Genomic DNA, 453,368 nt, shown 5'->3' on the forward strand with positions numbered 1-453,368 from the left:
CATGCTAGTATGGCAACAAGGAGAAGGTAATGGCGTTTCTTTGGCCAGAGATTGCAGACCGCGTTCGCCTCGGCTTTGTCGAGGAGATGAAGAGCATCCTATTTAGAACATGGAAATCGGCATATGCGACGTACTGACGGACGAAAGCTTGTCGCACCAAGGTTCCTTGGCAATCTGGACCAACCACACTCCGTCGCTGCTGACCACAGCATGACCGAATGACAAATATCGCCTCCTCAAATATTTGGGAGTGGAAGAAGTGATCCATTCATTACGACATCTCGCACTCACCGTGCCGGATCTGACGGAAGGTGCGGAGTTCTATCAGGCGTTCGGCCTCAACATGGCCGACCGGGGCGGAGCATTAGGCTTTCGATGCGATGGCCGCGATCATGACGAAGTGATATTGGTGGAAACCGGACGCGACCGAAGGTTCCATTATGCTTCGTTCGGTGCCGATGAGGCCAGCCTTCCCATCATTGCCCAGCGATTGCAGGACCGGGGCATTGCGCGTCTCGATCCGCCCAGTGCGGACGCGCCTGACGGATTGTGGTTCAACGATGCCGACGGCAATCTTGTCAATGTGACCGTCGCGGCAAAGGCGAGCCACGCAGCGGAGCCAGTTCCGAGGGTCAATCGGCCCGGCGTCATAGAGCGCAGCGGCGAGCGCGGCTGTCCAAGCCGGGACATAGCGGCGCGGCCGCGCCGCATGGGTCACATAATCTTGTTCACGCCGGATGTGACCCGCCTACAGCGTTTCTATTGCGACGTGCTGGGGATGCGGCTGAGCGATACGATCGTCGATGAATATGCTGCGTTCATGCGCTTGCCCGTCGACAGCGATCATCATGTGCTCGGTCTGCTTAAATCCCCCGGCCCCGGTTTTCATCATGTCAGTTTTGAAATGGCATCAATCGACGAAGCCGCCCTGGGTGCGCAGCGATTATTTGGGAAAGGCTTCCGCCACGCCTGGGGGCCTGGGCGTCATGGCGTAGGATCGAACTACTTCCATTATTTCCGCGACCCGTGGAATGGCTTGGCCGAATATTACTCCGATATGGATTATGTGTCCGCCGGATGTGACTGGCCGGTAACGGAATGGACCAAAAAAGACGGCATGTTTCTGTGGTCGGCAGATGGTGTTCCGCCTCCGGATTTCGGGCGGAACTACGAGCTGAGTTGAGGCTTCCGCGCCGGCCTTTTGACCCAAACGGCGCTTTCCACCGCTAATCAACATACGCCCACACCGTCGAGCGGTGGGTGATGGGGAGGATATCGCCATGACAAGATCGAATGCCATCACCCTAGGAGCCATTGCAATTGCCACAGCGTCAGCCTGGCCCATGAAAGTCCACGCGCAGGATTCGTCCGCGGTCAATACGGACGGTGGCGAACAGGGTATCAGGGACATCGTCGTCACCGCCAGCCGGACGGGTGAGACGAGCGCGCAAAGCACACCCATTGCCATGAGTGTATTTTCTGCTGACAAGCTCGACGGCTCTCTGGTTCTCAACGTCAAGGATCTGGTAGCGGTCGTCCCCGGCCTCAATGTCGCGCAAGTCACGGCGAGCGCAGTGATCTACATGCGGGGCATCGGATCATCGAACGTCTTCGGCGGGTCGGACCCCAGCGTGACTACTCAGCTTGACGGTGTCTATATCGCGCGTGCGTTCGGACAATTTCAGGATTTTGTCGACATCGAGCGGCTGGAGGTCCTGCGGGGGCCGCAAGGAACGCTATACGGGCGTAATGCCATCGGCGGCACCATCAACATCATTTCGAAAAAGCCTGATGACAGTTTTACCGGCAAGGCGCAGGTAACGGTCGGCAGCCAAGACGCCTTTACTGCACAGGGGTTCGTCTCCGGACCATTGATTGGAGACACTGTACAGGCAAGTCTCGCAGCCAGCTACGTTCGCCATGACGATTATTTCAACAACCTCGTCGCCGGGCAACCCGGTACGAGCAATGCCAATCGGGGGGGCGTGCGCGGCCAGATCCGTGTCCTTCCGGCATCAGGCATAGAGCTTATCACGCGAGCAGACTGGAGTAAGGGCAACGAGCGATTCGATAGCTACGATCATCTGCTTGTCCCATTCCGGCCGAGCGGCATCAATGCAGCGCCGCTCGCAAACAGCATCGTCGGTGACTTCCACACAGTCGCTATTAGTTCGCCGCAGTTCAATCGCACCGAATTCTGGGGGATTAGCCAGGAAGCGAGTTTCGAGTTGTCGGAGGAACTCGCGCTGAAGTCACTCACCGCGTATCGGCATAGCAGCTATGACTTGCAGGTCGATAGTGACGGGACGGATCTGCGTGCCGCTGAGGCAGGCCAAGCCGAAACGTCGCGCCAATTCAGCCAAGAGTTTAACCTGACGCTCAACAGCGAAAGGCTATCGGGCGTTCTTGGCCTTTTCTATTTCCACGACAAGACCAGCACTGATCTGTTCGCGAACAATTATGCCAGCCCGGTGCTGCCGCCTGCCGCCGCGTTCCGCATCGCTACCACGCCGGACAGTTTGACGCGATCTCTTGCCGCCTTTGCCCAAGGGACATTCAAGCTGACGCCTGACCTCGGCATCACGGCGGGTATCCGCTATACGCACGACCGGAAGCGGATTGAGCAGAACTTCAATCGCGTTTCACTGGCGACCGGGCAGTCAACTCCGGGCTTTCCGTTCGTCTATGATTTGCAGCGCAATTTCGATGCAGTGACGCCCAAGTTCGGCATCGACTGGCAAGTCACTCCCCAGATACTGCTGTATGGATCGGCAACCCGCGGTTTTAAATCGGGTGGAACGAGCATCTTCGCTAACACGCCAGCGGACCTTTCGTTCGAGCCTGAGACGATATGGGCCTATGAAGGTGGCATGAAGAGCGATCTGCTGGGGCGGCGGCTGCGCATCAATGTCAGCTTGTTTCACTACGATTATAAAGACCTCCAGGTTCAATCGCTCGTTGCGCCCGGCGTAGTTGCGATCCGTAATGCCGCTAACGCGCGGGTTACTGGCGCAGAGTTCGAAGTGACCGCCCGGCCCGTAAATGCACTGACCTTGACGGCGAATTACGCGCTGCTCGATACTGAATATAGGTCGTTTCCCACATCAAGCGTACCGAACCAGTTAGTCCCGTTTTTAACAGGCGACACTCGGTTCAACGCTGCGACCCGCACCTATAATGCAGCCGGAAATAGACTGAACGCGGCTCCCCGACATCAGTTGTCCGGATCGGCCCAGTTTAATTTCGACCTGGTTGGCGGCAAGGCCTTCCTGCGGGGCGAATATTATTATCAAAGCCGCGTTTTCTACGATCCGTCCAACGCCGCAGTCTTTGCGCAACGCGGATATGATCTGATTAATGGCTCGGTGGGCTGGACCAGTGCCGACCGTGATTGGAGCCTGCAGTTGATCGGCAAAAATCTGAACGACAAACAATATCTGATAACCATTGCGGCTAATGGGTTAGTGCCTGCAGGATTGGCAGGAGCCCCACGCACATTCGCGCTGCAACTGACTAAGAGCTGGTGACAAGGAGCGAGACGATGACGATGCTGGCAATCTGGGCGACGATGCAGGCGCGGCCGGGACGCGAGACTGAGGCGCGAAGCTTCCTGGAGGAGGCGCATCGGCGGATCGCGCGGGATGAACCGGGAACCACAAGCTTCCATGCGCTGGACCTCGGCAATGGCAGCTTCGCAATCTTCAACACCTTCGTCGATGAGGAGGCAGTCATGGCGCATGTCAACGGTCCGATCGCGGCATGGGTGCAGGCGACGAACCCCGACCTTTTCGTCGAACCTTATGCGATTACCCGCGCCAAATTGTTCGCGCACAAACCCCATACCACTCCTACCGCAGTCTCGGAGGATTGACGGTGGAGAATGCTTCGAACGACTGTGATGTCCTGGTGGTTGGTGCCGGCCCCACCGGGTTGATGGCGGCAAACCTGCTGAAGCGCGCCGGGGTGAATGTGCGGCTTGTCGAGCAGCGGGGCGAGGCGACCCGAGAGTCGCGTGCTTTCGCCGTTCAGGCGCGCACGCTGGAATTGATGGACAGCATCGGCCTGGCCCGAAACTTCCTTGCACAGGGAGTTCGTGCGGACTCGGTCAACATCCATGTGAAAGGTCGCTTCCGCGGCGGACTCGATTTCGCGCGGGCGAATGCAGGCGACACGCCTTACCCTTTCATCCTGATGATCCCCCAGTCACGTCTGGAAGCCATTTTGTCCGACGATTGTAGCGCATTAGGTGTAAGCATAGAACGACAGACGACCGTGACGGCAGTCGAGCAAGACGGGCAAGGAGTGACCACGCACGCCGATGGCGCCGATGGGCCATTCAGAATTCGCAGCGCCTATGTAATCGGGGCGGATGGATCACGCAGCATAGTGCGGCAGGCGACGGGTCTGGGCTGGGACGGAGACATGCTTCCGCAGCGCTTCCTGCTTGCCGACTGCAAAGTTCACTGGCCCCTCGATCACGAAAGTTTCCGCGTGTTCCTTAACGGCTCACGCATCGGTCTTTTCCTGCCGCTTGACGGTGCGAAAGTGTCGCGAGTCATGGCGACGGACGTTAGTGGTTCGTTCGGCGACGAGGACGGCAGCAAACCCGCTCCGCTGGACCTGGCGGAGATGGAAGAAGGATTGTCTAAAGCAATCGCCCTCCCCGTCAGGCTGAGCGATCCCGTTTGGGTGACGCGATACCGCGCGCACCATCGCTTCACTGACTGCTATCGGGCTAACCGTGCATTCATCGCCGGTGACGCCGCCCATATCCATTCGCCGGCCGGTGGCCAGGGCATGAACACGGGCTTGCAAGACGCGGCGAACCTTGCGTGGAAGCTTGCGGCGGTTCTTCGCGCGGGGGCAAAGGACGGGCTGCTCGACAGCTATGACCAAGAACGTCGTCCAGTCGGAGAAAACGTGATTAAGTCGACCGGTCGTTTGTTTGCTGCCGCTGCCGGACAGACCGGCGCAAAAGCCGCCGTCCGCGACCAGATCATCAGCACGGTCCTGCCGCTGCTAACGCGCGTGTCGCCCTTCCAGAAAAGGGCGTTTTTCAATACGTCACAACGCGCGATCGCATATCCGCTCGGCGCGTATGTGAGCGGCACCGCCAGCAAATTAGCGCCACCTGGCGCACGGGCTCCGGACGCGCCTGTGCATGCTGTAGGGTCTGTATTCGCGCTGCTGCGCGGTTACCGCTTCACGATCCTCGTTTTTTCGCGCGAGAAGTTGAACGAGGCAGATACCGCCAGCATTACCGCCGCACAAACCCGGCTCATGGCACGCGGGTTGGCGATAGGGATCATCGCAGGGGCACAGCCGGACGAAGACGTCGTTTTTCAGCGCTATGGTGTGGGGCAGAATCCGGGACAGGCAGTCGTCCTTGTGCGGCCCGACGGCTACATTGCCTGGCGCGGTGAAAGTCTCTCGCTGGATTTGTGCGAGAGCCACGCCGCGATGATAATGCCGAGAAGAGGTATTAGCGATGCATCTTGAACTCCCACCGCGCGCCGGTCCTCGCCCCGCGACGTTGCCCCGCGCACCACACAGCCAGCTAAACCAGCTCGTGCCTCCCGCCGCGCGGCGAACGCTGAGCAGCGCGCTGCTGACATCGCTTGCAGATTTGGCGCATGTGAGCCTGGGCCAAAGTATGCGCGCGCCGCCGGGGACGGTGGGCCTCTATCTCGACCCGGAGCATGCCTGCGAAAACGCGCAAGCGTTCCTGATTGGTCATGAATTTGCGCATATTCATTTCGATGATGATGGCAGCTTGCACGCTATATTGCCCGAGCCTTTGCGCAGCGAAGCCATCGACAAAGGCTGGGCCGAACCCCATCCGCTTGCCGGGCAACCGACTGTTTCGCCGGACACCGTGATGCTGTACGCCCCCCGCGACAATGATGAAGTCGTTTTGATCGCTAAGCTTGTTCGCCAATCTTTCCTGAACGCGATGAAGAACGCCGAAGAGAGATCACCCACGTAGCGAACGGGGCTTAGGCAGGCTGACCACTAACTTATGTTTAAGCCGAGATGGTGGAGCATCCTCATCGTTGCTGCTAGCCCGCACCCAAGGCGCAAAAAGCGCTGCGGAGAGGGTGCCATATTTATGACCCAGCCATCGGCGGGCAGGATTTTCCACGAAGCGTTACGCGCCTGCCTGTCGGAGGGGCGGGCTCCTCATGCGCAGGAAGTCGAACACATCGCCAGAAAGATCTGGAGCGATGCATTCGCTCGAAAGGCGGGAACTGATTGGGAGGATGTTCCCGAACAGTCCGACTGCCGCCTTTATGTGGTCCGCGCGGCCAGAATGGCGCTGGGCGTGCTATGATAATCATGCGCGGGGCCAAAGATGACATACTTGAGGCAGCGGTCTTGAAAGGATCGATATGGAAGGTCGAGCGGCTCCCGATCCTGTGAGGCATTGATTTCGTGATTGCTCCGGAGCGACCACGCGCATGATGCGAGTTGCCGGGCATAGTGGCATGGCCGACATGCAGTCCTGCGTTGCCGCCGATCTGACAGCGATCCTTGCAAAAGCGCATGGGCTTCCAAATCAGCATCTCCATCGCGAAGCACCGCCCGACAAGGTACTATCCCTGCTATCCGAAGCACCGGACAGAGCAGCGAGACGACAGTCCTTCATTCTTGCCGCTTTAGTTTTGGCGACAGCCATCGGCGGCGCAGGCGCTTGGCTGATATGGCATAAGCCCCCTGCCCCTCCCGCTTCGGCAGTGACGGTGCAACGTTCGCTGCCTCAGACACCAACAGCGACCATCATTCCCGCAGCGTCGCCTCCGAGAGAACATGTCGAAGCTCAGACCGACGTTCCGCCCGCAAAAGCTGAGGGTGACACACGTCGGCACGTTCCGAAACGTAAAGCAGCAAAGAGCGTCGCAAGGAAAGGGCAAGAGCAGGCGGCTCATGATCGTCCGCAACCGAGATCGGCAAACCGGACAAGTGAGGTCAACGGCAAGGTCGATTGCATACAGCCCCGCCCTGAAGATAGATCGTGGTGCTTGAGGCCTGCCATGCTCGATGCCGACAAACGTTTGCGCCGCGCCTATCTTGCCGCTCTTGCTGGCGGCGCCGGTTCGCAAGTGATTTCCCGCTATCAGAGACGATGGATCAAAGTGCGTCGGGAGGCGGATGACGCGCCGGAATATGTCATAGATGAATATAATGCTTTAGCAAAAGAGCTAGAAAGCCTGTCTGCGGAGAGGTGAACGGGAATGACCCTGGCTGAGCTATATGAAGACGATCAGGGCGAACACGCGGAGAATCTGCATCGCAATTCGGCATCAGTCGCGGGTGAACTCGTCTACTGCATAGGTGACATCCATGGATGCTACGATCTCCTGAAGCTGCTCCTTGGCAAGATCGTCGGGGATTTAGCGCACCGATCCCCTGCGCAACGACCTATATTGATATTCTGCGGCAACTATGTCGACAAAGGCCCGGCCTCTTCAAAGGTGCTGGAAACGGTCTGTTGGTTAAAGCGGTACGCACCATTCGAAACGCATCTGCTGATGGGCGATCATGAGCGGGCGATGCTGAACTATATCGAAGACCCGCAGAGCGCTTCTGACTGGCTGGAGCAAGGCGGCAGCAACACCCTCGACTCCTATGGGGTTCCGCACTCCGTGGCTATGGCAAGCGTGTTGGATCAGGTGCGCGCGCGCGACGATCTCCTGCATCGTATGCCTGCATCGCATTTAGCGGCGTTAAAGAACCTTGAGCAGATCATCGGCATCGGCGACTACGCCTTTGTTCACGCGGGTGTGAGACCCCAAGTCCGGCTGGACAGGCAGAGCCTCGACGATCTGACAGGGATCGGAAGTGAATTTCTCGACTGGACGGGACGTTTCGACAAGATCATCGTCCACGGACACGCATGGAAAGACGATCAGGTACAATTCGCCAGACATCGGATCGGCGTTGATACGGGCGCATATGAAACCGGCGTATTGAGCGCAGTACGTATAGAAGATGAGGCCGTGGAGATTATTCAGGCCAGAATCTGATTACCCTCCTTTCCCAGCCTGTGCGCAGCAGAATGGGGCTGGCGCGGGCAAACATATTCGCGTCGCGTCACCGATAACAGACGTACCTGTGCCTTTGGCGCTCGGCTTTCATCGCGCTCCAGGGGGTGCACAGGGCGCCCGGCCCAACCCCGCAATCCATTCCGACACCTAATCCTGCGCAGAATCGCGTACTGAGCAAAAAGCAAACATGTTTGTCTTTTTTCTCTTTCCATAAACTAACATCTATGTTCTTTTATTAACGTCGCTGCATAGGCAGTGACCATCGTCCCGAGTCGCAAAACAAGCGACAGGGACTTACGAGGGAGGATGCTATGGGTGGATTCCGCCAATGGTCGAACTGCGCCTACGGAGCAGCAGTTAGCTTGCTTCTTGCAGGTACGAGCACCGTCGCACTGGCTCAGTCTGACGTATCGCCAACGACAACCGATCCAGCGCCAGCAATGCAGGAGCGCGGTCAGGTATCCGGTCTGGAAGACATCGTCGTCACGGCGCGGCGCGTATCGGAGTCGCTTCAGGACACGCCGATCGCCGTCACCGCATTTTCGGCGACGGCGATCGATCGCAAGTTCGCGACCGACATCCGTGCTTTGGCGGGTGACGTACCAAACGTGGTGATTACCAATGTTCCCGGCTTCAATGCAGCCTCGATCGGCATTCGCGGTCAGTCGACTGGCGACATCATCCTGACCTTCGAACCTGCGATCGGCGTCGTGGTCGACGATTTCGTGTTGGCGCACGTGCAAACACAATTGTTCGACCTATTCGATATCGAGCGCATAGAAGTGCTTCGCGGGCCCCAGGGGACGTTGTTCGGCAAGAACACGGTCGGCGGCGTCGTAAACGTCATCACGAAGCGGCCTGAACGGACGTTCGGCGGGGAGCTTCGTGTCGGCTATTCGAGCTTCGACACAAAGGACGTGAAGGCATCGATCAATGTGCCTCTCACCGACACTCTCTTCTTTCGCGCCGCCGGATCGTTCCAGGAGAGTGACGGCTACTACCGCTTGACGAAGAACAACGCTGTTGACGGCGTGCAGGGTTTACCCGGCACCGGCAAGCGGCGCAGCGGCAGCCGTTATTTCAGCGGCCGCGCGAAGCTGTTGTGGGAACCTACGCCCGACACCAACCTGATGCTGACTTATGAAATGTTGCGCGATCGGGGTGACTCTCCACCAAGCGTGAACGAGACGCCTCCCGGCTTCCTGTTCGATGTGGTTGGATTTCCCGGCATCCAGACGACGGGAGCAAGCCCCTTCAAAACGGGGACAACCTTATGCGCAGGAGACGCGAATAATCAGGGCAACGCGACCACCCCGACCTGTCCGGGCACACTGCTCGGCCATCGCATAAACGTTGATGGATTGTACCTGCGCGGCGAGCACAAGATCGACGGCGTGGGAGCGATCACCGTCGTGGGCGGATACCGCCGAGTGAAATCCATCCTGCCGTCGGATTACACCGGAGAGAACGCGTTTCTGTTCGTGTCGACCCGCGACGACGTGCGCAAGCAATATAGCCTTGAAACGCGCTTCAGTTCCGATTTCTCGGACAAGCTGAAGATGACGGTGGGCGCCATGTATTGGGGTCAGACGCTCGATGCGAGCGCGACATCCCTGTTGGGTTTCCTGCGTTTCCTTGGCGATCCTACGGCGCTTACCGATCCGAACCAGTCTACGTCGCACTATAAGGTCGACAGCTACGCTGTCTTCGGCGAGGCGGAATATAAGCTGGCCGACGCGTTCTCTCTCTTCCTAGGCGGGCGATACACCAAGGAGGAGAAGAGCTTCTCCGTGCAACCGCAGGTCCGCCGCTCGGTCATCGCGACGGGCTTCTGGCCGGAATATTCCGACAGCGCCAAATTCTCGAAGCCGACCTTCCGGGCGGGGTATCGCTGGGAAATTGCCGACGGGATCAACAATTATTTCACATACAGCCAAGGCTATAAATCAGGCGGCTATAATGAGCAGGCCATGTCGGCGACGTCGGCCCTGCCGTTCCGGGAGGAAACTGCGGACAGCTTCGAACTGGGGCTGAAAACCGAAACGCCGGACCGCCGCCTTCGCTTCAACGCTGCGGCATTTTACGTGAAGTATAACGACTTGCAGCGTGATGCTGTCGTACCGTTCGTCGATCCCATCACGGGGCTTCCCGGTCAGGAGACTCGCACCACGAATGCCGGCAAAGCGGAAGTCTACGGCCTCGAACTGGAACTCAGTGCGGTGCCCATCGACGGCCTGACTTTGGGGGCATCGATGGGCTATCAGAAAGCCAAATATCTCCAGTTCTTCACGGACATCGACGGCAACGGCACCAACGAGGACGCCTCTTTCCTGAAGTTGCGGAATGTTCCCAAGATTACCGCCAATCTAACCGCAAATTATGAGTTCCCCCCGGCCGCTTGGGGACAGATCAGCCTGAACGGTGACGTCAATTATCAGTCCGAATATGAATCGGTGACGCTCAATGCCGATTACACGCAGGGTGAAGCCAGAACGCTGGTAGGCGCGAGCATCCACTGGTCCGATCCATCGGACAAGTACCGTGTGTCCGTATTTGGACGCAACTTGCTGGACGAGGTGTATCGCGTCTCTGCCAACTCAGTCGCGGGATTGTTCAACTTCACCAATTATGCGCCGCCACGCTCGTTTGGCGTCGAATTTGCCGCGAAGTTCTGAGCGGCATAATGGGTGTCAAATCTCCCCTCCTGATCGTCGCCGTTATTTGGCGCGATCCGGAAACACCTGCCGGGTCGGCGCGACCGACCCGGTTATTTTCTGAAGCTGTGCGGACGCCCGATCCCAGCGGGAACGAGGTCGAAGGCAAAACTAATCCGGTCCTGCGTACCGCCAAATGGCAAGGTCGTGTGCCACAGATAGGAGGGAAACAGGATCATCCGTCCGGCGCGGGGCTCATAGCTGTGACGGGTGCCGCCAGCCCCCAGGCTGACGGGCAAGGCGCCGATCGCGAACCAGCCCTCCTCCCCGTTCGTTTTGGGCATCGCAGGATAATAGACGCCGGACAGCCAGTTCGGCGCATGGATATGCGGCTCCACTGCGCCACCGGGCGTCAAAATGGTGCCCCACAATGTGAGCGTCCATTTGTCGGGCTTGGCTTGCACAAAGGGGTGCGGATCTTGCGCCAGAGCATCGACATATTCCCGCAAAGCTTCCGTCGCGATGCGCGTCAGAGCGCTGAAAGCCGGCGTCGGCGCAGCCGCCAGATCGTCACTTTGCCGTCCGTGGCGCGTCACCAGCCCCTCCGGCTCGAATGTGAGCGACGGATGGCGCCTCAATTCGTTTTCCAAACCCTTGTTGAAGTCCGCCATGGACGCAAACCCTGGTGCCGTCGTGACGTCGATGATCGTCACAAAGCGATCGAGACCCATAAGAGTTTGGAGCTCGCCGGTACGCTCCGATCGGTCGAGCGCCGCACATTTAAGCGCGAGGGGAGTCGTAACGGACGGCAGCGCGGCAATGAGGCGATCCGTGATAGCGATGGCTTCATCGTACCGGCCCGCGCCGATCAGCGCTCGCGCCAGATTGACGCCCACCGGATGGCTGGGCGTCTCAGACTGAAACGCTGCGTCATATGTATCGATGGCGGCGCTGACGGCACCGCGCGCCTCCAGCAAGCCGCCAAGCTGGTTCGCCGCACGCGCATGTCCAGGCATTCGCCGCACCATGTTCGTCGCCAGCGTTTCAGCGGCAGCGGCTTCACCGTCGGCAGCGAGCGCATCAATGAGGTTCAGCGCCGTCTCGACATGATCGGGACGTATGGCAAGCGCCCTGCGGTAAGCGGCTATGGCGTCGCTTTGGCGACCCGTACGGGCGAGGACCACGCCCAGGTTGTTCCAGGCTTCGAAATGCTGCGGGTTGGCGGCGACTGCTTCGCGCAGTGGTCGCTCCGCTGCTTCGGGGCGCTCCGCCGCGATCAGACAAGAGCCGAGGTTCGCGAGAGTCACGGCCGATCCCGGACGCAGGACAAGAGAGCGCTGCAACGCGGCGATGGCGTCGTCGAACAGGCCAGCACGTTTAAGGGCAATGGCATGGTTGCCAAGCCGGGCGGGATTGTCGGGATCACCTTTTCGGGCGCGGGCAAACGCATCGAGAGCCGCTGCATCGTCACCGGTGCGCTGAGCAACAAGGCCGAGAAGAGTGAGGGCGTCGGGATCGTCGGCGCGCTTGGCAAGCAGCGCGTCGATCAGCGGGCGTGCCGCCGCCGGATCTGGACCCTGCGCCAGCCTGACCGCCTCATCCAGCAAACCCGAAGACATTGATCGAAAGGCCTCAATGATGATTGGCGTGATAATGCATGTCCGTACGAAGCCGGAAAAGTCAAACAGCTTCGCTGCCCTTGTGGCGCAACTGCAGAAGGATGTGCGCGCCAATGAACCGGACGTGCCCATCTTTCAGGTGATGCGCAGCAACGACGATCCGGCGCTTTTCGTGTTCACTGAAGTGTTCGCCAACGAAGCCGCACACGCCGCGCATCCCGACATGCCCTATCACAAGGCTATGTCGGCGGCTGGCTGGGACTGCGTGGATGGCGAACCGGACATCCGCCTTTTCACCCCGTTGACCGACGATGACATTCAAGGAGATATAGGATGACTGCTTCGCTTGCAGGACGAGTGGCGCTTGTGACCGGCTGCACTGGCGGCATTGGCTCTGAGATTTCTCGGGCGCTGGCGGAAGTAGGCGCTGTGGTTGTCGGCGCGGATATTCCCGAAGACGGAAGCGCGTGGGCGCAGAATGTGCCGAACGGCCAGTATCATCCACTCGACGTGACGAGAGAAGGCGACTGGCAGCGAGTTATTGCTGCGGTCGAGGCAGACCACGGCGTGTTGGACGTCCTCGTGCATGTCGCGGGTATCGTGGTGGTAGAGAAGCTCCAGAACACGACGATAGAGCAATGGCGCAAGCAGATGGCGGTCAACGTCGATGGTCCTTTCTTGGGGACGAAGGTTGCTGCCGACCTGATGCAGCGCACCGGCGCGGATCGTCCATTCGGAAGCTCGATCATCATCATCTCGTCGGTTGCGGGCCTGATTGGATCGCCGCTGCATACCGGATATTGCGCCTCCAAGGGCGCGGTGAGGCTGTTCTCCAAAGCGTGCGCGATGGAATTCTCTGCGCTAGGCTACAAGATCCGTGTCAACACCGTGCATCCCAGCGGTGTGAACACGACGATGGTCGATCATATCCTGCAACGCTTCGTCGACAATGGTTTTGCCAAGTCGGTCGAAGAAGCCGCTGCCGGACTTGCGCCTGCGCATCCCATCGGGCGCATGGCTGACCCTATCGACATTGCCAAGGCCGTCCGTTTTCTGGCGTCCGACGAGTCCGGCTATATGCATGGCTCTGAACTGGTGGTCGATGGCGGGTATACCGCGCAATGACGCGCTTTGCCGGACAGATTGCACTGGTCACGGGCGGCACGTCGGGAATCGGTGAAGCTGTCGTGCGCGGCCTTGCGGCGGAGGGCGCCAAGGTCGCTATCCTCTCGAACGCGCCGCAAGCCGATCTCGATAGCGCAATCGCCAGCGGCGATGTCGCGGCGGCACGGCAGGTGGATATCAGCGATGCGGAGGCCGTGGCGCGCGCTGTCGCCGCTTTGGCCGATGAAATCGGTGCCGCCGACATATTGGTCAACAATGCCGCCATCTGGCAACCCAATTCTGTTCCGGACAGCCCTATCGCGCTGTTCGACCGGCATATCGACGTCAATCTGAAAGGCAGCTTTTACGTCACGCAGGCCGTGCTGCCACCGATGATCGCACGGGGCGAAGGGCGGATCGTTTTCGTCAGTTCGGTCAGCGGCGTTGCAGGACGAGCGGGCGACAGCGCTTATTCCGCATCCAAGGCCGGTGTCGCCATGCTTGCGCGCACCTTGGCGGCCGAACAGGGACCAAAGGGCATCCGCATCAACTGCGTATGCCCCGGCGCTGTGGCGACGCCGTTGACGGCTGGGCTGCGAACTCCGGAAGGCGAGGCGGCCATCACAGCGCTCATGGAAAATCATCCCAGCCCACGCCGCCAGTTCTTCATGGACCCCGCGCAGATCGCGGACCTGATCCTGTTTCTCGCCAGCCCCCAGTCAAGCGCGGTCCATGGCGCCGTCATCGCGGCTGACGAGGGCCTTACTGCAACCATGTAACGTATTCGAGGAGACCGACCATGACTATCGAGCATGATGCTGGAAAGACCGGCGACCTTATCGTCAACATAGCCGACGCGCGGCCGCACGAACTGGGGCAAGGGACGACCATAAGGCTGCTGCGCTACAGCGAAGAAAGCGGCGACTGGGTGCTGTGGGTCGAGATGCAACCGGGTGCGACGTTCGCGCCACATTGGCATCTAGGGTACGGCCAATATTTCGTCACCAAGGGCGAATTGATATACGATGTCGGCTCCGCTCCTGCCGGAACCTATGGCTATGAACCGATAGGCTCGCGCCACAACGAAGCGCGCTGCGAGCAGGTAACCGAATATCTGTTCATGGGGCATGGCGCGGTTGCCTTTACCGACGCCGGGGGCGAGGTGCGATTCATCCTCAACCATGAATTCCTGCGCGATCTCGCAAAGGGATCACTTGTGGCCGACATCTCGAACGAGGGCGCGGACACTGCCCTCGCCGCGGCCTGACCGATGGCTAACGCCCGCGTCGCCCGTCTGCGCTCCTTGCTGGCATCGGAAGGGTTCGACGCTGTCGTGCTCAGCCATCCGCATGACGTGCGCTATGCCACCGGATACCATTCGGTACTCGAACGCTGGACGCAGATGGAGCCGTTTGCGGCGGCCATCGTGTTTGCCGATGTCGAGAAGCCGACGATCCTTGTCATTCCAGAGGCCAATCTGGGCATAGTCGCCGTCCTCAACAGAGAGGCGCAGAACTGCACCTTCGACGAAATCCGCACGTTCGACATGCTCAATTTCTGTGAAGTGAGCCGCTATGTCGATCCCGATCGACCGGGCAGTCGGCTGGCGGACGATGCGATGGCGATCGCGGGCGCAATCAGGGGTACATGCCAGCCCGATATCGCGGCGGCAGTAGCGGCGGCGCTCGCGGATCACGGACTGGCGGAGCGCACCATAGGGTTCGACGAACATCGCGTGTCGGCTGCGGTCGCTATCATGGGTGTGCCGCATGATTATCGCGATGCGCTCGACTTGATGATGCGCGTGCGTGTCGTGAAGACGCCCGAAGAGCTGGCACGTTATCGCACCGTCGGGAAAATGGCGGATCAGGTCATCGCCCACGCAGGATCGCTGCTGCATGAAGGCGTCGACTGGAACGACGTGCAGGCCGGGATCTGCGATTTCATGGTCCGCAACCGGGTCATCCCTGTTGACGAAGGCGCGATGCTTTTCGGCGGCAGTTACGACGGGGAGGATTTTATCCCCGACCTGTTCCGGACGGCGGGGAATCGTGCTTTACGGGACGGCGACATCGTCATCCTGGAAACGCAGGGTGTGCTCGACGGTTTCTGGATCGACATAAACCGGACTGCCGTGATCGGCACGCCAACGCCCGAATATCAGCGCCTGCACGACATATTGCGGGACGCCTTCCTCAAAATGGTCGACATGCTGCGGCCGGGTGTGTCCACGAACAGCCTGCCTGCAATCGGCTACGAACATCTCAAGGCACACGGCGTGGCCGCGCCGGAGAAGCTGCTGGTCGTCGCGCATGGCATTGGCCTGATGCCGCTGGAGATTCCGCTCCCCTATCCTGCCGCTGGCCTTGCCGGCGTGAAGCAGGGCTTCATCATCGAAGAGGACATGCTGATCAGCCTCGACAGCCTTTTCTTCGGTGCGAAGCTTGGCCCGTGCCACATGGAAAATGTCTACGCGATCACCGCTGGCGCGCCTGAGCCCATGTACGCGGCGCCGCTTGAACTGATCGTCGCAGGCAAAGCGCCCGCCACGTACGAACCCGCCTTCGCCTGACCGCTCTCCCTTTAAAGGAACAGCCATGACCGATCTCCCCAACGACCGCAGCCTGGAAAAATACCGCCGGATGCTGCGTATCCGCCATTTCGAAGACAGGGCGGAGGCCATTCACGCGGCAGGGGAAATCCCGGGCGCACTCCATACCTATGCGGGGCAGGAGGCGTCCGGCGTGGGGGCGTGCATCGCACTGCGTACCGACGACTATATGGTCGGCACGCATCGAAGCCATGGGCACCCCATTGCGAAGGGCGCGAAGCTGCGCCCGCTCATGGCCGAGTTGCTCGGCAAGGCCACGGGCATCTGCAAAGGCAAAGGCGGCTCCATGCACCTATCCGATTTTTCGATCGGGAGCTTGGGCGAAACCAGCATCGTCGGATCGGGCATACCCGTCGCGGCCGGTGCGGCGCTGGGGTCGAAACTGCAAGGCAACGACCGTGTGGCCCTATGCTTTTTCGGTGATGGAGCTACCAACGAAGGCGCTTTCCACGAAGGCATGAACTTGGCGGCAGTGTGGAAACTCCCGGCGATCTTCGTGTGCGAAAATAACGGCTACGCGGTTTCCACGCCCGCACACTCCGCAGTGCCGGTGAAAGACATCGCCGAGCGGGCAAAGGCTTATGCGATGCCGGCGATCATCGTGGATGGGCAGGATGTCGATGCCGTCGAAGCGGCGGTCACGGAGGCAGTCGAGCGCGCACGAACGGGCGGCGGGCCAACCTTGGTGGAGACCAAGACCTACCGATATGCCGATCACGCAGTCAATATGGGGCGCATCCTGCTCGATCGCGGCGACGAAGTCGATGAATGGCGCAAACGCGATCCGCTGACGCTCTACCGCGCGCGCCTGACTGAAGCGGGCGTGGCCGCCGCCACGCTCGATACGATGGAGCAGGAGGTCGCGGACGAAGTTGCCGACGCGCTGCAATTCGCCCGCGACAGCGCCTATCCCGAACAGGCCGAAGCCTTTGATGACGTGTTCGTCGATCGCCTGCCGATCCCCGATTATCTGACCGCCTGAAGGCTAAGGAACAGCACATGACGAAAGCCACATATCTCGAAGCGATCCGTCAGGCCCAGCACGAGGAGATGTCGCGCGATGCGCGCGTCTTCATCATGGGGGAAGACATCATCTGCAATGTCTTCGGCACCACCACCGGCTTTGTCGATGCCTTTGGCGTCGAGCGGGTGCGCGACACCCCGATTTCCGAAAACGGCTTTATTGGCGCCGCGGCAGGGGCGAGCATGGTGGGTATGCGGCCCATCGTCGATGCGACAATTGCCTCGTTCCTGTACCCGGCGATGGATCAGATCATGAGCATCATCGCCAAATCCCGTTACATCTATGGCGGGCAGGCATCGTTGCCGCTCGTGATCCGCACTTGCCTGTTCTACGGCAATTCGAACGCGGCGCAGCACAGCGACCGGCCCTATTCCATGTTCATGAACGTGCCGGGCCTCAAGATCATGGTGCCGTCGAACGCCTATGACATGAAGGGCATGTTGAAGGCAGCGATCCGCGACGACGATCCTGTCCTGTGCTTTGAGGACAGCACATGCTGGACCAGCAAGTCGGACATGCCCGATGATCCTGATTTTATCATTCCGCTTGGGAAAGGCGAGATAAAGCGAGAGGGAACCGACATCTCGGTCATTGCCGTCGCCGGTGCCGTTCCGCTAGCGCTTAAAGCCGCAGAGGTGCTGGCGAAGGAAGGCATTTCCATCGAAGTGGTGGACCCACGCAGCCTAGTGCCGCTGGACAAGCCTCTTATCCTGAAATCCGTGCGCAAGACCGGTCGAGCGATCACGGTCGATCCCGCGCATCAGACGTGCAGCGCCGCCAGCGAAATTTCGGCGCTGATCGTTGAGCAGGCATTCGACGCCCTGCGCGGGCCGGTGCTGCGCGTCGCGACGGCCGATACGCACCTGCCTTTCTCTCCCGCCATCGAAAAGGCGCTGTATCCGACCGTCGATCGTATCGTGGCAGCGGCCCGCACGCTGGTCGGCGCTGCGCAACCTGTGTCCGCATAAGGGGGGCAATCATGGCGAATATGAAAGTGTTGCTCCCGCAATTCGGCATGGGAATGCAGGACGCCGAAATCGTCCGCTGGCTGAAAGCCATTGGCGATCATGTCGAGGCGGGCGAACCGCTGGTCGAAGTGGAAGCGGCCAAGACGACCGTTGAAGTGCCGTCGCCCGGTTCCGGCACGCTAACCGAAATACTTGTCGGTGAAGGTGAGTCCGCAGATGTGCGGAGCCACATCGCGACTATCGCGGTTTGATATGCCGAACGGGGGGCACAAACGTCGCTGGGCCATTCTGGGGATTATGCCTCCTCCTGATATGCGCAGGCGGAGTGATTTGGTGGAGGATCGAGCATCCACCGTTGCCGAAGCTCTTCATTCCCACACGCCTTCCGGCGCAGACTGCCTGGGATCAATGGGGCGCGACATCGGCAGGCACGCGCTACACGCAAGCGGCGCAGATCGTGCCCGGCAATGTCGGTCATCTCCAGGTTGCATGGCGATATTCGACGGGTGAGCTTTCCCGCCGCCCGGAAGCTATGCTCGCCAACAGTACAAGTGAGACCACGCCGATATTGGCGGCCGGATCGCTTATCACCTGCACGCCTTTCTCCCGCGTGATCGCTCTCGACCCGGCAACGGGGCGGGAGAAATGGACCTTCGATCCGAAGATCGATCCGCGTTACAAGCTTCCCGATCAATATATTTGTCGTGGGGTGTCGCAATGGCGCGATCCTGACATGCCGCTGAATAGCGCCTGTGCGCAGCGCATCATTCTCGCCACCGTCGATATGCGGCTGATCGGCCTGGATGCACGAACCGGACGGCTGTGCAGCCAGTTCGGAAACAACGGCACGGTCAAGGTCGATCCGGGCCGCCTGCACCACCCCGGCGAGGTCAAGCTGGCGGGTCCAGCGGCGATAGCGGCGGGCAGTATCGTAGTAGGCACGTCGGTGCTGGACAATGTGCGTGCCAATGCGCCGCGCGGCATCATTCGCGCCTATGACGTCCGGACGGGACGCGCATTATGGACCTTCGACCCCATTCCCCAGACCGGCGGCAGCGACAGGGACTGGATGGGCAACAGCCGCCGCACGACTGGCGCTGCCAATGTCTGGTCGGTGATCTCCGCTGATGAGCGACGCGGCTTAGTATTCCTGCCGACATCCAGCGCATCGCCGGACTATTATGGCGGGCTCCGCCCCGGCGATAATAGGCACGCCAACAGTGTCGTCGCGCTTGACGCGCGGACTGGTTCTCTCGTTTGGGCACGGCAACTGATCCATCATGATATATGGGACTACGACACTCCCGCGCAGCCCACGCTTATCGACATCGAACGCGGGGGGCAGGCGATTCCCGCATTGGTCCAACCGACGAAGCAAGGCTATGTCTTCGTGCTCGATCGCCGGACTGGCGCTCCGCTTTTCCCGATTGACGAAGTGCCGGTTCCGCAGGGCGCGATGCCGGGCGAATGGCTATCACCAACGCAGCCACGTCCACGCCTGCCCAAGCCAATCGTGCCGCAATCCGTTAAGCCCGACGACGCATGGGGCTTCACACCGTGGGACCGCGGCAAATGCCGCGACCTGATCGCGCAATATCGCAGCGAAGGGTTGTTCACACCTATTACCGAGCGAGGCACGATCACCTATCCCGCTGCCTCCGGCGGCGCAAATTGGGGCGCGGGCGCCATCGATCCCGTCCGGCAAATCTATTACATCAATTCCAGTCGGGTCGCGTCCGTCATCCGATTGCGCAAACGTGCGCCGGGGGCCGGCGGGACCGTCAAGCTCTCCGCAACCGAAGATGTGTCGCCAATGGCTGGCACGCCCTATGAAGTGAAGCGCGAATGGCTGCTCTCTCCATTGGGCGCGCCCTGCACCAAGCCACCTTGGGGTGGCCTGACAGCCATCGATCTGCGATCCGGTCGTACTTTGTGGGACGTGCCTTTAGGCACGATAAACAATAAGGTTGCCGTGCCGCTGCCGTTCGACCTCCGCCTTGGAACGCCTAATATCGGCGGCCCGATCGCTACCAAAGGGGGCGTGCTGTTCATTGCGGCCACCATGGATGGTTTTTTGCGGGCGATCGATATGGCGTCAGGAAAGGAACTGTGGCGCGACGCCTTGCCCGGCGGCAGCCAGACAACACCAATGAGCTACATGGCCGGTGGGCGGCAGTTCGTGGTCATTACGTCAGGCCAGCATATGTGGTTCCAGACCAAGAGGTCGGACCAGATCGTTGCTTATGCCTTGCCGATGAAATGATCGCCAGCGTCGCGCTCCGCACGATTATTAGAGGCTTTAGCGCCAATGGCGCTTAATGCGAGTAGCGCCTGCTTTTCCGTAAGCATTTTGATGTAGCTGCTGCGGACAGGATCATTCAGGACAAGGCAGGCGGTTTTCAGGAAGTTCGCGTGCAATTCAATGCGGCATTGGTCTCCATCGACAGCACCCACAGCCCAGCGATGATAGACCACGAACTCGGTCGCCACGAATTCCTGTGCAATCCGCTCCAGATCGAGATCGTCTCGCGTATGGCGTTGCACAATTTCCCGGTCCATCCAGTTACGAAAACGGTTATAGGCGACCGAGCCTAACTCTCGGATCGCAGCTAGGCGCGGTTCAAGTGAGAAATAAAACCCAATGACCACCCGCGCATATTCTGAATCGCGATGCATCTCCGACACCATCCAGTCGAGTTCTTCAAAAACGACATCGATCGTGTAATCTCTCTGGCGGCGGGCGATGGAGGCACGCACTTCGCGCAGCCGATCGGAGACCGTTGCAAGGATGACGCCCTCCTTGTCGTCGAACAGCCGATACAGGGTTCTGGGGGCGACCTCTGCTTCGCGGCTAAGGCGGTCGATCGTCAGCGACTGTGTTCCCCCCTCGCCCAGAATACGATGCGCGCAGTCGATGATGCGCTGGCGCCGCTGTGTCATCATCGAACTGGTGTACTTGCGCCTCTGCTTCGGAACTACCTCTTCGGCCCGAACAGAGTTTTGCATATCGGGCGTAACGCGCTCTTTAGGCTTGGCTATCATATATTTGGAATTAGGCCGTCTGTCTTGAGCGTTCAACCTGCAATAGCTTCAACCCCATGGTCTTCACCGGGCAAGACAGTCATTATCAATACGCGTGATAGTTGAGCAGTGATTTACCGACCAAGGGACTTCACTTCATCACGACAACCGCATCATTGCTTCATCATTTCCACAATGCGTAAACAGGGTCTTGAGGGTCCCTTTTGCCCCGAAGAGTAAGAGCGGCATAAATGCCTTCACCGATCTGCTCTGTCGCCGGTTCAACGCGGCTCCAGTCACTGACGAAAGTTCGCTCGGCGAATTTCCAGCGTCCTTCCCGTCGCTCGAACCGATCTATGTAGCGACCGCCCGTCAGTATCTGCGATGCCCCATCCGCCGTGGTCGCGATGGCAATCACATATGTCTCACCCACTGCGGCGTCGCCAGTAACATCGATCCACTGATTGGCGATCGAGTGAAATGTCTGCGCGAACGCCGTCCTGACTATCTGGCAAATCTCCGAAGCGAAGCCCTGCCCATTGCCGTTGTACGCACCGCTCACAACAGTACTGTCGCTATGGAAGATGCTGGCGAGAAGAGCTTCATCGGCACGATCCACACCCCGGCAATATGCCATGGTCAAATCCGCGATTTGCTGCCGCGAGATGACGGCGTCGGCGGCTTCGCGCGTGTACATGTCAGCCATATTCATCGATGTATCTCCTGTCTCGGCTCGCCCTTTCGCCGCAGCCAGAGCGAGCAAGGCGATGCCTGGATCTGCTGGACCATGGCCGCCCGCAGGCACGTGATGTGCGAGAGAATTGAGGCCCCCTGCGACATGTTCGCCGGGCCAGTTGACGTTGGTATCGAGTACATAAGTTCTATGATCTAGCCGCCAGCTCCCGTCCCGTTTGGCGTGCCGATCAAGATAGCGACCGCATACCAGCCGTTGCTTCATCGCGCCGTCTGCTTCAGGCGCCTGCACATACGCGATGACATAGCTCTCAGACCGGGCTTTTTCGCCCGATATTCGTATCCACATCTGGCCGGTTCGATGCAGCGTCACCGGCCCGGCCTTTTGCGCATCGGTCAGGATGGTCGCAAACGCGCCTGCCGGCCCTGCGTAGAACCCGTAATCCACGCTAGCGTCATCATGATAGCAGTCGGCCAATAGCGTTTCGTCCGCCCGGTCAACGCCGCGGCTGTGCTGGGCAAGACGGTTGGCAATTTCCTGGATGTCGCCGACCTGAGTTATAGTGAGCGCCGCAGTCATCGCATCGTCTCGCCATTGTCTATGACGATGTGGGTGCCGGTGATCTGCCGAGACTCCTCGGAAGCCAGAAACAATACGAGATTAGCGACGTCTTCGGGAGCGCCCTGCCCCATCGCCTGAATCTGCTCCAGGCCAGCATCACCCTGCGGCAACTCGCCCAGCGCTCGGCGAGTCATGGGTGTGTCATGTGCGCCGGGCGCCACTGCGTTGACCCTGATCTTGTAGCCCTGCTCCTGACAATGCACGGCGATGCTTCTGGTCATGGCGATGATTCCTGCCTTGGCGGCGCTGTAGGCCGGGATGACGCCTATGCCTTTTAGCGCGGCCACTGAGGCTACATTGATGATGGACCCGCCGCCCGTTCTGGTCATCGCGGGCAAGGCGGACTTGCAGCCGAGGAAGCACCCTTCCACCATGACTTGCATCTGGAGTCGAAATTCCTCCAGCGTGCAGTCCTCCACATTGGCGAACCGCACAAGGCCGGCATTGTTGACGAGCACATCGAGTTTCCCGAAATGCGATATCGTTTGCGCCAAGACATCGTGCCACTGCGCCTCATCCCGAACGTCGTGCGCGAGAAACAGCGATCCGGGAATATCGGCGGCAGTCTGTTGGCCAAGTTCCTCCTGTATGTCAGTGATGACGACCTTGGCGCCCTCGCTGGCAAGCTTCCGTGCGTCGGCGGCGCCGAGTCCGGATGCACCGCCAGTGATGAGCGCCACTTTGCCCTCAACGCGTCCCATTTCGTTCTCCCGCCATAGGATTTTTTAGAAGTTGAAGGTCGCCGTCCCGCCGAATTGGCGCGGCGGGGCATATCCGGCAATTCCGCCATAGCCGGGGGAGTCATAGACGGTGGAGATGTAGCGGCTGTCGAGCAGATTCCTCGCCCATAGCCCGAGCGACCAGGCGCGGCCTGCGGGATAATAAGTGATGGTGCCATCCACCAGATGCGTCGGCTGTATCTTCGAACGCGGCGTATCGAGTATGGCCGTGTAATATTTGCTGCTGGTGTAGGCGTAGTTGACGTCGGTTACGAGTTCCGCGCCATTGCCCAGCGGCACGACAAAATTGGCGCCGAACGACGCATTCCACTTGGGCGCATTTTGCAGGCGATATCCCTGCAAGTCGAGCGCTGCGCCGGAAAGCGGATCGATATAGGCAAACGTCTTGTACTTCGCGTCGAGGTAAGCCAGCGACGCGCGCAAAGTCATGCCCTCGACCGGGACGGCCGTCGTTTCCAGTTCGAACCCTTTGATCTCGGCTTTGCCTGCATTCAGGATTCGATTGCCCTGTGTACTGGTTGTTGAATCGAAGTAGATCTGCGCCACCTGAAGATCGCGGTAATTAGTGTAGAAGATGGCGAGGTTGGTGCGCAGACGGCGGTCCAGAAAGTCCGCTTTCACACCGACTTCAAAGGTATCGACGGTCTCCGGATCGAATGGCTCGCTGCCATCGGCCGGAACGCCTACACGACCAGTGAAGCCACCCGATTTGAAGCCGCGCGCCCAGCTTGCATAGAGCAGTCGGCGATCGCCCAAATCATAATCCGCGCCAAGCTTCCAGCCGACATTGTCCCAGCTCTCCGTGCCGCCGGTCGTGAACGCGCCGATCACCGTGTTGCCGATGCCGGTATAATTGGATCCCGCCGGGTTGCCGATGCTGGTCTCCAGGCTTGGCGTAGATTCCGTTTTCTCGTGGGAGTAGCGAATGCCGGCCTGAAGCTTCAGGCGGTCGGTGACCTGCCAATAGCTTTGGGCGAATCCGGAGATCGAGTAATTATCCTGATCCTGCAAATTGATCTGTAGCAGGCCAGGCGCGGCGAACTGCAGGCGGTATGCCTGAATGTGATCGTAGTGGGTCTTGAGATAAAAGCCGCCGATGAGCAGGTCGATGTCGTCGTTGACGGCAATGTTGCTCCGCAACTCCTGGCTGAACTGCCAGCCGCGTGTCCGGCGGTAGGTGTCGTTCTTGAACTCGGGCGTTCCATCCTGATCAGTATATTCGACCAGCTTGAACTTCTTGTAGCCGGTAATAGATGTGAGATCCCCGATCGGCGTGTTCCTGTAGTTGATGGTCAGGCCGCCCGTGTAGGTATCCATATTCGAGATGTCGGGCACGCTGTTGTTCGCGCCGTAATATTTCTTCGGCGCTCTGCACTGGCCGCCACTGATGCAGGGGCTGGGGTACATGCCGTCGACGCCCGGCTCTTCGAAGATCGCTTCACCCCGGTAAGAGCCATTGATGACGATGGGCGATCCGTTGCGGGCATTGACATACTCGCCCTGCAACGTCGCGTCGAAATCCGATCCATCGGGCGCGAGGCGGAGATAGGCGCGCACCGCATCCAGGTTCTTGCGACCAAGATCGGAGCCATCCACGACATTCGTGACCCAGCCCTTCCGCTGCGTGTGAATGCCCGCAACCTTAAGCGACAACAGATCCTTGACCAAAGGCGCCTCGATCGATCCACTGAGGTCGAACCGATCATAGTTGCCGTATGCACTCTTCACGAACCCGCCGAACTCGCCAGTGGGCTGCGCCGTGACCACGTTCACGACGCCACCTGTGGTGTTCGCGCCAAACAGGGTTCCCTGCGGCCCACGCAATACCTCGATCCGGTCGACGTCATACAAGTCGAGCAGCGCGCCCATGCTGAAGAATTGCGGGATACCGTCGACCACTATGGACACCGTGTTTCCGGCATAGGGGTCTGGTTCAATGACGCCGATGCCGCGCACGGTGAACACCGCCGTCTGCGGTGTGTTCGCGAAGTTGTCGATCTGAACATTGGGTATCGTGCCTTGCAGAGCCTGCAATGTAGTGACCTGCGCCGCGCCGAGGCTCTCGCCGCTGACGGCCGTTACGGAGATCGGCACGTCCTGGAGATTTTCCGATCGCTTCTGGGCCGTGACGACGATGTCCCTAATGCCTGTCTCCGGCTCCGGAGCGGCAGCGTCCTGTGCGTAGGCAGACCCTAAGGTCAACGCCAGCGCGGAGATCGTCGAAAGCAGGCCAAGGCTCTTTCCGGCCAACATTCTGGCAGTTCGCATTGCACTCTCCCTTATCACATTATTTTATTGGAATTGGGCGTTCAGCGTCGCCCTTCGAGATAATCGTTGAGCACTTCATGGAAGAAGCGGACACGCGTTTCCTGCGCGGTCAAATAGGCGTCCTCATAGCCTTGCGAGTGCATGCCCTGTTGCTGCCCTTCGGCGAGCATCATGTCCTGATAGACGATCTGCCCCTCGATCTCGGGCACGCCGCGTCCATTGTCGAAGGCGCGGTGTTGCATCTCCGCCTCCCGCAGAGGCTGTGGTCCGGCCATGATAGATTCCACTATCTTTTGTCCCGCTACGGGGAATGCCATGCACCACAGATCGAATGTGCATTTGTTGGGGTCCGTCGGATGCGGCTCCGTGCGAAAGAAGATCAGATTGTCGGGCAGGAAGGATATCGTAACGTTGGGGAAGATGACGGTATGGGGGCTGTCGGTGATCTCCTCGTCCGTCATATGCTCGTAGTGCAGATAGCCGCGCTCCTTCCACAGCCGCCGCTTGGCCGCTTTCAAGTCGAGCCAGCCCTGCATCGCCCTGGCTTCGTAATCAGGGTAGCTGGCGGGATCGATGTCCCACTGACGCAGGATATAGTCGAAGGGATGAGGCTCGCCTTCCGGTAGCCGATCGCTGAGCGAGGGCCGCATCGGCTGCACCGTTCGCCCATGCCCGCCTGGATACATCTCATGCCGAGCGGTATCGACATCCTGATCGATCCACGGCGGCACTTGCGGGTGCGCCGTGCGCGTATGATAGCTTTCGCTGAAGTTATCGGTCGCGAATTTCCAGTTCGTATTGAGATCGATCTTCATCCAGAAAACGCGCACGGCCGTTTCCATCGGATAATTCTTGTAGATCTCCGGCATCGGCGCGAGATAATCGAGTAAATCCGGCGCATTATCGTCCATCGTGTACCACACGAACCCGCCCCAGATGGCGCAGCGCAGTTCCTTCAGTTTCAATTTTCCGCAGGGATTGCCCTGTGGAAAATCATGGGCATCCTGCGCATAATTCAGCACGCCATCCTTGCCCCATACCCAGCCATGATAGGGGCACTGAAAGCTCTCAGCGGCGGCGCTGTCATTTACGAGACGCATCCCGCGATGGCGGCAACTGTTATAAAATGCCCTGATCGAACGATCGTCCTGCAGGACGCAAAAAACGCTCTCGTTCATGAAGTTGTGGACGACGTAGTCGCCCGGTTCTTCCAATTCAGCAGTGCGCCCCGCGACATGCCAGATGCGCGTCCACATCCGCTCCCACTCGCGCCGCATAAAGTCCTTCGACGTGTAGCGATCACCCGTGATCGGATCGCCACGCAGATTGGAGGGTTCACGACCATCAATCGTAAGGGGATGAATATCGGTTTGGCCCATTACTTCCTCCAGTCGCTGCGCGTGTGCGCAACGCCATTAAAACCGGAGATTTTCCGGGACATAATCCATCTCCGTTCTGCCGACTGTCCTCATCAGCTCACGGCTATGTTTTGCCTTAAATAGGTCGATCGTCCAACCTGTGAGATTGGTGAGGTTCGCCGGCAATGCGCTCGAGCCCAGCGGCGAAAAAACGGATGATCGCGCCCGAATTTCTGCCGATTGCATTGGACATGTGGTGATTTCGCGTCAGGTCGTCGAGGAATCCGGGATCCTGCACCATGAAGATGAGCGCAGCTTCCATGATGTACATTCCAAAGAGGATTTCGCTCTCTGAGGTGTGTGGCATGAGCTTCTTTATTCGCTGTTCGAAGAGGTCGCTAACGACGCTCAGCTTGGCCAAAATCGGCCGCAGTTCCGGCATCCGATAGGAACTCATCAGGTGCGACGTCATCAGGACATAGTGTCGCAACTCATGTCCCGGCGTCGACGCGATCGTGAGAAACGGCTGGACGAACGCTGCAATAGTCTGCTCGATCGTCAGACAGCCTTCGGTTGATCCGTCGGCATCGGCGAAACTGTCGGAGATCGTCTGCTGGAGCAGATCCAGTTTGCGTTCCATGGCAGCGCGATAAATCTCATGCTTGTTGCCGAAGTGATAGTGCGCCGCGCTGAGGCGGACATTTGCCGCATTCGCAATGTCACGCAGGGATGTGCCGTTATATCCATGCTCGGAAAACAGAACTTCGGCGGCATTCAGGATAACCTGTCGGGTGTCGGCCCCCTTGCTGGAATTCCTAACCGCCATTCGCCCGCGTCGACCTCATCCGGATACTGCCCTTTAGCAGGAGCTAAGGGCAAGTTTCCGGATTGTCACGAATCCTTGAGAGAAATTCTAACTGCTGCGCGGGGTTGCAGACGGCTTCCTCAGACACCCATGGTGCCGGCGGTCGTCGCGCCATCGATCGCATATTCCCCGCCCGAGATGAACGCAGCATCATCGGAAGCAAGGAACGCCACGAGCGCCGCGACTTCGCTTACCTTCGCCATCCGCTTCATGGGCGACATACCCTCGAACATGCCGCGCGCCGCCTCTGGATCGGGAGCACGGTTGATGACGGTCCGGATCATGTCGGTTTCCACCACGCCCGGCAGGATGCTGTTGCAGCGGATTTGCAGACCGGCGCTAGCGCAGTGCATCGCGACCGACTTGCCCAGCGCTACGATCGCGGCCTTGGTCGTTGAGTAGGCAACGAAATTGCCCATGGCCCTGTTGGCGTTCATCGACGAGTTGATGATGATGGAGCCAGTCGGCCCTCCAGGATTGTCACGCATGATCCGCACGGCTGTTTGCACGGTCAGCATCACCCCCGTTAGATTGACTGCGATCAACCGCTCCCAGGCATCGAAGGCGATAGTCTCAACATTGCTGTCCCCTGCCTCGATCCCCGCATTGGCGAACATGATATCCAGTCGGCCAAAGTCGCCGCGGATGCGCTGATCGGTCTGCTGCCAGTCGTCAGGACTTTCGACACGGCTTTTGATGAACATAGCGCCCGTCGCATCAATCAGACTGCGCGCCGCATCTTCATTGGAGCCTGTGAAGATCACGGTAGCGCCGTCGGCAACCAGGCGTTCAACCGTGCCCCGTCCAATGCCGGATGTTCCTCCAGTGACCAAAGCCACCTTGCCGGCAAGCTGCGCCATGTCTTGTCTCTCCAAAATAATCAGGCCAACGAAAGCGTACCGGTTGCTCTGGCGATAGCGGCAGTGTCGTAATAATAAGGCGTGATACCGCTGAATTTGTCGCCGCGCACGTGCAGCACTTCACACATCGGCATCGCCAGCCGCTCCCCCGTGTGCCGTGATGTTGCGTGCATGGTAAGCATGACGATAGCATTGTGTTCCGATATCGCCATGTCATGCCGATCCAGTGAAGCATCCTCCCAGAACGCGAATACTTTCGTATAAAGATCCTGCAGCGCCGTCTTGCCCAGATATTCGCCGCCATAAGGCAGACCTTCGGCTTCCACGATGCGGAAGTCCTCCGTCAACATTTCCCCTACAGCGTGCCAGTCGCCGCTGGCGGTAAGGGCGTAGATCGTCTCGACCATCGATATGATCTTCTGGTAACGCGCCGTTTCCATCGCATCCTCCTTCTGGCAGGAACCGCCCCTAGAATTTGGTGCTGAACTGAATTTGCACCGTTCGTGGGAGTGTCCCGAAGCCAAGCTGATCAGCATGTGCCGGGGTAAGCCCACCCGATGCGCCGCCCGTGGATGGCCCGTCGACTGCCCCCGTCACGTAGAAGCGGTTCGTGAGGTTCTTGCCTATCAGCGCAACCTGCCAGCTTTCATTTTCAGGGCCGACGCGCACACCCGCATCTATGGTGACATAGCTTGATTGCCGTGAGTCCAGCGCGCCGAAGCCGGAGGCGAGGTAGGAGTCGCTGTACCGCGCATCAGCGTTGAACCCGACCATCATGCCTGACCCCATCGTCATATCATAGGCGAAGCCAAGCGTACCGGTCCATTCCGGCGCGACAGAAAGCGGCTGGCCTTCGAGATCCTGGCGGAACGCCGCGCCCACCGCAACATTGCATCCCTCAGCCTGACTTTGCCCGGCGTAGCAGGGTGCATCGGGAAAATCGGTATAACGCGCCTTGTTGTAGTTTATCGAGCCGTGCAGGTTCAGCCCCTCCAGATTGCGCGGTGCATACTCAAACTCCAGCTCCACACCCTTGGTTCGGGCATCGGCCGTCAGCGTCTGAAATGCAAAGATCGGCGAGTTGAAGAAATCCACCTGAAGATTGCTGTAGCCATAGGTGTATAACCCAAGGTTTAAGCGAAGCTGATTGTCGAGCAAAGTGGATTTGATGCCGACTTCGAAGCCGCGTGCCTTTTCCGGATCGAATGTCAGGTCTGCGAACGGCGTCGTCGATAGCTTCGAATTGATACCGCCATTGGAGAAACCGCCTGATTTGTACGCCGTTTTGTAGGCGCCATAGACCAGCAAACCGCTCGTCGGTTTCCATGTGATCGTGGCTTCCGGCGACCAGTCGTTAAACGTCTGCTTGGCAGTGACTACGCCCAATCCGTCTGGATCGTCCTGCGGCCTGAAAATCGTCGTAAGACCGGGATTGTTATAAGGCTGCGTGAAGAAGCTGTCCTTGGTTTCGTGAGTGTAGCGCACGCCTCCTGCGATCTCGACCGTGGGGATGACTTTCCAGGTCACCTGCCCGAACGCGGCGACTGTCTCTCCATCGGTAAAGCTGGTTTTGCGTGTTGCCAGGAACTCATTTTCCGGACTGGCAGCGCTATTGGTGAGACCTGCCAGTAGAATATACTGGTCGAAAGTACGCTTGGTCTTTTGATACAGGCCGCCGATCATCAAGTTAACCGGGGAGTCAAATGTCGTGAGGGCGCGAAATTCGGACGAGAAAGCATGGTAAGTCGAATTTTCGGTCGCCCAGTTGGACGCCGGGCTTGATTGGAAGTCGCAGGCGCAGGCCCAGCGATTATTGTTCCAGTTGTAGTTAGTGACTGACGTCAGCGTCACGTCTTCGAGTTCATAGGCGACTGTGCCCGTCACCGCCCAGGACTTGTAGCGATTATAGAGGCTGCCGTCTTCCTTGGCGAAAGGGACCTGGGCGGCAAACTCGGCTGGTATCTTGTTTTGATGCGTTATGAAATCGCGGCCACATGCATAGCCATTAAGCTGGCTCACTCCCGTCGGACAGTTGAACGCGACATAGTTCCAGCTGTTGTTGTTGGCCTTGTTGTATGTGCCCGATGCTTTCAGCGTAGCCGTGAGTTGGTCGGTCGGTTCCCACTTCAGCGTCAATCGGCCGAGCAGTTCCTTTTCCTTCGGCTCGTCCTCCGATGATGGTTGCGCGACCACGCTACCTGCAACACCAGTAGCAACATCCAGCGTGGCGTAATTGAAGGGCGCCGCAACGTTCCTGTAATAGCCCTCGAACATCTTCGATGCGCGAACAGCAAGGCGGATGCCAAGCGTATCGCTCAGCGGGCCGGACGCCACTGCCTCGATCTGCGCTTGCTGAGCGTTGAATTCATAGGCAGCCCTGCCCTTGATCTCGAACGTCTGCGTGGGATCGGCAGTGGTGAGCGAAATGACGCCGGCGGTGGCATTCTTTCCGAAGAACAGCGCTTGCGGGCCTTTGAGAATTTCCACCCGCGCAAGATCGAAAAAGCCCTCATTGATGATGCGGCCTTGCCCGTAATAGACGCCATCGACGACCACGGCCACCGACTGTTCGATGCCGATGGAGGTTGAGGACGAGCCAATGCCGCGCATCGTCAACTGCGCGCCGGAACCGTTGGACGCTCGACCAACGTTCAGGTTCGGTGTGCGCGCGGCTATCTTTTCGATGGAAGTCAAATCCTGACGCTGTACGGTTTCAGCCGAGATGGCAGTGACGGCGACGGGAATATCCTGAACACTTTCTTCCCGCTTGCGCGCCGTGACGACAATGTCGGTAAGGCCGCCCGGCGTGGCGGCCGTCTCTTCGGGGGTGGCATCAGCCTGCGCGAATGCGGGCGGTGCGATGCCGACGGAAAGAGCCAATGCGCTGACAGCTAATTTCAATGTTCGCATATGGACGTTGGTCGTCACGACATCTCTCCCTTTGAGCGCAGCGATCGGTTGCCCTGCGCCTTTTCCTAATGTGATCTACTTCGCGCATGTTGATGCATGCCGCGGAATGTTACCGAACAATTGCGCGGCATTCCGGTTGAAGTCACCCTGTGACAATCGGCAGGTTCCCGTAATGACCGCACCATGAGCAATCTGCCGCCAGCAACGCACGCAAAAAAGCGCCTCTGCGAAAGACCGGACGCAAAAAAAGGACAGTGTGATGATGGGACGGTTGGAAGGCAGAATTGCTTTAGTATCAGGCGCATTGCGAGGTATCGGACTTGCCATCGCTCAGTGCCTCGACGCGGACGGAGCGAGGACGATCGTCACGGATCTGGACGCACCGGACAGTGAGGCTGTCGCCAACGCGCTGCACCCTATGGCAAATGCGAGCTACATCCGATTGGATGCGACGGACGAGGAGTCCTGGATTGCGGCAAAGGCGGAGATCGAACGCAGCTTCGGCCATCTCGACATCCTCGTGAACAATGTCGGCGCGGACCTTACGGGCAAGGTGCAGGACCTGAAGCTGGAAGATTGGCGACGGCTGATGGCACTGAACGTCGACACCGTGTTTCTTGGCACCAAGACCTTCCAGCCCCTTCTTGCCAAGGGGGGGATGAGTACCCCCTACGGTTCCAGCATCATCAACATCAGTTCCATCATGGGGTTGGTGGGTATGGGCGAAGTGTCGGCCTATAATGCGTCCAAGGGCGCGGTGCGGTTGTTCACCAAATCCAATGCCCTGGAATTTGCGGACGCAGGCGTGCCTATCCGCGTGAACAGCGTGCATCCCGGCTTCGTCGAAACACCTCTCTTGCTGAAAGGCATGCAGCGGTGGTCGGAGCGGGACGGCACGCTGACACCGCAGCAACTAATTGAAGCTATGGCGCAGACCACGCCCATCAAGCGCCTGGCCCAGCCGACAGAGATCGGCAAGGTCGTGGCGTTCCTTGCAAGCGACGACGCCAGTTACATGACGGGAAGCGAAGTCGTGGTCGACGGCGGCTGGACCGCGCGCTGATGCCGCAGTGAGAACAGGAGATGGACCATGACCGCATTTTCACTCGATGGCGCGGTTGCGCTGGTGACAGGGGCGACCGGCGGGATCGGGCGCGCATCCTGCAGGGCGCTTGCCGAGGCGGGCGCCATCGTCATAGCGTCGGATCTGGCAGCCGAGGCGGAGGTGGAAGGCGCAGTTGCATATCGCCAGTTGGACGTGACGAGCGAAGATGCATGGGCAGAACTGATCCGCGCCATCGCATCAGAGCATGAACGCCTGGACATATTGGTGAACAATGCGGGCATCTCCATCACCAACGCTATTGCGGAGACCAGCCTCGCTGAATTCCGCAAGTGCATGGCAATTAATGTCGAGGGCGTCTTCCTCGGTACGAAAGCCGCACAGGACTTGCTGGCGCGTAGCGGCCAGACGCGCCAAGGCGGGTCTTCTGTTATCAACTTGTCATCGGTGGGTGGCCTAAAAGGAGCGGCGTTCATGGCGGCCTATTGCACGAGCAAGGGCGGTGTGAAGCTGTTCAGTAAAAGCGCCGCAGTGGAATTCGCGATGCTGGGACTGCCGATCCGGGTCAACAGCGTTCATCCCGGCGGCATCGACACCAACATGATGGATACGATCTACGCGCGCTATGTGGAGTCAGGGCTGTTCCCGGACGAAGCCACAGCGCGAAATATAGTATCGGCCGGACATGCCATGGGCCGCATGGGCGACACGGAGGAGATCGCCAACGGCATAGTCTATCTCGCGTCCCCAGCCGCAAGCTTCATGACGGGATCGGAACTGGTGATCGATGGCGGCATGACCGCCAAATAGCCAAGTTGCGCTAGTGTAACTGCCAGTCCCCGGCCCATCTGCCCTATGGAATGATGCCTCCTCAATAAACATTAGAGGAGAGGCGTCATGCGCGATTTTGATGTCGTCGTATTGGGCAGCGGCGCAGCGGCACTGACCGCCGCGATCACCGCGCATGAAGGGGGCGCGCGCGTCGCCATATTCGAGAAGGCCGACAAAGTAGGTGGCACAAGCGCCTGGTCGGGTGGTCAAATCTGGATACCCAACCACAATCGTCAAGCCCCTGATCGAAGCGATAGCCGCGAGGAAGCACTTACCTATCTCGCGGCACTTTCGCACGGCATGATCGATCCCGCGATGGCGGAGACTTATGTGGATACCGGCCCGCTGATGGTTGATTTTCTGGAGGAGCGGACGCCCGCGAAATTCTACGCCATCCCCTATCTCCCGGATTATCATTCCGAATTTCCTGGCGCAAAGCGGGAGGGCGGTCGTACATTGGAATGTCCGCCCTTTTCCTATCAGGAACTTGGCGCATGGGCGGAGCGCGTCCAGCGTTCGCCTTATTATCCCGACGCAACAATGACGGTTGGCGAGACAACATTGGGACAACCTGTACCCGCACCGGCCAGTCCGGAAGTCAAGGCGCGTCGGCGCGAAAGGGATGAAAGGGGCATGGGCGCCGCGCTGATCGGACGGCTGCTGAAAGGCTGTCTCGATCGCGGGATCGAGCCACGGACTGACATGCGGGCGGTCGAACTCATCATGAGGGACAGCGCAGTTGCAGGTATCCGATTTGAGGATGGCAGCATCGTTCATGCCGCCAATGTCGTGGTCGCGACCGGCGGTTTCGAATGGGACAAGTCGCTGGTGCGCGCATTCACGCGCGGCCCAATGACACACCCCGTGTCGATCAAGACCAACACGGGAGACGGCCTGCGCATGGCGATGCGGGTGGGTGCAATGCTCGGCAATATGCGCGAAGCGTGGTGGATGCCCGTGATCGAGGTTCCTACCGATCTCAACGAAGCAGGTATGCAGCTTTTCACTTACGAACGCACGATGCCCGGCGGGCTGATGGTGAACGCCAAAGGGCGCCGGTTCACCAACGAAGCGTCGAATTACAATGCCTTTGGCGCAGCCTTTCATGAACAGGACGTCACCGCCTTCCAATATGCCAACTTGCCGTGCTGGCTGATCTTCAACGCCGATTTTTACAGCCGCTACCCTTTTCTGGTAGGTGGTTTGACCGACCATTTCGACGAAGGCGCACGACCGCCGCAGTGGGTGCCGAGCGGGGACACATTACGTACGTTAGCCGATCGGGTGGGGATCGACGCCGATGGTTTGGAAGCCAGTGTCGCCCGCTTCAACGCCAATGCTTCGGAAGGGCGCGACCCGGACTTCCACCGAGGTGAGGCAGCAAACGACATATGGTGGGGAGACCCCAGCCATCGTGGTAGTCCGCGCGCGACGCTAGGGCCGCTTGGCGACGGACCCTATTATGCCGTCGAAGTGAAGTCCGGCGCATTGGGAACGAAGGGCGGTCCGCAGACGGACACCCGCGCACGCGTGCTGGACGTTGACGGCAATATCATTCCCGGCCTGTATTGCGCGGGCAACGCGATGGCCTCTCCCATGGGCATGACTTATGGCGGCGCCGGCGGCACGCTCGGACCTGCGATGGTATTCGGATATCTCGCGGGGCAGGACATTGGCGAAAAACTGAGACAAACTAGTCCAGTCGCCGCCGAAGGATAGCATCTGCAAAAAAGAACCCGGACCGCTGCAGCAATCCGGGTTCCCTTTCTGCCCTTTATGGAGAGACGGACAGAAAGCTCCCTTACATCGGCTGCGTTGACGAGACCTCGTGGATCGAGACCTTGTTCGAAAATTTGCCGTCAAAATCGGCAAGCAATTTCGCGATGGCCGGTTGCGCTAAATGCGTTTGAAGCGCGTCCATGTCGCGCCAGCCCTCCATCGCCATCAGCACGCCTTTTTCTGCGTCCTCGACGCCCATGTGATAGAATGTGCAGCCGTCCTCAGAACGGGAGGGTTCGCACAGTTGCTGAAGGCGCGCGAACAGGTCCGGTAAAGTGGCGGGGTCGGTAAATATCTGTCCAGTCACTACAATCATGTTGGCGTCCCTCTTTGTCGTGAAAAAAGCTGTCTGAACGGGTGCCATCAGGTCTGATGGATAATAGTGAACGCCCGGCTTTGGAGAAGCCACTGGCCATCCTGCTTCACGAGCTTGTCGTCATAGCAGGCGCGGGCACGCTTATCCTTTGACGTGCCGGGTTCCTCGTAAACTTCGGAGAAGTAGGCGCGGGCTGTCGCGGTTTCGCCACTGACCTGGATCATGCCCGGCGTCATGATGAAGCTGAGCTTCGGGTAATGCGGCATTGCCCCGCGCCACAAATCCACCACCGCCTTCTTGCCAGACACGACCCCGAGTTCAGGATAATGCGAAAGATCCCAGTGACAATCCTCGACCCAAAGCGAAGCCCACAGCGCTTCATCCGAGCGGTTGACGGCATCGGCGTAGGTTTCAAGAACTTCGCGAATGGCGATCCGATCCTCCAGGGGACCAGTGTAGTTGGCAGTCATGCCCGCTCTCCGATGCTGCTTTGTTCGTATGGATTAAGCTAAGCGTAGTCCGGGTCTTACAAACCTGCGACAAGCAAGAGGTCAGCGATATTCATCGCGCAGGATGCGGCGGAGGATCTTGCCCGATGGATTGCGCGGAAGCGTGTCGCGAAAGGCTATCGTCTTAGGCGCCTTATAGGCGGCGATCCGTTCGCGGGACCATGCAATAAGCGCGGCGGGATCGGGCTGCCGACCTTCTACAGGGACGACGATGGCCTTCACCGCTTCCCCCCATTTGGGATCAGGTATGCCGATGACGGCTACGTCTGCGACATCAGGATGGCTATACAAGGAATTCTCGACTTCGGCCGGATAGACGTTTTCGCCGCCGGTTATAATCATGTCCTTGATCCGGTCGGCGAGGTAAAGATAGCCGTCTTCATCCATATAGCCTGCGTCGCCGGTGCGCAGCCATCCCCCTTCGTCCAGAGTTTCCGCCGTGGCCTCGGGCCGACCGAAATACCCGATCATATTTGCAGACGAGCGCGTGACGATCTCTCCGACCTGTCCGCGTGGACGTTCCTGTCCATCTTCGCCCCATATCTGGATTTCAACGCCGGGCAAGGGAACGCCGATGCTGCGCATACGTGCATTGCCGTCCGGATGATGATCCTCGGGCGGCAGTCCGGCGATGGTGCCGGCGGTCTCCGTCATGCCGTACATCTGCGCGAAGCCGCAGCCGAAGACGGAGAGCGCCTGCCGCATCAAATCGAGCGGGATAGCCGAGCCGCCATAGCAGATATATCGCAGGAAGCCGAAATCAGCAGTCGCCGCATCGGGATGATCGCACACGATCTTCATGGCAGTCGGCACCATCATGATCTTCGTAATGCGGTAGCGCACAAGAAGATCGAGCACCTGATGCGGATCGAATTCGCGGACGACGATGCCCTTACCGCCATGCTGGAGCGACCAGAGGCCCCAGCCCGATCCACTGATGTGGAAAATGGGCATCGCAATCAAGGCGACATCGTCGGCGGTCCATCGGTTCCATAGAGGAACTTGATCGAGCGGCGTGTCTTGCCGAAGCGCCAGCAGACTACGGTTGCTCAGCAACGCGCCTTTTGGATTGCCTGTAGTGCCCGAGGTATAAAGTTGCAGCACGGCGTCGTCGTAGGCTGCGTCGCGCATCGGATCAGCTATCGACTGGCGGTCCCGCCACTGTGCGAAGTCCTGCGCGGTTAGGACAGTATTGCGCCCGTTCGAGCTTGCATCGATTTCGAATTCCGGATCCACAAGGATCAACCCTGGCCGGCTATCCTCTAGTATGTAGGCGACTTCCGGAGCGGCAAGCCGCCAGTTGATCGGCACCAGCACCAATCCTGCCTTGGCCGCACCTATCCAATACTCGAAATAGCGATCACTATTTTTGCCAAGATACGCGATCCGATCGCCGGGCTTCAACCCCGATGCGATCAGGCCGTTGGCGACCTGACTGGCATGACGGTCGAGTTGGCCGAAGCTGGTTTCCCGCCCCTCAAAAACCAGGGCTACGGCATCGGGCATATCCGCGGCATGGGCACGCACAAGGTCCGCGAGACGTTGCTTTGCCATAGCGTTCTGCCTCTCCCCGCATTCTGTTTAGCGCCGAAGAGCCTCTATGCCATGCTGAACTTCATGCGACACTGATGGAAACGTCAGTGAACCCGCGCAGCCTTTTCAGTAAGACAGATAGCATCATAGTTCAGGAGCAGGCGATGGATTTGGAATTGAAGGGCCGTAAGGCGATTCTCGCCGGAGCCAATGCCAGCATCGGCCGCCGCGTCGCCAATATATTGGCTCAAGAAGGTTGCGACATCGCGCTGTGCGGCCGCACAGAGTCGAAGGTCGATGCTGTCACGCAGGAGCTAAGTGCGCTGGGGGTCAAAGCTATCGGTGAAGCCGTGGACGTGACGGATGCGGAGGCCTTTCCCGCATGGGTCGCAAGCGCGGCGGATCAATTGGGCGGATGCGACATCTTCATTTCATTCGTGTCCGTTAATCCGGGCGTTGACACAGCCGAAGCATGGACGACCGTGCTGAACGGCGACATATTGCCGCTGGTGCGCGGCATTCAGGCGGCCCTACCCGCGCTTGAACGATCCGATGCAGGTTCGATCGTCACGATTTCGTCGACCGGCGCAGTCGAAGAATTCATGGGACCACAGCCCTACAACGCGTTAAAAGCGGCGATCATGAATTACAGCGCCGCGCTCGCGCAAAAATATGCGCCCCAAGGCTTACGTGTGAACACGGTAACGCCCGGCCCGATCTACACCGATGATGGCCCGTGGGCCTACATCAAGAAGAACATGACCGAGTTTCATGACTCCATCCTACAGCAGATCCCTATGGGCCGCATGGGCAGTGGTGAGGAATTGGCGAAGGCCATCGCTTTCATCGCGTCGCCCGCATGCCGCTACATGACGGGCGCCAACGTGGTGATCGACGGCGGCATGACCAAGCGCGTTCAATTCTGACGGGAGAACAGGCGATGTCGGAAGCAGAGGCGGTGGACAAAGCTGGACGCATCGATTGCGTTCTGATCGCGGGCGGGCTGTATCATGACATCGACTTTGCGCGGTTGGAACTGCTGAAGCTGCTTGCCGAAGATGAGCGTGTACGCACTCGCGTGTTTGAGGACTATAGCAACATCGACGCGATCAAGGCGGCAGACTTGCTTATCACCTACACCTGCGATGTCGTGCCTTCGCTGGAGGCGCAGGAAGCGTTGCGTGATTATGTGCAGAGTGGCGGGCGATGGTATGCGTTGCATGGCACGAATTCAGTGCTTCGTCTGTTCGAGAACGGCCTGTACGGCAGCCCACGCTGGGCACCGTTGTTCATGGACACGCTGGGCACACAGTTCATCGCACATCCGCCGATTGCGCCATACACCGTAACTGTCTTGGATGCCGATCATCCATTAACACAAGGCATTGAACCATTCGAGACCACTGACGAACTCTACCTGATGGAGCGCCACGGCGAGTTGCATGTGCTGCTCGAAACCGAATTTGCCGGCGAAGCGACGGGCTTCGACGAGCATGAATGGGCGCACGACAAGCATCCTGTCCTCTACATCAAGCCGCAGGGCAAAGGCGCCGTGCTTTACAACACTCTGGGTCACTGCCGGGGGCATTACGACATGCAGCCTGATCTTAATTATTGGCCCACCGTCGACCGTTGTGCCTGGGATCTTCCGGTATTCTACGACCTGCTGCGGCGCGGTATAGCCTGGGCCAAGGATACCTGACCGTCAGCTAAGCGGCTTGACCGGCAAATGCTCCATGCCGGGTGCTTCATCAGGCACTGCAACTTCGATCCAGCCCTCGTCATCCTCGCGCCAAGGGTAGAGCTTCAGCGGCTTGTAGCCTGCGCCGCCAAGACACTCGCCAGTGTCGAGCTTGAACCGCGCGCCATGTAACGGGCACATGACCGCGCCGCGGCGCACCCGGCCATCCGGCGCAAGCTGGGACGCGGCATGTGTGCAGCGATTGATAAGCGCGTGGATTGCGCCCTCTTCGCGGCAAAGAAGCACTGGCCAGCCATTCACCACGAAAGGCAGCATCGCCCGCTCCTCAATCTCATCGCCCTTGATTACGCGATGGAAAGTCTCTGTCATCGTCTCCGCCTCGTTCTTCTGCCCCAAGCTTCTGCCTTGTGCCGATGTGGCTTGGCCGTCGGTTCGCAGCAATTGATGCTTTTCATAGCTGCGCCTGCCGAACTCTCCACGCACAGTCGGTTCAACATCTGACTGAGAGGATAGCTGCGTCATGGCTGAAGGAAACCGATACTGGCGGCTGGACAGCTATCCGGACGGCCAGGATTTCGCCAGTGCAATTCACCTGTATGACGGGCCTCTGCCCGAAATAGACGAACGCGAATTGCTCGTGAAGAACCTGTGGTTTTCTCTCGATGCCGGCACGCGCATGTGGTTCACGTCCCGCACCGACAGCTATATGCCGCCGCTCCCGCTAGGTAGCCCGATCATGGGCTTCGTGCTTGGCCGCGTAGTCCAGTCGCGACATCCCGGCTTTGCCGAAGGAGCGGTGGTACGTGCCTATGGGCAGTGGGCAGACTATTCAAGGCTGGCGCCGGACGCGGGCAATCTCTGGCAGGTTGCCCATATTGCCGACATGCGGCAACATTTCGCGATATTAGGGCCGAATGGATGGACCGCCTATGTTGGCCTCAACGAATACGGCAGGGTGAGACCCGGTGAGACAGTACTCGTGTCGGCAGCAGCAGGAGCGACTGGCCTGCTGGCAGCGCAGTTCGCACTGGCGACAGGATGCCGCGTTATTGGGATTGCAGGCGGCGAAACGAAGTGCGCACGCCTTATCAAAGAATTTGGGCTTACCGCCAGCATCGATTACAAGCGCGGCGATGTGGACGGGCAATTGAAGCAGGCCGCGCCCGACGGGATCGACTGCTATTTCGATTGTGTAGGCGGTACACTGCTCGATATCGTGCTGCCACACATGGCCATGAATGGGCGCATAGCGATTTGCGGCCTGATCTCGACCTACGATCAAAAAGAACGTGTCGGACCAAAAAATTTCGACTTGATCCTGATGAAGCGGCTGACAGTGGCCGGGTTCTTCTCACCGGATTTTTATCATCGGGGCGAAGAGATCAATCGGCTGACAGGGCCGTGGCTGGAGAACGGGCGCGTTAAGATGGCGTTCGATGTGACGCAGGGCCTGGAGAACACGCTGGTCGCCTATGCCAAGATGTTCACAGGCGGCAATTTCGGCAAAACGATGGTGAAACTCACCGAATGAAGCACCAGCCTTATCAATGCCGCGTCAAAGCAACGTAGCGCTGCAATTCCCAGTCACTGTCGCCAAGCAGAGATGAGAGCAGCAACACGCGCTTGAACGCCTGCCCGATCATCAGTTCCTCTGTAGTGCCGATGCCACCGTGGAGTTGCACCGCATCCTCCGCCAACAGCAGCGCGTGCTGCGAGATATAGGCTTTAGCACCGCTGACACTAGCGCCGCGATCCTGGCGATTGCCGTGTTGCGCGGCGGCTCGGTACACCTGTCCTCTGCTGAGTTCGAGGCGGCTATAGTGATCGGCCATGCGGTGCTGCACTGCCTGAAACGATCCGATGGCCTGACCAAACTGATTGCGGGTCTTCAGGTAATCGAGCGTCGAATCGAATATCATGCTCATCAGCCCCATCAGTTCGCCGCAAATGCCGAGCCTGGCTTCATCGAGCGCAGCCTCCAACGCCGCTTGCCCGTCGGGCAACCGCTCTGCCGGGGCTCGGCTGAGATCGAGATCACTGGCAACGGAGCCGTCAACGACGCGATAGTCGCGACGTCGCACGCCCGGCGCATCCGCCGCGATCTTGAATATGCCGATAGCACCGGTGGTTTCGCGTGCCACTACCAGGAAGTCGTCCGCAAACGGACCGCCCAGCACCATTTGCTTCGTTCCGGACACGACCGTTCCAGCGCTGTCTTCTGTCGCCATAGTCGCCACTTTTTCAAGGCCGTAGCGGGCATCGCGTTCAGAATAGGCCAGAGCAGCGAAGGTCTTGCCTGCGGTAATCGCGGGTAGCAACTCGGCTTGCTGTTCCGGGCTGCCAGCACGTTCGATCAGGCCGCCCGCCATGACGATAACTGGAAGGATCGGCTCGACCGCCACCGAGCGGCCAAGCGCTTCCATCACCGTGATGAGCTCCACTGCCCCACCCCCAAACCCACCCAGTTCCTGCGCGAAGGGGAAGGCCAGCAGCCCTGTCTCGGCGATCGTCGCCCAACCTTCGGCGCTAAAGCCGCGCGGATCACGCAAATAACCTAGCCGCTTTACAGGGTCATACCGATCAGCAGCGAACCGCAGTACGAGATCGCGTAACATGACCTGTTCTTCATTGAGATCGAAATTCAAGGCGTCATTCCTGTTACTGCCCACTTAAACGTCGGAGCCGCAAAATACTGCGGGCGGTCCGATGCCGCCGCCAACGCGTACTAAGCACTCTCCACGTTCGGACTTCGCCTGCATTTTTCGATAGTTTCAAAGAACGGCGCGGCGCTAACCTATGTGTAGTCATAGGTTTCATGAGCCTTGCTGCACGTCATGCGCAGGTATACCATCTCGACCATGGAGAGATCAGGTGACAGCTTTGCCACCTGCACAGTTGATGCCGAGCAGCCGAAAGATGGCGCGGGCATTGGGACGGGCAGGTATGTTCCAACCGCTATAGCCACGGCGGCTGACATTCGCCCCGCGGCCGAGGCTCTGCGGGATATCGCGCGAGAGCTTGGCAGCTTTCGCGTGGCAGCATGTGCCAACATCGCTTCCAAGCTATCGATGTGCGATGAGGCGGGCGAGGTTCTGGCCTCCACCGTTTTCGGATGGCCTGCATCGAAAGAGCAATGGTGGAGGAAGCCGTTGCTGGCGCTCAGTTCGCCATTACCCTTTGCGTGCCGGTACGAAAGCGAACCCTTCTGGATCAATGCGCTCGGCATCCATACGCGTGCGCCCAATCCCCTGCTGGACCAGATCGACTTGTCTCACTTCAGCGATGAAGTGAATGCTTCTGCGGCAATCGTCGTGCCTGTCCACCTGCCTTTCGGCCAGATCGGCGCCGTCAGCTTTACGCCGCTCGATGGCAATCGCGAGGATTTGTCACGCGAATTCGTCTTGTATTCGGACCAGCTTGAATATCACGCCCGACGGTTCATCAGCGGCTACTCCCGTGTAACTATGCAGCGCCCATGGATTCCGCGAAATTGCCGTTTGTCCAAGCGGGAAGTGGAATGCCTTCGCTGGGCTGCCGTCGGCAAAACCGACGTCGAGATTGCGATGATCCTTGAACGGAGTTGCGCTACGGTGCGCTTCCATATCCACAATGCGGCTACCAAACTGGAAGCCGTCAATCGCAGCCAGACGGTCTTCAAGGCAACGCAGTTGGGCTTCCTGGGCAACGTCGCAGCCATCTCGCCGCGATCGAGCAATCCGGAGAATCTTGCGCATAATTAACTGCGCCGTTCTTATCTCTGACAACGTAGTAGGCTCGGCGCGACACGCCGAGCCTTCTTTTTGCTTGCCGTGGCTTGACCAACCTATTCTTTCTTACAGCGGAAATCCTGCGTCCTCCCGCTCATAGTCTTCGCCTGATGACGAAGGAGCAGGCCATTTCGAGCCAAGTACCCATAGCCGAGGGATTATTCACCGGTGACCCCGATCCGCGCCTGATCGGCGGGCGGGATATGGTCAGCGGACGAATTGTCTTCCCCTGCCCCAGCGACGACACGCGCTTCGAACCTGTCGAACTGCCGCGCGCCGGCACGTTATGGTCCTGGACGATCCAGCGGTTTCGCCCAAAGTCTCCCCCGTACATCGGCCCGGAGGCGTTCGAACCCTTTGCGATCGGCTATGTGGAATTGCCCGATGCCGTCATTGTCGAGGGACCGCTAACAGGCGTCGCATTCGACGCGATCCGGATCGGCATGGAGATGCGGACCGTGCTCCAGCCGCTAGCGACGGACGTTAATGGCCGTACGATAGTGACTTATGCCTTTGCTCCGGTAAACAGGGGCGCGGCGCATGAGTGACGTGTATATCGTCGGCATCGGCATTCATCCTTTTGGTCGCACAGACGCGCGCTCCGGTTTGCAACAAGGCGCATATGCCGCCCGGGCGGCGCTAACGGATGCCGGGCTGGAATGGTCGGACATGCAATTCGGCTTTGGCGGTTCCGACGCTTCAGGCAACGCAGACACCATCGTCAACGAAATGGGGCTGACGGGCCTCCCCTTCATCAATGTCAAAAATGGCTGCGCGACCGGTGGATCGGCATTGATTGGCGCATGGCAGGCAATTGCGTCGGGTCAGAATGATGTCGGCATTGCGTTAGGGTTCGACAAGCATCCCCGCGGCGCCTTCAATGCCATGCCGGCAGAATACAGCCTGCCCGACTGGTATGGCGAGATGGGGATGATGGTGACGACGCAGTTCTTCGCCATGAAATTGCAGCGGTACATGGCGGCACATGGCATTACGTCGCAAGCGCTAGGGCGTGTGGCGGAGAAAGCATTCGATAATGCCGTTCATGCCCCGCACGCATGGCGCCGAAGTGCAGTCGATCTGGATATTATCCTTAATAGCCAGATGATTAGCGATCCGCTCACCAAATATATGTTCTGTTCGCCAGCCGAAGGCGGGGTCGCGCTGATCCTCGCCAGCGAGAAAAAAGCACGGGAACTCGGCCGCGATAAGGTGCGGATAAAGGCTGCCGTCATACGGACACGGCCACCCGGATCGTTCGAGGTCTTCGCACCCAGCATCGATGTCGTGCGCGGCAGCGCTCCGACACTTCTCGCATCTGCGGCAGCGTATGAGATGGCTGGCATCGGACCGGAAGATATCGACGTCGCCCAGCTTCAAGACACTGAGTCCGGTGCGGAAATCATGCACATGGCGGAAAACGGCTTTTGTACGGATGGCGAGCAGGAAGAGTGGCTGGCCGAAGGATGGTCGCGCATCGATGGGAAATTGCCCGTCAACACCGACGGCGGATGCCTTGCCTGCGGTGAACCTATTGGCGCTTCGGGATTGCGGCAGGTCTATGAAAACGCAACCCAGTTGCTTGGCCGGGGTGCCGGGAGGCAAGTGCCCGGCGAACCGAAGACCGCCTACTCCCATGTGTACGGTGCGCCCGGTATTTCCGGCGTCACCATCTTGGAACGTTAGTCATGGATTTGAATTTTTCGGAAGAGGACGAGGCTTTTCGCCGGGAAGTACAGGCCTTTCTTGCCGAGAACCTGCCCGAGCACTTGCGCGCCGGAATGCGCGCCACGCCATCCGTGTTTGTCGAGCCGGACATCGGTCGCGAATGGCAGCGCATCCTGCATGAGAAGGGCTGGCTTGCGTACAACTGGCCCGCGGAGTGCGGCGGGACCGGATGGACGACGGTGCAGCGCTACATCTTCGAGAAGGAATGCGCACTCGCCGATGCGCCAGGACTGCCGGTGCTGGGATTGAAACTGCTGGGGCCAGTCATCTGCCGGTTCGGCAACGCGGAGCAAAAGGCGCACATCCTGCCGCGCATTCTGGATGGCAGCGATTATTGGTGTCAGGGCTTCTCAGAGCCGGGTGCGGGGTCTGACCTGGCGAACCTCAAAACGCGCGCCGAGCAGCGCGATGGGCACTATGTCATCAACGGCCGCAAGCTGTGGACGACGCACGCACATCACGCGACGCATATCTTTTGCCTCGTCCGCACCGACGCCGGCGTGAAACCGCAGGCGGGGATCAGTTTCATCCTGGTCGACATGAACCAGCCAGGCGTCGAAGTTCGTGCCATCAGGGGATTGGCAGGCGACCATGAAGTCAACGAAGTCTTTCTAGACGATGTGATCGCGCCGCTCGCCAATCTGGTCGGCGAGGAAGGACAAGGCTGGACCATCGCCAAGTTCCTGCTCGAAAATGAACGCGGCGGCGCATGTCACGCGCCTAAGCTGCTCGCCGATATCCGCAAGCTCCGCGCTTCTGCGGAACATGAGCCGGACGGTCGAGGCGGGACAATGGCGCAGGATCAAACATTCTTGTCAGCGCTCGCTTTGGCGGAGTTGGAGAGTCAGGCGCTGGAAATGACTGAATTGCGGGTATTGGCGGAAATGGCGAAAGGCCTCCCACCCGGCCCGCAGACGTCGCTGTCCAAGATGGTCGCGTCGAGCTTGCGTCAGCAAGTTGATGCGCTGGCTGTCCGACTGTTTGGATATGCGGGGCTGGCGCTGGAGGATGCCCGCCCGCTTTATGGGAACGACAGCCCCGAACCGCTCTACAGCAAGGACGCGCAACTGGCTGCGCCGCGTTATCTCAACAGCCGCGCCTGGACGATCTTTGGCGGCACCAACGAAGTGCAGCGCACGATAATCGCCAAGACAGTGCTCGGGCTATAGCTGACCCAAAACAAAGCATTACGAGGGAAGAGGACAACCATGCAACTAAGCCGCGAAGCGCTGCTGCAAGCATATCGGCAGATGAAGACGATCCGGGAGTTCGAGAACCGGTTGCATGACGAAATCGCCTTGGGCGAAATCGCCGGGTTCACGCATCTGTACGCGGGTCAGGAGGCATGTGCCGTCGGGGTGTGCGAGCATCTGGGGCCGACCGACTACATCATATCGACACATCGCGGGCATGGTCATTGCATCGCCAAGGGATGCGACGTGGTGGCGATGATGAAAGAAATCTACGGGAGCCGGGAAGGTCTTTGCAAAGGGCGCGGCGGGTCGATGCACATTGCCGACGTGAATGTCGGGATGCTGGGCGCAAACGGCATCGTCGGAGCAGGTGCGCCCATTGCTGTCGGCGCGGGCATATCTGCCAAGAGCAAGGGCACCGTGTCGATCGCCTTCTCGGGCGACGGTGCCTGCAATCAGGGGACGACGTTCGAAGCGATGAACATGGCCGTTGTGCTGAAGGTGCCGGTCATCTTCGTCTATGAGAACAACCATTATTCAGAGCATACCGGGGTCGCCTATGCGGTGGGTGCGGAAAGCATCCTGGATCGTGCCGGTGCGTTCGGGATGAAGACGTTCAAATCGGACGGCATCGACTTTTTCGCCGTGTACGAGACGATGCGCGAGGTCATCGAATACTGCAAGTCGACAAATCTGCCCGCTGCGGTCGAACTGGATACAGAGCGGTACTTCGGCCACTTCGAAGGCGATCCGCAACGCTATCGGGGTCCCGGTGAACTCGACCGCATCCGCGAGGAACGCGACTGCCTGAAAGTCTTCCGCGAGCGGGTAACGGAAGCCAAGCTGCTGGAGGGGACAGATATCGACGCCGTGGACGCGGAGGTGGTGGCGCTGATCGAACGCGCCGTTGCTGAAGCCAAGACCGCCGAAAAGCCAAAGCCTGAGCACGTCCTTGAAGACGTTTACATCAGCTACTGACGCATAGGGATCATAGAACATGGCGATAAAGATGATCCGTGAGGCGATCCTCGAAACCATCGACGCAGAGATGGCGCGCGACGAGAACGTCATCATGCTGGGTGAAGACATCGTCGGCGGCAACGGCGCACCCGGTGGGCCGGAGGCGATCGGCGGCATATGGAGCACCTCGACAGGGCTATGGGCCAAATATGGCGGCGAGCGCGTCATCGACACGCCGATCTCAGAGAGCGCAATCATCGGCGCGGCGGCGGGCGCTTCGCTGACCGGCAAGCGCGCCATTGCCGAGATCATGTTCGCCGACTTCATCGGCGTGTGCATGGATCAGATCTGGAATCAGGTTGCAAAGTTTAGGTACATGTTCGGCGGCAAATCCACCTGCCCCATCGTCATCCGGATGGTCTACGGCGCAGGCTTCAACGCCGCGGCGCAGCACAGCCAGTCTATTCATGGCTTTGTAACGGCAATGCCAGGCCTGAAGGTCGTGATGCCGAGCACCCCTGCCGATGCCAAGGGACTGCTGACGCAAGCGATCCGTGACGATGACCCAGTGATTTTCCTGGAGCACAAGGCACTCTACGCGATAAAGGGCGAAGTCCCCGACGGTGAGTATCTGCTTCCTTTCGGCCATGCCCGGCAGGTGACACAGGGCGACGACGTTACGATCCTGGCCACCGGCATGATGGTGGGCTTTGCCGAGAAAGCAGCAAAGCAGTTGGCAGAAGACGGGATCGGCTGCGATATTCTGGACCTGCGCACTACCAGTCCGCTGGACGAGGAAGCGATCCTCGACAGCGTTGAGCGCACCGGTCGGCTGCTCATCGTCGACGAAAGCCCGCCGCGTTGCAGCTTTGCTACGGATCTGGCCGCGATTGCCGCGAACAAGGCGTTTGCATCGTTGCGCGCACCAATAGAGATGGTGACGGGTCCGCATACGCCAGTGCCCTTCGCGCGGGAGTTGGAATCGGCCTATCTGCCCTCGCCGGACAAGATCGTCGCCGCTGCAAGTAAACTCATGTCCTACAGGCAGGGATGACAATCATGGCCAACTTGCGTGCCTTCACCATGCCCAAATGGGGCATCGAAATGACCGAGGGCGTCGTTGCTGAATGGATGGTCAAGGAAGGCCAGCCATTTGCCAAGGGCGACACTCTGGCGCTGATCGAAACCGACAAGATCACTAATGAAGTGGAGGCCGAAGCGGACGGCATGTTTCCCCGCCTGATAGCTGAGCCGGGCAGCACGTGGCAAGTCGGCGAGCTGATTGCGGTGCTGGCCGACCCCAAGGATGCGCCCGCAGAAAGCGAGGTGGAAACCTTCGTCTCCGGTTTCAAACCCGCCGACAATCGCGTTGCGTCCAAGGCGGGAAGCACGAACCGGACGGCGGATGTCGAAACCCCCTCGGCACTTGAACTGCGGAAAACCACGAAGATTGCCGATGATGCCAACATTTCGTCTGCCGCACGCGTACTGGCGGAAGAGAAAGGCGTCGACATATCGAAGATCGCAGGCTCGGGAATAAAGGGCCGCATCAGTTTTCAGGACGTACTACAGGCGAGTTTGGCAACCACGCCCGCCCCAGTCCCAGTTGCCGGAGGTGAGCCTGTCGATCTTGCTCCGGTTGGTAATGCTTTGGATGATGTTTTTGCCAGCCCCCTCGCCAGGCGTCTGGCGGTACAGCACAATATCGCGCTGGGCGGCATCAGCGGGACCGGACCTCGAGGGAGGATCAGCAAGTCGGACGTGCTCGCACTGGTAAAGGCCGCTGCGCCGGTTGCGGAAGCATCTGCGCCTGCTCCGCTGTTCGCGCGGCCCGCTTCCGGCACAAGCGAGATCGTCAAGATGTCGCCAATGCGCAAGGCCATCGCCAAGGCGCTGAGCCACAGCAAATCGACCATTCCGCATTTCTATTTGCGGTCCGAGGTGCGGATTGATGCCATTCTGGGCCTACGAACACAGGCAAAGGCAGCAACAGGCGAAGCCCCCAGCATCAACGACTATATCGTGCGCGCGACAGCGATTGCACTCATTCGCCATCCAGACGTCAACGTGCAGGTGCATGGCGACGAAATCCACCACTTTGGCAGCGCCGACATTGCCGTTGCAGTGGCGACGGAGAAGGGACTGATTACGCCCATTGTCAGGGGCGCCGACACTCTGTCGGTTGCAGGCATTTCGCGTGAGGTGAAGGTACTCGCCGAAAAGGCAAGAACGGGCAAGCTGGCGGCGGACGAGTTCCAGGGGGGTAGTTTCTCGATCAGCAACCTGGGGATGTTCGGGATCGATCAATTCGATGCGATCATCAACCCGCCGCAGGGCGCAATCCTGGCGATCGGTGCAGGCAAGCGGCAACCCATAGAGATCGGACATGCTTTAGGATTCGCCACGGTCGTGAAGCTGTCTCTGTCATGCGATCACCGGGCGATAGATGGCGCGGTGGGTGCGGATTTCATGCGGACTCTCAAGCAATTGATCGAGGAACCGACCCTGCTGACCGCCTGAATGGAGTCAGGCTATCGATCCGTCCATCCATGCGCGCGACGTCCGGAGCAGTTCGGCAGCACGCGCGTTCAGATCGGGAAAATTGTCGCGCAAAGCCCTAGAGCGTTCTTCGACTGCAATAGGCAAATTCGGTGGCAGCATATCGGCCAAAGGTCGCAGAGGAAGGTCACCTCGGCCCAATGCCACGCGATCATCCACGGCCTCGTCAAGAATGGCCACCGGATCGTTAGGGTCCGCTCCTGGATCGCGCGCGTCGCATAATTGAGCGTAGCTGATCCACTCCGGCGGGATGGCGGCGATATCCGGAAGCGTGCCGCCCGAGCGACGCCAATGAAGCGCATCGACCAAAAGTGCCGCCAAGGGCGAGTCTATCTGGCGCAAGATGTCGGTCGCTTGTCGGATCGTCTTCACTTCCGCAAACATGCCGAATTCCAGATTGATACGGATGTCGCTGCCTGACGCATGTTCCATCAGTGCGGCAAGCTTATCGCGGGTTGCGCCCGCATCGGGATCGCTGCTGACGCACAATATGTTCCGGGCGCCAAGTTCGATTCCGATGTCGACGATCCGAATATGGTCCGGGTCGAGCCCACCCGGCTTGATCCAGACGACTTCAACGTCGAGCAGCGGCAATCCTGTTTCGCGCAGCGCAGCGCGGACTTCGCGCGTCGTTTTCGCGGTCCAGCTCTCGACGTCGACCCACATGCCGCCATAGTCGAAGCCCGCTTTGGATGCCGCTTCCACCAGTTGCAGCGGCGTGGCTTCAGGCATTATTCCGGACGCCATGGCCAAGGGGTGATGGCGGGCTAACACAATCAGCCCTGCGCCTGCATCGCCGCTACAACGGAAGCTTCAATCGCTGCCTTGCTGGGGTTTCCGCGCAGACGCAGCCCTCCGCTTACATGCAGATTATCCCCTGTCATGAAGCACTCGTCGCTTGCCAGCCAAACACAGCCGGCCGCGATATCCTCCGATGTCCCGTAGCGGCCGAGCGGATAACCCTTTACAAACGCGTCCATCACGCCGGGAACCGCCGCTGCATCGGCCGTCATGGGCGTTTCGGTGACGCCCGGCGAGATGCTGTTCACACGAATGCCAAGATGGCCGAACTCATTCGCGACGGTGCGGATCATGTGATCCGTGCCTGCCTTGGTCGCCATATAGGCGCTGTGGTCGTGGAACATGATAGTAGCGGTAGCGGAACTGACCTGAATGATAGAGCCGCCTTTTTCCTCCATCGCCGGGATCAGAGCCTGGAGAAACTGAAACGGCCCGCGCAACTGCAACGCATACATGCCATCGAAATCTTCATCCGTCGTCTCAAGGAACGGCTTCAGCAGCCCCCAACCTGTGGCATTCACGGCGATGTCGACGCCGCCCAAAGCCTCACGCGTCCGTGCCACCATGGCAAAGATGCTGCTCCGGTCGCGAAAATCGCAATCCACGGCCAGTCCGTCCAGTTCTAACGCGAGCGCCACCAGCACTGCGCGGTTGCGGCCTGCGACCGCTACTTTAGCGCCCTCCGCAGCGAACCGACGCGCGATGGTCTGGCCCATATTCCCCGCGCCCGCCGCGCCAACGACCAGCGCCCTTTTACCCGAAAGGCGTCCACTCATACGAACTCATCCGGTCGTGGGGTGCGCCGCAGCGCCTGTCCTGCGGTTACGTCTATGCGCTGCCCGGTGACGAATGCCTCGTCGCTGGCAAGCCAGAGTGCGGTGTTGGCGATGTCGTCGACGGTCGGAAAACGGCCAAGCGGCATCTCTTTAAGAAAAGCGCTGGTGACAGCTTCCATGGCGAAATAGTCTTCGGTCATGGCGCTCTTAGTGAAGCCGGGGGCAAGACTGTTCACGCGGATGCCCTTCTCCCCAAGCTCGTTAGCTGCGATGCGGACGATAACGTCGGCGCCCCCTTTCGCCCCCGCATATGCCGCATAGCCGGGAGCCTGCGCTAACACCGTCAATGATGACGCGGTGACAATCGAGCCGCCATCCGCCATCGCGCCCGCCATGTGCTTGATGAACAGGGCCGTTCCCACCAGATGAATGTCGGACGAGCGGCGCAGATCCTCGGCAGTCACCTCCAGCACAGGCGCGCTGAAATTCTGTCCCGCGAAGTTGATCGCGGCATGCAATCCGCCGAACTGAGAAGTGGCCGCTTGTGCAAGACCGGCCAGATCATCTTCATTGGTGATGTCGCAGGTTACGGCTATCGCGCCGAGGCTTGAAGCAATTTGCTCCACGGCGTCCTTGCGCCGTGCAGCGAGCACGACCTTCGCGCCCTCTTCCACGAAGCGCCGCGCCGTAGCCGCGCCCATGCTGCGCGCGTCCGAAGCGCCCAATATCACCGCGACCTTATCTGTCAGACGTCCCACTTGTCCCTCCCTTTCCCGATCGTAGCCTGTGCAGGCATCAACATTGCTCGGTGTCGAGCATAGTGAAGCGGCGACAGGAGAAGGCCCATTTCCCGTCTCGCCTGCGATAACGGTCGTCATATTGTCCCAGCACGCGCAAACGCTGGCCATCGCGCGTCCGGGCCAGTTCGTTGGTGTAGGAACGTCCGGTCGCAGTGTCGCCGTTCACGGTCACATGCCCTTGGCTGACGTGCATGACGACGAACGGAAATCCCGCCATCGCGTCTTCCCACGCAGCGACTATAGCCTCACGGCCCGATATCGTTTGAGGGCCGAACAGATACCATTCGGCGTCCACGTCCCATGATGTTCCCCACAGAGCCGCGTTCCGCTGGTTGACGCCATCGACATAGCGAGCGAGCGCCGCATTGATCCCAACCATGGCATCGTCATCGCTCATTCCGGATCGTCCAGCGGACCGTGAATGCCGCATGCGTCATTCAGCAGTTCGTGAAAGCGCTGGATTCGCTTTTCCTGGCCGGAAATGATGCCGCCGCGATAGCCCATGGAGTGAAGGCCCTGCTGCTGCCCGACGGCGATGGTCATGTCCTGATCGGCGACATATCCCAAACTTTCCTGACCGTAGATCACGGTCTCGCGTTCCGCCGATTTGAAAGGACGCATGCCGACTGGCGTCACGACTTCGTTGCGCCCTTTGACTGGCGGCATCATGTACCAGTGGTCGAAGATGCATTTTTCCGGATCGGTCGGATGCGGTTCCGATCGAAGGATCTGGAATCCGTCCGGGCTCATCGTGATCGTGGTGTTCGGCCAGAGCGTGTAATGGTGATAATCTGTCAGTTCGCTATCGCTCATGCTCTCGAAATGGGTGAAGCCGCGTTCCGGCCCAAGTCGCCGCTTCGCCTGCTGAATCGCCCGACGTGCCTCGGTCGCGCGTTCCGTGAAGTCGGCCGGGTCCAATCCCCATTCGCGCAGGGTGTCCTCGACAAGCGGTTGCATCGCGTCGGGGTAATCGAGACGCTTTGACGGGTGACATCCCTTCTGCACCATCCGGTTATGCCCGGTCGGATACATCTCGAAGCTGGTGTCGGTATATTCATCGTCAATAAAGCTGGCGAGTTCCGGATGGAGCGTCGGCAAGTGGTAGCTTTCATTGAAGTTATCGCGGATGATCTTCCAGTTGCAAGGTATCTCGCAGCGCACGTCGAGCACCCGCACCATCGTTTCCATGCGGTATCCTGCAAGCTGCTCGGGCAGCGGCGCCAGCCATTCCTGCAACGGCTGCGCGTCACGATCCATGTTGAACCACACGAACGGTCCCCAGGTGTCGACCGCGATTTCCGTCAGATGCGCTTTGCCGCAGGGATTGCCGCTTGGAAAATCCTCGGCGTCCTGTGCGAAGATCAGCGTGCCGTCCTTGGCGAATTGCCAGCCATGATAGGAACATGTGATCTTCTGATTGCTGCCCATGTCGGACCAGAGCAGACGGTTGCCGCGATGGACGCAAGCATTGAAGAAGGCGCGGAGTGATCCGTCATCCTGTCGCATCATAATCACGCTGTCGCGCATCAGGTTATGCGTGATCCAGTCGCCCGGCTCCTCCAGATCGGCGACTAGCCCGCCGATATGCCAGACCTTCGTGAAGACATTTTTCCATTCGGCGCGAGCCCACGCCTTGCTATGATAGCGTTCGCCGGTGATCGGGTCGCCCCGGACCGGAGGATCGTAAGCTTCCAGCGTCCTGCCAAGGAAATGTTCTTTCGCCACTCTGCTCTCCATAGGGTCACGATTTGGCAAGAGACTATCAGCATGGGAAAAGGCGCAAACTCGGCTTTGTGCTAGTCGCGCTCGCCACACCTATCGGAAACGCAAGTCGCCAGCGAACCGCCGCCCTCCTATGCTCCGCCTATGAACATCGATCTGGAACGCGAGGTCCGCGACCTCTTGGCGCGGCGCGACATCACGCAGGCTATTCACGATTATATGCGCGGGCAGGACCGGCTGGACCGGGACGTGCAACTGCGGTCGTTCCATGCCGATGCCGATGTCGATTGCGGGCTTCTGAGAGGAGGGCCGGAGGCATATACCGACTTCGCGCAAGGCTTCCTTGCCAATCTGGAGAGCAGCCAGCATCTGCTGGGCCAAATCGACCTCAACGTCGACATTGATGAAGGTACGGCCAGCGGCGAGGTGTATTTTTTCGCATGGCATCGTACCAACGACAATGACGAAGCCAAGGATCTGTTCATGGCGGGGCGCTACATTGACGAATATGCATGCAAAGACGGCAAATGGGCGATCCAGCGGCGACGCGAACTGATCGACTGGGCGCGGCATGATCCCGCCAGCGACAGCATTTTGCACGAGATGACGGCCATCCACCTTTCCGGTCGCCATGGCGAGGACTTCAGCCAGACGCGGGACTGGACATCGGGCACATCGGGGCGTTGACCATATGACGGACAGAAACCGCCGCTTCCTGCTGAAGGCGCGGCCCAACGGCATGCCCAAGACCAGCGACTTTGCGTTGGTCGAAGAGGCTCTGCCCGATCTACAGCCGGGGCAATTCCTGATCCGCAATCATTACGCCTCACTCGACCCGGCGATCCGTGGCTGGCTGGATGATGCGCCGAGCTATATGCCGCCGGTCGCTTTGGGCGATCCGGTGCGAGCATCAACCGTAGGCGTGGTGGCGGAAAGCAAGGCAGAGGGCTTCAAGGCGGGCGACTGGGTGATGGGCCTTAACGCCATCGAGGAATATTCGATGGCACAGGCTGGCGGCTTCAGTCAGTTGATCGACATAGGCAACGTCTCCTCCCCCACGCATTTCCTCTCCGTCATGGGCGCGGTGGGTCTGACGGCCTACTTCGGCGTTACCGAAATCCTGAAGCCGGAAGCAGGCCAGACCATGTTGGTCAGTGGCGCTGCGGGGGCGGTGGGGTCGCTCGTCGGGCAATTGGGCAAGCAGGCAGGTTGCCGGGTTATCGGCATTGCCGGCGGACCGGCCAAATGCGCCCGGCTGACGGACGACTATGGGTTCGACGCGGCGATCGATTATCGCGGCAAAAGCGCCGAGGCTCTGAGTGACGAAATCGGCGCTGCCGCTCCCAAGGGCATCGATCTGGTTTTTGAGAATGTTGGCGGCATAGGATTGGACGCAACGCTGCTGCACCTCAATCGCTTTGCACGTGTCGCCTTGTGCGGACTCATCTCCGAATATAATTCCGAGCATTATGGCGCGCGTAACTTGTGGCAACTGATCGTGCATAGCGCCACCGTTCGGGGCTTCCTGATTAGCGAGTTCCTGGACCGCTTCGCCGAAGGTGCGGCGGCGATGGCGAAGCTGGTCGGCGAAGGCAGGCTTCGGTTTGACGAACATATCGAAGAAGGTATCGACAACGCACTGCCCGCGTTCCTGCGGCTGTTCGAAGGGTCCAACCAAGGCAAGATGATACTGAAACTGATCTGACACCGTTATTTAGCGGACTTATTGGCGACAACGGCGCGGTGTCAGGCCCACCGGTCCTCGGCCAGCAATTGAGCGGCGCGCCAACCCACCGCCATAGCCGGAGCATTGGTATTGCCCGAGATGGTGCCTGGCATGATCGAGCAATCGATCACGCGGAGGCGATCGACGCCCCGGACGCGGAGGTACGGATCGAGAACCGCCCTATCATCACCACCCATCCGGCACGTGCCGACGCCATGCAGGCCACTGGTCGATAAGGCACGAAAGCTTTCCAGGAGGGCGGCATCCTCCTGCACCTGTGCGCCGGGAATACATTCTTCTCCGACATCTTCGGCAAGCGCGGGTTGATCGACATAGGCGCGCATCAGGCGGATGGAGGCGATCGCTGCCGCTTGATCTTCAGGTGTGGAGAGCCAGTTTGGCTGAATCGAAACCGGGTCATCCGGTTCTGGACCGCGTATCTCTACGCTCCCTTCGCTGGTCATGTGCAGCAGGGTGCCCGATACGGTCATTCCCGGCCTGCGATCCACCGCCCCTAGCGGCACCGGATGGTTATTATCGGCTAGCGCGAACATATAGCCGCTAAGATAAAGTTGCAGGTCAGTGCGTTCGCCAACGCCACGCGTACTGAGAAATGCTCCGACTTCGAATGGACCGGTCGCCAGCGGCCCGCCACGCGTCAGATAGTAGCGAGCGGCCGAAGCCAGCAAGCCCGCTCCGTAATAATGACGCGCTATACCGCTGTTGCGCTTCAGCCGGAAAGGCATGGTAAAGGAGAGATGCTCGCGCATCCGTCGTCCTACATCGGGGCTGTGAACCTGTGTCGCGACACCCGCCGCCTGAAGCATGGCGCCGTCCCCTACCCCGGAGCGTTGCAATATGCGGGGACTTTCGAGTGTCCCGGCGCTGAGGATCACTTCGCCATCGCAGCCGACAACGAAGTCGCCGCGCCCCGCGCTGCGCAGGCCAATGCCAACCGCGCGGCCATTGGATATCCGGACATGGCGGGCAAGAGTGTCAGTCAAAATATGAAGATTAGTCCGCTTTGCCGCCTTGCGGAGAAATGCCACTGGTCCGCTTTGGCGACGGCCCTTGTGGATGTTGTGGCTGTAATATCCCACGCGCTCCCCGCCCCGGCTATTGAGATCATCCGTGCGCGTCAGGCCCATGGCTTCGCCCGCAGCGATCATTCGCTCCGCCAACGGGTAGCGGTAGGCGTCTGCCGTGACGTGCACCGGACCGCCGCTGCCGCGCGTATCGCTGGCGCCGAGATCATGATCCTCGATTGCGCGAAACGCCTCCAGCATCGTCTGAGCGTTCCAGCCCGTGCATCCCTGCGCCGCCCAGTCGTCATAATCGGCCGCTTCGCCGCGGCTCCAGATCATGCCATTGATGGAGGACGATCCGCCAAGACCTCGCCCCCTGATCCAGACTTCCTGCGACGGCATACCGGAAATTCGCGGCTGATCGACCTGATAAACCCAGACATGGGGGGCGCTGGTAACGAGTTTCGCAATCCCCTTGGGCATTGTGATCCATGGCGAGATGTCCGGGCCGCCTGCCTCAACCAGTAATACCCGGTTGCGCGGATCGGCGGACAGTCGTTCGGCCAGCACGCAGCCGGAAGAACCAGCCCCAATTATGATATAGTCATAGCTCTCGGCTAGCTCGCCCTGCATATCCGCTCCCAGCTTTTTACAGGAGCAAAATCAGCCGCGGACCTTGCCGTTGCTACTGGCGCTTATATCAGGCGGCTTTGTGGGCGCGCTTGATCTTCTTGGCGAGGCTCCATTTATGAACCTCGGTCGGACCATCGTAGATGCGGAAGGCGCGGACTTCACGGAACACCTGCTCTACGACGGTGTCGTGCGTCACACCGGTGCCACCCATAACCTGCACGCATCGATCGGCGATGCGGAACAGGGCTTCGGACACGGCGACCTTTGCCATGGAGCTTTCCATCGTTCCCAGTGCTCCGGTATCGAGGATGGCTGCGCACCAGTCGATGATAAGTTCGCACTGTTTCAAATCGATCAGATTGTCCGCAAGGGGAAAACCCACGCCTTCGTGATCGATCAGCGGTTTGCCGAACGCGTGACGCCGGCAGGCATATTCGGACGCGATCTCCTGCGCGCGCGTGCAGGCGCCCAGCCAGCGCATGCAATGCGTCAGTCTTGCGGGGCTGAGGCGAATTTGCGCATATTCGAAGCCCTTGTGTACTTCGCCCAGGATCTGGTCGGCCGGAACCCGCAGATTATCGATGGCAATGATAGCGTGGCCGCCCGGCATGGAGCTGTCGATAGTGTCCAGCACGCGTTCGATGCGGATGGCCGGATGCGGCAAATCAACAAGAAACATCGTCGCGGCGAGCTTTTCATCGGCGCCGCTATTCGCCATGACGATTCCCACCTTTGCGCCATCGGCACCGGTGATAAATGCCTTGCGGCCGTTTATGACCCAATGGTTGCCGTCCATCACGGCACGTGTCTTCAGCATTGAGGGGTCAGAGCCAGCGCCGCCATCCTCGGCCGGTTCCGTCATGAAGAACGCCGACCGCGCATCACCTGCAATCATGGGTTCAAGGAAGCGGGCCTTCTGTTCGGGACTCGCGACTTGCCCGAGCAGATACATATTCCCCTCGTCCGGCGCCGCCGTGTTGAGCGCGAGCGGGCCGAGAGGGGAGAGACCCGATTTGCGCAACACGAGCGCAATTTCGGCATGATTTAGATGGCTTCCATCGGCCAGAATGTGCGGCGTCATCAGGCCAGCCTCCCGGGCCTTCGATTTTAATTCCGCGACGAGTTCTTCCGCCGGGCCATGCGCGTTGCGCCGTGGATCACTTTCATAAGGTATCACTACGGATCGGACGAAATCCTCGACACGAGCGGCGATGTCCAGAGCACGATCAGTGTAGGCCATATCAATATCATCCTTCATCCATGGAGCCGCTCATGATCCGGCCACGCCGGACCCATGCCGTGCGTCAGCTTTGTGCCGTGCCTCGCGCTATCGCTGCGAGTTCCGGCAGCACGGCGACCAGATTGGCGGCTTCGGGCGATGCAGCCGTTCCGCGCGCGATGCGGCCCTTGATGCCATGGATGATCGCCGCAAAACGAAACATATTGAAAGACAGGTAGAAGTTGAGGTTGTCGATGCCCGCCCTTCCGGTCCGGTGACAATACGCGGCAACGTAATCCTGCTCAGACGGTATGCCAAGCGCGTGCAAGTCCGCTCCCTTGAACCCACCAATAATATGGGGCGGCAAATGATACATCATCAGATGATAAGTGAAGTCGCCCAACGGATGACCCAGCGTCGACAGCTCCCAGTCGAGTACCGCCAATATGCGCGGTTCAGTGGCGTGCCAGATCATGTTGTCTGCGCGAAAATCGCCATGGACAACGGCTGTCTCGTCGCCTGCCGGAATATGATCCGGCAACCATCGGGCCATCCAGTCCATGTCTGCCAGTCGACCAGCGGCCTCATCCTGCTCATATTGTCTGGACCAACGGGTGATCTGGCGTTCGAAGTAGTTGCCCGGCCTACCGTAGTCCGCAAGCCCGGCGGCTTCCGGGTCGATGCTGTGCAACCGAGCAATAGTCGCGTTCATCGTGTCGAAGTGCTGCGCGCGGTCGGCAGGATTGAGACCGGGCAACGTTGAGTCCCAGAAGATACGGCCATCGACCATGTCCATGATATAGAAGGGTGTGCCGATAACCTCGGCGTCTTCGCACAACGCGTAGGCCTGTGCCACTGGGAAGCCCGCGTCGCCTAGCGCGCTTATTACCCGATACTCCCGCTCGATGGCATGTGCGCCCTTCAACAGCAGTCCGGGCGGTTTCCGACGCATGACGTAGGTCTTACCTGGCGTGATGAGCTTATAGGTGGGATTGGACTGCCCACCCTTGAATTGCTCGACTGACAACGGCCCCTCAAAGCCATTCACATGCTCGGCGAGCCATGTCTCAAGGCGCATGGCATCAAATCCATGCCCTTCGCGAATTGCTCCGGATCCGGCGAACCGCTGCTCACGATCATCCTTGCTCATTTGATCTGGTCACCCCGTCCCGATTCCTCGCCCGATTAAAGTGCCGTAACGACATGAAGCGCAACCGCAACAGATTTGAGAGCATCGTCGTGCAAAGTCCCCTCCTCAATATGACAGGTGCGCCGCACGCGGAAGGGCACACGATGTTGGGATGACCCATACCGATCATTCCACGCCGCTTCGGCCCTTCCTCCACCGTCTGGACAATCGCGTCGCGCTGGTGACGGGTGGCGCATCCGGATTAGGCGCGGCCATCGCTGCGCGGCTTGCCGAAGAAGGCGCGAGGGTGTGGGTAGCGGACATCGACTCGCAGGGTGCGGCGGTTCAAGCTTCCCTGCTGAAGAACGGGGCGGCCATTGCATTGGACGTCACCTGCAAAAACCAATGGCACAGCGTGATATCGCGTGTGGAGGACATACACGGGCGGCTCGACATACTCGTTAATAACGCAGGCATTACCACCATGGGCTCTATCGAAACACTCGATGTCGATGCTTTTCGTCATGAACTGGAGATAGACGTGGTTGGGGTGTTCCTCGGTTGCCAAAGCGCGCTGCGGCTGATGCGTACCACGGGTGGTTCGATCATCAACATCGCATCGGCGGCGGGGCTGAAAGCGGATGCGGGGCTGGTAGGCTACAACGCGGCCAAGGCGGCGGTGACGTTGATGACCAAATCAATCGCCCTTCATTGCGCCCGGCAGAAATATGGTATCCGTTGCAACAGCGTCCATCCAGGAGCCATTCACACGCCGATCATCGACAAGGTGCTGGCGCAGGTGCCCAACCCAACGGAAACGATGGATGGGTTCTTGGCGGCGCATCCCATTGGTCATCTTGGCCACCCCGACGATGTCGCCGCGATCGTCGCCTATCTCGCTTCCGATGAGAGCCGATTCGCGACGGGCGCCGCGTTCAGTATAGATGGCGGCATGACGGCGCTCTGACAGATATCGTTGCACTTTTGCAACAGAGCAGATCCTAACAGTAAAAACCTGTGCAAAGTCTCAGTGTCGGGTAGGCCGCAGGCTCTTCATGTTGGTGACGCCGGGGGAAACCATCAAGAAGGACAGACAGTGTCCTGCCCCTCCGCAAAATGGGGAGAATGTCTGTGGCCAACTTCTACGTGCGTCGTCCGGTATTGCTCGCGCTAGGAGCAGCCATGCTGTCGGTCCATCCGGCTCTTGCGCAGATCGAACCATCCCCAGAAGCGGAGACGCCAGACGGTATCAAGGATATCGTCGTGACCGCCCGCCGTCGCGACGAAACATTGCAGCAGACGCCAATCGCGATCACCGCCATCGCCACCGCGCAGTTGGAGAACAAGGCGACGCTGAACATCGGCGACCTGCAAGGCGCGGCACCCAACGTGCTCATCACCAACCAGAATAGCGGTGCTTCGGCGGCCAACGTCTCCATCCGGGGACTTACATTTGCCGACGTGGAAAAGTCCTTCGATCCCACGGTCGCTGTCGTGGTCGACGGGATATTCATCGGCACCAGCACTGGCCAGTTCTTCGACTTCTTCGACATCGAACAGATCGAAATTCTCCGCGGGCCGCAGGGTACGTTATTCGGTCGCAATACGATCGGCGGCGTCATCAATATCCGCCGAACCCGGCCCACCGGTGAGTTCGGCGCGAAGCTGGAAGCAAGCTACGGCAAATTCGACACGATCGCCGGACGCGCTGTCGTCAACGCCTCGATCGTCCCCGACGTTTTGGCGGCCAAGGCTTTCTACTTTCACAATCAGAGCGACGGCTATTATCGCAACGGCATCACCGGCAAGCGAGTCGGTGAAAGCAATAATGAAAATTACGGCGTATCCTTCCTCCTGACGCCCGGCGCCGGGTTTGAAGCACTGCTCACGTTGGAAAGGCAGCAGCAACGGTTCGACCCGGTTAATTCAAACATCACGCAAACCGGCGAATTGTTCTGCGGCCTGGAACCGGCCAACCAGTGCAACCGCAACAACCGCGGCGACCTCTATACCGTGTTCAACGATCCGGCCGTGTCGGATTACGACGCCAAGGCAGTGACTCTGGAGATGACGGCCGACGTAGGGCCATTCGTCATTACGTCCGTCACCGGCTTCCGCAAATCCGACGAGGCGCAGACGCAGGATTTCGATGCATCATCGTCCGACCTCTATTACGTCAACCGCCTTCAGAATTTCCGGCAGTTCAGCCATGAGCTACGTTTTGCCGGGAAGTTCTCCGACAGTTTCGATTATGTCGTCGGCGGGTACTTCTATGACCATGTCTACAATGCGTCGCAGGACACTCGCTTTTTCGGCGGTCCTGCACCGTTCCAGATAACACGTGGCAAATCGACATCCATTGCGGCGTTCGGAGACTTCAACTGGGAAGTCGTCGACCGGGTGCGGCTGTCCTTCGGCGGCCGATGGACGCGGGACAGCAAGTCCAACTATAACAATGTGGGAGGCGTGCAATTCCCGCTCGTCAACTATCGCGGAAACAAGTTCACACCGAAAGTTGGCGTGGACTTCCGCCCCGATGAGCACAATATGGTTTATGCGTCATGGTCGCGCGGCTATCGTTCAGGCGGTTTTTCCGGTCGGGGACAGACGTTCGTGTCCTCCACCACGCCGTTCGGCCCGGAAACAGTCGACAGCTATGAAGCGGGGTACAAGGCTTCCTTCTTCGACAATAAAGTTCAGTTCAACTTCGCGGCTTTCTACTCGGACTACTCGGACCTTCAGCAGAACACCACGATTCCGGTCACGCAGCCAAGCGTCGGCAATGAGACGATTGTAACCAACGTTGGATCGGCCACGGTCAAGGGGCTTGAGGCGGATGTCACCATCCGGCCGACCACAGGCCTGCGGCTGACAGGTTCGATTGGCCTGCTTAAATCCAAGTTCAAGAACTTCATCACGCAGGAGGGTACGCAGGTCCTGGATTATTCTGCCAACAACCTGATCTACAACCCGAAGGTCACCGCCTCGGTCGGCGCTAACTACAAGGTGCCGCTGGGCAGTAGCAGCGACCTGACGTTCGACGTCGGCTATCGCTACATCACGCCCTATGACCAGCAGATTTCCAAGGGTCCGTTCACCGTCGCATCGAATGGCACGATCGTCTATTCCGGCAATGATCCACGCGTGCGGTCGGATCGCCAAGGGCTTCTGGATGCCAGCGCGACCATTGCCTTCGACCTTGGCGGAACGAAAGCCAGAGCCACGATCTATGGCCGAAATCTGACGGATGATCGCGGACCAAACGCGGCGTTCACCGTTGCAGGCCTCTTCTCCTTCGCCTCCGCACGCGAGCCGCGCGCCTATGGTGTGACGCTAGGGCTGGAATTCTAAGAGCCAGGTACAATGACGCAAAAAAAGGGCCGGGATCTCCGGCCCTTTTTCTTCGGCTACCATGAGGTCAATCAGCCAGATATTTCATCAATGTATTCTGAAACTGCCGGATCTGAATTTCCTGATAGTTCGCCAACTGAACCTGGCCATTGAGCGACGCCTTCAATCCCTCGTGCACATAGGGCAGGTTTTCCATGTCCTGTTCGAAAACATCGCCCAAGATGCCCAGTTCGGGCGCTTCGGTCCACTTCTGCGCATCGGTCAGAAACTTCATTGGCGGCGCCTTGGGGTGCGGCTGGCCGGGCGGCACGCGCGTCAGGATACGCACTTCCATCAGGCAATGATCGACATCATGCCACGGCCGCCAGCGATAGACGATGTTAGGCTGGAAGCCGGCCCACGGGCTGAAGTTCGGAAACACATTATATAGCAGCGCGTCCATCATCTCAGCATCGGACGCGAAGCTGACGTCGTGGCCAAACATCTTGGTCGTCGTCTCACGCAGGCTGGCGCCCAGAGCAGCGCGCGCCGTCATGCCGGCGGGCACCTTCACGTTGTAGCCCCCCTCCTCCTGCGCTGCACCCTCATCGTAATTGTCGGACGAACGGCCGTTATACTTGACGAATTCGTCTACGATCCATTGCTGGTCCTTGCCCTCCGGATCGATATGCGGTGACATCGTACCGAACGGTGTCACCGTCAGATTCACATGATCGCCATAAATGTTATACATGGAATTGGCGTCGCCCGTGAACGGCAGCAGCTGCGGATGAGTGACGACGGTGTGCCAGCTCTCCATGAAAGCCTCCATCACGACTTTCCAGTTGGCAGGAACCACCTTGCCCACCCAGATGACGGTGGCGCATTCCTCATGCTTCCAGCGTGTGAAGTGCTCGGGGATGGGCGCCAGAAACTCCTCAAGGCTCGGTCCTTCAGCCGCTTCACGCAGGAAGATATAGCCGCCCCACTGTCCCACGGAAATCTCAGGCAAGCGCATCGTCTCGTCGGACAAGTGCGAGAAGTCCCAGCGGCAAGGGATTTGCTTTAAGGAGCCGTCATTGTTCCAGGTGAAGCCGTGGAATGGGCACTGGAGTTCTGCCGTCCAGCCATCCTGCGTCTTCAGCTTGCGTCCGCGATGCAGGCACACATTGGCGAAAGACCGGACGGAGCCGTCCTCCTGCCGCACAATGATAAAAGAACGCCCGGCATTTTCGTACACCACATAATCGCCCGGCTCGGGCAGTTCCTCTTCGCGTGCCGCCATCTGCCACACGCGCGGCCACATGCGCTGGTTCTCCAGAGCGAAAAACGCCGGATCGGTGTAGCGCATCGCCGGGATCGGGTCAGATCCCAGATTCTCGTATTCGTCTTCATAAAGAAATTCCGGCACCGGGTTCGTGTCGGCCAGAGCGAGATCGCGGACCGAAGTGCCGGGACAGCGCGGGAGCGGCGTGCCCTTTATCTTGGAATCGCGTTCGGCCATCTATCCTGTCTCCTGATTTTCATGCGCTTTCATACATCTGCGTGAATGCCGAAGCGACCTATGGATTGCGTCAGGCACCACGCCACGAAGTCACTGCGCCGTCATACCGCCGTCCACCACGAATTCGGCGCCAGTAATATATTTCGCGTCGTCCGAGGCAAGGAATGCGATCATGGCACCGATATCGTCGGGATCGCCCAATCTTCCCATGGGAATGGCGTTCTCGATTATGTCGAATTGTTCCTTGTTGTCCGCAATTGCGACATCCTGCATCTCCGTCCAGATCGATCCGGGGTGCACGGAGTTGACACGGATCTGCTCCCGTGCGGCTTCCATCGCAATGGCCTTCGTCATCAGCCGGACGCCGCCCTTGCTCGCAGCATAAGCAGCACAACCGGGCACGCCCACCAGCCCAGCTATCGAAGACAGGTTGATGATCGACCCGCCGCTGCCCTGCTTGCGCATCTGTTCCAGTCCGGCCTTGCAACCAAGATAGACGCTGTTGAGATTGACGTTCAACTGATGGTCCCAAGAGCTCTTGGTCATGTCGCTCATCATCTTGAGTACAGCGATGCCCGCATTGTTGACTAGGATGTCGACGCCGCCCAATTTCTGCACCGCCTCTTTCATGACGGATGCCCATGCCGCCTCATCCGTCACGTCATGAGGCAACGCATAGGCTTCGTATCCCAACGTGGTCAGTTCGGCCGCGCGATCGGCCACTCTTGCACCGTCGATGTCAGTCAGGAACAGCTTTGCACCCTGTTCGCCCATCTTGCGCGCGGCCGAGAAGCCAAGACCTTTGGGCGATGCCACGCCGGTCACAAGCGCGTTCTTGCCGCGCAAGTCGATCATCATCGCCAAATCCTCACCTTGTTCATCGTGAGGATTGAGCGGCCTAAAATGCAGGGCGGGCAACTAGCGCTAGTCAGAGGAACAACTGGAGGGAGTCCACTTTATGATCCGGAATATTCTGCGGACGGCTGTGGGCAAGGACTGGACAATGACGCGCACTAACCGCCGTATCACTCTTGCGCGGCGGCCAGTGGGCGTGCCTGTGCCGCAGGATTTCAGCTTTTCCGACGATTCCGTGAAGCCACTGGAGGACGGGCAGATGCTTGTCCGCAATCGCGTGTTGGCGATGGACCCCGCAATCCGGGGGTTTCTGGACGACCGGGCAAGCTATCTGCCGCCGGTGGCGATTGGTGAAGTCGTGCGCGGCATGACGCTAGGCGAGGTCGTCGAAAGCCGCACTCCCGGCTTCGCACCGGGAGATATCGTCCGCTCGCTCGCGGGATGGGAGGATTACAGCGTGCTCACGGCCGACGCACTTGGCCTTGAAAAGCTGGAAATCACCGATCGGGCGCAGCTTTCGCTCTACATGGGTACGCTCGGCCCGTCCGGACTGACCGCTTATGTGGGCCTCTTCGCCATTGGCTCGATCAAGTCCGGAGATGTCGTTGCCATCAGTGCCGCCGCAGGTGCCGTCGGCAATGTTGCGGGACAGATTGCACGACTCTCCGGTTGCCGCACGATAGCCATTGCAGGAGGCATGGAGAAAAGCGCGCTTTGCCGCGATTTAGGCTTCGATGCGGTTATCGACCATCGCGCCGCCGGAGCATTGGACGACAAGATCGCGGAGGCAGCACCGGATGGAATCGACATTTACTTCGACAACGTAGGGGGCGCGGTTCTGGACACCATATTGCCGCACATGCGAGATTTCGGGCGGGTCGTGATCTGCGGAATGATTGCCAACTACAACAACGCGGACGAGCAATATCCCATCCGCAATCTGTGGCAGTTGCTGGTCAAGCGCGCGACGATGCGCGGGTTCCTGACCTATGACCATCCGGAGTATCTGGGCGAGGCGCAAAAGCGTATCAATGATTGGGTAAAGACGGGCGCTCTGCGTCCATTGGAGAACATCAGCCACGGGCTTTCGGCAGCGCCGGACGCCTTCATTCGCCTGATGCAGGGCCATACGACTGGCAAGACCGTCGTCTGTCTGGACGCGCAGGAGTAGGAGCAGGACATATGGGCTACAACGAAACCATCGGTCGCGAAGCCGAAAAGATGCTGGAATATGTGGAGACCGGCACGACCGACTGCGCTGACGGCACCATGGAAGTGCCCGCGACAGCCTATACCGACCCCGCCTATTTTGAGCAGGAGATGGCCGAAATATTTTTCAAACTGCCGCTGCTTGCCGCCCTCACGGCAGAGATGCCCAATCCGGGCGACTACAAATCCATGGAGTTGATGGGCAAGCCTATCCTCATAACGCGCAGGACCGATGGCAGTGTCGCCGCGATGCTCAACGTCTGCACGCATCGCGGCATGATCCTGAAGCCGGAGGGTTATGGCAATGCCAAGCGTCTCTCATGCCCCTATCATGCCTGGACGTTCGCCAATGATGGCAAGTTGCTGGGCGTAGCCGATCCGCAGAAGTTTGGACCAGTTTGCAAAGAGGACCGCAATCTTACCAGACTTCCTGCCGTGGAAGCAGGTGGCATTATCTGGGTATGCCTGACGCCCGGCGCGGAAATCGATATCGCACGGCATTTGGGCGGAATGTTGGATGACCTCAACTCCTATAAACTCGACCAGTGGCATTATTGCGGCTCACGCAGGATTTACGGCGCGAACTGGAAGATCGCCTATGACGGCTATCTGGAAGGCTATCACTTCGCCGCCGCGCACCCTGAGACGATCCATCCGCGCACCTTCAGCAACATCATGCACTTCACTGCGCTCGGACCGCACATGCGCGTCGGATACCCGCAGGTACGGATCAAGGAAGCACTGGAAGCATTACCGCGCGATAGCTGGGGCGAGCATGAGAATGAAGGGTTCGACTTCGTACGGACCATCTTCCCCAATGTCAGCATCTTCTTCGCGCCGGAGATCACGCAAGTCGCTCAGCTAATTCCCGGTCCCACGCCCGACAAGAACACCACGAACCTACTGTTCATCCGCCGTGAAGCACCAAAGGATGACGAGGATGCGTCGGGCATAGAATCCATGATGGACTGGCTGGCCGAGGTAGTGGATCGCGAGGATTATGGCGTAGGCCTTCAGGTGCAGCGTGGATTGGCGTCCGGCGCAATCAAGTCCGTGATTTTTGGGCAAAACGAACGCGGAAACCAGTATTTCCATCGCACGATCGACTATATGCTCAGCAACGATCCTAACAAGCGCATCCCCGACCTTTAAACCGTTAGAGTTCGCAAGGCCGACCGGCCGCCCGAGCTTATACAGGAAAGCCCAGGTCGCGGATGCGACTGCCCGGCGTCTGAGGGCGAACAAATAATGGTGCAGGGTGCAGTCCTGAGCGAACCGGTCTCTGGTATCATTTCCCTGTTAGTAGCCGTTTAGCAGGGAATTTCATCAAACTTAGGGAATTTGCCGGTTTTCCAGCCGTGTGTGGCTCCAGTGTTTTCAGCGGTTTGCGGACTAAATTCCCTAAGCAGGGCAGCAGGGAATTTTCTCTCATATGCAGGGAAAGTTATGCCCCGTGAAGGACGCGGCAGGGACACAGAACGTCAGCGCATATGAGGCCGCGGTAGCAGCTCAATTTCCTGCGGATTGCTTTGCCGGAGGATGGTTGTCCTGGACATGTGTGGCCTTCGAGCTCGTCATCGCGTTGCTGCGAGCGCCGTGTTGACGGGCTCCCACGACAGCGGCCGCACGCGAGCGTCGTCGGCCATGTCTCAGTAGTACCTATGATGACGCAAAGTTGATGACAGCATAGATTTTATGTCAATCTATTTTTGTAGTATAATTAGGAGACGTGGTCATGTCACGCAGCTTCTTTTTTGCTGACCATCTGGTGCCGATCGGAATGTCATGTATTTTAATTGGGGTCAGGGACGTCCTTCTCCTTGACCATTAGCCACATACCGGAAGTGATTAGCCGGCTTCATGAAAGTATAACGATGACTACCATAGTAAAAGCCAAACGCGCTGGTCGTGCCTCTGGCAGTGCAGTAGCCCCTGCCCTCTCCAATCAACTCGGTGCCATTGAACAGCGGCTTGGACCGATAGCCTATCTGCCGCTCGACGCGCTCAAGCGCTATGAGGGAAATCCGCGCAAACATCCCGAAAAGCAGCTGGTCAAGTTGGAAGCCTCGATCCGCAACTTTGGCTTCACCATTCCGGTGCTCCTCGACAGTGACAATATCATCATCGCTGGCGAAGCAAGGGTGGAAGCGGCACGAAGAGCGGGCATGCGCGAAGTGCCGGTCCTCGTTGCCGACCATTGGAGCCAGGCACAGGTGCGCGCCTATCGGCTGATCGACAACCGTCTGGCTGAACATGCGCAGTGGGATCGGGAGCTTCTCGCAGTAGAGTTCGCCGCCATCATTGATATGGGCGAAGTCTCGGTCGATCTGCTCGGTTGGGAGATCGGCGAAATAGATGTCCTGCTTGAAGAGCAGGCAGACAATGCTGCCGGCTGTGATGAAGCTGACGCCGTGCCGCCGTTACCCGTAGTGCCGGTAACCCGTACCGGCGACATCTGGTTGCTGGGCAAGCACCGCCTGATCTGCGGGTCTTCTCTGGACCTTAGTGTGTGGGAAAGGCTGATGGATGGGGCGAGCGGTACAATGGCCTTTACCGATCCACCGTATAATGTGCCGATCGTAGGTCATGTCTCGGGTCTAGGGCAAGCGCGTCACGAGGAATTTGCAATGGCGTGCGGGGAAATGAGCCGCGCCGAGTTCATCGAATTTCTGGCGGGCTTTCTGGAAGCCATGTGCGCGCATTTGGCTGACGGTGCCATGGTCGATGTCTGCATGGATTGGCGGCACATTTACGAGCTACAGGTCGCCGTCGAAAAAGTCGGACTGTCCATCCTCAACATGTGCGTCTGGAATAAGGCCAATGGGGGAATGGGGTCCCTCTACCGGGCCAAATATGAGCTGGTATTAATCTGCAAGAAGGGCACTGGCCCCCATGTCAATAATGTCGAACTGGGCAAGCATGGCCGATATCGGACTTCAGTATGGGATTATGCTGGCGTTAATAGCTTCTCCAGCACCCGCATGCAAGATCTGGCCGATCATCCTACCGTAAAGCCCATAGCGCTCGTCGCTGATGCGATCCGCGACGTGACCCGACCCGGGGCTATCGTCACCGATGCGTTCATGGGTTCGGGCACGACGATATTGGCGGCCGAGCGGGCGGGACGGATCGCCTATGGCGTCGAGATCGCGCCTGGCTATGTCGACGTCGCGCTGCGCCGCTGGGAGGCGATGACCGGTCGTGAGGCGCTGCTCGCGGCAACTGGGCAGAGCTTCCGCGAAGTGGCGGCTGTTCGTCTCAGCGAAGCTGATGAAACGCCTGCCGGCATCGCTGTTGCAGCCTGATCTTACGGCCACGGCCTTTGTGGCCGCAGCCTCACATCTTCTCACCGAAAGAATACCACCATGACTATCCTGTCCGATACCTCTATCGTTCCCCAACCCGTCATCAATCCTCGGCCCCGCACCCGGGTCGTGCCTGTTCATCAGAGCGATGCGAAACCCACTCCCGAAGCTATGCCGCTGAACCCTATCGGCCTGCCCACTGCTGAGCTCACTCAAGCCACCGCACAATCGAGCTACGAGATCGGCTATGGCAAGCCACCGGTGCACAGCCGCTTTGCCAAGGGACAGTCGGGCAATCCCAACGGACGCGCCAAGCGGATAAAGACCCTGAACGTCATTGTGCGAGAGCAGATGACGCAAGCCGTCACCATCCGGAGCGGCGGCCGTGACAAGAAGGTCAGTCGCGCCGAGGCACTGGTCATGAAGGCTATGGAAGCTGCGTCAAAGGGTGACTTGCGCGCCATTGAAAAGCTTCTTGTCCGCTTTGCCGCGGCAATGCCGGACAAGGTGGATGAGCTTGACGAGGCAATAAGGGCTGAGGCCGAACCGCTCACTGCCACTGACGCAGCAACGCTCGATGCCTTGCGCCAGATGATGGCCGCTGATCTGGATAAAGGACTGGCGTCATGACCTTCGAACGCAATCTGCTGGCCGCAGCCCGTCGCACGCACCTCCTCGCCTTTCTGATGAAGGTATTTGAAACCCTGCACCCTGGAGAGCCGCCGCTCGACGCCGTCTGGTATTTGCAGGCTATGTGCAATGGCCTGGAGGCAGTCGGGCGTGGCGAGAAGACCCGCTATATGATCGCGGTGCCCCCGCGCCATCTCAAGTCGATCACAACCGCAGTCGCCTTTACCGCCTGGATGTTGGGGCACAAGCCAGCGATGAAGATCATGGTCGCAACCTATAGCCAGGACTTGGCGCGCAAACATGCCGACGGGTGCCGCACGGTTATGGATAGCGAATGGTATCGCAGGCTCTTTCCCGCCACCCGGATCAAGGATGGCGGCAATCGCCAGCTTGAGACCATTACGACGGCCGGCGGATCGCGCAAAGCCGTCTCGCTTGGTGGATCGGTGACAGGGCATGGCGCTGATCTCATCATCGTCGACGACTTGATGATGGCGGACGAAGCGTTCAGCGCTACGGCACGCGAGAATGTCAGGCGCTGGTTCGACAATACGCTGGTCAGTCGTCTCAACAGCAAGCGATTGGGTGCGATCGTCTCAATCCAGCAGCGGCTGCATGAAGATGATCTGCCCGCCTATCTGATCGAGAAAGGCTATGAGACGCTGATCCTGCCGGCCACCGCAGAGCGTGACGAGCGTATTCCCATTGGTGCGGGCCTCGTTCACCACCGCCGTGTTGGCGACCTGCTTAACCCCGGTCGTGAGGATGCGAGCGATCTCGCCCGCATTCGTCGGGAGATGGGTCCACAGGCTTATGCCGCGCAGTATCAGCAGAACCCCGTGGTGCCCGAAGGCAATATCGTCCGGATCGAATGGTTCGGCCGGGTCGATGCGCTTCCCGCTCGCGAGGAGTGCCAGACGGTCATCCAGAGTTGGGACACGGCCTTGTCGGACTCGCCCACCAGTGACTACAGCGTCTGTCTCACCATGGGCTGGCATCAGGGGCGCTGGTATCTGCTCGACGTCTTACGCGACCGGCTTGGCTATCCCGATCTGCGCCGCGCTGTCCTACGGCAGAACCGACTATGGCGTCCTGACCACGTCGTGATCGAGCAAGCCGGCAGTGGCATATCGCTCTGGCAGGACTTCCATTCCGAACGGCGCGCTAATGGCCGCAGCGCCTTCCTGCCGCGGATGATGCAGCCGTGGGCCTGCAAGGAAGCACGGATGATGGGGCAGACCGGGCAACTGGAAGCAGGTGTGTGCGTGTTGCCCAATGAAGCGCCCTGGCTTGACGCCTTCGTGAATGAACTGCGAGCATTCCCTGGCCGTCATGACGATCAGGCCGATGCACTCAGCCAGTTTCTCGAGTTCGCCATGACCAGCCGCGCCTGGCTCCATGAGGAGCGTGATCCCGTAACCGGACGCTTGCTCCGGATCAACCGACCCGATCGGATCAACCGGAAGTAATGATAGCGTGCACGGGAGACGAGGTTGTCTCCCGTGCACGTCTTGAGACCGCTTCGTGCCCGTTGCCGGAGGCTAGTGACGACGTGAGGCTTGAGTGACAACCACGTATAACCTCGTGCGCTCGGCAAATCTGTACACGCGTAATGAAACATCAGCATGCCCATTCGCGATGAACTGCGAAGCGCATCATTTTGACATACCTCTTATTATCGTACTTAGAGACTGTAAGCGGTGGATTTTATATCGAAGTGCAAATTTCCTAGACTTATGGGGTTTACCCCTTTTGCAGGAAGGTGTTCGAGTAATGGAATCCTATCGACATCTGCGGCTTGAAGATTGCCGCGCTGTCTTTCAGCTGGGAAGCTGGCCGGTCTGTAAGCGAGATCGAACTCATCTGCATCGCCATCCCTCTACGATCTACCGAGAGCATCCGCCGTAACCGCCATCATGACGTGCATCCGCCATTTCGTTGCTATTTCCCCACCATGGCCCACGGCAAGGCGGCTGCCCGCCGGGTGCGCGGTGCCAAAGTCGCCCGGGATCCGCGGCTGGCAGCCTATATTGTCGACCGGTTGGCAGCGGCGTGGTCGCCCGAGCAAATAGCGGGCTAGGTGCGGTGCCATCACCTTGCTGGCCTGTCGAAATCTCCCGAGACCATCCACTCGCAGCGCGATATTGGAAGAAGCTAATGGGTTGATCGACGGCCTGGCTTGAACCGGGCCGTCACTTTGGATCGCGACCTCTACCGTTCGGACGACGCGCACGGCCGATAAATCAATCCAGAACCAGCGTTCAATCGAAAGAGGCTAGTGCATGCCGGCACGGACCGAATGGGGTCAGGCCGCGTTGACGGCAGGTTCGCGAAACGAGGAGGGGTTACGGATCCTTCAGATCTCGACTGCGTCGATCTCGTCTTCCGTCAGGCCCGCCTCGCGCAGCAGCTCGCGTGTATGCCTTGCCGCCGACCGGACGAAGCCATTCGTCAGTGGACGATGCCACTATCTCCGCCACCCAGTCGATGAATACCCGCACCTGCGGCGCCAGGTGCTGTCGATTGGGGTACATGATCGAGAGCGGCCACAGGATCGTTCGCATGGCCCGCACGACCTCCACGAGCTTGCCGCTCGCGAGATGCTCGGCAACGACCAGCCCGGGCACCTGGATCAGGCCCAACCCGTTTAGCGCACAGGCGACGAACGCTTCGGTGTCATTGACCATAATCCCACTGCGCAGGTTGAATTGCGGAATGCCGGCGTCTTCAGGCATCGACCAGGCGATCGGACGATAGCCGCGACCCGAAAAGTAGTTCACCGCTTGGTGCTGTCGAAGATCCTCGACTGTCCCCGGCGTGCCGTGCGCCTCCAAATAGTCCGGCGATCCGCACACGACTATCGTCATCGTCGCCAGCTTGCGCGCGATCATGCTGGTGGGTGCAAGCTCGCCAATCCGCAGTACGCAGTCGACGCCATCTGCCAGCAGATCAACGGGCTGATCGCTGACGCCTAGGATGACATCAACCTCCGGGTAGAGCGCCCTGAACTCCGCGATACGATGGATGATGAGGGGCCGGGCAAGCGCGACCGGGATGTCGACGCGCAACCGGCCTCGCGGCGCGACGGAGCTGGCACCGAACAGGTTCCGGGTCTCGGATATGTCGGTCAGCAGGCGGGTTGCCCGATCATAAAGGCGCTCCCCCTCGGCAGTCAGGCTGGTCCGCCGCGTCGTGCGCTGAAGCAGACGCGCGCCGAGCGCCGCTTCCAATGCGTTGATCGCGTTGGTGACACTAGGCCGCGGCATTCGAAGCCCTTCCGCGGCACGGGAGAAGCTGCCGTTATCGGCGACGGCTACGAAAATGCTGAGTTGCTGGGGAAAATCCATTATGCAAATTTGTTGTCCATATTGCTAACAATCAAGTTCTAAATTGATGGCTTATACCTAGCAGGAGACGCGCCTATCTCATTCTCATCAAAGCGGCACGGCCGCTTTATGAAGGATGGCGAGCATGGTTGTCATGAAGGCGGACAGGCGAGAGAGGCTGGAGACCCAAGGATTTCAGGCCCATGCTGGCTACTCGCGCGTATTTCAACCAAGCAAGCTCACGTTCGGCTTCATCGCGCCGCTCGAGAGCTATCCTAACCAGCCCGCACCATCGATGCGCGATCATTTGGCGCTCGCCCGTACAGCTGATGAGGCTGGCTTCTCCGCGATCTGGCTGCGCGACGTGCCGTTTTACGATCCATCGTTTGGTGATCTCGGCCAGGTCTTCGATCCCATCGCATATGCCGGCTTTCTGGCTGCCGTGACGACGCGGATCGCCATCGGCACCGCCGGGATCGTCATGCCGCTGCGCGATCCACTCGCCATCGCTAAGCAGGCCACCACACTTAGCCACCTGACCGGCAACCGCTTTATCCTCGGCCTGTCCACCGGTGATCGTCCGGTCGAATATCCCGCCTTCGGCATGGACTTCGACAGCCGGGCCGATCGCTTCCGTGACGCCTATGCGATGATCCGGGCTGTTACCGAGCAAGACTTTCCACAGCATCGCTCTACGCACTTCGGCGCGCTCGATGGCTCGCTGGATATGATGCCGAAGCCAATCGGCGACCGCCTGCCGATCATCACGGTCGGCCGAGCTGGTCAGAGCGTCGAATGGCTTGCTAAGAATAGCGACGGCTGGATCTGGCATCAAAGCGATTTCAATCGGCTGGGTAATGTGGTTGCTCAGTGGCGGGCCGCGATACCGGGCGGGCAGTTCAAGCCCTACGGCTATGGCACCTTCTTTGATCTCGACCGCAATCTGGACGCGCCACTCCGCCAGACGCGCGGCCTGTCTATCGGTCGCAAGGCGCTGATCGAGCTGTGGAAGCGCCAGCGTGACCTTGGGGTGAGCCATGTCGCGCTCAACCTGAAGATGGCCCGGCGCCCAGCCTCTGAGATGATGGACGAACTCGGCGAACACGTCCTCCCCCTGTTCCATGCCGGCTGACCGGCACTCTCACGAAGGAAAGACTTATGACCCGTGTTGTACGTTTCCACGAATACGGCCCCGCAGATGTGCTGCGCATCGATGACATCGAGGTTCCCGCACCTGCCGCCGATGAGGTGCAGATCGCCGTTCGAGCGATCGGCCTGAACCGCGCGGAAGTGATGTTCCGCAACGGTGCCTACTTACAGGAGGCGAACTTTCCGTCGCACCTCGGCTACGAGGCCGCGGGGACCGTCAAGACGACCGGCAGCGATGTGTCCGGTTTTGCCGAAGGCGATGCCGTCAGCGTCATTCCGACGCTCGATATGTCGCGCTGGTTCACCTATGGCGAAGTCATCAACATTCCGGCGCGCTACGTCGTGAAGCATCCGGCCGCCCTTTCGTTCGAGAAGGCAGCCGCATCCTGGATGAAGTATGTCACGGCATGGGGCGCACTGATCGATCAGGCGAAGCTCACCGCCGACGATTTCCTCATCGTGTCGGCCGCGTCGAGCAGCGTTGGCATCGCCGCGATCCAGATGGGTCGGAGCGTCGGCGCGACCGTGATCGCGACCACCCGCACGAACGCCAAGGCGCAGGCGCTGATCGATGCCGGTGCGCATCATGTGATCGCCACCGCCGAAGATGACCTGGCGGCGCGCGTGAACGAGATCACCGGCGGCAAGGGTGCCCGCGTGGTGTTCGATCCGATCGGTGGGCCTGCGATCGCCCAGTTCGCAGAAGTCATGGCGGTGGGCGGCATTCTGCTTGAATATGGTGCCCTCAGCCCCGACGAGGGTCCGTTCCCGCAGTTCGCTGTGCTGGGCAAGAGCCTGACCCTCAAGGGTTATCTCTACACCGAGATCGTCAGCGATGACGCCGCGCTCGCGCGCGCCAAGGCCTTCATCACCGAGGGTCTGGAGAGCGGCAAGCTCGATCCGCTGGTGTCTCGGACGTTCCTGTTCGACGAAATCCAGGAAGCGACGCGCTTCCTCGAATCCAACGAGCAGATTGGTAAGATTGTCGTCACCCTGTGACGAACGCCGGACGTTGCGGAGCGCAGAATTGCTCCGCAGCCTCGGTGAGGAGCAAGATGTCCCGGTGAGATTCGACTCGCCTTTCTGACTTTCCTCATTTTATCAGTTTGCACGCCAGCGTCCATCCAGGCTGCCGATTGGAAAGGAACATTCTCGTGGTGCGCGCTATCCGCTTCCACAAACCGGCGGCAATGAGGTCCTCAAGATCGACGAGGTCCCGACACCATAGCTCAGGGCGGGCGAAGGCCTCATTCAGGTACGCCACTCGGTCTGAACCCGCGCCCACAGCACGGTTCGTATGGCATGGTTTATAAGCGAGCCGCCGTTCCGGGCGACCTTCGGCTACGAGCCTGCTGGAACGTTTGATGCAGTCAGTCGGGCTTGACGGGTTCGGTGAAGGCGATCGTGTTCCCCAATCACTGCCAGAAGAGATCACGGCGCGTCGACATCGGTTCCCAACCCATGAGGGCGGCAATCGCGAATCTATCGAAGCAAGTCCACGGCCCGATTTCAATCGACGCCAAAATCGACAGCTGAAGAGTCGCGCCATCAAAGGCAACATGACGCCGGCGGAAGCGGCGGTCCTGCTGCTCAAGGAGAACGGACTGGAAGCCATGCCTATCAAGCACAGAATTGGCATTGGCCGCTAAGACCAGGACGCCATTCGACGCCAGGATCACGGCTCTTTCCAGTAAATTCCAAGGTGTGCGAAAGCTGGACGCATCACCCGCGCGCGCGCATCGGTGCTGCGTTGCCGGCTCGCCAGCGTAGCCGCCAGCGCGCATAAGGTCGCAAGGCAGCAGGGTTTCGTCAGCGCTGCGGAACAGGCCAGCTATCGCCGCACCATCGCAAGCGTAAGTCGGGCCCTTTCGTGAACGGAAGGCTCGGGAATCTACATTCCGAGCCTTCTCTTTCCTGAAGGATGATGGTGAGGTAGGAAGCTGAGATCTCAATCGCTATGGCAATATAAATACGCTGTTGCATATTGAAGATGCTGGCGCGTCAGAAGGCGACGGCCAGACTCAATTGGCGCGTAAGCAATTCGGCGCAAATGCTTCGGGCCTGTGTTCCCTATGGCAACGGTCATTCACGCACTTGGAGGAAAATAGTTGGAGGATCTCGGCCCTACCTCGCACCGCTTTATGTCACAGCGGCTTGCGTTGAATTATCTCGACTGGGGCAATCATAATGCACCCTTACTTTTCCTGATTCACGGCGGGCAGGACCATGCCCGCAACTGGGACTGGGTAGCACAAGCGCTTCGCCAGGATTGGCATGTTATCTGCCCCGATCTGCGTGGCCATGGAGACAGTGCCTGGTCGCCTGATGGCAGTTACTCAATGCCCTTCTACGTTGCCGACTTGGCACAGCTTATTCAGCAAAGTAGCGATGGCCCCGTGTCGATCGCGGCCCACTCTCTTGGTGGCGCGATTGCCCTACGCTATGCTGGCATTCATCCTGAGCGAGTCAGGAAATTGGCGGTAATCGAGGGACTGGGTATCTCGCCCCTCGACCATAAGTCCGAAGAACCAATAGCGGATCGCTGGCGGACGTGGATTGACGAACGGCGCGCGCTTAGCGCCAGAACACCCAAGCGATATGCGAAGCTCGAACAGGCTTATGCCCGCATGCACGCCGCTAACCCTCATTTATCAGCTGCCCGGGCAAAGCATCTCACCATTCATGGTGTTAGCCGCAATGAAGATGGCACCTTCAGCTGGAAGTTCGACAACTACGTGCGCGCGAGACTGCCGATGAGCATAACAGACGACGAACTTCATGAGCTTTGGCACAACGTCGACTGCCCGGTATGGCTTGTCCACGGCGCAGACAGTTGGGCGCGTCATCCTGGCAAAGACGGCCGGGCCGACTTTTTCAAACAGGCGACCGTTACCAGCTATGATCGTGCGGGGCACTGGGTGCATCATGATCGCTTCGAAAGTTTTGTCGCAGACTTACAAGCCTTTCTATGATCAACGGTTCGGCGAGATTCAGGAACCGTCGGGAAGCGCTAAATCATTGCCGATGCGTCATCAAGTTCTTGGAGTTGCTTCACCCTCACTGCTGCGACCATCGAGCTGTTCCACAAGGGGGAGAGGATCGCCGCGCACATGCGCGGATCGGGCAATGGTCGCCGCACAATGATCCCGGAGCATATGCCCTCGTCTCATCGTCGATTCGTCGACTGGACCGTAGAGCGGATCGCGCGATGCAGCCGCCATCGGGCCGTGCACGGCATTGCTGTGCGAAAAGAACCACTCGAGCCGCGCCATCTGCTCGTCGTCAGTCACCAAGGCTTGCTCGAACCAGTCTCCTCGCCGAGCCTGAAAGGCATCGCAACTCTCACATCGAGGGGCCTTGGCCCCAAGACAATTGCAGCCGCTTCCTAGTTTAACAACTCAGCGCGACCATTACAAATGCAGTAACGCTGCGCCGCGCGGCTGAACGTCGCTTATCCCATTGCTACGCCGCAATTATGCGCGATGGTGGCGGTAGGGTGGTCAGTCCAACAGGGCTGCGGGTTATTGCGCAATATACCAGAAAGGAATTGGATAGGCGGGGGCAGTTACAGCGGGAAGCGACAATATTGAGTTCGGAACGGGCAAGTTCCGACTCGTATCCGCGTAATCCCCGGTTAGTCGTGGTACCCGTTTACAACCCTGATCGATGGCTGCAGCGCGCCGAATTGCCGAGCAAGGCGGGAATAAACCACGACGCCAGATACGAAGATTAAGCCGTTCAGCAAGCGCGTCACTTCATACTTAAATAGGGCGAGGATATGGGATCTGTGGATCATCCAGAGAAGTGTATCGACGAAAAAGGGCAAGCCGACAGGTCGCGTCGCGCGCCTTTTATTTGCTGGACGTCTGAGCAATGAGCGCTTTCCCGCTTGTGGGCAGCCGGTATGCTCGTATCGGTCTTTTGGCCATTTTTTGCGGACATGCCTCCCTTTCGCTGATCTACGACGCGCTGCCCCCAATCATGGTAGAAGTGGCGGCGCATTTCGGCGGAGGCGAACGCGGAATCATCGTGGCGCAACTGGCGAGTTCGCTGCCGTATTTCGGTGTTATGCTCGCCGGTCTGCTGACCCCCGTTCCCGTCCGGTGGTGGGGCTATCGCAAGATGCTGCTGGGTAACCTGATCCTGTATGGCCTGCTTGGCTCGGCGGGCGCGGTCATCGACGATGCTTGGATTTTGCTGGTCACAAGGTTCGGTCTTGGCTTTGCTGTTGGTAGCCTCATCACTTGCTGCATGGGCTATGTCGCTTTGAAATTCGACGATGTTCATCGTACGCGGCTCGCTGGCTGGATGCTGGCATGCGGCGCAGGGTGCGGCGTGATCTTCATCCTGATTTCCGGGTTCGTGGCGGCTTCGTTCGGCTGGCGCGCGCCATTCCTGCTCCACTTCCTGATCACCGGCTTCTTCCTGTTGCCAGTCTTGTGCATGGAGGAGATCGAGCCAGCAGGTGTCGTGGAGCGAGACCCTTTCAGGCTTGTCCAGTTGAGATCTGTCTTCGCCGTCTATGCGACGGCCTTCGTCCTACAGTTTCTAGTCGGCATCTTCTTCATACAGCTGGCACTTTTGATCGGTAGCCTGCCGTTCGGCTCCCCGCAGATCGTTGGCGTCATCTTCGCTGTTGTGGGGATTTCGTCTTCGCTCGCATCCTTCAGTTATGGGCGTTGGTTCGTCCACATCCGGCCGACGGTAGTCAACGCCACCGGCTTTCTTGTAACAGCGGCTGGGATCGGACTCGGTGCTGTTGCCTGGACCCTGCCCGTGTTCATCCTCAGCGGTATTCTGTACGGCTCGGGATCCGCGATCGCGCAGGCATCGCTCTTTACCTGGGCGATGGAGAAGACCCCGCCTGCGCTACTAACCAATTCGATGGGGCTGGTTTTTACCTCGCTGTATCTTGGGATTGCGATTGGCCCCACGCTAGCAGCGCCGCTTCCCGTGATGTTGGGCGTTCGCAACACTTTCCTGGTGATCGCAGTCGGAATTGTGATCGGGTTGTGTATTAGTTGGCTTTACCGGCGGCGTGCCCGGCCGCTGAATGCATGAGGACGCGACCGCATCTGACACGCATGGTGCCTCTGGTTATTTGCAGTGGCAAGCGCATGGGTCGCGACGCGATGTCATCAATCAGCGTCGCGCAGCCATGCCGACGGTCGATCCCGTCGAACAAAGCAGCGCAAACTATTCGAACAGTTGACAGGCGATACCGGCAACCTTGGCACCGTATGCGGGCGGCACCGTCCTTCGCCGCTGCGCGCAATCTCTAGCATTTCAAGAAGGCTTGAAGATCTCGTATGGGTTGACGCGAACCGTATATTTTAAGGATAGATATTATACATGCATTGAAGTGGTCAATTACGTTGTCGACTCAAAGTACAGCGTAGAAAATAGCTGCCACCTCTTTAGGATGTTACAAACAAGCGGCGGATTACAGTTGGCCGAGGCAATAAGTCGCGGCGTCTAACCGTCATGTGCTTGTTTTTCTAAGGTCAATCGGGGACGGGGCAACGCGCCATCGTAATCATGTCTAAAAGGCCGCCATCGAGTGAGCCGGATAAGCTGCGGGCGGGCATTCTGTCGGTCCCGCATATAAAAGAGAAGAGGACCATATGAAGGGAATTACCCGCAATATCCGTTTTGGCGTTGCAATGCTCGCCTCGGCGTTATCGATCATGCCCGCGAGCATCGCTTGCGCTCAACAAGCGAACAAGCCGACGCAGTCTGGCGGCACCCGAAACCTTTCGCAGACGGTCACGCCCGAGACGGTGGGCTTTGATTCCATGCGGCTTAAGCGTCTCGATGCATTCATGAGCGCGGCTGTCGAGCAGAACCGCGCTGCCGGGATTACGACGCTGCTGGCGCGCCACGGTAAAATCGTCAGCTACAAATCGCACGGTTACAAAAATATCGAAGCGCGAACGCCGATGACAAAGGATGCGATTTTCCGCCTCGCCTCCATGACGAAGCCAGTCGCGGCGGTGGCCATGCTGATCCTGTTCGAGGAGGGGCGCTGGCAGCTGGACGATCCCGTGTCCAAGTACATCCCGGAATTTAAGAATCTGAGGGTCGTCACCAAGCTGGATCCGAACGGAAAGCCGGTTCTGGAGGATGCAAAGCACGAGCCTACGATCCGAGAACTGATGACGCATACCGGCGGTTTCAGCTACGGCTATGGTCCGACCGTTGGCGACAAGCTGGCTAGCCAGTCGCGGGTATTCGAAGTGAACGGTTCGCAGGATTTTATCAATCGTGTCGCCGGTGTGCCTTTAGCATTTCAGCCCGGTACGTCATGGACATATTCGCCAGGCCCCGAAATCCAAGGTGTCATCATCGAGCGCATGACGGGCATGACGCTCGGTCAGTTTTTGGAAGCGCGGATATTCAAGCCGCTCAAGATGAACGACACCGGTTTCTTCGTGCCTAAGGACAAGGCGAGCCGCCTCGCCACCGTCTATCAGCTGAACTATGAGAAGAAGTCGCTGACTCCGGCCGCCGCTCGCTTCGGCGCTGGTGACCCCACCGTCCCGCCCCAGTTCGAATCGGGTGGCGGTGGGCTATATTCAACGGCGATGGACTATGCGCGGTTCGCCCAGATGCTCGCCAACAAGGGCGAACTGGACGGCGTGCGCATCCTGTCGCCAGCGGCAATTGAGCTGATGGGTACTAACCTGTTACCCGAAGGCGTGTACGTAAACTCGAATGGTCAACTCGGCATCGGCTTCTTCCGTCTAGACAAGAACACCGGCTTCGGCATGAATGTTGCCCTGTCGATGGACCCGCTCCGGTCAGGCCTGCTGGAAGGCAAGGGAACGATGGTGTGGGGTGGCGCTACCACGACATGGTGGTGGTACGATCCTACCAACGATGTCACTTTCATCATGATGACGCAGTTGTTTGGTGACATGAACGATGCTTCGCTCAAGGACTCTGCGCGTACCCTGACCTACCAGGCGCTTACCAACCCCGAACGTTAAAGTTGAACTGCGCCTCGTCGAAGAATGCCGACGAGGCGCTGATCGCTGTTCGCGTAAAGATCGAATATTCCAGCGGCGCGCCTGAAGCGGGTCCCCATGTGCCAGTCGCGAGCGGAACGCTGCATAAGCTGCTGTCGGGTTTTGTGCTGGCATCGCCTTGCACGCCGTCCGTGCTGTCTCTTCGCCTGTGAAAGGTGACGACCTGTCAGCACAAGTGTGATGACTTCACGTTTAGAGCGAGCTCTCCCCAATATTACATTAGCTATGATCTGCCACCGCGCGCTGATGGGGGTATCTTAACTGGCGAAATGGGGCCTAAAATCCATGCGTGGCTTCTGGCCAAGAATTTCGACGACTTGATTGCTGAGGAAATCGAATTCCCATTTGGCATAATCGACGAGGGGATCGGTTCTTTGAGAGAGCGACGAAAATCGCGAAATGAAATCCTACGATAATGTCGATCAAAATTTAAGTTTCAAGTAATTTTACTGAATCCACATATCATCATAGATAATAACAAATATTACAATGAACTATCGGTAATACTACTATAACAATAAGCCGTCTTTATTTGAACGGCTCCATTATTTAGGGAGGGAAGTCATGAAGGTGGTAGCGAAATTATTGCTGAATTCGGCATGTGCGATCGCACTGGCGCCGGCTGCATACGCGCAGGATGCGGCGCCGGAAGCATCGTTGGAAGACATTGTAGTCACCGGGTCGCGCTTGGTCACCAATGGTAACGCAGCGGCGACGCCGGTCACCGTTCTGCCGACTCAACAGCTGTTGGAGACGAAGCCGACCTCGATTTCAGACGCGTTGAACAGCCTGCCGGCGTTCGCGGCTTCGGATTCGTCGCGCAATTTAGGCACAGCAAGTTCCAACTCGACCGGCGCGTATCTCAATCTGCGTCAATTCGGGGTCGAGCGAAACCTCATTCTGCTGGACGGCAATCGCCTGCCTCCAACGGCGCAAAGCGGCGCGGTCGATATCAATCTGATCCCGCAGCCATTAATTCGCAGTGTGGAAATCGTCACCGGCGGCGCGTCCGCCGTTTACGGTTCGGACGCGGTATCGGGCGTGATCAACTTCATCCTGGACAAGAAGTACACCGGGCTAAAGGGCACGGTACAGGCGGGCGAGACCCGTTATGGCGACAATGGCAACTGGCGCGCCAGTCTTGCCGGAGGCGCCGATATTCTTGGCGGTCGTGGGCACATACTGGGCAGCTTCGAATATTTCGACTCGAACGGCGTCGATCGCGCAGGTTTCAACAAGCGGCCGGGACCAGACCTGTCGCCAAAGCGGGTCGGCGCTGGCACAGCGACGGACCCGTTTCGAATCATTTATAACGCACGTCAGATCGACATTGTGCCGGGGGGACGTATCTCCGTGCCTAACCCGATTAATCCGTTTGCCAGTGTCAATGTGCCAGGTCTGACGGACATTTTCTTCCCGACCAACGGGGTGCCTCGACCGTTCAATTATGGTGTCGTCAACAGCGGCACGGCGAGCGGTGGCGACGGCGGCGTGCTTGACGCTGCCGGGCTGGCCGCCCCGCTGGAGCGGATCAGCGGTTTTGGGCGCTTCGATTACGACCTGTCCGATAACGTGCGTTTCTATGCGCAGGGCTCATACAATCGCACGCACACCAACTACCCTTATTCGATCCTGTTTTTCTTCCCTGGCGCAAACGTGAAGAGTGGCAATCCGTTCATTCCCGCCTCGATTCAATCCATCATGACGGCGAACAATGTCCAGTCGATCACACTGAGCAGCCTATTCACCGGCGAGGGCCGTCAGGAAGTTCGCGACGCGACCGTCAAGGCGCTGTTCGTAAAGACCGGGCTTGAAGGCGAATTGTTCGAAAACAAAGTGAAGTGGAAGCTTGATTACAGCTACGGCCGCACCTCGCAGAAGGTATATTCGATCAATAATGTCCGGGCAGACACGACGGCAGCGGCGCTCGACGCCGTTGTCGATCCGGCCAGCGGGAACATCGTATGTCAGGTCTCACTGACTGCAGCGGCGAGCCGTTTCCCCGGTTGTGTTCCGTTCAACCCGTTCGGACCGACTGCGGCAAGCTTGGCGGCGTTCGATTACATTACCGACGACACCTACTTCACACTTACCAACGCGATGCACGACATCAGCCTCCAGTTTACCGGCTCACCCTTTTCGCTTCCGGCCGGCGAGGTTCAGGTTTCCGTCAATGGCGAATATCGTGAGCTTTCGCTTAAGAATGAAAGCGTCGTGGGCACGATCAATTGCACCGGGCTTCGTGCAAGCAACAACTGTCCGCATCTTTACGGCCTGAACTACAACAGCAACATCACCGCCAGCGTTAAGGCGAGTCAGAACGTGAAGGAATTTGGCGGCGAACTGCTAATCCCGCTGCTCAAGGATACGCCGTTCTTCAAATCGCTAGAGCTGAACTTGGCAGGCCGCTACACCGACTATTCGACCAGCGGCACCGTCACCAGCTGGAAGGTCGGCGGATCGTGGGTTCCTTTCCAGGATCTGCGGGTACGTGGAACATATTCAAAGGATATTCGAGCGCCCACGCTGATCGATTTGTTCCAGCCGACAGCGACCAACTTCGCGGTATTCGACGATCTTCATACCGGCCAGACCGGCGGTGTTCCGAACTCGACGCGTGGTAACCCCAATCTGGTGCCGGAAATCGCAAAGACCCTGACCCTTGGGGCGATCTACCAGCCCAGCTGGCTTCCGCGCTTCAGCATCGCGGTAGACTTCTTCGACATCAGGATCGCAAATGCCATCACGGATGCAGGACCCGCCCTTGGATTTCAGCGTGAGTGCGAAGTTTCGAACGGGACGTCGCCATATTGCGCTAACTTTGTCCGACCGTTGCCGTTCAGCGACCGCACGATCGCCAACTATCCGATCCAGCTGATCACGCAGCGCGTAAATGCTGCAAGCCAGCGGACGCGTGGTGTGGACGTTGAAGTCAACTATCGCCTCGAAGTCCCTAGCCCATTCTCCAATGCGCCGGGCGAATTGGCAATCCGCGCGCTGGGTACCTACCAGCCCGTTCTGCAGACCCGGACCGTCTCAGTGGTCCCTGCCACGGAACAGGCCGGCGTCGCCGGCTTGTCAAAGGTGCGGGTAAATCTGCTGCTCAACTATTCGGCGGATCGGTTCAACCTGACGTGGACGCAACGCTGGCAGTCCAAACAGCAGCCGAGCGATCGTCGGGTAAATTTCGACCAGCGGAAGGACATTCCGGCGTTCACCTATAGCGACCTCTCGCTATCCTATCGGTTGAACGTCGGTAAAGCGAATGTGGTGCCGTTTTTCACGGTTGAAAACCTGTTCGACAAAAAGCCGCCGATCACCGGCTATGAGGCGGGCGTTGGCCTCGGCTTCCCGTCGCCTAACGGCTTCGACGTCCTGGGGCGTCGTATCACTGCGGGTCTAAGGTTCGACCTGTAGACATGGTATCGAACTCCGGGCGCATGTGCGCCCGGAGCTCTTTGGCGGCGAGAAGCCAAGAACAAGCGTCCAACATAAACCAGAACGCGAAGTTCGCCATCGGTGAGCGTAGTCAGCAGTTTGCTGCTAAGCGATCTTGCCACCGCGCGTCACGGCGGCCTGCCAACAAGTACAAATGTAATACCTCCGCGCACATCTTGTCCGCCCTCCCCACGCGACGCTATTAGCGACGACGAGTATGCAACGCACAGAATATTGCTGTATTAAATCAACAATAACAATGGTTGAATCAGCAGTATTTTGAAGGAGAGCGATTTGAGACACAAGATTTCCACGACCTTCGGTTCCATTGCGGTAGCGATGGTCATCCCCAACATTGCCTATTCGCAGCAAACCGATACTGCAGATATATCAAGTTCTTCTGGTGTCCCCGAAATCGTGGTGACTGCGCAGAAACGTTCGGAGAGTATTCAGAAGGTTCCCGCGACCATTACGGCGCTCAATTCGGAAGCGCTTGAAACGCGACAGGTCAATGACGTGGCCGCACTGCAATCGCAGGTTCCTGGACTTGTGGTCGGCGAGACGTTCGGCGCAACGCTGATTTCGCTGCGTGGGATCAGCACCGGAGTCACATCCGGCGCCGAGGATCCATCGGTTGCAACGCATATCAACGGCGTCTACCAGCCACGGTCGCGTACTATCGATTCTGCTTTGGTAGATCTGGAGCGTGTGGAAGTCCTATCGGGACCGCAAGGCACGCTATATGGTCGCAATGCAACCGCTGGCGTCATCAATTACGTTCTGAAGCGTCCCTCGAGTAGCTTCCAAGGAGAAGTGACCGGCAGCTTGGGCAATTACGAAACGCGCGGCATCAAAGGCCGGGTATCGGGTCCGCTATCAGACAATGTTCGCCTGCTCGCATCGGGCGTCTTTGAAAATCGCGATAAGGGGTTCACGCGGAACCTTCTCGCAGGAGCGCCACAATCGCGCTTGCAGACCAGCCGGGTTGCCGGTGGGCGGGCTGCGCTCGACATCGATCTGACCGGCGGCGCCAAGATCGAACTGGATGCCATCTACCTGGATAGCGAAAGCACGCCGACCACGCTTGCTTTCGGTCCATCGCAGGAGTCCTTTATCCAAGCGGCCCTGAACCCGCAGTCTTTCAAGCCGTTCAACGTCTATTCCAATTACAGGGCACTGGATCATACGAAATATCTCCAGCTCATTGGTGCCATTGATATTCCGCTGTCCGACGACGTCAGCTTGAAGTCGATCACGGGATATCAGCGTTTCCGCAATCATCTGCGAATTGATGGCGACGCCAGCGCCACGTTGGTCGTCGAAAGCGATGCGCGTTTCCGCAGCAACACCTTCAGCCAAGAAATCAACCTCAACGCGTCGTCGTTTGACGGTCGGCTTAAATCGATATTCGGCGCCTTTTACTACAACGACAAGTTTAACCACCGGGGCGACTCGCCCTTCAATCTGGCGTTTTTTGGCAACCAGCTTTTCGTTTTCTCGGTTGAAGGCCCGATCAAGGGAGAATCCTACTCCGCCTTCACCGATCACACATTTTCCGTGACCGACCGCCTCCGCTTGCAGGGGGGCATAAGATTCAACCATGACAAGAAGTCGGCGGCGACCAACATTCTGTTCAGCGGCGTCGATGTTTGCCCCGCCCCCCCCGCGTCGCGGTCATGGGATAGCTGGACCCCCCGCCTCGGCGTCCAGTATGACGTAACCGACAGTTCCATGTTGTACGCGCAATATACCAAAGGATTCAAAGCGGGCGGGTTCGCGGCGTCCAGCTGCATGGATGAGTTCGAGCCGGAGAAGATCAGCGGCGTTGAAGTAGGCTTGAAGGCGAGGCTATTTGACAACCGCGTCCGCTTCAACATTGCCGGATACAGCTACCGCATCAACGACCTCCAGGTGCAGAAGGTCGTCGATGCCGGATCGCTGCTTGTGGAAAATGCGGCGCGAGCAAAGGTATATGGTGTCGAAGCGTCTCTTACCGCGCAGTTGGCGGATCATCTTCGCCTCGACGCGTCCGGAATCATCCAGTCCGCAAAATATGCCGAGTTCTTCAATTGTAACGAGAAGCTGTTCATTGGCGCCTGTGGCGCTTCTGATCCGCGGTCACAGGCCGATCGTTTGTCGGATGCGTCGGGCAACCGGCTCAACCGCGCGCCGCCCTACACAGCCAATGTCGGGGTGGAGTATGATATGCCGCTAAACAACGGCGGCAAGATCGTCCTTCGCGGCGAGTCCATGTTCAGCGGTCGAGTCGACTATAACGAATTCCCGGTGCCCGGATCACAGCAGAAAGCGTACAGTCTCCAGAACGCGTTCCTGTCCTACACCAGTCCGAACGACCGGTATGTTCTGAGAGCCTTCGTCAAAAATATCGGCGATAAGGCCTATAAGAGCGGTTATCTGTTTTTCTCCGCTATCCGTCAGGATACCGGGCAGTACGCGCCACCACGCACCTATGGGGCGGAAGCAACGCTGAAATTCTGATCGTCACTTCATCAGCCCCTTCCGTTGCCTGCGCTTCGGGAGGGGCATTTTTATGATAGATGTTTTGAGAAGTTTTTCGTTCGATCAACCAGGAGCCAGAAACGATGATCGGTTACGTTACATTAGGAACCAATGACCTGCCGCGAGCCGTGGCCTTTTACGACAAGCTGATGTCCGAGCTTGGCGCCGCGCGCATGATCGAAATGGAAACCGCCATCGTATGGGGCATCGATGGCGTGTGGCCGGGGCTGAGCATCACCAAGCCCTTCAACAAGGAGCCAGCGACGGTCGGCAATGGCGTGATGGTCGGTTTGCAGGCCAAAGATCCCGAGCAGGTCCAGCGGATTTACGACATTGCACTGGCCAATGGCGGGACGAACGAAGGCCCGCCGGGACCACGTGTCGAAGGGTTTTATGCCGCCTACTTCCGCGATCCCGACGGGAACAAGCTCAACGCTTTCGTAATGGGCTGAGGGGTAGCCCACTTGCCGTGATCATGCCTCGCGCCGTCCGGTGAAAACCGCGCGGCGTTTGGCCAGAAATGCTTCGACCCCTTCGCGGAAATCCGCCTCCGTCACGCACTGGCCGATGGCCATGACCTCGCGGTCGAGTTGCTGCGCCAGGTTGACGCTCCCGCTGCCGTTGATCAGCGCCTTGGTTCGCGCGGCAGCCAGTGGCGCGGTAGCGGCGAACGAACGGACCAGCGCCGACAAGGAGGGACCAATATCGTCAGCCGCGTAAACCTCGTCGATGATGCCCAACGCCTTCGCTTGCTCCGCGTCCAGCATCGCGCCCGTGAAGGCCAGTTGCCGCGCCTTCTTGGCACCGACCACGCGGGGCAGATAATATGTCAAGGACAGGTCGAGCGGCAAACCGACGCGTGTCTGCGCGAAAATCAGGGCCGCATCCTGCGCCGCGAGGACATAATCGGACGCCAGCAGGAAACTCAATCCCGCGCCCGCCGCCGCGCCGCGCACCAGCGAAATGACCGGTATCGTCAATGCTTCGAGACTAAGAAAGCATGCGCCGTTTCCGCCGACGCGGGCCTCGAAGAACGCCTGTCGTTCGGCCGAGGGCAATTGTAGGGTCTCAGCATAGACGACCAGATCGCCGCCCGCGCTAAAATGGCCGCCTTCTCCCTGAAGCACGAGATAGCGCACATCCGTATCGTCCCGGATCGCATCCAGAAAATGGCGCATGTCCAGCAGCATGGCCGGGTTGAGCGCATTGCGCGCTTCTGGACGATTAAACGTCACGAAGGCACCGCCATCGCGTTTTTCAAGGAGGATTTCGCTCATGTCTGGTCCTGTCCATGTTCTGGAGCGGAGACCGTCCGACTGCGTCGGTCTGGCCGCACCAGAGCTTTGCTTTATGGCGATTTCAAAGGCAGCAGATGATATCTTCTGCCCAGGAACCACCGTAGGTCGACCAAAGTGACACCCATATTCGTGTAAAGACAATATGGGAGGATGTCGGGCAGGCAGTCATTACATGTGAATTGTCGTCGGAACTTCATAAAGAAACCGCCGGTGCGGAAGGATCGAAGCGGGCAGTAGTTCCGGTGATATTCCCCTTGTAATGTCTCTACCCCGATGCCGTAATGCACGGTGAAAATTGCGTTCGGGCACCGTATCATTGCGGAGTTACGTGCAGACTCCGGCTTGCTTCAATTGCCTGGTCTCACCAGTCAGAACGAATGTGGGGACCAACATTGAGTACTTATATCCGACCCGCCCGCTTGCGCCGTGTGCAGCTGTCCGTACCGGGCAGCAGCGAGAAGATGCTAGCCAAGGCCGCAGCCTCAAACGCCGACCATGTGTTTTGCGACCTCGAAGACGCGGTCGCGCCGTCGGCCAAGGTCGGCGCACGCGATCTGATCGCCAATGCGTTGAACACCCTGGATTGGGGCCGCAAGACGCGGTGCGTGCGCATCAACGATGTCACGACGCCCTGGTGCCACGACGACATCATCACGCTGGTTGAGAAGGCCGGCCGCAATATCGACACGATCATGCTCACCAAGCCGCGCAACGCCAGCGACGTGATGTTCCTGCACCATATGCTGAGCCAGTTGGAACAGAAGCTGAAGCTGGAGCGCAGCATCGGCATCGAAGTGCTGATCGAAGAGGTCGAGGCTTTGCAGAACGTCGAGGAAATCGCAGCCTGCACGGATCGCATGGAATGTCTGATCTTCGGCATGGGCGACTATTCTGCGTCCCAGGGGATCGACACGCGGGCCATCGGCGAAGGCGGCGCGTATCCAGGCGACATTTTCCACTATGCGCGTTTCCGCGTGACCATGGCGGCGCGCGCCGTGGGGATCGATGCGGTCGATGGACCATTTGGCAATTTCCGCAACGAACTGGCCTATCGCGAACAGGCGATCCAGGCGCGCTCGCTGGGAATGGTCGGCAAATGGGCCATTCATCCCGCGCAGATCGACTGGGCGCTCGATGCCTTCACCCCGGCGCCGGAAGCAGTTGCTCATGCCCGCAAGCTGGAAGCCGCTTACCGGGAGGCGGAAGCGCAGGGCTTGGGCGCGGCGCAGGTGGACGGCGCGATGATTGACGCCGCCACCGTGCGGCTGGTGCGCAACACGCTGGTCAAGGCGGACCTAATCGGAATGTGACCGGACGCCACTGGGTCACTTGGCCGCGCCACGGCGCGGGAGCCCCCGCATTCCGACAGATAAATTCGACGCGTGACGTCAAAGAGGAGAGATATATGGCCGACGCCTATATAGTTGATGCATTCAGGACCGCCGGCGGACGTCGTCGCGGACGTCTGGCCGGTGTCCACCCCGCGCTACTGGCTGCGGCGACGCTGGACGCGCTGGTCGATCGCACGAAGATCGATCCATCGGCGATCGAGGATGTCATCATGGGCTGCGTGACACAGGCAGGCGAGCAGGCGCTGAACATCGGCCGCCATGCAATATTGGAATCACGCCTGCCGCTGAGCGTGCCGGCTGTCACGATCGATCGCCAGTGCGGATCGTCACAGCAGGCTCTCCAGTTCGCCGCGCAGGCGGTGATGTCTGGAACGCAGGACGTAGTCGTGGCGGCGGGTGTGGAAAGCATGAGTCGCGCAGCCTTGGGCCTGAGCCTGCCCCCGGAAGCCGGGAACCCACGCACGGCGGCGGTTCTCGACAAGTTTGGCATCGCGCGCTTTAGCCAGTTCGAGGGCGCGGAAATGATCGCCACCAAATGGGGCTTCACCCGCGAACAGATGGACGCCTTCGGGTTGGAGAGCCATCGGCGTGCCGTCGCCGCGACGCAAGCCGGTGCATTCGACGATGAAATCATTCCTATCGAAGTCACTCTGCCGGATGGCACGACCGAAATGCATGTGCGCGACGAAGGCATTCGATATGACTCAACGCTTCAATCGATGGCCAGCCTGCAACCGTTGGCGCCGGGAGGCGCGTTAACGGCGGCCACTTCAAGTCAGATTTGCGATGGTTCCAGCGCCGCGCTGATCGTGTCCGAACGCGCACTGAAGGAGCATGGGCTGGTTCCTTCCGCACGGATCGTGAACCTGACCATCACCGGCGGCGACCCGGTGATTATGCTGGAGGAACCGCTGTTCGCGACGGAAAAGGCCCTCAAGCGTGCAGGGTTGAGCATCGGCGACATCGATCTGTACGAGATCAACGAGGCCTTCGCTTCGGTGCCGATGGCGTGGCTGCAACATCACAAGGCCGATCCAGAGCGGCTGAACGTGAACGGCGGGGCCATCGCCCTGGGCCATCCGCTGGGAGCGAGCGGCACGAAGCTGATGGCGACGCTCATCCACGCTTTGGCTGCGCGTGGCAAACGCTACGGCTTGCAGGCCATGTGCGAAGGCGGCGGCATGGCCAATGTCACGATCGTGGAACGGCTCTGATGCCGCGGTGCGATGCTCTCCTTGCCGAATACCGGCAGGGAAGCGTCGCGATCGCCTCCGTAGGTCACTTCGCCGGATCGTTCCCCTCTTGGCTCGACGCGACCATTTCAGACGCTTGACGAAAATCCTCGTCCGCTGACAATGCGGCGGAGAATTTCTTCAGCTCGTGCAGTATCAGCGCCTTCTTGCTGGTCATACGTTCGATCTGGCCGCCGACCGCAACGGCGATCGGTGATTGGCCGAGCAATGGTTGAATCGGCATGGCGATCACCGCGATCCCGTCCTGCACATCGCCGCTCGTTTCAGCATAGCCATTCCTGCGCACGTCCACCATTTCGGCGACGATCTGATGCGGGCTCACCTTGTTTCGGGGGTCCGTGGCCTCGTCATTTGCGCGGTGGACCAGACTGCGCACCATGTCATCCGGCTTCAGGCTCAGCAGCGCCTTTCCTATAGCAGATGTCGCAAGCGGGCGGGCCATGCGTGCCTGGACATCGAACCGTTGGGGTGTCTCGGCCTTGATGAACAAGATGTACTGAACATGCGCTCCGTTCTGAATGCCGATGAATGTCGTTTCCTGCACCGCGTTGAACAGATTATCCAGCCTCCATTCCAGCTGGCGATCCTGCACATAGGTCTGATGGATCCAACTGCCGATCAGCGCAATCCTTATGGTCGGCGTATAGGTCCGGGCATAGCGGTCCTGATCCAGATAGCCCAGCGCGACAAGATTCTGCACCAGCATGGTGATACTGGGTTGTGGCACGTTCAGGAACCGTGCGATTTCCCCCACCGTTAGCGGCTTTTGTTTCGCCGAAAACAGTTCGAACAGCGCCAGCGTTCGCTCTGCCGACTTTATGGAACGCAACGCCATGGATACCGCCTTGTTCTTATTGCAGTGCCTGATCCGCCAGCTGATCGATACTATCGCGTCTTACCGATGTATCGGTTCGTCCAGCGCCTCTCCTTATCTCCCGCGCAGGTCCATATGCACCCATCGCTGGAGATCATGACATATGTAATGCAGTGCTTCAGAAAGTAAAGCGCTTCAACCTGGAGCATGGCAGCACGCCACTGCAAGGTGACCCTACCGATCCTGAAACGCAGGCGGCCGTTTTTCCAGAAATGCGGCCACGGCCTCTTCATGATCATAGGTGTGGTGCGCAATCGCCTGATAGGCGGCGGACAATTCCAACAGCGGCGCCAATTTCATATCCTGCCCCTCGCGCAACAAACGCTTGGCGAGGCGGGTGGCATGACCCGGATTTGCGGCTATCGACGCGGCAACGGCCAATGCGCGCGGCAGCACATCCTGCGGCGGAACGACTTCGCCGACCAGCCCATAGTCCAGCGCCTTGGCCGCGTCGATCGTGTCGCCCGTCAGCGTCATCAAGGTGGCGCGCGCCATCCCGATGATGCGGGGCAGTAGCCATGCTCCACCATCGCCCGGAACGATCCCGAGTTTCACGAAGCTTTCGGCAAACAGCGCGGACGACGACGCGATGCGGACATCGCACATACATGCAAGATCAAGGCCCGCGCCGATCGCCGGTCCATTGACGGCCGCGATGACGGGCACTTCCAGTTCATAGAGCGCCGCCGGAATGCGCTGAATGCCGGTGCGATAGGCGTTGCGCAGCGTCTGTGGCGATCCTTCGAACATGCCCTTTTTCTCAAGCATATGCTTTACGTTGCCGCCGGCGCAGAAGGCCGACCCCGCGCCCGTCAGAACAATGGCGCGCACCGAACCGTCGCGCGTCATTTGCGCGCAAAAGTCGGCTATCTCATCGCTGTGCGCCGTTTCGGCGATCGCGTTTCGAACGTCGGGCCTGTTCAGCGTGGCGATAACCACGGGGCCATCTCTCTCGATGAGCAGGAAGGGCGTTTCGGTCACTGGAATATCCTCTGCCATGATGCCTGTCTGTCGGCGCGGGAGACGCGTCTACATAGTGGTTTTATACGACCAAAACGGTAGTACCGTTGTCCGCGTTCCTCTAATATTGAATCTCCGCTCACCGATAGGTTTTCGATATCATGGATCTTCGCCAGCTTCGTTATTTCATCGCCGTGGCGGAGACCCGGAATTTCCATCGGGCGGCCGAACGCATGAACGTGTCTCAGCCCCCGATTACCGTTGCGATCCGCAGGCTGGAAAGCGAATTAGGCCAGACGCTGTTCCTGCGGGAGCCACGAGGCGTGACCCTGACTCCCGCGGGGCAGGCAGCCCTGCCCTATGCACGCGAGGCGATCATCGCGGCCGACCAATTGAAGGGCGTTGTCCGTGATGGCGCTTCGGGACTGCGGGGAAGGTTAAGACTAGGTATCATCGGCTCGGCGACCCATGATCTACTGCCGCGCGTCGTCCCGAACTTTTGCAAGGCATTTCCGAACGTCCAGCTCGAATTGGAAGAAATGACCAGCGTCGATATCGTCCAAGCCCTTGGCAACCAGTTGATCGACGTCGGCTTCATCCGCTTGCCTGTGATCGACACGGCATCCGTCCAGATCAACATTATTGAACGCGACGAGTTGGTCATCGTGCTGCCCGCTACAGATCCGCTTGCCGGCCGGAAGCGCATGGCCCTGGCGCAATTGGCCGACCGGCCGTTCGTCCTGTTCAACGCGATCAGCATTTTGAACGCCATCACACATATCGCCTGTCAACGCGCTGGCTTTTCCCCGCACATCCAGCAGCATGCCACGCAGGTTCATACGGTATTGAGCCTGGTCGAAGCCGGCCTTGGCGTTGCGTTGATCCCCGGACGCAGCGCCCGCTTCATCAGCGATCGCCTGCGTATCATCCGCCTGTCGGAGCCGATCCCGATCGAACTGGGCATCGCGTTTCCGCCGGACGCAAGCCCGCTCGCTCGCAATTTCGTCACGACCGCGCTACAGGTCTGCGATAGTCAAATGCAATCGCATACTGCCGATTAAATATTTGAATCGTGTTCCGGGCTGGACCATTCTCGTCGCTACCAAATTCGGATTAAAGACATGGCATGCGTGCCAGGCACCGTCATGGTCGAGAGGAGAATAATCCAGCGTGTTCGATACATTCGCCATCGCATCCTTGCCAGAGGCAGACGAGTCGCTTCGGTCCGCCGTGCGTGACATAATCGTCCGCTGCGCCAAGGGTATGCCAACCGACCAGCGTGCCCGATCATGGCAAGGTTTCAGTGCCGAATTCAGCCGGATGCTGGGAGCGGAGGGCTTTCTGGGACTGACACTGCCCGAACAATATGGCGGGAGGGATCGCGGCCCGTTTTCGCGCTTCGTGGTCGTCGAGGAGCTGCTGTGCGCCGGGGCGCCGGTTGCGGCACACTGGATGGCCGATCGGCAGAGCGCGCCGCTGATCCTCAATTATGGCACCGAAACACAACGGCAATTCTACATTCCGCGCATATGCCGGGGCGAAGCCCTGTTCTGCATCGGCATGAGCGAACCCGGTGCGGGGTCAGACCTGGCCGGCGTGCGCACCCGGGCAGAACGGCGCGATGGTGGATGGCTGCTGAACGGGCAGAAGATATGGACCACCCATGCGGTTCATTCCGATTATATGATCGCGCTGGTCCGCACTTCCGGCACCTCGGCCGATCGCCAGGGTGGCCTGTCGCAGCTGATCGTGGACCTGAAGGCGCCCGGCGTCACCGTGCGCCCGATCACGGACCTGACCGGCGACGCGCATTTTTCCGAGGTGTTCTTCGACAATGTAGAGTTGGGCGAGGATGCGCTGATCGGCAACGAGGGCGAGGGCTGGAAACAGGTAACCGCCGAACTCGCTTTCGAACGTTCCGGCCCGGAGCGGATATATTCGAGCGTGGTGCTGCTCGATGCCTGGATACGGCATGTGCAATCATCCCGGCAGATTGCCGCGCGCGCCGATGTGTCGCCGCTGGTTGGCCGTATCACAGCGGAATTTGCCACGTTGCGTGCCATGTCGATCGCCTGCACGGCCCGGCTCGCCGCCGGGGAAAGCCCCGTGCTGGAGGCCAGCATCGTTAAGGATCGCGGCACGAGCTTCGAACAGTTGCTTCCGATCGTCATTGGCGATGACCTGGCCGCACATCCCGACGAAGCGGTGAGCGACGAACTCTATCGCACCTTGCTGTACGTGACGCATATCGCGCCCAGTTTCAGCCTGCGCGGTGGAACGCGCGAAATACTGCGTGGCATCATCGCCCGTGGCATGGGCCTGCGTTAAGAAGGGAATGACCATGGATATGATCGAACTGCTCGAACCCTTCCAGCGCATGCTGGACGCCATCGCGACACCATCGGAGGTCCGCGCGGTCGAAGAGGGCGGCGACGCTGGCCCCATGTGGCAGGAGTTTGCCGAGTCTGGCTTCATGGACGCGCTGGTGGCGGAGGAACATGGCGGTGCCGGGCTGACGCTCGCCGATATCGAGCCATTATTGCAGGCGATCGGGGCGCAGCCCGTGCCCCTGCCCGTCGCCGAGACGATGGTCGCGCGGGCGTTGCTGGCCAATGCTGGCATCGATCGGCCCGACGGCCCGATCCTGATGGTGACGGGGTCCGCCCTGCCCGTGCCCTGTGCCGCCGCAGCCAGCCATGCGCTGGTGGATGATGGAGAACAGCTGCACCTTTCCCCGATGGAGGCGCTCTCGCCCGTGACGACCGGCGCCTATCACTCTCTGTCCATGCGACTGACCGACACCCCTTCGGGAGAGAAGCTTGCCCGTCCCGCCGGCGGTCTGCGCGCGATCGCGGCGGTCCTGCGCGCGGCGCTGATCGCGGGCGCGGCGGAACGACTGACGCAGATGTCCACCCAGTTCGCGAACGAGCGGGTTCAGTTCGGGAAGCCTATCGGTCGCCAGCAAGCGGTGCAGCATATGCTGGCGGTCATGGGCGAGGATATGATCGCCTGCCGAATAGCCGCGCAACTCGGCCTGTCGAAGGGGCTGGACGTACCCATGCCCGTCGCGGCGGCGGCAAAGATCACCACATCGGCGGCGGTGCCGCGCATTGCCGCGACGGCGCATGCGGTCCACGGCGCAATCGGCATCAGCGAAGAGTATGACCTTCAGCTGCTGACCCGCCGCCTGCATGAATGGCGGCTGGCGGACGGGTCCGAAGGATATTGGGAGGCACTGCTTGGCGCGGCGCGCTTGGCCTCACCCGATCCGACGGTTGATTGGGTAAGGACGGAGATCTTCGCCTGAGGCGCGTCATCCGTCCATTTCCCAGCAACCGCTGCCTTCGCCCAGCCCTGCCTTTATGGGAAAGGGCTGAGCTTTTTTACCATCGACTGTCTATCAGCCCGTCCGCTTGCGGAACATGATCGGCAGGGCCTGCAATCCGTGGACCATGCCCGCTTCCGCATATTCAATGGGGCCTTTACTGGTGTCGATGCGCATGTCCACCAGCCGGTCGAGCAGTCGGCCAAGCCCGATTCGGATTTCCGATCGCGACAGATGGACGCCCACGCAATAGTGGACGCCGTGCCCGAACCCCAGATGGTTGCGGACATTGGCCCGGCCGGGATCGAACTGATCCGCATGGCTGTATTTTTCCGCATCGCGGTTGCCCGATGCCAGGCGGACGTGGACGCAACTGCCTTGGGGAACGGGCGTTTCGCCGATAACCGTATCTTCGCTGGCCCAGCGTGTGGCGGCGGCAATAGGGCTGTCGAAGCGCATGACCTCTTCAATGAACTTCCCGATAAGCTCGCGATTTTCGGTGAGCCGTTGCAGAGTCTGGGGGTCCTTGATCGCCGCATAGAGTGTGTTGCCAAGGCCATTGGTCGTGGTCTCATTGCCACCGGTATTTAAGGTGGCGCACATCGATATGACTTCCTGCTCGCTTAGATGATCGCCATCGCGTGTTTCGCTGTGGATCATATGGCTCAGCAAACTGCCGTCGGGCGCCGCGCGCAGGCGCTTGATATTTTCCTGGATGAACTTGGCGAATTCGATGAGCTTGAGATGCGCGGCGACCCGGCCATCCTCGTCAAGCAGGCCGCCAGTCACCAAGGCGATGGATGCCGCGCCGGCATCCTGCATCAACTGGATGTGAGTCCGGGGGACGCCGAGCGTGTCGCAGAAGAAATACAGCGGAACCAGCAGCGCATATTCGCGGTAAAGATCGACGGAGCCTTCACCATCCGCGCCACGCTCTATGAAGCCGTCGATCAACCCATCCACGACGGCCACGAGGGCGTCATCCATGCGCTTGATCGCGGAAGGCATGAAACGCGGGTTGATGAGTTCGCGATAACGCAGGTGAAGATCGCCGTCTGTCATAGCCAGCACGGGGACGCGATGAGGCACGCCGGCATCTGCATAAAGTTTGAAGTAGCGTTCTGTATAGGCGGCCATGGCGGTCGCCTGATTGGTGGGTGGGGTGTTCACAAAAACGGCGGTATTTTTGAGCACGGCTTCGCTGTCGGCAAATCTGGAAACGACGAACGCATTCAGCGCCTTGGAAAAGAACACCTGTTCCTCGTCGCGGATCTGAGCGTAATAATCATAGGGAGCCTTCAGCGTGGCCGCATCGCCGAAGCGATCCCGCAATCCTGTCGCGTCCATAACCGTCCTCCTCGATATATTATTGGCGCTGCCAGATCCTCAAGCGGTCTGTCCGCCTTCGACCGGGAGCACGGTGCCGGTGACAAATGCCGAAGCGTCGCTCGCGTAGAAGTAGATGGCCTGTGCGATTTCTTCCGGCTTGCCCAGTCGGCGCATCGGAACATTGGCGATGATCGTTTCCCGGGATGCGGGATTGGCTTCGATCGCTGCCAGCAGCATGGGGGTCTCGTGCGGGCCGGGGCAAATCGTGTTGACCCGGATATTCTGCGCCGCAAACTCGGTGGCCGCGCCACGCGAAAGGGCGACGAGACCGGCCTTCGACCCACCATAGACAACGAGCGACGGGTAGCCCTTGAGCGCGGCCGTGGATGCGACGTTCACGATAGAGCCGCCGCCCCGCGCGATCATGTGAGGAATGGCGGCTTTCATCGTCATGAAGGGCCCCCGGAAATTGACGGCGACCAGCTTGTCGAAATTTTCGTCACTGCAATCGACCAGCGTTCCGCGATTGTCGCCGGGATAGCCGGCGATGTTGCAAAGGATATCTGCGCCGCCGAACCGCGTTACGGCTAGGTCGACCATCGCAACCGCGTCGGCGCTGGCCCCCACATCTCCTGCGATGCCGACCGCCCGGTCGCCCAGTTCGGCGGCAAGCTGAACCACGCTGTCCGACAGGTCGGCCAGGACAAGATTGGCGCCGTTCGCATACATCAGTCGCGCCACCGCCGCGCCCATTCCCGAAGCGGCTCCAGTGATGATAGCGATCTTGCCTTCGACCTGTCCCGTCATGTTCATCCTCTCAATTCGCGATTGCTCGGCGTTGCGGCGATCGTGCCAGATCGCATCCTCGCTAAACAGGGGCGGTGCCGCCGAGCGGTCGCTATATCATATGTGCAATAGTGTGCCGTCACGGCGCAGGGGTCATTCGAACGCGCGATCCTCCCACCAAGGGAAAAATTCCGGCATGTCCACCGAGACCCTGTCGGAGAACTGCGCCTTACGCTTCTCTCTGAACGCCGCGATCCCTTCCAAGGCGTCGGCCGAGCGGCCTCTGTCCATGACACCCCGGCTGTCGATCCGGTGCGCTTCCATCGGGTGGTCGACCGTCAACATCTTCCACATCATCTGCCTGGTCAGGGCCAGAGACACGGGCGCCGAGTCAGCAATGAAGTTATGCGCCATCGCGCGTGCGGCGGCCATTAGCTGGTCAGGGTCGTGGACCGACCGGAGCAGGCCTCCGGCCAGCGCCTCTCCGGCGTCGAACACGCGGCCGGAATAGCACCATTCGAGTGCGGTGGAAATGCCGACAACGCGTGGGAGGAACCAGGATGACGCGGATTCCGGCACGATACCGCGCCTGGCGAAAACAAAGCCGAACCGGGCGATGTCGGCCGCAATCCGTACGTCCATCGGCAGAAGGATGCTCGCGCCAAAGCCCACGGCCACGCCGTTGACGGCGCCGATCACGGGTTTGAGGCTGTCGAAGATGCGCAGCGCGACGCGGCCGCCCATGTCCAGATATACATCGTTCACGACTGGTCTGGCGTGCGCGTCCTGGCGCTGGCTGTAATCGAACAGCGCCCGCCCCTGCCCAATGTCGGCGCCAGCACAAAAGGCGCGATCGCCCGCACCCGTGACGATGACGGCGCGGACCGCATCGTCTGCGTCGGTGGCATCGAACGCGGCGACGAGTTCGTTGGCCATCTGGGCGGTCAACGCGTTCATCCTGTCCGGGCGGTTGAGCGTGATCGTCGCAATCGCGTCGTCGACCGTATAGCCGAGCGTTTCGAACGCCGTCATCCCCTGTCTCTCCAGCCGTTGCCGCACAATGATCGACGAGGCGCCGCAGGGCCTGCGGCCCCTCGTCTGTAGGGCATCAGAATTTGAACCGGACGCCCGCGGTAAAAGCCAGGCCGACCGTGTCATACACATCGGTCAGCGTGGCCATGTACAGGCCCGGGCTAGGTCCGGTCGCGATGAACGGCGGTTTGCGGTCGAACAGATTGTTTGCGGTGAGGAACAGCTCAGTCGCGCGTTCTGGGCCGAATCTATAGGACAAGGTCAGATCGGTATAGAATACCGCTGGCAGGTCACGCTCTGCCCAGATGTTGATCGGCCCTCGTTTCATGCGCCCTACCATGCGTTCCTGCGCGGTGACGCTGAACCCGTCGGTTGAGTAGGTGGCCTGAAGGCTTGCACGTACTTTGGGCACCGACGCGCCGACGGACGAGATGATGCCTTCGGTCCAGCCGGCAAGTTCGACCGGTGCCTGGAGCGCGCTATCCTGGATGGTGTAGCGGTCGACATAGGTCACGAACAGGCGGGTGGCCAGGTCACCGCCGAGCATAGGGCGGCGATAGCTCGCCTCGATATCGAAGCCCCGTGTCTTGAGACCCGCCAGATTGGCCGGTGTGTTGATGATCGCCGTCGCTGCGTTGGCGTCCGTGCGATCGCTGAACGGCAGTGCGGGGTTGCGGACGATCAGGGCGCAGAGCGAGCTTGTCCCGCCGCTTGCCTCGCACGTCCGCGCGGCAAGGTCGGTATTAAGCGTCTGAATCGCACCCTTCAATTTGACGTCGTAATAATCGATCGAAAGCGTCAATCCGGGAACCGCCCGCGGCTGAACCACGACGCCCAGGCTCAACGTGTTGGCCACCTCTGGCGCAAGATCGCTGTTGCCGCGCGTGACGCGCGATACCACGATCTGCTTTTGCAGGTGCGGATCGAAGAAGGTCGCGTCGATCGCCGCGCCCCGGTTGAACAGGTCAAATAATGTAGGTGCGCGGATGTCGCGTGAGCGCGTCGCGCGGAAGCGCAGGCCGTCCAAGACCTCCCACACCGCGCCGCCCTTCCATGTGGTGACGGTGCCGCTGGTGGAATAATCGGTGATGCGCGCCGCTGCGTTCAGCTCCAGCGATTTAGCGAAAGACTGATCCTTCAAGATCGGGATTGCTACCTCTCCATAGGCCTCCTTCACCTCATAGGAGCCATTAGCGGTCGCGAAATTGTTGAGCAGGAACCGGGGGGCGTTGGCCGGCAGGTTACGAAGGCCCGCGGGATCGGAAAGGATCAGCGGATCGGAATTGCTCGTCATGTTCAGGCTGGACTTGCGATATTCCGCGCCGACCGCCACCGACAGCGGTCCCGCAGGCAGGTCGAACAGTTCGCCGGTGACGTTGGCCGCGATATTGTCCAGCTTCGTGACGGCGGCATATTGCGACACGTCGCGTACATAGGCCAGCGCGTCGGCAAACTGGGTGCCCGATCCTTGGCCAAAGAGATTGAGCGGAAGGCAGCCGGCGAACCTGTCCCGCACCGCCGGATCGAGGCTGAGCGTCGGACGGCACACGATCTGGCCGGACGGGCTGAGTACCGCGTCGGTGGCGGCGGCGAGCCGATCCTGCCGCATATCCTGGTTCCTGCTGCGGTATTTCGACCAGGAATGCTGATAGGTCAGGTCCCAGCGGAATTGGCCCAGATCGCCCTTCAGACCGAGGGCGGCATTGTAATATTTTGAGTCGTCATGCGTGCCGTTATTGGCCGTTTCCAGGATCATCCGGCTCATCCGGAACGAGGTCTCGCCTGCTGCTGCCAGTCCGGCTGCCATCGCGGGCGGAAGAAACGGATTTTCGGCGAAATAGGTCCGGTTAAGCGGATAGAGCGTCTGACCCTGGCCGACCCGGCCATCGCCATCGGCATAGCGCTGCTTCGTCTTGGCACCATTGACCTGCAAAAAGGCCGTGATTTCATCGCTGGCTTCAAAATTGACCCGGAGGAAGGCAGTGTTCGTGGTGGCCGGCACGGCCTGCCACTGACCGTCCCATTTGTGATAGTCGCCACCCACGAACAGGCCCGGGCTTCCGGTCCTCGTTCCAACATCGATCGGCCGATACACACCCGATGTCGTGAACACATTATTGGCAAACGGCCCGGTAAGGATGTTGCCACCCGCGGTTGCGAGGGCGAAGCGAATATTGCGGCCGTCGACCAGCGGATTGGGCAGCAGGCCCGGCGTGCCGCCACCAGGAACGCTGCCGACAGGAATATTGTAATTGCCGTAAGGCGGACGATTCTGGAACTGGAAGCCGCCGGTCTGATAGCGCTCGACCGATGCGACGATGTTAATCCTGTCGCCAAGCTGCGCGCCATAAGCGAGGGCCACGCGATAATTCTCATTGTCCCCGCGCGACGCGATGGAGCCCTGCACAACGCCCTTAAGACCTTTAAACTTGTCGTCGAGGATGAAATTGACGACGCCGGACACCGCATCTGACCCATAGGTGGCGGACGCGCCGGCGGTCACGACCTCGACGCGCTTGACCAGAAGCTGGGGAATTATGGATGTATCGACCAGACCGGTGAATGTGGTCGGGGCCAGGCGGCGGCCATCCTGAAGGACCAGAGTGCGGACTGCGCCTATTGCGTGCAGGTTCACGAAATCGCCGTGATTGCCAACGATGGCGGCGATCGATCGCGCACTGGTATTGGTCAGCGAACCACTGAACTGCGGGAGTTGCGTGAGACCAGCGATCAGCGACGTGGGCGCCACCTTGTTCAGGTCCTCTGCCGCCGAAACCGTCATCGGCGACGGCGCCTGCGATCCGTCCCTCACGATTCGGCTCCCGGTGACGACGATGTCCGACACGGTCGGTTCCGCCTGATCCGGCGCCGGTGATATAGCTGGCGCGGTTGTCGGTTGCTGGGCTAGAGCCAGCGCGGGGCTCGCCAAGATCGCAGCTAGCGAACTGACTGAAAACGCAAGCTTCTTGTTCATGGCACCCCATCCTATCCTGATGATTGATTTGTTTCGCGCTCATCGTGACCGGCGCAGATTGCAGGATTAAACTGAGCTAGATGGAGCCGAGCGGCAATATGGGTGGAATCGAGATTACGCATGCAATGCCTGCCGCCAATTTTCGGACGCCGTGCCGAAAACCTGTGAATATGGCGCAATGGCAACTACGTCATTCATCATACCCGAAGCCTTTAATTAAGGAGAGTAGGCACCGTGCGCGCAGCAGTAACCCGAGGTATTGGCCAAGCATTCGAAATTGCCGACGTTACGCTTTCCCCACCTGAGGGCCGGGAAGTGCTTGTCGAGGTTCGCGCTTCCGGATTGTGTCACAGCGACATCACCGTCGCGCAGAAGGGAATGGGCGTACCCATGCCCATCGTGCTCGGCCATGAAATTGCAGGCGTCGTGAAAGCCGTGGGACCTCTGGTCACGCGCATAAAGATCGGCGACCATGTCGTTGCCGCTGCTCTTCAGCCGTGCGGACAGTGCCCGGCATGCCTGCGCGGGAACCTCAATGCATGTTCCAACCCCGGTGCGCTCGATCGCGACGCGTCCGCCTCTGAATGCAGGCTGCATGACGATTGCGGCTGCCTGGGCCAGTTGCAGGGGCTGGGCGGTTTTGCCGAGCAGGCGCTAATTCATGAGAACCAGTTGGTTTCTATCGACAAGGCGATGCCGTTCCCCCAGGCGTCGATCATCGGCTGCGCCGTCGTGACCGGCTGCGGCGCGGTGTTCAACGCCGCAAAAGTCGCCCCGGGGCAGTCCGTGGTCGTCTTCGGCTGCGGCGGAGTGGGCCTTAACGCGATTCAGGCGGCGAAGCTGGCCGGTGCGACCAGGATCATCGGTGTCGATATCCAGCAGGCCAAGCTGGATCTTGCCACCAAGTTTGGCGCCACGGACGTCATCGATTCGTCTGCGGCGAACCCAGTCGATGCTGTCCGCGCAGCGACGGGCGGCGCGGGTGTCGACCACGCTTTCGTGATGATCGGGGTACCGGCGGTCGCGGAATCGGCTATGGCGGTGCTGGGCTTTGGCGGGACGGCCTATCTGATCGGCGGCATGTCGCCGGGCGCCGAACTCAAATTGCTGCCATCACCGATGGACAGCGCCCTGCTGCCGCTCCAGCAGGGGGTAAGAGGGCTCTGGCTGGGCTCGTCGAACTTCTACCACGATATTCCGCTGTATGTGGACCTGTACATGCGCGGCATGCTAAACTTGGACGATCTGGTTTCGCAGACCATTAAGCTGGAAGACATCAACGAGGCCTATGAGACGCTGGAACATGGCGGCGTCGCCCGCAGCGTCATAACTTTCCCCGCCGCCGACTAAGCCCGGGCGCCGTATCGAAAGGGCGCGCCGCTCCCAACGTTGATTTCCACCCCGGCCTAACGCCGGGTTGTTTTTTTGTTAAGTTGCGGCTCCCACTACTGGGAACCCGGCGATCGCCTCGCGTTCGAAATCGGCGCGTATTGCCCAGAGCAGCATCATGCTCAGAGCGCTCAGAATAGCGCACACGACCGCCAGGCCCACACTCAGTCCCGCCGACCGGCTCAGCAATTCTCCGACTGTCGGGACTGCGACCGGCACAACCCCGGCACCGAACAAGGTTATCCCCATATATAGCAGGGCGACGAATGTAGCCCGCATACGGGCCGGAGCGACGTCCTGCATCGAAATCACGATGTTCATGCTGCTGCCCAGAGTGCCCGCCAAGCCGAGGCCGATGAGCGTCAGCCGTAAGACAGGGTTGGACAGGGTCGGGCCAACAATGAGAGTCAGGAAAGCAACGGCGGCATAGGCGAAGCTGACGAGGACGACCGCGTCGGCACGGCCCCGGGCCTTTACCCGGGCCGTGACCCAAGGTGCGCTCATTGTGCCGATCACGCTGGCCAGGAATATGACGGGCCCGAAAGCGGAGCCGGCCTCAACCGCAGACCAGCCATAGTCACGCTTGAGCGCTTCGATCGTCCAATAGTTAAGGGCGTAACTGCACCCGGCTGCCAGAACGGCGCTGCAGAACAGGCCACCATATAGCCGTTTGCGCGACGCCAGTTGCCGCGTGATATCGCCTTTGGCGAGTGCCGGGGACTGGCCGGAGGGGATGGTCCGCTGCGGTTCGCGCACCACGACCAAGAACAGGACGGCCAGAGCCAAGGAGGGCAGGCCGACCACGAACAGCACGAGCTGCCATATCTGCATGTTGGGCGCAAAGCCATTGGCGGACAGACCTTCCAGTCCGGCGATGACCAGTGCGCCGCCGGAAAAGGCCAATGGTGCACCGATCAATCCGGCGGACGTGTACAGGCTGGCGGCGAGGCTGCGTTTCTCGGGCGGGAAAAGGTCGCCGATCATCGAATGCGCGGCCGGCGTCAGCACCGCTTCACCGGCGGCGAGCCCCAGCCTGAGCAGGACCAGCGCGGCATAGCTGGCGGCGAAACCCGATGCGACCGTGGAAACGCACCAGATGACGGCCCCTGCGACGACCAGCAGCTTGCGGTTGCCGCGGTCGGCAATGCGGCCCGCCGGAATGCCCATGAACGAATAGACAGCCGCGAACGCAGTGCCGATCAGCAGGCCGATCTGCACGTCGCTCAAATGAAACTGCGTCTTGATCGGACCGATCAGCAGCACGAAAATCTGTCGGTCGATGAGCGAAAAGATATAGAGCAACGACAACATCGCAAGGACCAGCCATGGCCGGGTTGCGGTGCGTGAAGATCGCGGCCCGTTTGTAGGAAGGGGTGCGGGCATATATCTCTCTCCTTCGGCCCTATCGCCTTCCCCCGACAATAGGTCGCCGCGCGAGTAAGGTCACGCCGGTAGGAATTGCATATGAGATAACGCCGACGCCAAGATTGCCGCGATCCGGCGGCACTTGCTGCGGCAATAAGATATAGTCATGTTGCAGCCCAACCACGAAATCGGGATACAGAGGATTAGCATGAACCAGATGTTCACGGCGGACGATGAAGACTTCCGTAAGGTCGTGGCCGATTTCATCGCGAAAGAATATCCTCAGTACTTGCGCTATAAAACCGCTAACAACGAGGAATATAGCCGCGAAGATTATATGGTCTGGATGCGGATTTTGGCGGAAAAAGGCTGGCTGGGGTCCAGCTGGCCGACAGAATATGGCGGGACCGGCTGGACCCTGACTCAGCGCCACATTTTCAAGGACGAACTGGAAGCGGCCGACACCATCCGCGTCTTTTCGATGGGCGTGTCCATGTGCGGCCCCGTAATCCAGCGCTTTGGCACGGAAGAGCAGAAAGCGCGCTTCCTCCCTCCGATCGTGCGCGCCGAAAGCTGGTGGTGCCAGGGTTTCAGCGAGCCGGGCGCGGGGTCGGACCTAGCAAGCCTGCGCGCCACGGCCGAGAGATTCCGGGGTGAGGACGGCAAGGAATATTACCGCGTCAACGGTCAGAAAACCTGGACTACTTTCGCGCAGCATGCCGACTGGGGCTTTTTCCTGGTCCGCACCGACGCGACGGTGAAGAAGCAGGAGGGCATATCCTTCCTGCTAATCGACATGGCCAGCCCCGGCCTTACCGTGCGGCCGATCGAAACGCTGGGCGGCGACTGGGAAGTCAATGAAATCTGGCTGGATGACGTCATCGTGCCGGTCGAAAACCGCATCCATGACGAAAACAGGGGCTGGACCTGCGCAAAATATCTGCTCCAGCACGAGCGATCGAACCTGGCCGAAGTCAGCCGGTCCAAGAACAGGATCAAGAAACTGCGGGCGCTCGCAACGGAGCAGACCGACAACGTCGGCACGACCCTGATCGACACCCCCGCCATCAGGCGCCAGATCGCGCAGCTCGAAATCGAACTGATGGCGCTCGAAATTTCCGACCTGCGCGTGCTGGCGGCGATCAACGCGGGGGAAGATGCCACACCCCTGCTCAGCCTGCTCAAGACGCGCGGCACCCGGATCGCGCAGCGCGCGATGGAACTGACGATGGAAGCAGCCGGGCCGCGCGGCCTGATCGATCATGAGGGCAAGCCGCCGATCGAGGACGGCGGGATGGCAGGTCCCCGGAGCGCGCGACGCGCGGCCGATCATTATCTCAACATGCGCAAGGCTTCCATCTACGGCGGATCAAACGAGATCCAGATGGAAATCATCGCCAAGCGGGCGCTCGGCCTCTGAAGCCTGCCCCGACGGCCGCGACATATGGATGCGACAGATGAATTTTGAATATACTGAAGAACAGACCATGCTGCGCGAAACGGTCGCGGCGTTCCTGAAGGACCGGTTTCCATTCGACCGGCGGCGCGAAGTCGTGAAGACCCCGGCCGGATTCTCACCGGACATATGGGACGCGTTCGCCACCGAACTCGGATTGCTGGCGGCTCCCTTTTCCGAAGACCTTGGCGGCTTTGGTGCCGGCGCGACCGGCAACATGATCATCATGGAGGAACTGGGCAAGGCGCTGTCGGTCGAGCCATGGCTGGAGTCCATCGTAATGGCCGAGCCGCTGCTGGCAGGTGCCAACGCCGCGTGCGACGAGGCGCTCCAGGGTGTGATAGCCGGAGAACGGATCATCATTCCGGCGATCGACTGGCCTGTATCCGGTGCTGGCCGAAAAGGGACGGTAGAGGCGCAGGCCGACGGGTCGGGCTTCACCCTGACTGGCGGTGTGGCGCTCGTACGCCAGGCTGCCCGGGCCACCCATTTCGTCATCGCGGCGGATCTTGGCTCGGCAGGCCCGGCGCTGTTTCTGGTGCCCGCCGATCTGCCCGGCATCGACCGCGAGGACGCCCGGCTGGTGGACGGGGGGCGATGCGCCGACATTGCGTTCCATAACGTCAGCCTGTCTGCCGACACCTGTGTCGCGGAAGGGGATGACGCCGTTCAAAGGCTGGCGGCGTCGTTCGATGCCGGCCTGTTCGCGCTCTGCGCCGAAGCAGTCGGCATCCAGCGCATGCTGCTGGAATGGACTGTGGAATATTCGAAGCAGCGCAAGCAGTTCGGCAAGGCGATCGGCGAATTTCAGGCGCTGCAACATCGCATGGCGGAAATGTTCATCAAGGTCGAAGAAAGCGTATCCATGACGATCCTCGCGGCTGCCAGCCTTTCGGGCGAGGCGGACCACCGGGCAAAGTCGGTAGCGGCGGCGAAGATCCTGATCGACCAGTCCGCCCGCTTTGTCGGCGAGGCTGCGGTTCAGATCCATGGCGGCATGGGCATGACGAGGGAATTGCCGGTCGCGGATTATTTCACGCGACTGATCGCCATCGCCCAGCAGATGGGTTCGACGGAATATCATTTCCAGCGCTACGAAGCGGCATCCTTCAGCGCCTGAGCGATAGCGAAGGAAACGGGCGATGTCCCGCACGCTGGCTGATCTTTTGCGCAGTGACGACGTGTTGCGTGACGACCCCGCGCTGCGGCGCGGCGCGAAGCTGGCCGTCTCGCGATTTTACGCGGCGATCGGGCGGCGTGACATGGACGCTCTGCGGGAAGCGCTGACACCGGACGCCGTGTATGAATTTCCTTTTGCCGAAAACGGTTCGAGCGAGACGTCCGAAACCCGTCGCTTCATCGGGACGGATGCGATCATCGCGTTCTGGCGCGAGACGCTCGCGCGCGACATGCGGTTCGGCGCGCTGGAGGATGTCGATCTGTCGATCCTGGCGGACGGAAGCCGTCTGTTCATCGAACAGCGCGGCGACATCATGCTGGCGGACGGCACATCCTACCGAAACCGCTATATATTTCGATATGATATTCGTGACGGGCGGATCGCGCATGTCCGCGAGTATATCAACCCTGTCATTTCCGCTCGCGCCTTCGGGCGGCCCATCGGCCCTGCCGATCCTGCCTAGGTTCTTGTCCACGGTATCGGCCCGTGGCCACCCCAATTTCATTACCAGTGCAATCAACGACGACCTGGCTGTGCGCGGTCGCCCTTTTGCCTTGCCATGCCGGCCCAGTGCTCGCTTATCAACAAGCAGCGGTCCCGGAGCCACCACCACAGGCGCCCACGTAAGGGAGCCGTACGCTGGCCCCTCACGGTCTGGCGCCATTCGATGAACAGGAAAAGGTCATGCAGAACAATCCCGTGATCGTTGATATCGTCCGCTCCCCGATGGGGCGCGGCAAGGCCGGCGGAGCGCTGAGCCAGGTTCATCCGGTCGATCTGCTGTCACAGGTGATTGCCGGTCTGCTGGCGCGCAATCCGGGGCTGGACCCCGGACTGGTCGACGATGTGATTGTCGGATGCGTAAGCCAGGCGGGCGAACAGGGGTTCCCGCCTGGCCGTTCGGCCTGGCTGGCCGCCGGGCTGCCACCCCATGTCCCTTCCACCACCGTCGATCGGCGGTGCGGGTCAAGCCAGCAGGCGCTGCACTTTGCGGTGCAGGCGATTGCGTCGGGCGATTATCAGGTCGCACTGGCGGGCGGCATAGAATCGATGAGCCGCGTCCCGATGGGCAGCGCGCGGCTGGGACAGGATGTTTTCGGACAGGGTTATCGAGCTCGGTTCCCCCTGGATGTCGGACAGGGGGTCGCGGCCGAACTGGTTGCCGCGCGCTGGAAGATCAGTCGGGAAGAAATGGACGCCTGCGCCGTGCGTTCACACGAACTGGCCGACGCGCGCCAGCGCGCAGGTGCGCTCGCCAGCGAGATCGTGCCTATCCTGACCCCCGATGGCAGCGTCACGCAGGACGAAACGATCCGTCCCGGCACCACCGTCGAGGGCCTGGGACAGTTACGCACCGTGTTTAACAACGACGCGATGGCCGCCGAATTTCCGCAAATCAACTGGAGCGTGACCGCAGGCAACTCGTCGCAGATCACCGACGGTGCGGCCATGACTCTGGTCATGTCCGAAGCTGCGGCCGCGCGACTGGGGCTAAAGCCGCGCGCGCGGATCGTCGCTCTGGACGTCATCGCCGACGATCCGGTGCTGATGCTGACGGCTCCGATCCCCGCCACCCATCGCGTGCTGCACAAGGCCGGGCTGACAGCCGACGCCATCGACCAGTTCGAAGTGAACGAGGCCTTTGCCTCAGTGCCGCTAGCCTGGCTGAGGGAAATGCAGGTCGATCCCGCCAAGCTCAATCCTCGCGGCGGGGCGATCGCACTGGGACATCCGCTGGGTGCGTCAGGCACACGCCTGCTCGCCTCGCTGCTGAACGGGCTGGAGGAGACAGGCGGACGGTTCGGCCTGCAGACCATGTGCGAAGCGGGTGGCCAGGCCAACGCCACGATTATTGAACGACTGTAAGGAAGCGATAGGATGGACATCAAGGGATTTTCGGCCGTCGTGACCGGCGGCGCTTCGGGCCTGGGTCGGGCAACGGTGGAGCGGTTGGTCAGCCAGGGCGCTCACGTTGTCATCGCCGATTTGGAGAGCTCTGCAGGCGAGGCGGTGGCCAAGGAAATCGGGGGTGGCACGCTGTTCTTGCCCGCTAACGTCACCGATCCGGTGCAGATGGCAGCGGCCTTCGACGCAGCTGAGAGCCTCGCTCCACTGCGCGCCGTCGTCAACTGCGCCGGCCGTGGCGGCACGGTACGCGTGGTCGAACGCAGCGGCGAGCCGGGTTCTCTTGACCTCTTCGAGCAGATCGTGCGCGTGAACCTGATCGGCACCTTCAACGTACTTAGCCAAGGCGCGGCGCGCATGGCGAAGAACGATCCAATCGACGGCGATCGCGGCGTCGTGGTTCTTACATCGTCCGTTGCCGCGTTCGAAGGCCAAATCGGCCAGATTCCCTATGCGTCGGCAAAGGCCGGTATCGTAGGGATGACGTTGGTCGCCGCGCGAGATCTGGCGCGGCACTGCATCCGGGTCTGCACCATAGCGCCCGGCACGTTCGACACGCCGATCCTGTCGCGCTTCGGGCCTGAAGTGCTCGATGCGCTGGGCAAGGCCGTTCCCCATCCCGCTCGCCTGGGACGCCCGTCCGAGTTCGCGATGATGGTCGGCCATATCATCGAAAATCCCATGCTGAACGGAGAGACGATCCGCCTCGATGGCGCCATCCGCATGCCGCCGCGGTGACTGGATCACCGACTGAAAGCCAGCCTCTTCAAGGAGCATTTGTGTCTGAAATGGAACTCAAGCCCGTCCGCAGCGTGCTGTACATGCCCGCGTCCAACGCCAAGGCGATCGCCAAGGCGCGCATCCTGGATTGCGACGCCGTCATCCTCGATCTGGAAGATGCCGTCGGACCGGATGAAAAAGTCGATGCCCGCATCCGTGCACTGGAGGCGGTGCGCGAAGGCGGTTTTGGCCATCGCCAGGTTGTGGTGCGCGTCAACGGACTCGACACCCCCTGGGGCCGGGAGGACATGGAAGCGATCGCCGCATCCGCCGTTGCGCCCAATGCCGTGCTGGCACCCAAGATATCGACTGCTGGGGACGTGCACGCCTATGACGCGCTGATGGCATCTTTGCCCCCCGCCACCCAGCTGTGGATCATGATTGAGACCGCCCGGTCGATCTTCACCCTGCCCGCCATTGCGGACGCGGCGCAGGAAACGCGCCTGGCCGCGTTCGTCATGGGCACCAACGATCTGTGCAAGGAAACCAACGCCCGCTTGGTCGCAGGCCGCGCCGCGCTGGTCCCTCAACTGTGCATGGCCGTGACGGCTGCGAAGATGGCAGGGCTTGCGATCATCGACGGTGTGTACAATGAGTTGCAGAACGCGGCTGGCCTGGAAGCGGAGTGTCGGCAGGCGCTGGAATTCGGATTCGACGGCAAGACGTTGATCCACCCCAACCAGATTGACATCGCAAACAGCGTATTCTCACCGACCGAAGCCGAGATCGGCTTTGCAAAGGCGGTTATCGAAGCGTTCGAAAAGCCGGAAAACGCCAGTGCCGGCGTTTTGAAGGTCGACGGTAAAATGGTCGAACTGCTGCATTTGGAACAGTGCCGCAGACTGATGGCCGTCGCCCGCTCACTGACCCGGTAGGCGAGCGCCAAGAAGCGCCGGAAACGACCAGAGGAGAGCATAGCCATGAAGATCGGAATGATCGGCGTAGGGAAAATCGGCGGCACATTGGCGGCGCGATATGCCGCTGCTGGCCATGAGGTCACCATTGCCAATTCGCGCGGTGCCGACAGCCTGACCGACCTGGCATCGCAGTTAGGCGCCCGTGCCGGATCGATTGCGCAGGCAGTGGACGGCGCGGATGTTGTATTCGTCTCGATCCCGTTCCAGGGTATAGCCGCGCTGCCGGACGACCTGTTCGCTAAGGCCGATGAAGAGCTCGTGATCGTCGATACGGGCAACTATATGCCATTCCGCGACCGTGCGATCGAAGATGTCGAAGCACCCGAAGTAGAAAGCCTCTGGGTGTCGCACCATCTGGGCCGCCCGGTCATCAAGGCCTATAACAGCATCATGGCGGAAAGCCTGCTCGATGAAGCAAGGCCTGCAGGAACGCCCGGACGCATCGCCCTGCCCGTGGCGGGCGACGACTTCCGCGCCAAGCGGATCGCGATGGATCTGGTGGAACTGTCGGGGTTCGATCCCTATGACGCGGGACCGCTGGAGCAATCCTGGCGGCAGCAGCCGGGCACCCCCGCCTATTGCACCGACCTGACACTGGCCGATCTGCCCAACGCGCTGGCGCGGGCAGACCGTTCGACGGCACCCGCGATCCGCGATGCGTTTACCAAAGAGTTACTGGAGAGCTGGGACACAGCCGGGCCAGGCGACCGGGTAAAGATCATCCGCAGTCACCAGCCGGGCAGCGAAACCGGCGGCGCCTGAAAGCAAATGGGCATCGATTCAGGAGAGGACCAGCCATGGGATCGGAGCAGACCGCCGGCTTTGCCAGCGGCATGACGGAAGAGCGGCTGATGATACAGCAGCTCGCCCGCGACTTCACGCGCACGGAAGTGCGCCCGCTGGCCGACCGGCTGGACCCGGAGAAGGCGGATTTTCCGCCCGCGCTGATCGACAAGATGGGCGAACTCGGCTTCTTCGGCATTCTCATCCCCGAAGAACTGGGCGGCCTTGGCTTGGGCGCCTATGAATATTGCCTGGTTACCGAGGAACTGGCCAAGGGCTGGATGAGCGTCGCCAGCCTACCCGCGCGCGGCAACGCCTTTTATCGGGGCGTCAGCGGGACGGACGAGGAACGGCGGGACAAGATAGCGGCGATGGCGCAGGGACGGTATCTCGGCGCGGCCGCGCTGTCCGAGCCCGGTACCGGGTCGGACCTGTCGGGCGTGTCCTGCCGCGCGCGCCGCGATGGTGCCGAATGGGTCATCACCGGCAACAAATATTGGTGCACTTTTGCCGATGGCGCCGATTTCATCCGCGTTCTCTGTCGGATAGACGATGAGAGCGGTGCCAAGACAGGCACCATCAGCCTGAACGTCGACAAGCCGCGCGGCCAGTTGCCGGACGGTGTCAGCGGTTCCCCGATCCCCAAGATCGGCTATTTTGGATGGAAGACGTGGGAGCTGTATTTCGATGGCGTGCGCGTGCCCGCGGATCCGAGTGCGGTCGAGGGCGGACGCGCCTTCCAGTATACCGCCCACGCACTCGAACTGGCACGCGCGCAGACGGGCGCGCGCTCGATCGGCCTAGCGCAGGCGGCACTGGACCATGCCGCCGACTATGCGCGAGAACGCGTGCAGTTCGGTCAGCCGATCTCCGATTTTCAGGCGATCCGCTTCAAGATCGCGACGATGGCCACCCGGATCGAGGCTGCCCGCCAACTGCTCTATCATGTCTGCGAAGAAATCGACGCGGGTCGCCCCGCCAAGGTCAAGACGTCGATGATCAAATATCTGGCCGCTGAAATGGCCGAGGAGGTAACCAGCGAAGCCCTTCAGATCGTCGGCGGCGCGGCCTACACGACGCTGCATCCTATCGAACGCTTCTGGCGCGACGCCCGGTTGACCAAGATCTTCGAGGGCACGTCTGAAATTCAGCTGCGCATCATATCGGACGCGATGCTGGGCAAGCCGGTGGGCAGGATCGGGGGATGAGCGCCATGCCGGGGACCGACGCGGGGCAAGCGATAGGCATCACCCGGCAGATGGCGCGAGCCGCGCTCGCATATTCCGATGCAGTATTGCCGCCCCAAGCGCTGACCGTCGCCAAACAGTGCATTCTGGACTGGTTCGCCGTCACTTTGCCTGGATCGCGTGAACACTGCGCGGTCCTTCTAGCGGAGGAACTGGAGGCCTACGGAGCGGGTCCGTGCTCCGTGATCGGTCGCACTTCGCGCTTGTCACCGCGCGACGCGGCACTGGCCAACGGCACCGCTTCCCATGCCCTCGATTACGACGACGTAAACCGGACCATGGCGGGGCACCCCTCCGTTGCGATCTTCCCGGCGGTGCTGGCAATAGCCGAGTCGGAAAAGCGCACTGGGCGCGAGGCGCTGGTCGCGTTCGTCGCGGGGTATGAGATGGCCAGCGTGGTCGGCGGGCTGGTCGGTCCATCGCATTACGCCAGAGGCTATCACGCGACCGGCACCGTCGGTGCGATTGGCGCGACGGTCGCGGCCGGGCTGCTTTTGGGTCTGGACGAGACGGCGATGGACCATGCCATTGGCCTGGCCGCGACGCAGAGCGCAGGGCTGAAGGCAATGTTCGGTAGCATGGCCAAGCCGTTGCATGCCGGAAAGGCGGCCGCGAACGGCGTGCTGGCCGCGCGACTGGCGATGCGGGGTTTCACCGGCCAGCCGGGAGTGCTGGAGGCCGATCAGGGATTCATCGGCGCGCTGAGCGATGAACCGGTACGCGTGCCCGCAATGCCGGTTCCAGGAACAGAGATCACCAGCACCTTGTTCAAATATCATGCGGCCTGCTATTTTACCCATTCGACCATAGACTGCCTGACGGCACTGCGCGTGAGGACCGGCCTCACGCCAGATGCCATCGCGACCGTAGAGTTGCACGTGGGGCCGGCGCACCTGCAGGCCTGTCAAATTGGCGATCCTCGCAGCGGGCTTGAGGCCAAGTTCAGCCTGACTCATGCAGCGGCGCTTGCGCTGTGCGGGCGCGACACTGCGGCGCTGGAGACTTTTACCGACGCAGCCATCGACGATCCCCAGGTCGCCGCGACGCGGGAACGGGTCATAGTGCACGGCGATGCAGCCGCAGGCGGCGCAATCTTCGCCCGGATCCGCACCGTCGCCGGTGAGTGCCATGACGTCGCCCACGACACGGGTATCGTCAACACGGACCTGGTGGCGCAAGGCGCGCGCATCGATGCGAAATATCTGAGCCTCGCCGTACCCGTCGTTGGCGCAGCCGCCGCGCTCAGGCTGAAGGCTGTGATCGCCCAGCTAGAAGATTTGCCCACAGTCGATGCGCTGCTTCGCGAAATATCGGGCGAAGATGGCTGATCAGGGACAGCACCTGGATAACATCCCCTCCCCTCGCCAGCATTTGCGACGCTGACGAGGGGTGGAAGCCGACAGGATCAGCCGGTGAAACTGCCGCCGGACTCGGCCTTTTCCACCAGCAGGCGCGCCGGTTCGAAGCGTGGGCCATATTCCTGCGCCATCTTGCGCAATTCCTGGACGATCCGGGGCAGGCCAACCTGATCGGCCCAGAACATCGGACCGCCGGTGTAAAGCGGCCAGGCATAACCCAATATGGAGGCGACATCGATGTCCGACGCTCGCAGGGCAATGCCGTCCTCCAATATGCGCGCGCCTTCATTGACGACCGGATAGAGAAGCCGCGCGATGATCTCATCTTCGCTCAGAGGAGCGCGCTGGGCAATACCGCGTTCGGCGGCGACATCCGCGATGATCTGCGCCACCAGCGGCGACACCAAGGGTTTGCGAGTTTCGTCATAGTCATAATAGCCCGCATTCGCCTTCTGTCCACGTCGGCCGGCATCAAGCAAGTCCTGCTTGACGGTCCGATAAGGTTCATTGCGGTTGATCACATCCAGCCCGACCAGATCCATTGTCGCAAATGGGCCCATGGGGAAACCAAAGCCATGCACGGCCTTGTCGATCGCTGCTGGCGTGGTCCCCTCGAGTATCAGTGCCTCGGCCTGTTCACGACGGGGCGTCATGATCCGGTTCGCAATGAACCCGTCGCAGACGCCGCTGAAGACCGGAACCTTGCCGATCCGCGACGCGATCTTGAGCGCCGTTGCCAGCACCTGGTCCGATGTCTTCGCGCCGCGCACGATCTCCAGCAGCTTCATCACATTGGCGGGCGAGAAGAAGTGCAGGCCGACGACCGATTCCGGTCGGCTGGTGGCCGTGGCAATCTCGTCCAGATCCAGGAAGGACGTATTGCTAGCCAGGATGGTGCCCGGCTTGGTGACCTTGTCCAGCTTGCCAAAAATCTCCTGTTTGACGTCCATCCGCTCAAAGACCGCCTCGATCACCAGATCGACGTCGGCGAGGTCCGCGATGTTGATCGAAGGCGTGATCAGTGCCATGCATTTTTCCACCTCCGCATCGGTCAGGCGGCCACGCTTCGCGCTGTTCTCGTAGTTTTTGCGGATTATGCCGACGCCGCGATCCAGCGCCTCTTGAGATGTTTCGATCAGGGTAACCGGGATACCCGCGCTCAAGAAGTTCATGGAGATGCCGCCGCCCATCGTGCCGGCACCGATGACCCCGACCCGCGCAAACGGCAGGACAGGACAATCCTTGGCCAGCCCGGGCACCTTGCCGCCCTGTCGTTCGGCGAAGAAATAATAGCGTTGCGCGGCGCTCTGGACGGAATCGCGCAACTCCTCGAACAGCCGCCGCTCGGCGAGCATGCCTTCGTCAAACGGCAGGGAGACCGCCGCTTCAACCGCCTTGATGATATTTTCCGGCGCGATGAATCCACGTGCTGTCTTCGCGGACTTTGCCCGCGCGGCGGCGAAGATTTCGGGCTTGTCCTTGAACGCATCAATCTGGTCGCGGCGATCCCTGATCTTGATCAGCGGCTTGTTTTCGGCCAGCACCGCGCGCGCAAACTCCAGTGCCCCTTCCAGTAGTTCTCCTTCGGCAACGATCTTGTCCACCATGCCCAGCCGCAAGGCTTCGTCAGCGTCGATCGGACGGCCAGAAAGCATGAGGTCGAGGGCCAGCTCCGGCCCGACGATCCGGGGCAGGCGCTGCGTGCCACCGGCGCCCGGCAGCAGGCCCAGCTTGACTTCCGGCAGGCCGATACGCGCGCTCGGCACGGCGACGCGGTAATTGCAGACGAGAGCGAATTCGCACCCCCCGCCCAGCGCCGATCCATGGATGGCCGCGATGACCGGCTTACCCGCATCCTCAACGCTGGCGAACACCGCGCCCAGCAGGGGTGCTTCCGGCTGCTTGCCAAATTCTGAGATATCGGCGCCCGCAAAGAAGGTCCGCCCAGCACAGATCACCACGATCGCCTTGACGGCATCGTCCGCCTTGAACTGGCTAAAGGCCGCGTCCATCCCGCGACGCACTGCGATGCCAAATGCGTTCACGGGGGGGAATCGACCGTGATGATCCCGATATCGCCGCGCTTTTCCTGAAATACTACGTCGTTCATGATGCCTCCAAAATTTTTACTGTGCGGGTGCTCCAACCGGCGCACGGTTCAGGTCAGCGTCCTGCCGCCATCTGCGATGATCGTCTGGCCCACGATGTAGCCCGACATCGGCGAGGCCAGGAACAGGGCAATCGATGCGATCTCGTCCGGGCTGGCGAGCCGGCCTAGCGGTATGCCCTTCAGCCGCTCGGCAAGGCGCTCGGGATTGCCGGTGGTCACTTCGATCATCTTGGTTTCGACTAGCCCCGGCGCGATGCCATTGACGCGAATGCCCTCGCGCGCCCACGCCGCGCCCAAAACATGCGTCAGGTGAATGAGGCCTGCCTTGGACGCCGAATATGCTGGGTTGGCGATGGTGGCCCGGAAGCCCCCGACCGAACTGATCGTCACGATGCTGCCGGAATTGGCCGACAGCAGCGGCTTGAGGCGTACCGCGCAATCCATCATGGAATTCAGGTTGATCTCGACGATACGGCGAAAGGTCTCCGGTTCGAACTCCTTCCGGCGGTAGGCCACCGATCCTTGCGAGAGCACTAGGACGTCGAGCCGTTCGACAGCGGGTTGCCAGCTGGCCACCGAATCCGCGTCGCCCACGACAAGCTGCGAATAGGTCAGACCGTTAAAGTTGTCGGCTTCGTCGTGACCATAATCTGCGGCGGAAGCGCGCGTGCCGGTGACCAGCACATCGGCCCCGGCATCCCGAAAAGCACGTGCCGTCGCGTTGCCGATGCCGCTGGAACCGCCGACGACGATAACCTGCTTTCCGGCGAAATTGAGATTGTTCATGCCCATTCCTGTTTGCTCCGTCCGCATCATGCGTCTGGAATGAGGGCGTGCCCGGCCATCAAGGGATCAGCCGGGCACGGTAATGAAAGCCAGCGGCAGAACGCCGTCAGGCGGGGTTTTGCAGGCCATAGACCTTGGCTGCGGTGCCATGGAACAGGGCCGCCCGCTCTTCTGCGTTGTAGCGGCTGGCCAGAATACGGTGCGCATTCCAGAGAACCCCGTAGGAAATACCGAGGCGATCCCGCGGGAAGTTGCTGGTGAACATGCACCGTTCCGGCCCGAACAGTTCGATCGTGGGGATATAATGATCCTCCATGGCGTCGGCAGCCTGCTGCGAGGTCGGTGGCGTCGGATGGTCGTCAAAGGCGCGCCCCGAAAAGCCCATCAGCAGGCCAGAGACTTTGACATAGATGTTGGGATACCGGGCCAGATCGGTCATCATCGCCAGCCAGTTCTTATACGTGCCCTGGAGGTCGTCCTTGAAGCGGCCGGTATAGATTGGAATCCCGACATGGTTGAGGATGATGGGCAGATCGGGGACCTGCTCCGCCAACGCCGCGACATAGGGCAGTTGCGGGTGGAACACAGCCGCGTCCCATGTCAGCTTCTGCTCCACCAGGCGCTTCGCTCCGGCGACGAACGCCGGATCGACGAGCAGGTCAACGGGCGCCTGATACGGCAAGGCGATGTCGGGATCGCTCATCGTCCAGGAACGCACGCCGCGCAGCCGGCCCTTGGCGGCGTCGCGATGCGCGGCGAGCACATCGTCCAGCCGATCGCCCAGAGTCAGGTCGGCCGCGCAGATGATACCTTCGGACAAGCGCGGACCGGCCGGGTCGCGCTGTAGCGACTCCTCGCCGACCCGTGTTGCCGCCCGCGTTTCCGCGACGGCCTGCAATTCGGGCGGGGCGTCGGCATCGACGAAGGTCTTGTAGGCTTCGCAATGGACCGTCGATACGACATGGTGGCCCGATTGCGTTATTTCATTCAGAAATTCCTCGGTCATGAAGCCACCCATCGTCGCGCGACGGACAGGATCGTCATACAAATGACAATGCGGATCGATGATCGGCAGACCCGGATCGATAGGCGCTTCCTGCACCATGCTGAGCCACTCGGGCTTGTACTGGGCCATTCTTCAACTCCTTTTCCCATTGCGGGCGTTGCCGCTTATTCGCTGTTCGTTGCCTGCTCCGACACCAAAGGTCTGGCAAGCACGTCCCTGCAGCTATTACAGTTGCATTGAACCTGCCGCTTCCGCGCGGGCAACGCAGCATCACGAGCGCCTTTGCAGTACTAGGTTTTGCATTTGCTCGGGAAATTGGCGCTACGCCACCCGCCCGCCCGGCATATTATGGATGAAATTTGCGGCCGCTCTGACGGAATGAAGATTGCCAATCGACAGGCCATCCACGATCAACGGGAATAGATGCGGTCGTACCGTTACAGCCGCACGATCAGACGCCCGAGTATAACGTCGGCAAATGATGCCGGCATCGGCTTGAGACCAGGGGAAGCGATGTTGCGGCATCTACATTTTATCGGCCAGGATAGCGAACCCGACACGGGCCGGTTCATCGACAAGATCGCACCTTCTTCTGGCAAGAAGATCAGTGAGGTTGCGGTAGGATCCGCCGCGGATGTGGATCGGGCTGTCCAGCATGCGGCGCTGGCCTTCCCGGCCTGGCGCAACCAGCATCCCATGGTGCGCGGCCGCATCTTGAGCGCGATCGCGGCGAAACTGCGGGAGCAGGTCGATCGCTTCGCCGACATCGAAGGGATCGAGACGGGCAAGCCCGGCTGGCAGTCTCCCATCGAGATCGAAACGGTCGCCAAATATTTCGAGTTTTACGCGGGCTTGGTCAGCATAGGCCATGGCGAGATCATAGATCTCGGCCCTGCCTATCATTCCTACACCTTGCGCGAGCCGTTCGGCGTGGTCGGCGTCATCGTACCCTGGAACGCGCCGTTGCAGCAGGCCGCGCGCGCGATCGCGCCCGCCATCGCGGCCGGTAACGTCGTGGTGGCCAAGCCTTCGGAAGAAACGCCCGGATCACTGGCGATGCTGGCGCGCGTCGCTGTCGAGGAATGTGGACTGCCCCCTGGCGTGCTGAATGTCATTCAGGGCGTGGGCAAGGAAGCCGGCGCGGCGCTGGTCAGCCACCCTCTGGTCCGCAAGGTCGCCTTTACCGGCAGCGTCCGGGCCGGGATCGAGATCGGCAAGATCGCGGCGGAACGCATCATTCCGCTGACCCTGGAATTGGGCGGAAAATCGGCCAATATCGTGTTTGCCAGCGCCGACTTGGACGCGGCCGTAGTCGGCGCAGTCCGGGCCTTCAGCGTCAACGCGGGGCAAGTCTGCCTCGCCGGAACCCGGTTGCTGGTGGAAGAATCGATCCATGACGCCTTCGTCGCGCGACTGGTGACCGCTGTGGAAGCGTTGAAGGTCGGGCCGCAACCCGACGCCGTTATCGGCGCGATAACCACTGCCGCCCAGTTCGAAAAGATCCAGTCTTATATCGCCATCGGGATCGAGGAAGGTGCGACCTTGTCGGCCGGGGGGAAGGTGTTGAGCGCGGAGGAAAGCCAAGGTGGCTGGTATGTTCGCCCCACCGTTTTCACCCATGCCAGCCCCGGCATGCGGATCGCGACCGAAGAAATTTTCGGGCCGGTGCTGACCGTATTGCCATTCAAGGACGAGGCTGACGCGATCCGCATCGCCAACGACAGCGACTATGGCTTGGCGGCTGGCATCTGGACCCGCGATCTTGGCTGCGCACATCGTGTCGCGGGGCAACTGGAAGCCGGGCAGATCTATATCAACGAATATTTGGCCGGTGGTGTGGAAACGCCGCTGGGAGGCTATAAACAGAGCGGCTATGGCCGCGAAAAGGGCGTCGAAGCGCTGCATCATTATACGCAGCTGAAATGCATCACGATCAGGTTGTGACGTTGCACCCAGCCTTTGCGGCAGGATAGCCGCGACCATCGAACGCGCCACACCGTGGCAGCAGCCAGAACGGAATAGCCATGTCCAACGAAATCTTAGAAAAAGCCGTGCTGTGGCCGAAGGGCAATCTCTACGAGGATTTCTTCGTCGGGCAGCGGTTCGACCATCATTGGGGGCGGACGATCCTGGAAAGCGACAATGCGGTGTTCAGCACGATCACTCTCTGCTTCGTGCCGCTTTATTTCAACAGGGCCTACGCCAAGGAGCAGGGGCATCCCGACATCGTGCTCAATCCGCAACTGGTTTTCAACGTCGCGCTGGGCCTGTCGGTGGAAGATTGCAGCGAGGCCGGCGGCCCTTTCCTAGGGGTCTATGACCTGCACTATCACCGTCCGGCCTATCCCGGCGTCACGCTGAACGCCAGTAGCACGACCGTGGAAGCCCGGATTTCCGGCAGCAACCCGGAATTCGGCATCGTTACTTGGGAGACCGAGGGTCGCGACGAGCACGGCAATCTGCTGGTCAGCTTCCGCCGTTCAAATCTGGTTCGCCGACGCGAAGGAAATGTTCAATGACCGCTGACACGCACCTGACCGGCAGCCGTAATTATTTTGAGGATTTCGAGGTGGGCGCCGTCATCCGCCATGCACGCGGCAAGACGATTTCCAATCTAGAAAATGTGCTGATCACCAATCTGGTCATGAACAGCGCCGATGCGCATTTCAACGAAGACAAGATGTCGCGCACCCGTTTCGGGCAGGTGGTGTCCTATGGCGGTGTGAATTTTTCCGTCGTGCTGGGACTGGCGGCGCAGGATTGCTGCGAAAATGCCATCGCGGAATTGGGGCTGGACAATATCCGACTGACCAAGTCGGTTTTTCACGGCGATACGCTTTATGCCTATACCGAGGTACTGGAAAAGTCGGACTCCGACCGCGCGGATGCCGGGATCATCCTGTATCGCCACTATGGCGTGAACCAGAAGCAGGAGATCGTCGCTCAGGTCGATCGCAAAGTGCTGCTTAAACGGCGCCCCTGATATTCCAAGTCAGTATTCGGTCCGACGGGGACATGCCCGCGCTCGCCGGGCCAGACAATCAAGGCTCTGAAGCGGACAGGACGTTCGCTTAGCCGTAAAGGACGGGCATCGAGTTTGCTACGTCCTTACGCGTTCGCGTGACTGGCGCGCGTCACGGCTTCCTGCCGTACCGCTGCGCACTCCACTCAGTCGACCGGAATGGTTATGACGTGCGGGATTTCGAACGCTGCCACATAATCCGAGATCGTGTTCGCCGCGATCCGGTCGGGACTGTTGAGGTAATCGAGATTCTGGCTTGTGAAGTCGCTGTCCAGGCTGACGGCCCACACGAAGCGGTTGCCAGGAATATCGGCGACGGCGAATTCGACCTTGAATCCCGCTGCGCGGCGCAGCTTGACGATCTTCCTCCAGCGACTGAGAAAATGCGGCCACCCACCCTTCTTGACCTCGTAGACCTTCAGTTCGACGGTCCGCCCGCCTTCAAGTTCCTCAAGCGATGGGAAGCTGCTCATAAAATACCTCGGCAATGTGAAAATGTCATCAGGTAGCGGGGACCAGGGACGAAATCAGAGTGGCTGTTCTTCGGGCGACGCGGCGTGCGCATCGTATCGCGCGCCAGCCCACAGGCACATGGGCAACTTGGGATATTTGCCGAGGTAGAAGCGATTCGCGAGATCGAAGCCGGGATCGTAGCGGTGGATCCAGATCAGGCGATTGTTGGCGAGGTCGGCGCACGCATAAATGACCTTGAAGCCTTCCGGCCTATAGTCTGCAAACGCCTCCTGGAATGCGGCAATTGCCTCTTCCATGCGCCCGGGCTGGACATGATTTATATTGACTTCGATTTTTGAACCATCGTCGATCAAGCCCAAGGCGGCGGGGTCGAAATCCATCTGTCCATCCTCTTAATCGGTCGCACGTCGCAAAGTCGGCGTACCGGAATTATCACCTACTCAAGTTGCACAAGCCCTGGCGCATAATCAACTCGACGGATGGCAAGCGCCGATAGCATTGCATATGCAACAGTCGGCATCGACGGATGCCCTGCGCGGCACCGTAACGGTACAACAGTTTCAGGCCGGAACGGCGGCGTCCAACATCTCAAGGCTCCGTTCAACCATCACCGGGACGGAGCGCACGAGATCGGCCCATAGCGGGTCATGCTTCTTGCCGCGCCGGTGCAACATTTCGTTGAACAGCGCGATCACGGCGAACCGGTATCCGGCCATCGCGCGGTGCCAAAGGATCGCACGATCGTCGATCGCATGTCCGGCGGACTGTCGGTAAATTTCCGTGATGCCTTCTGGAGACAAAACCCAGCGCTCCGCCCGATACCGGTGATCGGGCAGAACCGCATCCTTATCCGCATAGAACGCAAGCGCGCCAAGGTCGAGCAGGGTCGAGCCCAAGAAGGCAATTTCCCAATCCAGCACGGCGCGGACATCATCGGGACCAAAGATCATGTTGCCAAAATGCATGTCGCCATGGACGCAGCCGACATGGACCTGTTTCGGGATGGTCGATGTCAGCCGGTCGCGCAGCATCGTGATCCGACCGGCCCATTGGATATCGATCGTAGACCGGTCCAACAGTCGGTTCAGACGGTCAAATTCCGCCGACAGGGCGTGTACCGGACCCCACGCCTGCTCCAGCCCGGCCATGGGAACCGAGTGAAGCCGCGCCATGACCTCGACTCCGCGACGGGCTAGTTCGGCATGGGCCGGAGTTTGGTCCACAGCCCGCGCCGGAATGGCGTTGCCGGTCACGAAGCCTGCGATGAAATAGGGACGCCCCAGCGCGGAGTCATGGCCGCCAAACGACAGGATCGGCGGGACCGGCACTCCCGTGCCGGCCAGCGACTGCATGATCCGCGCCTGCCGGATTACGTCGGACGGCCCGCTGGACGGCGCGTCGGGGGCGATCGTTCGAACGATTAGCTTCTGTTTTGAGGCACCGTCATCGGCGATAAAGCTGAAGCCTATCCCTGCATGACCCGGCAGCGGCTGGACCTCCTCGACGATTACGGAACCGCCCCCCTCCCCCCTCAGCAGCTCCGCGAGCAGGGCGCTCATGGGCAGGTCCTGGCGCGCATGCCCGGCAGCGCCTGCTGCCGGAACCTTGGGAGGCAGTGCCGTCACTTGGTTTCGAAGCCTTCCAGCACCGGCGCAAACTTGGCCTGCGCCCGCGCGTGTCTTTCAAACAACATATAGTCGGGGAACTGGCCTTCCGCCGGTTGGGCCTCCTTGAGCAGTTCACGGGCGACCGTGACCTTGTGCACTTCGGTCGGACCGTCGGCCAGACCCATCTGGTAGGAGGTCATGATCATGCTGGTGAAGGGCATCTGGTCGCTGAGGCCGAGCGAGCCGTGAATCTGGAGCGCGCGCGATGCGATGTCGTGCAACACCTGCGGCATCAGGAACTTCACCGCCGCGACATTCTTACGCAGGTCCTTCCAGCTATGCCCATTGTCCGCCAGCCACGCGGTTTCGAGCACGAGCAGGCGGAACTGGCGCAGCTGCGCCCATGATTCCGCGATCTGGGCCTGAACGAACTGCTTGTTGCCCAGCATTTCACCCTTGGTCTGCCTGGACACGGCGCGTTCGGACATTTTGTCCAGCGCGCTTTGCGCCAGCGCGATGGTGCGCATCGCGTGATGCATGCGTCCACCGCCCAGCCGCTGCTGGGCGACGATGAAGCCCTCGCCCCGCTGGCCGAGCAGATTCTCTGCCGGTATGCGCACATTGGTCCATCGCATGTGCGCATGGGTCGGTATATGGCCGAAGAACCCATAGTCGCGAATGACTTCGATCCCCGGCGTGTCGCCAGGCACGATGAACATGGAAGAGCGCCGATGCGGCCGTTCGTCAGGATCAGTCACCGCCATGATGAGGAAGAAGCTGGCGACCGACGCGTTGCTGGCGAACCATTTTTCGCCGTTGATCACCCATTCGTCGCCATCGCGGACCGCCGTAGTCTCGATCATTGTCGGGTCGGCGCCGCCCTGCGGCTCGGTCAGGGCGAAACAGGACACGACCTCGTTTGCCAACAGGGGCTCAAGGTAACGCTTCTTCTGCTCGGCAGTTCCATATTCAGCCAGCACATCCGCGTTGCCGCTGTCGGGTGCCTGCGCGCCGAACACGATGGGACCAAAGCGCGAGCGACCGACCAGTTCGTTTATCAATGCCAACTTGAGCTGACCAAAGCCCTTGCCGCCCATTTCCGGCCCCAGATGGCATGCCCAGAAGCCTCGCTCTTGCACCCGCTTCTGCAGCGGACGCACGAGTGTGTCGAAACGTGGGTCGTGAATGTTATGTTGCGCGCCCAGCACCAAGTCGAGCGGTTCGACTTCCTCGCGTACGAACTGGTCGATCCAGTCGAGTTCCTTTTGAAACTCAGGATCGGTCGAAAAATTCCAGGTCACAGATATCCTCCTGAAGACAGTCAAGCGACCCCAGAAAGAAGCCGCAGATCAACATCATTATGCGCGGCGGCAGGCCGCCCACTAGAGCCACCCGGTTGCGCAATTGGCACAAGCGGCCCTACCCAAGCTGTCCTGTTACGTGCAGCCGTGCCGGGAGTAAGCCAAGAGAATATATGTGCCTCCACTAGGCTATCACACTTGCAATGGCTGGCGCATGCCAGTGCCGGTGCGTCCAGAGCGACTTTCAGCGATGCATCACCATTGCAATCGTAATGAAATGGCGCCGCCGCATGTTATCCATTGCCTCCCGGCCATTTCCGCCAAAGATGCACAGGGCTGAAGCGACTTTGGACCATGAGAAGTTCGAAGAGTGTTTGAGCGCGAATTCGAGCGAGTAAACGGATAGGATGACGGGATTGACGGACGACGCAGCCCCCTTCGGCGCCTTGGCGGGCATGAAGATCATCGACCTCACGCAAATGCTGGCTGGCCCCTTTGGCACGATGCTGCTTGCAGATCATGGCGCCACGGTCATCAAGGTGGAACCCCCGGTCGGCGATCTCACCCGGCCCAGCGGCCCATTTCGCGACAATGACACGCGGCGCGTACTGGGCGGCTATTTCCAGAGTGTGGATCGTAACAAATACAGTGTCTGCCTCGACCTCAAGACCGAGAGCGGTCGAGAGGCCTTCAAGCTGCTAGTGCGGGATTGCGACGCTGTCGTGGAGAATTTCCGAGCCGGCGTAATGGAACGCCTGGGCCTAAGTTATGAGATCCTCCGCGACATCAACCCTCGCCTGGTCTATGGCGCGCTACGCGGGTTTGGCGACGCCCGCACCGGCGCGTCGCCCTATCTGGACTGGCCGGCATTCGATGTGGTGGCTCAGGCCATGGGCGGCATCATGGCCATTACGGGGCCGGATCAGGCGACCCCGACTAAGGTTGGCCCGGGTGTCGGCGACATTATTCCGGGCATGATGCTGGGGTTCGGCGTACTGGCTGCCGTCTATCATGCGAAGATGACCGGCGTCGGGCAGTTTGTCGATGTGGCCATGACCGATGCGGTGCTTGCCGTGTGTGAACGAACGGTCTGGCAACATTCGGTGCAGGGGCTGGTGCCGGGGCCTGAAGGCAATCATCATCCCTTCCTCTGCCCATTCGGAATATTCCCGGCGAAAGATGGCTTCGTCACCATCGCGGCGCAGCAGGACGTTTTCTTTCCGTCGCTATGCCAGCTGCTGGGCGCCGAAGATCTGGGCACCGACCCACGCTTTTGCAACAGGGACCAAAGGAAGACAAACCGTCTGGCCCTGATCGAGCAGATCAGCAGCCTCACCAGCGCGTTTACCAAGGCGGAACTGATGGAACGTCTGGGCGGGAAAATACCGTTCGGGCCGGTGATGAACATCGCCGACGTCCGCAATGACGACCATTTCAAGGTCCGCGAGATGCTGGTCGATGTTGACAATCCCGGCACCAGTCCGGTGACGATCGCGGGCGTGCCAATCAAGATGACCGAAACCCCCGGACGCGTGGCCCGCCGCGGGCCGATGTTGGGCGAGCATACGCGCAAGATGCTGCTTGATGCGGGTATGGCCGAGATCGAGATCGACGCGGTCATGAAGGACAGCGTTCCAGCAACATTCTGATGGCCAGCGCATATTCCCGGGTCGCCCTTCCTTGAGCGGGACGATCGCTTTTTCAGGAGAATAACAGTGACAAATCCTACCGTAGACATAACGCAGGACGTTTACGATCTTGTCCAGAAGAACAAGATACACGAAAATCTGATGAGATATTGCCGGGGCCAAGATCGCAAGGAGCTGGCGCTCATGAAGTCGACATATTGGCCCGATGCGACGGACGATCATGGCGCCTTTGTGGGCAATGCTCACGCATTTTGTGACATGGCCTATGAAGGCCAAAAGAAAACCGGCCATACCGCAATTCATCACTGTTCAAACGTGCTGATTGAATTGCTTGGGGATCAGGCCAAGTGCGAATCCGTGTTTATGTATGTCATGATCCATCCCGCCAAGAACAGAACGCAGTTTTTGGGCGGGCGATATAGGGACCTGTGCGAGCAACGCGACGGCGAGTGGAAGATATTGCGCCGTACCTGCATATTTGACTGGGCCAATGATATGGAGGGCGCCCAGGATTTCACCGGTATTTTCAATTTTCCGAAGGACACGGTGATCGGCAGAACATTTCCCGACGATCCCATTTACGCTGCGTGGTAAGACGCGCCGGGCCGCCCAAGCCGACCCGCAAACCTTTGCAGCGCAGGCTCAGAACTGAGATCAGGAGAACTCCATGGCAAATCCCGACGGTTACGGGATAATCCGTCACCCCGACAAATTTTTTATCGGCGGGCAATGGACGCGCCCGTCGAGCGAGGCGATGATCGACGTAATCGCGCCCGCGACCGAAACGGTCTTTCTGAGCGTCGCCGAAGCAATGGAGGCTGACGTCAATCGCGCAGTCGCCGCAGCGCGCGAGGCGTTCGACAACGGCCCCTGGCCTCGGATGACGCACGCGGAGCGCGCCGGCCACATGCGCGCCCTCAGCGCGAAGTTGACTGAACGCGCCGAAGACATCGCCCAAGCGTGGCCTAACGAAATGGGCGTCACTCTGGAGGTCGCCAGAGGCACGGCCGGGTTCCTACCGTCCATCTACAAATATTATGCGGACCTTGCCGAGACGTTCCCGTTCATCGAACGTCATCCCGCCATGGATGGTGGGGTCGGACTGCTGGTGCGCGAACCGGTGGGTGTGGTCGGTATGATTATACCGTGGAACGCGGCCCCTTTCCTCCTGTCGTACAAGCTGGCTCCCGCTTTGCTGGCAGGCTGCACCGTAGTCATTAAACCATCGCCTGAAGCGCCCGTCGCTGCTTATATCCTGGCCGAGATCGCAGAAGCGATCAGACTGCCGCCAGGCGTGATCAACGTCGTGACGGCCGACAGAAAAGCCGCCGAAGCCCTGGTCCACAATCCGGGCATCGACAAGATCAGCTTTACCGGATCGAGCGCCGTTGGGCGGCATATCGCTTCGATCTGCGGCGAGCGCCTTGCCCGCTACACCCTGGAATTGGGAGGCAAGTCGCCAGCCTTGCTGCTGGACGATTACGACATCCAGACCGCTGCGGAAAGCATTTCGCAATCCACACAGGTCATGTCTGGGCAGGTTTGTGCCGCACTGACAAGGGTGATCGTCGGGGAAGATCGTCATGACGATTTCGTCGAGGCGCTAAGCGCATCCTTCCAGAAAATACGCGTGGGCGATCCGTTCGATGCACAGACGGACATGGGGCCGCTGGCCATGGCGCGGCAGCGTGATCGCGTCGAAAGTTTTGTAGCTAAGGGCAAGGAAGAGGGCGCGCAGCTAGCAACCGGCGGTCGCCGTCCCGCTCACCTCAACCGCGGATTCTATTTCGAACCGACCGTGTTCGGACGCGTCGACAACCGTTCCACGATCGGCCGCGAAGAGATTTTCGGCCCAGTCATATGTGTCATTCCCGCGCGCGACGAGGAGGAGATGATCAGGATCGCGAACGACAGCGTTTTCGGGCTGAATGCGTCAGTTTTCACTAACGACAGTGCGCGAGCTTATGCCGTCAGCCGAAAATTGCTCTCAGGGGGCGTCGGGCATAATGGTTTTCGCGCAGATCCGACCATCGGCTTTGGCGGTTTCAAGCAATCAGGGGTGGGCCGCGAAGGCGGCATCGACGGGTTGTTGCCCTATCTCGAAAGCAAAGCCGTGATACTGGACCATGATCCTGGTCCGCTGCCCGGCGAACTCGCCATTCCTTCCAAAAACTAACCTGTCAGGAAAGCAATTATGCACATCGGAATCCTTGGGACCGGACATATCGGCAAGTCGCTTGTCAAAAAGCTCAGCGCTGCCGGCCATAAAGTCAAGGTCGCAAATTCGCGCAGCCCCGAATCGATCGATGCGGATACTCTTTCGACCGGTGCACAGGCGGCAGATGTCGACACCGCCCTCGCTGGCGCCGATGTTGTCATCCTTTCGATTCCGCTGGCGCGCCTTTCCGCCCTGGCCGACAAGATCGCTGCGCTTCCAAAGGACACGGTCATCATCGACACGTCCAACTATTATCCCGGACGCGACGGCACGATTGCCGAAATCGAGGCCGGCATGGTCGAAAGCCTCTGGGTAGTCGAACAGATCGGACGAACAGTCGTCAAAGCATGGAACGCGATAGGATCAGATTCTCTTGCCCGCAAAGGCAAAGTGAAGGGCGATCCAGACCGGATCGCCATCCCGGTAGCGGCGGACAGCGACGCGGATCGCGCGATTGGAATGGCTCTCGTCGATGACACCGGGTTCGACGGATTTGACGCCGGGACACTCGCCACTTCGTGGCGGCAGCAGCCTGGTGCTCCGGGTTACTGCACGGATCTGAAAGCCGACGAGATGGGGCCGGCGCTGGAGTCCGCTGAAAAATCGAGATTGCCCGCGCGCCGGGACTTGTCAGTCGCCGTCATCATGGAACGGGTCGGCAACTCCAAGACGAATCCGGATGCGGAGTTCGGCGTCCGGGTAAGCCGCGCCATATTTCGCTAAAACCCAAGCAGCAGCCTGCGGACTGATTTACCCCCTTGCAGATTGCTCATGTGAAATATCACGAGCCTCATCAGCCGAACCTTGAGGAGAGACTGAGATGAGAAATGGTGTGTTGTCGCGTAGACAGTTGGTCCTGGCCAGCGCCAGCCTGCCCCTGGCAGGCGCCGCGCTTGCGGAAGAGCCGGCTCGTCGCACCACGACGCCAAGTGTGCCGGTGAAGGTCCAGGGCTATGTGAAGCCTGGTCTCGAGGCCATCAAGGCGGCATTCGAGCAGAACCTCGCGTCCGGCGAGGAGGTCGGCGCGTCATTCGCCGTCTATCGCGATGGCGTGCCGCTGGTAGACCTGTGGGGAGGTAGCGCCAATGCCGCGCGCACCGTTCCGGTAACGGATCGGACCCTCTACACGCTAATGTCGACGACCAAGGGGCTCGCCGCCACCAGCATCGCGATGCTGGTGGATCGCGGCAGGCTCGATTATGAAGCACCGGTCGCCCGCTACTGGCCGGAATTCGCCGCCGGCGGAAAGGCAGCGATCACGGTCGGCCAGTTGATGTCCCATCAGGCCGGACTGGTCAGCACCCGTACCCCCGTCACCATGGAGCAGATTTTCGCGCAAAAGCCGCTAGCCGAAATGCTCGCCGCACAGGAGCCATTCTTCAAGCCGGGCCTCTGGGGCTATCATGGCATGACCTTCGGCACCTTGGCGGACGAACTCGTGCGCCGAGTGGACGGGCGCACCATGAGCCGGTTCTTCGCCGAAGAGCTCGCTTCGAGGTACAAGCTCGACCTTTTCCTCGGCCTACCTGCGAACGAGGAATCACGGACTTCGGAGATGATCTCCGGGCTAGACGACAAGACGCGCTTTTACGACTCGCCTAACCCGGAGGTCGCGGCTGCCTTCGCCAACATCCCCAGCCCCGCCAGCGACCTAAGCACCGCAGTGCAGCGCAGGTGGCGCGAGTCCGGACATTCGGCTTCGTCCGGATCAGGCAATGCGCGCGGCCTGGCCAAGCTTTACTCCATCCTGATCGGCCGCGATCCGCAGGGCAAGCAGCTGATCGCGCAGTCCGTTCTGCAGCAGGCTACGCGCGAGCGCGTTTGCGGGCCGGATCAGGCGAGCGGCGGCATTGGGCGGTATGCGGCAGGTTTTCGCATCAATATCGGCACAATGGGCGCCGACCCATCGGCGTTCGGTCATCCAGGTTATGGCGGATCGATGGCGTTCGCTGACACCAGGCGCCGACTGGGCATCGCCTACACGCCCAATAGGGTATTGAACCCAAGCTGGCAGTGGGTGGATCTGCGCTTTGCAGTGCTACTCCGCGCGCTTTATGGTGTGCCTTCGTTGTAGCACGTAAGAGTCAGTCGTGTAGGAGGCGGATAACGGTTGATTCGGCATCGTCTCACCACTGTCTTCTCCTGCCGCGCACAATGTCGATGATTTGGCTTGCGTCGATATTGTCTGCCCTGCCACACCGATTTGGCACGAGACTACCGCATGGTGACGTACAGCAGAAGAACACCCGAGTGAATGGAGAGATGTAGCTATGAGCAGCGACTTTCGCGCAGGCGGCTGGTCCAGACCGCCGCTTTATCGCTCTCTACCGCCCTGCCGGCTTCTGCAAAGTCGCCAGCCACTAAAGCCGAGCGCTGCTGGCTTGGTCCCCTTCGCTACCCGATCATCCAGATAGGCGGCCACGATCATTCAACGGACTGCCTGTTTCGTTCCCACCAAATGGTCCGCCAACACGATCATAGCCTGCGTGTCGCATGCGCAGTACAAACGTAGCGCCTCGTCTATCTCCTTGCGCCGCTCCACGGACGTACCCGGATCTATGGCTTCGAGGTAGGCCATCTGCGCCTGCATGCCGTCGCTGACGTCAAGGTCGGCGTAGGAAAGCTGCGATGCGATGGTAGGGAGCACGGCTTTGAGCGACCAGCTGCCGCGCTGATCGCGATGATACCAGGTGGCCCGGGTAACCGGCAGCAGATCGACAAGGCGGTCTGCCAAATCGCTGAGCCCGATTGCGAGGTCAGGAAATAGCGCCGCGAGTTGGCGGAGGCAGCCCCGCTCAAACGGTGCGTTGTAAGCGATCACTGCGCCTTGGGCCGGGAGCAGGTCAATCAGCGCCTGCGCACAGGCGCGGCGGGGATCGGCGCCATCGAGGCTGAGGAACTCGGCATGACGGATAGTGCCATCTTCTTCCTCAATGTGCGCCGAGAACTGGAAGGGGATGTTTTCATAGGGTCGCGTGCCCACCCATCGTGGCAGCGCAAAGCCAATCGTCTCAAAGTCGAGCCATGTGCGCGGATAAGGCCACTGGTCGATGACAGCACGTGCTGCCTCGCTATCGTGCCAGGGAATGCCGCTGACCGTCGCCTGATGCACCCGGTGCTGCACTGGGGTCGTGAGCTCTAGAGGATCGACATCGAACAGGTCGGTGACCCCTTGCGCCAGCCAGCGCTTGCCACCGCCGCCCGGCAGCACAGTGACTGGCCACAAGGGCCCAGGATCTATGGTGTCGTGGCAGTAGGCTGTGAACGCACAGCCATAGGGCGCGGTGCAGTGCTCGCCCACCGGCTGATCAGGCTCCTGCCCTGCAAGCATATGCCGGGCTGCCGCAACGATCTCCCCGCGTTGCGCCACGAGCGGCGCGACGATCTCGTACAGCTCCGCGTCGCGGAACAGCGAACTATAGTCGCCCTCGCGCTCCAGCACGAAGCTCGTGTCGATATGGCGAATGGCAGCGCCGGCCAGTTCAACGCCCTGCCCTTCCAGCACCCAGATTTGGGTTGCGAGATCGCCATGATGGTAAAGCTTTGCACCGCCCGTGCTTTTGACCTCCAGCATCTGCCAGCGTCCATCGCTGTCTGGTTGCAGGATGTCGACCCGGACCAGTACGCCTTCATGCACGAAGGTCGCCTCGAAGATCGGCCCGTCATGGCCAGCTTCAAGCAACTGCCGGGTGGTCTCTACCGCAGCAGCCAGGTTCGGTTCGGCCTCCACCATCATGCCACCCGGGCATAAGGCGCAGGCTGCTTCGCCTACGGCATGTCCGGCCGAAAAGCTCGCGGTGGTCGCCTGGTCATGGTGCCCAGGCTCTGGTCTATGCACCGATAGCCAGAGCTTCTTGGGGCACTGCTCAAAGGCTGCGATGCGAGACTTGGAGAGGCCGATCACTTTCCTGCACTCCTCTGCGGCCTGACCGTCGTAGCAGCAGCATCTTGCGCAATCATGCCGCCTGGTCCCCTGCGATGCGCTGCAGCCGAGGACGCAGGCTGTTGACATACTGGTTGGCGATCCGGGTCATCCAGGCACGGTGCGCCTCCTCTGCCTGATCTGTCCAGGGCAATGGCGAGGATGTGGTAATGCTGAGTAGCGGTACCTCGCCATCGCTCCAGCTTGGCAGGTCGAGCCCTGCGGCTGCAAACTCGCTGTCGATGGCCTCGCGCTCTTCAAGCAGCTCGGCATAGGCTGCGACACCCTCTGCACCGGTAAAGCGCACCTGCGCGCCAATAGTGGCATTGCCGCTGCTGCGGTAGAGGTTGACATAGAGATTGGCCGGCAGCGGCACCCGGATCCAACCTGTGCCGCCGCTACGCGGCGGTGGCTGCCCTGGATCATCGAAGCGCATCTGCGTCAGGAAGCGCGCGACAAAGTCGCGCCAGGCAAGACCTGCACCAGAGGGTTGCCGTGGCTCCATGCCCTCTCCTCCTGCCCCACTTGCAGAGGTCGGCACAACAGCATCGATCACCACTCCCGCTACCTCGCTGCGGATCACAAGCCGCTCGATCAGGGCCGTTTGCGCCAGCACCCGCGGCTGCACCATCAGCCGCTCGGCCCCGTCCGCATCGGCATGACGATATTGGGCGATCTCGATGAGGCCGAAGGTGAAGGCAAGTCCAGGTTGACCGGCAAGATATTCGCCGATGCGGCGTGTGCCTTCGGTTATGCCATCTCCCACCACCAGCAGCAGGAAGCGACCGGCGGCCAAATCGCGCGTGACCCGATCGACAAAAGCAGCCTCGTCCAGGGTTCCACCCGCTTCACAGGCCAGGGCATATAAGACATTCCCCTGTCGCTTGGTGGCCACCGACACCTGACGCTGGAGATCCTCATAGCCCCAGCGAGCAAACTCACGCGCATAGTCAAGGATCTGCCCGACCACTTCCCGGCGCGCCTGCGGATTGCGCCAGAGCTTGCACTCGACCACCACCAACCGCCCACTAGCGTCCATCAGCAGGATATCGACAAAGCCCACGCCGGGCACCGACAGCTCGCGGGTGACCGTCAGCAATGGCCCATAGCTTGGATCAAGATCGTGAACCGGCAGGATCTGCGGGTGCTCTGCAATCAGATCCCGCAGCACATGCTCGCGCCGCGCCTCCCCCTGCGGCACGCGGTGCACAAGCTGTGCGCCGCCCTCCTCGTTCAGCATCAGTAATGTCATAGGCTCAACCCTTTCGTGTCGTCGATCAGTGACACCGCTTCCGCTCGACACGGGGCTGCAAGTCAAGTCGATTGTCTCTGATCGTCTGTAGATGGATCGTCGACAGGTCCGCAGGGTCGCCAAGTGGACATCCGCCGCCGCCTTGCCGCCAATTTGAGGCGCTTTCGCCAGGAGCGAGAGCTCAGCCAGGAGCAGTTTGCCTTCGAAGCCGGTATTCACCGCACCTATGTCAGTGACCTCGAACGCGGCGCCCGCAATCCCACCATCGAAGTGGTCGACAAGCTGGCGAGCTTCCTGGGCGTAAAAGTTGGCGATCTGCTGGACTGAAGTTGAAGCTTCGTCCGCTTGTCCGTAGATCTTGCCGTACACAATACGCTACAATACCTTCGGCAATAGCGCCTAATACGTCCAGTGCTGCCCACCGCGCCCCAATCAAATAGCGCGTCGAGATAAATGCGTCAGCGGCAAAGCGAGATGCGACTGCACCACCCGAAGTCGCACGTAGCGGAAAAGCCCAAACTGAAGTGGCGTCAATCTAAGCCAGCGAACCAAGGGGCATAGGTAGTGTTCCGCGCCATATGCCGATTGAGATCGGGCGCTCCGTCATCCCACCAAACCGGCCCGCGCTCGCCCAACGCTATCTTTGCTTCGTCGACCGCCGCGTGGGCTGCAGCCTCGGCGGCATCATCATTCTTGCGCCGTGCGGCAGCGACCGCTCGTCGCGCGGCCATCAGGTCATGCACGAGGCGCTCGCGCAGGTCGGATGCCAGTCCCGGATTGCTGGTGCGCCAAAGGCGTCCACGAACAACGAAATACCGGCCGTCCGGCGTGATCGGGTATTTGCCGCTTTGGCTCGCGCTCACGCGCGGCGCCCCTTTTCCGACAGGCTGCGAAAGGTGATCGACCAGCGTGGCAGTTCCATCGCTGCGATGCTGTGCTCCCAGTAATGCCGCACCTCGCCGGACAGATGGTAGATCGAGCGGGGCGCAAGCTCGGCCTTGGCGCGATCGAAACCGCCGGAGACCGTCCGCCGTCGCAGCCGCAGCGTGGCGGGGTTGCCGAGCGAGAGACCAACGACATGCTCGAACACGGGGCGATCCTTGTGCCAGCCGATGCCTGCGCCGGGATCATAGCGGATCAGCAATGCCTGGACGAGACCGTCCGGATCGAGACCGGCAAAGCGAGCCGCACGCGCCTTTACCGTTTCAAGCCAGCTTGGGATCGCCTCTGTCGGCGCGAAGCGACCACTCTCGAAATCGTAGCTCCAGCCAAAGGGCTGCGTCAGCCGCTTGCCGGTCCATTGCTGGAATTTAAACGGGCTGAGGCTGGTTGCGTCGATCTGCGCGATCAGGCTGGCTTCCTCAGCGGGCGACAGGAAATCGTCCCGCGTCTTGAGGCCCGGCACGACCGGTGCATCGAACAGGTCAAACATCGCGCTCATCGCGATTTGCCCCTCCCGCCCTCGATGCCGCCCGCGCTGCTAAGGACCATCCCAAGCGGGCGGCCGCCAATAGTGCAGGCGGCGACCACGCGATCATAGCTGCGCCGGCCCGCGCGACAGACCAGCCATTTGCCCATGACGGTGCGCTGCAGGCGACGCTTGGCATCCTGGCCGCCCCGCTCGTGCAGCTCGGGCGCATAAAAGTCGGCAAGACGGATCTCGATCCAGCGATCGGGGCGCCCGGCCGGGCCGATGCACAGCCCATCACCATCGCCGACATAGCGAACGACGCCGCTGAAGGACGTGCCCTTCACGGGAAGCGCGCCCTCGCACGGATCGGCCAGCGCCGGCGAAGCCCATGCACCGGCGAGACACGCCGCCAGCGCGGCAAGAAGAGCCCGACGTGTCATGCCACGTATGTCAGCGCAGCTGACTGTCCTTGCTGCCGCGCCGGTTGATGCCGGAATAGCTCGGCCGTTTGTCGCCGCAATGCCTGGCAGGCAACGCAGGTCCGCGCACCCGGCAGAGCTTGTCTGCGCGGCGCTGGGATCGGTTCCCCGCAATCCTCGCAGTCGTCGAGACCTTCGCCGGAAGGCATTCGCGCGCGGGCACTGGCCAGCGCGTCTTTCAGGCTGTCCTCGATCTGCTCCTGAACGGCGCCGTCGGGCGCCCAGCCATTGGCCATCTTCGCTCGTTCCTGCCGATGTCATTGCTATTGCTCCAATATAGGAAGAGTCCGGGGCATTTCATCGGGAGAGCCGATCGTCGCAGCGCCCTTTTGAGAGCCCGCCGCTGGTCCGCACTTGCCGGACGATCCCATTGTAGGCGGCATGCAGTCCCTGGCTTCGACCGATCGCGTGATCCGACCCGGCAGCATCCCAGAAGGCGACCAGCCACTCGGCGGGACAGTAGCCACGCAGGACCCAGAGTGCGAGCGCCACACCGCGCGTCTGCACCTTGTCCTTGGCCCCCGCCGCCTCGCGCAGGACGTTGAGCGCACGCTCGATCGTTCCTGCGATCCGCGCGGTGGCTTCAATGGAAGTCATGGCTGCGGATCGGCACGATCTCCTCCTGCTCGGCGAGCGTGCCAAACGGTGGCGACGCGAGCGTTCGCCCGCGCGGGAAACTCGGATCACGCGGATCAGGCCCGCCGCCATGCGAGGCGCCGTCGCCACGACCGGGTGCCACCGAGAAATCCATCCGCCCGATCGAGCGCAGCATCGCGTCATGGTCGGTGATGCGGTCACAGATGATGTGGATGACCTCGCCCTCCTTCTGGAGGCGCCCGCGCATCGCGATCATCGAGGCGGCCATGACCTGGCGCCGATAGATCTCGAACCGGTCGGGCCATAATATGCCCTGCGCGACCCCGGTCTCGTCCTCGATCGTCACGAACAGCACGCCCTTGGCCGATCCCGGCCGTTGGCGGACGAGGATGACGCCGGCAACCTCGACATTGCGCCCGTCGCGGATCGCCGCGAGATCGGCGCAGCGGACGATCCGCATGGCGTCGAGTTCCCTGCGCAGAAACTGGAGCGGGTGTCCGCGCAGCGAAAGCTGGAGTGAGCGGTAATCTTCAACGACATCCCGACCCGCTGTCATCGGCTTCAACACGACCTGCGGCTCAAGACCTTCGGGCGAGAAGCCCTGTTCGCGTTCGTCGGCGGCAGCGAACAATGGCAACGGTGCTTCGCCAAGACCTTTTACCTTCCAGAGGCCCTGCCGTCGGTCCTCCGATATGCAATGGAAGGCGTCGGCCTCGGCCAGCCGTTCGATCGCGGCACGCGGCGTGCCGGCGCGGCGCCAGACCTCCTCGACACTGTCATAGCGGTGAGGCCCACGCGCCGCCACGATCGCGGCGCCATGAACATTGGCGAGCCCGCGCACCTGTCGGAACCCGAGCCGCACCGCCCTATAGCGCCCGCTCGTCGGTTCGAGCGTGCAGTCCCAATGGCTGTCATTCACCGAGACAGGCCGGACTTCGACACCATGGTTGCGGGTATCGCGCACGATCTGCGCCGGCGCGTAGAACCCCATCGGCTGGGCGTTGAGCAGCGCCGCGCAGAAGACGTCGGGATGATGATGCTTCATCCAGCAGGAGGCATAGGCAATCTTGGCGAAGGAGGCAGCATGGCTTTCGGGGAAGCCATAGGAGCCAAAGCCCTCGATTTGCTTGAAGGTCCTCTCGGCAAAGTCCTTGGGGTAACCGCGCGCGATCATGCCGCCGACCAGCTTGTCGTAGAAATGGCTGACACCTCCGGTGAGCTTGAACGTCGCCATCGCCCGGCGAAGCTGATCGGCTTCGACCGCCGTGAACCCCGCGCCGACGATAGCGACCTTCATCGCCTGCTCCTGGAACAGCGGCACGCCCAATGTCTTTTCCAGCACGGCGCGGAGTTCCGGACGCGGATATTCGGGTTTCTCCTTCCCCTCACGTCTACGCAGATAGGGATGGACCATGTCGCCCTGAATCGGTCCTGGCCGCACGATCGCCACTTCGATGACGAGATCGTAGAATTCCCGTGGTTTCATCCGCGGCAGCATCGACATCTGCGCGCGGCTCTCGATCTGGAAGACGCCGAGTGTGTCCGCCTTCTGTATCATTTTGTAGACGTCCGGATCGTCGTCCTGCAGGTCGGCCATCGTGACCTTGATGCCTTTCTCCTGTTCGAGCAGATTGAAGGCGCGGTTCATGCAGCCGAGCATGCCGAGGCCGAGCACGTCGACCTTCATGAATTTGAGGGCATCGATATCGTCCTTGTCCCATTCGATGATCTGGCGATCTTCCATCCGCGCCGGCTCGATCGGCACGAGGTCGTCCAATCGATCCTGGGTGAGCACGAAGCCGCCCGGGTGCTGCGAGAGGTGGCGTGGCGTCCCGATCAGCTGGCGCGCGAGATCGAGCGTCAGTTTGAGGCGATGGTCCTCGGCATTGAGGTTGAGGCTCTCGATCTGCTCTTGCGGAATGCCGTCCATCGACCAGCCCCAGACGAGGCCCGTCAGCATCTTGGTCAAGTCACGCGGCAGCCCCAGCGCCTTGCCGACCTCGGCGACCGCGCCACGCGTGCGGTAGCGGGTGACGACCGCCGTCAGCGCCGAGCGGTCGCGGCCATAGGTGTTGTATATCCACTGGATGATCTCCTCGCGCCGCTCATGCTCGAAATCGACATCGATATCGGGCGGCTCGCGGCGCTCGCCCGAAACGAACCGCTCGAACAGCAGCTCATGCTGAATCGGGTCGATCGAGGTGATCCCAAGCAGGTAGCAGACGCAGCTGTTAGCAGCCGAGCCACGCCCCTGACAGAGGATCCCGCGCCGCACGCTCTCGGCGACAATCGCATTGACGGTCAGGAAATAGGGCGCATAGCCAAGCTGATCGATGAGCCTCAATTCATGGTCGATCTGCTGACGGTAGCGATCCGGCACGCCGTCCGGGAATTTGGCCGCAGCGGCGTCTTCGGTGAGTGCGGCGAGCGCCTGCTGCGCCGTCCGTCCCTCCATCACCTGCTCATAAGGATACTGGTACTGGATTTCACCAAGATCGAACCGGCAGGTAGCGGCGATATCGCCGCTCGCCTGGATGGCGTCGGGAAAATCCCGGAAGCGCCGCTCCATCTCTTCAGGCGATTTGAGGTTGCGATCCATGAACCGCTCGCGCCGGAAGCCAAGCGCATCGATCGTCGTCTTCTCGCGGATCGCGCTCATCACGTCCTGAAGCGGCCGGCGTTCGGCCGCATGGTAGAGGACGTCTCCGGTCGCAACGCTGCGCACGCCGGCCAACCGCGCCATGGCATCAAGCGCGTGCAGCCGCGCTACATCATCGGGCCGCCGCCTTAGCGACAGCGCGCAATAGCCTCGCGTGCCGAACAGGGCGCGCAGTTCGCTTAGCCAGTCTTCGGTGGTAGCGTCGGGCATGTCCGGCACGAGGATGGCGACCAATCCTTCCGCATGAGCCGCGACATCGCTCCATTCGAGGATGCAGAACCCCTTGCCGCCGCGTGCCTTGCCGATCGTGAGCAGCCGGGTCAGCCGGCTCCAGGCAGCGCGATCGGTCGGATATAGCAGCAATGATCGTCCATCGACCAGATCGACACGGGCGCCCGGGATCATACGGACCTGGGTGGCCTTCTGGCCATCCCATCCACGTACGACGCCCGCAACGCTGCCACGATCGGCGAGGCCAAGTGTCTGGTGGCCGAGCAGCGCGGCAGCGGCGAACAGCTCCTCGGGCGAGGACGCGCCGCGCAGGAAGGAGAAATGGCTCGTCACCTGAAGTTCGACATAGGAGGCCATCAGCCGAACAGCCCATGCATGTACCAGCTGAGATCACCTGTGGGTGCTTCGACGCCATCGCCTCGGCGGAAAATCCAGAAGCGATAGCCGCCCTCTGCCTCGACGCAAAAATAGTCGCGTACCGCCCACATCTCCTTGGGGCTGCGCCACCACTCGCCGTGGATGCGTTCGGGACCATCGCCCGCTACGATTTTGTAGGCCGAACCGCGCCAGCTGAACCGGCGCGGCGGGTGATCGGGCAGGAGCGCCACGACGTTCGAGAGCATCTCAGGCCGGCGCAGCAGCCGTGCCGGACGCTTCCAGGCCGGCCAGCCTCCGGGCGCCGCCAGCGGATCTACCCGGCAGAAGCCGCGCTCTGGAACGTCGCTCTCGACGGCAGTCAGCCGGAAAAGCGCCTCTTCGCCGACACGGCCACCGAGCTGATCGACCAGCGGCGCAAGATCGGGTGCACGGCCTTCGGTAGCAAAGCCTGCGTCCAGCGCTTCCGGCGCCAGCGGCTCGACGCGCGGCGCGGCCAGCGTCATCGCCTCTATGCCAAGACCAGGATCGATCCGCTCGACCCGCATGGCCAGCATCCGCTTGAGGTGCGCGGGCTCGCGCGTCGCGCGCGCGGTCCCGATCGCGACGCGCTGTTCGCCGCCATCGACGACAACACATGTGAGGATGGCCGTCCGAAGCCCAAGACTGCGCGCTTGCAGCACATGGACCAGATCATCGACTAGATCGCCGATCACGTGGGTGATCGCGTCGGCCGTCGCGATCGGCTCGAGCAGTCGCCGTTCGGCAATCGGCGCCTCGAACGGAATAACCGGCGTGATCGGCTCGGCGAGGCTCCCGCGCGCCTGATCGAGCCGCTCGACTGTCTTCAGCCCGAGCCGCTTGGCGAGCGGGCCGCGTGGCATCGGATATAGATCGGCGATCCGTTCCAGGCCGAAGCGGCCGGCGGCGGTGAGAGCTTCGGGCGTAAGCCGTAGCGCGGCGAGCGGCAGATCGGCGATCGCCTCCGCCTCGGCACCCGACGGAAGAATCGTAATGGCCTCGCCGCCATATCGCGCGAGCGCATGCGCCGCGCCAGGTGTTCCGGCGATCGCGATCGTCGCGGTGAAACCCAGCCGCCGCAGAAAGGTCAACAGACGCCGGCAGAAGCGCGCCTCGCCGCCGAACAGATGGGTCGTGCCCGAGAGATCGAGCCATAGACCGTCGGGCGGCGCAGGGCACGCGGTCGGCGTCCAGCGCGCCACCGCGTGCAGCGCAAGGCTGTCGAGGAAGGCCTGATCCTTTTCGGGCTCGGCATCATGGACATCGAGATCCGTCACCAACGCGCGGGCGTGAGCGGCGGCCATGCCGGGACGCAGGCCGAGCTCCAGCGCCACAGGACAGGCCGATGCGACCACATCGCGCTGCCCGATCCGCGCGATCAGGATTGTCGGTCGACCCCAGAAGGACGCCCATGACGGAGCAACGGATGCAACCGCGCTGGCTGGCCCTCCTTCGTCTGGCACCATGGCCTTGAACGGGTGTTCGGCGGCCTCGCTGCGCCGACCCATCTCGCGCATCCTTGGCTGCTGATGGGCCGGCAGACTATCGATGTTCGCCGAGCTTGGGCGCCGTCCCAGGGCGCCGTCGCGCGCCCAGCGCGCACCCGGCCGCCAGCCGCCGCCCCGCGGCACAGAGCAAGCGCCGGGATCATCGTCGACCGCGGCTTGAAAACGCGGCTCGGCAGAAAATGCGCGACCCTCAGGCGGCGCGACTGGACGCTGCGACCGCCGCAACCGCTCTATGGGCAGCTGCGGCAGGCAGAGCGAGGCGACCCGTTGCATCGCAAGCCTCCAGTTCGAGGGAGAAGGGATTGCCATTGCGCTGGCGGACCAGTTCGATCGCCCAGCGCGCCCGGCCCAGTCCGGCATGGGGCAAGGGTGTCGAAGGCGCGCAGCCGATCCGCCAGCGTGTCATCGCCGATGATGGCGTTTCCAAAGGACAGCGGTCACGTGAGCGGTGTCGCCGGTAGAGAAGGATCGGGGTCTTGCCGTCCGAGGCTGCGAGTTGCAGCCGGCGGGTTGCCGTCTGATCGGCGGACTTTACCTCGGCTATCACGCAGGCGAGCGAGCCGTCGCGCAGGCCATCCTCGGCAAGCGCCAGAACCTCGGCATCCTTACCGCCCTGAGCATAAAGTATCTTGACAGGCCCCAGCCCCGCCTGTTCGAGGCCGGGCGCGTAGAGATCGAACTTCGTGAGCGCCCACAGCACAGTGAAGCCGGCCTCGGCGGCAAAGCGAGCGGCGATGCTGGCCATGAACAGCGTCGCGGCGGCATCATCGTTCAGCCTGGCCGACGCTGCCGCAACCTCATGGAGTCCGGCACCATCCAACCCGCTATCGGCGAGTCTGTCGTCGAGAGCAGGGATCCCAAAGGGCAGGTTTGGACCTCGCAGCGCGCGCGCATTCTCTAGCTCCGCGCGGAGCGCAGCAATCTGGTCGGACCTCGTCCGATCGGGAGAGAAAACTAAGGTTGGCATCTGTCAGCATCGACTCACATGTTCCCTTTATGTTCCAATCTCGCTGGAGATTCGTCAAGCGCGATGATTAGAAAATTTCGTTGCACCTACGTGATTATGAAAGCGCCATTGCCAAGTGCACACGCGCATCGGGGACACTGACGTCGGCAGCTAAGATCTCGATCCAAGGCTACGTATGATGTCGGAGACCACAATTACGAACGCTATGTACGCTCGATATTTTACACGGCCTGGAGACTTCGCTTAGTTCGAACAGCGCACGGATTGTGACCCAGCTACCGAAGCCTGGGAAGCACCTGTGAGTGCAACGAAGTCTCTTTCAGGGTATGCACCGGTTTTTCATCCGACGGGTCGATGTCATGCCCCTGCTGGGTCTCAAAGCCGACGTACAGAACGTGAAATGAAACACCGAATTTACTCTATCAGCTTTGCCAGCATCTATCCGCATTATGTAGCAAAGGCCGAGAAGAAAGGCCGTACTCAGGCTGAAGTCGATGAGATCATTAGTTGGCTGACGGGCTACACCCGCCAAGGCCTTGACGCAGAGTTTGAGAAGAAAACGAGTTTCGAGGATTTCTTTGGTCATGCACCTCAATTGAATCCCTCGAGAAAGCTGATCAGGGGAACGGTCTGCGGTGTCCGGGTTGAAGACATCGAAGACCCGCTGATGAGAGAAATCCGGTATCTCGACAAGATGATCGACGAGCTTGCAAAAGGGAAAGCGATGGAGAAAATCTTCCGGCGATGATGCACTAGTGCCGACACCAGCAAAAGAGGCGGCATGAAAACTGATGAGTGTCATGCCTGAGAAGCGCGCCGCAATGGATCAGCCTGCTGAGGTAAATGTGTCGCGGCCAGAAGCCCATACCCTTTATGATCCGCTGTTGCCGTAGCAGAGCAGCATAGATCACGACAATTCTTACTGATTGCGTGAAGCTGGAAGCTGGTCATAGCTGTCCGGCGATGATGCGCTGGCTTTACCTGATCGCGGGTTATCTCGCGCTTGCTCTTGGCATTGCAGGCGCGATTCTGCCGCTGTTGCCCACTGTGCCATTCATCATTCTTGCGGCATTCTGCTTCGCTCGAAGCAGCCCCAGGCTCGAACGGCAGTTGCTGGAGCATCCGCATCTTGGTCCACATATCCAGCGCTGGCGGCGTAATGGCGCAATCAGCCGCCGAGGAAAGCGCGCCGCGACGGCAGCGTTTGCCATCTCGGCCCTGCTCGGTATCTTGTTTGCGCCCTGGCCCTTTTTTCTCATACCGGTAGCAGCCGCCCTGACTGGCGGAACCTGGATCTGGCTTAGGCCGGAATGACGCCCTTGTAACCGTTATAGAGTTTGACTTGGCGAGAGACGCACGACGCCCATCGGCCGTCTCTTGCCATACGATCGCGAATCTTCTTAGCGCGCCTAGTTACGCCTCAACGGATTTGCTGACGCGCTTCTTATATGCGCGTTTAGTCGGCTTTGGCGCATCCGAAGATGTGCTTTGATCAGTATTCCCAGCCTTCGCTTCCCTGGGCTTGGGCGAAGGCTTAGCTTTGGCAGCTTCCTCGAGCATGCTTTCAGGTTGAGCGGGCTCGCCTGCTCTGATCTTAAGCTTGCGACGAGGCTTGGTCGGAGCGTCGGACGCAGAGGATGTTGGCGTTGCCGTCTGGGCAGGCTGTTCTACGTCTTGATCAGCAGCGGCGACATTATCGCGCACGCTATCGACCTCTGACTTCCGAGTAGGTTTTACTGCCTTGGCCGCAGAGCCTTTAGGGCCAAGCTTTGCCGAGACGGCACGCACTTTGCGCGCTGCCTTGGGCACCGCAATGGTGTCAGCAATAGCAGGCTCGTTCGCTGCCACTGGCGCTATGTCGGCAGCGTCCTCAATCGCGTCTGCCCGCGGGGTGGATGCGACTGCAAGCGGGGCGGCGTCCTCAGCCATGACCCCTGCCCGCTTCTTGCTGCCGCCAAGGCCATTCTTCGCAGCGACCGCTCGGCGTTCTTCGGAGTAAGCAGGCGCGACCATCGGATAGCTCGCCGGCAGCTTATAGCGCTCACGATACTCAGCCGGTGAAAGCCCATTTGCCGCGAGGTGACGCTTGAGCGTTTTATAGGCCTTGCCATCAATCATGCTGATGATGTGATCGCGCGATGCTAGGCTCTTCCTCAGACTGACCGCAGGCGTAAACGTTGGTGCCTCAGCTTCCACAGCGGCGGGTGCATCAATGCCTGCAAGAGCAGAGTAGGTCGACTGAATGAGGTCAGACAGCGTCTCGCTGGGAACGGTGTTGTTCGCAAAATAGGCGCTCAGCAAGTCGACGGTCAACGTTGTGAGATCGGCCTGATCATGGTCAGCCATTAAATACATACTCCTTTGATGAAGATCGTTTTCACAGAGGTGCTCTATGCGCCTAGCTGTTACGAAAAAGATAGTACATTGCCAAATTCGTTAATCTCTATGCTGATCCAAGGCATGACAACGCGTGGAAGTCGTCACGTTCGAAAGTGGCTGCTATGATGACACGAGCCGCTACGATCTATACCCAATGCGTTACTGAGGTTGCTCGTTAAAGAAGAGCCGTTCACTATTTACCAAATCTCGAAGCGCCCGCAGATCACGTGCGATCCATTTGGCGTCTCTCGCGAAAGTCTCATCCGTCATCTCCGGTTTACGAAACAAAGTGAGCATGACTTCTGCGCCAACGCCGTTCTGGACCACGCGAAGAGGAACATGGACCGCCTGCCCATTTCCTGTTTCTACGACATGATCCATGACACCAAACGCATTATAGGGTGTGAAGTGAACGATGATCGGACCGTCCACACCATCGGCGATCCAACCTTCATCGCTTTGGCGAAGGTCTGCCTCGATCAGACCGGATGCCCACTGGGAGAATGTCTCAGGGCGCCAGATCGCCTCGTAAAGCGCCTGCCAATTCCGATTTATCGTTATGCTGTAGGTTCGCGCAGGTAACATGCAGCGTCTTTCCTTAAGGCGGGAGCACCTGTGGTGCTGCCTTTATACTGCCGTGTCAGCCAAGACACCAAGGATCATGTTTTCGGTTAGTCACAGACTTGCGCTCGTCGCCGCCAATATGGTTTGGTCGATACGCCAAGATACGTAGCAAAAAGCGCTTTCCACCCGCAATGCAATTACGTTATGAAGATCGCCGGGGTCGCGTAGTCCATTTCGGAGGAATACGACGATGAGCGATAGTGACAAGCTGAGTTCGCATTCACAGTTGGGGGTCAGTTCGGCGATTAGCATCGTCTTGCGAAGGGCACGTGCCGCACGAGATCATTGCAGGATGATCACTGCCATATTAGGCTTCAAGCCGAAAACATTGCGCCTGCAAAGCCCGAGTTTCTACATGGCACACCGGAAACCCCGGACCACATTTCGGCGACGGTAACCACTTACCAACTATCCTCTGGCATCATGCAGATGCGCACAGCGTCCCAGCCAATATACTCCCCTTGCGGCTGGTAGATTGCCGCGAGCGTGCCCTTGGGGTGCGCTCGCGGGCTTTCCTGCTGCACGCTCTTCGTTTGCCACGGCAGCCTCCGAACCAAGCTTTGAAGCTGAGGCAGACGCCAACCTATGCACGCATAGTTCCTATCATTGCTGGCCGTTATTGCGACCCCTTATGCTTTCAAAAAAACGGCCGTCCGCTGTCCGCGGATCAGCACGGAAATTCCGGATCCGGCTAGCGCATGCCTAGCCTCAGGGCTGATCCTGCGGGTGCGGGCTAAGGATTATGTACGCGGAGCTAAAGCGGATGGTCGGAACTCTGGAAAGCTGATGGCGGACAATGCGAAGCGGCCCAGCCAAACGCCCTAGAGGAGATTCATCATCTTCTTGCCCGCACTGTTCACCAGATCGCCCGGTTTGAAACCGGCTGGGCATTCTCCCACACGCTTTCCCTCAATCGTCCCCTTGCGTGGTGACCCGCCGTTCTCAACAACGTTAGTCGTCATGGCAAAGCTGTTCTGGAAATCACCGGCTATGGTGCCGGTTTGCGCCAGCTTCTGATCCATTATCGCGCACTGAATGATAAAATCCCAGCCGGCTGACGTCCGTTTGAAATCGCTTCTGCTGCAGTTGCCCATGATTGTGAGCTGATCAAACAGCGAGTATTTCTTCTCCGAGTCCGCGCCTACGCAATAATATTGCTTCATCATCGGCGATCCCTCGGCCGTGAATGAACTCATTTGCCAATACCCCTCAGCACAGCGAGGCGCGCCCTTGCTCGTCACGGCGACATTGGCAGGTGTGCCCGCGACCATCGGTGCGGCACTTGCGCTTCCTTGTGGAGGCTTATTATCACTCGGTTTGCCGTCGCAGGGAGTTAGTGCCAAGGTCGCAATCATCACCGCCAAAGAGGTGCGTATCATCAGCCTAACTCCTGCCAGCGCCTTTGTCTGGCGTGCAAATACGATCGCCGGTTATCACTCGCTGACCAAAGAAACGCCAGTCTAGTAGAAATGCATATCTGGCTTGCAGGCAAAGCAAGCTCGCACCTGTTACATTCAGCTAAATCAACGCTTTCGACCTTTATGAGACGCTTAGCGATCAAATCTCGGTCCCCAGGTGCGGACCGTCCAGTTCCAACAGCTCGCGACCAACATTGGTCGTTCCGATCCTGCGCTCAGTGTGTCGGCTCACGCCAAATTTGACGTTGCGGCGAGCGGCAGCGGCCGGACGGCCACGTGCCCTGATGCCGGCCGTTCCCGGAGCGGTTGGTTGGATCCGAAAGCCGCTGTCGTTCAGGTGACAGGGCTTGGCGCAAAAGATGGCATCGTTGATGCCCCGCCTTAACGGTCCCAACGATACTCCGGATTGCCCTACGTTGATGTCTACGGCACAGATATTGTAGGCGACGGTAAATGTGCGGATTAATAGGGGGGCGGACTAACGATGGCACAGCTTGATCCATTCGATCAGCTAGGACTGATGGTTAAGGAGCACGCGGGGCGCGAGCTAAACGAGGCTGACACACGACATCGTGTGATCGACTTCATTTTGCATGACCTTCTCGCATGGCCAAGGAACCGAACGAACGTCGAGGAATACATCGCCCCGGGCTATGCTGACTACGTCCTTAGGAAGGCAAACGGGGACGCAGTTCTTTTCGTCGAGGCAAAGAAGGAAGGAGTCTTCTTCAACTTGCCAGCTTTGCCCAATGGTCAGATCTCTGGCTACGTGACGATCGGCAAGCTTATATCCGATGAAAATGTCAGCGCGGCCATGAAACAGGTTCGTGATTACTGCTTTAATGACGGAAGCGAATACGCCGCGATCACCAATGGCCACGAATGGGTTTTTTTCCGTATATTTGAACGCGGGAAACGGTGGGAATCACTGAAGGCATTTGTGATTAGTGACCTTTCCTTCTGGGAACGGGAGTACACAAAAGCGTATAACAGCTTGAGTTACACCGCCATCTTTGAAAACTTGTCACTCGCCGATCTACTCAACAGCTCGCCTCCTCAAGACCGCAGCATATTTTTTGCTAAAGACCGCATACCCTCCTACTCGCATTCCATTACAGCCAACCGCTTGGCGAGTGCCCTTCGCCCCGTAGTAAACCACTACTTCGGGGTGATCGGGGACGATGACACGGAATTCATGGACCGCTGCTATGTGTCCGAACGGGACTATCAGCATGCGTTCGACGGCATGCGGAGCCTGATCGAGGACTCACTCTCGCCATATTTCGCGGCGCAAGGCATTCAGCAACTTGAGGATACTGGAAAGGGAGGTCGCCTGGGAGGGCGACTGACGAAGAACATCAAGAAAGGCCGCAAAGGTGAGGTTCTCGTCCTCTTCGGTGGTAAGGGGGCCGGAAAATCGACGTTCATCAAGCGGCTGCTGCACCACAATCCACCGCGTTGGCTCCGTGACCATTCCGTGGTGGCGATCATAGACCTCCTCAAAGTTCCTGAGGAGGTCGAGGTCATCCGCGCGGCAATATGGGACGGATTGGTAGATGCTCTCGACTCCGAAAAACTCCTGAGCGCTGATAGAAGCACAATACTCGAGAAGCTATTCTCCGATCGATACGAAATCGCCAATCGGCAGGAGCTTGCGGGCCTCTCGAAATCGTCGGACATTTACAACTCGCGACTGAACGATCTGGTCGCCGCTTGGAAATCGGATAAACGCTACTGCGCGCGCAAGCTGGTAGAGTACTGGAAAGATCAGGATAAGGGTGCGATCGTCGTCGTAGACAACACTGATCAATACTCGGGTTCGCATCAGGACTTCTGCTTTGCATCGGCTCAGGATATCGCTGAGGAACTCGGTTGCATCACCCTCATATCAATGCGGGAGGAGCGCTTCTATGGAAGCAAGATTCACGGCCTCCTCGACGCATTCCAGAACGCTGGCTTTCACATCAGCTCACCCAAGCCATCGCACGTGTTCCGCAAGCGTCTCGACTATGTGATCGGTTTATTGACTTCTGAAACGTCGCGCGATGCTTTACTTGGTGATACAGAAACTACCGTGGTGTCCGACTGCGCAAAGTATCTTGGAATCGTGAACCGTGAGTTCTCGAGTGAACAGTCGCCGCTCAATGGCTTCCTAACGGCTTGCGCCCACGGCGACACAAGGCTTTCGCTTGACTTGTTTCGCAGTTTTCTGCTGTCGGGCTACACCAACGTTGAAGAAATGCTAAATGCCGGTCAGTGGACTTTCCAGATCCATCAGGTTGTTAAACCAGTGATGATTCCGACGAGGTACTTTTACGATGAGTTGCTGAGTGACATCCCGAATGTCTTTCAGCTTCGCTACAACAGGCATAGTTCACACTTCACTGCCATGCGGATACTGCGTAAGCTAGCGCGTAAGGTCGAGGGCGCGTCCGCAGCATACCTCTCGATAGCAGAACTCAAATCATATTTTTCTGAGACGTTCGGGATGATCGAGGATTTCACTCGTACTACAGATATACTGTTGAAGCATGGTTTTGTAGAGGCGGATAACAGACTAGATTCATTTTCGGAAAGCGTAGATAGCATTAAGATAACTGGTTATGGCCTATATATGTTCAACAACTTGGCTTATGCATTCACATATTTAGATCTTATTTGCACCGATACAGGCTCATTTGATGAATCTGTCACCAACTATCTGGTCGAGGCGGCTAAAACCGAGTACGGGTACTTTGTCAAAAATCAGCGAATTCAGAGGGTTGAGACCCGTTTGGATCGGGTCGAGAAGTTCGTTTCATACCTTGAGTCGGAGGAGCAGCGGGAGCGCGAGACTTACAATCTGGCCATTGCGGATAAGGACCTCTTCACCACGAAGTGTCGTGATACGTTTGAGAATGAGCGCCAGCGCGTTCTCCGTAGCGCTCAGCGACAAGGAGGGAAGACGTCCGGACGACCGTCCGGCCGCAACGGGGCGCGGCGCGGATCGCGGCATCGAGCTTAAGAACGGTGAGCAACCGTTGGTGGGTTTTTCCGGTTTTTGGCGAATGTCACAACGAACGTCAGACTTGCACGCGCAACTGCTCGAAACCTGACAGCCTTCTAACGGTCCAATTTTTGACGTTGTGAAAGCACCGTCAGCACACTTTGAATGTCGTCTTCTGCCAATAGCTTCCGCTCTACACGTCGCTTGCAAACGGTAGAAATTTCCCAGACCCTGCCTTCCGTTGTCGTCGAGCGTGGTCGGCCACTCATCGACAAAGTCCAGTTGCCCAGCGGCGGACATTCTTTCATCCTGCACCGAGCCAGCGATCTCGCTGGTCGCGCGCTCTTGCCGTTCCCAAACGGGCTCACTACGAAGCTACCATTCGCAAGGACCCGGTGAAATTCCGGGTGGCTATTCCGGCCGCCGATCCGCCGGACAATGTATGTCGCAGCGCTCCTCCTGTTTGCTGCCGCTCCGCCTCTGCGACACTCCTCGGTTTTCAACATGAACAACACAGCTCTTTCGCGCGATCGCACCGAATGGCTCAACGGCGGGCCAAACGCCCGGCGTGACATCCTCTCCGGCATGGTCGGCACCTTTGCCCTGATACCGGAGGTCATCGCCTTTTCCTTCGTGGCGGGAATAGACCCGGAGGTGGGGTTGTTTGCCTCCTTTGTAATCGGCATCGTCATCGCCTTCGCTGGCGGACGTCCTGCGATGATTTCCGGCGCGGCGGGATCGGTGGCGCTGGTTGCCGCGGCATTGGTCCATGCCCATGGCCTGCAATATCTGCTTGCCGCGACACTGCTGGCCGGACTGTTCCAGATCGTCTTCGGCCTCCTGAAGCTCAACGTGTTGATGCGCTTCGTCTCGCGGTCTGTGCGGACGGGCTTCGTCAACGCGCTCGCCATCCTCATCTTCTCGGCGCAGGTGCCACAGATGTTGGGGGTGACGTGGCACAGCTATGCGATGATCGCGGGCGGCCTGGCGATCATCTATCTGCTGCCGCGCATCACGACGGCCATCCCCTCGCCCTTGATCTGCATTCTTGTCCTGACTGCGATAAGCATTGCCTTCCCCATGCCTATCCACACCGTCTCCGATCTTGGCCGGCTGCCATCATCGCTGCCCTCTTTCACATTCCCCGCGGTGGCATTCGACTGGCAGACCCTGTGCATCGTGGCGCCATATGCGCTCGCCATGGCGGCGGTTGGCCTCCTTGAATCCCTGATGACCGCCAGCGTGGTCGATGACCTGACCGAAACCACGAGCTCCAAAGCGCGAGAGTGCACGGGGCTGGGCCTCGCCAACGTCGCCGCCGGGCTGTTCGGGGGCATCGCGGGTTGCGGTATGATCGGTCAGACGGTCGGTAATGTGCGCTATGGTGGCCGAGGCCGGCTTTCCACCCTGGTCGCTGGCGCGTTCCTGTTGCTGGTGATGGTTCCCCTCAGGCCATGGGTCGCGCAGGTGCCTGTGGCGGCGCTCGTTGCGATCATGATCATGGTATCGGCCAGCACCTTCTCATGGACCTCGATCCGCGATCTGGCTCGACATCCAAAGGTTTCCGGCATCGTCATGGTGGCAACTGTAGTTGTCACGGTCGCGACCCACGACCTTTCCGCAGGTGTCGCTGTAGGAGTATTGTTGAGCGGGGTGTTCTTCGCTTTTAAGGTGACGCGCTTGATGAATGTGAGCGTCAATTATGACGAGGCGACGGACATGCGGACCTACACGGTGTCGGGCCAGATCTTCTTTGCGAGCGCGGACATCTTCGCCGATAGATTCGATCTGCGCGATGCTGCGGCAAAGGTTCGCATAGACCTCACCGCCAGCCATTTGTGGGATGTCACGGCGGTCGGTGCATTAGAGGACGTCGTTACGAAAATGCGGCATCATGGCATGGCGGTGGAGGTCATCGGGCTCAATCAGGCCAGCGCGATCCTGGTGGACCGACTCGCTCCGGCGATTGGGTCTGCATCCTCCTGATCAATCGAAGAGGTAATCACCGGATCATGAGCCTCGATGTTCGAGCCTTCCCGGACGCTCAGCCTCCAAATTCGAATGCCCATGTGCGGTCGGTCCGCTATTGCGGCAGCTCGCGTTCGAAAACTTGCCATTCTGTTGGGAAATTCGCGGTACCTGCCGTCCCGTTCACGGGTTTGCGGGTGACTCTTAGTCGCAGAACGCGACCGATCTGAATGACCCCTCGATCAACCGTCTGATTCTCAGCATGGCCATCGTCCAGCGACGAACCAAAGAGTAGGTTCGCCGGCATAAGCAGAGGCGCGGCTTCCTCCACTTCGTCCATAAACCCGACGGCAGCAATCCTCACCTAGATCCTAGAAATATTCTCCTTCTTCGTCCTCCCTTCTTGGAGTATCGGCATTCTGATCAGGCGGTGGACATCGGCCTGGATGCGCAGCGGGGGATGGACGCGTGAGTTTTCTGACGGATCCGGAAATCGGCTCGCTGCACGTCGACCGGATGATCATCCATCTCGTTGGAAAGCGCATAGACTTCCAGCGCGCGCCGGAGACCCCGGTTCAGCAGCAGGAATTCTTCCAGTCGCGCATAATCGACCATGCGGCATCCGCCGTCCATCGGTTCACCGAACATTCCAACGTCCGGCCCGTCCTGCAGCAGATGGGCGCCGAAGATATCGACTTCGAGGCAGGTGGACAGGAACTGGCCAGGCTGTTCTGGCACGACCATCCGACGCAGAGTACGCCCGGCGCGTTCTTCGTCTTCCAGCTCTCCACGGAAATAGAAGGCGACATCCTCTACGCTCTCATAAAATACGACTACCGGGCCGTCGTCGAACTATCTCAGCGGGACGGTCATAACGTCCTACGCGAGATAATTCAGGCTTTCGTGAAGGAGAAGCGTGCGGTCCAAAAGTTCTGCATGGCGCGGTACCGGGATGGCACGATTGAGGACATGGTCTCCGCGACGGACCGCATGGCTGAGGCTCCGGACCTCACGGACTATTTCGAGAATTACCTTGGCGTGAGCCGGGCTCGGAGCACCACAGAGCTAAGCGCTCGGCTGAACGAAGCCATGCGGAGCACGTTAAATGAAGTTCGTGACAGCCTGCCGAACCGAAACGTTGGTCAGGCACTCGCACGGGCGAAGCAGGCCCTGAGGGCGCGCGGCGTGGTTTCGAACGACGATGTGGTGGACGCGCTTCTTCACGGCGCCGGCCGGCCGGCGGACGAGGAGACGATCGCCCGCTTCGGCCGGGTCGCGCGAGGGAAATTGAAGCGATGCAATCTCACCGACGTGGAGTTCAGGCCTGACCCAGATGCGCTGCAAGTCGCGCCGCGCCACAAGGTGAAGACGGCCGAAGGCACGCGCCTCGAATACGACGAGGCACAGCTTGGCAGGACCGTGTTCCGAGAGGATACAGAACAAGGCGCGGTCTTCACTGTGCGGACCGAAAATCGATTGGTCGAAGATGACACGGTCAAGATCCGCCCTAGCTGAAGCCATCGAGGCCCTGGCGGCAGACCAAGACGTCGCGCTGACGGAGACGCGCGACGGGCTCGTGCTGAACCAGTTGCACGGCGCCGACGTCCGGCGCCTTCTCGACCTTCTCGTCGCGGACGGCTGGGCTGACATCAGCGTATCCGATGAGGGCGGGCGGATGGATCCCGGGGCCATCAGCGATGAGGATTTCGGCATCACCGTTAAGGCTCAGAAGCCTGGTATCCCGGAGGGAGTGGAGGCACTGCTGACGCGGGCCGGCCTAGCGTCCGCCCTAGTCCGCCATAATCTCGCCTGCTGCGTCTGGATTCACGGCCTCAATGCCGCCTTCGAAACGCACTCGACTAGGTTCGCCCCTTGGGGCGACACGACCGCCTTCACACCTCGCGACGTCGCCGCGTCACCCCGAAAGGTCGTGCGCGTGCTCGACGACGGCACCAGATTTCCGAACGACCTCAGCCGTTGGATGCTGCGGAAGCCGGAAGCGGAGATCAACGGCTGGGGGATCGAGCCCTGGCGGAAAATGTCCGTAGAGCGCCTCGCCCAGGCGATCGCCAACGAGGTGGAGCCGGAAGGTCAACTGCTCTTCCGAGGCCCGCCAGTGACCCGTTTCGCTCCAGATACAGGCCCTATGGTGGAAGCGAGCGGTCTGGAAAATATTCAGGAGGCAGCACAGTGGGTGTATGAGAATGCGCGCGAGACCGAAAACAGGCACGGCCTTCTCGCGGCGGAGATCGCGCGCACTGCACTGACCGGAGGGACTGCGAACGATCTAGCCGCCTCGACGGGCAAGGCGCTGGAGAGCGCGAAGATCGCCTACAACTTCGGCGTCACGCAGCAGAGCAAGGACACGCTGAAGGCACTCGCGGATCTGCGTAAGGCGATAGGCGACGAGACCGCCAAGCTGGCAGAGAACACCCGCGGCCTCGCGACGGCGGTCACCGCATCGGTCGTGGCCAACTTGGGCATCATCGTGGCTCGCCTCACGGCGCCGGCGACTAGTGAGTGGGTGCCCGCAGCGGCTATCAGCATAGGTCTCGTGTTAGCGGTGTATGTCGGCACAATCATCGCAAGCGGCGTACACTTCCTCAGGCTCCAGCGGACGCTGAGGTCGGAATGGCGCGACCGGTTGTATCGCTTCCTAGACCAAGGGGAATACGACCGGATGGTCACCAACCCGGTGGCCAGTGCGGAGCGGGGCTTCTGGATCGCATGCTTCGCATCCGGTGCGATGGCCTTTGGACTGCTCGTCTCCGTATGCCTGATAGCTGGTCGCGTCTGATCGACAGAACCGCTAAAGCCTCACCGCAACCTTCAGAGGATCGCTGAGAATGCCGACGCTACCCCGACAGGACCGGATGTGCATCGAAGAGCTGCTAGGTATGTCCTCGGGATACGTGATGGACCTCACCAACCGAGAGTTCGCCGGCTTGGTGCGAGACGAGCTCGAGATCGACGTCGAGGATTCCGCCTATGCCGCTCGTGGAACGTCAAAGGCAAACCGCCTCCGCCACATCATCGAAACCGTCGAACCCGCTCCCGCGGCCCAACTGCTGCGGGCGCTGTGGTATCATCGCGAGCAACGTGGCTGGACGCCCGGCGAGATCGTCGAACCGCGCCCCAGTATCGTGCGGCAGCGCTACATGCAGGTCGTCGAGCGGCTGGAGCGCCAAGCCAACCTGTCCGACACGGATGCACTCGTCGCCTTTGCGGACAACGCTACGCTGGATCAGCTGATCGAGGCAATAAACCGGGACGTCGCGGCCGGGCGCCACGCTGCTGCGCTCGACCGCCTCCACACCTACTGCATGAAGCGGTTCACCTACCACCTCGACGAGGCGGGACTATCCCATGTGCGAGAGGAACCGCTCCAGAGCCGCGTGGGAAAATACGTGAAGTGGCTGATCGAGACCCGGGATCTGCGCCCCATGACGCATCAGATACTGAAAAACGCCATGGGCATCCTCCAGCAATTCAACGACATCCGTAACAACCGATCCTTCGCCCACGACAACGATCTCATCGATGCGCATGAAGCCCGGCTAATCTTCGACACCGTGGTGGCAATTCTGCGCTTCATCGAGCCGCGCGCGGACGCGGCCCGAAGTTGACGCGGTTGGTCAGTTCGCTGGCACGAGCATGTCCCCCTGCCATGCGAGACGGCCAGCGCCGACCTCCGCCTCGACCGCCTCGAGGATGACACCCTTGACCTGCGCGCTCGTCGATCGAATGCCCAAGGCACGGGAGACGGCCTGGACCACCTGATCGGCGGTCGCGCCGAAGTTCTCCCGCACGATCCGGGTCGCAGCTGCCTGCATCTCGGAGGGTGGGAGCATCTCCGCCTTGCGAAGCATCGGCGACCTTGTCGCGCTCCTATCGCGCACGACCGGTTCACGCCCTGGCAGATCTAGGAACTCGCCCTCCGCCACGATCCGCTGCATCTTCGCGGAAATGCCGATGGCCCGCTCAATGGCAGACTGGATGCGGGCACCGGCGCGCTTCAGCCCCCACGCGTCCCTGATCCGGTCAATAACCTCGTCGATGTGGACCGGTCCCTCCATCGCGACGACCTGCTCGGCAAGCTCTGACAGAAGACCCATCGGCGTTTCGTGCAGCTCCTCCAACCGGTGCGCGGGACGGGTCAAGACCGCCTCGACATAGAGGTTGTCCTCCGTAAGAGCGGGCGTCACGGCCCTCTCTAGCCCGATCTCCGTCACGTCCTCCCGCTCGACTGTCACCACGTCAATAGGTACGGCACGGTGATGCCGCTTCTCAGCGGCGGCGTCGTGCTCGGCCTTGGCCGCCTCAATTCGGGCGACGGCGAGCTCGATCTGCTCGTTGGGCCGCTGGAACCAGTCCGTGCTCCAGATGCGGTGGATCGTCCACCCGTGGCTCTCCAACACCGACTGGCGGAGCCGATCGCGGTCTCGTGCCGAGCGGGCGTCATGGTAGGAGGCGCCATCGCACTCGATGCCTATGAGGTAGCGCCCCGGGCGCTCCACGTCGGCGACGGCGAGATCGATGAAGAAGCCAGCTAGGCCCACCTGGCGATGGACCTGGTAGCCGCGCGCCTGCAGCGCCTTGGCGACCTGCTCCTCGAACACGCTGTCGTGATCGCGGCCAGTGCTCTCCGCGATCGTCAGGCGGCCGGTGCGGGCATAGTGGAGGAACATCCTGAAGGCGAAGACGCCCTTGCGGCTCGCCGCAAAATCGGGATCGATATCCTCGTCGGTCATGGAGGAGAACACCTCGCAGCGCTGCTTCGCGCGGCTGATGAGGACGTTGAGCCGCCGCTCGCCGCCCTCCGTCCCCAGCGGTCCGAAGCGCATCGGGACGCGGCCGCCCGCCACCGTCGGGCCGTAGCCGACGGAAATGAAGATCACATCACGCTCGTCGCCCTGCACGTTCTCCAGATTTTTTACGAAGAAGGGCTCCGCTGGATGGGCCCCCTGGAAGAAGCTGTCCAGCTCCGGCGGCAGATCGCGCCGCAGCAGTTCCAGCTGATCGAGGATGGCTCGACGCTGGGCGGCCGAGAAGGCCGCAACACCGAGCGAGAGGTTAGGATACTCGCGGGCGTGCGCAACGATCGCCTCCACCACCCTCTTGGCCTCGACCTGGTTGGTGCGCGTCCCGCCCGCGTCGAAGATACCTTCGGGTATGCGGTGAAAGCGAAGTCCCATGCCGGCCTCGGCCGTATAGGGGCTTGGCACGATGAACAACTTGCTCTCGTAGAACTGCCGGTTGCTGACCGCAATCAGCGACTCGTGCTTGCTGCGATAGTGCCACCGGAGCATCCGCGTCGGCAGGCCGCGCGCGGTGAAAAGCCCGAGGATGCTCTCGATGTCGGCGACACGGGTACCATCATCCTCCTCGTCCTCCGATCCTGCACCGGTCATTTTGGCGAAGAAGGCCGTTGGCGGTAGCTGCTTGGGATCGCCGACCACCACGACCTGCTTCGCACGGGCGATCGCGCCGAGCGCGTCCACGGGCTGGATCTGACTCGCCTCGTCCATGACCAGCAGGTCGAAGTAGAACTCGCCGGGCGTCAGGAACTGGGCGACGGAAAGCGGGCTCATCATCAGCACTGGCTTCAGTGCCTGCACCGCCGGGCCCGCCTTTTCCATGAGACGGCGGATGGGCATGTGTCCACGCCGCTTCTGCATCTCCCCGCGCAGGACGCCCAGCGGACCCACCGAACCGCCGTCGCGCGGCGGGACCGCCCGGTGGTGGGCACGGACGACCTCAACGCCGGCGGCGGCGATGCGCTGACGGTCCATCTCCGCGAACTCGCGGGCCAGTCTTCCGTGCATTGTCCCGTCGAACCGGCCAAGGTCCGGCTCGATCCGCACCTGATCGGCGTAGATCGCCTCGAAATAGGCCATCTCGAACGCGGGTATGAGCTGCACCGTGGAGAGTCGACCGTCGCGTAGCCTCTCAACCACGTCGCCGCACCCCAGTTCGGCCGCCTTTTCTGCGCGGTCACGATACGCGACCCAGCTCGAAATACGCTCCCCGCTCGACGCCCATAGCTGAAGGCGGTCTACGAGAGCAGAGATCGGAGCTTCGACGAGCGCCGGGAAGCCGGCCGCCTGGGTCGCATCTAGCATAAGATCGGCCTGGATCTGGGCCACGTCTTCGCAAAGTAGCCTCACATCCGCCTCGATCGCCTCGCCGCGGGCGGCGGGCTCTGCGCGGTCCGCAAGACGGCTCGCCAGCATCCGGATGTCGTCGTTGGCCCTGATCCACTCGGCTGCGCTAGTCAGCCGCTCCCATTCGGATGAAGGACCGTGCCATGCTTCGCCGAACGCGAGGCGCCCGAGGCTCCCTCCCGCAACCAGCTGTGCCGCGAATTCCTGACCCTCGACGATCCGGCCCAGCAACGTCCGACGCTCATCGAGCGTCGACGATACAGACTGCATGACCGCAGCAGTGATGCGGTCCGCCCCCGCGATGCCGGCCGTTCTCGCCAGTGCGGCGTTCAAGTCCGCCCTATCGGAAGCGCCCGCTTCGCCGAACACCACGGTCCAGGCGCCCTTCAGCACGTCGCGTAACTCGATCACCGCCTTCGAGGCGTCGCCCAGTTCCGCAGTGACGGTCGCTATTTCGGACGATACGCGGGCGGCGTCCGGCTTCTGAGCCGCGATCATCCTGGGTTCGGCGCCGAGCCCCTTGAGCGACCGCATCCAGTCGACGATCGCGACAAGTGGTTCGGACGACGTCCTCGCACCACGCCAATGGTCTCCGAAGGCGACGCGCCCCAACGCGTCGTCGGACTCGATCTCTCGCCGGGCCGCCTGCCCAGACGCTAGCGCATCTAGCTGGCCGAGCGTGTCCTCCAGCGGCTGTTCGGGGTTCGTCAGGAAGGAGCGCACGAGCCGGTTGGCGCGGCGCCATTCGCCGCTGAATATCCGGAGGAATCCCGTGCCGTGCGATGCTAGCGTGGAACGAGCCGCCGACAGATCGGCGTCCCAGGCGCCGTCGAGCAGCCAGCCGCGGGTGCGAGCTTGCGCGTCCTCCAACTTCGCCACCGTCGACGCGAGGTCACCGGCACGCTCGACGCCAGTCTCCCACAGGTCGGCCGCGAAGACCTCGGCGTTGGCCTCCGGCGCAGCCGCGACCCGCTCCGACACGTCAACGAGACGGCGGATGTCGACCAGCGTGGCCGGGGCCTCGCGCCCTACCGCGCGAGCGAGGGCTGACCCAGCAGCCAGCAGCGTCGGCAGACGCCTCGCGACGTCGGCGACCAGCGCGAACGCCTCGGCGTCGAAATCACCGGGCAGCGGTTCCAGCGTCTCCCTCACCTCCTCGAAGTCGGTCGTCCAGGCTTCCTCCAGGAAAGCGTCGCGCAATTCGTCGCGCATGGCCGCATGCTGGGCGCCCACATCAAGCAGGGCCGTGATCTCAGAGCGATGGTCCGGCCAGGCCTGGCTGGATAGAGCGGTCGAGGTGAGGTCCGGCGCGCTCGCCACGCGCCGCGCCAGTTTCACTAGCCGGGCGACATCCGCGAGGCGGGGCGCCGGCTCCGCCTGAAGCGTCTCGGCCAAGGCGTGCTGCGCCGCGTCGAGACCGGTCAATCCTTCAAGGACGCCCGCCAAGCGGGCGACGAGACGCTCCACGTCCATCGGAAGGATCGCCGCCAGACCGACGCCGCGCCACGGATGTTCAGAGGGGATGCCGATGGCCTCGACCCTCTCCGCCAATTCGGCGAGAACGGAGCGCCTGTCCGTGAACCCGTCCGCGCTCCAAGAAGTGGCGCTCTCGAGCCGCACGTCGTTGGGACGCTCGCCGTCGAGCCGCAGCCTGATGAGCTGCCCTATGGTCTGGAACGGGGTAAGTCCCGCGACCGGATGGGCACGGTGCATGCGGTCGGCGTGCCCGTTCAGTTGATCCCTCGCTTCCAGAAGGCGAGTGTTCAACGTGCCTGGCTCCTGGCCGCGTGGCGCTCCAAGCTCCCAAGTGCGGCGGAGCTCGTCGAGTACCGCGCGCTTGTTTGCCTTGTTGCTGTGCAATTCGAGGCATGCGTCGCCCACGCCCGTCGCATCAAGGCGACGCTTCACCACCTCCAGCGCGGCCATCTTCTCGGCGACGAACAGCACCGTCTTGCCGTCCGCCACCGCAGACGCCACGATATTCGCGATCGTCTGGCTCTTTCCGGTGCCGGGCGGACCCTGGACCACCATGTCCCGTCCCTGACGGACCTCATGGACGACCAGCGCCTGCGAACTGTCGCTGTCGACGATATGAAGCATGTCCGCCGGCGGGATGAAGCCGTCGATCTTGGCATCCTCCGGAATCATGCCGTCGCTGCCCTCGAAGCCCTCGGCGAGAAGCCCTCGGATCAGCGGCCGCTCGCCAATCAGCGATCCTGCGGGCCAACTCGCCGGATCGAGATCCCGATACATCAGGAACTTTGCGAACGAGAAGAAGCCGAGCGTCACGTCGTCGGCGATGACCTCCCAGCCGTGCTTCGCGGCGACGGCGTCGGCCACCCCGGCGACGTAGCCGTCGAAGTCGAAACCGTCGGTCGCCTCGAACGCGGGAAGCCGGATACCGTGAACGCGGTCGAGATAAGCCTCCAGTGATAGGTTCGCGGCGAAGTCCTCCTGACGGGCCCGCAGCTTGAACTTCTCGCCAGCGTTGCCGCGCTCGAGTGAGACCGGGACGAGAAGCAGTGGTGCGTAGCGCACATTGGCCGTGTTCTGAGGGTCGATCCACTTCAACGCGCCAAGGGCGAGATACAGAATGTTAACGCCCTGCTCCTCTTCGAGGGTGCGGGCGTCGTAGAAGAGTTCGAGCAGCCGCTTCTGCAACCCCTTAGAGGTCAGGCGGGTCTGAAGACGGGTGTCGACATGGCGGGAGGCTCGTCCCTTCTCATCCAGCTCGTCATCTTCCGGCTGGGCGAGATCTGCGATCTCGTCCGGCTCCTCCTCACCCTCAGCGGTATTCTGCGGCGATAGGCGTCCGGCGAGGAAGGTGAAGACCTTTCCCTCGCTGACCAGCAGTCTGAATATCTGAGCGCTCTTCTCATCGACGACCTGAACGGCCTTCGCGCTCTTTTCGGACCGCGGCATGTTGAGGAGGCGGTTCCTAGCCGACAGGTCGAGCAGCTCCATCCTCGCTCTGTCCAGCTTGTCGTCGATGGGCAGATCGCTCTGAAAAACTGAAGTCTGTTCGTCCGTGTCACCGACAGTGCGAGTCGCCACTTGATACCCCCCAATTCAACTCCAGGGTGGTGAACCAATTGTGTCTTTGTTGTCCAGTGGTGTGCAGAATGAGTTGCGCTATCTCATGCGGTCACTGTAGCGTCGTGCACGTACCTTCGCGTCGGTCGTCGACGGAACAGGGAACGCTATGCCTCGGGTTCCGACGGGAACGGTAGGAATGTCTCACCTTAAAACATTGATATTAGGGCGCCAAGTTCCTGGGCGGACGTCAGCTATTTCTTTGCAACTGCCGGTAAGCCGACGGTCGCGAAGGTCCCAGCTCTTGCCGAAAAGCCGACGGTTCGCTGCTCGACTTGGACTATGTCATTTAGCCAGTGGCACCTGATCCGCGCCTAACGCGCCGGCAATCATGCCGCAAGACTTTCCTCAGCGCGCACGCGCATGGTTGCGTCGCTTGAGGCGAGGTCATGCCGGATCCACTGCGGGGCTTTGGCAAGCACGGCAGTGAAGATGGCGGTGTGATCGGGCTGGTCCATGGCTCTGGCACCAGCAGCGATTGCTGTGCCGGTCAAGAGCGGCTGTTATCCACCACGTCGATCGCGTCGACGAGCTTCACAGCCTGCTCTGTGAGATGCCGCATCTGCACGACAAGGTCGGCGACATGTCGGCAGCGGAGGTTCTGCCCTTCTACCGCAAAGGCTGCGGCATCCTCGAACTTGGCGGTGAGCAGTGCGAACAAGGCACTGTTAAGGGCATTGCAGTCGTCGTCTTGCATCGGGGTGCACCTCCTGCGTGCCAGAAGCGATAATGTCGTGGCACAGTCCAGACGCAGCTTTTGCAGGCTCTGCACTTTGTGGGCTGACCCGTCGCTTTTCCATTCGACATCGCTGCCGAACAGAGCGAACGCTATTCATGTTGAACACGGGGCTCAGATCTCAAAGCCCCTGCCCCGATGGCTTAAGGCCCACGGGGCTTTGGGTGGTGGGAGCAGCATCAGGCTGCTCTGACACAAGGAGACCACCTATGACTGGCATCACCCGCTTGACCGACATTCAGCTGATCCTGCTTGCCACTGCTGCACGCCGTGACAATGGCAGCCTGCTGCCACCGCCCGAGACACTGGGCGAGGGACCTGCCCGCATCCGCAAGGCGGTCGAAGCGCTGATCCGCCGCGGCCTTGCTGCAGAGGCCGAACTTGCCCCCGGCGCCGATGCCTGGCGCACCGAAGGCGACCGCGCGCTCGGCGTCGTCATCACCGAAGCCGGGCGAGCGGCTATCGCGATGGATACTGCTGACGATGGTAGTGACAGTCCGGCAGTCACATCCGCCCAAGTTAATGGCGCCGCACCCGCTGCCGAAGTCGTTGCACCCCCGGCCCCGCCTGAGGTGCCAGCGCCTGAAGTGCCGCTCCCTGCCAAGCCAGCTCCTGCCCGCACCAAAACGTCCGACGTGCTCGAGCTCCTGCGCCGGGAGAGCGGTGCCACTCTCGACGAGCTCACCGCCGTCACTGGCTGGCTGCCGCATACGACGCGCGCGGCGCTGACGGGCCTGCGCAAGAAGGGGCATGCGATCGTGCGGGGTAAGCGGGACGAGGTAAGCTGCTACACCCTCGACGCCGAGGTCGCAGCATGAAGCGGGCAACCATGGAAGCGCGGGTCGCCGCGCTTCCCTCCCTCTCCTCGGCCCAGCTGCGCTCAGAATGGCTGCAGCTCTACAAGGCCCCTGCCCCATCGCTCACCACAGACCTGCTCCGCCGCGGCATTGCGAGTAAGCTGCAGGAGAAAGCTGACGGTGGCTATAGACCAGCGACCTTGCGCGAGATCGAGCGCCTCTGCCGCCAGCTTGGCCGGACCGGCGAGGCAACGTCCGGTCCTTCCATTCGCATCAAACCGGGCACAAGGCTGGTCCGGAGTTGGGGGGCGTCAGTCACCATGTCGTGGTGCTGGAAAAAGGCTTCCTCTACCGCGAGCAGCAACATGCCTCGCTCAGCAGCATTGCACGCCTGATTACTGGCGCGACCTGGTCTGGACCGCGCTTCTTCGGCCTCACGTCTCGGTCGAGGGCGACGACCGATGCGTAAGGCCGATAACACAGCTCCGCGCGCCCTGCGCTGCGCCATCTACACCCGCAAGTCGACCGAGGAGGGACTGGATCAGGCGTTCAACAGTCTGGACGCGCAGCGTGAGGCCTGTGCCGCCTATATCCTGAGCCAACGGCATGAAGGCTGGTCACTGGTGCCCGACTATTATGATGATGGCGGCTACTCAGGCGGCACGATGGAGCGCCCTGGATTGAAAGCCCTGCTTGCCGAGGTACAAGCCGGGCGTGTCGATATCATCATCGTCTACAAGGTCGATCGCCTCACCCGCAGCCTGTCGGACTTTGCCAGGATCGTCGACATACTTGATGCCGCCTCAGCCAGCTTCGTGTCGGTGACGCAGTCGTTCAACACCACCACCAGCATGGGACGGCTTACGCTGAATGTCCTGCTCTCCTTCGCCCAGTTCGAGCGTGAAGTGACGGGTGAGCGCATCCGTGACAAAATCGCCGCATCGAAGGCCAAGGGCATGTGGATGGGCGGTGTCATACCGCTTGGCTATCGGCTGGAGGATCGCAAGCTGCACGTGGAGCCTGACGAGGCCAACATCGTGCGCCTGATCTTCACCCGCTATCTCGAACTTGGCTCAGCGCTGCAACTGATGACCGAGCTTCGGCATCAGGGTATCCATGGCCGAATGCGCATCAACCGGCATGGACGCAGCTATGGCGGTGGCGCCTTCAGTCGCGGTGCGCTCTACGCGATCCTGAAGAACCGCCTTTATGTCGGAGAGGTCGTGCATAAAGGCCGCATCTATGCGGGCGAACATAAAGGCATCATTGAGCCTCATCTCTTCGACCAGGTCCAGCAGCAGCTTGCCGAGGCGCGGGTGGAGCGCAGCCATCGCGTCAATACCGACGAGCCAAGTCCGCTCGCGGGACTGCTATGGGATGGACATGGCCGTCGCCTGTCGCCCAGTCATGCAGCGCGAAGCGGCAAGCGCTATCGCTATTATGTATCGGGACTGCAGGGCGATGATCGGGATGAACCCTGCTGGCGCATCAGCGCGCCGGACATCGAAACACTGGTGGCAGCGAGACTGGCAAGCGGGATTGGCGACGCCATCGCCGCCAGCATCGCCTCGGGTGCGTTGTCAGGCGATGCGATCGAAAAGCTGAAGAAAGCGGGGAACGACACCATCGAGCAGATCCATGGCCTACCCCATGTGCAACGCCGCGCCTTTCTCGAATTGATCACGCGCATCGATCTTTCCGAAGCGCATCTCACCATCACAGCAGACCTCAGCGCCATCGATGCCAGCCTTACCTCACCGGAGATAACCGTGCCCATCGGCTTCGCGCGATCCGGCCGACAGATCAAACTGGTGCTGCCGCCGGCGCACGACGACATGCCATCACCTAACGCCGCGCTGCTCAAGCTGATCGCACAGGCCTTTGCCGCACGGCGTGAACTGGAAAATGGCGGATCCTTCGATGCCGTCGCCGAGAGACTCGGCTATGGTCGCCACTATCTGGCCGACCTGCTGCGGACGAGCTTTCTGTCCCCTAAGATCATCACCGCCATCATCGAGGGTCGGCAGCCGGCGTCGCTTTCGCGCACCGAGTTGATACGAACCAAGAATCTTCCGCTGCTCTGGTCCGAGCAGGGAGCCGTGTTCGGCATCACCTGATTACTTTAACACCTGATGCATCTGGGCGAGGCCATGGCCTCGCCCTTCTCGTTTCGGGCCACTCACAAATCTCGCGGCTACCAACAAAGGGATTCCAGATATCGGGCATATTTGCGCCCATGAACAGTACTGGAAGCGTCTGCATTTCGCGCTCCACAAACGAGGCAGCAGTAAGTCACGGGAAAGGCCCGACAAAACTGCCTCTAGGCAGCCCACTTCGCGACCATGCAGGTACTGAGATGAAAGTGGTGCACCCGACAGGATTCGAACCTGTGGCCTCTGCCTTCGGAGGGCAGCGCTCTATCCAGCTGAGCTACGGGTGCTTGGGCGATGCGCCGTTGGGGTCGCTTAGCAAAGGCGTTGGCGGAGCGCCAGCGGCAAAATGCTTCAATTTGCCAACGGCGCGGTGATGACCTTCGCCGGCGGTGGCGTCTTGGGTTTATAGCGGCACAGGTCCGCAACGATGCAGCGCCAGCATTCGGGCTTCCGCGCCTTGCAGACATAGCGGCCGTGCAGGATCAGCCAGTGATGCGCGTCGCGGCGGAAGGGTGCGGGCGTCTGCTTGTCGAGCTTCGTTTCGACTTCGACCACATTTTTACCTGGAGCAAGACCGGTGCGATTGCCGACGCGGAAGATGTGCGTGTCGACGGCGAAAGTCTCTGCTCCGAACGCCGTGTTCATAACCACATTGGCAGTCTTGCGCCCCACACCGGGCAGCGTCGTCAGCAGGTCGCGATCCTGCGGGACTTTGCCGCCGAAATCGCGGACCAACATCTCGGACAGGGCGATCACATTCTTCGCCTTGGCATTGTACAGGCCGATGGTCTTGATGTGCTGTTTAAGGCCCTCCTCGCCCAGCGCCACCATCTGTTCGGGCGTCTCGACTTGCTGGAAGAGCAGCCGCGTGGCCTTGTTCACGCCGACATCCGTGGATTGCGCGGACAGCGTCACCGCGACCAGCAATTGATAGTCGTTGCCATAGGCAAGTTCGGTCTGCGGCACCGGGTTGTCTTCCGCAAGTCGCGAATAAAATTCGAAGATATCGGCTTTCTTCATGCGCGTCAGAGGCCGAGGACGCTTTTCATGTCGTAACGCCCCGCGGATTGCCCGGCGAGCCACAGCGCCGCTTTGATTGCCCCGCGCGCGAAGATGCTGCGGTTCTCGGCGCGATGGCAGAGTTCGATGCGTTCGCCTTCGGCCGCAAAGATTACCTGATGGTCGCCTGAAACCGATCCACCACGCAAGGATGCAAAGCCGATACTGCCCGGTTCACGGGCGCCGGTTATGCCATCGCGGCCACGCACGCTGCTGTCGGCCAACGCAATCCCTCGGCCCTTCGCCGCCGCTTCGCCGAGCAGCAAGGCGGTGCCGGAGGGTGCATCGACCTTATGCCGGTGATGCATCTCCACGATTTCTATGTCCCAGTCGTCGCCTAACCGCCGCGCAGCATCCTCCACAAGCGCGGCGAGGAGATTGACGCCGAGCGACGTGTTCCCGGTCTGCAATATCGCGATCTGCTCCGCCGCCTGATCGATCAGCGCATGATGGACGTGCTCCAGCCCGGTCGTGCCGATCACGATCGGGCGGCGCGCGGCGATGCAGGCGTCGAGATGATCGCCGAGCGCCGACGGCGAGGAGAAGTCGATCAGCACGCCGCTCGCTTCGGCAAGTGCCAGCGGATCATTGCCGATGGCGAGACCGGGTGCGATCTCCCCGCGTCGCCCTGCCCGGTCGACTCCGCCCGCGATCCCCACGCCCGCCTCGTGCGCGGCGGCGGCGATCGCCTGCCCCATGCGTCCTGCCGCACCGTAAATACCAATTGCGGTCATCGCTGTTGCGCCCTTGCTGCTGTCATGCTTCGATGCGCGGATGCCAGACATTCGCAACATTGTCATCCTCACGGGCGCAGGAATCTCCGCCGAGAGCGGCCTTGCCACTTTTCGCGGGCCGGACGGGCTTTGGGAGGGGCATAGGGTGGAGGACGTGTGCACGCCCGAAGCCCTGGCGCGCAATCCGGAGTTGGTGCACCGCTTCTATGACGAGCGGCGCGCGAAGCTGGCGGAAGTTACGCCCAATGCGGCGCATGAGGCGCTGGCGGAACTGGATCATCAGTGGCCGGGCGAATTGCTGATCGTGACGCAGAATGTGGATGATCTGCACGAGCGTGCCGGGGCGAACCGGATGCTGCACATGCATGGCGAGTTGATGTCGGCGCTATGCGCGGCGTGCGGTGCGTCGAAGCTATGGCATGATCCGATGCCGCCGGGGACTGCCTGCCCCTTCTGCAATGCGCATAGCCTGCGGCCCGACATCGTGTTTTTCGGCGAAATGCCCTATGAAATGGAGCGGATCGACGCGGCCCTGCGGGAGGCGGATCTATTCGTCTCCATCGGCACGTCGGGGGCCGTGTATCCTGCCGCAGGGTTCGTCCAGACGGCGCGGCATGTCGGTGCCGAAACGCTGGAGCTTAATCTCGATCCTTCGGCGGGCAGCATCTACTTCCATGACACCCGGATCGGTCCTGCCAGTGTTCTCGTGCCCGAATGGGTGAACAGTTTGCTCGCAGGCTAGTCGAGGTCGCGGTCGATCAGGCTATGCTGCCTGGTATCACGCATCGAGAGAAAAGCTATCAGTGAGACGCCGATCATCCCGGTGACGTACCAGTAGAACGTCGACTCTATGCCCCTGCCCTTCAAGTCGAACGCGACATATTCCGCTGTCCCGCCGAACAGCGCATTGGCGATCGCGTAGGGCAGCGCGACGCCCAAAGCGCGGATATTGGCAGGGAAAAGCTCCGCCTTCACGACTGCATTGATCGCAGTGTAGCCGCTGACGATGGTGAGGGCGAAGAGGACCAGCAGGAACGCCTCGACCGGGCTGCGCACGGTTTCGAGCGAGCGGAATATCCACACGGTGCCGAGGACGCCCAATACCCCGAAGCCTATCATGATGGGCCTCCGCCCGATCTGGTCGGACAAAGCGCCGACGACTGGCTGGAGCAGCATGTAGACGAACAGTGCGCAGGCCATGATGCCGGTCGCGGTCTCCCGGCTGAATCCCGAGGTGTTGACCAGGAACTTCTGCATGTAAGTCGAATAGGCATAGAAGGCGAGTGTGCCGCCCGCCGTCAGCGCGATGACCAGAAACGCCTGGCCGGGATAATGTTTGAACAGCGCGAACATACCTGATTTCGGCGCTTCGCTCGTCTTCGCCGCCTCGAACGATTGTGTCTCCATCAGCCGCCGGCGCAGATAGAGAACGCCGATCGCAAGCGCCCCACCGATCAAAAACGGGATGCGCCAGCCCCAGCTTTCCAACGTCGCTTCGGCCATCGTCGCCTGCAACACTAACAGCACGGCGAGCGCCAGCAGTTGCCCCATGATGAGCGTCACATATTGGAAGCTGGAGAAGAAACCGCGATGCTTTTGGCTCGCCATTTCGGAAAGATAGGTCGCGCTGGCCCCATATTCGCCGCCGACACTGAGCCCCTGCATTAGCCGCGCGAGGATCAGCAGGGCGGGCGACCAATAGCCGATGCTGGCATAGCCTGGCGTCACCGCGATCAGCAGCGACCCGCCGCACATCAGGCCGACCGACAGCGTAAGGCCAGACTTACGCCCGTGCCGGTCGGCATAAACCCCCATGATCCACGCGCCAATCGGGCGCATCAGGAAACCGACCGCGAACACCGCCGCCGTGTTCAGCAACTGCGCAGTGGAGTCGCCCTTCGGGAAGAACACCGGCGCGAAATAGAGCGCGAAGGCGGAGTAGACATACCAGTCGTACCACTCGACCAGGTTGCCCGCGGAGCCGCCGAAGATCGCGAACAGACGGCTACGCTGTGTCAGAGCGGTCGGAGCGGTGTCGGCCATACAAGTCCTCAGGATTGTGCCCGCTTCTGATCGACTGCTTTGCCCCGGCAGGTCAACCGTCGATTGTTACGCTCAGCGCGTGCCGAACGGCAGGATGCTCTCCAGCGTCTCGCGCGGCGGCGCGCCCGGCACAATGACGCCATGACGCAAAAGGAATGTGTGACGGACGATCTCCGCCTGCTGCTCCAATCCATAGCGACTGAGGCTCCAGCCCGGTTTGATCGTATAGCTGTAACGGCAGAACGGGTGGCGTTCCAGGACGAGATTGATGCCGCGCTGATGCTGCCAGACGTGGACCAGTTCATGGATCAAATGCCCCTGCAAGCCCAGATTGCTGCTGGCGAAGCAGTCGCAGTAACTCTCGCCCTTCGGGTGAAAGTGGATCGCGCCGCGTGGGGCCATGGTCACATTGCGCGGATGAAACGGCCACCATTTGCGGCGATAGATGCGCACCGGATCAAGGTCGATGGCCTGCCCGAACATGCTTGTCGCCATGGCGCGCTCTGCGGGCGTGAGGGGGCGTCCCTGATCGTGTGGAGTGCGGATCATGCAACCAAGATAATCATTGCACCCTCAAGGGCCAACGCCTCATGCCACCTTCGGCGTGGTGCCCGGCTCCAGCTTCCGTTCCTTCTGCAACCGGCGCGCCAAGAGTGAGCAGAGCGTGGCCCAGGTCGCCCCCACGATCCACCCGGCGAGCACATCGCTCGGCCAATGCACGCCTAGATAGACACGCGATGCGCCGATCATCAGCGCAAGGATGATCGACACCAGGAGCAGGTAGATGCGCAACGCCCGCACCTGCTGCGTCCGCGCAAGCAATGCGCCCAACGTCAGATATACGATCGCGGAGTTCATTGCGTGGCCGCTTGGAAAGCTGGTCGAATGCACGTCCACCAGATGCGCTACAATGTCCGGACGCGGCCGATTGAACAGCGACTTGAGCGCCGTGCTGAGGATCGCCCCTCCGGCAATGGCGAATATCACGAACAATGCAGTAGCGCCCCGCCGCGCAACCATCAGGAATCCTGCGACGGCGACGGTAATGAGCGTGAGCACCGTCCATCCGCCCAGCGCCGTCACATCGCGCACCATCCGCAACAGCCAGCGCGGCCCGATCGGCGTCGTTGGATCACCCGGCACGCGCAAAGCCGAGATGATACGATGATCCAGCGCCATGGAATCGCCTTCCATCACTTCGGACGCCAGCTTGCCGAAAATGAAAAGGCCAAGACATAGGGCGAGGAAGGCGATCAATAGCCGCGCGTCGACGCGGACATTTTCCCGCCAGATGGCGCTCACGCGCTGCATTGCCTTCACGTGGGTTCCTCAAAAGCCGCAAGAAGCTGACAAATAGCGCCGATGTCCACTAGCGTTCAACCGACGACTGATTACAAGGCTCCAACAGCGTCGCGAAAGACTTGACTGTATGATGTACATAATACAGTATGAATACTCTGCATGACATCTTTTCCTGAACCTCTCGCCAATGGCGCGACACCCCCGCCCCCTTCCAGCTTCGGCGCAGGACCGCCGAGCAGCTTTGCGCCGCGCACCTCATGGCGGCGACGGATGCGGATCGCGGGATGGGTGTTGGCGGCAATGCTCGCGATCTTCATGGCGCTGGTGGCATGGCTTGCGATCACAGCGCCTCTTTCGCGCTCGCTGAAACCTATCGCCCCGCCCAGCATCACGCTTAAGTCGGCCGATGGCGCAGTCATTGCCCGCAAGGGCGCGATCATCGATAAGCCCGTGACGATCGCCGAGTTGCCCGCGCATGTGCCGCAGGCGTTCATGGCGATCGAGGACCGGCGCTTCTACAGCCACTGGGGCATCGATCCCCGTGGCATCGCCCGGGCGCTATGGCGCAACACCTTTTCGGGAACACGTCAGGGCGGCAGCACGATCACGCAGCAACTTGCCAAAGGCGTGTTCCTCAACAGCGACCGCACCGCCGGACGAAAGCTGCGCGAGGCGCTGATCGCGCTCTGGCTAGAGGCATGGCTTACCAAGGATCAGATATTGGAGCGCTACCTCTCCAATGTCTATTTCGGCGACAACGTCTATGGTTTGCGCGCGGCGGCGAAGCATTATTTCGATCGTCGTCCTGAGAAGCTGACGATCCCGCAGGCGGCCATGCTGGCGGGACTGCTGAAAGCGCCATCGCGGCTGGCGCCCACGTCCAATCTATCCGGCGCACGCGAACGCGCGGCGCTGGTCATGCAGGCGATGGTCGAAGCGGGGTTCATCACTCAAATGGCGAAGGACGAGTTGCGTCCCGCCCGTCTGGATGTGACCGAAACGCCCGAAGCGACGAGCGGCACCTACTTCGCCGACTGGGTACTACCCGAAGCGCGCGACCGCGCCGGCGCCGTCTATGGCGCGCAAGACATTGTGACGACGCTCGACAGCCGCTTGCAGAAACAAGCGGAGGGTGCGGTCCGGCGTGCTCCGCTGGGCAAGGCGCAGATCGCCATTGTGTCGATGAAGCCGGACGGCACCGTCGTCGCAATGGTCGGCGGCAAGCGTTACAAGGACAGCGCCTTCAATCGTGCGGTGCAGGCGAAAAGGCAGCCCGGATCAACGTTCAAGCTGTTCGTCTATCTTGCCGCCTTCCGTGCGGGCATGACGCCCGAAGACATGATTGATGACACGCCGATCAAGGAAGGCGAATATCGCCCTTCCAATCATGACGGACGTTATCGTGGGCGGATCACGCTGCGGCAGGCGTTCGCGGTGTCGAGCAATGTCGCGGCTGTGAAGCTTGCGCAGAAGGTGGGTATCCGCAACGTCATAAAGGTCGCGCGCGACCTAGGCATCACCAGCCCCATCGCCGAAAATCTTTCCACGGCGCTGGGCACCTCTGAAGTCACGCTTCTGGAACTGACGCAGGCTTATGCGGCGGTCGCGGCGGGCGCGTATCCTGTCGAAGCCCATGGGCTGCCGCCAGAGGAACGCAGTTGGGTCGCATCGCTGATGAACCGGCAGAAATCCTTCAGCGACAGCGAGTTGGAGATGATCCGCGACCTACTCTCGTCCGCCGCCAATCGCGGCACGGGTACGGCGGCCGCGCTCCACACCAGCACTTTCGGCAAAACGGGCACGACACAGGACAATCGCGACGCGCTGTTCGTCGGTTACGCAGGGGGTTTGGTGACTGCCGTGTGGGTCGGCAATGACGACAACACGTCCCTGCCGGGCTTTGCGGGCGGCGGCGTTCCGGCGCGAGTGTGGCGGGACTATATGTCGCGCGCAATCAATGAGCCGACGCCGGAAGTCGTGATGCCGGAGAACGGCAGCGATATCGTCAATTCCGTCGCGAACGTCAGCATAGCGACGGAAATCGGCAACATCAGCGTCGGTCTCGGACCGGATGGCATCAACCTGGGACTGGACCCAACCCTGCCTGACATCCCGGATATACCGCCCGCTACGCCCGCACCGCGTGTAGTGCCTACCACGCCGCCCCAGGCAAGCCAGCCGCCGCAATAAGCCGCCCATCTTTGCGGGCACAAAAAAAGGGCGCTCGATGGCGCCCTTTTCATATCGGAAAACCGAAGCTTACTTCTTGAGCGTGAGACCGCCGAAGCGCTTGTTGAAGCGCGCAACCTGGCCGCCCTGATCGAGCTGACGCGTACCGCCCGTCCACGCCGGATGCGACTTGGGATCGATGTCGAGCGCCAACGTGTCGCCTTCCTTGCCCCACGTGGAGCGCGTGCGATAGGTGGTGCCGTCGGTCATCTGGACGGTGATGAAGTGGTAGTCGGGATGCGTATCGGTCTTCATGAGTATTGCTCCGGATGCGGCCGGTTCCAACCGGCCTGAAGGATGCGTGAAATCTTTGCGAAGGCGCGCGGTTAGCGAGTTTCCCCGCAAAAGGCAATAGTCAGCCGGGTCGCGCCTCTACTTCGGCGGATCGGCAATCATCGCGGTGCAATGCGCCTCGGCAGCAAGCTTGCCATCGACCATCGCCTTGCCCGAAAATTTACAGATCGAGCCGCGCAGTGTCGTGAACTCCACATGGATGTCGAGCAGACAGCCCGGCTCCACGGGTGAGCGGAACTTAGCGTTCTCGATGGCCATGAAATAGACGAGCTTGCCGCTTCCGGCCAGGCCCATCGATTCGACCGCCAATACGCCGGCCGCCTGTGCGATCGCCTCGACAATCAACACCCCCGGCATGATCGGCCGCTCCGGAAAGTGCCCCGAGAAGAACGGTTCGTTGATCGTTACGGCCTTCACCGCATGGATGCTCTTGTTGGGCACCATTGAGACGACGCGGTCGATCAGCAGCATCGGGAAACGATGCGGCAGAGCGGCCATGACCCCCCGGATATCCAGGGGGCCACGCGCTTCGGCCACTTCGGGACTAACAGTGTCCGTCATTCAGCTTCGCCGCTTAGCGCGACTGCGGCTTCTGGTTGGCGTTGGCCGGTGCAGAAGCCGGAGCCGTCGCCGCGCCCTGACCACCCTGATTGGGCTGCCAACCGGCAGGCGGCGTGATGCCGACGCTGGGCACCAGCGCGTTCAACTCGGTCACGACAGCAGCCGTGATGTCGACGCCAGGCTGATAGGATACCGTCGCTTCGGGCGAAAGGACGAGGTCCACCTTTGCCTTCGTCATCGCTGCCTTAAGCGCGTCCGACAGCTTCGCCGTGATCTGCGCTTCGACATAGGCGTTGGCGAGCGCGATTGGCTGACCCAAACGCTGCAGTTCGGCCTGATAGGCCTGCTGCTGCTGCTGGAACTGCTCATACTGCGTCTGAAGCGCGGGTGTCGGCTTGCCGCCGGCCGCAGTGATCGCGGTCTGCAGCGTTGTGCCCTTCGCCTTCAGATCGGCATCGATAGCTGCCTTGCGCGCGTTGAACGCATCGATCTGCGCCTTGTACGTCGTGTTCATCTGCGTTCGGGCAGTGGTGTAGGCCGTGCTGGTGCCAACGGCCTGCTCCAGATTTGCGACCGCAATGCCGGTCTTCGACTGGGCGACTGCGGGTGCTGTTGCCAGCGCAATCGCCGTCATCGGCGTGAGTGCCAGAGCGGCAGCCTTGAAAATGGTCTTCATCAGAATTGAGTCCCTACGTTGAAAGTAATGAGTTTGTCGTCGTCCCCTGGTTCCTTCAGCAGCGCCTTCGCGATGTCGATCCGGAACGGGCCGAAAGGCGAGTTCCAGTTGACACCAAAGCCCACCGAAAGGCGCGGCTTGAGCGTGTCGCCTACATAATCTTCCTGGAAAGCAGTGCCGTCCTGGAACGTAGCTGTCGTTCCGGCGGGAGGGGTTCCGCAATTCCCAACAGATTGGGCAGTGCCGCGCACGCTGGTGGCTGTCGAACCCGTCCCTGTCGTCAGCGTGCAGTAACCCGGGAAAATGCCGCCGTTACCGATCAGCACAGGGTCCTTGATCCCTGCAACCGCGCCAACGTCTACGTAGACCGAGGGCCGCAAGCCGAGTTCGCGCGCTCCGGAGCCCAAGGGAATTTCTACCTCGCCACGAGCCATGTAGTAGATCTTACCGCCCAATGCATCGTCGGTGCGGTTGCTGTTTCCCGTACCCAAATCGTACCTGACGACACCATTGGCGTCCGTGGTCGACTGATAATAACGGCGCAGAACGCGGGGACCGATGCCGCGAATATCAAAACCGCGCATCTGCGGTTCACCCAGGAAGAAGCGGTCCGTCAAGCGGATACGCTCGACCGAATTGCCTGCGGCGTCGTACCGCGCCCCTTCGAGCGAATGGATGTAGCCGCCCTCCGCCGAAAGACTGGCGATGAAGCCGCTACCGATGTTGAAGTGCTTGGTCGCGTTCAGGCGCGTCTTGATATACTTGACGCTGCCGCCAAGACCCGCGAGATCCTGGCTGAGCGACAGGCTCTGCCCGCGTGTCGGACGGATGCGGTTGTCGCGATTGTCGAAAATCAACGAATAACCAATGGATGACGTGGTACGTTTGCCGATAGCATCGCAGAGATAGCGCCCGGCGAGAATGGGATCACAAGACAGTGGCAACGGCCCCGCACCGTCCGGATCGGAATAATAAGTGCTCCGATCCAACGTCACATCGTCGAAGCTCAACCCATAGCGCAGCGCCAGCGACATATATTCGGTCAGCGGCACACCCGCACGAAGCTGGAATCCGGTGCTGGTCTGCTCGTATGTCGTATTACGATCATTGTTAAGACCATATTGGAAGCTATTGAGATCGCGACGGAAGATGTCGCCACCCACAGCAATATTCTTATCGAGCAGATAAGGCTCGGTAAAGCCGACCTCTACCGACTTCGAATAGCTGGAATAATTGACACTAGTGCGTAGTTCCTGGCCCTTGCCACGGAAGTTACGCTGCGTGATCGATCCCGAAATGATGAACCGTTCCAGGCTGGAGAAGCCCGCCGAGAGCGAAAGCTCGCCCGTCGATTTTTCCTCAACGTTGGTCTCCAGAATGATGCGATCTGGCGAGGAACCCGGCTTCTGCTCGATATCCAGCTTCTCCTGGAAGAAACCAAGCGAATTGATACGATCCTTGGAGCGCTTGACGGCGAAGCTGTTGAATGCGTCGCCCTCGGCCAGTCGGAATTCGCGGCGGACGACCTTGTCCTGCGTCAGCGTGTTGCCGTTGATGTCGATCCGCTCGACATAAACGCGCGGCGCGTTGGCGATGCGGAAGGTGATCCCCATCGTCAGGTTTTCCTTGCTCCGGTTGAAGTCCGGAGACACATCAGCAAAAGCGTAGCCGAACAGGCCAGCGGTCTCGTTCAACTGGTCGACCGTATCCTCGACCTGCTTCGCGTTATACCAGTCGCCCTTCTTCATCGGCAGCAGCTTGGTAAGCGAATCGCCGGACAGGTCGCGAATGTCGCTCTCAACCTTCACGTCGCCGAATTTGTAGCGATCCCCCTCCTCGACCACGTAGGTGATGATGAAGTCCTGCTTGTCGGGCGTCAGTTCCGCTACGGCGGAAATCACCCGGAAATCAGCATAGCCTTGCGTCAGGTAGAATTGACGCAGCTTCTGCTGGTCATACGCCAGACGATCCGGATCGTAGCTGGTGCCCGAAGAGAACAGACGGAACCAGCGCGCGGCCTTGGTCGCCATTTCACCTTGCAGGCGACCATCCTTGAACTTCTCGTTGCCGATGATGTTGATCTGGCGGACCTTGGACTTGGGCCCTTCGCTGATCTCGAACACGATATCGACACGGTTCTGGTCGAGCTGCACCATCTTCGGCTCGACTGTCGCAGCAAAACGGCCCTGACGGCGGTACAGTTCGATGATGCGGGCGACGTCGGCACGCACCTTCGATCGCGTGTAAATCTGGCGCGGCGCAAGCTTGATCTCGGGCCGGATCTTGTCTTCCTTCAACCGCTTGTTGCCTTCCAGCACGATGCGGTTGATGACCGGGTTTTCCTTAATCTCGATGGTCAGCACGCCCGCGTCATCGCGGATTTGCACGTCTGCGAACAACTCGGTCTCGAACAGGTCGCGTAGCGCCTGATCGAGGCTTTCGCGCGTATAAGGCTGACCAATGCGCAACTTGGTGTAGGAGAGGACGGTATCCGGCTCCAGACGCTGCTGGCCAGTGATGTTGATCGCCTTGATCGGCGCAGCCACTTGTGCGGCGGGCGGCGTCGCAGGCGCAGCGGGGGGCGTGGGCGCCTGCGCGCGCTGAGCCGCCGCAATAGAGGGCACTCCGGCGATCATCGTCCCGGCCAAAAGGGCGACCAGACCCAGGCGCTGATGCACCGGCCGGTCGAATTTGCTGCTCTTGGTCGCTATCACCCGCTTCACCCTTGAAAATAAATCGCGGCCATCGGCCTAACAAAACTGCATGGTTGTTTCAGATTGTTGCCCGAACCCGGCCTGCTCACTGCCTCAACCGCGTCAGCCGATCAAGCCGGACAGGCTTCTCCACAGGCCGAAAGACGACAAATCGTTGAAAGTCACCAGCACCATCACCGTCAGGAGCACCATCAACCCCGATCGATAGGCCATTTCCTGCACCTGCGGGCTGACCGGACGCCCTTTTATCCCCTCGATTGCGTAGAACAGCAAATGCCCGCCATCCAGCATCGGAATTGGCAACAGGTTGATGAACCCCAAGTTAATCGAGATAAAAGCCATCAGGAAGATGAAGCTCTGCCAGCCCATGTTCGCCGCCTGACCCGAGACATCGGCAATCTTCAACGGCCCGCCCAGTTCTTTCGCTGACCGCCGCCCGGTAATGATCTGCCACAACCCGTCGAGCGAGGAGGTTAGAAGCTGCCCGACCTTCCGCGCGCCAACCACCGGCGCCTCCAGCAAGCCTATCTTCCGGAACGTCAGCGGGCCGGACGCCACGCCAAGCTGCCCCAGCCGGAAGATATTGCCGAAGCGATCCTTCTCGATCCGCGTTCCCGCGGCGATCGACACGTCGAAGCGCTTGCCGTTGCGCTCGACGACATAGGGCAGCAGCTCGTTGGGACGCAGCGTCACTATCGACGAGATATCCGTGAAGCTGTTGATATCCCGATCCATGATGCTGACGATGCGGTCGCCCTTTTGCAGACCAGCCGCCTGCGCCGCCGATCCGGCCGATACCGCACCGACCACCGGAGGACTCTCCGGATCGCCCTGAATATAGGACAAGCCGCCAAGTAGAAGGATCGCGGCCAGGAAATTGATGGCGGGCCCGGCGAATACGATCGCCGCGCGCTGCCACACTGGTTTGCCGGGGAAACTTTCCGCGCGGTCCTGCGCCGACATATGCAGCCATGCCGGGTCCGTCTGGCTCGCCGCGTTCATATCGCCCTTGAACTTCACATAGCCGCCCAGCGGCAGCATCCCGATGCGCCAGCGCGTGCCGCGCTTGTCCACCCAGGCGAGAAGCTCCTTGCCGAAGCCGATGGAGAAGGCTTCTGCCTTCACCCCGCACCAGCGACCGACAATATAATGACCAAATTCGTGGACGAAAACGAGCGGGCCGATAATGGCGAGGAAAGCGAATACGGTCAGTAGAAGGCTCGGATTCTCAATCAAGCTTGCACTCTTTCCACCATGCTGGATGCAGCCGCGCGCGCTTGGGCGTCCGTCTCCAGAATCCCTGCAATGTCGCAGGGTGCTGGCGCGCTATAGCCTGCCAGCACTTCTTCCACAATCGCGGCGATTCTTAAGAACTCGATGCGCCCGCCGAGAAACGCGGCGACCGCCACTTCATTCGCGGCATTGAGCGTAGCGGGATGCCCGCCCCCTGCCCGCGCCGCATCACGCGCGAGCCGCAGGCCGGGAAAACGCACCGGGTCGGGCGCTTCGAAATCCAGACGGCCGATAGTGACGAGATCGAGCGGCTGGCACGGTGTCGCAATGCGCTCCGGCCAGGCCAGCGCATGAGCGATCGGTATGCGCATGTCGGGACTGCCAAGCTGCGCCAGCGTCGAGCAATCGCGATACTCCACCATCGAGTGGATCACCGACTGCGGATGGACGAGGATCTCGATATTATCGAGGCCGACGGGAAACAGGTGATCCGCCTCGATCAATTCCAGCCCTTTGTTCATCATCGTAGCGCTGTCGATGCTGATCTTCGCGCCCATTGACCAGTTGGGATGCTTGACTGCCTGCGCGGGCGTCACCGCCGCCATCTGCGTACGGGTGAAATCGCGGAACGGCCCGCCGCTGGCCGTCAGAGTAATGCGCCGCACATCCTCCATCCGGCTTCCGGCAAGACATTGGAAGATCGCGTTGTGCTCGCTATCGACGGGCAGCAGCGTCGCGCCCGACGCACGTACGGCCCCCATCATCAGCGCGCCCGCCGATACCAGCGACTCCTTGTTGGCGAGCGCGACCGTATGCCCCCGCTCCAACGCCGCCAAAGTCGGCTCAAGCCCAGCGCATCCGACGATGGCCGCCATGGTCCAGTCAACATCGAGCCGCGCCGCATCGACCAGCGCCTGCGGGCCGGCTTCCGCGCGAATGCCTGTGCCTGCCAGCGCCTGTTTGAGATCGGCGTACAGCGCTTCCTGTCCGATCACGGCAACCTCTGCACGGTGCCTCCGTGCAGCTTCCGCCAGTCCAGCCACATCGCCATGCGCTGTCAACGCAACGACTTGCCAGGCATCACTATCACGCTCTACGAGGTCCAGCGTGGACGTGCCAACCGATCCCGTCGCACCGAAGATCGAGATACGGCGCGTCATAGCAAACCCGGCAGCGCAACCAGCAGCGCTGCAAGCGGCGCGGCCGTCACCACACCGTCCAGCCGGTCAAGCACCCCGCCATGGCCGGGCAACAATGTGCCGCTATCCTTGACCCCCGCGCGCCGTTTAAGCGCGCTTTCGAACAGGTCGCCGCCCTGCGCCGCCACCGCCAGAATCCCGCAAGCCGCAGCCAGCTTTACAGGCAAGCCAGCCCCAAAATGGAGAGCGAAACCGAAGGCCAGCGAAGCGAGTACACCGCCGCCAAGCCCCGCCCAGGTCTTCGAGGGACTTATCGATGGCGCAAGCTTCGGCCCACCGATGGACCGGCCCGCGAAATACGCGCCGATATCGGTAGCCCACACCAATCCCAAAGCCCAGAACGCCAGCAGCAATCCGTTATGCTGAGCCCGCAGGAACAGCAGCGCCAGAACCGGAATGCCGACATACAGGATGCCGAGCGCCAGCGGGAACGAACGCGTAATTGCCACCACGAACAAGGCTGCGCCCAAAAGCAATCCGATCGCGAGAAAAGACGGCCCGGCCGCAAGCGGATCAGGCGCCATGATCGCCAGCGGCACACAGATCGCAAACATCGCCAACCTGCGCGCGCGCGCATCCGCACCGATCAGGCTACCCCATTCGCCTTGCATCAGCACACCGGCCACGGAAGCGAGGACCCAGAACAGGATATGCCCCATCAATAACGCTGCTACGGCAACGCAGATAAGCGCAATGCCCACAATAGCGCGAGTCTTCAGGTCACTGGGTCGCCCGGTCATCGCAATATCACGCCTCTGCCCTGATCGAACGCACGCCGTTCAAAGGCCACCATAACGGCGGTCGCGGTCCTTGAAGGCATGAAGCGCACCCGCCAGCGCCTTGGTATCAAAATCCGGCCAGAGAACGTCGGTAAAATAGAGTTCCGCATAGGCCGCCTGCCACAGCAGGAAATTGCTGAGGCGCTGCTCGCCCGACGTGCGGATCATCAGGTCGAGCGGTGGCAGGCCCGCCGTATCGAGCGCGCCATGCAAGTGATCGGCGCAAATCTCGTCGGGCGCGATTTCACCCGAGGCCGCGCGCGCCGCCAGGCTCTGCACCGCCCTGACCATCTCGTCCTGCGACCCATAATTGAGCGCTATTGCCAGGACCGGGCCAGTGTTCACTGCCGTCCGCGCCAAAGCATCATCGATCAGCGCCACCAGCGAGGGTTCCAGTGCGCGATAATTGCCGATCACCCGCAACCGCACATTATCGGAGACCATCTCGTCGATGTCGGCCTCGATGAAGCGGCGCAACAAGCCCATCAGGTCGGCAATTTCCGCTGCAGGACGCTTCCAGTTTTCCGAAGAAAAAGCATAGAGCGTTAGGCACTCGATTCCGAGTTCCCGCGCGGATCTCGCGATCTTCCGCACCGCATCCACGCCAGCTTTATGCCCGGCGAAACGCGGCAACAGGCGCTTCTTCGCCCACCGCCCATTGCCGTCCATGATGATCGCGACATGCCGCGCGCCATGATCGGGCACGTCATGGGGCGAAACGCTGGTCCGCGTGCTGGAAGATGCCTGAGTTGCCACAAGAACTATGTGCCGGTTTGCGGCCTATTGGCCAAGTATTTCTTTTTCCTTGGCACTCGCGGCGGCATCGATGTCCGCGATGGTCGCGTCGGTCAGCTTCTGGACTTCGGTTTCCAGGCGCTTGCGATCATCCTCGCTGATCTCGCCCTTCTTCTCGTCGACCTTCAGGCTATCCATGCCGTCGCGACGCACATTGCGCGCGGCGATGCGCGCGCCTTCGGCATATTTGCTGGCAAGCTTGGCCAATTCCTTGCGGCGTTCCTCGGTCAGATCGGGAATCGGCAGGCGCAATGTGGTGCCATCGGTAATCGGATTGAGCCCCAGCCCCGCCGAGCGGATTGCCTTCTCGACAGGCGTCACATTGCTGCGGTCCCACACCTGGACGGAGATCATGCGCGGCTCAGGCGCGGATACTGTCGCGACCTGATTGAGCGGCATATGGGCGCCATATACTTCGACGGTCACGGGATCGAGCAACGCGGTATTGGCGCGCCCCGTGCGAAGACCGGACAAATCACCCTTCAACGATTCGACGGCACCGGCCATGCGACGTTCCAGATCGCTCTTGCTATATTGCGGCATGATTACTTCTCCTGAGCCTGTACGATCGTCGCTGTCCCGTCGCCTGCCAACACCTTAGACAGGTTGCCGGTTTCGCGGATATTGAAGACGACGATGGGAATATTGTTTTCGCGACACAACGCTACGGCGCTCGCGTCCATGACCTTGAGATTATCATTGAGGACACGGTCGAAAGTCACTGATTCATAACGGGTAGCGCTGGCCACCTTCTTGGGATCGGCATCATAGACGCCATCGACGCTAGTGCCCTTGAACAGCGCGTCGCAACCCATTTCAGCGGCGCGCAAAGCCGCAGCGGTATCGGTCGTGAAGAAGGGATTGCCCGTCCCCGCCGCGAAAATCACGATGCGGCCCTTCTCCAGATGCCGCTCAGCACGACGGCGAATATAGGGTTCGCACACGCTGGCCATGGGGATCGCGGACTGCACACGCGTATCGCGGCCCATCCGTTCCAGCGCATTCTGAACCGCCAGCGCGTTCATCACGGTTGCCAACATACCCATATAATCCGCGCTGGTGCGGTCAAAGCCCTTGGCCGCAGCCGCCAGCCCGCGAAAAATGTTCCCGCCACCCACGACAACACATAATTCGAACCCGGCGTCGCTGGCTGCCGCGATCTCGCCCGCGATCCGGTCCACCGTTTCCGGGTCAATGCCGAACTGGCCAGACCCCATCAATACTTCGCCGGAGAGCTTGAGCAGGATGCGCTTGAAGGCTGGCCGAGTCATGCGGGGCGTTGATCCTGTCTGGTCATGGAAATGGCGCGCACCTTAGGCAGTGCGCGCCATGATGTGAAGCGGGGTTTTATCGGTTGGGGCAGCTTCACGCCCGCAAAGCGACCTCTAATCCGTTCGCCCTGAGCGAAGTCGAAGGGCCACGCTGAACGAAGTGAAGTACGCTTCGCCAGCGGCTCAGCGAAAGCCTTCGACTTCGCTCCGGCCGAACGGATAAGTTAGGTGATTAGACCCCAGCAGCCGCCGCAACTTCCGCTGCGAAGTCGCTGACTTCCTTCTCGATGCCTTCGCCCAGCTGGAAGCGGACATAGCCCTTCAGCGTGATCGACTTGCCCGCGTCCTTGGCCGCCTTGGCGACGACGTCTGCGACCGGCGTCTTGTTGTCCATCACGAACAACTGACTGAGCAGCGCGTTTTCCTTGGCGTATTTGGCAACGGCGCCATCGACCATCTTGGCGATGATCTCGGCAGGCTTACCCGACTCGGCCGCCTTCTCGGTCGCGATGGCGCGTTCACGCTCCAGTTGCGCCGGATCGATGTCGCCAGCGGCCAGCGCCAGCGGGAAAGCGGCGGCAATGTGCATCGCGATCTGCTTGCCGAGCGGCTCCAGAACGTCGGCAGGCGCATCCCCTTCCAGCGCGACCAGCACGCCGATCTTGCCAAGGTTTGGCGCCGCAGCGTTATGCACATAGGACACGACGATACCCTGATCGACCGACACATGCGCCACGCGACGCAGCGTCTGGTTCTCGCCGATGGTGGCGATGTTCGCGACCAGCTTCTCCGAAACAGTGCCGCCCGAAGGATACGCCGCAGTCGCCAGCGCCTCAGCGTCTGTGGTCTGCTGATCCAGTGCGATCTGCGACACGGTGCGAACGAAGTCCTGGAACTGCTCGTTCTTCGCAACGAAGTCCGTTTCGCTGTTCACTTCGACGGCAACGCCCTTCGTCCCGGCGACGGCAACGCCGACCAGACCTTCAGCAGCAGTGCGGCTCGACTTCTTCTGTGCGGCGGCAAGGCCCTTGGCGCGCAGCCAGTCGGTCGCTGCTTCGATGTCGCCACCGGATTCGGTCAGCGCCTTCTTGCAATCCATCATGCCCGCACCCGAACGGTCGCGCAGTTCCTTGACACTGGCGGCGGTAATCTCGGCCATCGTGATTTCCTTCATTCTATTTCAAATATGCGGGAGGGCGCGATCCTGATCCAAGAGCGCGCCCTACCCGATGAGCTTTGCAGTTTTGCGAAAGCGTCAGGCTTCGGTGGCGGCAGCCTCGGCAGCAGGCGCTTCTTCCGGAGCGACTTCGACGGCAACTTCCTCAGGAAGCGGCTCGTCCATCGCACCCAGGTCTACGCCCGAAGCCTGCACCGCACCACGGTTGCCCTTGGTGGCGGCTGCGGCGATCGCATCGCAATACAGGCGGATGGCGCGGCTCGCGTCGTCGTTCGCGGGAACCGGGAACGCAATACCGTCAGGCGACACGTTGGTATCGAGGATCGCCACGACCGGGATGCCCAGCGTGTTGGCTTCCTTGATCGCCAGTTCTTCCTTGCCCGCGTCGATCACGAACATCACGTCGGGGATGCCGCCCATGTCGCGGATGCCGCCCAGCGACAATTCCAGCTTTTCGCGCTCGCGCGTCATCTGGAGGACTTCCTTCTTGGTCAGGCCGTGAGTGTCACCCGACAGCTTTTCCTCAAGAGTCTTCAGACGCTTGATCGAACCGGAAATCGTCTTCCAGTTGGTGAGCATACCGCCCAGCCAGCGGTGGTTGACGAAGTGCTGGCCCGAGCGGCGTGCGGCTTCAGCAATAGGGTCTTGAGCCTGGCGCTTCGTGCCGACGAAGAGAACCTTCCCACCGGCGGCAACGCTGGCCGACACGAAGTCGAGCGCGCGGGCGAACAGCGGAACGGTCTGCGAAAGGTCGAGGATGTGGATGCCGTTGCGGTCGCCGAAAATATACGGCTTCATGCGCGGGTTCCAGCGGTGCGTCTGGTGGCCGAAATGCGCGCCAGCTTCGATCAATTGCTGCATCGAGACGACAGGTGCCGCCATAATAGTTCTCCTTACCGGTTGAGCCTCTGGGAATCAGTGACCTTCTGGCTTCTGAAAGAAGTCGTCCGGCACCGGGATGTGCGATTCCCATGTGGATTGGAGCGCGCCCTCTAACGGTCAAACGCCCGCAATGCAAGGCTTGACATACATCTAGTTAAGGAACATATAGGGAACATACGGAACAAAGTGCTAGTTCAGGCGGTTTGCATCTCAGTTCCCGACAAACCGTGCAAACGGCGGGATAGAAAGGCCAGTTCGATGTTTGAGTTGATTTCAGAGTTGGTGTTGGTGTCCGGTTTCGCCATCGCCATTAGTGTGATCGCATGGATGTTCGCACAGTATCGCGACAAGATTGTCGCGGCGCTTGTGCTTGAGCCGATGCCGGAAACGGTGCGCGTCTATCATGTGAGGGTTAGCCGCCCGCGCGTTCGCCCGGTGCAGACTGCCCGTGTGCATCCGATCCGCACTGCGCTCGCAGCCTGATTGCTAAGCCAAGGCAGTACGAAACCACTAATCAGGCGGGATTATCGGACGGCGTTTTCGTTTTAAGCACCTTGCCATAGCTGAGGATGCCGAATGGTATAAGCGCGACATAGATCAGGCTGATGACTAGCAGTGTGTGCCAAGGCACCGTCATCAGCAACGCGGCGAGTAATCCTGCGACCAAGATGGCTTCAAGTCGAATGGTCTTGCGCAAGCGCAGCGACGACCAACTGAAGGTTGCGACATTCGATATCATCAGGAATGCAATGAACGCGGTCCACGGCGCCACCACATACCAAGCCCGGAAAATCTCGAGCCCCGTAACGAACCAAAGATAAAGAGGCACGAAGGTGAGTCCAGCGCCCGCAGGTGCCGGCACGCCCGTCAGAAATCCCGCAGACTTGTGCGGCTGAACATCGGCATCGATATTCGCGTTGAACCGGGCCAGACGCAGGGCACAGGACAAGGCGTGAGCGAGAGCAAAAATCCAGCCGACCTTCGGCATACTCTGCAACGACCAAAGATACAGGATCAACGTAGGCGCGACGCCAAATGCAATGACATCGGAAAGCGAATCCAGTTCCGCCCCGAAGCGGCTCTCCCCGCGCAACAATCGCGCGATGCGTCCATCAAGACCATCCAGCACACCCGCCAGCACGATACACGCAACTGCCCGCTCCCACTCGCCCGCAATGCCGTAACGAACCCCGGTAAGCCCGAAGCACAGGGCCATCGCAGTAACGGCATTAGGCGCAAGCATTCGCAACGTGATGCCGCGACGCAGCCCCCGCGGAATGGCGCGCCGCCGCTGCCTCACTGCAAAACCCCCGCGACTGGGTGCATATCCCCAAGCTTCGCAAGCACCGTCTCACCAGCCACCGTCCGCTGCCCTAGCACGACGCGCGGCATCGTTCCCTCGGGCAGATACACGTCCACCCGACTGCCAAAGCGGATCAGCCCGATCCGCTGCCCCGCCGCGACGACATCGCCGGGCTTCACAAACGGCACGATCCGGCGCGCGACCAGCCCCGCGATCTGCGTGAACCCGATTCGCAGGCCATCCGCACGCTCCACCAATATGTGCTGGCGCTCATTGTCCTCGCTCGCCTTGTCGAGATCGGCGTTCAGGAACTTGCCCGAAATATAGATAACGTTCTTGATCGAACCGCTGATCGGCGTGCGGTTGATATGCACGTCGAACACGCTCATGAAGATCGACACGCGGATCATCGGCGTATCGCCCAAGCCCTGCGGCCCGGCCATCTCGCGCGGCGGCGTCACGCGCTGGATCAGCGTCACCAGTCCATCGGCAGGCGCCACCAACAGGCTGTCATCCTGTGGCGTGGCGCGAATCGGATCGCGGAAAAAGGTTAATACCCATATGGTTACGATAACCATCAGCCATCCGATCACATCCCACCCGAACAGGAAGAAGGCTCCGGTAATCACAGCAGCGATCAGGCCGAATTTGCGTCCCTCGGGATGAACGGCGGGAAAGCGCCACTTGACGCCGCCACCTGCGGCCATCGAAAATTCGTTGTTTTCCATTAGCCTGTCTTACGGACTGATCCCGCCGGTGACAACGTGCGTTAGGCCGTCAACTTCATACTCGTCTTGGCCTGCGCAAAAACCTTGGGAACGGTTGATAAACCGGCATCCTTTCCCTAGACGCGGTGCCAACTCATCCCCAGTGAACAGAAAGCGAAACAGGCGAATGGCGAAGATCAAAGTCAAAAATCCGGTGGTCGAACTCGACGGCGATGAGATGACCCGCATCATCTGGGAATGGATTCGCGAACGCCTGATTAAGCCTTATCTCGACATCGACCTCAAATATTACGACCTGTCCGTCCAGAAGCGCGACGAAACCAACGACCAGATCACCGTCGACAGCGCCAAGGCGATCCAGCAATACGGCGTTGGTGTTAAGTGCGCGACGATCACGCCGGACGAGCAACGCGTCGAGGAATTCAGCCTCAAGAAGATGTGGAAGTCGCCGAACGGCACGATCCGCAACATTCTGGGCGGCGTCGTCTTCCGCGAACCGATCGTTATCAAGAACGTGCCGCGCCTCGTCCCCGGCTGGACCGACCCGATCGTCGTTGGCCGCCACGCATTTGGCGACCAATATAAGGCCACCGATTTCCGCGTACCCGGCCCCGGCAAGCTGCGCCTCGTCTGGGAAGGCGACAATGGCGAGAAGATCGATGAGGAAGTGTTCCAGTTCCCCAGCGCCGGTGTCGCCATGGGCATGTACAACCTCGACGATTCGATCCGCGACTTCGCCAAGGCCAGCATGAACTACGCGCTCGACCGCAAGTGGCCGCTGTATCTCTCCACCAAGAACACGATCCTCAAGGCTTATGACGGTCGCTTCAAGGATCTGTTCCAGGAAGTGTTCGACGCCGATTTCGCCGCCAAGTTCAAGGAAGCGGGCATCGTCTACGAGCACCGCCTGATCGACGATATGGTCGCCTCCGCGCTGAAGTGGAGCGGCAAGTTCGTCTGGGCGTGCAAGAATTATGACGGCGACGTGCAGTCCGACACCGTGGCACAGGGCTTTGGTTCGCTCGGCCTGATGACGTCGGTCTTGATGTCGCCCGACGGCAAGACGGTGGAAGCCGAAGCCGCGCACGGCACCGTCACGCGCCACTACCGCATGCATCAGCAGGGCAAGGCGACGTCGACCAACCCGATCGCCTCGATCTTCGCCTGGACGCAGGGCCTCTCCTTCCGTGGGAAGTTCGATGACACGCCCGAAGTCACACGCTTTGCCGAAACGCTGGAGCGAGTCTGCATCGAAACTGTCGAGAAAGGCGCGATGACCAAGGATCTGGCGCTGTTAATTGGTCCGGATCAGGCATGGATGACGACGGAGCAGTTCTTTGAGGCAATCCGCGCGAACCTAGAGACCGAAATGGCGTCCTGGTAAAACCGGAACCGAAATAATCGACTGATTGTTCGGCTCCAGCGATGGGTGATCCCCTCGCTGGGGCCGAACTATTTTCCAGGGAAGAACAATGACGACAGCGGTACGCAAGCGCCTGGAAATTCGGAATGCCGTTCCATCGGACGTACGCGCCATCCAGCGCCTGATCGAGCGCGCCTATCCCGGTATGCCTGGCTACTCTCCGGCGACGCTGCGGGGCCAGATCAACAATTTCCCCGAAGGTTGCTTCGTCGCACTCTACGACAACAAGGTCGTAGGATATTGCGCGACCATGCGCGTCAGCAAGGCGATGGCTTTTTCACCCCATGATTGGGAAGAAATCACTGCCAATGGCTTCGGCACGCGCCATAGCGCGGCGGGCGAATGGCTCTATGGCTATGAAATGGCGGTCGATCCGCGCCAGCGTGGCCTACGCATCGGCCAGCGCCTTTACGACGAACGCAAGGAACTGGCGGAGCAGCTTGACCTCCACGGCATCGTCATTGCGGGCCGAATGCCGGGATATGCCCGCGCCAAGCGCCGCGTCGGCAGTGCGCAGGATTATCTGGACGGCGTGATCGCGGGCAAGCTGCGCGACCCGGTGCTCAGCTTCCAACTGAAGAACCAGTTCGAACCGCTTGGCGTGCTGGCAAATTACCTGCCAGAAGATAAACTCTCCGGAGGCAACGCCGCGCACCTCGTATGGCGCAATCCCTATGTCGATCCCGACGAAGCGCCCGAAATGCGTGTGCCGCGTGGCGTCGAGAGCGTCCGCCTCGCAACATGTCAGCTACAGGCCCGTGCAGTCGAGGACTTTGAAGGCTTCGTCCGCAACATCGAATATTTCGTCGATGTCGCCGCCGATTACCGGTCGGACTTCATTATCTTCCCCGAACTCTTCACGCTGCCGCTCCTCTCCTTCGAAACCAAGAAACTGTCTCCGGCCGAAGCGATCGACCGCCTGACTACCTACACGCCCCGCCTTACCAAGGAACTCGCGCGCATGGCGCTGGAGTATAATGTCAACATCATCGGCGGATCGCACCCGACTCGCACCGATGACGGGGACATCCAGAACGTCGCCTACGTCGCCCTTCGCGACGGCTCGGTCCATGCGCAGGAGAAGATCCACCCCACACCCAACGAAGCCTTCTGGTGGAACATCAAGGGTGGCGAATCCCTGGACGTGATCCAGACAGACTGCGGCCCGATCGGCGTGCTCATCTGCTACGACAGCGAATTTCCTGAACTCGCGCGCCGTCTCGTCGATCAGGGCGCACGGATGATTTTCGTCCCCTTCTGCACCGACAGCCGCTCCGGCTACATGCGCGTGCGCTACTGCTGTCAGGCGCGCGCGATCGAGAACCAGTGCTATGTCATCATGTCCGGGAATGTCGGCAACCTGCCCAACGTCGACAATATGGACATTCAGTATGCACAAAGCTGCATCCTCACACCCTGCGACCTCCCCTTCGCACGCGACGGCATCGCCGCGGAAGCCAGTGAGAATGTCGAAACACTCACCATCGCCGACGTCAATCTGGCAGACCTTAGCTGGGCGCGGGCGGAAGGCACTGTGCGCAACCTGCGCGACCGGCGCTTCGATTTGTATCACATCGAATGGGACAATAATCTGGCGAACCACAGTCACACGCCGAGCGGCGGCCCGGTGCCCGCTGGTGGCCACAACTCGCCCGGCGGCGGCTAAGGCGCTTTTTTTGGGTATAAGGCGCTGACAAATGCCCGATCCGCTGCGTAAGATAGGGCATGGCAGTGGAATTAAATCATTCGGGCTTCAGTGACTCACTCGTAATCCTAGGCGCGGCGGGTCTAGTGATTCCGGCGTTCGCGCGATTCCGGATCAGCCCCGTCATTGGGTTTATCCTCGTCGGGCTTGCGGTCGGACCGGCTGGTTTGGGGGCGCTCGTCAGCCAATATCCCTGGCTCTATTACATCACGATCTCCGACCCAAAGGCGATCGCGCCATTCGCCGAACTCGGCATCATCTTACTGCTGTTCTCCATCGGGCTGGAACTGAGTTTCAAGCGCCTGTGGACGATGCGAACGCAGGTCTTCGGCGTCGGCGCGGCGGAGTTGCTGATAAGCGCCGCAGTCATCGGCGCGGCGCTCTACCTGATCGGCCAGTCCGCTGGCGGAGCGATCGGCCTCGGACTGGCGCTGGCGCTCTCCTCCACCGCCCTCGTATTGCCAATGGTCGGTACACAAAGCGCCATCGGACGGTCGGCCTTTTCCATGCTGCTGTTTGAGGACTTGGCGCTCGTTCCCATCATCTTCCTCCTTGGCGCGCTGGCTCCGGCGGCGGGTAGTGAGGGGTGGGTCGGGCTGGCCAGCACGCTCGTCAAAGGCGGCGTGACGATTGTCGCGATGCTGGTGCTGGGCCGCTTCACGCTGCCCCACATCTTCAGCCAAGCCGCGCGCACCAAAAGCCCCGAAGTGTTCCTGGCCGCCAGCCTGCTCGTGGTGATCGTCTCCAGCCTGGCGACCGCGCTGGTCGGCTTGTCGCCGATCGTCGGCGCTCTGCTGGCGGGCATATTGATCGCCGAGACGGACTATCATGGCGAAGTCGAAGTCATGACTGCGCCGTTCAAGGGTCTCGCCCTGGGCGTATTCCTCATCACTGTCGGTATGAGCCTCGATCTGCGAGTCATCGCTGCAAACTGGTCCATCCTGCTCCTCGCCGTTGTGGGCGTGGTCATCGTAAAGACGGTCATCACGACGCTGTTGCTGCGGTTCTCCGGCGTCAGTCGCGGCGTCTCGCTGGAAGTCGGCGTGTTGATGTCTAGCCCGTCCGAAACGACGCTGATCGTGCTGACGGCCGCGTCCGCCGCGCAACTGATCCTGCCATCGACCGCCGCCTTCTGGCAGATCGTCACCGCGATTGGCCTCACCATCACCCCCCTGCTCGCCCGGATCGGGCACGACGTAGCGCGGCGGCTGGAACTTGCCAGCTCCGAGGAACCCGTTTCGATGGGCGAGGATGGCGCCCAGCCCGCCGCCGTCGTGATCGGTTTCGGGCGCGTTGGCCAGATGGTCTGCGACCTGCTGAAGTCGCATAATCAGCCCTTCATCGCCGTCGAATCCGACGCGGATGTCGTCGCCGCCGCCCGCCGTTCGGGCTATCCGATCCTGTTCGGCGACGTGTCGCGCGCGGAAATGCTCGACAAGCTGCGCCTTGGCCATGCCCGCGCGTTGATCCTGACGATGGACGATCCTGTTCTATCGGTCCGGGTGACGCGCCGGGTGCGCGGCTGGATACCCGACCTGCCCATCATCGTCCGTGCGCGCGACACGGATCACGCAGCCGAATTGTACAAGGCCGGGGCCAGCGACGCCGTGCCCGAAACATTGGAAAGCTCGCTACAACTCGCCGAAACCGCACTCGTCGACCTAGGTGTCGCCATGGGCCCGGTCATCGCCTCGATCCACCAGATGCGCGAAGATCTGCGCGAGGAGATCAAGGACGCAGCGAACATGGATCAGGCCCCGAAGCTGCGAAAACTGCGGGCGGAGGACGCCTGACGCGGCCTTGCGCTAATTACAGCGCAGGCACCGCCGCCAGCGCATTCTTCACAGCCTGCAACGCATCCGCCGCCTTGTCGCCCTCGGGACCACCGCCCTGCGCCATGTCAGGACGGCCACCGCCGCCCTTCCCGCCCAAGGCTTCGACACCCACTTTCACCAGGTCCACGGCGCTGATCGCCGGGGCCAGATCACCGGTCACGCCCACCGCGATGCTGGCGCGCCCGTCGAGCACAGCGATGATTGCGGACACGCCGCTGCCCATCATCGCCTTGTTCTGGTCAATCAGGCCGCGCAATTCCTTGGGGTCGAGACCCTGAATGACTTGGCCGAGGAACGCGACATTACCGACCTGCTCGGGTCCAGCCGCAGCCTTCGTCCCACCGCCACCCAAGGCAAGCGCCTTCTTCGCATCGGCCAGTTCGCGCTCCAGCTTGCGGCTCTGCTCGACCAGCGCCGCAATCCGCGCAGGTACATCATCGGGCGCGGTGCGCAGCGTAGCCGCCGCCTGCCGCAAGCGCTCATCGCGATCGATCAGCCACAGCCGCGCCGCTTCGCCGGTCAGTGCCTCGATCCGGCGAATACCGCTGGACACTGCGCTTTCGGAAATGATCTTGAACAGCGCGATATCGCCTGTCGCGCGGACATGCGTACCGCCACAAAGCTCGACGGAATAATGCATGTCGTCGCCCTTCCCCATCGACAGCACGCGAACCTCGTCGCCATATTTCTCCCCGAACAGCGCCATCGCGCCAGCCGCAACCGCGTCGTCGGGCGTCATCAGGCGCGTCGTCACTTCCTCATTATGCCGGATCTGCGCATTCACATCGGCCTCGACCTGCGCGATCTGCGCTGACGTCAGTGCTTCGGGATGCGAGAAATCGAAGCGCAACCGATCGGCAGACACCATGCTGCCCTTCTGCGTGACATGACTGCCCAGGCGATGCCGCAAGGCTGCGTGCAGCAGGTGAGTCGCGCTATGATTTGCGCGCACTCGGTCGCGACGATCAGCATCCACCGAGAGATGGACGGTATCGCCAACCTTGATGCTGCCCGCGTCCACCTTCGCGAAATGGGCGTGCAGGCGGCCGAGAGGCTTGCCCGTGTCATCCACCGTCGCGACGAAGCCGTTCGCGCCCGAGATAGTGCCCGCATCGCCACTCTGGCCACCACTTTCGCCGTAAAAGGGCGTCTGGTTGGTAAGAATCACGACGCTCTCACCGGCGGAAGCGCTGTCGGCCTTGCTGCCCTCTTTCACGATCGCAACCACCTGCCCCTCGCCCTGCGTCGAGATGTAGCCGGTAAATTCGGTTCCGCCCTCGCTATCAGCGATGTCGTACCAGATGTCGTCCGAAGCCTTGTCGCCTGAGCCTTTCCAGGCCGCCCGCGCCGCAGCCTTCTGCTCCGCCATTGCCGCATCGAAGCCTGAACGATCCACAGACAGGCCACGCGAACGCAACGCATCCTCGGTCAGGTCATAGGGAAAACCATAAGTGTCATAGAGCTTGAACGCCGTCTCGCCGGGCAGCGTCGCACCTTCGTCCAGGTCCGACGTCGCATCCTCCAGCAGCCGCAGTCCCTTCTCCAGCGTCTGCCGGAACCGCGTCTCCTCGCGCAGCAGCGTTTCCTCGATCAGCGGTTGCGCGCGAACCAGCTCAGGGAAAGCGCCGCCCATTTCGCTGACGAGGCTGCCGACCAGCCGATACATCAACGGGTCCTTTGCGCCGATGATATGCGCATGTCGCATCGCCCGGCGCATGATCCGCCGCAGCACATAGCCTCGCCCTTCATTGGCAGGCAGCACACCATCCGCGATCAGGAACCCTGCGGAGCGCAGATGGTCGGCGATCACGCGATGGCTGGCCTTGTGCGCGCCATCGGTCGAGGTCCGCGAAATCGCGCCGCTTTCCGCGATCAGCGCCTTGAACGTGTCGGTGTCGTAATTGTCATGCACGCCCTGCATGACGGCCGCGATCCGCTCCAGCCCCATGCCGGTGTCGATACTGGGGCGCGGCAGTTCGGAGACGATCTCGTTCGCTTCCTGCTCATACTGCATGAAGACGAGGTTCCAGATTTCGACAAACCTGTCGCCATCTTCTTCCGGCGATCCCGGCGGGCCGCCCCATATATGGTCGCCATGGTCGAAGAAGATTTCCGAACACGGCCCACAGGGTCCGCTGTCACCCATCGCCCAAAAATTGTCCTTGGTCGGAATCCGGATGATGCGCTCTTCGGGCAAGCCCGCGATCTTCTTCCAAAGGTCGAAGGCTTCGTCATCGGTGTGATAGACGGTCGCCGTCAAACGATTGGGATCAAGCCCCCATTCCTTCGTCAGCAACGTCCAGGCGTGCGTGATCGCCTGTTCTTTAAAATAGTCCCCGAAGCTGAAATTTCCGAGCATTTCGAAAAAGGTATGATGCCGCGCCGTATAACCGACATTATCCAGATCGTTATGCTTGCCGCCCGCACGCACGCATTTCTGACTGGATGTGGCCTTGCTGTAAGGGCGCTTTTCGAGGCCTGTGAACACGTTCTTGAACGGCACCATGCCCGCATTGACGAACATCAGCGTCGGATCATTGTGCGGGACCAGCGACGCCGACGCGACGGGGGTGTGCCCGGTGCCCGCGAAATAATCCAGGAAAGAGCGGCGGATGTCATTGGTCGATGTCATGGGACGGACTTAGAAGGTCGCGATGCGCTTCTCAAGTGCGGCGACGCGCCAAAACCCTATCGCGTTCAGATAAAGCGCGACTTCCTCACCCCAAAGGCGCGTCCAGCGATGTCGGCGGCATCGAAAACCATTTGGGACCAGCAGCCGTCATGTGGAAGCAATCCTCCAGACGGACGCCAAACTTGCCGGGAAGATAGAGGCCCGGCTCATTGGAAAAGCACATCCCTTCCGCCAGACGCGTCATTTCCCCATGCACCAGATTAATCGGCTCATGCCCTTCCATGCCGATGCCATGGCCAGTGCGGTGGGAAAGCCCCGGCAGCGCGTAACGCGGGCCATAGCCGAGGGACTCGTAATAAGAGCGGACGGCATCATCGACCGCTCCTGCGAGAGCGCCGAGTTGGGCCGCAGCGAAGGCGACCTGCTGACCTTTCGCCACCTGCTCCCATACCTGCCGCTGATCCTTCGTGGGATTGGCACCATGGACGAACGTCCGCGAAATGTCGGACTGATAGCCCTCCACCGTACAGCCGCAGTCCATCACGACGACCGATCCGGCGGCAACCACCTGGGGCTTGCCACTGCCATGTGGGTAGGCGGCCGCTTCGCCGATCAGCACCAGCGAAAATTCCGGCACACCACCCAAGGCAATGGTCGCGCGATTCATCATGTCACTGATATCGGCAGGCGTCATGCCGGTGCGGACGCGCGGGACCGTCCAGCGATAGGCGGCGAGCGTCACGTCGGAGGCCGCTTGCATCAGCGCGATTTCGGCTGGCGTCTTGCGCATCCGGCATCCCCGCACGACCGGGTTTGCCGATACGAGCGATTGGCCGGGAAGCGCAGCGCGCAAGCCGTCGAACGCAAAGAAGCGCGCGGTTTCCTCGATCCCGATCTTCGTATTTCCGACGCCACGTTCTTTCAGAAATGCCGCGACGAGCGCCAGCGGGATCTCGTCCTCCTGCCACACGCGGATATCCGCATCGATGCCCAGCGTCTCGGCGACCGATGGCCGCTCGAAGAATGGCGTGACGATAACGGGCCGTCCCTCGGCGGGGATGATCGCGGCAGTCAGGCGCTCGCTTCGATGCCAGCGGACGCCAGTGAAATAGGTGAGGCTCGCGCCCGGTTCGACAAGGATCGCGCCGATGTCGTGTTGCTGCATCAGCCGCTGCGCCCGCTCGATGCGCGCCGCCCGCTCCGCCCGGGAGATCGGCGCGACGCCGTTCGTCAGCGGCTTTAGACCGGGGATCGCCTCCTCCCGCGCGAGCGCCCGAAGCGGTCGTCCGATCGCCGCCGCCCCGCCGGCCAGTCCCAATCCCATCAGCAGGTTCCGACGATCAAGCATAGGCATAGGGACCACCCTGAACGAGAGCCGCCTGATAGGCCGGGCGCGTATGCATCCGGTCCAGCCACGCAATAAGATGCGGTCGGGATGCGTCGAGACCTGCGCGGGCGCGGGATGCCTCCAGCGGAAAGCTCATCATGATATCGGCCGCAGTGAAATCCTGACCCGCAAAATGAGGTCGCGCGGCCAGTTCGCTTTCAAGCCAGTCCAGATGCGTGTCGAGCATCCCCTGGATGGGCTTACGCGCTGGCCGGCCCAGCAGTCCGAGCTTCCGGACGACCAGCATCGCCAGAAGCGGCGGCATCATCGAGCCTTCGGCATAATGCAGGAAGTGGCGGTATCTCAGCGCGTCACCTGGATCACCAGGCGTGCCCAGGCGACTGCCCGCCTTGCCCACGAGATATTCGACGATCGCGCCGGTCTCGGCCACGATCTGCCCGTCGTCATCGATGACAGGAGACTTGCCCAGCGGATGGACGGCCTTCAATTCGGGAGGCGCGAGCATAGTCTTCGGGTTCCGTTGATAGCGGACCACGCTGTAGGGCAAGGAGAGTTCTTCGAGCAGCCAGAGAATCCGTTGCGAACGGCTATTCTCAAGGTGATGGACGATGATGGTCATGGGCGCTCCTTGTGCCGCGGAGGCTAACAGAGTTTGCAACGTGTCAAAGCGATTTCCCGCCGCTCTCACATAGCGATTGCCTCGCCACCCACTACCGGAGCGGGACCGAGGCCCGACCTACGCCAAAGCGCACTCGATGCCGAAACTGAAGCCGAAACTAAAGCCGACGCTGACGCCTCACCAAACGATCTCACGCCCCATAATGATAAAGGCCCGCGGCGTTCTCACGCTGCGGGCCTTTCGGATCATGAAACGGCAAGCAGGAGCCTCCACGCCAAGATGCCGGGTTGTACGTGCCCGGCGGCTCTCGCGTTTAGGCTTCCCCGTCTTCCGCTTCGTCGGGTTCGGGACCGGTCATCATGCCTTCCGCAACCTTCTCGGTCTTGGTGCGAATGGCTTTCTCGATCTTATCGGTGATCTCGGGATTTTCCTTGAGGAACGTCTTGGAATTCTCGCGGCCCTGCCCGATGCGGATCGAGTCATAGGAGAACCATGCGCCGGATTTCTCGACGATCCCGGCCTTCACACCGAGGTCGAGGATTTCACCGATCTTGGAAATGCCTTCGCCATACATGATGTCGAATTCGACTTGCTTGAACGGCGGCGCGACCTTGTTCTTCACGACCTTCACGCGGGTCGCGTTGCCGACAATATCGTCGCGATCCTTGATCTGGCCCGTGCGGCGAATGTCAAGGCGGACGGACGCATAGAATTTCAGCGCATTGCCGCCCGTCGTGGTTTCCGGATTGCCGTACATCACGCCAATCTTCATGCGCAGCTGATTGATGAAGATCACCATGCAGCGCGAACGACTGATCGAACCCGTCAGCTTGCGCAGCGATTGCGACATCAGACGCGCCTGCAGGCCCACATGGCTGTCGCCCATTTCGCCTTCGATTTCCGCACGCGGCACCAGCGCGGCCACCGAGTCCACCACCAGAACGTCGATGGCATTGGAACGCACCAGCGTGTCCACGATCTCCAGCGCCTGCTCACCCGTATCAGGTTGCGACACGATCAGTTCGTCGATGTTGACGCCCAGTTTCTTCGCATAGACCGGATCGAGCGCATGTTCCGCGTCCACGAACGCCGCTGTGCCGCCGCCCCTCTGCGCTTCGGCGATGACATGTAGCGCCAGCGTCGTCTTGCCCGAACTTTCCGGTCCATAGACTTCGATCACGCGACCGCGCGGCAGTCCACCCACACCCAATGCAATATCAAGGCCAAGGCTGCCCGTCGAAATCGCCTCGACCTGCATCGTCTCCTTGGAACCCAGCCGCATGGCCGATCCCTTGCCGAACGCGCGGTCGATCTGCGCCAGTGCGGCATCCAGCGCCTTCTGCCGGTCCTGTCCAGTCTTATCCATAGTCCCCGTCTTCTTGTCGGAATCAATCAGTTTCAGCATTGCTGTCATCACATGGTCTCCTGTCAAGCAATCCGGACACAATGCCGAACCGAGAGGAGCGCCCAAGCGGGCGCTTGGGCATCATGTATCGCATTTGTTCTCAGTGAACAAGAGGGGAACAGAATAAACTTCAGGCCGAGGCGCGGCCGGTATTCAGTCCACTCGCCAGCACCTTGTCCAGTGCCCGCTCCACTGCCCCGATCGTGAAGGGTTTCGCCAACGTCGGCCGATCCTCAAAGGTCGTAGGCACATCGTCGGAACTACCGCCAGTGGCGAACAGGAACGGCGTCCCCTGGTTCGCAAGCGCTTCGGCGACCGGCCAGGACTTCTCCCCTTGGAGATTGCAGTCGACGATGGCCGCATCGAAGCCACCCTGATCCACCAGCGCGCAGGCTTCGGATACCGTCGCCGCCACGCCGTGCACGCCATAGCCCAGCGTTTCGAGAAAATCCTCCAGCATCATGCCGATCATGGCTTCGTCTTCAACCACCAGAATGGATTTAGTTGCCGTCATGATCGTCCGCGATTCCCGAAATACCGAAATCTGTGTTTCGGTGGCGAAAGGAGGACTGTCGCTAACCTATGATGCGCGGCTTGCCTAGTGCCTTTCCCCTTGATCTGAAGCAATGCCATCAGGCGCTTTATCACCGCCATCGGGAGCCATCGGGGCGTATGCGATCAAGGTATCCCGCGCAGATTCAGCAAGTTGACTTACAGAAAACGGCTTGGGCAGGAAATTGACGTTCGGAATGTCGATGGACTTGCGCAGTTGCTCCTCGGCATAGCCCGACATGAAAAGCACCGGCAAAGTGGGATGCGCCTGCCGCGCCTGCGCCACCATGGTCGGCCCGTCCATATTGGGCATGACCACGTCGGAAATGAGCAGGTCGATATGTCCGCCCGAGGCGTATGTGGATTCGAGCATCTCCAGCCCCTGCTCGCCATCCGAAGCGGCCAGCACCGTATAGCCCTGCCGCGCCAGCGCACGTTCGGCCACGGTGCGCACCATGTCCTCGTCCTCGACCAGCAGGATGGTCCCGGTGCCCCACACTTCACTGCGCTTGTCCGGGAGGCGCGGCTTCTCCGGTTCCGCAGGTTTGCCCACCGAGGCATAGACCGGAAGGTAGATGACGAAGCTTGCGCCCTGCCCCGGTTCTGACTCGGCGAAGATAAAGCCGCCCGACTGCTTCACGATGCCATACACGGTCGAGAGGCCAAGGCCGGTGCCCTTGCCCACTTCCTTAGTGGTAAAGAACGGCTCGAAGATCTTGGCCAGAAGGTCCGGCGGAATGCCCGTACCCATGTCGGACACACGCAGGGCGGTGTAATCACCGACGGGCAGCACTTCATGCCGCATCTCGCGGACTTTGGCAGCGGGAACGGCATAGGTCTGAATGTTGAGCGTACCGCCATCGGGCATCGCATCGCGCGCATTGACGGCGAGATTGATGATGACCTGTTCCAATTGCCCCGGATCGGCGCGCACCGCGCCCAGGTTACGGCCATGGCTGACCATCAGCTTCACATTCTCGCCCAGCAGGCGGTTGAGCAAGTTGGAGACATCCGCGACGATATCGGGCAATTGCAGAACCTGCGGCCGCAGCGTCTGCTGGCGGGAGAACGCGAGCAACTGCCGCGTCAGGCCCGCCGCGCGATTGCTGTTCGACTTGATCTGCTGAATGTCGTCATAATCGCTGTCGCCCGGCGTGTGCCGCATCAGCATCAGGTCACAATGGCCGATAATGGCGGTTAATATGTTATTGAAATCATGGGCGACGCCTCCCGCAAGCTGACCGATAGCCTGCATCTTCGTGGCTTGCGCGACTTGCCGCTTCAGCTTGCTTTCCTCGCTGTTGTCCTTGAGGCTGAGCAGCACTGCCGCTTCGCCAAGGCCGCGCACGCCCGCCAGGCTGAGCGCCACCGGCTCATCGGGCTGCACGCGCATCCGCACCGCGATATCGCCCGACATCTGCGGGCCGACAGCAAAGCGGCGCACGGAATCGGCCACCGCCGCCTGATCTTCACGGATGACGAGATCGCCGGGATAGGTAGGCTTCTCGCCCGCCTTCAGGCCGACCGCGCGGGAGAATGCATTGTTCAGGAACAGCACGCGCCCGTCCCGGTCCGCCATGGCAAGGCCGAAGGGCAGCAGCGACAGCAGCGTCTCGATATAGGAGAGCGCCGAGGTGCCATCCATGCTGCCGCCCTGCTCGTCGAGCATCAGGATCAGCATCGGCCCTTCCGCCGTGCCGCGCTTCATCGGCACCTGTAACAGGCGGATCGGCAGCGCGCTGCCTTCCTCACGCGCGAAGAACACGCGCCCCTTCTCATCGATGCGCAGATAGCTCGCAAAGTCGCGGCCGGTGATATTGGCGTCGATCCTTCCCGACGCACGGAGCAAGAAGGCGCCATTCGCGGCCCGTATTCGCCCCTCGCCGCCGATCATCACCGCCATGATGCCCGCCTCGGTAAGCTGACGCCCCGCCTCGCCCGTCAGCATCCGATTGAAATCGTCGATGATGCTCACTTGTCGCACAGGCGTGAAGCGCCAGAGAAGATAGTCCTCCGAACGCCCCGTGCGCGTCACGTCAGCGTCCAGCCGCATTGCGCCGCGACCTATTCCCGCAGCCCTGCCCTCACCATCGGACCATGCCGCGCGCCCCGCCGCGGCCAACCGCTCCGCCTCCGATGTCTCAAGCGGCAGGTCGGGCGGCGTCGGGAAACCGGGAAACCATTCCCCATACAGATCGCTGGCGCAGACCAGCCGCCCGGAACGATCGGTTACGGCGATGGCCATGCTGGACGCATCGGCAGCGGCGCGCGCCACGGTCCAGTCGGGAACGGCATCCAGATCGACGGCTTCGTTAGGGAACAATCGCGTGAACCATGCGCCTAACGCCGCCACCGCGATCAGCGCCGCCGCGAATCCGCCCGCCAGCGCAGGTTGGCCCACGACGAAGTAAATGAGTCCCGCGCAGGCAAGCGCTGCAACTCCCAGCATCGGCAAAAGCCCGCGCAACGGCCGTGGCGCCGCCATCGCAAGCATCTCGTTCTTTTGCGATATAGTGCCCTGTGCCGCCATAAGGTGGCGCTCTCCCGTCAACCTGAGCGTGTCAGGCAGCGCGGGTCAGACGGCTGCCGTTTCTTCCATAGAACCGGATTTGCCGCACTTGCCAATCCTCAATTTGCGCGCATGCCATTTCCGGCTCATGCGGATACGCCAGAAACCCACCGCGATGAGGTAGCCCACCGCCGCCGACACCACGGAGATAACCGCCAGCCCGAACAGCATGGCGGGCGCCGCTTCGGAGAACAGCCATGCCATCCACTGCTGGACGCCGGCATGATTGTGCACCAGCGCCATGAAGCCCGACGCATCGGCGGTCCGCCCCAGCATGAAATTGCCGACATAGACCGACGCCCACAGGATGAATGGTGTCGTCGCGGGATTGCTGAGGAACGTCATCGCCGCCGCCACCGGAATATTGGCCCGCACCGGCAGCGCCAGCAAGGCCGCCCCCGCGATCTGGATACCGGGGATCAGCAGGAAAATGCCCACGAGCAGCCCCAGCGCCACGCCGCGCGGCACCGACCGTCGCGTAAAGCGCCACAACGATGGCTCCAGTACGCGATGCGCCACGGGCGCGATGAAGCGGTTATGCTCCATCGACTCGCGGGTCGGGGCATTGGCATGCCACCATCGCGTCAGGCGGCTCATCTAGCCGCGATCCTTCATGATGCGCGCCGCGTCCCGCTTCCAGTCGCGATCCTTGATGACCTCGCGCTTGTCGTGCAGCTTCTTGCCCTTGGCGATCGCCAGTTCGACCTTGGCCCGGCCTTTGCTGTTGAAATAGACCATCAGCGGCACGATCGTCATGCCCTGCCGCTCGACCGCGCTGTGCATCTTGTTGATCTCGCGCTCATGCAGCAGCAGCTTGCGCGGGCGCTTGGGTTCGTGGTTCTCGCGGTTGCCATGGCTATATTCGGGGATGTTGCTGTTCACCAGGAAGACCTGGCTCCCCTTCACCTCGGCATAGCTTTCGGCGATCGATCCCTCGCCGCCTCGCAAGGCTTTCACTTCGGTGCCCTGCAAGGCGATGCCCGCTTCGAACACGTCCTCGATGAAATACTCGAAGCGCGCGCGCCGGTTCTCGGCGACGATCTTCTTCTTGTCGAACGTTTCGGGACGGGGGCGGGCCATGATTTCCTAAATTAACAAACGTGACGTCATGCCACCGCGATATGGGTATAGACGAACCGTCAGACCAGTCCCGCAATCTCCAGCGCCCGGTCGACGGCCGTGCGGCTGGCGTCCGAAGGCCATGTGATCGGCAGGCGCAGATTCGTCGGCATGTCGGGCCGAAGACGCGACAGGGCATATTTGACTGGCCCAGGTGAAGAATCGCTGAACAGCGCGTCGTGCAGGGGATAGAGCCGATCCTGCAACGCCAGCGCCGCCGTCCAGTCGCCGCTGGTGCAGGCCGCCTGGAAGTCGGCGCACAGCTTCGGGGCGACGTTCGCCGTCACCGATATGCAGCCTACCCCGCCCATCGCGTTGAATCCCAGCGCCGTTTCGTCATTGCCGGACAACTGGCAGAAGTCGGTCCCGCAGGCGAGGCGCTGTGCGGTGACACGGCCCAGATTTCCGGTGGCGTCCTTTATGCCGACGATCGACTGGAACTCTTCGGCCAGCCGGAACAGCACCGGCACGCCGATGTCGGTGATCGTCCGGCTCGGCACGTTGTACAGGATGATCGGCAAGTCGCAGTGCTGCGCCAGATAGGCGAAATGCTGATAGACGCCTTCCTGATTGGGCTTGTTGTAATAAGGCGCGACGACCAGCGCCGCGTTTGCCCCTGCCGCCTGCGCCGCATACATGTGCTCCAGCGCGATCTTCGTGTCGTTCGATCCGCATCCGGCGATCACGGGCACCCGCCCCGCCGCCTGATCGACGCAGATGGCGACGACGCGATTATGCTCCTCGACCGTCATCGTGGCGCTTTCGCCCGTGGTGCCGCAGGGCACCAGTCCGGCGCTTCCCTCGTCGATCTGCCAGTCGACGAATGCGCGGAAGGCGTCTTCGTCCAACGCTCCGTCGCGGAAAGACGTCACCAGAGCCGGTATGGACCCGGAGAACATGCAAAATCTCCTTCAAAACGCCGGATTTTCCGGGCATAGTACGAAATGCACCCGCGCAGGCACGGTATTCAGCGCCTGATAAGGAACCTGCCCCCATAATGTCCAGCATGGTCACGTCAACGCCCCAGGTCCGCAATCGCTTCTTCCGGACCGCTCTCATTGTCCTTCTGTCGTCCACCGCCGCAGCCAGCGCGCAAACCGAAGCACCGACGCAGCTCCTGCCGCCGTCGATGCAGCAGCCCGCGTCTGCGCAGCCCGCCATGGTGCAGCCGATCCCCGGATCGAGCGGCTGGGATGCCGCGCGCGCACAAGTCGGCGTGTCGCAGGATACGCAGATCGTCGGCGCGATCAACGAATGGCGGCGCCTGCAACAGAGCGACGGCCTCGGCTTCTCCTCCTACGCCAGCTTCATCACGACCTATCCTGATTGGCCGGGCGAGGACCGGATGCGGCGGCTGGCGGAAACGTCGATCAACCCCAATGCCTACGAACCCAATCAGGTCGTGGCCTTCTTCGCCCGCTTCCCCGCCCGGACCGCCGTGGGTCACGCCCGCAATGCCGTCGCGCTTTCGGCCATCGGCCGCATGGCGGAAGCGAAGGTCGCGGCGAAAACCGCATGGACGACGGGCGCGCTTTCTCCGCAGGACGAAGCGCAATTGATGTCGCTGTTCGGCAGCAATTTCTCGACCGCCGATTACGACAAGCGTGCCGACGTACTGCTCTTCGCCCGCGCCAATGCCGGGGCGGAGCGCATCCTCGCCTACACCTCGCCTGCCCGCCGCCCGGTTTTCGCCGCGCGGATAGCGCTCCAGCGCAAGGCGCCTGACGCCATGGCGCAGATGCAGGCCGCCGAGGCCTATGGCGCCAGCGATCCGGGCTTCCTCAACGACAAGGCCACATGGTTGCGCGACAGCGGCAACAGCATCGCGGCGCGCACATTACTTTCGCAGCGCCAGACGCTTTCGACCCCGCCCGGCGACCCGGAAAAGTGGTACGAAACGCTGCTTACCAACGCCCGCGCGGCGGCGAACGACAGCCAGTGGAGCTACGCATGGGGCATCGCCAGCAAGGTCGATGACGCGTACCCCGCTGGGATAGCCGTCCGCGACCGCAGCATCGGCGAGCGTGACGATTACACGAGCCTCACTTGGCTTGCAGGCACCACCGCCTTCTACAATCTCGGCCGCCCGCGCGACGCGATCGGCATGTTCCAGCGCTACGCCACCGCAGCCCGCTCCCCGCAGACGATCTCCAAAGGCTTCTACTGGGCAGGCCGCGCCGCCCTCGCCAGCGGCGATCCTGCCGGAGCCAACGCCTTCTTCCAGCAAGCCGCCGCCTACCCCGATCAGTTCTACGGCCAGTTGTCCCTGGAACGGCTCGGCCGCCCCGTACCCGCGCCAGCACCCGCCGTGATGACCGCCGTCACCGAAGCGGATCGCGCCGCCTTCGCCAGCCGCAGCGTCGTGCGCGCCGCGCGAGCACTGGGGAAAATGGGCTATTGGGAAGACCAGAGCAAATTCGTCCGCGCCATAGCCGCCAGCGCCGACGATCAGCAGAGCCATCTCCTCTCCGCCGAACTCGCCCTCACATTGGGCCGTCCTGACCTGGGCGTCATGGTTGGACGTCGTGCTGTATCGGACGGCCTGTCCGGCTATGGCCGCGCCAGCTTCCCCAGCGTGCCCGTCCCATCCGGCCATCAATCCAACTGGACGATGATCCACGCCATTGCGCGTCAGGAGAGCCAGTTCGACCGCGCCGCCGTCAGCCACGCGGGCGCACGCGGCCTCATGCAACTCATGCCCGGCACCGCGCGCGAGACAGCGGGCAAGATCGGCCTTGGCTACAACATGTCCGCCCTCACCACCGATCCCAGCTATAATATTCAGCTTGGCAGCACCTACTTCCAGAAGATGCTCGATTATTATGGCGGCAGCTATCCCCTCGCCGTCGCCGCCTACAACGCTGGTCCCGGCAACGTGAACAAATGGATTCGCGCCAACGGCGACCCCCGCATGGGCGGATCGGACATGCTCCGCTGGATCGAGATGATCCCGATTTACGAAACGCGCAGCTACGTCCAGCGCGTGCTGGAAAACGCCGTCGTCTATGACGCGATCAATCCCTCGCAGGCCCGGTTCAAGGGGACCACCGCGCCGCTCAGCCGCTATCTGGGCAAGAACACGCCCGGATAGCGCCAAACCCCGTTCGCCCTGAGCGAAGTCGAAGGGCAAAGCTGAGCGAAGACGAAGCCATTTCTCGTCCGCTCGGCAAAGCACCTCGATTTCGCAGAACCTGAACGGTACAAGCACCAATGACGCCCCATCCCAACTACATCACGCCGCAAGGCTACGCCGCCCTGCGCGCCGAATACGACCAGCTTCTCGGCGTCGAACGCCCCCGCATCGTCGAAGTCGTAAGCTGGGCGGCGGGCAACGGCGACCGCTCCGAAAACGGCGACTATCTCTACGGCCGCAAGCGCATGCGGGAGATCGACGGACAACTGCGCCGCTTGTCCAAGAAGATGAAGGACGCCAAGGTCATCGATCCGTCGCAACAGCCCGACAAGAGCCGCGTCTATTTCGGCGCGACCGTCACGATCGCCGACGAAGACGACAACCACCGCACCGTTACCATCATCGGCAATGACGAAACCGACACCGATCAGGGCCGCATCGGCTGGGGCGCACCCCTCGCCCGCGCGCTCCGCTCCGCCGCCGTCGGCGACGTCCGCAAGGTCATGCTCCCCGCTGGCGAGAAGGAATATGAAGTCCTGGCGATCAGCTACCCCGAAGCTTAACTCATCTTCTTGGGCTTATACCCAAACGCTTGCCTGGCGAGCGCCACCACAGCCGGATCGACCTCGGGCATATCCATCGGCACCAGCTTCTCCAGCGTATCCGCGACATAGGTCAGCGCCGCGATCCTCCCGGCCTTGCGGCTGTTATTGTCGACTACCTTCCACGGCGCATGCTCGGTATCAGTCTTCTTGAACATGTCGTGCATGGCCGCGAGATACTCCGCCCGCTTGTTCCGGTTGCGGTAATCGTCCTCGCCCGTCTTCCATCGCTTCCACGGCGTATCCAGCCGCTCGGCAAGCTGCTTGTCCTGCGTTTCCTGCGTGATGTGGATGAACAGCTTGACGATGTTCGTGCCCGAATTGACCTGCTGCGCCTCGAAATCGTTGATCTCGCCAAAGGACCGCTTCCACTCCGCCTTGCTGCAGAAACCCTCGACTCGCTCGACCAGCACGCGGCCGTACCAACTGCGGTCGAAGATCGCGATGTTGCGGCTGGCGGGGAGCCGGTTCCAGAAGTGCCACAGATAATGGTGGTCGCGCTCTTCCTCGGTCGGTGCGGAGATCGGCCAGACGTGGAAGTATCGCGGGTCCCACTCCGCCGCCATCCGCTGGATGATGCCGCCCTTACCCGCCGCGTCCCATCCCTCGAACAGAATGACGCTCCGCTTGCCGTGGACGATATGCGCCACCTGCACCTTGGCCAAGCGCTCCTGAAGCGCGGCAAGTTCGGTTTCATAGTCGCCCGTGAACTTGGCGCCGGTCTCATAGTCGTCGAGCTTTATGGTCATGACGAGAGCCTACATCATTCGCCGCCCCGCGAGTAGGGCATCATCCATACAGTGAAGGTGAGGCTCGATTTCAGCCGTCGATCGCCTTGCGCACCCGGTCGCGGACGGCGGTGATGCGCGCGGCGGCTTCCGAAAAGGTGATGACATCCGCCCGGTTGCCGTTGGCCCGTGCGTCCTTCGCCGAGTCATTATATCCCTCAAGGTCCGTCTCAAGCGCGTCGACCAGGATTTCGGCTTCGTCTTCGGTAAAGGTCAGGGTGATGTTCTTCATGGGATCGGTCTCCTTTGCAGGGGCACTTATGACGCCGACTTAACAAGCGCAACCCGAATGCGGTTTCGTTGAAGACCGGTTTTTACCGTCAACTTCACGCTCAGCTTGCGATGTTGAGCGCGGGTCGCCCGTGCTCCACGGTGATCGTCGCCGCGGTAGAGATCGGCGCGCCGGGCTGGGTTATCATCGGCACCGTCCGGCACTGCGTCTGCCAATCGGCGGGCGTCACGTCGCACATCAAATAGCCGCGCCGGTCGCCCGAATATTTGAGGAACGGATTGCGCGCCTTCACTCGCTCCGCCCCCGCTCGCTTGTCCGCGCCATCGCCGCCGGAGGTGATCGACGTCGCGACGAACTCCACTGCAACAGCATCACCCTCCCCCTTCCCGCGCCGCAATTCCCCCGCGAAATTCTGATGCTCGTCCCCGGTCAGCACCACCACATTGCCTAGCCCCGCAAACCGCGAGAGCAACCGTTCGCGCGGAGCATCATAGCCGCCCCAGCTATCCATGTTGCGCGTCTCCACCGGTTGCTCCCCCAACCGCCGGTCGAGCGGCATCATCATCACCTGTTGCGCGATGGCGTTCCACCGCCCCGCCTTCTGCCGCAGGTTCCCGTCCAGCCACGCCTCCTGCGCCGCGCCCAGCACCTGCGCCTTTACGTCCCCCACCCCCGCGCAGACGGCCACAAACCCGTCCCCGCACGGCTGGTCGCTGCGGAACTGCCGCGTGTCCAGGAAATGCAGGTCGAGCAGATTGCCGTACAGCGCCCGCCGATACACCTGCATGCCGCTAGCGCCCGGAAACGCCGATTTGCGCAGCGGCATATGTTCGTAAAACGCCTGAAACGCCGCCGCCCGGCGCAGCGCGAACACCTCGGGCGGCACCTTGTACTTGCTGTCGAGGCCGACCCAGTTGTCCTCCACCTCATGATCGTCCGGCGTCACGAACCACGCGGCGGCGGCATGCGCGTCCTGCAAATCGGTGTCGAGCTTCGTCTGCGTGTAGCGGCGGCGATAATCGTCCAACGTGAAGGTCGCTTGCCCCCAATGCCGACGCACGAAATGACGCTCGCTGCCGTCATAGTCGTACTTCATCCCATTGCCGCGATCTTCGTAAATATAATCGCCATAGTGGAACACGAACGCCGCGTCCTCGTCCGCCAGATGCCGGAAGGCCGTATAATAGCCCTCCTGATAATGCTGGCAGCCCGCCACCGCAAAGCGCACCCGGTCGACCGCCGCGCCCGGCAGAGGCAGCGTCATCGCCTGGCCCCGCATCGATTTCTCCGCGCCCACCCGAAAGCGATACCAGTATGGCCGCGCGGGTTTCAGGCCCGCCACTTCGACATGGACGCTGTGCGCCAGTTCGGGTCGCGCCAGTTCCGTGCCCTTCGCCACGATATCGCGCATCGCCATGTCGGAGGCGACTTCCCAGTCCACCGCGACCGGCGCCATCGGCATGCCGCCATGCGCGTCCATCGGATCGGGGCACAGCCGCGTCCAGATCACGAAGCCATCCGCCACCGGATCGCCCGCCGCCACGCCCAGCGAAAAGGGATCGGCCACAAACAACTGCTGCGCGCGCAGGATAGCCGGCGCCGCCAGCAGCCCCGACCCTGCGGCCAGCGTTCCCAGAAGCGATCGGCGCGTAAAGCGATGAGTCATGGTCCGTCCCGACAGGCGATCAAAGCACGCCCCCCAACCCCCTAGCGCGCCTTTACGACACTATGGCGAAAGGGTGCGGGGTGTCGAGGGGGGACGACTGGCCGGGAGCGGACCGGCAGGCTCCATTTTTATGTGAGAGGAACGGTCGCTCAACTAACCAAAGCTCCTCATGCTCGAGGCAATTGCCGCCTATTCTAAGTCCTAGTCATGACATCAGGCGAAACCATGAGCGGACTGCCAAATTAAGGCGGTCTTGCTCAAGCTCGTCGGTAGGATTGCAGTGTGCGATAGGCCCACGAAGCAGGTTTAGCTGATTCGAGACGTTACTGACAGCAGACTTGGAATTAAAGACGGGTTCGAACAACTCCCAATTGTCCGTTATGATCTGCGATAGCTCGCCAAAGGTAGTATAATCTATCAGATCGTCCGATCGCGGCGTAATGCCGCTGTCGACCTCCTTCCTATGACGAGGCGAGACTTGATCACGGATGCGTTTCTCGTCGACGCGATCGCTTTGCCACCAGTCCGCTCCTTCCGCCTCGAACATGATGTCCGACACAAGGCGCCTGATAGAGTTTTCAAGACAATAGAAGATCTCGTAAAATTCTGACATGCGAGATGCTTCTGAGCGAAGCGCGGCTTCGAACTGTTCGTACTCGGCGGCCTTTCGGCCTTTCGCACGGCGCGGCTCCCATCCTAAATCCACCCCGAACGCTTGCTCGATCCGCGACATGTCCGAGGCGATCTGAAGACCGCTCATCCCAAACGCGCGAATCAGACCGTCAGGACGACTAGGCATCGGAGGGTCTCAACAGGTGCTCCTTCAGGCTCTTGAAGATCGCATTGAATACCTCCGGGTCCGAGGTCGCCGGAAGATTCAAGTTTATTGTATAACCGAGGTTCAACCCGAACGACTGTGGTGAGATTGGAGTCTCGGCAGAAGGCTGCGTGGGCTTGTCATAGACTGGTATTGGCGCTGGCCCTGAAGGTGCCGGTTCGATTAACGGCGAGAAGTTCGCGAAGGTCTTCAGGTGCTTGATGCAAGCGCAGACCATCTTGACGGGACCCGCGTCGTGCGCTTGACCTGTTTCTTCCGTCACCAGACCTAAAAGAGCGTCGTCTGAGAGTTCGTGCATGAACTCGTTGCGAAGATACAAAGGTGCGTAGGCGATGCGAATTGACGCAGCGACCGCCGCTCCGGACTGAGCGGGATTTCGAAATTTCTTGTATATCTCACTGGGCGAGCCGTCCGCACTCGTAAATCCGATTTTCTTTAGGAACGAGGTCATCTGGTCGCCAGATCCTCCAGGAACCTTCAAGATCGTTTTCACAAAATCCTGGCTTACTTTTTCCGGCACTGCGGCTTGCTTGATCCCGATCAGCGCGCGGTCAATGTTGCCAGGGGAGGTTACGTAGGGAAGGGTTGCCATCTAAAGTCCAAATTATTGTTCATGAGCAGCAACGACAAAACGTACAAGGATTGCAAGAAAATTGTTTCGGTCCGAACACGATGCGAGCGCTTGGCCGCCTTTTACTCGGTATCTGGCGCAGCGCTTCTCAAGCGAAGGACAGCTTACGAGACCGCGACGGCACGTGGTGATCGGTCGGCAACGGCCCAAATCCTCCTGTCCTACACCCCACCCCCTGCGCTACACCCTCGCGCGTGTCTCAGGCTGAAAGCCCTGCACGCAGTCCGCGCCAAGTCCCTTGTCGATGCTGCCGCACCAATGCGGCCGGATCGCACAGCCAGATGGTTCCCGGCTGCACCTGTGCATTGGCGAATTCATGCCCCAAGGCATTGCGGGCCGCAGCGCCCCTTGAAGCGCTGCGACACTATCCTTGGGCGGGGACGCTCTGGCTGGCCTCAAGACTATGGGAAACAAGGGAGCGCGCGGCATGGAAAATTCGGTTTCGTTTCACGCGCCCCACGCTGCCACGCAATGCGCAGGACAGCGCTGCATGACGCTCGCGGGCGCGCGGACCCTCTCCGCCGCAAGGGCCGCCGGGGAGCCACTGGGGGTGACGTAGCGTGACTTTCGTGACCTTCCAGACATAATCGGGCCTCCGGGCCGGGCGCCCGCCGCGCCGCGATCCGCCTTATCGCTGCTTCGCCGTCCGCTTGCCCGACGCCGCCCTGACTGCCCCAGCCCTGCCCGGCGCAGCCTTCCGCTTCGGCCTGGCCATCACCGACGCCACTACATTCTTCCGCAATTCCGCATCCGCCAGATATTGCGCATTCTCCAGGCGGATCGCGGCGGCGGCTTCATCGTAGAGGAAGGGCAGGATGCAATAGCGTGATCCCCGCGTGACCGGCGTCGCCTCGTGCAGCAGGGAGCAGGAGAAAACCACCGCCCCGCCGGTCGGCGGGCGATAGGTCCGCATCCCGAACTCGGGGAAGCGCAGGTCGCCGCCGTCATAGTCCCCGGCGTTGAGGTTGATCGACACGGCAAAGCGGCGATGCGCGGTGCCCAGCGTCGTATTGTCCTTGTGCGGGCGGAAGTAGCCGCCGCTGTCCGCATCGTACCGCGCGATCAGATAACGCTCCATCCGCGTCACCTGAAACTGGAACGCGCGCTGGATCTGCGGCACCAGCCGCCGCATGATCCGCGCCTGCAACGCGTTGCGCAACGCGTCGTCCTCGATCAGGCAGTCGCTGCGCCGCTTGTGGCTGTGGTCGACGACCATGATCGTGTTGCCGCTCGCCGGGTCGGTCTTCATATAGCCGCTGTCCTGCGGCCCGCTCGCCTCGCAATAGGCGATATAATCGCGGCACAGCTCCGGCTCCAGCAGGTTGGGGATCTGGAGCACGGGGGCCGCGCTCTGCATGTCCTGCGCGGGATTAGCCAGGGGGGCGAGTTCCGCGCAGAGCCGGGCATGGTGCGTCGCCGGGTCTTCGATGGGCAGGACGGCCAGCACGCGAAGCGCCGGATCGAGTATCCAGCTCGTGAGCGACAACCGCTGCCCGTCTTCCCCAAGGCACCCGAACGTCCGGGCCAGCGCGCCATCATGGTCCCAGAATATGCGGATGCCGGGATAGCGATCGACAAGGCGCTTGTCCGCCTCGTCCTGCGGATCGCTGGAGACCAGGAAGATGCTGGCGAAGCTGTCGTCGAACGGCCCCGCCGCGCTGTAAAGCTGTTGCAGGAAAGCGTCGACGCCCGGCACGCGCGAACTGGCGATGAAGCTGACGACGACGTACCGCCCCGCGACGCTATCGAACGCATAGCGCGGATTGCCGATGCCGCGGGCATAGAGAGTGGGAACGGGATCGCCGGGTGCAAACATGGCCCACTCTATCGCTGACTCGTGTTTAATAACAGGTTGCGGCGTCTGTCGCCGAGCAACGCCACAGACATATTTTCTTACAATCGCGCGGAGGTTGCGCAACACCAGCTTCCTATTTCCTGACAGTCGCCGCGCCGCGCGGCTTTGTTCAGGAGACGATTATGTCTATTCGCTTGCCCCTTCTTTGCGCCATCGCCATCGCGGCAGTCCCGGTCTCCGTATCGGCAAAAGGCCCCGCCGATACCCGCATCCGCCCCGCCGTCACCGAAGCGCAGAAGAACCCTTCCGCCGAGCGCCACTCGCGGACAATCAAGTGCCACCATGAGTCGAGCAAAGCGACGACCTGCCACGGATATAACCACATGGCGGAACAGCGCCGTCTGGCCGCAGCGGGACAACTCGCCTCCAGCCGGTGATGCCGCTCGAATGGAGAGCCGCCGCTGAACGCGGTCGGCTCCCCGTCCCGAAGATTGTTATAATGTTGTGACTTGACGAAAGGATCGAAAAGCAGGAACCCGTTGGTATCAGGCGCATCCGCGCTCATCCATTCCGAGGATACCTCCATGGCTCTGCATTCCCTTCTGCGCTCGCTGTGCATGACAGCCGCGCCGCTCGCCCTTTCCGTCAGCGCGTCCGCCCAGACTGCTCCCGCCCCCACGCCATCAAGCGGCCCCGCCGCCAATGTGACGACGCAACTGCCTCGCGGAATCGTGCCGACGCACTACGCGATCACGGTCACGCCAGACGCCTCCAACCTGAAATTCGCGGGCAAGGTCGCCATCGACGTAACGCTGTCCAGTCCGAGCAATAACATCACGCTCAACGCGGCGGACCTCACAATCGGCAACGTCTCCATCGCGGCCGCCGGCGGCAAAGCGATCAACGGCACCGCGGCAATCAATGCCGATGCGCAAACCGCGACGCTGAAGTTCGCGAAAGCACTAACGCCCGGTCAATATGTGCTGTCGATCGATTATACCGGCATCATCAATACGCAGGCGAACGGCCTGTTCGCCCTCGATTACACCGACAACGCGGGCAAGGCGAAGCGCGCCCTGTTCACGCAGTTCGAAGCGCCCGACGCACGCCGCTTCGTACCAAGCTGGGATGAGCCGAGCTACAAGGCGACCTTCGACCTGACCGCAATCGTGCCCTCCGATCAACTCGCGGTCGGCAATATGCCGGTGAAGGCGCGCAAGGATTTGGGCAAGGGTCTGACGCAGGTGACGTTCGGCACTTCGCCGAAGATGTCATCCTATCTGCTGTTCTTCGGCCTCGGCGAACTGGACCGCGCCACCAAGATGGCCGGCGCGACCGAGATCGGCGTGATCACTGGCAAGGGCAACACCGGAAAGGCGCAACTGGCGCTGGATGGCGCGGCCGAGATCCTGCCCTATTATAACGACTATTTCGGCACGCCCTTCCCACTGCCGAAGCTGGATAACGTGGCTGGGCCGGGGCAGAGCCAGTTCTTCTCTGCGATGGAGAATTGGGGCGCGATCTTCACTTTCGAACGCGCGCTGCTGGTAGATCCCAAATTCACGTCCGAAGCGACGACACGCCGCATCTACGAAACCGTCGCGCATGAAATGGCGCATCAGTGGTTCGGCGATCTGGTGACGATGGCGTGGTGGGACGACCTTTGGCTGAACGAGGGCTTCGCAAGCTGGATGGCGACGAAAGTGACCGACAAGTTGAAGCCGCAATGGGAGATGCTGCTCAATCGCGTCGGCAACAAGGAAAGCGCGATGAGCCTCGACGCATTCACCACGACGCATCCCGTCGTGCAGAAGATCACGACGGTGGATCAGGTCAATCAGGCATTCGACTCCATCACCTACGAAAAGGGAGAGGCGGTCATCTCTATGCTGGAGGCTTTTGCGGGTGAGGATGTGTGGCGCACGGGCATCCGAGATTACATGAAGGCTCACGCCTATGGGAACACGCAGACCGACGATCTCTGGCGCGCCGTCGAAGGCGCAGGCGCGAAGGGGCTGGTTGCCATTGCGCACGACTTCACCACGCAGCCGGGCATTCCGCTGGTGAAGGTAGAGAACGCACAATGCAAAGGCGGCTCAACCACACTCACGCTGAGCCAAAGCGAGTATAGCCGCGACGCCAAGGGCAAGACGCCGCTCCGCTGGAACGTCCCGGTTGGCGCGCAGACCATTGGTGGCGCGAAGCAAAGCCTGATCCTGAACGGCACCGGCACGATCACTTTGCCCGGCTGCGGCGCTTACGTCATCAACGCCGGACAATCGGGCTACTACCGCTCGCTTTACCCGGCGACGAATGTGCAGGCGCTGACAAAGGGGTTCACGACGCTTCCCGCAATCGATCAGCTCGGCTTGATGGCCGACAATTGGGCACTGGCGATCGGCAACTATCAACCTATCAGCCTTCCGCTGGACATGATCGCGGCGGTGCCGAGCAATGCCAGTCCTGCGGTGCTGTCGGCCGTGCCTGGATATTGGGAGGCCACCTACGAGATGGCCGAGGGCCAGGCCGATTTGCAGGGCAAGCTATCAGCCTTCGCGTCGGCACGCCTGACGCCAGTCCTGACCAGCATCGGCTACGATGCGAAGGCTGGCGAGAACGCCCAGATCCCGTTGCTCCGCCAGAACCTTGTGGAAACGCTTGGTGCCGTCGGCGACAAGGCCGTGGTCGCGGAGGCCAACCGGCGCTTTGCCGCGCTGGCGACTAACCCCGATGCGCTGAACGGACCCCTGAAGAATGTATGGCTGCGGATCATCGCCGCCAACGCGGATCAGGCGACTTGGGACCAGCTGCGCAAGATGGCCAACAGCGCGCCGACCGATCTGGAGAAGAGCCAACTCTTCGCGCAATTAGGTTATGCCAAAGACCCGAAGCTGGGGCAGCAAGCCCTGGACTTGGCACTGACCGATGAGCCGGGCAAAACAACGAGCGCGGCGATCATCGCTGCGGTCGGCACCGCTCACGACATGTTAGCAGTCGATTATGTGTTGGCGCATCGCGAGCAGTACAACGCGCTTATTGACGTGTCGGCACGATCGCAGGCCCTTGCCCGGTTGGGTGGCGGTTCCGCCGATCCGGCGATGGCGGCCAAGCTGGACGCGTTCGCAACGCAATATCTGACGCCAGAATCGCGCAAGGTCGTGGATCGCGCAATTGCCGCAATCAAGGCGCGGAGCGAAACGCGTGCCCGCGTTGCGCCAGAACTGGCGACATGGTTGGCAAAGCGGAAGTGATGCGCACAACTTTGTGATGCCGGAAAGGAGTGCGGTGGCAGCGCTGCCGCACCCTTTTCCCCGCCTCTCAGAGGTGGCCAAAATGCCGGGGCGACTTTTGCAGGCATTGCTGCTATGGTCCTCAAGTCGCGCGCCAATGTTCAACGGGAATGCCGCGGTGGGAGAATGCAAAGTATCTCCGCCTGCCTGCCACGAAGGACATACTCATGAGCCGCGCCATCAACCTTTCCGCCGATACCGACACCGTCACGACCTTATGCGGCAAACACGACATCCGCATTTCGAGCATCGAGCCGCTGGAGTCGGGCGGCACGCGCGTAGTCTTGTTGACGGCGGATGGCGCTGACGATGTGCGTCGCCGGATGAAGAACCAGGTTCTCGAAGGCCCGGTAGTGCGCTCGGGACTCTACATGGCGCGGCGTCGCTGACTGCCACGTCCGTCACCTGCGTCAGGCGGCTGACCGAATAAAGGCGACACGTGCGACGAACCGTGCTATTCGTCTTTCATCGTATGGAAACTGCCCGCAAGCCTTCATACGGCCGAGAGACCCGAACGCGCTCCCGCTTGCCCGTCAAGAGGAGCGTCTTCCTGGAAGACCTCAAGCGCTTTTCTCACTTTTTCGATTTTGCCGTTGGCGCGCCGAGATTGTCGCGCGGTTGATGGCCAACTCTTTCGACGCGTCGGCCGGAGCCGGACGACGCGCTGTCATATTCGACTTTCCGGCACCATATCGACCCGCGCCATCGCATTGGCAAAGCGCGGGTATGACTACCCAAAGGAACTACCTATGCCTATCGGCACCGTAAAATTCTTCAACGCAGACAAGGGCTATGGCTTCATTGCTCCCGAAGACGGCGGCAATGACGCTTTCGTGCACATCACTGCGGTTGAAGCAGCCGGCATGCACACGCTGACCCAGAACCAGCGCGTGTCCTATGAACTGGAGCCCGACAAGCGCGGCAAGACCGCAGCGGTCAATCTCCAGGCAGCCTAAAAGCTGACGGATACGGCGGCGGGATGTGTGGCAGAGATGCCCCGCCCGCCGCCGCTTCCATGGTGGCGCGGATCGTCGCCCTATTTCCCTCTTTGGCCCCAATCTCCAGATAGAGGACATTCATCATGAGCCATTCCGACTTCTGCCGCCAGCAAGCCGCCAAGGCGCAGGCTGATGCAGATGCCACCCAATTGCACAATGTGCGCGACCGCTGTCTCCGCTCGATGGCTGCTTGGACCGACATGGCGGACCGCGCCGAACGCGTGGCTGCTGAACGTGAGGTTCGCGAAGCAGCGTCTGCGGCAGCACGTATATTATCGTAGAGTCGGCGAAACGTAACTCCTGTACGGTAAGCCGTTAAGACTCCTTCGTTCTGACGTGATATACCTATGTGGTTCCGTAAAAACATACGGATAAAAAGAGCGCTATAAAATGCGTCGCCGTTCCCACGCTGGAATATCGGTTCCATAGGAGAGGGAGTGATATCGTCATGGACGTGAATTATCTTTTACACAGACAACAGGTCTCGCTCGTTCAGGCGGAACGGGCGAAATCGCCGGAGGGTCGGGCCGCTCACCTCGGACTGGCTCGGGCCTATCGTGAACGCGTAGAGGCCTATCGAATAGGTAACCGCGAGGCCGCCATTCATTAGGCCACACAATTCAGACGGGCGCCGCTGTAAAACTGTCATTCATGTTGATGATGCCATCTTCATTGGCATGATGTCTCGTCCCCTACCCCTCCGCGTTCTCATCCTTACATCACTTACGGTGATAGCAGCGTGCACAACGCCGCAGAACCGCGTGGAAGCTGGTCTAATCAAGGCTGGCCTTTCACCGCGAATGGCAGGTTGTATGGCGCCCCGCATGACAGATCGGCTGAGCATTGGACAACTCCGCAAGCTGCAATCGCTTTCTCATGTGGCGCGTCGAGGACCGGGCAAGATGAGGGTAGATGAATTGTTGGATGATGTTCGCGCCCTGGACGACCCTGAGATCGTTGGCGTTACGAGCAAAGCTGCGTTGGTGTGTGCGCTCGACATCTAAGCAGCGACTTTGCAACTTTGCAAAGTGCTCTTGCAAAGTGATGCTTTCCTTACTGTCCGGGCTGTGGTTTAGGGCTACCAAGCTTTAATTCTCACTTCGGACAGAGGCGGCTTTTCTATGAACATCCATGAGTATCAGGCCAAAGAACTGCTGGCAAAATTCGGCGCTCCGGTCCCCGCAGGCTATGCGGCGCTGACCGTCGAAGAAGCCGTTGAAGCGGCGGGCAAGCTCCCCGGACCGCTTTATGTTGTAAAGGCGCAGATCCATGCGGGTGGTCGCGGCAAGGGCAAGTTCAAGGAACTCGGCCCCGACGCAAAGGGCGGCGTACGTCTCGCCAAGACGCTGGATGATGTGAAGGCCGCAGCGACCGACATGCTGGGCAACACGCTCGTGACGATTCAGACCGGTCCCGCAGGCAAGCAAGTCAACCGCCTGTACATCACTGATGGCGCGGATATCGCGAAGGAATATTACCTTGCGCTGCTGGTCGATCGTGCAACTGGCCGAGTGGCGTTCGTTGTGTCGACCGAAGGTGGAATGGACATCGAAGAAGTCGCGCATTCGACGCCCGAAAAAATCCACAGCTTCGCCGTCGATCCTGCATCCGGTTTTCAGCCCCATCATGGCCGCAGCGTCGCGAAGGCGCTGAACCTGACGGGCGATCTTGCCAAGCAGGCGGCCAAGGTAGCGGAATCATTATATGCGGCATTCCTCGGCACCGATGCCGAGCAGATCGAAATCAATCCGCTGGCGCAAACCGCTGATGACAAGCTGCTGGTGCTCGATGCCAAGGTCGGCTTCGACGGCAACGCACTGTTCCGCCACAAGGACTTGATGGAACTGCGCGACGAAACCGAGGAAGATCCCGCCGAACTCGAAGCGTCGAAGTACGACCTTGCCTACATCAAGCTGGATGGTGACATCGGCTGCATGGTGAACGGCGCAGGCCTCGCCATGGCGACGATGGATATCATCAAGCTGAACGGCATGTTCCCCGCGAACTTCCTCGACGTCGGCGGCGGCGCTTCGAAGGAGAAGGTGACGGCGGCGTTCAAGATCATCCTGTCCGATCCGGCTGTGAAGGGCATTCTCGTCAACATCTTCGGTGGCATCATGCGCTGTGACATCATCGCGGATGGCATTGTGGCGGCGGCGAAGGAAGTGAACCTGTCCGTGCCGCTCGTCGTGCGCCTGGAGGGCACGAACGTGCAGCAGGGTAAGGACATTCTGGCCGCATCCGGACTCGCCATCGTATCCGCGGATGATCTGGGCGATGCAGCAAAGAAGATCGTGGCGCAGGTTAAGCAGGCCGCCTGAGACATTGACGTTACGGCGAGGCGATGAATCAATTCGCCTTGCCGTACTCTCTTGCTTTGATGAGGCAAAAAGACCATCTGCACGCCATAACTCCCCAGGCAGAGGCATAGCTGGAGGCTCGATCGATGAAGATATTGGTGCCCGTGAAGCGGGTAATTGATTATAATGTGAAGCCGCGTGTGAAGGCGGATGGGACGGGTGTCGATTTGGCGAACGTCAAGATGTCGATGAACCCGTTCGACGAGATCGCTGTGGAAGAAGCAATCCGCCTGCGGGAAAAAGGCGCGGCAACTGAGATCGTCGCGATTTCCATCGGCGTTGCCAAGGCCCAGGAAACCTTGCGGACCGCGCTTGCCATGGGCGCGGACCGTGCAATCCTGATCCAAACCGACGATGAAGTAGAGCCGCTGGGCGTTGCCAAGCTGCTCGCCAAAGTTGTCGAGGAAGAACAGCCTGGCCTTATCATCCTGGGCAAGCAGGCAATCGACGACGACAGCAATCAGACCGGGCAGATGCTGGCTGCACTCCTCGGCCGTCCGCAGGGCACCTTTGCCTCCAAGGTCGGGGTCGAAGGCGATAGCGTCAGCGTGACGCGCGAAGTCGATGGTGGTCTGGAGACGGTGAAGTTGTCACTTCCCGCGATTGTCACGACCGACCTGCGCCTCAACGAGCCGCGCTATGCCTCGCTACCCAACATCATGAAGGCGAAATCCAAGCCGCTCGCGCAGAAGACGCCTGCGGACTATGGCGTGGACATAACGCCGCGCCTTGAAACGTTGAAAGTCGTCGAGCCGCCCAAGCGCTCGGCCGGGATCAAGGTTGCCGATGTCGATGAACTGGTGGCTAAACTCAAGGCGATGGGAGTGGCGGCATGAAGACGCTCGTTTGGGTTGAACATGAAGCTGGCGCGCTGAAGGATGCGACGCTTGCGGTTGTCACTGCCGCATCCAAGCTGGGCGAAGTCCATCTGCTCGTCGCGGGCAAGGATGTTGGTGGCGTTGCCGAACAGGCTGCGAAGATCGCTGGTGTGGGCAAGGTCCATGTCGCCGATGATGCGAGCCTTGAGCATGGCTTGGCGGAGAACGTCGCCCCGTTGATCGTGGAGTTGATGGGCCATCATGACGCGTTCCTTGCGCCCGCCACCAGCCACGGCAAGAACATCGCGCCGCGCGTAGCTGCGCTGCTCGATGTGATGCAGATCAGCGACATTTTGTCGGTCGAGAGCGAGGATACGTTCACGCGTCCAACCTATGCCGGCAATGCCATCGCAACGGTGAAGTCAAAGGACGCGAAGAAGATCATCACCGTTCGCGGGACGGCCTTTGAGAAAGCTGCGATCGAAGGCGGTAGCGGCACGATCGAGACCGTCGGCGGCGCAGCCGATGCGGGCACCTCGACATTCGTGGGTGCAGAGATCGCGAAGCTGGAACGCCCGGAACTGACCTCGGCCAAGATCATCGTGTCCGGTGGCCGTGCGCTGAAGGATGGTCCCACGTTTGAGAGCACCATCTACCCACTGGCGGACAAGCTGGGTGCGGCCGTTGGCGCCTCGCGTGCTGCGGTAGACGCGGGCTACGTTCCCAACGACTATCAGGTCGGCCAAACCGGCAAGATCGTTGCTCCCGAAGTCTATGTCGCCGTCGGCATTTCCGGCGCAATCCAGCACCTTGCGGGGATGAAGGACAGCAAGACCATCATCGCAATCAACAAGGACGAAGATGCGCCGATTTTCCAGGTCGCGGACATTGGTCTGGTTGGTGATCTCTTCAAGATCGTACCGGAATTGACTGAGAAGCTGTAACGCTCTCGTAAGTTTCCAGAGAAAAGCCCCGGCAGCGATGCCGGGGCTTTTTGCTATATGCCCATTTCAGCAGCGGGCGACATCGCCATCGGTTTCGATTTCGCTATCCTGCTCTGCCTCCTCTCGGGCATGATCGGGATGTAGCGGCGCAAAGCGTAACACGGCGAATCCGGTCAAAGCCGATAATATAGATCCCATCAGGATGCCGATTTTCGCCTCCTCGACTTGCAGAGGCGCGTCCGGAAAAGCGAGGCTGCCGATGAACAGGCTCATCGTGAAACCGATGCCGCAAAGCAGCGCGACGCCGTAAATCTGTAGCCAAGTCGCCCCACGCGGCTTGGTGCCAAAGCCCAATTTCACGGCGAACATTACACTGAAGTAGATGCCTGTTTGCTTGCCCAGAAACAGCCCCGCCGCAATGCCCAGCGGTAAAGGCGCGAAGATCTGGGAAATGCCGATGTCCGTAAGCGAGACTCCCGCATTCACAAACCCGAACAAAGGTACGACGACATAGGCGCTCAATGGGTGCAGCGCATGTTCCAGACGGTGAAGTGGACTGTCAATCGCGTCTGGCGCACCCGGCGTGGCGCGGATCGGGATCATGAATGCGGCCAGCACCCCAGCGATCGTTGCATGTACGCCGGACAAGAGCACCGCATACCAGAGCGCGGCGAAGCATAGCAGGTAGATCGGCAATGCCTTAACACCCGTCCGGTTCAGTATAAACATTACGGCCAATACGGCTGCGGCCGCTATCAAGGCGATCACGTTGATGCCCTGCGTGTACGCAATCGCGATGATGGCAACCGCGCCCATATCGTCGACGATTGCCACCGTCATCAGAAACAGTTTGAGTGACGTCGGTGCGCGGCTCCCCAAAAGCGCGAGCACACCGATAGCAAAAGCTATGTCGGTGGCAGCAGGAATGGCCCAGCCATTGAACAGATCCGCATTCCCTTCAGCAGCCACCAGGTAAATGATTGCAGGTACGGCCATTCCCGCCGCCGCCGCAATCATCGGCAGACTTCGCGCGCTCCAGGTGGCAAGGCGTCCATCAAGGAACTCACGCTTAATCTCCAATCCCACCAGAAGGAAGAACAGCGCCATTAACCCGTCATTGACCCACAAATGTGTAGTCATCGGCCCAAGCTTCGAAGACAGCGTGGGACCGATCTCGGCGTGAATGAAATGCTGATACAGATGCGCCGCTGATTCGGATGCATTGGCAGCAATCATCGCCATTGCCGCAGCCAGAATCAAAAGCACACCGCCGCCCGCCTCACTGGTCAAAAAGGCCCGGAGAGCCGACTTGTGGCTAAGGCTTTGCTCCATATTGGATTTTCCTTTTGAGGACAGGGTGACCGGACGCGTACAGGCAAGTGCAGGGGCCGGTCAAATTCGCGTGAGCCTGAATATCGCTTGCAATTGCATCCATTATGGATCGTATGCCCTCATTGGGGGGCCATTTCATCGACTTAACGCATGCCTTGCTTGCGATCGCTACGCGCGCTCAGCATGAAGTGATGCTGTTCGCCGCCATCGGATTGACGATTGGTGGCCTGGACGAACTGGCGATCGACATCGCATATATCGTGCGATCGATTTGGCGACGGTTAGCCGTGTATAGCCGACATGACGTCATGACGACGGCCACTCTGCCGCTGCCGCAACGGCCCGGACGCATGGCTGTGTTCGTTCCAGCCTGGCATGAAGCCGACGTGATTGGCGCGATGTTGTGGACAGCACTGCAAAAATGGGGCGAGGGAACCTATCGGATCTTCGTCGGCACGTATCCGAACGACAGCGAGACCATGGCGCAGGTTGCTGCGTTGGCGAAACATGATCCTAGAATAGTCATTATCGTAAATACCCGCGACGGACCGACGACCAAAGCAGATTGCCTCAATGTGCTCTGGGCGGCCATGCTTCGGGAGGAAGTTGCGGAAGGGGCCGACTTCAAAGCCATCGTGTTGCACGATGCCGAAGATGTCGTGCATCCTGACGAACTACGGCTTCTGGACCGCATGATCGACCGCTTTGATCTGGTGCAGATTCCGGTGGTTCCGCTGCGCAGTCAGCAATCACAATGGGTCTCCGGTCATTATGGCGACGAATTCGCGGAATCACACGGCAAATATCTGGTGGTGCGGGAAGCCCTGGGCGCGGCGGTGCCTTCCGCTGGCGTCGGCTGCGCGATACGTCGGGATGCACTTGCGGCGTTGGCAGAGCACCAGGGCAGCCGTCCTTTCGATGCGCAATCGCTGACAGAAGATTATGAACTTGGACTGCGCCTCAGTGAGCGCGGTTGCAGGGGCGTGTTCGTGCGCATGAACGATGCGAAGGGCCAACCAGTGTGCAGCCGGGGTCATTTCCCCGAGACGCTGACGGACGCCGTACGGCAAAAGGCGCGATGGACGGTGGGCATCTCTCTATCGGGCTGGGATCGGCTTGGCTGGTACGGGGGGCCAGTCGAGCGGTGGATGCGGCTGCGGGATCGCGCTGCCGCGCTGTCGGCACTGGTCCTCTTTGCTGCGTATCTCGGCGGTGTCGGCTGGGCCGCAATCTGGTTGATCCAGCTATGGGGCGGTCCGTCGGCTGCTCCAGTGCCGCCGCTACTCGCCAGATTGCTGGCGTTCACGTCCTTGCTGATGGCTTGGCGGCTGGCCGTGCGTGCGTGGTTCGTCGGGCGCGCCTATGGATGGCGGCAGGCCCTGCTCTCTATCCCGCGCACACTCGTAGCCAATCTTATCGCCATCTTGGCCGCGCGGCGGGCATTGGGCGCCTATATTCGGCTGCTCCGCGGTGCTCCCCTGATTTGGGACAAGACCCGCCATAGATTTCCAGACGCCGCGCCGGGCGAAGCACATTGATCGGCGCGCACGCCAAAGGGAGACCGCTCCGGTTCCTTCTTGTCGTGCTGCTTTGCTGGACCGCCGGACGTGTCGCCATCTCACAGGATTGGTCGGCGCAATCGCTTCTTGTAGGCGGCCCCGCAAAAGACCGCAAACTGGGCAGCGTCGTGGACGCCATGCCTATGTTAGTGGCATCTTTAATCAGGAGAGAGGCCCGCCCGCCCGCGACAATATGGCCGTTTCAAAAGCATTCTTCCGCTACGCGCTTCCCTAATACTCAGGCACTTTCAGTTGCTGGATCGTCAGCGGTCCAATTCACCGGCGTGGCAAATGGCAAGCGTGATAAAGATGTTCCCTCGCTCGAACGATCGTCATTATCAAGCGCTCCCCTGATGCCCGAATGGCCGTCAACTGGTCGCTGGTCACTCAGCACATGGATCTTCTGGCGAGGTTCAGGCACGGGAAACAGCCTTGCATCGGTGGGCCAACTCGGCGGATCGCAAGCAGGTGCGCGGCTGGCGTTCCAGCTCTTTCCCGATGCACCCGAGCGGCTGGCGGTTTATGCGCGCATGACCTCCGCCATGAAGCGTCCCCACGCGCCGGAAGCAGCCATTGGAATATCCATTCAGCCCGCCGTCCAAGTGCCGGTGCGTGTTGCCGTCGAGCGGCGCATTGCGTTGGATCATGACGCCCGCAACGCGATGGCGGTCATGGCCGTGGGGGGCTTCGGGCCAGTCCTTGTCACGAACCGCTTCACGTTGGAAGGATATGGACAAGCGGGTGTCGTTGGCATCCGTAGCCGTGACGCATTCGCCGATGGGAAGCTGAGCCTCCAGCACCCCCTGTCCGTCTCTCTCCCCATCACTGCTGGCATCAGCGTTTCAGGTGGCGCGCAGCCGCAAGTTGCACGGCTTGATATCGGCCCACAAGTGGAGGCGCGGTTCAGGATCGGAGCGCAACGCGCACGCCTTTCCGCCGAATGGCGGCAGCGGGTCGCGGGCAACGCACGGCCAGGATCAGGGCCAGCCATCACTCTGGCTGCGGATTTTTGAAGGCACGCCTCTAGCGCCTTTATGTCGCCGCGCTTTAGGGCTAGGCGGGAAGCCCGATGGACATCTATCTGCCCATAGCCAATCTGTCCGTGAACGCGCTGGTGATTATCGGCCTTGGCGGAGTGGTCGGCCTGTTGTCAGGCATGTTCGGCGTAGGCGGCGGGTTTTTGACGACGCCACTGCTGATCTTCTACGGCATACCTCCCACAGTCGCGGCCGCCTCCGCTGCGACGCAGGTGACGGGCGCAAGTGTATCGGGAGTCTTTACGCATCTAGCGCGCAAGACAGTGGACGTGCAGATGGGCGCGGTCCTGGTCGTCGGCGGTATCGTCGGCGCGCTGATCGGTGCGGTGCTGTTCCGGTTGCTGCAACAGGTCGGGCAGATCGATACAGTGATCGCGATCCTTTACGTCCTGATGCTGGGTTCCATCGGATCATTGATGGCGCGCGAATCCATCCAGTCGCTGATCGCGCTACGAAAGGGGGCAAGCCTGCCCGCCCGGAAGCGGCGGCATCATCCACTGGTCGCGGCATTGCCGATGCGCTGGCGCTTCTATCGATCCGGGCTTTACATCTCGCCGCTCGCGCCGCTGTTGCTTGGCGTGGCGACCGGCATATTGACGATGTTATTGGGCGTCGGCGGCGGTTTCATCATGGTGCCCGCGATGCTTTATCTGCTGGGCATGACCACGCAGGTCGTTGTGGGCACGTCGCTGTTCCAAATCCTGTTCGTCACAATGGTGACGACCATGGTACACAGCCTCACGACAAAGGCCGTCGACCTCGTGCTGGCGCTGCTGCTGCTGATCGGCAGCGTCGTTGGAGCGCAGGTGGGTACGCGCATTTCCATGGCGGCGCGCCCGGAATATCTGCGCATCATTTTGTCCGCCATCGTCCTTGCGATCGCGATCCGGATGGCGTTGGGGCTTGGCTGGCGGCCGGACGAAATCTTCACGGTGCAGCTGAAATGACGAAGCCTGCGCGCCTCGCTCTGTGGCTCCTGCTGCCGCTGATGCTTGGCGGAGCGAAGGCGCCGATGCTGGTGCCGGACGTGTCGCAGCGCGAAGTGGAAATACAGTACAGCTTTACCGGCGCCGAACTGCTGCTGTTCGGTGCGATCGTATATCCGGACGGGCGCGCGCCGGATACGACCGCCGACATTGTCGTGGTGTTGAAAGGTCCGGATCAGTCGATCACGATGCGTGAGAAACAGAAGGTTGCAGGCGTCTGGGTCAATGCCGACAGCGCCCGCTTCCGGTCTGCGCCAAGCTTTTACGCGATGGCATCCTCGCGACCGATTGCCAGGATCGTCGATGATCGCACCGCCGCCATTTTCGAGATGGGGTTGGACAAGCTCCAGCTATCCCCCGCCTCGCTCAACAACAGTGCGGAACTGGACCGGTTTCAGGCCGGACTCGTGGACCTGCGCCGCCGCACCGGGTTGTTCGTGGAGCGACCCGGCACAGTCGAGATCACCGACGGCGTGCTGTATCGCGCGCGCCTGCCGCTGCCTGCGCGCGTGATCGTGGGCGACTATACCGCTGAGACGTTCCTGGTGCAGAACGGCCGCGTCGTCGCTGCCGCCACCCGCGATGTCGTTGTCCGCAAATCCGGGTTCGAGCGCTTCATTGCACAAGCGGCGGAGAACTGGTCGTTCCTCTACGGCCTGGTCGCAATCGCCATGGCAGTGGGGATGGGCTGGGCCGCAGGGGCCATTGCACGGCGAGTCTGATGTTACGCTAAGGGAATGTTTACCGGTACTGCTTACCTCGAAAACTGCCGCATTTCGTGAAATGTGCGCGACGAGATTTGAGGGGCGGTATGAACAGCATCACAGGCGCAGGTCCATTTGAACAGGCCATGCAGCAGGCCGGCGCATCCGCAGCGGGCCCGTCCATGGGGCTGGTGTTCCAGATCGCAGGGTCCAGTTCGCAACTGCTGCTGGAAACCGCCTGCCTTGCCGAATACAGCCACGATCCCGATCCTTCCATCGCCATGGCCGGACAGGTCGGCAGTCAGGTCAAGATGCGGGTGGGAAGCAGTTGGCTGGTCGCCAATGTCCGCTCCATGGTTCTCGATCGCCATGACCCCAGCAAGATCATCGCCGACATCGATTTCCTGGGCGAGGGCGCAGAAGAGCGGCTGACAGGCAAGATTTATGGCTTCCGTCGCGGCGTCACTCGCTATCCGACGCCCGGCACCGATGTCTATCCCGTCTCCAGTACGGAGATGAACCAGATCTATGCCGCCGACGAGCGCCCCAATGTGCAGATTGGCATGGTGTATCCTACCAAGACCACACGCGCTGCGCTGTATGTCGACTCAATGCTGGGCAAACATTTCGCGCTGCTCGGTTCCACCGGCACCGGCAAGTCCACCAGCGCTTCGCTGATCCTGCACCGCATCTGCGATCTCGCGCCGCAGGGGCATATCGTCATGGTCGATCCACATGGCGAATATTCCGCCGCGTTCCGCACCAATGGCGCGATCTTCGACGTCAACAACCTTGCCCTGCCCTATTGGTTGATGAACTTTGAGGAACATTGCGAAGTGTTCGTCACGTCGGAGGGATCGGACCGGACGCTGGACAGCGATATTCTGGCCAAGTGCCTGCTGGCGGCGCGCAGTAAGAACAGACTGGCGGAGACGACTGGACGGCTGACGGTGGATTCGCCGATCCCCTATCTGCTGTCCGACCTCACCAACATCCTGCAGAACGAAATGGGGAAGCTGGACAAAGGCACCAATTCGCTGCCCTATATGCGGCTGAAGACCAAGATCGACGAGATCAAGGGCGATCCGCGTTACAGCTTCATGTTCTCCGGCATGTTGGTCGCGGATACGATGCAGGACTTCCTTGCCAAAATCTTCCGCCTGCCCTCCGAAGGCAAGCCGATCTCGATCATCGACGTGTCCGCAATGCCGTCCGACATCGTGTCGGTTGTGGTATCCGTGCTGGCGCGCCTAGTATTCGATTACGCCATATGGGCGCGCAACGAGCCGCAACGACCGATCCTGCTCGTCTGCGAAGAAGCGCATCGCTACATCCCTAGCAGCACGATCGGCAGCGGTCAGGCAGTCCGCAAGATACTGGAGCGGATCGCCAAAGAAGGCCGCAAATACGGCGTTTCGCTGGGCCTGATAACACAGCGGCCTTCCGACTTGGCTGAAGGCGTGCTCTCCCAGTGCGGCACCATAATCGCCATGCGCCTTAACAACGACCGCGATCAGGCGTTCGTGAAAGCGGCAATGCCCGAAGGCGCGCGTGGGTTCCTCGATTCCATTCCGGCGCTCCGCAACCGTGAGTGCATCATCTGCGGCGAAGGTGTGGCGGTACCGATCCGGGTGGCGCTCGACGAATTGGAAGAACATCGCCGGCCCGCTTCGAGCGATCCGAGTTTCATTACGCAATGGCGGGAAACCGGGGGCGAGCAGGAGATACTGGAACGCACCGTCACCCGCTGGCGTAATCAGGGGCGGTAAAGCAACTAACCCGTCGGCGCCATCCGGCCAGTTGGCTCCGTGGCGGCATTGGTTTGTTCCCGGCATTCCTCCTCGTCCGGCGGCACCATCAACTTGGTGTTGCGCCAGCCGCCGTGCAGATAAAAGGCGCCCGCAAGCGCGAGGGATGTCAGTGATCCAACTGGAAAGCTCAGCCAGATCGCATCCGCACCCAGAGCGGGATAAGCGAGATGATAAAAGCCCAGCCGCATAGGGTACAGAGCAAGGATCAGGATAAGCAGCGGCGCGAACACCACGCCATTGGACCGCATCGTTCCGAACAGCACCATCGTCAGGCCGAACAGCATGAAACTCCAGCTTGCAAGGAACTGCATATGGCGCGCCACATCGATCGCAGCGCTGTTGCTGCCCAGAAACAGCGCGAGGACCGGTCGGTCGAAAGCCAGCATCAGTCCAATTAGCGAACCAGTCATCACGACATTGAACAGCATACCACGCCACGTAATGCCGTTTACACGATCCCAACGGCCTGCGCCGATATTCTGTGCGGCCATGGCGCTGACGGCCGCGCCGATCGCCATGGCGGGCATCTGAAGGTAGGTCCAAAGTTGTTGCGCGGCTCCGTATGCCGCCGAGGTCATTAGACCTTCCCGATTGACGAGGCCGATCATGATGAGGCCTGCCGTTGAAATGACGATCATCTGCAGGCCCATCGGAAAACCCTTGACGACGATGGTGGAAAGCTGCGCCCGACTTGGGATCAGATAGGCGAACTCCGCGCCACGGAGGCGCAGGGGCAAATCCTTGCGGTAGATATAAAACAGCATGGCGCAGAGACTTATATAGCCCGCAACTGCCGTTGCCGCCGCCGACCCCGCTATTCCCATCGCCGGGACGGGGCCTAGGCCGCGAATGAAAAGAGGGTTGAGTCCGCTATCCAAGACCACGCTCAGGATCATGAACCAAAGCGGCGTGATCGAATCGCCCGCGCCGCGCAAACCCATCATTATCATAACGCTGAGCAGCGACGCAGGCATGGCGGTGAAGATCACGCGAAGATACGTGAGCGCAAAGTCGAAGGCGGGGCCAGGCGTTGCAAGCGCGTGCAGGATCATGGGCGCGGCAATCCAGCCGCTTATCGCGACGACAATGGAAAGGCCAAAGCAGAAGCCAAGTGCCGATCCGAATGCAGCGCGCGCGGCGTCTAAGTCACGGCGTCCCATCGCTTGCCCCACCATCACCGTAGCGGCCATGCCGAAGCCAAACACTGCGGAAAAGAGCAGGAACATGATGATGTTGGCATTAGCCGTCGCCGCAAGTGCGCCTTCGCCCAGAAACCGCCCGACCCACACCGAATTGATTGATCCGTTGAGCGACTGAAGTACATTGGACGCCAAAGTCGGAAGGGCGAAGACAAGCAGCGTCCGGCTGACCGGACCAGTTGTGAGGTCGACGCGCCTGCTGCCTGCCTGCGATGCCATGGTGCTTATCCCCTGCCCTGTCCGGTCATCGGGATTTCATCCCAATCGCGCAAGCGCCGCCGCAAGCCGTTCCGCCTCCGCCGATTTTTCCGCATGGTCGGCACGGGCCTTCTCTACGGCTTCCGGCTTGGCGCGTTCGACGAAGCTGGAGTTGCCCAAGCGTCCGGCCAGCGCGTCGCGTTCCTTGGCCGCAGCCTCCATCGCTTTTGACAGGCGTGCCTTTTCGGAGGCGAGGTCGATCACGCCCTCCAAGGGCAAGATGTAGGTTGCCTCATCGACGACGATCTGCGCGGCACCCGCTTCGCTGGCCTCACCATAAGCAATGCTTTCGATACGGGCCATCCGCGAGAGTGACGTCTGCTGTCGTGCCAGACGCGCTTGCGTTGTCGCCGATGCGTCACGGACGATGGCCTTCATCTTCGCGCCCGGCGGCACGTTGAGTTCGGTCCGACCAGTGCGGATTGCCTGTACGAGGCGGATCAGCCAGTCGATTTCGGCGCTGGCCTCCGGATCGATCGCGTGCGCATCGGCCTGTGGCCAGTGCGCGACGATCAGATCACCGTCGCGGGCACCCATCGCGTGCCACAGTTCCTCGGTGATGAAGGGCATGAACGGATGCAGCATCACGAGGATCTGGTCGAATACCCAGCCCGCGACGGCCTTGGTCTCGTCCGTGATCTGTCCCTTGATGAGTTCCAGATACCAGTCGCAGAATCGGTCCCACACGAAATGATAGATCGTGTTCGCCGCCGCGTCGAAGCGCAGGTCCGCCATGGCAAGGTCGAGCGCCTGAACGGTGGCGATAGCCTCGGCGATGATCCAGCGGTTGACTGGCAACTCTGCGTCCGGCGCGCGCAAGGTGGTGGACGCGCCGATCTCGTTCGATTGCAGGAAACGCGCGGCGTTCCACAGCTTCGTCGCGAAATTGCGATATCCCTGGACGCGGTTCTCATCCATCTTGATATCGCGGCCCTGGCTTTCCATCGCCGCCATGAAGAAACGCAGCGCGTCGGCCCCATAAGCGTCGATCAGGCCAAGCGGATCGACCGTGTTGCCCTTGGACTTTGACATCTTGCTGCCATCGGCGGCACGGACGAGGCCGTGAAGGTACAGCCGCTTCCACGGCACATCCTTCATGAACTCGATCCCCTGCATCGCCATACGCGCGTCCCAGAAGAACAGGATGTCGAAGCCGGAAATCAGCAGGTCATTGGGGTAGTGACGTGCAACCTGCGCGGTTTCATCCGGCCAGCCCAATGTGCCGAAGGGCCAGAGCGCCGAGGAAAACCATGTGTCAAGAACGTCAGGATCGCGCGTCAGGCGTTTGTTGCCAGCCAGCGCCTGTGCACTCGCTTCATCTTCGGCAACATAGGCTTTGCCGTCTTCATCGAACCAAGCCGGAATCTGATGCCCCCACCAGAGCTGGCGCGAGACGCACCAGGGCTGGATGTTGTCCATCCAGTTGAAGTAGGTCTTTTCCCACGTCTTCGGCACGATCTCGATCGCACCGGACTTCACCGCTTCGATGGCGGGCTTGGCGAGCGTCTCCGCGTCGACATACCATTGATCGGTAAGCCACGGCTCGATGACAACGCCAGAGCGATCGCCATAGGGCGTCTGGATCACGCGATCTTCCACCTTGTCGAGCAGGCCGAGCGCATCGATGGCATCCACCACGGCCTTGCGCGCCTCGAAGCGGTCTAGGCCAAGATACTCTCCGGGGATTAGGCCATCGGCCACTTGGACGACCTTCGCATCGGCATCGAGCATGTTGAGCATATCCGCAGCCTTGAAACCTGCGCGCTTGCCGACTTCGAAGTCGTTGAAGTCATGGCCCGGCGTGATCTTCACCGCGCCCGATCCCAATTCCGGATCGGCATGGTCGTCTGCGACGATGGGGATCAAGCGATCGGTGATCGGCAGCTTCACCATCGTGCCGATGAGTGCGGAATAGCGCTCGTCGGTCGGGTTCACCGCAACGGCCATGTCGGCCAGCATCGTTTCGGGGCGGGTGGTCGCGACGGAGATATGGCCGGAGCCATCGGCGAGCGGATAGCGGAAATGCCAGAATTTGCCGTTGATCTCCCGCGTCTCGACTTCAAGATCGGAGATCGCGGTTTTCAGGCCCGGATCCCAATTCACCAGCCGCTTGTCCCGATAAAGAAGGCCGCGATTGTAGAGTTCGACGAACACTTTGATGACGGCTTTCGAGAAGCCCTCGTCCATCGTGAAGCGCTCGTTTGCCCAATCCATGGAGCAACCTAGACGGCGAAGTTGACGGGTGATCTCGCCCCCGCTCTCCTCCTTCCACTCCCAAACCTTCGCGATAAATTCGTCGCGCGTCAGGTCGGTCCGCTTCTGTCCCTGCGCGTTCATCTGCCGCTCGACGACCATCTGCGTCGCGATTCCCGCGTGATCGGTGCCGACCACCCACAGCGCATCCTTGCCGCGCAACCGTTCGTAGCGCACGACGATGTCCTGCAACGTGTTGTCAAGCGCATGGCCGATGTGGAGGCTCCCCGTCACATTCGGCGGCGGGTTCACGATGGTGAACGGCTCGGCAGATGGGCGATCTGGACGGAACAGACCATTGGTTTCCCAATGGTTGTACCAGCGCGCTTCAATGTCTGCGGGATCGAAAGTCTTGGGCAGGTCAGTCATCCGACTGCCTTTAGGGTTCAATCCCCGTTACCGCAACGGGTGTGACACCAGCAGACAGAAGTCAGCCAATCAGAGCTCGCGGCCCGTAATTCGCGCGATTTCCTTGGCCACCATCGCTTGCACAAGATCCGGCAGATTGGCGTCGAGCCATTGCTTCATCATGGGGCGCAGCAATTCGCGTACTAGCGCTTCCAGCGTATTGTCCTCACCGCTCTGCGGCTTCACCAGCATCGCCGACAATGTAGAGAGCGAGTGGCGTGCCGCAACTTCACTCTCAACCGAGAGCATCGAGTCGGCGGGTGCAGCGGAAGGCGCTTCGGATTGGGTTTCTGGCGCGACAACGCGATCGGGTGGTGTCATCTCCTGCGCCTCACCATTATTATATGATACAGGTTCCGGCACGATAGCAGCTTTGGCATCATGGTCGAACGCGTCCGTGAGTTCCAGAACCTCGTCCACCTGCGCATCACGAAGGACGCCGCCGGTTTCCTCTTCCGCATCAGCATCGGCGGCGCGGCCACGACGCGGCGCCCGCGGAGTCGCAGCCCTTGCCGCCTCGTCGCCTTCCTCGGCTATGATGCGCTTGATGGAGGACAGTATCTCTTCCATCGAGGGTTCCTTGCTCATGTCCCCCATCGCCTTTACCCTATCGCTTTGTTTTCACATGAGGATCAACGCGCGTCGTTAACCATCATTTCGAAGTGTCGGGTGCTACCTTGGCGTTTTGTGCGGGCGTGTCAACGGTGCGCGTGGCCACAGGCACCGGCGCAGGGTCGCCGCCCCAGTCGAGCAGCTTGTTCTTTATGCGGTTATAGTTCTGCACGGGATCATACAGCACACCGGCGTCGAGGCCGAGATCGTCGGCCTCCGCATGGCCCATCGAAGCTAGGAGCGAAAAGCCTGCAACATACGCATTTCTCTGGGCGGAGACGAGTTCCACGCGGGAAATCAGCGCTTCCTGCTCTGCATTCAGGATGTCGAGAATCGTGCGGCTGCCGACCGAATTCTCCGCGCGCACACCCTCCAGCGAAAGCGCCGTCGCGTTCACGGCGGTCTGGCTGGACGCGATCGTCTGCAAAGACGCCTGCCAGCTTGCATAGGCGGCCCGGACCTGTGCGATGACGCCGCGTTCCACTTCGATTTCGCGCTCTATCGCCTGCGACTCGAGGGCCTGGTTCTGGCGCACCTGCGCGGCGGGGCGTCCGCCTTGATAAAGCGGCACGTTCAGTTCGACTCCGGCCGCCGCCTGCTTGTTGATCTGCGCCGAATTGGCCGTACCGCCGCCATTGTCCAGCGTCTTGAGATAATTGGTGTAGCCCGCCTGCGTGAAGGCGTTGATCGTCGGCTTTGCCGCGGCACGCGCAACGCGCACGTCATAGAATGCCGCTTCGCGCTGCTTTTTGGCAGAAAGAATATCGGGGTTGTCCGCAACCGCGACTTGTACGGCGACGTCGGGACTCTGCGGCAGGTTCGGCAAAGGCGGCGGAGTCTCAAGGTTGTCCGGCGGAGAGCCGACCAGGGCGATATAGTTTTCACGCGAGCGGATCAGATTGGCCTCCGCAGTCTGCAAATCGCTGCGCGCAAGTGCCAAACGGGATTCCGACTGCGCGATATCGGTGCGCGTCAGATCGCCGACCTGAAAGCGGTCATTAGTCGCCTGCAAGTTTACTTCCAGCACGCCGACGTTGGCGCGGTTTAGCGAGACAATTGCGCTGTCGCGAATGACATCCATATAGGCCGCAACCACTTGCGAGAAGATCGACGCCTCCGTGCCGCGCAGGTTGGCCCTGCCCGCCTCGACACGTACCTTGGCACCTTGCACGCCATTCTTGACCGCCCCACCCGCGTAGATCGGCACCGTCAACTGCGCATTGGCCGACGCTGTGCGCTGGGGCGATGTGAAGCTGATGGTAGGCTTCAGGATGCTTTCCGAATAGGAACCGCTGGCGCCAAGGTTCGGACGGCCCGCCGCTTTCTGGATCGGCACATTCTCATCCACTGCGCGCTGATTCGATCGCGCGCCGGTCAGCGTCGGGTTGGTCTGATATGCCTTCAACAGCGCTTGCTGAAGCGTTTCCCCCGAAGCCGGCACCGAAACCGCGATAGCCAAAGCTGCGGACGCTCCCAGCAGCGCAAGGCGCCGGACGGCGATCAGACTGTTCAAATTCCCACCCTTTTCAAAATACGAACGTTTTCGGCTTCGCAAATCCCGGCAGCGACACCATTTCGATGTCCGCGATATGTGTAAGACCAAAGGCGCTGGCGCTTTTCCGGCCGAAAGCCAGCCTCGATATGCCCTTGTCGATAATCCCAGTCGTCAGTCGCCCCCCGTCGGCCAACTGATCGATGAGAGCCGATGGAACCTCTTCTACCGCGCCATCGATTACGATAGCGTTATAAGGCGCACTCTCAGGATAACCCGCCGCAAGAGAACCGCGCACGAACGTCACACCAGGAAAGGTATCGGCCTTACCGGTCACGTCGGCTTCCTCAATCGCCGTTACCACTGCACCCATCTCGGCTAGTACGGCGGCAGTGTAGCCGCTGGCCGCACCGACCAGCAGAACCTTCTCACCGCGCTTGATCGCCGCTTCGGTAAGCAGGCGTCCAGTCGCAAGCGGCGGATTAAGGCTGCGGCCATTGCCGAGCGGTACGGGCCTGTCGATATAGGCCATGGCCTTGCGCTCCGCAGGCACGAAATCCTCACGCGGCACATGGCCCATGGCCTCTACGACGCGCACGTCGCTGACGTCGCTTGTACGAAGCTGGCTTTCCACCATAGCGGCGCGCATCGAGGCGAAATTCGTTTCGGTCACCACAAATCTCCGACTGGCATAGCTGTGTTGGTAATGCAATACAGTAAATGACTTTGTGAAGCTCTAATTCACATGGCGCGCAAGGCCAAGCGGCTTGAGCACTGGCGACGCAGATTTTTCGAGCCGATTTGGCGGGATCGCGAGGCCGGGGCTGTGAAGCGCTTGACTTTGGCCGTCAGCCTGCGCATTGGCGTCGTCCCACGACAGCGGTTTGGCCCGATGGCGGAGTGGTTACGCAGAGGACTGCAAATCCTTGCACGCCGGTTCGATTCCGGCTCGGGCCTCCATTTCATTACGGCATTCCTGCTCTTCAGCTTGGCATGCCGCTCTTGCCATCTTCGAAACTGCCTGTGCCTTCACCTCCTCTTCAGCAGCGTCGAGTGCATAATCTTACCTGCCACTTGCAACAGCGCATCTAGATGTGAAACGGCTATGTGTCCCCCGACTTGGACGGACCACAGAACCACAAAGCGGTCAATGCAAGCGGCTCGCCTGCCTATGACATAGCCTCAACAAGGGCAACACCAAGCTGCCACACCTAACGGCCCGGTTGCGGCGCTCACGTCATTGAATAAATGAAAAACAACTGGCTGGGGCGGCAGGATTCGAACCTGCGCATGGCGGCATCAAAAGCCGCTGCCTTACCGCTTGGCGACGCCCCAATCTGTGTACCTGATGGTCGGCGAGCTATAAGGCCCGAGCCGACGAAAGCAAGTCCCCAAGAACCAATCAGCTAAGTCGTTTTACCCAGCTATATGGGTCAGGCGCTACGCCGCGCTGGATTGAGGTGAGTGCCTGACGCATGCGTTCGGTCAATTGGCCGGCCTGACCGCTACCTATCTCAAACTCACCGCCGGCAAAGCGCACTGTGCCGACCGGCGTCACTACAGCCGCTGTGCCGCAGGCGAACGTCTCCAGAAGGCGGCCGCTCTCCGCGTCCGCCCGCCAATCTTCGAAACTGTACGGTTCTTCGCGCACATCGAGGCCCTGATCGCGTGCAAGCGTCAGGATCGAATCGCGCGTGATACCGGGAAGGATAGTCCCAGTAAGCGGCGGCGTGACGATGGTGCCATCTTCGAAGACGAAGAACAGGTTCATGCCGCCGAGTTCCTCAACCCAGCGGCGTTCCGCAGCGTCTAGAAACGCAACCTGATCGCATCCCTTCTCTGTCGCCTGTGCCTGTGCAACGAGGCTTGCGGCATAGTTGCCGCCACATTTGGCGGCTCCAGTGCCGCCCGGCGCGGCGCGACTGTAATCTTGCGAGACCCAAATTGAAATCGCCTTAGCTCCGCCTTTGAAGTATGCGCCGACCGATGATGCGATCACGACATATAGATATTCGTGTGCGGGGCGAACGCCCAAGAACACTTCGCTGGCAAACATAAATGGACGTAGATAGAGCGCACCGCCTTCGCTGGCGGGTATCCAGTCACGATCGATCTCCACAATCCGGCGAACAGACTTTAGGAAAAGATCCTCAGGTAATTCCGGCATTGCCATGCGGACAGCCGATTCTCTGAAGCGGCGCGCGTTCTCTTCCGGCCGGAACAGCGCCGTGGACCCGTCTGCCAGGCGATACGCCTTCATGCCTTCGAATATTTCCTGTGCGTAGTGCAAGACCGATGCTGCAGGGTCCATCGGAATAGGCGCACGGGCCGTTACTTTCGCATCATGCCAGCCTTTGTCGATGGAATGCCGGATCGTGACCATGTGATCGGTAAAGACACGCCCAAAGCCGGGATCGGCCAGCAGGCTTGCCCGCACGTCGTCAGCAACCAAATTGGAGTGTGGTTCAATGCTGAAATCCAGTGTCGCCTGTGCCATTTCTTGGTGCCTTGATGTTGTATGAACCCAAGACGCAACGACATCCGGGTCGGGAGTTGCGGGAACCTAGTGCGCTGGTCTATATACGTCAATATGGCTGTCCCATCACCTCCTGCATCGCCACTGTTTCTCCGTGAAGATGAAGTCCGCCGGGGAGTGGAGCTTCTGTATTTTGGATACAGCAACCTAACAAACTCGATAGATTCAGGGCTGGCGGTGATTGGCCTTGGTCGGGCGCATCACCGGGCATTATACTTCATTTCGCGCCAGCCCGATCTTACGGTAAGCGAATTATTGAGGCTCTTGGCGATCACCAAACAGTCGTTGGGGCGCGTCCTCACCGAACTGATCGAGCGGGAATATATAGAAACTCGGGCGGGAACCCGCGATCGGCGGCAAAAGCTTTTGAAATTGACACCAAGTGGCACCGCGCTGGAAGCAGAACTGTTTCGCGCCCTTCGCGAAAAGATGGCGGCGGCCTATACTCAGGCGGGCCAAGGCTCAGTGACCGGATTCTGGCGCGTGCTGGAGGGATTGATCCCTGCAGAGGATTTGTCGATGGTTGCCAGTCTGCGGTCAGGCTGACCGCTATCGGTCGTCCGCGATCTATGAAACCAAAGTCGTCTTGAACAATTGACAACGTACAATCGTCGGATGGGAACAGACATGCGTAAAACCTTCATCATCGGCCTTGGTGCATTTGCTGCGCTCGGCCTGTCTGCTTGCAGCGAAAAGGCGCAGGACAGCGTCGAGCAGGCTGGCGACGCGGTCGGCAACGATCTTGAGCGGGGCATCAACAATGCCGATGACAAGCTAGCAGAGGGCGCGGACAAGGTCGGCAGCGCAATCGATAATGCCGGTCACGACATAAGCGCGGCCGCAAGTAGGGCGGGCGATGACGCAAAGAACACCGCGAAAGACGCCAGGAAAGATATGGGCAATACCTTGGAAAAGACGGGGCGGGACATTAAGGACTGACAACCGATAAGATCAACCGGCCATTAGTTCCTTGACGGAGCCGCTTGCTGATAGGAGGACGGCGGCATGTCGGAAGGCCGCATCTCCTCTTTGAATTCCAGGCCTATCCTCCTGCTAGGGAAGGCCGAACTTGCGCTTATCGGCATCACGGTGCTGTGGGGCGCTACGTTCCTGATTGTGCAGACGGCGCTGGCAGATAGCGGGCCTTTGTTTTTCGTCGGACTGCGGTTTGCCACTGCGGCGGTCATCACCATCGTTATTTCACGCGGTGCTCTGACTAAGATCGCGCGCAAGGAACTGATTGCGGGGTCATCCATCGGCGCGGGAATATTCCTGGGGTACACCCTCCAAACTTGGGGGCTGCAATATATCCCTAGTAGTACTTCCGCCTTCATCACAGCTGCCTACGTTCCGCTCGTGCCCATTCTGCAGTGGCTGATACTCCGGCGGCGGCCGCATCTGATGAGTTGGATCGGTGTTCTTTTGGCATTTCTAGGGCTGGTGCTTCTCGCTGGGCCGCAGCCTGGCGTTGCGCCCGGTCGAGGTGAGATGCTGACGCTCATCAGCACGCTCGCCATTGCGGGTGAAATCGTACTTATCAGCAGGTGGGCCAACGAAGTCGATGCGTTGCGCGTAACGATCGTGCAACTCGCGGTGACAGCGCTGCTGGCCTTCACATTTATGGTGCCGATGAGGGAGCATGTGCCAACCTTTTCCTGGCTGCTGGTCAGTTGCGCGTGCGGTTTGGGTGTGATGAGCGCCGTCATTCAGTTGGTGATGAATTGGGCGCAGCGGACGGTTTCTGCGACGCGCGCCACGTTGATCTACGCCGGTGAACCGATCTGGGCAGGGGTCGTCGGCCGCATTGCGGGTGAGCTCAGCCGAACGATTGTCATTGCGCACCTCTGCTCCTAGCTACCCCTTCCTGCCTCCATATCGCGCTACGAGTGACTTAGAATCAGGGACGGCCGGCAGCAGCACGCGTGATGCATTGATCGACAGCGATATCCTCTCTGATGGCACCGGGCGATTTCACCAGGGCAGCGCCTGCGAGGGCGGATCGCCGCAGCCAGACGAACGCCTTTGCCATGCCGAACGCGTGGGTCAGGTAGGCATTGGCACGGTCGTCGCGGCGCCAGCGCACCGCTTTCTCTGTAATATCCGACGTGGAAGCCATCGAAGACTAGGCGAGGGCGCTACACTGCGGAAATAAGGACAGCTACTTCCTCCAGCCCTACTCTCACTCGATCCGCTAGAACGACTGTCAGCGGTGGTGGACTTCTAGATTTTCCGTCAGCCACGGGTGGCTGCTTTGCGTCACCAATTCGGCGCAAGGATAGTCGGCCACCGTTCGACTCGGTGCTGATGTTGAAGATTCTATCGCTGCAGGCACTTTATTCGCTATCGGAAGAGGCCACCGAGTTCCAGATCAAGGATCGGCTGTCATTCCAGCGATTACTGGAGATCGGTCTCGATGGCGCAGTGCCCGATGCGACCAAGGTCTGATTGATTGTATATGGCGAGCGGCACTCGAACAGCAGGATGCCGGCGGCGGCGGAGATACGCCCAAAGCTGTAGATTAAGCCATGATCGCAGCGAACGAATGCAGTGGCGTAGCGGCGCCGCATCAGGAGGCTATCAAATCGGCAATTGATGTCATCGGACGTTTGCGGGCGCAGGGAGTACAGATTATTTCGGTCGCGGCAAGTGATGTTGCAGCAACACCGAAGTCCCAATGCGCTGAAGTTGTATTCATCGCCACGTCTTCAACTTAACTGGCAAGTAGCCGCTTCCGAGATTACAGGCATGAAGGTCAGCTTTAGTCGACGGACAAGTGGCAGCTTCTAACTGAGCAATCGACGATCCGGACGACCGAAGGGTACCAAACGGTCAAACGACCGTCGTGGTTCTAGCGCCAGAAAGGCCGAGCGGACCCCATTCAGCAGCGGCACGTTAAGTTCTGATCGAGGAGATTGGAACATGCAGCCAGACAGCCACCTACACAGCCAGGAGCAACCACCCGCGCCTAATCGTCACGAGAGGCGGAAAGCCAAGGCTCTGGAGAAACGCCCCAAACAGCGGACCTGTGGATGCGGGGCAGCCCATCATTTCGAGGCGCGTCCTGATAGTTAGTCTTCTAAGCCGCGCATCAAAAAAAGAGCCGGCCCTTACGAACCGACCCTCATTCACTCTGATAGGGACCAAAGTTGCGCCTATAGAGCACGAGGGGTCTTAAGGTTCCGTGCCAAATCAAAGTTAATGCTGTCAAACATCTTGCCTAACTTGATGCATCTTAAGGACCCCTTCCGTGATGGCCGCTATCTAGGGCCCGCGAAAGGGGAAGCTATGCGTCAGATTGTCTACTTGAGTAAGGCGACCATCGCTGGCGACGAGGCGGACCTGGCAGCGATCTTCGACCAATCCCGGCACAACAACGCGATTGACGGGGTCACGGGGCTCCTCTGGTTTGAAGGCGGATGGTTCCTTCAGGCCTTTGAGGGACCAGCCGAAAGCGTCGCGCCTACCTTTGCTCGCATCAGGGCAGACACCCGCCACACGAACATTACGATCCTGGTAGATCGACCGATTTCCCAGCGTGAGTTTGGCACATGGACGATGGGGCGTTTTCGTCCAGGCGAGGAAGCAGATGACGATGCCAAGATGAAACGGCTGCTTATCAATGCCACGGATGAGGTGTCTGGCCTTTTCCTGAAGATGCTGGAGAGGACCACCTAGCGCCTGATGTCCGATCAGATCAGGGCCTATTCTTCCGAACCTGTTGGGGCCAGCGCGCGCCGAAAGGTTGCCGTTCACCGCCTTTACGCACAACCTACTACGTCTATCGAACCGATCTCAATTACGTCAGCCGAGCGATGCCGCCCCCATGTTGCTGACGTTGGCCATACCCATTCAGTGGGTCTTTATAGCGGCTAGACAAGCTTCGAGTTCTGCGCTTCTGAAGGGCTTCGTGAGCCGCGGTAGGTCAGGCGCGATGCCCTCTGCCTCAGCGTAACCTGAGACGATCAGTACGGGCAAATGGGGAAGCGTTTCACGTAACCTCCGCGCAAGATCAACGCCACTCAAACCTGGCATGAGATGATCACTGACAAGTAGATCAGGTACTAGTCCCTGGCTGACGAGTGCCAGCGCGGCCTCACCGGAAGTCGCCTGCCTTACCTGGTAACCGAACTCCTCGAGCATGTCGGCTGTGCTCTCCCGCACAAACTCCTCATCATCGACAAGCAACGCCAAGCCGTGAGCCTCGCCAAGAGAGGATGAGACAGAAGAGATGTCCTCGATACCGGCGACCACCGCACTGATAGGAAGCCAAAGTTCGACATTGGTGCCAACTTCCGGCCGGCTCTGGATGATGAGAGCGCCACCAAGCTGCGCGGCTAGGCCGTGCGCCATCGACAGCCCCAGTCCCGTACCCTTGCCAATCCCCTTGGTGGAGAAAAAGGGTTCCACAGCGCGAGCGAGAGTGGCCTCGTCCATGCCCATCCCTGTGTCAGCAACGGATAACCGGACGTAATGACCCCGTCTCAGATCGCCGCGTGGCGCGCGAATGCTCTCTCGGGTCGCGCTGATGCGCAGCGTACCCCCGTTTGGCATGGCATCACGCGCATTCACACCCAGGTTCAGGAGGGCCATTTCCAGCTGATTGGGATCGGCCTTTGCCGGCGGCAGGTCCTCCGCCACCTCCACCACGACGCGAACCTGCGGCCCGGTGGTACTGCCGAGCAAGTCGGCCATGCCTTCCACCAGCCGGCGTATGTCAACAGCGCTGGCTTGAAGGGGCTGGCGACGCGCGAACGCAAGCAGGCGTTGGACAAGCGTCTTGGCACGATCAGCAGATTGTATCGCTCCTGCGATCAGCCGCTGCTCGCGCTCGCCGCCTAAGCTGCGTCGCTGAAGCAGATCGAGCGAGCCCACGATTGGCGTCAGCAGATTGTTGAAGTCGTGTGCCACTCCGCCGGTCAGCGCCCCCATCGCCTCCAACTTTTGACTTTGCCTCAGCTGTTCGTGCGCCTGCTCGAGTTCAACCGTACGCTCGGTGACACGACTCTCGAGCGTATCGGCCAATTCACGAAGGTCCTCCTCCGCGCGGCGTGCGTCTGTAACATCTGTGCAAGCACCAATATAACCGAGGAACGTGCCATCTTCGGCGAAACGGGGAACACCTACATCGTCGAGGATACGGTATGTGCCATCATGCTGGCGTAACCGATAGTCCATCCGAAAAGGTTCACGATTGTCGAACGCCGCATTATAGGTGGAAACGCAGCGGTCAAAGTCGTCCGCGTGCACACCCTCAGCCCAGCCATAGCCGTACTCTTCCTCCATTGTGCGTCCGGTAAACTCGAGCCAGGGCCGATTGAACCAGGTGCACGCCTTGGTGGTATCAGAAATCCAGATGAGGACAGGTGCGGCATCTGCGATGTCGCGGAACCGTGCCTCGCTTTCGCGCAATGCCGCCTCGCCGCGCTTTGCGTCCGTAATATCGGTATTTACTGCCACAGCGGCGATCACGTGCCCATCAACAGTCACGGGCGCCGCTGCACAGCGAACGACCCGGTCCTCTCCCGTTAATCGGTGCCGCACACGCACATTCTGTACGATCCGTTCACCCCTGAAAGCACGAGTGAAGGCCTGACCCTCCACAGAGATGAGCACCCCGGTCTCAGCATCGCGCGTCTCTATCTCTTCGGCCAAGGCGGCAACGCGGCGGTTGAGTTCCTCGCGACTGGTAAAACCCAATTGGTCGAGCGCGTGCTGATTGGCCAAGGTTATGCCTTCGCCTGTACCGATGTAGACGGCGTCAGGCATGCTCTCGAGAACGGCTTGCATTTCGGCGGCCTTGCGCTCGGCTTGCGACAGGGACTTTTGAAGCCTAGCCCTGTTTTCCTGAAGCTCAGCCTCTGCCGCCTTCTGCTCTGTCATATCCTGCACTTCAATAACCGTGCCGATAGGCTCACCCGCTTCGTTGCGAACGGGACTCGCGGTGAATGCGACGGGGATAAAGCGACCACTTTTATGAACGAAGACTTCCTCACCCTGCTGCCGACCCACGCTTGGGGAGACCCCGTCAATCGGGCATTCGTGCGATGGGTAGCGAGAACCATCTGGTCGCGTGTGGTGGATGACGTCGTGCAGGTGATTACCTCGGGTTTCATCGAGCGAAAACCCGGTGAGCGCCTCGGCGGCGGGGTTCATGTACTGGCAGCGATGATCGCTATCCATGAGGAAGATCGACACGGACGCGTTGTCCAGCAAAGCGCTCAGGCGTCGAGATGTCTCTTGCAGGTGCGCCTCTGCCCGCGCCTGCTCGACGGCCGCCCGAATGCGCTCGGCAAACTCCTCGACGAGTCCGATCTCGTCGGCTGACCATGTCCTTGGGATGAGATTGTGGATGGCAAGTACTGCGACCAGCCTTCCGGCTTTCACCAGTGGGATATTGAGGAAGCTGGCGATGGACAATTTCGCGAATGCGGAGAGTGCCTCCGGCGAGGACGTGCGCGGGTCTTGTCTTACATCGGCAATAGCAACACGCTCACCGCGCATGAGATCAGCGGCGAAAGCCGGGCCAAAGTCAACGAGCCGGTGACGACCTGCGTTGCTCGCCATCGCACCGCTGTTCCATTCCCGTTCGATCGAGACGGTCTCGCCGTCCGCATCGACTTCGGCATAAGCGACCTGCGCCACGTTCATGTGGAGCCCCAAAGCCTCGGAAGCGGCAGAAACGATATCAATCGGATCAGCGAGATCACGCAGGCGCTCTTCCAGAGCCAGGCGGAACGTCCGACGCCGGTCGCTGAGCACCTGCTCAGTGATTTCGAGGCAAGGGCAAAAGAAGCCTGCAACTGCACCACTCTCATCACGCACCGGCGTGTAGGAGAAGGAGAAGTGCGTCTCTTCGGGAAAACCCTTCCGCAGCATGATGAGTGTGATGTCGTCCATCTGCACGGGCCGGCCAGCATAGGCTTCCTCGACGATGGGCACGAGTTCCGGGCGGATTTCGGACCAGACCTCAAGGAAATCGCGCCCCAACGCCGAAGGATGTTTGTCTGCCAGGATTTCAGAATAAGCATCATTGTAGAGAAGCGTGCGTTCCCACCCCCAGGCGACAAACATAGGCTGGTTGGATCCAAGCATTACGCTTACAAGTGTTTTCAACGGCTGCGGCCAACTCGTGGGTAGCCCAAGCGGGGATGATGCCCAGGCATGGCCGCGCATGCTTGCACCCATTTCACCATCGGCAATTAGAAAATCAGGAACGCTCGCCCGAGCTATATCGTCACGAGTCGACATCCGAGTGAATTACTTTCTCTTTAGTGTGGCTAAACCCGCGTTGAACCCACATTAAATTCGCAGGAGCCGCTCTCTACATCTCAGCATAGTTTATGCCCAATGATGCGGAAAGTCATTGAAGTTGGACGATGTTTAACGGATCCGGTCTGTAACTGCCACTCTCAACTTGAGATTCCTTGGACCGCAAAGTCTTCGTTGCGTTGTTCGGCCAGAGCAGGGACTTCTAGAACGCCAGTGGCAGATCAAAGACATCGCGCGGTTGCCCGCCGTTGCGCGCTTCGGCGTCATCATCCGGTTTCCGTGCCAAGTGCCTTATGCTCTCCATCGTTCTCCTGATCTTCCCAGCTTCCAGTAGCTTTGTGGCTTTGCTCCAACAACATCTCGGCTCCTGTAGCCATGCCGAGATCGTCCAAGCGTAATTGCCTGCTCTCGCGATCCGAACGAGTATTGAAGCGCCAGGATCCCTCCAGTCACGCGGACGAGGAAGAATAAAACCAGAGGATTCGTAAGTTTATAGTCACGCAGCGCAGGCTTGACGTGCTTGATCTCGTTCACGGGGAGAGCCATTGGAAAAGTATCCCACAATTGGGCTGCGGCTCCCCAAAAAGAACGCCTGATTCGTCGAACTGTCCTGGTCGTCTATGAACTGCCTTGAACGAACATCGACCTGATAATTCCTTCTTAAAAAGGGATTGTCGGTGTCACAGAACCGTCTTGGAACGAAACATTGGTGGGCCCGGCAGGAATCGAACCCGCAACCTAGCCGTTATGAGCGGCCAGCTCTAACCGTTGAGCTACAGGCCCACGCTGCTTGCCCGATAGACGAGGGTCAGGCCGCTTGGCAAGGGGATTGGCGCGTGTGATCCACAGCTTTTGGCACCGCCGCCATAAATTCCGATATAGACGCCGCTGCAACACCGCGCCTGGCGAGATGCTCCAGCACCTGTCCCCACCACCCGTAGAAGCTTTCAAGATCGGCGGAATCGCGCACATAGGGCGTGTGTCCTGGTTCCAGCGTCGGCGAATGGAAGCTGAAGTTGAGGACGTGCACGCCATCCTCCAGCAAAGCGTCGATGGCGCTGATCGTGTCGCCCACGCCCACCCCCTCCGGCGTCAACGGCACACGCGCGAGCAGCCCAGCCCGAGACAATCCTCCGGCGATGCGGCCCAGCCCTTCGGTGGCGCGGAAAAGCTGCGGGCCGCTTCCCCTCAATCGCCCCACGAACGCAGTCGAAAGCGGTAGTTCTACGAGTGATCTGCTTGGCCCCGCCCAATAGGGCATGATGGGCAAACGATGAAAATCAGGGCCGTGCTGCCGGGAGTAGTCGAAGTGGCTTCGGACTGAGCTGTCCAGCACAAAGCCCGCTTCTTCAAGCAGCCGCGCACTGTTCGGGCCGATCCCGTAGCGCCCTGCGCGATACACTGTCGGACGCTGCCCGAAGGCTTCCTCGAACCGGTCGCAGAGCGCCGCCAGCTTCGCCCGTTCGACAGCTTCGGGCAGGAACCCGACATAGCTGTTGGCGGCGCTCACTTCCTCGACATGCGGGGGATTGACCCACGGATGAAGGTGCGCGCCGATCTCCGCCGTTCCATCCGCAAGCCATCCCGCCATCATGGCAGAGGCGGCAGGGCTGTCGATCACCGGGTAATCGGTCACATAGATGGGCCGAACCCCAGCCTCAAAGAACCATCGCTGCGCTCTGGCCATGCCCGCCATTGCGGTGACACCATGACCGGTGCGGCTGAACGGCGCGTCCCAATCGAACTCCTCCTCGGTATCGACAAACAGCGTGAAGCGTGTACCGAACGCGGGATCGAGCGTGATGAAATCGTCGCTCAGCGGCGCGCGAAGCAGATTACCATCATGAGGCGAGTGCGGGCTTGGAGCGGTCATGCCTCTCCCTTACGCCGCAATGGTTGCAAGATCGTTTTCAGCTAGCGCCCGCGCCACGATCCGCCTGCGCCGCAGCGGGCAGGTCCAGCCGGAAGCGCTCCGCCTCGACTTCCAGTCCCCCACCTCCGGCAGCGGCCAGGCTGCGGATCAGGCGCAAAGAAAAGCCTAGACCCAGCAGCGAAGCATCCGGCCAACTCTGGTCGTCGGCCGTGAAGCCGGGATCGAGCAACTCCGCCTCGCTCAAAGCCTCCAGCGCATCAGGCCGCTTCATCGCTAGAACGATGCGTCCACCATCTGCCGCTGGCTGAAACCAGCAGGCACCAGTCAGGACTTCGCCCGGCAGCGCGACGGAGAGCAGCATACGCAGCAGATGCTGGATCATGCGCTCGCCCTGAACCGGATCGACACGGACGGGCGGCAAGTCGCGCACTACCGATATGTCGATGCGCCGTTGATCGTCGCCTGATGCAAAATGCGTCGTGATCTTCGCGATCAGCAAGGCGACATCGACTGGCTCGGGAGATGCCTTTGCTTCGTCTCGCGCCACACGCGCGGCGAAATCCAGATCGTCAAATGCTGTCAGTAACTGCCGCGAATCCGCGACGATCTGTCCCGCCATATCGCGATATTCGGCGGGGGCGGGACCAAAAAGCTGCTGCTCGATAATTTCGGCAAACCCAAGGATCGCATTCAGCGGCGTCCGCAATTCGTGCACCAGTTGCCGGATAGAGTCACCCGACAGCCCGGCCAGAGGCGCCGTATCATCGGCGCTTGCCCGCGACGACACTTCATGCAGATGCGGGCGGCGGGCCTGTCCGCGATATCCCTGGAAGCGGCCGGACTGCGGATCGAAGAAAGGAATGGCCGACAACCGCCATTCCCCATCCAGTTCACCGCCTACTATCGTGAACCGCCCGTTCTGGAACCCGCCCCTTTTGGCGAACGCGCCGGACACATGCGCATCCGGTCCACTGCCGCCGCTCAGAGCCGGCGCGGCGATGCATAGCCCGATCAAGGCAGGGCGCGGCCCCTTGTCTATCCAGACCACTGTTCCTGTGGCGTCCGTCTCGAAAGCGAAAGCACGCACGGCTTCCACGGTCGCAGCGATTGGCTCGGCCGATTTAGACCGTTGGCTGCTGGTAAACTGTTCGATCCTGTCGACCAGCGCCCGGATCTGGCTTTTGTCCTCGGCCGCGTGATCCGGTTCCGGTTCGCGGCGGTACAGGTCGGTGATCGATGTGTCGGACGTTTCCGGCACCGCCTCCATCTGCGGCGTCAACAGCATCATGTCTTCGCCGTTGCCGCCGATCACCAGATCGACCTTGCCGAAGCTCTCCAGCGCGCGCCGCGTCTCCGGCCCGATATCCCGCCGCCCGCGCAGGACGCCGCGCGCGGTCGGACCCAGCATCGGCAACAGTTCGGGCCACATCGTGTCGGGCAGACGCGCGCGGGACATGGCCGCTGCACATATCGCAGGCCGGTCGTTCGCGAAGAACCGTACGAGCGTGGGCGACGCCAGCCTGCTGCCGAGTTCCACCACGGATGCAATCCGTTGCGTCTCGCTCACCGCGCTACGCAAATCGTTCATGCGGCCGAGCAGTTTCTCACGATCTTCGGGCGGCAACAGATCGCGACCGGCACGATCCGCCTGCGCCAGAAGATCGACGCATTGCCGCCAGAGCGTCACTGCCCCGCTGCCCTGCCCGTCTCCTGCCAGAACGGTCTGCATTAGATCGTTGAAACGCACACCACTCCCCGGCGGCTTTTGCCGCGCCAATGATCCTGACACACGGTTAGGCGACCGCAGCCGAAAGGAAAAGAGGGTCACGACCAATCATTTCGGTTCGTCGCATAGTGGGACAATTGCATTGCCATGAAATATAATTATGATGCGACGCACGAACCTGAAAGGAAATTAGCAGCATATGGCTGGCGTGAATATCGACGACATTGACATGCAGATTCTTGCGGAGTTGCAGGAAGATGGCCGAATGACCAACGTTGATCTTGCGCGCCGGGTGGGACTGACCGCTCCGCCATGCCTGCGCCGCGTGCGCGCGCTGGAGGAGAGCGGCGCGATTAAATCCTATCACGCTGTCGTCGATCCGGCGACTTTGGGGTTCACCATCACCGTCTTTGCAATGGTCAGCCTGAAGAGTCAGGCCGAGGCCGACTTGAAAGCGTTCGAGGATCATGTCGCCGCCCTGCCCGAAGTCCGCGAATGCCATATGCTGAATGGAGAGATCGACTTTATCTTGAAAGTCGTGTCGCGCGATCTGCAAAGCTTTCAGCAATTCCTGACGTCGAAATTAACGCCTGCTCCTAACGTCGTGAGCGTCAAGACTTCGCTAACGATCCGCACATCGAAAAATTCGCCCGGCGTGCCTTTGCGCGCGGTTTAGGATCGTCTGAGACGCTCTCCTGCGGACGTGGGGCCTCGTCTTGCCCGGCGCCACTATCGCAAGAATATGCTACATAGAAAAAGGCGCCGGAGTTGCCTCCAGCGCCTTTTCTTGATCTCTCAGGAAAGCCTCAGCCTTCGCTGCGGGTATCCCGACGCTCGGCGATACGGGCGCGCTTGCCGGTGCGTCCGCGCAGATAGTACAGCTTCGCACGACGCACCACGCCCTTGCGGACTACGGTGATCGAATCGATGTTCGGCGAATAGAGCGGGAAGACGCGTTCCACGCCCTCACCAAAGCTCATCTTGCGAACGGTAAAGTTGCTGCCCATGCCCTTGTTCGAACGCGCGATGCACACGCCTTCGTAGTTCTGGACACGGCTACGTTCGCCTTCGACAACCTTCACGCCGACGCGCAGGGTGTCACCGGGGCGGAAATCCGGAATATCCTTGGCGAGAGCCGCGATGTTCTCGGCCTCGATCTGTTGCAGAAGGTTCATGCCCTCTTTTCCTTCGTCTATCGTTGCGCGCCAGAGGGCGACTGGTCCCGAACGTCGGTGTGACGTTCCCAAAGGTCCGGTCGCCGTAACCGTGTATGATCCTCGGCCATGGCTTGCCGCCATGCCGCGATCTTCGCATGATCCCCCGATCGCAACACTTGCGGGATCGTGCGCCCTTCCCAATCGTTGGGCCGGGTATAGTGCGGATATTCGAGAAGGCCGGTTTCGAAGCTCTCTTCATCCCCACTGGAAGCCGCGCCCATTACACCGGGAAGCAATCGGATGCAAGCGTCCAGCAGAACGATCGCCGCCGTCTCTCCGCCGGACAGGATATAGTCGCCGATCGAGACTTCCCGGATCGGCCTTGCCTCGAACAAGCGCTCGTCCATTCCTTCGAAACGACCGCATAGGACAGTGACGCCCGGCCCCGTCGCGATCTCCCGGACGAGCGCCTGCGTCAGCGGTTCGCCGCGGGGCGTCATGGCGAGAAGCGGCGCTTGCGGCTGCCGCTCCATCGCATGATCGACGGCGCGGGCCAGCACATCGACGCGCATGACCATGCCCGCCCCGCCGCCCGCAGGCGTGTCATCGACGGACTTGTGCTTGTCGGTCGCGAAATCACGGATCTGGATCGCCTCACACGACCACTTGCCCTCGCCCAGCGCCCGGCCCGCAAGCGAAGTCCCCAGCGGGCCCGGAAACATTTCCGGGTAAAGCGTCAATATCTGGGCAGCGAAGGTCATGCCTTGCGCGACCTCTGCCGCAACCAAGCACCCGCCATTCCTCCAAGCAAACACGTCGCTCCTGCTGCCAGCATCCCGATACCAGTGGCCAGCAACAGGCCAGCGAAGGGCCGCTCAGGATGCAGCAAAGGCGGTATGATGAACAGCAACGGCGCAACTGTCACCAGGACTACGCCCGACGCAATCTTGAGCGCACGCGACCAGCGAACGATGAACAATCGCCATCCTGCGGCGACCATCATTCCAAGGTACAGATAGGGCAGGATAGAAGAAATCGTTGTCATGCCGGCTGCCCCTCACTGTGCATCATTTGCCCTGGCGTCCACACCGCGCATCGACAGCGCCAATGGCACCGACTCAGACAATAAAGACGGAGTCCACAACCGCTTTGTCCTCGCCTATGTCGGCGGCCTTGATCGGCACCATGAACCGCTTCTTGTCGGGTCGCTCGATCTCAAGAATATCGCCCGCGCCGAAGTTCTCGACCGCCACGATCTTCCCCAGATCCTCGCCTTCGCTGGACACGCAGGGTAAGTCGATCAGATCGACATGGTAATATTCACCCTCTGCCAGTTGCGGCAGATCAGACCGCGCCACCGTCAAGGCGGTGCCGCGCAGAGCCTCCGCAGCCGTGCGGTCGCCGATCTCGGCAAAGCGCGCGACCGCACCATTGGGACCGGGCCTGATCGTCTTCAACGTCAGCACCCGGTCGCCAATCGCGAAGCTCTTATATTGCTTGAGGCTGTCCACGCCCTGCGCGAACAGCTTCAGCCGCACCTCGCCCGTCACGCCATGCGCGCCAACAACTGCGGCAAGGGTGACGGGACGATCGGTCAAGGCTTAGCCTTCCGCGTTTTCGGTAGCTTCGGCCGCAGGCGCTTCCTCAGCAGCAGGCTCTTCAGCCGGTGCTTCGGCAGGAGCCTTTGCGGCTTCCTCAGCGGCCTTTTTCGCTTCTTCCGCTTCGGCCAGCTTGGTCGCACGTTCCTCGGCGCGTTCCGTGGCCTTCTCGCCCGGCTTTGCCTTGTTAGGGTTGCTGCGAACCGCGCGCTCCTTCACGCCCGCGGCGTCGAGAAAACGAGCCACGCGATCGCTCGGCTGCGCGCCAACCGAAATCCAGTGCTTCGCACGCTCTGCGTCCAGAACGACGCGCTTCTCGTCATCCTTGGCGAGCAGCGGGTTGTAGCTGCCGATGCGCTCGATGAACTTGCCGTCACGGGCTGAGCGGCTGTCGGTCACGACGATCTTGTAATAGGGACGCTTCTTGGAGCCGCCACGCGACAGACGAATTGCAGTTGCCATAAATTTTACCTTACCTTTCTTGTAATCACTTCAATATGTTGAACTTATTTCTTCATGAACTTGTCGAAACCGGGAGGCAGCTTCGGCATATCGCCACCGCCGGGCAGGCCGGGCAATCCGCCCATCCCTCCGCCAGCGCCACCCATGCCGCCACCTGCACCACCGAGCAGGCCGCTCATGCCACCGCCTGCGAACATCTTGCCCAAGCCCTTCAATCCGCCCATCTTGCGGATCTTCTTCATCGCCGTTTCCATTTCCTGATGCATTTTCAGGACGCGGTTCACTTCCTGCACCGTGGTGCCGGAGCCTTTGGCGATGCGGATCTTGCGCTTGGCGTTGATGAGAGCGGGCCGTGAGCGCTCCTTGGGTGTCATGGAGGACAGGATCGCGTCCATATGCACGAGCGTCTTGTCGTTCGTGCCGCTCTGCGCCATCGCGACTTGCGCCTTCTTGAGACCGGGGATCATACCCGCCAGCGCGCCAAGGCCGCCCATGCGGCGCATTTGTCCAAGCTGCGCGCGAAGGTCGTCCAAGTCGAACTGCCCCTTCGCCATCTTCTTGGCGAGCTTGTCGGCTTCGTCCGCATCAATGCTTTCGGCCGCGCGCTCAACCAGGCTGACCACATCGCCCATGCCAAGAATGCGGTTGGCGACGCGTGCCGGATGGAACACTTCGATCGCGTCCAGCTTTTCGCCAACGCCCGCGAACTTGATCGGCTGCCCGGTAACCGCCCGCATGGAAAGCGCCGCACCGCCACGCGCATCGCCATCCATCCGCGTCAGCACCACGCCAGTCAGCGGCACCTGCTGCGTGAAGTTGGTGGCGACGTTGACGGCATCCTGACCGGTCAGCGAATCGACAACCAGCAGGATTTCATGCGGAGTAGCGATATCCGCCACCGCCTTCATCTCATCCATCAGCGCCTGATCGACATGCAGGCGACCCGCCGTATCGAGCATCACGACATCGAAGCCCTGCAACTTCGCCGATTGCAGCGCCCGCCGCGCGATATCGACAGGCTGCTGCCCCGCGATGATCGGCAATGTCGCCACGCCGCACTGCGTGCCCAGCACCGCAAGCTGCTCCTGCGCCGCCGGACGCTGAACGTCGAGCGAGGCCATCATCACCTTCTTGCGGTCTTTTTCCTTCAACCGCTTGGCGAGCTTCGCGGTCGTCGTCGTTTTGCCCGAGCCCTGAAGGCCGACCATCATGATCACCGCAGGCGGCGTCACGTCGATCATCAGCTCGACCGTGTCGGACCCCAGCATCCCGGTCAGCGCATCGCTGACGATCTTGACGACCTGTTGCCCCGGCGTGACCGAGCGCAGCACGTTCTGCCCGACTGCTTCTTCCGTGACCTTGTCCACGAATTCGCGGACGACGGGCAGCGCCACGTCGGCTTCCAGCAACGCGATTCGCACTTCGCGCATCGCGCCGCGCACGTCGGACTCGGTCAACGCACCGCGTCCCCGCAGCTTGTCGAATACTCCGCCTAAGCGATCACTCAGTGAATCGAACATGCCAACCTCACATTCGGAGAAAACCCCGAAAACACACCGTTATCCCGAACGACAAATACGCCGGTGGGCGAAACCTCGCCAACCAGCGTTATCCTGTAAACCGCTCGAACTCGAACATCTGGTTCATAAGGATTGTGTCGGGTGTCGAGGAGCCAGGCCCATCGACGTTGCCGCGCTGTTAGCCGAGACGACGGAATCTTGCAAGACTAAGGCACTGCACAGAGATTTACCGCTTCTCAATGCTTTTGGCTCAGGAATGAGCGCGGGAAGGACGGGGCCGAACATGAACACGCCAGAGGCGAAGGAGGGGAAGCCCGATCCTTCGGCCGACAATACGCGGCAAGACCTTATAGCCGGCGCGATCCTGTTCGCCGCTGCGTTGCTGTTCGTCGCCAACGGCAGCAAGGCCATGGGTCAGGTCATCGCCATGTTCGGCGGCTTTGGTGCGGGCGTCGAGCAGATCCTGACCATCGCCGTATTGCTCAATGCGGCCCTTATCATATTCGGGTATCGCCGCTATCGCGATCTGCAGGCCGAAGTCGCCCATCGTGCCGCCGCCGAAGAACGCGCGCGCTCGCTTGCCGCCGTCGATCCCCTTACGAATTTCTACAATCGCCGCTCGCTTCAGGAACGCGGCCGCGCGCTGATCGCGCAAGCCCATGCCCACGGTCAGTCGGTCGCTGTAATGCTGCTCGACCTCGACCACTTCAAGACCGTGAATGATATCTATGGCCATGAAGCAGGCGACGTGGTGCTCAAGATCGTCGCAGAACGCATTTCGCTTATCCTGCCGGGCGATGCCATCGCGGCGCGCCTCGGTGGTGACGAATTCGCCTGCGCGTGCATTCTCGATGCGGGTCGCGCGGAAACCGCCGAGCATATCGCGGAAGATATCGTCGCCGCGCTGACGCGCCCGATCGTGCACGGCAACAACGATCTGGTTATCAGCACGTCCCTGGGTATCGTCCGTTCGGATCGAGACGGTGACGAAATAGACTCGCTCCTGCGCCGCGCCGATATCGCCATGTACGCGGCCAAGAAGGCGGGGCGGAACCGTCATGCGTGGTTCGCGCCCGCGATGGAGGAGGAACTTCAGCGCCGCAACGCCATCGAAGCGGGCATGCGCGGCGGCATCGCGGCAGGCGAATTCGTGCCCTATTACGAGCCGCAGGTCGATCTGGCGACGGGCGACCTGCTCGGCTTTGAAATGCTGGCGCGCTGGGAAAGCCCGACGCTTGGCCTCGTCCTGCCCGATCAGTTCATCCCGATTGCGGAGGAAAGCGGCATGATAAGCGCGATGTCGCTCCACATCATGCGCCGCGCGTTCACCGACGCGCGCAATTGGGACTCTGCGCTGTCGCTTTCCGTCAACATCTCCCCATCCCAGTTGCGCGACCCGTGGCTCAGCCAGAAGATACTCAAGCTGCTGCTTGAAACAGGGTTTCCCGCAAGCAGACTGGAGATCGAAATCACCGAATCCTGCCTGTTCGAGAATCTCGAACTCGCCAAGACCATCGTGCAGAGCCTCAAGAATCAGGGTATCCGCGTCGCGCTGGACGATTTCGGCACCGGCTACAGCTCGCTTGCACATCTCCGCGCGCTGCCGCTCGACCGTATCAAGATCGACCGCAGCTTCGTGACCGCAATGGGCGAAAGCAGGGAAAGCGCCGCCATCGTCAATGCCATCGCACGGCTGGGCGAAAGCCTGGGCCTGCCGGTCATCGCGGAAGGCGTGGAGACACTGGCGATCGAGACACAGCTTCTCGGCCTCGGCCTCGCCAAAGGGCAGGGGTGGCATTTCGGCAAGCCCATGACGATCGAGCAGACGCGCAAGATGCTCGCCGAACGCAACATGCTGTCGGCACGCGACGCGCCGAAACCGAAGATTTCCCTGTCCGCCGAAGCGCGCAGCCGTTCCGCAGGCTGAACGGCCGTAGCCCCGCAGCATGGACAGCGGCGTGGCGGCACACTACATCGCGGCGCATGAACGGTCGCTTTTCCAAGATGCATGGCCTCGGCAATGACTTCGTCGTCATCGATGCACGCCATGCGCCGCTCGACATGTCAGAAAGCCGCGCGCAGGCGATCGCCGATCGTCATGCGGGAATCGGCTGCGACCAACTTATCCTCATCGAGCCTTCCGAGATTGCGGACGTGAAGATGCGTATCTTCAACGCCGACGGCAGCGAAGTAGAGGCATGTGGGAACGCGACCCGCTGCGTGCCGCTGTTCCTCCACGCCGACGCCCGGATCGAGACCAAGGGCGGTCTGCTGGAGGCAAAGCTGATCGAGGGTGGCGCGACCGTGGACATGGGCGCGCCGCGCTTCGATTGGGAGGCGATCCCCCTCTCCTACGCGATGGATACGCGCGATATGCCGGTCGGTTGGGAGCATCTCACGTCACCGTCCGCCGTCAACATCGGCAACCCGCACGTCGTGTTCTTTCAGCCCGGCATGACCATGGAAGAAGCCGCCCGCCTCGGCCCCATTATCGAGACGGACCCGCTCTTTCCAGCCCGGGTCAACGTGAACTTCGCCGAAGTCGAGAGCCCGCAGCGCATACGCCTGATCGTGTGGGAGCGCGGCGCTGGCCTTACGCGAGCCTGCGGCACCGGGGCATGCGCGACGGCGGTCGCGGCAATCCGGCGCGGCCTGGTCAAGGGGCCAGTGACGGTCGCCCTGCCCGGCGGTGAACTGGTGATCGACTGGCAGCCGGGCGGCAACATCCTGATGACCGGCCCCGCCATGCATGTGTTCGACGGGGAAGCCGATTGGAGCCGTTTTTGAACGGCGCCGGGCCACAACTCATCACCATGGGTTGCCGCCTCAACATCGCCGAGAGCGAGACGATGCGGCAGCTTGCGGGCGCACAGGATGATCTGGTGATCGTCAACAGCTGCGCGGTCACGGGCGAGGCCGTCCGCCAGACGCGCCAGGCGATCCGCCGTGCCCGTCGCGACCGGCCCGACGCGCGCATCATCGTCACCGGCTGCGCGGCGCAGACCGACCCCGCCATGTTCGCCGCCATGCCCGAAGTCGAGCGCGTCATCGGCAACACCCAGAAATACGATGCCGCCGCCTTCGCGCCGACGGGCGATCGCGTGCAGGTCTCCGACATCATGGCTGTCCGCGAAACCGCGCCGCATATGGTGAGCGGCTTTGCCGACCGGGTGCGTGGCTTCATCGAAGTGCAGAACGGCTGCGACCACCGCTGCACCTTCTGCATCATCCCCTTCGGCCGCGGCAACAGTCGCTCGGTGCCCGCGGGCGCGGTGATCGACAAGATCAAGGCTCTGGTGGACGGCGGCTATCGCGAGGTCGTGCTGACAGGCGTGGATGTCACCAGCTACGGCCCCGACCTTCCCGGCAATCCCAGCCTTGGCCTGCTGGTCGAGCGCATCCTGAAGCAAGTCCCTGCCCTGCCCCGCTTGCGCCTGTCCTCCCTGGACAGCGTGGAGATAGACGACCGCCTGTTCGACTTCATCACCGGCGAACCGCGCCTGATGCCTCACCTTCATCTTTCACTTCAAGCGGGCGACGACATGATCCTCAAGCGCATGAAGCGCCGCCATACCCGCGCCGATGCAGTGGCGATGGTCGATCGCATCCACGCCAGGCGCCCGGACGTAGCGATCGGCGCGGATATCATCGCAGGCTTTCCCACCGAGACCGACGCGATGTTCGCCAACAGCCTCGCCCTCATCGAGGATTGCAGGGTCGTCCACGGCCACATCTTCCCCTACTCCCCCCGCGCCGGAACGCCCGCCGCCCGGATGCCGCAAGTCGACGCGCCGACGATCAAGGCCCGCGCCGCCCGGCTGCGTGAGGCGTGCGCGGAGCAGCGAACCACATGGCTACAAACCCTCATCGGCACGCAGCAAGACGTGCTCGTCGAACGCAGCGGCACCGCAGGACATGCCGAAAACTTCGCACCCGTCGCCCTCACCCAGCCCGCAACGCCCGGTGAAATACGCCGCGTTAACATCACGGCGCTTGAGAATGGCCGCCTGATCGCACAAGAGGCTTCGCATGAGCGAAACTAGCTGGCGCGATCGCCTGTTCGGCGGCCTGAAGCGCACATCCGATCGCCTTGGCGACAATCTGACCGGCCTGTTCACGCGCGCCGCGCTCGACGAGCAGACGCTCGACGAGATCGAGGAAGCGCTGATCGTGTCCGACCTTGGCCCTGCCATGGCAGGCCGCATCCGTGAGCGCCTGTCCGAAGGCCGCTTCAACAAGGAACTGACCGAGGAATATCTGCGCGAGATCATTGCGGAGGAAATCGAGAAGGTGCTGACCCCGGTCGCCAAGCCGCTGGAGATCGAAGCCTTTCCCCGCCCGCAGGTCATCCTTGTCATCGGCGTCAATGGCTCCGGCAAGACCACCACGATCGCCAAGATGGCCAACCTGTTCCTCGAACAGGATTACGGCGTGATGCTGGCGGCGGGCGACACCTTCCGCGCCGCTGCGATCGGTCAACTGAAGGTCTGGGCCGACCGCCTCGGCATCCCGATCGTCTCCGGAAAGGAAGGCGGCGACGCGGCGGGGATCGTGTTCGAAGCCGTAAAACAGGCCACCGAAACCGGCATCGACGTCCTGATCGTCGACACTGCGGGCCGCCTCCAGAACAAGCGCGAGTTGATGGACGAACTCGCCAAGATCCGCCGCGTCCTTGGCCGCATCAATCCCGCGTCGCCGCATGATGTCGTCCTCGTCCTCGACGCGACGACCGGCCAGAACGCGCTGAGCCAGATCGAAGTGTTCCAGGATGTCGCCGCCGTCACCGGCCTCGTCATGACGAAACTCGACGGCACCGCGCGCGGCGGCGTCCTCGTCGCGGCGGCGGAGAAATATCGCCTGCCCATCCACGCCATCGGTGTCGGCGAAAAGATCGAGGACTTGCGCCCCTTCGACCCCGCGGACATGGCGCGCGCTATCGCTGGAACCGCCTATGCCCGATAAGTCCGCTACACCCACTCAGTCCAGGCACAATGGCACGCTCAGCCTGCTTCTGGATTTCGGCCCGCTGCTAGCGTTCTTCCTCGCGTATAAGTTCGCGGGCGTCATCATGGGCACCGGCATCTTCATGGCAGCCATCGCAGTCGCCGTGATCGTGTCGAAGGTGAAGCTCGGCAAGGTATCACCGATGCTCTGGCTCTCCGCGATCCTCGTCTTGTTCTTCGGATCGCTCACCATCTATTTCCACGACCAGCGCTTCATTCAGATCAAGCCGACGATCATCTACACCTTCTTCGCGCTGATGCTGTTCGGCGGCCTCGCGCGTGGCAAGCCGCTGCTCAAATATCTGCTACAGGCCGCCTATGATGGCCTGTCGGAAGAAGGCTGGCGCAAGCTGTCGCGCAACTGGGCGTTCTTCTTCGTGTTCATGGCTCTGCTGAACGAAGCCCTGCGCGCGCTGCTCAGCTTCGACGCGTGGCTCTCCGTAAAGGTGTGGGGCGTCACCGCCATATCTTTCCTGTTCGCCGCTGCCAACATCCCGATGCTGATGCGGCATGGCCTGTCCATCGGTGAAAAGCTCGACAGCGACGAAGTCGGCGAAACCACCCCGCCGCAGGGCTGAACCGCACCCAAGCCAGCAAAAAAAGGCACCGCCAACTCAATGGCGATGCCCTTTCATGGAACTGAAGTTGACGGCAGATCAGCCCGGCTGATTCGCCCGCTCGGCACCCTTGCCGTCCAGGTTCTGCGCCACAAATTCCCAGTTCACCGCGTTCTTCAGGATCGCGTCGGCATAGTTCGGCCGCGCATTGCGGTAATCGACATAATAGGCATGCTCCCACACGTCGAGGATGAACAGCGGCGTCGCGTCATGCGCGATCGGCGTGTCAGCATCGTGATAGGACGTCACTTCGAGCTTGCCGTCCTTCAGGTTCAGTGCAGCCCAACCGCTGGCGAAGTGGCCCACAGCCTCCGCCTTCAGCTTTTCCAGCAGCGCATCGACCGAACCGAAGCCTTCGTTGATGAGGTTCAGCAACTCGCCAGTCGGCTCCTGCTTCTCGGGCGAGAGGCCCAGCCAATAGAAGCTGTGGTTCCAGATCTGGCCAACCTGGTTGAACAGACCCTTGGGGCCTGCCGTCGCGGTCTGCTTGATGAGGTCCGTCAGCGACTTCCCCTGCAAGGCCGGGTCGGCGGCGATGAGTTCATTGGCCTTCACAACATAGGCATTGTGATGCTTGCCATGGTGATAATCGAAAGTCTCAGCCGAGATCAGGTCGCCGAAAGCGTCTTTCGCGTAAGGCAGCGGGGGAAGTTCGAAAGCCATGGGATTCTCCTCGGAAATTCGGGAAACCAGTTCACGCGGCCAACGCGGCACCGGGAAGTAGGTTCACAGTCCTAATCGTTGTCCGACCGATATATTTCAAGGCAAATAGAGTATTGCGAATCGTTCTCATAAGTAGTGGCAACTATTTATCAGGTCTCGCTCTCCGCCGTTGCCGCTAGAAGTCCATGCTTCTTCAGGCAGTGCCGCAATTGATCGTAGCTAAGGCTCAGTCCCTTGGCCGTAGCCCGCTGGTTAAACCGGTATCGCGACAGTGCGCCGCGCAGGATCGCCACCTCATGCGCATCCATTGCCGCCTTCAAATCCGCCACGTCCTCATATGCCGCGACCGCCGGAGCCACAGGCCGTTGATGCGAGTTTTCCGTGCGGGAAACATGCGTCTGGTTCACCGTAGCCTTCGGCATCGGGACGGGCCGCCATGGCGACCCAAACGGATCGAACACGATCCTGTCGATCGGCCGCGCAGGCTCATCCCAGCGATAGACCGCCCGCTCGATCACGTTACGAAGTTCGCGGACATTCCCCGGCCAGCGATACGCCTCCAGCTCCGCCATCGCCGCCGCCCCAAAGCCCGGCCATTGCGGCCAGCCGATCTCCGCCGCCATCCGCCGCCCGAAATGATCGGTCAGCACGCGGACGTCGCCCTCGCGCGCGCGCAACGGCGGCAGGGTGATGACTTCGAACGAGAGCCGGTCGAGAAGATCCGCCCGGAACCGGCCCTCTTCCGCCGCCAGCGGCAAATCCTCGTTCGTCGCCGCTACGATCCGCACATCGACCTGCACCGGGCGTGACGCACCGATCCGCGTCACCTCCCCATATTCCACTACCCGCAACAGACGCTCCTGCGCTGCCATGGAAAGCGTGCCCAATTCGTCCAGGAACAGCGTGCCGCCATGCGCCTCCTCGAACCGCCCTGCCCTTACCCGCGTGGCCCCGGTAAACGCGCCCGCCTCATGACCGAAGAGTTCCGCCTCGATCAGCGTTTCGGGCAAAGCCGCGCAGTTCATGGTTATCAACACCTCGCCCCAGCGAGGCGAAAGCCGGTGCAATCGCTCGGCGATCAGTTCCTTGCCCGTTCCCCGTTCGCCAATCACCAGCACCGGACGATTGAGTTCCGCTGCACGTTCCGCCTGCTCCACCGCGTCCAAAAAGGCGAAGGACTGGCCGATAAACTGCGTATTCTGCTCCATTCCCAAACTATGGCGAAAATTCCCAACATCTCGCAAGCGAAATATACCAACTGGCCGTGTGAACGCCGCAAAATGCGCGGAAATCCGCCATTCCTGAAAACTGGCACGCCTCCTGCAAAGTTACTGGCAACTCGCCAAGTAAACCGGCGGGACCACATGAAGGCCAAGTTTCAGGGAGACCTACAATGTTCAATATCAAGCAAATCAGCCAGCATATCTCGGTTGCCATCTGCGCCGTCCTTTTCGGGTCCACTATGGTCCTGAGCGCCGTCGGCCCCGCCCGCGCCAACGAAACCGGCGGGTCGGTACACAGCATGGCTTCTGAAAAGAGCCCCGAAGTCGTCCGCTATCTGGCATAAGCGACTTTACCCCAGCCGGGGCGGACAAGCCCCCAAGTCCGCCCCGGCACCCCACGAGCCATTCTTCAGGAGTATAACAAAATGGGCATTTTTTCCCGAACTCGCGACATCATTGCCGCCAACGTCACTGACTTGCTCGACAAGGCCGAAGATCCCGCGAAGATGATCCGCATGATCATCATGGAAATGCAGGAAACGCTGGTCGAAGTCCGCGCCGGCGCTGCTCGCACGATCGCGGATCAGAAGGAAATGCGCCGCCACATCAGCAAGCTGGAAGGCTTGCAGGAAAGCTGGACCGAAAAGGCGCAGCTCGCGCTTTCCAAGGGCCGCGAAGACCTTGCCAAGGCGGCATTGGTCGAGAAGCAGAAGGCCGCAGACATGGCCGACCAGCTTAAGTCCGAGATCACCGTTCTCGATGACTCGCTCAGCGCTTCGGAAGAAGATATCGCGAAGCTCCAAGCCAAGCTGCGCGAAGCCCGCGCTCGCCAGACCAGCCTCGCCACGCGCATGGAAAGCGCCGAAACGCGCCTGAAGGTTCGCGAAATGTATGCCGGTGAAAAGGTGCAGGACGCCTTCGCCCGCTTCGACATCCTGGAACAGCGTGTCGACTTCGCCGAGGGCCGCGCGGACGCGATGAACCTGGGCGGCACGCCGCCGACGCTTGAGGAAGAGATCGCCGCGCTCAAGTCCGACGAGAAGGTCGAAGCCGAACTCGCCGCGATGAAGGCCGCGCAGCAGAACAGGGAAGGCTGATCCGATGGAGGACGTATTCCTGCCCATCATCATCGTTGGCATCCTGTTCCTCGGCCTGCCGTGGGTGATCTTCCACTACATCACCAAGTGGAAGACATCCGCGACACTCACCAACGAAGATGAAGCGATGCTCGACCAGATGCACGAGACGGCCCGCCGCCTGGACGACCGCCTCGCCACGATCGAGCGCATCATCGCCGCCGACAACCCCGATTTCCGTCCCGCTCGGCCGGCAGCCGACGACGACTACAGCTTCGACCGGAGAAACTGACATGACCGCTCGCAGAACGAAATTCTACCTCGACAAGCAGAACGCGAAATGGAGCGGCGTGTGCGCCGGCATCGCAGACTATACCGGGATCGACGTGATCTGGGTGCGTGTGGGCGCCGTGCTGGTGACCCTGATGGGCGCTTTCCCGTGGACGCTGATCGCTTATGGTGTGGCCGTCTGGCTGGCCGACAAAAAGCCCGCGGGGCTGTATTCCGACAAGGAAGACGCGAAATTCTGGCAGGGCGTCCGCAGCAATCCCGCCCGCAGCACCCGCGACGTGCGCTCCAAGTTTCGCGACATCGACCGCCGGCTGGCCGACATCGAAGTCTACTACACCAGCCGCAACACGCGCCTCGCGAACGAGATCGACAGCCTGCGCTAAGCGCTAGGTAGATCACCGTCTGTCGACACCATCCGTCGCTGGTCGAAAAGTTGCGCCCTGCCTATGACGGGCCTGCAAACGACCGCAAGTAAAGAGGACATCATCATGATTGCGACATGGATCTGGGTGCTGATCCCACTTGCTGCCATCGGCGTAAAGGGTTTCCGTAGCTGGCTCACCCTCAAGGAACGGCAGTTGGAGGCGCAGTCCCAGCAGACTGCCGAGACGACCGCCCAATATGCAGCCCACACCGAACGGCTGGAACAGCGAGTGAGGGTGCTGGAGCGGATCATCACAGACAAGGGCGTGGCACTGTCCGACGAAATCGAAAAACTGCGCGACGCTCCGCTGAATTGAATCAAACGACAGGGATAACGGCATTGCCCCTGCACGGGCAGTGCCAAACAAAAGGGAAAAGCACGATGCAAGACCCACTCATCTACCTGACGATTGCGATGAGCGGCCTGTCCGCAATCGCCATCGTCGCCATGACGGCCCTGAGGGGCTGGAACGGCTGGCTGGACCTCAAGCGCGCGGAACTGCTGCGCCCTGAGCCTCAGCGCAATGACGGGGAATCCGCCACCGCCTCGGTCGGCAGCCGGATCGAAGTCGCGGATCTTAAGGAACGCATTCGCAAGCTCGAAGCGATCGCCGCAGGGGTGGACCTGTAAATCCGATTCACTTTTTGCCCCGCCGCTTCCCAGCCCGCCTTTTTCCCCTATATCCCAGGCATGACCCAGACTCTTCCCAAGTTAGACGACCTGCTCGAAGAATATGAATTCCTTGACGCCGACGATCGCTACCGGCTGCTGATCGACCTCGGCAAGCAACTGGAAGAGATGCCTGCCCCCCTCAAAACCGACGCGACCATGGTGCGCGGATGCTCCGCCTCCGTCTGGGTGTATCCGGTGGCGCGCGAGGACGGCACGCTGCATTTCCTAGCGGACAGCAATGCCGCCATCACCAAGGGCATCATCGCGCTCGTCCTCACGACTGTGCAGGACCGGCCCGCCTCGACAATCGCGCAGGCCGACATTGCCGAGGCGCTCGCCCCGTTCGACCTGCGCAATCAGCTAAGCTCCAACCGGACGCAGGGCATCCCGAACATGATTGCCTTGATCCGCGAAACCGCAACGCGCTACGCTCAGGACAACGGATAGAGGAATAAGAACATGGCGCATGGCGGCGGCTGTCTATGTGGTGCAGTCCGGATATCGATCGACGCGGAGCCGATGGCCGCGCGCATGTGCTGGTGCCGCCTTTGCCAATATCTCGGCGGCGGCAGCGGTACCGTCAACGTCTGCTTCCCCGCCGACAAGGTCACTACCACTGGCGAAGTCCGCTGGCATGAGAGTGTTGCGGACAGCGGCAATGCGATGAAGCGCGGCTTTTGCCCCACATGCGGTACACCTCTGTTCAGCATTGCGGAAAGCCGCCCGCATTTGACCTTCATCCGTGCCGGCGCGCTTGACGATCCGGACCTGCTTGGCCCGCAGGCCGTCATCTGGACGAGCGCCGCGCCGCATTGGGCGCATTTCGATTCCGGCCTTCCGCAGCATCCCGAGCAGATACCGCCCGTCGCCTAGCCAAATCAGCGCTTGCGCGATCATGCGACTCATGTGATCTTCCCCAGCGACAAAGCCTCAAAAAGAAGGCACCGGATGAGGATATTCCATGCGCCTTTCGCTTTTTGCTCTCGCACTTTGCCTCGCCGCCCCGGCGGTCGCGCAAGCTGAGGAAACCGACAACTGGACTACGGCTGCTGACACCGTCCATGCGCGCGCTGCGGGCATATCCCTGCCTCAGCAGGCCGGTAGCCTGACGATCGTCAAGACGGGCGAAGTTTCGGATCAGGGTCCGGGCACGGACAGCTACGCGCAATATATTTCGGAAGACAATGTCGTGCAGGCAACCGTCTTCATCTACAAACCCGGCTTTGCGGACACCGCGATCGCGGCATTGGGCACGGAGCGCGCTCTGATCGAGCGTTTCGGCCCCGCTACGCAGCGCATATCGCAGAACGTGACGGCCGCTGGCGGTCGGGATGGCGTGGCCCTGCGTACGATCTATTCCGGCGCTGCCGAGGGGCAATTGGTGCTCGCGGCAGCGTTCATCCGTTCCGGCGACTTCATCGTCAAGCTGCGTGTGACGGCGACAAGCGACCGGCTGGCGGACGTGGAAGCTGGACTGGACGGCATATTGAAGGCGATGCGCTTCGATACGCCGGATGATCTCCGCGCGGCCAATCTGGTGAAAGTAGCGGATTGTGCATCCGCAGCGCAGTCGAGGCCGACTTTGACCACCCCGTCATTTCCGCGAGACGGTGCCGACGCATTGTGCCGCCGTGGTGTCGTGACGGTCGGCGACGCCAGTTTCGATATGCTTCAGCCCGCCGGTCGCGATGCCGCCAGCGCGTTGCTGGTACCGACCGATGACGCAGGCGGCTTGCTGCGGTTCGACCGCATCGCGGATGGCAGCGGCTACAGGCTCACGCGCTACGGCGCTGAAGCAGGCGGCGCACCAGTACAATATAAGGCTCTCCCCGACGCCCAGCAGATCGCCGCGATCATCGGCGGCAAGGGTGCCAACCCTGCGAAGAATACTGCGACCGCGTTGAAATAAGATCCTGATGGCGCGGAGTCTGGTCAACCCGGCTACTGCCGCCTAAGACGGCGCCATGTTCTTTTCCTTCCTCGACGAATTGCGCGCCGCCGGAATACCTGCGGGCGTCAAGGAACATCTGGTGCTGCTCGACGCGCTGGAGCGCGATGTGATCGCCCGACGTCCGGAGGAGTTCTACTATCTGGCCCGTGCCACCTTCGTGAAGGACGAAGCGCTGTTCGATCGCTTCGATCAGGTGTTCTCGAAGGTCTTCAAGGGGTTGGAAGGCGAATATGGCGTCGGCCAGGCGGACATTCCTGAAGAATGGCTGCGCGCCATCGCCGAGAAGTATCTCAGCCCCGAAGAAATGGAAAAGATCAAGTCGCTGGGCGATTGGGACGAGATCATGGAGACGCTCAAAAAGCGTCTTGAGGAACAACAGGGTCGCCATCAGGGCGGCAGCAAGTGGATCGGCACCGGCGGCACTTCGCCTTACGGCAATGGCGGCTACAATCCCGAGGGTGTCCGCATCGGTGGCCAGAGCACGCACAAACGCGCCCTGAAAGTGTGGGAACAACGCGAGTTCCGTAATCTCGACAACGAAAAAGAACTCGGCACGCGCAACATCAAGATTGCGTTGCGCCGCCTGCGCCGTTTCGCCCGCGAAGGCGCGGCGGAGGAACTGGACCTGGACGCCACGATTCGCGGCACGGCTCGTCAGGGCTGGCTCGACATCCGGATGCGCGCCGAACGCCGTAATGCGGTCAAGCTGTTGCTGTTCCTCGATGTGGGCGGATCGATGGACCCGTTCATCTCGCTGGTCGAGGAACTCTTTTCCGCCGCGACAGCCGAATTCAAGAACCTCGAATTTTTCTACTTCCACAACTGCCTCTACGAAGGCGTGTGGAAGGACAATCGCCGCCGTTTCACGGAGCGGACCCCGACGTGGGACATCCTCCACAAATATGGCCACGACTATAAGGTCGTGTTCGTCGGTGATGCGGCCATGAGCCCCTATGAGATCACGCATCCCGGTGGCAGCGTCGAACATTTCAACGAGGAGGCTGGCGCGGTTTGGATGCAGCGGATAGCCAACACCTATCCGGCAACCGTGTGGATCAACCCGACGGCGGAACAGCACTGGACGTATAGCCAGTCCACGCAGATCATCCGTCAACTGCTGAACGACCGGATGTACCCTCTCACGCTTACGGGCCTTGACGACGCCATGCGTGAGCTGACGCGTAAGCGCTGATACACTTTGCGACACTAAATCCGCTGGCTGACACACCCTTGCGACGGACCCTTTGTAGACCGGGATCATTGTTCACCGGCCAATGAAGGAGTACCAAAATGGCTAGTACGAAGACTTTGATCGCCGCCTTGATTGCAACCGCAACGCTCGCTACGCCCATGGCCGCCAGCGCCGCGCCATGGCAGAGCATCAACCAGCGCCAGGCCAATCTGGAGCGTCGGATCGACCAGGGCGTGCGCAATGGCGCATTGAACCGCAACGAGGCGCAGCGCCTGCGCGGCCAGTTCCGCGATCTCGCAAGGCTGGAAGCGGATTATCGCCGCTCGAATGGCTTGTCTCGCCGCGAGCGCTTAGACCTCGACCGTCGCTTCGACGCGCTGAGCAGCCGCATCAAGATCCAGAAGCAAGACCGCCAGCGTCGCCATTAAAGACCACGGAGAGGGAGCCTACCGATGGCTCCCTCAGTCCACCTCGAACAATTCGCCGCCCGTCATAGGCTCAGGCACACCTGTGGTTCCCGGAAAGCTGATTGGCAAACCCATGATGCTGCGCACCGCCATATAGGCGAAACCTTCCGCCTCCACGCTGTCGCCGTTCCAACCGAGCATATCGACAGATTCCACCGCAATCCCGGTCACCTCGCGCAGCATCTGCATCAGCGTCACGTTATGCCGTCCGCCGCCCGCGACATACATTGTCGTCGGTCGAGCCGGCAATTGCCGCAGCGCCAGCTCCACCGAATGCGCCGTAAACGCGGTCAGCGTCGCGGCACCATCCGCCAGCGAGAGACCGCGCACCGGCTGCACCGTGAAGTCCTCGCGGTCGATGCTCTTGGGCGGCGGCACGTCGAAGAACGGATGATCCAGCATCCCCGCCAGCACGCTTTCATCCACCCGCCCCGTCGCGGCGACCGCACCTCCTTCGTCGATGGGCTTGTCCCCCTCCACCTGCATCCAGTTGTCGATCAGCCCGCTCGCCATGCCCGTGTCGAAAGCCACTAGCGCATCGTCCACCCCGATATACGTGATGTTCGCCACGCCGCCGAGGTTGAGGATCGCGACTGGCTTCGGCAACTTTGCCGCCAGCGCGCGGTGATAAACAGGTATCAGCGGCGCGCCCTGCCCGCCTGCTTCCACGTCCGCACTGCGCAGATCCGCCACCACCGGAATCCCGAACGCACCCGCCAGTGCGTCCGCGTCACCGATCTGCCACGTCCAGCCAAGGTCCGGCTTGTGCGCGACAGTGTGTCCGTGAAAGCCAATGACATCGACATCCTGCGCCTGCCATCCGCTCCGCCCCAGCAGGTCCGCCACCGCTTCGGCATGGGCCTGCGTCATCTCCGTCTCGACGGCGTCGATCAACGGCTCGAACTCGGGATCGTTCATCGCCATCGCCCGCGCGCACGCCTCCGCCAGACGCACGCGGAACCCCTCGTCATAGGGCGTCCCGTGGAAGGCGATCCGCTCCACCATCCCCTCGCCATCGGTGCGGATCAGCGCCGCATCGATGCCATCGCGCGACGTGCCCGACATCAACCCAATTGCAACCCTGCTACCCAAGCGTCCTTCTCCATGCTAAGCGCGCCGCGCTATGAGCCAGTACACATCCGATCTCCTCCGCTTACTCGACACGCGCGGCTACATCCACCAGCTAACTGACGCGTCGGGCCTTGATTCACTCGCGAGCAAGGAGATCGTGCCGGGCTATATCGGTTTCGATCCGACCGCACCTTCGCTCCATGTCGGCAGCCTCGTCCAGATCATGATGCTCAGGCGTCTCCAGCAGGCAGGCCATAAGCCCATCGTCCTGATGGGCGGCGGCACCGGCAAGATCGGCGACCCGAGCTTCAAGGACGAAGCGCGCAAGCTGATGACGACCGAGACAATTGCGTCCAACGTCGCCAGTATCAAGCGCGTGTTCGAGAAGTTCCTGACCTTCGGCGACGGCCCGAGCGACGCCATCATGGTCGATAATGCCGACTGGCTCGACAGACTCGAATACATCCCTTTTCTGCGCGACATCGGCCAGCACTTCTCCGTCAACCGGATGCTGAGCTTCGATTCTGTGAAGACGCGGCTGGACCGCGAACAGTCGCTCTCATTCCTCGAATTCAACTACATGATCCTGCAAGCCTATGATTTTCTTGAGCTGTCGCGCCGCTCCGCCTGCCGGTTGCAGATGGGCGGGTCGGATCAGTGGGGCAACATCGTCAACGGCATCGAACTGTCGCGCCGCGTCGACGGTACGCAAGTCTATGGCCTGACCACGCCGCTCATCACCACCGCAGACGGCGGCAAGATGGGCAAGACCATGAACGGCGCGGTGTGGCTCAATGCCGACGCCCTGCCCGCCTATGACTACTGGCAATTCTGGCGGAACACACAGGATGCCGATGTCGGGCGCTTCTTGCGGCTGTTCACCGATCTGCCGCTCGCCGAAATCGCCCGTCTTGAAAGACTGGAAGGCGCGGAAATCAACGAAGCGAAGAAGATCCTCGCCGACGCCGCGACGGCCATGGCGCACAGCCCGGAAGCCGCAAGCGCCGCCGCCGAAACGGCGCGCAAGACGTTCGAGGAAGGCGCAAGCGATACCAACCTCCCCACGGTCGCATTGGTCGATGGCGCATTGAACGTAGTGCAGGCCAATGTCGCACTGGGCTTTGCCGGGTCGAACAAGGAAGCGCGCCGGAAGCTCGGCGAAGGCGCGATTCGCGTGAATGGCGATGTCGTTTCCGACCCCAATCATATCTTGCAGCCCGGCGACAAGGTAAGCTTCGGCGCGAAAAAGCACGGAATCGTCATCGCCTGACTGCTGAAGCCCAAATTTACCAACTTATTGAGACTAAAGGATTAAGGCTGAAACGCCTGTTAACCAACGACCTTCACATCGCGTCAGGATGCATCGGCCTACTGTAAGGCAACGCGTTGATATAAAGGGTGGTTGTGTGACGAAAACAATGCGGGCTACCAAAATCGACTCTGCTGCCACCCAACGCCGGGCGCAGCGGGATCTAGTGGACTTCGGAACGCGAGCTACCAGCCGGTCGGGGGTGCACGAAGTTCAGATCGTGAATGTCTCGCCGCTCGGGCTGATGGGGCGCACGCAAAGCACGATAGCGGCTGGCGAGAAGTTGCTCTTTGAACTCCCACATATCCGGCGTGCCGAAGCGGTCGCTCGCTGGGTGGAGGACGGCCGGGTTGGCGTGGAATTCACCAAACCGATCGAGTCGGATCATTACACGATGATGCTGGCCTTCATGCCCAAGCGTCAGATGCAATGGTGACGGCCATCGTCGCCCATTGACGGCGCGGATGGCCGCCGTAGAAGGCAGCATGGCAAGAGCAGACAGACTGGAGCGCCTCGACGCGCAGCGGCAGTATCTTGAGGTGGAATACCGCAAAACGCTGGAGGCCGCGCTGCAAAGCACGGCTGCGGGCACCTGGGGTCTGTTCGATCATCGCCAGGATCGGCTGGAGCGTGCCGCCATCGCGCCCGTCATCGAGACGCTGGAAGAACTTGGCGAAAAGCTGGATGCGATCCGCGAACAGCTTTTCATGGAGCCGTTCGCGCTCCATCACGATTTCATGGCGACCCGCGGCCCGGTCAAATCCAGCGCCGTCGGCGAACCCAAGCAAGCCCGCGCCTGGCTGGAGCGCCTGAAAAGCTACTGATCCGAGCCGCCATTCACCGACTGCGCCATGGTGAATGCACTCACTCCTTCACCCTGCTCCAGCCGCTGCCGCGTTCGGGGCAATGCCTCGGGCATTTCGGTGCGCAAAAACTCCATGACCGCCTCCCGCACCTCGCAGCGCAAGTCGAAGGCGATACCCGCATTGCGCGCGCTCAATAGCCCTCTCAATTCGAGTGCATCAGCCTTGTGCTCCGTCACTTGAAGGATAGCGACACGCTTGTCCCACAGCGGATTGGCCTGCGTCGCCCCCACAAACTTGTCGCGAATACGCTGCACGTCCGCTTGCGGATCGACATAGAAGAACACGGTGCCCAGCAGCTCGCTCTTCTGCAACGTCCAGTTCTGAAACGGTTTTTCAAGGAACCAGGCGACCGGCACCACCATCCGGCGGTCATCCCACAGCTTCAGCACCACATAAGTCAGGGTGATGTCCTCGACTCGCCCCCATTCGCCTTCCACGATGACGACATCGTCCAGCCGGATCGGTTCGCTGAACGCCATCTGGATACCCGCGATCAGGTTCTTAAGCGCAGGCTGCGCCGCTGCACCCACCGCCAGACCGACGAGGCCCGCCGACGCCATCAGCGTCACCCCGATCGTCCGCACGCCTGGAATCGCGATCAGCATCAATGACAGGGCGACGAAGCCGATCAGCACCTGCCCGATGCGATACAGGATACGCACCCGCGTATGCCGCCGCCGCGCTTTCAGGTTGTCCTCGACCGTGATGTCACTGTCGAGTTCAACGATGGTACGCCCCGCGCGCAGAATATTAAGCGCCAGCCAGCCCAGCACGCCCGCGAACACCATCTTCGATCCGATCGACCAGATGGCGGAGACGGCGGGCGAGAGCGTCAAAGGCTGCAACGCCAACCCGACGATCAGGAGTACCAGAAACCACCGCGTCGGCTGCCGGACGGCTTGCAAGAGAATGCCCTCATTGCGCCCATGGGTGCGAACCGTGATCTTCTTCGCCAGCGCGAACACCGCCCAATGCACGGTCAGCGCGATGATCAGGCCCAGGATGATGGATATCACCGCCGCCAGCGAAATACCGGCGTAGGTAAGTTCAGACAATCGTATCGCCATCGCCAAGCAACGTCACGCCTGCGATATGGTTGCGATGATTCCTTAAGCGGTGGCCTCAGCGCGATGTGACGCAGACCGCCGCCGCGTTACTTGGCCGGTACCACGCGCCGCGCGTTGAGGATCGTGATCGTCGGGCTGAGCATCTGCCCCTTCATCACGCCTTCGCCTTCAGTCGGGGAGGTCGGCGCGGCGAGGATACGCTGCACCACGTCCATGCCCTCCACCACGCTCCCAAACGCCGCGAATCCGGCGATGTCACCCTCGCCTGTCGGCTGTGCGTCCATCGATGGCATCGGGCCCATGGTGATGAAGAAGTCGCCATTGGCGCTGCCGGGTTCGTAGCGTGCCATCGATATCGTTCCGGCCTCATGCGTAATGCCAGTGACGCTCGTCGGCTCATGCGCGATCGGCGGCAGCACGCGCTTGGGGTCGTTGCGCGTTCCGCCCTGAACAAAGCCAAGCTCCGGTCGGCCCGTTACGCGGAGCGCGCGATAGAAGCTGGTTCCGTCAAGCCGCTTCTGGTCCACATATCGCAGGAAATTCGCCGTCGTGACCGGCGCACGAGCGGCATCCAGCGCCAGAACAATCGGCCCGGCGCTCGTATCCAAGCGTACCTGCACTAACTTGGGTTGTGGCGCGGGCTGCGCCGCCACATCAGCCTCCTCCCGCTGCGCTTGGGCAGCAAAGGCGGGGACCATCATCAAAAGAGCGGCAAGGGCAAAGCGTATCATGCGTTAGTCCTACCTAAAATCGCGATCGGTTGAACAATTATCAAGCTCCGAAGTGGTCGGTAAACTAGAGCCATAATGGCTCTTGTGCTAGCGAGCGCTCGCTGTATTTTGCAGTGCAACATTTTGGGCATATAGGAACCGCGAGACTGCAACGGGGGGAATGCATCGCTATCGTCATACTTGCATCCTCCTGTGGATTCGCGGCGTCCTGCCGTCCACTCTGCCCGCCTTTCGGCACCATCTCACCATTTCTCAACAATATCGAGGTCTAGTCCATGCACATCACGATGATTGGTTCAGGCTATGTCGGCCTGGTATCGGGGGCCTGCTTCGCGGATTTCGGACATGATGTCGTCTGTGTCGACAAGGACAAGAGCAAGATCGACGCGCTGCTCGCCGGACGCATCCCGATCTTCGAACCGGGTCTGGACGAACTGGTCGCACGCAACGTCGCTGCAGGTCGCCTGCGTTTCACGACCGATCTCACCGAAGGCGTCGAGAATGCCCATGCCGTATTCATCGCCGTAGGCACGCCCTCGCGCCGGGGCGATGGCCATGCCGACCTGTCCTATGTATACGCCGCTGCTGAAGAAATCGCCCACGCGATCAAGGGGTTCACCGTCATCGTCGACAAGTCTACCGTTCCTGTGGGGACGGGCGACGAAGTCGAGCGCATCATCCGTGAGGCCAATCCCGACGCGCAATTTGCCGTCGTCTCCAACCCCGAATTCCTCCGCGAAGGCGCGGCGATCGATGATTTCAAGCGACCCGACCGCATCGTCATCGGCGGCGATGATCCGCGTGGCCTGGAAGTCATGCGTCAGGTTTATCGTCCGCTTTACCTCAACAAATCGCCCCTGATCGAAATGAGCCGCCGTGGCGCGGAACTCACCAAATATGCGGGCAACGCCTTCCTCGCGACGAAGATCACCTTCATCAACGAGATCGCGGACCTGTGCGAAAAGGTCGGCGCGGACGTTCAGGACGTGGCGCGCGGCATCGGCCTCGACAACCGCATCGGCGCCAAATTCCTGCACGCGGGTCCGGGCTATGGTGGCTCCTGCTTCCCCAAGGACACGCTGGCGCTGCTCAAGACCAGCCAGGATTATGACGCGCCGCAGCGCATCGTCGAGGCGGTGGTGGCCGTCAACGACAACCGCAAGCGCGCCATGGGCCGCAAGGTCATCGCCGCAATGGGTGGCGACGTACGTGGGAAAACCGTCGCGCTGCTCGGCCTCACCTTCAAGCCCAACACCGACGACATGCGCGACAGCCCCGCCATCGCCATCGCGCAAACGCTGGAAGACGCCGGCGCCATCGTCCGCGCCTATGACCCCGAAGGCATGGAGTCGGCCAAGAGCCTGCTGCCCAAGGTTGTCTATTGCTCGGGTGCCTATGATGCCGTCGACGGTGCCGACGCGCTGGTGATCGCGACCGAATGGGACGCCTTCCGCGCGCTCGACCTTGACCGGATCAAGAGCCTGCTGACGCAGCCGATCATCGTCGACCTTCGCAACGTCTACCCCCGCGCCATGATCGAAAGCGCGGGCTTTGCATACCACGGCGTCGGCCGCTGACACCCTTCCTCTGAAGCGGACAAGCGAAAGGCCCGGCAGTTCTCACGAACTACCGGGCCTCGCCCCAAACGGTACTGTCAGCCTTGCATCGAACCTGAAAGATCAGGCGACGCGCGCTTCCAGTTCCGCATCTTCATCGGGATCGCGCAGCACATAGCCGCGGCCCCAAACCGTTTCGATATAATTGTCGCCACTGCACGCCAGCGCCAGCTTCTTGCGCAGCTTGCAGATGAACACGTCGATGATCTTGAGTTCCGGCTCGTCCATCCCGCCATAAAGGTGGTTGAGGAACATTTCCTTGGTGAGCGTCGTGCCCTTGCGGAGCGAGAGCAGCTCCAGCATCGCATATTCCTTGCCGGTCAGGTGAACGCGATTACCGTCCACTTCCACCGTCTTGGCGTCCAGATTGACCGCCAGCTTGCCAGTGCGGATGACCGACTGGCTATGTCCTTTTGAGCGGCGGACCACGGCATGAATGCGCGCGACCAATTCGTCGCGATGGAAAGGCTTGGTCACATAATCGTCCGCGCCGAAGCCGAAGCTGCGCACCTTGCTGTCCATCTCCGCAATGCCGGACAGGATCAGGACGGGCGTCTGCACCTTGGCGCTACGCAGCTTCTTGAGCACGTCATAGCCATGCATGTCGGGCAAGTTGAGGTCGAGGCAGATGATGTCGTAATCATACAGCTTGCCCAGATCGAGACCTTCCTCGCCCAAGTCCGTCGTATAAACGTTAAAGCCTTCGGTAGTCAGCATCAGCTCGATCGCCCTTGCGGTCGTCGGCTCGTCTTCGATCAGCAGCACGCGCATTATGCAGCCCCTTTTTAAAGGTTTGGGTCCATCCCCCTGTATCAGGACGACCGCAATGGAATTTCATTAACCAAAATCTCTCTAAACGTAAAAGGTTAATTTTCGGCTAACCCCTAGAATGTTTAACGTATTTGTTAAAAATTTTCCAACACTCTCACTGCACCAAAGCCTTCGCCAAATAATCGAGGCAAGCCTCGACTCGCGCAGGACGCAATCGGGATGGCGGCGTCACCAGATGGAGGCCGATCGGGGCGCCTTGCCACTCCTCCAGAACCGCCTCGAGCGTCCCCGCGGCAAGATCGTCGCCAATGATGAAGTCCGGGAGAAAAGCGATCCCGATCCCCGCCCGCAGCGGAGCCAGCATAGCATCGCCGCTATTTGACATCATGCGCGGGTGTGGCTGAACCGCGACCGTCTCTCCCCCTGCGCGGGCAAAGCGCCAAATCTCCGGATTGGAAAGGTTGGTATAGAGCAGGCAATCATGATTGCTGAGGTCCGAGGGGTGCATGGGGCGGCCCTTCTTGGCGAAATAGCCCGGGGAGGCGACGTAATGGCCCACCACATCGCACAACCGCCGCGCGCGCAAAGAACTGTCCGGCATCGCGGCAATGCGCAGCGTGGCGTCAAGCCCGCTTTCCACCAGGTCGATCCGTTCGTCGGAGAGATGCAGGTCGATGACGATCGCCGGGTGCAGCGCCATGAACTCCGCCAGGATCGGCGCCACGCGCTTCAACCCGAAGCTCATCGGCGCGCCGAGCCGGACAACGCCCGCAAGTTCCGCGATCTCATCCCGCGCCGCTTCTTCGGCCGCCAGCCCTTCCTCCATGATTCGCGCAGCATGATCGGCAAGCCGCCGCCCGCTTTCGGTCAGCGCAAGACGACGGCTGGTCCGGCTGAACAGGCTGGTGTCCAGATGCTGCTCCAGCCGCGTGATCGCCTTCGACACGGTGGCTTTGGAAACCGACATGGCCCGCGCGGCATCGGTAAAGCTGCGATGCTCCACCACGGCGGCGAACATGGCCCATGCTTCAAAGTCTGGAAGCCTCATCGGGAAACAATCCGTTTCATACCTGCCTATTTCTGAAACGATCGTGGCGGCTATATCGGAGGAAATCAAGTTCGAAAGGCGAAGCCAAGGCGACGCCGGAAAGGAAGTTGCAATGATCGACACTGCCACCCTGAATGACACCCGCCTCGCCCAAGTCGAGCGCCGCCCCTTCGCATCGCTGGGCCATGCCAACCATGGCTGGCTCAATGCACGCCATCATTTCTCGTTTGCCGATTATCATGATCCTGCCCGCATGGGCTGGGGCAACATCCGCGTCTGGAATGACGATGAGATCGGCGCGAACAGCGGCTTCCCGCCGCACCCGCATCGCGACATGGAAATCATCACCTATGTCCGTAAGGGCGCGATCACGCACAAGGACAGCATGGGCAATGAAGGCCGCACTGGCGCTGGCGATGTTCAGGTGATGAGCGCCGGAACCGGTGTGCGCCACGCCGAATATAATCTGGAGAATGAGACGACCACACTCTTCCAGATCTGGGTGCTGCCCCGCGAAGCTGGTGGTGCGCCAAGCTGGGGTGCGAAACCGTTCCCGCAAGGCAATCGCTCCGGCAAGTTCGCGGTGCTCGCAAGCGGCTATGACAGTGACGCCGACGCCCTGCGCATCCGTGCAGATGCCCGGCTGCTGGGCGCTACGATCCAGGCAGGCGAAACCCTGACCTACGATATGGCGGACGGTCGCTACGCCTACATGGTCCCCGCGACCGGCCGCATCGAAGTCAATGGCGAGGTTTTCGAAGCCCGCGACGGCGCAGCCATTCGCGGCGGCGGAACCATCGCCATAAAGGCCTTGGAGGACAGTGAAATCGTGCTGGTCGATAGCCAGTAAGACCTGCCCTCCGCCGTCCGCGCCCTGCCCCTCCCCCTCCCTTTTGGGGCGCGGACGGCAACTTTTCCGTCCACTTCACCCTCCACAACTGAAAGGAACTTTCATGGCAAAAGTGCTCGTCCTCTATTATTCGACCTACGGCCATATCGAGACGATGGCGAACGCCGTAGCCGAAGGCGCGCGTTCCGCCGGCGCAACTGTGGACATCAAGCGCGTGCCGGAGACGGTTCCCGAAGCCGTAGCGACCGCCAACCACTTCAAGATCGATCAGGCCGCGCCTATCGCCACAGTCAACGAACTGGCGGATTACGATGCGATCATCGTCGGCACCGGCACGCGCTTCGGCCGCATGTCCAGCCAGATGGCGGCGTTCCTGGATCAAGGCGGCGGCCTGTGGGCGCGTGGCGCGCTGAACGGCAAGGTCGGCGGCGCATTCACGTCGAGCGCCACGCAACATGGCGGTCAGGAAACCACGCTATTTTCGATCATCACCAACCTGCTGCACTTTGGCATGACGGTCGTCGGCCTGGACTATGGCCACGCAGGGCAGATGACCAATGACGAGATCGTCGGCGGCGCGCCCTATGGTGCCACGACAGTAGCAGGCGGCGACGGCAGTCGTCAGCCGACGGCCATCGACCTGGAAGGCGCACGCTATCAGGGCCGTCGCGTCGCCGAAGTGGCGATCAAGCTCCACGGCTGACGCTCTGACGCGCGGCTGTTCGCTACACCCAGCAACAGCCGCGCCGTCACCCTGTTCGCCTTCAACAGATAGTGCACGGCGAACGGAAGCAGGACCGCCAGAGCCAGCAGCGCAGGCTTTGGCAGGTGCCCCGACAGGTAATGCACGATCGGTACATGCATATACATCACCGTCAATGACGCCGCACCAAGCCGCCGCAAGGGCGCGATGTTCACGATCGGAAAGCGCGCTACCCGAAAGATCAGGAACGATATCGCTACGGCTCCGGTCATGGAAAAGAGCGGCCAGCCATAATCCCCAGCCTTCATGTTGATCGCAGACCCGGAGACCAGCGCGGCGGCCGCCAGCGCCGCTAGCGGCACCCACAGAACCGGTCGCCAAGTCACGTCCGCCCACACCCATCCGACCCAGAGCAGCACCAGCGCCATCGGCACTGTCAACAATCCCAGCGGCGAAACGTCAGTCGCCCTGCCAAGCGCATAAGCGAGGATCAGACTCAGTCCCGCGATCACTAGCCATGGCCATCCAAGCCGCTTCGGAAATCGCATCCCCACCACATTGCACACTATCCGCGCGATGATCAGGCACGGCACGAACCAGAACACCGTAAACGGCCCGCGCAGGTCCGATCCCCCGAAAGCAACCCGCCAAAGGTCTCCCGGCCAGTCATGAAACACCGGCCGCACGCCGCGCAGTCTCTCGAACCAGACGTCGAAACCCACCGCGAGCGCCAGCCACAGCACATAGGACTGCCCCTGCGTCTCGATCTGCTTCCGCGCGAAATTCAGCGACGGCTGCGGCCTGAACAAATAGCCCGAGATCAGGAAGAACAGCGGCATGTGAAAGGCATAGACGGCGTCCCGCACCGCACCGCGCGTCCACACATGCCCGACCACGACAGCCACAATCCCAATGCCCTTCGCTGCATCGATCCACTCCAGCCGCTCGCGCGGTTTACCTGCTTCCGCGGCTGCTCTTCCCCCGTCCATGGCAAATGCCTATAGGAACGCCAAATCGCGTCAACTGCCGCGCCTATTTCCTCGCACTCATCGGAACCCGTTGTGACCCTGCTTGCCGACCGCGTCCTCTTCATCGATGGCGAAGCGATCATCCTCGACAAGCCTGCGGGCCTCCCTGTCGATCCCCCACGCGACGGATCGCTCAGCCTGGAAAATCATCTCGATTCCCTGAAATTCGGTTTCCAGCGCTGGCCGCTTGCGGTGCATCGCCTCGACCGCGACACCTCCGGTTGCCTCCTCCTCGCGCGCAATCCAAAGGCGCATAAGCGCTTCGGGCAGGCGTTCGACAACGGACAAGTCGCCAAGACCTATCTCGCCGTCCTCGAAGGCGTCCCCGCGCAGGAGTCCGGCGAAATCGATTTGCCGTTAAAGAAAGTCAGCAGTGCCGAGGAAGGCTGGCGCATGGTCCCCGACGCCAAGGGCAAGCCCGCCCTCACCCGCTGGACGATGCTCGCTCATAAGGACAACCGCGCCCTCATCAGCTTTGCGCCCACCACGGGCCGCACACACCAGATCCGCGTGCATGCGCTCCACGGCATCGGCTTCGGCATCGTCGGCGATCCAATCTACGGCACACCCGATGACGGCGCGATGTTGCTGCACAGCCGCTTCCTATCCATCGCCCGCGCCAACAAACCGCCGGTCGAAGCCACGGCTCCCCTGCCGCCGCACTTCATTGAGGCAGGCTTCACGCCCGACCTCCTGCCTGCGTCTGATGGTGGATGAGCGAGACGGTCGAACGCCATGGTCGCCATCCCCGTCACACGCTCCATATCGATAGATAGCGACGAGATAGTCGAGAGCTACACGCGGTCGAGTGGCGCGGGTGGTCAGCATGTGAACACGACCGACAGCGCGGTGCTGCTGCGCTTTGATGTCTCCAATTCTCCCAACCTTCCCGATGCCGTTAAGAACCGTCTTGCGGCTCTGGCGGGATCGCGCATGACGCGCGACGGCGTTCTGGTCCTGCGGAGCGAAGGATCACGCTCGCAGCTTCTCAATCGCGAGGAGGTTCGCGGGCGTCTTATCAGCCTGATAGCGGAAGCGACCATCGTTCCGAAAAAGCGCCGTCCGACGAAACCTACGAAGGCATCGCAGACGCGTCGGGTAGATGGGAAGACCAAGCGCTCAGCGGTGAAAGCTGGCCGCGGCAAAGTGTCGTTCGACTGACGCGGGACATGGACGGCGGCCGTCCCGCGTCCTATCTTTGCATCATGTTCGATCTCAAGACCCCCGACACCATCGACAAAACCGCACTCTACGCGGACCTCAACGCCGCCGCCGATGCGCTGACCCGCGACGAGCCTGACGCCATCGCCAACATGGCGAACCTCTCGGCACTGCTCTGGCAATATCTGCCCGACCTCAATTGGGCGGGCTTTTACCGCATGGTATCTGGCGAACTCGTCCTCGGCCCGTTTCAGGGCAAAGCCGCCTGCATCCGCATCCCGCTCGGCAAGGGCGTATGCGGCACCGCCGCCGCCACGCGCGAGACGCAGTGCGTCGAAGATGTGCACGCCTTCCCCGGCCACATCGCCTGCGATGCCGCCTCACAATCCGAAGTGGTGGTGCCGGTAATCCATGCTGGGCAGGTCATCGCCGTGCTCGATCTCGACAGCCCCTTGCCCGCACGCTTCGACTCGGACGATGTTGCGGGGCTGGAACAACTGGTCGCGCTGATCGCTGGGCGGATAGTCTGACAGGTTAACTATCTTTCCCTTCGCCATTGCCGCCAAGTAACTGATTTTGGTGGTGCCGTTGCTCCGTTTCGGCACAGTCTCATCTGCCGGAATCCTTGGAAATCGGCGGGTGGCGATGCTAAATCCTTCGTTAACTTGGGGCCATTGCCGCAGTGCGATCCGCGCTGCCTGTCGGCCAGACGACACAGGGAGTGTTAACGATGCGGACCCTTTTGATCCCCGGCCTAGCCATCCTGGTTCTCGGCACTGCCGTTCCGGCGCTTGCCCAGCCAGCCCCAGCCAGGGCCACAGCAGCGCCCGGCAAGACCGTGGTCCGCACCGCACCGCGTTGGGGTCAGCGCGTTCAGGGGCGCTGGCATGGCGGCGTCAACGCGCCGGGCGGCTATGTCGCCTATCGTCGCCCCGTCCCCGGCTTCACGCTCCCGCGCTATTGGATTCAGCCCAGCTTCTTCATCGGCAACTATGCGGCCTATGGCCTGCCCGCCCCGCGCCCCGGCTATGGCTGGTCGCGCTACTATGACGATGCGGTGATGACCGACGCCTTTGGCCGCGTCGTTGAAAGTCGTGACGGCATCCATTGGGAAGATTTTGACGGCGGCTATGATGACGATCAGCCTCGCTATGCCGAACGCCGCGACCACGGCCTGGGCGGCGCAGCCATCGGCGCTGTCGCAGGGGGCATCGCAGGCAATGTCATCGCCGGTCGCGGCAACCGCACGGTCGGCACGGTCGTCGGTGCGGCGGCGGGCGCTATAGCAGGCGCGGCCATCGACAAGAACGAGGATCGCCCTCGTCGGCAAGAGCAACATTGGGCCGATAATGGCGACTGGAGTGGCGACTGGGATCATGAGCGCGATCGCGGTCCCGACCGTGGCCCACTCCCGCCGCATCATGGCGGCCCGCACCATGATCGCGGCGTCACCTACGACACAGCCTACGACGGCCACTGGACCGGCACCTGGACGCGCGAAGACGGCAGCACTTACAGCGGCGAATATACCGGCCGATTCGAGGGCGACGTCGAAGGCGGCTATGCGCCTCCCCATTGGGCCGGCGGAAGGGGCGAGAGTGGCTACTTCTCGGGCGGCTATTATTACCCCGCCCCCACCGTAACGACGATCACTATCCAACCCTCGGCGCCGACCTATACCGAAACGGTAAGCTATGAGACCGTGCGGGTGCCGAACCTGCACCGTGCACCGCGCTATAAGACGAGATGCCGGTGCTAAAAAGCTAATCGGGCGTGCCGCCTGTGCTTTTCAATAGCTTATGAGGTCACACGCCTAAGACGCGTTGCAAATTATCGCCAGAAAAGGTCTTTTCGACGAGTTCATTAACATTTCGCGCTGTCATTGCGGGCACGATGCCCATATCGGGCACGCAATGGAGTATGCCGACGCTTACACGACGTTCGAAACCCAGGGGCGCGCCTTGCCTCTCCTCATCAGGGGCGATGCGCTTTCCCTGCTTCGCGATACGTTCGGCGGCTCAGACGATGCACGCGAGTTGATCGCCGAAAATCACGAGACGATCGACGCGATTGTGCACTTCCTGATCGAAGAGGATACCCACTGGCAGTGGTCATTGGAGATCGACCGCGAAACTATGCTTCGTTGGGGGCGTCAGCGCGATCTTTGGCATTGGAAGCCGGTTTGAGGACCGCGCGCAACAGCATCGGCCTAGACCCAACTTTACGTGCATTCATGGTAAAGAAGCTTTTAATCCGCGCCCACGCACGCCATAAGATGTTAACGATTCAACCCCGCCCTCCGGCGCGCTAACGACAGGACGAGATTGCAGTGAGCGCACCTTTCCGCTTTCCCCGCTTTTTCGTCACCAATCCAAGTCCTTGCCCCTATCTGCCGGGTAAGAGCGAGCGGAAAGTGTTTACCGAACTGTCCGGCGAACATGCGGGCGAATTGAACGACGCGCTTGGCCGGATCGGCTTCCGCCGCAGCCAGAACGTAGCGTATCGCCCAAGCTGCGCGGATTGCTCCGCCTGCGTGTCGGTTCGGGTTGTCTCCGACGAATTTAGGCCCAACGCCACGCAACGTAAGCTGCTGCGCCGTAACGAGGATCTGGTCGTCACCGCCTGCAAGCCGTGGTCGACCGAAGAGCAATATGCGCTGCTCCAGCACTATCTCCAGTCGCGGCACCCCGGCGGCGGCATGACCGAGATGGACGAAATGGACTATGCCGACATGGTCGAGCAGACACCCGTCGACAGCCATGTGATCGAATATCGCGAACCTAGTCTTGATGGCCGCCCCGGACGTCTTGTCGGCGCCTGCCTGACGGATCGGCAAGCGGACGGCCTGTCGATGATCTACAGCTTCTTCGACCCATCGCTGGAAACGCGTCCCGGCCTCGGCAACTTCATCATCATGGACCACATCCTGCGTGCGCGCCGCGCGGGGCTGCCCTACGTCTATCTGGGTTACTGGGTCGCCGGGTCGCAACGGATGCAGTATAAGGTCCGCTATCGCCCGCTCGAAAAGCTGGGCCGGACGGGCTGGACTCGCTTCGATCCCGATGAGCAGAGCGATGCGATCCGCGAAGTCGCCAATCGCGACGAGCCACCGCTGCCCGTCGAACTGCACGGCGTCTTCCGTAAATAGGACAGCTTCATGCCCGACATGTTCGCCTACAAGATTCTGACGACCGACGAATTTGCCCAGTTGCGGAACGACGGCCATTTCGCAGGATCGCCTGCGGACCTTGAGGACGGCTACATCCACTTGTCGACACAGGAACAAGCGGCGGAGACGGCGGCGAAGCATTTTGCCGGACAGGATCACCTCGTGCTGGCCATGATCGATCTCGTGCCGCTCGGCGAGCTTGTGAAGTGGGAGGAGTCGCGGGGCGGCCAGCAATTTCCGCATCTCTACGGCTCGCTTCCCCTAGGCGCTGTCACCAAGCATGTCGTCCTACGCACCGATGCCGAGGGCAAGCATCAGTTTCCAGCAGGTTTTTAAAGCCTCTCGATCACGCATCGGATCGCTGCAAAACACGCGTTTAAGCGTCAACTTCACGATCCGCTTCGCCCCTTAGGCACCGCGGCTTGCGATTCCGCTCCATGCTTCTATGTCGGCGGCATGACACATCAGGTTCACATCATCGGCGGCGGTCTCGCCGGATCGGAAGCCGCCTGGCAGCTGGCGCAAGCCGGAATCAAGGTCCGCCTCTCCGAAATGCGCGGCAGCGGCGACACCACGCCCGCGCATCAGACCGACGCGCTCGCCGAAATGGTGTGCTCGAACAGCTTCCGCTCCGACGACGCCGACAAGAACGCCGTAGGACTGCTCCATCAGGAAATGCGCGCGCTCGGCTCGCTCATCATGCGCGAGGCCGACAAGACGAAAGTTCCCGCAGGCTCGGCCCTCGCCGTCGACCGCGATGTCTTTTCCGAAGGCGTCACCCGCGCCCTGCTCGAACATCCGAACGTCGAAGTCGTCCGCGAACGCATCGACACGCTTCCGCAAGAAGGCGCGACCATCATTGCCACTGGCCCCCTCACCGCGATGACGCTGGCCCAGAGCATCGGCGCGGCGACGGGCATGGAGTCGCTGGCCTTCTTCGACGCCATCGCGCCGATCGTCTATCGCGACAGCATCGACATGGACATTTGCTGGATGGCCAGCCGCTGGGACAAGGGCACGCTCAGCCCCGACAATCCCGAATGGGACGGCCGCGATTATATCAACTGCCCGATGGACAAGGATCAGTATCTCACCTTCGTCCAGGGTCTGATCGACGCCGAAAAGACTGACTTCAAACAATGGGAAAAGGACACGCCCTATTTCGAAGGCTGCATGCCGATCGAAGTCATGGCGGAGCGCGGCCCTGAGACCCTGCGCTACGGGCCTATGAAGGGAAAGGGCCTCGACGACCCGCGCACCGGCCGCTGGCCCTATGCCGTCGTTCAGCTAAGGCAGGACAATGCACTCGGCACGCTGTGGAACATGGTCGGCTTCCAGACCAAGATGAAGCACGGCGCGCAAGTCGAATTGCTCCGCACCATTCCCGGCCTGGCGAAAGCCGAATTTGCGCGGCTGGGCGGCCTCCACCGCAACACCTTCATCCAGAGTCCGAAGCTGCTCGACCCGCAACTGCGCCTGAAGGCCGCCCCCCATATCCGCTTCGCCGGACAGATCACCGGCTGCGAAGGCTATGTGGAAAGCAGCGCAGTGGGATTGCTGGCGGGCCTGTTCGCGATTGCCGATCTCACGGGCCGTACGATGCCGACCCCGCCGGCCGAAACGGCATTGGGCGCCTTGTTGAGCCACATCACCGGCGGCGCAGACGCGGAGAGCTATCAGCCGATGAACGTCAACTTCGGTCTCTTCCCGCCGATGAACGACACGAAGAAGAAACAGCGCAAGGAAGCGATGACCGACCGCGCCCGCGCTGCCTTGGCTGAATGGAAGTCGGACATTCCCGCTCTGCAACCCGCCTAACAGCGGCAAGCAGGCTTCGGCTTCACCTTAGGGCCCGTGGCCGCGAACTCGGGTGGCGTCACTTTCCCGTCCTTATTGGCGTCGGCGGCGGCATAGCGCTCGCTCGTCGCCACCGCCCATTCCTCGAAAGACAACAGATTGTCATGATCGGCATCAAGCGCCTTGAACGCCTTGGTCCGGCTCGACAGCATCTCGGCGCGCGTGATGATGCCATCTCGATTGCGATCATAACGCGCGAACCGGCGCTGTTCGCGGCTCACCGGCGATGCGCTGGCTGGCATTGGTGGTGCAGCGCCAAACGCGTTGTCATCGCCTTCGGGCAGGCTATCATCGACCTCTGCCGCCACCGGCATGGGCTTTGGCGTCTCGTCGGCCGCCGCCTGACTCCGGCTCTGCCACCAGAACAAAGCTGCAGCCGTAAGCAACAGCCCCGCCGCAATCCCTGCAAGATAACGCCCCATCGCTTATCGCCCCTTTGACGATCACCGATAGAGCCGCACCTTCCGAAAGCCAAGCGCTCAGCGCCCAAAGACCGCGATTCGCAGCAACCGTGCATATAGCCGCGGCGTCAGTTCGGATGGCCCGGCCCGGCCCCGCACGATATCGTGCCGCGCCAGCCCCGCCGCCAGCCGCAGCGCCTTGTTCCCCTTGATCTTCGCCGGCAGATATTCCCGCGCAACCTCGACCGCGCGCTGCGCCGTCGTCCGATCCCCGATATGCCCCGACAAATCCCACAAAGCCCAAAGCGCGCCCGCTTTCGTATCGGCCACGGCATCCAAGGCCCGAAACAGCCCCCTGCCCCGCCCTTCGGCAAAGCTGCGTAAAGCCGCCTCGTCCAGCGGCAGCGGGTCCAGCAATATCTCCCAGCCATCGATCATCGCAAGCAGCCCGTCCCGCGCCGCCATGATCCCCGGCTCCGCCCGCAACGCATCCACCAGCGGATCGCCCAGCCCTTTGACCTGCGCGTCATCGCTCAGCACCTCATGCCACCAGGTCAGCCGCATCTGCCCCACCATAGGCTCCCGCGTAGTCCGCACCACATCCGCCAGTCGAGCATCATAAGCCCACAACAGCTGGTGCCGGGGCGCTTCTCGCCCAGCATAGCTTGCAAGCAGCCGCGGCATCGGGGCGAGGCTTAGCGGGTCGTTAACCATGTTGTTTGTATCGATCCTAACCAGCGCTGGCGCATGGCGCATATTGGAATCAAGCCCGGTGGGGTCCGGGACGGGTGGACAGAGCAGATATGAGCAATTGGGCGGGCAACACAATCGGCTTCTTGGGACGCCTGCGCAAGGATGTGCGGGGGAACGTAATCGCCATGTCCGCTGCGGCGATTTTTCCTCTGATCGGCCTGTTGGGTGGTGCCGTGGATATGGGCCGCCTTTACGCCGTCAAAACCCGCCTCCAGTCCGCATGCGACGCAGGCGCGCTGGCAGGGCGAAGGGTAATGGGCACCGGACGGTGGACGGATAATAGCGGGCGCGCGAACCAAATAGCCACCCAGACATTTGATCTGAACTTTCCGGCCGGCAGCTTCGGATCTGGAGCAATTACGCGCACCTTTAGCGAAGTCGATGGCACTGTGACAGGCAACGCGTCGGTTCCCGTGCCCATGACACTCATGCGCTTATTCGGCAGCCCGGAAAAAACGCTTACCGTCACATGCGACGGTCTAATGCTGATTCCCAATACGGACGTTATGTTTGTGCTGGATAATTCCGGATCCATGAATCAAGTCATTCCGGACGATGCCACGGGCCTGACCAAGATTGCCGGCTTGAGGAGAGCCATCAAGTGCTTCTATGAAGCGTTAGCCCGGCAAGATATTACTGATGTAACTCCTGCAAACTGCGGAACCACCGCCAATCCGACGGGCGGGCTATCGTCTCAGGTTCAACTCCGTTTCGGCTTCGTGAATTATGACCATATGGTCAATGTGGGCAAGCTGCTTCCGAACGACTATCTTGTTGACAATTGGACCTACCAGTCACGCGAACCGATAAGAACGACTGTTTGGTCTTGGACCTTGGGTAGCGAAAGTTCCGCGAACTGGGGTAACTGGCCATCGAAGCCTACGGAACTGGGCACGGCTAGTAATTATTCGAACTGGACGTCGTTAGCGGGCACAGATTCGTTAACCATCAATGGCAAATCCTATACGCGTAGTCCTTCAGCACCAAAATCAATCACGTCCTGTTCGGACCTTAATAAAACTAACGGCGGCGTCGAATATACCGATGCTGGGAGTGTTCAGACGGAATATCTTCAGAGCACTACCCAGAGTCCACCTGTCCACCCCGCCGCATCGCAAGCTCTAACCTATGACCAGAAAGACAATCATGTTGCGACAGCATATCGCTATTTTTGGACCAACGGGAAAGGCAATAGCGGGAGCTGCAATCTGCAAAGCGGCACCTATAACTACACGCTGACGCGCACGACGGTCACGAACAAGCCCATAATCTGGGCGCAGCAAGAACAGGTAACATGGAGATATAAGCCCGTAAGCTTTCCGCTTGCATCACTCAAGGCGGGAGGTTCGACATGGGCGGGCTCCGTATTACTTCCTATTGGGCAGGGCACAGGTGCAACGGTCAAGCTGTCGGGCTCAAATGCGGATACTACCTTGACCACGGTCGCTGATACCAGCGTTACATGGAACGGCTGTATCGAGGAAAGGCAAACCTTCAAGAATACGGACGGCGATCCCTCTGACGATTGGACCGGCTACCCTTTGTCTCCGGCCGCCGCATTTGATATGGACATCGACACTCCGCCAACGCCCGGGAATGCCGCCACGCAATGGCGGCCCGCTCTGCACAGCGCCGTATGGGGTCGGAAAACCACGCAGTCCGACAGTGGCTGGAGCGGCAGCAATACCACGAACGAAGTGGATGGCGGAAATGCGACTGATCGAAATCTTAGCAGCAACAATTGCGTCACTGCCTCCCGCAAACTGACCAGTTATTCTGGCCAGAACGGAAACCTAACCGCCAGTAATTTCAGAGCTTACGTCAACACGATCGCGCCGAACGGTAATACCTACCACGATATCGGCCTGCTATGGGGTGCACGTTTGATGTCGCCCACCGGCATCTTTGCAAGCGAAAACGCAATGACGGCCGGCGGCGCTCAGATCCAACGGCACATGATTTTCATGACCGACGGCGACACAGCCAATACCTGGAATAATTATGCGAGCTATGGTCTGGAATGGTGGGATCGTCGCCAGATCAACCCAATTGGCCTTAGTAACGGGTCTTATGAAACTAAGCTGGAAGACAACAACAATGCTCGTTCCAACGCGCTATGTACTGCCATTAAAAATAAAAACATCACGCTCTGGGTTATCTCCTACGGCGATGGCGTTAACACGACCACGCAAACTCGCCTGGAAAACTGCGCGACGAGCCCCACCTATTTCTTCTCGGCGGCGAACACCACAACGTTGATTGCCAAATTCCGTGAGATCGCGGACAAAATCTCCAACCTGCGCTTGACCAAGTAAGATGAGCATGCGGAGCCTCTTTGAGAAATTTGGACCGAACGAACGCGGCGTAACAGCTATCGAGTTCGCCATAGTAGCGCCGGTTTTTCTCGCGCTCATCATGGGCGGATTGGATTTCGGGCACACCCTCTACATGCAGGCCGTATTACAAGGCACGGTACAGAAGGCCGCGCGCGACTCATCCTTGGCAACGGGTGCCGAGACAGCAAAAAAAACGATCATAGACGGTAACGTCCGCTCCGCAGTGCGTGACCTCAATACATCACTGACGGATAACGACATTCAGATAACGCGCACGTCATATGGCGATTTTACCCAGGCACAGGCCGCCCAACCCGAAGATGCTAACCAAGACGGGGTTTGTAGCCCGGGAGAAGTCTGGATCGACCGCAACTTCAATGACGTTTATGATGCAAACGGCGGCTCCAGCGGTTCGGGGGGAGCCAAGGACGTACTCGTCTATTCAGTAAGGACGTCATATCCTCGCCTTTTTCCAGTCGCGGCGCTCATCGGCTTTTCTCCGAACGTCAACTTGAGCGCCACCACAGTGATGGCCAACCAACCATATGGCGATCAGGTGACGCGGGCGGGATCACTGACGCCCAGGAATTGCCCATGATTGCGCAGCGTCTAACCCAACGCGCTCGTTGCACTTTGCAACGACTACGGGATGATAGAAGCGGTCTCGCGCTAATTGAATTCGCTTTAGTAACGCCGATCATGCTGGTGCTGATTACAGGCGGTGTGGAACTCGCCAATTACTCGATAACATCGATGAGACTGTCCGCGCTAGCGTTACAGGTCGCCGATAACGCGTCTCGCATCGGCTCCGGTGATCCCCTAGCCGCAAAGAAGATCACCGAAGCGCAAGTGAACGATCTGTTGCAGGGCGCGCTTGCGCAGGGCGGCAACATGAACATCAACGGCACCTATTCGGAAAAACAGGTCAGCGGGTCCAATGTGAACAAGAACAAGGCCCGTATCGTTATATCGAGTCTGGAACCCGACACGCATACGGCGCATGTCGGAAGAAATTATATCCATTGGCAACGCTGCTACGGGCGGGCCACGGAATACACTCCGCAATACGGCCTCGAAGGAGTTGATAACATCACTGGGATGGGGCCGACAGGACGACAAGTCTTTGCGCCAGCCGGGACTGCCGTCATCTTCGTGGAGGTACACTATCGATACGAGCCGCTGTTCCCGCTCATCCGGCCAGACATGTTCGGCATGATGACCTACAAGGACATGAACAGCGTCGCCGCAATGGTCGTTCGGGATGATCGCGACCTGTCGCAGATTTACCCGGTCGCTGGTGTGACCGCTTCCACCTGTTGATAATAAGAGGAGCGGGCAGAGCACGCTCCTCTTATTGGCTCACCGATAGCAGACCTTCTTCGCCGCAGCGACAACGCGCCCCGCGTCGATCAGCGCCGCCTTTTCCAGATTCGCGGCGTAAGGTAGCGGCACGTCCTCGTTGGTGACGCGCAGCAACGGTGCATCGAGGTCGTCGAAGCCCTGCTCCATCACGACCGCGGCGATCTCCGACGCAATGGAGCATGTCGGCCAGCCTTCTTCGACCACAACGATGCGGTTGGTCTTCTTCAAGCTCTCCAGCACCGTCGCCGTGTCCAGCGGACGGAGCGTGCGTAAGTCGATGACTTCCGCCTCAATCCCTTCACCGGCCAGTGTCTCGGCGGCTTCAAGCGCGAGGCCTACGCCGATCGAATAGCTGACCAGCGTCACATCCTTGCCTTCGCGGATGATGCGCGCCTTGCCGATCGGCAGGACGTAATCATCGAGCTTCGGGATATCGAACGTGCGGCCATAAAGCAGTTCGTTCTCCAGGAACACGACCGGATCCTGACAGCGAATGGCAGCCTTCAAAAGCCCCTTGGCATCCGCCGCATCATAGGGCGAGATGACGATCAGGCCCGGTACGCTGGCATACCACGGGCCATAATTCTGGCTGTGCTGTGCGCCCACCCGGCTGGCTGCGCCGTTCGGGCCACGGAACACGATCGGGCAGCGCATCTGGCCCCCCGACATGTAGTTGGTCTTCGCGGCGGAATTGATGATGTGGTCGATCGCCTGCATGGCGAAGTTGAACGTCATGAACTCGATAACGGGGCGCAGACCGCCCATTGCCGCGCCTGTGCCTACGCCTGCAAAGCCATATTCCGTGATCGGTGTGTCGATCACGCGCTTGGGGCCGAATTCCTCCAGCAATCCCTGCGTGACTTTATATGCGCCTTGATACTCCGCAACTTCCTCGCCCATCACGAACACGCGTTCGTCGGAGCGCATTTCTTCCGCCATCGCGTCGCGAAGAGCTTCGCGCACCGTGACCTTCACATATTCGGTGCCTTCAGGAACCGCTGGATCAGCAATCTGCGGCCTGGCTTCGGACGCAAGCTTAGACGTGCCGCTCTCGGCTTTCTTCGGCGCATCGGGGGCCGCTTCGGGCGCCGCTGGAGGCGTGCTTTCCGCAGCTTTAGGTCCCTTGGCGTCAGGGGCTGGTTCCGGCGCAGCCTCTTCGCCACCCTCACCCGCCATTGTCGCGATAACCGTGCCGACTTTTACCCCGTCGGTGCCTTCCGCGACCATGATCTTGCCGATTTTGCCCTCGTCCACGGCTTCGAATTCCATCGTCGCCTTGTCAGTCTCGATCTCGGCGAGAATATCGCCCGACTTCACTTCGTCGCCTTCCTTGACCAGCCACTTGGCCAGCGTGCCTTCTTCCATCGTGGGCGACAGCGCCGGCATCTTGATTTCGATACCCATTAATATTGCTCCACCAGCACGTCGGTATACAGTTCAGCCGCTTCCGGCTCAGGCGAAGATTCAGCATAGTCCGCCGCCTCGCTGACGATCTTGCGGATGTCCTGATCCATCTTCTTGATCTCGTCCTCACTGACGCCGGCCTTCAGCAGATACGCCTTCGCGCCCTCGATCGGATCGGACTTGTCGCGCATCTCCTGGACTTCCTCGCGTGAGCGATACTTGGCAGGATCGGACATCGAGTGGCCGCGATAGCGATAGGTCTTCATTTCGAGCAGGATCGGCCCTTTGCCGGCTTTGACCCATGCCAGCGCTTCTTCGGTCGCGCCACGCACCGCCAACACATCCATGCCGTTGACTTGGATACCCGGAATGCGGAAGCTCTCGCCACGGCGATAAAGCTGATCCTCCGCGGAGGATCGATTGACCGAAGTGCCCATCGCATACTGATTGTTCTCAATCACAAAGATGATCGGGAGCTTCCACAGTTCAGCCATGTTGAAGCTTTCGTAGACCTGTCCCTGGTTGGAGGCACCGTCTCCGAAATAGGCAACACATACACCGCCATCGTCGTTATATTTGTGCGCAAAGCCAAGGCCCGTGCCGAGCGACACCTGCGCGCCGACGATACCATGCCCGCCGTAAAACTTATGTTCCACGCTGAACATGTGCATCGATCCGCCCTTGCCGCGCGAAATGCCCGCGGCGCGACCAGTCAGCTCAGCCATGATGACCTTGGGATCGATGCCATAGGCAAGCATATGCCCATGGTCGCGATAGCCGGTGATGACGCTGTCCTTGCCGGGTTCAAGCGCCGACTGAATGCCGACCGCAACGGCTTCCTGACCGATATAAAGATGGCAGAAGCCGCCGATGAGGCCAAGGCCATATAACTGGCCCGCTTTCTCCTCGAAGCGGCGGATAAGCACCATCTGACGATAAAATTCGAGCAGTTCTTCCTTGCTCGCCTTGTAATCCGAAGGCGCATCGGGACGTTCACGATTATGATCTGCCGGAGCAGGAGCGGCCGCCTTGGCCGATGCCGTGCGTGGCGAAGCTGATTTAGCCAAAGGAGGAACCCTTCTTTGTCGTTCCGGGGAGGAGGAGCGATATAGGGCCAGTCTGCGGCATAATGCAACGCCCTCTCAGGGTCGGGAGGCGAGGATCATGTCAGGTACGACAACTAAAATGGCCCCACCGCGCGTTCTGGTAACATGCGTTACTTGAGGGGCACGATCACTTCGTCGGGATGCCCGACATTCAATTCCTTGCGGACAAGTTCGTCCACCATATCGGGATCGGCGCGACGCGGATCGAGAAGCTGGACGCGGTTCTTCAACTGGTCCCGGTGCTTCTTGACCATAGCCAATTCTGCGCGGCTTTCATGCAGTTGTCGGGAGTAGTCGCCCCAGGCCAAGATGCCGCTCGATCCGAACACCGCATAGCCAGCGAAAAGCAACAGGAGGAGGATCGCAATCGCAGGCCCCAATGCCGACATCAGCAGCGCTCGTAATTTCGCGATATGAACCATTTCCCCTTGAATCATAGGCGATTCAGGCTTGCAACATAAATCTGCACAAGTTGAGCTAACGCATCGATTTTTGTCGTTACGATACTGTGCCGACTTCGCTGGTCGGCACAGTATTAGCTAAGCTTTACTTGAAGATCGAACGGCCTGCGAACACAGCGATATCGCCCAACTCTTCCTCGATCCGGATGAGTTGGTTGTACTTGGCCAACCGATCGGACCGCGCCAGCGAACCCGTCTTAATCTGCCCGCAGTTGGTCGCGACCGCCAGATCGGCAATCGTCGCGTCCTCGGTCTCGCCCGAACGGTGCGACATAACGGCAGTATAGCCCGCCCGCTGCGCCATCGACACGGCAGCCAGCGTTTCGGTCAGGGTGCCGATTTGATTGACCTTCACCAGCAGCGAATTGGCAAGACCTTTGTCTATCCCCATCGACAGGCGCTTGGGATTGGTGACGAACAAGTCATCACCGACGAGTTGTACCGTGCTGCCGATCTTGTCGGTCAGTGCCTTCCAGCCGTCGAAATCGTCTTCGCTCATGCCATCCTCGATAGACTTGATCGGATAGCGCGCGCACAAGTCGGCGAGATAGTCCGCCATCTCCAGCGAGGAGAGCGACTTGCCCTCGCCCACCATCTCGTACTTGCCGCCCTTGAAGAACTCGGTCGCGGCGCAATCCAGTGCCAGCACCACGTCATCGCCGGGCTTGTATCCAGCCTTCTCGATGCTCGCCATGATGAAGTCCAGTGCGTCGGTGGTGGACGCAAGGTTCGGCGCGAAGCCGCCTTCGTCGCCTACTGCGGTCGCCAGCCCCTTGTCGTGAAGGCCCTTCTTCAATGTATGAAAGATTTCCGCGCCGATCCGCACCGCGTCGGCCAGGTTTTCCGCACCGACCGGCATCACCATGAATTCCTGGAAGTCAATCGGGTTGTCGGCATGTTCGCCGCCATTGATGATGTTCATCATCGGCACCGGCAGCACATGCGCGGACACGCCACCGACATAGCGATACAGCGGCAACCCGCGCGCATCCGCCGCAGCCTTCGCCGTCGCAAGGCTCACGCCTAGAATCGCGTTGGCCCCCAGCCGTGACTTGTTCTCCGTGCCGTCGAGAGCGATCATCGCTGCATCAACTTCACCCTGATCCTCAGCGTCGATGCCGATCAGAGCCTCGGAAATCTCCGTGTTGACGGCTTCGATAGCCTGCAACACGCCTTTGCCCAGATACTTGCTCTTGTCGCCATCGCGCTTCTCGACCGCCTCATACGCACCCGTCGAAGCGCCCGAGGGCACTGCAGCCCGACCGAAGCTGCCGTCTTCCAGCATGACATCCACTTCCACTGTCGGATTGCCCCGGCTGTCGAGAATCTGGCGTGCATGGATGTCGAGAATGGCAGTCATAGATGTCCCCTGACGATAGAAGGCTGCTGAATGCCGCCCCGCTTAGCCAGCAGGGTCATTATTGGCAATGGCGATAGAAAAGAGCGAGGCTTGCATCAGGCGTAAAACTCCGTAACGCATGCGATACGAATTTCAGGCTGCAATATGCGAAACTGCATTCGGAACGGAACCGTTGCAGTCCGCAAGCATTGGACCGACGAAGAGGCTCCGTACGGAGCGTGCATTCTGCGAGGAGGAACTATTATGGCTGACACGCTGAACGAGACAGGCACCACCACGGGGAAAAACCCGAGAAGTCCTGTGACGCCAACCCCGGCGACTGCCATTCCCACAGGAACGGCTGATACCACGTCCGCTTCCACCACTAAAAAGGTGAAGGAAAGCGTGAAGGCTAATGCCGAAAAGGTTAAGGCCGCTGCCCTGAAAGCGACGGAAAATGTGGACTGGAAGGCACATGGTGACCAGTTGAAAGATCAGGCCACCAAGACCGCGCGTTCCGCCGCAGACGTGGCCAAGGACAAGACCGGCACGGCCATGCAGAGCCTGTCGAAGCTGATCTCTGACACCGCCAGCACAGTCGACTCCAAGCTAGGTCCGCAATATGGCGATTATGCGCGCTACGCGGCGGAAGCCGTGTCGGGCGCGGCAAAGTCGCTCGACGCCAAGGATATCGATCAACTGATCGGCGAAGCGCGGGATTTTGTTCGCAAAAGCCCTGCCGTCGCGATCGGTGCGGCGGCCGTTGCAGGATATGTGCTGATGCGTCTGGCCAAAGGCTCGGACTCTTCTGCGGACGCGTGACGCCTATCGTGACGAGCGCACTTGTGGTGACGCGATAGGTCGGAGCGTATGTTGTGAATGAAACGGTGAATGAACCGATTGTCGGCGGTGAGGACCGCGTCCTTGCCGACGACACATGGGTAAACAGAGTCGAGAATGAGTCGATCGGCGAGGCATTCTCGCGACTGGTCGGCAGCGGCAAAGAATATGCCCATGCAGAACTGAACAAGCAGAAGCTGCGTGCGGGCATTGTCGCTGCAAGCGCGACTTATATTGCGATATTGCTTGTCGGGGCGCTGGTGATCGCGCTGGCGGCAGTTGGCGCGCTCCTCGTTGGGCTTATCATTACCCTCTCCCCAGCCCTTACGCCGGGCGGTGCAACCGCGGCGGTGGTAGTCGCAGCGTTGGTGATCGCAGGCCTCCTTGCACTGTTGGCGAAGTCGCGCATCACGCAGATGACCAGGGACATCAAGGCATGAGCGCGCGTGATGAATATCTGGCGGCTGTCGAAACCGCAGAAGCGAAGAAGCAAAGCTTCCTTGCCAATGTGCAGATCGCCCGTGCCCGTGTCAGCCCCACGCGCCTTAAGAACGATGCGAAAGCCAAGCTAGTCCATACGATCGATACGACCCGAGAGAAGGCCAGCGATACCGTTCGTAATCATCCCGCCGCGACGGGTTTGGTCGGGGTTGGCGTTATCGCCTATCTGTTTCGCCGTCCGCTTTGCAGGATGACGAAGCGCTGCTGGACACGTCTTAGGACACCTGAAGAACCGGCCGGATTGCGCACGGACGTTCGCGATCGCCTGACATCATTTCGCAATGCACTTTCCCGGTCCATAACGGAGTTCCGTCATGAAAAATGAAATCAACGAACAATTCGGCCGTGCGCGCGAATATGCGGGCGATGCCGCAGAAAAGCTGAAAGGCGCGGCAGGCAGCGCAGCGGAAACTTTCTCCCGATCCAAGGAGAAGGCTACTGAGGTCTATGGAGACGCGCGTGATCGGTCCTACAAGGTCGCTACACGCGCCAACGAACTGATCCAGGAGCATCCGATAGCAGCCACCGCCGCTGCGGTAGCCGCAGGCGCAGCGCTGGCGATTCTGTTCCCCAAGGGGCGTGCGCTAATTCGCTCAGGCACCGGTGGCATTGCCGCCCTTGGCGCCCGCGCCAGCGAACTTTCCAGCCTAGCCGTCGAAGCGTTAGAAAATCACGCTGAGCAGGCTCGCATCACGGCATCCCGTGCTGCATCCGATGCGCGCGCAGCCATCAGTGACGCCGGTGTAAAAGCGGCGGAAGTCGCGGACTCGGCTCTGACACGTGCAAAGGGTGCCGCTGCTTCAGCTGTCAGTGCCGCCGATTCGGTGGCGTCGCGTACTAAGGATGCTGCTGCATCTACCGCCAGCAGGCTGCGCAAGTAGAACATTGCCGTACCCGCGAAAATATGGGCCGGACCCCGCGTGGTCCGGTCCTTTCTTATCTAGCATAGTTGGAAATCCATCGCGCCTCTGCTACCGGCTCATACGTCTCTCCCCAAGAAGGATAAGCCGTTTTGAGCAAGATGCATCTCGTAATGGGTGGTCGCGTCAAAGACCCGCAAACGCTTGAATTCGAAGACCTGAACGCGATCGATCTCGTCGGCGTCTTTGCAGACTACGCAAGCGCCGAAAAGGCGTGGCGTGCAGCCGCTCAGCGCACCGTCGATGACGCAGAGATGAAGTATGTCATCGTACATCTTCATCGTCTGCTGGAGCCTGACCAGAACCCCCTAAAGATCACGTGACGTCAAAAGTTGTTGAGCCCTGCCGGCCCTCTGCGAAACCGCAGGTGTAGTATCGGGCGGGTCAACATCAACCCCGCGATAAATCCGCCGATATGCGCACCAATCGCGATCTGTCCGATGTCCTCGCCCAGATCGCCCGTCCCGCCCACAGTCGCAAGGCCGATCATAAGCTGGATCGCAGTCCACCCTGCGGCCAACCAGGCGATCCTGACGAAATTCGCCGAAAATGGCCCGATGGCGCGCACCTTCTGATGACTGTACATCAACGCGTACGTGCCCAGCAACGCGGAGATCGCGCCGCTCGCGCCAACCATCGGTGATAACGAGGATGGGTTAAGCACCCACTCCGCAGCCGCAGCCGCATACGCGCCAATGACATAGAGCACCAAGAGCAAGCGTGGACCCAGCACATGCTCGACATGTCGCCCGCAAAATACGAGCATCAGCATGTTGAACCCAATGTGCATCCACCCGCCATGAATCAGCGTGGCCGTCAGCGGTGTCAGCCATACCGGCACTACAAACGCGCCGACCGAATGCACGAACGCACCCGGACTGCTCAACCGGGCGGGAATGAAGCCACCTGCGGCAGCGGCATAGTCTATCTGACCAAGGCCCCAGACCAGCACGAACAGAACCAGCGTTACAATCGCCAGCCCGTTCGTCATTTGCCCGCGCGGAAGTTTCACTGGCGTATGTCCATTCCGGTCAGGTGCCCATGCGCATCAAACGAAGGCGATCTTGTCGACCAGATAGAATTTTTCGCCGGAGGGCACGGTCACTTCGACTTCATCGCCCTTCTGGCGACCGATCAATGCACGCCCCAGCGGACTGTTATAGGAGATCATGCCGGACTTCGCGTCAGCCTCTGCCTGTCCGACGATCTGGTAAGTGACTGGCTTATCATCTTCATCCAGCAACGTCACGGTAGCGCCGAACACGATCTTGTCGCCTGAAAGCGTCGTCGGATCGATAATCTGCGCGCGCGAAAGCTTATCTTCCAGGTCCGCGATCGTCGCCTCGACCTGCCCCTGACGCTCCTTGGCCGCGTGATATTCAGCATTCTCGGAAAGATCGCCATGGGCACGCGCTTCCTCGATGGCATCCACGATCAGCGGACGTTCGGCTTTCAGTTCCTTCAACTGCGCCGTCAGCTTCTCGTAGCCGATCATCAGCATCGGCATCTTTTCGGCGGTCGCCATTCCGTATCCTTTGTCAAATATTCCCTTTAGCGGCCCCACCGTATGTATGGGCCACCCGCAGCATGACTGAAGTGCAGGGATTCAGGCTTGCGACCGTGAATAATAGGATTGCAGGGAGCGAACTTCAAGGGGACGCGCCAGCAAAGCCTCAATCGCATCGACTGCCGCAACACTCGCCGCCGCCGTCGTAAAGCTCGGAATCTTCTGTTTCAAAGCACTTGCGCGGATAGACTGGCTGTCCTTCAGTGACTGCCAACCCTCGGTCGTGTTGAAGATCAGGTCCACGCCGCCATCGGTAATCCGGTCAACGATATGCGGACGACCTTGCGCGACCTTGTTCACCGTCTCGGCGGGAATGCCGTTATCCTGCAGGAAGCGCGCCGTGCCGCCCGTGGCGACGATGGCGAAGCCAGCGCCGACGATCTTGCGCGCGGCAGGCAGGATCACCGCCTTGTCGCTCTCCTTGACCGAGATGAACACCGTGCCCGAAGTCGGCAGGACGGTGCCCGCCCCCAACTGCGCTTTGGCGAATGCCGTTGCGAAATCGCGGTCGATGCCCATGACTTCGCCGGTGGACTTCATTTCCGGCGACAGCACCGGATCGACGCCGGGGAAGCGCGCAAACGGGAACACCGCTTCCTTGACGGCGATATGGCCGATCGCGTGACGATCGATCTGCGGCAAGTCGCGCAGTTTTTCGCCCGCCATGACCCGCGCGGCGATCTTGGCGATCGGCGTACCGATGGCCTTCGCGACGAACGGCACCGTGCGGCTGGCGCGCGGATTGACTTCGATAAGGTACACTTCGCCATTCTTGACGGCGAACTGGATGTTCATCAGCCCCTTTACCGACAGCGCCCGCGCCAGCACTTCTGCCTGCCGATCGATCTCCGCGATGATCTCCTGCGAGAGGCTGTAGGGCGGCATCGAGCATGCACTGTCGCCCGAATGGACGCCCGCTTCCTCGATATGCTGGAGCACCCCTGCAACGACTACATCTTCGCCATCGCACAGCGCGTCCACGTCCACTTCAATAGCGTCGCGCAGATATTGGTCGATCAGCACGGGGGAGTCGCCCGACACCTGAACGGCGGTAGTGATATACTCCTCAAGCTGCGCCTGCCCGTCGACGATCTCCATCGCACGCCCGCCCAGCACATAGCTTGGCCGCATCAGCACCGGGTAGCCGATGCGATTGGCGACCGCGATCGCTTCCTCGCGGCTGCGCGCGATACCGTTGTCAGGCTGCTTCAGCTTCAACTTGTCGATCAGCGCAGCGAACCGCTCGCGGTCCTCGGCCAGGTCGATGGCGTCGGGCGATGTACCCAGGATCGGGATCCCCGCATCCTCCAGCGCCTGCGCCAGCTTCAGCGGCGTCTGTCCGCCGAACTGCACGATCACGCCCGCCAGCGTACCCTTCGACTGCTCTACCGCCAGGATTTCCAGCACATCTTCTGCCGTCAGCGGCTCGAAATACAGCCGGTCGGAAGTGTCATAGTCGGTCGAAACTGTCTCCGGGTTGCAGTTGATCATGATCGTCTCATAGCCAACGTCGCCCAGCGCAAAGCACGCATGGCAGCAGCAATAATCGAATTCGATCCCCTGCCCGATCCGGTTCGGCCCACCGCCAAGGATTACGACCTTGTTCCGATTAGACGGCATCGCCTCGCACTCGGCCTCGCCAAAGCTTGGCGCCTCATAGGTCGAATACATATACGGCGTCTTCGCCTCGAACTCGGCAGCGCAAGTGTCGATCCGCTTGAACACCGGGCGCACGCCCAGCTTGTGCCGCAGCGCGCGCACTTCGCCTTCGGTGATGCCCCCGGTCATCGCTACAACCGCCTCGCGGATCAGCCCGGAGCCATGCGCAACGGCGCGCGACATGCCGGGCCGCAGATTCGCGGACTTGAGCGCCAGCCACGCCAGCCGCTTGTCCGAAAAGCCCATGGCCTTCAGCTGCCGCATCGCGTCCGCATCCTGCGGCAAGCCATTGTCCAGCACGCCCTGTTCCGCGTCGATGATCTCCTTGATCCGCTCCAGGAACCACGGATCGTACTTCGCGATTCCGTGGATTTCCGCGACGGTCAGCCCCTCGCGCAGCGCCTGGGCCGCGACCAGCAACCGGTCCGGTGTCGGCAACGCCAGCGCAGCAATGATGTCGTCCTTCGGCGCGCCGACCAGATAATCGACCGTATTGAAGCCCGACAGGCCGGTCTCCAGCCCCCGCAGCGCCTTCTGCAGGCTCTCATGGATCGAGCGGCCGATCGCCATCACTTCGCCCACTGACTTCATCGCGGTGTTCAGCAGCGGCTCGGAGCCCTTGAACTTCTCGAACGCGAAGCGCGGGATCTTCGTCACCACATAGTCGATGGTCGGCTCGAAGCTCGCCGGCGTCGCGCCAGTAATGTCGTTGGTGATCTCGTCCAGCGTGTACCCCACCGCAAGCTTCGCTGCGACCTTTGCAATCGGGAAGCCTGTCGCTTTGGACGCCAGCGCCGACGACCGCGACACACGCGGGTTCATCTCGATCACCACCAGCCGTCCGTCAGCGGGATTCACTGCGAACTGTACGTTGGAACCGCCTGTTTCCACACCGATTTCGCGCAGCACCGCAATGGATGCGTTGCGCATGATCTGATATTCCTTGTCCGTCAGCGTCAGTGCCGGGGCCACGGTGATGCTGTCGCCGGTGTGGACGCCCATCGGGTCGATATTCTCGATGGAGCAGATGATGATGCAATTATCGGCGCGGTCGCGCACGACTTCCATCTCATATTCCTTCCAGCCGAGCACCGATTCCTCGATCAGCACTTCATCGGTCGGCGACGCATCGATTCCGCCGGTCACGATCCGCACGAACTCGTCGCGGTTATAGGCGATGCCGCCGCCGGTGCCGCCCATGGTGAAGCTCGGACGGATGATCGCGGGCAGGCCCACTTGCTCCAGACCTGCCAAAGCCTCCTCGACTGTATGCGCAATCGCGGACTTGGGGCTTTCGAGGCCGATCTTGTCCATCGCCTGCCGGAACTTCATCCGGTCCTCGGCCTTGTCGATCGCTTCGGCATCGGCGCCGATCATCTGGCAGCCATATTTCTCCAGCGTGCCGTCATTCCACAGCGCCAGCGCCGTGTTCAGCGCCGTCTGCCCGCCCATCGTCGGCAGCACCGCATCGGGCCGCTCTTTCTCGATGATCTTCGCGACGATTTCCGGCGTGATCGGCTCGACATAAGTCGCGTCCGCCATGTCCGGGTCGGTCATGATCGTCGCCGGGTTGGAGTTCACCAGGATGATCCGGTAGCCCTCCTCCTTCAGCGCCTTGCACGCCTGCGTCCCCGAATAATCGAACTCACACGCCTGCCCGATAATGATCGGGCCTGCGCCGATGATGAGGATGGATTTAATGTCGGTGCGTTTGGGCATTTATGATCCAGTCGATGCGACTAAAATTTGGACAATGGAGAAGATAAACCCTGCGACAGCTAGAATATTCCCCAGAGAGGGCGAGCGGAGGAGGCGCATGACTTCCGGCCATGGCGGGTCAGGCGCATCCACCAAAGTTTGCGCGGCATCTACTAACGCAAGTGCGTTTGCTTTCTTCGTGTTGGATAGTTTGGAAGACTCAATCTCTCGGCGGAGATCAAGCAGCAGAGCAGATATTGCTATTCTTTGCGCCTCGGAAACTTTGTGGCGGCCAGTCCATTGCGCGCTGTCTACAGTAATCGTTTGATCGCCTTTTACTAGATCAACGCCTCTTGCTGTCGCCTGAAAGAGACGCCCGCCTGATATCTGATAAAATTGGCGAGTGATAATAAATCCCGAAGTTTCGAGATCATCAGTCAACGCAAGTATGTATTGGTTGCTTCCATCGATCCGCGCATGCTTTTTGATAGTGGGAATTGTGCAATATCGATTATCCCCGCCAGCTATTCTGCTCGACAGGTACTCTAGTATCTTCCTTTGATCAGATATTGCAGAAGCGCTCATAGGCTCAATGCACCGCCCCCGTCACAGCTTCGCAGCCCCAGCCGTCATATTCCACGTCGAACAATATCTCGATCTGCAAGCATTTGAGCGTCAGCGCGCGGATGGAGGCTTCGTCCACGGCTTGTTCGCATTCCAGGAAGAGATAGGGGTCGCCGCCTTCCTCCGGTTCCTCGCGGTCCAGCTCGACGAAGCCGAACTGGCTGGCATGGTCCAGCACCCGCTCCAGATCCTTCTCGCTGCCCCGGAAGCTGACGTCCACGGGGCGCGGGGTGCGGGCCTTGTCGCCATTGGCGGCGAGGTTGGCGAGGACTTTCTTGTCCGCTTCCCATTCCTCTTCCAACCGAGCGGGATCAACCTTGGGCAGCTTGATGCTCATGGCCGGTCGCCCTGCTTCAGGCCGGAAACGAACCGCTCGAACAGATAGAAGCTGTCCTGCGGCCCCGGCGAGGCTTCTGGATGATATTGCACGCTGAAGGCTGACTTATCAGTCAGTTCCAGGCCACAGTTACTACCGTCAAACAAGGACACATGCGTCGGCCGCACATTGGCGGGCAGCGTATCGGTATCGACGGCAAAGCCATGGTTCATGCTAGTGATCTCGACCAGCCCGTCCGACAGCCGCTTGACCGGATGGTTAGCGCCACGATGCCCCTGATGCATCTTCACCGTCTTCGCGCCCGCCGCCAACGCCAGCAATTGATGGCCAAGGCAGATGCCGAAGATCGGCACGTCCTTCTCCAGCAACTCGCCGATCACCGGCACCGCATATTCGCCCGTAGCCGCCGGATCGCCGGGGCCATTGGACAGGAACACGCCATCGGGCTTCAACGCCGAAATCTCGTCGAACGAGGCCGTCGCGGGCAATACCGTCACGCGGGCACCCGCTTTCACCAAGTTCCTGAAAATATTGTTCTTCGCGCCATAATCCAGCGCGACCACATGCGGGCGGGTACCGTTCGAACCGTCAACTTCGCTATCGGCTTCGGCATAGCCTTTGCCCAGCGCCCAGGGCCCGCCGCTCCACAAACGGCTCTCCTTGCCCGTCACTTGGATCGCAAGGTCCATGCCTTCCAGACCCGGCCACGCCTGCGCCTTGGCAACCAGCGCCGGCAAATCGAACGCGCCTTCGGGATCATGCGCGATCACGGCGTTGGGCGCGCCCTTCTCCCGGATCATCCGCGTCAGCGCGCGGGTATCGACCCCCGACAGACCGATGCGGCCATTGGCCTTCATCCACTGATCGAAGGGCTGCACATTGCGGAAGCTGCTCGGCTCCGTCACGTCCTGCCGCACGACGCAACCCAGCGCGAAAGGCTCATCCGCTTCCACGTCGTCCAGATTTGTGCCGACATTGCCGATATGCGGAAAGGTGAAGGTGACGATCTGCCCGGCATAGCTGGGATCCGTCATGACCTCCTGATAGCCGGTCATCGCGGTGTTGAAGCACACTTCGCCCACCGCATCGCCTACAGCGCCAAAGCCGCGCCCGAACACGCACGTTCCGTCGGCCAATACCAATACCCCGCTCGCTCCTTTGGGCACAGTGAGGGTCTTGGCATCTGCCATCGCAAGCGGTCCTTTTTTGCTCTTGGGGTCCGGCCCGTTTTCTACGGGTTAAACGGCCGGTCACCTATGCCTGTGGCGACGTGGGGTCAACTCCTGTCAATAATTTCATTTTCCGTTATAGCTGTTCGTTTCCGACAGACAGGACCGATTTTGCCGATGATTCGTGATGCCATCAAAGCCGCCCAGATCGAAGCGATGAAGGCTGGGGAGAAGGATCGGCTGGCCGCCGTCCGTCTGATTTCCGCCAAGTTGAAGGACCGCGACATCGAATTGCGCACTGCGACGCAGGTGCCCGAAGATGACGCGATCGTGGTGGACGTGCTGCAAAAGATGGTGAAGCAGCGCCGCGAATCGATCACGATGTTCACTGACGGTGGCCGCGCAGAACTCGCCGCTAAGGAGCAGGCCGAACTCGCGGTGATCGAAAGCTTCCTCCCCGCGCAGATGAGCGAAGCCGACACACGCGCCGCGATCGATGCGATCAAGGCCGAAGTGGGCGCAACCACCCCCAAGGATATGGGCAAGGTGATGGCCGTCCTGAAGGAACGCCACGGCACGGTGATCGACATGAGCAAGGCGAGTGGCCTAGTCAAAGCTGCCTTAAGCTGAACCGAGGCGCACGTTGAGCCTCACCCCGCAATGGCTGGACGAACTGCGCGCGCGGACGACGCTCTCCACGCTGATCGGCAAGAGCATCAAGGTGCAGAAGGCCGGGCGCGAGTATAAAGCGTGCTGCCCCTTCCATAACGAGAAGACGCCCAGCTTCACGATCAACGACGAGAAGGGCTTCTATCACTGCTTCGGCTGCGGGGCGCATGGTGACGCGATCCGGTGGATGACCGAGCAGCGCGGCCTGCCCTTCATGGATGCCGTGAAGGAACTCGCCGCTGCCGCCAGCATGGATGTGCCTGCCGCTGATCCCCGCGCGGCGCAGCGTGCCGAGCAGGCGAAGGGGCTGCACGATGTGATGCAGGCGGCGCAGGATTGGTTCGTGGGCGAGATGAACGGCGCAGATGGCGGCGGCGCGCGCGACTATCTCAAGAAGCGCGGCATGCGTGCCGATACCATCAAAGCGTTCGGCTTCGGCTACTCCCCCGACTCGCGCGGCAAGCTGAAGAGGGCCCTCCGCGATTTCGGCGACCCGATGCTGGTCGAGGCCGGATTGCTGATCGACCCCGAAGCTACCGGCGACGTCAAGCGCGACAGCTATGATCGTTTTCGCGGGCGGCTGATGATCCCTATCCGCGATCCGCGCGGCCGCGTCATCGCGTTCGGCGGGCGCATATTAGGCGCGGGCGAACCAAAATATCTGAACTCGCCCGACACGCCGTTGTTCGACAAAGGGCGTACACTTTACAATCTGGATCGCGCCTCTCCCGCCTCCCGCCAGACTGGCCGAGTGATTGCGGTCGAAGGGTATATGGATGTTATCGCGCTCGCGCAGGCGGGTTTTGGCGAGTGCGTCGCGCCGCTTGGCACGGCGCTGACCGAGCACCAGATCGAGCGGCTGTGGAAGATGGTCGAGGTTCCGATCCTCTGCTTCGATGGCGACGCGGCAGGCCAAAAGGCAGCGATCCGCGCGGCGTTGCGCGCCCTCCCCCTGCTCCGCCCAGGTCACAGCCTGTGTTTCGCAACGCTGCCCCAAGGACAGGACCCGGACGATTTGGTCCGGGCGTCGGGTGCTGCGGCCTTCGAGTCGTTACTTGCGCAGTCGGAATCACTCGTGGATCGCCTGTGGAACCATGCCCTCGCTTCCAGTCCGCTCGATACACCCGAGCAGCGCGCCGCTCTTAAGCAGCGACTATCGGAATATACCGATGTCATGACACATGGAGACGTTCGCGCCCACTATGCGCAGATATTCCGCGAGCGTCACGATGCGTTGTTCTTCGCCCGCCGCGCCTTCACGCCAATACCGCAAAGAACACAACGGGCGCAGCGGGGCAAGGTGGACCGTCGTGGTCAGTGGCAAGCGCCTATCGCGCCACCGATTACAGAGACTCGCGCGATTCGCGCCACCGGCACCGAAGCCATGCTTCTTTGCGGCGTCATCGCCGGACTGTTTCGCTATCCGGATCGAATAAAGGCGCATCTGGAGGAACTCTCCGCGTTGCGAATCGCTGATCCTGCTATGGCTGCGTTGATGGAAAAGCTGTTGGCGGGTGCTATGCGCGAAGAAAGTGTTGAAACAAATGGCCTGCTTACCATATTGGGGACAGGTGAATTGTATAATAGGGCGAAGGGGCTACTCCGGGCCGACGCGCTGACATTCACTTTTACCCGAAAAAAGGCTGATGAGAATCGCGCCCGGCGCGATCTGGATGAGGCCATCCGGGTAATTGCGGCTGGACCGGAGATTGATGCGGCATTGGCGGAAGCTACGCGTGCCATGGGCGAAGATTTGGACGAAGCAAGCTATCTGCGCCAGCAGAAGCTGCGGGAGTTGAAGGCGGCCCATGCGCAACGACTGGCGGACCTGATGCAGCCGGAAGATACAGTTTGACGGTCCGGTGACGGACCACGGGGTTAAGGCGATTACATGGCGACCAAGGCTAACAAAGGCACGACGACAACCGAAGATCCCGAAGGCGGCGATGCGCCGTTGCTCGATCTCAACGAGGCTTCGGTCAAGAAGCTGCTGTCGCGTGCCAAGAAGCGCGGCTACATTACCTATGACGAATTGAACAACGCCCTGCCGCAGGACCAGATGTCCTCCGAGCAGATCGAGGACGTGATGTCGGCATTGAACGACATGGGCGTCAATATCGTCGAGAACGAAGAAGCTGGCGAAGATGGCGACGAGGAAAAGCAGCGGGAGGACGATGCTGCCGACGACGATGCCGATGACAGTGAAGACGATGGCTCTTCGCGTCCGGTAGCGGAGAAGAAGAAGGAAACGGTTGATCGCACTGACGATCCCGTGCGCATGTATCTGCGCGAAATGGGCGCGGTCGAGCTGCTGAGCCGCGAAGGTGAGATCGCGATCGCCAAGCGGATCGAAGCCGGTCGTGACACGATGATTCTGGGCCTTTGCGAAAGCCCGACGACGTTCAACGCGATTATCGAATGGTCGACTGCCCTCAACAATGGCGAGATGCAGCTACGCGAGATTCTCGATCTCGACGCGATGCTTTCGAAAGATCCGGCACCGGAGAGCCTTGAAGAAGGCGCCGAGGACGATGACGGCGAAATCAGCGCGAAGAACGCCGGTCCCTCGTTCAAGGAAGAGGAGGAACCCGAGGAGGTCTCCGCCGACGCCGATGAAGACGAGGATTCGATGACCGAGCGCCGTGCGCCGCGTGTCGAAGAGGACGACGAGGAAGACAACACGCTCAGCCTTGCGCAGATGGAAGAGCAGCTTAAGCCGATTGCGCTTGAGAAGTTTGCGACCATTACCGAGATTTTCCGTGCGTTTTCGAAGGCGCAGGAGTCGCGTCTCGTCGCGATGGCCAATGGCGAAGCCTATTCGGCCAAGCAGGAAGCGAAGTATCAGCAACTGCGTGAAGACCTGACCGCGCAGGTAGAGAGCGTACAGTTCCATCAGCAAAAGATCGAATATCTTGTCGATCAACTCTATGCCTATAACCGCCGCCTGACCACCTTGGGCGGCCAGATGCTGCGTCTTGCCGAGCGCCACAAGGTGCCGCGCAAGGACTTCCTTGATCGTTATGTGAATCACGAACTGGACGATGGCTGGCTGCAGTCCGTTGCCAAGATCGACAAGAAATGGGCGGCCTTCGTTGCCAACGAGGAACGTGCCGTCGATCGCATTCGCATCGAGGTCAGCGAAATCGCGCAGGCGACCGGCATGTCGCTCAGCGAATTCCGCCGCATCGTCAACATGGTGCAGAAGGGCGAGCGTGAGGCGCGTATCGCCAAGAAGGAAATGGTCGAAGCGAACCTGCGCCTCGTCATCTCCATCGCAAAGAAATATACGAACCGCGGCCTGCAATTCCTGGACCTTATTCAGGAAGGCAATATCGGCCTGATGAAGGCGGTCGATAAGTTTGAATATCGCCGCGGCTATAAGTTCAGCACCTATGCGACGTGGTGGATTAGGCAGGCGATCACGCGATCGATTGCCGATCAGGCGCGGACGATCCGTATTCCGGTGCACATGATCGAGACGATCAACAAGCTCGTCCGCACCAGCCGCCAGTTCCTGCACGAGCAGGGGCGCGAACCAACGCCGGAAGAAATGGCCGAGCGTCTGTCGATGCCGCTCGAAAAGGTCCGCAAGGTGATGAAGATCGCCAAGGAGCCGATCTCCCTCGAAACGCCCATCGGCGACGAGGAAGACAGCCATCTGGGCGACTTCATTGAGGACAAGAACGCGGTCATCCCAGTGGATGCCGCCATTCAGGCGAACCTGAAGGAAACCGTCACGCGGGTGCTGGCATCGCTTACGCCGCGTGAAGAACGCGTTCTGCGCATGCGCTTCGGCATCGGCATGAACACCGATCATACGCTTGAGGAAGTCGGCCAGCAGTTCAGCGTGACCCGCGAACGTATCCGGCAGATCGAAGCCAAAGCGTTGCGCAAGCTCAAGCATCCATCGCGCAGCCGCAAAATGCGCAGCTTCCTCGATCAATAAAGTTTGACGATAAAGCAGGGGGAAGTCCGCAAACTAGCGGATTTCCCTTTTGCATTTAACCCCCTCTTTACCCTGCTCAGGTAACAGTCTTCCCTATGTGCTGTGCCAGCCTCTAACGGCCGGTACTCCACGACAAACGGGGTTGGTGATGAACATAGCGGTTCCGCGCAGTTCTGAAGATGATGTCGGCGAAGTCATCGCCGCGCTGGTTGCCGCCGACGGCACTGGCGCCCATCTTTACGCGGCCGCCCCACAACCAAGCCCCCTCACCATTTCGCTGCCCAACCTTGCCGATGCGGCGCATTATCTTTGCATTTTGCACGGCCGTCATCCCGGCGTGATCGACCACGCCGCAACACGCACGGCCGACAACGCCGCCCGGCCTTGGCTCTTGCAGGCCGCGAACGCTTTTTCCGCCGAGCGATCCTTCCTCACACAGGTCACGGTGGCTGCTGGCCCGGTCCCAAGTACAACTGGGCAGGACCAATGCGACGCCAGCGTTCTTCAACAACGTCATGCACTGGACATGCTTGCACAATCCGATCGTCGGGGTTGCGCGATGGGTGCTGCGATAGCGCTCGTGCTCGATTGGCGCGCTGTTCGCAAGGTCCTGGAGTCGGCGGCGTTGCGAATCGGGATCGAGCCGCCACCCTCGCTTTTACCTACGGCGTCGACAACGCTGGCCCTGGCAAAGGCGTTAGGCGTCGACGCAAACATTACCCGTGCGCTCGTGTTTGGCAGCCGGCAATTGCTGGGCCAGCATCGCGGACTTTGGGATTTGCTTCAGGCCCGCGCAAGCGTTCGCCAGCCCAGTTAAGCTCTCAAGGGCTTGCGCCCCGCCATCCGTCTCCCTACTCCGTGACGCACTGCAACGGAGAACGGACGGCTTATGCGTTTTGAAGGCACCAGCGATTATGTGGCGACCGCCGATCTGAAGGTCGCGGTCAATGCGGCCATTTTGTTGCGCCGCCCCCTGCTGGTCAAAGGCGAACCTGGCACGGGCAAGACGGTTCTGGCGCAGGAAATCGCCAGGGCGCTGGGGGCTCCGCTGATTGAGTGGAACGTCAAATCCACGACCAAGGCGCATCAGGGCCTCTACGAATATGATGCGGTCGCGCGCCTTCGTGACGGCCAGCTTGGCGACGAGCGCGTCCACGACATCTCCAACTATATTCGCAAGGGAAAGCTGTGGGAGGCATTCACCTCCCCTGTCCTGCCCGTGCTGCTGATCGACGAAATCGACAAGGCGGATATAGAGTTTCCCAACGACCTGTTGCAGGAACTCGATCGCATGGCGTTTCATGTTTATGAAACGGGCGAGACGGTCGCGGCGAAGGAACGCCCGGTCGTCATCATCACTTCGAATAACGAGAAGGAATTGCCCGACGCATTCCTGCGCCGCTGCTTTTTCCATTATATCAAATTCCCCGATCGCGACACGATGCAGTCGATCGTCGATGTGCATTTCCCCGGTATCCAGAAGATCCTGGTGAATAAGGCGATGGACATCTTCTACGACATACGGGAGGTCCCCGGCCTGAAGAAGAAGCCATCGACATCCGAATTGCTCGATTGGTTGAAGCTGCTGCTGGCGGAGGACTTGCCGCTGGACGTCCTCCAGTCTCAGGACAGCACAAAGGCCATTCCGCCGCTGCATGGCGCGCTGCTGAAGAACGAACAGGATGTGATGATGTTCGAACGTCTCGCCTTCATGGCGCGCCGCAAGGGCTAAGCAGCAGGCGCGCTGGCGATCAACCCCAACTCACCCGCCAGTTGATCGAGATCGGCACCCGGCCGGACAAGCAACCAGTGCCGGCTGGCTGCTCCGTTCACGACTGTCACCGCGCCTTTGGGGCAGATCCCGAGGCAACTTACTTCTAGAACACCGGCGTCGCCCTTGCGCCCTTTCTTGAGTGCTAGATGCTTTTTCAAAGCCTTGGCCAAGGGCTGATTGCCTTTAGAACCAAAGCCGCCATCAATCTTCTTCGAGCATTTCCGGCAGACAAGAACAGCGGTCTTCCAGTTCGACCGAACGACTGTCTTCATGCACTGGTGCCCGTCGGCTTCCACGTTCGGCGATCTTCGGCAACGCGCAATACGTCATAGGCCGCCTGAATAGCTTGAAATCGCTCCGCTGCCTTTACGTCACCGGGCCGCACGTCGGGATGATTTTCCTTAGCGAGCCGGCGCCAGCTTTTACGCACCGCTTCGAAGTCGGCGTCGGTCTCGAGTTCGAGAACTTCGAGCGCCTTCATCTCGTCGCGTGAACGGCTACCGTCGCCGGGGCCTCCCCAGCCGTAGAAGTTGCTGCCCTGAAAGCCGCCCGCCTCGCGCTGCTCCGCCTGCTCGCGAGAGGCGCGCTCCTCGGCATCCAGACCCTGAAAATAGTCCCAGTTTCGGTTATATTCGCCGGCATGTTCGGCGCAGAAGTACCAGCGTTCCTTGCTGTTGGGCGACTTCGGTGCCGGGCAGTTTCCCGGCTTGTCGCAGCCATGACGGTCGCACAGCTTCACCTGCTGCGCCTCACGCGAGGCGCCGTAGCTGCGCCATCGGGGAAACCCCCAGTCGTTCGATCTTGTAGCTTTGGCCATCACGCCAATGTAGCCTTTGCACGCCTGCAAAGGAAGGACACCGCAAATAAAAGCGCCAGGGGGCCTATAAGCCGGGTTCTGTCCTTCGTCTTGCGACGAATGGGCGACCATTCCTCTAGGGCCATGATCGCTCATGGCCTCAAGCAACCAACCCGGGCGATCGGGGCCGAAAAAGCCCTGGGATTGCTCCCGCGTCGCCCCTATTCGGTCTTGCTCCCGGTGGGGTTTACCATGCCGTCGCCCGTTGCCGGGGACGCGGTGCGCTCTTACCGCACCCTTTCACTGTCACTGGGCCGAAGCCTTAGCGACCTGCTCTCTGTTGCACTGTCCCTGGAGTTGCCTCCGCCAGCCGTTAACTGGCACCGTCTTTTCGTGGAGCCCGGACTTTCCTCGCCGTATTGCTACGCCGCGGTCGCCCGGCCCCCTGGCGCGACCGTACCTAGCGCGGTTCGCACGGTTAGTCATCCCCTCTTGGCTTTGGCAGCAAGAGCGCGAGAAGGATCGCCCGGCACTCTCCGCAGATGATGCCGTCGATCAACTCCGGCCGAAACCGGCGCTGGAACGCGACAACCGCCGCCTCCTGATCGGTGATGTCATAACCGAAGCGCTCTAGCGCCAGCATGAAGCCGCTGTCGGTCCAATGTGGGTCCATCAGGTTCTTGGTAGGCCGCGGCAAGGCAAGCCGCAGCCGCGCCAGCATGTGCCAGGGAAAGAGTTCACCCGGATCTTGCTTGCGCGCCGGAGCGATATCGCTGTGGCCGACCACATTGCCACGTGTGATCTTATAACGCTGAACGATTTCATTCACTAACGGAACCAGCGACTGCATCTGCGTATCCGGAAAAGGACGATACCCCCATTCATGGCCCGGATTGACGATCTCGATCCCGATGCTGGCCGAGTTGATGTCTGATAAGCCCCGCCAGTGCGACTTGCCTGCGTGCCAAGCCCGCTTGTCCTCCGCCACCATGCGGATCACCTGACCGTCTTCGGTCACAACATAATGCGCAGAAACTTTGGACTCGGGATTTGCCAGCCAGTTTATCGCACTCGCCGCGTCGGGCATCCCGGTATAATGAAGCACCAGCATCGACACTGGCGCGCCACGCTCGTCGAAATTGGGCGAGGGCGTGTCGATCATGATGGTTTTCGCGACGCTGCTCTACGATACGTCGGATGAACTGCGCGCTTTGAAGCCCAATGGATTGCCGGTTCGACAGCCACAAAAACTCCACTCAACATCATCATTCCCGGACCGTCGTGCGCTGTACGACGCCACAATGACGGAGAGTGGAACCGCAATCAAGCGATACGGCTGGTACAAGGCAAAGATGCTGCCCGATGAGCGCTTTAATGGGACGTCAGCGCGCCCGCCGGATGGCAGGTTCGGCCATCTCGCCAAGGCTGGAGCGTCGCTCGTAGCTGCCACGAAAATCCCTGCTGGACACAAACTCATCGGTTTGGCCAATCACCGTCTCGCCAGCACCCAAAAGGAGAAACGTGCCCGGACGGCTATATCGAGCAAGTTGGTCGAAAACTTTCCGGCGCATCTCCAGCGAGAAATAAAGAAGAACGTTGCGGCATAAGATCAGGTCGAAGTGACCGCCGGGAATACGCGGATCAAGAAGGTTATCAGTCCGGAAATCAACCATACGCCGCAAATCTTCATTGATCTTCCAATCGTCGCCCGCAGGCTCGAACCAGGTGAGAAGATCGTTGATAGGCAGGCCGCGCTGGACGTCGATCTGCGAAAATATGCCCGATTGCGCGCGCGTGATGGCTGACGTGGAAATGTCGGTAGCCAATATACTGATCCGCCACCCTTTCCATGTCTCCGCATCCTTACGGAACTGAAGTGCCAGCGAGTAGGCCTCCTGCCCCGTGGAACATCCGGCGCACCATATCCGCACTACTTTATCGGATCGGTTTGCTCTAATATGCGGCAATATCTCGCGATTAATCATTTGAAACATCTGAAGATCGCGAAAGAAACTGCTTTCGTTGTTAAGCAGCGCGTTGACGACATCATCGCTCAATTGCCGTTCGGCGCTTGACAGGAGCCGCCTCACCAGTGCTTCAAGGTCCTCAAGGCCGTTGGCACGTAGAACAGGCTTCAAGGCCGTCTCGATCCGCCACATGCGATTTTCGGACAGGATCTGGCCTGTACGCGACTCAAGCAGGCTCGCCAGCACGCGCATTGCGCCGGTGAAGGCGGTATCCGGCGCGGAGACGCTCATGCCATGATCGCAGAATGTTGTCGTGCAAAGCCCATGATCTTCTCCGGTGGCAAAAGAGCCGTCGCCAATCCTGCGCGAGCCACAGAACCGGGCATACCCCAAACGACGCTGGTCGCTTCGTCCTGCGCAATAACTATTCCGCCGCTATCGACGATGTGCCCCGCGCCTGCTGTCCCGTCGCGCCCCATGCCTGTCAGCACGACGCCCGCAGCGCCCGGCCCGTAACAACGGGCGATCGCCATGAACATCGGATCGACTGCTGGCAACGCGCTGAGCGGCGTGCGTTCGCTCGACAACGCTACGGTAATCTGCCCATTCCAACTGCGGCGGCAACACAGATTGGCTTCGCCGGGTGCGACGTAAACCTGATCGGGCTTAAGCAACTCCCCCTCTTCCGCGACCTTGACTGGCAAAGTGGTCATCCGACCGAGTTGAGTCGCAAAGTAGGGGATGAAGCTGGGTGGCAGGTGCTGCGTCACCAAGATAGGCACGCCCAACGGTTCCAGTATCCCAGCAAAGAACTGGCCCAGTGCATGAATCCCGCCTGTCGAGGCACCGACGCCCACACATCCAATCGCTCGATACGCGTCCGTCTGGCGCAGATGAATGGTTGAAGCGACGCCTTCGCGTTCCTCGCCGAATATACGGCTCATCCTGCTGAGAAGCGCGCGGGCGAACTGATCGCCGAAGGAACCACGGTCCGGCTTGGACATGATGTCGCTCGCGCCGAGGGCCAACGCTTCTACCGCCGCCGCGCTGCCTTCTTCGCAGCGGCCCGATAGGATGATGACTTTAGCACCACGGCCGGCTTCCAATATCTTCGGAAGAGCCATGATGCCGCTTTGACCGGGCATTTCCACGTCGAGAAGAATGAGATCCACCGCGTCTCGCGCCAGAAAGTCCAAGGCCTGTTGTGCGTTATTCGTCTTGCAGGCCACGACGAAATCCGGATGGGCGACCAGTATCCGCTCCAGCACGGTACGCGCGACGACAGAGTCGTCCACGATGAGGACGCGGCTTGGCGGATCGTTCCTGTTCGACCAGACGATGTCCGGATTGTCTGCGGGCATGTAGTGAAACCTTAGGTCAGCGTCGTTGAAGCCATCCGGAGGAGATTGCTCAGATTATGCCGACGATTTGCAGCTTGCTTTCCAAGGTGTCGCGATCAAATGGCTTCATGACATATTCGTCCGCCCCTGCCTCGACAGCGGCCTTGATATGACCAAGTCCATTTTCGGTCGTGCAGAAAATGACTTTTGGACGCGTCTGCAGCGGAGACTTCGAGAGAGCCTGAAGGAATTCCATGCCACTCATCACCGGCATGTTCCAGTCAAGCAGGACTACGTCCGGAACAGAAGCCTCGCATTGTGTAAGGGCGTCGCGGCCGTCACAAGCTTCCGTGACGTTGATGTCCAGCGACTCCAGAATATGACGAGCCACTTTCCGGATAACCTTGGAGTCATCGACTACGAGGCAGTTTGTCATGCGTGTTGACCCCTTATGGTATGTCTGTGCGTCAGACGTTGTACCGCCGAAAGCTAAGCGATTGGTAAATGCCCAAAGATTTCAGAACTATTAGGCCGCCTGCGCGGTCAGAACAGGATCAATGAAGCTTGATAGGGAGACCAGAAGATGCGGCTCTCCACTGTTCTCGACGATGGCCGACCCGAAGGGCATCCAGGAGGGATTTAACTTTCCGCGTAACGGAAGCTCTCCGTCCGGAACTGTGCAGATGTCGCTCACCGAATCCACGATGAGGCCGTAGCTGTGTCCACTGATGTCGGCGATGATGGCCAGCACCCGGCGATCACGCGGGGTAGGACAGCCATTAATCAGAGCAGCGACATCGATCATCGTAAGGACACGGCTACGCAGCGCCGAGAGTCCTGCAACATGAGGCGGCATTCCTGGCACCGGTGAAATCTCCGAAAGCCTCACTACGGCTTCGATCTCTTCGGTCCTGACCGCAATAGCCGTCCCTGCCACGCAGGCGAAAAGATAAAGCTGCTCGATCATGCGACTTTCTCCCGGCGCGCGGCACTAATTGCGGCCATGAGGCCATCGCGATCATAACGATACACGGAGCGATCTTTGCTGTTCTTGGGCGACGGCAGGTTGCGGATCTGAACAGCCGGTTGATCCGACCGCATCGCGGTGCATGTATCAGCCTGCGCATACAGCACCACATCATCGGGACGAACGGCGCCATCCTCCGGCAGTCCCAACAGCACGTCGTGGCCCGCCTGCCGGAGCAACGGCGCCAGGATTTCCTGCGCCCATACGTCTCCCGCGTCGGCTATCACACATCGGGCGGACGCGTTGGCTTCCGGTCCAACAGGATTAGCCGCGAACAGCGCAAAAGGATCAAGGATTTCGAGGTGCACATCATTAATCACTGCTATGCCGGAAAGTATGCCACTCGATAGGAGCATGTCGGGGACCGCCGGCATCTGTACTATGTCGATGACACGGGCCACTGGATAACATAGCTCACGCTCGCCATCGCGAATCCGCAAAGCTGTCACACAATCGCGATCGAACTTGTGACGGTCAGCAGCGACCGGCAGCAACCGTCCTTCGACCCTCACAAACGCGCGCCCACCCGCTGTGCCGAATAAGGCACTATCCAGATCTTCTACACGTTCGATAAGGCTCAAACGAAGCAAGCGCTCTTCACCCGAAAGCTCTTCGAAATGCAGTGCACTAAGGGTTTCGACGACAATCTCGCTCGATATATCGCCGTCCTGTCGGCTGGTGCGATCCTCCATGACGCTCGACAAGTTGGCCGCGTTGGCAAGGCCGCCCGCGTCAAGAAGCAGCATTGGCTGGCCGTTGTCCGGCAATGTCATTCCCGCATAGACGCCAGATGCCATAATGAGTGGCGAAGCCGGACGGATGACTAGTTCCTCATGATTATCGACCGCCGATACGCCCATGGCAAAGGGAATGCCCGATGCGGATCGTACGACCATGATCGTCCTTGGACCCTGCTGCTCGATGAGCGGTAGACCCAATACATCTTCTAGATCGATCATGGCATGACGGATCTTCCGGATTGTGGCTATGCATGCTCCGCCGATACGTTCAATTGACAGCGTTTCGTTATTGACGTGCAATATCTCCACGATCGCAGCGCGGGGAATGGCGAACTGCTGCCCGCCTGCCTTGATGATAAGGCCTGGGATTATCGTCAGTGTCAGCGGTACGCGAAGCGTTATCTTCAATCCGCGACCGGGCTGGTTGTCCAATGCTATGACACCGCCGATCCGTTCGACATTGGCTCGCACAACGTCCATTCCGACGCCTCGCCCCGATACGGCTGTTACGGCCTGAGCCGTTGAGAGGCCGGGCCGGAAAATCATGTCCAGCTTTTCAGCTTCGGTGAGGCGCGTGGCGGCGTCAGGGGTCAGGTCGCCGGACTGCATCGCCTTGCGCACCAGACGGTCGCTATCGATTCCCCGGCCATCGTCGCTGATCTCGATAACGATCTGATTGCCCGATTGCCGTGCAGCGACACGCAGGACACCCGTTTCCGGTTTTCCGGCTGCGGCGCGGTCGGCAGGGAGTTCGATGCCATGATCGATGCTGTTGCGGACGATGTGCGTGAGCGGATCGACGACCATCTCGACCATCTCGCGATCCATTTCGACGTCACCGCCCTCAAGATCGAGTTCCACACGCTTGCCCAGATCACGGCACAAGTCACGGACCATACGCGGAATTGCGGCGAAGAGCCGGTCAACGCGTTGCATGCGTGTCTTTGAGATCGAATCGCGCATATCGGCAACGCAGGTGGAGAGACGTTCGAATGCACTGTCCAGATCAGGATCGGACGTTAGGTCGCGCAGCTTTCGCGACAATTCGTTGCGTGCGAGCACCATGTCCGACACGCCATTCATCAACTGATCGATCAATGTCAGCGGGAGCCTGATCGTACGCTGGGCATTCCCCTGCTCGCGCTTGGGTGCAACCGCTGCCACCGTCGCGGGTTCGGCGACCTTTTCCAGTTCAACCAGATCAACCTGACGCAGAGCGCCGATCAGGAGTTCGTCGTTTTCCGAAGGCAACGATGCGCCGGATGCCACCGCTTCGGTCAATTCTCCGATTCGGTCCATAACGGCTAGTACGGCATTGACGGTCACCGGATCAGGCACGCGCCGACCATCCCGGATATCCGAAAGCACATCTTCGGCGGCATGGCTCAACCGCTCGAAACGAGGCAGATTGAGAAAACCGCAACTTCCCTTGACGGTATGAAAGAAGCGGAAGATGGAGTCGAGCCGCTCCCTGTCGGAGGGATCGGCCTCCCACGCGACCACAATCCCGGCCAACGCCTCAAGCGTTTCCTGCGTCTCCGAAATGAATTCGCCGAGTAATTCGTCCATCTGCCCATCCATGCAGCCACTTGAGCCGCACCATTGAGCAAGCGTAGTTAATTCGGCGTTAAAGCGCTGTCAGAAACGGGAACCTTGACCGGCAGGCTCGCGCCGAACAGCAAAGCGGGATCACCCGGCTGTGACAACATGATCTCGCCGCCCGCCCGCGTCACCAGCGTGCGAACCATCCATGCCGCCGCCGTTCGCGCGGAGAGACCGTCATCCGCAAGACTTCCGGTCAGAGCGGCGCGTAGTTCAGGATCGAGGATCACCTTCGGACCCTCGGCGCGGACGACGATCTCAAAAATGCCAGCCCTCTGTTCGGCGCCGATGTCGAGTTGCCCGCCCCGCACCAGCGCATCGCCTGCGATTAGGGCGAGGTTCAACAGTATCTTCGCGGGTAGCTTGGGAAGGCTGTCTTCGGCCACGATCCAGCCGAGTTTCACGCGCCCATTGGCGGCAAGCATCCCTTCGATAGCCGTGCGCGCTTCGCTGGAAGGCACGCTGTCGCCATAACCACCGGCCGATCCGAAAGCGAGACGGAAGAATTTGAGCTTGTTGGCGGAGGTGCGGGCGCTGTCGCCGAGTAGGTCCAGGCAGCGCTGGCGCATCTCGGGATCGGTCTCGTCCGCCATCAACTCCAGGCCATTATTCAGCGCGCCGACGGGGCTCAACAGATCGTGGCAAAGCCGCGAGCAGAGCAGCGCTGCGAATTCAAAACTTTGGTCGTGCGGCAGATCGGTCATGCAATGCTTCCAGCAGATCGGAACAGGGAGACCTGCATTCGGCAAGTCACCAAATTCTCTTGGCGACTGGCTGCACATCATGCAACCCATGATGCAGCCAAAGCGGGCGGGTCAATGCCGCTCCACGACAAGTTGCAGCCGATGGAAGCGTCCATGCAGCGCCCCGTCGGCACTTCGGGCGCCGGCTCGCCAGATCTGCGCTGTTGCCCCGCCGACGATGAGCCACAGCATGCCCGCCTCGACAGCAGCCTCCGCATCGACGACGGAGGGCTCGCTGCTGCCGTTGGGATGCGAATGATAATGCCCGATGATGCGGTGCCCTCCCCCGCGCGCTTCACGATATGCCCGCAGCAAGACCTGCGGGTCGAGTTCGAAGGTGCGGGAGGGATTCGGGGCGACATTGGCCGCTGCCCGCACGGCAGTGATAACGTCGTCATGGCCAAGTAGCAGCCCGCAAACCTCTCGATCAGGATCGGCGCGCGCGGCAGCCATGATGCTGTCGAGCAATGGACTTGATATGCGGACCTGCATCCCCACATCCTACGCAATGCGCCCGGGGGTTTCCACTATAGAGACGACGATCCCGCAGGATTGCGCCGGGAACCGTCTGGACAAGTCGCTGGCGAGCCTGCTGCCCGATATGTCGCGGGAACGGATCAAGGCGCTGATCCTCGAAGGCTGCGTCGATGGCCCAGCCGGTCAGGTGTCGGACCCCGCGTTGAAGGTGGCGACGGGCCAGACCTTTTCGATCGGCGTCCCTCCCCCCATCGAAGCACAGGCGGCTGCTCAGGACATCTCGCTCACCATCGTATATGAAGATGCCGACCTCATCGTTATCGACAAGCCTGCCGGAATGGTCGTTCACCCTGCCGCGGGTAATCTGGACGGCACCCTGGTCAATGCGCTGCTGCACCACTGCGCCGGACAATTGTCCGGGATCGGAGGCGTCGCTCGGCCGGGGATCGTCCACCGGATCGACAAGGACACCTCCGGGCTGCTGGTCGCGGCCAAGAACGATAAAGCGCATGAAGGTCTTGCCCGTCAGTTCAAGGATCACAGCATCGAACGCCTCTACGCGGCCGTCGTGGTCGGACGGCCAAGTCCCCCGGCTGGCACAGTGTCGCAATGGATCGGCCGCGCCGACAACGACCGGAAGAAGATGGCCGTACAGCCGGAGGGGCGTGGCAAACACGCGGTGACGCATTACCGGACATTGGAACGCCTTGCCGATGCTGCTCTGGTGGAATGCAAGCTGGAGACGGGGCGCACGCATCAGGTTCGTGTGCATATGGCGCACCTCGGCCACCCTCTGATCGGCGATCCCGTTTACAGTAAGTCAAAAAAACATTTCAAATCGCTACTGGAAACAATATGTTTCAGCAGACAGGCATTGCACGCCAGAACGCTGGGGTTTATTCATCCCGTAACGAGCCGGGCTTTGTCGTTCGAAAGCCATATTCCACCGGATATGCAGGAACTGTTAAGTCGGCTTCGCGTACTGTGAATGCAAGTTGTGACCTTGGATGCCTATCATAGGGTCCGGTCACGGAAGGGAAGGAAGTTACCATGGCTAAAGGAAGCAATGTACCGGCGACCATTCCGGCGCTGGGCGGCGACGCCAGCCTCAATCGCTATCTGAGCGAGATCCGTAAATTCCCGATCCTGGCTCCAGAGCAGGAATATATGCTTGCGAAGCGTTATGCCGAGCACCAGGACCCGGAAGCGGCAGCGCAACTCGTGACCTCGCACCTTCGTCTCGTGGCGAAGATCGCAATGGGCTACCGTGGCTACGGACTGCCGGTCAGTGAGTTGATCTCCGAAGGCAATATCGGGCTGATGCAGGGCGTCAAGAAGTTCGAGCCGGAGCGTGGTTTCCGCCTCGCCACTTATGCAATGTGGTGGATTCGCGCCTCGATCCAGGAGTTTATCCTGCGCTCGTGGAGCCTCGTGAAGATGGGCACCACCGCGTCGCAGAAGAAGCTGTTCTTCAACCTTCGCCGGATGAAGAACAACATCGAAGCGTTCGAGGATGGCGATTTGAAGCCGGAGGACGTTACGCATATCGCCACCAAGCTGGGCGTGTCGGAAGACGATGTGGTCAGCATGAACCGCCGCATGGCGATGGGCGGCGATACCTCGCTGAACGTCCCCCTGCGCGAGGATGGCGAAGGCCAGTGGCAGGATTGGTTGCAGGACACCGATCCTCTGCAGGATGAGCGTGTCGCCGATGCGCAGGAGCGTGATCTTCGCCACAGCATGTTGGTGGAGGCGATGCGCGACCTCAACGACCGCGAGAAGCATATCCTTGCGGAGCGTCGTCTGGCGGAAGAACCCAAGACGCTCGAAGATTTGAGCCAAGTCTACGGCGTATCGCGCGAACGCGTTCGCCAGATTGAGGTGCGGGCCTTCGAGAAGCTCCAGAAGGCAATGATGCGGATCGCTGGAGACAAGTTGCGGTTGTCCGCAGCCTGATCTCTCAACCAAACCTGTTAGAGGGCGCTTACCGCAAGGTTGGCGCCCTTTTCGTTTCAGCCCTTAAAGACTGATGACCGCACCGAAACTGCGCGTTACGTTGACGACATGATCGACAATGCCCCTTCCCGCCTCAAGCCCAAATCCCGCAGCCGGTTCCGATGGAAGCGCCTGCTGCTCCAAATTATCGCGGCTTTCCTGATCCTGTCGCTCGTTCCCGTGGCGCTGTTCCGCTTCCTTCCCCCACCTTTCACATTGACGATGCTGTTCGACGAACGCGGCTTCACTAAGGATTGGATGAGCCTTTCGGAGATGGACCCCGACATGCCCCGTGCTGCCATTGCGGCCGAGGATGGGAAGTTCTGCTCACATCACGGCTTCGATGCCGTGGCGATAGCGCAGGCCATGCGGCACAATGCTAGCGGCGGGCGTATCCGGGGCGGCTCCACCATCAGCCAGCAAGTCGCGAAGAACGTGTTCCTCTGGCAAGGCGGCGGCTTCGTCCGCAAGGGGCTGGAGGCGTGGTTCACCGGCTTGGTGGAGATGTTCTGGGGCAAGCGCCGGATCATGGAAGTGTACCTCAACGTCGCGGAGACAGGTCTAGGCACCTATGGCGCGAATGCGGGCGCGATGCGTTACTTTGGCCATGACGCATCCCGCCTGTCGGTCAGCGAAGCCGCGCGGATCGCCGCTATCCTCCCCCTCCCCAAGAAACGCGCAGCCATAGCGCCATCGGGCTTCACCCGCCGCTACGGCAACAGCATTGCCCGCCGCATGGCCGCGGTCCACCGCGAAGGCCAGGATAGCTGCCTGCGCTAAGTGGACTGCGAAGTGGACGCGTGAGCGGGAGAAATCTGGCTGTAAGACCGAAAGGGGCGCATCCGCAAGGAACACGCCCCTTTTCATTTATGCGTTGGCGGATCAGAACCCGACGATCAGCGAACCGATAAAGGTGCGTGGCGCGCCAATCTGCGCAAAGCTGACGGTCGTATTCGACAACGTGCCATCGAAGCCGCCGACATACAGCTTATCGAACACGTTGGTCACGTTAAGCTGTATGGCGACGCCTTCCGCCCCGAACCGGGCCAGCGAGAAACGCGCATCCACGTCTACCAGCGTGTATGCTGGTGCTTTTGCCCCATATACCTGCGTCGATACACCATTGATCGTCTGGAATACCGGCAGATTTTGGTCGTTGACGTAACGTGGCCCGGTGCGCTTCGCATTCACACCGACCTGAACGCCTTCTACATCACCCTGAATTCGACCGCCGAAGGTGTAAACGGGGGCACCTGACTCACGCTTGCCAGCAGTGAGCGCCACTGTAGTTGCGGTCAGCTCGACATTATCCTTGATCTTCGACTTCAGATACGAACCGAATGCATAGAGCGTAAGTTCAGGCATCGGCTGATAGGCAACGCTGCCATCGATGCCGTATTTATTGACCTTGCCCAGGTTGCGGTAGATCGTCTGATCGAGTTCCCGATCATAAGCCGACGCCAACCGATCGGAATAAATCGTGTACCAACCCGAAAGTTGAGCCTGAACCTTACCCGTCCGGTAACGGACGCCAACGTCAAAGTTGTCGGTCGTTTCTGGCCGAGGATTAGCGTTTTCATTGTCGCGTTCGAAGAAGAAGGACTGGTACAGATTGTCTGTGCCCGGCACTTGCAGACCCTTCGAGTAGTTTCCGAAGATGCTCAGAGCGTTAGAGGCATCCAGTACGACACCTGCGTTGGGCAGGATCTTGTCATATTTGAACACACGGCGCTGCGGGCCCTGGATCGTCGGGTTCGCCGCTGCGAATGCCGCCTCTGCTGCTGTTCCGGCTCCGAAGCAACGCAGGTTGCCACCGGCAGTAGCCGTGGAGCAATAGTTGTTCAGATCACGCTTAAAGAACGGCGCCCGGATGCCGGCGTTGACTGTGACAGGACCGAATTCTCCGCGATATTCACCCGAAACCTGGTGAAGGATGGCGTAGGAAAGCCGATTGCGCTTCTGAAGCTCATTGCCCTCGCGATCCACGATGGGCGCGTTGTCAGCAAATACTTCCTGTGCGAAACCATCTGACCGAAGGAAGCCAGCCTCACCCGTTTGACGGTGACGACCACGATCATAGCTATAGGCCACTCGCACAGTGTTATCGTCGTTCAGGTCATACCGCAGTGAAGCGATCAGGCCATAGCGGTGCGTCTGGGTCTGGCTGGGTGACACAACGCGGATCGTATCCCGCAGGTCTCCATCGCCGTTCAGATCGCGACCGAAGAAATACTGGGCAGCCGAGGAGGAACCTTGGATGAAACCAGTATATCCCACGCCACCAATTGACGTCGTGCCTTCGCTGGCAATGCTGGTGCCGCCGCCATTTGCCTTGGTATACTGGTAGCTTGGATCGACTGTCAGCACCAAACCATCGGCAAGCGTGAAGCGTGAATTAATACGGATGTTTCCGGTGTTCGAAGGGTTGTAGCGATATTCGAAGTCCGATCCGCAGCTACTTGCCACATCCGTCACGCCGGCGACACCTGGAGCTATGCTGCAGCGTGCGATCTGAAAATCTCGCTCTCCCTTGCTGACGAGGAAGCGGTTGGTGCTGGCAGTGCCTGCAGCACGATCGGCATCTACTCGGAGCGGCGCTGAACCAAAGAAATTATTCACGTTTTCATTATAGTGTCCAGCGATCGAGATAAAGTCGCCGTTGCTACCGATCGGCTGATAGACCTTTGCATTATACTGCTGCTTGTCGATCTTGCCGATACCGCCGTAAATTGCATCATTCGAAGCACTGCTGGCCGCGAAAAATGCCTTGGTGCCCCAAGGGGTGAAGACGCCGGTGTTCACCACGCCGAACACGCGGAAAAAGCTGAAATCGCCAGCGGAACCTATGATCTTCGCACCGAAATCGTCAGTCGGGGTGATCGTACGATAGTTGATGGTCGAACCCGTCGCGGCTGCCGTGGGGCTATCCACGTCAGTTGACCCCAGGTTGACATTGACCTGCTCAATCAGTTCGGGGTCGAGTTGCTGGTTTGAATACAGCGCATAGCCGCCGGTGTCGTTGAGCGGAACGCCATCGAACGTCTGCGAGATGCGCTGATCGTCAAAACCGCGAATGCTAAGAGTACCGCCGCCCGAACCGAAGGCATCGTTGTTTTGGAAGCTGACGCCCGGCAACTGGTTGATGATGTCGTTGATCGTCTGTCCTGGAACCTGCGTTTGGATATACTCCTCGGTCAGGACCGCCTTGGCCTTGCTGGTGTCGGGAATGACGACACCAGCGACGCCGTTGTTCACGGTGGTGCCGGTTACGACGATATCATTTTCGAAGTCGATCGAGCCAGTCGATTGGGCAAAAGTTGCCGCCGGCGTCATGAGCGCGACTATCGCGGCTCCCCGCAAAAGAATATTTTTCATGTATGTTTCCCTTGTCTTACCGACATGCGGAGTAGCTTGGCAGCTTTGCCGTATGCCGAAATTCCCGTGTATGTTTGAACCGCCCGCTCTGGCTGGCGTAGGCACGCCCTGTAATGCTGCGGTTGCGGTTTTGTGACGATGCTGCAGTGCGCTCTGTCATCGCGCCCGGCCTCTGCCCCGACAGGCTGAAGACGAGTCTCTCCTGCCCGAGCCGTAGCGGGGGGAAGAGCAGAAATCACGGGGATTTTATTGAGCCAATTCACTCAAAACCAGAAGTGCGGCAATTTTGCAACTCACGGGAAATATTTGGGAACGGCGCAAACATAGATAAGGACACAAGCGAAATGGCTAGCTCTCCCGACCATCACTTGTTGACGGCTCGCCGTTCGGCATCTCCTCCCTCGAGTGGCAAAGAAAAGGCCGGCGAGGCCGGCCTTTTCGATTAATTGTTATGTCGTCGCGTCAGGCGGCGTCGCCGGCCTTGCGTTGTTCGCTGAAGACGCGGACTGGTTCCTTGCGGCCATCGACCACATCCTTATCAATCACCACTTCGCCGACGCCCTGCATGGAGGGCAAGTCGAACATCGTGTCGAGCAGGATCGATTCGAGGATCGATCGAAGTCCACGAGCACCGGTCTTGCGTTCGATAGCTTTCTTGGCGATCGCGACCAAAGCTTCGTCGGTGAAGCTGAGGTCCACGTCTTCCATCTCGAACAGTTTGCCATACTGCTTGACGAGGGCATTCTTCGGCTCGCCCAGGATCTTGACCAGTGCGGTAACGTCCAAATCCTCCAGCGTTGCGATAACCGGCAGACGACCGACGAACTCCGGAATAAGCCCAAACTTCAGCAGGTCTTCCGGTTCGCTCTGACGCAGAAGTTCGCCGGTGCGGCGCTCTTCAGGTGCGGCGACATGCGCGCCGAAGCCAATTGACTTCGCTTCAAGGCGGTCGCCGATGATCTTCTCCAAACCCGCAAAGGCGCCGCCGCAGATGAACAGGATGTTCGTCGTGTCGACTTGCAGGAACTCCTGCTGCGGATGCTTGCGTCCACCCTGTGGCGGAACACTAGCCGTGGTGCCTTCCATCAGCTTAAGTAGCGCCTGCTGCACGCCTTCGCCCGACACGTCGCGGGTGATGGAGGGGTTCTCGGCCTTGCGGCTGATCTTATCGATTTCGTCAATGTAGACGATCCCGCGTTGCGCCTTTTCGACATTATAGTCGCTGGCCTGCAACAGCTTGAGGATGATGTTCTCGACATCCTCCCCGACGTAACCGGCTTCGGTCAGGGTCGTTGCGTCCGCCATGGTGAACGGCACGTCGAACGTCTTGGCCAGCGTCTGTGCCAGCAAGGTCTTGCCGCAGCCGGTAGGACCGACCAGCAGGATGTTCGACTTGGCGAGTTCGACTTCGCCTGCCTTCACACCGTGGTTCAGACGTTTGTAGTGGTTGTGCACGGCCACCGACAGCACGCGCTTGGCGCGGCTCTGGCCGATGACGTAATCGTCCAGCACGTCACAGATTTCCTGCGGCGTCGGCACCCCGCCATCTTTCCGCCCGACAAGGCCGCCTTTGGCCTCCTCGCGGATGATGTCGTTACACAGTTCCACACACTCGTCGCAGATGAATACGGTTGGCCCCGCGATCAGCTTGCGCACCTCATGCTGCGACTTGCCGCAGAAGGAGCAGTAGAGCGTACTCTTTGAATCGGAGCCTTGAAGCTTTGTCATTACGGTCTTTCCTGGTCCGGCGGGAGACAGCGGCCCCATCCCACATCGCCGGACTTTTCGTGTCCGCGGCCAACTTAGACCGCGTAATGCGCGTTTCACAAGAGACGTTTATGTGACAACCACTTAAATAGTCCCTTAGCGCTTATGTTTCCGCGTCGATTATTCGGGCGTTTCGGTCGGCGCGGGACGCTTGTCGAACACTTCATCGACAAGGCCGAACGCCTTGGCCTCGTCAGCCTCCATGAAGGTATCGCGGTCCATGGCGCGCTCGATTTCATCCAGCGGCTTACCGGTATATTTGGCATAGAGGCTGTTAAGACGCGTGCGAATACGCAGGATTTCCTTGGCTTGGATCTCGATGTCCGAAGCCATGCCCTGCGCGCCGCCGGAAGGCTGATGCACCATGATCCGCGCCTGGCTCAGCGCGACTCGCATGCCCGGCTCACCCGCTGCCAGCAGGAAGCTGCCCATCGACGCGGCCTGACCGATGCAGACCGTCCCGACCTTGGGCCGAATGTACTGCATCGTGTCATGGATCGCCATGCCCGCCGTGACGACGCCGCCGGGCGAGTTGATGTACATATAGATGTCCTTCTTCGGATTTTCCGATTCGAGGAACAACAGTTGCGCGACGATCAGGGAGGCCATCTGGTCTTCGACCTGACCCGTCACGAAGATGATCCGCTCTCGCAACAGGCGCGAGAAAATGTCGAAGCTGCGCTCGCCACGATTGGATTGTTCGATAACGATGGGAACGAGTGCCGCGAGTGGATCGGAAAGGAGGTCTCTCATTGTGCTCTTTCGCTGAGTGCTTTTGCCCTGCCCTACATCGGTGCAAAGCAAGACAGGTTCAAGGGGCTTAACCCTTCGGGGCAGACGCGCGGTCAACGATCGCGCGCAAACTCACTTGGCGCGCGAAAGGCGAGATACGCAAGGCGTCGGACTTCACGCCGGCCACGCACGACCGTATCCAGGATAAGGCCGCACATCCCGTTCAGCACTGCGATAATCATAAGGCCGGTGATGAGGATCGCGGTCGGAAAACGCGGGACGAGCCCTGTCTGGAGATAAGTTAGGAATAGAGGCACTGCGAGCACCAGGCCTGCGATTGCAAACAGCGCGCCAATGATGCCAAAGAAGAGCACTGGCCGCTCCAGTCGGTAAAGTTGTACGATGGTCCGCAGGATGCGCCATCCGTCACGGTAAGTGCTGAGCTTGCTTTCCGATCCTTCGGGGCGTGCGGCATAGGCCGTCAGCTCCTCGGCCACCGGCATAGCGAGTTCCAGCGCATGCACACTCATCTCCGTCTCGATCTCGAATCCGGCCGAAAGGACCGGAAAGCTCTTGACGAAGCGGCGAGAGAACACACGATACCCTGAGAGGATGTCGGTGAAGCTCCGTCCGAACAGCCGACGAAGCAGGCCGGTCAACAGCAGATTACCGAGGCGGTGGCCGCGGCGATAGGCGGCTTCGACTTCAGACTTGCGAGCGCCGACGACCATATCGAGGTTCTCGGCAAGCATCGCCGCAACCATCCGTGGAGCCGCGGCGGCTTCGTAGGTAGCGTCGCCATCGGCCATCACGTAGATGTCTGCATCGACGTCCGCAAACATACGGCGAACCACATGGCCCTTACCCTGCTGACGAACGCTGCGCACGACGGCTCCTGCCGAGGCCGCAAGCGCGCGGCTCTCGTCGGTGCTGTTATTATCGTAAACGTAAATGGTAGCTTCGGGTAATGCTTGCGCGAAATCGCGGACAGTCCGCGCGATGGCTCCTGCCTCATTATAGCATGGCAGGATAACCGCTATGCGTGGCGTAGCACGAAATTCACGCTCACCCATACTCAAATATCCCCCACCCGTCCGCGCCTGCCCTGTGTAAACGCTGCTCTTATCTTCAGACAAGAAAAGGCATTGGCAAGCCCGGCCCGAGCGGTTGGATATCTAACCGAAAATGAAATCTATCAGGCTTCGGCCTTCTTCGCCTTCGGCGCAGCCTTCTTGGCAGGCTTCTTTTCCTCGGCAGCAGGCACGTCCTCGACCGATGCTTCCTCGACCTTGGAAGCCTTCTTCGCCGATGCCTTCTTGGCAGGCTTAGCTTCCACGTCAGCTTCTACCGCTGCGGTTGGCTCAGCTTCCTTGGCGGCAGCCTTCTTCGGAGCCGCCTTTTTCGCCTTGGGCTTTTCATCATGGCTGTGGTCGTGCCCGCAATCGGGACCGTGGACGTGCGGCTTGATGTCGCCGTCTTCGTCCTCAATGGCGGCTTCCAGATCAGCGCGGCTGACCGTACGGTCAGTGATTTCAGCCTTGTCGAACAGGAAGTCGACAACCTTATCCTCATAAAGCGGCGCGCGGAGCTGGGCCGCAGCCATTGGCTCCTGACGAACATATTGCACGAAGCGCTCGCGATCCTGCGGGCTGTACTGCTGCGCAGCCTGCATGATGAGGCGGTTCATCTCCGCGTCGCTCACCTGCACATTGTTGGCCTGTCCGATTTCGGACAGCAACAGTCCAAGGCGCACGCGACGTACCGCAATACTGCGATAGTCGTCCTTGTCCTTCTCCATCTCGGCCTTTGCGGCTTCGGGGTCTTCATCATGACCGGCCTCATGCTCAAGCTGCTGCCAGATCTGGTTGAATTCAGCTTCCACCATGCTGGGCGGCACGTCGAAGTCATGCGAAGCGGCAAGCTGATCCAGCAACTTGCGCTTCATATAAGTGCGCGTAAGGCCGTTATGCTCCTGCTCGATCTGGCCTTTCAACAGCTCCTTGAGCTTGTCGAGACCTTCAAGACCAAGGCCCTTTGCAAAATCATCGTCCAGCTTGGGCTTGGATGAATCGAGGATCGACTTGACCACGATGTCGAACGTCGCGGCCTTGCCTTTCAGGTTTTCGGCGTTGTAATCTTCTGGGAAGGTTACGTTCAGCATCTTTTCATCGCCGGTCTTCACGCCGATGAGTTGGTCTTCGAAGCCCGGAATCAGATTACCCGATCCGATTTCAACCTTCATATCTTCACCGGTACCGCCCTCGAAGGCTTCGCCATCGACCTTGCCGACGAAATCGACCACGAGCGTATCGCCAGTCTTTGCTTCATGTTCGGCGGGGTACGCTTCATAAGCGGCCTGCTGCGACGCGATCTTGGCCGCAGCTTCCTCGACCTGCTCGTCCGAGACTTCGGCGATCAGGCGCTCCAGCTTCAGACCTTCGGTGCTGGGCGCGGCCACTTCAGGCAACACTTCCAGTTCGACCTTGATCTCTGCGTCCTTACCAAATGCAAAATCCTCACCCAGTTCGACTGAGGGCTGCATCGCGGGACGCAGCTTGTTGTCAGCGAGGATTTTCTGCACGCCTTCCTGAATCGACGTGTTCAGCGCGTCACCCTGAAGGCGCTCGCCATGCATTTTGCGGACGAGGTTGGCGGGCACCTTGCCGGGGCGGAAACCGGGCATGCGGACCTGCGGAGCCATGGTCTTCACTTCCTGGTCGACGCGGGCGTCGATATCGGCAGGCGTGATGGTCAGGGTGTAGGCGCGCTTGAGGCCTTCGTTCAACGTCTCGACAATCTGCATTTCTTATCAACGCTTTCTAAAGCTGAAATTCGGTGGCGACATCCATCGAAGGACTATCCAATGGACTGACGCCACTGGTGCGGGCGAAGGGACTCGAACCCCCACATCTTGCGATACCAGAACCTAAATCTGGCGCGTCTACCAGTTTCGCCACGCCCGCATCGGTCGCCGGTCGGCGGGCCATAGATCAGGATTGCGCGAAGGGCAAGGGATTGTGAGCGCAACATAGGTGCAGGCGGAACCTTCATGCGTCGGAGAGACTTGAAGACGCAAAAGGAGACACGCCATGGCCACGAACCCAGGGGAAATCCCCCCGCCCGACGTCATCGAACCGCAATCACCCGCTGAGTTGCCTCAGATCGACACCCCCAGCGAGACGCCGTTCCGCGAACCGCCGGAGATTACGCCGGATACGCCGAATGTAGATGAACCAGGACGTGGACCTGACGAACTTCCCTCAGCGCCGCTACCACCAGACTGATCTCCGGCATTTTCCTCAACTAGCGGAGGATTTTATTGGCTTCAAACGACTTTACGAGTCCTAAAGAGATGAATTGGGCGATCGACTTTGGATCAGCGGATACCGCGTCTACGGTCACTTTATCGCCCCAGTGCGGTTCAACTCCGGTCTCAACGACATCCCGCAGCGACCATTCGAATTGCAACATGGCGATGCCCGTATACTCCCGCTTATTTCCCAAGCCCCATTTTTTGGCGCATACGTTGAAAGAGGCGGACTTCAGGCCAACTTTGACCCAGCGAACATTATAAATCGATGCATCGGAGAACTCCGGCAGAAATCCTTCCGAAGTGGTCGCAAAAAGTCCTGTGCCTTTCATTGCACCAACAATCGACTGTGCTCCACCTGCAAGTTCAGCCTCGATATCCTCACCGTTCAATGTGCCGTTGGGCATACAGAGCAGCCCAGCCCGCTTACTGCCGATCTTTTCGGCCCGTCCAATTTCTGTAGTAAGAGGCAGTACTATATAGACTGTTTGTACTTTCCCCTGCGCCGCAGCGGCGGCGTGCGATAGCGCCGCAGTCGCCGCCAGAAGAAAACAACCAGCAACAACTTTCAACCGCGACGGGTAACGAGTGTCTATCACGCTTAGTTCGGCTGCGTCACAGCGCGGCGAATCGTAAAGTTATACAATCCCAGGACTGATGTGTGTGCCTTAATTTGATATCGTTACGCCTGCAATGCCTTCTTCATTATCTCATTCACGACTTTTGGATTGGCTTTGCCCCCCATGGCTTTCATCGTCTGGCCTACAAAGAAGCCAAACAGCGCCTCCTTGCCACCGCGATACTGTTCCACCTTGTCCGCATTTTCTGCGATTATCTTGGCGGCGGCTTCCTCAATCGCGCCCGTGTCAGAGGTCTGTTTGAGACCCTTTTCCTCAACGATCTTGCCTGCCTCGTCGCCGGTTTCGAGCATGATTTCGAATACCTGCTTGGCGAGCGTACCTGACAGGGTGCCGTCCGCGACCAGCGAGAGCAGTTCCGCGCCCTGCGCGGGGCTGACGGGGCTCGTGTCCAGATCCCTGCCGAGGCGATTGAGGGCGCCGAACAGCTCCGACAGCAGCCAGTTGGCCGCCGCCTTGGCCACATCGCCTTCGCCTTTGTTCTGGATGCGCGCGCTCTCGCTCACCAGCGCCTCAAACCAGCGCGCTGTTTCAGCTTCGGCAGTCAGGACCGCGGCATTATAGGCGGAAAGGCCGAGTTCGCTCTCATACCGCTTGCGCTTGGCATCAGGCAGTTCTGGAAGCGATGCGCGGCATTCGTCCAGAAATGCGTCGTCCAGTTCAAGTGGCAACAAATCGGGATCCGGGAAGTAGCGATAGTCGTGCGCGTCTTCCTTCGACCGCATGGATCGCGTTTCGTTACGGTCAGGATCGTAGAGACGTGTTTCCTGCACGATCTTGCCGCCGCTCTCCAGCACATCGACCTGTCGGTTCGCCTCATGCTCGATCACGGCCATGACGAAGCGCACCGAGTTGACGTTCTTCGTCTCGGTCCGCGTACCGAACTCATCGCCCGGCTTACGCACGCTGACGTTCACGTCGGCGCGCATGGAGCCTTCCTCCATATTGCCATCGCACGAGCCGACATAGCGCAGGATCGAGCGCAACTTCCTGACGTAAGCGCCTGCTTCGACAGGCGAACGCATATCGGGCTTCGACACGATCTCCATCAGCGCTACGCCGGAGCGGTTGAGATCGACGTAGCTGCGCGTCGGGTGCTGGTCATGCATCAGCTTGCCCGCATCCTGCTCGACATGGATACGCTCGATGCCGATGGTCTTGGTCGCGCTATCGGGGTTCTTTTCGTCCAGTGTGACGACGATCTCGCCTTCGCCAACGATCGGATGATAGAGCTGGCTGATCTGATAGCCCTGCGGCAGATCGGCGTAGAAGTAGTTCTTCCGGTCGAACCGCGAATAGCGATTGATCTGCGCGTCGATCGCCATGCCGGTCCGCACCGCCTGCCGGATGCACTCGCGGTTCGGCACGGGCAACATACCGGGCATCGCCGCATCGACCAGACTGACCTGCGTGTTCGGCTCAGCACCGAAAGTCGTGGATGCGCCGGAGAACAGCTTGGCATTGGACGTGATCTGCGCATGAACTTCAAGGCCGATCACGACCTCCCATTCGCCGGTGGCGCCGTGGATGCGATAGGTTGCTTCAGTCATATTACCACCACTTCTCGGGCCGTGCCGTGAACCCTGCGCGCTCCTCGATGGCGAGCGCGGCGTTCAGGACGCCCTGTTCGTCGAGGGCCTTGCCGATGATCTGGAGACCTAGCGGCAGCCCCTGCGCGTCGAGGCCGCCCGGCACCGACATCGCGGGCAGTCCAGCCAGCGAGGCAGGCACGGTGAAGACGTCGTTGAGATACATCGCGAGCGGATCGGCCTGCTTCTCGCCCAGAGCAAAAGCAGCCGATGGCGCGGTCGGCGCCAGCAGCAAGTCGCAGCTTTCCCATGCGCGGTCGAAGTCGCGGGAGATCAACGTACGAACCTTCTGCGCCTGCGTGTAATAGGCGTCGTAATAGCCGGCGCTCAGCACATAGGTGCCGATCATGACGCGGCGCTTCACCTCCGGCCCGAAGCCGGCGGCGCGGGTGGCGGCATACATGTCCTGCAAGCCTGCGCCGTCCGGCAACTCGCGCTGCCCGAACCGCACGCCATCATAGCGCGCAAGGTTGGAGGACGCTTCGGCGGGCGCGATGATGTAATAGGCGGGAAGCGCATAGCGGGTATGCGGCAACGAGACTTCGACGATCTCCGCGCCGGCGTCATTCAAGAACGCGATGCCCTTTTCCCACAACGCATCTATCTCAGCAGGCATGCTGTCCACGCGATATTCCTTGGGAATACCGATCCGCTTGCCTTTCAAGTCGCTGGACAGGCTCTGTTCCCACGCGGGAACAGGCAAATCCAGCGAGGTCGAGTCCTTCGGGTCGAATCCCGCCATCGCTTCGAGCATGATCGCATTGTCGCGCACGGTGCGCGCCATCGGGCCTGCCTGATCGAGCGAACTGGCGAACGCAACCACGCCCCAGCGCGAGCAGCGGCCATAGGTCGGCTTGATGCCGCTGATGCCAACGAACGCGGCAGGCTGGCGGATTGATCCGCCCGTGTCGGTGCCAGTCGCCGCCGGACAAAGCCGCGCCGAAATCGCCGAGGCACTGCCACCCGAGGAACCGCCCGGCGCCAGCGCCGCGTTGCCGCCGTCGTTGCGCTTCCAGGGCGAGATGACATTACCAAAATAGCTGGTCTCGTTGGAAGACCCCATCGCGAACTGGTCGAGATTGAGCTTGCCCAGCATCCCCGCGCCTGCGTCCCACAGCTTGCCCGAGACCGTGGACTCATATGTAGGTACGAAGCCTTCGAGAATATGGCTGGCTGCCGTGGTCTGCACGCCGTTGGTGCAGAACAAGTCTTTCATGCCGATCGGCACGCCCGACAACGGCTTCAGATCGCCCGACGTGCGCGCGGCGTCAGCGGCATCGGCGGCGGCAAGCGCATGCTCCGGGGTCTTGACGATGAAAGCGTTCAAGGCTTTGGCGGCCGCGACATTGGCATTGAAGCCTTCGGCCACTTCGCGCGCCGTGAAGTCGCCAGCGCGGAAGCCGTCGCGGATTTCGGCGACGGTCAGGTCTGTCAAATTCGTCATACCAAAATCTCCGTTCGGGCTGAGCGAAGTCGAAGCCTTCCGCTGAGCGAAGCGAAGCAGCATCCTTTCACTCGGCAGAGCCCTTCGACAAGCTCAGGGCGAACGGGGAGGAAAGCGTTAAGCCTGGCCATCATTCGATCACCTTGGGCACGGCGAAAAAGCCCTGCTCAGCCTGCGGCGCATTGGCGAGCACCTTCTCCCGCACATTACCGTCCGTCACGACATCGTCGCGCAGGCGCAGCGTATTGGGGATGACGGCGGTCATCGGCTCGACGCCGGTGACATCGACTTCGCCAAGTTGCTCGACAAAGCCGAGGATATTGTTGAGTTCGGGCACCATGGCCTGCGCCTCATCCTCGGTAACGGAGATGCGCGACAGGCTGGCGATTTTCTTCACGGTTTGCAGATCGATGGACATGGGGAGCCGCTAGCATCGCCTTCGCGGTGCATCAAGCGCGATTGCCCCCGCGCGCGTGACAGGATAGGCGCTTACCCGGAAATCGCACACCCAAGCGGAGCGGCAAGTGGCCAGGAAATTCCTCTACATCATCGCCAGCCTGATCGTGCTGGTCATCATATCGGCCTTTGCCTATCGCGTGTGGGGGCAGCAGCTTATCAACGCCGCGATGGTGCCGTCGCGGACATTCAGTGCGCCACCGCCCCTGCCAAAAGACGCCTACGCCAGCGCAGACACATGGATTTCACGCCCTGGCCTGGCGTCTGATCCTTCGCAATGGCGACCAGCGGACATGAAGGCCGCACCCGTCCCCAGGAAGGCCGCGATTTTCTTCGTTCATCCGACGACCTATCTCGCGCCGGGCAACAAAGCCGACTGGAACGCGCCGCTCTCCGATCCTGAGTCGTTAACGGTCGCGGCACGGTTCGTGCAACGACAGGCGAGCGCGTTCAACAATCTTGGGCCGATCTGGGTACCGCGATATCGGCAGGCACATTTCGGCGCGTTTCTGACGAACAACGCGGGTGGCGGGAAAGCGATAGACGCCGCCTATGCGGATGTCGTGCAGGCGTTCGATGCATTTCTCGCCGCCAATCCGAAGGGTCCGATCATCCTCGCCGGACACAGCCAGGGATCGCTGCACCTGCTGCGCCTGCTGCATGAGAAGGTTGCAGGGAAGCCGATCGCCGGGCGTATCGCTATCGCATACATCATCGGCTGGCCCGTCTCCGTCACTGCCGACATTCCCGCGCTGGGCCTGCCCGCCTGCACCAAGCCACAACAGGCGCACTGCATCGTCAGCTGGCAAAGCTTTGCCGAGCCAGCCGAACCCTCCGCAGTGGTGCAGGCGTTCGAAAAGGATCGTGGCTTCAACGGATTGCCGCGAAAAGGCACAAAAATCTTCTGCGTCAATCCCATCACTGGCAGCGCCAGTGGCGTGGCGAAGGCAGCACAAAATCTCGGCACGCTCGATGCGCGGCAGAGCGAGGATAACCCGGCGCTGATAAAGGGCGCAGTTCCGGCGCGGTGCGACGCCCGCGGATTTCTGCTGATCGGCGATCCTCCAGACCTTGGGCCGTTCACATTGCCCGGCAACAACTATCATGTGTACGACTATGCGCTGTTCTGGGCGAACCTGCGTGCCGATGCGCAGGCGCGACTCGCCGCGTTCTCCGCGAAGAATTGATGGCAAGCCTGATTACCACTGACCGCACTGTTTTTCGGGATGCACTTCCCGAAGGCGGGCGGCTGATTGGCATGGACGTGGGCACGAAGACGGTAGGCCTCGCGCTGTGCGACGCTGGTTGGGTGATCGCCAGCCCGGCGCACACCATCACCCGGGGCAAATTCACCAAGGACAAGGCGACGATCGCCGCCTTCATGGGCGAGCAGTTCGTAAAGGGCATCGTCATCGGCCTGCCCTTCAACCTGGACGGCAGCGAGTCGCCCCGTAGCCAGTCTTCGCGGTCCTTCGCCCGCAACCTTGTGGATATGGATGTGCCAATCCTCCTGTGGGACGAACGATGGTCGACGCAGGCCGTCACGCGGACGCTGATCGACGCCGACGCCAGCCGAGCCCGCCGCGATGTTCTGGTGGACAAGCTCGCGGCCAGCTACATCCTGCAGGGAGCCATCGACGCCCTGCGCGGGTGAGGCCCCTTCCCTCCTCCGGCATTCCGCTCTAAGGCCTCACGCCATGCCGCAGCCTACCGCCACGACCTCCACTGGCCAAATTACCGGGCTCCGGGGCCGCGACCAATTTCCCCATAAGCATCTCTTGGCGATGTCCGCATTGATGCCTTGGGAAATATCCTTCCTGCTGGACGAAGCGGAGCATTGGGTTTCCGTCAACCGCGCGCACAGCCGCAAGCATGACGATCGCCTTGGCGGCCTGACGCAGATCAACGCCTTTTTCGAGAATAGCACGCGCACACTGTTGTCGTTCGAGATCGCGGGAAAACGATTGGGCGCGGATGTCGTCAACATGCACGCCGCACAATCGAGCGTGAAGAAGGGCGAGACGCTGATCGACACGGCAATGACGCTGAACGCGATGCGCGCGGACGTGATCGTGATCCGCCACAGTAGCTCCGGCGCGGTGCGGCTGATCGCGGACAAGGTAAGCTGCCCGGTGCTGAACGCAGGCGATGGCTGGCACGAGCATCCGACGCAAGGGTTACTCGATGCGCTGACCATCCGGCGACGCAAGGGATCGATCTCCGGACTGGTCGTAGCGATCTGCGGCGACGTGCTGCATAGCCGCGTCGCACGCTCGAACATCCTGTGCCTTGGCGCTCTGGGCGCGCAAGTGCGCGTGATTGCACCGCCGACGCTGATGCCCGCGGCCATCGAGCAGATGAGCGTCACGCCCTACACCGATATGAATGCGGGGCTGGATGGCGCGGACGTGGTGATGATGCTGCGCCTCCAGAATGAGCGGATGGACGGCGCATTCATTCCCTCCCCGCGCGAATATCACATGCTCTATGGCCTGACGCCCGAGCGACTGGCGCGCGCCAAGCCTGACGCGCTGGTGATGCACCCCGGCCCCATGAACCGAGGCGTGGAAATCAGCAGTAGCGTCGCGGATCATCCGGAACGCTCCGCGATTATCGAGCAGGTGGAGATGGGCGTGGCCGTACGCATGGCGTGCCTCGATGTCCTTACGCGTAGCGCGCGCGGTGTGGAGGGTTGGGCATGACGCGCGTCCTCGCCATCACTAACGGTCTGCTCGCCGATCCCGCCGGAAGCGCCGTCTCGGCCGGCAGCATCCTGATCGAAGGCGACCGGATCGTCGCTGCAGGCGATATCGCCATCCCGCTCGACGCCGAAAAGATCGATGCGAAGGGATTGGTCGTTGCACCGGGTCTCGTTGATTTGGGCGTATTCCGCACGGATAAACCAGCCTTCCATTTCGGTGGGATCACGCGCGCAGCGCTGATGCCCGATCAATCCTCCCCGCTCGATGATGTGGGCCTGATCCGGGAAGCCACTCGCGCGGGCAAGCCCGATTTCTGGGTGCACCCCATCGCAGCGGCGACGCGCGGCCTCAAGGGCACCGAACTGGCCGAGATCGGCATGATGCAGGCGGCAGGCGCGCGGGCGGTCAGCACCGGGCGGCACTGGATCGCCGATTCCGGCGTGATGCTGCGCGTGCTGTCCTATGCGTCCGCGCTTGGGCTGACGGTGATTGCTCATGCAGAGGATGGCGGGCTTTCCGGTAAAGCCGTTGCAACAGCAGGCGAGACAGCGACCCGGCTGGGCCTAGCGGCTGCGCCTGCCTGTGCCGAAGCGATGGCGATTGCGCGGGACATCATGCTGGTGCGGGAAACCGGCGCTGCGATCCATTTCCGGCTTGTCACCACGGAGGCCGGTTTCAACCTGATCCGTGCTGCAAAGGCGGAAGGGCTGCGGGTCACTTGCGGGATCAGCCCCGCCTATCTCTTCCTCTCGGACATCGCCGTCACCGATTTCCGAACCTTCGCCAATCTCTCTCCGCCGCTGCGGAGCGAGGACGATCGGCTGGCCGCGATCCGTGCCGTGGCCGACGGCACGGTCGACGTCATTACCTCCAGCCATGATCCACGCGGACCGGAGGACAAGCGCCTCCCCTTCGCCGATGCCAGTCCCGGCATGGCGGGCGCAGAGACGCTGCTGGCGCTATCGCTCAATCTGGTGCGCGAAGAGCATCTGAGCATGAACGCGCTGATGAAGCTCCTATGCGCTAATCCGGCGAAGATTCTGGGTGTAGAAGCGGGCAGCTTTGCGGCTGGTCATGCCGCCGACATCATCTTCATCGATCCCGGCACGCCCTGGCTCGTCGACTCGACGCGGATGGAAGCGGCGGCGGGCAACACACCCTTCGACAAGGTGCCCGTGCAGGGCCGCGCCCGCAGAATCATGAAGGGCGGCCAGTTCCTTTAAGGAACCGCCGCCCTTCATTCGACCCTAACGGGGATCAGCGCGAGGCGAACTGCTGGCGCTTCGATTTGGCAACCGCCGCCCAGAGCTTGACCGGAGCCGCTGCCCGGATGAAGCAGGCCCCGCCCTGGCTACGGATCGTCCGGCACATCTGATACGCCGATGCACGATCGCCAAAGCCGCCCACTGCAAGGCGATGATAGAGGCGGCCCTGCACATTGGCCGTGCTGTAGGACACCGGGAACTTGGCAAGGTGGCCGTTGGCGCGCGCCATCCGCTGCCAGCTGCCCTTGGCGACGCCGACGCTGTCATAGGCACCAAGCTGCACGACCCAGTTGCTGGTTGCCGAAGGCATGAGGGGCGTGAACAAGGCGGCCTTTCGCATCATCGTGACTGCGCGCGCGACCGGCGTCGGATGAAACTCCGCCGCGCGTACGGGCGCTTCGGGTTCCGCAAGGAATGGCACGTCGGGCGAAGCGGATTCGGTCGTCTGCTCGGCCGAAGTGGCCTCTGGTGCAGGTGCGACTTCGGCTTGCGCCATTTGTATCGGCGCCGAAGAAGCCAGCGCTAGACGCACAGGCATTCCTGCATCGTCAGCGCGAATCTGCGTGCCGATCAGCGCGGCAACCCGCTGCGGCTCTGCGCCAGCTTCGGCATTCTGCGCCCAGCTTACGACGCGCTGCGTAGCCGCAAGCGCATCGAGATCCTGCGCCGCCATCAGCCGCGCTTCACGCCATTGGCCCGCAAGCGCATAGGCATAAGCCAGGTTCTGGCGGGTCTTTGCGGTGGCTTCAGGCTCCTGCGCGGCGGCGGAAAGGATGCGAATGGCCTCGTCCGTGTCACCCGCCATCGCCATCGCCAGCCCATAATCAGTGGCGGGAACGTGATCCATGTTCACGGCAAGCACTTCGCGTGCACCGGCCGAGTTGCTCAGCGCGACCTTCGCAAGCGCAAGGCTCACGATCGTACGCGCGTCGGTATTGCCCAGCGTCATGGCATCGCTGAGCGCCGTCTCCGCCGACACGAAACGCCCGTCGGCCAGATAGGCGCGGCCAAGCAGCAGCCGGTATCCGGCGTCATCCGGCTTGGCCGCAACGGCTGTTTCAGCAGCAGCGAGAGCCGCTGCGACATCCCGCTTCGCAAGCGCCTTTTCGGCCAGGGTCGCGGAGGCTTGCCCCTGTTTGGCAGCCGGTTGGGCGGTGCCCGCACGCGCCATCATCGACGCGCTTCCCGTGCAGCCAACGGTGGTGATGCCGAGCAGCAGCGACGACGCCGCCGCGTTCAACAGAGCTTTCTTTCTCATGGGTCCAGCCTATCCGTTATTTGCTGACGCCGGGGCGTGCCAGTTGTTCGGCCAGCGCGTCGATCTGCGGCTGGCTTTCGAGATATGCGTCGAGCGCTTGCGTCACGATCTGCTGCGCGGAGCGATTGCCGACCGCACATGCTAAGCGCAGGCGCAGATGCCGCTCGGGATCGAGGCGCAGCGTAAACGCCGCCTTTGGCTGTTGAGGACGTGACGCTGGAATCTTGGCAGCGGCTTTGGGCGCCACCGCCTCGGGTGCGGGAGCCACCGCAGCGACTTTCTCGGCCAAAACCCTCCGTTCCTCGACCACGGCGGGGACCAGCGCTGTCTCCGGAATGGGCGTGTTTTCGACCATCGGCGTGGGAGCCGGTGGCGCGGAGCCGCCTGCCATCGGCGTGAGGCCGATCACGGCAAGCGGGTCGCTCTGGCGAGGGGCATCTTCCCCCATGTCGTTCCAGCCGAGATCGTCTTGCGGCATGCCGCCGAGCATGACCTGACGCCGCATGGCGGGGGCCGCTCCGCCCTTGCGCGCAAGGAGGCCGGATGTGAGGGATGCAAAAGGTTTGGGTTCGTGCATCGGCGCCATCTTACTGACCGATCACCCGGCGACCGAAGCCGCCGCCCAAGGGACGCAGTGCACCCGTGTGGCTCGATCCGTTCGGCACGGAGAACACGGTGCGGCGGAAATTCTTTTCGAGACGATCGTAGACGTAGGACCAGAGCTGCACGACTTCCTGTGCGGACCGGCTTTTCTCATCGACTTCCATGACGGTGCGGCCATCGATCATCGACGCGGCGTAATCGACGCGGTGATGCAGCGTGACCGGCGCGACGGTGCCATGCTGCGAGAGCGCAACGGCAGCTTCGGAGGTGATCTTGGCCTTGGGCGTGGCGGCATTGACCACGAAGATCAGCGGCTTGCCCGCGCGCTCGCACAGATCGACTGTGGCGCCCACGGCGCGCAGGTCGTGCGGGCTAGGACGTGTCGGGACTACCACGAGTTCGGCAACGGAAATGACGCTCTGTATTGCCATGGTGATGGCAGGCGGCGTGTCGATGACAGCAAGTTTGAAGCCCTGCAACCGCAGCGTTTCAAGGTCGGTGGCAAGGCGCGCGACGGTCGTCTGGGCAAAAGCGGGATATTCGGCTTCACGCTCGTTCCACCAATCGGCAAGCGACCCTTGCGGATCGATGTCGATCAGGACTACCGGCCCCGCCCCGGCGCGCTGTGCCTGAACGGCCAGATGCCCGGACAACGTGGTCTTGCCCGACCCGCCCTTCTGTGATGCCAGTGCCAATACCCGCACGAAATACCCCCCGGAAATGTAATTCCCCACGGGATTGCCACGCCGCCACCTAAGAAATGGTTAATCCCGCTATGGACGCGCCGCGCTTGTCGAAGCCCGTCAAAATGTTGGCGCTTGCCGTAATGATTCATTAAGTATGTTTCGCGAGTAAGGCGCTTTGACGAACGCGGGCGGAGCTGAGGCGATGAGACATTTCCTGATCGGTGCGGCAGTCGCACTGGCTGCGCCAGGTGCCGCCTTGCTGTTGGACGGAGCCTTGTTTTCAGGGGCTGCACGGGCGGATGTGAAAACCGGCGTCGATGCCTGGACCCAGGGCGATTATGTAAAAGCCGTCACTGAATGGCGTCCCCTGGCCAACAAGGGCGACGCCGACGCGCAGTTCAACATGGGCCAAGCGTATAAGCTTGGCCGTGGCGTGCCGACGGACCTACCCATTGCCATGGAATGGTTCCGCAAGGCGGCCGAGCAAGGGCATTTGAGAGCCGAAGACAATTACGGCATTCTGCTTTTCCAGCAGGGTAGCCGCGAACAGGCCATGCCTCATCTGCGCAATTCGGCGGAGCGCGGAGAACCGCGAGCACAGTATATTTTGGGTACCGCCCTCTTCAACGGCGAATTTGTCGGCAAAGATTGGGTGCAGGCTTATGCGCTGATGATTCGCGCGTCGAAATCGGGCCTCGCTCCGGCTACTGCGAGCCTTCAACAGATGGAAAACTACATTCCGGCCGAGCAGAAGAAGCAGGGTCTGCTTCTCGCCAGCGAGTTGGAAAAGAAGACCGCGCACACGCTGGCTGCGGCCACGGAGAAGGATAACGCCCCTTTTCCCGCCAAGGACATGCCCAAGCCGATTGCCTTGGCTGCAGCAACGCCAAAGCCCAAGCCCGCGCCCGAGAAACCTGCGCCATTGAAAACTGTGCCGGAAAAGCCTGTCGCGCCCGGGGCCGTGACGGCTCCCGCCGCGAGCCCCGGCGATTGGCGCGTGCAACTTGGCGCGTTCAGCGAGGAAGGCCGGGCCGCAACACTATGGTCGAGCCTGTCGAAAAAGGTCAGCGGCCTGTCCGCCTATCGCCCTTTCTATGTGAAGGGCGGCGCCGTCACGCGCTTGCAGGTCGGCCCATTAGGCACAGCGGCGGACGCACAAAAGCTCTGCCAATCGATCAAGGCAGCAGGAACGGACTGCATCCCCAAGAAGCTGTAAGCGCTTAAGCCAGCCACGCCCCGTGACATTTGGCGCGCGAGTCCCTATGTGCGCGCGATCATGGCAACTTCATTCCCCCCCGCGCCCAAGGTCGGCATGGTTTCGCTCGGCTGTCCCAAGGCGTTGGTCGACAGTGAACGCATCCTCACCAAACTGCGTTCCGACGGCTATCAGATGTCCGCAGATTATGCAGGCGCAGACGTCGTGCTGGTCAACACCTGCGGCTTTCTCGATTCCGCGAAAGAAGAGTCGCTTGAAGCCATTGGCGAAGCGATCGCGGAGAATGGCCGCGTTATCGTCACTGGCTGCATGGGCAATGAAGCAGAACTGATCCGGGCACGTTTCCCGAGCGTTTTGGCCGTCACCGGCGCGCATCAATACGAAGCGGTGGTGAACGCGGTGCATGAGGCGTCGCCGCCGGTGCCTAATGCCTTCGTCGATCTGGTGCCCGAAGGTGGCCTCAAGCTGACGCCGCGCCACTACAGCTACCTCAAGATTTCGGAGGGCTGCAACCACCGCTGCTCCTTCTGCATCATCCCGTCGCTGCGTGGTGATCTGGTGTCGCGGCGTATCGACGCTGTGCTGCGCGAGGCCGAAAAGCTGGTCGCTGCGGGCACGAAGGAACTGCTCGTCATCAGTCAGGACACCTCGGCCTATGGCGTCGATACCCGGCACGAGCCACGGCAATGGCATGGCCGCGAAGTGCGCGCACACATGACCGACCTCGCCCGTGAACTGGGGCAGCTTCGCACTGCCGAGGGACGTGCGCCGTGGGTGCGCCTGCATTATGTCTATCCCTATCCGCACGTCGATCATGTGATCCCGCTGATGGCTGAGGGATTGCTGACGCCCTATCTCGACATCCCGTTCCAGCATGCCGCGCCCGAAGTGCTGCGCCGCATGAAGCGCCCCGCGAACGAAGCCAAGGTGCTGGATCGTATCCACAAATGGCGCACGATTGCGCCGGATATCACGATCCGCTCGACCTTCGTCGTCGGCTTCCCCGGCGAGACGGAGGCGGACTTCCAATATCTGCTGAACTGGCTGGACGAGGCGCAACTCGACCGCGTCGGTGCGTTCCGGTTCGAGCCTGTCGAGGGCGCTGCCGCCAATCTCCTGCCCGACCCCGTGCCCGAAGAGGTCAAGGAAGAGCGCTACCAGCGGATCATGGAAAAGACCGCCGCCATCTCCGCCGCCAAATTGCAGGCGAAGGTCGGCCGCATCCTGCCCGTCATCATCGACGAAGTGGGCGAACCCGACGAGGAAGATGGCAGCACCGGCGCCACCGCTCGCAGTCAAGCAGACGCGCCGGAAATCGACGGCAACGTCTTCCTGCGCGATACGTCAGGGTTGAAGCAAGGCGACATCATCGACGTCCTGATCGAGGATGCCGACGATCACGACCTGTTCGGGGTGCCGCTCACTTCGCGCTGAACGCTTCGCGATATTCCGGCTTGATCGCCTCCAGCATCGCCGCGTCTACCGGCAGGGCGATGTCATAACTGCCCTCGGCATACGGCCCCGCTTCATAGGGGCCGATGACGATCAATAATTGATCGATCATCTTTCCGTCAGTGGAGACCGGCACCAGCGTCTGCTTCATGGGATCGACGCAATCGTCGAACATGCCGTTGCCAGCGACAGGCGCACCGCGCTTCACTGCGCGTGCGGCATTCAGCGCTTTACAGAAGTGCGCGCCGATTGCTTTCGCCAGAGTCGGTTGCGACACGACCATAGCCTCGATGCTGGTTTCGCGGTCATTGGCGCGGTCCCAGATCAGGCTCTTGTACCCCGTCATTCCATGCGCGCCGCCGGTGTATACATAGCTTTCCGCAAGAAGGCTAAGCAGCAATGGCGTGGCGGCCTTAGTGGTCCACTCCGTCTCCGAACTATGCGTGTGAAAGGGGAAGCCGTCCTTTTTCGCCGCCGCCTGATCCTCCCGCGCCATCTTGAGCGCGTCCTCCTTCGATCGCTGCAGATCGTCCGTGAATTGTGAGACAATCGCCGGCACCGCCGCTGCTTCCATCGGATATTTATAACCGAACTCCAGCAGCTCGGTCTTTTCCGAAATCGCGAAGGGCTTTGCTTCGGGTGGCTTGGCGGCAGGTTGGCTAAAGCGACGCGTGTCGGGTGCCGCCACATTGATGGCCTGGTTATTATCGGACGATGGGGGCGAGCAGGCCTGCGCCAGCAGCGCCCCCGATATCGCTATTGCGTAGCGGATCAATGGCTATGCGCCGCCAGCTTCTCGGCAAGGGACTGGCGTACATAGTTGCCCTGCAACACGGTTCCGGCATCAGGCCAGCCTTCGCCGACCAGCGCCTGCTCGATTTCTTTAACGGCATGAAAGCGGCCCGTCTCGGCAAGTGCATAGGCACGGCTGCGGACGGCGTGATCGCGACGATTTTCCGTAAACATCAGGCTCTCCTTTATGCTTTTCCTGCCGCCATGATATGCCCTTCGCCCAACGTTTCAATGCCCAACTGCGACGAGCAGGATAGCAGGCGCGGCGAAAAGCCGTCTTTCAAGTACCCCGGCCCTGCCCTACATCATGGCGATGACAGACTTTGCCGAATTGCTGAAGCCCGACAACGGCCAGCCCGCCCGCTCCATCCATCTGGTCGACACGAGCAGCTTCCCCGGCTGGCTGAATGCTCAGCCCGAACGCGCCCGCACGGCCGTCGCCGCGCAGAAGTTCAGCGGCAAGGGCTTTGAACATGCAATCCTGCCGGGCGATGCCGCGGACGACTGGTCGGTGGTCGCGGGCGTTGCGGATGTCGGCACGCTATCGAGTTGGTGCCTCGCCAAACTCGCCGAGGTGCTGCCCGCCGGCACTTACCGCTTGCATGATCGTCGGCCCGGCGCAGCGGCGCTGGGTTGGCTGACGGCGCAATATCGGTTCGACCGTTATCGGCGGGAGGAGAACCCTGTCGGGGCTCGCATCTTGCTGAGCGAGGATGTGCGGCAGATCGAACCAGCGATTGTGATGGCAGAGGCGGTGGCGCTTGTCCGCGACATGGTGAACACGCCTGCCGCCGATATGGGACCGCCTGATCTGGAAGCGGCGGCTGGCGTAATCGCTTCCGCTTATGGCGCGAAAGTGGAAGTGACGCAGGGCGATCCGCTCGCCACCGGCTACCCGATGATCCATGCAGTCGGTCGCGCCGCCGACCGGAGCTTCGCGCCGCGCCTGATCGAACTCACTTGGGGCGATCCGAAAAATCCCCGCGTGGCGATCGTCGGCAAGGGAGTGTGCTTCGACAGCGGTGGCCTCGACATCAAACCATCCTCCGGCATGCGGCTGATGAAGAAGGACATGGGCGGTGCGGCGCATGCACTGGCTCTCGCGAAATTGATCATGGCGAACCGCCTGCCCGTTCACTTGCACCTGCTGATACCCGCCGTTGAAAATGCGATCAGCGGCAACGCGTTTCGCCCCGGTGACGTCCTGACCTCTCGCAAGGGCCTGACCGTGGAGATCGGCAACACCGACGCAGAAGGACGTCTGGTTCTGGGCGATGCGCTTACCAAGGCGGTCGAGGGCAATCCCGAACTCATCCTGGACTTCGCGACGCTGACGGGTGCGGCGCGAGTCGCCCTTGGCCCCGATCTCCCCGCACTTTTCGCCAATGACGACGGCCTTGCGCAGGATCTGGAACAGGCGGGCACCGCGACGAACGATCCCTTGTGGCGTCTGCCTCTGTGGAGTGGCTATGGCGAGATGCTCAAATCAGACATCGCCGACGTAAACAACGCGGGCGAAGGCGGCTTCGCCGGATCGATCACTGCGGCTCTGTTCCTGCAGAAATTCGTGGCTGACGGCACGCCATGGGCGCATTTCGATACCTTCGCCTGGCGACCCGCAGGCAAGCCCGGTCGGCCTAAAGGCGGCGAAGCGCTGGGCCTTCGTGCGGCATTCGCAATGCTCAAAATGCGTTACGAACCACAAACCTAACCTAAATAACCGTAAACCCAATCCGTTACGCAACCGGATATCATGTTGCGCGTTTGAGCGATATGAACGTTCAGGCCCCACCCCATGATACTGCCCTTGCCGAACGCCGGCCATCGCCGATGCTGGACAAGTGGATGCACACATTGGTCGATTATGTCCGGTCAGGTGAACCTGATCTGACCAACCGGCAAATGGCCCTGATGATGATGGTATATGTAGAGCCGGGACCGCATACCGTGCGTGGCCTGGCGGAGGCGCTGAACGTCTCCAAACCTGTCATCACACGCGCTCTTAACAAATTGTCTGCTCTAAGCTATCTGCGCCGCGAGCGTGATGTGACCGACCGCCGGAACATTTTCGTCGCGCGGACACCTAAAGGGGCAGATTTTCTTGACGGATTCAACGGTTTCATCGCAGGAACAGGCCGCGATGAAAGGCGAGACAAAAACGGGCGCGCAACCTGACCGCACAAGCTTTCGGCTACAGGGCCGATCAGTAAAACTCGACAAGCGCATTCATGCAGTGCGGAGCGACCTCGCTGACGTGTCGTTAGCGGGGGTACTATTTTCCGCACATTATGCCCGCGCGGCCGAGATGAGCTGCGTTTCACCTGGAGCACCCGTCAAATCCGCTAAATCCGCTAGCGCTGAAAGCGTCTCGCAGTTGTTGCGCGGCGAAATCTTTCACGTCCTTGACGTCAATGGCGAATGGGCCTGGGGCTTCTGCGGTCACGACGGCTATGTCGGCTATGTTCGGCGCGAAGCACTAGATGTGCGGGAGATTGCGACGCATCGGGTCAGTGCCGCCCTCGCCCCGGTTTTTGCAGAGCCCAGCATCAAGTCCCGGATTGTTGATTACTGGCCCCGCGCATCGGTTTTCCCGTCAGTTGAGGATGGCAACTTCCTTTCCTGCGCGGAAGGCTTCGTCCACTCGCGCCATGCCGCGCCAGTCGACATGCTGGAAACCGACTGGGTGGCCGTCGCAGAGCGTTATATAGGCCAGCCCTATGTCTGGGGTGGGCGCGGGCATCAGGGCGTCGACTGTTCGGGGCTGATCCAAATAGCGCTGGCGCAGTGCGGCATAGCCGTTCCGCGCGATACCGACCTCCAGCGCGAAGGTATCGGCCGTCCCTTGGCGGACAACGCACAGTTGCGTCGGGGTGACTTCCTTTTCTTTCCTGGCCATGTTGGCGTAATGGCGGACGAGGAACACCTCCTCCACGCCAATGCATTCTGGATGAGCACAGTCATCGAACCCTTGGTGGACGTAATCGCGCGGCTAACTTCCGAATACGAACAGCCGATACTGGCGCGGCGGAGGATTGGCGCATGACCACGCATATATTCATCGATGGCGCTGCGGGCACGACAGGCCTTGAGATCCGGGAGCGCTTAGGAGACCGGCCGGAGTTGACGCTAATTTCGCTGTCTGACGCAGAGCGAAAGGATGCCGGGGCGCGCAGGCGGGCGCTTAACGACGCCGATATCGTGATCCTCTGCCTGCCCGACGAAGCCGCCCGCGAAGCGGTGTCGCTGATCGACAATGATCGTACTAAGGTCATCGACGCATCCACCGCGCATCGCGTTGCGCCGGGTTGGGTCTACGGGTTCCCCGAAATCTCGGGCCGTGACATCGTTGCGCAATCGAAGCGAGTCAGCAATCCGGGTTGCTACTCCACAGGCTTCATCGCTCTCGTCGCGCCACTTGTGCGCGTTGGCCTGGTCCCTCCCGACTGGCCACTCGCCAGCAACGCAGCGTCGGGTTATTCGGGCGGCGGCAAATCGATGATCGCGGACTATGAAGGCGGCGACGTGACCTCTGCCTTCTCGACCTATGCGCTGAGCCTCTCGCACAAGCATGTGCCGGAGATGCAGACGCATTGCGGCCTGTCTGTCGCCCCCGTCTTTGCACCCGCCGTGGTGCCCGTGCATCGCGGAATGATCGTCGACGTACCCTTACCGGTCAGTGCGATGCCCGGCACGCCTTCGGTGGATGCCATCAAGTCGACGCTACGCAATGTCTATGCGGGTTCGCAAATCGTCCGCCTGATCGAGGATTACGATGCCGCGACACTTACGATCGAACGATGCGCGAACACAGACCGGCTGGACCTGTTCGTCTTCGCCGACGCGGCAGGCACGCAGGTGCGTCTGGTCGCAGCGCTCGATAACCTGGGCAAGGGCGCAGCGGGTGCCGCCGTGCAGAACCTCAACATCCTTGCGGGACTTGAGGAGACCGCGGGATTGCGCCTCTGATTCAGTGAATGGTTCCAAGCGGCGCTTCGACTGACAGCAGCACAATAAGCCGCTCAATCTGACGCCAGCGGCAAAAGTGGATATGATTGCCTAAGTCGCGACTGCGGTCGGCACGCGAGACCGCCTCGTACACGGCGTTATCGCCATATTGGGCGATGAGTTCAGCGGCGTCGTCCACGCTGGCGCGGTCGAGTAGATAAGGTGTTTGCATCGATGTCCCCGAAGACCGCCGAAGAACCGGGCGGTAGTCCGTCCTCCTTGCTTCACGCATCATGCCAAAAACCAACTATGGCTGCCGACTGCGGCATAGGAAGGTCAACACGGCGTTATCCAAATGTCATTTCGGGACAGATGTGCCGCCGTGATACATATGGCGTCCCAAATGGAAGCATGGCAAAGATCGCCGATGACGACACCTGAAGAGAAGAACCCGACCGGCGCAGGCGCCATCATCGCATTGCTTGCTTTCGTCGGCGTCATTGGCGGTGGCTTTATGGGCCAGCCGACGATCGGCCTGCTCTCCGGCCTTGGTCTTGGCATAGTGATAGCTCTCCTGCTCTGGCTTCGCGAACGCCGCTAAAGGCTATTTCTGCGCGCGGCGCTTGCGGGCGGATCGGCATCGACCTAGATCGGTGCCATGAAAAAATACTGGCTATTGCTGCTCGTCATCCTCGCCGTCGCGGCCGGAGGATTTTTGTATCTGGCGCGCGGCGATACGGCCCAACTGGCGGCGGGCCAGGACGTAGGGAAAGACCCGACTTTCACGATCGCGCGCCGCGAAATGATCCCAACGGTCAACATCGCCGATGTAGTCGGCTGGAAGACTGGCGAAGCCCCTACGCCTGCCAAAGGACTGAAAGTGGCGCGTTTCGCGGAGGGACTGGTCCACCCACGTTCCCTATTGCAATTACCTAACGGCGACATTCTGACTGCAGAGACCAACAGCCCGCCACGCGAAGCCACCGGCATCAAGGATCGGATCATGGGCTGGCTGATGAACAAGGCGGGCGCTGGCGTCGCTTCGCCCAACCGCATCACTCTGCTACGTGATGCCGATGGTGACGGTAAAGCTGAGGTCAAATCCGTTTTTCTGACCGGCCTCAACTCCCCCTATGGCATGGCGCTGGTCGGCAACACGCTCTACGTCGCAAACACTGACGCATTGATGGCCTTCCCCTACACGAGCGGCGAGACGAAGATCACGGCCGAGGGTCGCAAGATCATGAACCTGCCCGCCAATGCGCCGAACATGCATTGGACGAAAAATCTGCTCGCCAGTCCCGACGGGACGTTGCTGTACGTTGCGGTGGGATCGAACAGCAACATCGGCGAAAACGGCCTGGACAGCGAAGCCAACCGCGCGAACATTCTCGAAGTAAACCTGAAGAAAGGCGGCTATCGCATCTTCGCCAGCGGATTGCGCAATCCTGTCGGCATGGCATGGGAGCCTTCGACGCAGCAGCTCTGGGCCGTGGTGAACGAGCGCGACATGCTGGGCAGCGACCTCGTGCCTGATTACTTGACGCGCGTGGAATTCGGCGGCTTCTACGGTTGGCCATGGAATTACTGGGGCGGCTATGAGGATCGCCGCGTCCAGCCGGAGCGCCCGGAACTGCGGGAATATACCCATCGTCCTGACTATGCGCTGGGCAATCACGTCGCCGCACTTGGCCTGACATTCGCCACAGGCTCGAAATTAGGTGCGCCGTTCGAGCGGGGTGCGTTCGTCGGCCTGCACGGTAGCTGGAACCGCAAGCCTGCCGCTGGCTATAAGGTGATGTTCGTGCCCTTCACGGCTGACGGACAGGCGAACGGCAAACCCGTCGATGTGCTGACGGGCTTCCTCGACAAAGATGGCAATGCACGCGGCCGGCCCGTGCAGGTGGCGCTGGACAAGACCGGCGCGCTGTTGGTCAGCGATGATGTAGGCGGTGTGATCTGGCGCGTCAGCAAGTGACGCTCAGCTAAGGGACTTGCCAGCCCGCCCCGCCAGTTCAACCACATATTGCCACGCGACGCGGCCGGACCGGCTACCGCGCTGCGTCGCCCATTGCACTGCATCCAGCGGATCGTAGCTAAGGCCGAACCGCGCCGCGTAACCGGACACGATCGCCAGATACGCGTCCTGATCGAGATTGTGGAAGCCAAGGCTAAGGCCGAAGCGATCGGAGAGCGCCATCTTGTCATCCACAACATCGCGGACATTGATGGGGTCGTCCTGCTCCTTCAGGTAACGCGGCACGATGTGGCGGCGGTTCGATGTGACATACAGCCGCACATTCGCGGGGCGTGCTGTGGCGCCTCCTTCCAGCAACGACCGTAACGCACGCGCGTCGCCACCATCATCGTCGAAACCAAGATCGTCGAGGAACAGGATGAAGGGCCGACTCGTGCCGCGCAGCAATGCGAATAATGCGGGCAAGCTGGCAAGGCTGTCGGTGGCGCACTGGACCAGCGCCACGTCCATCCCCTCGCCCTGAAGTTGCGCGACGGAGGACGCGACCGTCGCCGACTTTCCCGTCCCCCGCGCACCCCAAAGCAGAACATCATGCGCGGGATACCCCTCGGCATGGCGGCGACTGTTTTCCAGCAGCGCGTTCTTCTGCGCATCTATTCCCGTCAAAAGTCCGAAAGCGACTGGCTTGAAAGCCTCCACGGCACGGATCACGGCTCCATCCCAGTGATACGCAGGGGCCGAGCGAAGGTCGACAGGCGCGCTGTCGGCTGGCGTGAAACGGCGGACCAGCGCCTCCAGGGCGTCGGCAATGCGGGATAGAGCTGGATCGGTCATTCGCGCGCCTTACGCACCGGATTCCTGCTCGGCAAGCGTAACAGTTCTGACGCTTTCCGCTTCTAAGCTCTCGCCCGCACAGGTATAGCGCGAGGCCGTGACCATTTCCCAACCGCATTTCACCACGCGCACCAGCCGTTATGACAGCACAGCCCTGCGCGAAGCCGCGACGTTGATCCGGGCCGGAGAGCCGGTCGCTGTCCCGACCGAGACGGTGTACGGGCTAGCGGCAGATGCGACTGACGATCAGGCGGTGGCTGCGATCTATGCAGCAAAGGGGCGGCCTAGCTTCAACCCGCTTATCGTGCACGTCTCGGACTGGCCAATGGCAAAACGCATCGCGCTGTTCGGAGAAAGCGCGCAGGCACTTGCGGACGCTTTCTGGCCAGGTCCGCTGACCTTAGTGCTGCCGCTCATTGGCGGCAGCGGCATAGCGCCACGTGTGACCGCAGGGCTTTCAACCATTGCACTGCGGATGCCGGCGCATCCCGCCATGCTCGGCCTTATCCGGGAAAGCGGTAAGCCCCTGGCTGCGCCGTCCGCAAACCGCAGTGGCGCAATCAGTCCGACGCGCGCGGAGCATGTGCTAGCCAGCCTTGGCGGCAAGGTACGGATGATCCTGGATGCAGGACCGACGAGTGAAGGCCTTGAATCCACGATTGTTGCGCCGGAAGACACCCGTATCCGATTGCTACGTCCCGGCTCCATCACGGTCGATATGCTGGCGAAGGCGTCAGGATTGCCCGTGGAAAGCGAGGGGCATCACGTACCGGCGGAAGCCATCGAAGCACCGGGCCAACTGGAAAGCCACTACGCGCCGAGTAAACCGCTACGCCTTAACGCCATGCGGGGTGAGCGGGACGAATATTTGATCGGCTTCGGCCTGATGCCGTGCCACTATAATCTCAGTCCCGAGGCCGACATGAGCGAAGCCGCCGCAAATCTGTTCGCGGCGCTCCATATTGCAGACGTCAGCACTGCGGAACGCATAGCCATAGCGCCCATCCCGGAGGACGGCATCGGCGCGGCGATCAACGACAGGCTAAAACGCGCGGCCGCCTGATCTTTCCTAGTCGCAGTCATCATATCCAGCATCGCGGCAGGCGCGGCGACGCTCTTTCTCTGCGCGCTTCATCTCCTTGCCCTCGCGCGCCTCTTTCTCGCGCATCTTACGGCCGTAATTGCGATCGGACTCATCCTGGCTGGTTGTCGCCCAGTCCGCCGCCTGCGAACCGGCGCGGACGGGCAGCGTCACCACGTCGACAGCGGCTCTGGCGATGCAGCCCGGCAGGATTAGCAAGGCGAGCGGCGCCATGAAAACGATCAAACGGGAACGGTCGTAACGGCTTGGCATGATCTAACCTCTGAAACGCATCGGCAAGTCACACAAGACGCTCGCGCCTGCCTTCAAGCAACCACATGCCACGAAGTTCATGAACGAAGCCAGACTAGATTTTCAGGCTTCCAGCCGTTCCGCAAATTTCTTCTGAAGCTTTTGTAGCTTGGGCGGAATAACGGCCATGCAATAGGGGTTCTTGGTGCCCACGCGATCCCAATATTGCTGGTGATAATCCTCGGCGGGATACCACTCCGACAGCGGCTCTATCGCGGTCACGATCGGATCGCGATAATCGGCCTGCGCGCGCTCGATCGCAGCCCGCGCCTCTGCTTCCTGCTCTGGCGAATGCGGATAGATCGCCGAGCGATATTGCGTTCCGACGTCGTTACCCTGCCGGTTCAACGTCGTCGGATCATGCGTCGCGAAATGAATGTCCAGCAAGTCACTATAACTGATGACATCGGGATCGAAGACTATGCGGATAGCCTCCGCATGACCCGTACGCCCGCTGCACACCTGCTCATAGGTCGGATCGGCAACCGTTCCGCCGATGTAACCGCTCGTAACGGAAGAAACGCCTTTTAGACGTGTATAGACGGCCTCGGTGCACCAGAAGCAGCCTCCGGCCAGCGTCGCGATTTCCTGCGCCATGCAATGTCCTTGCCTATGATCTAAGTTGCTATCCTAGATAGGATCGCGACTGCACCACACAAGCTTGCACCTCACGCCGGGACGGCAGCAGCCTTCGCGCGTTCCTCCGCGACCAGTTCCTTGCGTGACAATTTGCCCACCAGCGTCTTGGGAAGAGCGTCACGTATTTCGACGGCTGCGACACGTTCATGTTTCCCCAGTTGCGGATTAAGCCAGGCCTTCAGCTCCTGGTCATTCACTGCCGGCGCATCGTCCTGCAAAGTCACGAACGCCTTGGGCATTTCGCCGCGATAGGAATCGGGAATACCGATCACCAGCGCCTCCTTGATCGACGGATGGTGATAGAGGATTTCCTCGATCTGGCTCGGGAACACCTTGAAGCCCCCGACAGCAATCATGTCTTTCAGGCGATCGACGATCTTAACATAGCCGTCTTCGTCGATCAGGCCCACGTCGCCGGTGCGCAGCCACCCGTCCACGAACACTTCGGCGTCCGCATCGGGGCGCTGCCAGTAGCCCTTCATGATCTGCGGGCCGGAAAAGAGCAGTTCCCCCGGTTCACCTTCCGGCGGAGGCTTAGTCGGGTCTTCGCGATCGACCAGCTTAACTCGGGTGCCGGGTACAGGCTGACCCACCGTGCCGGTCTTGTTCAATCCGTCATAGGGATTGGAGCACACAACGGGGCTGCTCTCGGTAAGGCCATAGCCCTCCACCAGCTTGGCGCCCGTCGCCTCCTCAAACCGCTGCTTCACTTCCAGCGGCAGCGGCGCGCCGCCCGAAATACAGGCGCGGAGGGACGAAAAATCGATATTGCGGATCGCAGGATGATCCAGCAGCGCCTGATACATGGTCGGCACGCCGGGTAGCGAGGTTGCCTTCGTCCGCTGGACCGCAGCGAGTACCTGCACGGCCTCGAACCGCGGCAGCATGACGATTTCTCCACCATTCAAGACGGTGCGGTTCAGCGTGCAGGTATTGGCGAAGACATGGAAGAAGGGCAGCACGCCAATGATCCGGTCCGCCGTTCCAGCCTGCGGATCAATCATCTGCACCTGCCGCGCGTTCGCCGTCAGGTTCTGATGAGTCAGCATTGCGCCTTTGGGCTGGCCGGTGGTTCCGCCGGTATATTGCAGCAGGGCCACATCTTCGACCGGATCGACCGTCTGAACGGTGCAGTTGCCCTTGTTGGCGATCAGCTTCGAGAACGAGACGACGCGCGGATCATGCGGCCGCTCGACGATCTCCGTCTTCTTGAACATGCGATACAGGATCGACTTGCCCCTGGGCAAGGCACCCGCAATCGATCCGACGACCAGCTTTTCCAGGCTGCTGCCTTCCAGCACTTCCAGCGCAGTCGGCAGCAACGCTTTGGCTGACAGCGTGAAGAGGATCTTCGTTCCGCTGTCCTCCACCTGATGCGCCAGTTCGGTAGCCGTGTAGAGCGGCGAGAAATTGACGACGATCGCGCCCGCCATCATCGCCCCATAATAAGCCGCGACATAATGGGGCACGTTGGGCAGGTAGAGCCCGACCCGATCACCCTTCTGCACCCCCATCGCCTGAAGGCCGCATGCCACGCGCCGCACGCCATCAAGACATTCGGCATAGCTGTATTTACGGCCCAGAAAATCGATGAGGTGGCCATGCGGATGGGCGGTCGCGCTGTTGACGAACATGTCCGTCAGGGACAGCGGAGGGAACACCTGATCCCAGGGTGTGGGATGGTTGTAGCGGCTGTTCCAGACGGTGTTTTCTCTCTCCATTGACAGAGATGTAAGTGGAGATTGCGAGGCTGACAATCCGCTATCAGTGCGTAGAATTTCAGCAGGTTGCCGCGAACGTAAAGGAGGCACGATGCCGTAACGGCACCGCACCTCCTAAAAAATTCCGGATCATGTCGGCGATGCGGGGAAGTACCCCGCAGAGCCTCATGATTTGCTGAAAGGATCGATCAGATTCGCCGCTTCGTTGATGAAGGCGCCTTCGGACGCCGCATCGGATTCGGCATGGAGCGCTTCCTCGGCACGACGCACATTGTCGTCACGCTCCCGACGCAGCTCCTCGATCAGTGCAGCGCGGTCGCCGTCCAGACGCGAGTCCGTCGGCGCTTCGATTCCCGCCTTCTTCGCGGCCTTGGCCACCAACGCATCCAGTTCACGCTGCGAACACAGGCCCAGCGTCACCGGGTCTTTTGGCACGATGTTGGCGATGTTCCAGTGGCTGCGTTCACGGATCGCCTGAATCGTCGTGCGGGTGGTGCCGATCAGGTTGCTGATCGCGCCATCGGAAATCTCGGGATGATTGCGGATGATCCATGCGATGCCATCAGGCTTGTCCTGACGCTTGGACACCGGCGTATAGCGCGGTCCCTTGGTACGGCGGACAGGCTCGGGGCCCTTCTGGATTTTCAGGCGGTAGTCAGGGTTCGCCTCGCCCTTGTGAATTTCGTCCATCGTCAATTCATGCGCGCGCACAGGATCACGGCCGGTGTATTTGGTCGCGGCAGTGTCGTCGGCAATCGCCTGGATTTCAAGGATGTGCAGACCGCAAAATTCGGCGATCTGGTCAAAACTAAGCGCGGTATTATCGACCAGCCAACTGGCGGTCGCATGGGGCATGAGCGGCTGGGACACGAAAGCTCTCCGGAACTGCAAACAATAAGGGCCGCCCCTTACGGGACGGCCTGTAGAACTCCGGATGTAATCCAAACCTCTGCCAACGGCAAGGAAAAGCGCTTACGCCTGTTTCAGCGCGTTTTCAGGCAGCGTCCAACAGGGCGTCCGGCTTCACCGGGTGGAGCCCCGCGACGAACTGCTGCGCACTGACTTCCCATGTGAAGCTGCGGCCATAGCTGGCGCACGCGTCACGGTTTTTCGTGAGCGCGATGGCGATGGAATCCTCCAATGTCTCGGACAGACCGCCGGTCTCGGGCGTCACAATGTCGATCGGTCCAACTACCGGATAAGCCGCGACCGGCGTGCCGCAGGCGAGCGCCTCGATCATCACCAGCCCGAAGGTATCGGTTCGGCTGGGGAATACGAACACGTCAGCGGCGGTGTAGGCTCCCGCCAACGAAGGACCGGACAACGCGCCCAGGAAAAGCGCGTCGGGGAAACTCTGCTCCAGCGCCGCCCGCGCCGGGCCATCGCCTACCACGACTTTGGTGCCGCGATGCTTGTTCTTCAGGAAAGCCTCGACGTTCTTCTCGACCGCAATCCGGCCGACGTAAAGCTGGATCGGTCCCTTCAACCCGGCCAGTGCGGGGTGCGGAGGCACATCGACCGAAAAACCGGACTGATCTACGCCCCGACCCCAAGGCCTTACCTGCACGATGCCATGCGCGCGGAGTTGTTCGCGGACGGAGCGCGTGGATACCAGCACAGCCTGCGCCGGTCCATGAAACCAGCGGATATAGCGCCAGAACCACGCGGCAGGCAGGCCCGTGCGCTTGGCAACATAATCGGGAAAATGCGTGTGGTACGCCGTCGTGAAAGGCACGCGATTTCGCAGGCACCAGCGGCGCGCGGCGAGGCACAATGGCCCTTCGGTGGCCAGATGCACCGCGTCCGCGCGAAAGTCCGCGATGGTCCGCCCAATCGTGCGGCCACGCGCCATCGCGAGCCTGATCTCCGGATAGGTGGGGCAAGGAATGGAGCTGAACTGATCGGGCGAAATGACATGCACCTGATGTCCCAGCGCCAGCAATTCCGCGCCAACCGATTGCAGCGTTCGGACGACGCCATTGACCTGCGGCGCCCAGGCGTCGGTGACGATGACGATCCGCAGGGAGCCGCTCGCCTTCATGCCGCCAGCAACTCCTCAGCCTCGATGTCGGCCGCCGCTTTGGCGGCTTCGCGGGCAGCGATCTCGTCGGCCCAGTGCAACACTTCCATGCGCCCGTCCATATGCTCGACCAAAGCAGTGCAGCCCTCGACCCAATCGCCATCGTTGTAATATTCGACGCCCGCAATCTCCCGAATTTCGGCGTTATGAATGTGGCCGCACACCACGCCATCAACGCCCCGTGCGCCCGCTTCATGCGCCACGACTTCCTCGAACTTGGAGATGAACTCGACGGCGTTCTTGACCTTGTGCTTCGCCATTTTGGAGAGGGACCAATAAGGCAAGTCGAACCAGTTGCGCACTTTGTTGACTATGATGTTGAGGCTCATCAGGCCGTGATAGGCAGCGTCACCGACGAAGGCCAACCACCGATGCGCCAGCATGATCGTATCGAACTCGTCGCCATGCAGGACCAGCAGCTTGCGCCCGTCCGCTGTCTCATGAAGCGCCTTGCGCCGGATTTCTACGCCGCCGAAGTTCATGCCAGTGAACTGGCGGAACATTTCGTCGTGATTGCCGGGAATATAGACGACGCGCGTGCCGCGCTTCGCTCGCTTCATGATCCGCCAGACGATATCGTTGTGCGCGGCGGGCCAGTAGAACCGCTTCTTCAGCCGCCAGCCGTCGATGATGTCGCCCACCAGATACATCGTCTCGCTGTCGACATTATCGAGAAAATCCGTGAGCATCGCAGCGTTGCATCCGCGCGTACCAAGGTGAACGTCGGAGATCCACACGGTGCGATACTTACGTCGCACTTCGACCTCGGCTTCGGGCAAGTGAAAGTCGAAATTCTGTAAGTCTTCGACATCGGCCAGGAACGGCAGGCGCGTGATCGTATCCATGAAACCCCCAGGGATAGTGTCCTTGGGCTTTGGCTGATAGCCTCACTCTGTTACATTTTGAGGTGGAGTGTTACGGTGGTGTTACTTGGACACTCTGTAGTCTGCTGCCTCGTATTACGGTATATTCAATAGTCCGTTCGCCCTGAGCTTGTCGAAGGGTTCTGCTGCGCGATAGCGAAGCATACTTCACTTCGTTCAGTAGAAGGCTTCGACAAGCTCGGCCCGAACGGAGGAGCGATTAGGCGGGGTAACGAACGAGATCATTACTCCACGACCAGCACGATCTTGCCCACATGATCGCCAGCCTCCATCCGCGCGTGGGCCGCGGATGCCTGTGCGAGGGGATAGGTGCGGTCCATGGCCGGACGCAACTTGCCCTGTGCCACAAAGGGCCAGACCGTGCGGGAGAGTTCATCGGCGACCAGGCCCTTGAACGCCACCGATCGCGCGCGCAGCGTGGAGCCCGTCAACGTCAACCGGTTCTGCATGATCTGCGGAATGAATATCTCGGCCTTCGCGCCGCCCAGCACCGCAATGGAAACATGCCGCCCGTCCGGTGCAAGGCAGGCGAGGTTCCGCGGCAGGTAATCGCCGCCCACCATGTCCAACACCGCCTGGACGCCCTTGCCTTCGGTGATCCGGCCCACTTCCGTCACGAAATCGGCGTCGCGATAATTGATCGCGTGATCCGCGCCCCAATCCAGCGCAGCCTTGCACTTCGCATCCGATCCGCACGTCACGATGATCGTGATGTCGAATAGATTGCAAAGTCGGATAGCCATGGTCGCGATGCCGCTCGTGCCGCCATGCACCAGCACCGTGTCGCCCGCCACGACATAGGCGCGCTCGAACAAATTGGTCCACACGGTGAACAACGTTTCCGGCAGGGCCGCTGCTTCGATCAGGTCGTAGCCTCCGGGCACCGGCAGGCACTGCGGCGCAGGAGCAACCGCATATTCGGCATAGCCACCACCCGCCACCAACGCGCACACCGCCTGCCCCATCAGCGCCGCGTCCACCCCTGAACCAAGGGCGACGACCGTGCCGGAGACCTCAAGGCCCGGCGTGTCCGGCGCGCCCGGCGGCGGTGGGTACTTCCCCATCCGCTGCAGTACGTCCGGCCGATTGACGCCGGCCGCGGCAACCCGGATCAGCACCTCGCCCTCGCCGGGCACCGGAATGGGCAACCGCTGCGGCACCAGCGCTTCGGGTCCGCCCGGCACCGGTATCCCAATCGCCATCATGTCGGTGGGAAGCGCAGGAGATTGGGCCGTTTGCGTAACCATAGGCTGCTGTACCTTGCGAATGCTGCACCGCCGCAAAAAACGCGATCAGCGGTTTGGCGTCCTTATTGACAGAGTGGGCATTAGGGTCAACATTCCTGCCATGGACATGGAAGAATATCAGCCCCGCAGGGCCGATGACATTCTGACGGCGCTGACGCGGCAGGATCTCGATCCGTTTTCCGTGGGCGAACTCGATGCCCGGATCGAAACTCTGAAGGCCGAAATAGATCGAACGCAGCGACGGCGTGACTACGCCGTTAACCATAAAGCAAGCGCCGAGGCCCTATTCAGGAAATGACTCCAGACCGGCCTGGCCGCCTCTTTCGGCAATCGCGCGAAGAGACGCAGGCAAGCGGCATGGGGCCAGGTACGGCGCAAGAGGCGGGCAGATTTCGCCCATCCCTTGATCGTACCGAATGCGATGCCGACATAGGGTCTGACACGCCCGTTCTTTGGGCACAGGAGTAACGTCAAATGCCTTCCTTCGCCGCCGCGCTAGAAACCACGCTGCACAATGCGCTCACCCATGCGTCCGAGCGTCGCCATGAATATGCGACGCTTGAGCATCTGTTGTTGGCGCTCATCGACGATGAACATGCGTCCAAGGTCATGCAGGCCTGCGGCGTGGACATCGGCGAATTGGGCGATGCGGTTACGCAATATCTCGATACCGAACTCGACAGCCTGAAGGTGGAAGGCGCGACCGACCCCTCCCCCACCAGCGGCTTCCAGCGCGTCGTCCAGCGCGCGATCCTGCATGTGCAATCCTCCGGCAAGGATGAAGTGACAGGCGCCAACGTCCTTGTTGCGCTCTTCTCGGAACGCGAAAGCTATGCCGTGTATTTCCTGCAGCAGCAGGACATGAGCCGCCTGGATGCGGTCAGCTTTCTCAGCCATGGGGTCGGCAAAGGCACCGCCGCGCCCGAACCACGAGAGGTCAAGGGCGCCGTGGAAGACGAAAAGAAAACGGACGGCAAGGGCAAGAAGGACAGCGCCCTCGATCAGTTCACCGTGAACCTCAACGAGAAGGCGAAGAACGGCAAGGTCGATCCGCTGATTGGCCGTGGCCCGGAAGTCGATCGCACGATCCAGATCCTCTGCCGCCGGTCTAAGAACAACCCGCTCTATGTCGGTGATCCCGGCGTCGGCAAAACCGCGATCGCGGAAGGGCTGGCGCGCAAGATCGTAGAGGGCGAAGTGCCTGAGGTACTCAAGGAAGCCGTCATCTACTCGCTCGACATGGGCGCGCTGCTGGCAGGCACCCGCTATCGCGGCGATTTCGAGGAGCGGTTGAAGGCCGTCGTCAACGAGCTGGAGAAGATGCCGCACGCGGTGCTCTTCATCGACGAGATCCACACGGTCATCGGCGCTGGCGCGACCAGCGGCGGGGCGATGGATGCGTCGAACCTGCTCAAGCCCGCTCTGTCGGGCGGCACGATCCGGTGCATCGGCTCGACCACTTACAAGGAGTTCCGCAACCACTTCGAAAAAGACCGCGCCCTGCTGCGCCGGTTCCAGAAGATCGACGTCAATGAGCCGACGGTCGAGGATACCATCAAGATCCTCGCCGGTCTGCGCAGCGCGTTCGAGGATCACCACCACGTCAAGTACACCCCCGACGCTATCAAGGCGGCGGTGGAGCTTTCGGCGCGGTACATCAACGACCGCAAGCTACCCGACAAGGCGATCGACGTGATCGACGAAGTGGGCGCGATGCAGATGCTGGTGATCCCGTCGAAGCGCAAGAAGACGATCACGCCCAAGGAGATCGAGGCGGTCATCGCGACGATGGCGCGCATCCCTCCCAAGACCGTGTCGTCGGATGACAAGAGCGTGCTGGAAACCCTCTCCACTGACCTGAAGCGCGTCGTCTTCGGGCAGGAGAAGGCCATCGAAGTGCTCTCGTCGGCGATCAAGCTCAGCCGTGCTGGGCTGCGCGATCCGGATAAACCGATCGGCAACTATCTGTTCTCCGGCCCCACGGGCGTCGGCAAGACGGAAGTCGCGCGGCAGTTGGCGACGTTGCTCGGCATTCCGCTCCAGCGGTTTGACATGTCCGAATATATGGAACGGCACTCGGTCAGCCGCCTGATCGGTGCGCCTCCGGGCTATGTCGGCTACGATCAGGGCGGTCTGTTGACCGATGCCATCGATCAGAACCCGCACTGCGTGCTGCTGCTGGACGAGATCGAGAAGGCGCATCCCGACCTGTTCAACATCCTGTTGCAGGTGATGGATAATGGCCGCCTGACCGACCATCACGGCAAGACGGTGGACTTCCGCAATGTCATCCTCATCATGACCACCAACGCCGGTGCGTCGGACATGGAGAAGGAAGGCATCGGCTTCGGCACCCTGACGCGCGACGATGTCGGCGAGGAAGCGGTGAAGAAGCTGTTCACGCCGGAGTTCCGCAACCGCCTGGATGCGATCGTACCGTTCAGCTACCTGCCGACCGAAGTCGTTGCCCGCGTGGTCGACAAGTTCGTGCTGCAACTGGAACTGCAACTGGCCGACCGCGAAGTCCACATCACGCTGGACGACGAGGCGAAGGCTTGGCTCACGACGCGCGGCTACGACAAACTGTACGGCGCGCGCCCCATGGGTCGCCTGATGCAGGAGAAGATCAAGCAGCCCCTCGCCGAGGAACTGCTGTTCGGAAAGCTGGTCCACGGCGGCGAAGTGCATGTCCGGTTGAAGGACGATGCGCTCGCCTTCGAGATCATCCCCGCCGCCCCGAAAAAAGGCAAGAAGGGTGGTAAGCCAGCCGCGACGGTGAAGGCGAAGTAAGCTGGATCAGGAATAGAACGGAAAGGGCGGCCCGAGGGTCGCCCTTTTTGTTAGGGAGAGCTTTGATGTCTTATGTAAATGATGAGGACGACCTTGCCCGGTTGTCCGTGGAAGATGAAGCTAATGAAAAACAAGGAATGGAACTTGCCGTAAAGGTCAGCGCGTTTGCCGTTCCAGTTGTCCTCATCCATCTATTGATCATTTACATGTTTATTTCTGCGGTAACTGGCTGGAACTTAAGTAGTGTAGTAACAGAAATATTTCTGCCTTTCTTCTGGGTAACGGGTGGGTTGATTGGCTTTGCCATTTTTTATTGGCGCAAAGGTGGCTTTCCAATAGCTGATCGAATTCGCCTTACCGGATGGAGGGCGCGCTATATGATCGCTGCTTTCATACTCGTGCCATTTGCCAGCTTTATCGCTCCCCAAATGATAGCTGAACTATTGCGCCGGATCGCCTTCTGGTTTCAATAATGTTTCCCGTGACCCACGACACACCGTAATTTGCCGGAAGCGCGTATCTCACACGCATGCTATGCGATCCGCACAAGAAAAGCGGTTGCGCGATGTTCGTTGTCATAGGGGAACGTGATGATCCCGAAAGCTTCGCGCCGTACTTTCAACAGGATTATTCGCTTGTCCTCGGCCACGGCGCGGGTCGGGTTCTTTGCCGCGCCGGGTGCGACTTAGCAGGGTGCGACACGATCGCGCGCTACACCATCGAGTCCAGCACCACCTCCGGCATCGCCGCGATGGGCAGCGGGATGGGTCCGGGGCTGTCGATGGTGTGCGGCGGTAAGGGCGAGAGCAGCCAGGGCGAGAAGCTCAGGAAGAATGTCGCAGCGGCTTCGGCGGCATTCTCACAGGAGCGGCGGGATCGAGTTGCTGAGGACTGAACGAAGAATAGGCCGCGCCATCTGCGGCGCGACCCATCATAGATCGAATTCGAAAAGGCAGTCTTGGCGAAATCTATTCGATGCCCAACGCAGCCTTGTAGGTTTCCAGAAGCGCTTCGGCTTCCTGGCGTACATGGCTCTCCAGCTTGCGCAAACGTACGATCGCGCGGATCGTCTTCACGTCATAGCCGGTCGACTTCGCTTCGCCATAGACATCCTTGATGTCGTCGGCGATGCCCTTCTTCTCTTCTTCCAGCCGTTCGATACGTTCGATCAGCAGGCGCAACTGGTCTGCGGCGACATTCGGTTCGCTCATGATATCCCCTTTGGATGCAAGGCGCCGCTCCCCCGGAGCGGCTGCGTGAATCGGTGACGAGCGCCTTAATGCGTGTCGGCGTTCTTCGCCACGCTTTCCTTCATGCGGGCCAATTGTTCCGGCGTGGCCTCGCCCTGATACTTCGCCTTCCATTCGGAAAAGGGCATGCCGTGGATGATCTCGCGCGCCTCGTCGCGAGTCATGTTCCCGTCTGCTTCGGCGATCCAGTCGGCCAGGCAATTGCGGCAAAAGCCCGCAAGCCCCATCAGGTCGATATTCTCCACATCGGTCCGATGCTGCAAATGTGCGACCAGACGGCGGAACGCGGTTGCGGCCACGGCGTCATTGATTATGCTGTCCGCCATTCGTAATCTCCATCAAGCAATATCTGTGTCGTGCAGCGCGGATAGCGGAAATGGAACTCGGGTAAAACCGGTTCGCTACAGATAGCCTTATTGAACAGGCACGTTTTCAGGAGTGCACGTGAAGAAGATTCCTCCCCGTTTGCGCAACGTCCGCATCCTTGCGACTCTTGGTCCCGCAAGCAGCGGACCGGACATGATCCGCAAGCTCTATCTTGCGGGTGTGGATGCGTTCCGCATCAACATGAGTCACGGCGCGCATGAGGATCATGCGGTGAACATCGCGTCTATCCGTGCGCTGGAAAAGGAATTCGGACGGCCGACGACGATCCTCGCGGACCTTCAAGGGCCAAAGCTGCGCGTAGGCACGTTCGCCAATGGAGTCGCGGTCCTCAAGGTCGGCGAGCCCTTCGTTCTGGACCGCGACACGGCACCGGGCGACACGCGCCGCGCCAATCTGCCGCATCCGGAAATCTACGAGGCATTGCTGCCCGGTACGCGGCTCCTGTTGGACGATGGCAAACTGGTGCTCCGCGTGCAGAAGGTTGAGGACGACCGAATCGAGACGCTGGTCGAGGTCGGCGGCACGCTTTCCAATCGGAAGGGCGTGAACGTGCCGGACGTGGTCGTGCCGATGGCGGCAATGACCGACAAGGACCGGCGCGACTTGTCCTTTGCCATGCAGCAGGGCGCGGACTGGATCGCACTGAGCTTCGTGCAGCGGCCCGAGGATCTCGCCGAAGCGCGCAAGTTGATGGGCGGCTATGGTGCGCTGATGGCGAAGATCGAGAAGCCCGCCGCCGTGCAGCGGCTGGACGAACTGCTTGAGCTTTCCGACGCAGTGATGGTGGCGCGCGGCGATCTGGGCGTCGAATTGCCGCCCTATGCCGTGCCACCGTTGCAGAAGCAGATCGTCGCGTCTGCGCGGCGCATGGGCAAGCCGGTCGTGGTGGCGACGCAGATGCTCGAATCGATGATCAAGGCACCCACGCCGACGCGCGCGGAAGTGTCCGACGTGGCGACCGCGGTGTATGACGGCGCGGACGCCATCATGCTATCGGCGGAGACGGCGGCGGGCGACTGGCCCGAAGAAGCCGTCGCGATGATGGACAGCATCGCGCGGAGCGTCGAGACCGATCCGGGCTATCTCGACCGGCTGCACTTCACCGAAACCAAGCCCGATCCGACGACCGCCGACGCGCTCGCCGAAGCCTGCGCGGGCGTGGTGCCTACGGTCGGCGCCACGGCGATCGTGTGCTTCACATCCAGCGGCAGCACCGTGCGCCGCGTGTCGCGCGAGCGGCCCTCCGCGCCCATCCTCGCCCTCACCCCGCGTCAGGATACGGCGCGGAAGATGGGGCTGCTGTGGGGCGTCCATGCAGTGCGGACTAAGGATATCGGCAGTTTCGAGGAGATGATCGGCAAGGCGCGGCGCATGTCGCTCCGGCACGACCTGACCGAGGCGGGGCGGAAGATCATCGTGCTGGCGGGCGTGCCGTTCGGGACGCCGGGGTCGACGAACGTGATCCATGTCGCGACTATACGCGGGGACGAACTCAAAGGTCGCGACGAGGGCTGAACTTTAGCGCCGCTCCCCCGCGAAAGCAGGTCTACAGGGCGCCCACCTTCTCCAGCTCTGCCCGCAAAATGGCCGCGTCGAGGAACTGATGGGCGACCATCCCCACTCGGCGCACGCCTTCGATATTGTCCAGCCGATCGTCGATGAAGAACGCCTCTTCCGGCCGAACACCAAAGCGGTTGAGCGCAAGGTGGTAGATAGCAGCGTCGGGCTTGGCGAGCTTCTCGACGCCCGACACCACGATATCGCGGAAGTGGCCGAAGATAGCAGGATGCGCCTCCAGAAAAGGCGGCCAGAACTCATGACTGAAATTGGTGATGGCGTAGAGCGGCATGCCGGCGGCAGACAAGTCGTCGAGCAACTCGGCCATGCCCTCGATCACGGGGCCGATGCTCTCGGCGAAACGCGGCTTCCACAGGCGGATCAGTGCTTCATGCTGCGGATATAGGGCGATCAACTCCGCGCTGGTATCAACGAAGTTGCGGCCCTGGTCGTGCTGGAAGTGCCATTCGGGCGACACCACATCGCGCACAAATGCGTCAAGCGCCTGATCATCGCGGATCAGGCGCTCGTACAATATGCGCGGGTGCCAGGGGAAAAGAACGTTGCCGATGTCGAATATGACGGCGGCGATCTTCCCCAACGGCGGATCAGCCCTGGCGGGCCTTGAACCGGCGGTTCGTCTTGTTGATGACGTAGGTGCGGCCGCGACGACGGATCACGCGGTTATCGCGGTGACGGTCCTTAAGCGACTTCAGCGAGTTGCGGATCTTCATGGAACGCAGCTTTCAATTGATTCTGTTGTGTCGAAAAACGAAGCGTCGCCACTATGGGTGCGGGGCCGCAAAGTCAAGGCGGCGCGACCGTGTTTTTAGCCCGGCCTGATTGAACATAGCCTATTTTCCGTTCATCCTGCGTGCAGCGAAAAGGGCGCACGCGCGTTTTACTCTCCCTGGAGACACCATCATGTTCAAGCCGATTCTCGCCGCCAGCGTTCTTGCCCTGTCGCTTTCCGCCTGCGCCACCGCCGTGCCGTCCGTAGAGGTCACGCGCTTCCATGTCGCCAGCCCCCCGACCAGCGGCACCGTGTCGGTGCGCGAAATGATCGGCAATCCCGACGTCAGCCTGGAGTTCCGCACCTACGCCGCCGCTGTGGCGCAGGAGTTTCAGCGCGTAGGCTTCACCGAAGCGCGGGACGCACAAGGCGAATATGAGGCACTAGTCGGCATGCGGCGCAGCTTCCGCCCGACCGGACCCGATCGTTCCGGCCGGCCCGTAAGCGTCGGCGTCGGCGGATCGACGGGCAGCTATGGCAGCGGGCTGGGTCTTGGCATCGGCATTAACTTGTCGGGCAAGCCCAAGGACGTGGTGACCACCGAACTCTCCGTGCAATTGCGCCGCCGCGCCGATTCGCAGGTCGTGTGGGAAGGGCGTGCGAACACCAGTGCGAAGGAAGGTACGCCCGCTGCCCAGCCCAACATCGCCGCCGCCAAACTCGCCGCCGCGTTGATCGGGGGCTATCCGGGCGAGTCCGGGCGCACTATAACGGTGAAATGACCTTATCCATTACGAGTGCCTTCGACGCAGGCAATATCCGCGTCCTCTCCGCCACCGACACCACCGCCGACCTTGAGATCGTCACCGATCATCAGAGCGACTTCTATCAATGGTTCCACTTCCGTGTTGCCGGCGCGGCAGGGGAGGACGTCACGCTGCGGATCGTGAATTGCGGCGGCTCGGCCTATCCCGACGGCTGGAAGAACTACAAGGCGCGGTTCAGCGAGGATCGCGAGAACTGGCTTCAGGCCGATACGGAGTATGCCGATGGCGTGCTGACGATCCATCTGGTGCCGGACAGCAATAGCGTATGGGTCGCCTATTTCGCGCCCTATTCGATGGAGCGGCATCACGACCTCATTAGCTGGGCGGCGAACCAGCCGGGCGTGGAGACGCGCGAACTGGGGCAGACGCTGGACGGTCAGCCCCTCGATCTGATCACGCTGGGCGATGGAGCCAAACAAGTCTGGCTATACGCGCGCCAGCATCCCGGCGAGACCATGGCCGAATGGTGGATGGAAGGCGCGATCGAACGGCTGTGCGACATGGAAGACAGCGTAGCGCGGCTGCTGCGGCAACAGGCGACGTTCCATATCGTCCCCAACATGAACCCGGACGGCAGCCGTCGCGGGCACTTGCGCACCAATGCGGTGGGCGTAAACCTCAATCGAGAATGGGCCGCGCCCACAATGGAGCGCAGCCCCGAAGTGTTCCTCGTCCGTGCCGAAATGGACCGCACCGGCGTCGACTTTGCGATGGACGTACATGGCGACGAAGCCATTCCAGCCGTGTTCGTTGCCGGGTTCGAGGGGATACCTTCGCTCAAACAGGATCGGCTCGATCTCTATAACCGCTTTGCGACGACGCTGGCCATCCGCACGCCCGACTTCCAGACGAAGCTTGGCTATCCAGTGGGACAACCTGGCAAGGCCAACCTCACCATGTCCACTGCGCAACTGGCGGAGCGGTTCGGCGCGGTTGCCATGACGCTGGAAATGCCGTTCAAGGACAATGACGACTTGCCCGACCCTGATTTCGGATGGTCGCCTGCGCGCTCGATGCAGCTCGGCAAGGATTGCCTCGCCGTGCTGGCGGAGATCATCGCCGATCTCTGAGGCAGAGACATTACTACTGCACAAGATTTCAGCCTATTGCCTTACCGGAAAAAAGCAGCATTGTGTCGCCTCCATTTTCTCCCCGCAAGGCGACCCAATGATCCGCACATCGCTGATTTCGTTACTTCTTCTCAGCACGTCCCTTCCCGCCATCGCAGCGCCCGCAGACACCCCTTCCCGCGTTCTGGAAGGCCGCGACCTGTTCGCGCTGGAAGTCGCCACCGATCCGCAGATCAGCCCCGACGGCAAGACCGTCGCCTATGTCCGCAAGTCCGGCGACATCATGACGGATCGCGCGCGCAGCAGCATCTGGCTGATCGATGTCGCAACCGGCCGCCAGACTCCGATCGCCGCCGGAAACACGGGTAGCGCCACCCAGCCCAGATGGTCGCCCGACGGCAAGCGCCTGGCCTATATCTCCAGCGAGCCGGGCGGTAAGCCGCAACTGTTCGTCCGCTGGATGGCCGATCATGCGACTGCGCGCGTCACGGGGCTTCCCGATGGCCCCAAGGATCTCGCTTGGTCGCCCGACGGCACGCAGATCGCCTATGTCATGCGCGTTCCCGGCGAAGCGATGAAGCTCGGCAAGGCGCCCGACAAGCCGGAAGGCGCGCAATGGGCGCCGCCGTTGGAGATCATCGACCGCGTGGATTATCGCAATGACGGCGGTGGCTATGTGGAGCCGGGTTACGACCACATCTTCCTCGTGCCTGCCGAGGGCGGTGCGCCGCGCCAGATCAGTTTCGGGGCCTATAATGATGGTGGCCCACTCGCCTGGTCGCCCGATGGCGGCAGCATCCTGTTCACCTCCGTGCGGAAACCCGATTGGCAGCACGACGTATTTGACAGTGAAGTATACGCCCTGGACATCACGTCCGGCGCCATCACCCCGCTCACGACGCGGGTAGGTCCGGACAACAGCCCCGCCATATCGCCGGACGGCCGCCGCGTCGCCTATCTCGGCTTCGACGACAAGCGCCTTGCCTATCAGAACACGCGCCTCTCGATCATGAACCGCGATGGCAGCAGTGCCCAGACGATCACCGCCAGCCTTGATCGCAGCATCGACAAGGTGGAATGGGCTGCGGACGGCAAGAGCCTCTACGCACAATATGATCAGGAGGGCGTGAACCGCGTCGCCCGGATCGCGCTGGCCGGGAAGGTGACGCAGGTCGCCACCGGTCTCGCAGGATCGGGGCTCGACCGGCCCTATAGCGGTGGGGAGTTCTCGGTCTCCAAGGGTGGCGCGGTCGCGTTCACCAGCGGCAGCTATTATCGTCCCGCCGACATCTCGATTACGCAGGGCAGCAAGACACGGCAATTGACGCACCTTAACGACGCGCTGCTCGCGGCCAAGTCGCTGGGACAGGTGCAGGAACTCGCGGTGAAAGCGCCGGATGGCCGCACCGTCCCGGCATGGCTCGTCACGCCGCCGGGCTATCAGCCGGGTGCGCGCGTGCCGATGATCCTGGAAATACATGGCGGGCCAGCTTCAGCCTACGGCCCGGCGTTCTCGACCGACGATCAGCTTTACGCCGCGGCGGGCTATGCGGTGCTCTATACCAACCCGCGGGGGTCGACCTCCTATGGCGAAGAGTTCGCGCAACTCATCCATCACAAATATCCGGGCGACGATTATAACGATCTGATGGCAGCAGTGGATGCGGCCATAGCATCAGGCGTGGCCGATCCCGATAACCTCTTCGTCACCGGCGGGTCCGGCGGCGGCGTACTGACAAGCTGGATCGTCGGCAAGACCAACAGGTTCAAGGCGGCGGCTACGCAGAAGCCCGTCATCAACTGGACCAGCGAAGCGCTGACGATGGACAATACGCTCTTCACGTCGCGCTACTGGTTCGAGAAGAAGCCGTGGGAAGACCCCATGTCCTACTGGTCCCGCTCGCCATTGAGCCTTGTTGGCAACGTCAAGACGCCGACGCTGGTCGTCGTCGGTAGCGAGGATTACCGCACGCCCGTCAGCGAGTCGGAGCAATATTATGCCGCGCTCCAGATACAGGGCGTACCGACCGCCTTGGTGAAAGTGCCAGGCGCAAGCCACGGCGGCTTCACATCCCGCCCCTCGCAGTCCGCCGCCAAGGCCGCAGCGATCCTGGCATGGTTCGACAAATATCGTACTCAGCCAAAACCCTGATTGCGGCCTTTCTCGTTCGTGATATGTTCCAGGAATCAAGAGAGAGGATCAAGCATGGCTGACACGATTACTTTCTACACGAACCCCATGTCGCGTGGGCAGATCGTTCGCTGGATGTTGGAAGAAGTGGGTGCACCTTACGAACAGGTGCTGTTGGACTATGGCACGACGATGAAGGCGCCAGATTATCTGGCAGTGAACCCCATGGGAAAGGTTCCAGCCATTGTCCATCGTGGCAAGATCGTAACAGAAGCCGCAGCAATCTGCGCCTATCTTGCCGAAGCTTTCCCAGAGGCCAACCTTGCGCCAACGGCTGACGAGCGGGCGGATTATTATCGCTGGCTGTTCTTTGCCGCAGGTCCGGTGGAAGCGGCCGTCACCAACCGGGCGATGCAGTGGGAAGCACCCGCGGAACGCAAAATGATGATGGGCTACGGTAGTTTCGATACAGCGATGGACGGTCTGGAATCGGCATTGGCAGGCAAGGAGTGGGTGTGCGGTGACAGGTTCACGGCCGCAGACGTCTATGTTGGTTCGCAGGTCGATTGGGGTCTTGGGTTCGGTTCGATACCCACTCGCCCCGCGTTCGCAGCTTATGCAGAACGGCTGAGGGCGAGGCCTGCTTACAAACGCGCGAAGGAAATCGACAACGCCCTGATCGCCGAAGCCAAGGCTAACGCAGAGAGTGTATCCGCGAACTGAGGTGCAGATAATAGTGACTCCCGGCGTATCCTGCGCCGGGAGTCACTTAGTCCTCTGACATTAGTTTCCTACGACAGGCTTTGTCACGCTGGCATCGGCAAAACGGGCGCGGCTTTCCGCCGCAGCGATCGCCGTAGCCATTGGTTCCTGAATATTGCGCAATGCTCTCGTCCGACAAGCCTGCACCTCCCGGAAGTCCATCGAGGGGCACACGCGTGTCGCGGCATGGAACAAGCGACCCTTGAGTTCCGCACGGCCTTTGGCCTTGGTCAGATCAAGATCCCCGTATCGTACTTCCATTGTTTTGCCGTTGGACTCGAAGGTTCCGGCAAAGGCAGGGGTGCCGGCGATCAGGGCTGCGGCGGCGACGAGAGCGGCGGTAACGCTCCTGGTCTTGGGTGATGTGAACATGGAAAGTCTCCTCTAACATGATTTTCGGCCGAGAGCGGGTCTGCCCATATTGGGGGGCGGCAGATCGTCCTGGGCGGCTGGATCGTCGATCATCGAGAGACCATCCGATCCGTCCTGCCCGCTCTGTTTAGGCCTGTATGATTTTCGGTGCTCGGGCATATCGACAAGCATCCGCCGGCATCTACAAACGACGGCGGTATCGATGAACGACATTGGCGTAACGACTAACGTCGACGAAAATCCAGCTTTCCGTAACGGCAGATTTTAGTTGGCTGATGCGCGGGCTTGCGGAGGAATAAAAACGCCCCCGGTGCAAGGGATGACCGGGGGCGTATCCTGGCTATGCTGTCGGGCACTTCAGGATCTCTCAATGTCTTCGCGTCGTCGGCTTAGAACGATAGCGGCTTACCGCTGTTCTTACCTTAACCCTCGTAATCTCAAATCCCGTATTCGACAGTCGGCATTGTCGTTTCGGCAAACGACATCGAATCGGCTGAACGCGCTCCTAAGCTTAGAAATTACGTTAGTATAGCGTTAAAAGATTATAAAATGACGCCGCAAAAGGCTCAAGCTTTCGCATTAGTGCCAACCCTACGAAATCGTTTGCTTTCGTGCATATGCCTTATGACGAAATAAATTCTCCCCGACATACATTCGGACTGCAACAAGCTTGGGAATCTTGTCGACGTGCCGAACTGCTCCCATATTTACGAAACAGTTCAGGCCACGCGCCACTTGCTTCAAACGAACAAATATGGAACAAATCAGCCCATGCTGACTCACATCTCCGTGCGTGGTGCGCGCGAACATAATCTCAAGGGCGTGAACGTCGATCTGCCGCGTGACAGCTTGATTGTCATTACGGGCCTGTCGGGATCGGGCAAATCCTCGCTGGCGTTCGACACGATTTATGCTGAGGGACAGCGCCGCTACGTCGAATCTCTCTCGGCCTATGCGCGCCAGTTCCTGGAGATGATGCAGAAGCCCGATGTCGAGCATATCGACGGCTTGTCTCCGGCGATCAGTATCGAGCAGAAGACGACCAGCCGCAATCCACGCTCGACGGTGGCGACCGTCACCGAAATATACGATTACATGCGCCTGCTCTGGGCGCGCGTCGGCATCCCCTATTCGCCCGCGACCGGCCTTCCGATCAGCGCGCAGACCGTCAGCCAGATGGTCGACCGCGTGATGCAACTGCCCGAAGGCACACGCTTCTTCCTTCTCGCCCCGGTCGTGCGCGGCCGTAAGGGCGAGTATCGCAAGGAACTTGCCGAATGGCAAAAAGCGGGCTTCACACGTGTTCGCATCAACGGTGAAATGTATGAGATCGAGGATGCGCCCGCGCTCGATAAGAAGCTGAAGCACGACATCGAAGTGGTCGTGGACCGCATCGCCGTGCGCGACGATATCCAGACCCGCCTCGCCGAGAGCTTCGAGACGGCATTGAAGCTGGCCGAGGGGCTCGCCTATGTCGATCTCGCCGACGGCAACGTACCCGGCCGCAAAGACGAAACGCAATCATCGGGCAAGATGAAGAACACGGGCATCCCGGCCAACCGCATCGTGTTTTCGGAGAAATTCGCCTGCCCGGTCAGCGGCTTTACGATTTCGGAGATCGAACCGCGGCTCTTCTCGTTCAACGCACCCCAGGGCGCCTGCCCCGCCTGCGACGGACTAGGCGAAAAGCTGCTGTTTGACGCGCAACTCGTCGTACCTAATGAAAATCTGAGCCTCAAAAAAGGCGCGATCGTGCCTTGGGCAAAGTCCAACCCGCCCAGTCCTTATTATATGCAGGTGCTTGCGTCGCTTGCGCGCGAATTCGGCTTCTCGCTCGACACGCCGTGGCAGGATCTATCCGAAGAAGTGCAGCTCATCATTCTGCACGGCACTGGCGGGAAACCCGTCACACTGCGCTTTCAGGATGGTCGCAAATCCTATGACGTCAAGAAGCCATTCGAAGGCGTCATCGGCAATCTCAATCGCCGGATGCTCCAGACCGAGAGCGCGTGGATGCGCGAGGAACTGTCCAAATATCAGACCGCGCAACCCTGCGAGACCTGCCATGGCGCGCGCCTGAAACCCGAAGCGCGGGCAGTGAAGATTGCGGGTGAGGATATCTCCATATCCACGCGGCGCAGCGTAGTCGATGCGCTGGGCTTCTTCAGTACCCTGCCCGCGCAACTGACCGACCAGCAGAACCAGATCGCGAAGGCTATCCTCAAGGAAATCGTAGAGCGCCTTGGCTTCCTCAACAATGTCGGTCTCGACTACATCAATCTAGACCGCACCAGCGGCACGCTCTCCGGCGGCGAATCCCAGCGTATCCGTCTAGCCAGCCAGATCGGCTCTGGTCTTTCCGGTGTGCTTTACGTCCTCGACGAACCCAGCATCGGCCTGCATCAGCGCGACAACGACCGGCTGCTGATAACGCTGCGGCGGCTCCGCGACCTCGGCAACACTGTGATCGTCGTCGAGCATGATGAGGACGCCATCCGCTCGGCGGACTATCTGGTCGACATGGGTCCGGGCGCGGGGGTGCATGGCGGCGAAATCGTCGCGCAGGGCACCCTGTCCGAGGTGCTGGCGCATAAGGATAGCGTCACCGCCGATTATTTGAACGGCACTCGCAGGATCGAAGTCCCGACGAAGCGCCGCAAGGGCTCGGGCAAGAAGCTGACCGTTCACGGAGCGCGCGCTAACAATCTGCGCAACGTTACCGCCTCGATTCCGCTCGGCACATTCACTTGCGTCACCGGCGTTTCGGGGTCGGGCAAGTCGAGCTTCACGATCGACACGCTCTATGCCGCCTCCGCCCGCGCGCTGAACGGCGCACGGATCATCGCGGGCGCGCACGACAAGGTGACGGGCCTGGAATATTGTGACAAGGTGATCGACATCGATCAATCGCCGATCGGCCGCACGCCTCGCTCTAACCCGGCAACCTACACGGGTAGCTTCACCAACATTCGCGACTGGTTCGCTGGGCTCCCGGAAAGCCAGGCGCGCGGCTACAAGCCCGGTCGCTTCAGCTTCAACGTCAAGGGCGGTCGCTGCGAAGCATGCCAGGGCGACGGCCTCATCAAGATCGAGATGCACTTCCTGCCCGACGTATACGTCACCTGCGATGTGTGCCACGGCCAGCGCTATAATCGCGAAACGCTCGACGTGAAGTTCAAGGGCAAGTCGATTGCCGACGTACTCGACATGACCGTTGAGGACGCAGTCGAGTTCTTCAAGGCCGTCCCGCCGATCCGCGACAAAATGGCAATGCTGGTCGAAGTGGGCCTAGGCTATGTGAAGGTCGGCCAGCAGGCGACAACGCTCTCGGGCGGCGAGGCGCAGCGCGTGAAACTCGCCAAGGAACTCTCCCGCCGCGCAACCGGCAACACGCTTTACATCCTCGACGAACCCACTACCGGCCTGCATTTCGAAGATGTCCGCAAACTATTGGAAGTGCTGCATGCACTGGTGGATCAGGGCAACAGCGTTGTCGTGATCGAACATAATCTCGATGTCATCAAAACCGCCGACTGGATCATCGACATGGGTCCGGAAGGCGGCGTCAAAGGCGGTATGGTCGTTGCTGAAGGAACGCCGGAAAAAGTCGCCAGGACGGACGCGAGCTTCACCGGCCACTATCTCCGACCGATACTTGGACTGGAGCAAGCCGCGGCCGAGTAAACGTCCCTCGCCTGAAATAAGCTGGCGATCACTCTTCTGCGTCGGACATCGCCCGTGGAACAAGGGGGTGCGTCCGACGCTTCCGCTATCTGCCTGCCCCTCTCCTCCCCGACATGCCCCGCCTGCCCCGCTCTCCGACCGAAAGCCACTCATGCTCCTGCAGATTGAAGCAGACCTGAACTACCGTTTCGACATGCCAACCGACATATTGCTGGCAATTGAAGCAGCCGATTTGCCGGACCAGCGAATCATTGAAGATCGCATGATCGTGCGCGGGGCCGGCCCACTCTCTACAATTCCGGGCGGCAATCGCGTAGGTCGCCGCACATGGACACGCACGGAAACCGGCCCCTTCAACGCGAACTATCGCGCAACTATCGAAGTCGACCGCCCGCCCAGCACCATCATCGGTCTTTCGGCGTCACCCCTCCCGCAAATCCCGTCCGATGTCGTGCCTTTCCTCTGGCCCAGCCGCTATTGCGAGGCGGACAGGCTCTACAGCTTTGCGCAGCAGGAGTTCGGCGGACTGCAAGGTGGCAATTTCGCGCACGCGGCTGCCGAATGGGTGCGCGGCCACATCCGCTATGTCAGTGGCAGTTCGGACGGCACCACCACCGCCGCCGACACTTTCCTATCGCGACAGGGCGTGTGTCGCGACTTCGCCCACCTGACGGCGGCGATCATCCGCGCGCATGACATTCCCGCACGCGTCGCCTCTGTTTATGCGTGGCGGCTCGACCCACCGGACTTCCACGCCGTTGTAGAGGTATGGCTGGACAACGCTTGGCACATCGTGGATGCGACCGGCTTGGCGCCGATCGAAGGCATGGTGCGCATGGCGGTGGGGCGCGACGCAACCGATATCGCGTTCCTGACCGCGTTTGGCACTGCCACACTCGACTCGCAGACGATCACCGTCACCCGCGCCGACTGACGATCGGTTCGCGCTACTCGACGGTCACCGACTTCGCCAGATTGCGCGGCTGGTCCACGTCCGTGCCTTTTAACACGGCGACATGATAGGCCAGCAATTGCACCGGCACCGCATAGACCAAAGGCGCGATCAGCGGATGCACCTTGGGCATTTCGATGGTCGCCATGCAATTCTCGCCCGCCTGCGCGATACCCTCGGCGTCGGAGATCAGCACGACCTTGCCGCCCCGCGCCTGCACTTCCTGCATGTTGCTGACGGTCTTCTCGAACAGCGGCCCGGAAGGCGCGATCACGATCACCGGCACGGCATCGTCGATCAGCGCAATCGGCCCGTGCTTCATCTCGCCCGCCGCATAGCCCTCGGCATGAATATAGCTGATTTCCTTCAGCTTCAGCGCCCCTTCCAGCGCCATCGGATAATCCGGCCCACGCCCCAGGTACAGCACGTCCCGCGCCGGCGCGATCAGATGCGCCATTGCCTCGATTTCCGTATCGTGGTTCAGTGCCTGGTTCATCGCGGCGGGCGCTTCGGACAAGTGCCAGACGATATCGGCCTCCTCCTCCGCACTCAGCCGGCCAGCCGCCCGCGCCAGATTGGCCGCTAGCGCCGCCAGCACCGCCAATTGGCAGGTAAATGCCTTGGTGGATGCCACGCCGATTTCCGGCCCCGCGTGCGTCGGCAACAGCAGGTCCGCCTCGCGCGCCATCGAACTGGTCGGCACGTTCACGACGACCGCGATGATCTGCCCCTGCGCCTTGGCATGACGCAGCGCCGCCAGCGTGTCCGCCGTCTCTCCCGACTGGCTGATGAACAGCGCAAGCCCGCCCTTCTCCAGCACCGGATCGCGATACCGAAACTCGCTCGCTACATCGATATCGACCGGAATACGCGCAAACTTCTCGAACCAGTATTTCGCGACCAATCCCGCATAGAAGCTGGTGCCGCACGCCACGATCGTGACGCGCTTCACGCCGCCCAGATCGAAATCCATGTCAGGCAGCGACACCTGATTTTCCATCCGGCGCAGATAGGAGCGCAGCGTTTGGGCGACCACGACCGGCTGCTCGTAAATCTCCTTCTGCATGAAGTGGCGATGATTGCCCTTGTCGATCAGTGCCCCCGACACGCCCGAAATCGTCACCGGCCGCTCGACCGGGTTATTATGCGCGTCGAAAATCTCCGACCCCTCGCGGGTGATGACGACCCAATCGCCTTCTTCCAGATAGGCGATCCGCTGCGTCAAGGGCGCCAGCGCCAGCGCGTCGGACCCGAGATACGTCTCTCCATCCCCATAGCCCACGACCAGCGGCGATCCCAGCCGCGCGCCGATCAACAGATCAGGATAGCGGCGGAACAGGATCGCCAGCGCGAAAGCTCCATGCAGACGCGGCAGCACTGCCGCCACAGCCTCGCGCGGATGCAGGCCCTGCTCGACTTGCTCGCTAACCAGATGCGCGACCACTTCGGTGTCCGTCTCACTGTCGAAATGCCGCCCCCGCGCGATCAGCTCGTCCCGCAGCGTTTTGAAATTCTCGATGATGCCATTGTGCACCAGCGCCACTTCCTTGGTCGCGTGCGGATGCGCATTGCTCGTCGTCGGCGCGCCATGCGTCGCCCAGCGGGTATGCGCGATGCCCGTGACACCCGGCAGAGGCTCGTCCCGCAACTCGCGCACGAGGTTCAGCAGCTTGCCTTCCGCCCGCCTCCGCTCCATCGCATTGTCATGGATGGTCGCCACGCCCGCACTGTCATAGCCGCGATATTCCAGCCGCTTCAGCCCATCGACCAGCCGATCCGCAACATCGTCCGCCCCGACGATCCCGATAATTCCGCACATCTTACTTCGCCGCCTTCTTAGCGGCCTTCAGGGCCGCCATCTTCTCTCGAAACTTCGTTGCCCACCCGGACCGCATTTCCTGCTTGCCCCGCGCCACCGCCAGGTCGCCCGCAGCCACATCGCGCGTCACCACCGATCCTGCGCCAACGATTGCGCCCTCGCCAATCGAAACCGGCGCGACCAGCGCGCTGTTCGAGCCAATAAACGCCCCCGCGCCAATCTCCGTGCGGTACTTCAAAAACCCGTCATAATTGCAGGTAATCGTCCCCGCCCCGATGTTCGCGCCCGCGCCCACGTTCGCGTCGCCGATATAGGACAAGTGGTTAGCTTTCGCACCCTCGCCCAGCGTCGCCTTCTTCACCTCGACGAAATTGCCGACCTTGGCCTTCACACCGATGTCCGCACCGGGCCTTAGCCGCGCATAAGGCCCGATCTCCGCCCCGCTGCGCACCGTGGCACCCTCAAGATGCGAAAAGCCATGGATGACGACATCGTCCTCAACCACCACACCCGGCCCGAAGACGACATGCGGCTCCACCAGCACGTCACGCCCCAGCACCGTATCATGCGCGAAGAACACCGTCTCCGGAGCGACCAGCGTCACACCTTCCCGCATCGCCTCGACCCGCCGCTGCGCCTGCCATGCCGCCTCGACCTGCGCCAGTTCGATCCGGCTGTTGACGCCAGCGACCTCGAACGAGTCCGTCTCCACCACGGCGCTCTTCTGCCCCGGCAACATGATGATATCGGGCAGATAATATTCGCCCGCCGCATTGGCGTTGCCGATCTGATCCAGCAGCACGAACAGGTCCGTGGATCGCGTCGCCATCAGGCCCGAATTGAACAGCGTCACTGCCCGCTCGGCTTCGGTCGCGTCCTTATACTCGACCATCTTCTCGATGATGCCCTGCCCGTCCGCGATGATCCGCCCATAAGCGCCACCTTCATCGGAGCGGAACCCCAGCACCACCGCGCGCGGATCATCGCCCCGGTTCAGCCGCTCGATCAGCGACCGCATCGTCGCGCTGCTGATCAGCGGCACATCGCCATAGAGGATCAGCACGTCGCCCACGAACCCGGCCAGCGCATCATGCGCCTGCGCGACAGCGTGACCCGTGCCGAGCTGCTCGCTCTGCACCGCAATCGCAACATTATGTCCGGCAACCGCAGCCTCCACCTGCTCGCGTCCAGCGCCCACCACCACGACCTGCCGCTCCGGCGCCAGCTCCGACAAACTCGCCAGCAAGTGCAGCAGCATCGGCCGCCCAGCAACAGAATGCAGCACCTTGTGCTTCGTGGATTTCATACGAGTCCCCTGCCCGGCGGCAAGGATGATGGCGGCGATAGGGCGTGTCACGATCGGGGGATGTCCTGCGGATCGAAGAGGTTGTGCTCACCCTCTGCCATGTTTGGCTTGCAATGGCCACAGCGCAGCGGGCATGGGCAGCACCCATGGCAGACATTCCTTTCGAAATCGTAGGCTTCGACCTCGACGGCACCTTGCTCGACACCAGCGGAGACCTCGCGGCGGCGGTGAACCATGCCGTGACGAAGATCGGTCGCCCCGCTTTTCCGGTCGAGGCGATCCGCCCGTTTGTGGGAAAAGGCGCGCGGGTGATGCTGGAGCGGGCGCTGGCGGCTTCGGGGGAATGCACGCCCGCGTTACTGGACGAGCGCCTCCCCGTGCTGCTCGATTATTACCAGCAGAACCTCGCGATCCACTCCATCCCCTATCCCGGCTGCGTCGCGGCGCTCGATGCCTTGGCATCGCGCGGCATAAAGCTCGCCATCTGCACCAACAAGGCGGAGCGTTTCGCCATCCCGCTGATGGAGCAGATCGGCCTGTCCGACCGCTTCGCCACGATCATCGGCGGCGATACCGTCGGCATCGCCAAGCCTGATCCGGCCCCTATCCACGAAATGATCGCCCGCGCAGGCGGCGGCCGCACCGTCTTCATCGGCGACACGATCAACGACATAGCCGGCGCACGCAACGCCGGTATCGCCAGCATCGCCGTCAGCTTCGGCTTCCTCGAAGGCCCGGTAGAAGCGCTGGAGGCGGACGCCGTCATTCATCATTTCGACGAACTGCTGCCGACGCTGGAAAGCTGGCCCGCATGAGCCTCCGCCTCGAACGGGACGGCCCGATTGCACGTCTGCTATTCGACCGCCCAGACAAGCGCAATGCCATGACACAGGCGATGTGGGCGACGCTTCCCACGCTGGTCGAGCAGGCGATGAGGGACGACAGCGTCAATGTTCTGATCCTCACTTCCGCCACCCCGGGCCTTTTCTGCGCAGGCGCGGACATCGGCGAGTTTGCCGAATCCAGCACGAGCGAAGAATGGCGCATCACAAACCAGAACGCGATCCGTGCCAGTCACGCAGGGTTGGCCCATGCGCCCAAGCCCGTCATCGCGGCCATCGACGGCGACTGCATAGGCGGCGGCTGCGGCCTAGCCATGGCCTGCGACATCCGTATCGCCGCGCCGCACGCCCGCCTCGGCATCACCCCTGCAAAGCTTGGCATCGTTTATTCACTCTTCGACACCAAGCTGCTCGTCGATCTCGTCGGCCCCGGCCAGGCCAAGCGCCTCCTCTACAGCGCCGCGCTGATCGATGCCGCCGAAGCGCTCGCCATCGGCCTGGTGGAGGAAATTGCCGAAGACCCCCTCACCCGCGCCGAGACGCTAGCGCAGACGATCGCCGCCAACGCGCAACATTCCGTGCGCTCCACCAAAACCGTCATCCACCGCATTCTGGACGGGCAGGCCGACGATGACGAGGAAACCATCGCCCTCTTCCGCGACGCCTTCGCCCGTCGGGAATTTGCCGAACGCGTCTCCGCTTTCAGAAACCGCCGCCCCTCCGGCAAGTCGGACAGTTAAACTGGCCGATGCCCCCTCCGCCACTTCGTGAACAAGTGCCGCATCAACATCGCAGGCGGCATCCGCAGCCAGTGCGACCGCAGATAAAACCCGAACCGCACCGCCTTGCGCGTTTCCTGCCCCCATTCATTGCGCGCCAGCAACCGAGCGACAATCAGCCGATCCGCCACCGGCAGCGGGGCGCCATCTCCATACACATGCCGCGCCAGCCGCACCGCCTGCGCGACATGCGCGCGCAAGCCATGCAGCGCCGCCCGCCGGTCCAGCGCCGCTGCGTCCGGCAACTCGCCGAGCAGGCAGTGTATATCCCACAAATTCCGCAAGCCCCCCGCCAAATCCCCATCCGCCAGCATATGCGCCGCCGCATGGACGATCCGATCCTCAGGCGAGAGCACCCGCAGTCCGTCCGGCAACTCCACGCTATCTGCAATCAGCGCCCCGGCGTCCGGCGTCTGCCGCGCCGTTAGCGGCAGGATCGTATGATGCACATCGATCATCCGGTCCCGCTCACGATGGATAAGCGGCGGCAATTCATGCATCCACTGCCGGTAATAGGCGTCGTCATAGGGATCGGGCTTCACCCATTCCCAACCCGCCGCCAGCAGCGCCGCCTCCACGGCATCCAAAGCGTCGCGCGGCATCAATATATCGAGGTCGCCGATAAACCGCCCCCGCGCCGCCGCCAGCCCCGCTGCCACATAGGCCGTACCTTTCAGCAGCACGACCGGCACGTCCAGATGCGCCAGCGCCACCCGCGCCCGATCCGCTTCCCACAGCGCCTGCCGTGCCTCACGCTCCGCCTCCAACCGCGCATCGGCCAGGATCGGCCGCACCGCATCGGGCACCTCAATGCCCTCCAGCCGATAGGCCAAAGTCCCGATCAGCCGCTCCGCCCGTGCCGCCGCGACCAACCCATTCCACGCAGCGCCCGACAAGCCCGCCACAGACGCAGGGTCGCGTAAGGCACGGACGAGCAGCACCGCACTCACCCTAGCTCCCCCCACAACCGCTCGACCAAGGCAATCGCCTCATCGCCGTTCGCAAAGTCGATCGCCTGCGCAGGCAAGTCCGCCACGAACCGGCTCAGTGTCGAGAACCCGGCCTCCCGCAATGCCGTGTAATTTGTGGAAGCCTGCGTCAGCCGCATGAACACTTCACCCGGCCCGACATCCCGCACATCCGCCGCAAAGCCAAAGCGCGGAAAAAGCAACAGCGCCGGAACAGCCCCTTCGCCCATCCGCGCCACTGCCTCGCCGCGCGGCATGAGATGCCGGATATCCCCCTTAGCCGTATCGAGCAGCAACGGCCCAAACCGCGCCGCCTCCACTTCCGCCTCCATAACACCAACCGCCGCATTCTTCAGAGACACCAAGCGCGGAAAGGCAAATGCCTCCCCCGTCAAAAGGTCCAGCAGCGTGAACTCGTCCCCCATGAACCGCCAGCCGCGCTCACCCAACAACGCCGCCAGCGTCGACTTGCCCGACCCGGACTCGCCGGTCATCACCAGCGCCCGTCCGTCCTTCTCCACGCAGGACGCATGCAACAGCAGATGCCGCCGCCACCCCAGCGCCATCTGCAAATTCATCCCCATTTCCGCCGCCAGCAGCCCATGCCGCAGCGCCATCGGCGCGGCATCCGCCAGCCCATGATCGCCGGTAATGAACACCGAAGGCCGCACGAGCCTGCGCCAAGGCCGCGATGGCTCCAGCCGCACAGTGAAATCCGCAATGCCGTCCTCAGGCTCCGGATAGCCCCGATAGAGTTCCGCCAGTTGCGCGATCGGCGCGCGCCACGCCGATCCCACGCGGAAACTCGCAGGCCCGATCCGCAAGCTGATCGTATGCCTCATGACCGCCGCACCAGCCCCAGCCCCGCCATCTCGTCCAGATGCACCTGTATCGCGGGCACAGCCTCTGCCGCATTACCGATATCGAACTGGGTCGAGAGTACAGCCACGACCTCGCCAGCCGTCATCGCCGCCGACCCCAACCCCGCCAATATCTCCGGCACCGGGCTCGCCACCATATGCGTCTGCCCCGAAGGCCGATGATAGATCAGCATGATGTCATCCAGCGCCCGAACGATCATCGCATCGGCGCGTTCGGCACGATATTGGGGAAGGAAATCCGTCACGTCGCGGATGTTACAACGGCGGCGTTAAAAAAGCCCGTGCCTCAGCGCGGCATCTGCAAAGAGGCATAGCAGGTGAACCCGCTCGTCCCCGACTGCAACCGGCGGATATAGTTCAAATAGGCCCGGCTCTGCTCATAGCTCGCCCCCGGAAGCGAGCGCCCGCCCAGCGCCGCCTTCACCTCTTCGCCAGTGAACGGCCGCGCCGGTCCCGCAAAAGCGCCTTTGGTCCCCGCTGGCACCAACGCACCGTCAGGCGCGATCAGGCTGGTGGCACGCGCAGGGTCGGGCACTGGCACCTGACAGTTCAGCACCGAAGCCGCCGTCTGCGCCAGCGCGGGACGGATCGACACAATCGCAGACGCCGCCACGGCTCCACCAATCAGCAAGCGGCGACGCGATGTCGCGGGCGTAGCGTCCGCCCCTCGCTCATCCAAAGGCGACCGCCCCTCTGTTTCTCGCTCGCTCATGACGATTACCCATCGCAGCAATGGCGCGAATAATCTAGGCCAGTAACCATGAATCGCACCAGCCTGCTTCAGATCCTCGTCGCCATAGCAATCATAGCGGCGGGTGCGGCAGGCACTTTGCTGTTCGGCGGCTTCTGGCAGAACGCTGCGATCTCTGCAGCGGCGGGCCTGCTCGCTCTCTTCATCCTCGCCGACCGCCCGCCCCCGCCGACCGCCTCTACACTGGATATACCCGCCCCCGGCGAAGCGAACGACATCCTCGCCAACGCGGATTTTGACGCGATACTGGAAGGCATTACCGAGCCGGTTCTCGTCGCGGCGCGCGGCAAGATCGTTCGCGCCAATCGAGCTGCGCTGCGCCTGCTCGGTACGCATATCGTCGGTGAAGACGCGCGCATCGCCATTCGTCACCCTGCCGCCGCTGAACGTCTCGCCAGCCCCGGCCCGCTCGCCGAACCTATTTCGATCAATCTGGTGGGCCTCGGCACGCGCGAGCAGCGTTGGGAGATGCGGATTGCGCCGCTCGCCTCACCCGACCGCTATGGCGCGAACGAGAACCGCCGCATCGTGCATCTGATGGACCGCACCGGCAATTACGCTGCGGAGAAGATGCGCGTCGATTTCGTCGCCAACGCCAGCCACGAATTGCGCACGCCACTCGCTGCGATCCTGGGTTTCATCGAGACCCTCACCGATCCGATCGCTGGCGAGGACAAGGACACGCGCGGTCGTTTCCTCAAGATCATGGATGGCGAAGCCCGCCGGATGCAGCGCCTTGTCGAGGATCTGATGTCACTCTCTCGCATCGAAGCGGAGAAGTACCGCACGCCCGACGCCGCCGTGGACCTGCGCGAACTGACTTCAGAAGTGGCGGCCTTCTTCCGTGATGGACACGACGAACGCGGCAAGGATGTCGTTGCGCAGATCGACGGCGGCACGCCTGCCGTACAGGGCGACCGCGCCCAACTTTCGCAACTGCTGCACAATCTTGTCGGCAACGCCGCGAAATATGGCCGCCCCGGCACGCCGATCACCGTCCACCTTGGGCCAGGGTCATCAGGCATGGTGCGCCTCACCGTAACCGACGAGGGCGAGGGCATTGCGCCCGACCACCTGCCGCGTCTCACCGAGCGTTTCTATCGCGTCGACTCCGGCCGCAGCCGTGCGATGGGCGGCACCGGCCTCGGCCTCGCCATCGTCAAGCACATCGTGGAGCGCCATCGCGGTCGCCTCGACATCGCCAGCATCGTCGGCAAGGGCACGACGATCACCATTCTCATCCCCGTGGCCGAAGCATAACAGCGACTGGCCCCACCTAGGGCTGCTTGCCTTCGGCTTCCGGCACTGGCGCGCCGATCTTTCGCGCTACCCGCCCGACTTCCTCGTCGCTGGGCGGCTCCGGCCGCTCGACGCCGGCAATGGCCGCTTCGTCAGGGATTCCCGGCCCCGTCCCCGCCATACTCTCATCCCTTGCCCGTTCATTCTGGCCGTCCGTGATCTTCTTGTCCTCCGCCATAATCGCCTCCACCGAAAACAGCCCACAACGCGTGAGACGAGAAAAAAGATCATGTGGCGGGCAATCAATCCATGCCTTGAGTTCGCCCGCACCACTCGCCCGTTTTCACCACAACTTACCGCAAAATCCTGCGTCTTTTTAAGAGGTCAGCCGTTGGGCGCACATCAGTCAGGAGAGAACCATGAAACGCCACATCTTGATATTTTCCGCCGCCGCCTGCCTCACCAGCGCAGGCTTTGCGCAAAGCGCGCAGACCGGTTCCCACAACCCAGCCATCAAGGACGGCAAGCCCCACACGATCAACGCTGCGGCAAAGGGTGCCAACTCATTTACCGAGGATCAGGCACGCGGTCGCTTCGAAAAGGCGGGCTATACTGGCATCGGCAAGCTGACGAAGGCCAATGGTCTTTGGTACACCACCGCAATGAAGGGCGGCAAGAAAGCCACCGTGATGCTCGACTACAAGGGCAACATCACCACGAAATAACCGTACTCAAGGAGATAAGCGATGTCGAAAACTGTCACGCGCCTGTTCGACGATTATTCGGACGCCCGCAATGCCGTCGAGGAGCTGGAGCGCCTGGGCATTAACCACAACGATCTCAGCATCATCGCCAACAACGCGGAAGGCCGCCACGGCGAGCATGGCAAGCACCACGACGGTGACCATGACGGCGTGAACGATCATGGCGATGTCACGCGCGGCGTTAGCACCGGCGCGCTCCTCGGCGGCGCGGGCGGCCTGCTCGCGGGCCTTGGCCTGCTCGCGATCCCAGGTCTTGGCCCGATCGTGGCGGCGGGCTGGCTCGCTTCGACGGCGGCAGGCGCAGGCATCGGCGCGGCAGGCGGTGCTGCCACGGGCAGCATCGTCGGCGCGCTCAAGAACGCCGGTCACTCCGAAGACGAAGCGCATGTCTATTCCGAAGGCGTGCGGCGCGGTGGCACCCTGGTCAGCGCCAAGGTGCCCGACGATCTCGTGCCCGAGGCAGAGGCCGTCCTCCAGCGCAACCGCTCGGTCGATGCACAAACCCGCGGCGCGGCCTATCGCCAGAGCGGCTGGACAAGCTTCGATGAAAACGCGGTGCCCTATACAACCGAGCAGGTCACGCGCGAGCGCGGTCTTTACACTGGCGGCACCTATCAGGAATCATCGCCCCGCTAACGCACCGAAGGCGTGGAACACGAAAACCCGGCAGAGCGATCTGCCGGGTTTTCTGTGTGCCTTTTACGTGGGCAGAAGATCGCCCTGCCCAAGCCACTTCTCACGCGAGCCGTCACCCACACCCCTTCCCTAGAGGGAGAGGCAGCAAAACTTGGCGGCTGAGCCGTCTGATCGGAGGGGGCCGCCCATCGAGAACGCACAGCCCCTCACATTATGATGAGGCCCAAGCTGCCAAACCTCGCCGCCTCTCCCACTTGGAAGAGGAGAGGACCAAGCCCCCAAAGAAAAACCCGGCGGATCGCTCCGCCGGGTCTTCGTTCAGATGTCGTGTGGGGCGCTACGATCAGTCGCGATTGCCCATAAAGCGCAGCAGGAACATGAACATGTTGATGAAGTCGAGATAGAGCGTCAGCGCGCCCATCACTACCGACTTGCCCATGAAGTCCGTGCCGGCGACATAGGCGTACATGCTCTTGATCTTCTGCGTATCGTAAGCCGTGAGGCCCGCGAACAGCAGCACACCGATAGCGCTGATGGCGAGGTCCATGACGCTCGACTTCAGGAACATGTTGACCAGCGATGCCACGATCAGGCCAACGACGCCCATGATAAGGAACGTGCCGAAGCCCGACAGATCCTTCTTCGTGGTGTAGCCGAACAGGCTAAGCCCGGCGAAAGCCGCTGCCGTCGCGAAGAAGGTCTGCGCGATCGACGTGCCCGTATACACCAGGAAGATCGTCGAGAGCGACAGCCCCATCACAGCCGCGTAGGCCCAGAACAGCATCTGCGCCGTGGCGGTCGACAGCTTGTTGATGCCAAAGCTCAACACCATCACGAACACGAGCGGCGAGAACATGATGACATACTTCAGGATGCCGGGGCCTGCCATGATCTGGTACGCGGGCGAAGCCTGCCCACCCCATGAAAACAGCAGCGCGACGATACCTGTCAGCAGGACACCACTCGCCATATAGTTGTAAACAGACAGCATGTAGGACCGCAGCCCCGCGTCGAACGCAGCGCCACGCGTCTCTACGCCAGCGCCGAAGCCCGTGCGAAAGCCGGTGTCCGGCGTCCGGGGGTCAGACCAGTTAGCCATTGTAAATCGTCTCCTTTGGATCGGCCCATTGTGCCGACATGCTCCATAATATCGGATGGATACCCGCATATTCAAGGAAAACCGGATGTTTCGCCCTGAATTGCATAAATAAATGGACTGGAAACAATTCAGCAATATTTTGATTACGCAAAGTCGCTTAGATGGTGAATGCACCGGCTCCCTGGTTGCTGACATCCCGCTCTGCTTTGGCAGTCGTGTCCTACGACAACCCAAGTTGGCAGAAGCACGAGCCGGCGTCTTCCCCAGCGCAATCTCCTGGTCTATCTTCCACTCATGCCGCGCCTCTTTGTCGCTCTCCGGCCCCCCGCCGCCGTCCGCCAGCATCTGCAGGAGATCATGCACGGCCTCCCCGGCGCACGATGGCAGGACGACGACCAACTGCACATCACCCTGCGCTTCATCGGCGACGTCGATTATAACAGGGCGAATGACATTGCTGCGGGGCTTGGTCGCGTAACCGCTCCCGCACTGACGTTATCTCTGAAAGGCGTTGGCGCATTCGGCAGGCGCGGCCGTGCCGACGCTTTATGGGCTGGAGTGACGCCGCAGGATGCCATTACGGCATTGCACAAGAAAGTCGACCGCGCCTGCGTCTCCGTCGGCCTCCCGCCCGAAGGCCGCGCCTATCTGCCGCACATTACTCTCGCCCGTTTCGGCAGGGACGCGCCGCCGCTTGACGCCTACCTCGCCCGCAATGCAGGGCTAACCAGCGCCGCCTTCACACTTAGCGACTTCGGCCTGTATGAAAGCACTCTGGGCCACGAGGGCGCGGTCTATCATCTGGCGGAACGATACCCGCTCAACGGCTAGGACGCGCACGGCCGCAGATTTCAGGTCCGGCTAAGCACCCCACAGGCGACGCGTCCACCTGCCTTGCCCGCCGGGTCACTCTTATAATCGTCCGGATCAGCATGAACGACCACCGCCGCGCCATCAGCGTCCAACAGAGGCGCCGCACCGTCGGCCAACGTCGCACCCTTGATCGTATAAGTCAGGGTGCCCGTGCCGTCCGCGCCGACGGTCATGTTTGGCATGTCGCCCATATGGCTGCCCATCGGATTTTCCATCCCATGCTGCTTGGCCATGGGATTCCAATGTCCGCCCGCGCTTGTGAAATCCGGCGCAGTGCATGTTCCGGTCGTATGGACATGCGCGGCGTGAACGCCCGGCGTCAGGCCCGTCGCTGCCACCGACACCTGCAATCCATCGCTAGTCTGTACGATCTTTGCCGTGCCATGCGCCGCACCATCACCACCCAGCAAGGTCGCATTCACCGAAGGCATGGCGTCGCTCGCCGTAGACGATGCCGAAGCTGGTGCGACACCTTCTCCCGATGTTGCACAGGCAGACAGGCCAGCCATCATGGCAAGCGATGATATGGCGACAAAGGTTTTCATGATCGAACTCCTGAACTGATGCGGCACCAACGCGACTGCGCCGGGTTTGTTGCGCTTCCGAACGGATTTGTCATCAAGAGATCAAAGGCCGCCATAGGCAGAAGGATGTCAGACAGAGGTCATGATGGTCCGGCGGCAATTGTTCCGCGCTATACACGGCCCGATCTACTCGCCTTGACACCTCGGCACCGCATCCAAGGGCTAAAAAGCTTCGCACCAGCAAAAAAGAAAGGGGCCGGTCTCGCGACCAGCCCCTCTTTTCCATCAGCCCCGAAAGGCCGGTGAAAATCCTTACTGACCCGAACCCGGGCCGTAGGTGATTTCCACGCGACGGTTCTGCAGTTCGCGAACGCCATCGGCAGTCTCGACGCGGGGACGGCTTTCACCGAACGCTTCGGACGTGATGACGCCGTCAGGAATACCCTTCGAAGAGAGGTATGCCTTGACCGCATCGTTGCGGCGCTGCGACAGACCGACGTTGTAAGCGGGCGCACCCGACTTATCGGCGTGACCTGCAAGCATGACCTGAGCCGAACCGCAGTTGCTGTAGGCCGAGATCGCGTTGTCCAGAATGGTCGCGGCATCAGGCGTGATGTTCGACTTATCCCATTCAAAGAACACGATGTACGGTCCAGGCGTGCATTCCACTGCCGGCGGCGGCGGAGGCGGTGGGGGCGGAGGAGGCGGCGGGGGCGGCGGCGGGGGCGGCGGAGGAGCAGCCGGCTCGCCGAAGTTGTAGGTCAGACCTGCGAGCAGGCTGTGCGTACGCAGCTTGGCGTCGACATCGCGGCCGGCCGGAGCAAAACGCGGATCAGGCTGAACGCTGGTGACGTAGCCGAGATCGACCGCATTGTAGAAGCGATACTTCAGCGACAGGTCGAGCTTGTCGGTCAGCGGATAGCGCACGCCAGCCAGAGCCTGCCATGCGAAGCCGGTGTCCGAATCATCGGTCGTCAGCGTGTAGAGGTAGGTGCGAGCCACACCGGCGCCGCCGCCGACGAAGCCCTGCAGGCCATCATCGGGACCGAAGTCGAGCAGGCCATTGACCATGAAGCTCAACGAACGGAAGTTGCCGCGCGTGCTGTTGTAGCCGTTGGTGTACGCAACGTTGTCGGTGTAGGCGCGCTTGAACGCGACTTCCGATTCAAGACGGAAATGACCGAAGTCATAACCGATCACGCCATCGACATCGTAGCCGGTGTTGTAGTTGGCGGTTGCGACGGTGTTGACGATCTTGAGGTCTACGTCCTCAGCGATCAGTGCACCGGCATCAACGCCGATGTACCAAGCGTCATCACGAGCCATGGCGGGTGTCGCCAAGGCGGTGGTAGCGAGCGCTGCTGCGAGGGCAAGCTTCCGCATATTATTCCCCTTTCAAAATGGTCACGAAGGACTGCGGAAACCGTCTACCCTCGCGAAAGTTTCATGGCAAGTGCGCTTAAGCCGGAACTGTTGCCAAAATGCCGCAGTTTTACACCTGCCTCAGCCCTGGGAGATCACTGAAATTCCTTGGTTTCTCTGAGATTTTACCTAGTGGAATTTTTTTGTTAGCTTTGTGGAACGGTGCCGCAAAGCCGCGCTTTTCACAGGGTCGAAGCAATCAAACCGTGCAAGCGCAGCATTTCGAGGATCGCATTGATTGCGGCGCGGCTTTCCACGTCCACCGTGATGCCGCCTGCCGGTGCGGCGATCGCGTCGCCCTGCGTACCCACCACGCGCACGCCGTTTTGATACACGCCGTCTGCGCGTATCGCGCCATCGCTCCAGGTGCCGCTGCCCCAGCGCATGGCATGACCACGATCCGCGACCCACACCTCCATCCCCAAGACCGGCGAGACGAAGCGCCATCCGCCACTCGTCCAGCCCGCAACATCGCCCTCATGTCCCGACCAGGCAGCACTCGCCCCCGCCGCCACGATCCAGCACTGCCCTATCAGGGGCACGCCGGGCGGCACTGCGACGTCCGCACTTTCCACAGCAGCACAGGCGGCGATGTCCAACCGCACCAGCGCCTCGTTATGCGTGACTTCCTTCTGCGCTTGTCCTGCCATCAACAGCGGCAGCCCCAGCCGATCCGTCCGATCCTCAGCCATACTTCTCTCCTTAAGCTAAAGCGCCATCGTGGCCGTCCGCCCGATCCGATGCGTTCCGATCTGCCGCACCGCGATCGACAAAGCCCCGGCATATCCCGCCGCGCCATCCGCCGCCGCCATCGCCGCGTCATAGGTCCAGAGCGGCTCCACCACTTCGGCCGAGCGCACCACCGTCTCCTCCGTCCTCACCTCGACGCGATACCGCTCCGCTTCCTCGCCCAGAGGCGCGTCCACGCCATCGCTCCATCCCCAGCCCGAGCGGCTCCGGCGTATCCAGCGTACCTCTCGCCCACCGGAACCGTCCGCCTCCACGGTCAGATGCACGGGCACCAACGGCATCAGCGCCTCGCCGGCAATATCCCGTTCGGCCGATGCAGGCGTCGCGTCGCCGATCCCTACGGCGATCACATGACTATGCCCGCCCGGCTGCGGCACCGCGGCCAGCCGCTCGGCATCGAGTAGCAGAAACGGCTCGCCCTCCGCATGATCCGCCATCGCATGGTCCGTCCCCCGCCGCCCGCGCAGCAGCCGCCGGAGCCGGAACAGCCCCGATCCCAACGCACTCACCGATCCGAACTGGATCAACTCCCGCCCCACCAGACACATATTCGTGCCCCGCAGCATCGCCGCCTCGTCAGCACCGGCAAGGCTGTCGCCTGCTGACAAAAGTTGCACATCCATCCACGAAACCAGGTCGAACGATGCACAAGACCCTTCCCCGGGCGGCACCACCACGATGCCCATCACCGCCGCAGGCGCCGTCCGCCCGAACGGCACAACCGCGCCGCTCCCCGCCTCCACCGTGAACAGCGCGGCCCTGCGCCACCCCGCCGAAGCCCCCGCAGCCGCCACCACGACCACAGGCTCGGCGGGCGCGCTGTCGGTCAGCACCGGCAAGTCCGCGATCATCAGCACCGTCGCCCCATGCGGCGCATCGGGAGCGCGCACCACGCTCCCCGCCGAAGCCTCCACCGAAACCGCGCTCCCGCTCCGCCAGCCGCGCAGCTCCAGCCGCACGCCCATCGCCTCCCACTCGCGCGCCGCCACGCGCCACAGCCCCGCAATGCCTTCGACGGTCACGATCGTCCCCGGCCGATGCACCAGCGCATCCCAACCGCACATCACTTCCATGCCAGACCGCCCGCGCCACGCATCGCCAAGCCGCGCCTGCGCCAGCCCTTTCGCAGCGCTTGCAGAGATCGCCGCAGGCAGTTCGACCGAAGCCGCAACCCGCCCAACCCCTGGCCGCACAGCGGTCTGCACGCCCGCCTGATAGTCCCGCTCCGGCTCATAATGCCGCACCGAAAGCCGCACCGGCACACCGGCGGCAGGATCGCGCGACGCCTTCACCGGCGCCAGCACACCCCCATTGATCCGCGCGGCCAGCGCGCCCTGCGTCACCATCTCCGCCGCCTCGGGATGATCGAGCCGCAACCCCTCCAGCACCAGCCCCTGCGCCTCGACCAACGGCTGCAAGGCGCTCGCCACATCGTCCCCGCTCGCCGCATAGCCCGACACCATGCCGCCAGCGCCGCTCAGCACCCCGCCCGACAATGCCGACGCGATCGACCCCGTAGAAACCTCTCCCGTATCCGCCACAACTTCGAACGTCAGCGAGGGAATCCGATTGCCGAAATCCGCCAGCGCCAGATCCTCGAACACCGCGTAGGCGATCCCGCGATGCGCAGGCGTCACGCCGATCCCCTCCGCCGCCGCCATAAGCGGATCGACCGCCTGATCCGCCCCACCATCATGCAGCCGGAATGCGCCAAGCTCCGTCTTGAAGTCGCCCGCCACCCCGCGCAGCAAATTCCCATCGGCCCAAATCCGCCCGATCGACAGCACCCGACGCGCCGACAAGGCCACCGCAAAACTCGCCGAATAGCTATAGGTCGTGACGCTAGGCTGCCCCTTGCCGCCGCCGTTCTTGTTCTTCGTCTCCTGGAGATCGGTCGCCCAGATCACCGTCCCCGCCACGCGCATCGCCCCGAACAGCTTGGGGATTTGGCTCCCATAAGTCGACGTCTGCACCGCCAAATCCTGCAACCGCGGCCCGCGCCGCCCCTTGGGCTTCAGCAGCACCGCAGAGTCGAACGCCCGCCCCGCCAGCGCGCCAATCGCGCCGCCAATCGGCCCCCCAGCACAGTCCCCACCGCGCCCAAAACCAATGTCGCCATAAAAATCCCCCGTTCGGCGCTTAGCCCCAATTGGTGAGGGCCTCCGCCCCCACGCCAATCACCGCCCCCACCGCCACACACCCACCACCGGCCAAAGCGGCTCCCCCGGCATCTCGACGACCCGCCGCAACCCCGCATGCGCATGCACGAACCCGCCTGGCACCTTCAGCATCAAATGAAACTGCACCGCGCCCGCGCGCACCAGCACCACATCGCCAGTCTTCAATATCCGCACCCTCCGCAGCCCGCCGAGCGCAGCCATCCGGAAAACCGCGCCACATCACCGCCGCGCAGGGCATAATCCTCCGGCACCGCGCCCTCATGCCCCGCACTCCGCAACGCGCACGCCACAAGCCCCACGCAATCGAGCCCCGTCCCCGCATCACGCCCATGCAAAAGAAATGGTGCCCCCACCGCCGCACGCGCTGCGCGCACGACCTTCTCACATCTTTTCATGCCATTATCCCACCAATCTACGAAGAAGGATCAACCACCCGGATAGCGCGTGAGCAAGTCATTCCCCGGCAGATACGGCTCGCCGCGAAAGTTCACCGCATTGCCAAACCGTGCCGAACAGGTGGCCATCCGCCGGTCGCACCCCTCGCTCAACAGCGCCAAAGCCCCCGCCGCGAACGCAAAAGGCGGCGCATCCGCCAAAGTCACACCGGCAGCATCATTCGCCGCCACCGCCTGCGCCAACCCCGCATTTTCTCCGGTCAGCCAGCGCAGCGACCCAAAGGCAAACGCCCCCGCAACCAAGCCACCGACTACGGCCACATCCTCGCCCGAAACCCCGCTCACCCGCACCACGCGCCGATGCTTCGCCATATCCACGCGGCAATCCCGGTCACCCAGCACCGCCCGGCAATCCGGCGTAGTCTCTGGCACCACTGGCCCCGCCAGCACACCGACACGCCCGACCAGCTCGGCGGTAAACGCCTCCCCCTCCCGCTCCACCGCGCCGATTTCGCCCTCCGCCAGCACCAGCCACAACACACCCGGCGCAGTCCACTCTGTCAGGAACAGCGCCACCGCCGCCCCGTCCCAACGCCCCGCCTCCAGATCGCGCGTCGTAATGGCGTCACTCGACAGCGCGCCCCGGACATCCATGCTGTCGACCTCGAACGAAGACCCCTGCCGCACCGCAGACGGCACCAGCCCCGGCGCGGCCCGATACACGACGCCGCCCACGCGCAAATCGCGATCATGGCTCGTCAGCCCGATAGTGACGCCATCCCGCCGCTCCAGCCGCCAGCAGAACGCCAGCGCGGCCAACTCCTGCCCCAACACCTCAACGACACTCATGCCCTGAGTTCCACCAGCGGCACCGAAGGCACATCCCCCGCCGCAAAGGTCGCGCGGCTCACATCCAGCCGATCCTCCGCAAATCGCACCGGCACATCGAACCGGAACCCCGCCGTCAGCGCCGCACCCGCCGCGGGAGCCACATCGAACGCAATCACTCCCGCCCCAACATGCGCCCAGCCCGACAGCGCCTCGACGCCGTCAACCGCTACCCGGATGGACCCAGCCGCCGGCCGCGTAATCACCCGCTGCTGCGCGTCCGCTCCGTCGCCATAATATTTACACAACTGGAAGGCACTCGCCGCGCCGTCTCCGACCCCCAGAAACTGGTCGAGCGGCCCGCCATTACCCGACCGGTCATCGAACGGATCGGTAAATCTAAACCCCCTCCCCGCACCCCGCCGCGCCCGGAAAAAGGCAATAAGTTCCATCACATCCGCCTCGGATCTCACACCCGGCCCCACATCGAACGACAGCCGCGCATCCGCCCAGTCGCTGCTCCGCCGCTCATGCCCGGACAGGCTCTCCACCGTCTGCGTCGAAAAGGCGGGCGACACACTCGCCTCCCGCCCGATTGCCAGCGGAAAGAGCACATCATCAAAGGCTTGCATCTCATCTTCTCCATCGATCCTGAAAGCCGTGAAGCCATCTCGCGCCACCTGCGGCAGCGCCCACACGAACGTCGCCGCGCTTCCCCGCGTAACGGAAGCCTCCGCCGCGGCCGCGATCCGCGCCCACTGAACAACTGCGTCCTCAGCCCGCAGCACAAATCCTGAAAAGTAATGCTGCTCGTCAACCGGATACCCCAGCCGCGCCGTTGCCTCCGCCACGCCCCGCGCCGTCAAGGCGGAGCGCCCCTCCGTCACCCAATCATAATCCTCAAGCTGCAACACATCGAACGCCGGCGCAGCCCACCCCACCGGCAAATTCGCACGGGCAGCTTCGGGCGCAGACGGGTCCAAAATCGTCGGCAGATACGCCAGCAAATGCGTCACCGCCCCCGGACCCACTGCCCGAACCGCGTCACACAAAGCCGCCGTCGATGCCGCCAGCAGCACGCCCGCCGCATCCAGCAAAGCCTTCTGCGCGACCGTCTTCGCCCCCCGCACATCCGGGATCGACACCAAGGCCGCCTCAAAAGCTGCCCGCGCCGCATCGTCATACAGGCAAATCCGCCCCTCGGCAGGCATTACCCACCACCAAGGCTCTCCCACCTGAAACTTGACCGCCAACCCGGCATCCACCGCGATTCCGGCAAACGCCTGCGCCACTCCCTGCAGATACGCCATTGCCCCCACATGCGCCGGAGACAGCAAGGTCGAAGGCGGCATCCACCCCGTCAGCGCCGGATCGCCATTCTCCGCCCGCTGCTTCCACGCCCCCGGACAATGCGCGTCCAGCAACTCGTAAGACAGCGACCAGATCACCCCGAAATCCAATGCCTTGGCCCGCATAGCGAAGTCCCGGTGCCAAGCCGCACAAGCCGCATTCAGCCCGCCACTCGCCAGCCAATCCCCGCCACTCCGCACCAGCGCGAAGTAATGGCTCATCCCCACATAATGGTTGATGCTCCCGCGATACCCCAGCGCCAGCGCCTGCCGCAGCACCCGCTCCGGCGTCTGGTTGAAGCAATCGTCATAGCCTGTCGCGATGCTCAGCCCATGTTCCGGCACCATGATGTCGCCGATCTCCAGCACCGACCCCACGCCCTCACAGACGATCCCGCTAACCTCTACCCACCCCTCGACCGGAGCCGCAAAGGCCGTATCGCCCGCATCATAATCCGGGGGCACCATGGAAATGAACATCCGGTCCACATCCCCCGCCCAAACCGGGTCGGCCTCCCCCGGCAACAGGAACCCACCATCAAGTGCGGCAAAATCCAGCACGATCTCAGCATCTTCCGGCCCACCGCTGGCATAGTTCCACAGCCGCACATACCAGCTATGCGCCGCCCCCGACACATCCCGCCCCTCGATCGTCAGCGTTGCCCCATGCGTCTCATCCAGCCTTCGCACACCCGAACTACGCCACCGGAACCGCAACACGCAGTCCCGGAAATCCCGATCCGTCGCATAGGCCAGCAGCGAATGATCCCACCGATCCTCAGCGTCCCAGATCAGCCCCGCCAGATCCCCGGACCCGCAAAACACCGCATCCACCCGCAAAGCATCCGCCGCAGTCGTCACGACGCTCGCCATCACCGGCCGAGGGAAATTCACGGTCCAGAACGGCGCGGCAAACCGTTTCACCACGCCAGAGTCCTGCCCCCGCCGCGCATCCGCCAACCAATATTGCATTTCAACCCCCCCCCGTCCCTTCAGTCCCATTCGCCTCGAGCGAAGTCGAAGGGGTCGCCCGAACGTAAGTGAGAGCACTTCGACTTCGCTCAGCCCGAACGGCGGTAGAGCGCAGTCCGCCACTCACTCCAAAGCCCCTCGCACCGCCCGCGCCACCTGCCGCGCACTCCGCGCCAGCGCCTTGGGCGCATCCCCGCCAGCGCCCGAGACATTCACCACCACCCGAACCTCCCCCGCGCCACCCAAGCCCGCCGCGACGACCTGCCCGCTTGATGTCGGCACGAACACCTCAGGCCCGCGCTCCCCTACAAGATAGCCCCGTCCCGGCGCCACCGGTCCACCCGTCGCCCTTCCAGGCAGCCCCAAAGCACTCCCCAGCAACGAAGCCCCGATCCCCAGTAGTCCGCCAGCCCCTCCGCCGCCGATCGCGCCGATTCCCGCCTGCAGCGAACTGCGCGCAATCTCGTCCAGCACGCCGGACGCCACCCGCCGCAGATCCTCGAACCCGAACTTCCCCGTCCGCACCGCGCGCAACAGCCCGCTCTCTATGGCCTTCCCAGCCCGCTCCGCCCCCGCCGCCAGCGGCCCCTCAAGACCCCCGCGCATCGCGTCCACGTCCCGGGCAAAGCCCTGCACATCCGCCCGCACACTCACGACGAGCCGCTCGATTTCCTCATCCATCTGGAAACATCTCCCTCAATCGGTCCAGCGTCGCCGCGTCGGGCGGTGCTCCCGCACCGGCTTCCCCCGAAGCCGCCCCAAACACGGCAGCCAACTCATCCGGCGTAGCGCGCCAGAACAGGTCCGGCGTCCACCCCAGCGCCCACGCCGTCACGCCGAAAAGCCGCACCGCGCATTCCGTGAAAGTCATTCGCACCACCCCACCCCGTTCGTCCTGAGCTTGTCGAAGCCTGTCCTGAGCGCCTGCCGCAGGCAGGCAGTCGAAGGGGACCAGCCTGAGCGAAGACGAAGGCACTTCACTGCGTTCAGCAGAAGGCTTCGACTTCGCTCAGCCCGAACGGATTAAGAGGACCACGTCATCCCCCCGCCAGCACCTGCCGCAGCACGCACCGAAGCACCGGCATCGCCGCCGCCATACCGCCCGCCACCACAGCCTCGCCCAGATCATCCCGCGTCAGCCCCTCGGGCCGCGCCTCCAGGCAGTGCCAGAACAGCCCCGCCATTTCCGAAAGCCGCAACTCCCCCGCAGCCGCCCGCTCCACCAGCGCAAACAGCGGCCCCAGCTCCGCCTCCGCAGCCACCAGCGCCGCAAAGCTCGGCCGCACCACCAGCGAAGCCTCGCCCACACGCAGCAGCGCCTCGCCCCGCGCCGCGTTGGCCAAGCCCCCGCTCACAGGCTCACCACCGGCCCGCTGCTCTCCAGGCTCAGCGTGTAATTGCGCTCCGAATTATAGTCCCCGGCATAGTCCAGCCGCGTAATCAGGAACCGCCCCCGCATCCGCTCGCCACTTTCAAAGCTCAGTTCATAGTCGTCGATCGTCCCCGCCAGCACATGATTGCGCAGCCGCACCTCCGCCGCCGATCCCGTAAATAGCCCCGCCGCCGACACGCTCACCGCCCGGATGCCCGCGCCCGACAGCAACTCCCGCCACCCGCCGCTATCCTTGCTGGTGATGTTCACTGCCTCGCCGCTGACCGACATCTGCGTCGTGCGCAAACCGGCCACCGTCGCATAGGCGATCGGGCTCCCGCCATCGCCCACCTTCAGCAAAAATGCGCTTCCCTTTTCGACTGCCATATCGCACACTCCATCGTAGAAATTTTAAGGCCCGAGCGGCCGGAAATACAGGAGAGGAACCAAGCCATGCTCGCCATCTCGACTGCGCTGATGCTGATGCTCGCCGGCACGCCCGAAGAAGATATGGGCGCGGCCCGCAAAGCCTATGCAAAGTGCCTGCAGGACTTCACCACCGACGCGCGCGACCGCAAAGTCGCCGCCGCCGACTACAAGTCCGGCCTGAAATCCAAATGCGCCGACAAGGAAGCCGCCTTCCGCACCGCGATCCTCGCCGCAGACAAAGCCGACGGCATGAAACCCGACGAGTCCGCAAAGGACGCCGACGATCAGATCAAGGAATATCTGGATAAGTTCGGGGAGGATTATGAGGGGTAGGAGGAACCAGGCCCTGAAGGCCAACCGGAAGGCCGGCTGTCCAACGCGACGCCTCGCTTCCCGTTCGTCCTGAGCTTATCGAAGGATCAGTCTGAGCGAAGTCGAAGACACTTCGCTGCATTCAGTGGAAGGCTTCGACAAGCTCAGCCCGAACAGAATTTACAGGTCGCCACGTGTAATCCGACAAGCCGGGCTTGACCCGGTATCCCGCTGCTCACGCAAACCTAAACCTGCAAAACTCGCACCCGATAATCCACCAAGGCCCGCCACCCGTCCTCCCGCCCGCGCACAACACGCGACCGCAGCAGCGCCACCGTTCCCACGTCATACCCCGCCACCGCAACCCGCTTCACCGCCGCATCGGCCAGCGCCAGCATCTCCGCCAGCCCCGCACCGCCCTCGCGCCGATCCTGCACCGTCAGCGTCACGCGCACTTCGCGCCCAGGTCGATCCTTCGTCCCCCACTCGCTCCCCAAACACTCGCCCACCACCGCGAACGGCGCGCTCGCCTTCACCGGAGCGCCATCCCACACACCGTTCAGCAGAGCCGCCAGCGCCGCATCCCCCTGCAACGCTGCCAGCACGCCCGTGCGCACGGCCATTTCCGCGCTCATCCGCCCCTCCCGATATATAGCAGTCGCGCATCCTCGACCCAGCGGTCGAGCAGCGCCCGCCCCTCGATCACCACCGCGTCGCCCTCGAGTCCGGCACGCACGCCCCGAACCTCAAGCGCCTCCGCCAGCACGATAGCCCGCCGCCGCACCGCCGCCCGCTCACCCAGCGCCACACCGCGCTCCAACACGCCCCTCACGCCCCTCACGCCATACCCCCTCAAGAGAGCCGCATCCGCCGCCAAGGCCGCCACAAAGCCGTCACCGCAGCCGGCGGCACCGCCGCATCGCCCTCCCGCTGCACATGCATTTCCGCCGCCATCCGCACGATGCCATGCCGCAGCCCGTGCGGAACCGCGTCCGCCTCCGCCGCAAGTCCGGCGCGATACCGCACCCGCACCCGCCCCGCAGATCCCGGCGTAGTCACCCGCACCCAGCCATCGCCATTCCGGTCGACGTCCACCGCATAAGCCGCCACCGGCAAAGCAAACTCCGCCCCCTCCGCCGGAATCCCGAACACGCTCTCGATAGCCACCACCGGCCGCGCCGCCAGCCGCACCCACGCCGAAGACACCGGCACCACATCCTCCGCCTCCCGCTGCATCAGCCATTGCCCGACAAACCGCTCGCACAAATCGCCAGCCGCGCGCAGCAACCGCTCCAGCAGCGCATCCTCCGCCGTCGTCTCCACGCGCAAATACGCCTTGAGGTCACCCACCGGCACCGCCAAAGCTCCCTCCTCGACGATCCCCATCGAAGCCCCCTTTCCAGATGAAAGAGCCGCCCGACGCACAAGGCACCGGGCGGCTTGTTATTTGCGCTCACCCCTTAGAGGCCGAGCAAAGTCGAAGGACCACCCCCCCCGTTCGCCCTGAGCTTGTCGAAGGGTTCTGCTGAACGCAGTGAAGCATGCTTCGCCTGCGGCTCAGCGTGACCCTTCGACTTCGCTCAGGGCGAACGGCTTAGAGTGTTGGCCAAAGCCCTCGCCTCAAGGGCAAACGGTCCGAAAATTCAGCCCCTACGACACAGCGAACTTCATCACCTTGATCGCCTCGCTGTTCGCCACAGCTCCGCCGATCCGCTTCACCGCATAGAAGTGCACGAACGGCTTGTTACTATACGGATCGCGCAGGATGCTCGTCTCGTTCCGCTCCGCCACCACATAGCCATTGGCGAAGTTGCCAAACGCCACCGACAGGCTGTCCGCGGCGACATCGGGCATGTCCTCCGCCTCGACCACCGGATAGCCCAACAGCGTCGCAGGCGCAGACCCCGCCAGCCCCGGCTGCCAAAGGAACTGCCCGTCGCTCGTCTTCAGCTTGCGGATACCGGCCAGCGTCTTGCTGTTCATCACGAACGCCGCCCCCTGCCGGTACGACGCCTTCAACGCCTGCACCAGATCGATCAGGCGATCGGCGGCGCCCGAGGACGCAAACGCCCCCGCCGCCCCGCTCGCCACATATTGCAGCGTGCCAAAGGCGCGCACCGTGTCCGCCTCCGCCGTCACCGGATAAGTGAGAAAGCCCTTGGGCCGATTGGTGCCATTGCCGTTCACGAACGCAGCACCCTCCGCCGCCGCAAACTCGCGCGCGATCTCCCGCGCCAGCCAGCCCTCCACATCGAACGCCGCATCGTCCAGCATCGCCTGGCTTGCCGCCGGATTGGCGAACAACTCACCACCCGGAGGCGCAATTTCCGCAAAAGTCGGCGTCGCCGTCTCCGCCCGCGCACCCGTTTCGCTCGCCCAGCCCGACGCGATCCCGCCGGTAGTCACCAGCTTGCGATAGCCCGCCGTGCCCGTCTTCACGACATTGGCGATGGCGCGGATCGGCGAGACCGCCTTCAACGTCGCCTCGATCAGCGCATCGATCTCGCGCGGCACCGCATAGCCGCCAACCGGACCCGAAGCCCCGGAAAAGCTCTTCAGCTCCACCCCCGCTTCCTGTCCCCGCCGCAAATAGCGATCCACAAACGCCGCCCGCTGCGGGTCAATGTCCACCCCCTTCACCCCATCCAGAGCCGGCCGCTGCCCCTCCACATTCCGCGCCGCCATCAGCGCACGCAGCGCCACAACATCGGCCTCCAGAGCCGCGATCTTCTCATCATTCAGGACAGCCTCAAAAGCCCCGTCCAACGCATCGCCCTTAACTTCCAACATATGCTTCTCCCGTTTTGAAGGCACAAAAAAACCCTCGCCCCGGTGGGGAGAGGGATACGAAGACTTGGCAGCCCGCTGCCTAGTCGAAGTTGGGTGAGGGATGCTCCGCCCTAGCGGTCAATTTCGCGAAGGGCCTACCATCATTAGGGTTTCTCGCCTAAAGCCAGCAAGTGCGTACCTTAACGATGAAGAAGCAGGAGTATCTAGGGGACGGCCGTTGCCTCTATTGTTTGAACCGCTTCGATAACGCAGAGCTTACCGACGAGCATATTATCCCCACCGCAATTCACGGCGCACTGCTGATAAAAAATGGAGCGTGTGTTACATGCGCTCGCAGCACAAATAAAAACTTTGAAAACCAAGCCCTGAACCAAGACCTTCTTCTTCCGCGTTTACTTCTGGAACTAAAGGGCAGAGGAAAAAGTGGAGCACCCCAAGATCTTCGTCATCTGCCAGCCGTCTACTCTGGTGACACAACAATGGGAAACGATGGCGTACGCCTTCTAGACTTCCCTATTTCATTGTACCCTAAGATGTTCCACCTAATACAATTCCCGCCTGCTGGTGTGCTAAGTGGTACTGATCGGGGTGACGGCATCGCTAATTTTCGTCTGCGCTTTTTTGACGCAGGTGGCCCGAGACTGAGGAGTGCTACAGTAAAGTCGGCGCACACAAACGGTCCTTTTGCAATGATGATTGCCAAAATAGCCTACTGCTATGCCGTGGCAAAAGTCAGTTTGGATGGTTTCGACGGGACCGCGATCAGAGACGTGATTTCTGAAAAGCGAAAGGATGTGTATAATTTTGTCGGGTCCACCAAAAAACCTGTCCCCCTTACAAACCGAGAAATACACAGTTTGCATTTGCGAAGACAAAAAGGTTATTTGATTGTTTTAGTTAATTTATTTGCTTCAATGGCTAAAAGAGGTGAGCCTGTTCACCCTTACGAGGTTGTCGTAGGTACATAACTCTAACCCACCACCCTAACCACCCGCGCTAAGGGCTGCATAGGCACCCGCACCAAACTCACCTCCACCAGATCCAGCGCCACAAGTTCGCGTGGCCGCTCCCCCCGCGCCACCCTCACCCGATACCCAAACGACAGCCCGTCCAGCGCGCCCGACCGCAGCATCGCCGCCGCCTCGCGTCCCGCCGCCGTCCGCTCCGACACGCGGCCGATCACCCGCAGCCCACGCTTGTCCTCCCCCAAAGTCTCGACGAAGCCCACCGGCTGATCCACGCGATGCTGCCACAACAGCGGCACGCTCCGCCCGCCGAGCGCGCCGAAAGCCCCCCCCGCACCACGTCGCCCCCGCGATCCACCGCATCGAACACCGCTGCATAGCCCGCGAACCGCACGCCGCTCCCGCTTTCGGCCACACTCACGCCGCCAGCGCTCATGCGGAAACAAGGGCGAGCAGCCCCAGCTTCACCGCCACCCCGATCAGCACCAGCGCCAGGCACCCGCGCACCGTCCACCCGATCGCCGCCGACCACGCCGTCTTCTTCGCGGCCCGCCAGCCTTTCAGCATCGCGCGCAGCTCCTCCACATCCTTCTCCGCCCCGCGATCGCCGAGGCCAACGCGCGCCAAGGCCCGCCCCGCGCCCGCCTCGCTCGCTTCCTCCACCAGCGCCCGGATCATCACCAGATCGCCCCCTTCCGCATCCGCCTGCGCCACCAGCCGGGTCAGCATTTCCGTGTTTTCCATGGGTTTTCTCCCCTCCAACGTCCCCCTCTCCCTATGGGGGAGAGGCAGCGAGACTTAGTGGCTCTGCCACTTAGTCGCAGCGGTGAGGGGGAGACGTCCTATCGATGGCGCAGAGCCCCCTCACCCAGTTCCGCTAGGCCTTGCGGCCAAGCTCCACTACCTCTCCCCCAAGGGGAGAGGGGCCATCTCGCTTTCGACCAACCCAATCCCCAACATCCCCCGCTTCTCCTCCGCGCTGAGAAAATCCGCCCCCGCGACCCGCGCCCACAAATCCGCGCGCTCATCCGCCAGCGCCACCACCCGATCCAGGTCCACCGCCAAAGACACCCCCGGCCACCACGCACCCAACCCCTGAGACACCGCCCCCAATATCGCCTCCGCCAATGGCAGCACCGTTTGCCGCCACAGCGCCTTGTTCGCCTCGCGATAATTGGCATAGGCATTGTCGCCCGGCAGCCCCATCAGCATCGGCGGCACCCCGAACGCCAGCGCAATCTCCCGCGCCGCCGCACTCTTAAGCCCCACGAAATCCATGTCGGCGGGCGTCAAACTCATCGCCTGCCATTTCAACCCACCCTCCAGCAGCATCGGCCGCCCGGCATTGCCCGCGCCCTGAAACGTACTCTCCAGTTCCGCCTTCAACCGCTCGAACTGGTCGGAGGACAATGCCGCACCATCCTCCCCCGGATCATAGACCAAAGCCCCCGAAGGCCGCGCCGCATTGTCCAGCAGCGCCTTGTTCCACACCGTCGCCGCATTGTGGATCGCCACCGCGCCCGCCGCCGCGCCCACGCACCCCAGCCCATAATGATCGTCCAGCGGATGCGCGGACTTGATGTGGATCACGGCAGTCCGCCCGCGCGCATCTTCGGACGCCAGCCGGGTAACATGCTCGCCGACGCGATACAGATACGCCATCGGCCACCCCCGCGCGTCGGCCTCCACGCTCACCCGCTCAGGCCGCAGCGCAAACAGCTCCGCCGGCTCCCCTTCCGCATCGCACGCGATCTGCACATAGCCATTGCCATGCAGCAGCACATGCATCGCCAAAGTCTCGATGAGCCGCTGCCCGCCCGACCTTTTCTCCACCAGCGCCAAAGCCGCCGCCCGCTGTTCCGCCTCTCCACCAGACGCGGAAACGACAACCGACCCCGCCCCCTCGGTGACAAGCCGCGCTGCCCGCTGCGCCACCGGATTGCCCAGCACCCCGGATCGCACCTGCGCCTCATAGGACGTCGGCCACTCGCCCAAAGGCACAACCGCACCACCACCCCAACTCCCACCAAAGGGGCGCGCAAAAAAAGGCCGCGCGGTCGCCTGCGCGGCCTTGAAGCCGAACCATTTCATGTGAATGCTCCCTAAATGTTGCCGCTAATGCTGGGGCGCTTCGATTTTCCGCCTACCGATCCGCACCATTGGCTTGCGCCTGATGCGGGACGCGTCGCCCAACGCCGGCAGCAGATCGAACGCTTCGAACACTGCCTGCATCTGCACCCGGTTGCGCTCCTGCTTGTAATTATGATGCCGCAATGCCGTTAGCTGACTGCCGCGCACATTATGATGCCTAGGCTTGATGCCGAGATTGGCTGGCACCACCGGCGTTCCGGCCAGCATGGCCATCGCCTTGAACCAGATGTCGTCCTCCGTCGGGCACAAAGCACGGAACGTCTCCACGTCCTGCACGCGCAGGTCCAGCGCGCCGGGCGGATACAGCACTCCGCCGGTGCCATAGGCGAACACATGATGCCCCGGCGTGGCGCAATGCGCCTTCTGATTGGCCGACCGAGTCAGGCTCGCCGGTGTCAGCAACTTGCCCTTCTTGATGCATTGGGCCTGCCCCTTGCCGTCCAACGGTATTGCCCTCGCCCAGTTGGCCGCAATGGCGCGGGGAAATTTCCGATGGGTTTTCAGCAGGCAGTCCACAGTGTTCGACGGATAGATCATGTCGTCATCGAACGTGACGATCATATCGTCCGGGAACTGCTGCAATGCATAAATCAGCTTGGTGTGTGGCCCCACGTCCGCCACGAAATGAATATTCAGCCCCAGCGCACGCAGCCGGGTCAGGCTGTCGGGCAGTTCCGTCTCACGCAGGGCATCGGACACATACAGATTGATGGAGCGCGGCCGAACCGATTGCATCATCATCGACTCTATCGCCGTATGCACCAAAGCGATGCGATCCGGCGTCGTGGTGATGCTGCCGACCAGTGACGGCTCCACCAGCCCGTGCAGGTCCAAGTCCGGCAACGCGTGCGACAATATCTCGGCCTGTGCGTTAATGACGGTATTGATCGCATAGTCCAGCTTGCAATCCAGCCGCAGGAGCAGCTTGATGACGAAAAGCAAGGCGATCAGGATCACGGCTGTCAGGACGGCAATAAGATATTCCACCTGTCAGCCTCTTCCGGTCATTGCGCCCAATGGGGCAAGCTTAGGGCGAAATCATTCCCGCAGACGCCCGCCCCCTACACAAATACCGACGCTGCTCCTAATGGATTATACGTACCACCTTTTCTGTTTCAGTCACGTTACATCGACGCACATGCAGGTACGCCACAGCGGATCGGAACGCAGGCGCGCAGGCTGTCGCACTGCCGCTCAAGTCACCTGTTCCGGCGCAGCACCCGATCGCAGGTCGAGTTCGTGCCTTCGCTCTTCCCGATCACCCGACCCGCAACGGCACCCGCCGCACCAGCGAGCAAGCTCTCGCCCAGATTGCCGCCGGCCAGCGCACCCACGCCAGCACCACCCGCCGCGCCGATCACCGTGCCCCGGTCGCGGCCCTTCTTCGCCTGGAGCAGGCAGTAGCGCACATCGTCACGATCACGCGGAGACGCCCGCGCTACCCGCGCCCGTTCCTTGCTGTTCAAAGAAGCGGCCAGCACTGGCGATGCGATCATCGTGAGGCCAACGGCTGCGGCGATAAACTTGACCATCTTCATGACAACAACTCCGAAAAATACTGCACGCACATGAAACGATCGCGTCTGCGCCCGGTTCCCCTCACATCCCCCGCACCCGCGTCGCCCCGCCGCGCCGCCGCCCGAGCATCAGCTCCGTCAGCGCCCAAACGCACGCATCCGCCCGATCCGGCGATCGCCCCGGCCCCGCATAACCGCCACCGATCAGCAACCCGCACAATTGATCCTCCAGCGCCGGAAACGCCCCGCGATGCGCCACCCGCCCCGCTTCGTACAGCGCCGCCACAGGTTCCGCCCGCGCAGACTTCCCCCGCGACGCATGGACCAGCCGCACCGGCAGTCCGGCGTCCGCCGCGCGCAGCACGCTTTCGATCATCGCGCCGCCATTATTCGCCTCGGCCACCACGCGATCCGCGCCATAGCTGAGCGCCGCGCCCGCCACGGCCCGCGCCCAGCCTTCCGGCCCGACGCCTTCGACGCTCGCGTCCGCCACCACATAGGCGCGCCCGTCGGGGCCGATCCCTGCCACCACGATCCCGCAGGCATCGCCCTCACCCGCCCCGGCCGGCGGATCGACCGCCACGACCACGCGCGTCAGCACCGCGCCACTATCGTCGCCGGAAGGCACATGCCGCACCCGGCACCGCTCGATCAGGTCGCGCGTCCACAGCGCACCCTCGACATCCTCCATCATCTCGCCGTTCAGCTCCTGCCGCCCCAGCCGCGTGCCGCCGAACTGCGCCGTCACAGCATCGATGAAGCCGCTCGCCAGATGGGCGCTATTATCCACTGTCCGCCCCTGCGTCAGCACCACGCCCGCGCCATCCACTCGCGCCAGCAGCGCCCGCACCAGAGCCACCGGCCGCGGCGTGCTCGTCGCCAGCAGTTGCGGATGCCGCCCCAGCCGCAATGCCAGCTCCAGATTATTCCACGCCGCCTGCCCCATCGGCCATTTCGCGATCTCGTCCGCCCAGCCATGGCTGAACTGCGGCCCGCGCAGGCTTTCCGGATCGGACGCGCCGAACAGGAATGCCTCCGCGCCCGACCGCCACACTAGCTTGCGCAGCGCCGGATGCCATTGCGGCCGGTTCCAGCCCGGCGCGATGGAAAGCAGCCCGCTCTCCCCTCCACCATCACCGACCGCGCCTCGGCGGGGCTCGCCCCCACCAGTGCGATCCGCGCCGCGCCGTCGCGCTCGGCGATCGCGCGGACCCACTCGGCCCCGGCGCGCGTCTTGCCGAACCCGCGCCCCGCCAGCATCAGCCACAACCGCCAGTGCCCCGGCGGCGGCAATTGTGCCGCCCGCGCATTCCACGTCGCCCAGTCACCGTTCAGCGCCGACAAATCCCCATTAAGCAGCCACCGCAGCAGCGCGGCCTGATCCTCGTCCTGAGCCAACCGCTCGAACAGCGTCTCCGCCATACATCCCCCAACTTTCCCTCTCCCCTCGGGAGGCAGCGAGACTTAGTGACTCCACCATTTAGTGGCGGCGGAGAGGGCGTACCAACCTATCGACGGTGCCTCCGCCTCATTCAGTTTCAGCAAGCCCACCGGCTAATCTCCACCACCTGCCCCCGGAGGGAGACTCACGACCGCCCCCGACTTCTCCAGCGCTCTCTCCCGCGCCTCTTGTTCTACCAGATGATCGCGCACGCTGTTCAGCCGCGCCTGGATCATCTCCCGCATGTCCCCGGCATCCTGCTCCAGCGCCAGCCCCGCACGTTGCACCCGGTATCGCTCGACGCTCGCCCTGTGCGCCGCCAGCAGCTTGATCGCATAGCCCAGTGACCCGCGGTTGACTGTCTTGACGGATTTCACTTTCGCATCGGGACCAAGGCCGTCGCGGATCGTTTCGACCTGCTCGATGCCCTTGTCGATCTGGCTCAGCGCCCAGAACTCGACTCGCTCATAGCCTCGCTCCTTCGCCTCCTCCCACAGCATCGCGAAGCCCGTGTCGCGCTTGCGCAGGTCATAGGCGCTTGCGACGCTCATCCGCACCAGCCGCGCGGGTTCCTGCACGTTGCACGTCTCCGCCAGCGCTTCCAGGAACACGGCGCGGCGCTTCGTCGTCCACCCATCCTTGCGCGTCGTGCGCATCTGGCTCCGCAACGCGCCGTTGCCGCTCCGGTACTTCTGCACCGTCCGGTCGAGCTTCGCGTGCAGCGCCCGTTCCCGCGCCTCGTCGCTCTCGCTATCCCATTCCCGTCCCGCCATAGCCCGTCTCCCCGCATCAGCCGCGCAGCCCAAAGCAAAAGGGCCAGCCCTTCCGGACCAGCCCCGCTTCGTGCCGCCGCAGCGACTCACAATTCCCAATATCGACATATGTGCCATAACAGCGTCACCATGTCAAGATATTTGTGCCTATTTGGTTATAACGGAATATGAGCGCTCGCGTTCTTGCCTTCTAACCCAATGAACTAAACCATTAAATCCGCCTAACCGCCTCTCACTTAGGGGAAATACGGATTGTGCCACAATGCGCCGATGCCGTAGCCGGACCTGGCGGATCAGTCCCCTAAGCAGACATATTGCCGACCGCCGTCATGCAGCCCATGCCGGCACTCTGACGCCATAGCCCCGTGCGCCAAATTCCAGGGCTGCTTTGAAAGTCGGCCTGGCCGGGAAGGAAACCGATGGAGTCCAGCATCGCGAACCATCGGGCTGCAAAGCTACCCCGCGTTGACTGGATCGACGCCGCAAAAGCCATCTCCATCCTCCTCGTCGTCTTCCATCATGCTCAGCTCGTCGCCAGCAGCGAGCATCTGTCCTGGGATTTCCTCACGCGGCTCGACCGACTGGCGCAGCCTATCCGTATGCCGCTGTTCTTCTCGCTGTCGGGCATTCTCGCGGGAAGTGCACTCGCGCTTCCCTGGAAGCAACTGCTCAAGCGGAAGGTCGTCTTCTATTACTATCTCTACGTCGTCTGGATGACGCTCTTCTGGCTCTACTGCCGGTATGTGCAGGTAGAGCTGCGGCAACCGGAGATGGGGCAATCCGTCGGCCTGCTGGTGTCGATGCTCGTCCTTCCCCGCAGCGGCTTCTGGTTCCTCTGGATGCTGGCGATCTTCTTCACGCTGGGAAAGCTGCTCGATCCATGGCGCGGCGCGCTCGCCCTGTGCGTGCTGGTCGCGCTGGCGCTGGTGGCGGAGATGATCTCCGTTCCCTTGCCGCTGCGCGCGGTCCGAAACATCTTCCTCTACGCACCGTTCTTTCTGGGCGGCGCGTGGTATGGCCGGCAGATACTCCCTCTCATTCAGCGCAGGCCGCTGCTGCTGCTCGCTCTTGGCGTGCTGTCCTATGGCGTCATGATGCTGTGGCTTCGCCTGGGAATGGCGGATATGCCAGGCACGGGCTTCCTGCTCTCAATTGCCGGGCTGTTGCTGGCCATCGGAGCGACCTGGCTGCTGTGCCGCTCGGAAACCATCAGACGCGCGCTGTGCTACATCGGTCGCAACACGCTGCCGATCTACGTGGTGCACGGGGTCATCATCAACACGGCGGTCGCAGCAATGCTCGGCATGTCGCTGCAAGCCTCGCTGTGGATCATTCCCATGCTGTCGGTGCTGGCGGTGGCGGGATCGCTGCTCCTGCGCCGTCTCCTCGGCCCGTTCGGCGCGCGCTGGCTTTACAGCGCCGATGGCCTCCACATGGCTCTTCAGTCCTTCAGGGCGGCCCTACACACGCGCGGCATACTGGCGCGACAGTCCTGACTCGCCGCCACGCTTTAAAAGCAAGCATTCAGCCGCGCTGAATAACTGCCATGCACGCAGCGCGCGGAGAAACACCTTGTGGCTTTCACGCAACGGCCTGTTGCATTTGCTGCAACTGCGAAGGCGTCCATTGCGATTGCGAATAGCGAAGGTCAGGATCATAGGCCGGTTCGCCAATGGCATAAAAACAACAATGATTGCAGGAAACAGTTATGCGTTACACAGTTCAGGGCGTCGCGTTGATGGTTGCGGTCGCAACCCAGATGCTCACTTTCTACTCTGTGCTTTTTGCCTGAGTGCTAGTGCACAGTTTTACCCTATCCTGCCTGGTAGGATTTTAGAAAAGGCCACTCCGGCGATGATCGGGTGGCCTTTTTCTTGGCACTGTCCTGACGACATGCGCGCGGCAGCCGCACTTGGCCTTGGGCACAACCGACCATAGCGCTCACATAGGTAATCGCCGCTCATCCGAACCACTCCGCGACCCAGGACGTTTTCAACCGCTTGAGAACACAGGGAGGCTTGGTGACGAACCCGATCCGCGAACCGCTGGAATCCAACACGCAGGTTCACGCCCCGCCACCACCCGCCACTCTCCTACAGCGCTTCGGTGCGGGCATCGTTACCGGCGCGGCGGATGACGATCCTTCCGCCATCGGCACCTACGCCAGCGCAGGGGCGCGCTTCGGCCTGGGCTTCCTCTGGATCGCCCCCGTGCTGCTGCCGATGATGTATGTCGTCGTCTATCTCTCGGCGAAGATCGGGCAGGTCTATGGCAAGGGCCTGTTTGCCTGCATCCGCGATCAGTTCCCCAAATGGGTGCTGGTGCCGATGGTCAGCCTCGCCTTCGCGGGCAATATCATAGAGGCGGCGGCGGACTTGGGCGGCGTCGGCGCGGCGCTGCAATTGTTCGTGCCGCTGCCGATCCCGGTCATCGTAGTGGCCGTTTCGACCGTCATCTTCACTATCCAGTATTTCGGCTCATACAGCCTCATCCGCCGCATCTTCCGCTGGCTGGCGCTGATCCTGTTCGCCTATGTCGCCGCTGCCGTGATGTCCCGCCCCGACCCGCTCGAAGTCCTGCGCGCCACCTTCATCCCCCGCCTTCAGTTCAATGCGGAGTTCCTATCGCTCACCGTCGCCTGCATCGGCACGTCGCTCTCCGCCTATGTCTATAGCTGGCAATCGAACCAGGAAGTCGAGGAGCAGATCGCCATCGGCCGCCGCCGCCTGACCCAACGCAAGGGCGCCTCCCGCCGCGAGATGAAGGCCACCAGCCGTGACGTGCTGACCGGCATGATCTTCTCGAACATCATCCTCTATTTCATCATCCTCTCGACTGGCCTCACCCTGCATCCCGCAGGCCAGACCCAGATCGAGAGCGCCGCGCAGGCCGCCGCCGCACTGGAACCCCTCGCAGGCCCCGCCGCCAAATATCTCTTCGCGGCGGGCATAGTCGGCGTCGGCTTCCTCGCCATCCCGGTAATGACGACAGGCGCAGCCTACGACATGACCCAGGGTTTAGGCCGCGAAGGCAGCCTCCACGACGCACCGACGCAGAACCGCCTCTTCTACGGCATTATAGCGGCGGTAACGGCCATAGCCGTCGCCTTGAACTTCCTAGGCTTCAACCCGATGCGCGCCCTCGTCTGGTCCGGCATAGTCCAGGGCTTCCTCGTCCCCCCGCTCCTGTTCCTGATGATGCGCCTCACCAACAGCCGAAAGGTAGTGGGCGCCCGCACCAACAGCATCTTGACTAACGCGCTAGGCTGGCTGACGGTCGCCGTCACTGCCCTATGCGCCATGGCGCTGGTGGTGATGTGGGTGGTTTGAACGATCACACCGGATCAATGCGGCAAAGTCGTCCCATCGTCGCGATGCGCCGCGCGGCTGGCTTTCCCCTTCGCCGCTTCCTTCAGCAGTCGGACGAGGCTGCGCTTGTCGGCGATCAGATGGGATTTGTCGAAACAGGCGAACGCCCCATGCTCGAACGCTTCGGTGCAGATCGGCGCGTCGTGCGTCGCGCTGCTCGACACCATCACATAAGCGGTCTCGTGCCAAAACCCCTTCAATTCGTCCAGCAACGCAATGCCGCCTGTCCCCGGCATGGCGATGTCCAGAGCGACGACATCGGGCAAGGTCTTGTGCACCTTCTCCACTGCCTCCTCCGCGTTCGAAGCCGTCCCCACGCACAGGAACGCGGGCTCCTTGCCCAGTATCTCCTCGAACATCGCCCGGATGGTCAGCGAGTCATCAACCACCAGAACCTTTATCTTCTCCATAGCCTGTCCTCTCGCGCTGTCATCTCCGGCTAACCTACTAGCTTTCGGCTATTTTTCCGTGAACTGACAGGCATAAGGACGACGGGTTTAAGAGTAAGTTTAGAAATACCGGACACATATCGTCGCCAGGAGGACGGTGGTCGTTCTCACTTGCGCATTGGGTCGATCACGCTATCCATCGGCCAGACGACGAACGGCAATGCCGCTCCGCCGTCGGGGGCTCGCCGGGGGGCGGCGAGAGAACATGCAGTGGGGGCTGCCGTTGAAAACAGTGTCTTTCTGGCGTCTTGCGGTGGCAATGCTCGCCGCAATCCATGGCTTCGCGCCTGCATGGGCGGATCAGGGTTCGAACGTAGACGCTCCAGCGCAAGCCGCGGCGCCACCTCCCAAACCAGCGCCATCGCTGGGCAAGCTACCCGTTGCCGCTTTCGCCAAGCTGCCATTCCTCGAAATGCCCGTCCTTTCGCCGAATGGACAGATGATTGCGGGACTGTTCGGGGCAAGGGAAAGCCAGGTCATCGGCCTCATGAACCTGTTCGCCAAAGGCGGGCCGATGACCATCGGCATCCCCGAGGGAACGCAGGTGCAGTGGATACGCTGGGTGAACGATGATCGGATCATCATCGGCCTTACCGCGCTGATCCCGATGAACGCCGACCGGTGGTACGTCTCGCGCCTCATCAGCATGGACGTGAAGACCGGCAAACCAACCAGGCTGCTCTGGGATTTGAAAGGGCAAAACGCGTCCGATGTATTATGGGTCGCGTCGGACGGCAGTCCGGATATCCTGGTCGCCGCACAGAACTCCATTTATTTCGGGCCGGACTTCTGGCCCTCCGTGTACCGCGTCGACACCGCCACGGGCCGCAAGAGCCGGGTAGTCTTGGGACGCGAAGGCGTGCACGACTGGTCTGCCGACATCACCGGCCGCATCCGTTCAGGCTTGGCCTACAACGACCGGAACCGCACTTTCAAACTGCTTTATCGTGACGCGGCGGGCGACGCCTTCCAGATCATAGATTCAGCCGACAGCCGCAAGCGCGAGACTCTGCAATGGCCGTTCCTGTTCCTGCCCGGCGGCTCACATGCGCTGGTCATGCACGATGACGATCGTGGCCGCAGCGGCATATACGAAACGGACCTGCTGACGCAGAAGGACGTGCGGACGGTCTTCACCATGCCCGACGACAGTTCGATGGAAGTGGCCTCTCCGCTGCTTTCGGATGATGGCGCCACGCTGCTCGGCGTCGCGACGACGGATCTGAACAACAGCGTGCACTGGATCGACCCCGCGCTCGCCGAATTGCAAGCGCTGTTCGACAAGTCGGTTCCCGGCAAGCGCGCCCGCATCGTCAGCTTCAGCAAGGATCGCAGCATGATGCTGGTTCAGGTGGGCGGCCCGGACATGCCGGGTTCGCTCTACTATTTCAGCATGAACGTCGGTGTGCTGAACAAGATCGCCGACGTGAATCAGGATGTTCGCAGCCGCCGGCTCGCGCCCGTGAAAGCCATTCGTTACAAGGCGCGTGACGGTCTGGAGATAGAGGGCATATTGACGCTTCCGACCGGCCTCGATCCGCGCGCCCTGCCCTTCATCGTCATGCCCCACGGCGGTCCGTGGGCGCGCGATGCGCTGAACTATGACTATATCGCGCAGTTTCTCGCCAATCGCGGGTATGCCGTGTTGCAGCCCAACTTCCGCGGCTCGACGGGCTACGGCACTGAATTCCTGCGCAAGGGAGAGGGCGAGATGGGCCTTGCCATGCAGGACGATGTGACCGACGCAGTGCAATGGGCCGTCAAGGAAGGCATCGCCGATCCGAGGCGCACCTGCATCGTCGGCGCGTCCTACGGCGGATATGCGGCGATGTGGGGCATCGCCAAGGAGCCTGAGCGCTATCGCTGCGCCATCTCGATCGCGGGCGTCGCCAGCCTGCGCCGCGAAGTCAACGACTTCGGCAACAACCTGATGGGCGGCAAGTTCAAGGATGACTGGGGCCGCATGACTCCGAATTTCGAAGCAGTTTCGCCCATTAACGCCGTGGACCGTATCAAGACGCCCCTGCTGCTGATCCATGGCAAACGGGACGTGACGGTCGATGTCTCCCAATCAAGCCGGATGTTCGCCCGGATGCAGGGCGCGGGCAAGCAGGTGGAATATGTTCCTGTCCCGCTCGCCGATCACTATTTCACGCGCCAGCCCGACCGGATCACACTCCTGACCGCGCTGGAAACCTTCCTCGCAAAACATAATCCATCGGGCGACGCCGCCGCCGGCGAGGTGGCAGCGGCGCAGTGAGCGTAGGTGTAGGCAGGACTAAATCACCGCCTCCGGCCGCTCCGCCATGCCTTCGATCATCGGCCGCTCGTCCTCCAGCACTGCCGCAATCGTGGGCCGCTTCTTGATGTCGCCGATCCACTGGCAGATGCGCGGATACGCCTCCATCGCAGTGCTGCAATAGGCAAGGTTAATGAGCGGCGAGGCCACCGCGACGTCGGCCAGCGTCATGCGATCCTCCACCAGGAAGCCGCTGTCCGGTATCACATTTTCCAGATATGCCAGCGACTGCGGCAACTCGTCGCGCTCCGCTGCATCCGCCGCCGCCATGTCGCCCTCGATCTTCATGAATTTCGGCGCGACGATGCGATTGAAGAACATCTTCCTGCCGGTCTCGAACAGGATCGTATCGGCGAACTCTTCGAACCAGATCGTCCGCGCCCGCGCTTTCGGATCGGTCGGGATCATGTTCGGCTCTGGACGCAGCGCCTCCCAGTAATGGATGATCGCGCTGCTGTCGCTGATGCCGAAGTCGCCATCCACCAGCGCGGGCATCTTGCCGAACGGAGACGCCGCCGCAAAGGCATCTCCGCCTCTGCCGAAGCCAGCGCCCTTCACTTCCACTTCGATGCCCTTCTCCGCCGCGAAGAACAGCGCCTTGCGCACGTAGGGTGACGGTCGCATGCCATACAGGATCATCGTCTCTCTCTCCGGATTTCCGTTGTCGGACGCGCCTCTCGTACACGGGCTTTCCTGTCCATGGGAATGACATAATGAGGCATAATGCATTCGCCTGCCCGTCCTCATGCCCCCTAGCCTACGCCCGGCAAACCCGCTACCGCAGCGCAACATGCTGAACCGCCTCTATCAATGGACGCTGGCCAAGGCCGCGCACCGCCATGCCGAACGGTGGCTGTTCGCCGTCTCCTTCATGGAATCGAGCTTTTTTCCCATTCCGCCGCATCCGCTGCTGGGTCTCATGTGCCTTGCCAAGCCGGAAAAAGCGCTCCGCTACGGCTTCATCTGCACCCTGGCGTCGGTGCTGGGCGGGCTGCTCGGCTATGCCATCGGGCACTTCTTCTTCGCGATGTTCGGCCATGCGCTGCTCGACACGCTGGGCCTCGCCAAGAGCTTTCCTGCCGCGCAATGCTATCTGCGCGAATACGGCGCGGAGATCATCCTCATCAAGGGCGCAACGCCGATCCCGTTCAAGCTCATCACCATCACGGCGGGCTTTGTCGGCCTGCCGCTGTTCACCTTCATCTGGGCCAGCGTCCTGTCCCGCGCGTTTCAGTTCATGCTGGTCGGCTTCCTGTTCTGGAAATTCGGCCGCCCGATCAAGGCGTTCATCGAGAAATATCTGGCCTGGCTCTCCGCCCTGTTCCTCGTGCTCATCATCGGCGGCTTCCTCATCGCCTCGATGCTGACCAGCAACGGGGCAGCCAAGACCGACAAATGCAGCCAGCCGCAAGCGGTCGTGGCGACGCAATAAAGGCTCATCGCGCTTCGCCGTAAACCACCACCCAGCCATCCACCGCGCCGAGCAGAGCGGCGGACCGGACCGGGATCAAGCTGCCGAATGGCTATCGACCAGAAATTGCCGTTGCACGTGCTTGTCGCATTTCCCAAAAGCAGACATGATCGGGCTATGCTCAAAGCCTCAGCCTCAGTCATTCTTTTCCTTGGGTCTACCGGCTGCTCAGACACATGCGAAAATAGCGTTGCGGCTAGGGTGGCCTCCCCTGACGGCCAGCGCGAGGCGGTCATGTTTCAGCGCGACTGTGGAGCAACGACAGGATATTCGACCCAAATCTCTGTTCTCGATAATGGCGAAACACCCGCTGGCGGTGGGAAAGCCTTTCGTGCAGATGATAATCACGGTGTCGCCGCTGTGGGCGAATCGCAGGGGCCGTGGGCAGATATGCGATGGGTCGCGCCAGATCGCCTTTTGATCCGCTATGCGTCAAAGTCGCGCGTTTTTGAGCAGGCGACCGATTTAAATGGGGTCACAATCGACTACCAGCAGGTGGCCCAATAACGACCATTTGTTGCCGTTCGTGCCGAATGAAACTGCAACCAGAACTTGCCCCAGTTGTGGGCTATTCTCAAGAAAAGATAGTACGCCATCTGCAGTTGGACGGGGTCTGCCCCTCTTCAAATAGCTCCACCCGATTAATTGCGTCCAACTGAGGCTGGGTAAACGGATTTGGCGATTTGAAATAGGCCGCGCCGTGTTCGCCATTCCAGATTGCTATTTGGTAGAGGCGATCCACCCGCTTTTGTGCAAATCGCGCGGGACCATTGGACGAGCGAGCTTTGACAATCCGACCTTTCGGGCGACTGGCCCAAGCTATTCCATGGACTTCAAGGGTTCCGAAAGCACCTTCCCAGCGGAAGCTGCCTCCGTGTATCCCACCTTCCAAAGTAGTGACTTTCTCATCATCTCGTAGATCGATAATCGGCGAATAGCCGCAGAACCGTCCCGGACCCACAATATCGCCAGCGTTCGCCGGAGCGACGACGAATGCTGAGAGCATCACTGCTGCTGCGATTATTATCCTCACGCTTGCCTCGATGAGAAACTCGGGTGGGCAGCTATAGCAACTTATGATCCGATAGCGGAAGTTCCGAAATCTACCCAAATCGCTCATCCACCCCAAAACAAAACCGCGCCCCTGAAGCTCAGGAACGCGGTCCGTATTTCGTTCAACCTCGTAAGGTCGTGGCTTACTGCCCCGATGGCGGCGGCCCAGCTTCCGGAGCGCCCGGCATCGGTGCGCCACCAGGACCACCCGGCATGCCCCCACCCGGCGCCCCGCCCTGCATCATCTGCATCTGGCGCTGCATCGCCTCGATCTCCGCGCGCGACTTGAAATCAAGCAGCGTCACGTCGAATTCCAGCGTGGAGTTGGCCGGGATCGGCCCCTTCGCTTCCGCGCCATAGCCAAGCTGCGGTGGGATGCTGATGTGGTACTTGCCGCCCTTCTGCATCTTCAGCAGCGCCTGGGTGAAGCCGGGCACCAACCCGTCGACCGGCAAAGCGGCCTGCTGGTTCTGGTCGAAGACCGTACCGTCCTTCAGCTTGCCGACATAGGACACCAGCACCACGTCGCTGACGGTCGGGCTGACGCCCGTCCCGGCTTTCAGCACTTCAAAGCCCAGCGATTCAGCCGAACCCGTGCCTGCATAGGCCAAGGCTCCAGCACCCAGCACCAAAGCTGCGATCCCGATCCACAGCTTCGTCAAGGAACCCTTGGCGACGGGACGGAGCGGAACGGCGGTAGTGGACATGGGGCCAGTGCCTTATGCTTGCAGAGTTGGAAAACAGCGTGCCGCGGATGGCCACATCGGCAACCCGCAGCGGATGCGTCAAACGTCGTTCTTACCGAACGCCGTCACGCTCCGCACGCTTGCGATCCATCTTGCGGGCACGACGAACAGCGGCAGCCTTTTCACGGGCGCGCTTTTCCGATGGCTTCTCGTAGTGACGGCGCAGCTTCATCTCGCGATACACACCTTCGCGCTGCAGCTTCTTCTTGAGTGCGCGCAGTGCCTGGTCGACATTGTTATCGCGAACGATGATTTGCATAAGGCCTTCAGTCTCCAATCGAACAACAGTCGAACCGCCGGGGCATTCCCATGCCCCACCGGGCCGGCCGTAAGCAATAATAAGGGGTCGCCGCAGAGCGGGTCTGCGCCGTGTGGCAGGCGCGTTACCAGCAGAGTCGCTTTAATTCAACCCCGGGGCAAAAATATGTCGCTCGGAAAACAGTAACTAAACCGTGGTATACGTCGCACTGGCCCGATCACTATCGACAGGGACCGGGGTGCCGTGGTTTACCGCGCCCGCACACTTAAGGATAAGGTCATGATGGCGACGGCCCCCACCGCTCAACCGATTACCATGTCTGACGCTGAATGGATGGCCCGTCAACAGCTTGCTGCCTGTTACCGGATCTTCGCGCGGCAGGGTTGGGACGAACTGATCTACAACCACATCACGCTGCGCGTGCCCGGTGAAGACGACGCATTCCTCATCAACCCCTATGGATTGCATTTCAGCGAGGTCCACGCCTCCAATCTGGTCAAGATTGACATCGATGGCAATGTGCTAGACGGCAGCCGCTATCCGGTGAACAAGGCTGGTTTCACGCAGCACAGCGTCTTCCATCGCCACCTGCCCGACGCGCATTGCATCATCCACACGCATACGACGGCGGGCATGGCGGTCGCCTCCACTCTCGATGGCTTATTGCCCATCAATTTCTACGCCGCCGCCTTCTATGGCCAGATCGCCTATCATGATTTCGAAGGCATCACGCTCCGCGCCGACGAAGGCGAACGGTTGATCGAGAGCCTGGGCGACAAGCGCACGATGATATTGCGCAATCACGGCACGCTGGTGATGGGCAACACGCTGCCCGCCGCCTTCGTTCGCCATTGGGCGCTGCAACGCGCCTGCGAGATTCAGGTGGCGACTGGCGCGGCGGGCCTTGCGTCTGTCATTTCCGACGAAGTGATCGCCGTGCATCAGCGCGACCTGGCGGGCGTTCAGCTTCCCGGCGGCGAAGGCGCGGCGGAGTTCGCGGCGATGGTCCGGCTGCTGGAACGCGACGAGACCGACTGGAAGCATTGAGGGGTCGGGATGACGCCCTAACCGAAGCGATAGCCCGACACCGTCCAGCCCAGCACGACACTGCGATGATCCAGCACCGCAGCGTCATCACCGCCCGCGCCCAATGCCACCATCAGCGGCAACAGATGCTCCTCACGCGGATGGGCATAGCGGCCATTGGTGAGGCCCGGCCAGTCCGCCACTCGGGCGGCCCGGCGATCCGGATCGGCATCGGTCACAGCCTCGCACAGCGCATCGTCCCAGGCGGCGGACGGTGCCGTCACCTCCGGCCCGCGCGCCCGCATATTGTGGAAGCTCATGCCCGATCCGACGATCAGCACGCCTTCCTCGCGTAGCGGCTCCAGCGCCCGCCCCACCCGGATATGATCCGCCGGATCCAGGTCCGCACGCAGGGACAATTGCACCAATGGAATATCGGCGTCCGGAAAGGCGACCTTCATCGGCACGAACACGCCATGATCCCAACCCCGCGCCTGCTCCTCGCTCACCGGGAACCCGGCGCCCTCAAGCAACGCAGCGACGCGCCCCGCCAGTTTCGGCGAACCCGGCGCGTCCCAACGCAATGCATAGGTATGCGGCGGAAACCCGTAATAGTCGTAGAGCAACTCCGGCTGCTCGCCGCCATGCACGGTGAAGCCCGGCTCCTCCCAATGGCCCGAAATCAGCAGTATCGCCTTGGGCCGCTCGGGCAGCGACCCCGCGATCCCCTGAAGATACGCCTCCATGGGCCGCCACATCGGATCGGGCGGGCCATCCGGGTTCATGAAGAAGCAGGGACCGCCGCCATGCGGCACGAAAAGCGTGGGTTGTTTGCTCATGCCGCCAACATCGCGTTTCCTTTCGCGCGATCAAGCGCATAACGCGAAACGCAGGGTTCCTGAAATCGCGGGCCTGCGATAAGGTCGCGCCCGATGACCAGCTTCACCGTCAACGACCGCCCCGTCCGCTATCGCATGGACCCGGACACGCCCTTGCTCTGGGCGCTACGCGACGCGTCGAACCTTACCGGCACCAAATATGGCTGCGGCACCGGCGATTGTGGCGCGTGCACCGTCGACATAGACGGCGAAGCGATCCGCTCCTGCCAGATCACCATCGCGCAGGCCGAGGGGCGCTTCGTCACCACGATAGAGGCGCTCTCGCCTGACCGCAGCAACCCGGTGCAGCAGGCATTCGTCGCCGAAAACGTGCCCCAATGCGGCTTCTGCATTCCCGGCATGATCATGGCCGCCTCGGTCCTGCTCAAGCGGAATAATGATCCGAGCGACGCGGACATCGACGCCGCGATCACCAACCTGTGCCGCTGCGGCACCTATCCCCGCATCCGCGAAGCCATCAAGCGCGCGGGCCGCATCCAGCGCGGCGAGGAACAGGTCGCTGCCGCACCTCCCTCCGGCGTCGCGTTGAAGGACGCCGCCCGTGTAGTCCCCTCCTTGCGAGCGCCCTGACCACTCGCCCCATTTCTTTCGCAATGCTGTCACATCAATTCAGCATCGCGACATCGCGCAAGGTCCATAAGCAGTGCACAAGGGGTCGAACCGGCCCCGCTTGAGGACGAAGGCGATGACGATAAGAACAATGATGCTCGCTGGCCTGATGACCGCAACGGCGCTCGGCGCGGCGGTTCCGGCATTCGCACAGCAGGGCGACAACAACGGCTGGCGCGGACGCGGCAATGGCGGCGAACAACGCCAGCAGCAGCGTTCCGAGGCGCGCGCGCAGATCGGCGGCAACGCGGAAGGCCGCAACTGGCGCGGTCGCGGCGATGCCACTGCCGGCGCACAAGTCGTTCGCCCCCAGGTGGCCCAGCAGCAGCAGGTCGCACCGCAGCAGCGCGGTGACTGGCAGCGCGATCGGCGCGATGCACGTCAGGACCAGAGGCAAGACTGGCAGCAAAATCGTCAGCAGCAACGAGATGTGACACGCGACGCTCGCAACGGCGACTGGGGTCAGCGCGCCGAGGGCCGCCGTGACTGGCGCAACGATCGCAACGATCGCCAGGACGGACGCCGCGATGGCCCGAACCAGAACTGGCGCGATAATCGCGGCGGTAACGATGTCCGCGGTGACAATCGTCGCTATGACGATCGTAACCGGAACTATAGCAACGGCGATTATGCCGTCCGGCGCTACGATGGTCGCAACCGCCTCGACAACCGTGAACGCTGGGCGAACCAGCGCCGCTGGGACAATGGCTGGCGCAATGACCGCCGCTATGACTGGCAGAGCTACCGCCGCAATTACGGGCAGATCTATCGCCCCGGCCGCTATTATGCGCCGCGCGGATGGAACTATGGCTACCGGCAGTATTCGGTCGGGATCTTCCTTGATAGCCTGCTTTATTCGAACAATTACTGGCTGGACGATCCCTATCGCTATCGCCTGCCGCCCGCCTACGGATCGATGCGGTGGATCCGTTATTATGACGACGCGCTGCTGGTGGATACCCGCGACGGCTATGTCGTCGATGTGATCAACGGCTTCTTCTACTGATCCGCACATGAGTTCCTGAACTGGCCTTCAGGAAGACCAACTAGACCCGGAGCGGCGACGTTCCGGGTCTTTTTTATGATCTGTGATCTTGTCCGGCACGCAACCGGCTGGCAGGAAAAGCGCATGCAGAACGATGTCATAGACGATGGCGGCACCGCTTCCCCGCTCCGCGCGGAGATCGGCGCGCGCGTCCGCAAGCGCCTGGACCGCAACCCGATGGTCAGCCGCATAGCCAGCGAAAAGCTCGACATCTATGGTAGGCAGGCATTCCTCTCCCCGCAGGAATGCGCCGCGATGCGCGACCTTATCGATGCCGACGCGCAGCCGTCCACGCTGTTCTCCGGCAGCGCCAATGCCGATTATCGCACCAGCCATAGCTGCAACCTCAACCCCTGGACCCCGCTCGTCAGCGGCATCAGCGATCGCATCAGTGCGCTGCTCGGCATAGACGCCAGCCACGGCGAAACGCTGCAAGGGCAACGCTACACCGCCGGGCAGCAATATAAGGTCCATTGCGATTATTTCCCCGTAACCGCCAATTACTGGCCCGCCATGCTCCGCTCGGGCGGGCAGCGGAGCTGGACCGCGATGATCTACTTGAGCGACGTGGCGGAAGGCGGCGAGACCCATTTCCCGATGTGCGAATTCATGGTGCCGCCCAAGGAAGGTATGATCCTCATCTGGAACAACATGGACCGCAACGGCGCTCCCGAAAAGGCAAGCCTCCATGCGGCCAAGCCGGTCATCAGCGGCACCAAATATGTCGTCACCAAATGGTATCGCGAACGCCCCTGGACGCCGGGAAACGCTGGCTAGGCTGGCTAGGCTGGCGGAGCTTGAAACCACTCCCAATTCCGTTCGGGCTGAGCGAAGTCGAAGCCTCCTGCTGAGCGAAGCGAAGAATACCTCGCCTGCGGCTCGGCATAACCCTTCGACTTCGCTCAGGGCGAACGGATAGGAGGGCATAAGAGCTAAAGGCGCAGCAAGCACGCCTCTCCCGTTACACTTTATTACCAAGCCTTTCTGATTCCTGACGCCGTCATTCTCACGTCGTTCAGAACGAATCCGCAATAAAGGCGTTGTTGATGCAGGGCGTGCCTCCTTTCGAAAGGCACCCTGCACCGGCAGGATCAAACGCCCCATTTGTGAATGGAGAGACGACATGCGTAAGTTCATCATCACGGCCCTGCTGGCCGCCACCGCGATCCCCGCGACGGCATCGGCGCAGTCCGCCGGCGAAGTCCGCCGCAGCCAGCGCGACCTGCGCGAAGAGCAGCGCGAGCTTCGTGACGCCCAGCGCTACGGCAGCCGCCGCGACGTTCGGGAAGAGCGCCGTGACGTGCGCGACGCTCGCCGCGAAGTGCGGGAGGACTGGCGCGACTATCGCCAAAGTCATCGTGAAGTCTACGCCCGCGGCAACTTCCGCGCACCCTTCCGTCAACAGCAATGGCGGCCCGGCGCACGGATTTCGAGCAACTATTATGGGTCGCGCTATTACATAAACGATCCGTACCGCTATCGCCTGCCTAATCCCGGCCGCGGCCTGCGCTACGTCCGTCACTATGACGATGTGCTGCTGATCAACCCCCGCAGCGGTCGCGTGGTACAAGTCTATAACCGCTTCTTCTGGTAAGCGTTAAACGACACAATGACGAAAGCCCCCGTGCCGAAAGCACGGGGGCTTTTGCGTCGATGATGGGCAGTAGCCAATAGCCTAGCGACCGACCGGTGGCCGCGCGCTCCGTCGCGGGAGCAGCGCGGCCGATGACCATCGGGGGAGGTGACGATCATCAGTCCGAAAGGGGGTGGACCGTGAGCGAGAACAAGACACGGTCAATAAGGTTCCGCCGTCGGTAATCAGACGTAGAGGGCTTCCCCGATCAGCTTGCGGCTGTTGGCGATCCCATACAGCTTGATGAAACTGCCCATGCGCGGCCCCTGATCCGCACCCAGCAACGTCTGGTACAGCGCCTTGAACCAGTCGCGCAGTTCGGCAAACCCGAAATGTTCATCCTTGCCAATGGCATAAACGATATTCTGGATATCCTCTGCACTGGCATCTTCGGGCAGCGCCGCCAGTTCCGCGTCCAATTGCCGCAGCGCCGCCGCCTCATTCTCGGTCGGCGCCCGCCGCTTCAATGTCGGCGCAACAAAGTCGCGGTGATAGGCCAGCGCATGGCCGATTAGTGCATCAAGATCAGGTTCCGATTCCGGCGTCGCATCCGGCACATAATTGCGCAGATAGGCCCACACCTGCTCCCGGCTGGCATCGCCCATCACCCCGACGAGGTTTAGCAGAAGGCCGAACGTCACCGGCAGCTTGCCCTCGGGCGGCGCGCCGTCATGGATATGATGCACCGGATTGCCCAGCCGCTGCTCGATGGCCTGACCTTCGTAATTGCCCCGGAACTGCCAATATTCGTCAACCGCGCGTGGGATCACGCCCATGTGCAGCGACTTGGCCTTCTTCGGCTCACGATAGGCATAGAACGCCAGGCTCTCCTGCGGCCCATAAGTCAGCCATTGCTCCAGACTGAGGCCATTGCCCTTAGATTTGGAGATCTTCTCGCCATTCTCGTCGAGAAACATCTCGTAATTGAAGCCCTCCGGCGGACGCGCGCCCAGCGCACGGGCGATCTTCGAACTTTGCGTGACCGAATCGATCAGATCCTTGCCCGCCATCTCATAATCGACGCCCAGCGCCACCCAGCGCATCGCCCAATCGACTTTCCACTGCAACTTCGCGCCGCCCGACAGGATCGACTGCTCGATCGTCTCGCCCTCGTCGACAAAGCGGATGATCCCCGCCTCCGCATCGACCACCAAGACCGGCACCTGCAACACGATCCCGCTCTTGGGGCTGATCGGCAGGATCGGCGAATAGGTGAGTTGCCGTTCCTTCCGCAGCGTCGGCAGCATGATGTCCATGATCGCCTGATAATGGCGCAGCACATTGCGCAACGCGTCGTCGAACTTGCCGCCGCGATAATAGTCGGTGGACGACGCGAACTCATATTCAAAGCCAAAACGATCGAGAAAATCCCGCAACATCGCATTGTTATGATGCGCGAAGCTCTCGAATTTCCCGAAAGGATCGGGGATTTGCGTCAATGGCTTGCCGAGATGTTCGCGCAGCATGTCGCCGTTGGGCACATTATCCGGCACCTTGCGCAAGCCATCCATGTCGTCGCTAAACGCGATCAGCCGCGTCGGAATGTCCGACAGCGCATGGAAAGCATTGCGCACCATCGTCGTGCGCAGCACTTCGTTGAACGTCCCGATGTGCGGCAGTCCCGAAGGCCCATAGCCCGTCTCGAACAGCACATAGCCCTTCTCCGGCGCGCCATTCGGATAGCGCTTCAGCAGCTTGCGCGCCTCTTCATAGGGCCAAGCCTTGGAGGCAAGCGCAGCATCGCGCAGGGAAAGCGGTTCGGTCATGGACATTCCGTGGACAAATAAGAGACCGCTCCCCTTAGCTGCACTTGCCCGCGTCTTTAAGCCCTTTTCAAAAATCGGGGCGTCCTCGACTACTCGATCGTGCATCCCTCTGATTTTAGACCATAGTCGCAAACGTCATGCGCATTTCCTTAACCAGGATCAATTATCCCGAGTCCTTGAAGGAGCCTTGCCATGCAGGCAAAACGCGGCAGAGTGCGCGTAGCGGTGGACATCCCCGTCACGATCACGACAGTGCTGGATTCGAAACCGGCGACGGTCATCAACCTCAGCCCCAGCGGCGCGCAGGTGCAGGGCAGCGTCCTTCCCAAAGGCACGACGTTCCAGCTCGATTGCGAAGGCTACACCACCTACGCCAAGGTGATGTGGGTCAAGGAAGAAGACTGCATGGGCGTCCGCTTCCCCTTCCTCCTCACCGAAGGCCCGCTATTCGTCGCGTTCGAAAACGCCCAATCCCGCGCTCATCGCCGCGGCATGCCCCCCGCCAGCCTCCCCGAAGGCGCGCCTGCCCTCGCCTTCGCGGGCTTCGGACGCCGCGCGCGATAAGGCCGCTCGTCGCTTTCCTCACACATTTGCCATAAAACAGGTTTCCCCTTTGTTCCCGCTGCCCTAGATAAGGCGCAGTGACCCCTACGCCGCTTCCCTCCTCGCAACTATTTCCCGCCCTGCACGCCAGCCACGGCGGCATCTGGCTGCGCGAAAATGGCGAGACGCGGGGGCTTTCAAAGGGCGAGGCAGTCAGCCGCGCCGCCGAAACGCCAGTCATCCTGCTGAACGCGCCGCTCGCAGGGCAGCGCCTGGGCTATCCCGATCTTAACGGTCTCGACGTGCTGGAGCTATGGGCATTCGTCCACCCCGCCCGTTTCGTCGTGCCGACGGCAAAGGGTCTCGCCGAAGCGCTCGACCTGCAAGCTCCCGCAACCGAGGCCGACATCCCCGCGCTCTGCCACGCGATAGCCGACCGCCTGATCGCACAGCTTACTGCCCCCGACTGGCCAGAGCGCGAGGGTGCATGGACATCGGCGCAATCGCTCTACCGCCTGCGTTGGCCATGGGCGCAATTGGTGATGCCGCATCTCGCAACGCCCAAACAGGCGGAGCGCTGGCTGTTCAGCAAGCTGCCCGAATGGGAGGAGACCGCCGCCCGCCCTGCACCCCGCACCATCAGCCTCAATGGCGACAAGGTGCTCGACCGTCTCGACATGCTCACGGGTTCAGGGGCGGAAGCACGCCCCGGCCAGCGCGCCTATGCCGAGAACGCCGCCGCCAGTTTCGCGCCCCGCGCGATGCGCGACCAGCCCAACATGCTGCTCGCCGAAGCCGGCACTGGCATCGGCAAGACACTGGGCTATCTCGCCCCCGCCTCGCTCTGGGCAGCGGAGGCGAACGGCGCGGTCTGGATATCGACTTACACCAAGGCGCTGCAACGCCAGCTCGACCGGGAAACCCTGCGCCTCTTCCCCGATCCCGAAACCCGCAAACAGCGCGTCGTCGTCCGCAAGGGCCGTGAGAATTATCTCTGCCTCCTGAACCTCGAAGACGCCCTGCAAGGCGGCTTCGCAGGCCGTGCCGCCGTGCTCGCGCAACTGGTCGCGCGCTGGGCTGCCTTCACCAAGGATGGCGACATGGTCGGCGGCGACTTGCCCGGCTGGCTGCCCACATTGTTCCGCCGCAACGGCTCGACCGCGCTGACCGACAGGCGCGGTGAATGCATCTATGCAGGCTGCCCGCACTACCGCAAATGCTTCATAGAGCGCGCCGCTCGCGCCTCCGCCGACGCCGACATCGTCATCGCCAATCACGCGCTCGTCATGATAAATGCGGCACGCGGACGCGAAGCGGGCAATCAGCCCAGCCGTATCGTCTTCGACGAAGGCCACCACCTGTTCGACGCCGCCGACTCGACCTTCTCCGCACTGCTTTCGGGGCAGGAAGCCATAGAACTGCGCCGCTGGGTAATCGGCCCGGAAGGCACGTCGCGCGGCCGCCGCCGCGGCCTTGCCGCGCGCCTTTCCGACGTCGCAAGCTACGACGCGGAAGGCGGTCTCGCCATCGAGGCCGCGCGCCATGCCGCGCAGGCGCTACCCAGCGACGAATGGCTGAAGCGGATCGTCGCGGGCGATCCTTTCGGGCCCGTCGAAGCGCTGCTCGCCGCCGCCCGCGGAACCGTCTACGCGCGCGCCGCCGAAAGCGGCAAGGATGCCGACGCGGGCTATGGCCTCGAAACGGAACTCGCCGAACCCGACGGCGCGCTGGTTGAGGCCGCGCAGTCCGCCGCCGAAGCATTGGACGCCCTGCTCCGCCCCCTCACCCATCTCGGCAAGCGGCTGCAGGCGGTGATCGAAGACCCGCCCGACTGGCTCGACGGACAAGCCCGCGCGCGCATCGAAGGCGCCATCGCCTCGTTAGGCTGGCGCTGCGATCTGGTGGCGGCGTGGCTGGCCCTGCTCTCGCGCATCGGCGGTCCGGCCGATCCCGATTTTGTCGATTGGCTCGCCGTCGACCGCTATGAAGGCCGCGAGTACGATATCGGCATTCACCGTCACTGGCTCGATCCCACCAAGCCGCTGGCGCAGACCGTTCTTAAGCCCGCCCATGGGGTCATCGTCACTTCCGCCACGCTGAAGGGCGGCGGCGGGTGGGACATGGCCGAAGCGCGAAGCGGCACGCTCCACCTCCCCCGCCCCGCCGCCCGGTTCGAGGCGACCAGCCCTTTCGACTATGCCGCACAAGCGCAGGTGCTGATCGTCACCGACATCAAGCGCGGCGACATCGCCGCCATGTCCGGCGCCTATGCCCGCTTGATCGAGGCCGCGCAGGGCGGCACCCTCGGCCTGTTCACCGCGATCCGCCGCCTGCGCGCCGTCCATGCCCGCATTGCAGACCGCCTCGCCCGCGCAGGGCTGCCGCTGTTCGCGCAGCATGTCGATCCGATGGACACCGGCACGCTGGTCGACATCTTCCGCGACGATCCCCGCGCTTCGCTGCTCGGCACCGATGCCCTGCGCGACGGTGTGGACGTCCCCGGCGATTCGCTCCGCCTCGTCGTCATAGAGGGTGTGCCCTGGCCCAAGCCCACGGTGCTGCACGCCGCCCGGCGTCTTGCGGGCGGTGGCAGCAAATATGACGACGCCCTGATCCGTGCCCGCCTGGCGCAGGCCTTCGGGCGCCTCATCCGCCGCGCCAGCGACCGCGGCTGCTTCGTCATCCTCTCCGCCGCCATGCCCAGCCGGCTCCTGTCCGCCTTCCCGGAAGGCGTCGCGATCCAGCGCGTCACCCTTGACGAGGCGATCCTCACCGTCAGCCGACTTTCCGTACCGGAAGCCCTTGGCGCGCGCGCCGCTTTCGTGCATCAGGACAGTGCTGGCGACCCCTGACGAGCGGAGAGACAATGAAGCGCCTGACCCTGTTGCGCCATGCCAAATCCGGCTGGGACGATCCCGTCAAGCGCGACTTCGACCGTCCCTTGAACGAACGCGGCGAGCGCGCCGCCAAGCTGATGGGCCGCTTCGCGCGCGATCAGAAACTGACGGTCGACCTGCTCATCGCCTCTCCCGCCGTGCGCGTGATCGAAACGCTGAACCATTTTCTCGGCAGCTATGGCCAGTCGCCAGAAACGGCATGGGACCGGCGCATCTATCTCGCATCTTCGGCCACGCTGCTCGATGTCGTGCACGCCACGCCCGACAGCGTCGATGCACTGCTGATGGCCGGGCACAACCCCGGTCTTGAAGACCTGATCCTCGACCTTGTACCCGAAGACGAACGCAACACCGCCTTGCGCGACGAGGTGGAAACCAAATTCCCCACCGCCAGCCTCGCCACGCTGGAATTCGATGTCGATCATTGGCGCGACATAGAGGAAGCCAGCGCAACCCTCCTGTCCTTCACTCGCCCCCGCGACCTGGACGCCGCACTGGGCCCGGAGCTATATTGATTCGAGAGCGGTCAATTTGGCCGACCTATGACGGCTTGTCGCCAGAGTTTGCCGTTCAGTTGCCGCCGTCCAAACGCTCCCGTAACCAGGATGAATGCATTGGAACGTTTTGTCATATCGATACCGAACGCGCGTTTGTCAGCGATCCGGGAAAAGGTTGCTGGCTTCGAATGGGAACGACTTCCTCAAGCTGGTGGCTGGAAAGCCGGCATCAGCATCGCTGATCTCAGACGGTTGACGGATTATTGGCTCGAACATTTCGACTGGCGCGCCGTTGAGCGCCGACTGAATGAGCTCCCGCAATTCGTCACTGACGTCGAAGGTGAGCGCATCCATTTCATTCACATGCGAGGGAACGGGTCCAAGCCGCCGCTGTTACTTCTTCACGGCTGGCCAGGCTCCTTCATCGAGTTCGAGCGGCTGATTGCACCGCTCGCTGCGGATGGGCACGACGTGATCGTCCCCTCGCTCCCCGGTTTCGCCTTCTCCAACCCTATCACGGACATCATTGGCCCGCGCCGCGCCGGTGAGTTGATGCACTCATTGATGACACAGGTGATCGGTGAGCAGCGGTATATCGTCCAGGGAGGTGACTGGGGCGCACACATCGCGAGTTGGATGGCTTATACAAGACCCGACGCACTGCTGGGCTTCCACATCAACATGTGCAGTCTCTTTGCCGAGGACGCAGAACCAACGACTGAGCAAGACAAAGATTTACTCGCGCGTCGCGATGTAATCCTTCGGCGGGAAACCGGTTACAATCACGAGCAGGAGACGCGTCCGCAGACACTCGGCGTTGCGATGTCGGACAGTCCAGTGGGCCAGGCTGGTTGGATACTCGAAAAATTCGCGATGTGGGCCGATCTGCCGAAGCGGGACGATGGCAGTCCCGATTTGTGGGCCGGTTTCACTGAAGAGCAACTCCTGACCAATATCATGCTGTATGTCGGCCCCTCATCCGAAGTGACGGCCACCTGGATATATCGTGGAAAACGGCTGGAGAGATCAGGCCGCTTTCCGCCTGGCGTGCGCGTGACGGTCCCGATGGCCATCGCCGCTTTTCCCGACCCCGTCTTCCTGCCCACGCCGCGCTCTTTCGCCGAGAAGACCTACAACGTAGTCCGCTACACTGAGATGCCAGCTGGCGGGCACTTCGCTGCTTTCGAGGAACCGGAACTGATGCTTGCTGATCTACGCGCGTTCGTCGCGGAGTTGGCATGAAGTTTGTTGATACTTAAGGCCTAAGATGACGATCTTGAAGGCGGTCTGGCGAGTAGCTGACGTATCGCTTTTTCGGCCACATGTATTTTTCGCGCCGTCCACTGGTCGCGTTCAAGCCAGACAAGTTCGGCACCAGTGGCACCGGACCGGCTACGCCGCGTTTGCGGATCGATGCAGTTCTAACACTGGCCTTCAGCCAAGCGCAGCCGCGAGCCTGTCCCGTATGGCTTCCAGCTTCGCAACAAGCGCGGGATTATTCTGAGATGGCGGCGGAGCGGCAATCCGCTGCGGTTCGGCCTCCGACGACGGCAAAGAAGCAGGCATCGCTGTAGCCGTCACCGACTGCACCTGCCCCTCGCCCAGCGCTTTCTGCGCGCCGCGGATCGTGAAGCCCTCCACATTCAGCAACCGATGAATGCGCCGCGCAAGCTCTACGTCACCGGGCCGGTAATAGCGGCGATTACCCGATCGTTGCAGCGGCCGCAGTTGCGGAAACCGGCTTTCCCAATAGCGCAGGATATGCTGCGGCACGCCCAGCGTAGCCGACAGCTCTCCGATCGTCAGAAATGCACCCTCCGCCTTCATGACAATCATGTTGCACCCAATGGGCGCAAGCCGTCAACTGCTTAGCCGCTGACATGCCCTCAGGCGCGGGCGATACGTTCCCGCATCGATTGGCTTGCCCGGAAAGTCAGGACGCGGCGCGGTTCGATCGGCACTTCAACGCCCGTCTTGGGATTGCGCCCCACGCGCTCGTTCTTGTCGCGCAGCACGAAAGTACCGAAGCCGGAGATCTTCACATTCTCGCCCTCGGCCAGCGCCGTGCATAATTTGCCTAAAATGGATTCGACCATCGAAGCCGAATCCGACCGCGACAGGCCGATTTGCCGGTTCAGCGTTTCGGCCAAATCCGCACGCGTCAAAGTTGCACTACTCGTCATCACATCCCCACCGATGCAAAATCAATCCACTCGAAATTTCCCCTAGTGGAGAAAGGGATGTGCGCGATTATCAGCACGTTGGCAAGATAGGCTGACAATCATTTCGCTGCCATTTCGGCTACTGTCCCGTGGAGGGACGCCCGTCGCCCCCGCGTCAGACCCGAAGGACGCACGCGCCCCAGGTAAATCCGCCACCCATCGCTTCCAGCACCACCAGATCGCCCGGCTTCACGCGGCCGTCACGCACCGCAACATCCAGTGCCAGCGGCACGGAAGCGGCCGACGTGTTCGCATGGCGATCCACCGTCATCACGACCTTTTCAGCAGGGAGATTGAGCTTGCGCGCAGTCGCGTCAAGAATGCGGGCGTTGGCCTGATGCGGCACCACCCAATCGACATCGGCGGCTGTCAGGCCGATCTCCGCCAGCGTCTCACCCATCACCGCCGCCAGGTTGACGACGGCGTGTCGGAACACTTCCTTGCCCTTCATGCGCAACTTGCCGACCGTGCCGGTGGTCGATACGCCGCCATCGACGTAGAGCATCGCGTTATGACGACCATCGGCGTGGAGCTTGCTGGCGAGGATGCCGCGTGCGCCGTCTTCGCTCTCTTCCGCGCCCAGCACCACAGCGCCCGCGCCGTCGCCGAACAGCACGCATGTGGTGCGGTCTTCCCAGTCCATGATGCGGCTGAAGGTTTCTGACCCGATCACCAGCGCCTTGCTGGCGGTCCCGGCGCGAATCATCGCATCGGCGACCGACACGGCATAGAGAAAGCCCGAACACACCGCCGCGACGTCAAAGGCCACGCAGTCGTTGATGCCGAGCGCTGCCTGCACCTTGGTCGCGGTGGCGGGGAAGGTCTGGTCCGGAGTCGCAGTCGCGAGCACGATCAGGCCGATCTCACTTGCATCGATGCCTGCCGCTTCCAACGCCCTGCGCGATGCATCAATGGCCAACGTCGCCGTCGTCTCGTCATCGCTGGCGATATGCCGGTTACGAATGCCCGTCCGCTCGACAATCCACTCGTCGGACGTGTCGACGGTCTCGGCTAGTTCAGCATTGCTGACCGCGCGACGGGGCAGCGCGGAACCCGTGCCTAACAGAACGGAACGACGAATCATTTGACGGGCTGCTCCTTGGGCAGGGCCGCACCGTTGCTTCCCCGCGTGCCGTTACCGTTGCTGGCAAGCGCACCGATATTGGCAAGATCCTCACCGATGCGCCGGGTAATGTCTTCCTCCAGCAGGCGAGCGGCGACATGCACCGCATTGGCGACACCCTTTTCATTGGCGCTGCCATGGCTTTTCACGACCACGCCATTCAGGCCCAGGAACACCGCGCCATTGTGATTATTGGGGTCCAGATGGTGCTTCAGCAGATGCATCGCAGGTTTGGAGATCAGGAAACCGATCTTGGACCGGATCGAACTGGTGAACGCATTGCGCAGCACGTCGGTCACGAACCGCGCCGTACCTTCCGCCGTCTTCAGCGCGATATTGCCTGCAAAGCCTTCGGTCACCACCACATCGGTCTCGCCGGTGCTGATCTTGTCGCCTTCGATGAACCCGTCGAACTGCATCGGCAAGGATGTCGCCGCGCGCAGCATCGCCGCCGCGTCGCGAATCTCGTCCGTGCCCTTCATATCCTCAGTGCCGATATTCAGCAGACGCACGCGTGGCCGCTCAAGGTCCAGCACGCTGCGCGCATAGGCCGCGCCCATCACCGCGAACTGCACCAGATTGCGCGCGTCCGATTCGGTGTTCGCGCCGAGGTCCAGCATGATGACGTCATTATCGCCAAGCGTCGGCAGCAGCGCCGCAAGGGCCGGTCGGTCGATCCCCGGCATCGTGCGCAGCGCCAGTTTCGCCATCGCCATCAGCGCGCCGGTATTGCCCGCAGACACCGCCGCCCCGGCTTTCCCCGCCTTCACGGCCTGGATCGCGAGGCCCATGGACGTGTCCTTGGACTTGCGCATCGCCTGGCTGGGCTTGTCGGTCGCCGCAACGACGTTCGGCGCGTGCACCACATCGGATGCCGCGCGCAGATTGGGGTGGTTTTCCAGAGCCACCGCGATCTGCGCTTCGTCGCCGAACAGCGTGAAGCGCAACCCGTCATGCCGGTGGCGAGCCAGCGCGGCGCCCGCGATCATCACGCGCACGCCTTCATCACCGCCCATCGCGTCGATGGCGATTCGCGGCTGCTGGCTCACTGGTATCCCCCTGAAACGGAGAGTGGTTTAGAAGCTTACGCGCCGACCGCGACGACTTCGCGGCCATTGTAATGGCCGCACGCGACGCACAGGTTGTGCGGGCGCTTCAGTTCACCACAGTTCGAGCATTCCTGAAATGCTGCGACCGTCAAAGTATCGTGGCTGCGACGCATGCCACGCTTTGAAGGGGACGTTTTCCTTTTTGGGACAGCCATGTCGGCACCTGTTTCCGTATATTAATGTCGATGCGAACGGCCGGAACGCGTACAAGATGCTGACGGCCAATCGAGCCGCAGACCCATGCGGCCCGGAATATCGCGAAGCCCTGCGCCTATAGCGGTTTTTGCATCGGACGCAAGAGGTTCCTTGCCGATCCATCATGCTGCCACCGCTTGCTCCCCGTGCGACAAAGGGGCAAGGTCGCACGATATTCGGGGGAAATACCATGTTCTTGCCTATCACGCTGACCTTCGCCGCCGCCGCTGCGCTGCTCAACTTCTGGCTGGCGATGCGCGTCAGCCGGCTGCGCATGTCGGAGAAAGTGCTGCATGGCGATGGCGGCAGCGCCACGCTCACCAAACGAATGCGCGCGCAGGCGAATTATGTCGAATATACGCCCTTCATCCTCATCCTCACGGCGCTGATCGAAATGGCCTGGAACAGCCCCACCTGGCTGTGGGTCCTCTCCCTCATCTACATCGTCGCGCGAATCGCCCATGCGTTCGGAATGGATGCAGATCACCCGGCCAAGACCCGCATGTTCGGGATCATCGTGACCTGGATGGTCGTCCTGACGCTTTCGGGCGCGGCGCTTTACACCGTCTATGCCGGAACGGAGGAAGGCACCCCGGCCGATACGACGAGCGCCACCGTCTAGGCCGTGACGCCCGTCACCTGATCGGCGACATAGGGATTGGAGCGGCGCTCATGCGCGAAGGTGCTCATCGCGCCGTGACCGGGCACGAACGCCGTATCGCCGCCCAATGGCCATAGCCGCCCGGTGATCGCGTCGATCAGATCCTGATGATTGCCCATCGGGAAGTCCGTCCGCCCGATCGACCCCTGGAACAACACGTCGCCGACGATCGCCAGCTTCGAGGGCGCATGGTGGAACACCACATGGCCGGGCGTGTGGCCGGGGCAATGATAGACGTCCAGCACCAGGTCCCCCACCGTCACCGTATCGCCATTCTCCAGCCAGCGATCCGGCTCGAACACATGGCCGTCGATGCCATATTTCCGCCCGTCCTCGTCCAGCCGCGAAATCCAGAAGCGGTCGGCCTCCTGCGGCCCCTCGATCTTGACATCCAGTTCCTTCGCCAGCGTACCCGCCTCGCCGCAATGGTCGATATGGCCGTGGGTGATGAGAATCTTCTCGATCGTCACGCCATGCTGCGCCGCCGCCGCCTTCAGCTTCGAAAGATCACCACCCGGATCGACAAACGCACCCTTGTTGGTGGCCGTGCACCACAGCAGCGTACAATTCTGCTGCAACGGGGTAACGGGGATCAGGGCGGCTTTCAGGGGCGGGTTGCTCATGGCCCCGATGTGGCGAAGCCGCGCGCAATGCGCAAGGTTTTAGCCGACTCGCCGCCCCGTCCATACGACACGGCCAACAATATCGACCAGCGCAGGATCGATATCGTCCCAATTCGGGAAATGCGGATTGTCGCTGCGCACCGAAAAGCGCCCGCGTTTCGGCCCCATTGCCACGCGTTTCACCATCAGCACATCGTCCAGCCGCAACACATAAATTCCATCGCGCAGCCGCGCCGCGCCGTCTGCGCCATCGACCATGATCTCGTCGCCATCGCTGAGCGTCGGCGCCATCGATTCGCCATCGACGCGAATAATCGACAGCGCGTCGGGCTTTACCCCCATCTCCCGCAGCCAAGCCGGATCGAAAGCCATTGCGCCTGACGCCCGCTCATCATCGTCAAGTGAGCCTGCGCCAGCCGAAGCACCAAGAGACAAACGGGGAACAACTACAACAGGCGGCTGACGTCTTTTTGCCGGTATGGGAGCAACACCCTCAGGCCCGCCCAGCACCTGCTCGTCCACGCCGAAGTAGCGCGCCAGCGTCCGCCGGTCCGCCTCATCCAGCTTCCGGGGGGTGCCGCGCTTAATATACTGCTGAATATAGGCCGGATTGCGCCCTATCAGGCGCGACAACGCCTCATATCGCTCCCGCCGTTCGGCGATAAGGCGGTCAAGCGCATGACGAGCAGAAAGATCATTCATGTTCACTCTATAGATTTAGGAATTTTCCTAGACAAGTAGGAAATGTACATTGAAATAGGAAAAACCCTATCGGCATCGACTCACAGTTTTGAGCTGCTGCTGGAGAGGATAACAGGAAGGACAATGACCATGCATCTGCTGCGCCGCATCGAAATCTTCATCAGGGAGAACAATATTCCGGCAACGCGATTCGGGCGCGACGCAGTGCGTGATCCTCGCCTTGTGCTTGATATGCGGAAGGGTCGGGAGCCGGGCGAACGCATGAAAATGCGTGTAGAACATTTCATGAACAAGCATGACAAGGGCGCGTCGGCATGAGCCGCTTCGCGCCGATCCGGGCCACAAATTCCGTGGCGACGCGCAGACTTCTTCGTGGTCTCTCCGACCTCATTGGACCTGACGCAGATCTCCGCTGCACGTCCAGCATGCCATGGGCAAGCGGGCTGTACGATGGCACCAGGCACCTGATCGAAATCGACGTGGTTGGGGAAGACGCTGCGGAGCGGGCTGACCGTATGGCGCGGATGCTGCCAGACACCGAATTCCTGCTGATCGGCAACATCGTCGCCGATCTCACGGTGGACAGTAACGTTGCACTAGATGCGCAGCATCACCGGCTGGAGCTTTCCGTCCTCACCATAGCCGATGCGTGAGGGCGGCGTGCCTCAGCGTGAAGTGATCTGCTGTAACGTGCCAAGCGCGGCGCGCAGCGCTTCGTCGATTTCCTCGTCCACGCCCGCGCGGACGTCCACCCGCGGAACGGGCGGCATGTCGGCCAGCACGCGGGGCTCCGTTGTGGGAGTTGTAGCCGCCATGCCCGTCTCGGCCAGAACGGCGCCGACCTGCTGAACGGCAGCAGCGGCCTGCGCCAGCGCCTTGCGCCGGGCAATTCCATGCTCGAACCGGTCCACCAGTTCCGCAATGTTGAGCGTGTCGAGCGGTGCACGCGCGACCGGAATGGCATTCGCCTCAGCCTCGGCAACAGGCTCATACACGGCGGGCAGCGCCTCGATCGCCTCGGTCAGGATCGTGCGATCCCCCAGCGGTTCTGGCGAACGGGGCATAGAAAGGTCGCCGAACGCGCCAAAAGTGACGGGTTCCGCTTCCTGCTCGGCGGTAATTTCAACCGCAGCATCCTCGTCAACGAAATCCAGCGCATCCGCCATCGACGTGATCGACAGCGCATCCTCACGCTCGGCCACAGGCGCTGACGCCGCTGCCGCGAATATTTGCGCCCCGCCGAAATCCTCGCTTGCGAAGATCGGTCGCCGGGGTGGGGCATCGGGATGCGCGTCCGCGCGACGCAGCACAGGCACCGCTTCGGACAGTTTCCCGCCAACATCGGCCAGAGGCTTCGTCCGCCCGCGGCCGCGCGTGAAGGTCGTCAGTTTGCCCAGTGCAAAACCCATGATGCCTTGTCCTTCTTCCAAATCCTGTGCCGGCTTGTCAGTAATGGCCGCGCTGCGCGGGATGAGTGTCAGCGACAGCCCCATGCCCATCAGCCCGGCAAATCCGGCCATGATCGCGCGCGCCGATGATCCCAGAGGCGGAGCCGCAGCGGGCACCACTTCCGAAAGCCCCGAAGATGCCACGACGAGTTCGATCAGTGGAATGGGCACCGACAGCATCGCCAGCGCAGCCGCGCTTCCCGCGAACGCCGCCATCAGCCGCCGCTTGCGCGCTTCCCGCGCCCGGTCGCGCCGCACGCTCATGCCGCCTTCGCCGCACGATGGTCGGCCAGCAGCCGGTGATAGACAGGCTCATAACGCATGATGTTCGACGCCCAGTTGCGCTCCTGCTCGACGAAGCGCCTTGCCACCGCGCGCCGCGTCTCCCAGCCCGCGCGATCTGCGAACAGGCCGTCGAGCGCTCGTGCGATCGCTGCCGGATCATCGGGCGCAAACAGTGTGCCGGTCACGCCGTCCTCGATCAGTTCGCGATGCCCGCCGACGCTCGACGCTGCGACCAGCCGCCCCTGCGCCATCGCCTCCAGCGGCTTCAATGGCGTCACAAGCTCGGTGAGCCGCATCGCCTTGCGCGGATAGGCCAGCACATCGATCAGGCTGTAATAATTCTCGACCTCGTCATGCGGCACGCGGCCCACGAACGCGATATGATCCGCGACCGGAGACGCCGCTGCCTGAGCCCGCAACGCCGCTTCACGCGGGCCGCCGCCGACCAGCAGCAACTTCGCCTTGGGCCGCGCCTGCACCAGTGCCGGCATTGCCGCGATCAGGTCGTCCAGCCCTTCATAATCGTAAAAGCTGCCAATGAACCCGACGACATCAGCGCCATCCAGCCCCAGCGCGGACCGCAACGCAGGATCGGCCGCAACCGGCGTACCGAACATTTCCATGTCCACGCCATTGGGTGACACCGCAATCTTCGCCGGATCGACGCCGCGCGAAATCAGGTCGTCCTTCAATCCCTGGCAGATCACGACTACCGCATCGGCGGCGCGCACGACGCGGCTCTCGATCTGCTTCGTCAGCCAGTAGCGCGTGCTGTTCTCCGTGCCGGTGCCGTTACCCACGGCGGCGTCTTCCCAGAACGCGCGAATTTCATAGACGAAAGGCACCCCGACTCGCCGCGCCACGCGCAGCGCCGCCAGCGCATTCAGCACCGGCGAATGGGCATGGATCAGGTCGGGCCGCCATTCCGCCGCCAGTGCAGCGGTCGCCTCGGTCAGAGCGGCGATCTCTCGCCATTCGCGCACGATCCCGCTGCCCGGCGTGATCTCGCCTGGCGTGCGGTGGAAGGTTAGCCCGTCGATCGTCTCTACCAATGGCCCCTCGGCGGTATGCCGCCGCCCGGTGATCCCGCGCACATCCCATCCCTGCGCCATCTGCGCCCGCAGGATCGCGCGGGTACGGAAGGTGTAGCCGCTATGGAGCGGCAGGCTGTGGTCGAGAACGTGCAATATCCGGGTCATGACGGACGTGATTTGCCGGAAAAGGATTAACGGCCCGTCAACCCCGTTCGGCTAATCCGGCCATGTCATGCAATCGACTGCCGCCTCCTAAAGTGATCGACACTTTCTCCCTGTTCGTCAGCCATGGCCTTATCATGGTGGCATTGTGGCGCCTGATGTCGCGCAAGGATCTGGACCGCGAATCGGAAGAGGCGACGCCCGATGCGTGACCTGTTCTTCGTCGCCTTCCTCGGGGCATTCTTCCTGCTCGGCCTGAAGCGCTCGTTTCTGCTCGTCCTCACCTATGCCTATATCGACATCGTCGCGCCGCAGCGGCTGTCCTATTTCCTGCTGAATTCGATCCCCATCTCCGCCATCGCGTTCGGGCTGGCCGTGGTCGGCTGGATGATCGCAGACGACAAGGCGGAATTGCGCATCTCCACGCGTCAGGTACTGATGATCGTCCTGCTTGCATGGTGCGGCTACACGACCCTGCACGCCGATTTCCCGGTGGAGGCGCTGACGAAATGGGCGTGGGTGTGGAAGGCGCTCGTCTTCGCGATTTTCCTGCCCTTCACTCTCCGCACCCGCCTGCGCATGGAGGCGCTAGCGCTGGTCATGGTCCTCTGCGCCAGTTCGATCATCATCACCGGCGGCATCAAGACGCTGCTCTCCGGCGGCGGCTATGGCGTCCTCAACCTGATGATCGACGACAATAGCGGCCTTTACGAAGGCAGCACGATTTCCACCGTCGCAATCGCCATCATCCCGCTGATCCTGTGGCTCACCAACTACGGCACGATCTTCCCGCCCAGCCGCCTCCTCAAACTTGCCGGATGGGCGCTGTGCGGCGCGTGCCTGCTGATCCCCATCGGAACAGAGACGCGGACCGGCCTGCTCTGCATCCTGCTATTGGGCGGGCTAATGATGATGCACATGCAGCGACGCATCGTCTATGGCACGCTGATTGCAATTGCCGCGTTCGCCGCGATCCCCTTCCTGCCCTCCTCCTTCACCTCGCGTATGGACACCATCGAGAGCTACCAGTCGGACGAGAGCGCCTCCACCCGCGTCGCCGTGTGGCAATGGACGATTCAATATGTGAAGGACCACCCGTTCGGCGGCGGCTTCGACGCCTATCTCAGCAACAGCTTCCGCTACGAGAAGACGACACTCGAAGGCCCGCCCGGTGCACAGACGGTCGAGCGCAACATCGTCGTCGATCATGGCCGCGCCTATCATAGCGCCTATTTCGAGATGCTGGGTGAACAGGGCTTCTTCGGCTTCATTCTGTGGGCGCTGATCCATGGCATGTCGCTCGCCCGCACCGAATGGATACGTCGCCACTATAAACGCCGCGACGACCCTACGAAAGCGTGGGTCGCGCCGCTCGCCCTCGCCTTGCAGCAGGGGCACCTCGTCTATCTGCTGGGCGCGGCGTTCGTCGGCATCGCCTTCCAGACGTTCGTGTTCATGATGCTCGCCTTGCAAATCGCCCTGTCGACCTACCTCGCCCGCCAGCGTCGCCATGAGGAAGGCGTGCCCATCTTCGCCCCCCGCCCGCAGAGCGCCACCGCGTGACCGGCGAACTGAAAAGCCTCACCGCCGCGCGTGGCCTCGCGGCATGGCTGGTGGTCCTCTACCACATCCGCAGCGGCGCGAACTGGGCGCCCGACTGGCTGTTCGCCTTCGCCAGCAAGGGCTATCTGGCCGTCGACTTCTTCTTCCTGCTCTCGGGCTTCGTCATCTACCTCTCGGCGCATCGGGCGATGCTGCGCGACGGAACAGCGGCAATAGCGCCGTTCCTGATCCGCCGCTTCGCCCGCATCTATCCGCTTTACGGCTTCATGCTCGCACTGACGCTGCTGTTCGTCCTGCTGCTCCACGCGACTGGCGACGATCCGCAGGGCTATCCCATGCGCGAACTGCCGCTGCACATCGCGATGCTTCAGAACTGGGGCTTCACCGAAAAGCTCGCCTGGAACCATCCCGCCTGGTCGATCAGCGCGGAGATGGCCGCCTATCTCCTATTCCCGATCATCATACTCGGCACACCGATCTCCGAAACCCGCCGCCCGAACCTGCTGGCCGCAATGATCCTGACGCTGGCCACGCTGTTCGTCATTCTCCACTTCAATGGCGAGACCACGCTTGGCCGCGACATTCCGCATTTCGGCCTACTCCGCTGCCTCGCGGAGTTCACTTGCGGCGTGCTGCTCTGCGCTTTCTGGCTGCGCGGGCCAGATGGTGAAGTATATGCGTTCGGGCTGTCGCTCGGCGGTGTCGCGATGTTCTGGGGCCTATGGCTGACGGGCCTCGCCAGCGAGCTTTGGGCGTTCCCCGCAGGAGCCGCCTGCCTCATCCTCGCGCTCGCCCATTCGTCAGCCTTCCGGCACAACCCTTTGCACATCAAGCCGTTGATAACATTGGGAGAGATAAGCTACGGCACTTACCTCTCCCACTTCATGTTATACGTCTGGTTCAAGATCATCTTTGTGGCCGATCCGCATGCCGTTCCGCCGATCCTGATGCTCTCCTTCCTCGCCCTCACCCTCGCCGCGTCCTTCCTTCTCCACCACTGGATCGAGAAGCCGGGACGCGACTGGGCGATGGCGTTCAGGAAGCGGTTGCCGCCTCGGCTTGCGTCACGGCCGTCTTGATTGCATCGACAAAGGCGGGAATGTCATCGGGCTTGCGGCTGGTGATGAGGTTGCCATCCACCACCACTTCGCGATCCACTACGTCTGCCCCGGCATTGGCCAGGTCGGTACGCAGCGAGGGCCAGCTCGTCACGGTTTTCCCATCGACGACATCGGCCTCGACCAGCAGCCAAGGCCCATGGCAGATCGCCGCGACGATCTTCCCGCTGTCCATGAACTCCTCGACGATATCGATGGCCCTGTCTTCCATCCGAAGACTGTCGGGATTGGCAACCCCGCCCGGAATGACCAGCGCGTCGTAATCGGCGGTATCCACGTCATCCAGCGTCAGATCGGGCGTGATCGTGTCGCCCTTCTTGTCATGCTCCATCCCCTGTATCGGATCGAGCTTTGGTGAAGCGAGCGTTACTTGCGCCCCCGCCTCCAACAGGCGCTTGCGCGGCTCGAACAGTTCGGACTGCTCGAAGCCATCGGTGGCAATGAAGAGGAACTTGGCATCGGCAATGTCGGGCATGGGGAACTCCTGCGGTATAAGGGGATTGCCGCACCAACAGGTCGCCTTATGGAAGGTTGCGGAACGAAGCGACGGAACGCGTGTTGAGCGCGACACTCCGAAGGAGCTGCTGGCGCTGGCCTCCAACCGGCAACGGCGCTATCCTGACCGCCAAGCAACAAAAGGAACCGCATGCCCGCCGCCGACAAGTCCGTGCCCAAGGAGCCGTTAGTCAAGATCAACGCGACTCCGCCGGACCTGCATGAAATGTGGCGCAGCACGCTGCACTGGTTCGACTTGCATGGGCTGGAGATCCTAATCGCGTGCGGCGCAGGCTTACTCATCTATCTCGGCCTCGGCGCGCTGAAGCACCTTGCCCAGCGGCTGCGCGATCGTGAAGGCGATTCCTCGAGCCTGATGACGGTCATCGGCCGGGCCTTTTCACGCACGACCCACTTCTTCCGGGTCATGGTCGCGGCACGGCTGGTCGCGGGCTACGCCAATCCGCCCGACCTGCTGATGCGCACGATCACCTTCCTCTTCACCGTCGCGACAGTGTTTCAGGGGGCGATCTGGCTGCGCGAGATCATCATTGGCCTGATCGAGCGCCGCACGGCCGACGATGGCAGCGACACGCTGACCAACGCGATGGGCATCATCCGCCTGCTCGTGACCGTGGCGCTATTCTCCATCGCAATCATCGTCGTGCTCGACAATCTGGGCGTCAACGTCACCGGCCTCGTCGCGGGCCTTGGCGTCGGCGGCATTGCCATCGGCCTTGCCGCGCAGGGCATATTCTCCGACCTGTTCGCCGCGCTCTCGATCATCTTCGACAAGCCGTTCCGTCGGGGCGAGACGATCCACTATGACCAGACCACCGCGACCGTCGAGAAGATCGGCCTCAAAAGCACGCGCCTGCGCGCCGTCACCGGCGAGCGTAAAGTGATCTCCAACGCGAACCTGCTGCAGAAGGAAATCACCAACTACCAGCATCTCGACCATCGCCGCATCAAGTTCGCCTTCGGCCTCATCTACCAGACCGACCCCGACCATGCCGAACGCGTGCCCGACATCGTGAGGGACATCGTGGAATCGCTCGACGGCAAGTTCATCCGCTGCGGCATGATAAACTTCGGTGCCAGTAGCCTCGACTATGAAGTGGAGTTCGACGTCTACCTGCCCGACTGGGACTCCATCTACAAAGTCCGGCACAAGGTCGCGATCGCAATGCTGAAGCGCTTCGCCAAGGAGCGGCTGGAGTTCGCCTACCCCACGCAGACCACTTTCACGGCCGATCCGGAAGGCAAATATATCATGCCCTACCCGAGCGTGATGCCGGTCAGCGGCATCAAAAGCTGACGGTAGAATTGTGGCCCGATTGGCGGAGTGGCCGGAACAGGGGCCGCAACTCACAGGTTCGACAAACGCCTCCCAGCTACCTTGGATTACGACGCGGCCCGGCCTGCCCTATTTCCTGACCGCGCATGGCGCGCCGTGGACGCCGATCGGCCAGAACGACGCAGTGACATGGCCCGAACTCTCCGGCCTATTCCGCCGCCGCGACCTTCCCGCCGTGGAGCGGCACCTGCGCTGGCTAAAGGCCCACGGCGTCAACTGCCTGCGCCTGATGCTAGAATATTGCCAGACGGAGCATCGCTATATCGAGCGTCCCGCCGGACGGTTCGCACCCAATATGGTGCGGCTGTGGGACGATCTCTTCGCGATGCTGGAGGACATCGGCCTGCATGTGCTGCTGACTCCCTTCGACACCTTCTTCACTTGGATACGGTGGCGCGATCACCCCTATAACGCACGCAATGGGGGCCCGTGTTCCAGCCGCCGCACGCTCCTCACCTGCCCCGCCACGCGCGATGCGATCAAGGCGCGCCTCGCCTTCGCCAGCGACCGATGGGGCGGCAGCCCGGCGATCTTCGCTTGGGACTTATGGAATGAGATGCACCCGGCGCACGGCGGCGACGATCCCGCAACGTTCGGACCGTTCATTGAGGATATCGGCCCATGGCTCCGCGCCCGCGAGACCGAACGCCATGGCCGCGCGCACTTGCAGACTGTCTCGGTCTTCGGCCCCGAACTGCTGAAACATGCCTCAATTTCAGAGACAATTTTCCGCCATCCGCGCCTCGATTTCGCGAACACTCATCTTTACGAACATGGCACGATCGACGATCCGAAAGACACGATTGCGCCCGCCCTTGCCGTCGGCCGGTTGATGCGGGCGGCGGTGCAGGACGCGGCTGACGGACGCCCGGTCTTCGATTCCGAACATGGCCCGATCCACCGCTTCAAGGACAAGAAGCACACCCTGCCCGAACCCTTTGACGACCAATATTTCCGCCACATCCAATGGGCACATCTGGCAAGCGGCGGCGCGGGCGGTGGCATGCGCTGGCCCAACCGCCACCCCCACATCCTGACGCCCGGAATGCGCCGCGCACAGCAATCGCTCGCCACGTTCCTGCCCCTCATCGACTGGGCGCAATTCCACCGACGCAACCTGAACGAGGAAGTCACCGTCTCCCACCAGTCGCTCGCGAAATTCGGCTGCGGGGATGAGAAGCAGGCTGTGCTGTGGCTACTACGGACCGACACGCGTTCAAAGGACGGCATGGTTCCCAGAGAAGCCACTCCGATCACCACCAGCGCCCACATGCCCGGACTTAAAGCCGGAACATACATCGTGACTAGCTTCGACACCGAAACCTGCGAGCCTCACACCCAAATGCTGGAAGCCGACAACGATGGCCTCGACGTACCGGATATCGCGATAAGGAACGACATCGCCATCGCGATCACACCCGCCGGGACGCAGCGCTTAAACTATACCTAGAGAAGATGGTGGCGGGGCTTGGATCGAACTCTCCACCTAGCATACAGATTTTCGCAGTTTTTTTATTCATTCAGCATCTATAACCACAGTTTTTGCAGAGCAAGGCGTCAACCGATATGGTGAAGAATGGCCCATAACCTGTTGGGAAAGTTGCGTGCGACAGTGGCCGGTAGACGAGCGTTTCGCCTTTCGAGCAGCGGCCATGGCTGCGGGTCATGTTGGTGACGGTCCAGGTTCCATCGATGACCACGAGGCGTTCGGGTTCCAGATCGATCTGACCATCGAACCAGTCGTGACGCCGTTTCAAAACGTCGGGCCGGTCTTGCTCGATTGCATGAGCAGTCTTTTGTTGCGCGTCATGCCCCCGCGCACGAAAAAGCGGTGAAGACCGGCAACAGAAACACGCAGACTAATCTCAGCCAAGCCAGTCCGCAGTTCCTCCAGCAAAACCTTCAAGGGCTGGTTGCAGCAATCGAGACATACCGGTTCGCAGCCGTGTGTGGGCGGATGCGGAACAGCGCAGGTTGGTGCGTGAGGTTGATGGGTTAGCGCGCGCCGCTGACGGACATTCTGTGCACGAGCGGATCGAGGTGCTCGGCCAGGACGTGAATATTAGTATCAGTTCGCAGCGGGAAACGTCGAGCCTGTGCTGGACCGAACGCGTACATCCAGCCGCGCAGGCGCTGCGGCAAAGTTGGTGGTCGCAAGTTGCCGACTTGGCGGAGTGGGTTTTTCTCCGCCATCGATGACATTGGGGATATTGCCGGTTCGAAGTCGAAGACAGTAACTGGACTACGGCATTTCGAGTGGTAGCCGATCCATACAATCCCAATTCGCCGGTATCGACCGAATCGAGACGCGGACAGCCGACCTGTAGTCAAGAACCAAAGAGCCTGCTGAATGAGTAGCGGGCTCTTTCGCCGTCCGATGCCGTCACGCCCGCATCAGTGGGTCGCTCACTCCATCACGTCCGATTTCCATGCGACCGGCCAGGCGGATGTCCATGCCCGGTGTACTTACGATAAGATCATACCAATTTTCCGTTTTTGCCACTGGCCAGGACTCATGCGTACTGCCGCCACCGTTTACTGCTACAGTTCGGTTGCGGTGAACGCCGTACGCGTCATTTCCCAACGTAACTGTAGCGGAAGAACTGCTGGATTGCGCAAAGCGCAGGCGAATGGCTTTGCCCGCGCCGTCATATCGTGCCGTCAGCACTGGCGCTTTGGCAGCTTGCGCAAGATTGCCTTTGAAGGCCCTGACGTAGCCATTGGGGCCGAGCACGATCAAGTCGAAGTTGCCTTCGCTTTTTCCTGACCACATGTCCGTCAGCGCTTTACCCGACTCAATGGTATAACGCCTTGGGATCTGATCCAGCGCATTCTTGTCGTAGACTTGAAAGACAGCGCCTGCCTGTCCCTCGTTAATGAAGGTGAGGGAGAGGCCGTCCTGCGCCGCTACGGCATCGACATGCAGGACATAAGGGAGCGCACGCGAACGGCGAACGCCCGCTTCCTGGTAAAGGTTCTGTGGCGCGCGGGGCGGCAGCGCTTTAGGGCGCGTGAGATGCTCCGCCAGTATGGCGCTCGCTGCGCTGACATCTGGGAGCGCGGGAAAGGCCGTGGCGGCATTCTGCGAAAAATCGAAACAACTAGTAAGGTCACCGCATACCGCGCGATTCCAAGTGCTAATGCCGGGTATCGTCACGCCAAAACGCTTTTCAATGAACTGGCCGACTGAGGTGTGATCGAACACTTCGCTGTTGACCCAGCCGCCCCGGCTCCATGGGGATACGACGTACATCGGAACCCGTGGTCCGAGGCCCCACGGGCGGACGGTTCCGGTCGCAGTATCATCGCGGGACGTATATTTGTCTTCATGATCGTCGAAATATTGGCCCGCTAAATCGAGCGTTGCCTTGCCAGCCATCGATCCGTCGGGGTTATGGGAAGGCGGTGCTGGCGGCGGCAAATGATCGAACAGGCCGTCATTCTCGTCGAACGTCTGAAAGAAGACGGTTTGGCTCCACACCTCCGGATTAGAGGTGAGCGCATCGAGTACCTCTGCGGTGAAGGCTGCGCCCTCTATGGGCGTCGAGGCACTGGGATGCTCCGAACGTTCCTTTGGGGGCAATATCCAGGACACGGCAGGCAGCGTGCCGTCTTTCACGTCTTTGGCGAACTGCTCCAGCGAAAATTCGCTCATCCCTCGTTTATAAAGTCCGGTATCCGGCGCGGCCTCGCGAAAACCCTTGAACGCCAAACCGCCATGCATGGCACCCGTCCAATTGTCGTTCGGATCCTGGTATATCCGCCAGTCGATACCGGCATCCTCAAGCACTTCGGGGATGGTCGCCCACTCCAGAGCGTTGCCTGCATAAGTATAGCCCGGTTCCGGCAGTGCTCCCTTGATCCAGCAACGCAGATTGTTCGGCTCCGAATGCGTGTCGCGGCAGTTGATGCCCTGCGCGGCCATTTTGGGATCGAAGCTAGAACCCGACCAGAAGACGATCCGGTTCGGATCGGTGCCGCTGGTGACGGAACAATGATAGGCGTCGCAGATGGTAAAGGCTTCGGCGAGCGCGAACTGGAACGGAATGTCCTCGCGCTTGTAATAGCCCATCGAATAGTCGGTCTTGAACTTAGGCCAGAGCCCGAACTTGCCTTGGTTCCAGGCCGCTTGCGCATCGGAAAAGCTGTGCGGCGTGCCAGGTACTTTCAGAGCGTTGGTGCGCTCGGTATCCAGATGGAACGGCGGCAGGTGGCGTGACCCATTCGATTGCCACCATACCGGGCGGCTGTCGGGCAGCGGGATCGGGTGGCGATCGCCAAAACCGCGGACCCCCTTCATCGTGCCGAAATAATGGTCGAAAGATCGGTTCTCCTGCATCAGAATAACGATGTGCTTGACGTCCGCGATCGTACCAGAGACGCGCTTCGGCGCGATCGCAAGGGCGCGGCCGATACTGCCCGGAAGTGCGGCAAGCCCGCCTGCAACGCTGGCTGCTTTCAGGAAATCACGTCTATTTTTCGTCGACATGGCAAGGCTCCGTTTGGCTCGGGGACAATTTACAGCAAAGATTGACGAAGGCGGCCTGCGCTGCGGTCGAGCAGCAGGACGACGATGAAGATGGCGATCAGGATCGTGCCGACATGCCCGTAATCATACATGTCATAACGGCCTTTCAGCTCCTGCCCGATGCCTCCGGCGCCGACCAACCCAATGACCGTCGCCATGCGGACGTTGCGGTCAAGAATGTAGAGGGTATAGGCGATATATTGCGGCAGAACCTGCGGCAGGATGGCATAGCGCCACATGATGATCCTGCCCGCGCCGATGGCGGTCAATGCTTCCTGCGGCCGGGGGTCGGCATTCTCGATATCGTCGGCGTAAAATTTGCCGAGGAACCCTGCGCCATAAAGCCCCAGCGCCAATATGCCGGCAATGGGACCGAAGCCATAGGCGATGACCAGAAACAGCGCGCTCACGAGTTCGGGAATGGCCCGGCAGAAGCCAATGGTCGCACGCGCCAGCATCCGGATAGGGGCGATCGGCATCATGTTGCGCGCGGCGACAAGCGCCAGCGGAAAGCCGATCAATATGGCGACGATTGTGCCCCAGAGCGCGATCTCCAGGGTTTCCAGCATTTTGGCCGCCACGTGCCGTACGTAACCCAAAGGCTCCACCAGATACGTCGTGCGGATGGGGCGGCTCTCCATTCGCATCGTCTGCGGATTGATGGCCTCAGCCCGGCTTTCCTTTATTTCGACATGCGACAGGAAGGGCAGATCGGCCGCATCGAAACCGTCAATCCGGCTGATCTCCCGCCGCTCGGAAAGTTGGATGGGAAAGAGCTGGCCGATAGCGGTGCCCAATCCATCGGCGACTTGTGATCGTTCCGCCAGCCCCAGTTGCACTGCGAAGGCCTCTGCGGTCATCGTGACCATGCGTCCGATTTCCACGCGTTGACCCGAGTACCAGAGCAGCAATGCCGCACCGATCACAAATATGATGCTGCGACTCCCATAAGGGCGCGGGAATGACCAGTTGGTCTGCGCCTGCCCCTGCGCCGTCATGCCGGCACCGCATCAGCAACGGGATGCCGCTTTGCGTAGATACGCTTCGCATCATGCGGATCGAGCATGGAAGGCGGACCGTCGAAGATGACCCGCCCATTCTGCAGTGCGACGATACGGTCGGCATAATGCCGAGCCAGGTCCAACTGATGCAGGCTGCACAGTACAGTGGCGCCGCGTGCCTGCGCCTGTCCGCGCAGCAGATCGAGAACGTCGCGGCTCAGGCGCGGGTCAAGGCTCGCGACCGGCTCGTCGGCAAGGATGACGGCTGGGTCGAGCATGAACGCGCGCGCTATCCCGACGCGCTGTTGCTGCCCGCCGGACAAGCTGTCCACACGGCGCGTGAGATGAGCTTCTTCAAGGCCCATTGCTTGGACAAGCGCACATGCCTTGTATTGCAGATCCAGCGGATAAAAGCCGGACAGCGCACGCCAGAAAGGGACCGCGGGTGCGGCACCGGCGATGACGTTGGTCGCGACGCTTGATCGGCTCGCCAGACCGTAATGCTGATGGATCATGCCGATGCGGGGACGGAGCGTCGGCAGGCCAGCTCGATCGACAGCGACGCCGCCTACGGTTACACGCCCCGCCGTCGCAAGAGACATTCCGTTGACGGTGCGCAGCAAGGTCGATTTTCCCGCACCGGAGTGACCGAGCACGACGCAGAACTGTCCAGCAGGCACGGCGAAGGTCACGCCATCAAGAGCGCAGGTGCCGTCGGAATAATGTACCGTCGTGCGCTCGAACCGAATGTCCATCATTGCTGCGCCGACTTCCGAAGGATTTCGCTCTTCAGTGTATCGCTGACCATCGCCATCTTCTGCGCGGCTGGCATGAACTTGGCGGCGGAAAAGTGGGAGTCGTAACCATCGACTTGTCCGCCGCCATAACCGCGGATCATTTCCGGAGCGATGCCGGGCTGATCCGCAACGTTCTGAAACGCCAACATCAATCGTTCGCGCAGCGCCGGGGGAATACGGCTGTTAATGACCAGTGGCGGATAGGGTATGGGATCGCTGCGCGCGATGATCCTGACATCGCGTACACCAGGCACGTTTTCCCGCACGGCCTTCTCGTAGCTTTCGAACGACAAGGCGGCGGCGTCCACGCGCCCCTGCAACAGGGCGGCAAGACTGCTGGCATGGCTACCCGTGAGGCGTACTTCCTTCAGATCCTTGGCCGGATCGATCTGCGCGTCCATTAGCATCGTCAGTGGAAAGACAAAGGACGATGTCGAGTTTACGTCACCGAAAGCGACACGTTTGCCGCGTAGGTCTTTTATGTGACTGATCGCCGAGTCTTTCCGCGTGAACAGTCCGGCATAATAGACCGACTCGCCGGATTTGACGGCCACCGCGAGCAATTGGGCGCAGCCGCGATCTTTTGCCTGAAGATAGGTAACTGGACCGACAAAGGCGATATCGGCTGCGCCGTTGCACATGCCCTCCACCACCGCGCCATAGGATTGCGCAACTTTCAGGTCGAACGTGAGGCCGGTGCTCCGCGACACCGCGTTGAAGATCGGCTGATAATCGGCCAGCGTTCCGCTTTCTGTCCCTCCATCGGCTGGGATCAGCAGGACGTGAAGCGGTTGCAAGCTGGAACTCTTTTGCAAGGCCAACCACAGGCCGCCCATAACCAGCGTTAGAACCACCAATGCCGCGATCATCCACCGTTTCATGGCGCCCCTGTCTATTCTACCGTGCCGGATGCGGGCGCAATATCGCAGGGCTGTGACATGCCGATGAACCTTGCGATGCCGAAACAGGAGGATCGTACGCCTTGCGATCAGAAGCTCGTAGTGAACGATGCATACACGGCGCGCGGCTTGCCTTCGAAAGCGTAGCCATAGAAATATTCGGGGCTGTTAAGGGCGATCTCGCCGCGGATGAACGCTGAGCCAAAGCGCTGGTTGCCGAACCCGTATCGCTCTGCATATTTGCTGTTGGTGATGTTGACGACGCGAATTTGAAAACGGTGCTGCCGCTCGTCTCCTGCCCAATAGGCGATCGAGCCATTCATGACGAAATAGTTGCCGAAGTTGTATCGCAGGGCATTGTTCACGCCGCCTGTCGAGTACTCCGCCCCTTGATAGCGGGGGAGCAGCGTAAGATGAATGCGATCATTGGCGCTATGCCAGGCCACATTGCCGGTGATCATATATTCTGGCGTTTCGTTGATCTGCAGGTTCGTGCCAGCAAGCCGCGCCTGCTGCTTGGTATAGTTGATATTGGCGGTGAATTGCTTGCCGAGGATGAAGTCCACGTCGGCCGTGATGCCGCGTATTTCGGTAACGGCGGTATTGTTGAACCACGTATTGGGCGTCAGGCCCGACGTACCCTGGATACGATTGCTGATGTCGGTGCGGAATGCGCCGACTTCGGCATTGATCTGCAGCGTTCCGAAGGATTTGCTGAAGCCAACCGCGCCGTTATAGGTCTCGGTGCTTTCCGTCTTCAGGTTTGGATTACCGACCTGCGTCGGGCTGATGGAAAAAAGTTCGTTCGTGCGCGGCAGGCTGTAGGACGTGCCGCCATTGCCGCGGATGTAGAAGGGGCCGATGGGCTGACGAAAACCGAACTTCCATATGGTTTTCGAATCAAAGCTTTTGGCAAAGTCGGTGCGAACGGCGAGTGAAATCTTGGTGTCCGGACTGAACGGAATAACCGGGCGTGCGTCAAGGTACAGGCCGGTGATGGTGGTGGAGGAATTATCCACTGGATAAACCGGATCGGAGTCATCCTTGTAGGAGACCACCTGCACCCCCGCCACGACTTCTATCGCCTTGGGAAAGGTGAACGTGTTGCGGAAGTTGAGGCCGCGCTCCTGAAAACCGCCGACTTTGGAATCTTTGCCGAACCCTTTGTTGGGATATGGTGTCGAACGTCCGGTGGCATCCCCAAAAGCAATGCGGCGGCCATTGTCGATATCTACGCAGCCCGTGCGGACACGACAGATTTCGGCAAAGGTTTCGGTATTGTTGAGCTTGGGATTGCTCCAATAGCCGGCCAGTTCGGTGTACATCGTATCCGACCAGCGACGATCGATATTAAAATCGACTATCGGGTATCGCACGCGATTGGGTGAAAAGGTTTCGTTGTCCGGAAACGGGTCTTGGAATTCGATCTGCGTATACTGGCCATTGGCGCGGAACTCGGTCTTGTCGTCGACCTTCCAGAGATATTTAATGCCGATATTGTTGCGATTGAGCGGATATTTCTGAATGCCGCCCGCTCTTGCGACGTTATCGACATAGCTTTCCGGCGCGAAAATTCGAGGGCCATCGGTTTGTTGGCTGCTGCCATAGACCATGAAGCTATTGCGACCTTCAGGATCCAGCGCAAAGCGGGCGTTACCCCACAACTCGCGCGAGTTGAATTCGCCGTAGCTTGCGCCCAGTTCCACCCTGTTAGTGCCATCAGGCCGCTTGGTCACCAGGCTGATGACACCAATGCCGCCGTTTGATCCGAAGAACAGGCTGTTACCGCCGCGGAAAACCTCGACCCTTTCGATCATATGAGGATCGATTGTCGTAGAACCCCAGATGTCTTCGAGAGCAGGCCCACGATCGTAAAGCGGGACTCCGTCAAGTACCACAAGTGTGTCGCGATCGCCGCCGCCATCAAGGCGGATCGTATATTCGCCCTCGTCAGGCGAGTATCCGATGTTGGCGCCCTTGATAAGGAACTGTGCGACTTCGGCGAAGTTGCTGGCGCCGCTGGAGGCGATGGCCTGCGAACCTACAATCTGTACATTGTTGCCGAACTCCGCCGCTGCTGCGGCGAGCTTGGTGGCTTCCGTCTTCTGGCCCGTCACGATGATCGAGGCGCTGCCTTGTGCTTCGGCCTCGGCTGATGCGTCTTCTGCTGCCGGGACTTGCGCCATGGCAGTTGAAGGAAGCGCAACTGAGCCGAGCAATATGCCGAGCAAGTTCAGTTGCGCTTTTTTCCGTGCGTGGTTCAGCATAGTAATTCCCCCGAAAATTGATGCATCGTCGAGCAGCACATCAAGCCAGGTGCGACTCAATGTTGCAGCGCGTCATCCGCTTGCGAGGTCAGATAAGCGCGCGTTGTGACAGTTGGATGAAGCATTCTCAATTTATAAGGCATAATAATTGAGCAAAGCTGTACAGGCACCAGGATTCATGTGAAGCTTTTGAACATTGCTCATTTTGCGCAACAGGATAATTGCTGGTAAGCAAGCGCCACTGCATCGACAGGAACAGAATGACCACCACACCTAAGCGCCGCGCTTTGCCAGCCACCGCCACGCGCCCCGTCGAAAATACATTGAACAGGATCCGCGTGGCGCAGCCTGGCATGGCCAAGGGTGCAAGCCGGATCGCCGATTACATCTTGGCCCAGCCCGACAAGATAGTCATTATGTCGGTTACGGAATTGTCCGAGGAAACCGGCGTCAGCGAAGGCAGCATCATCAATTTCTGCAGGGGCATTGGTCTGTCCGGTTTTCAGCAGATGAAATTGAGCCTGGCACAGGAAATAGTTCAGCCGGTCCAATTTATTCACGAGGATGTTTCTCGCGAAGACGACATCGACACGATCTGCCGAAAAGTATTTCATTCAGGCATTCAAGCCTTGCGTGATTCTTTGTCCGTACTGGACCCAGCAGCTCTTTCGCGCGCTGTAGAAACTATTCGGGCGGCCAAGCGCGTCGAAGTTTATGGCATCGGCTCGTCCGCGCCGATTGCAGAGGATACCTATTACCGCATGCTGCGCATTGGCCTTGACGCGCGCGTCGTGGTCGACAGCCATGTGCAGGCTATCAGCGCGTCGCGATGCGACCCGGACGTTGCAGTACTCACGATATCCCATAGTGGAGCGACGCATGAGACGGTGGCGGCGACGCGCCTTGCCAAGGAGGCCGGGGCAAACACCATCGTCATCACCAATTTCGCACGGTCGCCGATACAGGCTTATGCTGACGTCGTTCTTTTCACCATGGCACGGGAAACCAATTTCCGAACGGAAGCAATGACGAGCCGCATCGCTCAGTTGTGCGTCGTCGATGCTCTGATCGCGGCGCTGGCATTGGCGGATTACGAACGCTCGACCGAAACCTTGCGGCAGACGTTCGACGTACTTTCCATCAAGCGATTCTGACCAGCGGATTAATGCTGCGCCTCAGCTATCGATGAGATCATCCAGCGACAGGCCGGTTTGCGAACCGATCAGTATCGGGCGAATACCGTAATCGAGCGCACCTTTTCCATCAGTGGCGGGATTGTCGCCGATCATCACCACTTGGCTTGGCGAGACATCCGCGACTTCGCAGGCGCGCGCAAACATAAGTGGACTCGGCTTGCCGATGGTTACGACCGGAGCTTCCGGGACGCATGCGAGAAATGCCGCGAGCAGTGCGCCGGTCTCGGGTACGAGCCGGTCATCCGTATCCGGATGCGTAAGGTCGCCATTGGCGACAATCAGCTTTGCGCCTCGACGAAGCGCATTAATGGCGCGGCACAACTTGGCATAGGTGAAGCGCGTGTCGCGCATCAGCAGAACGATGTCGGGATCTTCACGAACGAGATTGAGACCCATTTGTCGCGCATGGCATTTGATCCGGAGCGAACCCACCAGCATGATGCGTGCATTCTCATGTTGAGCGGCCTGCTGCAAAGCTTCGACCCCTGCGAGCAGAATGCGCTCGGATGGTAGGCAGACGTCCGCCTGATGAAGGACGCGGCTGAAATCCTCCGGCAAATGCGTCGAATTGTTGGAAAGTATGACAATGCGATCTGCGTGGCGATCCAGCAGGGTTTGGGCAGCGGGCACCAGCGTGTTGCCCATCATGACACAGCCGTCCCAATCCAGAAAGATCGCTGCAGCATCATGGATTGTCTGTTTTAAAGAGCTTAGGTCGCGTGTCTCAGGCCGCGGGTTCATCCGTCGCATCGCGATCCTCAAGCAAGCGCTAATCTCGCATACTCAAATTAAAGGCAAATGCAAAGTGAGATTATCTCACTCTTCAACGTAATCGCGGACTGAATGGCGAAAAGTGGCGCTATCCGATCGTGCGTAATGCACCAACCTTCCGCACCTAGGGACGATAAATCAGCTGCCGCGGGTCTTGAAAGAGTTGGGATTTCTGGCCAGCCCTCCGCTTGTGCAGCTGAGAGAACGGCTGATTTTGGGAACTACAAGCCAGTGCTGCAATCGACAAAGGTGACACATAGCCGATCCTTGGCTGCGACCGCCCGTTCGGCTATTTGCAGCAGGACTAAACTTGCCCACACTGCGATCTCATAGCCGGACCTCGTCAAGAGCTGCCACTCGGCTTCCACTCCCGGCGCTACATTAGACCGCTGCCAACAACTCTATCGAACCAAGATAATCCAGCAAAGCCCGTATGCGCGTCGCCGCCCGGTCCTCCGCCGCGTAGAGGGCGTGGATGTCCTCGCCATCGCCAGGATTGAAGTCGTCCAGCACCGTTACCAGCCGCCCGGCTTTGATGTCCGCCGCGACGTGGAAGGCCCCATGCCTGGCGATGCCGCAGCCCGCTACTGCCATCTGCCGCACCACCTCGCCCGAATTGCCGAAGAAGCGTCCTTCAACAGGCTTCTGCACAACGCTCTCGCCGACCTGGAATGGCCAGCTATCGATTGACCGGCGAAAGCTGAAGCGTAGGCAGTCATGTGCGTCAAGATCGTCGGGTCTACGGGGGGTGCCGCGACGCGCGAGATAGTCGGGGCTGGCGACCAGTGTCATGCGGCTGTGCCCCAGCTTCTTTGCGCGCAGCCGCGTGTCGCGCAGCGGGCCGATGCGGATTGCAATGTCCGCCCGCTTCTCTACCAGATCGACGATGCTGTCGGTAAGCGTCAGTTCGACTTTCACGGCCGGATAGCGTTCGGCAAAGCCGGGAAGAGCCGGGATCAGGCAGTGGACGCCGAAAGACGGCGACGCATTGACGCGCAGCAGCCCGCGGGCGACCTCATTCGCTTGTCCCAGGCTCCCTTCTACATCCGCCATGTCCGCGATCAGAGCGCTAATCCTATCGCGATAGGACGCGCCCTCTGCCGTCAATGCCAAGGCACGCGTCGTCCGCCGCAGAAGCGTGACGGCCAGCCGCTTTTCCAGTCGGGCAATGGATCGGCTCACCGCCGAGGGAGTGAGGCGCAGCATCCGGGCCGCCTCTGCAAAGCTGCCCTGCGTCGCAACGGTCAGGAATATCTCGATGTCGCCAAAACGATTATCCATGACTTCAATTCACTTCTGAAGTGATGAGGCGCATTCTAGGCATCAATGATGAGGATGTCTATCTACCGTCCAGTACATCGTCACTGTCAGGAGCCCATCATGGACCTCAAACTCAACGGCAAGACCGCAATCGTCACTGGATCCACCGCAGGGATCGGCCTTGCGATCGCCAAGCGCCTCTCCGCCGAGGGTGTCGCTGTTACCATCACCGGTCGCAACCAGGTGAAGCTCGAAGCCGCCGCTACCGAGATCGGTGGCAGCGTAAACCCCGTCCTTGCGGATCCCGCGACGGCGCAAGGCGCGGCCGCTCTCATTGCTGCCGTTCCTGACACCGACATCCTGGTCAACAATCTGGGCATCTATGAGGCCAAGGACTTTGCCGACATCACGGACGAGGACTGGCATCACCTGTTTGAGGTCAACGTGGTGAGCGGCGCCCGCCTTGCCCGGCATTACTTCCCCCGGATGCTGCAGAGAAACTGGGGCCGCGTACTTTTCATTGCCAGCGAAAGCGGACTTTTGCCGCCCGCAGAGATGATCCATTACGGCATGACGAAGTCAGCACAACTGTCCATCTCGCGCGGTCTTGCCGAACAAACCCGGGGCACGGGGGTCACGGTTAACAGCGTACTGCCCGGACCAACCCGTTCAGAAGGGATCGTTGATTTCATCCGCTCCGTCGTCGAACATAAGGATGCGTCGGAAGCCGAGCGGGAAGCCGAATTCTTCACGAAGCTTCGCCCCCTCTCGCTCATCAAGCGACTGATCGAGGCGGATGAAGTTGGCGCGATGGTCGCCTATCTTGCAAGTCCGTTAGCTGCTGCGACCAACGGCGCGGCGCTCCGGGTCGAAGGGGGGATCATACCGACGATAGCCTGATTTGGAGCTTGTCAAGCTCATACCGCTGAGCCACGGCAAGCCGTTCATGCTCCTGCGCATTTGAGGCAAGGATCATCGACGCGCCGGATACCAATGTCAGTAGAACCGTCGCCCCATAGGCCCAGTTTGTGATGGTCACTAAACGCATCGCGTACCTATATTATAGAACGCCCTTTTAAACTGTTAACTCTCACTTCTGCCATGAAATCGCCCGCGATCGCTAGCTATCGCCGAGCCGCTAGGACCAGGACGAACGCTTCGGTTCAATTTGCTCGATCCCGCATTCGTCGTCGCCCTTAGACAGCATGGCATCTCGATCCTGCCTATGCCTTCTCACCTTTCAGAAACACTGGGCTGTAACATCCTCTCCCTTGGCGGGCGGCGCATTATTGTCAGTGCGGCTGATGACATTGTCTCGACCAGATTACGCGCGGCTGGGTATGAAGTTCATGCAACGGACGTGTCGCAGTTTGCAGCCTGTGGCGGGGGCATACATTGTCTTACCCAGCCACTGCGGCGGACCGTCGTCTGAAACTATCTCGGCGTCGACGATGGAGCATGCATGAGCCAAGACAATACTCATGTTTTCCACTCAAGCCGGGGGATATAGCGGCTCTTGGCACTGAAGGTATTGGCGAGGATCTATTCGCAAGGCAGTGGCGAATTGATGACGTCTTCAGTCCGGCGTGCGAGAGCAATGAATGTGTTATGGGCAGATTAGAGCGCATAGATAACTATGGGTAATCCTGTCGAGCCGCTTCTCTATGAGGATGGAGATACCGTTTTACACGGCGAGCTTTACCTCCCTGTCGCGCCGGCTAATGGCCAAGCCGTTCTGGTAGTGCATGAAGCCGACGGCATCGGTGGCAATGTGCGTCGCCACTGCCGCCGGCTTTCACACATGGGCTATATCGTTCTGGCCGCCGACATGCATGGTGGCGGCCAAGTGTTGGAGGGCGAGGCGATGCGGCGCGCGCTCGACAGGTTTCGGGCCCAACCTGATCTCGTGCGCCAGCGGGTTAACGCTGGTTTCGAGGCCCTTCTATCTGTCGCAAAGGTCAGCGCGGATCATAGCGCTGCCATCGGCTT

The 453,368-nt window shown here is 61.0% G+C and carries 434 protein-coding genes, 5 tRNA genes, 1 other RNA gene, 8 pseudogenes and 1 other annotated feature (1 of these 449 cut by a window edge); of the genes and pseudogenes, 219 read left to right on the forward strand and 229 right to left on the reverse strand.

Going from position 1 to position 453,368, the window contains the following annotated elements; genetic code table 11:
- Positions 1-259 precede the first annotated feature (259 nt).
- The 9 genes from C1T17_RS13170 (at position 260) to C1T17_RS13210 (ending at position 10,720) form a co-directional block, all read left to right on the forward strand.
- Positions 260-1,183, forward strand: a complete 924-nt coding sequence (locus C1T17_RS13170; RefSeq protein ID WP_189338349.1) for a VOC family protein — start codon at positions 260-262, stop codon at positions 1,181-1,183.
- A gap of 97 nt (positions 1,184-1,280) precedes the next feature.
- Positions 1,281-3,527, forward strand: a complete 2,247-nt coding sequence (locus tag C1T17_RS13175; protein WP_104953831.1) for a TonB-dependent receptor — start codon at positions 1,281-1,283, stop codon at positions 3,525-3,527.
- 14 nt (positions 3,528-3,541) lie between these two features.
- Positions 3,542-3,871: a putative quinol monooxygenase gene (locus C1T17_RS13180; RefSeq protein ID WP_104953832.1), complete on the forward strand. Its 330-nt coding sequence runs from the start codon at positions 3,542-3,544 to the stop codon at positions 3,869-3,871.
- Positions 3,872-3,873: 2 nt separating this feature from the next.
- Positions 3,874-5,499 carry an FAD-dependent monooxygenase gene (locus C1T17_RS13185; RefSeq protein WP_189338350.1) on the forward strand — a complete coding sequence of 542 codons (1,626 nt, stop codon included), beginning with the start codon at positions 3,874-3,876 and terminating at the stop codon, positions 5,497-5,499.
- Positions 5,489-5,986 carry a luciferase family protein gene (locus tag C1T17_RS13190; RefSeq protein WP_104953834.1) on the forward strand — a complete coding sequence of 166 codons (498 nt, stop codon included), beginning with the start codon at positions 5,489-5,491 and terminating at the stop codon, positions 5,984-5,986. Before C1T17_RS13185 ends, C1T17_RS13190 begins: the two co-directional genes overlap by 11 nt.
- A 123-nt stretch (positions 5,987-6,109) precedes the next feature.
- Positions 6,110-6,331, forward strand: a complete 222-nt coding sequence (locus tag C1T17_RS13195) for a hypothetical protein (protein WP_104953835.1) — start codon at positions 6,110-6,112, stop codon at positions 6,329-6,331.
- A gap of 700 nt (positions 6,332-7,031) precedes the next feature.
- The gene (locus C1T17_RS13200; RefSeq protein ID WP_104953836.1) at positions 7,032-7,226 is read left to right on the forward strand and encodes a hypothetical protein; all 195 of its coding nucleotides are present in this window, start codon (positions 7,032-7,034) and stop codon (positions 7,224-7,226) included.
- A 6-nt stretch (positions 7,227-7,232) separates the two neighbouring features.
- Complete coding sequence (locus C1T17_RS13205; RefSeq protein WP_104953837.1) at positions 7,233-8,024, forward strand: metallophosphoesterase; 792 nt, start codon at positions 7,233-7,235, stop codon at positions 8,022-8,024.
- 332 nt (positions 8,025-8,356) lie between these two features.
- Positions 8,357-10,720, forward strand: coding sequence for a TonB-dependent receptor (locus tag C1T17_RS13210; RefSeq protein WP_104953838.1), 2,364 nt, complete (start codon positions 8,357-8,359; stop codon positions 10,718-10,720).
- 92 nt (positions 10,721-10,812) lie between these two features.
- Here the strand turns inward: C1T17_RS13210 and C1T17_RS13215 are convergent, their stop codons facing one another.
- Complete coding sequence (locus tag C1T17_RS13215) at positions 10,813-12,318, reverse strand: tetratricopeptide repeat protein (protein ID WP_104953839.1); 1,506 nt, start codon at positions 12,316-12,318, stop codon at positions 10,813-10,815.
- A gap of 19 nt (positions 12,319-12,337) precedes the next feature.
- Between C1T17_RS13215 and C1T17_RS13220 the strand changes: the two genes are divergently transcribed.
- The 9 genes from C1T17_RS13220 to C1T17_RS13260 all read left to right on the forward strand — a co-directional run bounded on the left by C1T17_RS13220 (position 12,338) and on the right by C1T17_RS13260 (position 20,288).
- Complete coding sequence (locus C1T17_RS13220; protein WP_104955218.1) at positions 12,338-12,655, forward strand: putative quinol monooxygenase; 318 nt, start codon at positions 12,338-12,340, stop codon at positions 12,653-12,655.
- Positions 12,652-13,443: an SDR family oxidoreductase gene (locus tag C1T17_RS13225; RefSeq protein ID WP_104953840.1), complete on the forward strand. Its 792-nt coding sequence runs from the start codon at positions 12,652-12,654 to the stop codon at positions 13,441-13,443. Before C1T17_RS13220 ends, C1T17_RS13225 begins: the two co-directional genes overlap by 4 nt.
- Entirely contained in the window at positions 13,440-14,201 is a 762-nt protein-coding gene (locus C1T17_RS13230) for an SDR family NAD(P)-dependent oxidoreductase (protein ID WP_104953841.1), read from the forward strand. Before C1T17_RS13225 ends, C1T17_RS13230 begins: the two co-directional genes overlap by 4 nt.
- Before the next feature lie 20 nt (positions 14,202-14,221).
- Entirely contained in the window at positions 14,222-14,689 is a 468-nt protein-coding gene (locus C1T17_RS13235; RefSeq protein WP_104953842.1) for a cupin domain-containing protein, read from the forward strand.
- 3 nt (positions 14,690-14,692) lie between these two features.
- The gene (locus C1T17_RS13240; protein WP_104953843.1) at positions 14,693-15,994 is read left to right on the forward strand and encodes a M24 family metallopeptidase; all 1,302 of its coding nucleotides are present in this window, start codon (positions 14,693-14,695) and stop codon (positions 15,992-15,994) included.
- A gap of 25 nt (positions 15,995-16,019) precedes the next feature.
- Positions 16,020-17,015 (forward strand): thiamine pyrophosphate-dependent dehydrogenase E1 component subunit alpha, encoded by a 996-nt coding sequence (locus C1T17_RS13245; protein WP_104953844.1) that lies wholly within the window; start codon positions 16,020-16,022, stop codon positions 17,013-17,015.
- A gap of 17 nt (positions 17,016-17,032) precedes the next feature.
- The gene (locus C1T17_RS13250; protein WP_104953845.1) at positions 17,033-18,025 is read left to right on the forward strand and encodes an alpha-ketoacid dehydrogenase subunit beta; all 993 of its coding nucleotides are present in this window, start codon (positions 17,033-17,035) and stop codon (positions 18,023-18,025) included.
- 11 nt (positions 18,026-18,036) lie between these two features.
- Positions 18,037-18,276, forward strand: coding sequence for a biotin/lipoyl-containing protein (locus tag C1T17_RS13255; RefSeq protein ID WP_104953846.1), 240 nt, complete (start codon positions 18,037-18,039; stop codon positions 18,274-18,276).
- 74 nt (positions 18,277-18,350) lie between these two features.
- Positions 18,351-20,288 (forward strand): pyrroloquinoline quinone-dependent dehydrogenase, encoded by a 1,938-nt coding sequence (locus C1T17_RS13260; RefSeq protein ID WP_223262600.1) that lies wholly within the window; start codon positions 18,351-18,353, stop codon positions 20,286-20,288.
- On the opposite strand, the gene C1T17_RS13265 is transcribed toward C1T17_RS13260, so the two are convergent.
- The 9 genes from C1T17_RS13265 to C1T17_RS13305 all read right to left on the reverse strand — a co-directional run bounded on the left by C1T17_RS13265 (position 20,267) and on the right by C1T17_RS13305 (position 31,362).
- Positions 20,267-20,968, reverse strand: coding sequence for a TetR/AcrR family transcriptional regulator (locus C1T17_RS13265; protein WP_223262601.1), 702 nt, complete (start codon positions 20,966-20,968; stop codon positions 20,267-20,269). The two genes, C1T17_RS13260 and C1T17_RS13265, sit on opposite strands and share 22 nt — an antisense overlap.
- A 262-nt stretch (positions 20,969-21,230) precedes the next feature.
- On the reverse strand, positions 21,231-22,319 hold the full coding sequence (locus C1T17_RS13270; RefSeq protein WP_104953847.1) for a nuclear transport factor 2 family protein: 1,089 nt from the start codon (positions 22,317-22,319) through the stop codon (positions 21,231-21,233).
- Positions 22,316-23,062 (reverse strand): glucose 1-dehydrogenase, encoded by a 747-nt coding sequence (locus C1T17_RS13275; RefSeq protein WP_104953848.1) that lies wholly within the window; start codon positions 23,060-23,062, stop codon positions 22,316-22,318. The genes C1T17_RS13270 and C1T17_RS13275 overlap by 4 nt, the downstream gene beginning before the upstream one ends.
- Before the next feature lie 24 nt (positions 23,063-23,086).
- Positions 23,087-25,369 carry a TonB-dependent receptor gene (locus tag C1T17_RS13280; RefSeq protein WP_223262602.1) on the reverse strand — a complete coding sequence of 761 codons (2,283 nt, stop codon included), beginning with the start codon at positions 25,367-25,369 and terminating at the stop codon, positions 23,087-23,089.
- Between the two features lie 41 nt (positions 25,370-25,410).
- The gene (locus tag C1T17_RS13285) at positions 25,411-26,748 is read right to left on the reverse strand and encodes an aromatic ring-hydroxylating oxygenase subunit alpha (RefSeq protein WP_104953850.1); all 1,338 of its coding nucleotides are present in this window, start codon (positions 26,746-26,748) and stop codon (positions 25,411-25,413) included.
- 115 nt (positions 26,749-26,863) lie between these two features.
- A complete protein-coding gene (locus C1T17_RS13290; RefSeq protein WP_104953851.1) occupies positions 26,864-27,553 on the reverse strand; it encodes a TetR/AcrR family transcriptional regulator in 690 nt (229 codons plus the stop codon).
- 119 nt (positions 27,554-27,672) lie between these two features.
- Positions 27,673-28,452: an SDR family NAD(P)-dependent oxidoreductase gene (locus C1T17_RS13295; protein ID WP_104953852.1), complete on the reverse strand. Its 780-nt coding sequence runs from the start codon at positions 28,450-28,452 to the stop codon at positions 27,673-27,675.
- Between the two features lie 20 nt (positions 28,453-28,472).
- Positions 28,473-28,892 (reverse strand): nuclear transport factor 2 family protein, encoded by a 420-nt coding sequence (locus tag C1T17_RS13300; RefSeq protein ID WP_189338351.1) that lies wholly within the window; start codon positions 28,890-28,892, stop codon positions 28,473-28,475.
- A gap of 28 nt (positions 28,893-28,920) precedes the next feature.
- Positions 28,921-31,362: a TonB-dependent receptor gene (locus C1T17_RS13305; RefSeq protein ID WP_104955221.1), complete on the reverse strand. Its 2,442-nt coding sequence runs from the start codon at positions 31,360-31,362 to the stop codon at positions 28,921-28,923.
- 259 nt (positions 31,363-31,621) lie between these two features.
- Here C1T17_RS13305 and C1T17_RS13310 point away from each other — a divergent pair, with 259 nt between their 5' ends.
- The 3 genes from C1T17_RS13310 to C1T17_RS13320 all read left to right on the forward strand — a co-directional run bounded on the left by C1T17_RS13310 (position 31,622) and on the right by C1T17_RS13320 (position 34,975).
- Positions 31,622-32,425, forward strand: a complete 804-nt coding sequence (locus tag C1T17_RS13310) for an SDR family NAD(P)-dependent oxidoreductase (RefSeq protein WP_104953854.1) — start codon at positions 31,622-31,624, stop codon at positions 32,423-32,425.
- Between the two features lie 27 nt (positions 32,426-32,452).
- Positions 32,453-33,235, forward strand: a complete 783-nt coding sequence (locus C1T17_RS13315; protein WP_104953855.1) for an SDR family NAD(P)-dependent oxidoreductase — start codon at positions 32,453-32,455, stop codon at positions 33,233-33,235.
- An 87-nt stretch (positions 33,236-33,322) separates the two neighbouring features.
- Positions 33,323-34,975, forward strand: coding sequence for an FAD-dependent oxidoreductase (locus C1T17_RS13320; protein WP_104953856.1), 1,653 nt, complete (start codon positions 33,323-33,325; stop codon positions 34,973-34,975).
- Positions 34,976-35,057: 82 nt separating this feature from the next.
- Here the strand turns inward: C1T17_RS13320 and C1T17_RS13325 are convergent, their stop codons facing one another.
- The 3 genes from C1T17_RS13325 to C1T17_RS13335 all read right to left on the reverse strand — a co-directional run bounded on the left by C1T17_RS13325 (position 35,058) and on the right by C1T17_RS13335 (position 37,414).
- Positions 35,058-35,351 carry a putative quinol monooxygenase gene (locus C1T17_RS13325; RefSeq protein WP_189338352.1) on the reverse strand — a complete coding sequence of 98 codons (294 nt, stop codon included), beginning with the start codon at positions 35,349-35,351 and terminating at the stop codon, positions 35,058-35,060.
- A gap of 47 nt (positions 35,352-35,398) precedes the next feature.
- On the reverse strand, positions 35,399-35,821 hold the full coding sequence (locus tag C1T17_RS13330; protein ID WP_104953858.1) for a nuclear transport factor 2 family protein: 423 nt from the start codon (positions 35,819-35,821) through the stop codon (positions 35,399-35,401).
- Between the two features lie 81 nt (positions 35,822-35,902).
- Positions 35,903-37,414 (reverse strand): fatty acid--CoA ligase, encoded by a 1,512-nt coding sequence (locus C1T17_RS13335; RefSeq protein WP_104953859.1) that lies wholly within the window; start codon positions 37,412-37,414, stop codon positions 35,903-35,905.
- A gap of 143 nt (positions 37,415-37,557) precedes the next feature.
- Between C1T17_RS13335 and C1T17_RS13340 the strand changes: the two genes are divergently transcribed.
- Both C1T17_RS13340 and C1T17_RS13345 read left to right on the forward strand, forming a co-directional pair.
- Complete coding sequence (locus tag C1T17_RS13340; RefSeq protein WP_104955222.1) at positions 37,558-38,319, forward strand: SDR family NAD(P)-dependent oxidoreductase; 762 nt, start codon at positions 37,558-37,560, stop codon at positions 38,317-38,319.
- A 14-nt stretch (positions 38,320-38,333) separates the two neighbouring features.
- The gene (locus C1T17_RS13345; protein ID WP_104953860.1) at positions 38,334-39,095 is read left to right on the forward strand and encodes a ThuA domain-containing protein; all 762 of its coding nucleotides are present in this window, start codon (positions 38,334-38,336) and stop codon (positions 39,093-39,095) included.
- Between the two features lie 3 nt (positions 39,096-39,098).
- Here C1T17_RS13345 and C1T17_RS13350 read toward each other — a convergent pair whose 3' ends face one another.
- Positions 39,099-39,464, reverse strand: coding sequence for a Rieske (2Fe-2S) protein (locus C1T17_RS13350; RefSeq protein ID WP_104955223.1), 366 nt, complete (start codon positions 39,462-39,464; stop codon positions 39,099-39,101).
- 151 nt (positions 39,465-39,615) lie between these two features.
- Between C1T17_RS13350 and C1T17_RS13355 the strand changes: the two genes are divergently transcribed.
- Entirely contained in the window at positions 39,616-40,626 is a 1,011-nt protein-coding gene (locus C1T17_RS13355) for an NADP-dependent oxidoreductase (RefSeq protein ID WP_104953861.1), read from the forward strand.
- A 13-nt stretch (positions 40,627-40,639) separates the two neighbouring features.
- Here the strand turns inward: C1T17_RS13355 and C1T17_RS13360 are convergent, their stop codons facing one another.
- Positions 40,640-41,740 carry an acyl-CoA dehydrogenase family protein gene (locus C1T17_RS13360; protein WP_104953862.1) on the reverse strand — a complete coding sequence of 367 codons (1,101 nt, stop codon included), beginning with the start codon at positions 41,738-41,740 and terminating at the stop codon, positions 40,640-40,642.
- 189 nt (positions 41,741-41,929) lie between these two features.
- On the opposite strand from C1T17_RS13360, the gene C1T17_RS13365 reads away from it, so the two are divergent.
- The 7 genes from C1T17_RS13365 to C1T17_RS13395 all read left to right on the forward strand — a co-directional run bounded on the left by C1T17_RS13365 (position 41,930) and on the right by C1T17_RS13395 (position 49,263).
- The gene (locus tag C1T17_RS13365; RefSeq protein ID WP_223262603.1) at positions 41,930-42,835 is read left to right on the forward strand and encodes a helix-turn-helix transcriptional regulator; all 906 of its coding nucleotides are present in this window, start codon (positions 41,930-41,932) and stop codon (positions 42,833-42,835) included.
- Positions 42,836-42,972: 137 nt separating this feature from the next.
- A complete protein-coding gene (locus C1T17_RS13370; protein ID WP_104953864.1) occupies positions 42,973-43,410 on the forward strand; it encodes a Zn-ribbon domain-containing OB-fold protein in 438 nt (145 codons plus the stop codon).
- On the forward strand, positions 43,403-44,548 hold the full coding sequence (locus tag C1T17_RS13375) for a thiolase family protein (RefSeq protein ID WP_104953865.1): 1,146 nt from the start codon (positions 43,403-43,405) through the stop codon (positions 44,546-44,548). The genes C1T17_RS13370 and C1T17_RS13375 overlap by 8 nt, the downstream gene beginning before the upstream one ends.
- Positions 44,549-44,550: 2 nt before the next feature.
- The gene (locus C1T17_RS13380) at positions 44,551-45,759 is read left to right on the forward strand and encodes an acyl-CoA dehydrogenase family protein (RefSeq protein ID WP_104953866.1); all 1,209 of its coding nucleotides are present in this window, start codon (positions 44,551-44,553) and stop codon (positions 45,757-45,759) included.
- A 39-nt stretch (positions 45,760-45,798) separates the two neighbouring features.
- Positions 45,799-46,761, forward strand: a complete 963-nt coding sequence (locus C1T17_RS13385) for a thiamine pyrophosphate-dependent dehydrogenase E1 component subunit alpha (RefSeq protein WP_104953867.1) — start codon at positions 45,799-45,801, stop codon at positions 46,759-46,761.
- A 19-nt stretch (positions 46,762-46,780) separates the two neighbouring features.
- On the forward strand, positions 46,781-47,797 hold the full coding sequence (locus tag C1T17_RS13390; RefSeq protein ID WP_104953868.1) for an alpha-ketoacid dehydrogenase subunit beta: 1,017 nt from the start codon (positions 46,781-46,783) through the stop codon (positions 47,795-47,797).
- Between the two features lie 5 nt (positions 47,798-47,802).
- On the forward strand, positions 47,803-49,263 hold the full coding sequence (locus C1T17_RS13395) for a 2-oxo acid dehydrogenase subunit E2 (protein WP_104955224.1): 1,461 nt from the start codon (positions 47,803-47,805) through the stop codon (positions 49,261-49,263).
- A 6-nt stretch (positions 49,264-49,269) separates the two neighbouring features.
- Here C1T17_RS13395 and C1T17_RS13400 read toward each other — a convergent pair whose 3' ends face one another.
- The 5 genes from C1T17_RS13400 to C1T17_RS13420 are packed head-to-tail and all read right to left on the reverse strand — an operon-like array spanning position 49,270 to position 53,404.
- Positions 49,270-50,034 carry a sugar phosphate isomerase/epimerase family protein gene (locus C1T17_RS13400; protein WP_189338353.1) on the reverse strand — a complete coding sequence of 255 codons (765 nt, stop codon included), beginning with the start codon at positions 50,032-50,034 and terminating at the stop codon, positions 49,270-49,272.
- 44 nt (positions 50,035-50,078) lie between these two features.
- Positions 50,079-50,879, reverse strand: a complete 801-nt coding sequence (locus C1T17_RS13405) for an SDR family NAD(P)-dependent oxidoreductase (protein WP_104953870.1) — start codon at positions 50,877-50,879, stop codon at positions 50,079-50,081.
- Positions 50,876-51,637: an SDR family NAD(P)-dependent oxidoreductase gene (locus tag C1T17_RS13410; protein WP_223262604.1), complete on the reverse strand. Its 762-nt coding sequence runs from the start codon at positions 51,635-51,637 to the stop codon at positions 50,876-50,878. Before C1T17_RS13410 ends, C1T17_RS13405 begins: the two co-directional genes overlap by 4 nt.
- Positions 51,638-51,674: 37 nt before the next feature.
- Positions 51,675-52,076, reverse strand: a complete 402-nt coding sequence (locus C1T17_RS13415) for a nuclear transport factor 2 family protein (protein ID WP_189338354.1) — start codon at positions 52,074-52,076, stop codon at positions 51,675-51,677.
- Positions 52,073-53,404: an aromatic ring-hydroxylating oxygenase subunit alpha gene (locus C1T17_RS13420; RefSeq protein ID WP_223262605.1), complete on the reverse strand. Its 1,332-nt coding sequence runs from the start codon at positions 53,402-53,404 to the stop codon at positions 52,073-52,075. The genes C1T17_RS13415 and C1T17_RS13420 overlap by 4 nt, the downstream gene beginning before the upstream one ends.
- Positions 53,405-53,545: 141 nt before the next feature.
- Here C1T17_RS13420 and C1T17_RS13425 point away from each other — a divergent pair, with 141 nt between their 5' ends.
- Both C1T17_RS13425 and C1T17_RS13430 read left to right on the forward strand, forming a co-directional pair.
- Positions 53,546-54,088 (forward strand): nuclear transport factor 2 family protein, encoded by a 543-nt coding sequence (locus C1T17_RS13425; protein WP_104953874.1) that lies wholly within the window; start codon positions 53,546-53,548, stop codon positions 54,086-54,088.
- A 4-nt stretch (positions 54,089-54,092) separates the two neighbouring features.
- Positions 54,093-55,106 carry an NADP-dependent oxidoreductase gene (locus C1T17_RS13430; RefSeq protein ID WP_104953875.1) on the forward strand — a complete coding sequence of 338 codons (1,014 nt, stop codon included), beginning with the start codon at positions 54,093-54,095 and terminating at the stop codon, positions 55,104-55,106.
- Positions 55,107-55,147: 41 nt separating this feature from the next.
- Here the strand turns inward: C1T17_RS13430 and C1T17_RS13435 are convergent, their stop codons facing one another.
- From C1T17_RS13435 to C1T17_RS13445, 3 genes are all read right to left on the reverse strand, one after another.
- Positions 55,148-56,785 carry a GMC family oxidoreductase gene (locus tag C1T17_RS13435; RefSeq protein WP_104953876.1) on the reverse strand — a complete coding sequence of 546 codons (1,638 nt, stop codon included), beginning with the start codon at positions 56,783-56,785 and terminating at the stop codon, positions 55,148-55,150.
- Between the two features lie 67 nt (positions 56,786-56,852).
- Positions 56,853-58,025, reverse strand: coding sequence for an acyl-CoA dehydrogenase family protein (locus C1T17_RS13440; protein ID WP_104955225.1), 1,173 nt, complete (start codon positions 58,023-58,025; stop codon positions 56,853-56,855).
- A 64-nt stretch (positions 58,026-58,089) separates the two neighbouring features.
- Positions 58,090-59,154 carry a phosphotransferase family protein gene (locus tag C1T17_RS13445; RefSeq protein WP_104953877.1) on the reverse strand — a complete coding sequence of 355 codons (1,065 nt, stop codon included), beginning with the start codon at positions 59,152-59,154 and terminating at the stop codon, positions 58,090-58,092.
- A gap of 151 nt (positions 59,155-59,305) precedes the next feature.
- On the opposite strand from C1T17_RS13445, the gene C1T17_RS13450 reads away from it, so the two are divergent.
- Both C1T17_RS13450 and C1T17_RS13455 read left to right on the forward strand, forming a co-directional pair.
- On the forward strand, positions 59,306-60,100 hold the full coding sequence (locus C1T17_RS13450) for a glucose 1-dehydrogenase (protein WP_104953878.1): 795 nt from the start codon (positions 59,306-59,308) through the stop codon (positions 60,098-60,100).
- 158 nt (positions 60,101-60,258) lie between these two features.
- Positions 60,259-62,484, forward strand: coding sequence for a TonB-dependent receptor (locus C1T17_RS13455; protein WP_104953879.1), 2,226 nt, complete (start codon positions 60,259-60,261; stop codon positions 62,482-62,484).
- 67 nt (positions 62,485-62,551) lie between these two features.
- Here C1T17_RS13455 and C1T17_RS13460 read toward each other — a convergent pair whose 3' ends face one another.
- Together C1T17_RS13460 and C1T17_RS13465 are read right to left on the reverse strand one after the other, a co-directional pair.
- On the reverse strand, positions 62,552-63,967 hold the full coding sequence (locus C1T17_RS13460; protein WP_104953880.1) for an aromatic ring-hydroxylating oxygenase subunit alpha: 1,416 nt from the start codon (positions 63,965-63,967) through the stop codon (positions 62,552-62,554).
- A 90-nt stretch (positions 63,968-64,057) separates the two neighbouring features.
- Positions 64,058-64,825, reverse strand: coding sequence for an SDR family oxidoreductase (locus C1T17_RS13465; RefSeq protein ID WP_317617049.1), 768 nt, complete (start codon positions 64,823-64,825; stop codon positions 64,058-64,060).
- Positions 64,826-64,925: 100 nt separating this feature from the next.
- Between C1T17_RS13465 and C1T17_RS13470 the strand changes: the two genes are divergently transcribed.
- From C1T17_RS13470 to C1T17_RS13495, 6 genes are all read left to right on the forward strand, one after another.
- The gene (locus C1T17_RS13470; protein ID WP_223262606.1) at positions 64,926-65,993 is read left to right on the forward strand and encodes an NADP-dependent oxidoreductase; all 1,068 of its coding nucleotides are present in this window, start codon (positions 64,926-64,928) and stop codon (positions 65,991-65,993) included.
- Positions 65,994-66,004: 11 nt separating this feature from the next.
- Positions 66,005-67,183: an aromatic ring-hydroxylating oxygenase subunit alpha gene (locus C1T17_RS13475; RefSeq protein ID WP_104953882.1), complete on the forward strand. Its 1,179-nt coding sequence runs from the start codon at positions 66,005-66,007 to the stop codon at positions 67,181-67,183.
- 722 nt (positions 67,184-67,905) lie between these two features.
- Complete coding sequence (locus tag C1T17_RS13480; RefSeq protein ID WP_104953883.1) at positions 67,906-69,336, forward strand: site-specific DNA-methyltransferase; 1,431 nt, start codon at positions 67,906-67,908, stop codon at positions 69,334-69,336.
- A gap of 60 nt (positions 69,337-69,396) precedes the next feature.
- On the forward strand, positions 69,397-69,966 hold the full coding sequence (locus C1T17_RS13485; protein WP_145959006.1) for a DUF5681 domain-containing protein: 570 nt from the start codon (positions 69,397-69,399) through the stop codon (positions 69,964-69,966).
- Positions 69,963-71,435, forward strand: coding sequence for a phage terminase large subunit (terL, locus tag C1T17_RS13490; protein WP_104953885.1), 1,473 nt, complete (start codon positions 69,963-69,965; stop codon positions 71,433-71,435). Before C1T17_RS13485 ends, terL begins: the two co-directional genes overlap by 4 nt.
- 329 nt (positions 71,436-71,764) lie before the next feature.
- On the forward strand, positions 71,765-72,046 hold the full coding sequence (locus C1T17_RS13495) for a hypothetical protein (RefSeq protein WP_104953886.1): 282 nt from the start codon (positions 71,765-71,767) through the stop codon (positions 72,044-72,046).
- 265 nt (positions 72,047-72,311) lie between these two features.
- Here C1T17_RS13495 and C1T17_RS13500 read toward each other — a convergent pair whose 3' ends face one another.
- Positions 72,312-73,313: a LysR family transcriptional regulator gene (locus C1T17_RS13500; RefSeq protein ID WP_104953887.1), complete on the reverse strand. Its 1,002-nt coding sequence runs from the start codon at positions 73,311-73,313 to the stop codon at positions 72,312-72,314.
- Positions 73,314-73,437: 124 nt separating this feature from the next.
- Between C1T17_RS13500 and C1T17_RS13505 the strand changes: the two genes are divergently transcribed.
- The 11 genes and pseudogenes from C1T17_RS13505 to C1T17_RS13560 all read left to right on the forward strand — a co-directional run bounded on the left by C1T17_RS13505 (position 73,438) and on the right by C1T17_RS13560 (position 87,879).
- Positions 73,438-74,424, forward strand: a complete 987-nt coding sequence (locus C1T17_RS13505) for an LLM class oxidoreductase (protein ID WP_223262607.1) — start codon at positions 73,438-73,440, stop codon at positions 74,422-74,424.
- A gap of 26 nt (positions 74,425-74,450) precedes the next feature.
- A complete protein-coding gene (locus tag C1T17_RS13510; RefSeq protein WP_104953888.1) occupies positions 74,451-75,440 on the forward strand; it encodes a zinc-dependent alcohol dehydrogenase family protein in 990 nt (329 codons plus the stop codon).
- Between the two features lie 365 nt (positions 75,441-75,805).
- Positions 75,806-76,090, forward strand: coding sequence for a hypothetical protein (locus tag C1T17_RS13515; protein WP_104953889.1), 285 nt, complete (start codon positions 75,806-75,808; stop codon positions 76,088-76,090).
- A 459-nt stretch (positions 76,091-76,549) separates the two neighbouring features.
- Positions 76,550-77,413, forward strand: a complete 864-nt coding sequence (locus C1T17_RS13520; protein ID WP_223262608.1) for an alpha/beta fold hydrolase — start codon at positions 76,550-76,552, stop codon at positions 77,411-77,413.
- A gap of 84 nt (positions 77,414-77,497) precedes the next feature.
- Positions 77,498-77,693: pseudogene (locus tag C1T17_RS13525) on the forward strand (IS21 family transposase); the annotation flags it as partial.
- A 621-nt stretch (positions 77,694-78,314) separates the two neighbouring features.
- Positions 78,315-79,502: an MFS transporter gene (locus C1T17_RS13535; protein ID WP_104953892.1), complete on the forward strand. Its 1,188-nt coding sequence runs from the start codon at positions 78,315-78,317 to the stop codon at positions 79,500-79,502.
- Positions 79,503-80,065: 563 nt separating this feature from the next.
- Positions 80,066-81,430, forward strand: coding sequence for a serine hydrolase domain-containing protein (locus tag C1T17_RS13540; protein WP_104953893.1), 1,365 nt, complete (start codon positions 80,066-80,068; stop codon positions 81,428-81,430).
- A gap of 2 nt (positions 81,431-81,432) precedes the next feature.
- Positions 81,433-81,621 carry a hypothetical protein gene (locus C1T17_RS13545; RefSeq protein WP_104953894.1) on the forward strand — a complete coding sequence of 63 codons (189 nt, stop codon included), beginning with the start codon at positions 81,433-81,435 and terminating at the stop codon, positions 81,619-81,621.
- A gap of 412 nt (positions 81,622-82,033) precedes the next feature.
- Entirely contained in the window at positions 82,034-84,886 is a 2,853-nt protein-coding gene (locus tag C1T17_RS13550) for a TonB-dependent receptor (RefSeq protein ID WP_104953895.1), read from the forward strand.
- Between the two features lie 315 nt (positions 84,887-85,201).
- Entirely contained in the window at positions 85,202-87,406 is a 2,205-nt protein-coding gene (locus C1T17_RS13555; RefSeq protein ID WP_104953896.1) for a TonB-dependent receptor, read from the forward strand.
- Between the two features lie 104 nt (positions 87,407-87,510).
- Entirely contained in the window at positions 87,511-87,879 is a 369-nt protein-coding gene (locus C1T17_RS13560) for a VOC family protein (RefSeq protein ID WP_104953897.1), read from the forward strand.
- Between the two features lie 21 nt (positions 87,880-87,900).
- Here the strand turns inward: C1T17_RS13560 and C1T17_RS13565 are convergent, their stop codons facing one another.
- Positions 87,901-88,704, reverse strand: a complete 804-nt coding sequence (locus tag C1T17_RS13565; RefSeq protein ID WP_104953898.1) for an enoyl-CoA hydratase/isomerase family protein — start codon at positions 88,702-88,704, stop codon at positions 87,901-87,903.
- Between the two features lie 413 nt (positions 88,705-89,117).
- Between C1T17_RS13565 and C1T17_RS13570 the strand changes: the two genes are divergently transcribed.
- Entirely contained in the window at positions 89,118-90,035 is a 918-nt protein-coding gene (locus tag C1T17_RS13570; protein WP_223262609.1) for an HpcH/HpaI aldolase/citrate lyase family protein, read from the forward strand.
- A gap of 95 nt (positions 90,036-90,130) precedes the next feature.
- The gene (locus C1T17_RS13575) at positions 90,131-91,291 is read left to right on the forward strand and encodes an acetyl-CoA C-acetyltransferase (RefSeq protein WP_104953900.1); all 1,161 of its coding nucleotides are present in this window, start codon (positions 90,131-90,133) and stop codon (positions 91,289-91,291) included.
- A gap of 64 nt (positions 91,292-91,355) precedes the next feature.
- Here the strand turns inward: C1T17_RS13575 and C1T17_RS13580 are convergent, their stop codons facing one another.
- Both C1T17_RS13580 and C1T17_RS13585 read right to left on the reverse strand, forming a co-directional pair.
- Positions 91,356-92,165 (reverse strand): IclR family transcriptional regulator, encoded by an 810-nt coding sequence (locus tag C1T17_RS13580; RefSeq protein ID WP_104953901.1) that lies wholly within the window; start codon positions 92,163-92,165, stop codon positions 91,356-91,358.
- A gap of 213 nt (positions 92,166-92,378) precedes the next feature.
- Positions 92,379-93,203: a crotonase/enoyl-CoA hydratase family protein gene (locus C1T17_RS13585; RefSeq protein WP_104953902.1), complete on the reverse strand. Its 825-nt coding sequence runs from the start codon at positions 93,201-93,203 to the stop codon at positions 92,379-92,381.
- A 122-nt stretch (positions 93,204-93,325) separates the two neighbouring features.
- On the opposite strand from C1T17_RS13585, the gene C1T17_RS13590 reads away from it, so the two are divergent.
- The 3 genes from C1T17_RS13590 (at position 93,326) to C1T17_RS13600 (ending at position 96,471) form a co-directional block, all read left to right on the forward strand.
- Positions 93,326-94,225: a LysR family transcriptional regulator gene (locus C1T17_RS13590; protein ID WP_104953903.1), complete on the forward strand. Its 900-nt coding sequence runs from the start codon at positions 93,326-93,328 to the stop codon at positions 94,223-94,225.
- A 109-nt stretch (positions 94,226-94,334) separates the two neighbouring features.
- Positions 94,335-95,492, forward strand: coding sequence for an acyl-CoA dehydrogenase family protein (locus C1T17_RS13595; RefSeq protein WP_104953904.1), 1,158 nt, complete (start codon positions 94,335-94,337; stop codon positions 95,490-95,492).
- A gap of 13 nt (positions 95,493-95,505) precedes the next feature.
- Positions 95,506-96,471, forward strand: a complete 966-nt coding sequence (locus tag C1T17_RS13600) for an acyl-CoA dehydrogenase (protein WP_104955228.1) — start codon at positions 95,506-95,508, stop codon at positions 96,469-96,471.
- Positions 96,472-96,564: 93 nt separating this feature from the next.
- Here the strand turns inward: C1T17_RS13600 and C1T17_RS13605 are convergent, their stop codons facing one another.
- The 4 genes from C1T17_RS13605 to C1T17_RS13620 form a co-directional block, all read right to left on the reverse strand.
- Positions 96,565-97,836, reverse strand: a complete 1,272-nt coding sequence (locus tag C1T17_RS13605; protein ID WP_104953905.1) for a cytochrome P450 — start codon at positions 97,834-97,836, stop codon at positions 96,565-96,567.
- A gap of 39 nt (positions 97,837-97,875) precedes the next feature.
- Positions 97,876-98,631, reverse strand: coding sequence for an SDR family NAD(P)-dependent oxidoreductase (locus C1T17_RS13610; protein WP_223262610.1), 756 nt, complete (start codon positions 98,629-98,631; stop codon positions 97,876-97,878).
- Between the two features lie 126 nt (positions 98,632-98,757).
- Positions 98,758-99,636, reverse strand: coding sequence for a crotonase/enoyl-CoA hydratase family protein (locus C1T17_RS13615; protein WP_104953906.1), 879 nt, complete (start codon positions 99,634-99,636; stop codon positions 98,758-98,760).
- Positions 99,637-99,712: 76 nt separating this feature from the next.
- The gene (locus C1T17_RS13620) at positions 99,713-102,610 is read right to left on the reverse strand and encodes a TonB-dependent receptor plug domain-containing protein (protein WP_104953907.1); all 2,898 of its coding nucleotides are present in this window, start codon (positions 102,608-102,610) and stop codon (positions 99,713-99,715) included.
- Positions 102,611-102,844: 234 nt separating this feature from the next.
- Between C1T17_RS13620 and C1T17_RS13625 the strand changes: the two genes are divergently transcribed.
- Positions 102,845-103,960: a zinc-binding dehydrogenase gene (locus tag C1T17_RS13625; protein ID WP_104953908.1), complete on the forward strand. Its 1,116-nt coding sequence runs from the start codon at positions 102,845-102,847 to the stop codon at positions 103,958-103,960.
- 78 nt (positions 103,961-104,038) lie between these two features.
- Here C1T17_RS13625 and C1T17_RS13630 read toward each other — a convergent pair whose 3' ends face one another.
- On the reverse strand, positions 104,039-105,382 hold the full coding sequence (locus C1T17_RS13630; RefSeq protein ID WP_104953909.1) for an MFS transporter: 1,344 nt from the start codon (positions 105,380-105,382) through the stop codon (positions 104,039-104,041).
- A 190-nt stretch (positions 105,383-105,572) separates the two neighbouring features.
- Here C1T17_RS13630 and C1T17_RS13635 point away from each other — a divergent pair, with 190 nt between their 5' ends.
- The 9 genes and pseudogenes from C1T17_RS13635 to C1T17_RS13675 all read left to right on the forward strand — a co-directional run bounded on the left by C1T17_RS13635 (position 105,573) and on the right by C1T17_RS13675 (position 114,960).
- The gene (locus tag C1T17_RS13635; RefSeq protein WP_104955230.1) at positions 105,573-106,784 is read left to right on the forward strand and encodes an acyl-CoA dehydrogenase family protein; all 1,212 of its coding nucleotides are present in this window, start codon (positions 105,573-105,575) and stop codon (positions 106,782-106,784) included.
- Between the two features lie 37 nt (positions 106,785-106,821).
- Positions 106,822-107,940 carry an acyl-CoA dehydrogenase family protein gene (locus C1T17_RS13640; protein WP_189338355.1) on the forward strand — a complete coding sequence of 373 codons (1,119 nt, stop codon included), beginning with the start codon at positions 106,822-106,824 and terminating at the stop codon, positions 107,938-107,940.
- 22 nt (positions 107,941-107,962) lie between these two features.
- Positions 107,963-108,463 carry a nuclear transport factor 2 family protein gene (locus tag C1T17_RS13645; RefSeq protein WP_104953911.1) on the forward strand — a complete coding sequence of 167 codons (501 nt, stop codon included), beginning with the start codon at positions 107,963-107,965 and terminating at the stop codon, positions 108,461-108,463.
- Positions 108,464-108,684: 221 nt separating this feature from the next.
- Positions 108,685-109,866 (forward strand): thiolase family protein, encoded by a 1,182-nt coding sequence (locus C1T17_RS13650; RefSeq protein ID WP_104953912.1) that lies wholly within the window; start codon positions 108,685-108,687, stop codon positions 109,864-109,866.
- Positions 109,867-109,878: 12 nt separating this feature from the next.
- Positions 109,879-110,643 (forward strand): SDR family NAD(P)-dependent oxidoreductase, encoded by a 765-nt coding sequence (locus tag C1T17_RS13655; protein WP_104953913.1) that lies wholly within the window; start codon positions 109,879-109,881, stop codon positions 110,641-110,643.
- Between the two features lie 50 nt (positions 110,644-110,693).
- On the forward strand, positions 110,694-111,560 hold the full coding sequence (locus C1T17_RS13660; protein WP_104953914.1) for an HpcH/HpaI aldolase/citrate lyase family protein: 867 nt from the start codon (positions 110,694-110,696) through the stop codon (positions 111,558-111,560).
- Positions 111,561-111,593: 33 nt separating this feature from the next.
- Positions 111,594-112,364 (forward strand): annotated as a pseudogene (locus C1T17_RS13665) (NADPH-dependent F420 reductase); the annotation flags it as partial.
- Positions 112,365-112,399: 35 nt separating this feature from the next.
- Positions 112,400-113,593: an acyl-CoA dehydrogenase family protein gene (locus tag C1T17_RS13670; RefSeq protein ID WP_104953916.1), complete on the forward strand. Its 1,194-nt coding sequence runs from the start codon at positions 112,400-112,402 to the stop codon at positions 113,591-113,593.
- On the forward strand, positions 113,590-114,960 hold the full coding sequence (locus C1T17_RS13675; protein ID WP_104953917.1) for an MmgE/PrpD family protein: 1,371 nt from the start codon (positions 113,590-113,592) through the stop codon (positions 114,958-114,960). Before C1T17_RS13670 ends, C1T17_RS13675 begins: the two co-directional genes overlap by 4 nt.
- A gap of 77 nt (positions 114,961-115,037) precedes the next feature.
- Here C1T17_RS13675 and C1T17_RS13680 read toward each other — a convergent pair whose 3' ends face one another.
- The 3 genes from C1T17_RS13680 to C1T17_RS13690 form a co-directional block, all read right to left on the reverse strand.
- Positions 115,038-117,035 (reverse strand): 3-hydroxyacyl-CoA dehydrogenase NAD-binding domain-containing protein, encoded by a 1,998-nt coding sequence (locus tag C1T17_RS13680; protein ID WP_411269193.1) that lies wholly within the window; start codon positions 117,033-117,035, stop codon positions 115,038-115,040.
- A gap of 113 nt (positions 117,036-117,148) precedes the next feature.
- Positions 117,149-117,886, reverse strand: coding sequence for an SDR family NAD(P)-dependent oxidoreductase (locus C1T17_RS13685; RefSeq protein WP_104955231.1), 738 nt, complete (start codon positions 117,884-117,886; stop codon positions 117,149-117,151).
- A 106-nt stretch (positions 117,887-117,992) separates the two neighbouring features.
- Complete coding sequence (locus C1T17_RS13690; RefSeq protein ID WP_104953918.1) at positions 117,993-119,021, reverse strand: amidohydrolase family protein; 1,029 nt, start codon at positions 119,019-119,021, stop codon at positions 117,993-117,995.
- Between the two features lie 384 nt (positions 119,022-119,405).
- Between C1T17_RS13690 and C1T17_RS13695 the strand changes: the two genes are divergently transcribed.
- The 3 genes from C1T17_RS13695 (at position 119,406) to C1T17_RS13705 (ending at position 121,875) form a co-directional block, all read left to right on the forward strand.
- Positions 119,406-120,836 (forward strand): aldehyde dehydrogenase family protein, encoded by a 1,431-nt coding sequence (locus C1T17_RS13695; protein ID WP_104953919.1) that lies wholly within the window; start codon positions 119,406-119,408, stop codon positions 120,834-120,836.
- 80 nt (positions 120,837-120,916) lie between these two features.
- Positions 120,917-121,411 (forward strand): MaoC family dehydratase, encoded by a 495-nt coding sequence (locus C1T17_RS13700; RefSeq protein WP_104953920.1) that lies wholly within the window; start codon positions 120,917-120,919, stop codon positions 121,409-121,411.
- Positions 121,408-121,875, forward strand: a complete 468-nt coding sequence (locus C1T17_RS13705; RefSeq protein WP_104953921.1) for a MaoC family dehydratase — start codon at positions 121,408-121,410, stop codon at positions 121,873-121,875. Before C1T17_RS13700 ends, C1T17_RS13705 begins: the two co-directional genes overlap by 4 nt.
- A gap of 185 nt (positions 121,876-122,060) precedes the next feature.
- Here C1T17_RS13705 and C1T17_RS13710 read toward each other — a convergent pair whose 3' ends face one another.
- The 4 genes from C1T17_RS13710 to C1T17_RS13725 all read right to left on the reverse strand — a co-directional run bounded on the left by C1T17_RS13710 (position 122,061) and on the right by C1T17_RS13725 (position 125,296).
- Positions 122,061-122,387 carry an NIPSNAP family containing protein gene (locus C1T17_RS13710; protein WP_104953922.1) on the reverse strand — a complete coding sequence of 109 codons (327 nt, stop codon included), beginning with the start codon at positions 122,385-122,387 and terminating at the stop codon, positions 122,061-122,063.
- A 54-nt stretch (positions 122,388-122,441) separates the two neighbouring features.
- Complete coding sequence (locus tag C1T17_RS13715; protein WP_104953923.1) at positions 122,442-122,768, reverse strand: hypothetical protein; 327 nt, start codon at positions 122,766-122,768, stop codon at positions 122,442-122,444.
- A 180-nt stretch (positions 122,769-122,948) separates the two neighbouring features.
- Positions 122,949-123,947, reverse strand: coding sequence for a phosphotransferase family protein (locus C1T17_RS13720; protein ID WP_145959007.1), 999 nt, complete (start codon positions 123,945-123,947; stop codon positions 122,949-122,951).
- Between the two features lie 62 nt (positions 123,948-124,009).
- Positions 124,010-125,296 (reverse strand): acyl-CoA dehydrogenase family protein, encoded by a 1,287-nt coding sequence (locus tag C1T17_RS13725; RefSeq protein ID WP_104953925.1) that lies wholly within the window; start codon positions 125,294-125,296, stop codon positions 124,010-124,012.
- A 407-nt stretch (positions 125,297-125,703) separates the two neighbouring features.
- Between C1T17_RS13725 and C1T17_RS13730 the strand changes: the two genes are divergently transcribed.
- The 5 genes from C1T17_RS13730 (at position 125,704) to C1T17_RS13750 (ending at position 131,237) form a co-directional block, all read left to right on the forward strand.
- Positions 125,704-126,945 (forward strand): CaiB/BaiF CoA transferase family protein, encoded by a 1,242-nt coding sequence (locus C1T17_RS13730; protein WP_104953926.1) that lies wholly within the window; start codon positions 125,704-125,706, stop codon positions 126,943-126,945.
- A 66-nt stretch (positions 126,946-127,011) separates the two neighbouring features.
- Positions 127,012-127,539, forward strand: coding sequence for a nuclear transport factor 2 family protein (locus C1T17_RS13735; RefSeq protein WP_104953927.1), 528 nt, complete (start codon positions 127,012-127,014; stop codon positions 127,537-127,539).
- Between the two features lie 73 nt (positions 127,540-127,612).
- Entirely contained in the window at positions 127,613-129,121 is a 1,509-nt protein-coding gene (locus C1T17_RS13740; protein ID WP_104953928.1) for an aldehyde dehydrogenase, read from the forward strand.
- A 15-nt stretch (positions 129,122-129,136) separates the two neighbouring features.
- Positions 129,137-129,886, forward strand: a complete 750-nt coding sequence (locus tag C1T17_RS13745; RefSeq protein WP_411269238.1) for an NADPH-dependent F420 reductase — start codon at positions 129,137-129,139, stop codon at positions 129,884-129,886.
- A gap of 97 nt (positions 129,887-129,983) precedes the next feature.
- Entirely contained in the window at positions 129,984-131,237 is a 1,254-nt protein-coding gene (locus C1T17_RS13750) for a serine hydrolase domain-containing protein (RefSeq protein ID WP_104953930.1), read from the forward strand.
- Positions 131,238-131,591: 354 nt separating this feature from the next.
- Here the strand turns inward: C1T17_RS13750 and C1T17_RS13755 are convergent, their stop codons facing one another.
- The gene (locus C1T17_RS13755; protein ID WP_223262612.1) at positions 131,592-133,067 is read right to left on the reverse strand and encodes a DUF2779 domain-containing protein; all 1,476 of its coding nucleotides are present in this window, start codon (positions 133,065-133,067) and stop codon (positions 131,592-131,594) included.
- A gap of 52 nt (positions 133,068-133,119) precedes the next feature.
- Positions 133,120-134,337: a hypothetical protein gene (locus C1T17_RS13760; protein ID WP_104953932.1), complete on the reverse strand. Its 1,218-nt coding sequence runs from the start codon at positions 134,335-134,337 to the stop codon at positions 133,120-133,122.
- Positions 134,338-134,460: 123 nt separating this feature from the next.
- Here C1T17_RS13760 and C1T17_RS13765 point away from each other — a divergent pair, with 123 nt between their 5' ends.
- Positions 134,461-134,664: a helix-turn-helix domain-containing protein gene (locus C1T17_RS13765; protein WP_104953933.1), complete on the forward strand. Its 204-nt coding sequence runs from the start codon at positions 134,461-134,463 to the stop codon at positions 134,662-134,664.
- 203 nt (positions 134,665-134,867) lie between these two features.
- Here C1T17_RS13765 and C1T17_RS13770 read toward each other — a convergent pair whose 3' ends face one another.
- The 8 genes and pseudogenes from C1T17_RS13770 to C1T17_RS13805 form a co-directional block, all read right to left on the reverse strand.
- A complete protein-coding gene (locus tag C1T17_RS13770; protein ID WP_223262613.1) occupies positions 134,868-135,200 on the reverse strand; it encodes a hypothetical protein in 333 nt (110 codons plus the stop codon).
- Positions 135,197-135,778: an alpha-ketoglutarate-dependent dioxygenase AlkB gene (locus tag C1T17_RS13775; protein WP_104953934.1), complete on the reverse strand. Its 582-nt coding sequence runs from the start codon at positions 135,776-135,778 to the stop codon at positions 135,197-135,199. The genes C1T17_RS13770 and C1T17_RS13775 overlap by 4 nt, the downstream gene beginning before the upstream one ends.
- On the reverse strand, positions 135,775-136,188 hold the full coding sequence (locus tag C1T17_RS13780; RefSeq protein ID WP_104953935.1) for a thermonuclease family protein: 414 nt from the start codon (positions 136,186-136,188) through the stop codon (positions 135,775-135,777). Before C1T17_RS13780 ends, C1T17_RS13775 begins: the two co-directional genes overlap by 4 nt.
- Positions 136,189-136,198: 10 nt before the next feature.
- Positions 136,199-136,463: pseudogene (locus tag C1T17_RS13785) on the reverse strand (DksA/TraR family C4-type zinc finger protein).
- Positions 136,464-136,524: 61 nt separating this feature from the next.
- A complete protein-coding gene (locus tag C1T17_RS13790) occupies positions 136,525-136,824 on the reverse strand; it encodes a hypothetical protein (protein WP_104953936.1) in 300 nt (99 codons plus the stop codon).
- Positions 136,811-140,071 carry an error-prone DNA polymerase gene (locus C1T17_RS13795; RefSeq protein ID WP_104953937.1) on the reverse strand — a complete coding sequence of 1,087 codons (3,261 nt, stop codon included), beginning with the start codon at positions 140,069-140,071 and terminating at the stop codon, positions 136,811-136,813. Before C1T17_RS13795 ends, C1T17_RS13790 begins: the two co-directional genes overlap by 14 nt.
- The gene (locus C1T17_RS13800; protein ID WP_317617050.1) at positions 140,071-141,618 is read right to left on the reverse strand and encodes a DUF6504 family protein; all 1,548 of its coding nucleotides are present in this window, start codon (positions 141,616-141,618) and stop codon (positions 140,071-140,073) included. The genes C1T17_RS13795 and C1T17_RS13800 overlap by 1 nt, the downstream gene beginning before the upstream one ends.
- A gap of 190 nt (positions 141,619-141,808) precedes the next feature.
- Positions 141,809-142,438, reverse strand: coding sequence for a protein ImuA (locus C1T17_RS13805; protein ID WP_317617051.1), 630 nt, complete (start codon positions 142,436-142,438; stop codon positions 141,809-141,811).
- Positions 142,439-142,883: 445 nt separating this feature from the next.
- Here C1T17_RS13805 and C1T17_RS13810 point away from each other — a divergent pair, with 445 nt between their 5' ends.
- Positions 142,884-143,333: a DUF2200 domain-containing protein gene (locus C1T17_RS13810; protein WP_223262615.1), complete on the forward strand. Its 450-nt coding sequence runs from the start codon at positions 142,884-142,886 to the stop codon at positions 143,331-143,333.
- 215 nt (positions 143,334-143,548) lie between these two features.
- Positions 143,549-143,899 carry a YbaN family protein gene (locus C1T17_RS13815; RefSeq protein ID WP_104953941.1) on the forward strand — a complete coding sequence of 117 codons (351 nt, stop codon included), beginning with the start codon at positions 143,549-143,551 and terminating at the stop codon, positions 143,897-143,899.
- A 99-nt stretch (positions 143,900-143,998) separates the two neighbouring features.
- Here the strand turns inward: C1T17_RS13815 and C1T17_RS13820 are convergent, their stop codons facing one another.
- From C1T17_RS13820 to C1T17_RS13830, 3 genes are all read right to left on the reverse strand, one after another.
- The gene (locus C1T17_RS13820) at positions 143,999-144,931 is read right to left on the reverse strand and encodes a MucR family transcriptional regulator (RefSeq protein WP_104953942.1); all 933 of its coding nucleotides are present in this window, start codon (positions 144,929-144,931) and stop codon (positions 143,999-144,001) included.
- Between the two features lie 192 nt (positions 144,932-145,123).
- Positions 145,124-145,549, reverse strand: coding sequence for a polyketide cyclase (locus C1T17_RS13825; protein ID WP_104953943.1), 426 nt, complete (start codon positions 145,547-145,549; stop codon positions 145,124-145,126).
- An 860-nt stretch (positions 145,550-146,409) separates the two neighbouring features.
- On the reverse strand, positions 146,410-146,967 hold the full coding sequence (locus C1T17_RS13830; RefSeq protein ID WP_104953944.1) for a DUF3617 domain-containing protein: 558 nt from the start codon (positions 146,965-146,967) through the stop codon (positions 146,410-146,412).
- Between the two features lie 523 nt (positions 146,968-147,490).
- Here C1T17_RS13830 and C1T17_RS13840 point away from each other — a divergent pair.
- The 5 genes from C1T17_RS13840 (at position 147,491) to C1T17_RS13865 (ending at position 155,586) form a co-directional block, all read left to right on the forward strand.
- The gene (locus C1T17_RS13840) at positions 147,491-150,010 is read left to right on the forward strand and encodes a hypothetical protein (protein WP_104953946.1); all 2,520 of its coding nucleotides are present in this window, start codon (positions 147,491-147,493) and stop codon (positions 150,008-150,010) included.
- 367 nt (positions 150,011-150,377) lie between these two features.
- Positions 150,378-150,433: a sequence feature (sul1 is cis-regulatory element that is thought to sense ions involved in sulfur or methionine metabolism; They are found in Alphaproteobacteria), on the forward strand.
- Positions 150,434-150,496: 63 nt separating this feature from the next.
- Positions 150,497-151,978 carry a SulP family inorganic anion transporter gene (locus C1T17_RS13845; protein WP_104953947.1) on the forward strand — a complete coding sequence of 494 codons (1,482 nt, stop codon included), beginning with the start codon at positions 150,497-150,499 and terminating at the stop codon, positions 151,976-151,978.
- A gap of 450 nt (positions 151,979-152,428) precedes the next feature.
- Complete coding sequence (locus C1T17_RS13855) at positions 152,429-153,475, forward strand: hypothetical protein (protein WP_104953949.1); 1,047 nt, start codon at positions 152,429-152,431, stop codon at positions 153,473-153,475.
- On the forward strand, positions 153,447-154,757 hold the full coding sequence (locus tag C1T17_RS13860) for a hypothetical protein (RefSeq protein WP_104953950.1): 1,311 nt from the start codon (positions 153,447-153,449) through the stop codon (positions 154,755-154,757). Before C1T17_RS13855 ends, C1T17_RS13860 begins: the two co-directional genes overlap by 29 nt.
- 49 nt (positions 154,758-154,806) lie before the next feature.
- Positions 154,807-155,586 (forward strand): abortive infection family protein, encoded by a 780-nt coding sequence (locus C1T17_RS13865; RefSeq protein ID WP_104953951.1) that lies wholly within the window; start codon positions 154,807-154,809, stop codon positions 155,584-155,586.
- A gap of 9 nt (positions 155,587-155,595) precedes the next feature.
- Here C1T17_RS13865 and C1T17_RS13870 read toward each other — a convergent pair whose 3' ends face one another.
- The 3 genes from C1T17_RS13870 to C1T17_RS13875 all read right to left on the reverse strand — a co-directional run bounded on the left by C1T17_RS13870 (position 155,596) and on the right by C1T17_RS13875 (position 161,914).
- The gene (locus C1T17_RS13870) at positions 155,596-161,178 is read right to left on the reverse strand and encodes a DUF3320 domain-containing protein (protein WP_223262616.1); all 5,583 of its coding nucleotides are present in this window, start codon (positions 161,176-161,178) and stop codon (positions 155,596-155,598) included.
- A 368-nt stretch (positions 161,179-161,546) separates the two neighbouring features.
- A complete protein-coding gene (locus tag C1T17_RS21350; protein ID WP_189338609.1) occupies positions 161,547-161,711 on the reverse strand; it encodes a hypothetical protein in 165 nt (54 codons plus the stop codon).
- Positions 161,708-161,914, reverse strand: a complete 207-nt coding sequence (locus C1T17_RS13875) for a hypothetical protein (protein ID WP_104953952.1) — start codon at positions 161,912-161,914, stop codon at positions 161,708-161,710. Before C1T17_RS13875 ends, C1T17_RS21350 begins: the two co-directional genes overlap by 4 nt.
- Before the next feature lie 248 nt (positions 161,915-162,162).
- On the opposite strand from C1T17_RS13875, the gene C1T17_RS13880 reads away from it, so the two are divergent.
- The 3 genes and pseudogenes from C1T17_RS13880 to C1T17_RS13890 all read left to right on the forward strand — a co-directional run bounded on the left by C1T17_RS13880 (position 162,163) and on the right by C1T17_RS13890 (position 164,867).
- Complete coding sequence (locus C1T17_RS13880; protein WP_104953953.1) at positions 162,163-162,771, forward strand: DUF3489 domain-containing protein; 609 nt, start codon at positions 162,163-162,165, stop codon at positions 162,769-162,771.
- Between the two features lie 11 nt (positions 162,772-162,782).
- Positions 162,783-163,219: pseudogene (locus C1T17_RS13885) on the forward strand (DUF2924 domain-containing protein).
- Positions 163,212-164,867, forward strand: a complete 1,656-nt coding sequence (locus C1T17_RS13890) for a recombinase family protein (protein ID WP_104953954.1) — start codon at positions 163,212-163,214, stop codon at positions 164,865-164,867. The pseudogene C1T17_RS13885 and the gene C1T17_RS13890 overlap by 8 nt, the downstream one beginning before the upstream one ends.
- A 246-nt stretch (positions 164,868-165,113) precedes the next feature.
- Here C1T17_RS13890 and C1T17_RS13895 read toward each other — a convergent pair.
- The 3 genes from C1T17_RS13895 to dapB all read right to left on the reverse strand — a co-directional run bounded on the left by C1T17_RS13895 (position 165,114) and on the right by dapB (position 166,696).
- A tRNA-Arg gene (locus C1T17_RS13895) sits at positions 165,114-165,190 on the reverse strand.
- 64 nt (positions 165,191-165,254) lie between these two features.
- On the reverse strand, positions 165,255-165,923 hold the full coding sequence (gene nth / locus C1T17_RS13900) for an endonuclease III (RefSeq protein ID WP_104953955.1): 669 nt from the start codon (positions 165,921-165,923) through the stop codon (positions 165,255-165,257).
- Between the two features lie 5 nt (positions 165,924-165,928).
- Entirely contained in the window at positions 165,929-166,696 is a 768-nt protein-coding gene (gene dapB, locus C1T17_RS13905; protein WP_104955234.1) for a 4-hydroxy-tetrahydrodipicolinate reductase, read from the reverse strand.
- A 40-nt stretch (positions 166,697-166,736) separates the two neighbouring features.
- Between dapB and C1T17_RS13910 the strand changes: the two genes are divergently transcribed.
- The gene (locus tag C1T17_RS13910) at positions 166,737-167,438 is read left to right on the forward strand and encodes an NAD-dependent deacylase (RefSeq protein WP_104955235.1); all 702 of its coding nucleotides are present in this window, start codon (positions 166,737-166,739) and stop codon (positions 167,436-167,438) included.
- Here C1T17_RS13910 and C1T17_RS13915 read toward each other — a convergent pair.
- The 3 genes from C1T17_RS13915 to C1T17_RS13925 form a co-directional block, all read right to left on the reverse strand.
- Positions 167,435-168,739 (reverse strand): MFS transporter, encoded by a 1,305-nt coding sequence (locus tag C1T17_RS13915; RefSeq protein ID WP_104953956.1) that lies wholly within the window; start codon positions 168,737-168,739, stop codon positions 167,435-167,437. The two genes, C1T17_RS13910 and C1T17_RS13915, sit on opposite strands and share 4 nt — an antisense overlap.
- Before the next feature lie 72 nt (positions 168,740-168,811).
- Complete coding sequence (locus C1T17_RS13920) at positions 168,812-169,288, reverse strand: vgr related protein (protein ID WP_104953957.1); 477 nt, start codon at positions 169,286-169,288, stop codon at positions 168,812-168,814.
- Between the two features lie 39 nt (positions 169,289-169,327).
- Positions 169,328-170,050, reverse strand: a complete 723-nt coding sequence (locus tag C1T17_RS13925) for a phosphatase PAP2 family protein (RefSeq protein WP_104953958.1) — start codon at positions 170,048-170,050, stop codon at positions 169,328-169,330.
- A gap of 150 nt (positions 170,051-170,200) precedes the next feature.
- On the opposite strand from C1T17_RS13925, the gene C1T17_RS13930 reads away from it, so the two are divergent.
- Positions 170,201-172,231, forward strand: a complete 2,031-nt coding sequence (locus tag C1T17_RS13930) for a transglycosylase domain-containing protein (protein WP_104953959.1) — start codon at positions 170,201-170,203, stop codon at positions 172,229-172,231.
- 69 nt (positions 172,232-172,300) lie between these two features.
- On the opposite strand, the gene rpmE is transcribed toward C1T17_RS13930, so the two are convergent.
- The 12 genes from rpmE to rpsB form a co-directional block, all read right to left on the reverse strand.
- A complete protein-coding gene (gene rpmE / locus C1T17_RS13935) occupies positions 172,301-172,525 on the reverse strand; it encodes a 50S ribosomal protein L31 (RefSeq protein ID WP_104953960.1) in 225 nt (74 codons plus the stop codon).
- 117 nt (positions 172,526-172,642) lie between these two features.
- Entirely contained in the window at positions 172,643-173,125 is a 483-nt protein-coding gene (fabZ, locus tag C1T17_RS13940; protein ID WP_104953961.1) for a 3-hydroxyacyl-ACP dehydratase FabZ, read from the reverse strand.
- Positions 173,126-173,138: 13 nt separating this feature from the next.
- Positions 173,139-173,801 (reverse strand): OmpH family outer membrane protein, encoded by a 663-nt coding sequence (locus C1T17_RS13945; protein WP_104953962.1) that lies wholly within the window; start codon positions 173,799-173,801, stop codon positions 173,139-173,141.
- Positions 173,801-176,515, reverse strand: a complete 2,715-nt coding sequence (gene bamA, locus C1T17_RS13950; RefSeq protein ID WP_411269239.1) for an outer membrane protein assembly factor BamA — start codon at positions 176,513-176,515, stop codon at positions 173,801-173,803. Before bamA ends, C1T17_RS13945 begins: the two co-directional genes overlap by 1 nt.
- A 102-nt stretch (positions 176,516-176,617) precedes the next feature.
- Positions 176,618-177,751 carry an RIP metalloprotease RseP gene (gene rseP / locus C1T17_RS13955; protein WP_104953964.1) on the reverse strand — a complete coding sequence of 378 codons (1,134 nt, stop codon included), beginning with the start codon at positions 177,749-177,751 and terminating at the stop codon, positions 176,618-176,620.
- Positions 177,748-178,908: a 1-deoxy-D-xylulose-5-phosphate reductoisomerase gene (locus tag C1T17_RS13960; RefSeq protein WP_104953965.1), complete on the reverse strand. Its 1,161-nt coding sequence runs from the start codon at positions 178,906-178,908 to the stop codon at positions 177,748-177,750. The genes rseP and C1T17_RS13960 overlap by 4 nt, the downstream gene beginning before the upstream one ends.
- Complete coding sequence (locus C1T17_RS13965; RefSeq protein WP_104953966.1) at positions 178,905-179,687, reverse strand: phosphatidate cytidylyltransferase; 783 nt, start codon at positions 179,685-179,687, stop codon at positions 178,905-178,907. Before C1T17_RS13965 ends, C1T17_RS13960 begins: the two co-directional genes overlap by 4 nt.
- A 39-nt stretch (positions 179,688-179,726) precedes the next feature.
- Positions 179,727-180,482 carry an isoprenyl transferase gene (locus C1T17_RS13970; RefSeq protein WP_104953967.1) on the reverse strand — a complete coding sequence of 252 codons (756 nt, stop codon included), beginning with the start codon at positions 180,480-180,482 and terminating at the stop codon, positions 179,727-179,729.
- A gap of 24 nt (positions 180,483-180,506) precedes the next feature.
- Entirely contained in the window at positions 180,507-181,064 is a 558-nt protein-coding gene (frr, locus tag C1T17_RS13975; RefSeq protein ID WP_104953968.1) for a ribosome recycling factor, read from the reverse strand.
- Positions 181,065-181,066: 2 nt separating this feature from the next.
- Complete coding sequence (gene pyrH, locus C1T17_RS13980; RefSeq protein ID WP_104953969.1) at positions 181,067-181,792, reverse strand: UMP kinase; 726 nt, start codon at positions 181,790-181,792, stop codon at positions 181,067-181,069.
- A gap of 232 nt (positions 181,793-182,024) precedes the next feature.
- Complete coding sequence (gene tsf, locus C1T17_RS13985) at positions 182,025-182,951, reverse strand: translation elongation factor Ts (RefSeq protein WP_104955236.1); 927 nt, start codon at positions 182,949-182,951, stop codon at positions 182,025-182,027.
- 96 nt (positions 182,952-183,047) lie between these two features.
- Positions 183,048-183,851 (reverse strand): 30S ribosomal protein S2, encoded by an 804-nt coding sequence (gene rpsB / locus C1T17_RS13990; RefSeq protein WP_104953970.1) that lies wholly within the window; start codon positions 183,849-183,851, stop codon positions 183,048-183,050.
- 258 nt (positions 183,852-184,109) lie between these two features.
- Between rpsB and C1T17_RS13995 the strand changes: the two genes are divergently transcribed.
- Positions 184,110-184,334, forward strand: coding sequence for a hypothetical protein (locus C1T17_RS13995; protein WP_104953971.1), 225 nt, complete (start codon positions 184,110-184,112; stop codon positions 184,332-184,334).
- Between the two features lie 31 nt (positions 184,335-184,365).
- Here the strand turns inward: C1T17_RS13995 and C1T17_RS14000 are convergent, their stop codons facing one another.
- Entirely contained in the window at positions 184,366-185,094 is a 729-nt protein-coding gene (locus C1T17_RS14000) for a CDP-alcohol phosphatidyltransferase family protein (protein ID WP_104953972.1), read from the reverse strand.
- A 53-nt stretch (positions 185,095-185,147) separates the two neighbouring features.
- Positions 185,148-185,882 (reverse strand): phosphatidylserine decarboxylase, encoded by a 735-nt coding sequence (locus tag C1T17_RS14005; protein WP_104953973.1) that lies wholly within the window; start codon positions 185,880-185,882, stop codon positions 185,148-185,150.
- Positions 185,883-186,048: 166 nt separating this feature from the next.
- On the opposite strand from C1T17_RS14005, the gene C1T17_RS14010 reads away from it, so the two are divergent.
- From C1T17_RS14010 to C1T17_RS14020, 3 genes are all read left to right on the forward strand, one after another.
- Complete coding sequence (locus C1T17_RS14010) at positions 186,049-187,266, forward strand: NADP-dependent isocitrate dehydrogenase (protein ID WP_104953974.1); 1,218 nt, start codon at positions 186,049-186,051, stop codon at positions 187,264-187,266.
- Between the two features lie 88 nt (positions 187,267-187,354).
- Positions 187,355-188,971 carry a carbon-nitrogen hydrolase family protein gene (locus C1T17_RS14015; RefSeq protein ID WP_104953975.1) on the forward strand — a complete coding sequence of 539 codons (1,617 nt, stop codon included), beginning with the start codon at positions 187,355-187,357 and terminating at the stop codon, positions 188,969-188,971.
- Positions 188,972-189,030: 59 nt separating this feature from the next.
- Positions 189,031-190,803: a cation:proton antiporter gene (locus C1T17_RS14020; protein WP_104953976.1), complete on the forward strand. Its 1,773-nt coding sequence runs from the start codon at positions 189,031-189,033 to the stop codon at positions 190,801-190,803.
- Between the two features lie 16 nt (positions 190,804-190,819).
- Here C1T17_RS14020 and alaS read toward each other — a convergent pair whose 3' ends face one another.
- From alaS to dapA, 9 genes are all read right to left on the reverse strand, one after another.
- Entirely contained in the window at positions 190,820-193,477 is a 2,658-nt protein-coding gene (gene alaS, locus C1T17_RS14025; RefSeq protein WP_104953977.1) for an alanine--tRNA ligase, read from the reverse strand.
- 85 nt (positions 193,478-193,562) lie between these two features.
- Entirely contained in the window at positions 193,563-194,831 is a 1,269-nt protein-coding gene (locus C1T17_RS14030; RefSeq protein WP_104953978.1) for a M24 family metallopeptidase, read from the reverse strand.
- Positions 194,818-195,444 carry a glutathione S-transferase family protein gene (locus C1T17_RS14035; RefSeq protein ID WP_104953979.1) on the reverse strand — a complete coding sequence of 209 codons (627 nt, stop codon included), beginning with the start codon at positions 195,442-195,444 and terminating at the stop codon, positions 194,818-194,820. Before C1T17_RS14035 ends, C1T17_RS14030 begins: the two co-directional genes overlap by 14 nt.
- A gap of 313 nt (positions 195,445-195,757) precedes the next feature.
- Positions 195,758-196,858 carry a recombinase RecA gene (recA, locus tag C1T17_RS14040; RefSeq protein ID WP_223262617.1) on the reverse strand — a complete coding sequence of 367 codons (1,101 nt, stop codon included), beginning with the start codon at positions 196,856-196,858 and terminating at the stop codon, positions 195,758-195,760.
- Positions 196,859-196,979: 121 nt separating this feature from the next.
- Positions 196,980-197,363 (reverse strand): response regulator, encoded by a 384-nt coding sequence (locus tag C1T17_RS14045; protein ID WP_104953980.1) that lies wholly within the window; start codon positions 197,361-197,363, stop codon positions 196,980-196,982.
- Between the two features lie 84 nt (positions 197,364-197,447).
- A complete protein-coding gene (locus C1T17_RS14050; protein WP_104955238.1) occupies positions 197,448-199,895 on the reverse strand; it encodes an ATP-binding protein in 2,448 nt (815 codons plus the stop codon).
- Between the two features lie 81 nt (positions 199,896-199,976).
- Positions 199,977-200,567, reverse strand: a complete 591-nt coding sequence (locus tag C1T17_RS14055; RefSeq protein ID WP_104953981.1) for a DUF2062 domain-containing protein — start codon at positions 200,565-200,567, stop codon at positions 199,977-199,979.
- Positions 200,568-201,050: an SsrA-binding protein SmpB gene (smpB, locus tag C1T17_RS14060; RefSeq protein WP_104953982.1), complete on the reverse strand. Its 483-nt coding sequence runs from the start codon at positions 201,048-201,050 to the stop codon at positions 200,568-200,570.
- Between the two features lie 59 nt (positions 201,051-201,109).
- Positions 201,110-201,988 carry a 4-hydroxy-tetrahydrodipicolinate synthase gene (gene dapA, locus C1T17_RS14065; RefSeq protein ID WP_104953983.1) on the reverse strand — a complete coding sequence of 293 codons (879 nt, stop codon included), beginning with the start codon at positions 201,986-201,988 and terminating at the stop codon, positions 201,110-201,112.
- A 98-nt stretch (positions 201,989-202,086) separates the two neighbouring features.
- On the opposite strand from dapA, the gene C1T17_RS14070 reads away from it, so the two are divergent.
- Positions 202,087-204,180, forward strand: coding sequence for a lytic transglycosylase domain-containing protein (locus C1T17_RS14070; RefSeq protein ID WP_104953984.1), 2,094 nt, complete (start codon positions 202,087-202,089; stop codon positions 204,178-204,180).
- 119 nt (positions 204,181-204,299) lie between these two features.
- A complete protein-coding gene (gene greB / locus C1T17_RS14075) occupies positions 204,300-204,785 on the forward strand; it encodes a transcription elongation factor GreB (RefSeq protein ID WP_104953985.1) in 486 nt (161 codons plus the stop codon).
- Here the strand turns inward: greB and C1T17_RS14080 are convergent.
- From C1T17_RS14080 to C1T17_RS14110, 7 genes are all read right to left on the reverse strand, one after another.
- Positions 204,782-205,573 carry a polyphosphate kinase 2 family protein gene (locus C1T17_RS14080; protein ID WP_104953986.1) on the reverse strand — a complete coding sequence of 264 codons (792 nt, stop codon included), beginning with the start codon at positions 205,571-205,573 and terminating at the stop codon, positions 204,782-204,784. The genes greB and C1T17_RS14080 overlap by 4 nt on opposite strands.
- A gap of 70 nt (positions 205,574-205,643) precedes the next feature.
- Complete coding sequence (locus C1T17_RS14085) at positions 205,644-205,844, reverse strand: hypothetical protein (RefSeq protein ID WP_104953987.1); 201 nt, start codon at positions 205,842-205,844, stop codon at positions 205,644-205,646.
- A gap of 100 nt (positions 205,845-205,944) precedes the next feature.
- A complete protein-coding gene (locus tag C1T17_RS14090) occupies positions 205,945-207,510 on the reverse strand; it encodes an alkaline phosphatase D family protein (protein ID WP_104953988.1) in 1,566 nt (521 codons plus the stop codon).
- Between the two features lie 205 nt (positions 207,511-207,715).
- Positions 207,716-208,270 (reverse strand): Swt1 family HEPN domain-containing protein, encoded by a 555-nt coding sequence (locus C1T17_RS14095; protein WP_145959009.1) that lies wholly within the window; start codon positions 208,268-208,270, stop codon positions 207,716-207,718.
- A 31-nt stretch (positions 208,271-208,301) separates the two neighbouring features.
- Positions 208,302-208,940 carry a DUF5343 domain-containing protein gene (locus C1T17_RS14100; RefSeq protein ID WP_104953990.1) on the reverse strand — a complete coding sequence of 213 codons (639 nt, stop codon included), beginning with the start codon at positions 208,938-208,940 and terminating at the stop codon, positions 208,302-208,304.
- Positions 208,941-209,607: 667 nt separating this feature from the next.
- On the reverse strand, positions 209,608-210,795 hold the full coding sequence (locus tag C1T17_RS14105) for a 2OG-Fe(II) oxygenase (protein WP_104953991.1): 1,188 nt from the start codon (positions 210,793-210,795) through the stop codon (positions 209,608-209,610).
- A gap of 148 nt (positions 210,796-210,943) precedes the next feature.
- Positions 210,944-211,360, reverse strand: coding sequence for a hypothetical protein (locus C1T17_RS14110; RefSeq protein WP_104953992.1), 417 nt, complete (start codon positions 211,358-211,360; stop codon positions 210,944-210,946).
- Between C1T17_RS14110 and C1T17_RS14115 the strand changes: the two genes are divergently transcribed.
- The 8 genes from C1T17_RS14115 (at position 211,359) to C1T17_RS14150 (ending at position 219,184) form a co-directional block, all read left to right on the forward strand.
- Positions 211,359-214,025: a M1 family metallopeptidase gene (locus C1T17_RS14115; protein ID WP_104953993.1), complete on the forward strand. Its 2,667-nt coding sequence runs from the start codon at positions 211,359-211,361 to the stop codon at positions 214,023-214,025. The two genes, C1T17_RS14110 and C1T17_RS14115, sit on opposite strands and share 2 nt — an antisense overlap.
- A gap of 206 nt (positions 214,026-214,231) precedes the next feature.
- Positions 214,232-214,453, forward strand: a complete 222-nt coding sequence (locus C1T17_RS14120; RefSeq protein ID WP_104955239.1) for a hypothetical protein — start codon at positions 214,232-214,234, stop codon at positions 214,451-214,453.
- A 360-nt stretch (positions 214,454-214,813) separates the two neighbouring features.
- On the forward strand, positions 214,814-215,020 hold the full coding sequence (locus C1T17_RS14125) for a cold-shock protein (RefSeq protein WP_104953994.1): 207 nt from the start codon (positions 214,814-214,816) through the stop codon (positions 215,018-215,020).
- A gap of 125 nt (positions 215,021-215,145) precedes the next feature.
- Positions 215,146-215,343, forward strand: coding sequence for a hypothetical protein (locus C1T17_RS14130; RefSeq protein ID WP_104953995.1), 198 nt, complete (start codon positions 215,146-215,148; stop codon positions 215,341-215,343).
- A 543-nt stretch (positions 215,344-215,886) separates the two neighbouring features.
- Complete coding sequence (locus C1T17_RS21995) at positions 215,887-216,066, forward strand: hypothetical protein (RefSeq protein WP_317617052.1); 180 nt, start codon at positions 215,887-215,889, stop codon at positions 216,064-216,066.
- A 117-nt stretch (positions 216,067-216,183) separates the two neighbouring features.
- Entirely contained in the window at positions 216,184-217,383 is a 1,200-nt protein-coding gene (sucC, locus tag C1T17_RS14140; RefSeq protein ID WP_104953997.1) for an ADP-forming succinate--CoA ligase subunit beta, read from the forward strand.
- 125 nt (positions 217,384-217,508) lie between these two features.
- Positions 217,509-218,258 (forward strand): electron transfer flavoprotein subunit beta/FixA family protein, encoded by a 750-nt coding sequence (locus C1T17_RS14145; protein ID WP_104953998.1) that lies wholly within the window; start codon positions 217,509-217,511, stop codon positions 218,256-218,258.
- The gene (locus C1T17_RS14150) at positions 218,255-219,184 is read left to right on the forward strand and encodes an electron transfer flavoprotein subunit alpha/FixB family protein (protein ID WP_104953999.1); all 930 of its coding nucleotides are present in this window, start codon (positions 218,255-218,257) and stop codon (positions 219,182-219,184) included. Before C1T17_RS14145 ends, C1T17_RS14150 begins: the two co-directional genes overlap by 4 nt.
- 66 nt (positions 219,185-219,250) lie before the next feature.
- Here C1T17_RS14150 and nhaA read toward each other — a convergent pair whose 3' ends face one another.
- Complete coding sequence (nhaA, locus tag C1T17_RS14155) at positions 219,251-220,516, reverse strand: Na+/H+ antiporter NhaA (protein WP_104954000.1); 1,266 nt, start codon at positions 220,514-220,516, stop codon at positions 219,251-219,253.
- A gap of 104 nt (positions 220,517-220,620) precedes the next feature.
- On the opposite strand from nhaA, the gene C1T17_RS14160 reads away from it, so the two are divergent.
- From C1T17_RS14160 to C1T17_RS14180, 5 genes are all read left to right on the forward strand, one after another.
- Positions 220,621-222,054 (forward strand): glycosyl transferase family protein, encoded by a 1,434-nt coding sequence (locus C1T17_RS14160; protein ID WP_223262618.1) that lies wholly within the window; start codon positions 220,621-220,623, stop codon positions 222,052-222,054.
- A 374-nt stretch (positions 222,055-222,428) separates the two neighbouring features.
- Positions 222,429-223,088 carry a hypothetical protein gene (locus C1T17_RS14165; RefSeq protein ID WP_104955241.1) on the forward strand — a complete coding sequence of 220 codons (660 nt, stop codon included), beginning with the start codon at positions 222,429-222,431 and terminating at the stop codon, positions 223,086-223,088.
- A 56-nt stretch (positions 223,089-223,144) separates the two neighbouring features.
- The gene (locus C1T17_RS14170) at positions 223,145-224,059 is read left to right on the forward strand and encodes a sulfite exporter TauE/SafE family protein (RefSeq protein ID WP_104954001.1); all 915 of its coding nucleotides are present in this window, start codon (positions 223,145-223,147) and stop codon (positions 224,057-224,059) included.
- A 41-nt stretch (positions 224,060-224,100) separates the two neighbouring features.
- On the forward strand, positions 224,101-224,820 hold the full coding sequence (locus tag C1T17_RS14175) for a TIGR02186 family protein (protein WP_411269240.1): 720 nt from the start codon (positions 224,101-224,103) through the stop codon (positions 224,818-224,820).
- A gap of 89 nt (positions 224,821-224,909) precedes the next feature.
- Entirely contained in the window at positions 224,910-226,571 is a 1,662-nt protein-coding gene (locus tag C1T17_RS14180) for an ATP-binding protein (protein ID WP_411269194.1), read from the forward strand.
- A 5-nt stretch (positions 226,572-226,576) separates the two neighbouring features.
- Here C1T17_RS14180 and C1T17_RS14185 read toward each other — a convergent pair whose 3' ends face one another.
- The 5 genes from C1T17_RS14185 to C1T17_RS14205 form a co-directional block, all read right to left on the reverse strand.
- Positions 226,577-228,031, reverse strand: a complete 1,455-nt coding sequence (locus C1T17_RS14185; RefSeq protein WP_104954003.1) for an MATE family efflux transporter — start codon at positions 228,029-228,031, stop codon at positions 226,577-226,579.
- A 36-nt stretch (positions 228,032-228,067) separates the two neighbouring features.
- On the reverse strand, positions 228,068-230,692 hold the full coding sequence (locus C1T17_RS14190) for a valine--tRNA ligase (RefSeq protein ID WP_104954004.1): 2,625 nt from the start codon (positions 230,690-230,692) through the stop codon (positions 228,068-228,070).
- Positions 230,693-230,761: 69 nt separating this feature from the next.
- Positions 230,762-231,328 carry a DUF2497 domain-containing protein gene (locus C1T17_RS14195; protein WP_104954005.1) on the reverse strand — a complete coding sequence of 189 codons (567 nt, stop codon included), beginning with the start codon at positions 231,326-231,328 and terminating at the stop codon, positions 230,762-230,764.
- Positions 231,329-231,383: 55 nt separating this feature from the next.
- Entirely contained in the window at positions 231,384-232,823 is a 1,440-nt protein-coding gene (locus C1T17_RS14200) for a TolC family outer membrane protein (protein ID WP_411269241.1), read from the reverse strand.
- Positions 232,824-232,869: 46 nt separating this feature from the next.
- Positions 232,870-233,508, reverse strand: a complete 639-nt coding sequence (locus C1T17_RS14205; RefSeq protein ID WP_104954006.1) for a protein-L-isoaspartate O-methyltransferase family protein — start codon at positions 233,506-233,508, stop codon at positions 232,870-232,872.
- A 213-nt stretch (positions 233,509-233,721) separates the two neighbouring features.
- Between C1T17_RS14205 and C1T17_RS14210 the strand changes: the two genes are divergently transcribed.
- Positions 233,722-233,795: transfer RNA gene (locus tag C1T17_RS14210), tRNA-Cys, on the forward strand.
- Between the two features lie 300 nt (positions 233,796-234,095).
- Here C1T17_RS14210 and C1T17_RS14215 read toward each other — a convergent pair.
- A tRNA-Gln gene (locus tag C1T17_RS14215) sits at positions 234,096-234,170 on the reverse strand.
- Positions 234,171-234,237: 67 nt separating this feature from the next.
- Complete coding sequence (locus C1T17_RS14220; RefSeq protein ID WP_104954007.1) at positions 234,238-235,332, reverse strand: branched-chain amino acid aminotransferase; 1,095 nt, start codon at positions 235,330-235,332, stop codon at positions 234,238-234,240.
- Between the two features lie 93 nt (positions 235,333-235,425).
- On the opposite strand from C1T17_RS14220, the gene C1T17_RS14225 reads away from it, so the two are divergent.
- The 3 genes from C1T17_RS14225 to C1T17_RS14235 all read left to right on the forward strand — a co-directional run bounded on the left by C1T17_RS14225 (position 235,426) and on the right by C1T17_RS14235 (position 237,225).
- Positions 235,426-235,917: a MarR family winged helix-turn-helix transcriptional regulator gene (locus C1T17_RS14225; protein WP_104954008.1), complete on the forward strand. Its 492-nt coding sequence runs from the start codon at positions 235,426-235,428 to the stop codon at positions 235,915-235,917.
- A gap of 81 nt (positions 235,918-235,998) precedes the next feature.
- Positions 235,999-236,310: a hypothetical protein gene (locus C1T17_RS14230; protein ID WP_104954009.1), complete on the forward strand. Its 312-nt coding sequence runs from the start codon at positions 235,999-236,001 to the stop codon at positions 236,308-236,310.
- A gap of 66 nt (positions 236,311-236,376) precedes the next feature.
- Positions 236,377-237,225, forward strand: a complete 849-nt coding sequence (locus C1T17_RS14235; RefSeq protein WP_104954010.1) for a DMT family transporter — start codon at positions 236,377-236,379, stop codon at positions 237,223-237,225.
- A gap of 43 nt (positions 237,226-237,268) precedes the next feature.
- On the opposite strand, the gene C1T17_RS14240 is transcribed toward C1T17_RS14235, so the two are convergent.
- Positions 237,269-237,487 (reverse strand): hypothetical protein, encoded by a 219-nt coding sequence (locus C1T17_RS14240; protein ID WP_104954011.1) that lies wholly within the window; start codon positions 237,485-237,487, stop codon positions 237,269-237,271.
- A gap of 69 nt (positions 237,488-237,556) precedes the next feature.
- Here C1T17_RS14240 and C1T17_RS14245 point away from each other — a divergent pair.
- From C1T17_RS14245 to C1T17_RS14255, 3 genes and pseudogenes are all read left to right on the forward strand, one after another.
- Positions 237,557-237,813, forward strand: a pseudogene (locus tag C1T17_RS14245) (transposase); the annotation flags it as partial.
- An 83-nt stretch (positions 237,814-237,896) separates the two neighbouring features.
- Complete coding sequence (locus C1T17_RS14250; protein ID WP_104954012.1) at positions 237,897-238,085, forward strand: hypothetical protein; 189 nt, start codon at positions 237,897-237,899, stop codon at positions 238,083-238,085.
- Positions 238,086-238,656: 571 nt separating this feature from the next.
- Complete coding sequence (locus tag C1T17_RS14255) at positions 238,657-239,046, forward strand: BLUF domain-containing protein (RefSeq protein ID WP_189338356.1); 390 nt, start codon at positions 238,657-238,659, stop codon at positions 239,044-239,046.
- Positions 239,047-239,220: 174 nt separating this feature from the next.
- Here C1T17_RS14255 and C1T17_RS22145 read toward each other — a convergent pair whose 3' ends face one another.
- The 4 genes from C1T17_RS22145 to C1T17_RS14275 form a co-directional block, all read right to left on the reverse strand.
- On the reverse strand, positions 239,221-242,442 hold the full coding sequence (locus tag C1T17_RS22145) for a PAS domain S-box protein (RefSeq protein WP_189338357.1): 3,222 nt from the start codon (positions 242,440-242,442) through the stop codon (positions 239,221-239,223).
- A 905-nt stretch (positions 242,443-243,347) separates the two neighbouring features.
- Positions 243,348-243,423, reverse strand: a tRNA-Ile gene (locus tag C1T17_RS14265).
- A gap of 25 nt (positions 243,424-243,448) precedes the next feature.
- Positions 243,449-244,513: a polysaccharide deacetylase family protein gene (locus C1T17_RS14270; RefSeq protein ID WP_104954015.1), complete on the reverse strand. Its 1,065-nt coding sequence runs from the start codon at positions 244,511-244,513 to the stop codon at positions 243,449-243,451.
- Positions 244,514-244,550: 37 nt separating this feature from the next.
- Positions 244,551-246,242 carry a sensor histidine kinase gene (locus C1T17_RS14275; RefSeq protein ID WP_104954016.1) on the reverse strand — a complete coding sequence of 564 codons (1,692 nt, stop codon included), beginning with the start codon at positions 246,240-246,242 and terminating at the stop codon, positions 244,551-244,553.
- 196 nt (positions 246,243-246,438) lie between these two features.
- Between C1T17_RS14275 and C1T17_RS14280 the strand changes: the two genes are divergently transcribed.
- A complete protein-coding gene (locus tag C1T17_RS14280; protein ID WP_104954017.1) occupies positions 246,439-246,915 on the forward strand; it encodes an Lrp/AsnC family transcriptional regulator in 477 nt (158 codons plus the stop codon).
- A gap of 130 nt (positions 246,916-247,045) precedes the next feature.
- Here the strand turns inward: C1T17_RS14280 and rplS are convergent, their stop codons facing one another.
- From rplS to ffh, 6 genes are all read right to left on the reverse strand, one after another.
- Positions 247,046-247,414 (reverse strand): 50S ribosomal protein L19, encoded by a 369-nt coding sequence (rplS, locus tag C1T17_RS14285; protein ID WP_104954018.1) that lies wholly within the window; start codon positions 247,412-247,414, stop codon positions 247,046-247,048.
- A gap of 17 nt (positions 247,415-247,431) precedes the next feature.
- Positions 247,432-248,157 carry a tRNA (guanosine(37)-N1)-methyltransferase TrmD gene (trmD, locus tag C1T17_RS14290; RefSeq protein WP_104954019.1) on the reverse strand — a complete coding sequence of 242 codons (726 nt, stop codon included), beginning with the start codon at positions 248,155-248,157 and terminating at the stop codon, positions 247,432-247,434.
- The gene (locus C1T17_RS14295; RefSeq protein ID WP_223262619.1) at positions 248,154-248,441 is read right to left on the reverse strand and encodes a hypothetical protein; all 288 of its coding nucleotides are present in this window, start codon (positions 248,439-248,441) and stop codon (positions 248,154-248,156) included. Before C1T17_RS14295 ends, trmD begins: the two co-directional genes overlap by 4 nt.
- Positions 248,442-248,514: 73 nt before the next feature.
- Entirely contained in the window at positions 248,515-248,994 is a 480-nt protein-coding gene (gene rimM, locus C1T17_RS14300) for a ribosome maturation factor RimM (protein ID WP_104954020.1), read from the reverse strand.
- A gap of 3 nt (positions 248,995-248,997) precedes the next feature.
- Complete coding sequence (rpsP, locus tag C1T17_RS14305) at positions 248,998-249,456, reverse strand: 30S ribosomal protein S16 (protein ID WP_104954021.1); 459 nt, start codon at positions 249,454-249,456, stop codon at positions 248,998-249,000.
- A gap of 44 nt (positions 249,457-249,500) precedes the next feature.
- A complete protein-coding gene (gene ffh / locus C1T17_RS14310) occupies positions 249,501-250,976 on the reverse strand; it encodes a signal recognition particle protein (protein WP_104954022.1) in 1,476 nt (491 codons plus the stop codon).
- Positions 250,977-251,259: 283 nt separating this feature from the next.
- Between ffh and C1T17_RS14315 the strand changes: the two genes are divergently transcribed.
- The 5 genes from C1T17_RS14315 to ispZ are packed head-to-tail and all read left to right on the forward strand — an operon-like array spanning position 251,260 to position 256,557.
- A complete protein-coding gene (locus tag C1T17_RS14315; protein ID WP_104954023.1) occupies positions 251,260-252,903 on the forward strand; it encodes a putative bifunctional diguanylate cyclase/phosphodiesterase in 1,644 nt (547 codons plus the stop codon).
- Positions 252,904-252,959: 56 nt separating this feature from the next.
- Positions 252,960-253,763: a diaminopimelate epimerase gene (gene dapF / locus C1T17_RS14320; protein ID WP_104954024.1), complete on the forward strand. Its 804-nt coding sequence runs from the start codon at positions 252,960-252,962 to the stop codon at positions 253,761-253,763.
- 26 nt (positions 253,764-253,789) lie between these two features.
- On the forward strand, positions 253,790-255,019 hold the full coding sequence (gene mtaB, locus C1T17_RS14325) for a tRNA (N(6)-L-threonylcarbamoyladenosine(37)-C(2))-methylthiotransferase MtaB (RefSeq protein WP_104955245.1): 1,230 nt from the start codon (positions 253,790-253,792) through the stop codon (positions 255,017-255,019).
- The gene (ftsY, locus tag C1T17_RS14330) at positions 255,006-255,938 is read left to right on the forward strand and encodes a signal recognition particle-docking protein FtsY (protein ID WP_104954025.1); all 933 of its coding nucleotides are present in this window, start codon (positions 255,006-255,008) and stop codon (positions 255,936-255,938) included. Before mtaB ends, ftsY begins: the two co-directional genes overlap by 14 nt.
- Positions 255,928-256,557, forward strand: a complete 630-nt coding sequence (gene ispZ, locus C1T17_RS14335) for a septation protein IspZ (RefSeq protein ID WP_104954026.1) — start codon at positions 255,928-255,930, stop codon at positions 256,555-256,557. The genes ftsY and ispZ overlap by 11 nt, the downstream gene beginning before the upstream one ends.
- Positions 256,558-256,635: 78 nt before the next feature.
- Here the strand turns inward: ispZ and C1T17_RS14340 are convergent, their stop codons facing one another.
- Both C1T17_RS14340 and pspF read right to left on the reverse strand, forming a co-directional pair.
- Positions 256,636-257,259, reverse strand: a complete 624-nt coding sequence (locus C1T17_RS14340; RefSeq protein WP_104954027.1) for a superoxide dismutase — start codon at positions 257,257-257,259, stop codon at positions 256,636-256,638.
- A 149-nt stretch (positions 257,260-257,408) separates the two neighbouring features.
- Positions 257,409-258,467 carry a phage shock protein operon transcriptional activator gene (gene pspF, locus C1T17_RS14345; protein ID WP_104954028.1) on the reverse strand — a complete coding sequence of 353 codons (1,059 nt, stop codon included), beginning with the start codon at positions 258,465-258,467 and terminating at the stop codon, positions 257,409-257,411.
- Between the two features lie 185 nt (positions 258,468-258,652).
- On the opposite strand from pspF, the gene C1T17_RS21355 reads away from it, so the two are divergent.
- From C1T17_RS21355 to C1T17_RS14395, 11 genes are all read left to right on the forward strand, one after another.
- The gene (locus C1T17_RS21355) at positions 258,653-258,826 is read left to right on the forward strand and encodes a hypothetical protein (RefSeq protein WP_189338358.1); all 174 of its coding nucleotides are present in this window, start codon (positions 258,653-258,655) and stop codon (positions 258,824-258,826) included.
- Between the two features lie 81 nt (positions 258,827-258,907).
- Complete coding sequence (gene pspA, locus C1T17_RS14350) at positions 258,908-259,579, forward strand: phage shock protein PspA (RefSeq protein WP_104954029.1); 672 nt, start codon at positions 258,908-258,910, stop codon at positions 259,577-259,579.
- A 4-nt stretch (positions 259,580-259,583) separates the two neighbouring features.
- Positions 259,584-259,850, forward strand: a complete 267-nt coding sequence (gene pspB / locus C1T17_RS14355; protein ID WP_104954030.1) for an envelope stress response membrane protein PspB — start codon at positions 259,584-259,586, stop codon at positions 259,848-259,850.
- A 1-nt stretch (position 259,851) separates the two neighbouring features.
- Positions 259,852-260,232, forward strand: a complete 381-nt coding sequence (gene pspC / locus C1T17_RS14360; RefSeq protein ID WP_104954031.1) for an envelope stress response membrane protein PspC — start codon at positions 259,852-259,854, stop codon at positions 260,230-260,232.
- Positions 260,233-260,337: 105 nt separating this feature from the next.
- The gene (locus C1T17_RS14365; RefSeq protein ID WP_104955246.1) at positions 260,338-260,589 is read left to right on the forward strand and encodes a hypothetical protein; all 252 of its coding nucleotides are present in this window, start codon (positions 260,338-260,340) and stop codon (positions 260,587-260,589) included.
- 65 nt (positions 260,590-260,654) lie between these two features.
- Complete coding sequence (locus C1T17_RS14370) at positions 260,655-260,903, forward strand: hypothetical protein (protein ID WP_104954032.1); 249 nt, start codon at positions 260,655-260,657, stop codon at positions 260,901-260,903.
- Between the two features lie 60 nt (positions 260,904-260,963).
- Positions 260,964-261,392: a SufE family protein gene (locus C1T17_RS14375; RefSeq protein WP_104954033.1), complete on the forward strand. Its 429-nt coding sequence runs from the start codon at positions 260,964-260,966 to the stop codon at positions 261,390-261,392.
- A gap of 12 nt (positions 261,393-261,404) precedes the next feature.
- Positions 261,405-261,818: a GFA family protein gene (locus C1T17_RS14380; RefSeq protein ID WP_104954034.1), complete on the forward strand. Its 414-nt coding sequence runs from the start codon at positions 261,405-261,407 to the stop codon at positions 261,816-261,818.
- 88 nt (positions 261,819-261,906) lie between these two features.
- The gene (locus C1T17_RS14385; protein WP_104954035.1) at positions 261,907-262,854 is read left to right on the forward strand and encodes a hypothetical protein; all 948 of its coding nucleotides are present in this window, start codon (positions 261,907-261,909) and stop codon (positions 262,852-262,854) included.
- 55 nt (positions 262,855-262,909) lie between these two features.
- Positions 262,910-264,088 (forward strand): vWA domain-containing protein, encoded by a 1,179-nt coding sequence (locus C1T17_RS14390; RefSeq protein WP_104954036.1) that lies wholly within the window; start codon positions 262,910-262,912, stop codon positions 264,086-264,088.
- 98 nt (positions 264,089-264,186) lie between these two features.
- Positions 264,187-264,516 (forward strand): hypothetical protein, encoded by a 330-nt coding sequence (locus C1T17_RS14395; RefSeq protein ID WP_223262620.1) that lies wholly within the window; start codon positions 264,187-264,189, stop codon positions 264,514-264,516.
- 33 nt (positions 264,517-264,549) lie between these two features.
- Here the strand turns inward: C1T17_RS14395 and C1T17_RS14400 are convergent, their stop codons facing one another.
- Entirely contained in the window at positions 264,550-265,647 is a 1,098-nt protein-coding gene (locus C1T17_RS14400) for an anhydro-N-acetylmuramic acid kinase (protein WP_262982703.1), read from the reverse strand.
- A gap of 31 nt (positions 265,648-265,678) precedes the next feature.
- Here C1T17_RS14400 and tyrS point away from each other — a divergent pair, with 31 nt between their 5' ends.
- From tyrS to C1T17_RS14415, 3 genes are all read left to right on the forward strand, one after another.
- Positions 265,679-266,896, forward strand: coding sequence for a tyrosine--tRNA ligase (gene tyrS, locus C1T17_RS14405; protein WP_104954038.1), 1,218 nt, complete (start codon positions 265,679-265,681; stop codon positions 266,894-266,896).
- A 148-nt stretch (positions 266,897-267,044) separates the two neighbouring features.
- Complete coding sequence (locus C1T17_RS14410; RefSeq protein ID WP_189338359.1) at positions 267,045-267,371, forward strand: PilZ domain-containing protein; 327 nt, start codon at positions 267,045-267,047, stop codon at positions 267,369-267,371.
- A 49-nt stretch (positions 267,372-267,420) separates the two neighbouring features.
- Positions 267,421-267,759, forward strand: a complete 339-nt coding sequence (locus tag C1T17_RS14415) for a hypothetical protein (RefSeq protein ID WP_104955248.1) — start codon at positions 267,421-267,423, stop codon at positions 267,757-267,759.
- Here C1T17_RS14415 and C1T17_RS14420 read toward each other — a convergent pair.
- Positions 267,753-268,868: a mechanosensitive ion channel family protein gene (locus tag C1T17_RS14420; RefSeq protein ID WP_104954040.1), complete on the reverse strand. Its 1,116-nt coding sequence runs from the start codon at positions 268,866-268,868 to the stop codon at positions 267,753-267,755. The two genes, C1T17_RS14415 and C1T17_RS14420, sit on opposite strands and share 7 nt — an antisense overlap.
- A gap of 86 nt (positions 268,869-268,954) precedes the next feature.
- Positions 268,955-269,599 carry a peptidylprolyl isomerase gene (locus C1T17_RS14425; protein WP_104954041.1) on the reverse strand — a complete coding sequence of 215 codons (645 nt, stop codon included), beginning with the start codon at positions 269,597-269,599 and terminating at the stop codon, positions 268,955-268,957.
- Between the two features lie 275 nt (positions 269,600-269,874).
- Here C1T17_RS14425 and C1T17_RS14430 point away from each other — a divergent pair, with 275 nt between their 5' ends.
- Positions 269,875-271,176 (forward strand): UDP-glucose dehydrogenase family protein, encoded by a 1,302-nt coding sequence (locus tag C1T17_RS14430; RefSeq protein WP_104954042.1) that lies wholly within the window; start codon positions 269,875-269,877, stop codon positions 271,174-271,176.
- Positions 271,177-271,278: 102 nt separating this feature from the next.
- On the opposite strand, the gene ctrA is transcribed toward C1T17_RS14430, so the two are convergent.
- Both ctrA and C1T17_RS14440 read right to left on the reverse strand, forming a co-directional pair.
- Positions 271,279-271,986, reverse strand: a complete 708-nt coding sequence (gene ctrA, locus C1T17_RS14435) for a response regulator transcription factor CtrA (RefSeq protein WP_104954043.1) — start codon at positions 271,984-271,986, stop codon at positions 271,279-271,281.
- Between the two features lie 154 nt (positions 271,987-272,140).
- A complete protein-coding gene (locus C1T17_RS14440) occupies positions 272,141-273,034 on the reverse strand; it encodes a LysR family transcriptional regulator (RefSeq protein ID WP_104955249.1) in 894 nt (297 codons plus the stop codon).
- Between the two features lie 112 nt (positions 273,035-273,146).
- On the opposite strand from C1T17_RS14440, the gene C1T17_RS14445 reads away from it, so the two are divergent.
- Together C1T17_RS14445 and wrbA are read left to right on the forward strand one after the other, a co-directional pair.
- Positions 273,147-273,884, forward strand: a complete 738-nt coding sequence (locus tag C1T17_RS14445) for a pirin family protein (protein WP_104954044.1) — start codon at positions 273,147-273,149, stop codon at positions 273,882-273,884.
- A gap of 103 nt (positions 273,885-273,987) precedes the next feature.
- On the forward strand, positions 273,988-274,587 hold the full coding sequence (gene wrbA / locus C1T17_RS14450) for an NAD(P)H:quinone oxidoreductase (RefSeq protein WP_104954045.1): 600 nt from the start codon (positions 273,988-273,990) through the stop codon (positions 274,585-274,587).
- On the opposite strand, the gene C1T17_RS14455 is transcribed toward wrbA, so the two are convergent.
- The gene (locus C1T17_RS14455; RefSeq protein WP_104954046.1) at positions 274,542-275,576 is read right to left on the reverse strand and encodes an acyltransferase family protein; all 1,035 of its coding nucleotides are present in this window, start codon (positions 275,574-275,576) and stop codon (positions 274,542-274,544) included. The genes wrbA and C1T17_RS14455 overlap by 46 nt on opposite strands.
- 72 nt (positions 275,577-275,648) lie before the next feature.
- On the opposite strand from C1T17_RS14455, the gene C1T17_RS14460 reads away from it, so the two are divergent.
- The 8 genes from C1T17_RS14460 (at position 275,649) to trmFO (ending at position 281,763) form a co-directional block, all read left to right on the forward strand.
- Positions 275,649-276,332 carry an RluA family pseudouridine synthase gene (locus C1T17_RS14460; protein WP_104954047.1) on the forward strand — a complete coding sequence of 228 codons (684 nt, stop codon included), beginning with the start codon at positions 275,649-275,651 and terminating at the stop codon, positions 276,330-276,332.
- 18 nt (positions 276,333-276,350) lie between these two features.
- On the forward strand, positions 276,351-276,776 hold the full coding sequence (gene arfB / locus C1T17_RS14465; protein ID WP_104954048.1) for an alternative ribosome rescue aminoacyl-tRNA hydrolase ArfB: 426 nt from the start codon (positions 276,351-276,353) through the stop codon (positions 276,774-276,776).
- A 44-nt stretch (positions 276,777-276,820) separates the two neighbouring features.
- Positions 276,821-277,306 (forward strand): GAF domain-containing protein, encoded by a 486-nt coding sequence (locus tag C1T17_RS14470; protein WP_104955250.1) that lies wholly within the window; start codon positions 276,821-276,823, stop codon positions 277,304-277,306.
- A gap of 200 nt (positions 277,307-277,506) precedes the next feature.
- Positions 277,507-278,535, forward strand: coding sequence for an RcnB family protein (locus tag C1T17_RS14475; RefSeq protein ID WP_104954049.1), 1,029 nt, complete (start codon positions 277,507-277,509; stop codon positions 278,533-278,535).
- Between the two features lie 154 nt (positions 278,536-278,689).
- Positions 278,690-278,962, forward strand: coding sequence for a hypothetical protein (locus C1T17_RS14480; protein WP_104954050.1), 273 nt, complete (start codon positions 278,690-278,692; stop codon positions 278,960-278,962).
- Between the two features lie 143 nt (positions 278,963-279,105).
- Positions 279,106-279,924, forward strand: a complete 819-nt coding sequence (locus C1T17_RS14485; protein WP_104954051.1) for an arginyltransferase — start codon at positions 279,106-279,108, stop codon at positions 279,922-279,924.
- A 9-nt stretch (positions 279,925-279,933) separates the two neighbouring features.
- Positions 279,934-280,281, forward strand: a complete 348-nt coding sequence (locus tag C1T17_RS14490; protein WP_104954052.1) for a DUF952 domain-containing protein — start codon at positions 279,934-279,936, stop codon at positions 280,279-280,281.
- Positions 280,282-280,401: 120 nt separating this feature from the next.
- Positions 280,402-281,763: a methylenetetrahydrofolate--tRNA-(uracil(54)-C(5))-methyltransferase (FADH(2)-oxidizing) TrmFO gene (trmFO, locus tag C1T17_RS14495; RefSeq protein ID WP_104954053.1), complete on the forward strand. Its 1,362-nt coding sequence runs from the start codon at positions 280,402-280,404 to the stop codon at positions 281,761-281,763.
- Here trmFO and C1T17_RS14500 read toward each other — a convergent pair.
- Positions 281,760-282,224 (reverse strand): EF-hand domain-containing protein, encoded by a 465-nt coding sequence (locus C1T17_RS14500; protein ID WP_104954054.1) that lies wholly within the window; start codon positions 282,222-282,224, stop codon positions 281,760-281,762. The two genes, trmFO and C1T17_RS14500, sit on opposite strands and share 4 nt — an antisense overlap.
- Positions 282,225-282,281: 57 nt before the next feature.
- Complete coding sequence (locus C1T17_RS14505) at positions 282,282-282,887, reverse strand: hypothetical protein (RefSeq protein WP_223262621.1); 606 nt, start codon at positions 282,885-282,887, stop codon at positions 282,282-282,284.
- Between the two features lie 119 nt (positions 282,888-283,006).
- Between C1T17_RS14505 and C1T17_RS14510 the strand changes: the two genes are divergently transcribed.
- Genes C1T17_RS14510 through C1T17_RS14520 form a run of 3 tightly spaced genes read left to right on the forward strand, consistent with a single transcriptional unit; the run spans position 283,007 to position 286,612 of the window.
- Positions 283,007-285,271 carry a TadE/TadG family type IV pilus assembly protein gene (locus tag C1T17_RS14510; protein ID WP_104954055.1) on the forward strand — a complete coding sequence of 755 codons (2,265 nt, stop codon included), beginning with the start codon at positions 283,007-283,009 and terminating at the stop codon, positions 285,269-285,271.
- Position 285,272: 1 nt separating this feature from the next.
- On the forward strand, positions 285,273-285,890 hold the full coding sequence (locus C1T17_RS14515) for a TadE/TadG family type IV pilus assembly protein (protein ID WP_104954056.1): 618 nt from the start codon (positions 285,273-285,275) through the stop codon (positions 285,888-285,890).
- Positions 285,887-286,612 carry a TadE/TadG family type IV pilus assembly protein gene (locus C1T17_RS14520; protein WP_104954057.1) on the forward strand — a complete coding sequence of 242 codons (726 nt, stop codon included), beginning with the start codon at positions 285,887-285,889 and terminating at the stop codon, positions 286,610-286,612. Before C1T17_RS14515 ends, C1T17_RS14520 begins: the two co-directional genes overlap by 4 nt.
- Positions 286,613-286,651: 39 nt before the next feature.
- Here the strand turns inward: C1T17_RS14520 and C1T17_RS14525 are convergent, their stop codons facing one another.
- From C1T17_RS14525 to eno, 4 genes are all read right to left on the reverse strand, one after another.
- Positions 286,652-288,058 (reverse strand): pyruvate dehydrogenase complex E1 component subunit beta, encoded by a 1,407-nt coding sequence (locus C1T17_RS14525; protein ID WP_104954058.1) that lies wholly within the window; start codon positions 288,056-288,058, stop codon positions 286,652-286,654.
- Positions 288,058-289,125 (reverse strand): pyruvate dehydrogenase (acetyl-transferring) E1 component subunit alpha, encoded by a 1,068-nt coding sequence (gene pdhA / locus C1T17_RS14530; RefSeq protein ID WP_104954059.1) that lies wholly within the window; start codon positions 289,123-289,125, stop codon positions 288,058-288,060. The genes C1T17_RS14525 and pdhA overlap by 1 nt, the downstream gene beginning before the upstream one ends.
- 149 nt (positions 289,126-289,274) lie before the next feature.
- Entirely contained in the window at positions 289,275-289,586 is a 312-nt protein-coding gene (locus tag C1T17_RS14535) for an FtsB family cell division protein (protein WP_104955252.1), read from the reverse strand.
- A gap of 124 nt (positions 289,587-289,710) precedes the next feature.
- Positions 289,711-290,985, reverse strand: a complete 1,275-nt coding sequence (gene eno, locus C1T17_RS14540; protein ID WP_104954060.1) for a phosphopyruvate hydratase — start codon at positions 290,983-290,985, stop codon at positions 289,711-289,713.
- Positions 290,986-291,228: 243 nt separating this feature from the next.
- On the opposite strand from eno, the gene C1T17_RS14545 reads away from it, so the two are divergent.
- The 5 genes from C1T17_RS14545 (at position 291,229) to C1T17_RS14565 (ending at position 293,548) form a co-directional block, all read left to right on the forward strand.
- Positions 291,229-291,786 carry a hypothetical protein gene (locus tag C1T17_RS14545; protein WP_223262622.1) on the forward strand — a complete coding sequence of 186 codons (558 nt, stop codon included), beginning with the start codon at positions 291,229-291,231 and terminating at the stop codon, positions 291,784-291,786.
- Positions 291,787-291,851: 65 nt separating this feature from the next.
- The gene (locus tag C1T17_RS14550; protein WP_223262623.1) at positions 291,852-292,244 is read left to right on the forward strand and encodes a phage holin family protein; all 393 of its coding nucleotides are present in this window, start codon (positions 291,852-291,854) and stop codon (positions 292,242-292,244) included.
- Positions 292,241-292,630: a hypothetical protein gene (locus C1T17_RS14555; protein WP_104954061.1), complete on the forward strand. Its 390-nt coding sequence runs from the start codon at positions 292,241-292,243 to the stop codon at positions 292,628-292,630. Before C1T17_RS14550 ends, C1T17_RS14555 begins: the two co-directional genes overlap by 4 nt.
- Positions 292,620-293,186 (forward strand): hypothetical protein, encoded by a 567-nt coding sequence (locus tag C1T17_RS14560; RefSeq protein WP_104954062.1) that lies wholly within the window; start codon positions 292,620-292,622, stop codon positions 293,184-293,186. The genes C1T17_RS14555 and C1T17_RS14560 overlap by 11 nt, the downstream gene beginning before the upstream one ends.
- A gap of 131 nt (positions 293,187-293,317) precedes the next feature.
- On the forward strand, positions 293,318-293,548 hold the full coding sequence (locus C1T17_RS14565; RefSeq protein ID WP_104954063.1) for a DUF4170 domain-containing protein: 231 nt from the start codon (positions 293,318-293,320) through the stop codon (positions 293,546-293,548).
- A 2-nt stretch (positions 293,549-293,550) separates the two neighbouring features.
- On the opposite strand, the gene C1T17_RS14570 is transcribed toward C1T17_RS14565, so the two are convergent.
- From C1T17_RS14570 to carA, 6 genes are all read right to left on the reverse strand, one after another.
- Positions 293,551-294,216 (reverse strand): rhomboid family intramembrane serine protease, encoded by a 666-nt coding sequence (locus C1T17_RS14570; RefSeq protein ID WP_104954064.1) that lies wholly within the window; start codon positions 294,214-294,216, stop codon positions 293,551-293,553.
- A 57-nt stretch (positions 294,217-294,273) separates the two neighbouring features.
- Positions 294,274-294,750, reverse strand: coding sequence for a transcription elongation factor GreA (greA, locus tag C1T17_RS14575; RefSeq protein WP_104954065.1), 477 nt, complete (start codon positions 294,748-294,750; stop codon positions 294,274-294,276).
- Between the two features lie 81 nt (positions 294,751-294,831).
- Positions 294,832-298,170 carry a carbamoyl-phosphate synthase large subunit gene (gene carB, locus C1T17_RS14580; RefSeq protein ID WP_104954066.1) on the reverse strand — a complete coding sequence of 1,113 codons (3,339 nt, stop codon included), beginning with the start codon at positions 298,168-298,170 and terminating at the stop codon, positions 294,832-294,834.
- Positions 298,171-298,590 carry a hypothetical protein gene (locus tag C1T17_RS14585; protein ID WP_189338361.1) on the reverse strand — a complete coding sequence of 140 codons (420 nt, stop codon included), beginning with the start codon at positions 298,588-298,590 and terminating at the stop codon, positions 298,171-298,173.
- 148 nt (positions 298,591-298,738) lie between these two features.
- Positions 298,739-299,110, reverse strand: a complete 372-nt coding sequence (locus tag C1T17_RS14590; protein ID WP_104954068.1) for a ribonuclease E inhibitor RraB — start codon at positions 299,108-299,110, stop codon at positions 298,739-298,741.
- Entirely contained in the window at positions 299,107-300,300 is a 1,194-nt protein-coding gene (gene carA / locus C1T17_RS14595; protein WP_104954069.1) for a glutamine-hydrolyzing carbamoyl-phosphate synthase small subunit, read from the reverse strand. Before carA ends, C1T17_RS14590 begins: the two co-directional genes overlap by 4 nt.
- Positions 300,301-300,456: 156 nt before the next feature.
- On the opposite strand from carA, the gene C1T17_RS14600 reads away from it, so the two are divergent.
- The 5 genes from C1T17_RS14600 to C1T17_RS14620 all read left to right on the forward strand — a co-directional run bounded on the left by C1T17_RS14600 (position 300,457) and on the right by C1T17_RS14620 (position 306,626).
- Entirely contained in the window at positions 300,457-300,909 is a 453-nt protein-coding gene (locus C1T17_RS14600) for a GatB/YqeY domain-containing protein (protein WP_104954070.1), read from the forward strand.
- 13 nt (positions 300,910-300,922) lie between these two features.
- Entirely contained in the window at positions 300,923-302,803 is a 1,881-nt protein-coding gene (dnaG, locus tag C1T17_RS14605; protein ID WP_104954071.1) for a DNA primase, read from the forward strand.
- Between the two features lie 36 nt (positions 302,804-302,839).
- On the forward strand, positions 302,840-304,894 hold the full coding sequence (gene rpoD / locus C1T17_RS14610) for an RNA polymerase sigma factor RpoD (protein WP_104954072.1): 2,055 nt from the start codon (positions 302,840-302,842) through the stop codon (positions 304,892-304,894).
- Between the two features lie 148 nt (positions 304,895-305,042).
- A complete protein-coding gene (locus C1T17_RS14615; protein ID WP_104954073.1) occupies positions 305,043-305,711 on the forward strand; it encodes a DUF6975 family protein in 669 nt (222 codons plus the stop codon).
- Positions 305,712-305,783: 72 nt separating this feature from the next.
- The gene (locus C1T17_RS14620) at positions 305,784-306,626 is read left to right on the forward strand and encodes an AAA family ATPase (RefSeq protein WP_104954074.1); all 843 of its coding nucleotides are present in this window, start codon (positions 305,784-305,786) and stop codon (positions 306,624-306,626) included.
- Here the strand turns inward: C1T17_RS14620 and C1T17_RS14625 are convergent.
- The 11 genes from C1T17_RS14625 to C1T17_RS14675 form a co-directional block, all read right to left on the reverse strand.
- Entirely contained in the window at positions 306,623-306,940 is a 318-nt protein-coding gene (locus tag C1T17_RS14625; protein WP_104954075.1) for a (2Fe-2S) ferredoxin domain-containing protein, read from the reverse strand. The genes C1T17_RS14620 and C1T17_RS14625 overlap by 4 nt on opposite strands.
- Positions 306,937-307,485: a J domain-containing protein gene (locus tag C1T17_RS14630; RefSeq protein WP_104955255.1), complete on the reverse strand. Its 549-nt coding sequence runs from the start codon at positions 307,483-307,485 to the stop codon at positions 306,937-306,939. Before C1T17_RS14630 ends, C1T17_RS14625 begins: the two co-directional genes overlap by 4 nt.
- 51 nt (positions 307,486-307,536) lie before the next feature.
- Positions 307,537-307,913, reverse strand: an RNA gene (gene rnpB / locus C1T17_RS14635) — RNase P RNA component class A.
- Between the two features lie 29 nt (positions 307,914-307,942).
- Positions 307,943-308,626 (reverse strand): N-acetylmuramoyl-L-alanine amidase, encoded by a 684-nt coding sequence (locus C1T17_RS14640; RefSeq protein WP_104954076.1) that lies wholly within the window; start codon positions 308,624-308,626, stop codon positions 307,943-307,945.
- Between the two features lie 220 nt (positions 308,627-308,846).
- Positions 308,847-309,722 (reverse strand): CheR family methyltransferase, encoded by an 876-nt coding sequence (locus C1T17_RS14645; protein ID WP_104954077.1) that lies wholly within the window; start codon positions 309,720-309,722, stop codon positions 308,847-308,849.
- On the reverse strand, positions 309,719-310,792 hold the full coding sequence (locus C1T17_RS14650) for a chemotaxis protein CheB (RefSeq protein WP_104954078.1): 1,074 nt from the start codon (positions 310,790-310,792) through the stop codon (positions 309,719-309,721). The genes C1T17_RS14645 and C1T17_RS14650 overlap by 4 nt, the downstream gene beginning before the upstream one ends.
- A 49-nt stretch (positions 310,793-310,841) precedes the next feature.
- Positions 310,842-311,207: a response regulator gene (locus C1T17_RS14655; RefSeq protein WP_104954079.1), complete on the reverse strand. Its 366-nt coding sequence runs from the start codon at positions 311,205-311,207 to the stop codon at positions 310,842-310,844.
- A 90-nt stretch (positions 311,208-311,297) separates the two neighbouring features.
- Positions 311,298-311,735, reverse strand: a complete 438-nt coding sequence (locus C1T17_RS14660) for a chemotaxis protein CheW (protein ID WP_104955256.1) — start codon at positions 311,733-311,735, stop codon at positions 311,298-311,300.
- Complete coding sequence (locus C1T17_RS14665) at positions 311,735-314,107, reverse strand: chemotaxis protein CheA (RefSeq protein ID WP_104955257.1); 2,373 nt, start codon at positions 314,105-314,107, stop codon at positions 311,735-311,737. Before C1T17_RS14665 ends, C1T17_RS14660 begins: the two co-directional genes overlap by 1 nt.
- A gap of 47 nt (positions 314,108-314,154) precedes the next feature.
- Positions 314,155-314,844 carry a histidine phosphotransferase family protein gene (locus tag C1T17_RS14670; RefSeq protein ID WP_104954080.1) on the reverse strand — a complete coding sequence of 230 codons (690 nt, stop codon included), beginning with the start codon at positions 314,842-314,844 and terminating at the stop codon, positions 314,155-314,157.
- Positions 314,845-314,955: 111 nt separating this feature from the next.
- On the reverse strand, positions 314,956-315,375 hold the full coding sequence (locus tag C1T17_RS14675; RefSeq protein ID WP_104954081.1) for a Mov34/MPN/PAD-1 family protein: 420 nt from the start codon (positions 315,373-315,375) through the stop codon (positions 314,956-314,958).
- 16 nt (positions 315,376-315,391) lie between these two features.
- Between C1T17_RS14675 and C1T17_RS14680 the strand changes: the two genes are divergently transcribed.
- The 3 genes from C1T17_RS14680 to mtgA all read left to right on the forward strand — a co-directional run bounded on the left by C1T17_RS14680 (position 315,392) and on the right by mtgA (position 318,135).
- Positions 315,392-316,348: an RluA family pseudouridine synthase gene (locus tag C1T17_RS14680; protein ID WP_104954082.1), complete on the forward strand. Its 957-nt coding sequence runs from the start codon at positions 315,392-315,394 to the stop codon at positions 316,346-316,348.
- Positions 316,349-316,410: 62 nt separating this feature from the next.
- On the forward strand, positions 316,411-317,316 hold the full coding sequence (gene rpoH, locus C1T17_RS14685) for an RNA polymerase sigma factor RpoH (protein ID WP_104954083.1): 906 nt from the start codon (positions 316,411-316,413) through the stop codon (positions 317,314-317,316).
- Positions 317,317-317,424: 108 nt separating this feature from the next.
- Positions 317,425-318,135: a monofunctional biosynthetic peptidoglycan transglycosylase gene (gene mtgA, locus C1T17_RS14690; RefSeq protein ID WP_104955258.1), complete on the forward strand. Its 711-nt coding sequence runs from the start codon at positions 317,425-317,427 to the stop codon at positions 318,133-318,135.
- Between the two features lie 102 nt (positions 318,136-318,237).
- On the opposite strand, the gene C1T17_RS14695 is transcribed toward mtgA, so the two are convergent.
- From C1T17_RS14695 to C1T17_RS14720, 6 genes are all read right to left on the reverse strand, one after another.
- The gene (locus C1T17_RS14695; RefSeq protein ID WP_104954084.1) at positions 318,238-320,730 is read right to left on the reverse strand and encodes a TonB-dependent receptor; all 2,493 of its coding nucleotides are present in this window, start codon (positions 320,728-320,730) and stop codon (positions 318,238-318,240) included.
- Positions 320,731-321,192: 462 nt separating this feature from the next.
- Positions 321,193-322,458, reverse strand: coding sequence for an ATP-dependent Clp protease ATP-binding subunit ClpX (clpX, locus tag C1T17_RS14700; RefSeq protein WP_104954085.1), 1,266 nt, complete (start codon positions 322,456-322,458; stop codon positions 321,193-321,195).
- A gap of 159 nt (positions 322,459-322,617) precedes the next feature.
- Entirely contained in the window at positions 322,618-323,250 is a 633-nt protein-coding gene (gene clpP / locus C1T17_RS14705) for an ATP-dependent Clp endopeptidase proteolytic subunit ClpP (protein ID WP_104954086.1), read from the reverse strand.
- Positions 323,251-323,342: 92 nt separating this feature from the next.
- On the reverse strand, positions 323,343-324,302 hold the full coding sequence (locus tag C1T17_RS14710) for a glycosyltransferase family 2 protein (RefSeq protein ID WP_104954087.1): 960 nt from the start codon (positions 324,300-324,302) through the stop codon (positions 323,343-323,345).
- A 122-nt stretch (positions 324,303-324,424) separates the two neighbouring features.
- Complete coding sequence (gene tig, locus C1T17_RS14715) at positions 324,425-326,032, reverse strand: trigger factor (protein WP_104954088.1); 1,608 nt, start codon at positions 326,030-326,032, stop codon at positions 324,425-324,427.
- Positions 326,033-326,107: 75 nt separating this feature from the next.
- A tRNA-Leu gene (locus C1T17_RS14720) sits at positions 326,108-326,192 on the reverse strand.
- A 126-nt stretch (positions 326,193-326,318) separates the two neighbouring features.
- On the opposite strand from C1T17_RS14720, the gene C1T17_RS14725 reads away from it, so the two are divergent.
- A complete protein-coding gene (locus C1T17_RS14725; protein WP_104954089.1) occupies positions 326,319-326,513 on the forward strand; it encodes a hypothetical protein in 195 nt (64 codons plus the stop codon).
- 19 nt (positions 326,514-326,532) lie between these two features.
- Here the strand turns inward: C1T17_RS14725 and C1T17_RS14730 are convergent, their stop codons facing one another.
- From C1T17_RS14730 to gatC, 4 genes are all read right to left on the reverse strand, one after another.
- Positions 326,533-327,138 (reverse strand): hypothetical protein, encoded by a 606-nt coding sequence (locus C1T17_RS14730; RefSeq protein WP_145959011.1) that lies wholly within the window; start codon positions 327,136-327,138, stop codon positions 326,533-326,535.
- Positions 327,139-327,221: 83 nt separating this feature from the next.
- A complete protein-coding gene (gene gatB, locus C1T17_RS14735) occupies positions 327,222-328,727 on the reverse strand; it encodes an Asp-tRNA(Asn)/Glu-tRNA(Gln) amidotransferase subunit GatB (protein ID WP_104954091.1) in 1,506 nt (501 codons plus the stop codon).
- 1 nt (position 328,728) lies between these two features.
- Positions 328,729-330,210: an Asp-tRNA(Asn)/Glu-tRNA(Gln) amidotransferase subunit GatA gene (gene gatA / locus C1T17_RS14740; protein ID WP_104955259.1), complete on the reverse strand. Its 1,482-nt coding sequence runs from the start codon at positions 330,208-330,210 to the stop codon at positions 328,729-328,731.
- 130 nt (positions 330,211-330,340) lie between these two features.
- Positions 330,341-330,628 carry an Asp-tRNA(Asn)/Glu-tRNA(Gln) amidotransferase subunit GatC gene (gene gatC, locus C1T17_RS14745; RefSeq protein WP_104954092.1) on the reverse strand — a complete coding sequence of 96 codons (288 nt, stop codon included), beginning with the start codon at positions 330,626-330,628 and terminating at the stop codon, positions 330,341-330,343.
- A gap of 106 nt (positions 330,629-330,734) precedes the next feature.
- Here gatC and C1T17_RS14750 point away from each other — a divergent pair, with 106 nt between their 5' ends.
- Genes C1T17_RS14750 through C1T17_RS14765 form a run of 4 tightly spaced genes read left to right on the forward strand, consistent with a single transcriptional unit; the run spans position 330,735 to position 334,591 of the window.
- On the forward strand, positions 330,735-331,853 hold the full coding sequence (locus tag C1T17_RS14750) for a DUF3089 domain-containing protein (RefSeq protein ID WP_104954093.1): 1,119 nt from the start codon (positions 330,735-330,737) through the stop codon (positions 331,851-331,853).
- The gene (ruvX, locus tag C1T17_RS14755; RefSeq protein ID WP_104954094.1) at positions 331,853-332,320 is read left to right on the forward strand and encodes a Holliday junction resolvase RuvX; all 468 of its coding nucleotides are present in this window, start codon (positions 331,853-331,855) and stop codon (positions 332,318-332,320) included. Before C1T17_RS14750 ends, ruvX begins: the two co-directional genes overlap by 1 nt.
- Positions 332,321-332,363: 43 nt before the next feature.
- Entirely contained in the window at positions 332,364-333,368 is a 1,005-nt protein-coding gene (locus C1T17_RS14760) for an aspartate carbamoyltransferase catalytic subunit (protein ID WP_104954095.1), read from the forward strand.
- Positions 333,365-334,591 (forward strand): dihydroorotase, encoded by a 1,227-nt coding sequence (locus tag C1T17_RS14765; RefSeq protein WP_104954096.1) that lies wholly within the window; start codon positions 333,365-333,367, stop codon positions 334,589-334,591. The genes C1T17_RS14760 and C1T17_RS14765 overlap by 4 nt, the downstream gene beginning before the upstream one ends.
- 34 nt (positions 334,592-334,625) lie before the next feature.
- On the opposite strand, the gene C1T17_RS14770 is transcribed toward C1T17_RS14765, so the two are convergent.
- From C1T17_RS14770 to C1T17_RS14780, 3 genes are read right to left on the reverse strand one after another with little or no spacing between them, the layout of a single operon-like run.
- Positions 334,626-335,891, reverse strand: a complete 1,266-nt coding sequence (locus C1T17_RS14770; RefSeq protein WP_104954097.1) for an SPOR domain-containing protein — start codon at positions 335,889-335,891, stop codon at positions 334,626-334,628.
- 16 nt (positions 335,892-335,907) lie between these two features.
- Complete coding sequence (locus tag C1T17_RS14775; protein WP_104955260.1) at positions 335,908-336,468, reverse strand: hypothetical protein; 561 nt, start codon at positions 336,466-336,468, stop codon at positions 335,908-335,910.
- Positions 336,469-336,478: 10 nt separating this feature from the next.
- Positions 336,479-337,198, reverse strand: coding sequence for a ParA family protein (locus C1T17_RS14780; RefSeq protein WP_104955261.1), 720 nt, complete (start codon positions 337,196-337,198; stop codon positions 336,479-336,481).
- Positions 337,199-337,382: 184 nt separating this feature from the next.
- Between C1T17_RS14780 and C1T17_RS14785 the strand changes: the two genes are divergently transcribed.
- Positions 337,383-338,396 carry an SPOR domain-containing protein gene (locus C1T17_RS14785; RefSeq protein ID WP_104954098.1) on the forward strand — a complete coding sequence of 338 codons (1,014 nt, stop codon included), beginning with the start codon at positions 337,383-337,385 and terminating at the stop codon, positions 338,394-338,396.
- A gap of 60 nt (positions 338,397-338,456) precedes the next feature.
- The gene (gene rimO / locus C1T17_RS14790) at positions 338,457-339,830 is read left to right on the forward strand and encodes a 30S ribosomal protein S12 methylthiotransferase RimO (protein WP_104955262.1); all 1,374 of its coding nucleotides are present in this window, start codon (positions 338,457-338,459) and stop codon (positions 339,828-339,830) included.
- On the opposite strand, the gene C1T17_RS14795 is transcribed toward rimO, so the two are convergent.
- Positions 339,817-340,623 carry a DUF4163 domain-containing protein gene (locus C1T17_RS14795; RefSeq protein WP_104954099.1) on the reverse strand — a complete coding sequence of 269 codons (807 nt, stop codon included), beginning with the start codon at positions 340,621-340,623 and terminating at the stop codon, positions 339,817-339,819. The genes rimO and C1T17_RS14795 overlap by 14 nt on opposite strands.
- Positions 340,620-340,814, reverse strand: a complete 195-nt coding sequence (locus tag C1T17_RS14800) for a hypothetical protein (protein ID WP_223262624.1) — start codon at positions 340,812-340,814, stop codon at positions 340,620-340,622. The genes C1T17_RS14795 and C1T17_RS14800 overlap by 4 nt, the downstream gene beginning before the upstream one ends.
- 139 nt (positions 340,815-340,953) lie before the next feature.
- Between C1T17_RS14800 and C1T17_RS14805 the strand changes: the two genes are divergently transcribed.
- The 4 genes from C1T17_RS14805 (at position 340,954) to argC (ending at position 344,606) form a co-directional block, all read left to right on the forward strand.
- A complete protein-coding gene (locus C1T17_RS14805) occupies positions 340,954-342,351 on the forward strand; it encodes a leucyl aminopeptidase family protein (RefSeq protein ID WP_104955263.1) in 1,398 nt (465 codons plus the stop codon).
- Between the two features lie 62 nt (positions 342,352-342,413).
- Positions 342,414-342,815, forward strand: coding sequence for a MarR family transcriptional regulator (locus C1T17_RS14810; protein ID WP_104954101.1), 402 nt, complete (start codon positions 342,414-342,416; stop codon positions 342,813-342,815).
- Complete coding sequence (locus C1T17_RS14815) at positions 342,781-343,683, forward strand: NlpC/P60 family protein (RefSeq protein WP_104954102.1); 903 nt, start codon at positions 342,781-342,783, stop codon at positions 343,681-343,683. Before C1T17_RS14810 ends, C1T17_RS14815 begins: the two co-directional genes overlap by 35 nt.
- Complete coding sequence (gene argC, locus C1T17_RS14820; protein ID WP_104954103.1) at positions 343,680-344,606, forward strand: N-acetyl-gamma-glutamyl-phosphate reductase; 927 nt, start codon at positions 343,680-343,682, stop codon at positions 344,604-344,606. The genes C1T17_RS14815 and argC overlap by 4 nt, the downstream gene beginning before the upstream one ends.
- A gap of 1 nt (position 344,607) precedes the next feature.
- Here the strand turns inward: argC and C1T17_RS14825 are convergent, their stop codons facing one another.
- A complete protein-coding gene (locus tag C1T17_RS14825; protein WP_104954104.1) occupies positions 344,608-344,817 on the reverse strand; it encodes a hypothetical protein in 210 nt (69 codons plus the stop codon).
- Positions 344,818-345,012: 195 nt separating this feature from the next.
- On the opposite strand from C1T17_RS14825, the gene C1T17_RS21360 reads away from it, so the two are divergent.
- Both C1T17_RS21360 and C1T17_RS14830 read left to right on the forward strand, forming a co-directional pair.
- Positions 345,013-345,186, forward strand: coding sequence for a hypothetical protein (locus C1T17_RS21360; RefSeq protein WP_189338362.1), 174 nt, complete (start codon positions 345,013-345,015; stop codon positions 345,184-345,186).
- 57 nt (positions 345,187-345,243) lie between these two features.
- Positions 345,244-346,563: a PQQ-dependent sugar dehydrogenase gene (locus C1T17_RS14830; RefSeq protein ID WP_104954105.1), complete on the forward strand. Its 1,320-nt coding sequence runs from the start codon at positions 345,244-345,246 to the stop codon at positions 346,561-346,563.
- A gap of 3 nt (positions 346,564-346,566) precedes the next feature.
- Here the strand turns inward: C1T17_RS14830 and C1T17_RS14835 are convergent, their stop codons facing one another.
- Entirely contained in the window at positions 346,567-347,397 is an 831-nt protein-coding gene (locus C1T17_RS14835) for an ATP-binding protein (RefSeq protein WP_104954106.1), read from the reverse strand.
- Between the two features lie 97 nt (positions 347,398-347,494).
- On the opposite strand from C1T17_RS14835, the gene C1T17_RS14840 reads away from it, so the two are divergent.
- Positions 347,495-348,460: an L-threonylcarbamoyladenylate synthase gene (locus tag C1T17_RS14840; protein ID WP_104954107.1), complete on the forward strand. Its 966-nt coding sequence runs from the start codon at positions 347,495-347,497 to the stop codon at positions 348,458-348,460.
- A 6-nt stretch (positions 348,461-348,466) separates the two neighbouring features.
- Here the strand turns inward: C1T17_RS14840 and C1T17_RS14845 are convergent, their stop codons facing one another.
- The 7 genes from C1T17_RS14845 to C1T17_RS14875 form a co-directional block, all read right to left on the reverse strand.
- The gene (locus C1T17_RS14845; RefSeq protein WP_223262626.1) at positions 348,467-348,712 is read right to left on the reverse strand and encodes a hypothetical protein; all 246 of its coding nucleotides are present in this window, start codon (positions 348,710-348,712) and stop codon (positions 348,467-348,469) included.
- A gap of 141 nt (positions 348,713-348,853) precedes the next feature.
- Complete coding sequence (msrA, locus tag C1T17_RS14850; RefSeq protein WP_104954109.1) at positions 348,854-349,387, reverse strand: peptide-methionine (S)-S-oxide reductase MsrA; 534 nt, start codon at positions 349,385-349,387, stop codon at positions 348,854-348,856.
- 71 nt (positions 349,388-349,458) lie between these two features.
- Entirely contained in the window at positions 349,459-351,150 is a 1,692-nt protein-coding gene (locus C1T17_RS14855) for a long-chain-fatty-acid--CoA ligase (RefSeq protein WP_223262627.1), read from the reverse strand.
- A gap of 165 nt (positions 351,151-351,315) precedes the next feature.
- Positions 351,316-352,005: a DUF1013 domain-containing protein gene (locus C1T17_RS14860; protein ID WP_104954110.1), complete on the reverse strand. Its 690-nt coding sequence runs from the start codon at positions 352,003-352,005 to the stop codon at positions 351,316-351,318.
- 139 nt (positions 352,006-352,144) lie between these two features.
- Entirely contained in the window at positions 352,145-353,173 is a 1,029-nt protein-coding gene (locus C1T17_RS14865; RefSeq protein WP_104955265.1) for a glycosyltransferase family 4 protein, read from the reverse strand.
- A gap of 14 nt (positions 353,174-353,187) precedes the next feature.
- A complete protein-coding gene (locus C1T17_RS14870) occupies positions 353,188-354,075 on the reverse strand; it encodes a UDP-2,3-diacylglucosamine diphosphatase (protein WP_104954111.1) in 888 nt (295 codons plus the stop codon).
- A gap of 263 nt (positions 354,076-354,338) precedes the next feature.
- The gene (locus C1T17_RS14875) at positions 354,339-355,361 is read right to left on the reverse strand and encodes an NAD(P)H-quinone oxidoreductase (RefSeq protein ID WP_223262628.1); all 1,023 of its coding nucleotides are present in this window, start codon (positions 355,359-355,361) and stop codon (positions 354,339-354,341) included.
- Positions 355,362-355,461: 100 nt separating this feature from the next.
- Between C1T17_RS14875 and C1T17_RS14880 the strand changes: the two genes are divergently transcribed.
- The 4 genes from C1T17_RS14880 (at position 355,462) to C1T17_RS14895 (ending at position 359,046) form a co-directional block, all read left to right on the forward strand.
- On the forward strand, positions 355,462-355,659 hold the full coding sequence (locus tag C1T17_RS14880; protein WP_104955267.1) for a DUF1192 domain-containing protein: 198 nt from the start codon (positions 355,462-355,464) through the stop codon (positions 355,657-355,659).
- Between the two features lie 176 nt (positions 355,660-355,835).
- Positions 355,836-358,151 (forward strand): ATP-dependent Clp protease ATP-binding subunit ClpA, encoded by a 2,316-nt coding sequence (clpA, locus tag C1T17_RS14885; RefSeq protein ID WP_104954112.1) that lies wholly within the window; start codon positions 355,836-355,838, stop codon positions 358,149-358,151.
- Positions 358,152-358,216: 65 nt separating this feature from the next.
- Positions 358,217-358,624 carry a hypothetical protein gene (locus tag C1T17_RS14890; RefSeq protein ID WP_104954113.1) on the forward strand — a complete coding sequence of 136 codons (408 nt, stop codon included), beginning with the start codon at positions 358,217-358,219 and terminating at the stop codon, positions 358,622-358,624.
- Positions 358,625-358,716: 92 nt separating this feature from the next.
- On the forward strand, positions 358,717-359,046 hold the full coding sequence (locus tag C1T17_RS14895) for a hypothetical protein (RefSeq protein ID WP_104954114.1): 330 nt from the start codon (positions 358,717-358,719) through the stop codon (positions 359,044-359,046).
- A gap of 73 nt (positions 359,047-359,119) precedes the next feature.
- Here C1T17_RS14895 and C1T17_RS14900 read toward each other — a convergent pair whose 3' ends face one another.
- Both C1T17_RS14900 and C1T17_RS14905 read right to left on the reverse strand, forming a co-directional pair.
- The gene (locus C1T17_RS14900) at positions 359,120-359,362 is read right to left on the reverse strand and encodes a DUF2312 domain-containing protein (RefSeq protein ID WP_104954115.1); all 243 of its coding nucleotides are present in this window, start codon (positions 359,360-359,362) and stop codon (positions 359,120-359,122) included.
- Positions 359,363-359,427: 65 nt separating this feature from the next.
- Complete coding sequence (locus C1T17_RS14905; RefSeq protein ID WP_104954116.1) at positions 359,428-359,727, reverse strand: DUF1244 domain-containing protein; 300 nt, start codon at positions 359,725-359,727, stop codon at positions 359,428-359,430.
- A 118-nt stretch (positions 359,728-359,845) separates the two neighbouring features.
- Here C1T17_RS14905 and pyk point away from each other — a divergent pair, with 118 nt between their 5' ends.
- A complete protein-coding gene (pyk, locus tag C1T17_RS14910) occupies positions 359,846-361,303 on the forward strand; it encodes a pyruvate kinase (RefSeq protein WP_104954117.1) in 1,458 nt (485 codons plus the stop codon).
- A gap of 31 nt (positions 361,304-361,334) precedes the next feature.
- On the opposite strand, the gene C1T17_RS14915 is transcribed toward pyk, so the two are convergent.
- Positions 361,335-361,946: an HAD family hydrolase gene (locus C1T17_RS14915; protein WP_104954118.1), complete on the reverse strand. Its 612-nt coding sequence runs from the start codon at positions 361,944-361,946 to the stop codon at positions 361,335-361,337.
- A 7-nt stretch (positions 361,947-361,953) separates the two neighbouring features.
- Positions 361,954-362,079 (reverse strand): type B 50S ribosomal protein L36, encoded by a 126-nt coding sequence (ykgO, locus tag C1T17_RS14920; RefSeq protein ID WP_003046794.1) that lies wholly within the window; start codon positions 362,077-362,079, stop codon positions 361,954-361,956.
- 190 nt (positions 362,080-362,269) lie between these two features.
- On the opposite strand from ykgO, the gene C1T17_RS14925 reads away from it, so the two are divergent.
- From C1T17_RS14925 to C1T17_RS14940, 4 genes are all read left to right on the forward strand, one after another.
- On the forward strand, positions 362,270-362,860 hold the full coding sequence (locus C1T17_RS14925; protein WP_104954119.1) for a DUF4136 domain-containing protein: 591 nt from the start codon (positions 362,270-362,272) through the stop codon (positions 362,858-362,860).
- The gene (locus C1T17_RS14930) at positions 362,857-363,975 is read left to right on the forward strand and encodes a M14-type cytosolic carboxypeptidase (protein WP_104954120.1); all 1,119 of its coding nucleotides are present in this window, start codon (positions 362,857-362,859) and stop codon (positions 363,973-363,975) included. The genes C1T17_RS14925 and C1T17_RS14930 overlap by 4 nt, the downstream gene beginning before the upstream one ends.
- A 97-nt stretch (positions 363,976-364,072) precedes the next feature.
- The gene (locus C1T17_RS14935; RefSeq protein WP_104954121.1) at positions 364,073-366,127 is read left to right on the forward strand and encodes an alpha/beta hydrolase family protein; all 2,055 of its coding nucleotides are present in this window, start codon (positions 364,073-364,075) and stop codon (positions 366,125-366,127) included.
- A gap of 54 nt (positions 366,128-366,181) precedes the next feature.
- Entirely contained in the window at positions 366,182-366,829 is a 648-nt protein-coding gene (locus C1T17_RS14940; RefSeq protein ID WP_104954122.1) for a glutathione S-transferase family protein, read from the forward strand.
- A gap of 60 nt (positions 366,830-366,889) precedes the next feature.
- Here C1T17_RS14940 and C1T17_RS14945 read toward each other — a convergent pair whose 3' ends face one another.
- Entirely contained in the window at positions 366,890-367,240 is a 351-nt protein-coding gene (locus C1T17_RS14945; protein WP_104954123.1) for a UrcA family protein, read from the reverse strand.
- A 771-nt stretch (positions 367,241-368,011) separates the two neighbouring features.
- On the opposite strand from C1T17_RS14945, the gene uvrA reads away from it, so the two are divergent.
- Complete coding sequence (gene uvrA, locus C1T17_RS14950; RefSeq protein WP_104954124.1) at positions 368,012-370,924, forward strand: excinuclease ABC subunit UvrA; 2,913 nt, start codon at positions 368,012-368,014, stop codon at positions 370,922-370,924.
- 151 nt (positions 370,925-371,075) lie between these two features.
- Positions 371,076-371,858, forward strand: coding sequence for a transglutaminase-like domain-containing protein (locus C1T17_RS14955; protein WP_104954125.1), 783 nt, complete (start codon positions 371,076-371,078; stop codon positions 371,856-371,858).
- A 13-nt stretch (positions 371,859-371,871) separates the two neighbouring features.
- Here the strand turns inward: C1T17_RS14955 and glmS are convergent, their stop codons facing one another.
- Entirely contained in the window at positions 371,872-373,695 is a 1,824-nt protein-coding gene (gene glmS / locus C1T17_RS14960; RefSeq protein WP_104954126.1) for a glutamine--fructose-6-phosphate transaminase (isomerizing), read from the reverse strand.
- Between the two features lies 1 nt (position 373,696).
- Positions 373,697-375,001, reverse strand: coding sequence for a bifunctional UDP-N-acetylglucosamine diphosphorylase/glucosamine-1-phosphate N-acetyltransferase GlmU (glmU, locus tag C1T17_RS14965; RefSeq protein ID WP_411269242.1), 1,305 nt, complete (start codon positions 374,999-375,001; stop codon positions 373,697-373,699).
- A 146-nt stretch (positions 375,002-375,147) separates the two neighbouring features.
- On the opposite strand from glmU, the gene C1T17_RS14970 reads away from it, so the two are divergent.
- Positions 375,148-375,816, forward strand: coding sequence for an HAD family hydrolase (locus C1T17_RS14970; protein WP_104955269.1), 669 nt, complete (start codon positions 375,148-375,150; stop codon positions 375,814-375,816).
- A complete protein-coding gene (locus tag C1T17_RS14975; protein ID WP_104954127.1) occupies positions 375,813-376,583 on the forward strand; it encodes an enoyl-CoA hydratase/isomerase family protein in 771 nt (256 codons plus the stop codon). Before C1T17_RS14970 ends, C1T17_RS14975 begins: the two co-directional genes overlap by 4 nt.
- On the opposite strand, the gene C1T17_RS14980 is transcribed toward C1T17_RS14975, so the two are convergent.
- The 4 genes from C1T17_RS14980 to C1T17_RS14995 are packed head-to-tail and all read right to left on the reverse strand — an operon-like array spanning position 376,580 to position 379,183.
- Complete coding sequence (locus tag C1T17_RS14980) at positions 376,580-377,572, reverse strand: nucleotidyltransferase family protein (RefSeq protein WP_104954128.1); 993 nt, start codon at positions 377,570-377,572, stop codon at positions 376,580-376,582. The genes C1T17_RS14975 and C1T17_RS14980 overlap by 4 nt on opposite strands.
- On the reverse strand, positions 377,569-378,432 hold the full coding sequence (locus C1T17_RS14985; protein WP_104954129.1) for an HprK-related kinase A: 864 nt from the start codon (positions 378,430-378,432) through the stop codon (positions 377,569-377,571). Before C1T17_RS14985 ends, C1T17_RS14980 begins: the two co-directional genes overlap by 4 nt.
- Entirely contained in the window at positions 378,429-378,716 is a 288-nt protein-coding gene (locus tag C1T17_RS14990) for an HPr-rel-A system PqqD family peptide chaperone (protein WP_223262630.1), read from the reverse strand. The genes C1T17_RS14985 and C1T17_RS14990 overlap by 4 nt, the downstream gene beginning before the upstream one ends.
- Before the next feature lie 41 nt (positions 378,717-378,757).
- On the reverse strand, positions 378,758-379,183 hold the full coding sequence (locus tag C1T17_RS14995) for a hypothetical protein (RefSeq protein ID WP_104954130.1): 426 nt from the start codon (positions 379,181-379,183) through the stop codon (positions 378,758-378,760).
- Positions 379,184-379,231: 48 nt separating this feature from the next.
- On the opposite strand from C1T17_RS14995, the gene C1T17_RS15000 reads away from it, so the two are divergent.
- Positions 379,232-380,482 (forward strand): ATP-binding protein, encoded by a 1,251-nt coding sequence (locus C1T17_RS15000; RefSeq protein ID WP_104954131.1) that lies wholly within the window; start codon positions 379,232-379,234, stop codon positions 380,480-380,482.
- 16 nt (positions 380,483-380,498) lie between these two features.
- Here C1T17_RS15000 and C1T17_RS15005 read toward each other — a convergent pair whose 3' ends face one another.
- The gene (locus C1T17_RS15005; RefSeq protein ID WP_104954132.1) at positions 380,499-380,699 is read right to left on the reverse strand and encodes a hypothetical protein; all 201 of its coding nucleotides are present in this window, start codon (positions 380,697-380,699) and stop codon (positions 380,499-380,501) included.
- 181 nt (positions 380,700-380,880) lie between these two features.
- On the opposite strand from C1T17_RS15005, the gene C1T17_RS15010 reads away from it, so the two are divergent.
- The gene (locus C1T17_RS15010; RefSeq protein WP_104954133.1) at positions 380,881-381,186 is read left to right on the forward strand and encodes a hypothetical protein; all 306 of its coding nucleotides are present in this window, start codon (positions 380,881-380,883) and stop codon (positions 381,184-381,186) included.
- A gap of 21 nt (positions 381,187-381,207) precedes the next feature.
- Entirely contained in the window at positions 381,208-381,861 is a 654-nt protein-coding gene (locus tag C1T17_RS15015; protein ID WP_104954134.1) for a hypothetical protein, read from the forward strand.
- 343 nt (positions 381,862-382,204) lie between these two features.
- Here the strand turns inward: C1T17_RS15015 and C1T17_RS15020 are convergent, their stop codons facing one another.
- Entirely contained in the window at positions 382,205-382,960 is a 756-nt protein-coding gene (locus tag C1T17_RS15020; protein WP_104954135.1) for a Bax inhibitor-1/YccA family protein, read from the reverse strand.
- Between the two features lie 294 nt (positions 382,961-383,254).
- Here C1T17_RS15020 and thpR point away from each other — a divergent pair, with 294 nt between their 5' ends.
- Positions 383,255-383,791, forward strand: a complete 537-nt coding sequence (thpR, locus tag C1T17_RS15025; protein WP_104954136.1) for an RNA 2',3'-cyclic phosphodiesterase — start codon at positions 383,255-383,257, stop codon at positions 383,789-383,791.
- Positions 383,792-383,811: 20 nt separating this feature from the next.
- Here the strand turns inward: thpR and C1T17_RS15030 are convergent, their stop codons facing one another.
- The 12 genes from C1T17_RS15030 to C1T17_RS15080 form a co-directional block, all read right to left on the reverse strand.
- Positions 383,812-384,378 (reverse strand): superoxide dismutase family protein, encoded by a 567-nt coding sequence (locus tag C1T17_RS15030; protein WP_104954137.1) that lies wholly within the window; start codon positions 384,376-384,378, stop codon positions 383,812-383,814.
- A gap of 291 nt (positions 384,379-384,669) precedes the next feature.
- A complete protein-coding gene (locus C1T17_RS15035; RefSeq protein WP_104954138.1) occupies positions 384,670-385,740 on the reverse strand; it encodes an OmpA family protein in 1,071 nt (356 codons plus the stop codon).
- A gap of 221 nt (positions 385,741-385,961) precedes the next feature.
- Positions 385,962-386,471, reverse strand: coding sequence for a DUF2793 domain-containing protein (locus tag C1T17_RS15040; protein ID WP_104954139.1), 510 nt, complete (start codon positions 386,469-386,471; stop codon positions 385,962-385,964).
- Between the two features lie 15 nt (positions 386,472-386,486).
- Complete coding sequence (locus C1T17_RS15045; RefSeq protein WP_223262631.1) at positions 386,487-388,706, reverse strand: phage tail protein; 2,220 nt, start codon at positions 388,704-388,706, stop codon at positions 386,487-386,489.
- Positions 388,707-388,883 (reverse strand): hypothetical protein, encoded by a 177-nt coding sequence (locus tag C1T17_RS22000; protein ID WP_317617053.1) that lies wholly within the window; start codon positions 388,881-388,883, stop codon positions 388,707-388,709.
- Positions 388,871-389,104, reverse strand: coding sequence for a hypothetical protein (locus C1T17_RS22005; RefSeq protein WP_317617054.1), 234 nt, complete (start codon positions 389,102-389,104; stop codon positions 388,871-388,873). Before C1T17_RS22005 ends, C1T17_RS22000 begins: the two co-directional genes overlap by 13 nt.
- A 30-nt stretch (positions 389,105-389,134) precedes the next feature.
- Positions 389,135-389,953 (reverse strand): DUF2163 domain-containing protein, encoded by an 819-nt coding sequence (locus tag C1T17_RS15055; RefSeq protein ID WP_104954140.1) that lies wholly within the window; start codon positions 389,951-389,953, stop codon positions 389,135-389,137.
- On the reverse strand, positions 389,950-392,253 hold the full coding sequence (locus C1T17_RS15060; RefSeq protein WP_104954141.1) for a DUF2460 domain-containing protein: 2,304 nt from the start codon (positions 392,251-392,253) through the stop codon (positions 389,950-389,952). Before C1T17_RS15060 ends, C1T17_RS15055 begins: the two co-directional genes overlap by 4 nt.
- Before the next feature lie 123 nt (positions 392,254-392,376).
- The gene (locus C1T17_RS15065) at positions 392,377-392,934 is read right to left on the reverse strand and encodes a tail tape measure protein (protein WP_104954142.1); all 558 of its coding nucleotides are present in this window, start codon (positions 392,932-392,934) and stop codon (positions 392,377-392,379) included.
- Complete coding sequence (locus C1T17_RS15070) at positions 392,927-393,124, reverse strand: phage tail assembly chaperone (RefSeq protein WP_104954143.1); 198 nt, start codon at positions 393,122-393,124, stop codon at positions 392,927-392,929. The genes C1T17_RS15065 and C1T17_RS15070 overlap by 8 nt, the downstream gene beginning before the upstream one ends.
- Before the next feature lie 166 nt (positions 393,125-393,290).
- Positions 393,291-393,608, reverse strand: a complete 318-nt coding sequence (locus tag C1T17_RS15075) for a GTA-gp10 family protein (protein WP_104954144.1) — start codon at positions 393,606-393,608, stop codon at positions 393,291-393,293.
- Positions 393,605-394,012, reverse strand: a complete 408-nt coding sequence (locus C1T17_RS15080; RefSeq protein ID WP_104954145.1) for a phage tail tube protein — start codon at positions 394,010-394,012, stop codon at positions 393,605-393,607. The genes C1T17_RS15075 and C1T17_RS15080 overlap by 4 nt, the downstream gene beginning before the upstream one ends.
- Positions 394,013-394,078: 66 nt before the next feature.
- Here C1T17_RS15080 and C1T17_RS15085 point away from each other — a divergent pair, with 66 nt between their 5' ends.
- Positions 394,079-394,387: a hypothetical protein gene (locus C1T17_RS15085; RefSeq protein ID WP_104954146.1), complete on the forward strand. Its 309-nt coding sequence runs from the start codon at positions 394,079-394,081 to the stop codon at positions 394,385-394,387.
- Between the two features lie 224 nt (positions 394,388-394,611).
- Here C1T17_RS15085 and C1T17_RS15090 read toward each other — a convergent pair whose 3' ends face one another.
- The 4 genes from C1T17_RS15090 to C1T17_RS15105 all read right to left on the reverse strand — a co-directional run bounded on the left by C1T17_RS15090 (position 394,612) and on the right by C1T17_RS15105 (position 397,156).
- The gene (locus C1T17_RS15090; RefSeq protein WP_104954147.1) at positions 394,612-395,001 is read right to left on the reverse strand and encodes a DUF3168 domain-containing protein; all 390 of its coding nucleotides are present in this window, start codon (positions 394,999-395,001) and stop codon (positions 394,612-394,614) included.
- On the reverse strand, positions 394,998-395,207 hold the full coding sequence (locus tag C1T17_RS15095) for a hypothetical protein (protein WP_145959012.1): 210 nt from the start codon (positions 395,205-395,207) through the stop codon (positions 394,998-395,000). Before C1T17_RS15095 ends, C1T17_RS15090 begins: the two co-directional genes overlap by 4 nt.
- 11 nt (positions 395,208-395,218) lie before the next feature.
- Positions 395,219-395,752, reverse strand: a complete 534-nt coding sequence (locus C1T17_RS15100) for a phage head-tail connector protein (RefSeq protein WP_104954149.1) — start codon at positions 395,750-395,752, stop codon at positions 395,219-395,221.
- A 264-nt stretch (positions 395,753-396,016) separates the two neighbouring features.
- On the reverse strand, positions 396,017-397,156 hold the full coding sequence (locus C1T17_RS15105; protein ID WP_104954150.1) for a phage major capsid protein: 1,140 nt from the start codon (positions 397,154-397,156) through the stop codon (positions 396,017-396,019).
- A 185-nt stretch (positions 397,157-397,341) separates the two neighbouring features.
- On the opposite strand from C1T17_RS15105, the gene C1T17_RS15110 reads away from it, so the two are divergent.
- Entirely contained in the window at positions 397,342-398,124 is a 783-nt protein-coding gene (locus tag C1T17_RS15110) for an HNH endonuclease (RefSeq protein ID WP_223262632.1), read from the forward strand.
- 2 nt (positions 398,125-398,126) lie between these two features.
- Here the strand turns inward: C1T17_RS15110 and C1T17_RS15115 are convergent.
- The 7 genes and pseudogenes from C1T17_RS15115 to C1T17_RS15145 all read right to left on the reverse strand — a co-directional run bounded on the left by C1T17_RS15115 (position 398,127) and on the right by C1T17_RS15145 (position 404,003).
- Positions 398,127-398,557: pseudogene (locus C1T17_RS15115) on the reverse strand (HK97 family phage prohead protease).
- Positions 398,554-398,865, reverse strand: a complete 312-nt coding sequence (locus C1T17_RS15120) for a DUF6127 family protein (protein WP_104954152.1) — start codon at positions 398,863-398,865, stop codon at positions 398,554-398,556. The pseudogene C1T17_RS15115 and the gene C1T17_RS15120 overlap by 4 nt, the downstream one beginning before the upstream one ends.
- Before the next feature lie 156 nt (positions 398,866-399,021).
- A complete protein-coding gene (locus C1T17_RS15125; protein ID WP_104954153.1) occupies positions 399,022-400,212 on the reverse strand; it encodes a phage portal protein in 1,191 nt (396 codons plus the stop codon).
- A 24-nt stretch (positions 400,213-400,236) separates the two neighbouring features.
- Positions 400,237-401,259 carry a hypothetical protein gene (locus tag C1T17_RS15130; protein WP_104954154.1) on the reverse strand — a complete coding sequence of 341 codons (1,023 nt, stop codon included), beginning with the start codon at positions 401,257-401,259 and terminating at the stop codon, positions 400,237-400,239.
- A gap of 212 nt (positions 401,260-401,471) precedes the next feature.
- Positions 401,472-401,810, reverse strand: a complete 339-nt coding sequence (locus C1T17_RS15135; protein ID WP_104954155.1) for a hypothetical protein — start codon at positions 401,808-401,810, stop codon at positions 401,472-401,474.
- 61 nt (positions 401,811-401,871) lie between these two features.
- Positions 401,872-403,211: pseudogene (locus C1T17_RS15140) on the reverse strand (DNA-packaging protein).
- Positions 403,212-403,343: 132 nt separating this feature from the next.
- Entirely contained in the window at positions 403,344-404,003 is a 660-nt protein-coding gene (locus C1T17_RS15145; RefSeq protein WP_104954156.1) for a hypothetical protein, read from the reverse strand.
- 419 nt (positions 404,004-404,422) lie between these two features.
- Here C1T17_RS15145 and C1T17_RS15150 point away from each other — a divergent pair, with 419 nt between their 5' ends.
- Together C1T17_RS15150 and C1T17_RS15155 are read left to right on the forward strand one after the other, a co-directional pair.
- Entirely contained in the window at positions 404,423-405,499 is a 1,077-nt protein-coding gene (locus tag C1T17_RS15150; protein WP_104954157.1) for an acyltransferase family protein, read from the forward strand.
- 525 nt (positions 405,500-406,024) lie between these two features.
- Entirely contained in the window at positions 406,025-407,332 is a 1,308-nt protein-coding gene (locus C1T17_RS15155) for an Nramp family divalent metal transporter (RefSeq protein WP_104955271.1), read from the forward strand.
- 14 nt (positions 407,333-407,346) lie between these two features.
- On the opposite strand, the gene C1T17_RS15160 is transcribed toward C1T17_RS15155, so the two are convergent.
- Complete coding sequence (locus tag C1T17_RS15160; protein ID WP_104954158.1) at positions 407,347-407,781, reverse strand: response regulator; 435 nt, start codon at positions 407,779-407,781, stop codon at positions 407,347-407,349.
- Positions 407,782-408,052: 271 nt separating this feature from the next.
- Here C1T17_RS15160 and C1T17_RS15165 point away from each other — a divergent pair, with 271 nt between their 5' ends.
- On the forward strand, positions 408,053-410,080 hold the full coding sequence (locus C1T17_RS15165; RefSeq protein ID WP_223262945.1) for an alpha/beta hydrolase family protein: 2,028 nt from the start codon (positions 408,053-408,055) through the stop codon (positions 410,078-410,080).
- A gap of 18 nt (positions 410,081-410,098) precedes the next feature.
- Here C1T17_RS15165 and C1T17_RS15170 read toward each other — a convergent pair whose 3' ends face one another.
- Positions 410,099-410,758: a glutathione S-transferase family protein gene (locus tag C1T17_RS15170; protein WP_104954160.1), complete on the reverse strand. Its 660-nt coding sequence runs from the start codon at positions 410,756-410,758 to the stop codon at positions 410,099-410,101.
- A 151-nt stretch (positions 410,759-410,909) separates the two neighbouring features.
- Between C1T17_RS15170 and C1T17_RS15175 the strand changes: the two genes are divergently transcribed.
- Both C1T17_RS15175 and C1T17_RS15180 read left to right on the forward strand, forming a co-directional pair.
- Positions 410,910-411,551 carry a YqaA family protein gene (locus C1T17_RS15175; RefSeq protein WP_104954161.1) on the forward strand — a complete coding sequence of 214 codons (642 nt, stop codon included), beginning with the start codon at positions 410,910-410,912 and terminating at the stop codon, positions 411,549-411,551.
- Positions 411,552-411,638: 87 nt separating this feature from the next.
- Positions 411,639-412,097: a hypothetical protein gene (locus C1T17_RS15180; RefSeq protein ID WP_104954162.1), complete on the forward strand. Its 459-nt coding sequence runs from the start codon at positions 411,639-411,641 to the stop codon at positions 412,095-412,097.
- A 67-nt stretch (positions 412,098-412,164) separates the two neighbouring features.
- Here C1T17_RS15180 and C1T17_RS15185 read toward each other — a convergent pair whose 3' ends face one another.
- From C1T17_RS15185 to rpsU, 3 genes are all read right to left on the reverse strand, one after another.
- Positions 412,165-412,596, reverse strand: coding sequence for a hypothetical protein (locus tag C1T17_RS15185; protein ID WP_223262633.1), 432 nt, complete (start codon positions 412,594-412,596; stop codon positions 412,165-412,167).
- Positions 412,597-412,786: 190 nt separating this feature from the next.
- Positions 412,787-413,350 carry an FKBP-type peptidyl-prolyl cis-trans isomerase gene (locus C1T17_RS15190; protein ID WP_104954163.1) on the reverse strand — a complete coding sequence of 188 codons (564 nt, stop codon included), beginning with the start codon at positions 413,348-413,350 and terminating at the stop codon, positions 412,787-412,789.
- A 91-nt stretch (positions 413,351-413,441) separates the two neighbouring features.
- On the reverse strand, positions 413,442-413,648 hold the full coding sequence (gene rpsU / locus C1T17_RS15195; protein WP_104954164.1) for a 30S ribosomal protein S21: 207 nt from the start codon (positions 413,646-413,648) through the stop codon (positions 413,442-413,444).
- Positions 413,649-413,930: 282 nt separating this feature from the next.
- On the opposite strand from rpsU, the gene C1T17_RS15200 reads away from it, so the two are divergent.
- Positions 413,931-414,695 (forward strand): class II aldolase/adducin family protein, encoded by a 765-nt coding sequence (locus C1T17_RS15200; protein WP_104955273.1) that lies wholly within the window; start codon positions 413,931-413,933, stop codon positions 414,693-414,695.
- Positions 414,696-414,712: 17 nt separating this feature from the next.
- Here the strand turns inward: C1T17_RS15200 and C1T17_RS15205 are convergent, their stop codons facing one another.
- On the reverse strand, positions 414,713-415,513 hold the full coding sequence (locus tag C1T17_RS15205; protein WP_104954165.1) for a DODA-type extradiol aromatic ring-opening family dioxygenase: 801 nt from the start codon (positions 415,511-415,513) through the stop codon (positions 414,713-414,715).
- A gap of 93 nt (positions 415,514-415,606) precedes the next feature.
- Here C1T17_RS15205 and C1T17_RS15210 point away from each other — a divergent pair, with 93 nt between their 5' ends.
- The 4 genes from C1T17_RS15210 (at position 415,607) to C1T17_RS15225 (ending at position 418,821) form a co-directional block, all read left to right on the forward strand.
- Positions 415,607-416,143 carry a (2Fe-2S)-binding protein gene (locus C1T17_RS15210; protein ID WP_104954166.1) on the forward strand — a complete coding sequence of 179 codons (537 nt, stop codon included), beginning with the start codon at positions 415,607-415,609 and terminating at the stop codon, positions 416,141-416,143.
- Between the two features lie 115 nt (positions 416,144-416,258).
- Entirely contained in the window at positions 416,259-417,188 is a 930-nt protein-coding gene (locus tag C1T17_RS15215; protein WP_104954167.1) for an RcnB family protein, read from the forward strand.
- A 123-nt stretch (positions 417,189-417,311) separates the two neighbouring features.
- Positions 417,312-418,004 (forward strand): prolyl hydroxylase family protein, encoded by a 693-nt coding sequence (locus tag C1T17_RS15220; protein ID WP_104955274.1) that lies wholly within the window; start codon positions 417,312-417,314, stop codon positions 418,002-418,004.
- Positions 418,005-418,350: 346 nt separating this feature from the next.
- Positions 418,351-418,821 carry an RcnB family protein gene (locus C1T17_RS15225; protein WP_104954168.1) on the forward strand — a complete coding sequence of 157 codons (471 nt, stop codon included), beginning with the start codon at positions 418,351-418,353 and terminating at the stop codon, positions 418,819-418,821.
- A gap of 224 nt (positions 418,822-419,045) precedes the next feature.
- Here C1T17_RS15225 and C1T17_RS15230 read toward each other — a convergent pair whose 3' ends face one another.
- Positions 419,046-420,626 (reverse strand): lysine--tRNA ligase, encoded by a 1,581-nt coding sequence (locus C1T17_RS15230; RefSeq protein ID WP_104955275.1) that lies wholly within the window; start codon positions 420,624-420,626, stop codon positions 419,046-419,048.
- Between the two features lie 192 nt (positions 420,627-420,818).
- Between C1T17_RS15230 and C1T17_RS15235 the strand changes: the two genes are divergently transcribed.
- The 4 genes from C1T17_RS15235 (at position 420,819) to C1T17_RS15250 (ending at position 425,805) form a co-directional block, all read left to right on the forward strand.
- Complete coding sequence (locus tag C1T17_RS15235) at positions 420,819-421,190, forward strand: PilZ domain-containing protein (protein WP_104954169.1); 372 nt, start codon at positions 420,819-420,821, stop codon at positions 421,188-421,190.
- A 77-nt stretch (positions 421,191-421,267) separates the two neighbouring features.
- Positions 421,268-424,021: an ATP-dependent DNA helicase gene (locus C1T17_RS15240; RefSeq protein WP_104954170.1), complete on the forward strand. Its 2,754-nt coding sequence runs from the start codon at positions 421,268-421,270 to the stop codon at positions 424,019-424,021.
- Between the two features lie 14 nt (positions 424,022-424,035).
- Positions 424,036-424,581: a SixA phosphatase family protein gene (locus tag C1T17_RS15245; protein ID WP_104954171.1), complete on the forward strand. Its 546-nt coding sequence runs from the start codon at positions 424,036-424,038 to the stop codon at positions 424,579-424,581.
- Positions 424,582-424,680: 99 nt separating this feature from the next.
- Positions 424,681-425,805 (forward strand): epoxide hydrolase family protein, encoded by a 1,125-nt coding sequence (locus C1T17_RS15250; RefSeq protein ID WP_223262634.1) that lies wholly within the window; start codon positions 424,681-424,683, stop codon positions 425,803-425,805.
- Between the two features lie 192 nt (positions 425,806-425,997).
- Here the strand turns inward: C1T17_RS15250 and C1T17_RS15255 are convergent, their stop codons facing one another.
- From C1T17_RS15255 to rpmF, 5 genes are all read right to left on the reverse strand, one after another.
- Positions 425,998-426,399: a MerR family transcriptional regulator gene (locus tag C1T17_RS15255; RefSeq protein ID WP_104954173.1), complete on the reverse strand. Its 402-nt coding sequence runs from the start codon at positions 426,397-426,399 to the stop codon at positions 425,998-426,000.
- A gap of 50 nt (positions 426,400-426,449) precedes the next feature.
- Positions 426,450-426,746 (reverse strand): integration host factor subunit alpha, encoded by a 297-nt coding sequence (locus C1T17_RS15260; RefSeq protein WP_104955276.1) that lies wholly within the window; start codon positions 426,744-426,746, stop codon positions 426,450-426,452.
- Positions 426,747-426,900: 154 nt separating this feature from the next.
- A complete protein-coding gene (locus C1T17_RS15265; protein ID WP_104954174.1) occupies positions 426,901-427,869 on the reverse strand; it encodes a beta-ketoacyl-ACP synthase III in 969 nt (322 codons plus the stop codon).
- Positions 427,866-428,957, reverse strand: coding sequence for a phosphate acyltransferase PlsX (plsX, locus tag C1T17_RS15270; RefSeq protein ID WP_104954175.1), 1,092 nt, complete (start codon positions 428,955-428,957; stop codon positions 427,866-427,868). The genes C1T17_RS15265 and plsX overlap by 4 nt, the downstream gene beginning before the upstream one ends.
- A gap of 35 nt (positions 428,958-428,992) precedes the next feature.
- Complete coding sequence (gene rpmF, locus C1T17_RS15275; protein ID WP_104954176.1) at positions 428,993-429,172, reverse strand: 50S ribosomal protein L32; 180 nt, start codon at positions 429,170-429,172, stop codon at positions 428,993-428,995.
- 230 nt (positions 429,173-429,402) lie between these two features.
- Here rpmF and C1T17_RS15280 point away from each other — a divergent pair, with 230 nt between their 5' ends.
- Positions 429,403-429,834, forward strand: a complete 432-nt coding sequence (locus tag C1T17_RS15280) for an MAPEG family protein (RefSeq protein ID WP_104954177.1) — start codon at positions 429,403-429,405, stop codon at positions 429,832-429,834.
- On the opposite strand, the gene C1T17_RS15285 is transcribed toward C1T17_RS15280, so the two are convergent.
- Together C1T17_RS15285 and C1T17_RS15290 are read right to left on the reverse strand one after the other, a co-directional pair.
- Entirely contained in the window at positions 429,831-430,496 is a 666-nt protein-coding gene (locus C1T17_RS15285) for an MBL fold metallo-hydrolase (protein ID WP_104954178.1), read from the reverse strand. The genes C1T17_RS15280 and C1T17_RS15285 overlap by 4 nt on opposite strands.
- 39 nt (positions 430,497-430,535) lie before the next feature.
- Positions 430,536-431,198, reverse strand: a complete 663-nt coding sequence (locus C1T17_RS15290) for a helix-turn-helix transcriptional regulator (RefSeq protein WP_104954179.1) — start codon at positions 431,196-431,198, stop codon at positions 430,536-430,538.
- A 129-nt stretch (positions 431,199-431,327) separates the two neighbouring features.
- On the opposite strand from C1T17_RS15290, the gene C1T17_RS15295 reads away from it, so the two are divergent.
- Together C1T17_RS15295 and C1T17_RS15300 are read left to right on the forward strand one after the other, a co-directional pair.
- Entirely contained in the window at positions 431,328-431,516 is a 189-nt protein-coding gene (locus tag C1T17_RS15295; RefSeq protein WP_104955277.1) for a hypothetical protein, read from the forward strand.
- The gene (locus tag C1T17_RS15300) at positions 431,513-431,851 is read left to right on the forward strand and encodes a hypothetical protein (protein WP_104954180.1); all 339 of its coding nucleotides are present in this window, start codon (positions 431,513-431,515) and stop codon (positions 431,849-431,851) included. Before C1T17_RS15295 ends, C1T17_RS15300 begins: the two co-directional genes overlap by 4 nt.
- A gap of 12 nt (positions 431,852-431,863) precedes the next feature.
- Here the strand turns inward: C1T17_RS15300 and C1T17_RS15305 are convergent, their stop codons facing one another.
- Entirely contained in the window at positions 431,864-432,910 is a 1,047-nt protein-coding gene (locus tag C1T17_RS15305) for a hypothetical protein (protein WP_223262636.1), read from the reverse strand.
- A complete protein-coding gene (locus tag C1T17_RS15310) occupies positions 432,907-434,130 on the reverse strand; it encodes a TIGR04063 family PEP-CTERM/XrtA system glycosyltransferase (protein ID WP_104954181.1) in 1,224 nt (407 codons plus the stop codon). Before C1T17_RS15310 ends, C1T17_RS15305 begins: the two co-directional genes overlap by 4 nt.
- A 201-nt stretch (positions 434,131-434,331) precedes the next feature.
- Here C1T17_RS15310 and C1T17_RS15315 point away from each other — a divergent pair, with 201 nt between their 5' ends.
- Together C1T17_RS15315 and C1T17_RS15320 are read left to right on the forward strand one after the other, a co-directional pair.
- Positions 434,332-435,690 (forward strand): putative O-glycosylation ligase, exosortase A system-associated, encoded by a 1,359-nt coding sequence (locus C1T17_RS15315; protein ID WP_104954182.1) that lies wholly within the window; start codon positions 434,332-434,334, stop codon positions 435,688-435,690.
- Positions 435,687-436,769, forward strand: a complete 1,083-nt coding sequence (locus C1T17_RS15320) for an acyltransferase family protein (RefSeq protein ID WP_104954183.1) — start codon at positions 435,687-435,689, stop codon at positions 436,767-436,769. The genes C1T17_RS15315 and C1T17_RS15320 overlap by 4 nt, the downstream gene beginning before the upstream one ends.
- Here C1T17_RS15320 and C1T17_RS15325 read toward each other — a convergent pair.
- Positions 436,726-437,283, reverse strand: coding sequence for a type 1 glutamine amidotransferase domain-containing protein (locus tag C1T17_RS15325; protein ID WP_104954184.1), 558 nt, complete (start codon positions 437,281-437,283; stop codon positions 436,726-436,728). The two genes, C1T17_RS15320 and C1T17_RS15325, sit on opposite strands and share 44 nt — an antisense overlap.
- Before the next feature lie 171 nt (positions 437,284-437,454).
- Between C1T17_RS15325 and C1T17_RS15330 the strand changes: the two genes are divergently transcribed.
- Both C1T17_RS15330 and C1T17_RS15335 read left to right on the forward strand, forming a co-directional pair.
- The gene (locus tag C1T17_RS15330; RefSeq protein ID WP_104954185.1) at positions 437,455-438,621 is read left to right on the forward strand and encodes a mechanosensitive ion channel family protein; all 1,167 of its coding nucleotides are present in this window, start codon (positions 437,455-437,457) and stop codon (positions 438,619-438,621) included.
- 19 nt (positions 438,622-438,640) lie between these two features.
- Positions 438,641-440,110, forward strand: a complete 1,470-nt coding sequence (locus C1T17_RS15335; protein WP_104954186.1) for a hypothetical protein — start codon at positions 438,641-438,643, stop codon at positions 440,108-440,110.
- Positions 440,111-440,291: 181 nt separating this feature from the next.
- Here the strand turns inward: C1T17_RS15335 and C1T17_RS15340 are convergent.
- From C1T17_RS15340 to C1T17_RS21365, 7 genes and pseudogenes are all read right to left on the reverse strand, one after another.
- Positions 440,292-440,453: pseudogene (locus C1T17_RS15340) on the reverse strand (IS630 family transposase); the annotation flags it as partial.
- Between the two features lie 590 nt (positions 440,454-441,043).
- Positions 441,044-443,149, reverse strand: coding sequence for a phosphocholine-specific phospholipase C (locus C1T17_RS15345; RefSeq protein WP_104954187.1), 2,106 nt, complete (start codon positions 443,147-443,149; stop codon positions 441,044-441,046).
- 29 nt (positions 443,150-443,178) lie between these two features.
- On the reverse strand, positions 443,179-444,186 hold the full coding sequence (gene phnE, locus C1T17_RS15350) for a phosphonate ABC transporter, permease protein PhnE (protein WP_104954188.1): 1,008 nt from the start codon (positions 444,184-444,186) through the stop codon (positions 443,179-443,181).
- On the reverse strand, positions 444,183-444,947 hold the full coding sequence (locus C1T17_RS15355) for a phosphonate ABC transporter ATP-binding protein (protein WP_223262637.1): 765 nt from the start codon (positions 444,945-444,947) through the stop codon (positions 444,183-444,185). The genes phnE and C1T17_RS15355 overlap by 4 nt, the downstream gene beginning before the upstream one ends.
- Positions 444,944-445,867 carry a phosphate/phosphite/phosphonate ABC transporter substrate-binding protein gene (locus C1T17_RS15360; protein WP_104954190.1) on the reverse strand — a complete coding sequence of 308 codons (924 nt, stop codon included), beginning with the start codon at positions 445,865-445,867 and terminating at the stop codon, positions 444,944-444,946. The genes C1T17_RS15355 and C1T17_RS15360 overlap by 4 nt, the downstream gene beginning before the upstream one ends.
- A 107-nt stretch (positions 445,868-445,974) precedes the next feature.
- Positions 445,975-448,212: a TonB-dependent receptor plug domain-containing protein gene (locus C1T17_RS15365; RefSeq protein WP_223262638.1), complete on the reverse strand. Its 2,238-nt coding sequence runs from the start codon at positions 448,210-448,212 to the stop codon at positions 445,975-445,977.
- A 67-nt stretch (positions 448,213-448,279) separates the two neighbouring features.
- Positions 448,280-448,513 carry a hypothetical protein gene (locus tag C1T17_RS21365; protein ID WP_189338610.1) on the reverse strand — a complete coding sequence of 78 codons (234 nt, stop codon included), beginning with the start codon at positions 448,511-448,513 and terminating at the stop codon, positions 448,280-448,282.
- Between C1T17_RS21365 and C1T17_RS15370 the strand changes: the two genes are divergently transcribed.
- Positions 448,413-449,306: a MurR/RpiR family transcriptional regulator gene (locus C1T17_RS15370; protein WP_104954192.1), complete on the forward strand. Its 894-nt coding sequence runs from the start codon at positions 448,413-448,415 to the stop codon at positions 449,304-449,306. The genes C1T17_RS21365 and C1T17_RS15370 overlap by 101 nt on opposite strands.
- A gap of 21 nt (positions 449,307-449,327) precedes the next feature.
- On the opposite strand, the gene C1T17_RS15375 is transcribed toward C1T17_RS15370, so the two are convergent.
- Together C1T17_RS15375 and C1T17_RS15380 are read right to left on the reverse strand one after the other, a co-directional pair.
- Positions 449,328-450,098, reverse strand: coding sequence for an HAD-IIA family hydrolase (locus C1T17_RS15375; protein WP_411269195.1), 771 nt, complete (start codon positions 450,096-450,098; stop codon positions 449,328-449,330).
- 402 nt (positions 450,099-450,500) lie between these two features.
- Positions 450,501-451,400 carry a LysR family transcriptional regulator gene (locus C1T17_RS15380; RefSeq protein ID WP_104954194.1) on the reverse strand — a complete coding sequence of 300 codons (900 nt, stop codon included), beginning with the start codon at positions 451,398-451,400 and terminating at the stop codon, positions 450,501-450,503.
- A gap of 99 nt (positions 451,401-451,499) precedes the next feature.
- On the opposite strand from C1T17_RS15380, the gene C1T17_RS15385 reads away from it, so the two are divergent.
- The 3 genes from C1T17_RS15385 to C1T17_RS15395 all read left to right on the forward strand — a co-directional run.
- Positions 451,500-452,279, forward strand: a complete 780-nt coding sequence (locus C1T17_RS15385) for an SDR family NAD(P)-dependent oxidoreductase (protein ID WP_104954195.1) — start codon at positions 451,500-451,502, stop codon at positions 452,277-452,279.
- A gap of 325 nt (positions 452,280-452,604) precedes the next feature.
- Positions 452,605-452,811 (forward strand): arginine deiminase family protein, encoded by a 207-nt coding sequence (locus C1T17_RS15390; RefSeq protein ID WP_104955279.1) that lies wholly within the window; start codon positions 452,605-452,607, stop codon positions 452,809-452,811.
- Positions 452,812-453,015: 204 nt separating this feature from the next.
- Positions 453,016-453,368: the 5' portion of a dienelactone hydrolase family protein gene (locus tag C1T17_RS15395; protein ID WP_104954196.1), read on the forward strand. The gene runs 376 nt beyond the window's last position; 353 of the gene's 729 nt are visible here — the first part of the coding sequence; it begins with the start codon at positions 453,016-453,018; the stop codon falls past the right edge of the window.

It is taken from the genome of Sphingobium sp. SCG-1 (assembly GCF_002953135.1).
GTDB lineage: Bacteria > Pseudomonadota > Alphaproteobacteria > Sphingomonadales > Sphingomonadaceae > Sphingobium.

What these genes read in the sequence shown, in the direction of transcription:
- C1T17_RS13175 (WP_104953831.1), top strand. Translation starts at nt 1,281, where the DNA reads ATGACAAGATCGAATGCCATCACCCTAGGAGCCATTGCAATTGCCACA.
- C1T17_RS13180 (WP_104953832.1), top strand. Translation starts at nt 3,542, where the DNA reads ATGACGATGCTGGCAATCTGGGCGACGATGCAGGCGCGGCCGGGACGC.
- C1T17_RS13190 (WP_104953834.1), top strand. Translation starts at nt 5,489, where the DNA reads ATGCATCTTGAACTCCCACCGCGCGCCGGTCCTCGCCCCGCGACGTTG.
- C1T17_RS13195 (WP_104953835.1), top strand. Translation starts at nt 6,110, where the DNA reads ATGACCCAGCCATCGGCGGGCAGGATTTTCCACGAAGCGTTACGCGCC.
- C1T17_RS13200 (WP_104953836.1), top strand. Translation starts at nt 7,032, where the DNA reads ATGCTCGATGCCGACAAACGTTTGCGCCGCGCCTATCTTGCCGCTCTT.
- C1T17_RS13205 (WP_104953837.1), top strand. Translation starts at nt 7,233, where the DNA reads ATGACCCTGGCTGAGCTATATGAAGACGATCAGGGCGAACACGCGGAG.
- C1T17_RS13210 (WP_104953838.1), top strand. Translation starts at nt 8,357, where the DNA reads ATGGGTGGATTCCGCCAATGGTCGAACTGCGCCTACGGAGCAGCAGTT.
- C1T17_RS13215 (WP_104953839.1), bottom strand. Translation starts at nt 12,318, where the DNA reads ATGTCTTCGGGTTTGCTGGATGAGGCGGTCAGGCTGGCGCAGGGTCCA.
- C1T17_RS13220 (WP_104955218.1), top strand. Translation starts at nt 12,338, where the DNA reads ATGATTGGCGTGATAATGCATGTCCGTACGAAGCCGGAAAAGTCAAAC.
- C1T17_RS13225 (WP_104953840.1), top strand. Translation starts at nt 12,652, where the DNA reads ATGACTGCTTCGCTTGCAGGACGAGTGGCGCTTGTGACCGGCTGCACT.
- C1T17_RS13230 (WP_104953841.1), top strand. Translation starts at nt 13,440, where the DNA reads ATGACGCGCTTTGCCGGACAGATTGCACTGGTCACGGGCGGCACGTCG.
- C1T17_RS13235 (WP_104953842.1), top strand. Translation starts at nt 14,222, where the DNA reads ATGACTATCGAGCATGATGCTGGAAAGACCGGCGACCTTATCGTCAAC.
- C1T17_RS13240 (WP_104953843.1), top strand. Translation starts at nt 14,693, where the DNA reads ATGGCTAACGCCCGCGTCGCCCGTCTGCGCTCCTTGCTGGCATCGGAA.
- C1T17_RS13245 (WP_104953844.1), top strand. Translation starts at nt 16,020, where the DNA reads ATGACCGATCTCCCCAACGACCGCAGCCTGGAAAAATACCGCCGGATG.
- C1T17_RS13250 (WP_104953845.1), top strand. Translation starts at nt 17,033, where the DNA reads ATGACGAAAGCCACATATCTCGAAGCGATCCGTCAGGCCCAGCACGAG.
- C1T17_RS13255 (WP_104953846.1), top strand. Translation starts at nt 18,037, where the DNA reads ATGGCGAATATGAAAGTGTTGCTCCCGCAATTCGGCATGGGAATGCAG.
- C1T17_RS13265 (WP_223262601.1), bottom strand. Translation starts at nt 20,968, where the DNA reads ATGATGACACAGCGGCGCCAGCGCATCATCGACTGCGCGCATCGTATT.
- C1T17_RS13270 (WP_104953847.1), bottom strand. Translation starts at nt 22,319, where the DNA reads ATGACTGCGGCGCTCACTATAACTCAGGTCGGCGACATCCAGGAAATT.
- C1T17_RS13275 (WP_104953848.1), bottom strand. Translation starts at nt 23,062, where the DNA reads ATGGGACGCGTTGAGGGCAAAGTGGCGCTCATCACTGGCGGTGCATCC.
- C1T17_RS13280 (WP_223262602.1), bottom strand. Translation starts at nt 25,369, where the DNA reads ATGCGAACTGCCAGAATGTTGGCCGGAAAGAGCCTTGGCCTGCTTTCG.
- C1T17_RS13285 (WP_104953850.1), bottom strand. Translation starts at nt 26,748, where the DNA reads ATGGGCCAAACCGATATTCATCCCCTTACGATTGATGGTCGTGAACCC.
- C1T17_RS13290 (WP_104953851.1), bottom strand. Translation starts at nt 27,553, where the DNA reads ATGGCGGTTAGGAATTCCAGCAAGGGGGCCGACACCCGACAGGTTATC.
- C1T17_RS13295 (WP_104953852.1), bottom strand. Translation starts at nt 28,452, where the DNA reads ATGGCGCAGCTTGCCGGCAAGGTGGCTTTGGTCACTGGAGGAACATCC.
- C1T17_RS13300 (WP_189338351.1), bottom strand. Translation starts at nt 28,892, where the DNA reads ATGGAAACGGCGCGTTACCAGAAGATCATATCGATGGTCGAGACGATC.
- C1T17_RS13305 (WP_104955221.1), bottom strand. Translation starts at nt 31,362, where the DNA reads ATGCGAACATTGAAATTAGCTGTCAGCGCATTGGCTCTTTCCGTCGGC.
- C1T17_RS13310 (WP_104953854.1), top strand. Translation starts at nt 31,622, where the DNA reads ATGATGGGACGGTTGGAAGGCAGAATTGCTTTAGTATCAGGCGCATTG.
- C1T17_RS13315 (WP_104953855.1), top strand. Translation starts at nt 32,453, where the DNA reads ATGACCGCATTTTCACTCGATGGCGCGGTTGCGCTGGTGACAGGGGCG.
- C1T17_RS13320 (WP_104953856.1), top strand. Translation starts at nt 33,323, where the DNA reads ATGCGCGATTTTGATGTCGTCGTATTGGGCAGCGGCGCAGCGGCACTG.
- C1T17_RS13325 (WP_189338352.1), bottom strand. Translation starts at nt 35,351, where the DNA reads ATGATTGTAGTGACTGGACAGATATTTACCGACCCCGCCACTTTACCG.
- C1T17_RS13330 (WP_104953858.1), bottom strand. Translation starts at nt 35,821, where the DNA reads ATGACTGCCAACTACACTGGTCCCCTGGAGGATCGGATCGCCATTCGC.
- C1T17_RS13335 (WP_104953859.1), bottom strand. Translation starts at nt 37,414, where the DNA reads ATGGCAAAGCAACGTCTCGCGGACCTTGTGCGTGCCCATGCCGCGGAT.
- C1T17_RS13340 (WP_104955222.1), top strand. Translation starts at nt 37,558, where the DNA reads ATGGATTTGGAATTGAAGGGCCGTAAGGCGATTCTCGCCGGAGCCAAT.
- C1T17_RS13345 (WP_104953860.1), top strand. Translation starts at nt 38,334, where the DNA reads ATGTCGGAAGCAGAGGCGGTGGACAAAGCTGGACGCATCGATTGCGTT.
- C1T17_RS13350 (WP_104955223.1), bottom strand. Translation starts at nt 39,464, where the DNA reads ATGACAGAGACTTTCCATCGCGTAATCAAGGGCGATGAGATTGAGGAG.
- C1T17_RS13355 (WP_104953861.1), top strand. Translation starts at nt 39,616, where the DNA reads ATGGCTGAAGGAAACCGATACTGGCGGCTGGACAGCTATCCGGACGGC.
- C1T17_RS13365 (WP_223262603.1), top strand. Translation starts at nt 41,930, where the DNA reads ATGCGCAGGTATACCATCTCGACCATGGAGAGATCAGGTGACAGCTTT.
- C1T17_RS13370 (WP_104953864.1), top strand. Translation starts at nt 42,973, where the DNA reads ATGACGAAGGAGCAGGCCATTTCGAGCCAAGTACCCATAGCCGAGGGA.
- C1T17_RS13375 (WP_104953865.1), top strand. Translation starts at nt 43,403, where the DNA reads ATGAGTGACGTGTATATCGTCGGCATCGGCATTCATCCTTTTGGTCGC.
- C1T17_RS13380 (WP_104953866.1), top strand. Translation starts at nt 44,551, where the DNA reads ATGGATTTGAATTTTTCGGAAGAGGACGAGGCTTTTCGCCGGGAAGTA.
- C1T17_RS13385 (WP_104953867.1), top strand. Translation starts at nt 45,799, where the DNA reads ATGCAACTAAGCCGCGAAGCGCTGCTGCAAGCATATCGGCAGATGAAG.
- C1T17_RS13390 (WP_104953868.1), top strand. Translation starts at nt 46,781, where the DNA reads ATGGCGATAAAGATGATCCGTGAGGCGATCCTCGAAACCATCGACGCA.
- C1T17_RS13395 (WP_104955224.1), top strand. Translation starts at nt 47,803, where the DNA reads ATGGCCAACTTGCGTGCCTTCACCATGCCCAAATGGGGCATCGAAATG.
- C1T17_RS13400 (WP_189338353.1), bottom strand. Translation starts at nt 50,034, where the DNA reads ATGCCTGAAGCCACGCCGCTGCAACTGGTGGAAGCGGCATCCAAAGCG.
- C1T17_RS13405 (WP_104953870.1), bottom strand. Translation starts at nt 50,879, where the DNA reads ATGAGTGGACGCCTTTCGGGTAAAAGGGCGCTGGTCGTTGGCGCGGCG.
- C1T17_RS13415 (WP_189338354.1), bottom strand. Translation starts at nt 52,076, where the DNA reads ATGAGCGATGACGATGCCATGGTTGGGATCAATGCGGCGCTCGCTCGC.
- C1T17_RS13425 (WP_104953874.1), top strand. Translation starts at nt 53,546, where the DNA reads ATGAACATCGATCTGGAACGCGAGGTCCGCGACCTCTTGGCGCGGCGC.
- C1T17_RS13430 (WP_104953875.1), top strand. Translation starts at nt 54,093, where the DNA reads ATGACGGACAGAAACCGCCGCTTCCTGCTGAAGGCGCGGCCCAACGGC.
- C1T17_RS13435 (WP_104953876.1), bottom strand. Translation starts at nt 56,785, where the DNA reads ATGCAGGGCGAGCTAGCCGAGAGCTATGACTATATCATAATTGGGGCT.
- C1T17_RS13440 (WP_104955225.1), bottom strand. Translation starts at nt 58,025, where the DNA reads ATGGCCTACACTGATCGTGCTCTGGACATCGCCGCTCGTGTCGAGGAT.
- C1T17_RS13445 (WP_104953877.1), bottom strand. Translation starts at nt 59,154, where the DNA reads ATGAGCAAGGATGATCGTGAGCAGCGGTTCGCCGGATCCGGAGCAATT.
- C1T17_RS13450 (WP_104953878.1), top strand. Translation starts at nt 59,306, where the DNA reads ATGACCCATACCGATCATTCCACGCCGCTTCGGCCCTTCCTCCACCGT.
- C1T17_RS13455 (WP_104953879.1), top strand. Translation starts at nt 60,259, where the DNA reads ATGTCTGTGGCCAACTTCTACGTGCGTCGTCCGGTATTGCTCGCGCTA.
- C1T17_RS13460 (WP_104953880.1), bottom strand. Translation starts at nt 63,967, where the DNA reads ATGGCCGAACGCGATTCCAAGATAAAGGGCACGCCGCTCCCGCGCTGT.
- C1T17_RS13465 (WP_317617049.1), bottom strand. Translation starts at nt 64,825, where the DNA reads ATGATGATCGACTTGCGCGGCAAGAACGCGCTTGTGACCGGCGTGGCA.
- C1T17_RS13470 (WP_223262606.1), top strand. Translation starts at nt 64,926, where the DNA reads ATGATCCGGAATATTCTGCGGACGGCTGTGGGCAAGGACTGGACAATG.
- C1T17_RS13475 (WP_104953882.1), top strand. Translation starts at nt 66,005, where the DNA reads ATGGGCTACAACGAAACCATCGGTCGCGAAGCCGAAAAGATGCTGGAA.
- C1T17_RS13480 (WP_104953883.1), top strand. Translation starts at nt 67,906, where the DNA reads ATGACTACCATAGTAAAAGCCAAACGCGCTGGTCGTGCCTCTGGCAGT.
- C1T17_RS13485 (WP_145959006.1), top strand. Translation starts at nt 69,397, where the DNA reads ATGACTATCCTGTCCGATACCTCTATCGTTCCCCAACCCGTCATCAAT.
- terL (WP_104953885.1), top strand. Translation starts at nt 69,963, where the DNA reads ATGACCTTCGAACGCAATCTGCTGGCCGCAGCCCGTCGCACGCACCTC.
- C1T17_RS13500 (WP_104953887.1), bottom strand. Translation starts at nt 73,313, where the DNA reads ATGGATTTTCCCCAGCAACTCAGCATTTTCGTAGCCGTCGCCGATAAC.
- C1T17_RS13505 (WP_223262607.1), top strand. Translation starts at nt 73,438, where the DNA reads ATGGTTGTCATGAAGGCGGACAGGCGAGAGAGGCTGGAGACCCAAGGA.
- C1T17_RS13510 (WP_104953888.1), top strand. Translation starts at nt 74,451, where the DNA reads ATGACCCGTGTTGTACGTTTCCACGAATACGGCCCCGCAGATGTGCTG.
- C1T17_RS13515 (WP_104953889.1), top strand. Translation starts at nt 75,806, where the DNA reads ATGCAGTCAGTCGGGCTTGACGGGTTCGGTGAAGGCGATCGTGTTCCC.
- C1T17_RS13535 (WP_104953892.1), top strand. Translation starts at nt 78,315, where the DNA reads ATGAGCGCTTTCCCGCTTGTGGGCAGCCGGTATGCTCGTATCGGTCTT.
- C1T17_RS13540 (WP_104953893.1), top strand. Translation starts at nt 80,066, where the DNA reads ATGAAGGGAATTACCCGCAATATCCGTTTTGGCGTTGCAATGCTCGCC.
- C1T17_RS13550 (WP_104953895.1), top strand. Translation starts at nt 82,034, where the DNA reads ATGAAGGTGGTAGCGAAATTATTGCTGAATTCGGCATGTGCGATCGCA.
- C1T17_RS13560 (WP_104953897.1), top strand. Translation starts at nt 87,511, where the DNA reads ATGATCGGTTACGTTACATTAGGAACCAATGACCTGCCGCGAGCCGTG.
- C1T17_RS13565 (WP_104953898.1), bottom strand. Translation starts at nt 88,704, where the DNA reads ATGAGCGAAATCCTCCTTGAAAAACGCGATGGCGGTGCCTTCGTGACG.
- C1T17_RS13575 (WP_104953900.1), top strand. Translation starts at nt 90,131, where the DNA reads ATGGCCGACGCCTATATAGTTGATGCATTCAGGACCGCCGGCGGACGT.
- C1T17_RS13580 (WP_104953901.1), bottom strand. Translation starts at nt 92,165, where the DNA reads ATGGCGTTGCGTTCCATAAAGTCGGCAGAGCGAACGCTGGCGCTGTTC.
- C1T17_RS13585 (WP_104953902.1), bottom strand. Translation starts at nt 93,203, where the DNA reads ATGGCAGAGGATATTCCAGTGACCGAAACGCCCTTCCTGCTCATCGAG.
- C1T17_RS13590 (WP_104953903.1), top strand. Translation starts at nt 93,326, where the DNA reads ATGGATCTTCGCCAGCTTCGTTATTTCATCGCCGTGGCGGAGACCCGG.
- C1T17_RS13600 (WP_104955228.1), top strand. Translation starts at nt 95,506, where the DNA reads ATGGATATGATCGAACTGCTCGAACCCTTCCAGCGCATGCTGGACGCC.
- C1T17_RS13605 (WP_104953905.1), bottom strand. Translation starts at nt 97,836, where the DNA reads ATGGACGCGACAGGATTGCGGGATCGCTTCGGCGATGCGGCCACGCTG.
- C1T17_RS13610 (WP_223262610.1), bottom strand. Translation starts at nt 98,631, where the DNA reads ATGAACATGACGGGACAGGTCGAAGGCAAGATCGCTATCATCACTGGA.
- C1T17_RS13615 (WP_104953906.1), bottom strand. Translation starts at nt 99,636, where the DNA reads ATGACGGCGTTCGAAACGCTCGGCTATACGGTCGACGACGCGATTGCG.
- C1T17_RS13620 (WP_104953907.1), bottom strand. Translation starts at nt 102,610, where the DNA reads ATGAACAAGAAGCTTGCGTTTTCAGTCAGTTCGCTAGCTGCGATCTTG.
- C1T17_RS13630 (WP_104953909.1), bottom strand. Translation starts at nt 105,382, where the DNA reads ATGCCCGCACCCCTTCCTACAAACGGGCCGCGATCTTCACGCACCGCA.
- C1T17_RS13635 (WP_104955230.1), top strand. Translation starts at nt 105,573, where the DNA reads ATGAACCAGATGTTCACGGCGGACGATGAAGACTTCCGTAAGGTCGTG.
- C1T17_RS13640 (WP_189338355.1), top strand. Translation starts at nt 106,822, where the DNA reads ATGAATTTTGAATATACTGAAGAACAGACCATGCTGCGCGAAACGGTC.
- C1T17_RS13645 (WP_104953911.1), top strand. Translation starts at nt 107,963, where the DNA reads ATGTCCCGCACGCTGGCTGATCTTTTGCGCAGTGACGACGTGTTGCGT.
- C1T17_RS13650 (WP_104953912.1), top strand. Translation starts at nt 108,685, where the DNA reads ATGCAGAACAATCCCGTGATCGTTGATATCGTCCGCTCCCCGATGGGG.
- C1T17_RS13655 (WP_104953913.1), top strand. Translation starts at nt 109,879, where the DNA reads ATGGACATCAAGGGATTTTCGGCCGTCGTGACCGGCGGCGCTTCGGGC.
- C1T17_RS13660 (WP_104953914.1), top strand. Translation starts at nt 110,694, where the DNA reads ATGGAACTCAAGCCCGTCCGCAGCGTGCTGTACATGCCCGCGTCCAAC.
- C1T17_RS13670 (WP_104953916.1), top strand. Translation starts at nt 112,400, where the DNA reads ATGGGATCGGAGCAGACCGCCGGCTTTGCCAGCGGCATGACGGAAGAG.
- C1T17_RS13675 (WP_104953917.1), top strand. Translation starts at nt 113,590, where the DNA reads ATGAGCGCCATGCCGGGGACCGACGCGGGGCAAGCGATAGGCATCACC.
- C1T17_RS13685 (WP_104955231.1), bottom strand. Translation starts at nt 117,886, where the DNA reads ATGAACAATCTCAATTTCGCCGGAAAGCAGGTTATCGTCGTCGGCGGT.
- C1T17_RS13690 (WP_104953918.1), bottom strand. Translation starts at nt 119,021, where the DNA reads ATGGCCCAGTACAAGCCCGAGTGGCTCAGCATGGTGCAGGAAGCGCCT.
- C1T17_RS13695 (WP_104953919.1), top strand. Translation starts at nt 119,406, where the DNA reads ATGTTGCGGCATCTACATTTTATCGGCCAGGATAGCGAACCCGACACG.
- C1T17_RS13700 (WP_104953920.1), top strand. Translation starts at nt 120,917, where the DNA reads ATGTCCAACGAAATCTTAGAAAAAGCCGTGCTGTGGCCGAAGGGCAAT.
- C1T17_RS13705 (WP_104953921.1), top strand. Translation starts at nt 121,408, where the DNA reads ATGACCGCTGACACGCACCTGACCGGCAGCCGTAATTATTTTGAGGAT.
- C1T17_RS13710 (WP_104953922.1), bottom strand. Translation starts at nt 122,387, where the DNA reads ATGAGCAGCTTCCCATCGCTTGAGGAACTTGAAGGCGGGCGGACCGTC.
- C1T17_RS13715 (WP_104953923.1), bottom strand. Translation starts at nt 122,768, where the DNA reads ATGGATTTCGACCCCGCCGCCTTGGGCTTGATCGACGATGGTTCAAAA.
- C1T17_RS13720 (WP_145959007.1), bottom strand. Translation starts at nt 123,947, where the DNA reads ATGAGCGCCCTGCTCGCGGAGCTGCTGAGGGGGGAGGGGGGCGGTTCC.
- C1T17_RS13730 (WP_104953926.1), top strand. Translation starts at nt 125,704, where the DNA reads ATGACGGGATTGACGGACGACGCAGCCCCCTTCGGCGCCTTGGCGGGC.
- C1T17_RS13740 (WP_104953928.1), top strand. Translation starts at nt 127,613, where the DNA reads ATGGCAAATCCCGACGGTTACGGGATAATCCGTCACCCCGACAAATTT.
- C1T17_RS13750 (WP_104953930.1), top strand. Translation starts at nt 129,984, where the DNA reads ATGAGAAATGGTGTGTTGTCGCGTAGACAGTTGGTCCTGGCCAGCGCC.
- C1T17_RS13760 (WP_104953932.1), bottom strand. Translation starts at nt 134,337, where the DNA reads ATGACATTACTGATGCTGAACGAGGAGGGCGGCGCACAGCTTGTGCAC.
- C1T17_RS13775 (WP_104953934.1), bottom strand. Translation starts at nt 135,778, where the DNA reads ATGAGCGCGATGTTTGACCTGTTCGATGCACCGGTCGTGCCGGGCCTC.
- C1T17_RS13780 (WP_104953935.1), bottom strand. Translation starts at nt 136,188, where the DNA reads ATGACACGTCGGGCTCTTCTTGCCGCGCTGGCGGCGTGTCTCGCCGGT.
- C1T17_RS13790 (WP_104953936.1), bottom strand. Translation starts at nt 136,824, where the DNA reads ATGACTTCCATTGAAGCCACCGCGCGGATCGCAGGAACGATCGAGCGT.
- C1T17_RS13795 (WP_104953937.1), bottom strand. Translation starts at nt 140,071, where the DNA reads ATGGCCTCCTATGTCGAACTTCAGGTGACGAGCCATTTCTCCTTCCTG.
- C1T17_RS13800 (WP_317617050.1), bottom strand. Translation starts at nt 141,618, where the DNA reads ATGGGTCGGCGCAGCGAGGCCGCCGAACACCCGTTCAAGGCCATGGTG.
- C1T17_RS13815 (WP_104953941.1), top strand. Translation starts at nt 143,549, where the DNA reads ATGATGCGCTGGCTTTACCTGATCGCGGGTTATCTCGCGCTTGCTCTT.
- C1T17_RS13820 (WP_104953942.1), bottom strand. Translation starts at nt 144,931, where the DNA reads ATGGCTGACCATGATCAGGCCGATCTCACAACGTTGACCGTCGACTTG.
- C1T17_RS13825 (WP_104953943.1), bottom strand. Translation starts at nt 145,549, where the DNA reads ATGTTACCTGCGCGAACCTACAGCATAACGATAAATCGGAATTGGCAG.
- C1T17_RS13830 (WP_104953944.1), bottom strand. Translation starts at nt 146,967, where the DNA reads ATGATACGCACCTCTTTGGCGGTGATGATTGCGACCTTGGCACTAACT.
- C1T17_RS13840 (WP_104953946.1), top strand. Translation starts at nt 147,491, where the DNA reads ATGGCACAGCTTGATCCATTCGATCAGCTAGGACTGATGGTTAAGGAG.
- C1T17_RS13845 (WP_104953947.1), top strand. Translation starts at nt 150,497, where the DNA reads ATGAACAACACAGCTCTTTCGCGCGATCGCACCGAATGGCTCAACGGC.
- C1T17_RS13860 (WP_104953950.1), top strand. Translation starts at nt 153,447, where the DNA reads ATGACACGGTCAAGATCCGCCCTAGCTGAAGCCATCGAGGCCCTGGCG.
- C1T17_RS13865 (WP_104953951.1), top strand. Translation starts at nt 154,807, where the DNA reads ATGCCGACGCTACCCCGACAGGACCGGATGTGCATCGAAGAGCTGCTA.
- C1T17_RS13875 (WP_104953952.1), bottom strand. Translation starts at nt 161,914, where the DNA reads ATGCAAGACGACGACTGCAATGCCCTTAACAGTGCCTTGTTCGCACTG.
- C1T17_RS13880 (WP_104953953.1), top strand. Translation starts at nt 162,163, where the DNA reads ATGACTGGCATCACCCGCTTGACCGACATTCAGCTGATCCTGCTTGCC.
- C1T17_RS13890 (WP_104953954.1), top strand. Translation starts at nt 163,212, where the DNA reads ATGCGTAAGGCCGATAACACAGCTCCGCGCGCCCTGCGCTGCGCCATC.
- nth (WP_104953955.1), bottom strand. Translation starts at nt 165,923, where the DNA reads ATGAAGAAAGCCGATATCTTCGAATTTTATTCGCGACTTGCGGAAGAC.
- dapB (WP_104955234.1), bottom strand. Translation starts at nt 166,696, where the DNA reads ATGACCGCAATTGGTATTTACGGTGCGGCAGGACGCATGGGGCAGGCG.
- C1T17_RS13910 (WP_104955235.1), top strand. Translation starts at nt 166,737, where the DNA reads ATGCCAGACATTCGCAACATTGTCATCCTCACGGGCGCAGGAATCTCC.
- C1T17_RS13915 (WP_104953956.1), bottom strand. Translation starts at nt 168,739, where the DNA reads ATGGCCGACACCGCTCCGACCGCTCTGACACAGCGTAGCCGTCTGTTC.
- C1T17_RS13920 (WP_104953957.1), bottom strand. Translation starts at nt 169,288, where the DNA reads ATGATCCGCACTCCACACGATCAGGGACGCCCCCTCACGCCCGCAGAG.
- C1T17_RS13925 (WP_104953958.1), bottom strand. Translation starts at nt 170,050, where the DNA reads ATGCAGCGCGTGAGCGCCATCTGGCGGGAAAATGTCCGCGTCGACGCG.
- C1T17_RS13930 (WP_104953959.1), top strand. Translation starts at nt 170,201, where the DNA reads ATGACATCTTTTCCTGAACCTCTCGCCAATGGCGCGACACCCCCGCCC.
- rpmE (WP_104953960.1), bottom strand. Translation starts at nt 172,525, where the DNA reads ATGAAGACCGATACGCATCCCGACTACCACTTCATCACCGTCCAGATG.
- fabZ (WP_104953961.1), bottom strand. Translation starts at nt 173,125, where the DNA reads ATGACGGACACTGTTAGTCCCGAAGTGGCCGAAGCGCGTGGCCCCCTG.
- C1T17_RS13945 (WP_104953962.1), bottom strand. Translation starts at nt 173,801, where the DNA reads ATGAAGACCATTTTCAAGGCTGCCGCTCTGGCACTCACGCCGATGACG.
- C1T17_RS13960 (WP_104953965.1), bottom strand. Translation starts at nt 178,908, where the DNA reads ATGACGCGCCGTATCTCGATCTTCGGTGCGACGGGATCGGTTGGCACG.
- C1T17_RS13965 (WP_104953966.1), bottom strand. Translation starts at nt 179,687, where the DNA reads ATGACCGGGCGACCCAGTGACCTGAAGACTCGCGCTATTGTGGGCATT.
- frr (WP_104953968.1), bottom strand. Translation starts at nt 181,064, where the DNA reads ATGCCGCAATATAGCAAGAGCGATCTGGAACGTCGCATGGCCGGTGCC.
- pyrH (WP_104953969.1), bottom strand. Translation starts at nt 181,792, where the DNA reads ATGACTCGGCCAGCCTTCAAGCGCATCCTGCTCAAGCTCTCCGGCGAA.
- tsf (WP_104955236.1), bottom strand. Translation starts at nt 182,951, where the DNA reads ATGGCCGAGATTACCGCCGCCAGTGTCAAGGAACTGCGCGACCGTTCG.
- rpsB (WP_104953970.1), bottom strand. Translation starts at nt 183,851, where the DNA reads ATGGCGGCACCTGTCGTCTCGATGCAGCAATTGATCGAAGCTGGCGCG.
- C1T17_RS13995 (WP_104953971.1), top strand. Translation starts at nt 184,110, where the DNA reads ATGTTTGAGTTGATTTCAGAGTTGGTGTTGGTGTCCGGTTTCGCCATC.
- C1T17_RS14000 (WP_104953972.1), bottom strand. Translation starts at nt 185,094, where the DNA reads ATGCTTGCGCCTAATGCCGTTACTGCGATGGCCCTGTGCTTCGGGCTT.
- C1T17_RS14005 (WP_104953973.1), bottom strand. Translation starts at nt 185,882, where the DNA reads ATGGAAAACAACGAATTTTCGATGGCCGCAGGTGGCGGCGTCAAGTGG.
- C1T17_RS14010 (WP_104953974.1), top strand. Translation starts at nt 186,049, where the DNA reads ATGGCGAAGATCAAAGTCAAAAATCCGGTGGTCGAACTCGACGGCGAT.
- C1T17_RS14015 (WP_104953975.1), top strand. Translation starts at nt 187,355, where the DNA reads ATGACGACAGCGGTACGCAAGCGCCTGGAAATTCGGAATGCCGTTCCA.
- C1T17_RS14020 (WP_104953976.1), top strand. Translation starts at nt 189,031, where the DNA reads ATGGCAGTGGAATTAAATCATTCGGGCTTCAGTGACTCACTCGTAATC.
- alaS (WP_104953977.1), bottom strand. Translation starts at nt 193,477, where the DNA reads ATGACATCGACCAATGACATCCGCCGCTCTTTCCTGGATTATTTCGCG.
- C1T17_RS14030 (WP_104953978.1), bottom strand. Translation starts at nt 194,831, where the DNA reads ATGCCTATGCTTGATCGTCGGAACCTGCTGATGGGATTGGGACTGGCC.
- C1T17_RS14035 (WP_104953979.1), bottom strand. Translation starts at nt 195,444, where the DNA reads ATGACCATCATCGTCCATCACCTTGAGAATAGCCGTTCGCAACGGATT.
- recA (WP_223262617.1), bottom strand. Translation starts at nt 196,858, where the DNA reads ATGACAGCAATGCTGAAACTGATTGATTCCGACAAGAAGACGGGGACT.
- C1T17_RS14045 (WP_104953980.1), bottom strand. Translation starts at nt 197,363, where the DNA reads ATGACGGCAACTAAATCCATTCTGGTGGTTGAAGACGAAGCCATGATC.
- C1T17_RS14050 (WP_104955238.1), bottom strand. Translation starts at nt 199,895, where the DNA reads ATGCTTGCGATGGCGGCGCCACGGCCGTTGCGCGGGCTTTTGCCGATG.
- C1T17_RS14055 (WP_104953981.1), bottom strand. Translation starts at nt 200,567, where the DNA reads ATGAGCCGCCTGACGCGATGGTGGCATGCCAATGCCCCGACCCGCGAG.
- smpB (WP_104953982.1), bottom strand. Translation starts at nt 201,050, where the DNA reads ATGGCCCGCCCCCGTCCCGAAACGTTCGACAAGAAGAAGATCGTCGCC.
- dapA (WP_104953983.1), bottom strand. Translation starts at nt 201,988, where the DNA reads ATGTTCTCCGGGTCCATACCGGCTCTGGTGACGTCTTTCCGCGACGGA.
- C1T17_RS14070 (WP_104953984.1), top strand. Translation starts at nt 202,087, where the DNA reads ATGTCCAGCATGGTCACGTCAACGCCCCAGGTCCGCAATCGCTTCTTC.
- greB (WP_104953985.1), top strand. Translation starts at nt 204,300, where the DNA reads ATGACGCCCCATCCCAACTACATCACGCCGCAAGGCTACGCCGCCCTG.
- C1T17_RS14080 (WP_104953986.1), bottom strand. Translation starts at nt 205,573, where the DNA reads ATGACCATAAAGCTCGACGACTATGAGACCGGCGCCAAGTTCACGGGC.
- C1T17_RS14085 (WP_104953987.1), bottom strand. Translation starts at nt 205,844, where the DNA reads ATGAAGAACATCACCCTGACCTTTACCGAAGACGAAGCCGAAATCCTG.
- C1T17_RS14090 (WP_104953988.1), bottom strand. Translation starts at nt 207,510, where the DNA reads ATGACTCATCGCTTTACGCGCCGATCGCTTCTGGGAACGCTGGCCGCA.
- C1T17_RS14095 (WP_145959009.1), bottom strand. Translation starts at nt 208,270, where the DNA reads ATGAGCGGTCTTCAGATCGCCTCGGACATGTCGCGGATCGAGCAAGCG.
- C1T17_RS14100 (WP_104953990.1), bottom strand. Translation starts at nt 208,940, where the DNA reads ATGGCAACCCTTCCCTACGTAACCTCCCCTGGCAACATTGACCGCGCG.
- C1T17_RS14105 (WP_104953991.1), bottom strand. Translation starts at nt 210,795, where the DNA reads ATGTTTGCACCCGGCGATCCCGTTCCCACTCTCTATGCCCGCGGCATC.
- C1T17_RS14115 (WP_104953993.1), top strand. Translation starts at nt 211,359, where the DNA reads ATGGCTCTGCATTCCCTTCTGCGCTCGCTGTGCATGACAGCCGCGCCG.
- C1T17_RS14110 (WP_104953992.1), bottom strand. Translation starts at nt 211,360, where the DNA reads ATGGAGGTATCCTCGGAATGGATGAGCGCGGATGCGCCTGATACCAAC.
- C1T17_RS14120 (WP_104955239.1), top strand. Translation starts at nt 214,232, where the DNA reads ATGAGCCGCGCCATCAACCTTTCCGCCGATACCGACACCGTCACGACC.
- C1T17_RS14125 (WP_104953994.1), top strand. Translation starts at nt 214,814, where the DNA reads ATGCCTATCGGCACCGTAAAATTCTTCAACGCAGACAAGGGCTATGGC.
- C1T17_RS14130 (WP_104953995.1), top strand. Translation starts at nt 215,146, where the DNA reads ATGAGCCATTCCGACTTCTGCCGCCAGCAAGCCGCCAAGGCGCAGGCT.
- C1T17_RS21995 (WP_317617052.1), top strand. Translation starts at nt 215,887, where the DNA reads ATGACAGATCGGCTGAGCATTGGACAACTCCGCAAGCTGCAATCGCTT.
- sucC (WP_104953997.1), top strand. Translation starts at nt 216,184, where the DNA reads ATGAACATCCATGAGTATCAGGCCAAAGAACTGCTGGCAAAATTCGGC.
- C1T17_RS14145 (WP_104953998.1), top strand. Translation starts at nt 217,509, where the DNA reads ATGAAGATATTGGTGCCCGTGAAGCGGGTAATTGATTATAATGTGAAG.
- C1T17_RS14150 (WP_104953999.1), top strand. Translation starts at nt 218,255, where the DNA reads ATGAAGACGCTCGTTTGGGTTGAACATGAAGCTGGCGCGCTGAAGGAT.
- nhaA (WP_104954000.1), bottom strand. Translation starts at nt 220,516, where the DNA reads ATGGAGCAAAGCCTTAGCCACAAGTCGGCTCTCCGGGCCTTTTTGACC.
- C1T17_RS14160 (WP_223262618.1), top strand. Translation starts at nt 220,621, where the DNA reads ATGGATCGTATGCCCTCATTGGGGGGCCATTTCATCGACTTAACGCAT.
- C1T17_RS14165 (WP_104955241.1), top strand. Translation starts at nt 222,429, where the DNA reads ATGCCCGAATGGCCGTCAACTGGTCGCTGGTCACTCAGCACATGGATC.
- C1T17_RS14170 (WP_104954001.1), top strand. Translation starts at nt 223,145, where the DNA reads ATGGACATCTATCTGCCCATAGCCAATCTGTCCGTGAACGCGCTGGTG.
- C1T17_RS14175 (WP_411269240.1), top strand. Translation starts at nt 224,101, where the DNA reads ATGCTTGGCGGAGCGAAGGCGCCGATGCTGGTGCCGGACGTGTCGCAG.
- C1T17_RS14180 (WP_411269194.1), top strand. Translation starts at nt 224,910, where the DNA reads ATGAACAGCATCACAGGCGCAGGTCCATTTGAACAGGCCATGCAGCAG.
- C1T17_RS14185 (WP_104954003.1), bottom strand. Translation starts at nt 228,031, where the DNA reads ATGGCATCGCAGGCAGGCAGCAGGCGCGTCGACCTCACAACTGGTCCG.
- C1T17_RS14190 (WP_104954004.1), bottom strand. Translation starts at nt 230,692, where the DNA reads ATGACTGACCTGCCCAAGACTTTCGATCCCGCAGACATTGAAGCGCGC.
- C1T17_RS14195 (WP_104954005.1), bottom strand. Translation starts at nt 231,328, where the DNA reads ATGGGGGACATGAGCAAGGAACCCTCGATGGAAGAGATACTGTCCTCC.
- C1T17_RS14220 (WP_104954007.1), bottom strand. Translation starts at nt 235,332, where the DNA reads ATGGCACAGGCGACACTGGATTTCAGCATTGAACCACACTCCAATTTG.
- C1T17_RS14225 (WP_104954008.1), top strand. Translation starts at nt 235,426, where the DNA reads ATGGCTGTCCCATCACCTCCTGCATCGCCACTGTTTCTCCGTGAAGAT.
- C1T17_RS14230 (WP_104954009.1), top strand. Translation starts at nt 235,999, where the DNA reads ATGCGTAAAACCTTCATCATCGGCCTTGGTGCATTTGCTGCGCTCGGC.
- C1T17_RS14235 (WP_104954010.1), top strand. Translation starts at nt 236,377, where the DNA reads ATGTCGGAAGGCCGCATCTCCTCTTTGAATTCCAGGCCTATCCTCCTG.
- C1T17_RS14240 (WP_104954011.1), bottom strand. Translation starts at nt 237,487, where the DNA reads ATGGCTTCCACGTCGGATATTACAGAGAAAGCGGTGCGCTGGCGCCGC.
- C1T17_RS14250 (WP_104954012.1), top strand. Translation starts at nt 237,897, where the DNA reads ATGATCGCAGCGAACGAATGCAGTGGCGTAGCGGCGCCGCATCAGGAG.
- C1T17_RS14255 (WP_189338356.1), top strand. Translation starts at nt 238,657, where the DNA reads ATGCGTCAGATTGTCTACTTGAGTAAGGCGACCATCGCTGGCGACGAG.
- C1T17_RS22145 (WP_189338357.1), bottom strand. Translation starts at nt 242,442, where the DNA reads ATGTTTGTCGCCTGGGGGTGGGAACGCACGCTTCTCTACAATGATGCT.
- C1T17_RS14270 (WP_104954015.1), bottom strand. Translation starts at nt 244,513, where the DNA reads ATGACCGCTCCAAGCCCGCACTCGCCTCATGATGGTAATCTGCTTCGC.
- C1T17_RS14275 (WP_104954016.1), bottom strand. Translation starts at nt 246,242, where the DNA reads ATGCAGACCGTTCTGGCAGGAGACGGGCAGGGCAGCGGGGCAGTGACG.
- C1T17_RS14280 (WP_104954017.1), top strand. Translation starts at nt 246,439, where the DNA reads ATGGCTGGCGTGAATATCGACGACATTGACATGCAGATTCTTGCGGAG.
- rplS (WP_104954018.1), bottom strand. Translation starts at nt 247,414, where the DNA reads ATGAACCTTCTGCAACAGATCGAGGCCGAGAACATCGCGGCTCTCGCC.
- trmD (WP_104954019.1), bottom strand. Translation starts at nt 248,157, where the DNA reads ATGACCTTCGCTGCCCAGATATTGACGCTTTACCCGGAAATGTTTCCG.
- C1T17_RS14295 (WP_223262619.1), bottom strand. Translation starts at nt 248,441, where the DNA reads ATGACAACGATTTCTTCTATCCTGCCCTATCTGTACCTTGGAATGATG.
- rpsP (WP_104954021.1), bottom strand. Translation starts at nt 249,456, where the DNA reads ATGGCAACTGCAATTCGTCTGTCGCGTGGCGGCTCCAAGAAGCGTCCC.
- ffh (WP_104954022.1), bottom strand. Translation starts at nt 250,976, where the DNA reads ATGTTCGATTCACTGAGTGATCGCTTAGGCGGAGTATTCGACAAGCTG.
- C1T17_RS14315 (WP_104954023.1), top strand. Translation starts at nt 251,260, where the DNA reads ATGAACACGCCAGAGGCGAAGGAGGGGAAGCCCGATCCTTCGGCCGAC.
- dapF (WP_104954024.1), top strand. Translation starts at nt 252,960, where the DNA reads ATGAACGGTCGCTTTTCCAAGATGCATGGCCTCGGCAATGACTTCGTC.
- mtaB (WP_104955245.1), top strand. Translation starts at nt 253,790, where the DNA reads ATGGGTTGCCGCCTCAACATCGCCGAGAGCGAGACGATGCGGCAGCTT.
- ftsY (WP_104954025.1), top strand. Translation starts at nt 255,006, where the DNA reads ATGAGCGAAACTAGCTGGCGCGATCGCCTGTTCGGCGGCCTGAAGCGC.
- ispZ (WP_104954026.1), top strand. Translation starts at nt 255,928, where the DNA reads ATGCCCGATAAGTCCGCTACACCCACTCAGTCCAGGCACAATGGCACG.
- C1T17_RS14340 (WP_104954027.1), bottom strand. Translation starts at nt 257,259, where the DNA reads ATGGCTTTCGAACTTCCCCCGCTGCCTTACGCGAAAGACGCTTTCGGC.
- pspF (WP_104954028.1), bottom strand. Translation starts at nt 258,467, where the DNA reads ATGGAGCAGAATACGCAGTTTATCGGCCAGTCCTTCGCCTTTTTGGAC.
- C1T17_RS21355 (WP_189338358.1), top strand. Translation starts at nt 258,653, where the DNA reads ATGTTCAATATCAAGCAAATCAGCCAGCATATCTCGGTTGCCATCTGC.
- pspA (WP_104954029.1), top strand. Translation starts at nt 258,908, where the DNA reads ATGGGCATTTTTTCCCGAACTCGCGACATCATTGCCGCCAACGTCACT.
- pspB (WP_104954030.1), top strand. Translation starts at nt 259,584, where the DNA reads ATGGAGGACGTATTCCTGCCCATCATCATCGTTGGCATCCTGTTCCTC.
- pspC (WP_104954031.1), top strand. Translation starts at nt 259,852, where the DNA reads ATGACCGCTCGCAGAACGAAATTCTACCTCGACAAGCAGAACGCGAAA.
- C1T17_RS14365 (WP_104955246.1), top strand. Translation starts at nt 260,338, where the DNA reads ATGATTGCGACATGGATCTGGGTGCTGATCCCACTTGCTGCCATCGGC.
- C1T17_RS14370 (WP_104954032.1), top strand. Translation starts at nt 260,655, where the DNA reads ATGCAAGACCCACTCATCTACCTGACGATTGCGATGAGCGGCCTGTCC.
- C1T17_RS14375 (WP_104954033.1), top strand. Translation starts at nt 260,964, where the DNA reads ATGACCCAGACTCTTCCCAAGTTAGACGACCTGCTCGAAGAATATGAA.
- C1T17_RS14380 (WP_104954034.1), top strand. Translation starts at nt 261,405, where the DNA reads ATGGCGCATGGCGGCGGCTGTCTATGTGGTGCAGTCCGGATATCGATC.
- C1T17_RS14385 (WP_104954035.1), top strand. Translation starts at nt 261,907, where the DNA reads ATGCGCCTTTCGCTTTTTGCTCTCGCACTTTGCCTCGCCGCCCCGGCG.
- C1T17_RS14390 (WP_104954036.1), top strand. Translation starts at nt 262,910, where the DNA reads ATGTTCTTTTCCTTCCTCGACGAATTGCGCGCCGCCGGAATACCTGCG.
- C1T17_RS14395 (WP_223262620.1), top strand. Translation starts at nt 264,187, where the DNA reads ATGGCTAGTACGAAGACTTTGATCGCCGCCTTGATTGCAACCGCAACG.
- tyrS (WP_104954038.1), top strand. Translation starts at nt 265,679, where the DNA reads ATGAGCCAGTACACATCCGATCTCCTCCGCTTACTCGACACGCGCGGC.
- C1T17_RS14410 (WP_189338359.1), top strand. Translation starts at nt 267,045, where the DNA reads ATGCGGGCTACCAAAATCGACTCTGCTGCCACCCAACGCCGGGCGCAG.
- C1T17_RS14415 (WP_104955248.1), top strand. Translation starts at nt 267,421, where the DNA reads ATGGCAAGAGCAGACAGACTGGAGCGCCTCGACGCGCAGCGGCAGTAT.
- C1T17_RS14420 (WP_104954040.1), bottom strand. Translation starts at nt 268,868, where the DNA reads ATGGCGATACGATTGTCTGAACTTACCTACGCCGGTATTTCGCTGGCG.
- C1T17_RS14425 (WP_104954041.1), bottom strand. Translation starts at nt 269,599, where the DNA reads ATGATACGCTTTGCCCTTGCCGCTCTTTTGATGATGGTCCCCGCCTTT.
- C1T17_RS14430 (WP_104954042.1), top strand. Translation starts at nt 269,875, where the DNA reads ATGCACATCACGATGATTGGTTCAGGCTATGTCGGCCTGGTATCGGGG.
- ctrA (WP_104954043.1), bottom strand. Translation starts at nt 271,986, where the DNA reads ATGCGCGTGCTGCTGATCGAAGACGAGCCGACGACCGCAAGGGCGATC.
- C1T17_RS14440 (WP_104955249.1), bottom strand. Translation starts at nt 273,034, where the DNA reads ATGAGGCTTCCAGACTTTGAAGCATGGGCCATGTTCGCCGCCGTGGTG.
- C1T17_RS14445 (WP_104954044.1), top strand. Translation starts at nt 273,147, where the DNA reads ATGATCGACACTGCCACCCTGAATGACACCCGCCTCGCCCAAGTCGAG.
- wrbA (WP_104954045.1), top strand. Translation starts at nt 273,988, where the DNA reads ATGGCAAAAGTGCTCGTCCTCTATTATTCGACCTACGGCCATATCGAG.
- C1T17_RS14455 (WP_104954046.1), bottom strand. Translation starts at nt 275,576, where the DNA reads ATGGACGGGGGAAGAGCAGCCGCGGAAGCAGGTAAACCGCGCGAGCGG.
- arfB (WP_104954048.1), top strand. Translation starts at nt 276,351, where the DNA reads ATGGTCGCCATCCCCGTCACACGCTCCATATCGATAGATAGCGACGAG.
- C1T17_RS14470 (WP_104955250.1), top strand. Translation starts at nt 276,821, where the DNA reads ATGTTCGATCTCAAGACCCCCGACACCATCGACAAAACCGCACTCTAC.
- C1T17_RS14475 (WP_104954049.1), top strand. Translation starts at nt 277,507, where the DNA reads ATGCGGACCCTTTTGATCCCCGGCCTAGCCATCCTGGTTCTCGGCACT.
- C1T17_RS14480 (WP_104954050.1), top strand. Translation starts at nt 278,690, where the DNA reads ATGGAGTATGCCGACGCTTACACGACGTTCGAAACCCAGGGGCGCGCC.
- C1T17_RS14490 (WP_104954052.1), top strand. Translation starts at nt 279,934, where the DNA reads ATGCCCGACATGTTCGCCTACAAGATTCTGACGACCGACGAATTTGCC.
- trmFO (WP_104954053.1), top strand. Translation starts at nt 280,402, where the DNA reads ATGACACATCAGGTTCACATCATCGGCGGCGGTCTCGCCGGATCGGAA.
- C1T17_RS14500 (WP_104954054.1), bottom strand. Translation starts at nt 282,224, where the DNA reads ATGGGGCGTTATCTTGCAGGGATTGCGGCGGGGCTGTTGCTTACGGCT.
- C1T17_RS14505 (WP_223262621.1), bottom strand. Translation starts at nt 282,887, where the DNA reads ATGCCGCGGCTGCTTGCAAGCTATGCTGGGCGAGAAGCGCCCCGGCAC.
- C1T17_RS14510 (WP_104954055.1), top strand. Translation starts at nt 283,007, where the DNA reads ATGAGCAATTGGGCGGGCAACACAATCGGCTTCTTGGGACGCCTGCGC.
- C1T17_RS14515 (WP_104954056.1), top strand. Translation starts at nt 285,273, where the DNA reads ATGAGCATGCGGAGCCTCTTTGAGAAATTTGGACCGAACGAACGCGGC.
- C1T17_RS14520 (WP_104954057.1), top strand. Translation starts at nt 285,887, where the DNA reads ATGATTGCGCAGCGTCTAACCCAACGCGCTCGTTGCACTTTGCAACGA.
- C1T17_RS14525 (WP_104954058.1), bottom strand. Translation starts at nt 288,058, where the DNA reads ATGGGTATCGAAATCAAGATGCCGGCGCTGTCGCCCACGATGGAAGAA.
- C1T17_RS14535 (WP_104955252.1), bottom strand. Translation starts at nt 289,586, where the DNA reads ATGGTTCATATCGCGAAATTACGAGCGCTGCTGATGTCGGCATTGGGG.
- eno (WP_104954060.1), bottom strand. Translation starts at nt 290,985, where the DNA reads ATGACTGCCATTCTCGACATCCATGCACGCCAGATTCTCGACAGCCGG.
- C1T17_RS14545 (WP_223262622.1), top strand. Translation starts at nt 291,229, where the DNA reads ATGGCTGACACGCTGAACGAGACAGGCACCACCACGGGGAAAAACCCG.
- C1T17_RS14555 (WP_104954061.1), top strand. Translation starts at nt 292,241, where the DNA reads ATGAGCGCGCGTGATGAATATCTGGCGGCTGTCGAAACCGCAGAAGCG.
- C1T17_RS14560 (WP_104954062.1), top strand. Translation starts at nt 292,620, where the DNA reads ATGAAAAATGAAATCAACGAACAATTCGGCCGTGCGCGCGAATATGCG.
- C1T17_RS14570 (WP_104954064.1), bottom strand. Translation starts at nt 294,216, where the DNA reads ATGACGAACGGGCTGGCGATTGTAACGCTGGTTCTGTTCGTGCTGGTC.
- greA (WP_104954065.1), bottom strand. Translation starts at nt 294,750, where the DNA reads ATGGCGACCGCCGAAAAGATGCCGATGCTGATGATCGGCTACGAGAAG.
- carB (WP_104954066.1), bottom strand. Translation starts at nt 298,170, where the DNA reads ATGCCCAAACGCACCGACATTAAATCCATCCTCATCATCGGCGCAGGC.
- C1T17_RS14590 (WP_104954068.1), bottom strand. Translation starts at nt 299,110, where the DNA reads ATGAGCATCAAGCTGCCCAAGGTTGATCCCGCTCGGTTGGAAGAGGAA.
- carA (WP_104954069.1), bottom strand. Translation starts at nt 300,300, where the DNA reads ATGGCAGATGCCAAGACCCTCACTGTGCCCAAAGGAGCGAGCGGGGTA.
- C1T17_RS14600 (WP_104954070.1), top strand. Translation starts at nt 300,457, where the DNA reads ATGATTCGTGATGCCATCAAAGCCGCCCAGATCGAAGCGATGAAGGCT.
- rpoD (WP_104954072.1), top strand. Translation starts at nt 302,840, where the DNA reads ATGGCGACCAAGGCTAACAAAGGCACGACGACAACCGAAGATCCCGAA.
- C1T17_RS14615 (WP_104954073.1), top strand. Translation starts at nt 305,043, where the DNA reads ATGAACATAGCGGTTCCGCGCAGTTCTGAAGATGATGTCGGCGAAGTC.
- C1T17_RS14620 (WP_104954074.1), top strand. Translation starts at nt 305,784, where the DNA reads ATGCGTTTTGAAGGCACCAGCGATTATGTGGCGACCGCCGATCTGAAG.
- C1T17_RS14625 (WP_104954075.1), bottom strand. Translation starts at nt 306,940, where the DNA reads ATGAAGACAGTCGTTCGGTCGAACTGGAAGACCGCTGTTCTTGTCTGC.
- C1T17_RS14630 (WP_104955255.1), bottom strand. Translation starts at nt 307,485, where the DNA reads ATGGCCAAAGCTACAAGATCGAACGACTGGGGGTTTCCCCGATGGCGC.
- C1T17_RS14640 (WP_104954076.1), bottom strand. Translation starts at nt 308,626, where the DNA reads ATGATCGACACGCCCTCGCCCAATTTCGACGAGCGTGGCGCGCCAGTG.
- C1T17_RS14645 (WP_104954077.1), bottom strand. Translation starts at nt 309,722, where the DNA reads ATGAGCGTCTCCGCGCCGGATACCGCCTTCACCGGCGCAATGCGCGTG.
- C1T17_RS14650 (WP_104954078.1), bottom strand. Translation starts at nt 310,792, where the DNA reads ATGCCCGCAGACAATCCGGACATCGTCTGGTCGAACAGGAACGATCCG.
- C1T17_RS14655 (WP_104954079.1), bottom strand. Translation starts at nt 311,207, where the DNA reads ATGACAAACTGCCTCGTAGTCGATGACTCCAAGGTTATCCGGAAAGTG.
- C1T17_RS14665 (WP_104955257.1), bottom strand. Translation starts at nt 314,107, where the DNA reads ATGGACGAATTACTCGGCGAATTCATTTCGGAGACGCAGGAAACGCTT.
- C1T17_RS14670 (WP_104954080.1), bottom strand. Translation starts at nt 314,844, where the DNA reads ATGACCGATCTGCCGCACGACCAAAGTTTTGAATTCGCAGCGCTGCTC.
- C1T17_RS14675 (WP_104954081.1), bottom strand. Translation starts at nt 315,375, where the DNA reads ATGCAGGTCCGCATATCAAGTCCATTGCTCGACAGCATCATGGCTGCC.
- C1T17_RS14680 (WP_104954082.1), top strand. Translation starts at nt 315,392, where the DNA reads ATGCGCCCGGGGGTTTCCACTATAGAGACGACGATCCCGCAGGATTGC.
- rpoH (WP_104954083.1), top strand. Translation starts at nt 316,411, where the DNA reads ATGGCTAAAGGAAGCAATGTACCGGCGACCATTCCGGCGCTGGGCGGC.
- mtgA (WP_104955258.1), top strand. Translation starts at nt 317,425, where the DNA reads ATGATCGACAATGCCCCTTCCCGCCTCAAGCCCAAATCCCGCAGCCGG.
- C1T17_RS14695 (WP_104954084.1), bottom strand. Translation starts at nt 320,730, where the DNA reads ATGAAAAATATTCTTTTGCGGGGAGCCGCGATAGTCGCGCTCATGACG.
- clpX (WP_104954085.1), bottom strand. Translation starts at nt 322,458, where the DNA reads ATGACAAAGCTTCAAGGCTCCGATTCAAAGAGTACGCTCTACTGCTCC.
- clpP (WP_104954086.1), bottom strand. Translation starts at nt 323,250, where the DNA reads ATGAGAGACCTCCTTTCCGATCCACTCGCGGCACTCGTTCCCATCGTT.
- C1T17_RS14710 (WP_104954087.1), bottom strand. Translation starts at nt 324,302, where the DNA reads ATGGGTGAGCGTGAATTTCGTGCTACGCCACGCATAGCGGTTATCCTG.
- tig (WP_104954088.1), bottom strand. Translation starts at nt 326,032, where the DNA reads ATGCAGATTGTCGAGACGTTGAACGAAGGCCTCAAGCGCGCCTACACC.
- C1T17_RS14725 (WP_104954089.1), top strand. Translation starts at nt 326,319, where the DNA reads ATGGCCACGAACCCAGGGGAAATCCCCCCGCCCGACGTCATCGAACCG.
- gatB (WP_104954091.1), bottom strand. Translation starts at nt 328,727, where the DNA reads ATGACTGAAGCAACCTATCGCATCCACGGCGCCACCGGCGAATGGGAG.
- gatA (WP_104955259.1), bottom strand. Translation starts at nt 330,210, where the DNA reads ATGACGAATTTGACAGACCTGACCGTCGCCGAAATCCGCGACGGCTTC.
- gatC (WP_104954092.1), bottom strand. Translation starts at nt 330,628, where the DNA reads ATGTCCATCGATCTGCAAACCGTGAAGAAAATCGCCAGCCTGTCGCGC.
- ruvX (WP_104954094.1), top strand. Translation starts at nt 331,853, where the DNA reads ATGGCAAGCCTGATTACCACTGACCGCACTGTTTTTCGGGATGCACTT.
- C1T17_RS14760 (WP_104954095.1), top strand. Translation starts at nt 332,364, where the DNA reads ATGCCGCAGCCTACCGCCACGACCTCCACTGGCCAAATTACCGGGCTC.
- C1T17_RS14765 (WP_104954096.1), top strand. Translation starts at nt 333,365, where the DNA reads ATGACGCGCGTCCTCGCCATCACTAACGGTCTGCTCGCCGATCCCGCC.
- C1T17_RS14770 (WP_104954097.1), bottom strand. Translation starts at nt 335,891, where the DNA reads ATGAGAAAGAAAGCTCTGTTGAACGCGGCGGCGTCGTCGCTGCTGCTC.
- C1T17_RS14775 (WP_104955260.1), bottom strand. Translation starts at nt 336,468, where the DNA reads ATGCACGAACCCAAACCTTTTGCATCCCTCACATCCGGCCTCCTTGCG.
- C1T17_RS14785 (WP_104954098.1), top strand. Translation starts at nt 337,383, where the DNA reads ATGAGACATTTCCTGATCGGTGCGGCAGTCGCACTGGCTGCGCCAGGT.
- rimO (WP_104955262.1), top strand. Translation starts at nt 338,457, where the DNA reads ATGGCAACTTCATTCCCCCCCGCGCCCAAGGTCGGCATGGTTTCGCTC.
- C1T17_RS14800 (WP_223262624.1), bottom strand. Translation starts at nt 340,814, where the DNA reads ATGTTTACGGAAAATCGTCGCGATCACGCCGTCCGCAGCCGTGCCTAT.
- C1T17_RS14805 (WP_104955263.1), top strand. Translation starts at nt 340,954, where the DNA reads ATGACAGACTTTGCCGAATTGCTGAAGCCCGACAACGGCCAGCCCGCC.
- C1T17_RS14810 (WP_104954101.1), top strand. Translation starts at nt 342,414, where the DNA reads ATGAACGTTCAGGCCCCACCCCATGATACTGCCCTTGCCGAACGCCGG.
- C1T17_RS14815 (WP_104954102.1), top strand. Translation starts at nt 342,781, where the DNA reads ATGAAAGGCGAGACAAAAACGGGCGCGCAACCTGACCGCACAAGCTTT.
- argC (WP_104954103.1), top strand. Translation starts at nt 343,680, where the DNA reads ATGACCACGCATATATTCATCGATGGCGCTGCGGGCACGACAGGCCTT.
- C1T17_RS14825 (WP_104954104.1), bottom strand. Translation starts at nt 344,817, where the DNA reads ATGCAAACACCTTATCTACTCGACCGCGCCAGCGTGGACGACGCCGCT.
- C1T17_RS21360 (WP_189338362.1), top strand. Translation starts at nt 345,013, where the DNA reads ATGACGACACCTGAAGAGAAGAACCCGACCGGCGCAGGCGCCATCATC.
- C1T17_RS14830 (WP_104954105.1), top strand. Translation starts at nt 345,244, where the DNA reads ATGAAAAAATACTGGCTATTGCTGCTCGTCATCCTCGCCGTCGCGGCC.
- C1T17_RS14835 (WP_104954106.1), bottom strand. Translation starts at nt 347,397, where the DNA reads ATGACCGATCCAGCTCTATCCCGCATTGCCGACGCCCTGGAGGCGCTG.
- C1T17_RS14845 (WP_223262626.1), bottom strand. Translation starts at nt 348,712, where the DNA reads ATGGCGCCGCTCGCCTTGCTAATCCTGCCGGGCTGCATCGCCAGAGCC.
- msrA (WP_104954109.1), bottom strand. Translation starts at nt 349,387, where the DNA reads ATGGCGCAGGAAATCGCGACGCTGGCCGGAGGCTGCTTCTGGTGCACC.
- C1T17_RS14855 (WP_223262627.1), bottom strand. Translation starts at nt 351,150, where the DNA reads ATGGAGAGAGAAAACACCGTCTGGAACAGCCGCTACAACCATCCCACA.
- C1T17_RS14860 (WP_104954110.1), bottom strand. Translation starts at nt 352,005, where the DNA reads ATGCCCCATGCGACCGCCAGTTGGCTGGTCGATAATACCGCGCTTAGT.
- C1T17_RS14870 (WP_104954111.1), bottom strand. Translation starts at nt 354,075, where the DNA reads ATGGATACGATCACGCGCCTGCCGTTCCTGGCCGATGTCGAAGACTTA.
- C1T17_RS14875 (WP_223262628.1), bottom strand. Translation starts at nt 355,361, where the DNA reads ATGGTTACGCAAACGGCCCAATCTCCTGCGCTTCCCACCGACATGATG.
- C1T17_RS14880 (WP_104955267.1), top strand. Translation starts at nt 355,462, where the DNA reads ATGGACATGGAAGAATATCAGCCCCGCAGGGCCGATGACATTCTGACG.
- clpA (WP_104954112.1), top strand. Translation starts at nt 355,836, where the DNA reads ATGCCTTCCTTCGCCGCCGCGCTAGAAACCACGCTGCACAATGCGCTC.
- C1T17_RS14890 (WP_104954113.1), top strand. Translation starts at nt 358,217, where the DNA reads ATGTCTTATGTAAATGATGAGGACGACCTTGCCCGGTTGTCCGTGGAA.
- C1T17_RS14895 (WP_104954114.1), top strand. Translation starts at nt 358,717, where the DNA reads ATGTTCGTTGTCATAGGGGAACGTGATGATCCCGAAAGCTTCGCGCCG.
- C1T17_RS14900 (WP_104954115.1), bottom strand. Translation starts at nt 359,362, where the DNA reads ATGAGCGAACCGAATGTCGCCGCAGACCAGTTGCGCCTGCTGATCGAA.
- C1T17_RS14905 (WP_104954116.1), bottom strand. Translation starts at nt 359,727, where the DNA reads ATGGCGGACAGCATAATCAATGACGCCGTGGCCGCAACCGCGTTCCGC.
- ykgO (WP_003046794.1), bottom strand. Translation starts at nt 362,079, where the DNA reads ATGAAGATCCGCAACTCGCTGAAGTCGCTTAAGGACCGTCACCGCGAT.
- C1T17_RS14925 (WP_104954119.1), top strand. Translation starts at nt 362,270, where the DNA reads ATGTTCAAGCCGATTCTCGCCGCCAGCGTTCTTGCCCTGTCGCTTTCC.
- C1T17_RS14930 (WP_104954120.1), top strand. Translation starts at nt 362,857, where the DNA reads ATGACCTTATCCATTACGAGTGCCTTCGACGCAGGCAATATCCGCGTC.
- C1T17_RS14935 (WP_104954121.1), top strand. Translation starts at nt 364,073, where the DNA reads ATGATCCGCACATCGCTGATTTCGTTACTTCTTCTCAGCACGTCCCTT.
- C1T17_RS14940 (WP_104954122.1), top strand. Translation starts at nt 366,182, where the DNA reads ATGGCTGACACGATTACTTTCTACACGAACCCCATGTCGCGTGGGCAG.
- C1T17_RS14945 (WP_104954123.1), bottom strand. Translation starts at nt 367,240, where the DNA reads ATGTTCACATCACCCAAGACCAGGAGCGTTACCGCCGCTCTCGTCGCC.
- uvrA (WP_104954124.1), top strand. Translation starts at nt 368,012, where the DNA reads ATGCTGACTCACATCTCCGTGCGTGGTGCGCGCGAACATAATCTCAAG.
- C1T17_RS14955 (WP_104954125.1), top strand. Translation starts at nt 371,076, where the DNA reads ATGCTCCTGCAGATTGAAGCAGACCTGAACTACCGTTTCGACATGCCA.
- glmS (WP_104954126.1), bottom strand. Translation starts at nt 373,695, where the DNA reads ATGTGCGGAATTATCGGGATCGTCGGGGCGGACGATGTTGCGGATCGG.
- glmU (WP_411269242.1), bottom strand. Translation starts at nt 375,001, where the DNA reads ATGAAATCCACGAAGCACAAGGTGCTGCATTCTGTTGCTGGGCGGCCG.
- C1T17_RS14970 (WP_104955269.1), top strand. Translation starts at nt 375,148, where the DNA reads ATGGCAGACATTCCTTTCGAAATCGTAGGCTTCGACCTCGACGGCACC.
- C1T17_RS14975 (WP_104954127.1), top strand. Translation starts at nt 375,813, where the DNA reads ATGAGCCTCCGCCTCGAACGGGACGGCCCGATTGCACGTCTGCTATTC.
- C1T17_RS14985 (WP_104954129.1), bottom strand. Translation starts at nt 378,432, where the DNA reads ATGAGGCATACGATCAGCTTGCGGATCGGGCCTGCGAGTTTCCGCGTG.
- C1T17_RS14995 (WP_104954130.1), bottom strand. Translation starts at nt 379,183, where the DNA reads ATGAGCGAGCGAGAAACAGAGGGGCGGTCGCCTTTGGATGAGCGAGGG.
- C1T17_RS15000 (WP_104954131.1), top strand. Translation starts at nt 379,232, where the DNA reads ATGAATCGCACCAGCCTGCTTCAGATCCTCGTCGCCATAGCAATCATA.
- C1T17_RS15005 (WP_104954132.1), bottom strand. Translation starts at nt 380,699, where the DNA reads ATGGCGGAGGACAAGAAGATCACGGACGGCCAGAATGAACGGGCAAGG.
- C1T17_RS15010 (WP_104954133.1), top strand. Translation starts at nt 380,881, where the DNA reads ATGAAACGCCACATCTTGATATTTTCCGCCGCCGCCTGCCTCACCAGC.
- C1T17_RS15015 (WP_104954134.1), top strand. Translation starts at nt 381,208, where the DNA reads ATGTCGAAAACTGTCACGCGCCTGTTCGACGATTATTCGGACGCCCGC.
- C1T17_RS15020 (WP_104954135.1), bottom strand. Translation starts at nt 382,960, where the DNA reads ATGGCTAACTGGTCTGACCCCCGGACGCCGGACACCGGCTTTCGCACG.
- thpR (WP_104954136.1), top strand. Translation starts at nt 383,255, where the DNA reads ATGCCGCGCCTCTTTGTCGCTCTCCGGCCCCCCGCCGCCGTCCGCCAG.
- C1T17_RS15030 (WP_104954137.1), bottom strand. Translation starts at nt 384,378, where the DNA reads ATGAAAACCTTTGTCGCCATATCATCGCTTGCCATGATGGCTGGCCTG.
- C1T17_RS15035 (WP_104954138.1), bottom strand. Translation starts at nt 385,740, where the DNA reads ATGCGGAAGCTTGCCCTCGCAGCAGCGCTCGCTACCACCGCCTTGGCG.
- C1T17_RS15040 (WP_104954139.1), bottom strand. Translation starts at nt 386,471, where the DNA reads ATGGCTGAGGATCGGACGGATCGGCTGGGGCTGCCGCTGTTGATGGCA.
- C1T17_RS22005 (WP_317617054.1), bottom strand. Translation starts at nt 389,104, where the DNA reads ATGAAAAGATGTGAGAAGGTCGTGCGCGCAGCGCGTGCGGCGGTGGGG.
- C1T17_RS15055 (WP_104954140.1), bottom strand. Translation starts at nt 389,953, where the DNA reads ATGAGTGTCGTTGAGGTGTTGGGGCAGGAGTTGGCCGCGCTGGCGTTC.
- C1T17_RS15060 (WP_104954141.1), bottom strand. Translation starts at nt 392,253, where the DNA reads ATGCAATATTGGTTGGCGGATGCGCGGCGGGGGCAGGACTCTGGCGTG.
- C1T17_RS15065 (WP_104954142.1), bottom strand. Translation starts at nt 392,934, where the DNA reads ATGGATGAGGAAATCGAGCGGCTCGTCGTGAGTGTGCGGGCGGATGTG.
- C1T17_RS15070 (WP_104954143.1), bottom strand. Translation starts at nt 393,124, where the DNA reads ATGACTTTCACGGAATGCGCGGTGCGGCTTTTCGGCGTGACGGCGTGG.
- C1T17_RS15080 (WP_104954145.1), bottom strand. Translation starts at nt 394,012, where the DNA reads ATGGCAGTCGAAAAGGGAAGCGCATTTTTGCTGAAGGTGGGCGATGGC.
- C1T17_RS15085 (WP_104954146.1), top strand. Translation starts at nt 394,079, where the DNA reads ATGCTCGCCATCTCGACTGCGCTGATGCTGATGCTCGCCGGCACGCCC.
- C1T17_RS15090 (WP_104954147.1), bottom strand. Translation starts at nt 395,001, where the DNA reads ATGAGCGCGGAAATGGCCGTGCGCACGGGCGTGCTGGCAGCGTTGCAG.
- C1T17_RS15100 (WP_104954149.1), bottom strand. Translation starts at nt 395,752, where the DNA reads ATGGGGATCGTCGAGGAGGGAGCTTTGGCGGTGCCGGTGGGTGACCTC.
- C1T17_RS15105 (WP_104954150.1), bottom strand. Translation starts at nt 397,156, where the DNA reads ATGTTGGAAGTTAAGGGCGATGCGTTGGACGGGGCTTTTGAGGCTGTC.
- C1T17_RS15110 (WP_223262632.1), top strand. Translation starts at nt 397,342, where the DNA reads ATGAAGAAGCAGGAGTATCTAGGGGACGGCCGTTGCCTCTATTGTTTG.
- C1T17_RS15120 (WP_104954152.1), bottom strand. Translation starts at nt 398,865, where the DNA reads ATGGAAAACACGGAAATGCTGACCCGGCTGGTGGCGCAGGCGGATGCG.
- C1T17_RS15125 (WP_104954153.1), bottom strand. Translation starts at nt 400,212, where the DNA reads ATGAAATGGTTCGGCTTCAAGGCCGCGCAGGCGACCGCGCGGCCTTTT.
- C1T17_RS15135 (WP_104954155.1), bottom strand. Translation starts at nt 401,810, where the DNA reads ATGAAGATGGTCAAGTTTATCGCCGCAGCCGTTGGCCTCACGATGATC.
- C1T17_RS15145 (WP_104954156.1), bottom strand. Translation starts at nt 404,003, where the DNA reads ATGGCGGGACGGGAATGGGATAGCGAGAGCGACGAGGCGCGGGAACGG.
- C1T17_RS15150 (WP_104954157.1), top strand. Translation starts at nt 404,423, where the DNA reads ATGGAGTCCAGCATCGCGAACCATCGGGCTGCAAAGCTACCCCGCGTT.
- C1T17_RS15160 (WP_104954158.1), bottom strand. Translation starts at nt 407,781, where the DNA reads ATGGAGAAGATAAAGGTTCTGGTGGTTGATGACTCGCTGACCATCCGG.
- C1T17_RS15170 (WP_104954160.1), bottom strand. Translation starts at nt 410,758, where the DNA reads ATGATCCTGTATGGCATGCGACCGTCACCCTACGTGCGCAAGGCGCTG.
- C1T17_RS15175 (WP_104954161.1), top strand. Translation starts at nt 410,910, where the DNA reads ATGCTGAACCGCCTCTATCAATGGACGCTGGCCAAGGCCGCGCACCGC.
- C1T17_RS15180 (WP_104954162.1), top strand. Translation starts at nt 411,639, where the DNA reads ATGGCTATCGACCAGAAATTGCCGTTGCACGTGCTTGTCGCATTTCCC.
- C1T17_RS15185 (WP_223262633.1), bottom strand. Translation starts at nt 412,596, where the DNA reads ATGCTCTCAGCATTCGTCGTCGCTCCGGCGAACGCTGGCGATATTGTG.
- C1T17_RS15190 (WP_104954163.1), bottom strand. Translation starts at nt 413,350, where the DNA reads ATGTCCACTACCGCCGTTCCGCTCCGTCCCGTCGCCAAGGGTTCCTTG.
- rpsU (WP_104954164.1), bottom strand. Translation starts at nt 413,648, where the DNA reads ATGCAAATCATCGTTCGCGATAACAATGTCGACCAGGCACTGCGCGCA.
- C1T17_RS15200 (WP_104955273.1), top strand. Translation starts at nt 413,931, where the DNA reads ATGGCGACGGCCCCCACCGCTCAACCGATTACCATGTCTGACGCTGAA.
- C1T17_RS15205 (WP_104954165.1), bottom strand. Translation starts at nt 415,513, where the DNA reads ATGAGCAAACAACCCACGCTTTTCGTGCCGCATGGCGGCGGTCCCTGC.
- C1T17_RS15210 (WP_104954166.1), top strand. Translation starts at nt 415,607, where the DNA reads ATGACCAGCTTCACCGTCAACGACCGCCCCGTCCGCTATCGCATGGAC.
- C1T17_RS15215 (WP_104954167.1), top strand. Translation starts at nt 416,259, where the DNA reads ATGACGATAAGAACAATGATGCTCGCTGGCCTGATGACCGCAACGGCG.
- C1T17_RS15220 (WP_104955274.1), top strand. Translation starts at nt 417,312, where the DNA reads ATGCAGAACGATGTCATAGACGATGGCGGCACCGCTTCCCCGCTCCGC.
- C1T17_RS15225 (WP_104954168.1), top strand. Translation starts at nt 418,351, where the DNA reads ATGCGTAAGTTCATCATCACGGCCCTGCTGGCCGCCACCGCGATCCCC.
- C1T17_RS15230 (WP_104955275.1), bottom strand. Translation starts at nt 420,626, where the DNA reads ATGACCGAACCGCTTTCCCTGCGCGATGCTGCGCTTGCCTCCAAGGCT.
- C1T17_RS15235 (WP_104954169.1), top strand. Translation starts at nt 420,819, where the DNA reads ATGCAGGCAAAACGCGGCAGAGTGCGCGTAGCGGTGGACATCCCCGTC.
- C1T17_RS15245 (WP_104954171.1), top strand. Translation starts at nt 424,036, where the DNA reads ATGAAGCGCCTGACCCTGTTGCGCCATGCCAAATCCGGCTGGGACGAT.
- C1T17_RS15255 (WP_104954173.1), bottom strand. Translation starts at nt 426,399, where the DNA reads ATGATTGTCATGAAGGCGGAGGGTGCATTTCTGACGATCGGAGAGCTG.
- C1T17_RS15260 (WP_104955276.1), bottom strand. Translation starts at nt 426,746, where the DNA reads ATGACGAGTAGTGCAACTTTGACGCGTGCGGATTTGGCCGAAACGCTG.
- C1T17_RS15265 (WP_104954174.1), bottom strand. Translation starts at nt 427,869, where the DNA reads ATGATTCGTCGTTCCGTTCTGTTAGGCACGGGTTCCGCGCTGCCCCGT.
- rpmF (WP_104954176.1), bottom strand. Translation starts at nt 429,172, where the DNA reads ATGGCTGTCCCAAAAAGGAAAACGTCCCCTTCAAAGCGTGGCATGCGT.
- C1T17_RS15280 (WP_104954177.1), top strand. Translation starts at nt 429,403, where the DNA reads ATGTTCTTGCCTATCACGCTGACCTTCGCCGCCGCCGCTGCGCTGCTC.
- C1T17_RS15285 (WP_104954178.1), bottom strand. Translation starts at nt 430,496, where the DNA reads ATGAGCAACCCGCCCCTGAAAGCCGCCCTGATCCCCGTTACCCCGTTG.
- C1T17_RS15290 (WP_104954179.1), bottom strand. Translation starts at nt 431,198, where the DNA reads ATGAATGATCTTTCTGCTCGTCATGCGCTTGACCGCCTTATCGCCGAA.
- C1T17_RS15295 (WP_104955277.1), top strand. Translation starts at nt 431,328, where the DNA reads ATGCATCTGCTGCGCCGCATCGAAATCTTCATCAGGGAGAACAATATT.
- C1T17_RS15300 (WP_104954180.1), top strand. Translation starts at nt 431,513, where the DNA reads ATGAGCCGCTTCGCGCCGATCCGGGCCACAAATTCCGTGGCGACGCGC.
- C1T17_RS15305 (WP_223262636.1), bottom strand. Translation starts at nt 432,910, where the DNA reads ATGAGCGTGCGGCGCGACCGGGCGCGGGAAGCGCGCAAGCGGCGGCTG.
- C1T17_RS15310 (WP_104954181.1), bottom strand. Translation starts at nt 434,130, where the DNA reads ATGACCCGGATATTGCACGTTCTCGACCACAGCCTGCCGCTCCATAGC.
- C1T17_RS15315 (WP_104954182.1), top strand. Translation starts at nt 434,332, where the DNA reads ATGCGTGACCTGTTCTTCGTCGCCTTCCTCGGGGCATTCTTCCTGCTC.
- C1T17_RS15325 (WP_104954184.1), bottom strand. Translation starts at nt 437,283, where the DNA reads ATGCCCGACATTGCCGATGCCAAGTTCCTCTTCATTGCCACCGATGGC.
- C1T17_RS15330 (WP_104954185.1), top strand. Translation starts at nt 437,455, where the DNA reads ATGCCCGCCGCCGACAAGTCCGTGCCCAAGGAGCCGTTAGTCAAGATC.
- C1T17_RS15345 (WP_104954187.1), bottom strand. Translation starts at nt 443,149, where the DNA reads ATGTCGACGAAAAATAGACGTGATTTCCTGAAAGCAGCCAGCGTTGCA.
- phnE (WP_104954188.1), bottom strand. Translation starts at nt 444,186, where the DNA reads ATGACGGCGCAGGGGCAGGCGCAGACCAACTGGTCATTCCCGCGCCCT.
- C1T17_RS15355 (WP_223262637.1), bottom strand. Translation starts at nt 444,947, where the DNA reads ATGATGGACATTCGGTTCGAGCGCACGACGGTACATTATTCCGACGGC.
- C1T17_RS15360 (WP_104954190.1), bottom strand. Translation starts at nt 445,867, where the DNA reads ATGAAACGGTGGATGATCGCGGCATTGGTGGTTCTAACGCTGGTTATG.
- C1T17_RS15370 (WP_104954192.1), top strand. Translation starts at nt 448,413, where the DNA reads ATGACCACCACACCTAAGCGCCGCGCTTTGCCAGCCACCGCCACGCGC.
- C1T17_RS15375 (WP_411269195.1), bottom strand. Translation starts at nt 450,098, where the DNA reads ATGCGACGGATGAACCCGCGGCCTGAGACACGCGACCTAAGCTCTTTA.
- C1T17_RS15380 (WP_104954194.1), bottom strand. Translation starts at nt 451,400, where the DNA reads ATGGATAATCGTTTTGGCGACATCGAGATATTCCTGACCGTTGCGACG.
- C1T17_RS15385 (WP_104954195.1), top strand. Translation starts at nt 451,500, where the DNA reads ATGGACCTCAAACTCAACGGCAAGACCGCAATCGTCACTGGATCCACC.
- C1T17_RS15390 (WP_104955279.1), top strand. Translation starts at nt 452,605, where the DNA reads ATGCCTTCTCACCTTTCAGAAACACTGGGCTGTAACATCCTCTCCCTT.